Below are 461,373 nucleotides of genomic sequence, written 5' to 3' on the forward strand. Positions count from 1 at the left end.
TGCAGCCGCATATGTTCCTTTTGAAAATGATTTGTTTTGATTTGCCATTCATCAATCTCGAATAACCGCTGATTTATCATAATTTCCTCCTGAATGTAAGTTTCCATTATAACGGCGGGTTTTGGTCAAATATCTAAATGCAAAAGAGATCATCAAAGTGACGCCACAAGAATGGATCATCAATACAGTGATCAAGTCAAAATGAACCATGCCGACAGCAGCTGCCACAAAGGCTGGCAGTGCTGATGCGCAAATCGCTATAGATGCCGCTTCCTTAACTGACGCAATTGAGATCATGTTTGATAATTTTGTGATCCACATGCCTCCCGCAAGAACAGCCGTCAAAAAAAACTGGATCATAAAAATCACCGCATATGCCAGCATCATGATCATCGGCTTATACTGTGACAGCCACCATTTATTGATAAAACGCTCTACATCATGGGTGTTTGGATTCTTAAGCTTAGCGTCCATTTTCGCATAGCGAACAGAAAACCCCGCCCCATTTTGATCGGTGATGATCAGATGATCAGACTGAAATATAATTGCGTTATCATATCCAGCCACTTTCAAACGTCCATTTTCACCGCTCGTCTTAAACTCATGCTTCATATCAACCGCCAGCAAATTCTGTCCATCTTCAATCCGATCAGAGCTTTTCCCGCCTGTCAATTTTCCGTTTTTGATTTGAAAGCCTTGTAATTGATCAGCAAATCGATCATTGACCTTTTGAATAGCTGACGGCATGAAGGATTGAACGTTAAAGCGATCCATTTTCATAAACGAAACCGTCAACGGCGCCATCAAACACGCAGTTAAAAACATAAAGAGAAAAGAGAGCTGCAGCCAGCTGAATGTATTCCTATAACGGCAAACACCTGACGGAGATGCGGCCGCTTTCAGGCAGCGAATCATAAAGTTTTCATTTTGCAGATTCTTCATCGAACTACCCCTTTGTTCCGCCGGCTGTCAGCCCGGACACAAAGTTCTTTTGGAGAAAAAAGAACAAGATGCATATCGGCAGTGCGGCAAGTATCGCTCCGGCCGCAAACAGGGCGACTTTTTGCTGTTGCGGGTTTGAAATGAATGATTGCAGCCCCACAGCGATGGTCAGCCTTTCCGGTGCGCGAAGCAAAAACTTCGCCAGCAAATAGTCGCCAAACGGGGCCATAAAAGCCCAAAGCGCTTGTACCGCAAGCATCGGCTTAACAAGCGGCAAAACAATTGATGCGAAAATCCTCAGATGTCCCGCACCATCAATTCGCGCTGCTTCATCAATTTCTCTCGGCACAGTATCAAAATAACCTTTCATCAGCCACGTGTTCATCGGAATTCCGCCGCCGATATAAATTGCTGTCAAAAACCAGTATTGATCGAGGGCGCCTATCAGCATGGCCAGGACGTAAAAAGCAGTCAGCGCTGCCATCGCCGGCACCATTTGAATGATTAAAAAGAATACCAGGCTCTTTTTTCTGCCTGCAAACCGATACCGGCTGTACGTATACCCGGCGAGTGTCACAATCGTAACCTGTAATACCATGACCGATAGCGCAATGACAATTGTATTGCTGTACCAATGAAGATAAAGCGTCTCGTCAAATAACCGCTTAAAATGGTCCAAAGTCCAAGAACCCGAAAAATCAAGCTGAAAAGCCGCCACATTCCCCACACGGAAAGCGGATGTTGCCGTAATCAGCAGCGGATATAGAATGACGATACTTAACAGCGTCAAAAATAAATAAGTACAGATTCTATTAAGCATTCTGGCAGTTCTCGCGTTCACCTACATAACCTCCTCATTGCCAAAGGCATTCGATTTTTTAAAAGCAATCAGAGAAATTCCTATGACAATGAAAGAAATTAACAATGTAACAGCCGCCGCAACAGAATATTGCGGTGATGTGCCTGTTGTCAGTTTATAAATCCAAGAGATTAAAATATCGGTCGACCCGGCGCCTGCTCCCGCGCTGCCCGGTCCTCCCTCATTAAATAAGTAGATGATCGAGAAATTATTAAAATTAAATGTATACTGGGTAATCATCACAGGCGCTGTCGCAAATAAAATCATCGGGAATGTAATATGTTGAAAACGCTGAAAAAAAGTGGTCCCGTCAATCTTTGCCGCTTCATACAGTTCACCTGGAATCGCCTGAAGCACGCCCGTTACCATGACATAAATATAAGGAAAACCGAGCCAGGTCTGAATCATAATGAGAGCCGTTTTCGTCCAGAAAGGATCGGTCTTCCACGCGATCGACGGCAGCTCTACAAACGGCAGGTGATTTAATAATGGAATCACCTGTGCATTCATCGCCCCTACGCTGTCGTTAAACATGTTGGAAAAACTCATGATTGTAATAAAAGCCGGAACAGCCCACGGAAATAAGAAGATCATTCGATATATCCGCTTGCCTTTTATAAAATCCTGATTGACGAAAAGAGCCGTCACAATACCCAAAATGATTTGCAGCGTTGTCGCACAGATTGTCCAGATGATTGTCCAGCCCAGTACATTCACAAATGTTTCACGATAGGAGCCAAGGAGAAAAATATTCAAGAAATTCTTAAAACCGACCCAGTCAATCAGACTATTAGGCGGAATATGATAAAAATCATAGTTTGTTAATGCAACAAACAGAGTCACCAAAACCGGAAAAATAATCACAAACACCATCATGATATATGCCGGCAGTGTAAATAAATATGGAAACCCTTTATCTCCTGCATGACAGATCATGTCCCTGGCTGTTGTATTGACCTTCAAACCCGCCGCTTTCATAGCGGCGGTCTTACGCGAATCATAAATATTAAAGATATAGAACATGAGGAACATCAGCGTCACGATCAATTGCAGTGTGCCTTCAATCAGCATAAACAGTGAGTGGTCTTTACCGGGAACACTCCCCAATGTAATCAATCCGGTTAGCGCCTGAATACCGAAAACGCATAATTCAAGAACAAACAAACCTGTGATGACCAGAAACAAGATCCCCTTTGAAAACTGATGATTCGCAAATTGCCCAAGCCCTGGAATGATCGATAAAAGCCCTGCCTTTCGTTTTTGCTTTGCATGTGTGTGGTGTTGATTCATTTTTTTCGCCCTCTATTCTTCCGGACGCTACCCCGCCGTTTTATTTCACATACTTTTCTTTTATATTTTCCTTCATGACGTTTACAGCATCATCCGCTGATTGTTGTGCTGCTTTTTTTCCTGTAGCTGCATCAAAAATCAAACTTTCCGCTCCTGTCCATACCTCAGCCATTTCCGGAATATTCGGAGTTGGTGTCGCTGTTTCATATTGTGTAATCACAGCTGACGTCAGCTCATTTTTTTGCTCATCCGCTTTCTTCCTTGCAGCTGTGTTGGCCGGAACTTCGTTTGTATCGTCATAAAAAACGTAGGCATTGGCATCATTTGTAGCATACTCAAGCCACTTTTCAGCCAGTTCGGGTTCTTTTGTATATTTTGAAGCAACCCAGCCCTTGCCGCCGGCAAAAGGGGCGTATTCTTCTCCGTTTGGCAATGTCGGAATAGGAGCCGCTCCGTAGTTCAATTTAGCCTCTTTATAGTTGGCAGCTGACCAAGGTCCGCCGATGATAGCAGCCGCTTTGCCATCTAAAAACATCTGCTGAATAAAATCATCTGCGCTTGAATTGTCTTGCATGCCTTTTGGCCAATAGGTTTTAAACCATGTCTCCGCATATTTCACAGCTTCTACTGCCCCTTTATTGTTCAGGCCGATATCCCCGGAATCTGTGCCGTTTTTCCCAAACACGTATCCGCCGTAACCCGCCAATAAACCGTATGACATATAAAAGTCAGTCCATTTCGCTAAAAATCCGGTTGATTTTCCTTTTTCTGAAGCAAACGCAAAGCGGGAATCCTTTGCTAATTTTTCAAGGTCTTTAAATGTTTTTGGTGCTGTTTTTAAAAGATCCTTGTTGTAGTATAAAACAAGTGTTTCAATGACCAGCGGCATTCCATACACCTTACCGTCAACCGTCACCTGCTGCATTTCTTTATCGCCGAAACTTTTTGTATGAGATGGCTTAATGTCTAGCAAATGTCCCTGCTGGCCCAAACCGCCGATCCGGTCGTATGCTGCAAGCATCACATCAGGTGCATTCCCCGCCGGACCATCGAGAGGAAGCGCTTCCAATTGATCGAACATTTGCTTTTCAACAATTTTTATTGTGACATCATTCTCTTTTTCAAACTTTGCTTTGATGCTTTCAATGTATTCTTTATAGGTTTCTTCAACAGACACAGTCAGTACCTTTTTGCCGTCAGAGCTTGCCAGATCTTTTGAACTTGAGCAGGCGGCAAGACCGAATGTCAGGACTGATGCTGCCAATAAGGCGAAGGCCTTTTTAAAAACTACCATCTCTTTTCCCCCTTCTATTTCGAATCTATAACAATTGTATGGCTCTGCAGAAAGCGGTTACAACATCTTTCGATTTGTTACCGATAACAGAATTTAACCAGGGGCGGCAGCACCCAAAATAAAAAATTCTCCCGGCTGAATGGCAATCACATCGCTATGATGAAGCGGCTGCTCTGTCCATACATCGTAGATTTTCTTATTTCTTTCAATATTCAAATCTTGCAAACTGACATGTCGAGCCGCGTCCCCTTGATTAAAGAAATAAATCAGTTTTTTTTCATCAAGAGTCCGTGAAAAACGAATAAAATTGTTTTGGTCATCCAGCAGATTCCACTCAAGAGTTCCTTCAGTTAATACAGTGCTTTCCTGTTTGCGTAAAGCAATTAACCGTTTCATAAATGTGTGCATCTCTTGGTTTTGCTTCTCTTTGTCCCAAACCATACATTTCCGGCATAACGGATCATTTTCGCCGTCCAGCCCGATTTCCGTTCCGTAATAGATGCATGGTGAACCTGTCTGGGCAAACATAAAGGCCAGCAAAGCGCGTGCTTTTTTCTCGTCATTTCGGCATCTGGTCAAAAGGCGTTTTGTGTCATGGCTGTCCAGTAAATTAAACATCACCTCATTGACCTGCTTCATCCCATTCATCAAATGTGCATTTAACCGGTGGGCCATACGCGAGGCTGGAATCGCCCGGTCAGCAAAATATTCAATCATAGGCTCTGTAAAAGGATAGTTCATCACCGCATGAAATTCATCTCCTCTTAGCCAAGGTTCGGAAGAATGCCAGATTTCTCCCAAAATATAAATATCAGGCTTTTCTGCTGATACGGCTTGCTTGAATGTCTTCCAAAAAGCGTGATCCACTTCATTTGCCACGTCCAAACGCCAGCCGTCAATGTCAAATTCGCGAATCCAATACAAAGCAATATCAAGCAAATATCTCTGTACCTCGGGATTAGCCGTATGTAACTTCGGCATATCGGGAGTAAACGCAAATGTATCATAATTGCCTTCTGTGACAGGAAAAGAGTGAATATGGAACCAGTCTTTATAGCGGGATTGAGCTCCGTTTTTCACGACATCCTGCCACTGTGGAGAAGCACTGCCTATATGATTAAAAACAGCATCAAGCATAATTCTCATCCCCCGCTGATGAATCTGGCTGACCAATGTGCGAAAAAGCTCCGGATCTCCAAAATGCGGATCAATGGAATAGTAATCCAGCGTGTCGTATTTATGATTAGAAGGCGCGGAAAAAATCGGAGTTAAATAAATTCCGTTCACCCCTAAATCCTCTACATAATCAAGCTTGTCAACAATTCCTTGCAAATCTCCTCCAAAAAAATCATTGACGTCCGGATCCTTGCTCCCCCACGGCAATACATTTTCCGGCGATAAATCTTCTCTACCATTAGCAAAACGCTCCGGAAAAATTTGATACCAAACCGTTGATTTGGCCCACTCAGGCGCTTGGAATGTATCGGTCTCATGAACAAATGGAAGTTTAAAATAATAATGTATCGTCTCCAGCGTTTTTTCGTTATAAGGGCATACACCTGAGCTTCCGAAAAAGATGTCTTCATGATGGTCTGTTACAACAAACGCATATTGCAAACGCCTGAATGGCGGCACCACTTCAGCAAACCAATAATCATGCATGTCCGTTGCGGCGATTTTCCTCATCGGATGCTCGTTTGCCGCCCACCTGCCATCGTTGTACTCATAAGGATCGCCCCAAATCAATCGAATGTGATCGGCATCACCTTTTTTCGTCCGAATCTTGATATGCACTGTCCGCCCGTCATAAGAATAAGCATCAGAACTGAATGGCTGATGATGAATCGCTGCATATTCCATCATGTCTCCCCCTTTGATTTCCGTTTTAAACCGGTTCAATTTTGAAAGTATCATGATGAAATCGCAGGAACAATCCTTTTTGCCTTGTTATCGATAACAGAATAAGGCTCTTACAGAGTCGATTCACGCACGATTAACTCCGGCTCAAAAAATAGATGTCCTTGGGGAGCACCGCCTTCATTCATTTTTTTCAGCAGCATTCTCGCACAGGCCTCACCCATTTCAACTACTGGCTGTCTGACTGTAGTCAACCGGGGCGAGGAGATGCGATCAAGAAAAACACCGTCATTCCCGGTAACCGCAACGTCTTCCGGAATTCGTTTTCCAAGCGATTGCGCCGCACGAATGACGCCGAGCGCGATTCGATCGGATGCGCAGACAAACGCTGCCTGTTTGTCCATGGATTTCAGTACTTCTCTTGCAAGGCATTCACTTTTCTTAGAACTGTTATCGATCCGAAACATATTCGTTTTGTTAAAGCTTTCATTCATCGCACGAATATACCCCTGTTCTCTTGAGCGTTCGAAAGGCTCATCTAAATCAATGCCAAAAAAGACAACTTCCCGCTCGCCCAGTCCCATGACATGGCGTGTTGCCATAAAAGTGCCTTTTTCGTTATTCACATCGATAAAGTCAAAGCCCATTTCATTTTGCCCAAATACGACTAGCGGTTTTTCAAAAGCTTTGATCACACCTTCAAAATCGGACTTTCTCAAGCCAGTGGCAATAATACCGTCGCATTGCCCAATATTAAGAGAATTTCTTGTCACAAGCTGCAAAGCATAATGGCGGCGATCCAGCTCCCGGCTGATTCCGGTCAACAAGTTCATGTAATACGGCTCTGTCGTATCCATTTCCTCGAGAATCAACAGTTTGACAACCTGTGTTCTGTTTTGCACGAGCGCTCTTGCCGCATAATTAGGGATGTAATTCAGCTCTTTCATCGCGGAATGAACGAGCTTTTTTAATTCGTCTGTCACCGTCTCAGGATGATTGATCACTCGTGATACCGTCATTTTCGAAACATTTGCTTTTTTCGCCACATCTGACAATGTTGCCATTTTCATCCCCTCCTCACCTGTGCTTATTACGCCTATCCAAACTAGTGAAAAAGTCCTTTATTATAGTAAATTATACTATGTAACCATAAAGAAACTAAAAAAGAGATTTCCTACAGGAAACCTCACATTGTAATAATCAGCTTTGATTGCTCACTAAATTTCTGTCCACTTTTTCTCTAAAATCGGATATGAGTAGTTCTTCATTTGCTCAATTAACTCATCGGGCCGTGAAGAGCTATGGATCAGTTTAAGATGAGAGTCGTTAGAAAATCCTTCTTGAATGCTGTATTTGATCATTTTCATCATCGGTTCAAAATATCCGTTGACATTATACAGTCCGATCGGCTTTTGATGAATGCCGATCTGCGCCCAGCAAAGCACTTCAAATAATTCTTCATATGTACCGAAACCGCCAGGCATGGCGATATAGCCGTCAGCCAGTTCGCTCATTTTTGCCTTTCGTTCATGCATGCCGTTGACTTCAATCAGCTCTGTCAGATTTTGATGGACAACCTCTCCGCTGAACAGGCCGCTCGGCATCACTCCAATTGCAGTGCCGCCGTTTTCCATTAACGCATCGGCAATCGCGCCCATCAAACCTACTCGAGAGCCCCCGTATACCAGGCCGATTCCCTGCTCTGCCATATACACGCCAAGCTCCGTCGCTTTTCTTTTATACGCTTCATTTCCCCCCGGGTTTGAGCCCGCAAATACACAAATTGTTTTCATCTTGTCATCTCCGCATCTATATATCGTGTTAACATTCAAAAAAACACACTATATATTGTCCCACCTTCATGTGATAATATCAATATGAAATACATAAAGAATGCAGGAGTGATGATGTTGCAGCTGGCAGATGCTGAAAAATGGATGAAAGAGTTTTACGAAAAAAGGGGCTGGACGGAATACGGACCGTTTATTCGAGTCGGGTTTTTAATGGAGGAAGCCGGAGAGCTGGCACGGGCTGTCCGGGCGTATGAAATCGGCAGAGACCGGCCGGATGAGAAAGAATCGACACGAGCTGAGCAAAAACAAGAATTGATTGAAGAAATGGGAGACGTCATCGGGAATATCGCCATCCTTGCTGATATGTACGGCGTTTCATTAGGTGACGTGATGAAAGCCCACCAAGAAAAACTGACAAAACGATTTGAGCATGCATAAAAAAAACGGCCGCAGTCGGCCGTTTTTTTTCACCCTGTGATTTCATCATGATGATCAAAGAAATGCTGCTTCCCTATTTTGTGAAATAGGCCTGTTTTATGCAGCAGCTCCCTAGGCTGAGACTGCAGTCCTACAATCATCAGCTTTCCGTTGTGGCGTTTAATTCGGTTCATAACGTTCCCAAGCACTGCTTCTGCGGATGTATCCATGTAATGCACTTTATTCATGAGCAAAATGAGGGTCTTCGGCTTTTTCTGTACATGCTCTAACAGTGACGATTCAAGTGAATCAATCGATCCGAAAAACAGCGGTCCTTCTATGGAGTACATGCTGACCGAAGGATCTGTCCCCTGCTCCCTCTTAGCCGCTTTCGCAAGAGCTGGATGAGACTCCTGATTGTGAATACGGGTCGCTTCGCTCATTCTTCTGATGAAGAACACAAATGCGAGCAACAATCCGGTCGCCACACCGACGATTAAATCGAACAGAACCGTCAGGACAAAGGTAGCGGCTAAAATGAAGGAATCGGCGTTTTTCAGTCTCAGCATGTTTGCGACTTCCTTCCGCTCACTCATATTCCATGCGACAACCATCAAAATCGGCGCCATACTTGCAAGCGGAACGTGGGAAGCATAAGGCGCGAATACAAGCAGTACGAGAAGAACCACGACGCCGTGAACGACACCTGAGACAGGTGAAACCGCTCCATTTTTAATATTGGTTGCCGTCCGCGCAATCGCTCCGGTAGCCGGGATTCCGCCAAACAGCGGCGCGGCCATATTCGCAATCCCCTGGCCGACAAGCTCTTTGTTGCTGTCGTGCTTTGACCCTTTCATATTATCGGCAACCATCGCGGATAATATGGACTCGAGGCCGCCAAGAAGCGCGATGACAAGCGCTGCCGGAAACAGCATGACCATTTTATCTATTGTCAGCTCCGGAAACTGAAATTCCGGCAAATGGCGAGGAATTTCTCCATAGGTTGAGCCAATCGTTGCCATGCGGTCAGGGAAAAACACAACCGCAACAAGCGTGGAAATGAGAAGAGCCAATAAAGCTCCGGGTATCTTTGGCATCACTTTGGCGGATACAAGCAAAATGACAAGTCCGATGACCGCTGTCAAAATGGCATATCCGTTAAAGGTGCCGAGCTTCTGTGCAATTTCAAACATGTTGTGATGAAAGTTCTCATGTTTTTCTACGTTTTTCAAACCGAGAAAATTAGCGATTTGTTCAGTGAAGATTAACACGGCGATTCCAGCCGTAAATCCGACGATAACTGGCTTCGGCACGTACTTCATAATTTTGCCGAGCTTAAACAATCCGAACAGCACCAGCATGACGCCTGCCATAAACCCCGCTATCAGCAGATTTTCCAGCCCATACTGCATCACGATACCGAATAAAATCGGGACAAACGCGCCTGTCGGACCGCCTATTTGATATTTAGATCCCCCGAACAAAGAAATACAGATCCCCGCCACAACAACAGTATACAGCCCATATTCAGGCTCGACTCCCGAGGCAATGGCAAACGCCATACCTAAAGGAATTGCCACGACTCCTACTACGATACCTGCAATCAGGTCTTTCTGAAATTTCTGTAAATTGTATCCCTTGAATCTCCCAGAGAATCGCATATTTTGTTAAAACCTCCCTTATGAATTAGTCTTTATGAACTCAGTTTCATAACCGTTAATCACGACGTCAAGTTTGCCTGTCTCCGGGTGTATCACAAGCCCGTGAACCGGCAGCTTTTTTGGCAGAAGCGGATGATTCTTGATCAGATTGACACTGTGGGAAACGCTTTCTTCCACACTGTGAAAGCCGGTCAGCCAGGTTTTCAAATCTAATCCGGCGCTATCAAGTAAACTCAGGCAGCTTGCTTCTACCCCGCGTTCCTTTGCTTTTTCTAGAATTGAGGTAGCATTCAGGCCTGACATCCCGCATTCATGGTGGCCGATGATGCAAACCTCTTCCGCCTGCAATTCATAAACGGCGACCAATATGCTGCGCATGACACTTCCAAATGGGTGAGAAACGATGGCTCCCGCGTTTTTTACAATCTTAGCATCGCCGTTTTTAAGCCCCATTGCTTGCGGAAGAAGTTCTGTGAGTCTTGTATCCATACAGGTAACAATAACGAGCTTTTTTGAAGGGAATTTTGTCGTTTTGTAGGGTTCGTACTTCTTCTCTCTGACAAACTGCTGATTGTGTTCCAAAATTGATGTTAAAGAAACCATTCTAAATTCATCTCCCATCCATATGATTTTGCAAGCCTTCTTGCCTAGCTTACAGTAAGGAATTATAGCATAGGAACAGGCCGCGAAAAGGCTTTCATTAAAAGACGATCTAATTGGACTGTAAAATAAAAACATAAACATTTATATCTTTCAAAGATAATAAAATTTATATTTATTGAATCCTATAATCCAGGTTTTGCTGATATTTTGGTGATTTGTCTGACAAAAAATATAGGCGAATTCAGATAATTAAAAAACTTATTTAAGCAGAGGCTGCTATTTTTTCATTCATCGCAATCATTTTAAGTTCAAAAGAACCAGAAATTTAACAAACGCAGCAATATTTCTAACTTTTATCTCTTTCCGATATAATAAAATAGACAACAGCCATAAAGGGGGAGCCTTGTTGAAACCATTTGTATTTATCACCAAACCCATTCCTAAAGAGATTGAACACATGATCAGTGAGCATTGCCGTTATGAGATATGGCAGGAGGATTCACTTCCACAAGAGGTGCTATTCGAGAAAATGAAAGATGCTGAAGGGCTTTTAACGACTGGAACATCTGGGCCGTCCATCAACAGCGAGCTGCTTGAACATGCTCCTAAGCTGAAGGTCGTCAGCAATCAATCCGTCGGATACGATAATTTTGATATAGAAGCGATGAAAGAAAGAAGCGTCGTCGGCACTCATACGCCTTATACACTGGATGATACAGTGGCAGATCTGGCCTTTTCTTTAATTCTTTCATCGGCCAGACGTGTTGCTGAGCTTGACCGTTTCGTCCGGGCCGGTAAATGGGGTACGGTTGAAGAAGAAGACCTTTTCGGCATTGACGTCCATCATCAAACATTAGGCATTATCGGTATGGGCAGAATCGGCGAGCAAGCGGCCAGACGCGCCAAATTCGGTTTCGATATGGACGTGCTTTATCATAACCGCCACCGCAAACAAGAAACTGAAGAAAGCATCGGCGCCAAATACGCTGAACTTGACACACTCCTGGAGCAATCAGATTTTGTTTTGCTGATTACTCCGCTGACTGACGAAACGTATCACATGATCGGGGAACGCGAATTTAAACTGATGAAGGATTCCGCAATTTTCGTCAATATTTCCCGGGGAAAGACAGTTGATGAAAAAGCCCTCATCCGCGCTCTTCAAGAAGGCTGGATTCGTGGTGCCGGTTTAGACGTGTACGAAGAAGAACCTGTCGCAAAAGACAATCCGCTCTTGCAGCTTCCCAATGTCACACTACTGCCGCATATCGGCTCAGCAACAGCGAAAGTGCGCTTCAATATGTGTAAACAGGCTGCTGAAAACATGATCGCAGCTATCAAAGGGGAAACACCGAAAAATCTGACAAGAGAATTTCGGTAAATTAAAAAATCCGGTCTGATGAAGACCGGATTTCATATTACATATGCTGGAGTACAGCACGCTTATAAATATGACGTGTGACGATATAATAAACAGCCTGGAATACAAAATAAATAAAGATGACGATCACGGCCTCAAGAAATAAGTTAGCATGCAGCATGTTGCTTAACGCCACATACGCAAAACCGGCGTGAATCGTACCCGCGATAAACGGGATGAAGAACAAAAATCCAATTTGTCTTCCAAGGATAGAGTGAATCTCTTTGTCCGTAACTCCCATTCTCTTTAATGCTAACACTTGCACTCTCGTATCTTCTATTTCAGTAAACATCCGCAAATACAGCATGCTGCCTTGAACAATAAAAAACAGTACGCTGACAAACAGACCAATAAACAGCATGAGTGCGACTCCCTGCTTCACAACTTGAAAACTCGGAGCACGCGTTTGAAAATCAGATGTATGTTCTTTCGGCACCATGTTTTCAAGCTTCTCAGAGACCTCCACCGTCTCCTGCCAATGCTCAAGCTCATAGCCTACCACTCTTGTCTGATCCTTTAGCCGCACCTCCTGTGTCAGGCTGTCAAAGCTTTTTTCGCTGACAACCAATAAACGGCTGACTCCTCCGACTGACATCAATATCCCTTTGTTTTGCTGCTTTTTCATGACATAGGAAAGTGATTTTCCTGACTTCATATGAAACGCTGCTTTTTCCCCTTCCCCGAACGTATCTTTCACCATCATTTGAAACGGAACATTGATAAACGCTTCATTTTCTTGTACATGAATAACAGGAAAACCTTTTTCCTTTGCGACTTGATTATAAATTTTCTCTGAAATCAGCAAGGCCTCTGCTTCCGCTTTCCTGTTCCCATACGGCAAATCTGATTGAAATGTAACAGGAATCCCTGTGGCATTCACCTTATATTTAATCTCAGTATTTGCTTTTTTCAATGTATTCTCAGCGGTCTCAGGCTTCATAACCTGAAAGCGGGAAGCGTCTTTTTCCACCCAGGCAACAGATTGAGGAATGCTTTGCTCCTCCTGCCTTTCTAAATCAGCATAAAACATATAGATCACACCTGTAGCGGTTAAAATGACTGCTGTAATCACAGAGGTTAAAAACAGCATGCGTGCGTGATCTTTCAGCCTGAATATCATGTTGGAACGCACAATGATATTGGTTCCTTTGTAAAAGCTGTGTTTCTTTCTGTACAGCATGCGAAAAAACGCGACACTGCTTTGTGTAAAAAAGAAATACGTGCCGATTAACACTAAAATCAAAATCGGAAAGACACGAAACATCATGTCGATCGCATTGGCTGTGGCAGACAGATAATAACCGCCAGCCAGACAAAGCAAAGACAGCACAGTGAGCCATTTTGAATAGGCCGGTAGATTTTTAGGTTTTTGAGCTGATTTAATCAAATCTATGATTTCGAGCTTGCGAATCTGCCCCAGCGATAAAATAAGCAGGACTTGAAACAATATGAGAAAACCGACCGCCGTCAGCACAAATGCTTTCGGTACAATCGCAAACGAGATCGGCACCTTCACACTGAGCATCCATGTCATGACCATAAAAAACAGTTTCGAAAATAACAGCCCCGTGCCGATACCGGCCGCAATCGCCGCAAGAGAAATCAGCGACTGCTCATAATAAATCATCTTTCGGAGCTGCTGCTTTGATGTCCCGAACAGCGTAAACAAGCCAAACTCTTTCTTTCTCGCTTGTAAAAATGCTGAATTTGAATAGGAAATAAAGAATATACAAAACACGATAATGACGATAAGAGCTGCGCTCAAACACGTTTTCACAAGGCTTCCGCCATACACATTGTCTTCCGTCACATCCGGGTGAAAAATAAAAGAGGTGAAGACGAAAAAGACCGAGACGGCAAACACACAGCTTAAGAAGTAAGCGACATATCTTTGCAGATTCCCAATAATGTTCTTACGGGCGATGGTTCTCAAATTCATGAAAATCGCCTCCCAACACACTCAGGGTATCCAGGATACTTTGATAAAACACCTGCTGATTCGTTCCCCTGCGGATCTCTGAAAAAAATCTTCCGTCTTTAATAAAGACGATTCGTTTACAGAAGCTTGCCGCTGTGGCATCATGCGTAACCAATAGTATCGTTGCTTCCTTTTCTTCATTCAGCTGAGCCAGCGTGTTCATCACCTGTTTTGCAGATTTTGAATCAAGGTTGCCTGTCGGTTCATCCGCCAGTATCAGAGCCGGATTATGAATAATGGCTCTTGCACAGGCCGCACGCTGCTGCTGGCCTCCCGACACTTCGTACGTACGGTGGTCCAGAATATGTTTGATTTGCAATGTATCTGCCAGTTCATCTAAGCGGTTTTCCATTTCACTCAGCTTTACCTTGTCCAACGCGAGCGGAAGCAGGATGTTTTCCCGAATCGTCAGCGTATCAAGCAGATTAAAGTCCTGAAAGACGAAGCCCAGCTCTCTTCTGCGAAACAGAGCCAGGTCTTGATCCTTTAACGTTTTCGGCTGGATGCCGTTGATCATCATCTCGCCCTGGGTCGGCTTATCAATGGTGGCCAGCAAATTCAGGAGCGTCGTTTTTCCGCTTCCTGACGGCCCCATGATGCCGACAAATTCTCCTTTATTTACACTGAGATCAAAATCGCTAAGCGCCTGATATGACATCGTTCCTTTATTTGAATAATATGTTTTTGACAGCTTCGTTGTTTGCAGCACGTTCATGCCTCTGATCCTCCTTTTTTCTTTATTATAAAAAGGAAGTCAGCAGCCTCCCATCGAACTTTCTTTCAATCTCGCTTTCGAACCTTACAATGCTGTCACATTTGCCAGAGTGTCACTTGAAAAGACAATTGTCATCACGGAGCCCGCTCCCTCTTTTGATTGTGCGTCCAGTTTATGGCCCAGCTGGCTGCACACCTCTTTCGCCAAATAGAGGCCCATTCCTGTCGCCTGTGTCATGCTTCTCCCGTTTTCACCAGTAAAAAACGGATCAAAAATCCGGGGAAGATCCTGCGCCGGGATGCCGATACCGTCATCTGCAACTGATAAACGCGTCTCATGTCCTTGCGTTTCAATCCGGATGGTAATATGGTCACCAACGCCTTGCTTTGAATATTTCAGGGCATTGAAAAGGATTTGCTCCACAACAAAGGAAAGCCACTTTTGATCACTGGAAACTTGGACGGCGTTTGGCGGCACATGTAATTTCGGGAAAAGCCGCCGTTTAATAAACTGCCGTTTTTCCTGATTGATCAATGAGCGGACAAGCTCTGTCAAATCAAAGGTTTCAGGTTTTACATCAAAAGCGAATTCCTCCAGCCGGGCTGTTTGCAGCATCATATCCAGCCCGTGGCGAAACCGTTCATTTTCATCCTCCAGTTCCTCTAAAAATGTCTGAAAGGAAGAAGCGGTCCCGTTCTTTCCTTCTTGAATCATTAAGGAGATGACGGATACGGGTGTTTTCATATGGTGAATCCATTGATTCGTAAAAGTATAATGCTGTTTTTGTTTATTAATATATTGTGAGAGCTTTCCCGCGTATTGATCACCAAGCGCGTTAATCATTTTTGTCCAGAGGGCTTGTTCTCTAGTTCTTGGCTTGCGGGCTTCAAGTGACCGCCCTATGTCATTCGAAGCGGGTGCCTGATCGGCCAGTTTTTTCAAAAATGCCAGAAAGGAAACTTGCCGCATGTAGTCGGCAGTAAAACCAGCGGCCAAAAGGACACCAGGCAGGACCCATATGTATATCATATTTTCTGAAGCAGGCTCGGCACCGCTCTCTATAATGCTTAAATATGCGATAAACATGGCGGCACCTATGCTTAATAAGGAAAAAAGAATAATAGCTAATCGGTCGATGATATAAGTCTTTAACACTCCCGCTCATCCTTCCGATTGACTTCAAATACATAGCCCTGTCCCCTGATCGTTGCAATGGCATCTTTCAATCCGGCATTCTCCAGCTTTCTCCGCAGCCGATTGACATTGACCGTTAATGTATTATCATCAACAAAATCAACGTCGTCCCATAATGCCTCCAGCAATTCATCACGCGAGACAATTTTTTTGTGCTCTCTTATGAAAATCGAAAGCAGCTGAAATTCTTTTTGTGAAAACGAGATGCGGCTGTTCTTCCACTCCGCTTCATATTGATCTGGATATATCGTTAGACCGCCAAGCTCCACCAGTCTTGATTCCTGGGACAAAGAAGGAGAATACTCACCATAGGTCCTGCGCAGCACGCTTTTGATTTTGGCCATGACGACTTCTAAGTGAAACGGCTTTGTGATATAGTCATCGCCCCCGTTCTCAATCGCCATCACCTGATTCAGTTCATCAGTCCGCGCCGAGATAAAAATAATCGGAGCATTTGAAATCGTTCGGATTTGCCTGCACCAATAAAACCCGTCAAAAAAAGGAAGATTAATATCTAGCAGTACAAGATCCGGTTTCATTTCCGCAAATTCTTCCTTTATGTCATTCAGCTTTTCAGCTATTTTTATATGATATCCGTATTTCTGAAGATGGCCGCCCAGCAATGACGCAATCCGTTCATCATCTTCCACGAGTAAGATCCGATACACGTTTATCCCCCTTATATATCTAACACGGTGATTTTTCTAGAAGATTCCAAAATTATTATAGCATGTGGGGGATAGTAAATCGGGCTTTTTCTATTCATTATGGTAGAATGAAAAAAGGGAAAAATTTCTTAATAAGTAGGTGTTATTATGAAGATAATCATGCTACTTGTAACCATTACGTCAACTCTTTCAGCATGCCAGCCGAACTATACCGGGGAATACATAGAAATTGGAGATTCACTGACTGAATACGAAAAAGAGTGCTTTAAAGAGAATCACATTCCTTATCAATATGAAAAAGGGAAACTGTATATCCCGGAAGATGCATTTGATGTAGTAATCAATACTTGTTCATAAGAAAAAGCTTGCAGTATGTCTGCAAGCTTTTCACATTACAAAAAATAAGTGTTTAATTTCTCTTCAAACTCTGAAGGGGCGATGTCACTTTTTTGGCCTTCTCCGCCGTTTTCATGAATCGTAAAATGGCGGTCTGACATGACCATCCGCCCGTTCGGTGTCAACTTTGAGGCGAGCAGTGATTTGTTAAAAGGAGATTTTTCATGAGAATGAATCAGGTCCTTCATGTCATCTAAATCACCGGGATCCCTCTCTTCAAGGGTAAAGGCATAACCGATTTGCCAGCCTTCTCCTTTGTCCATCAACAGAAGATGGGTGCCCATTTCCGTCGCTTTTTCCTTGATTCGGAATGCTCCCACAGGAGATTGTACCGTTTCTCCGGAAAGCGGTATCGGCTCCAGCGCCAGGTTGATGCCAAAACCAATATCAACAATGTAATCTCCCTTTTCTGCCGACAGCCATACAGCAGCATGGGTTCCTTCTAATGCCCACTCTTCTTGTTTTCCTGCATAAACTGTTCCGCGAATGAGCTTCACATGAAAACCGGCATCACGTAAGACATAGTAAAGAAAGCCATTCAAGTCGTAGCATAGCCCCCCATGCTGTTCTTTGATCAGACGGCGCCAAAGCTCTTCTTTGGTTACCTTATAATTCTCTTTTGCAAGAACTGCCCGGTTTTCAAAAGGGTATCGGTACGCCATTGCTTTTAGAAAAAGGGGAAGATCCTCGAAGCTGACATGATCCTTCTCCCAGCCGATTTTCTTAAAACAGTCTTTCAGAAAATCACTCATTTTGTATCACCTAAACTTCCTCTTGAACATACGCCGAAAGCTTTTCCAGCGCCTCTTGTTCATCTTCTCCCTCGGCAATCAATATGACTTCTGTGCCTGTGCTTACCGCAAGGCTCATCAGCCCCATGATGCTTTTCGCATTTACTTTCTTCCCATCCTTCTCAAGAAACACATCTGACGTAAACCGGTTTGCTTCTTGTACAAACAAAGCAGCAGGACGCGCCTGCAGTCCTGTCTTTAATCGAACTTCCACTTTCTGCTGAACCATAAGATCTCCCCTTTTCTTTACGGTTATTTTAAAGTGACGGTTTGCCCTGTCCGCAGCTGTTCTGCGATTTCGTCAAGTTTTCTCAGCCTGTGATTGATTCCTGATTTGCTGATTTTCCCGCTCGCTACCATTTCCCCCAGCTCTTTCAGCGTCACTTCCTGGTAATCAATCCGCAGCTGCGCGATTTCCCGAAGTTTTTCAGGAAGCGCCTCCAAGCCGATTCTTTCATCGATGTATTTAATATTTTCCACCTGTCTGAGCGAAGCCCCGATGGTTTTGTTTAAGTTGGCTGTTTCACAATTGACAAGGCGATTAACCGAATTTCTCATGTCTCTGACGATTCTGACATCCTCAAAACGCAGCAATGAATTATGTGCGCCGATCACGTTCAGAAATTCAGTAATCTTTTCAGCCTCTTTTAAGTAAGTGATATAGCCTTTTTTCCGCTCGAGCGTTTTGCTGTTTAATTGGAACTCATTTAACAGTTCGCATAATGAATCGTTATGCTCTTTATAGAGAGAAAAAATTTCTAAATGGTACGAGGAGGTTTCCGGGTTATTGACTGAACCTCCCGCCAAAAATGCCCCTCTCATATAAGAACGCTTGCAGCATCTCTTTTTGACAAGCTCTTTTGAAATATTTCGTTCAAACACAAAATTCTCGCCGAGTATTTTTAAATCCTCTAAGATGAACTTTGCATTCTCTGAAAAACGCACAATGTAGACGTTATTCTTTTTCAGCCGCATTTTCTTTCTGACCAGCAGATCAACCGACACATCATATTGTCTTTTCAGCAATGTATAGATGCGGCGGGCAATCGCTGCATTTTCAGTTTGAACATCAAGTACGAGATGGCGGTTAGCAAATGATAAAGATCCATTCATTCGGATAAGTGCTGACAGCTCTGCCTTAATGCAGCAATCCTTCACTTCCAGGTTCGTTAATTCTTTTTTTGTTTCCGATGCAAATGACATATAGCCACCTCATTTCAAGGCTTCATTCTTTCAATAAATCGACAAGAAGAGAGGCCACTTTATGTGTATCGTGACGAATTACGCCATTTTTATGTGTTACGATTTGATCTCTGATAACTTCAAGCCCCATTGCTTTCAGCTCTTCGATATCAAAATCAACAGGACGCGCCGATTCTACTGCGTACTTACGTTTTATTTCGTCAGGAATGTCTTCACTGTTAACCAGTATGGTATCGATAAAACCGCAGCCCATATGCTGATTGAGCGCTTTCACATGATCAGCAGCGGTATAATGCAGCGTTTCTCCGGGCTGTGTCATCACGTTGCAGATATATACTTTTTTCGCCGGCGCCTTGATCACTTCTTCTCCAATTTTTGGAACGAGCAAATTGGGAAGAATACTGGTATATAGGCTTCCCGGTCCGATAATAATCAGATCCGCTTCCTTGATCACATCTATTGTTTCCGGCAGCGGATCAATGTTTTCAGGCGTCAGAAAAACGCGCTTAATACGCTGGCCGTACTCCGGAATAGTGGACTCGCCTGTGACCACGCGGCCGTCTTCCATTTCGGCATGCAGAACAACACTGGCATTGGCTGCCGGCAACACCTTTCCTCTTACATTCAGCACCTTGCTCATTTCTGTGACAGCGTGAAAAAAATCACCGGTTATATTCGTCATCGCTGCCAAAATTAAATTTCCGAGTGAATGGCCCGTTAAATCGTTCCCCTTATTAAAGCGGTGCTGAAAGAGATCCTCAACTAGCGGCTCTACATCGGATAAAGCGGCAAGCACATTTCTGATGTCTCCAGGTGGCGGGATTTTCAGTTCGTTCCGCAGCCGCCCCGAACTTCCTCCGTCATCAGCAACAGTGACAATCGCCGTAATATCAACGGGTTTATGCTTTAAGCCCCGAAGCAATACAGAAAGGCCCGTGCCGCCGCCAAAGATGGCAATTTTCGATTTTTGTTCCATCTTATTTCCGGCTTCTCTTTTCGATGTCCCGGTGAGTAACATGAGTATAGTAATCCTTTTTGAAATAGTCAGCTAAATACTCGGCAAGCGTCACAGAGCGGTGCTGGCCCCCTGTGCAGCCGATCGCAATGACGAGCTGGCTCTTTCCTTCTCTTTTGTAGGACGGCAGCATAAAGCTGAGTAAATCGATTAATTTTTCATTGAACTTTTGTGTTTCGTTCCACTTCATGACGTAAGACGATACCTCTTCATCTTTTCCGGTCAGCGGCCTCATGCTTTCGATATAATATGGGTTCGGCAAAAATCTGACATCAAACACGAGATCGGCATCAATGGGGATACCGTATTTGAAACCAAATGACATGACATTTACCGTAAATGTCTCGCCTTGGTTTGTCGCAAAATGCTTTACGATTTTCTCGCGCAGATCGCGCGGCTTCATGTCTGATGTGTCATAAATCATTTGAGAGCGGCCTTTTAATTCCTCAAGCAGCTCACGTTCCAGCGCGATGCCTTCGAGCGGAAGACCAGTCGCCGCCATCGGATGCGAACGTCTCGTTTCTTTATATCTCGTCACGAGAATCGAATCCTTCGCGTCTAGGAATAAAATTCGCGGTGTAATCCACGGATTTTCCGCCATTTCATCCAGCGCCTCAATCAGCCGGTCAAAAAATTCACGGCCGCGCAAATCCATAACAAGCGCGACCTTGCTCATTTTCGAATTTGATTCCTTCATCAGCTCTAAAAATTTCGGAAGCAATGAAGGCGGCAGATTATCGACGCAGAAATACCCGAGATCCTCAAAGCTTTGAATCGCAACGGTTTTCCCCGCGCCCGACATGCCGGTTATAATGACAAGCTGAATATCATGTGATTCACTAACACTCATCTTTCTCCCCCCTGACTTGTCTTTCTATTTGATATGCTGCGGATCTAAACGATAACTGAGCAGCTCAAACTCCGGTGTATACGTAAATGTGCCGTGCAGCAGCCCTTGTCCCTTCATCATAAAGTCCAGGATATGGCCGTCTCCCGGAGCCATAGGCAGGTTTTGAATCTCCTTCACATTGTGCCACTGCAAAATGCCTTCCTCTGATTCAGACACGTTCTCTCCCGTATAGGAATCAGCGACAAACGTAAACATCATCCACTCGGACACAATATGGTCACCGTCTTTAATGATAAAGGTAAAAACGCCTTTTAGCTGAGGATTTATAATATAGATACCTGTCTCTTCTCTAAATTCTCTGATGACGGAATCCCTGACTGATTCTCCGCTCTCCATCTTGCCTCCCGGCGCGACCCACCAGCCGCGTCTTGGCTTTTGGAGAAGAAGAACTTTGTCATCCGCCTTGAGAACACAATTTGTCACTCTTTGCAAGTACGTCACCTAACCTTCTCGTCCTGTCATCATCTCTTTATTATACCGTTTCAAGATGCCTCTCACAATGAAGAGACATTGACAATCTTTCCTTCTATTTTACAGCATATTCTTCCCAGCGTTCAGATGATTTTATTGTGAAAGGAAATTGTCTTTTATTTTTGGACAAAAAAAGGACACGGATAACTGGAGAATCCGTGCCAAAAGTGTATTCATTATAAAAAGGGGGTCAATTACTTTATTAATCATAACCGATAAGTTTTACACAACTGTTACAGCGGAATTAAAACCCAGTAACGTTATGTGAAACTCGTATGACAGCCCTTTTTTATTTTAAGGTTTTCAGCGTTTCCTGGAGCTCTTCGACATAATGCTGTACGCTTTGTGCCGCAATACTTCCGTCTCCTGTAGCCGTTACGATTTGGCGCAATGACTTTTCACGAATGTCTCCGGCTGCGAAAATCCCTTCAACCTTTGTTTCCATTCGGTCGTTGGTTTCGATGTAGCCTTCTTCATTCGTGATGCCAAGGTTGTCAAACGGTTTAGACAGAGGAAGCATACCGATATAAATGAATACGCCGTCTGTTGTGAATTCACTTTCTTCACCGGTCACCGTATCCACAAGCGTCACTTTGCCGACTTTGCCGTTTTCCTCATGAATTTCCTTCACGGTTTTATTCCATAAGAAATCTACTTTTTCATTATCAAACGCTCTCGCTTGGAGAATGCTTTGCGCACGGAGTTTGTCACGTCTGTGAACGATCGTTACTTTTGAAGCGAAACGTGTTAAGTACACGCCTTCTTCAACCGCTGAGTCCCCTCCGCCGACAACAACCAGCTCTTTGCCTTTAAAGAAAGCGCCGTCACATACTGCACAATACGAAACACCGCGGCCGCCCAATTCTTTTTCGCCTGGCACGCCGATTTTTTTATATTCTGCACCTGCGGCAATGATGACAGCACGTGCTTTATACTCTTTTGAACCGGCTTTTACAACTTTGTACTCTTTGCCGTCCACAATTTCTTTAATATCGCCATAAGCGTATTCAGCGCCGAATTTCTTTGCATGTTCAAACATTTTGTTGGAAAGCTCAGGCCCGAGAATGCTTTCGAAACCAGGATAGTTCTCCACATCTTCCGTGTTTGCCATTTGGCCGCCCGGAATTCCTCTTTCAATCATTAATGTCGATAAGTTTGCTCTAGATGTGTATACAGCGGCCGTCATCCCAGCAGGACCTGCGCCGATAATAATCACGTCATATATTTTTTCTTCTGACACACTCACTCACTCCTTAAAACGTCTTTTCGAGTTGGGCTCTTCCTTATAAGATAAGAATCCCCATCAAACGTATTCCTTACCCATATCCTATAAAATCTCATGGTGATACGCCATTTTTTTGCTCATTTTTTTCGAAACGCGATTAGATGTATTACAAAAGGGTATGTATTTAATAAAAGAAAGAGCCTTCTGTCCATAGAAGGCCCTTGTCTTATTTATTATTGAACAACACGTCTTACAACGCCTTTGAATGCTTTTTTCCAGTACACGTTGTTCATAGAGTCGACAGAGACACCATGAGATGTATTGTCGTTCAGGAACGTACCGTTTCCTAAGTAGATTCCAACGTGACCATTTGTTTTGTATGTGTCAAAGAAAACTAAGTCTCCTCGTTTCATGTCTGACGCGCTTACAGCTTGTCCTCTTCCAACTAAAGTATCAGTCGTTGTTCCGCCGACAGGTCCAAGGTTGACACCTGCAGAAGCGTAAGCCCAGCGAACGAATGATGAGCAGTCAAAAATACGGTTGTTGATATCAGACTGAGTGCGTCCGCCGCCAAACTTGTACGGAGATTGTCCGACAATGCTTGAACCAACGCTGATCGCACCTTCAATGCCGCCTGAGTTGCTGATGACAGTGCCGCCTGAATTGCTGTTTGAGCTGCTGTGCTTCTTAGAAGACGACCCGTTAGACGAACTGTTTGATGAACCGCTAGAAGAGTTGTCTGAAGAATCATCATCAGATGAGCTTGCTTTTGCTGTTTCAGTTGTAGCTGTTTGGCCATCTGTTTGTGTTTCATCAGATGCTTTTTGAGCTTCTTCCTGCTTTTTGATCAAAGCAGCCGCAGCTTCTTGTTGTTTTTTGATGCGTGCTTGTTCTGCTTCAGTATCTGCTTTTTGATTTGCAAGTTCAGACGCTTCTGATTTTAATTCAGAAATCGCCGCAGCCGTTTTCTTCTGGCTGTCTTTTGCTTCGTCGAAAAGCTTGTCTTTTTCATCTAGCTGTTTATCAAGGTCCTTTTGCATTGTTTCTAACTTAGCCAATGCAGCCTGTACTTCTTTCAGCTTATCATTCAGATCTGCTTCAGAGTCTTCAAGCTTCGCTTTATCCTGCTCTTGCTGCTTGATTAAATCTTTGTCTGCATCAACAATAGATGAAACCGCAGTAGCGCGTGAGATAAAATCACCAAAGCTTGTTGATCCTAAAAGTACATCTATGTATCCTTGAGATCCGCCGCTTTCCTGTAAAGAACGAACGCGTTTTTTCAGGATTTCGTTACGCTTTTCGATGCGTGCTTCTGTTTCTTTAATCTCTTTTTTCAGTTCTTTGATTTCTTTTTTCGTTTTATCGTTTTCTTCTTTTTTATCTTCGATTTTGTTACTTGTATCGAGCGCCTTAGCGTTAATGTCTTTCAGTTCTTTTTCAATCTTTGATTGGTTTTCCTGAAGCTCAGTTAATTCTTTTTCCTTCGCTTCAATGCTGGAAGCAACCTCAGATTGCTTGCTTTCAATTTTTTGTTTCTTTTCATCTAATGTTTCCGCCGATGCAGTTTTACTTGTAAATGGGATCAAAAAACTGCTTGTCCCGATGACGGAAGCCAAACCAAGTGTCAATAAACTCTTTCTCACTTTTTATATCCTCCCTTTTACTGTGAACCTGATCTCATTTGGAATTATTTTGAACATCAAGTTTCGTTCCTCATATTCTACGAGGAATGATGATTGTTTATGGTTAATTATTCTGTGCATCTCTTATTCTGGGTGTATAGCGTTTATTTCACATCATATGTAAAAAACACTAATTCCTTATGTACGAGAATCATTATACCATCAAGTTTCGACAAATTAGCGATAAATTTTATTACATTTGTGTTTCAAACAGATGTCAGGTTGCACATCATTTGTCATCTTTCTTAAATTGATAAAAAACCTGTCGATATTATTTTTAAAATATAATTTATAGAATAAAAAAAGAGTTGATTCCGCGAATCAACTCTCCATAAATATACTATTCTAAAATATCATCAATATATTTCATATATTTCGTCAAAGTGGCCGGAGAGATGCCAAATTGGGCTGCCGTTTCTTTTTTGGTGTCATGTTTGCCATGAGCTTCTTTCCAAATATAGTAGATAGCAGCAGCCCATCCGCTCACATTTTTCAGCGGCCCCGCTGCGCGGATTTGCTGTATCACATGGAATACCCAGCAGCTCATGACTTCTGTTTTCATCTCATTCTGTTCTGCTTCTTCCAGCAATTTAACCGTTTGATAAGCAAAAAGCGCATCCTCTGACACATCTGCTGCTGCGGAATCTCCGTGCAAGAGCAGCTTAACGAAATGGTTTTCAAACGGAGCGGTGATGCGCTTCGAGCGTATCACCGCTTCAAGATGCTCCGTTTCACCCTTGGTGCTGCTGATATAATAGGCAGCCAATCGTTGTTCTACTGACGAAGGAAGCACTTCCCGCCGCTCAACCCATGGAGCCGGACGGTCCGCTCCGGGATATTGCGATTCGACTTTTCTCCATACCGTTTCGGCAAATTCTGTATGGCCCGTAAAGTAAGCAGAGCACGAGAGCCAGTAGTAGAATGTGTCGTCTCCTTCAAAACCGCTTTTATATAGTGATCTGAGCCATTTGTACCCGATATCATAGCGGCCGACAAGCGACAGGGTGGCACCCAATTTATAGCGCTGTTCAAATAACATCGGATATACATTTGAAAGCTGATCACTCAGCTCTGCCACCTTATCATCTTCTCTTTCATAATAGTAGAAAACGAGAAGATTACATAAAGCGTGAAGATTTCCTTCATTATTATTCAGCACTTGATAAGCCGTTTGTTTCGCTTTCACAACATTGCCGGAATAAAAGTGGGCAAGGGCGAGATTATTATAAGCGGACCAAAGCTCAGGATATTCGTTTGTGATTTCCTCAAGGGCCGCAACAGCTTCAGCAAGCTGACCGCTTTCAAGCAATGACTTCGCCCGGTCTTGTTTGATTAGCAATTCATCCTGATCATATAGAGAATCCTCAGGCCCGCCGTCTCCTAAATCAAGCAGATCAAGCAGACTATCATTCTCTTCGGAAAATTCACCGTCCGGATCAGCGTCTGAATAAGCTGCAGCTTCTTTATAAGCTTCCTGAAAGAGTCCCAGATGGGCAAAGTTATTTGCTTTAAAATAATGACATTCCGGCATTTCCGTCTCCAGATTCGCCAAAATATAATCAAGCAGATCGTTTGATTCCTGGTATTGCCCCATCTCTGAATAAATGACCGCAAGCTGCGAAAGCATCTCTGAATCCTTCGGCTCCAAATGAACCGCGCGCTGGATCAGTTTGCTTGCCCGCTTCAAATTGCGTTCTTTATACGCCTTCAAACCTTTATGAAAAAAATAATGTCCATCTTGAAGCAGCTGGACAATTTGTGCGTGATTTTTATGTTCAGAAGTGTGTTTTCCCACAACTACCCTCCGTTTTATACAATATTACCGTCAGTAGTATACCATAAATCGTAAGCTCCTCAATAGTTCAAAAGGAAGGATTGGGAAAATCCCTCCTCTTTTTTTACTGGCTGAATCAACCAGAATTTACCCGGCTTTGTTTTCTAAATCCGCATTCATTTTCAGCTGCTGTTCAGCAAAATCTCTGTAAAGGTCATGGGAAGCCATTAATTCATGGTGCGTGCCCCGTCCCGTAATTTCCCCTTTTTCAACAAATAATAGCTGATCTGCATCTACAACAGTCGATAAGCGGTGAGCGATGACAATTGTTGTCCGGCCTTCCATCAGCACCTCAAGTGCCTGCTGCACTGATTTTTCAGATTGACTGTCGAGGCTGGAAGTCGCTTCATCAAGCATCAGAATGCTCGGGTCCCGGAGAAGCGCCCTGGCAATCGCAATTCTTTGTCTCTGTCCGCCCGACAGCATGATGCCGCGTTCACCCACTTCAGTATCAAGCTGATTCGGCAGCTCCTTAATAAAATTAAGAGCGTATGCCATCTCCGCTGCTTTTTCGATGTCGGCATCCGTTACCTCGCGTTCTAGCCCATAACAAATATTGTCTCTGATCGTTCCCGACATTAACGGACTTTCCTGTGACACATAGCCGATATGCTGACGCCACGATTCGAGCGAATACGTATCCACCGGCTCATCTCCCAGCCGAATGGTTCCTTCAGTCGGAGAATAGAAACGCTCAAGAAGCTTAAACAGCGTGGTTTTTCCGCCGCCGCTCGGTCCAACAATTGCTGTTACTTTTCCCGCTTCAATAACGGCGCTGATATCCTTCAAGATCAGCTGCTCAGCATTATAGCCAAAGGACACATGATCGAGCCGGATAGGCAGATGCGCGTTGTCAATTTGGTTTCCTGTGACGGTATCTTCCTCTTCCTCTGCCAAAATCTCAATCATTCGTTCTGTTGCACCGATTGATTTTTGCAGCTGTGTGAAGAACGTTGTAATCTGGCCCATCGGCATAATGATTTGAAACAAATATAAAATAAAAGCCACGAGTGCCCCGGCAGTCAATTCGCCTGATGACACCTGCATACCGCCGTACCCAATAACAGCCACGAGCGCGGCCATTAATACGAGAGAAATAAGCGGTCCGACAAGCGATTGCACCTTCGCCTCACGAACCCCAAGCTGGAATAATGAAGAAATCCCCAGTTTCCCGCGTCTGTATTCGACTTCCTCTGCATTTGAAGCCTTCACAAGCCTGATTTCCGGAAGGATTTGATTCAGCAACCCCGTAAAACGTGCGGTTTCATCTTGGGTTTCCCGAGAAATGGAAAACATCTTCTGCCCGATCGGCACTAGGATCAAAGCTGCTAATGGAACAACAACTAAAACAAGCAGCGTCAGCTTCCAGTTCATAATGAATAAGATAGTGAGTGATCCAATGACCGAAATGATGCCTGTTATAAATCCGCTGATATGGCTGGTAATCAGCTCTTTTACCACCATCGTATCATTCGTGACCCGGCTGACAGTTTCACCGGAAGCGTTAGTATCGAAATAAGATACAGGAAGCTTAATTAATTTCTTCCATAATAAATCCCTTAGCCCAGAGATGATTTTTTGCCCGCTATAGTTTAGTGCGTATGTAGCGTAGGCGCTTAAAGCGGCTTGGATAAGAAAAACGAGCGCAATCAGCCCGATTTGTGTGCCGGACAGCGCTGACATGGAAAAACCGTCGACAAGCTGTTTCGTTAATAGAGGAATCAGCAGGCTGACCAGTGTTGTGACAATACTGAGAATCAGCGCAAAGGCGAGCTTTCCATAGGATGGGTTTGTCTGTTTCACTAATGCAAAAAAAGCTTTGAATTTTCTTTTAGGTTGCTGTGTTGGCATAGTATTTTTCCTCCTGTTTCAATCCCTTTACGCGGTCAGCAAGGTTGAACGGAATATAATAGGATTATTTTTACTCTTTCTAAATCATATCAATGGAGAGAGACTTTTTCAGTATATTTTTCTTGTACACTGAAAATAAAAATCCCCTATTCATGACTCGAATAGGAGACGTTTCATATTATAGATCCTTTTCAGGCTTCTTTTTTCGGTACGTTAAGGTAACATCTTGCTGTCTCAGGTCCTCAATGATCATTTTGAACCGGTCAACCTTTGCAGTATGCTCTTCTTTTATCGTTTGAAGTGCAGTCTTCTGCTTTTCGCTTTTCGATTCAAGCTCTTCTTTTATTTTTTTGACAATCATTCCTTTTTGCCCTTTGATTTCTTCTTTTAATGCAGATTCGAATTTTTTAGTCAGGCTGAGAATGTCGTTGATGGGTTTATTGAGACTGCCTGCTTTCCCCTTCATTTCGTCATGGGTTAGAAACATATAGGTGGTTGATACAACTTCTGTTTCACTTTCTGAAAATAAGGAAGTCACTCTGTCTATTCCTCCTAAGGCTGAAAATCGAATAACTGTGAGATCATTTCTTCTTTTTCAAATAGCTTTTCGATGCTCTCGCGGATATTTTTGATAAAATTCTTTTTTTCCGTTGTCTGTTTTTTGAGTTCTGCAACAATTCCGTCATTAGCAGGGAGTGCACCTGTATGGAACGATTCATGAACTGATATTTTCTCTAATTTATCGAATGTGTGACTGAAACCGGCCGCAAGCCGGAATTGAAGATCGAAGGCATATTGCGAAGGGTTTTCTTCCATATGTTGAATCGCCGTGATGATTGCCTGTTTTTTGTCTATAAACGCTTCATCGATTTCCTGCCGGAATACCTTTTGGTAGGCAGAAATCGCATCTTCCATATCTTCAACGATCTTCATGCCGTTTTGATAGATTCTGACAGCGGACGAGATATTGACTTTAATCGTTTCTCCCGAGCCGCTCTTCCCTGTAAAGTAAATATCGGAGCCTTTATAGCTGAAGCCTTTTTCCTTTGATAATGCGTTCAACATTTGAACGATGCTGTGGCCGTCGACGATGAGTTTTAATGCGTCTTTTGTTTCTGCGTCGAGTGTTTCAAAAGAAGAAATCATTGATTTTACATACTCCACAATTTTACCAACATCATTTAGAGCTTGCGTGAATTGGCCATGCTTTAGATGATCAATGAAATCATCGTATTGTAATTCTATACCTTTCATACTCGCATTAAGATTAGATAACTCTTTTTTTATGACTTTTTTCTGTGTATCATCAATATAACTATTTTCAGCAAGCTGATCTACAATAGGCCCACTGTTCCCCAACAGGGTGTGAAGAAAACCTAAAAAGGCTGGTAGCTGCTCTTTAATTCGGCCATACATTTGCTTAACATCATCAAAATTTTCATAAATAACACTTGCTTTCGCTAAAACGCCGTCTGTATGCTTTACTTTTTCTATCAATTCTATGTCTATCCCGCTGGCTGCTTTTACAAAACCGTTTAAGCCGTCTTTTTCATAGTCACCCTTATATTTTTGAAGGTATTCCTGCATCGACCTTACGTCTTCATTAGGAATCCCATCCATAATGTTTCGGATGCCTTTCACACTTGTGTTCGTATCCGCCATCTTCACATCGCCGAATGTAATGAAATCCGCCTTGCCGCTGACTCCGTACAGCGGGTCATCTTTTGATATGCGTTGGGTGATGTTTGCTGTGACGCCTTTGTCTTCATAATATTTGGTGATAGCTTTTTTGAGGTCGTCTTTTGGGATTGAATTTAACTCTTTAAATGTATTTACTTTAAACTTTTTAAGCATTGTGTATCTTAAATGATCATCTGCCTTTAATAAATGATCTACACTTACTTGAGCTCCATTTACACCATAAACTTCATCGTATTCTCCATCAATTAATTGCACCATCACTTGATTATTATTGGCTAGTGAATGTCCCAAGGCAAATGTTCTTAAACTTTCGTCATTGCCGGCTTTCTTTTTTGCTTCAATAGTAAACTCTTTAGCGGCATTATATTGACTATCATCCATTCCAAGAAACAAACCAAAAAAATTATAAGTCCAATCTTTATTATCTGCACTGCCTTCAGATATAATATGAAGTTCATTTACATCATGCTTTTTATCTGTAACGTGAATAGCAGTACCATCATAACCTGAGTCTTTATTTTGGCTGACCAGATCTTTAGAAGTATAAATTTCTATTTTTTGTATGAATTCTTGGTGAGTTTCTTCTTTGTAAATTCTTCGGACATCCGCTTCAAAATCTTCCTTAGCTTTTTGTATTACCTTAGGATCTGAAGAAGCAAACTTTTGTTTATAACTGTATTCCAAATTGATAAGACGTAGTTTTATATTTTCGTCTTCAAAAATATTTTTATTTCCCATCTTCCTTCTCCTTCTTATTTAAAATGAAGGTAACGGAGTTTAGTATTTTTTTAACCTTTTTTTCATAGTCTTCTGGCTTTTGGTTGCAGGTCTGAGTATTGGCTGAACAACTAAACATGAAAGAATACTCCATTCCTAAATAACCTTGTTCTTTCGATTTTATATAACCAAGATAGATATAGGATGGTTTATCTTCTTTCTCAAAGTTCTCTTGTTTTGAAGCAAAATAAATATCCTTTTCTTTTGTTTCTATTTTTTCAAAGTTACCTTTGTATTCATTTTTACCGCTAACTATATCCAGCATAGTCTCCGGGTTATTTATAAATGATTCATTCTGATAAAACTTTACTGAGGCATTCATCACTATATTCTTTTCTTTATTAACACTGTCAAAAAATAGAGACTCGTTTGTCTTTGAAGTTTCAGAGTCGGAATACTCCGCATCCTCCGGAAACAACATCCTAAATCCCTTCAGCTTAGACTCCAGCAAATAGTACCCAGGCTCCTCTTCCTTCGTTGACACCATGTACTCTCTCGTTTTCTCGTCCTGAAACGCGGGAACTTGCGGCAGGTCTTTTGGGTCCATGTCTTTTGGTTTTACGGCTTCTGTTTTATTTTCATTGTTTTTGCTGTTTTTTTCGTTGTCGTTCATACTGCATCCTCCTGTCAGGGCAAGTAATAAGCTGAAGCAAATAAAGATAATCTTTTTCATTACGAACCTCCAAGGGTTTTGTGAGATGATTCTATTTTTCAAAAGTAATACTATTGACCCGGTTACGGGGTGATTATATTATCCTTTTCCATGTTACATCATGGCGGAATTTGGATAAATAGGAAATCAGACTTGGTTTTGACCTTCTTTTATCCATTCGGAGCGTGAAACACCTATCGCATTACAAAATACCCATTACATTTTCCTTATAACAAAAAAGAGCCTTTATCCATAGGCTCTTTCCATTTACTATTCAGAATGGCGTTTTCTCAGCACTTCAAGCACATCATCCAGCGGCAATGCTTGTTCTCTGAGCAGGACAAGGAGATGATACAGCAGGTCTGCCGCTTCCCATTTCAGTTCCTCGTGGTCACGGTTTTTGGCGGCGATGATGACTTCTGATGCTTCTTCGCCGACTTTTTTCAAAATCTTATCCACGCCTTCTTGGAAGAGGTAAGTGGTGTAAGCTCCTTCAGGCATTTCAGCTTGGCGTTCTGCAATGATGCGCTCCAGCTCACTTATGATGTCAAATCGGCCGGAGGTTTGTTCTTCTGTCTGTTCCTTTGTGAAACAGCTGTAGCTGCCGGTGTGGCATGCCGGACCGGACGGCTCTACAAGCACGACCAGTGCATCTTGGTCGCAGTCATATCGGATGCCTTTGACGGCTTGCGTATTCCCCGATGTTTCTCCCTTGTGCCATAGCTCCTGCCGCGAGCGGCTGTAAAACCATGTTTCTTTTGTTTCCATTGTTTTTTCGTATGATTCCCTGTTCATATATGCAAGTGTCAGCACTTCTTTGCTTGCCGCGTCCTGCACGATGGCGGGGATTAATCCGTCTTCGTTAAAACGCAGTTCATCTGCCTGTTTCATCTCACATTCACCCCGTACTCTTTCAAATATGATTTCACTTCTTTAATTGATGTTTCTTTATAGTGGAAAATGGAGGCAGCCAGCGCGGCGTCCGCTTCTCCTATTGTAAAAGCCTCGAGCATATGCTGAGCGTTTCCTGCTCCCCCTGAGGCGATGACAGGAACCGGAACAGCTTCTGACACGAGCTTTGTCAGCCTGTGGTCAAAGCCTTTTTTCTCCCCATCTGAGTCCATGCTGGTCAGCAGGATTTCTCCGGCTCCGCGTTTGACGGCTTCCTTCGCCCACGCTGTAACTTCCCAATCCGTTTTCTTTCTGCCGCCGTGCGTGTAGACCTTGTATGAGTCAGATGTTTCGTCGTACTTGGCGTCTATGGCGAGTACGATACATTGAGATCCGAAAAACGCCGCGCCTTCGGTAATCAGCTCGGGACGGAGAACAGCTGCCGTGTTTACAGAAACTTTGTCCGCGCCGGCACGCAGAATCGTTTTCATATCGCTAAGCTGATTGATGCCGCCTCCGACTGTAAACGGAATCGCAAGCTTTGCAGCAACCTGCTCTACGACGTCAACCATCGTTTTGCGGCCTTCGTGCGAAGCGGAAATATCAAGAAACACCAGTTCATCCGCGCCTTCCTGGTCGTATGCTTCCGCCAGCTCGACAGGATCACCGGCATCCTTCAGTTCAAGAAATTGAATCCCTTTGACAACGCGCCCTTCTTTCACATCAAGACAAGGGATAATCCGTTTTGTTATCATTTCCCCTTCATCCTTTCAATCGCCTCGCCAAGTGTAAACTGGTTGGTATACAGCGCTTTTCCGATAATGGCTCCAGAAACCCCATTCGCATGATAACGGGCAAGAGCTTCAAGATCCGCAATAGAGCTGACTCCGCCAGAGGCGATGACAGATTTTCCGGTTTCTTTCGCGAGTTCCACTGTGCTTTCGATATTGGGGCCTGACAGCATCCCGTCTGTGGCGATATCAGTAAAAATAAAAACTTCTGCGCCTTCGTTGGCGAGCTCTTTGCCGAGTTCAGCCGCCTTAAGACTTGAGGTCTCCAGCCACCCTTCTGTTGAAACAAATCCGTTTCTTGCGTCCAGCCCGATGGCTATCCTTTCACCATACTCTTTCAGCATTTTTTTCACAAACGGCGGATCAGAAACAGCGGAGCTTCCCAGGATCACGCGATCGACTCCTGCCGATAAGTAATCGTAGACGTCGCTTTCCGAACGAATGCCACCGCCGATTTCGACTTTCAGATTGAGCTTTTGTACAATTTCGATGACATGACGGTCATTTACTTTTTTTCCTTCCTTCGCGCCGTCAAGATCAACTAGATGAATCCATTCAGCCCCCTCACTTGCAAATAACGAGGCCATGTCGAACGGCGAATCGCCGTATACGGTTTCCTTGCTGTAATCGCCTTGAACGAGACGTACACATTTGCCGTTTCTCATATCAATGGCCGGATATAATGTAAAAGCACTCATTTTTTCACCTTCTGTTCTGCTGCCATTTTAGTGAATTGGATTAAGATAGACATTCCGACCGCACTGCTTTTTTCCGGGTGAAACTGAGCGCCGAAGATGTTCTCTTTTCCGACAACCGCAGGCACCTGCACACCGTACTCGGCACTTGCCAGTAGCGCGTCGTCATCCATTCCGTCAATATAATAGGAATGGACAAAATAAGCGTAGCCTTCTTCTACTCCGGCCAGCAGCGGAGATTCGTTATGAAAGGAGAGGCGGTTCCATCCCATATGCGGAACCTTCAGCTTGTTTCCCTGCTGATCTTCCGGCTTCAGCCTGACTGCTTTTCCCTTTAACAAACCGAGACCTGCAGCGGTTCCATGCTCTTCGCTCTCATGAAACAAAAGCTGCATGCCGAGGCAGATCCCAAGAAGCAATCTCCCCTCTGACACCATCTTATGAATGAATTGATCGAGATTGGCGTTGCGCAAATTGTCCATCGCGTCCCCAAACGACCCGACTCCCGGCAAAATGAAAGCATCGGCTATACTCAGCTCCTCCGGAATGCCTGAAACAAAGTACGGTACGCCGACACGCTCCAGCGCCTTTGAAACGCTGTATAAATTGCCCATTCCGTAATCTATCACACCGATCATTTACAGCATCCCTTTCGTTGACGGAATCCCTTTGACACGCGGGTCTATCATTGTCGCTTCATCAAGCGCGCGTCCTAAGGCTTTAAAAACAGCTTCTATCATATGGTGTGTATTTGTGCCGTAATGAACGATCACGTGCAAGTTCATCCGTGCTTCAAGCGCCAGCTTCCATAAAAATTCATGTACAAGCTCAGTATCGAAAGTTCCGACTTTCGCTGCAGGAAAGTCAGCACGCATTTCCAAGTGCGGCCGATTGCTTAAATCAACCACTACCTGAGCAAGCGCCTCATCCATCGGCACAAACGCCGAGCCGTAGCGTTTGATGCCTTTTTTATCGCCTAGTGCTTCAAGCAAAGCCTGCCCTAAGCAAATGCCGATATCTTCAGTTGTGTGGTGATCATCAATATCGACATCACCTTTTGCATGAATGGAAAGATCAAATTGCCCGTGTTTTGTGAACAGGTCCAGCATATGCGTCATAAACGGCACATCTGTTTTGATTTCTGCTTGTCCTTCACCGTCTATTGCGAATGACAGTTCTATATCCGTTTCATTTGTTGTTCTGGCGCGTTCCGCTTTTCTCATTTCGAATTCCTCCGTTCTCTCGCTTCGATTGACCTGGCATGCGCTTCTAATCCTTCCAGTCTGGCAAAAGCTGCAATGCTTTCCGCATGTTCTTCAAAGGCTGATTGGCTGTATGAAATAATGCTCGATTTCTTTTGAAAATCCGTGACGTTTAATGGGCTTGAAAATCTGGCCGTCCCATTCGTCGGAAGCACATGGTTCGGTCCGGCAAAATAATCTCCGACTGGTTCAGGGCTGTATCGGCCTAAGAAAATTGCACCCGCGTGCTTAATATTGCCAAGCAAAGCTTCGGGAGACTGTGTGATGATTTCTAAATGCTCCGGGGCGAGCGTACTGACTGTATTGACCGCTTCATCTATCGTCTCAGCCACATAAATACATCCATAATCTCTCACTGAAGCTTCCGCAATATCTCTGCGCGGCAAGGTTTTAAGCTGCTCGTTCACCTCGGCTGAAACGGCCTCAGCCAGCGGCATGGAATCTGTGACAAGCACACATGAGCTAAGCATGTCGTGTTCCGCTTGTGACAGCAGGTCGGCGGCTATTTCACGAGGGATAGCAGTTTCATCAGCCAGCACAACGATTTCACTCGGTCCGGCAATCATATCAATATCGACATCACCGAACACCTCTCGTTTGGCAAGCGCGACATAAATATTTCCCGGGCCTGTAATTTTATCGACCGGCTCAATGGTTTCTGTCCCATATGCCAGCGCCGCAATTGCTTGAGCCCCTCCCATTTTGTAAATATCTTTGATGCCCAGCTCAGCAGCGGCGGCTAAGACTCCCGGAGACAGCCGTCCGTCTTTTCCCGGTGGTGTGACAAGAACGATTCTTTCCACGCCCGCTGTAAGCGCCGGAATGACATTCATCAAAACAGATGACGGATATGCGGCAGTTCCGCCCGGCACATAAACGCCGGCAGAATCAAGTGCCGTCACTTTCTGTCCCAGCATTGTGCCATCCTTTCTGTGATAAAACCAGGAAGATTGAAGCTGTCTTTCGTGATATTCAGTAATGTTTTTGATCGCTTGCCTGATCACCTGCAGCAGCTGGGGGTCCAGCAGTTTGTATGCTTCTTCAATTTCTTCTGTTGTGACTAATGCGCTGTCGAGCTTGATGCCGTCAAACTTGGCCGTGTAGTCACGAACGGCCTGATCACCATTTGCTTTTACATGTTCAATAATGGATCGGACCGCGTTTCTTTGTTCTTCCGTTCCGGCATCAATTGACCGCTTGAGAGAAAGCCGATCCGCGCCGCTAATGGTTTTGATTTTCATTTTGCCGTTTCTCCTTCCACAACAAGAGATAAACGGGACGCCATTTCGTCGATGACATCGTCCTTCATGCGATAGCTTACAGGGTTGACGATAAAGCGGGAGGTAATATCACAAATATGCTCTGTTTCAACGAGTCCGTTTTCTTTAAGCGTCTGGCCCGTAGATACGATATCGACTATTCTGTCCGCAAGCCCGATAAGAGGAGCAAGCTCGATTGAGCCGTTCAGCTTAATAATCTCGACTTGCTCTCCCTGCTCTCTAAAATAACCGGAAGCTACATTCGGATACTTTGTCGCAATTCTCGGCGCGACGCCGCTCCAGTTGGTATCAGGGAGTCCGGCAACAGCGAGATGGCATTTGCTGATTTTCAAATCAAGCACCTCATATACATCGCGCTCCTCCTCCAGCATGACATCCTTCCCCGCAATTCCGACATCTGCCACGCCGTGCTCCACATATGTGGTCACATCCATCGGCTTTGCCAAAATAAAGCGGAGATTTTCCTCCGGCACATCGATGATCAGTTTTCTGGAATCCTCAAACTCTTCCGGCAGCTTGTATCCCGCCTGCCGCAGCAGCCCTGCTGCTTCTTCAAATATTCTCCCCTTCGGCATGGCCATTGTGAGTAACTTACCCATTTTGCTCTTCCTTTCTGGCACCGATAAAATAAGTGACATTTGCAAATGATTTTGTCATCTGATCAATATTTTCAATCCCCAGTAAATCCTGAAGAACAACTTTTTTTCCTTTCAAACGCTCTTCATTCGCAAAAGCGATGGCCTGCACCCTCTGCTCTTTGCTGAAAATGACAGCATCGATTTCACTGGGTTCGTCTTTCATATGAAGCGCTTCAATCATTCGGTCAATCCGGAGCCCAAAACCCGTCGCCGGCGCTGGTGAATTAAAATGTCCCAGAAGCTTGTTATAACGCCCGCCGCTGCCAATCACAAAGCCGACACTTTCCGCGTACACTTCAAATAAAATCCCAGTGTAGTAGCTCATATGGCTGACCATATTCAGATCAAGACGGACATTTTCCGTACATCCGTAGTCTTCAAGAATCTCCCACAGTGCCTTCAGTTCATCAACAACACTTTTTCCTTGCACTGAATCGACGATTTCTTCTGCACGCTCGCATACTTCTATACTGCCCCGCAATTCGAGAAGCTCCAGTAACCTGTTTTTATCAATGGAGGAAAGCGGAAGAGATTTGACGTGCTCTCTGTAGCCGACATAATTCTTTTCATATAAAAACCTCCGGAGCACGTCTGCGCGTTCAACATTCCCGACAACCTCAACAAACAGGGCATCTGCAATGCCTGCGTGGCCGATTGCAATTTTAAATGAAGTCAGGCCGGCATTTTTTAACGCACCGACTACTAAGGCAATAACCTCTGCATCCGCACTTGTCGTGCCATCACCAATCAATTCCACTCCAACCTGCTCAAACTCGGCAGGACGTCCGCCCTCGCGTTCCTGGGCTCTGAACACATTTGCCGCATAGCCGACTCTGATCGGTTGATCATGTTTCAGCAGCTTTGAAGCCGCCACCCTTGCGATCGGTCCTGTCATATCCGGGCGAAGCACCAGTGTCTTGCCATCCTGATCCAGAAGCTTAAACAGCTGCTGCTCTTCAATTGCTGACTGCACACCAACCGTATCGTAAAACTCCAGCGTAGGTGTTTCCATAAATTGATAGCCCCATTTATCTATCATATCGGTTAACGATTGCCTCACCTTATTTTTCGTTTCATATAAACCGGGCAGTGTATCTCTCATGCCGTGTGGTTTTTCAAACATAAACATCAACCCGAGCACCTCCGTCATTGTTTGAAGGAAAATTCCGAATCCTTTAGTTCGCTAATATGATAATATGTTAGCAGATGAAAGAATGGAAATCAATCCTTAACTTTTTCACAAATATGTATCATTCGAAAATCCTCCTCCTAAATATGAAAAAATCATGAATAAAGAATGAAAGGTCAGTCATATCTCAAATTCTTTATGTTTGGCATGCTATAATACAAATCAAATAGAGAACAAGGAGTTAAAAATGAAAACACTGCGAACGTTATGTGTACTGATCATACTTTCTGCTGTCATTTTCTTCGGCATCAAAATATATGCAAAAGATATAGATATTTCGTTTTTCAAAATTGATATCGGTGCAACGAAGAATGAATCTGAAACAGCTGCAAACAAAGAGAAGAAACTGAGAGGAAGCGCCGAGCCGCTGGACGTCACGCTTTTCAATCAGATGGATGCCCCAAGACTCTATAATGGCTGTGAGGTGACGAGCCTTGCTATGGTGCTGAACTATGCGGGATACAACGTGACAAAGAATACACTGGCAAACCAGATCGCAACAGTGCCTTTGACATACACCAGCGGATTAAAAGGTGATCCGAATGACGGATTTGTCGGTGATATGGCGAACGGCCCGGGGCTAGGTGTCTATCACGGCCCGATCTATCAGCTCGCTAAAACCTATGCGGGGGACAATGTTTCTGATCTGACAGGAAAAAGCATCTCTGCTGTTTATGAGCAGCTTGAGAAAGGCAACCCGGTTTGGGTTATCACGACAGCCAACTTTACACCTGTTGACAACATGCAGACATGGAAAACGCCAAACGGAACGATCGATATCACGTACAGCGAACACAGTGTCGCCGTCACGGGTTATGATGAAAATTACGTGTATGTGAATGACCCTTATGGCTATAAAAACAGAAAAACAGACCGGACCAGCTTTGAAAAAGCATGGGTGCAAATGGGCAGCCAAGCCGTAGTCGTTCAAAAGTAAAGCTGCCCGTTTTCACAGGCTTTCCTTATGCTCTCTCCTGAGCAAATACGACAATATTCATGCTTGATGTTTACATCAGGTAACAATGACGCATTTTCCATTTATCATCCAAATTTGTCTTTACTTTCAGGCGGGCTATTTTTATGATTAATACAGATTCAGCCTTGCCCCGATCTATGTGAGAGAAGCCGGTGCAAGATGCTGACGCTTCTCTTACAAAACTAAAAATAGCCGGGGAGGATTTTATCATTGAAAAAAATCGTGTCTATCCTATTTATGTTCAGTTTGGTTATGGGCTTCAGCCAGTTTCAGACATTAACTGCTTATGCAGCTGACAAAGTGGTTCATGAAACAATTATCGTGCCAAAAAATACAACATATGACGGGAAGGGACAGCGGTTTGTAGCAGGAAAAGAATTGGGTGACGGAAGCCAGTCTGAAAACCAAAAGCCTGTTTTTCGTGTGGAAGACGGAGCAACTCTGAAAAATGTAGTGCTCGGCGCTCCTGCTGCTGATGGCGTGCACACTTATGGAAACGTTAACATTCAGAATGTGACGTGGGAAGATGTTGGTGAGGACGCGTTAACTGTGAAGAAGGAAGGAAAAGTAACCATTGACGGCGGTTCTGCTCAAAAAGCTTCTGATAAAATCTTTCAAATCAATAAAGCCAGCACGTTTACAGTGAAAAACTTCACTGCGGATAACGGCGGAAAGTTTATAAGACAGCTGGGCGGGTCGACTTTCCATACCGATGTTATTATCGACAGATGCACCATCACAAACATGAAGGAAGCGATTTTCCGTACGGACAGTAAAACGAGCACTGTCACCATGACGAACACTAGATACTCCAACGTCGGCAAGAAATGGATCGGCGTCCAGCACGTAACGGAAAAAAACAATACCCAATTTTAATATAAATAAAAAGCCCGCGGTTATTTGATCAGCGGGCTTTTTATTCTATCCTGCATTTCTTCCTTCGTGTATATAATTTTCATCGGATTTCCGCCGACAAATGCCCCGGCTGGCACATCCTTATGGACAAGCGTTCCAGCGGATACGATCGCGCCATTCCCTATTTCCACGCCTGGCAGAATGGTCGTGTTGGCGCCGATCATCACTTCGTCTCCGATCAGGACTTTACCGATTCGATACTCCTGAATTAAATACTCATGAGCCAAAATGGTCGTATTGTATCCGATGATTGAATTCGTTCCGACTGAGATCTTTTCCGGAAACATAATATCGGGCATCACCATGAGGGCAAAGGATGTCTGCTTTCCGACCTTCATCCTCAAAAACGTACGGTACAGCCAGTTTTTCATTCCTATAAACGGTGTATATCTCGCAATTTGAATGACAATGAAATTCTTCACTACCTTCAAAAAAGGCACCGTTTGATAGACATGCCACAGTGAGTTAGCTCCTGATACCGGATGCCGGTCTGTTTTTCTCACAGATTACTTCACTCCAACGATTTGTAATAGATCACTCATTTTCTCTAGCATATAGTCTGGCTCATGCTTCGCCAGCGCTTCCGGCCCTTTAATCGTCCATGCGACACCGGCTGTTTTTGTACCGGCATTTTTACCCGCCAGAATATCGTGATAGTTGTCACCGACCATGATGGCTTCAGCAGGCTCGCTTCCCAGCTGTTTCAGCGCCAGCAGTACAGGCTCGGGATCAGGCTTTGCCATCGTGACATCATCAAGTGTAACAACAGTTTCGAAAAAACCGCCAATTCCCGTTAGCTTAAGGCCCATATTGACAGTATCCCTTAACTTTGTTGTCACAATTCCTAATGTAAAGCCCGCTTTTTTTAGTTCATCCAGCGTTTCATAAACCGTTTCATATTCGGTGACAAGTGTGTCATGCATCTGGTGATTGTATGTTCTGTACATGCTGATCATTTCTTCAGTTTTCTCAGCATCCATGGAAGAAAACGTTTCAAAAAGAGACGGGCCGATAAACGCAAGCACATCCTCACGTTTATAGCGGCTCGGATAATAATGCTCCAGCGTATGCAAAAATGACGCGATAATTAATTCATTTGTATTAATAAGGGTTCCGTCTAAATCAAACAGAATCGTCGTTACTGGATGATCAGTCATACTGCTTCCTTTCCAACCGCTGAGGGTTTCCATTTTTTCCACGTATACGATATCGCCATCGTCAGCAGCACGGCCGTGGTGACTCGAATCAGCAGAAGCGGCCAAACCGGAATGCCAAGTGGAATAAAGACAAGTGTATCTTCAACGACAGCATGGCAGGCGACGAGAAATATAAAGGCCAGTGTCATGTCGCGCCTGCCAACGCCGTCATCTTCGACTGCTTTGATCATGACACCCGCTCCGTAGGCAAGGCCGATTGTCAAGCCGGTTACCATTGTCATGGAGGTATTTTTATTCATGCCCAGCATCTGTGTAAACGGAGACAGCCACTTAGAAAACGTGTGCAGCCAGCCTAAGTCTCGCATAAATTGAATGATGATCATCAGCGGGATTACAATCGCCGCCAGCTGCAACACACCAAGACCGGCTTTCATTAAAGCCTCGGCCAGCATCGCCAGCCAGCCGTCAGGCGCATCACCCTTTGAAGCAATAAAACCGTACTGCGCCATTTCCTGCCCGCCGTGCCAGATGAGATTAATGACGATTGCAGAAACAGCTGCCAAACCAATGCGCACTGCCAATATGACGCCAATCCTGATTCCGACCTTTGCTGCGACCGTCGATTCGATAATTAAGTTATGACAGAATGAAAGCATGACTGCTAAGATAAAAACTTCCTTCACGGATAAATCCAGTGTCAATATCCCGGCAATCCCCGCGTACAGATTCAGCATATTCCCAAGCACAAGCGGAATCGCCGCTTCGCCTGAGAGACCGAACAGGCCCATCACCGGTGTGATTAGCCTTACCAGCCAATCCATGACAGGCGTATGCTGAAGCAAAGTGACTACCAGTGTCACCGGAAAAATGACTTTACCGAGTGTCCATGTTGTCTGAAGACCTGCCGCAAGACCGGCCAGAAAAATCTTCTTCATCCCTCATCCCCCTTTGCTACCGTCTACTCTGCGTACCGCTTCGCCGAGTACCCCTTGACGCGTCTGAAGATGATGGCCGCCACAGCCAACACAATTAATACAATTGAGATCACCTGAGCGATGCGAAGCGAACTCGTCAGCATTAAGCTGTCAGTCCGCATTCCTTCAATAAAGAGCCTTCCGATTGAATACCAAATGATATAGGTTAAAAACATCTCGCCTCTCCGCAAATTCGCTCTGCGCAAAAGAAGCAGTATAATAACGCCGACAAAGCTCCATAGTGATTCATATAAAAAAGTAGGATGATAATATTGTCCGTTGATGTACATTTGATTAATGATAAACTCAGGCAGGTGCAGGTTTTCTAAAAAGGCTCTGCTGACCGCCTCCCCGTGTGCCTCTTGATTGACAAAGTTTCCCCAGCGGCCGATCGCCTGACCAAGCAAAATGCTTGGCGCCGCGATATCCGCAAGCTTCCAGAAAGAAATGTTTTTCACTCTTGAAAAGACATAGCCTGTCAAAATGGCACCGATTAAGCCGCCGTGAATCGCGATGCCGCCCTTCCAGATTTTTATGATTTCTCCCGGATGTTCTGCATAATAATCCCATTCAAATGCAACGTAATAAATCCGCGCGCAAATAATTGCAATTGGGATCGCAAAAAGGACGAGATCGATAAAAATATCTTTCTGCAGCCCTCGTTTTTCACTTTCTCTCATGGCAATCCAAAGCCCCAGCAAAGCACCGAGACCAATAATGATTCCGTACCAATGGACGGCTAACGGCCCTAGCTGAAACGCTATCGGATTGAGTGGTTCTATCGCTTCATTCATTTATTGCCAACTCCTATTCGTCTTGTTCACCGTCTTCAATGACATCCGCCAGCTTGTTGGTAAATTGCTCAGCGGCGTTTAAGCCCATCCGCTTCAATCTGAAGTTCATAGCAGCCACTTCAATAATGACCGCGAGATTTCGTCCCGGACGGACAGGGATCGTGAGTTTTGTAATTTCTGTATCAATGATTTTCATTGTTTCTTCTTCGAGTCCGAGACGGTCGTATTGCTTGCCCTGCTCCCAGAGTTCAAGATTCATCACAATTGTAATTCGTTTGTTGCTTCTGACCGCACCGGCACCAAACAGCGTCATGACGTTAATAATGCCGAGCCCTCTAATTTCAAGCAGATGTTCAATGAGCTCAGGGGCGTTTCCGACAAGGGTATCCTGATCCTCCTGCCGAATTTCAACACAATCATCAGCAACAAGACGGTGGCCTCTTTTCACAAGCTCCAACGCGGTTTCACTTTTTCCGACGCCGCTTTTCCCTGTGATCAGCACCCCGACGCCATATATATCGACAAGCACACCGTGAATGGCTGTGGTTGGCGCAAGTCTGCTTTCTAGGAAGTTGGTCAATCGGCTTGACAGTCTGGTCGTTTTCAAAGGCGATCTGAGGACAGGCACGCCGTTTTTCTCGGAAGCGTCAATGAGCTCCTGCGGGATAGGCATATCTCTAGACAGAATAATAGCTGGTGTTACATCCGTGCATAGAGAGTCCATGCGCTGCTTTTTATCCTCTTCCGGCAGCTGTTCAAAGAAAGAAAGCTCTGTTTTCCCCAGAAGCTGTACGCGCTCCCTAGGGTAATATGTAAAATATCCGGCAATTTCAATGCCTGGTCTTGATAAATCACTCATCGTAATCGGGCGGTTAATTCCTTCTTCTCCGCTGATCAATTCCAAATGAAACTGTTCCATTACATCTTTTGTCCGAACCTTTGCCACGATATGTTCCTCCTGTTCCGGGATAACCCGAGCTTGCTCAACAATAATTTCATTTTATCACTTTCGGGCTTGAACCTAAAACAGATTTTATAAAAGACTGGTAAACGTGTCAGCTGGTCTAGATCACTAGTCTGAAAAGGGGTAAAATAAACGTATTCATATATTCCAGAAAGGCGGATCAATTATGGCAGAGAGTCTTCTTCTCAGCGGCATCAGTATCGTGACAGAAAATGAAGTGATTAAAAACGGCTATGTTGGGGTCAAGGATGGAAAGATAAGCGCTGTCTCAGCAGAACGGCCAATAGAGCAATACGCAAAGGAAATTCAAGGCCCAAGGGATGCCGTGTTGCTTCCGGGGATGATTGATATTCATATCCACGGCGGCTATGGCGCGGATACAATGGATGCGAGCTTTTCCGCGCTCGATACCATGTCCTCAAGGCTGCCCGAGGAAGGCACAACGAGTTTTTTAGCGACAACCATCACACAGGAACACGGCCAAATTTCTCAAGCACTGGTAAACGCGAGAGATTGGAAATCTGCGGAGGATTCCTCTTCATTAGGTGCGGAATTGATCGGAATTCATTTAGAGGGTCCCTTTGTTTCACCTAAAAGGGCCGGAGCGCAGCCAAAGGAATGGATTAGGCCCTCAGACCTTGCACTTTTCAAGAAATGGCAGCAGGAGGCAGGGGGGCTGATCAAAATCGTCACGCTTGCACCGGAGGAGGATCAACATTTTGAGCTGATCCGTTATTTAAAAGATGAGTCGATTATCGCGTCAATGGGACACACGGATGCAGACTCCGCATTACTTTTGGAAGCCTTTGAAGCAGGTGCCAGCCATATGACTCATTTATACAATGCGATGAGCCCGTTTCATCATCGTGAACCCGGAGTGATCGGCACAGCCCTCGCCCATGAGGGTTATGTCACAGAGCTTATTGCCGACGGTATCCACTCCCATCCGTTAGCGGCAAAGCTTGCTTTTTTAGCAAAAGGCAGCAGCAAGCTTATATTGATCACCGATTCAATGCGGGCGAAAGGACTGAAAGACGGAGTCTACGAGTTCGGCGGACAAAGTGTGACAGTAAAGGGGAAAACAGCTCTTCTTCCGGATGGGACGCTTGCCGGTTCGATTTTAAAAATGAATGAAGGCGCACAGCATATGCGCGCGTTTACGAATTGCTCTTGGACGGATATAGCTAATATAACTTCAGCAAACGCGGCCAAACAGCTTGGCATCTTTGACCGAAAAGGCAGTATAACAGAGGGAAAAGATGCGGATCTTGTAATTGTCAGCAGTGAATGTGAGGTACTTCTCACCATCTGCCGCGGAAACATTGCATTTATATCCAAGGAGGCTGATCATATATGAAAGTAATCGAATGTCAATCGTATGAGGCATTAAGCCAAAAAGCTGCCGGAATTGTGGCTGAAACAGTCAGGGAAAAGCCTGATGCCGTTCTCGGTTTAGCGACAGGCGGGACACCGGAAGGCACGTACCGCGAGCTGATCCGCCTGCACCAAACAGAGAATCTTTCTTTTCAAAACATCACCACGATTAACTTAGATGAATACGCCGGGCTTTCCGGTGATGACCCAAACAGCTATCACTGCTATATGAATGAGCGTTTCTTTCAGCATATCGACAGTCAACCGAACCGGCATTTTATCCCTGATGGAAACGCAAGTGACTTGGAAGCCGAGTGCAAACGCTACGAACAATTGATTGAATCACTTGGCGGAGCGGACATTCAGCTTCTCGGCATCGGCCGAAACGGACATATCGGCTTTAATGAACCGGGAACCTCATTCCAGTCCCGCACACATGTCGTGGCATTAAATGAACAAACCCGTCAGGCCAATGCCAGATATTTTACCTCCATTGGCAAGGTGCCAAAAAAAGCCGTTACAATGGGAATTCAAACGATTCTCTCAAGCAAGCGGATTCTTCTGCTTATCTCTGGCAGAAGCAAAGCCGAAGCAGCAAAAAGGCTGCTGGACGGACAAGTCAGCGAGGAATTCCCTGCGTCCGCTTTGCACCTACATCCTAACGTTTCGGTTTTGATTGATCAAGAAGCCGCGGGATTCAGGCATTGAAAGGATTTTCGCTATGAATATCGATAAACAATCTCCTATCCCCATTTATTATCAGATTATGGAGCAAGTAAAAGCCCAAATAAAGAGCGGAGAGCTGCAGCCGGATATGCCGCTTCCTTCCGAGCGGGAATATGCCGAACAATTCGGAATCAGCCGGATGACGGTGCGCCAAGCGCTTTCTAATTTGGTCAATGAAGGTTTTCTCTATCGTCAGAAAGGCCGGGGCACCTTTGTCAGCAAGCTAAAAATGGAACAAGCGCTCCAAGGGCTTACAAGCTTTACAGAAGATATGAAAAGCCGCGGCATGAGGCCGAGCAGCAGGCTCATCGATTATCAGCTTATCGATTCGACTGAGGAGCTGGCCGCCATACTAGGATGCGGGCACCCGTCCCGCATCCACAAAATCACACGGGTTCGGCTGGCGAATGATATTCCTATGGCGATTGAAGCCTCACACATCCCATTTGAGCTGGCAGGTGAATTAAAACCGTCTCATTTCAAGTCGTCAATTTACGAGCATATTGAAAGGTACAACAGCACGCCGATTTCCCGCGCCAAACAAGAGCTTGAACCGAGTGCCGCAACACAGGATGAAGCAAACTTGCTCGGCATTCAAGAGGGGGCGCCAGTCCTGTTGATTAAACGAACAACGTATTTGCAGAACGGTACTGCTTTTGAGCATGTAAAATCTGTATACAGGGGCGACCGTTATACTTTTGTCCATTACATGGATCGGCTGTCATAAAAAAGTCTCCAACCCCTTTTTAAGGATTGGAGACACGGCGAAAATCAAATTGGTCTGGCGCTGGACGATAGGTTTCTTTTTTCGTCTTGAACTTCCAGATCGGTGATTTCGTTTTTCCGTTAAAGCTGTCTTCCACAATGGTGTACCAATAATAAACAGAATTCGGCTCTAGATTCTCCCAAAGGAATTCGGCGGTTTCCCCGCTTTTCACTTTCTCGCGTTTTCCGAGCTGTTCGTTTGTATAGACATTACATTCAAAATCATCGGTTTCTACTCTTTTCATTCTTGGCTTCAGATCAAGTTCCAGCGTAAACTCATCCTTGTTACCGTAACTATCTGTATCATAAAAGTTTTTATCATCCATATACGGTGAATAAGTGGATACATGCACCACATTGTTTGCCTGATCAAACTGCATCAAACGCAAATATCCTTGGCCGCCCTCTGGCCCGCCCTGATAATCAGCAAGCATTTGATGGACGAGACGATCCGGTTTTCCGTCTCCGTCATCATCCAGCTCATCTGTTTTTCTCATCGCGCTGTGATAATGTCCGCTTAACACCATCACGACATTCGGGTTCGGCTTGACAACTTTTTTGAAAATTTTCTCGCCGATCGGGCTTCTGTTCCCGCTAACGAGTAAATATTCATGAAAAGCTAAAACAGCTATCCTGTCAGGGTGCTTCTTCAGCACTTGATTCATCCATGCGATGTCTTCGTCCGTGATGCCCCAACCCATGTACAGCATGATATAATCATTGCCGCTGCTTGATATGAGGTCATAATGCCCGCGGTTATTTTTGTATGATTCTCCATAGTGCAGTCTCTTATCGAAACGGCGGCTGCCAAAGTATTTGCCAAACGCCCTGTAGGAGCCGTCCTTATGACCGACATCGTGGTTTCCGGCCAGCACGCCGTAAGGAATTCCGCTGTTGTCCAGGACTCGCATTGATTGATCAGCGTTTCTCCACTGTCTGATATCCGCGGAATCATCTACAATATCCCCTGTGTGAAACACGTATTTCATATTCAGCTTCCTTTGGTTATTTTTGATCCATATAGTCTGCTTATCAAAAATATGCGGATAGCTTTTTGCATAATACTGCGTGTCTGACATCCAGACAAAGGAATACATATCCTTCGCAGGAGGAATTTCGTCCTGAACAATGATATTCATCTTAGATTTCCGTACATAATCGGAAGCGATGACAGACGCCTTTAGCGTGAACTGTTTGTCATCTTTGGCAACGAAGCTGTCAACCGGCTGCCACTGGCTTGTCCGGTAATTCCAAGCATACATTGTCACTTTTCTCCCCGGCAGAGAGCTTCCTCTCCAAACGGCTTCAGCTAAATCATTCTCATCAATGGACGGGTCAACCGTCACTTCAAAACGGTGATAAGGAAAAAGCTCCTTCTCTTCCGTTGATACTGTTTTACCGTCAGCTCCTGACACCCGATTCATTTCTTCATTGGTAAACGGCGTCTCGCTTTCCGGCACAAAGCTTTTTGGAGGTTCAGTCAGTGATGCATGCTTGAAAATTTTCACACTATTTCTGTTTTGCGCCGTATATTGAAAGCCTTTGTAAAAGGACACATCCATCGCGTCATTCGTCGGATCCTTCACCCGCACCGAAAGCTTGGCTTTGTGCGTATCGGCATCGCTATTTACAATTTCCGGCTGGTCCGGATGCTCCCGCTCTGTCTTAAACGTCCGCTCAATAACCGTTTTATTGCCAGCCAAATCTGTTGCTGAGACTTTCAGCGTGTGTTTGCCCGGAGACAGCTCAGAAGTTGACGTATGATATGGGAGCGTAATGCTATCACCATCTAAAAATGCCTCTGTTTCCTCTATTTTGCTCCATTTATCAAACATATCTGCCTGCAGCACCAGGTTTCCTTTATACGTCTGTCCGTCCGTCACATTCGGTTCGATGTGCGGTCCTGAATTATCAACCCGCACAACAAAGCTCAGGTTTTCATTCCCGTCGCTTACTGCAATATGATGGGCGCCTTCAGTCAGCTTCTCTGTATCCCACTTCAGCAGCTGCGATGTAAACAGTCCATCAGGCAGATGAAATTGAAACGGCCAGCTTTTATTCGAGCGCTGATTATCCCCAATAAAAAGCTCCTTCTCGGGAGAAATACGCTCGTCCCTGATCACCGTTCCATCCGATAATACCAATCGGGCATTTTTGACTAAAAAATCATCACGGTTTTCAGCCGTATCAAACGGAGATACCTTTGAACCCGATCGTATCGTGATACGCTGCAGCTGCTTCCCTTTTTGAAGCAGCGTCTCCGGCAGAGGGACAGAGTAGGTGCGGTATTTATTTGTCGTATCATCGAAGACTTTTAAAACCTTGCCGTCCATCGTTACAGCATTTTTAAAGTAAAGGTTCGTTTTTCGGGTGTCGAACGCAAAATATACTTCTTTTTCCATGGCGGGCTCTGTCTGTTGTTTTTTTCCGTCAATCCAGAGCTTAATGCTGTCAGTCCGCCCGTCCGTGGTCGCTTTGAGAAACTGTGTCCCTGACAGTGTATCTCTGTTTTCTATATTCATCCGCAAACCGTGCGACTTGCTTGTTTGCTTAATATCAATCATTTTGACTGGCGTCTTCGCTTCATTGATCCCGTCACCGGCTACAACGTAATACTCAAGCTGATCCTTCCCGATCAGTTCAGGCGAGTAGACAATATAATGGTACAAATGATCGTTGCGGTCTTTTTCAGCGAAAATGCGTTTGAACGGTTTGTTTTCATCTGTCCGATAATAAAAGGCGGCCGTTCTCACTAAACTGCGGTCACGTATGTCAGCCCGCAGTTCAATGCTTTCAGCCGGGCGGACAGGCTTGCGGTCTGTTAAATCCTCTATAACCGGCTTTTCTTTATCAAGCTTCACTTTACGTTTTTGCTCTGGCACCTGCGCCTGTAAAATTGAGCCTGGCGACGGATTTTTTTCTGCTATTGAAATGTTGAGCAGTTCCGCTGTTCCATCGAGAGGGTATTTATAAAGCACAGACGACAGGCGGCGCAGCGCATGTTTCCGGTAGTGCGCAACTGAAATATCCTTTCCTGTATTCGTCGATATCGCAACCGCACGCGGCCGGGTATTCGCCATGCCCTCTGTTCCATCCAGCACCAACAGATTTTCTCCTTCTCTCAAATGTGTCTGATAGTGCCGGTTAAAATCATCCGCTGTCAACTCAGGATGTCCGACAGGCTTGAGCCAAAATACACAGGTTTCTCCAGACGGAATGACGACCCGCTGATCAGGTCTCCAAATCAGGTCGGAGTCCGGCCCTTCCTTCGGATAGCGGTAGCGAATGTGATAATCTTTAAAATCAATTGTTCTGTCGGTTGTATTATATACCTCAATAAATTCATAACCGTCTGTACGTCCGGTATTTTTCGTATCAACCGCAAGCTCGGTGATCAGCAGCTCCGGGATATGGGCGAGGTCAGCCTGATATCCATCCAGCTTCAGTGTCTTCGTTTCTGACTCCACCCGCTGCTTTCCATTCGAGAACACAATGTAATACTCGAGCTCGCTATTCCAGATTGACCTCTTCGGTATTTGCGCCAAAAACTGGCGGACAGCTCCGGGGGTTGGGTCCATCGGCACCATTTTATAGCCCAGTTCATTGCTTTGTTTATAAAACAAAAAGGCAGAAAACGATTGATACTCACTGTCACGCACATGCGCCTGAATGATCAGGTTGCCCTTCATTTCAGCCTTCACTTCAATTTGAGGAGGGTTTTCAAGCAAGGGTATGTAATGAGGCGTTTGGAACGGTTCCTGCTTTATGACAGGCAAGGCCTTCGCTTCATGATGGCCGCCAGACTGAACAAACAGAAAAGATAATAATAAAGAAGCAATGACTGTGTATTTTCTCATCACGGCACCTCCCTTTTCACGTATTTTGCGTCTGAACAGGGAAGCTTATGAGTTAATTTTTGTGTAAAAAGAACAAAAAGACACCGGTCTCTTGAAAGTTCCACTATTATCCAGTAAACTAAAAGTAGTTAACCGGTTAACGATAAAATCAGTGAGGCAGATTGATGGATAACAGCATTCATAATGAATTATTTCAAACCATACAGGAGTTCGCATTAAAAAGAGACAAGCACGTCTATCAAAAGGTACAGCTTCCCTCCCATGACATGCCGTCAGAAGACCATAAACATCCCAGAAAAAACTGGACACTGACCCAGCTTCATATTGTGTCCTACATACATACTAGACATAATGTAAACAACAGCTTCTTATCATCACAGTTACACATTTCAAAAGCAGCTGTTTCGAAAGCGATTCAAGCTTTGCTGAAACACAATATCATCAATGTATCCAAAAAACCCGGCAACAAAAAAGAAATTTATTATACGTTAACCGAGAGCGGCCAAGAGCTCGCGGCGTTCCATGAGCAGCTTCATGAAAAAGCAAAGATGCAATACACGCAGCTCTTCAATGAATTTACTATTGACGATTTAAAAACGGTGACTGCTTTTTTCAAACTTTGGGTCAAACATATGTAAAAAGGCCCCGCCCGCATTCGGGAGAGACCTGTCACTCTTATTGGGTACTGTCGAACGTAACATGAAGCGAAACAGGGCCGCGGGTATACAGACCGGACTCAGCATAGTGAAAACCTTCCTCTAATCTGATATTCCGCATCTTATCCAAAACAATATTGGCCACTATTTCAATTTCGGTTTTGGCAAAAGCTGCTCCTACACAGTTATGAATGCCAGACCCGAAAGCGAGATGCCGCGCGGCGCCGCTAAATGCGCTCTTGAAGCCGAGATCTTCCCGGTGAATATTAAACATATCAGGATGTTCAAACGCTTCTGGATCACGGTTAGCTGCTCCGATCATACAAAAAACAATCGTATCCTTTTTGATCTCCATACCGCCGACAACAGTATCTTGGGAAAGCTGCCGCGGAATCAGCTGGACCGGCGGTTTATAACGAAGAGTCTCCGCAATAGCCCTTGGCACTAGAGAACGATCAGCCAATACATCATTCATTTGTTCAGGATTGTTGAGCAAATGATACACCATAAGGGCCAGCGTCTTATCAGCTGGTTCAGTGGCCGCCAACAGCACATTGAGAATCAGCGCCAGTATATCCCTGTCGGACATGGCCATGCCTTCATATTCAGATGTACATAGGATGGAAATTAAGTCTGATCCCGGGTTGACACGGCGTTCTTCGATAACCGGCATTAAATAGCGTGAGAGCTGTTCACTGCACCACAAGGAATAGGCCTGTGCTTCTGGGGTCTGTGATATGCTCGTAATAAAATCGGCAACACCGCTATGCCATTCGGCGATTTTTTCGTGGTCCTTTTTATCCAGACCAAGCATGTCCATTGTGACACATACAGCAAACGTCTTTCCAAAATCGTTCACCAGATCGATTTTTCCCTTTTCGAGATAAGGGGTTAACAAGTTTTCTGCATTTTGTTTAATTAATGGTGTAAGATGTTCCAATGCATCTCCGACAAAGCTCCTCACCACGATTCTTCGTTTAGCCGAGTGTTCTTTCCCGTGCATTTGGGCCAGTACAGGACCCCGCATGACCGGCTCAGCACGTTTCACAAGTGATTTTGTTGTAAAAATATCAGGATGCTGCAGGACATAACGAACATCGTGATAACGGCTTATGAAATAACTGTCTATTGATTCTTCATAATGAACAGGATCTTCCTCCCGCAGCTGAGAAAAATAAGGATATGGATCTTCCTGAAATTGATCAGACAGCACGCTAAACATTTTAATCGATTGATTCATGTTAACTCCCCCCATCATCCTTCAGATGTTATCGATGTTTCAGAAAACACCGGCATCAATTCCTGCACAACAAGATAGCCTTGATTCGAACGCATACGAATAGAGAATTCATGATTACTGATCTTTTCGCCCAGCTTCCAAGGACGATGATAAGCAAGGAGCGTCTCTTCTACTTCAAGAATATCCGGAGCTCCAATAAAAAACGGAAGCTCAGCAATGACATATTCCACAGCCATATTCAGCATATCCTCACTGATTTCTTCCATCATTAAACTGATGCCGCGCGCACGTCCGATAATCGCTTCCCGAGACATCTCCAAACATGCATGACGAAAATGAGGCTGTTCGAAAAACGCGTTTTCAACTTCATGTCTCATCAGCTGATACGCTGTGTTTTCCGTAAAATCAGAAAATGTATGAATCGCACTTGGGTCCCCGCCGTGAGCCAAAAGTGCCCGTTCTGCAAATCTTCTGTTCCTCGATACCTCTTTTCTGACTTTTCGCTCAGCCTTGCCTCTGGGGGTGCCTAGCGCTTCAAGCAAATTAGCCGCCTCATGTCCCGCAAGCAAAACAGAAACGTTATCAAACTCAGCAGCCGCCCATTCGATCAGTCTGTAAATGTAATCTTCTGAAAACCTGCTGTTAAACGGGCTGATCCCGACCAGAACATGCCGGCGCCGTTCAAATATTTCTCTGCAATTTTGTGTCAAAGACTCAGCAGTAAAGCCCAAAGACATTCTATCCGTAACCATCTCTGTCATCTCATTCACCTCTCGACTTATCTGGCTTTAAGTCATAACCCTTTACTATAAGATGAATTATTGACGCAACTAAACAAGATGAATGGCAGGCAGCACTTAAAGCTTTTCAAGGACCTTTTCAGCATCAAACTTCTTTTGATTTCATTTAATAGATGATTGTCATAATTAATGTTTACTAGTAAACAATAGTCATTTTATCCCTTATTCTACCATGTGTCAATATCAACGGCCCTAAAAAATTGAAAATAAATGTAAATGTCACAGCTTTCACACACTATTATCACTGGTCACTTTTCAGCTTCCTTAAGCACCAGCAATTGACAACAAAAACAAGAACAGATAAAATTAAATTGTTCACCAGTAAACGATTTTTATTGTTTCCTGGTTAACCATTAATTCATAGAAAGAAGGTAGCCTATGTCCGTTCTGACAAAACAGCTGATATACGACATATACGTTCGGCTCCTGCATCTTAATGAACAAAAAGCGAATACTTCACTTCAGCAGTTCTTTAAGGAGGCCGCAGAAGAAGATGTGATTGATGTTCCCAAAAACATGACTAGCATCCATGTCATTGACTGTATTGGCCAACATGAACCGATTAATAATACGGGAATTGTTAAAAAAATGAACTTATCAAAAGCGAACGTAACGAAAATCAGCACAAAACTGATTAAAGAAGGATTTATCAATAGCTATCAGCTGACTGATAACAAAAAAGAAGTCTATTTTAAATTAACCCGTAAAGGCAGACAGATTTTTGATTTGCATGAAAAACTGCACAAAAAAAAGGAGCTGGCATTTTACCAATTCCTTGATTCATTCTCACAAGATGAACAGAATGCTGTACTGAAATTTTTAGAACAGCTTACCTCTAGACTTGAAGCTGAGCAAACAGATGATACTTCTGAGAAACCTGTAAAGTAAAAAAGGCGGTGTGTTCTTTATGGCTCAAACGAAATCAAAAGCAATGCTGATCTTGTATATTGTTTGTTTCAGCGCATTTTTTGCTTCTTTAAGCCAAAATATTTATTCACCAATCATTCCGATTATTAAAGAATCATTCCATGTCTCTGTAACCCTCGTGAACCTGTCAGTTTCAGTTTTTATGATTGTGACAGCCATTATGCAAATTATTTTGGGCGCCATCATCGATTTTAAAGGCGCGCGTTATGTCTTGCTTACCGGAATACTGGCAACAGCGGCAGCCAGTATCGGATGTGCCGTCACCACTGATTTTACCTTGTTTCTTATTTTTAGAATCGTACAGGCAGCCGGTTCCGCAGCACTCCCTCTCATTGCAGCCACCACAATCGGCCAGCTATTTACAGGCAGTGATCGCGGAAATGCCATGGGTACGTATCAAATGCTTCTTTCGGCCGCACCGGCTATTGCTCCGGTCCTCGGGGGATTGGTCGGCGGTGCTTTTGGACACGAAGGGATCTTTTGGATGCTGACGGTGATCTCTGTTCTTTTATTAGCAACAAACAGCATTTTCTTCCCTAAGGATCATAGTGAATCAAAGCGAGATGCAAAATCAGGCAGTTTGCTTGCGCATTATAAATCCATTTTCACAAACAGAGCTGGAAATGTCATTCTGACCTTAAGCTTTTTTCTCTTTTTCATTTATTTCGCGGTTATTGTCTATCTCCCCATATTGCTGACGGAACATTATCATATGGATGTGCGGATAGCGGGACTGTTATATTTGCCTCTGGCGTTAAGCACAATCGCTGGTACTTTTCTGTTTAAAAACATACAGGCAAAAGTTCCTCTCAGCACACTCTTTGTCTACAGCAATGCAATGGCAGCGGGCAGCATCATTTTATTTGCTTTTACCCATTCCGTCTCGATCATTCTCATGGCTCTCACATTGGCGCTATTCGGTGTCTCAATGGGGGTTATTCCTCCCCTGTATTCCACGATGATCACCAATGAGTTTGAAGAAAACAGGGGAAGTGCAATCGGAATCTTTAACTTTATCAGATATACAGGCATGGCAGCCGGTCCGATGATATCAGCTTATCTGTTAACATGGATGCCGTCTGCCATGTCATTTGGCCTTTTGGGTATCGCATTTGCTATATTAAGTTTTTGCCTTCTGCCGTACATGCATCGGCCGAAACATGACATCAAACAAGAAAAACATCCTATGTAAAAAAGCTGCCATTTGGATGGCAGCTTTTATTTCTTACGAAGCGGTTCTAAAATGCCTTTTTGAATCAGCAAATGGAACACCGACAGCACAACAGATGCCAGGATGGCTGATCCGAAGCCGTCAATTTGAAAACTGTCACCCATAATAGACGCTGTCATCATCAAGGTGATGGCGTTAATCACAAACAAAAAGAGACCCAGCGTCACAACTGTGACAGGCAGTGTAAAGATAATCAAGAGCGGTTTAATCAGCACGTTTAAAATTGATAAAATGAGGCTGGCAATAATCGCTGCCCCGATGCTGCTGATATGGATGGAATCAATGTAACCGTCAATGACGATTAATAATAATGCATTTACTAAAATGCTGACTGCCCATTTGACCATGTTACTTCATATCCCTTTCTGATGGAACAATAAAAATCCAAATGATATATATGAGCAGAACAGGAATGACGCTTGTCATAACGGCCAAAATGACGGTTATCACTCTGAGGAGTGACGCATCCCAGTTGAAATACTCCGCCAGGCCGCCGATGACGCCTGCCATTTTCCTGTTATTTTCTGAACGATATAATCTATTCATTCGATCACCTCTGTGTATACTTTAATTTGATGGCGCCAGTTAATGATTCGGAGAAAACGGCGATGTTTTGATCATGTGCTTGATTAGAAGTGAACATCATTTCTTTTTGAATGGTATCATTTTTTTCTTTCAGCATGTCAACATCTATTAATTCGTGGGACAGCGAGCCAAGATTGCTTTTCAGCTCAGCCTTCACCGCAAGATTATCCGGAATCGCCAGCTCCACATTTCCAGTCGTCGTTTTTGTGTAAATCGAGCGGCAGTCTGATTCTGTGACAGTAATCGCAATATTTCCATTAAAGCTTTGAACATCAATGGATTCGCTTTTTCCGCGCAGGTCAATCAGCCCGTTAATGGTTTCCGCTTCTATTGTGCCACAATTGTGATTGGCTAGCTTAATTTGGCCGTTTGCCGTTTCTGCTGAAGCTTTTTCAGCCGTCAAATTCGAGAACGACAGCACGCCATTTGTCGTTTTCGCCGAGAACTCTTTTACATGTAAATGTTCCCCTCTGATCGGTCCGTTAAACAGCTTCACCCGAATCTTATCATACTCCTTCTGAGGAATATACAATGTGACATTGGTTTTCATTGTTTTCTTTTCCGTACGGATAAAAAACTTATTTCCTTTAATTTCACATTCAATATGCTGAAGAAAAGCGTCTCTCGCTGCTTCCTGGGTGTCAACGCGATATACCTTCGCCTGGCATTCCGCTCTGATATCCTCGTCTTCCCACGGAACAATATTTACGCTGCCGTTTGCGATCTGAAGCTCTACACTGGAAAAATCATTATCCTTAAATTGAAAAATATGCTGTACGTCAAACGAGTGACCGAAGTTCAAATCAAGATCAACTTCTTTGACCTTTTTCACAGCAGAATCAATCCAATCGAACAGCTTCGCCCCTAAAGACGGCTTGCTGCCCTCTTTTTTGGCCGCTGTAAATGGCTCATCCTCTTCATGAACGTTAACTGACAGAGCCGTGATTTTTTCTTCTTTTTCCTTATAGTCGCTGTCGAGCTTTTCAATCAGCGTTAATGCTTCCTGTGCCGTCAGCTTCCCTTCCTCCACAAGCTTGAGGATTCTTTCCTTTTCCTGCTTCATTCGATCTCCTCCCTATGATCTACTTATGCTGCACGCAGCACCTTAATGCCCTGAATGACGTTCCAAATGATAATACCGAGTACAACTAAGAAATAGACGATGACTCCGCCAATCATCACAAAGACAGGCAAAACGCTTTCCCCATCAATGGCAATGGCCCCGCCAAGAAAAGCGATAAATAAGATCAGCCAGCCGACAAAAGGAACAATGTGGGAAATAAGAGAACGCACCGCGTGACGTTTCGTCTCTTTCTCATCAACAACAAAGTAAGCGACAATCGGCACAATGACCGGCGCAATAAATACACTGAAATAACAAAGTGATGCAATTATGGCTTGATTACGGTTCAATTTATCCAACTCCTATCGTTAACATTCGTGACTATGAATCAGGACGTTTTACTTAGATAGATATACGTATAGAACCTCCAAAGGTTTCAAAATCATCCTTTAGACATGCTTCCATTTACGGAATTGGATTTTGAAAAGTTTTAGAAGTAGAATCTTTCAGCCGTACCCATTACAATATGTAAAAAGCTTACGGCAATTAAGGAGGCTGGACAAGCAATGGAGAAAGATCCCAGTGACTATACAGTAACACAAGAATCCGTTTTAAAACTGATTCATGAACAAAAAAGGATGAATCGTGAAATGTTAGCCGAGCTTGAACAGATTCACGGACCTTTTCCCATCTCTCATGATATTCAATATATTAAAGTTCTTCTGGACAGCAGCAGCACTCATATTGTTCAAGATTTAATGAATGTGAGCCGGAGGCTGCATAAGAAGACGTTTTAATAAATACTGCAAAGAACAGCGAAAACCCTCTGAAAAGAGGGTTTTAAGATGTTGCTGTTTCTTTCGCTTCCAAGAGTGATTTCATACGTTTTTTGTCTCGCTCCATAACAGGCTTCAAATAACGCCCTGTATACGATTCTTCCACTTCAGTGATTTCCTCCGGCGTTCCTGACGCGACAATGGTGCCGCCTCCGGCTCCGCCTTCAGGCCCCAGATCAACAATATAATCAGACGTCTTGATGATATCAAGATTATGCTCAATGACAAGCACTGTATCCCCATTATCAACCAAACGCTGAAGCACGACAAGAAGTCTGGCGATATCGTCGACATGCAAACCTGTTGTCGGTTCATCTAAAATGTACAGCGTGCGGCCGGTTGAGCGTTTATGCAGTTCAGATGCAAGTTTCACCCGCTGCGCTTCACCGCCTGACAAGGTAGTCGCCGGCTGGCCGAGCGTAATATAACCAAGACCAACATCGTAAAGGGTTTGGAGCTTGCGCTTAATTTTCGGGATATTTTCAAAGAAAGAAAGAGCATCTTCGACCGTCATATCAAGCACATCAGAAATGCTTTTTCCTTTGTAAGTCACTTCAAGTGTTTCCCGGTTGTAGCGTTTGCCGTGGCACACTTCACATGGCACGTATACGTCAGGAAGGAAGTGCATTTCAATTTTTATAATCCCGTCTCCGCGGCAGGCTTCGCATCGTCCGCCCTTTACATTAAAACTGAAACGGCCTTTCTTATAGCCGCGGACTTTCGCTTCATTTGTCTGTGCGAATACATCGCGAATATCATCAAAAACACCGGTATATGTCGCAGGATTTGACCGTGGCGTTCTCCCAATCGGCGCCTGATCGATATCAATGACTTTGTCTAAATGTTCGAGGCCTTTGATTTCTTTATGGCTGCCGGGCTTCGCTTTTGCTTTATGAAGCTTTTGCGCCAGTGCCTTGTGAAGAATTTCATTGACGAGGGTGCTTTTCCCTGATCCTGATACACCCGTAACCGCTGTAAACGTTCCTAGCGGAAACTTGGCATTTGCCTTTTTCAGATTGTTTTCTGAAGCGCCTTTAATCTCAATATAGCGGCCGTCCGGTTTTCTTCTCTCGGGAGGCAGCGGGATAAACTTTTTCCCTGATAAATAGCTGCCTGTTAACGAATTTTGATCTGCCATGACCTCTTCCGGAGTACCCGCAGAAATAACTTGTCCACCGTGGATGCCGGCACCCGGGCCGATATCAATTAAATAATCGGCTGCCATCATCGTATCCTCATCATGTTCTACGACGATCAGCGTGTTCCCCAGGTCCCTCATATTTTTCAGCGCGCTGATTAAACGGTCGTTATCACGCTGGTGCAGACCAATTGACGGTTCATCTAAAATATAAAGCACACCGGATAACCGCGAACCGATTTGAGTTGCCAGCCTGATGCGCTGCGCCTCTCCCCCGGACAATGTTCCCGCTGCCCGGCTCAGTGTCAGATAATCAAGGCCGACTTTATCCAGAAAGCTTAACCGCTCCACAATTTCCCGGAAAATCAGATCGGCAATCTTCATATCCTTCTCAGATAGCGTAAGGCCTTTGAAGAAATCAAGGGCATTTCCGACAGACAGCTCGGTAATTTTTCCAATGTGATGTCCGTCGACCAGTACGGCAAGCGCCTCTTTCTTTAACCGATAACCTTTACAAGTCGGACAAGCCTTTTGGGACATATATTGCTCCATCTGCTCACGGATGAAATCCGAGCCTGTCTCCTTGTAGCGTCTTTCAATGTTGCGCAATACGCCTTCAAATTGGATTTCACCTTCGCGTAATTGGCCGAAATCATTTTCGTAACGGAAATAAATCAGGTCATCTCCGCTTCCATAAAGCACTTTATCCAGCTGATGCTTCGGAAGGTCCTTTACCGGCACATCCATATCAATGCCGTAATGGGTGCAGACCGCTTCAAGAAGTTGAGGATAATATTGTGAGCTGATCGGCGTCCAAGGGGCAATTGCATTCTCCTTCAATGACAAATCTTGATTGGGGATGACAAGATCTGCATCAACTTCAAGCTTCATGCCAAGACCGTCACACGTTGGACACGCTCCGAACGGGCTGTTGAATGAAAAAAGCCGCGGCTCAAGTTCACCGATTGAAAATCCGCAATGCGGACAGGCATGATGCTCACTGAACATCAGCTCCTCCTCACCGATCACATCAATCATGACACGCCCTTCACCTAATCGAAGCGCTGTCTCCAATGAATCCGACAGACGGGCTGCTACGCCATCTTTTACTACAATACGGTCAATGACAACCTCGATTGAATGCTTCTTATTCTTTTCTAACTCGATCTCATCAGAAAGCTCGGCCATCTCGCCGTCAATTCTGACTCTGACATAGCCTTGTTTTCTGATCTGCTCAAGCACTTTTACATGAGCGCCTTTTCTGCCGGACACAATCGGCGCCAGCACCTGAAGCTTCGTCCGCTCCGGATATTCCAAAATCCTGTCCACCATCTGCTCAATGGTCTGTGACGTGATTTCGATCCCGTGCTCCGGGCAATGGGGCTTTCCTACTCTCGCATATAAAAGACGCAGATAATCATAAATTTCTGTTACCGTACCGACAGTAGATCTCGGGTTTCGACTCGTTGTTTTTTGATCAATGCTGATGGCAGGAGAAAGCCCTTCAATCGCATCCACATCAGGCTTATCCATTTGCCCTAGAAACTGGCGGGCATAGGCGGATAACGACTCAACATATCGTCTCTGCCCTTCTGCATATATGGTGTCAAAGGCAAGGGAGGATTTCCCTGACCCAGACAGTCCCGTGACGACGACAAGCTGATCTCTCGGGATAGTCACATCAATATTTTTCAGGTTGTGCGCCCTTGCTCCCTTCACCTCAATCCGGTCCATAGCCATTCTTTCATCATCCTTCCGCTTTTAACTCTAAAAGTAAATCGCGAAGCTCCGCGGCTCTTTCAAAATCAAGCGCCTTGGCGGCTTCCTTCATTTCATGCTCCATTTGTTCGACGACTTTCTGACGCTCTTTCTTCGTCATTTTCGACAGCTTCGGCGCAGCTTTTGTTTTATACTCCGCTTTGTCCTCAGCAGCCACTGTCGCACGAATCACGTCACGAATTTCTTTATTAATCGTTTGCGGCGTAATGCCGTGCTCTTCGTTAAACCGCTCCTGCTGCTCGCGCCGGCGTTTCGTTTCATTAATCGCAATTTCCATAGACTTCGTCATTTTATCGGCGTACATGATGACACGGCCTTCCGCGTTTCTCGCCGCACGTCCGATCGTCTGAATAAGCGAACGCTCCGAACGCAGGAAGCCTTCCTTATCCGCATCCAAAATCGCAACCAAGGATACTTCCGGAATATCAAGCCCCTCTCTCAGGAGGTTGATGCCAATGAGCACATCATGCTTGCCGAGACGCAAATCACGGATAATTTCGATCCGTTCAAGCGTCTTAATTTCTGAATGCAGATAATTAACCTTGATGCCGATTTCTTTTAAATAATCGGTTAGGTCCTCTGACATCTTCTTCGTCAAAGTCGTCACAAGCACCCGTTCATTCCGTTCAACTCTCGCGTGAATTTCACCGATTAAATCATCAATCTGGCCTTCAATCGGCCGCACGTCAATAAGCGGGTCAAGAAGCCCTGTCGGTCGGATGATCTGCTCTATCATTTCATCTGTATGTTCAATTTCATATGGCCCTGGTGTGGCTGACACATAGACGATATTGTGCATATGCTTTTCAAATTCTTCAAACCGGAGCGGGCGGTTATCGAGCGCTGACGGAAGACGGAATCCGTGATCCACCAGCACCTGCTTTCTCGCCTGGTCTCCGTTAAACATGCCGCGCACCTGAGGAATCGTCACGTGCGACTCATCCACCACAATCATAAAATCGTCAGGAAAATAATCGAGAAGCGTATACGGCGTTGAACCCGGCGGGCGAAGCGTCAAATGTCTTGAATAGTTCTCAATGCCGGAACAGAATCCCATCTCCCGCATCATTTCAAGATCATATCTCGTCCGCTGCTCTAAGCGCTGCGCTTCCAGAAGCTTGCCGTTTTCATGCATGACCTTCAGCTGCTCCTCAAGCTCCTTCTCGATATTTTGAATCGCTTTTTCCATTTTTTCGGCCCGTGTCACGAAGTGGGATGCCGGGAAAATCGCGATATGTTCACGGTCGCCTAAAATTTCTCCGGTCAGGGCGTCCACTTCCCTAATTCGTTCAATTTCATCTCCGAAAAACTCGACTCTTACACAGTGTTCATCACGGGATGCAGGGAAAATTTCCACTACATCTCCGCGTACACGAAATGTACCGCGCTGAAAATCAATGTCGTTGCGGGCATATTGAATGTCAACAAGCTTTCTAAGCAGCTCGTTGCGCTCAATTTCCATTTCAGGACGCAATGACACAACCATTTCACGGTATTCTTCAGGCGAACCGAGACCGTAAATACAAGACACACTCGCAATGATAATCACATCTCTGCGTTCAAACAGAGATGATGTAGCGGAGTGTCTAAGTTTATCAATTTCATCATTAATGCTTGCATCTTTCTCTATAAATGTATCCGTTTGAGGCACATACGCCTCCGGCTGATAATAATCATAGTAGCTGACAAAATACTCGACAGCGTTGTTCGGAAAAAATTCCTTAAACTCGCTGTAAAGCTGTCCAGCAAGGGTTTTGTTATGGGCAATGACGAGTGTCGGCTTATTGACCTCTTTAATCAAATTGGACACCGTAAATGTTTTGCCCGTTCCTGTTGCACCCAGCAGAGTCTGATGCTTCTTGCCCTCCTGAATGCCTTTGACAAGCTTTTCAATGGCTTTCGGCTGATCTCCCTGGGGCTGGTATTTTGAGACTAACTCAAAGCGATCTTTCACAAATAAGCCTCCGTTTCTTTAACGAAATCTTCCTATAGATATAGTAACACAATGGAAAGCAAAATCACCAAAAATACGAACTAAAGTTCGATGGTTATTTATTTCCAGCTAATTTCATGTATAAAAAACCTGCTTTTAAAACGTAAAAGCAGGAATTCATCTTCTTATTCATTATGTCCGGTTTATTCTTCTTTTTTCTCAGCAGCTTTTTTGGCCATATAAAGTCCGCCGGCCACAAGAGAGACAACATCTAATCCCACAATAAGATACGTTTCTGTATAGCCTTTCAAATAAGAGGCAAACAGCAATGCAGCTGTAAGAGCGATCGCCACATAATGGTTAAAGGTCACTCTCGTAAAAAGAACGACAAGCATAAAAGGGAAAAATAATGCAAAAACGGCTTTTGTAATCACAAAAACCCTCCTCAAGGATTCTTCATCTGATTTGATTATAGTAAAAAATGAAGAATCGGACAATCGTGCAATGGTTCCCTCTTTCTACACCATACCCTTTTTCAGCTCAATTCAATCATGGTTTCTGCCGCAAAACTCTTCTCTTAAACAAGAATGATGATTTTACGTATTCGGTTCAAAAATGAACAAATCATCTTCAGGCAAAAGGGACGGTATCAAATATAAAGAGAAATTGATTTTAGTGCTGCTGAATGAGAGCTGAATCCGTACTGATTGTCAAATCAACAGAAGGGCAGGTATTAAGTCTCATTCAATGAAGGAAGCTTGACCAACAGTGATCTGAAAGCTCAATGAAACGAATTTTGAGTATGAAAAAATAGGCATACAGACCCGTTTCGATATTAGGTTTTATGATCATCTAACCAACTTAAATATTCATTTTATTTAGGGCTTTTTGCGTTTGACAGCATTTTCCTTTAAACCTACAATTGATTGATAGTGTTCACTATCATTTTGAACATTGGCTCCCAAAAAGAAAAATAGAGAGAAAAAAATGAAAAGGAAAGAGGGGTTTTAAACATGTACTCTGTGTTATTTCGCCAAGCGGAAGAATCCAGTCAGCTGGCTGGAGCAAAAGGCATGAATCTCATTAAACTGACCAAACATGGACTTCCTGTTCCGGATGGGTTTATTATTCAAACGAACGCTCTCGCCCGATTTATGGAGGATAATCAGCTTCATGATTCAAGCGAAAATATCGAAAATGCCATTATTGCCGGAACATTTTCAGATGAAATAAAGAACGAGCTGACGAGCTCCTTTTACGAGCTGAGAGAATCATATCATTCCGTGGCCGTCCGCTCTTCATCAGCCTCAGAAGATTTAGAGGGCGCTTCATTCGCCGGCCAATACGAAACCTATTTAAATATAAAAACAGAAGAAGAATTTCTGAACAAGGTGAAAGAATGCTGGGCCTCCTTTTTCTCAGGCAGAGTCAGCCGCTATAAGAAAAAAATGAACAATCAAATCGCAGAGCCGTTAATGGGTGTTGTGGTGCAGGGCCTGATCAATTCAGACATATCGGGTGTGATTTTCAGCCAAAATCCCGTTACCCATGATGATAGAGAGTTATTAATCAGCGCCAGCTACGGCCTAGGGGAAGCTGTTGTATCAGGAAGCGTCACCCCTGACACGTATATCGTTCATAAAGGTTCATTTGAGATTCAGAAAGAAATGGGTTTAAAAGAGATCTACATGGAGTCCGCTGCAGAAGGCATTGCCGAAAAGGAAACGAGCGAAGACATGCGCAGCCGTTTTTGCCTCACAGATGAACAGGTGATTGAGCTGACTGAACTCACCAAAAAAACCGAAGCCCTTTACGGATATCCTGTCGATTTAGAATTCGGAATCGCCGATCATAAACTATACCTTCTGCAGGCGCGGCCAATTACCACCATTGAACAGGATAAAAAAGCGGCTGAGAAAGAACGGAACTTCATGATCACCGACAAGGATATGGATGATTTTTGGCTCAATATGGAGTCCAACATCGAAGGCCCGGTCAGTCCGTTATTTTCATCTTTTATTGTGCCCGCACTTGAATACGGCTTAAAGAAAAGTATGCGGCAGTTCCCAATCGGTGTCATCGTCGATGAAGTAAAAGTGTATCGCGGACATATTTATTCAAAAAATCAAGGCGGACAACAACTGCCTCCTGAGGACAGTGCCGAAGAGCTTTTTCCGGTATTGTCCGAGCGCATGTACGATATCATTCATAACACGTACCTTCCGTTTTACCGGACATTGGACCAACTCGCACAAACGGAACACACTCCGGAAAGTGCGCTGGATGCCTTTAAAAAACTGAAGTCCTTTTATCTCACGGCTTATGAGGAACACTTCAATATCGTTTTCCCGCAAATTCTTCTGACGAACAAACTGCAAGCTATGTATCAAAACATTCAGGGTGAAGCTGAAAACTCACATTTCTATGAGATGCTGACAGGAGTCATGAACAAATCTCTGGAAACAGACCGCCGCCTATGGCAATTCTCCGTTGAAGTTCGAGAAAATCCGAATTTGACAGCCCTTTTTGAGCATGCCCAGCCAGAACATTTGCAGGAGAGATTGGAACAAACTGATGAGGGAAGACAATTCCTGCAAAAAGTCAATGAATTTTTACAGGAATACGGGTGGAGATCTGTAAAAAGCCACGACCTGATCGAACAAACATGGGCAGAGAATCCATTTTACGCATTGACTCATATTCAAAACTACGTCCGCAATGGCTATCATTTTGACAACGAATTTAAGAAAAGCATTAAAAAACGTGAGAAGTTATACAATGAATTCTTCCAAAGCATTGAGGACCCCGCTTTGCAGAAAGAATTTGAACGTTATTATCAATGGACGCTGAATTCGTCCAATATTAAGGATGATCATCATTTTTACATTGACGCTATGCTGGATGCCAAGGCGAGAGTCTTTTTGCTGAAGGTAGGAGAATTGCTGGCAGAAAGCGGTGTGATTCAAGATCGAGAAGACCTTTGGTTCTTATATGATGACGAGGTGGAAAATGCGCTTCTTCATCCCGTATCCCTTCAAGAGAAGGCTGAAAAACGGAGACAAATGCTTCACGAGTATGAGCTGGCACAGGCGCCTGCTTATCTCGGTACACCGACAGAAGCGCAGCTGAAAGCGGCTGAAGAAATTGTCGGTGCAGTCATAGAAGATGAAAAAAACACAGAGAATGATATTTTCGGAGTTGCAGCATCAAGCGGTATTGCAACAGGGCCGGTGAAAGTGATTCGGGATGCCAGTGAGTTTTCTCAATTCACGCCTGGAGACATCCTGGTTTGCAAAATGACGACACCGCTATGGACCAGCCTGTTTCAAGATGCCAAAGCCATTATTACAGACACAGGAGGAATCTTGTCTCACGCAGCGATTATCGCACGGGAATACGGCATTCCCGCTGTTCTCGGCACACGTGCAGCGACAGAAAGGCTTCGAGATGGAGACATTGTCACTGTAGACGGAAACAGCGGCAAAATCACAGTTGTCAGCCGATCCTGATGCGCCCTCCCTCTTTATTATACAAGCGGGGCAGGTGTATACTTGTCCTGCCAGTATATTCGTGAGGTGAAACGTATTGAGACCGACAAATCGCAGAATCCTTGATGCTGCCATGCAGCTGCTCGTCAAAAAAGGATATCATGCAACGACGACAAAAGAAATTGCAGAAAAAGCAAACGTAAGTGAAGCGACGATTTTCAGGAATTTTAAAAACAAACAGGGGCTTGTCGAGGCTCTGCTTTCTCAGCATTCAGCAAATAGAAATCACATCTTTGAGCAAACAGAAGGTGATTTATACAAAGACCTGCTCCATATCGGAACCTGTCTGCTGGAGGAGCTTGAACAAAGAAAAGATTTAATTAAAATCAGCTTTCGTGAACCCGCCATGTTTCAGGATGTCATCAACCATGTGACTGAATATCCCCAATCTATGAAACAGCTTTTGGTTGATTATCTCACAAGCATGGGTGAGAAAGGGGCTATCCAGACAGGAGATGAAGCTGAACATGCCGATGTATTTATTTCGATGATTTTCGGTTACTTTGTACACCGTCTTCATTTAGGCAACAGAGTAATTAGAACGCCCCAGGAAAAAATGCTGGAGCATAGTACAGCTATATTCGTCAAAGGAATTACTGCCCGTTAGCTCCTTGGCAAAACAAAAGGAGGATCCCAATGAGCTCAAAAAAAGAATGGGCGCTGATCGTCTCACTTTTATTGGGGGCCATCCTGGTTCCCATTAACTCAACGATGATCGCAGTTGCGCTTTCATCTATATCACATACGTATAACGAATCCATCGCAAGCATCACTTGGGTGGTTACTGTTTATTTAATCGTCATGGCCGTCACACAGCCGATAGCTGGAAAACTCGGTGACATGTATGGCAACAAAACCATGTATTTATGGGGCGTCGGCCTATTTCTGATAGCCTCATTAGGCTGCGCTCTATCGCCGAGCCTGTTTTTATTAATTGTATTTCGGGCTTTGCAGGCTGTTGGCGGGGCACTGCTCACGCCAAACAGCATTGCCATTATCCGGCACGTTGTATCAGAGAAACGCCTTCCGAAAGTGTTTGGCTATTTCGGACTCGGCGCAGGGCTCGGCGCCGCTCTCGGGCCGTTTATCGGCTCTCTTTTGATTGACAGCTTCAGCTGGCATTCGATTTTTTGGGTCAACATCCCGTTTCTCGCTATTGCTTTATTTACAGCATTGACCATGTTTCCTCAATATAAAGAAAACAAATCAGAGGCGCCGCTGGATATCATCGGTTCTCTCTTGCTAGCAGGCAGCATCGTTTCAATTATCCTGCTGACGAAAAATGAGTCTTCATGGGGCTATGCATTATACAGCATATTGATACTGCTTTTTGTCCCGCTTTTTTTCAGACGGGAAAAACGCACACAGCACCCAATCATTGATTTTGCGCTGTTTAAAAGCTCAACCTTTACAAATGCCAATCTATCCGTCTTGTTAAGCAACCTAATGATGTATGCCGTCTTATTGATTATGCCCTTATTCATGACAAACCAGTTTGGGCTTAATACGTCTAACAGCGGCATGGCGCTTTCCGTCTTTTCGATATTTATGTCGGCGAGCAATTGGGCAGGCGCTCAGCTCCATCAGAAATGGGGTGCGAAAAAAATCATATTTCTCTCATTTGCGATGATGGCCGGAGCCAATTTGTTATTTTTGCTCTTGAGCAGCTCCCATTCCGTTTCCTTCCTGATGATCTCACTTATTCTCGGAGGGCTTGCATCCGGAGTCGGACTGACCAGCATGCAGGTATCATCCCTTGCCACAGTGGAGCCCGCGATGTCCGGAGTGGCTTCCGGCATTTTCTCGACCTTCCGTTACTTCGGAAGCATTATTTCGTCAGCCTTAATTGGCCTGATTTCTGGGTATCACACATTATTTATTATTCTTTTCGCGGTATCCGTCATTGGTGTTTTTGTCTCGTTAGGCATCAAATCTGACGAAACGGCACGCATGGAGCAAAATTCAGCGTAAAACAAAACAGCCCGGCGCCACACAAACATGTGGTGCCGGGCTGTTTTTTATGATCCAGGCAAAGCGGCTGCTTCACCTTCACGGTCATCCTTTACGAACAGAATGCCCAATTCATGATGTTCTCCCTCGTAAGACGCACGCTGATCAAAGCGAATCTCCCCGTTCAGTCCGATAATTTCAAGCTTCACATACGCACGGTTGCGCTGGAGCGCTTCATAAAAATCAGATACGTGCTTCACGGGCACACCGTTGACTTTCGTAATAATTTCCCCGATCTTTAATTCCAAGTCTTCAGCTGGTGTATTTGGTATAATACCAAGCACCATTAAGCCTTGATCACGCTTGGAGAAATAAAACGGGGCTGCATTGTCGTTTAACCTTTGCTTCACGGACAGAAAAATACGTCCTAATACAGCCGCACAGACTGCTGCACCCGCAAGCGGCGTCCACAGCAAACTCGCAGCACCGAGAGCGGAGACGATAAGCCCGAGAATACAGACTCGCTTCGCTGTGATTCTTATACTGGTTTCAGGAAGGGAACCCTGCACCCTTTGGCCGAATCCGACAAAGTAAGGTATCCATAGAAAATGGAATGACCCTCCGGGAACGGAAAACACAGGCCACCAGCTAAGGTGTGATTCTAATCCATTGCCAGGTACAAGAATAAACAGCGGCAAAAGCCATATACGGTTTGCAAGCTGCTGACCGATCGGCAAACCTCGGCTGCTGACGACCAATCCCGGTGATGTTTTCACATGGGCGGAACGATATGCAACCGCTCCTTCAGCGATAACCAGTAAGCCCAAAAACACCGCCAGAGCTGGCCACACGACTGCAAAGCCTTGCGGAAACCGATCCAAAAAAGGTTCAGTCTGATTCACTTGCAGTCCAAAACCTATCAGCATACTCACACTGACGATATATGCAGCAGACATCCAGTTTGCGCGAAGAGTGAGCGCTGCCGCTGCAGTCATAACGGCAATAATTGCAAGTATACCGAGAGGAATCGAAATTCCGAGTACCCCTAAAACAATAGACAAAAGGATACCAGGGATTAACCCTTTTGTATATGTAAATTTCAGTTCATCATAAATATCTGCTATTCTGGTATGAAAGGTTTTTCGTTCACGTTTGATCCTCACATATCCGAAAGCCAGACTTACAATGACAAAAAACCAGAATAGCGGGTGCAAAAAGAACAGGCCCGCACTTTTTAACAGTTCAAATCCCCATTGAACAGACACTATCTTTCACCGCCTCAAGCCAAACATGTTACTCATATTCTATCAAATATTACATGGCTTGGATATCCTCAGGAGGGTTTATCTCTCTTGCGTCATCCACAGCGTGACATTCGATAGTGAAAAATCCTTTAAATAATGGTTTACATCCACGTCCAATAACCCGCTGATCAGGTGCATCGACCTCTTTATATCTGTCAGATTAATTCCTAATCGTTTATGATTTTTCATTAAGTAATTAAAATAATGCTTGGCACATTCTTCATTAATGTCATTGACCGATTCAACATTTGTGTAATTCACTAGATACCTGCTAAACAGCATAAGAAGACTTAGTGCTTTTGTAGCTGAAAATGTTACGTCTTGTGTTCTGTCTTTTAATTGTTCCACTAATTCATAATATTTTTTTTCACGCACAATACTTGCCCTCTTCAATTGTGAACCCCCATTTTCTTTGTACAGATAAGCACGGGCCAGTATAAGCAGCAGTACTGGAGTGCTAACAAGCATTCTCGCTAACGTTCTTTAAATACCTGTAGTTCAGCTGCCATAAACCTGATTACTGTTCTTTTTAGAACCTTCTTATATTGTATGAAGTAAACAAAGACTAGGCAACTTGCAAAAGTTTCATTTTAAATGCATATTTTCTCGTTAGAAAGTCTCTCTCATATATTGATATCGGGTAATCCCAGTCCTTTATAAATGTTTATTTGTGAAAAATTTTTTAATATCTTGTCAAAAACTCAATTTTTATGTGACTTTTAGATTATTTATTCATTAAGCATAAAGAAACAGGAGATGGAACACCATCTCCTTTAATTAACAAATAATGATTTAAGCGCTGTTTGAAGCTGCAAATCATTTTCTTCATCTGATTTTTTCATTTCAATTAAATGATTTATTTTCTTCGCCGTGCGATTGTCAATCACACCTGTTTTAGCGAGCTTGTTTTGATCCTGAAAGGCCAAAACCGCTTTTTTCATTTCTTTGCTGAAATAGCCGTCTTCCCGACTTGGATCAAAACCGAGTCCTTTCAGTAAAACCTGTGCATGTTTCACATCTTCATTGTTCATATCTGCTTTAAGAGGCTCCTTGAGCTGCAATGGACCTGCGGAGAAATAATCAGGCTGCTTAATCGCAATGGTCGGCTTAACGCCCTTTTTATGAATCCAGTTCCCATTCGGCGTCAGCCACTTGTAAAGCGTCAACTTAATATTGCTGCCGTCTCCCATCGGTACAGCTTGTTGAACAGTTCCCTTTCCGAAAGACGTGTCACCTACAACATCATAATGCCCTGCTTCTTTTAATGCGCCTGCAAGAATTTCAGATGCAGAGGCGCTCCCCTTATCTGTGATGACATTGACAGGGTATGTTTTTTTATGGGTCAATGTTGAAAAATAACGTTTTCTATCTCCATTGCGTTCAGCAATCTGAATGTAAGGCTGATCCTTTGTAATGAAATGCTTAAGAATCTCTTCAACACTTTGAAGATATCCGCCCGGGTTTCCTCGAACATCCAGCACGAGGCCTTCAATTCCTTTTTTCTCGAGCTTGCCCAACGCTTTTGCAAAATCCTCCGCAGTATGCTCAGAAAAAGTAGAAATGGCGATATACCCGACAGAATGCCCCTGCACTTTTTTCTCTGAAGCAAACACTGTTTCAAGGGGAATTTCAGCTCTCTTAATGCGGAATGACAATTGCTTCTTCGTCCCGGGCCGCTGAATCTTTATTGACACGCTGGAACCTTTCTTTCCTCTTATTTTTAAGACAGCGTCATTTAAATCCTTGCCCGCCATCGATTCTCCATCAATACTGATGATTTCATCATTCGGCTTCAGCCCGGCTTTTTCCGCAGGAGATTGTTTAAATGGCGACACAATAATGATTTTGCCTTCTTCCACTCCAACCTCAGCCCCGATGCCTTCGAAAGAGGAATCAAGAGAATCAGAAAATTGCTTTGCTGTCTGCTTGTCCATATAGACGGAATAAGGATCGTTTAATGTAGATAGCATCCCTTGAATGGCTCCTTCAAGCAGCTTTTCTCTATCAACCTTTTCGACATATTCATTCGAAATCAAATCATATGCTTTTTCAATTTTATCCATAGCTGCAGCCCGATCAGAGTCAGCTTGAGCCGTTGCTGCAACAGCTGCGGCTTCGGGCTTTTCGGCTTCAAGCAGGTTCATTCCCGCATAAACGCCGGCGCCTCCGAACAGCATGCTCCCAGCCGCTATCACAGCGATTATTTTTTGATTCATCCTTTACTCCTCCTGTATGCCAGACTGTCTTTGCAAAACCTAGAGATAGTATATGTAAAGGATGGAGATTTCATGTAATCATAGAAGAAAAAGAAGGCAAAAGAAAAAGCCGTCCCGCAACCGGGATGGCTTTTTTGTGTTTATACTCGCAAAAACTTGCGGATGGAAGTCAGGCTTCCCCATACTCCAATCACTGCGCCGATTGCAATCAATACAAGCGAGACTTGGAATACAAACGGATTATATGGAAGAAGAGAGACAAATGAGCCTTGAACCTTCGGAACGACCCATCCGATAACATATTGATAAGTGCTCAATACAAGCGCGATCGGAATGACTGAACCGAATACACCCAGCAGCAATCCTTCAAGGAAAAACGGCCAGCGGATAAACCAGTTCGTCGCACCAACAAGCTTCATGATTTCAATTTCTTTTCTTCTTGCAAAAATCGTAATTTTGATGGTGTTGGAAATTAAGAACATCGCCGTAAACAATAGGCCGATAATTAACGCGATTCCGATGTTGCGGGAAACGCCGACTACTTTAAACAAACGGCTGACCTCTTCTTTTCCGTAAGTAACTTTATAAACATGATCCATTTTTTCAATCTTTTTCGCGACACTTGGCGTATCATGCGGATCGGTCGTTTTCACGACAAACGCGTCATTCAGCGGGTTTTCCTGATCCTGCATTGTCAGGGATTTTCCGCTGTCCCCAAAACTGTCAACTAACTGGTCAAGCTCTTTTTCTTTAGATGAAAAAGTGACACTTTGAATGCCGTTCAGGTCTTTTATCTCATCCTGCAGCTTGTCCTGTGCCTTCTTATCTGCAGTCAGATCAACCAATACCTTGATTTCGACTTCTTTTTCAGCATTCGTAGCCATGTTGTTTAAATTCAGCATAATTACTAAAAACACGCCGACTAAAATCAGCGTAACGGTTACTGCACTAATGGATGCGAACGTCATCCATGTGTTTCTCCCGAGAGATTTAAAACTCTCACGCAAATGGCGCCCGAGAATTTTAATCATAAGAACCATACTCCCCTCTTGACTCATCACGCACAATGATACCATCTTCGATTGCAATGACACGTTTCTTAATGGTGTTTACGATTTCTTTATTATGTGTCGCCATTACGACTGTTGTTCCGCGGTTATTAATCTCCTCCAGCGTCTTCATGACTTCCCAAGACGTATCAGGATCAAGGTTTCCCGTAGGTTCATCAGCAATGACAACATCAGGACTGTTCACAATTGATCTGGCTATAGAGACACGCTGCTGCTCCCCGCCTGAAAGCTGGTCAGGGAATTGTCTCGCTTTATGCTTCAGCTGCACCAAATCAAGCACTTCAAGCACCCGTTTTTTAATGACAGACGGCTGTTCTCCAATCACTTCAAGGGCAAAAGCCACATTCTCAAACACAGTCAGTTTTGGGAGAAGCTTAAAGTCCTGGAATACAACACCTATTTTACGCCGCACGAAAGGAATCTCTTTTTCTTTAACCGAAGCGAGATCTTTATGATTGAGTAAAATTTGCCCTTTTGTCGGCTTTTCTTCTCTGTATATCATTTTAATAAAAGTAGATTTACCCGCTCCGCTCGGTCCGACAACATAAACAAACTCTCCGGGATGAATAGTAACTGAAATCCCGTTTAGCGCCTTTACACCGTTAGGATAGGCTTTGTATACTTCTTTCATTTCTATCATGAAATCACCTAATCTTTTATATCATTTTATGTCGCACGGTCATACTCTTCGAAAGCATTCGACAGTTTATGACCCATTCATTTGTAAAAAGATGAAAAATCTGAAAGTTTAATTTCAACACACTTCATTATACGTCAAATTTAGACATAATACTATTACAGTTTCTTTTCATTCATCTTAATTCAGCATAAAAAAATCCTTGCCCAAGTCGCGGCAAAGATTTTCTGATATTACTTTTTCTCTGAGAGCCATTTTGCAATAGAAGCGGCTTCTTTATCATCTACAAGCCCCTTCGGCATATTGCCCCGTCCGTTTTTAATAATGCTTTCAATTTTTTCTTCGTCGTATTTGCCCCCAACCTCCTGGAGATTAGGTCCTGACACACCTTCTAAATCCTTGCCGTGGCAGCCTACACAGCTCTGCTGATATAATTCTTCCCCTTCAGAAGCAGTAGCTTCTGTTTTGCTGCTGTTGTCTGTCTTCTCTTCTTTTGCATCGTTAGAACCGCAGGCAGCCAGCAGGGCTGAAATTGCAAATACAAGCATTAGTATCGATAGTTTTGATTTCATGTTGAGAAGCACAACTCCTTTACGATCTCTTCCATATTATAACCTCGTTTAAGCGCGTTTGAAACCCTCGCCCAGCACCTCGCTTGCATCTGCTACAATCACAAAAGCAGTCTCATCAATCTGTTTGACGATTTGTTTCAATTTCGTGAATTCAGTTTGGCCAACCACGCACATTAAAATTGGTCGTTCGTCGTCTGTATATCCGCCGACTGCAGAAATTTTTGTAACGCCTCTGTCAATTTTTTTAAAAACAGCTTCCTTTACGGCCTGTTCCTGTTTTGTAATGATAAGCGCCATTTTAGAGCGGTTGAAGCCGACTTGGACGACATCAATGGTTTTACTTGATACATACACCCCAAGCATGGCATACAGTCCCTGCTCTATATTAAATACGATCATCGCCGTAACAACAATCAAACCGTCAATGATCGCGAGACACGTCCCTAATGAGAGACCCGTGTATTTATGAATGATTTGAGCGGCTAATGCCGTTCCTCCCGTCGATCCTTTGCCTAAGTACACAATGCCGATTCCAATCCCGATGCCGACGCCGCCAAAAATCGCCGCCAGAAGCTCATGATGTGTAGCCGGCTGAATATCTCTCGTCAAAAACACGACAAGCGGCAAAAAGACAGAACCCGCAAGTGTCTTGAGTCCAAATTTACCGCCAAGCAAAATGATACCGGCAATAAATAAGGGAATATTAATGATCCACTGCACATAGGCCGCTTCAAAACCATATGACTGTAAAATGGTACTGATCCCGCTGACACCGCCTGCGGCTATTTTGTTTGGAAGCAGAAATACATTAAAGGACACTGCTGTAATTGCTGCCCCTATCAGTATGTATACATAATCCCGTATAATCCGAAGACTTTTATTCCGTACATCCATCATTACAACCTTCCTCCGTTTCTTCCTATGCTCTCCGATAGCATTTTAATCCTTCCCCGATCAGATGTAAATAACACCCAAATACAGTGGTAATATGCTAAAGCAGCAGCGAAAGCAAGGATATGCAGGCAATAAAAAAACACACCTGCAGACACCAGGTGTGTTTCCCGCTTATGAAAGTTTAGAACGCAGGTATGCGTCAATAAATACGTCAATATCTCCGTCCATTACGGCTTGAACGTTACCCATTTCTGTATTGGTCCGATGGTCTTTCACCATGGAATACGGATGGAAAACGTAAGAGCGGATTTGGCTGCCCCAGCCGATTTCTTTTTGCTCACCGCGAATTTCATCCAGCTCTGCCTGCTGTTCTTCAATCCTGCGCTGATACAGCTTTGCCTTCAGCATTTTCATTGCTCTTTCACGGTTTTTAATTTGGGAACGTTCTGTTTGGCATGTCACAACCACGTTTGTCGGCAAGTGAGTAATCCGAACTGCTGAGTCTGTCGTGTTGACGTGCTGTCCGCCTGCTCCGCTTGCACGGTACGTATCAACTTTAATATCCTCCGTACGGATATCAATATCGATCTCATCGTTGAATTCAGGCATAACTTCACAAGATACGAATGAAGTGTGACGGCGGCCTGATGAGTCAAACGGAGAAATCCGCACGAGACGATGCACGCCTTTTTCCGCCTTGATGTATCCATAAGCGTTGTGCCCTTTAATCAGTAGTGTGACTGACTTAATACCGGCTTCATCACCAGGAAGGTAATCGAGCGTTTCCACTTTAAAGCCGCGGCGCTCAGCCCATCTGGTGTACATTCTGAGAAGCATAGAGCCCCAATCCTGTGACTCAGTACCGCCTGCACCCGGATGCAGCTCCAAAATTGCGTTGTTTTTATCATACGGCTCACTGAGAAGAAGCTGAAGCTCAAACTCATTGAACTCCTTCGTTAATGCCTTTAGCTCTTTTTCAAGCTCAAGCTGAAGATCGTGATCCGGCTCTTCTTTCAGAAGGTCATGAGTCATTTGCAGTTCTTCATGGGATTCATTCAATTTTTTATAGGAATTGACATAATCCTTTAAACCATTTGCTTCATTGATGACCGTTTGGGCTTTTTGCTGATCATTCCAAAATTCCGGATCAGCCATTTGCTCATCTAGCTCAGCAATGCGGGTCTCCTTTGATTCGAGGTCAAAGAGACCCCCTAAAGTCCGCTAAACGAGAAGCCATATTTTCGAGCTCAACTCTAATTTCTGATAATTCCATTCCATTCACCTCATTAAAAGATCCGCGGGCGCTCAAGGCGCCGCGGTCAGCAAGCTTGCCCGAAACGAACTATTCAGTCCGGCCGCAGCAATTTTTATATTTTTTTCCGCTTCCGCAGTGGCATGGCGCATTTCGGCCGATATCAACCACTTTACGAACCGGCGCTTTCTTTGCTTTTTTGTTTTCATCGCCTTCTTGCGGCTGATGAGCCGTGGTTTGGCCTTGTACAACCTCTTCACGCTCCAGATTATTTTCAATCTCAGCCTTCATCACAAATTTGGCAACCTCGTCTTCGATGGATTCAATCATATGCTCAAACATCGCAAAGCCTTCCATTTGATACTCACGCAGCGGATTTGTTTGCGCGTAAGCACGAAGGTGAATCCCTTGGCGTAGCTGATCCATTGCGTCAATATGATCCATCCATTTTGAATCGACGGCGCGAAGCACGATCACTTTCTCGAATTCTCGCATTTGTTCTTCGCCGAATTTCTCTTCTTTGTCATTATATTTGGTCTTGATGCGATCCATAATGAGCTCAAGCATTTCATCCGGCTCTTTGCCGAAGATGTCGCTCTTTTCAAGCGCGCCTTCGTCAAGGTAAGCCGTGTTAACAAGCTCAACAAGACCGTCAAGCTTCCATTCCTCAGGAAGCTCTTCTCTAGGCGTATAGGCCGCAATTGCCCGCTCGAGAGAAGACTTGATCATATTTTCTACGATTTCACGCAGGTTTTCAGAGTCGATGACTTCGAAACGCTGCTTATAGATAACCTCACGCTGCTGGCGGAGAACATCATCATATTGGAGAAGCTGTTTACGTGAATCGAAGTTATTTCCTTCCACGCGTTTTTGGGATGATTCAACCGCGCGGGATACCATTTTGCTTTGAATCGGAGTTGAGTCATCCATACCAAAGCGGTCAAGCATTGCCATTGTCCGCTCAGCACCAAATCTGCGCATCAATTCATCTTCCATAGAAAGATAAAATTGCGTGATCCCCGGGTCTCCCTGACGTCCTGAACGTCCTCGCAGCTGATTATCAATCCGGCGTGATTCATGGCGTTCCGTTCCGACAACAGCAAGTCCGCCAAGCTCTTTTACTCCTTCGCCAAGCTTAATGTCTGTTCCGCGGCCCGCCATGTTTGTCGCAATCGTCACAGCGCCTTTTTGGCCGGCCTCTTCAATGATTTGCGCTTCTCGTTCATGGTTTTTGGCGTTTAATACCTGATGCGGGATACCTTTGTTTTTGAGCAGCTTTGAAATTAATTCAGACGTTTCGACCGCAACTGTACCGACAAGAACAGGCTGTCCTGTCATATAACGCTGGGCAACATCTTCTGCGACTGCTTTAAACTTCCCTTCCATTGAACGGTAAATTAAATCAGGACGGTCATCACGAACAACCGGCTGGTTTGTCGGAATCGTCACAACCTGCATGTTGTAGATGTTACGGAATTCCTCTTCCTCTGTTTTAGCCGTACCCGTCATACCGGCAAGCTTTTCATACATCCGGAAGTAGTTTTGGAACGTAATCGTCGCCAAGGTCATGCTCTCATTTTGAATTTCAAGCCCTTCCTTCGCTTCGATCGCCTGGTGAAGCCCTTCGCTGTAGCGGCGGCCTTTCATTAAACGTCCCGTAAAGGAGTCAACGATGACAACCTGACCGTCTTCTACTACGTAATCAACGTCCTTCTGCATGGCAACGTGCGCTTTTAAGGACTGGTTGATATGGTGGTTGAGCGCCACATTTTTCACATCAAACAGGTTGTCGATGCCGAACGCTTTTTCAGCCTTTGTCATTCCTTCTTCAGTGAGCTGTACACCCTTTGTTTTCACATCATACGTATAGTCTTTCTCTGCTTTTAACGTGCGTACAAAAGCATTTGCCTGTACGTACAGTTTTGTCGATTTTGCAGCTTGTCCTGAAATGATAAGCGGTGTTCTCGCTTCATCAATCAAAATAGAATCGACTTCATCAATTACCGCAAAATGAAGCGGACGCTGCACCATTTGCTCTTTATAAAGAACCATGTTGTCACGCAAATAGTCGAAGCCGAGCTCGTTGTTTGTAGAATAAGTGATGTCAGCCGCATAAGCTTCCCGTTTTTCATCTTTTGACATTGAGTTCAAATTCAGTCCGACAGTTAAGCCGAGAAACTCGAAAATTTTCCCCATTTGCTCTGCGTCACGGCTCGCCAAGTATTCATTGACTGTCACGACGTGCACGCCTTTTCCAGATAAGGCATTTAAATAAACAGGCAGAGTAGACGTTAATGTTTTACCTTCCCCTGTTTTCATTTCCGCGATATTTCCGTCATGAAGAGCAACGCCCCCCATAAGCTGGACTTTAAACGGGAACATGCCGGTTACGCGGCGAGAAGCTTCCCGAACAACCGCGAATGCTTCAACAAGAAGATCATCAGTTGTCGCCCCTTTTTCAAGACGCTCTTTAAATTCAATTGTTTTATTTTTTAGCGCATCATCAGAGAGATTTTCATAGTCTCCCCGAATCGCATCAATATCGTTAGCTATTTTTTCGTATCTATTCAGCGTACGTTTTGTTGGATCAAACATTTTATTTAAAATTCCAAGCATTTATAACGCTCCTCTATCATCACATGCCTGTTTGACAAGCATGTATAAATAATTTACTAGTCCATGTATACCTCTCATTATCATATCATACCTTCTCTAATTTCCAAAGAATTTGCAAATAAGAAAAAACAAAAACCTTCCGTGAAAATCACGGAAGGCTGCTCTTCATTATTCAGTCGGTTCAATCAGGCCATATTTCCCGTCATTTCTGCGATACACGACGTTTGTAAGGTTTGTTTCCGCATTTGTGAAAACAAAGAAATTATGGCCGAGCATATTCATTTGTAGGATTGCTTCTTCATTATCCATCGGCTTTAAATTAAAGCGCTTCTGACGGACGATTTCTAAGCTTTCATCTTCTTCTGTTTCGTCCTGAACCGCTATATCTGTATCAGAGCCGTGGCCGTTTGCCAATGCAGATTTCGGAAGACCCTGCTCACGGAATTTGCGGTTTACTTTTGTTTTATGCTTACGGATTTGACGTTCCAGCTTGTTTGTAGCGAGATCAATTGCATTGTACATATCCTCGTTATGCACTTCAGACCGAAGCGCCAGATCTGTCATTGGAATCGTAACCTCAACCTTAGACTCCTTGTCATTGTAAAACTTCAAGTTGACGTTCACATCGGCATTTACACTTTGCTCAAAATAACGCTCCAGCTTGCCGATCTTCTTCTCGACATGATCCTTTAACGCGGATGTCACCTCAATATTTTCTCCTCTGATGTTATAGTTCATCAAAGAACGCCTCCCTTTTATTAAGGATATGTATCTATTTCTCCTTTACCCTTTACAATTCCTGCTGAAACGTAAACCTTTTGTGAAAATTCAGTGAACTCTGTCGAATTGTGCCGATTTATGCTGATGCTCCTATGGTGACGGGAGGTATATGTATATGCTGGTAATAAGAAAAAATGCCTTACACAAAGTCAATTGATCACAAAGGGCTCCATACATCGATGAATGGACAGCATCCATTTCCTATAATGATTCAGAAAATGTCCTTTTAAATACTCGCAAAATTCATGAGAGGGGAATGAGAAAGAAACCAATTGATCAAATTCTGCAAAAATCTCGTCAAAAGCCTTAACGCATACTTCTGCGCACCGCGTGTTCATCACGAAAAGAAGAGTTGAATGGGTGGAATCCAAATAAAAAAAGGCTTGGATCAGATCTTGGTAGATCCGATCCCCTTCTGTTTTTGATAAATTCTGTTCCGCCTCTATCAAATAGCACAGCCCTTCCTCAATTGTAAAAAGAAGATGATAATAAGCTGATAAAAGCGTATAATCTTCAATGCTCTTCAAGGCACTCACCTATTTACGCTTGTCATAATATCTGCCGTCAATTGTGATGTTGTTATAAGGATTTAAATACGTCGTATGCATCGCGCGTTTTCTTTTCACCTGCTGAAGTTCTGCTGCGATTGACTGCTTCAGTCTTTCCATTTCCTTCACAATAAGCTGATCCCATGTCAGCACAAGTTTCATTTGCTTCTTTTCTTCTTCCGAGAGCGGCAAAGAGATGTCCTCGATGAGTTTATTCCGTTTTGCCACAAAGTCCTCAATTTGCTTTAAAAGTTCATCGCTCTCTGGTGTGTTCTGTATATGTGACAGCATACTTTTCGTTTCAATTGATAATTGATCTATTTGTTTCATGCAATTCCGCCTGACCCATGCCGGTCCTTTCGTTCGATTTGAATGGCCTGCTTCCATGCATCTCGAAAATCTGTCACATACTCCTCAACTTCTTCCAGTATGCTCTTGTCACTTTTTATATTTGCCTCTACCAGTCTTCGGTAAATATAATCGTACATCGCACCCATTGAACCGGAAAGCTCTATGTTACGGTTAAGCGTGCCATTTAATTCCTGAATGATATTTTGCGCTTTAATCAGATTTTCATTTTTACGTTCTATATCATTATTCTCAATGGCCTGGCATGCAAGTTTTATAAATTTCAAACAGCCATTATACAGCATAAGCGTCAGTTCACCGGGCGTAGCGGTATTCACTGAACTTTGCTGATAAGCTGCATAAGGATTTTGGATCGCCATGTGTCATCCTCCAAATTACATTTATTGTACAAGAAGCTGTGATAAATAGGACGCTTGTTCATTCATTTTTTGAATTGCTGAATCCATTGCACTGAATTTTTTATAATAACGGTTTTCTACTGTGTTCAATCGGTCCTGCATATCGCTGATTTCAGTACTGATGGAACGCAAATTCTTCCCAATTGAATAGTCGCTTGCTCCCATTGTTGAATTGCCGGCTTTTGCTTCAATGCTTTTCACTGTGCTTTTCAGTGTGTCGCCGATACGTTTCATAATCCCTTTATCACTATAGGCACTGCTGTTCGTTCCGTTTGTAAATAAGGCGGCAACACTTTGTGGATCTTCTTGTATTTTTGCTTTCAGTTTGTCTTCATTAATCTCTAAATGGCCCCGCAATTGATAAGTACTTGAGGTTGTGATGCCAAATTCAGTTAATTGATAGGTTTTCCCATCCGCATTAACTTGAGTATAAAAATCAGTCCGCATTTGGTTCGTGCCGGTGCTGATGCTGGAATCATTTCTCAGCAAACCGCTTTTTGCCTTCTTCTCCCAGAGTTCTACCTCTTTATCAGACATTGCTTCTTTTTGTTCACTCGTCAGCGGAGTATAATCTCTGTACTTCTCTTCTTGCAGCTTTTCATTCAGGCTGTCTACCAATTCATTGTATTTATCTACAAACTCTTTAATTTGGTTATAAATCCCGTCCACATCAGTGGAAACAGATGTGGTAACAGGGCCTGTGGCTGCAGTTGTATTTTTGATCGAGTAGGTAACGCCATTAACTGTAAAGTTGTTTGTCAGCTTCTCCATTTCAAAGCCATTAATTGTGACCTTTGCATTTGTTCCTTCTTTGTAAGCAGTGAGCTTATTATCAGCGTCTACCGAAAAACCAAGCTGACCGGACATAAAGTCGGATGTAGCAGAGTCTGCTGCCTGTATGCTGCCTCCTGCACCTGTTGCTTTAGAAGAAAACGCAATCGTTTCTACATACTCTGTACCGTTCCATATTTTATCTTTAAATGCTGATACTCCTAGATCTGAACTGTTAAGTTTAGAAATCACATTATCAATCGTATCGGCGCTCGTCACACTGATGTTCACTGTTTTTGCCGTTGTCTCGCCAGGCGCCACAACGTTAAATGCCAAATTATAATCGCCTTGTGTGTATCCAGTATAATTATTTGCCTTATACGTCGCTGCGGTTGCCAAACTCGCTACTTCAACAGTAGAAGAAGAGTTTGGCGCACTTGCGCTTCCTGTAGCAGTTAACACAGACTCATTGGAGCTTGTCACAGTCTTGCTCTGATACGTGCTTGGATATGTCAACGTATTTTTAGACATGTAATCTTGTAATTCTTTTATTTTTGAGTTGACTTCACGATAGCTGTCACGCTGCCATTCAAGCGTCTGTTTTTTTTGAGTCAGCTTATCAAGCGGCGCTCTTTCTGTTTGCATCAGCTTTGATACGATATCATCTATATCCATTCCTGACGCAAGACCTGTTATTCTCGTGACCATTCAAACCACTCCTAATCTACTTTTTTTCATCTACAAATAACCCAAGAAATTCAGTCATAGCCGCATAAAAATCAAGCCACCGTTTCGGCGGAATTTCGCGGATGACTTCATTTGTAGAGTCCTCTATTACTTTTACATAGTATTCATTCAACTTCTCATGGAGTTCAAACTTCAGGTGAACTTGCGACGGTTCCAAAAGCTTGTTCATCTCCTCTACCATTTCAGCAAGATTGGTATATGAAACTTGATGAACAAGAACCTCACTCTCATGATCTTTCTGATTATGTATTTGAGTATCATAACGATCCCAAACGGGTTGTAACGTAGTGAGCCTTTCAATATTCAATTGATCATCCCCTATGTCCCAATCTATCGTTTATATCGACTAAGTCGAGATAAGATTACACATATTTATGGAAAAAAACTCATCTGTTTTAGAATTCTTGTTTGGAAATACATTTATAAGATAGTGGAGAATCCGATTATTATATCACGGGTTATAGACAGTAAGGGGAAAGATATGGAGTTAGGAATATAAAAAAAGACCCCGGCAAACGCCAAGGTCTTTATCAAAATTAACGTAACAATTGAAGTACGTTTTGCGGCTGTTGGTTCGCTTGAGCAAGCATCGCTTGAGAAGCTTGAGAAAGAATGTTGTTCTTTGTGAACTCGCTCATCTCTTTAGCCATGTCAACGTCACGGATACGAGACTCAGCAGCTGTCAGGTTTTCAGAAGAAGCACCAAGGTTGTTGATTGTGTGCTCTAGACGGTTTTGTACCGCACCAAGTTTACCACGCTCAGAAGATACAGTATTAATTGCAGCATCAACTTTATCTAAAAGTGCATCTGTGTTAGCTGCTGTAGCTGTTGTTACCTTGTAATCTGCTTTTGCAATGGCAAGACCTGTAGTACTCATATCACCAATGTTAACAGTTAATTGTTGAGTTTTGTTAGCACCAATTTGGAAAGTGAATCCATCCGTTTGCGTACCATCAAGAAGGTTTTTACCGTTAAAAGCTGTACGTTGAGAAATTCCATCTACCTCATCAAGAAGGTTATCAATTTCATCTTGAATTGCTACAAGGTCTGTCGTTGCATCTTGAGTACCAGTGTTACCCGCTTGAACAGTTAACTCACGAACACGTTGAAGGATAGAGTGAGTTTCAGTCAATGCACCCTCAGCTGTTTGGATAAGGGAGATTCCGTCTTGAGAGTTTTTAGAAGCCATTTCAAGACCTCTGATTTGTCCTCTCATTTTTTCAGAGATCGCAAGACCTGCTGCGTCATCTCCTGCACGGTTGATACGAAGACCAGAAGAAAGCTTCTCCATGTTCTTTTGGCTAGCACCGTTGTTTGAAGACAAACGGTTTAGTGTGTTAAGTGCTGCGATATTGTGGTTAATTCTCATTGTTTTGTTCCTCCCTGAATATGTTGTTAAGGCACGTCCTTGTGCCTTGTTTTTTTGTAACTGGCGGAGTGTTTGCGTCTCCTCCCGGCTACATCATTAATATCGGATTGTCTATGATTTTGTTAATACAAAAATAAAAAAAATCCTCACTTTTTTTGTGAGGATAATGCGGAGATCACATCGCTGGATAACGCTGCCGCACGGTTATTTTCTTCCTGAATGGTCAAGTAAATTTCTTTCCTGTGAATATCAATATGCTTTGGGGCTTCAATTCCAATTTTCACTTGGTCACCCTCAACCGCAATCACTTTTACTTCAATATCAGCACCTATTTGAATCGCTTCGTTTATTTTCCGCGATAAAACTAGCATGATTCTCCTCCAATCGGATGCTTTGTCGTATATGGGGAGTCGTGTAAAACGACTTGCTTAGCCAGCATGTTCTTGCGATTCACAATAATAGGAGCCAATAAATTAGCAGTAGTTTTTTCGAACGGGTCTGCCATAGTCAATAATGTCATGACTTCTACGTCTTCAATTTTATCGATATCCAAAAGTTCAGCAGTTGCTTCATCAAGGTCAAATTCATAATTCTTAAAAAAGATAAACGGACTTACAACGATGAACGCAAGATTCTCTGAAGTGACGGACTGCAGCGCCACGAATGGAGAGTCTTCTGAAAGCGGAAGAATAACGAACTGTTTTTCTTCAACAAAACCTGGAATCCCGTTTTCAAAAAGAATGATTTGTTCTTCTTTCACGTTCATTTGGCCATGGTACTTAGTATGAATGATCATTGTTCACGATCCTTTTCTTTTTACTTTTCTAGTGATTTTTTCGGGTATTCTACATCTATATTTAAATCAGGGTATTGGAGCATGTCAACCTTAACGTTTCCCGGCGTATATTCAACAATCGGCTTATGCGGTTCAGCCTGAATAACAGGCTTTCGCGGCGTAATCTGAACATTAAGCTGTGACGGAGTATATTGTATTTTCACCCTTGAAAGAGAAGGAGCATAATGTTCGCCTAATTGAATTTGGTGCATCTCAGAGTTCCTCTTTGCTTGTGAAGCGATTGGGTTCCCCTTATTTTCAATTCTCATAAGCTCGTCTCCTTCTTCTGCGGTACGGGCTATACCTTCCATTACATCTTGATGCCCTTGTTGGGCAGCTTCTTCGATTCTTTTGGATATATGCTTTCTGTCTAATTCTTCCCATGCTTGCGTCTGGTCAATCGTGAGTTTTCCCGGGGTCACCGATATTTCCATTTCCGCGCTTGGCTGTTCAATTTCCAAGTCGGCATGCGGCTGCTCCATTTTTAAGCTGGCAGGCGTCGTTGTTAAACCAATTTTCCCTTGAACACTATGCATAATCAATCTGGGAATTTGCATCACTCTACCTCCTAAACTATAAAAAAAGCGAACTCCTGAGAGCCGCTTACTTTAAAAAGTCGATCAATGTAGGCTGAACAATTTGCGCATTTACAGCCAGAGTAGCCCTGTGCACGCTTTGCTGCGCAATAAATTCAGTTATTATTTCTTCCAGTTCTACATCTTCATTGTCTGACAACACTTTTGTAGCTGTTTCTTCTTGAGCTGAAAGTCTTGTATTAATCAGTTCAAGACGATTATATCTCGCTCCAATATCAGATCGTTCTGCACTCATACCGTCAGAAAATTGATCAATATCATCTAAAACGCTGTCCACATCGTCCAAAGAGCCTGAATTAAGTGCTGTCTCAAATGAATTAAGCATTTCAAACACATTTTGTCCGCTTTTAGAAGTACCGCCAAAGGCTGCCTTCGGATCTGAGTTCACCTTTAATGACATATTATCCGATATATTGACAATAACGTCAGCGGTATCAGAAATCGTATAAGTTCCGTCGCCGTTGTCTTTAACTGGGGGTGTATCTGAATTAGTGCCATTGAAGATATATCTGCCGTTCACTTGTGTATTAGCAATATTTAAAAGCTGCTCTTTTAATTGTTTTACTTCTACACCAATTGCTTGCAATTCTGCTTCACCATTGGTGTCATTCTGAGCTTGAACAGCTAACTCTCTGACCTTTGACATAATGTCAATTCCTTCAGTAATGTTTGTTTCTGTGTTTTCAAGCCAAGTAAAGGCTTGAGAAGCATTACTTTGGTATTGCTGAACTTGAGATAATTGCGTATTGTACTTTAAACTTTTCATAGCTACTACTGGATCATCGGAAGCTTTTGAGATTTTTTTTCCGGAAGAAATCTGTGATTGAAGTTTATCCAGCTTTGAGTAGCTTGAACCGATATATCTCAATGAGTTTTGCTGAATCATCCCTTGTGTTACTCTCATTTGATCTACCTACCTTCCTCCGACACCCATGCCATTGATCACTTTGTCGAGTATTTCGTCTTGTAACGTTACCATTCTTGCAGCAGCATTGTATGCGTGTTGGAATTGAATCATATTGGTCATTTCTTCATCTAAAGAAACAGCGCTCATCTGCTGACGGTTTATGTCTGCATCATTCAGCTGTGTTTCTGTATTAGATGCCAGCCGATTCGCCTCTTGAGCTTTGATCCCCAACTCGCCAATGAGACCAGCATAATAATCTAGCACACTCGTTTCTTTTCCGTTAATAGTGATGTCCCCGGTTAACACATTTGCTAAATTCGTTGCGTTTGAATTATCGTTTGCTGCTCCAGTAAGTGAGAAAGCGATATTCGCGCCTTTTGAATCTATTATGCTGTCAGTGACTTTAATCTTACCTGCTGCGCCTTTTGCCGGCTCAGTTTCACCTCCGGTAAAATCAAAAAAGTCCCCGCCTTTTTCACCGCTCTCTGTCAGACCATTTCGGTGTACTTTATTGAAAGCTTTTGCAAATTCGAGCGCCATATGATCAAGATCAGAAAGCGTCTCCGGATATATGCCCTTTTCTTTGCCGTCTGCCGTGACATATCCATAAGACTGTATAAATCCTAACAGTGATCCATTGCTGCTGAACGACTCAGCTTGAACAGCAGTGTCTCCAATTGAAATACTTGTCACTAAGCCCGTTTCATTATCATAGTTAGCTTTCAGCTCTGAAACCTCATAATTTTTGCCGTCCAGAACAGTTCCCAGCGACTGTTTATTTTTATCCAGGATTTCGATCGATACAGTTCCTTCCGAAGAAGCAAGCGCATTCCCGCCTGATTTGTTGTAGCTCACTTTGACATCAACAATTGAAGATAATTTATCAATCAGCAAATCACGTTGATCGTATAAACCATTCGGAAGTAGACCGACTGGTTCTACCTGTGCAATTTGCTTATTGAGACTGTTTAATTGAGATAGTAGTGAATTAACATCTAGTACACTAGTATCTAGTTCTGCTTTTAAATTCGATTGAACTTTTGTAAGGGACTCAGAAACATGATTAAACGTATCAGCAACAGCCTGTCCTTTTTGAGAGACAACAGAACGCGCACTGTCCTCATTTGCATTATTGGATAGTTCTTGCAGAGAATTCCAAAATGAATTTAGCACACTGTTTAATCCGCTGCCACCAGTCTCATTCATAATCCCTTCCATTTGGGACAGGGCTTTAGCCTTCGTGTCATAATATCCAGAACTGCTGTTTTGGAGACGGTATTGGTAGTCAAGAAAAATATCTCTTATTCTCTCAACTGACTTCCCTTGAACACCCGTTCCCATTTGTCCCGCAGTTTTTTCTGCATTTTTTGATACAGCAGGGAAATAATCGGTTGCCTCTAATGACACCCGCTGTCTTGTGTAACCATCGGTATTTGCATTTGCCACGTTATTTGCAGTAGTGCTTAACGCTGCCTGCTGAGCGCTTAACGCCCTCCTTGCAGTTTCAAGCCCCATAAAGGTAGATGTCATATTCTGAATTCCTTTCCGCTAAGCTTTTGAATCGAACAGTTTCAGCCGGCTGCTCTTCGGAAGCTCAGCTTTAATCTGTTTGCTGTAATTAAAGTTATTATCCTTAGGAACCAGCATATCGTACGAAATAGAGATGAATTGCAGCGCATCTCTTGTCAGCTGCCTATTCAGCTTATTCACTTCTTTTAGACGCCCGAGAACTTTAGTAAGAGATTCGAACAAAAGTTCAAGCTCTTCCTTTTCACTGCCTGACGTTTTGGCGATACAAGCAGAAATAGTGTTATTTTCGCTGTATCCAAGAAAAGCGGAAGCCGCTTTAATCCGGTCATCTTCTGTCTGTTCGATTGCTTGAATGTATTTTTGTTCTTTTGTCAAAATGTTAGAAAGCTCTTTTGTTTTGCCGGCTTTGAGCGCTTCCGTCTTTTCCTCAGACAGCGTGAGCAGATGCTCATGCAGAACGCAAAGTCGCTTCAATTGTTCAATAATTGGCTTTGCTGACATGGGCTTTCTCCTTTTTTACTGCTTTTTATAAAAATTAATCATGTTTTTTGCTATATGATTTGCGTCTATTTTGTATGACCCGTTTTCAATTTGCGCTTTTAGCTGCGCGATTTTTTCCTGGCGTGAACCAGTGACTGCGTCGGATGCATTTTGCAGCTCTTTAGCCTGCGATGAAATTTCGATTTTATCTTTAGGCTGTGCAGCATTTTTTTGCACTGCTTGCTTTTCGTAATTTTTTTGGTATGGATTAACGGATTGTGTTCCAAATTGATTGATTTTCATAGGATTCCTCTCGCTTTCCGTTGCAGTCTTTAAACAATCTAACCCTTTTATCGACTGCGTTTTCAGTTAGTTTAGGGAATCAGCTGTTTTTGGTATTATAGGCATAGTATGTGTCTTTTTTACTATTTTCTCGCTCTGTTTTCAATGCGGATTCTTGGTTCAGATGATCTATTTGTCCCTTTATATCGGACTGGCAAGCCTTGCAGAACTTACCTTCCCTAATCGATGTCCCGCACCTTTCGCAAGGGTATGCCAAATTCGGCAGATGAGTGATTTGAATTCGTTTTTGCCTGATGAATTTTAAAATCAGCTCTTCCTCCACACCAGTTTCCTCAGTTATACGGCTAAGCGTTGATTGCCTGTTTTCCTGTTTCCTTAAAAATTTATATACAGTCTCAAATGATTTTTCTTCTTCCTTAATACACGCCTGACACACGGTTTGCAGCTTTGTTTTTAAAAATAGAGCATTGCATTTCGGACAATTCGCCAGTTCACCCATTATTTTTACTCCTTATTCATTAATATGCCTGCAGTAATTTCTAGACATTATATCGGCACAAAAATTGAATCATTTAGCTTCTCACTAAGGTAAAAGATGACACTGAACCAGCTTTGCCTTGCTCCAATAAACAGCGGGCAGCATAGTGTAAAGTGGCGCCTGTGGTATAAAGATCGTCGATTAAAACGATATCCATACCCTCAACCGAGCTGTTTTTTGTTACAAAAACATGCTCTGAAAGCAGGCGTTCCGTTTTCTTTTTCTTAGACTGCTTTTCATTGTTCAGGCGGATGAGAGGATTGAGGATGGGCCGGTTTAAGCATTCAGCAAGCATTTGTGACTGGTTAAAGCCGCGTTCTGCTTTCCGTTCTTCACTTAACGGAATGGGAACGAGCACAAGGCGTTTATCTGGATAGACAGCAGAGAATTCAGAGGAAAAGTCATTTTTAAAAGCGCTTATTATCTCTGCATCTCCCCTAAATTTCATACGGGCAAGCGTTTCTTTCATCATGTCTTTATATAAGTAAACAGAACGGTTCTGGCTGAGCCTTAAGCCGTCATCTATTCTTGATTTCCATGCCTCGCAATCCGCGCACACTTCATGAGCGGTTTGAGGCCTGCCGCAAAGCGGACAGATAGCCCCTTTGATGATCTGTAATTTGTTTCTGCAGGACTGACAGACCCTGTCGTCAGGTTTTAATAAGAATAGTGAGCACCATGAAACAGCTTGAGAAAATTGTGAATCACATAATAGACAGATCAGTTTTTTAGAGCCTCCTCCTGTCTCGTTTCGCATTGATCACTCGGATTCTCCGATACCACAGCAGCTGATTCAGCCAAAATCACAAGCATCGCCGTGTTTTTTTGTTTATCTACCAGCTCAGCTTTCGTATATGCAATCTTTTTTACATCAGTGACGTAAGCTGGTCTTACTTGGTTTAAAGAAAGTGCCAGTACATCATTTTTGCATACTTGGCAAGTGCAGGTCATATGAAGCTGATCCATATATCGGTCAAAAAGTTCTTGCATCATAATCTCTTTTGAATTGACAAGCATTTTTACAGCTCCTCATTAGTTATATGAGTATACTGTATCATGTTTTTAAATATTAACTAGTCTATCAACTTATTTTTCAAAGCCAATTCATTCATTATTTTGATATGTTTTCTTGCCTCTATCATACTCTTTGTTTTTCCGAAGTGAAAATAAATGACATCACCGTCTGCATGTTCTTTATGCCGGCCTGTCCTTCCCGCGATTTGCACAAGCGCGCTTTCCGTAAAGATGGGCGATTCTGCCCCTAAGATGCCTGTTTGGACCATAGGAACTGTGACACCTCTTTCTAATATTGTTGTTGTGATTAACAGATCAAACTGACCGTCTCGAAATTGCTGCACTTTTTCTTTTCTGAGCTTGTCTTCCGCATGTACAGACGCTGTTCGATAATTCATATTTTTAAAACAAGAAGCAGCCTTTTCCAGTATAGAAATGGAAGGAACAAATAAAAAAACGGGCCTTCCTTCTTTTACATGCTGCTCTATCCATCTTTTTACCGCATTTGGGATCTTATTTCGGATTAATTTCTTTTTCCAGTTTCCGCACCATTGAAAGCGCGGTTCAGGCAACGGCTTCCGATGGTATCTGGCCGGTATGCGAACGGACTTCAACTCACCTTTATACGTTTTTCTTTTTAATTCTTTAGGAGGTGTGGCACTTAGATAAACAAGAGTGCTGTTTTTCTTTCTCGCTTTTTGGACAGCGAATTGAAGGGTTTGATCAGCGGAATATGGAAAAGCATCCACTTCATCAACGATCATGACGTCGAATGCGTCTTTATAACGCAAAAGCTGATGGGTTGTGGAAATTATAAGCGGAGATAAACGCCCTTTGTCCTCACTTCCTCCGTATAAAGCTGAAATATCAGCACCTCGAAATGCAGCCTTCAGCCTCGGAGCAAGCTCTAATACAACATCGGTGCGCGGGGTCGCAATACAAACACGCTGTTTTAGATTTAATGCCAATTCTATACCCGGGAATAATAATTCAGTTTTACCTGCGCCGCAAACAGCCCAAATAAGGAGCTCTTCTTGCTTCGAAATTGCTTCAATTAAGACGGCAGCTGCCTTTTGCTGTCCGCTTGAAAGCTTTCCATCCCAAGTCAGTTTTATAGGCTTCCAGTTTGCCTCCGCCTCCTTACTCCAAGAATATAAAGAAACATCCTCACTCACCCTGCCCATCATGACACAAGAGCGGCAGTAAACTTTATCTTTTCCAAATGAATGATACGATGAAAAATACTGTTGATCATTTTGACCGCATCTATTGCATCTATATCCCCGTTTATTTTTTGATAATGACTCCTCGGCAGATATATAACCATGCTCGGTATGCCAATCAATGATCTCGTCAGAAAATGAGATTTCTGTTCTAAGCAGATGACGGCTCTGGAGCTGCTGCTGCAGTTCTTTAGAGAATAGACTGTTCGATTCTGATGTCTTAGTCTGCATAGTACGGCCTCCTTGCGAGACATTATGCCGGAATGAAAATATGCTGTCTAACAGCTAAAAAAAGAATTTAAAAAAATCTCCGCTACTAAAACGGAGATTTCATCTTTTATTTAAAACACCAGCAGATTCCTATTGCACCTTCACCAAGATGAGTGCCTATAACAGCACCAAAGTAGCTGTTGTAAAATTCCACATGCGGATATTTTGCAGAGAGCTCTTCAATAATCTTCGATGCTTCTTCTTCTCGATTAGCGTGAATAACGGCAGCTTGCATCGGCATACCCTTATTCGCGTCTTCATTTAAAAGCTCGTAAATCCGTGAAATTGCTTTTTTGCGTGTACGGATCTTCTCAAAAGGCACAATTACCTTATTGTCAAAATGCAGAATAGGCTTTACCTTTAAAAGACTCCCAATAAAGGCTTGAGCACTGCTTAATCGTCCGCCTCGCTGAAGATGAGTTAAATCATCCACCATAAAATATGCACGAACGGTTTTTTTCATTTCCTCCAGTTCTTTTATAATATCTTCCGGAGATGACGCTCCATTTCTGATCAAGTCGGCTGCTTTCAGAGCATAAAAACCTTGAGCCAGACAGCTGATCTCTGAGTCAAACGGGTATACTTCAATATTATCGACCATTGTATTCGCTGCAGCTGCACTGCTGAACGTTCCGCTAATTCCGCTAGAAAGATGAATACTGATCACCGCATCATATGACTTGCCGAGCTCTTCATACAAAGCAACCAGCTCGCCGATCGCAGGCTGAGAAGTGGACGGAAGCTCTGTATGTTTTTTCACTTCTTGATAAAAGCTTTCCCAGTCCATTTCTGTTTCTTCATGATACGTTTCATCTCCAAAAACAACCTGAAGAGGAATCATGTGTATATGATTTTGTTCACGCATTTCTTTTGGAATATATGCCGTGCTGTCTGTTACTACTGCAATATTCATAGCTTCGTTTACCTGCCTTATCACTTTATGACTCTATTGTAAGGGAAACAGAAGCCTAAAAAAAGACCTGCCTCAAAAAGGCAAGTCCAGTTTCATGCTATCTCATTTCTACCCAACCATTTTTAATGGCGACCACCACGGCCTGCGTCCGGTCGTTTACATTCATTTTTTGTAAGATATTGCTGACATGGTTTTTAACAGTTTTTTCACTGATAAACAATGATTCACCGATTCCGCGGTTGCTTTTTCCGTCTGCAAGCATTTGCAGCACTTCACATTCCCGCCTTGTTAAAATATGTAATGGTCTGCGAATCTCTGGATAGACCTCATGCTGAGGATGAGCAGAAACTCCGCTTGTTGCAAGACGGCGGAATTCGTTTACGAGGTTGTGAGTAACCTTCGGGTGAAGGTAAGAACCGCCCTCGGCAACTACTTTAACTGCTTCAATCAGTGTATCAGCATCCATCTCTTTCAGCAGATAACCTCTTGCACCTGTTTTCAGGGCATGTGTTACATAATTCTCGTCATCGTGAATCGATAGAATAATTACTTTAGATTCAGGATACAGCTCTACAAGCTGCTTTGTAGCTTCCACGCCATTTACGTTCGGCATATTGATATCCATGATCACGACATCAGGATGATAGTGCTCAACGATACGAGCCGCTTCATCTCCGTCGTCTCCTTCCGCTACCACTTCAAAGGTAGGTTCGAAATCCAATATCCGCTTCACACCTTCACGAAATAACTGATGGTCGTCGATAATAACAATGTTTACTTTAGTCACAAGCCACGCCTCCTTGTATTATTGTTCTATATACTCTGGTATTCGGTCAATATGCCTTTTGGCTCTATTTTACAAATCATAGTCAAAGAGATAACGGAACCTTAATCATGATAAATGTCCCAAGACCTATTTTTGAATCTATCGTTATGGTTCCTTCCAATAAATCTACTCTTTCTTTCATCCCAAGCAAGCCGAATGATTTGTTTTTCTTCTCTTTCGCTTCCTTCAGGTCAAATCCTTTGCCGTTATCTTTTATCATTAAAATCACAAAATCCTTTGTAATCTCAACTTTGACTGTAATTTCTTCAGATCCAGAATGCTTTAACGCATTGGACACAGCTTCCTGTGCGAGTCTGAAGAGCGCCACTTCAAACTGAGGCGCGAGTCGTTTTTCCTCTGTATCGCCGATGCACTGAAAGTGTATTTTCACCTTACCGTTATATTCTTCGGTTGTATATAGATATTTCCGCAAAGTTGGAATCAGGCCTAGGTCATCAAGGGCCATCGGTCTTAAATCATATATAATCCGTCTCACTTCGTAAAGGGCATTCCGCACATTTTGGCGGAGATTTTTGATTTCCTGGAATCCGTCCTCAGCGCCTCGGTCTCGGAATATCCGTTCAATTAATTCCGATCTCATCATAACATTTGCCAGCATTTGTGCAGGACCGTCATGAATTTCTCTCGAGACTCTTTTTCTCTCTTCTTCCTGCGCTTCAATAATTCTCAGGCCAAAATCCTGTTTTGCCTGCGCATCGGCAAGAAGCAGCCCAACCTCGCGAAGATCCTGATTCAGATAGTTCAGCACAACCGTAATCTGGCTCACTAGTGATTCTGAGCGTTCAATGATTTCCTGAAGGCCTAACAGTCTGCGTTCCAAATCATCCCGGCGTTCGCGCAATTGCTTTTCACGCTGCTGGATCATCGTCAGTTCTACTTGCAGCTTATGGGCTTTTTCATAAGCATTGCGGATTTCTTCTTCACTGAATCTATGAAAATTGCGGCTGACCTCGGATAAACGGTTTCGTGCATGGCGGGTTTGCACTTCAAGTTTATCACCAAGCTCGATGACTTCATAAACCTGCTGTTTAATTTGTTTCAGTTCTTCGACCAGCTGTTCATACTGCTGGCGCGACTGCTCCCCGATTTGAAAAACCTCATCCTTGCTCCCGTCAACGGTTTTCAGCATCTTCATCAAAATAGAATCCAGAACTTTGGAATCCATCTTTATTTTATTCATAATTTCCCTCCGTCACGGTGTTGTCATATATTTTTATTATAAATGTAATTGATCTGCAAATTGTGTCGAATTATAATGAAAGAATGCGTATATTCTAGAAAAAAACAATTTTATGTACCTTCTTACTCTTTATGATAACAAAATACGCACAAAAATTCTAAAGACTGTACGAATTTGTATAGGCAGTCTTTTATGCTTAGCGGGGGGTCAGCTAGCATGCTGCACAGCTATTTCACTGTGAAAGAAGCAGGAGAACACGAGATTGTTATAGAAAAATCGCGTTTTATCTGTCATTTAAGCCGTGTTTCTTCCGAACAAGAAGCACAGGAATTTATACAGAAAATAAAGAAACAGCACTGGAATGCAACTCATAATTGCTCAGCTTACGTTATTGGCGAAAACGATCATATCCAAAAAGCCAATGATGACGGAGAGCCGAGTGGCACAGCAGGAGTCCCTATGCTCGAGGTGTTAAAAAAACGCAGACTTAAGGATACTTGTGCAGTCGTCACGCGTTACTTCGGCGGCATAAAGCTGGGAGCAGGCGGTTTAATCCGCGCTTATGGGAAGTCAGTGTCTGAAGGATTAAACCATATAGGTGTCGTAGAACGGAAGCTTATGAGGGTTATGCATACTTCCGCAGATTATACTTGGCTTGGCAAGATTGAAAATGAATTAAGGGAATCGCCTTTTCTATTAAAAGAAATCCATTATGCAGAAAACGTAGAATTCGAAGCATATGTAGAAGAAAAAGAAACACAATCGTTTTCTGAGTGGATGACAGAGTTAACAAATGGAAAAAGTGATATTACAGAGGGAGAGTTGACGTACCTTGAAAAAGCCGTCAATCACATAAAGGAGACTGAATAATGACTGAACGCGTTAGAGTGCGTGTGCGCAAAAAGAAAAAGAGCAAACGCAGAAAAATTTTAAAAAGGATTATGTTGTTGTTCGTCCTTGCATTATTGGTAGTTGTAGGGCTCGGAGGATATAAACTATATAAAACCATTAACGCTGCGGATGATTCATACGATGCACTTTCCCGCGGAGATAAATCAAATCTACGCAATGAAGTTGTAGATATGAAGAAAAAACCATTTTCTATTTTATTTATGGGAATTGAAGATTACGCGACAAAAGGGCAAAAAGGGAGATCGGACTCTCTTATTGTAGTTACCCTTGACCCGAAAAATAAAACCATGAAAATGCTTAGCATTCCGCGCGATACACGAGTGCAATTAGCTAATGACACAACCGGCACCAAAACAAAGATCAATTCCGCTTACAGCAAAGGCGGAAAAGATGAGACTGTTGAAACTGTTGAACAATTCTTGCAAATACCAATCGATAAATATGTAACAGTCGATTTTGACGGATTTAAAGATGTTATTAATGAGGTTGGCGGTATTGATGTAGATGTACCTTTCGACTTTGATGAGAAAAGTGATGTGGACGAAAGCAAACGGATTTATTTCAAAAAAGGCGAGATGCATTTAAATGGTGAAGAAGCCTTGGCGTATGCCCGCATGAGAAAACAGGATAAACGCGGCGACTTCGGCCGTAACGACAGACAGAAACAAATTTTAAACGCGTTAATCGATCGGATGTCCAGCGCAAGCAATATTGCAAAAATTGATAAAATCGCAGAGACAGCCAGTGAAAACGTTGAAACCAATATTCGCATTACTGAAGGTCTAGCCCTACAGCAGATTTACAGCGGCTTTACCAGCAAGAAAATCGACACACTGTCAATTACTGGTTCCGACTTGTATTTAGGGCCTAATAAAACATATTATTTTGAACCGGATGCTGCGAATCTGGAAAACGTCAGAAAAACCCTTCAAGAGCATTTAGATTATGATCCTGATACGAGCAGTTCAAGCATTGGCAGCTCCAGTACCGATAGCTCAACATCAGACAGCTCTGACAGTTCTAGCACGGCAACAGACGGCAATACGAGCGGAAGCGGCTACACAAATGACAGCAGCACAAGCTCAAATGGGACAACAAATTCAACAACTGATTCATCATATTAAATTTAAAAAAGCCCGTCCTTTACGGATCGGGCTTTTTTGCGCAGAAAAAACTCCGGCTCATCGAACCGGAGTTTTTAATTTCTTTTCACAAGACGTTTATAGAATTTTGTAAATGGCTTAAAACGTTCATTCACGAGTCCCGTAACTTCTGCTATTATTTGCATAAATATAATTAAGATAAAGATAATAAACAAGGAAAGCCAAATTGTAGCGCTTTTCAACACAATTGCACTGATGCTGAAAATAAATCCAATCAGATAAATGACAATGACCGACATCCGATGTGAAAGGCCAAAGGCCATCAGCCTGTGGTGGATATGTGATTTATCAGGCGCCGAAATCGGCTGTTTGTTTAGTATCCGTCTTATGATTGCAAATGTTGTGTCAAAAATCGGCACGCCTAATATAATAATTGGAATGACAATACTGAACAATGTTACGCTTTTATACAGCCCTAACAATGAGAGAATAGAAATCACATACCCTAGAAACAATGATCCCGTATCCCCCATAAAGATTTTTGCCGGATGAAAATTGTAGAACAAAAATCCGAGCGTACTTGCGATAACCACCAATGAAAGTGACAGAATGAGTACTTTGCCGCCGGATAGCGCCATAACTGCGATCGTGGACAGGCCAATAACAGAAAGACCTGCTGCAAGGCCGTCTAATCCGTCAATCAGGTTCATCGCGTTTGTGATGCCGACAATCCATAATACAGTCAGCGGATATGCCATCCAGCCCAATTCAAACCGTTCAGCTAAAAAAGGTACTGAGAAAAAGTCCATTTTTAAACCCGTGCTTACAATCATAATAGCCACGGCTAATTGAATAATAAATTTAACTTTTGCGCTTAATTGATATTTATCGTCTAAGATTCCCAACACAATAATGATAAAGGCCCCAACTGTGATAGCCGTCATTCTTGTTTCTGTGTATATACCGGATACAAGCACGCCTGTAACCACCCCGATAAATATGGCCAGCCCGCCCATTCGGGGCATGATTTTATCATGTACTTTTCGATTGCCGGGCTGATCAACTGCACCTATTTTAATCGCAATCCTTTTTACGATTGGGGTTATGATTAAAACCGTTAGCAGCGAGACAATAAACGCAACAACAATGCGAATCATGCGTTCGTCAAGCATAAAGAAGTCTCCTTTGGAATTATATGAAGTCTTTATTTTAGAGAACCGTTCCTTCCATTATACCTTCTCCTTAGTTATTATAACAAGCTTCATCAAAAAGAAACACGTATAATCAAAAAACGCGCATCCCAATTAAAGGACTACGCATGTTTTTGAATCCCTGTATATTTCATGATTTGTTTAAATAAAACATTCCAATCTTGGGTGCGGGCAATGTTTCGCCGCATCTCTTTGTATGCCTCATCTCCGCTTTTTTCAAGCACTTTCTCGCACGCATCTATAAAATCATTATGGTCATTGCCTTCCATATATTCGTAAATATACGGCTTTTGCATTTTAGAAGTTGACGGAAGGTTAGAGCCGACGACCGGCTTTCCCGCTGCCAAAAATTCAAATAACTTAAGAGGGAAAACCGCCTGGTTATAGGATGACTTTTTATACGGCATAATCCCGATATCAATCAATTCCATAAAATGCGGAACTTCTTTCGGATCTGCCGGCCCCGTCCATATCACATTGGAAAGCTTCAGAAGCTCTTGAAACGCTGTATCACCATTGGTGGCGTCCGGGCCGACCCATAAAAAGGTCCAATCAGGTTTTCTCAGAGCCGCTTCTTCAATCAATTTAAAATCCAGCTTTGGTTTAATTCCGCCGATAAACCCCAGTACGGCCCCTTCTCTTCCCTGCAAGATGCTTCGGTCAGGTGCCGCTTTATGTTCTGAAAACAGGTCATATTCAACACCGTTTTCAACGGTATGAACCTTTTCTCGTCCCGCTGTCAGTTTTTTATCAACTTCATTGCGCAGAAATTCCGATGAACAAGTAATGGAATCAGCACGCTCAATAATTCGCAGCTCCGCGGTTTTGATGACTTTCCGCCTGAACTCGGACAGCATATTTGAACGTCCGCTGATCGGCGCCGCCCACAAGTCACTGCAATCATAAATCACCTGATCCCAGGGATATAGTGAAGACAGCAGCGGAAATCCGGGAAACGTGTACCATAAGCAGCAGCGTTCACCTCTGGCTGAAGCGGATTTCAGCTCTTCTAATAAAGGTGAGAGCTTATGCTTATAAAACACATCGGTATATCGTCCGAAGCGAAACATTTTCTTTTGCAGCAAGTCCTTTACGGCGTATTGACGGATGCCGGATTGTACTTGCTGAAATTCGATCCTTTGGGTGCGCGGAGCCGGACAGACCCAGATGACTTCCTTTGTTTCTTCCTGAGCAGCTAAAAATTCAGCCAATCGGTGCCGTCTGTACCTCAATTGATCTTTTCCCCATTCAGCAGTAGCCACGATGACGTGAATCATTGCTTTTGTTTCCACCTTCATCACCTTTTCTCTCTGTTTGCGGTTACAGCCTTTTTTTCACCGCGTTTTTTGCATATTGAACAAAACACCATGTCGCTTTCATTAAATGGAGCCGTTCAATCTCCCTGTAGACAAACCATGTTTTTTTGGCAGCCTTCCATTTGTTGCTTGAAATCGAATTATTGACAAGCCGGTATTCAGCTAAACACTCATTCATTCCGTAAGCTGTAAAACCCTTTTTTAAAAGAGCAAGCCATGTTGCCAAGTCTTGCCTCGTTCTAATATTCGGCATTTGAATCTGTCCCGTCTGTTCCCTGTCAATCATCACCGTTAGACAGCCGATAATGGTATTTTTAAGAGCGTCATCATATGTCAGGCTTTCGGGTGCATGAATGAATTTATCCATCGGCACCCCGTCCTGTGACATTAAGCTGTAGCCTGTGAAGGTAAACGCACAGGACCGGTCCATCATAAAATCAAGCTGCTTTTTCAGTTTGTCTTTTTTCCATTTGTCATCACTGTCCAAAAATGCCACGTAGCGTCCTTGGGCATGTTCCAGCGCTTTATTTCTTGCTATCGCGGCTCCGCTGTTTTCTTCCAGATATATCACATGAATTCTTTCATCTATCTTCTCATACTGCATTAAAATGTCGCGTGTGCCGTCCGTTGAGCAATCATCCACAATAATCATTTCCCAATGAGGGTGGCTCTGATCTAACACTGATTGAATCGTGTCTTCAATATAGTCACGCGCATTATAAGAAGGTGTAATGACAGATACGAGAGGTTTCCAGTTGGTCATGATCACATCTCCATCGTATGATTTTAAAAGGACTCTCTGAAAAATTCAGGAATGACAACGAACATAAAGGCAATCGTTATGCCGATCAGAACACCCAGAACCGCTTTCTTTTTCGGGGACATTCCTCCGCCTGATGCCTCACTTACGGTTTCAGAATCAACGGCACTTGCCGCTTTCAGATTAAGCTGTGTGTTTTTCAGCTCATATAAAAATCTTTCTTTATCCACTTTGGAATCCTCGCTCACCGTTTCACCTTCCAGCGCGTCAATACTGCGGCGAATGACGGCTTCTCTTTCTTCAAACAGCTTTTGGTCGTTTTTGAGAAAGGTGGAGGAAATAGCGTTCAAAACTGATTCGGTTCTTTCCTGATCCTGATCGGCATAGCTCAAAGACAGTAAAGACTTAGATTCCGATTTTACGGTAAGCTTCTCTTTGATCTCTGCAAGATCTTCATCTTTTTCGTCAGGAAGCGCCTCCTTCAAAAAAGCATCACTCCTCAGCAGGAGCGGAATCTCTTCTGTACTGTTATAAATCGGATGATCATAGCTCCCCACAGCTAAAGTAACCTCAGCTGTGTAACTCTTTTTATCCGCAATTTGAGACGGCAGTATATACCCCGCCACACCTAAAATAAGCGGCACTAATATAATCCAGATAATATTTTTCTTTATGCGCCGGGCTAATCTTATCACTATATCCTTCATATAAGTCTCCCTGCTTTTTTGTAGTCTATTTACCGGTATATGGGCTCAAGCTGCTGTCTGGATCGTCTTAAGACGTTTACAGCGGCGATGACGAGCGCCAGAAATACCCAATGGAAAAATAAATTTGAGACAGAGCTTGGGCTGATGCTGGATACCAGGAAACTGACCATAGCCGTGATGAGCCCTTCTGTGATCAGTTTTGACTGATTTTCCATTTTTCTTTCATAAAACTTGTAAAGCACCCACATGAGGTATAAATAAATGGCCAGATAGCCGAGCATGATAAGCAAGCCGAAGTTTGCCAGAATCTCTACAAGCCAATTGTGCACCTCTGTCACATTGTCAGTATCATATAAAGCATGATGCTCTAGATAATAAGACACATTTCCTGCGCCCACTCCGAATCCGTATGAGTCAAGGAAGAAGTGCCATGCGTTTTTTAATAGATTGGCCCTGGCCACGTTGGACGGAAGTGTTTCTTGGAATGAATGAGACGTTTGAGGAGCCAGAAACAGCTTCCAAAACACTGCGAATATCCGGCTGGCAAAAAGAACTGCAAAGACCGCAATTCCAGCTGCCGACAGCCAAAGGGCGATTTTTTTCAGAACAGGCGGCAAGACAATAAAAATGTAGACGGCTATTCCCGCAAAAACGCCCAGCAGACTGGCTCTAGAACCCGTCGCAAAAATTAAATACAATGCACCGAACGAGAGCAAAAGGCCAATTCCCTTTAAGTATCCATTCGTTATGTTTTTCACCATGGCAATGTAAAAAAAGAAACTGATAGACAAAAATGTCGCAAAATCATTTTGATTAAAAAAGACTGAGGTCGGATAATGCTGCTTATATTCCGGTCCGCTGTACAAAGTCGAACTCGGGAGATGATGATGCGTGATATGATTGTAAAAACCGATGATCATCAGAAATACCGTCATCACTAGCCAGATGGAATAAATAATCATCAGGCGTTCCATTTTTTGCACATACATCACAATGAGATAAATAAAAAATATCCCCATCGCCAGCAGTGCTAAATATTTCAGACCGTCTGTAACTGATTTGGCCCATAGCAAGGAAACAAGGCCATATAAAAACCAAAAGGCGAAAAAGAGCAAAATTCCTTTTACTTGCAGCCCATTCCACCTTTCAATATGTGTTCGGCTCCGCAGTACCCCGACAAGATGGAGGCAGCCTGCTGTAATGAGTAAGAGCCGATAAAGAAACAAACTAAAGAATCCAAGATGAATCGCGAAAAAAGCATTATTTAAAAAAGTGCAGGCAATCAAAATATAGATGACGGCCATAAAAAGCTGTTCTTGTGTTGTAAATGATGCTGCAAGCGTCAGTGCAAACAGGCCGATTGCCAATACAGCGAGAACGGCAGCCATCTGCATAAGACCTGTATCTGTGCGGATGGCTCCCAGCAATAGGACGATCCCCAATATGACAGCGGCCAGTAACGCAAGCGTATGAACCGCTGAACGTTTGATACTCACATGCTTAACCCCTTTCCTGATGTTTCAGGAGCCGGCGGCCGAGCCTAAGCAGCCGGCACTTCAAACAAGTAACCCTTTTTCTTTTTATAAATTGACGCTTCCCAAATCCTTAGCCAATTCTTCCATTGGCAAAGCCGGAAAGTAGCGGTCGGAAGGTTCTGTTCCCCGAACCGCAGGACGGCCGATGGAGTGATAAATGTATCCCGCAGCCTGCATTTCTTCGAGTGAAAATATATTTCTGCCATCGATGATGATTGGCTGTTTTAAAAGCATTTTCGCTTTTACAAGCTCCATTTCTTTTACTTCCGGCCAATCGGTCAAAATAAGGCACGCGTCGGTTCCCTCCATCGCAGCATACACATCTGTATAATACTCGGTCTGATCGCCAAGGACTGCTGATGCCTCCGGAATGGCAATCGGATCATATGCTTTCACCTGTGCGCCCAGCTGCTGCAGCATTGGAATGATATCGAGAGCTGGAGCGGACCTCACATCGTTTGTATTCGGTTTGAAGGCCAATCCGAGCACGGAAATGGTTCTCCCTTTTATGCTACCCATCACAGTTAAGAGCTTATCTACAATGTGAACACGCTGCTTTTCATTCGTTTCAATGACAGCTTCTATAAGCTTGAATGGATATCCGGCCGTTTTGGCAATTTGAAGCAGTGCGGTTGTATCCTTAGGAAAGCAGGAGCCGCCAAACCCAATACCAGCTTTCAAGAACTTTCTGCCGATCCGGCTGTCGAGCCCGACGCCGTCAGCAACTTTTGAAACGTCCGCGCCGACTCGCTCGCAAATGTTCGCGATATCGTTAATAAACGAAATCTTTGTTGCCAAAAATGCATTTGCAGCATATTTAATCATCTCTGCACTTTCTAAATTCGTTTTAATAACAGGAGCATGAAAAGGCTGATGCAGTTCCTCTATGATGGAAGCGGCTTTATGACTGGTTGACCCGATGACGGCACGCTCCATATTCATCGTGTCATGAATCGCTGAGCCCTCCCGAAGAAATTCAGGGTTGGATACAACATCAAAGGAGCATCTTCCCTTCGAAGCTTTTTGTACGATAGATTGAACCAGTTTTCCGGTACCGACTGGGACTGTGCTTTTATTGACAATGATTTTGTAGCCGTTGAGATGTTCACCGATCGTTTTCGCAGCCGCTTTTACGTATGTTAAATCAGCTTCGCCTGTTTTAGACATCGGTGTTCCGACTGCAATATAAATAATGTCTGAAGTCCGAATGGCAGACGGAATATCGTTAGTAAAAGACAGACGCTGTTCTAACACATTTTTTTCAACTAGATCTGCAAGCCCTGGTTCATAGATTGGGATTACTCCGTTTTTCAGACTTCTGATTTTTGATTCGTTGATATCACAGCAAATCACTTTATTTCCGATTTCCGCAAAGCAGGTCCCAGATACGAGTCCTACATATCCTGTTCCAATGACAGCAATTTTTTTCACAGCCCTCATCCCTCTCCTGTAAATTCATGTTCCTATTTATATTGGTCGCAGTTACTTACGATTAAACAGGTGTTTTCAAAACCATCTGATACTGATCGTGCAGCGCCCTGGCATTTTTTCCGGCGTCATATTGAGTGTGAATGATTTGATATAATTCATCCGCCACTTCCGGCTTCCATATTTGATCCTGTGCGTATAAAGAGATCGTGTTTGCTAAGGCTTGAGCTGATTTCGGTTCAATCAGCAAATGGCGGTGTTTGCCGAATAATGAAGCCACTCCTCCGACATCTGTACAGATGACAGGAACCCGCAGTGCCAGTGCCTCGATTACAACTGTCGGCATTCCTTCGCTATAAGAAGGGAGCACGAACATATCTGAGGCGAGCAAATAATCTCTCACCCTGTGATTCGGCACTTGGCCTGTCACAATATGCCCCTTTTGCCTCAGTAAAGATTTTGCGGGGCCGTCTCCGACATAAACGGCTCGAGGCGCTTCCTCCATCATCTCAATGGCTTCTGATAATTCAAAAATGCCTTTTTCCTTAACGAGCCTGCCCACATAGACAGCAAGGCGCTGGTCAAGCGGGAGTCCAAGGTTTTTTCTGATTTCTTCTTTTGTCTGCTCATTTTCCTGAAAACGGCTGAGCTGTATACCGATCGGTAAAACCGTACTGTCAAAGCCGGAAAGTTTTTTGGTTTCTTCCTGAAGCTTTTCGCTGACTGCAAGAACTGCGGATGCGGAACCAACCGCAGTTTTGAAGGCTTTAAACGCACCTTTGCTGTAGTGCGGATAGACATTCACATCACTGCCATGCAAAGTCAAAATATACGGTATCCCGATTGTCTTTGCCACGACTGCCGCAGCCCCGCCCGACGGCATAGCAAAGTGCGCATGGATCAGATCAGGGTTCAAGTCATGCTGTTTAATGGTTTTTAAAACAGCTGCCCCAATGCGCCGGTGTGGCTGGGCCCATTTCAGCTGGCCGGGAACAGCGGGATAGAAAGGCCGGTAAACCGGTATTCCTTTCCGTATCTCATATTCTGGTCTGGCATCCTTTTTTCGATATGCCTTTTTCAGCATACGGAGAGGCGCAGGGTGAAAAGGTCTTGGGCATATCACGGTGATATCCAGCCCGAGCTTCAGCAGCTCTTGCACCTGTGTTTCATGAAACACACCCTCGCCGGGTTTCAGACTGCTTGGATATACGCTTGTGATCCACAAAATCTTCATGACAAACGTCCTTTTCTTAGTAGTTTGCTTTTCATCTGAGGGTACGCTTTTCCTAAAAGAAAGAGATAGCAGAGCGCCCCAGCCGCCACTGGAATTGCCAGCCTCATCTCCGCCTGCATGCTGAAGCGTTCTGTTCCTAAACTCGCGCCGAACGCGATAACGGCCATACCCGCTGTGATCAGAAAAGGCTTCATAACGGCTTTAAAATAAGCTGAAAGATTGAGATTAATGACATATGCCAGCAGCCAGCGACCGATTAGAAAATTGAAAACACTGATGACGGCATATACCCAAGCGACAGTCAGAAGATTACCCGTCTGAACTGCTGCAAACAGCGACAAACCATACAGCAGCATAACGCCGGAGTCCCAATAAAAAGCCAAATCTGCTCTTCCTTTGGCAAGGAGCACAGAACCATTCGGATTCATCAGCACCCTGAGTATCCCGACGACGGCAAGAACATTCAGAACAGGGACAGCAGCAAGCCATTTTTCTCCGAAAACAGCTGCGATAAAGGCGTCTGACACGGATACGAGCCCGATTAACAGCGGGAACGATACAAGCGCAAGCATTTTTGTCATATTCAGAAAGCCTTCTCTGATCACGCTGTTTTCGTATTTGTTTTTGGCGAAAATAGGAAACGCGACCCGCGTCACAATCGGATTAATCTTCAAAACCGGAATGGTGACAATCTGATAGGCAAGATTATAAATGCCCAGCGCTTCAGCACCGATAAACCTGCCGATTAAGATCATATCGATGTTCGCTCCCAGCCTGTTCACAAGACGGGATGAAAGCTGAAAGGCTCCAAAGGAGAAGAACTCCTTCATTCCCCCTAGATCAAAAACAAAGGATGGGCGCCACTTTTTTTGATATACAGCCCAGAATAAAATCCCTTTGCTGGACTGCAGCAGCACCTGAGAGATCACGTATGCCAAAATCGCATCCATCATAAAAACCGCTATCGCTAAATATCCAAAGGACAATGCATTTGAAAGAATCTCTATTTTGCTTAACGTATTAAATTGCAGCTCCTTCTGCAGCATATACTGGTACTGCTGTCCAATCGGAGCAACCAAAAACATAATCCCCAAAATCCTGATGAGAAACACAAGCTCTTCTCTTTGATAAAATCCCGCAATGACGGGACTGCTCACATATAAAAGCACAAACAGCAAAATGCCGGTCATAATGTTCAGCCAATACAATGTTGACAGCTGGCGCTCCGTAGCGTCATCTCTTTGAATTAACGCAGCGCCAAACCCCATATCAAGCACGATCTGGGCAAATATTGTAACCGTTGTGATCATGCCGACGAGTCCAAATTCCGTTAAGGTCATCATATTTCCAAGCAAGGCAAACTGAACGATTTGAATGATTGTAATACAGATTGTTGAAACACTTGTCCACTTTGCGCCGCTCATGATTTGTTTTGTAATACTTGGCATCATATTCCCTACTTCTTTTTAAGCTCAGTTTGATGGCGAATGCAGATGTTTATCTTGCACCATCACCTGTCAAGACTACTTTACAAGTTTTTAACATAATCTTTAATTCCAACATGAAAGTCAGATTGCGAATGTAATATAAATCAAATATAAGCTTTTCCTTCGGCGTCATGTCGTAACCGCCGTTCACCTGCGCCCAGCCGCTCAATCCCGGTTTGACAGCCAGACGCTGTGTAAACCCCGGAATCTCATTCTGGAACTTTTCCGTAAACACTGGACGTTCCGGGCGAGGGCCAATCATACTCATATCGCCTTTCAGCACATTAAACAGCTGAGGGAGCTCGTCAATTCGCGTTCTTCTGATAAATGCTCCAATTCGTGTCACCCGCGGATCCTGCTTCTGCGCCCAAACCGCCCCAGACTTCTCGGCATCTATTTTCATGGAACGAAGCTTATAAAGCTTAAAAGGTTTCCCGCCTTTTCCTACACGCTCCTGCGTATAGATGGCAGGCCCCGGTGTCTCCAAACAAATCAATATTGAAAATACCGCAATTATTGGCAGCGCAACCACCAATCCAATCAGCGCAAACCAAATATCCATCACGCGCTTTACTGCCAAATAACGAGCCGTTTTTTCAGATAATGCAAATGATGCTTGCTGCACTGATAATTCGCGACTCACATTCATGCTTTTTTCTGCACCCACTGACACACACCTCACGATTTGTTTGGGATGTTATGATGACCTATGCCAGTCAGTTTAGCAGACGGATGTTAATTGGTTGTAAATGGATTGTTAAGAAGTGTGAATTTGTTATTTTTTCTGACATTTCTTTGTTAACTTTTTATTGTTTTTGACACTTTTTTTAAAAACTAAGCATTATGTATAAAAAAAGAGACAAACCGTTGTTCATCGATTTGTCTCTTCAATGGAAGCATTTTAATATTGAAAGTAAAATTTTGATTTAGAGGTTGTCAGCTTGTATTGAACCTCAACCGTTTTTCTAAAAAACAACATGAAGCTTTGTTCTGCGTTCTTTTTGTCTAGGATAATTACTTGATTATCCTCTTTAGCACTGATTTTATTATTTGATGTATTTATTGCAAATTCAACTAATCTTTCTTTTTTAACGTTAGACAATTGGTCAAGCAAACCTTGAACATTTATTGTTAATTTAGTGCTATCAGGCACTAAATCAACACGTTTTATCGGCAATGAGATTTCAGACTGACCGGTATTTACAATAATTTTTGATTGATTTGGCAGACAGATTTGTTTACCGCTAAAAATAAATGATAAATCTTTTGTTTCTGTTTCATAAGAAAGTTCAGCTTCTGTATAGGCATGTTTCTTTATATCAATCGAAAGATTATCATAATTCATTGTAAAATATGGTCTGGCGCTATAGACAAACAAAGCGTTATGCCCCAGATACATAGCTTTTGTTGAATACTTGTACGGAGCTCGATTATTCCCTACTCTTGCTCTAAGTTTGTAGCTGTCTACTGACGATTCAATGAAGAAATCCCAAACTCCTAAATCTTCTTCAGCAGATGCAATCTCATCAAACAGGCATTCAAATGTAAACGTTGAATTATCATTTGAAACTGGAGAAATGTACTTTTCCGCCTTAGTATTGCGATGAACCAATACTCCGGTAAGAGATTGGTTTTTATTCGTTTCATCATCCAACAATTTGTGTTTAATTGTTCCTTGAATGCTGAGCACACGATCACTAAATTCTATATTCTGCAGATAATGTTCAAGTTTGTTTTTATAATTTACTTTTAATAGCTCTTCAGAAACTTGATAACGCTCTAAGCTAGGATAACGTGCAATAAGATTACCTTCATGCACCGTGCAGAACTTCTTGATGTCTTGTTCCTCACGCTCATACTGGGTTAACCCTTGTAAATCATTATTCCGAATAAACAGAAGCCGTAATTTGATATGCGGTAATACAAATTGATCAGCTTCTTCAGGTACTGCATGAATAAATGATGAGAGATATTGAAACCATTCTGCTCTCTCTTCCTCTTTTTTCATTTTGATCGTGACATTTTTTGTCCGAGAGAAATCAAAATGCCTATTTAAAAATACTGCCATCAGCTTAATTTTTCTCTCTTCTTCCAAATCACTTGCTTTGATTGCAGAAATAATATCTTCCATTGCTCCATAAAAATTTTCTGGAGGAACATAAGCAACACTCATATGTTCGCCGTCTCTTTTGACCAGATAGTAATAATCATAGTCAGCTGAAACAGATATCTTCTTTGCTTTCAGATAAGCATTCATCGTAAAGACTTGATCCTCTGCTGCTTTTATGTGAGTAGGAAACGTTAAATGATTCTCTTTTAAAAGTGAAGCTTTAAACAGCTTTTGAGGCCCCAGGGTAAAAACGATTTTGGAATCAACCAAATCAACATCCGGATTTGTTTCCTTAAACATCGATTTTGGTACTCCTCTTCCGTTTATCCCTTTTAACTTTCCTAAAGTAATATCAGATTGATTCTCTTTTGAAAAATTATACCATCTCAATAATGCTTCACTGCCTAAATAATCATCGGAATCAACAAATAAAATGTACTCACCTTTGGCAATTTTTATTGCGTCGTTTCGTGGAGCACCTGGTCCGCCTGAATTTTCCGTTCTTTCAACCACAACAATGTTTTCATATTTCTGTTTATATTGATTCAATATGTCTAAAGACGAATCTGTAGATTTATCATCCACACAAATAATCTCATAATCCTCTTTAGGCATTGTTTGATTAACTAAGCTGTCAAGACATTCAGAAATAAGATCTTCAGAATTATATACAGGTATAGCAATGCTTATTTTCATCGATTACCTCACTACCCTACTGGGTCATAATAAATATTTTGATTCAGTTCATTATAGCAAAAACAAATATCAAAAAAAATATACCTAAGTTTAAATTATGTTAAACATTTACAAGGTAGTTGGATTTAAAATTCATTTTATCGTATAAAAAAGCTTGCCTGCAACTCCTGATAGGTTTGCCGACAAGCCGTGTCCAAGTAAATACTTATCTTTCTAGTAATAGCCGATAATTCCCTCATATATTGCTTGCGCTGCTTTTTCTTGGTATAAAGCACTCTTTAACTTACTTGCGTCATTTGCATTTGATATGAATGCCAGCTCCGCTAAACTGCTAGGCATCGTCGACTCTCTGATCACATGGAAGTTTCCGATTTTCACGCCTCGGTTTTGAGTATTCAGCGCTTTATAGAGTCGGTTTTGTATTTCTGTCGCAAGGCGTTTACTGTTGTCTGACTCATACTTTGTATAATAGTACGTTTCTGTGCCAGTAGCAGCCGGGCTCGCTGAATTGGAGTGAATACTTACAAACAGGTTTGCATTGTTGCTTTTGGCTTTTGCAACACGTTCAGAAAGCTCTAAAAATACATCCGTTGATCTGGCCATAATCGGTATAGCTCCGCCTTTAGAAAGTTTGCTGTTTACGAGCTTTGCAACGGCTAGGTTAACGTCTTTCTCCTTTAATCCGTTCCCGATCGCTCCGCTGTCGTATCCTCCGTGTCCAGCATCCACAAAAACCTTTTTACCTACAATTACATTTTTGAGCTGATTGACAACATTTGTTGTAACTGAAATGGTTCCCCCAAGTACAGTGAACATATTCTTGCTGTTTGAACCGATGGCTGCTCTTGTAGCAGTCGGCAGTGAACCGGCATCCGTAAATAACATCGGGCGATTTTGCTTCGCCGCCAGGACAGAACCTGCTAAAGCATCAGCATATGTATAACCATTGCTGACAAAAGCGGCTTTTGATGAAGAATAATACTTTTTCGCTATGTTTGCAGCGACCTCAAAACGGCTGTTTCCGCCGATTCTCGTTGGAGAAGGGAGCTGGCTGTAAACACTTTTTGAGACACTGATTTCTCCACCGACCACAATAGTCGATGACGTTCCTTTACTGCTCATCGCATTTTTTGTCGGTGTCGGAATTGAGCTTGCCGTTGTTAACAAAATCGGAATTCCGTTGCGTGCAGCATAAGAACCGATTGCCAGACTGTCAGCATATGCCGTTCCATTTGCGATTACTGCTTTAGAATTTGAAGACAATTTCTTAGAAATATTTTGGGCAACCTCATAGCGGCTTCTTCCGCCAATACGTTCCACTGTGGAAACACCCAGGTTTTTCATTTCACTTACAACATTGTTGGAAACACTGATCGTTCCGCCAATTACGATGACCCTGCTCGGTTTGAGCTGACTGATTCTGCTTTTAGTCGGCGCAGTCAGTTTAGATGATTCAGTTAACAGAATAGGAGCATTGTATTTATAAGCCAAAGGAGCTGCAGTTAATACATCGGCATAGGCTGTTCCGTTCGCCACAACAACTGTGCTCGCGCTGCTCCAGCCTTGTTTTGAAACATTCACAGCAACTTCATATCTGCTTGCTCCATCCAGTCTTGTGACAGAATTGGCCGCAAAAGCATTCGGTACAAACAACAAGACTCCCAATATCAGTATTGGTATGCTTTTAAGAAAGATCCGCAAAGATAGTCCCTCCAAAGATTAATAATGATTCATACATCAAATAACGAACGAAGGAGGCAGAAGCGCCTCCCTAAACTTCTATCAACCTTTTAATAGCTTGATAGAGTCGTTCCCGGATAGTAAAAATTTAAAATCGTTGTATATGATTGCCCGGCAGCAGCTCTGGCATTGGCCCCGTACTGACTCATGCCTATACCGTGTCCGTAGCCTTTACCGCTAATGATAAAGGCACTTGTATTGCTTGAGACAGACGCATATGTACTCTTCATATTTGAAGCGCCCAGCATTGTTCTAAGCTGTGTCGTCGGTACAGAAATTGTCGCTGTTTTTTCGCTCAAACTTCCATTGGAAAGGATGTAACCTTTTGATTTCTCTTTTGCGAAATATGAAAATGTTACATCTGCTGTTTCCGGACGCTGGCCGGCTGTTTTTGCCGTACTGAATTTCACACTGGAAATTTTCGTGATTTTGATAGACTCGGCACTGGTGTATTTATTTTTAATAAACCAGCTTTTCAAACCGCTTAAATAGGCAGAGTTTGTTTCATTTTTAGAGCTCCACCACGATCCCGGGCTTTTCAGATTCAGACTGCTTTTATCAAGCTGGGTCTTGTTTAATGACAGGGACCAGCTGATTTGCGGGTCGTACGTATCTTTTTTGGCGATTAAATAAGGAAGCTTGCTGCTCCAGACCTCGTCGCTCGCTTCTGTATACCCGCCGTTACTTGATGAATACGTAGCTGTAATCAAATTCCCATTATATTTCAAGACTTTTCCTTTTGTGGATTCCACCACTTCAGAAGTTTTCGAATTCCAGTCATAGCCGCCGTAAACCTGAAAAGCTGTAGTATCTTTCACTTCTTTTCCGGCCGAGCTGATAGAATAGGTTCTCGCTGCGACAGCTTGAGCCTTTAACGCCTCTTTCTGCCAGCTTGCCGGCATTTCGTGCGGAACAACACCCTTTAAATAATCCTCAAAAGGGATATCCACGTTGATGGGACGAATGTACTTGCCGGACTCAATCGTAAATTTCATGTTTCCGAGATACGGCGTTCCATTCAAGTTAATAGAATTCGTTGTTGCGTATTTTTTAGGCTTTGCTGTAAATGAAGTGCCCAATGTTTTAATGGCAGTGGTGTTTTTATAGAGTACTAGGTTTCCGCCGGACAATTTAACTGAATAACCTGTCCCCGCAAAGGTATCAGCCAGGTTATTTTTCAGCGAATCACTGATGGAGATGCTTCCTCCAAGCAGAGCAAATGACTGTGTCCCTTTTTCTGCCACTACATCAGCGACTGGTGACGGCAGGCTGCCGGACTCAACAAGCAATAAAGGACTTCCCTGCTTTGCTGCAAGCACAGACCCCGTCAATGCATCCGCAAAGGTTTGGCCGTTCGACATGAAAACCTTTGTTGCTTTCATATTTAATTCTTTTACGATATTGGCAGATACTTGATAACGTGAAACCCCGCCAATCCGTTTCACAGTCGCTTGTTTTTTTAATGTGGCTTCCACGCCAGTGCTGACACTCAACGGACCGCCGACAATTGTAACCTTGCTCGGAATTTTGTAATCGCTGCGGATGTTATTGTCTCCCGCAAGTAATATCGGATAACCGTTCATTGCAGCATATGGCGCAATTGACAGGGCGTCTGTAAAGACCATGCCGGTTGCAACTACAGCTTGACTGTAATTCCCCATGCGGTCGGCTATGTTTTTAGAAACCTCATAACGGGTAGCCCCGCCAATCCGATCAATAGAACCATATTTTTTCAATGTGTTTTCTACATTTTTAGAAACGCTTATTGTCCCGCCAATAATGAGGATATTATCAGGGTTTAATTTTGCGATTTCGCTTTCTGTTTTAGGTGTTAATGAATTCGCATCTGTTAACAGAATCGGAGCATCGTATTTTTTAGCCAGCGGAGTTGCTGAGAGTGCATCAGCAAAGGCATCTCGGTTCACTATGACTACAGTTGTAGGGTTTGTCCAGCCCGCGGAAGCAACATTATTGGCAACATCAAAACGGGTAGCTCCCCCATACCGCTCTGTATCTGCAATTCTTGAGCCAGAGATCTCATAACCACCTGTGATATCCACATCCAGACTTGACTTACTGCCTACATAATTACTCAGCTTTACCGAAATGGTTTTATCAGCTGCTTTTGCAGACTGCATAAATGCAGGACATGCAATAGCAGCTGCAGTGACTGACGATAGAAGCAAAAGCTTCATTTTCTTCAAAATATGTAACCCCCTAAGAAGTTAAATTACTTCGTCTCTAAATCTTTAAGCTCTAAGGCGCCATTTGTTCCTTTAGTATATTTGACAACAACTTTTTGTCCTTCTGACATGCTGTTCATTTTGTCCTGAAGGTCTGAACCAACCTGAATCGAAGTTTCTTTACCATCAATAGTGACTGCAATCGTATGGCTGTCTGCTAAACCGGCAAACGTACCTTCCTTTGTAACCGTCTCTTCAGCAGCCGCATCCTGGCTTTCTGAATTTGTCTCTGAACCTGTTTTGTTCTCAGCTGTGCCACATGCAGATAAAAGAAGCAGCATTGAGAACATTAAAATAGCGATTTTTTTCATTCCTATATCACCTCTCATCTTTTTATCGACAATTTTAAGCTTATTTTAAGATTTCTTTCAAAACAACGAAAATTTTTTGCGGATTTTCTTAAATTACCGAAACATTTGTTACAAACTGTCGTCTATTGTAAAGAATCAGACAAATTTTAGTTGTTTTCAAATATTAAGAAACTTATAATCGAACTAGATTACAAAAAAGTGAGGACTTTATATGAGAGCTGAAAAAAGAAAGAAAAAGAGAAAGGTTTTACTTGTCATTTTAACCATACTGGCAGTGTTCGTCCTCTGTACAGGCGGTTATGCATACTACTTATGGCATAAAGCCGCTTCAACCGTTGCAAGTATTCATGAAAGTATTGATAAATCCAAAAAGAGGGACACAGAGGTCAATATCAATAAAAAGGACCCGTTTTCCGTTTTAATCATGGGTGTGGATGAGCGCGACGGCGATAAAGGCCGTGCCGACACGCTCATTTATATGACTGTTAACCCCAAAACGAATACAACCGACATGGTCAGCATACCGCGTGACACATATACAAAAATTATCGGAAAAGGCACGATGGATAAAATCAACCATTCATACGCATATGGCGGTACACAAATGGCAGTTGACACGGTTGAAAACTTCCTCGATGTTCCGGTCGATTATTTTGTAAAAGTCAACATGGAAAGCTTTAGAGACGTTGTTGATACACTCGGCGGCATCACAGTTAACAGCACATTTGCGTTCAGCTATGACGGTTACTCATTCGGCAAAGGAGAAATCACACTGAACGGAAAAGAAGCATTGGCGTATACACGAATGAGAAAAGAAGATCCAAGAGGAGACTTCGGACGTCAGGACCGTCAGCGCCAAGTGATTGAAGGCATTATTAACAAAGGGGCAAATATCTCTTCCGTTACAAAGTTTGGAGATATGTTTAAGGTCGTTGAAAATAATGTGAAAACCAATTTGACGTTCGATAATATGTGGGATATCCAGTCTGATTACAAAGGCGCTCGAAAACATATCAAGCAGCACGAACTGAAAGGCGAAGGCACAAGAATCAATGACGTCTATTACTATAAAGCAGATGAGAGCCAGCTAGCTGACATCTCAAATGAACTGAAAGAAAGCTTAGAAAGCTAAAATAAAAGAAGCTTCGCACCCTATGTGCAAAGCTTCTTTTTTATTTACCCGTAAAAGAGTCCGGATGTTCATTCCGATATCCGTAATGAAACAGCAATTCCTCTACAATCCGGCGGGAGGCCTGTCCATCACCATACGGATTTGAAGCATAGGACATTTTCTGATACTCATCGGCGTCAGTTAAGAGCTCTTTTGCAAGCTGATAAATGTTCTCCTCATTTGTCCCCGCAAGTTTAAGCGTCCCTGCTTCCACTCCTTCAGGGCGCTCCGTCGTATCACGAAGCACAAGCACCGGTTTCCCGAGCGATGGTGCTTCCTCCTGCACTCCTCCGGAATCAGTCAAAATGAAATGGGATTTTGCCGCAAAGTTATGGAAATCAATTACTTCTAAAGGCTCAATCAGATGCACTCTGTCAGAGTCGCCAAAATGCTTCTGAGCCGCTTCCCGGACAACAGGGTTAAGGTGCACAGGGTAAACAACCTGTACATCATTATATTCCTCTACAATTCTGCGGATGGCCTTAAACATGTTTTCCATCGGCTCACCTAAGTTTTCACGGCGATGAGCGGTCAGCAAAATCATCTTATCCTCCCCCACCTGGTCAAGGACAGGGTGTGAATAACCTTCCCTAACTGTTGTGCGAAGCGCGTCAATCGCTGTATTGCCCGTTACAAAAATAGAATCGGCCTTTTTGTTTTCTTTTAACAAGTTGTCTCTTGCCTGTCCTGTCGGCGCAAAATGCAAATCAGCAATGGCACCGGTCATCTGGCGGTTGAGCTCTTCCGGAAACGGAGAATATTTATTGCCTGTACGAAGACCGGCCTCAACATGCCCGACAGCAATTTGATGATAAAACGCGGCGAGGCTTCCGGCAAATGTCGTCGTGGTATCACCGTGGACAAGCACAATATCAGGCTTGATGTCTTTAAACAGCTCATCCAATTTCACAAGCGCATTGGACGTAATTTCTGCCAGCGTCTGCCGCTCCTTCATAATGTTCAAATCGAAATCAGGCTTAATCCGAAACGCTTCAAGCACCTGATCCAGCATTTGTCTGTGCTGGGCAGTCACCGTTACATAGGACTCTATTTCAGGATATTTTTTTAATTCAAGCACAAGCGGCGCCATCTTTATCGCTTCCGGCCTGGTTCCGAAGACGGTCATGACTTTTAGTTTTTTCATAATTGTCACCTGGTTTCTTTGTTTAACGGGCTGTTAGATAGAATTTGGATTGGTCTGATTGTATAAATAGATCTACTTTCTTTCTTATTTTAAAACACCATAGTTTTTTTTCAATATTTTTACTGCAAAAATACACACTTACATCCTTTTTAGGAACCAATGTCGTTTTATATGAATTAATGGATAAAACGATATTGTTGTTTTGTAAATAAGCCGGCGCAAATTTTTGTTCAACGAGATTCCGGTCAACCTGAATCACTGTCCCATCAGCGGAACTGATTTGTTTTTTAATTGGAATTAAAAACTCTTGGTTATTGAATTCTAGCAATAATAAAGATTGCTTCGGAAAAAACAATTGGCTTCCAGGGAATATAAACGTTAAATGCTGATCCGAATCATTATTTCTGAATTCAACTTTCAGAACTTCTTGCTTTCTAATTTCCACCGACAAATTATCGTATGTTTTTGTAAAGTACGGTCTTGCGCTAAAAGCATATTCCCCGTTATTCCCTATATATTTAGCATGTTGCGAATAGGGATACTTTGCTCTGTTGCTGCCAATTCGGGCTCGTTTTTTATAACCGTCAATCTCTGATTCAATAAAGAAGTCCCAAACACCAATATCTTCTTCATTAACGGCCAAATCAGTAAACTTCGTGAGAAATTCAAATTCCCCCCCCTTGGCATACACCGGAGTAATAACTTTTTCAGTTTTTCTTTCACGGTGCACCCAAATACCAGATAACGTTAGCATAACTTGATGCTCTGGTTGTAAAGCCGAGTGGGTTACCGTTCCTTTTAATGAAAAAGTGTTGTTCTTCATTTGAAATTTGCTCACGTAATGACTGATTTTGTTTCTGTCATCAATAATCCGTTCATTCTCTGTTAACTGATAGGGGATAAGGCTGGGATAGTTTGCTATGATATGACCATTTTTTACAGATGTATATTGAGTCATATTTTCTTTATCAGCTTCAAATTGCTTCAAGCCCTTTAGGTCATTATGACGTACAAAATATAATTTTAACCGTGTATGAGAATGAACAAGCCTATCAATTTCCTGAGGAATATTTCGCTCAACAAAATGATGCAGCTCCGTCATCCACTCTTGTTGTTCCTGTTCATCCTCAATTGTTACGGTAAAGTCCGTTGTTCTAGAAAAGTCAAAATGACGATTTAAAAACTTCGCCATAAATTTCATTTTATCGGTACGAGGAAGACGGCTCTCCCGAATCATATCTATGATGACCTTCATTGCACCGTAGTAACTTTGTGGCGCAACATATGCAAATGTCATATGCTCGCCATCATGCTGTACAGCGTAGTAATAATCATAGTCAGCCAAGACAGAAATTTTGTCCGCTTCTAAATAAGCTTTCATGACAAATACCTGATCTTCTGTGGCCTGTATATTAGAAGGGAAATATATGTCATGATTCCTAAGCAGTGAAACTTTAAAAAGTTTTGTCGGGCCAATTGAGTAGACAAGCGGAGATTTCACAAGGTCCGCCTCAGGTTTTGTTTCTTTAAATATAGCTTGCGGAACCGATCTGCCATTTACTCCGACCATTTTTCCAAGGACAATATCTGAATCGTGCTGTTTAGCAAATTGATACATTCTCTCAAACGCTTCAATTCCTAAATAATCATCGGAATCTATAAAAAAAATGTATTCACCGCTGGCCACGCGTATGGCTTGGTTTCTTGGTTCTCCTGGTCCCCCCGAGTTTTCCTCTCGTTCAATAACCGTTATATTAGAATACCGTTCACTGTATTTTTTTAATAGTGGAACCGTGCCATCCTGAGAACAATCATCTACACAAATAATTTCGTACTCACTATTCGGCATGGTTTGTTGAACCAGACTATCCAGGCAGCGGGAGATAAAATGTTCTGAGTTGTATGTGGGTACTGCTGCAGTAATTTTCAACATTACACCTCTATCCTTATCCGCTTCTATTTCTTCTCAAAAGCTCATATAATGAACAAAAATGGCACAGAAATGTATTATTTCGTCATTTCAAATACTTCTTCCCATCTTTCAAACAATCTGTCTTCACTATATTCTGTATCCATTAAGTTTTTTGCATTTTGCCCATATTGAATGGCTTTCTCAGGGTTGTCGTACAAATAAATGATACTCTCAGCAAGCATTTCAATATCATCAGGTTCTACAAGCATTCCCGTTTCGTGTTCTTTTATGAGCTCTCTTGGGCTGTATTTCACATCAAAACTGATTACCGGGGTTGCGCACGAAAACGATTCACAGATTGCAAGGCTGAATCCCTCAAATTTTGATGTTAATAATGTGGCAAGCGCCTGCTGATAAAATGGAGCAGGATTTGCAATATAACCTTTTAAATGTACATTATCTAGCTGGAGATCATCAATCAATTGCTGGTAGTCCTCGTGGCCAGGACCGCTTCCATATATATTTAGAACAACCTCAGGACGCGATTTTTTTACGATTTCCATTGCTTTTATAACCTTATCGATCCCTTTTTCCTCATGATACCTTGCCACCATCACAAATTCATTTTTCTTTTTTTCATAGGTTTGTAATTTTCCAAGCCTTCTTGGAGCATGAGGAATCACAAAAATATTATTGTTTGATTCAAAATCCTTCATGATATCATCTTTTTGTTCATTCGTTAATACGATCAGCCCGTCGTAATCTTTAATATGCTCCATAGCGTATTGATGATTCTTTCGAACTTTGCTGCCCAATGTGTAAGGATAATCTAAATGATTTGAGTGAACACAGTAAAAGCGTTTTGCCAATCCTTTACGCATTTCATTTACTTTTGAAGCACTCCCTACTCCATCACAGATGATAATAGGGTCTGTTTCTTTTTCACACAGTTCTTCAAGCCAATGTGTATGAAATGAATGCTTGTTTTTGAAAAACGCAGCTTCTTTCTCGTTTCGTTCAAACAATACAACTCCCTGACTGGCTCCTGTTTGAAAGTGATACCACTCCGTTAAATAACAAAAGCCATCTGGTGCTGTATAACAAACTTGATTTATTTTTGCTGTTCTCGTATCGAAGAAGACAGTTTTATTGATATACTCACCATTAAAATGTTCCCGCTTCGTTATTTGCATATTTTCATTGAAATAGTCCACATATAAAAGATTATCCGACTCATCCCACTTTTTCTTTTTTATATATAAACCATTATTGAAGTATTCAGTTTCTAATTTTGCCTCGTTATGATAAACAGCATAAGCTTCCTCGAAGCGTTCAAAAATTTGTTTATAGCCATTGCGCTGCTCAACACCTATTTTGATATCGGTGTGCTGATTTTTATAGTAATCATAAATATTGATAATATTCACATTAGGGTGCAGCCTACCAGCCTTCTTCAGCTCTCGCTCAATCTGATCATAGTTCTCTTTATAATCCAGTGTAACCAAGTCAATTTTATGGCCATGCTCTGCAAAAGTATACGATCTTGACATCATAGAGCTTGTAATGCCGCCTTTTTCAATGTCTATTTCATAAATTAGTGAAAAGATCCTTCTCATCTTCAAGCCCCTTCTTCTTGTAAAACCTTTCGCTGCTATTGATTCTTTTTTACAAACAGACGATTGATTAGTTTTCTCCGAAATCCTTCAGCTGTGTGAATTAGCAAATGATTATTTTCTTCTTCTAAAGTGATTCGCCAGCCTGAGATGTTTTGTTCCGTTAACGGAATTTCCTTTTTGTCATTCACTCGTACATTCGCAGCAAAAAAGCTATTATCCCACTCAGAGCAGAGATACAATTCAATCGTAGAGAGGTCATCTAATGCTGAGTGAATACGAAGCGTCCCGCTTACAGTAAAAGTTAAATCTACCTCTCTGTTTACCAGAGCGCTAAACGTACATTCAGTGCCACTCTTCTCATTTTTTAATTTCCAGTACATTTTATTACGGCCAAGGGAATAGGCCGGAACTTCACCTTTAAATTCTGCTTTTGCTGACAAATACAAGTCAGATTTTGATCGCCATTCTGCTGTTAACAGCTCAACATTCATTTCTTTTAATTTATTGTTAAAAGGCACTTGATCAATAAGTTTGTCCACAAAACGTTTGCGGGCAAACGGTTCTTCAGAAACATAGTAAATGTTCGAACGGGGTCCCGTTCTTTCAACCGTATCATTATATCTCGTCAAGGAAGGGACTACGAAAGCATCAAGATAGTTTATTTCTCCTTCAGGGTTATCCAAAATATCATTCGTCTCTATAAAACCTAAGTACGCTGTCGAATATTTCGCTGAAAGAAGCTTCAGCATAGAATAAATTTTCATTTCTGAAGTTAACAGCAGATATTCCGTTTCATTTATCAAGCGGCTCAGAAAATACTGGAAAAGTTCATTTTCTGAATATAAAACACTCTCTATACTGTCTTTTTCGTCAAAAATAATAATTTTTTCAGTCGCCCCATCATGCTTATACCACTTCGTCATGTAACAGGTGCCGTCAGCCCTCAAAAAGAGATGCTGCTTTGGTTTGTTGGTCTCCAAGTCCATGTACATCAAGCTGTGTACATAGCCGTTTGCATCATATTCCTCTCGTTTAAACCTTTGCCTGTTATCATTAAAATAATCCGCGACAGCAAGTGCTCCCGCTGCTGTAAATCTTTGATATTTTATATAACGCCCGTCACGGTAATATCGAAATATTGGTTTGTCTTGTTCTTGAACATGCGTTAAACCTTCTTCTTCAACCTGATGCTCTATTTTATGTTTCTGAGGTTCAGGCCCTTTAAAGAAGCTGTACAAATTGATAACAGTAGCTTCTTTAAAAGAGGAGGGTGCATTAGGCTCATGATTTATAGTGACAATGTCCATTGGATAATTCCAATCAATTGAATTAATGTTGTTTTTTTTAGCAGAATGAAGCCCTGAACAAACGTATGCTAATTTAGGATGAGAAACCTTAATTGTCATAATTTATAATTACCTTTCGCTAAAATCGTACAGTTATATGTCAGAAGTACATTATATCATTTTTAATTAGCTGGCTCTAGAACGAAGAAACGGTTATTCTCAAGAACTTTTTGGAACATTTTAAGCCAATAACCTCTGTCTGTTAACTGAAATTAATTAATGATATTTTTTGTATTTTCTATATTTTCCAGAGATAAAACCCACTGAATTGACCCTTGTTTAAAATTGGTTTTTCTTATATGATTAAATGTGTTTAACAGATTGAAAACAGGGTATTGAGAAAAAAAGAAACTTCAAAATTTTAAATACTCAGCATTTCATAAAGCTGAACCTAAATCTGTTCTTAAGGAAGGTGCTTTGAAAGTGAAAAAAGTGCGTAAAGCCATAATCCCTGCAGCCGGGCTCGGAACGAGATTTTTACCGGCTACGAAAGCAATGCCGAAAGAAATGCTTCCTATCGTAGATAAACCAACCATTCAATACATAATTGAAGAAGCTGTTGAGTCCGGTATTGAGGACATTATTATTGTAACAGGCAAAAGCAAGCGTGCGATTGAGGATCATTTTGATTACTCTCCTGAGCTTGAAAGAAACCTTGAAGAAAAAGGAAAGATTGAACTCCTCGAAAAAGTGAAAAAATCTTCTAATCTGGCTGACATCCACTACATCCGCCAAAAAGAGCCTAAAGGACTTGGACATGCTGTATGGTGCGCTCGTAACTTTATCGGCGATGAACCTTTTGCGGTTCTGCTTGGAGACGATATCGTTCAGGCGGAAAAACCAGGATTGCGCCAGTTAATGGATGAATATGAAAGAACACTTTCTTCTATTATAGGTGTTCAGCAAGTGCCTGAAGAAGAAACTCACCGCTACGGTATTATCGATCCGCTGACAAGTGAAGGCCGCCGTTATCAGGTGAAAAACTTTGTTGAGAAGCCGTCTAAAGGCACAGCACCTTCTAACCTTGCTATCTTAGGCCGTTACGTATTTACACCTGAGATCTTTATGTACTTAGAAGAGCAGCAGGTTGGCGCAGGCGGAGAAATTCAGCTGACAGACGCCATTCAAAAGCTGAATGAAATTCAAAGAGTGTTTGCTTACGATTTTGAAGGCAAGCGCTATGATGTCGGCGAAAAGCTCGGCTTTATCACAACCACTCTTGAGTTTGCGATGCAGGATAAAGAACTCCGCGGACAGCTCATTCCATTCATGGAAAACTTATTAAACAAAGAAGAAATCTAAACATAAAAAAGGCTATTGGACATTCATCCAATAGCCTTTTATTATTTCAACATCAAGGTCAGCGTATGCTCTTCATTATCAACTGCAAAGGTCTGATCATCTGTATTCACAAGAAAACGATTCTTGCTGCCGTCGTCATACAATACATCACTGTCACTTAATGATAATGACGCTGGAGTAACGGGAGAAATGTTGTGAAAGATAAGCTGTGACGCTTTATTATCTTCCAATACATAGCTGATCTTTTCATAATCAAAATCCAAAGTCTTTCTGCCGTCAGCTGTTTCTCCTTCTGTAAAACCGTTCAGTTTTGATTGAATACTGTCACTGCTGTCTCCGAGGAACTTCAGGAAGTATTCATAGGAAGCTGCTGCGTTTTGCTGGACATGAGGTGTAAAAGCAGAAGCCGGCAATTCCGCCTTCCTCACATCAGTCACAACAGCGTTCTTCTTCACAAAATATGAATGTCCGTCAAACTTAACTTTTGCTGCTTGTTTGCCTTTTGCGCTTACCGTCACTGCAGTACCGAAAGGCAGTGTAACACTGGCCTTCTTTTTCAGATCTTGGTCTTTATAGACTGTCACTTCTTCATCAGCTATAAAGCCTTTTTTATTCATTACAGTTAGGCTTTCCTCCATCTTGCCCTTTGCATCGCTATGATGATTCTTGACTTCATTCTGCGGAATTGCACCAAACGAAGCAATTGTTCGAAGCGGGGCATCAAAGAACATCGTGCCCGCAATAAAAACTGTCAAGAAAGACAAAATCGCAATTTGTACTGCATTGGTCAGTGATTTTGGCTTTTTCTTCTTTTTGCGGAAACGGGCAAAAGCTTCAGGATCTTCTTTCTTGCGCTCTTCCGTCTGCTCTTTTTTATATGTTTCTTTTTCTTTTTTCGAGAGCTTATTAAACCAGTCAATAAACGCTTTGTACTCTTTCACAACTGTTTTTGTATCATCAAACATCCGAAGTTCGCCGTAATGCATCCAAGCAACGCGGTCACACATTTTCTCAATCTGGCCGATGGAATGGCTGACAAAGAAAATGGTTTTTCCTTGTTGTTTAAACTCATTAATTCTGTCTACACATTTCTGATAAAACGTTTGGTCTCCTACGGAGAGCGCTTCGTCAATAATTAAAATATCCGGATCTATATGCACGGAAATCGCGAAACCGAGACGCGATTTCATACCGCTGGAATAGTTTTTAACCGGCTGATTAATAAAATCGCCAATTTCTGCAAATTCAACGATACTGTCATACATGTCATCAATTTCTTTATTTGTTAGACCCATCATCAAACACTTGAGCCGGACGTTGTCCCGGCCCGTCAATTGATTATTTAAACCGGCTGCTATCGCAATCAGCGACGGCTGGCCGTTCATTTCTATTTCACCGCTGGTCGGCGGAATAATTTTAGCCAGCAGGTTAGACATGGTCGATTTCCCTGACCCGTTTATTCCTACAAAGCCGATTGTTTCTCCCTCATACACGTCAAAGGAGACATTCCGCACAGCAAAAAAACCATTATCCTTAGCCGGAAAAAACAATCCTTTAATCTTGTCCGATTGTTTTTTATACAAATGATACTGCTTTGAAACATTTCGAAACGAAACTTTTAGTTTCATCGTACAATCTCCTTACGTATTAAAGAAAGTCAACAAACTTGTCTCTGAATTTCATATGCAGGATAGAACCTACTGTTAATAAAAGAAAAGTGAACAGCCAGAAATACAGCGTGTATTTCATATCTTGGAAAAACCATTTCCCGTCTAAGAAGCTGTTCCGGAATCCTTCTATCAAATAATAAATCGGATTTAGTTTAAGCACAGGCAGAAGGTTCGGATGATTTTTTCCAAGCTGCTCTGATATATTCCAAAAAATCGGAAGCAAGAAGAACAATAATCTGGTAACGGCCTGCAGCAAAAATTGATAATCTCTGACAAGCACACTGATTGTAGAGTTAAACAAACTAAATGAAAACATAAATACAATCATGCAGATTAAATAGTAAATATATTGTATCCAATGCAAGCTTGGGTAAATACCACTTGCTAACAGAACTATGACATAAACACCCATCATCACAAAATAACTAAATAAATTTGAAGCAATCACGACAGATGGCAGCGAACTGATCGGAAAATTCATTTTCGCGACCATATTGATCCGCTTAAACACACTGTTTGATCCATCAAGAATCGTCGGACTAATAAAAAACCATGGAATCAAACCAGCCAGCATCCAAACAATAAAAGGCACTTCACCGATACCCGTTATGATCGGCTTACTGTTACGAATTCCCATACCAAATACAAACCAGTACGCCAGCATTTGAATGAGGGGATTTAAAAACTGCCATAATACACCAAGATAATTCATCTGATACTGAGACTTTGTCTCATACGAAGCCAAGCGCAAAATTAAAGGAAACGATGTCACTTGCTCTTTTACGATTCTTACTAATGCATTCATTGTTTATCTTCCTTAGACTTAAATGATTTTTGGGATCTTTCGGTTAAAGAAATTTGAAAGCACCGATGAATATTGTAACAGATATTCATTCATTTTTCATGTAATAGTAGACAGACCCACTTGTTAATTAAAACAAGATACAACCAATATAAAAAGAATAGTTCTAAAAAAGATAAAATAACAATAACCTTATTTTAGAACTATTCATGTAATTAATTTTTCATTTGGTCTTCTGATGTAATTTTTAATAACCTGTTTAAAAATTCTTTGTAGTAATCTGACTCATAATGAGAATAAGATAAACCATAAGGGTATCTTTCATCTCCTATAAACTTTGTATCAGTCAAATCTATTACTTTTGCTGAAGGGGCAATAGATAGGAAATAGTTATCTAATTTATCCCAAAAATAATTATTTCTTCTAATCATCGGAATATCATCGAATGTTTTTATGTTACCATCCAACCCATAGTATGTTTCTGTAAACCTTCCCTTATTTAATATAATCTTATCTTCAGGAATAATGGTTTTCAATTTATCGAGAAATTTACCAACATTCGCTTTCCAAAGCTCAAAATACTTATGGTTTTCATGATGATTTACAATATGTGTGTTACTCCAATTTGATAAAAACTTACTAGCTTCTATAAAATAGTTGCAAGTCACATAATTATTTTCTTGAGTCCTAATGACCGGCTTACTCGCATCGCAATAAAGGTCAATGATAATGTAATCAGGTTTTGCTTCTTTCAACTTTATAAAAAAGTCCTTTTTAAAATCTGTTTCCACCCATGACCGATCACTTTCTTTAACATCATTAAACTGATTAAAATCTACATCAACAGGATCAGACATCAAACTAATGACTGATGAATGGAATTGAGTATAACAACACTTATAAAACTTTTTGTAATCAGGGTTAAAAAATGCTGACGAATTGAATGCATTTCTGCTGAAACAAGTACCTAAAACAGCTATATTAAGCTTATCTGCATCTTTGTGTGAATCAAAAAGCATATACACAGATAATCTATTTCCACCATTTTTGAAAAACTTCACTTTATATCCATCAGCTATATTAAAATAATCAGTCTCAATATTTTCATTGCAGCTAATATAAACATAGTCACTACTATCAATTAAAATAAACACGTCCCATACACTCGCATGATCTTTTCTTAGCAAGTTTAACAAATTTCTTTTGTTTATTTCACAAATGAAATGATCACCGTTATTTATAAGACTGTATTCTTGTGATAAATAATATTCAAAACCATTTCCTTTTTTCTCTCTTTTTCTAAAGACTACTTTATATTGTGAATTTATATGAGTATTTATCTTAATATAAAGTTTCACAAGATTATCATTTTCTTCAAATGAGGTTAGTTGGGCAATATTCGTATCTTTTCGATATGTGTGAAGAGATAAAGTGTTGCTTCCTGTTTTATTTAATTTGACATAGTGAAATGGATGATTTCTTAATGCACTTAATTTATCAAGAGAACTCGGCAGTTCTTTATCAACTAAACAAGAAATTAAAATAGATTCAGAATTATTGTCTAATTTGATATAGAAATCCCAAATGTTCGAATCGTCAACAATGATATTAGCCGGAAGATTATATAAATCAAGGTCAACCTCTAAGTGGTCATCAACTTGAGAAAGCTTTCCAAGTTCTATTTGTTCTTCATGAAACTGATAAAGGGTTCCATGAGGTCTGCGTGAAAGAACAAATAATAAATCATTGGTTTCAAATAATTTATGCTTCTCTCCATTTAATTCAAATTTTAATTTGAATTCGTCAGTAGAATTCCCTTTTTCAATACTATATATGCTAAATTTTGCATTGTCAGGCTGTACTGTAATGACTAATTTATTATTCACTAAAGACAAGACTCCAAAATACAAAGAATCTGGTAGCTTTATTTTTAGTTTGTGTTGACCATCGAGACAGTAAATTAGTAATTGAGCATCTTGGTTTAATACTATCAATTCCCAATCATTAGAGAAGGAAAGTTTTTTTGATTTTATTATTTGAGCAAATTTTACTTCACATAAGAAATAACCTTCCTCATGCATATAAGAATAAGGCAGGTTTAGCTGAATAGGCTGTTCAAAGGCTATGTTATTAGTCTTTAATTTAAGAGCCAGCCCCTTAAATTCCTCTATTCTATTCGTATGCCCAAAAATTATCCATCCATCATTTTTAGGATTTACAGATATATTCATTATCTCGATTTTCACATTCAATCCTCCGCATACTAATTCTTATAGACTAAGTTTTTTTAACTGGTCCAAAAAATCAGTGTAATAATCCATTGTATAATGCACATAAAATTTACCCCATGGATGGTTTTCAAAGGAATTATAGATTTTATTCTTAAATAAATCTATTGCCTCTACGTCACTGAAGCTGTCTAATACATATGCGTCAAATTTACTCCAAACCTTATTATAATAATCAACATCAATTACCTTGATGTTTCCTCCATTAATAAGCAATTTTTTCTGCTCTTCTTTATCAAAAAAGTGATGAACGTTTCTTGCACTATTTAAGATTATTTTAACTTCTGGACAATTTAATCTTACGTAGTTATAGAAAAGATTGAATTTTTGTTTCCAAAGAGCATAATAATTTTCTAAATGATCATCTATATTAAAACTTTGTTTTTTATTTTGAATCGAAAGCTTGTAGTAATTTGTTTTAGGAAGTGTCCATCTGTTATTTGTAACGTACTGATTATCCGATATTTGCACATATCCAAAATGTACATCTGCAAAAAAGTCCAAAATCAATATGTCTGGCTGAGCTGATTTAATTTCCTTTAAAAAGCTATTCTCAAAATCAGTCTTTAAGGTGTTTTTTTCATGACTAGACATGTTCTCGTTATCAAAAACAATGTTGTTAGGTCTACTCATTGTTGAAATAATCGACGTTTGGTTCTGTGTCAATACACATTCGAAATAATGTTTATAATCCGGATTAAATTGAGAGTTAAAGTTATCACGTGTTACACAACTACCGTAAACAGCTACTTTTTTCATTTCTTTATTCCCTCTTTATTATTAGTTCCTAAGCTAACAATTTGTTGATAAACACGTTTACAGTTTTCTTTATCCGTGTATTTATAAAATTGATTAACCCTGTTTATATATTTGGTATCCATTAGACAATTATTCTCCATACAATTTATCAACTTATCAACTAATGTATCTTTATCAGTAACAACATCTCCAAAGCCCATAGAATTGTAATCAAAATAACCTTTTTCTAAATGATTTTTCTCGTATTGGAAGTAAAAAACAGGTTTTTTAAGGTAAGCAAAGTCAAATGCAACAGATGAGTAATCTGTAACTAAAACAGCACTATTATTAAAATGATTTCGATAACTTTCATTTATATCTGCTATTCTCACTGAACTATTTTTATTGAAATCCTTCAACTGCTGAACAATATTTGGATGTGGGAAGAATACTATCTCGTATCCTTTTTCACTAGCAGCTTTAATAAGTTTAGTATCATTTAATAGATTATTAAGCTCATTAAAATAAACTGAGTTTTTAAAGAGGGGTGAATAATCTCTTTTACCTGTTTGCGGATTTATTTTTCCCACTAAGTGATTTCTCCATGTTGGCATAATTAATATCTTTTTGTGATTATGATTAACAAGCTTATCGAACCTAGGAAATCCAGTTAAAATTACTTCTCTCTTTGTATAATTATAATGACCGTTAATTATTGACTCATACTCCGGTTGTGCGGCAGTTATAAATAGTCTTATATTTTTCTTATACTTATTAAGCCATCCGGAAATATCATCTTTTGTAATTCCATGCTGAAGAAAAATAAAGTTGAATTTAAATAAATCTTTATAATATTTCCTCATATTAACAAATGGATTTACTACATAATCATCTGCATGGGAAGATATTATTTCATCAGCAAGTAAATGCAAAAACTTATGTTTAGGTGAACCATATGCAACAACTGGTCCTATTTTTTTCAGCCTATTATAATCCGGACTATCTTTACTGATAATAAAATATTTTTTGATACCGTCTTTCTGCTGCATTGCATATTCAAATAATGCTTCTGCATTATCATCTGCTTTGTTGATCCTATCCATAAAAAGCCATACTCTTTTATTTTTCTTTATTTTATAGAGGTGTTCCATAATCTTTCTTACATTTGAAGCCTTCTCAGCACCTACTTTATTAAAAGTCTTAAAACGTCTTTGTGCCCGCTTTTCTTTTGCTTTCATAATTTGATTTTTATCTTTTAAGACAACTAAATTATTAAGTTCATGATCGAAATAAATTCCTATACCATTTTTGGTATAGAAGTCGACTATATGTTTATCCAGCGGGAATAACCGTCCAAAGTTGATTTTCACTTTTATTAGTTTGCCTTTTGATGAAATCATCATTTCAATATTTGAGTTGTTTTGAAGATGATCAACAGGGATATCTACTTTAAAGCCTAAGTACTCTTTAACTGGCTTATTTAGGCAATATAAATTGTGCACTGTTCTATCAATTTTTTCAGCATGATACATTTTGTCATTGACACATGCTTTCACTTCTAATTCAGCAGCATCGAATAATGAACCGAAATTACCTTCAAGGGTTAAAATACCCTTTTCAATGTTTAATAACTCCATCGTTAAAGCTTCATATCTCATAGAATTAATTAATTTCTCTTTAAAATATAAATTTACATTACGATTCAAAAAGATTTTTTTGAATACATTTTTTTGATTTCGATATTTCAATTTGATTAAAAAGTATTTTCTATGCAAGTTGAGAGATTTTTGTTCAAAAATTATATCGTCATCTATAAATGCGAGTATTCTTTCTAACAAGTCAAAAAACTCTTCAACTTCATTATCAGTTAAAACATCAGTTCTGTCTTCTATATTAATTCTCCACTGCAAGTCATAGGCAATCATATACTGAATATATTTTGGAACGTATCCTAATGTCGTAATACTATGGTTAATTAATTCTCGAGAGAAATTCTTCAAGTAATCCGTATACCATTTTTTGTCGTTTTTCCCTGTTTGAGTTGCGGATGATGCATCTTCTCTTCGCCGATAATTATATTGTCCTTCTTTTACAATTCCGTAAACTTGACGTTTCATAATAATTTTAGTCAGCCATTCACTATCTTCAGCATAGGCCATATCTTCATTAAAAAAATGATTTTTAACTACTTCTTTTTTTACGAATGAACTAGGTGCTGATAACTGAATCCCCGTATGTTCTTTCAATGTATGAACTAGCCTAGTCCTGTCAAATTTATAATTTAATAAATGTGGGCCGCTTGTTTTTCCAAACATCATCATTGGAATAGAGACTACATCAACTTTAGAATAGTTCTTTTCGAAAAAATCATATACTTTCAAAAGAGTTGAAGGAGATAATGTATCATCCGGGTCTAGAAAATTAATATACTTCCCTTTGGCACGTCTTAAACCTTCATTACGCGCACTACTCGCTCCGCCATTCTCCTTATCAATAAAAACTATATTGTCTGGATACTTTTCTTTATACTTTAAGCAAATTTCACCGGAAGCATCAACACTTCCGTCATTCACTAAAATCAACTGTACATGATGCTCAAAATCAAGCGCCTGATCAATTATGCTTGTTATTGCTTCTTCTAAAAATTCTTCAACATTGTAAATTGCCATTATAATAGAAAAGAAAAAATTCTTTTGTTCCAAGTTTCCATTCTCCTTTTAATTATTTGTTTTATTAAAAGTAATTAGCTTCTTAAATAATCTATTTAAAACATTAACTTTTTGAAGATTAATATAATTATTATCTTTTTCAACAATAAACCTAAAAAAAATAACTCCTAAAGGAAGTTTTAATTGATAAGAAGAATATGTTCTATCCCTAACAGTAGTACCCCAAATAACAATATTCTTTTGTTTTTGTTCATTTATCAACTTGGCTTTTATACATTTTCTCCCATATGAAACATAAACATTACTACTATCGTTAATTGCAGATTCTTCATTACTGAAACTAACAGTCAGTTTAACTGAAAATTTATCGACTTTCCATGAAGTTATATTGATTTTTTCGTTTTCAAGTTTTCCTATTTCAATAAGTCTGTTAACAGGATAACCCCAACGTTTAAATGAAATTAAATACTCTTTTAAATATGTTTTCATGTTTTGATTTACAATTAACTTTTCATCTATATATTTTAAAATGTGATATAACTCCTCAAAAAATTCACGCTGCTCTATCTCATTTAGTACTTCATAAACCAGATTATTGTTTTTTTGAAAAATAAATAACTTTACATGATTAAGAATTAAACATTGAATATACGGTATAACTTCGCCGTATTCTTCTAATGATCTCTTGATCATTTCACCATATCCATTTGTAAGTAAAAACGTATACCTATTTTTTTTAAACCACGAAGTGTCTACTAGAGAACCTTCATCTTGCCTTTTTCTATAAAAATATTTAGCATCAGGAATAAGGCCATAGTTTTGTTCTTTAATTAAAAAGGTATTAATAAATAAAACATCTTCCCAGAATTCCATTTGTTCGTTAAAAGCCATTCGCAAACATTCTATTGTTTTTTTTCGAAAAAATGTTCCACCAATGTGATAGTGAATAGCGGAGTAATTATCAGTTATGTTAACAATACTTTTTTCACTTTTAAATCTATAATTTAGTGAGTGCTCTCCGTCTTTATTGTCAAAGAAAAATAGCGGTAGCACCGCTAAATTAATATCGGTATGATTTTCAAAAAACTTTAATACCTCAGCCATAGCATTTAGTGAAACTTTGTCGTCAGAATCTATAAAGCCTATAAATTCACTATTTTCACAAGCTTTTAATCCATTATTTCTTGCTAAACTGACATTTGGTGTATCTTGATAAATAATCTTAATATTATTCGGAAATGCTGTTGCGTATTCTTCACATATGTTTTTTGAATTATCAATGCTATTATTTTCAATCAATACTATTTCTATGTTTTTTTCAAAATTAATAGTTTGATCAATGATACTGTCAATGGCTTCTCTGAGATATAATCCCGAATTATAAACAGGCATTACAATTGAAAACAACATCTTAAGTACTCCTTTAAAAGAATATGTTTTTTATCCGAGTATTTCTTCGACAACTTTTTTAGATGAATTACCTTTTTCCAAGTAACAAAATTGATCGTAAAACGAAGTAATGTTTTCATCCTGTTTATAGTGCTTTGTTTGGTGTATGGCTTCAATTACTTTTTCTGTTGTTTTAAGAAGAGGTCCTGGAGCACATTTTTCAAAATCATAATAAAAACCTCTTAATTTATCTCTATAAAATTCAATATCGGGAACATAAAAAAGGATCGGCCTCTTTAATCCAGCAAAATCAAAAAAAACTGAAGAATAATCCGTTATTAATATATCTGATATTAAATATAATTCTCTAATATCATTATGATCTGAAAAATCGTAAGCAAATTCCTTGTATTTAGTTAAGTTAATATTCTCAGATACAAGATAGTGCATCCTTAAAATAAGAATATATTCATTACTTAATTGATTTTTTAGACTTTCTAAATCTAAAACCATATTAAATTTATATTTACCTTGAGCATAAAATGAGTTATCTCTCCAAGTGGGGGCATACAAAATAATTTTCTTTTCACTATTAATACCTAATCTTTCTTTTATTTTCAGCATTTCTTTTTTTCTATTCTCTTTATGTAAAAAATCATTTCTCGGATAGCCAGATTCAATAAACGTTTTTTTAAACTGAAACGCACTTCTAAAAATATTCGTTGAGTAAGCATTAGGAGAAATCAAATAATCCCATTTGCTAGCTTCCCGCAGGAAATTTTGTTTGTATTTTTCAGTTGTAGTTCCCGGCATATGTACTTCATCCATATCATTAGCAAGCTTTTTTAACGGAGTGCCATGCCACGTTTGCACATACAATGTTTTTTTGGGTTTTGGGATCCATAATGGGAGGCGGCTATTTGTTATCCAATACTTTGCAGTGGCCATGTACCAAAGCCACTTAAAAGAAAACCTTTTAATATATGCTACATTCACACCTTCTAATGCCGACATGTAACGCTTATCAATACTCCATATTAACTTATAGTCATATCTATCTTTATTTTCCTGGAGATATTCGTAGATTGCTCTGGGATTGCAGCTAAACTGTTTGCCAGAATAGCTTTCAAATAAAATTAATTTTTTGTTCCTTGGCAGAAGAGCAAAAAGTTGAAACAGCACCGAATAAACCTTAATTAATAAACTTCTGCATTTATTTAAAATAAACGATCTCATCATAAACTCCTTAAAGAGCAAAAATTTATAATTCACGCACACAAGAAAAAAAGAAGCAACTGAACATTACTTCAAGCCTCTTTTAATTAGTACTTCTATAGACTAGCCATGTCTTTTTTGATTTGAGTAGTTGAAATGCCCTCTGTTCTTGGAAGGTATATGACCTCGCAATATTCCTTTAAGAAGTCAAACTTCCCTTTCCAGTCATCACCGATGACAAACGTGTCAATCCCGTACTTTTTGATATCTGAGATTTTTTGTTCCCAGTTTTTTTCTGGAATGACTTCATTTACAAAATCGATTGTTTCTAAAATGAATTTTCGATGTTCATAAGAGTGATGCGATTTTTTTTGTTTTTGCAAATTAAACTCATCTGTAGACAAGCCTACGATTAAGTAATCACCGAGGTCTCTTGCTCGTTCAAGCAGCTTCATATGTCCGTAGTGAAATAAATCAAATGTTCCGTACGTTATCACTTTCTTCATTAGATAACATCACCCTTCCAACCGTTTTCAACTGAGAGTGCCAGAAAAAAACAAAAAAACTTAACAAACTGTTTATAATTTCGACATAAATTTTACGTACCATTAATAATGAACAATAATAGCATAAGTTCCTATAAAAGTTAAGGCTCTTTAAAAATGTCAATTGCTAATAATTTTTGGGATAAATATATGTTGATGTATAAAATTTACAGGTCCAATGCTTTATCTCATTTCATTATACCAAGTTTTCGTTCATGGAAAAATTGATTCTTTTGTCATGATTTTTAGTGAAACGATTTGCTTTGTGTTACGTCATTTATTTTGTAAACCCTCCTCACATTAATTCATCGTCAAAACGTGAAGGAATTGTAATGTGAATGTTAAAAGTTCCTAAAGATTTTTGTGGTATGATAGGGTAAGATGTTTTCAGGTAAAGTGATGAATTATGGTCTTTACTTAAACTATACGAATGACACATGTTTTTTATAGACATATAGATGAAAAGGAGGGTTGACATAATGCAAACGAAACCCATTAATCAATTAGATTTTGTAGACGGTGAACTGAATTCATTTGTATCCCATTTGGAAACTTCATATTTGGATCAGGCCAAAGGAGCGTTTATTGTTACGGCAAATCCCGAAATTGGATTTGAAGCGATGCAGAATCCGCGGTATGAAACAGTTCTTTCGTCTGCTGATTTTATTTTGCCGGATGGCATTGGTGTTGTTATGGTCTCCAAGTTGATCGGAAAGCCACTTCAATCCAGAATAGCCGGCTATGATTTGTTTACGTCCTTGTTGGATAAGGCTCACCAAAAGAAAAAGCGTGTTTTCTTTTACGGTGCAGCCAAACATGTTATTGAGCAAACAATCGAACGAATCCGCCGTGATTATCCTGGAGTTGAAATTGCGGGCTACTCTGACGGCTATGTCAAGGATCAAAGTGAAGTGGCAGACAAGATTGCTGCTGCAAAGCCGGATATGGTGTTTGTCGCGTTAGGTTACCCTGTTCAGGAGTTCTTTATCCATAAATACCGGCATTTATTCCCTCAAGCTGTAGCAGTAGGGCTCGGGGGCAGCTTTGATGTGTTTAGCGGCAATGTAAAAAGAGCGCCGTCGTTTTTTATCCGTTTTCACCTTGAATGGATGTACAGGCTGATCACCAATCCATCGCGCTGGAGAAGAATGCTGAGCATTCCTAAATATGTTACAGCCGTGCTGAAGCATGAACGAGCTTCAGCCAAGCCGCAATATACAGGGCAGATTAAAGATCAATCACGCCATTTGTAAACGGTCTTTAAAGGAGCTATGTTTTTAATGAAATATAAGAATCATTCGCTGTATCTGCGGACAATCTCTGACAGCAGATTAGAGCTGATGACAGGATGAAACTTCAATCGATGTTTGCGTTTTTTTATTCTTTGGCCATAAAAGTCATTGGCGCTTCACTCTTTTGGATAAAACCGGGGAATCAAATGACACTGCTTGTCTCTTTTCCTGATAATGCCCGTGCCCTGTTAAAGGAATATCAGGAGGGACATTATTCATTTCACATTAATGTGCTGCTTACCCAGCACGCAAAATCACTGGCAGATGAATTCCCGGCACTCCCTGTCTCAGTTATTAATGAAAAACATCCGCTTCATCTATGTAAAGCGGTCTTTTCTATGCTGAGCAGTAAAGCCGTGGTTGTTGATAATTATTTTGTTTTAACAATTGTTTTGGCCAGCCGGCCGGATATTGAGTGCATACAAGTCTGGCATGCGAACGGAGCGTTTAAGCGCTTTGGATTAAAGGATATCAATACTCAGAATCGTTCCCGGTCTGACGTGAGACGATTTCGTAAGGTATATGCTTCATATGACCGGATTGTCGTCGGTTCTGAACACATGGCTGACATATTTAAGGAATTTTTCGATATCACAGAGGATAAATTTCTTAGATTTGGTGTGCCATTAACTGATGCTTACTATGAGGCCGGCAAAAACGGTCATGAACTTAAATGCAAACACCATCTGCCGGCAGAGAAAAAAATCATTCTGTATGCCCCGACTTTCAGGGATCATCAGTTTGAAAGCTTTTCGCTGCCGTTTTCAGAAAAACAGCTGGCATATGATTTAAAAGGAGAATTTTTGCTTGCGGTAAAATTGCATCCTGTTATGAAACAATCTGCAGATTTACCTGTCAATAATGAGTGGATAAAAGATGTATCAGATCTCCCTCTTGCAGACCTATTAAAAATGAGCGATCTGTTAATATCGGATTACTCTTCAGTTCCTTTTGAATTTGCTCTGTTGGACAAACCCATTCTGTTTTATGCGTATGATATGGATGCTTACGACAAAACACGCGGCTTGATTAGAAATTATGCAGAGGTGATACCTGGGGTGCCTTGCAGTAATTCAGAAATGCTCCTAGAACAGATAAAAGATATAAACAATCTTCAATCTAAAGTGGAGCGTTTTTCCCGTGAATGGAATTTGTACTCTAAAGGGAATGCCAGCAAGCAGCTTTTAAGCTATATAAACAAGAAATCATTCTGATCTTTATATATAATAGAGATCGTTATTGCAAATAATATGAAAACCCTTTATAAAACATTATGAGTTGTGGTAAGGAAGGAGTCATTTTATGATTTATGCTGAGATTCTAGCCGGTGGAAAAGGTTCCCGCATGGGAAATGTCAATATGCCAAAACAGTTTTTGCCGTTAAATAAACGCCCTATTATTATTCATACGGTTGAAAAGTTTTTATTAAATGACCGTTTCGATAAGATTTTGATCGTTTCACCTAAAGAGTGGATTAACCATACAAAAGACATTTTAAAAAAATTCATTGGAAACGATGAGCGCCTGGTCGTGGTGGAAGGCGGAAGCGACCGCAATGAATCAATTATGAGCGGCATCCGTTACATTGAAAAAGAATTTGGCATTCAAGAGGATGACGTGATTATTACGCATGATTCTGTGCGCCCGTTTTTGACTCATCGCATTATCGAGGAAAACATTGATGCTGTTCTTCAATATGGCGCTGTCGATACAGTCATATCTGCTATTGACACAATTATCGCTTCAGAAGACCAAGAGTTTATCTCTGATATCCCTGTACGCGATAATATGTATCAGGGACAAACACCGCAAAGCTTCCGCATCAGCAAATTGGTCGAGCTTTATAATCAGCTGTCAGATGATCAAAAAGCCGTACTGACTGACGCTTGTAAGATCTGTTCGTTAGCAGGTGAAAAAGTGAAGCTGGTTCGCGGTGAAGTCTTTAATATTAAAGTAACGACACCATATGACTTAAAAGTGGCAAATGCCATTTTACAGGAGCGAATTTCACAATGATTAATCAAACGTATCGTTTAGTTTCTGCCCGACAGTTTGAAGTGACGTATAAAGATAAAGTTGTCCATTCAGACAAGGTTGTTGTCCGGCCAACACATTTATCCATCTGCGCTGCCGACCAGCGATATTACACTGGTTCCCGCGGCAAAGAGGCTATGGATAAAAAACTGCCGATGGCCCTGATCCATGAAGGAATCGGAAAAGTGATGTTTGATCCGACCGGCACTTTTAAAGTCGGAACACGGGTTGTCATGGTTCCGAATACACCGGTTGAAGAGCATGAAGTGATTGCGGAAAATTATCTGCGATCCAGCAGATTCCGTTCCAGCGGCTATGACGGTTTCATGCAGGATTACATGTTTATGGCCCCGGATCGGCTCGTTGAACTTCCGGACAGCATTGACCCGCATGTAGCTGCTTTTACCGAGCTAATCACCATTGCAGTTCACGCGCTTTCCCGATTTGAACGAATGGCGCATAAGAAGCGTGACACATTCGGTGTCTGGGGGGACGGAAACCTCGGATTTATCATGACGCTTCTTTTGAAGAAGAAGTACCCGGACAGCAAGGTATTTATTTTCGGAAAAACGCCTTATAAACTTGAACACTTCTCTTTTGTTGACGCGGCTTATCAAATTAACGACATTCCTGAGGATGTAAGAATCGATCATGCCTTTGAATGTGTAGGCGGACGCGGCAGTGAAAGTGCGATTGAACAGATCATCACCCATGTCCATCCTGAGGCATGTGTAGCGCTCTTAGGCGTATCTGAATACCCAGTTGAAATCGAAACCAGAATGGTGCTTGAAAAAGGGATTACGCTGATCGGCAGCAGCCGCAGCGGACGCGAGGATTTTGCCCGTACTGTAGACTTTTTAGCTCAATACCCAGAAGTGGTAGATTATTTAGAAACATTAGTCGGCGGACGCTTCCCGGTACGGAGTATTGAGGAAATTACACACGCGTTTGAAGCAGATTTGACTTCATCTTGGGGAAAAACTGTTATTGAATGGGATATTTAAACAGTGAAAACATTCCTTACACGAATTATAAAAGGAGTATTCGGCACTGCTTATAAACTATTGAGCGCTTTATTACCAGTACAGCATAACAAAGTTGTCATAGCTTCCTATCGTGAGGATCATTTAAGTGATAATTTTAAAGCAGTCTATGAAAAGCTGAAGCAAGATCCGTCTCTTCGGATTACCCTGCTTTTTCGTAAGATGGATAAAGGGTTGATCGGACGAGCTTCGTATTTGCTTCATCTTTTCAGCTCTTTATATCATCTTGCCACATGCCGTGTGCTGTTATTGGATGATTATTATTTTCCTTTGTACGTTGTGCCCAAACGAAAGGAAACAGTCGCCATCCAGCTTTGGCATGCTTGCGGTGCGTTTAAAAAGTTTGGCTACAGCATTGTGAACAAGCCGTTTGGGCCTTCTTCCGATTACTTGAAGATCGTTCCTGTGCATTCTAACTATGACTATGCAATTGTCAGCGCACCTGCTGCTGTTCCGCATTTTGCTGAAGCTTTTCAAATGGAGCAAGAGCAGATTTTGCCGCTTGGTATACCTAGAACGGATTATTTTTATGATCTTGAACATATTCGCACTGTTCAAGATGAGTTTGATCGGGCTTATCCTGAACTAAAGCATAAGAAAAAGCTTTTGTATGCTCCTACCTTTCGAGGCAGCGGACATCATCAAGAGGGTTACGCTCCCCCGCTTGATCTGCTACAATTAAAATCAGCGCTAAACCATAAAGATTATGTCGTCATGCTCCATCTTCATCCGTATATGCGCCAGCACGCGCGTCCGGAAGAGGATGATTTTGTGCTGGATTTATCCGATTCGTACTCTTTGTATGATTTGATGGCAATCTCTGATGGACTGATAACCGATTATTCTTCAGTCATTTTCGAATACAGCCTGCTGAAGCGTCCGATGTATTTTTACTGCCCGGATTTAGAAGACTATTTAGAAGAACGTGATTTCTACTATCCATTTGAATCATTTGTGCCTGGGCCGATTTCTAGGGACGCTACATCGCTTGTTCGAGACATCGAGAATGTGCACGAAGCTGATACGAAGCGGATTGAAGCTTTTTCACAGAAGTTTATTACCCATCAAGACGGCAAATCTTCAGAGCGGGTAGCCGATTTTATTTCATCATTTTTAACATCTGGTGCCGATTAGGAGAAAGTGAGGTACAAAGTGAAGCTTGCCAGAAAGATTAAGAACAGACTTTTCAGATCAAGAAAAAACGTGAAAAAAGAAAATACAGCTCTGATTGTTCATCCAACAGATAACAGAGTTTTTTCTCTTTTTGATAAAACGAAGCGTGTCGAAGAAAATCAGCAAGTGCCTGTCAGAAAAATTTCTGAGTTTTCTTGGAATGGGTCAATCCTTAAGATTGCGGGTTATATGTATATTAAGGGTCTGCCTCTGCAAAAAGAGGATCAGGTCCGCAAACGTTTATTATTGGTGAACAACGGTGTTTTATTCACAGCTGTTTCGTTGCGCGATTGTCCTGTAGAACAGTTATCCATCAATACTGCAAATGTGCCTGAAGCCTATAAATGGGCAGGATTTTCACAGCAGATTAACTTTTCTAAATTGATGAATGACAAGCCTCTTCCCCAAGGCGAGTATAAGCTGTTTCTCGAAATCGAGGCAGTCGATGACCAAAATATCAAACACCAGGAAGTGCATACGGTCGGAAATGTCAGCAGTTTCCTCTCTAATGATGTGTATGCGACAAAGATGGAATTTCATTCAGCTAAAAAGCTGATGAAGTTCAATTTGATTGTCAACTATGATGAGAGCGAAAAGACGATTAATTTGTCTTGCAACAAGCTTCAGGAAATTGATCCAAGCCTGTTAGAGCTCGATACCGGGAAAGAAGCAAACCGCTTTTTACGCAAGCTGAATACGAGCTTGTTCCATTTTGCTTATGATGTGTTCCGCCTGCTTCCAATTAAGCCGAACAAGATCGTATTTGCTTCTGACAGCCGTCTTGATTTGACAGGCAACTTTGAATTTGTTTACGAGGAACTGCTGAAGCGGGAAGAAAACTTTGATTTTAAATTTTTCTTAAAGAGCAGCATACGTGACAGAAAAAGCCTGTCTGAACTCATGTCAATGGCTTATCATTTTGCGACTAGCAAAATCATTTTCATTGATGATTTTTATCCAATTATTTATCCGTTAAAAATTCGGAAAAAGGCCGAACTTGTCCAGCTGTGGCATGCTGTCGGCGCATTTAAAACGTTTGGTTACAGCCGAATCGGACTGCCGGGAGGACCGTCGCCGCATTCGAAAAACCACAGAAACTACACGAAGGTTATCGTCAGCTCTGAAAATATACGGAAGCACTATGCAGAGGGCTTTGGCGTGGACATTGAGAACGTGATTGCTACCGGCGTTCCGCGAACTGACTTCTTCTTTGATGAAGCGAAAAAAGCATTTGTGAAGGAACGTCTTTATACGGAATATCCGTTCCTTAAAGATAAGAAGGTTATCCTCTTTGCGCCTACTTTCCGCGGAAATGGGCAGCAATCGGCTCATTATCCTTTTGAGGTGCTTGATTTTGACCGTCTGTATCATGAGTTAAAGGATGAATATATCTTCTTATTTAAAATACATCCATTTGTGCGGAACGACGCCAATATCCCTTATCAGTATAGCGATTTCTTTTATGATTTCTCTTCCTTCAGAGAAATCAACGAGCTATTGCTTGTGACGGATGTATTGATTACGGATTATTCATCAGTATGCTTTGAATATGCTTTATTAAATAAACCGATGATCTTCTTCAGCTACGATGTTGATGATTATATTCGGAAACGTGATTTCTATTACGATTACTTTGACTTTATTCCGGGTCCGCTTGCAAAAACGTCTGATCAAATGATTTCTATTATTAAAGAAGAAAAGTATAACTTCGATCAAATTGATTCATTTGTACATTATTTCTTTGATGATCTGGATGGTAAAGCAAGTGAACGTGTCATTGATCAAATTGTTTTTCCTCAGGAAGAGGAACCCTTAGAGGATAAAGTTCTTAAAAGATAATGATAAAAACACCTTTTGCCGCGGCAAAAGGTGTTTTTTTATTTATAGATACTCCGGAACATCATAATACAGCGTGTATCCATCCAGCAATGAATACAGGCTGTACATGCGGTTTACTTGTTTGTATGCCCAGCCGATGTCTGTTGCGTATTGGTGCGCAGCTGTGGCTGACCATCTCATCTTGTATAGCGTATCTTGATTGTAGGCTGTGTTATGAATGTAGGATGTGCCTATGAATTTGGCGCCCCCGATAATGGCGGCTTCTGGAGTGAACCAGCCTTGCTCGTATGCGTATTTGGCGCCGTAGTAGTTCGGGTTGCTATCGTATGCGCCGATTCCGTACATGTTATAAACGGTTTTTCCGTTATAGGTTAAACCATTGGCCAAATCGGATGTTCCGTTGCCTGTTTCAAGGAGAGCGTGTGAGATTAAATATAGCTCGTTGATGCTGTACTTATTTGCGGCATCGATAAATGCCTTTGCTTTCCCTGTCAGGATGCCTTTGCCCGCAAGCACTTTCTGATTGACTTCGGCAACGCTGAGGCCGGCTGTCTGTGACAGCTTAAGAAATTGGAAGTAGTATTTGCTGTCCATGGAAAAGTTGTTTGGGTCAACGTATTGTCCTACTTCATCACTGCTAGCGTTTCTCCACCCCATATTGATTTTAGCCCAGCCGTTTGTCTGGCCGATGATTCTCACTTTATCACCTTTTTTTAATTGGCCGATGACGTTCGTCGGACTGACTGCCGGTGTTGACCGGATGTTAAGGACATCAGCTGTGACCGTTGAGGTTGCAGTATTGATATATGTGAGTGATACGTAAGCTGCACCGTCGGTTTGCGGGCTGACTTTCATTTGTTTTTGAACCATATCACGAAGCGATAGATTATAATTCGTTTTCATGATTTGCGGACCGTTTTTGATTTTTACAGTGGATGATGTCCATCCATATAATTGCTTAAGCTTCGCTGATGCCGCTAAGGCTGCACTATTGCCTGTGAATTGCTTGTTAAGGCTAATTTTATAAAGCGTGTTGCTTTTGGTTGTGTAGTTCGCGCTTAACTGTTGAGCTTTAAAATAGTTCAGTCCATTGTTCAATGCTGTTTTGCTGCTAAGCTGAGATGTCAGGATTTTGTATTGTGTATATGCTGTCGCGCCTGTTTTCGCGGCCGTGCCAGAGGCGTTATTTTTTTTGAGAAAAGCAAGTACACGATCGATGTCCTCTTTGTTGATGATCGCCTCAGTGGTGATTTGATATTTACTTCCTGTTGTTTGACCCGTTTTTTTGCTTGCGGCTGAAATCTGATTCGATTTAAAAAACGTTATGGCTTCATTGACTTTTGCCGCTTCCAGCAGAGATTCAGTTGTAATTTTAAATGTGTTAGCAATTTGTTTTTTTACTGTTTTTGCTGTAGCACTCAGCTTATTTTTCTTTAAAACGTTCAAACCTTTCGTAACTTTTGCTTGGTCAGTTGTTTCTTCAGAAATGAGCTGATATTGGTTTTCGGATGTTTTTCCAGTCGCTTTTCTCGTTGCCTTTACTTTTTTCTGTGTAAAGAAGGCCGCAGCTTTGTTGGCCTGCTGCTCACCTAAAATCTGTGCGGTTGTAATTTGATAGGCAGATGACGTTGTCGTTTTTTTCACGGCAGATGATGTGTAATGCCATTTTTTCTTTTTGAAGAATGCATTGACCTTTTGAAGCTGCTGCTTCGTCAAATTCTTCATGTTTACAGTATATGATGTGCTTTTGCCAACCTTTTGATAATATCCGGACACCCCAGTGTTTTTCTTGATTTGGCTGACGGCGTCCTTCACTGTATTCAGCCCTTTGAAATAAGCCGATTGGACATTGTATACGTCCGCTGTTGTTTTTTGATTGATTGACTTGTAGCTTCCCGTAATTCCGGTGCTTTGTTTCAGCTGCTGTAACAAAGTCTTTGCATTTGCTTCGCCTGATATAGGGGCTGTTGTAAACGTGTAATAGGCTTGGCCTTTCACTGTTTCTTTTAACGATGCCTTCAGTCCCGATTCTTTTTGGAATGCATTTTTAACTTGCGCAGCCTTGCTGTCTCCGATCATAGCGCCAGATTGAATGCTTGTTACAGAAACTTCATGTGTAACGGGCTGGTACGTGCTTTTTATCCCCGTTTTCTTTGTCAGGCCTTGGATAAGCTCCTTGACCTTCATCTCATCTGCTATTTCTGAGGTAACCACGTTCATGTAAAACTGGGCTGTGCCGGACATCTTCACAGCGCCGGTGACACCTGTTTCCTGCTTAAGCTTGGCCAGCAGAATATTTGCCTGTTTTTCACTTGATATTGCGCCTGACGTGATGGTCATATACGGCTGTTTGCTGCCGACTGGACTGGATGTGCCTGTAATGGCTGTCTGCTTTGTCAGTCCGCTCAGCAAAGTTTTAGCTTCTGCTTCGCTATGTATGCCTGTAGCGGTAATCTGGTAAGTTGCTGTTGTGCCTGAAGCCTGATAGGATGCATCCCAACCTGTGTCTTTTTCGAGTTTGGCGGCAGCCTGAGAGGCTTGGGTTTCTGTACTGAATGTTTTTGCCGGCTCCACCTTATAAATCGAGTAGTCCGTATACGCTGCAGCCTGTGCTGAGCCGGTTATGGTAAAAAAGGCAAGGGACGCGGCTGACAGAAGCATCGGTGCAATTAATCTCTTTTTCATTCCTTCTCCTCTTTCTTATTCAATGAGTATATAAAACTAGTTTATTTATCGGCACACGTATGCTCTATTTATAGGTCAATCCATTCCATTTTTGAAAAATAAAAAAAACTTAATCTCAAAGTGAGATTAAGTTTACATGTGTGACACAATCAGTGTGCATGTGCCTTTAATTGTGAAGTCGGACATATTGTAAGGCAAAATAAAATGATCGCCCTTTTGAAACGGGCATGTTTCTTTTCCATAGGTAAGCGAACCGCTTCCTTCTATTACACTGCATATCAAGAAGCTCTCATCCTGCGAAAGCTCAGCCTCTCCATCAATATCCCATTTATAGACGGAAAAGTATTCCCCTTGGACAAACGTTTTAATTGTTATTCCTTTTCTTGTTTCGGTTGATTCGTCTATATATCCGTCCACATGGGGAACGGTCGCCGCGTTAATGGCTTTTGCAAAATGAAGCTCCCTTGGCTTGCCGCTTGTTTCGAGACGGTCATAGTCGTAGACCCGATATGTGGCATCTGAATTTTGCTGGGTCTCTAACACAAGTGTCCCTTTACATAAAGCGTGTATCGTACCGCTCGGCACATAATAGAAATCACCTGGCTTAATCTTGATTCTTCGCAGCAGCCCTTCCCAGTCGCCGCTGTTAATCATTGTGACAAGCTCAGTTTTTGAGCGGGCCGTATGTCCGTAAATAATTTCTGCGTTTTCTTTGCAGTCAATAATATACCAGCACTCCGTCTTGCCGAGCTCCCCCTGTTCATTCTCTCCAGCATAATAATCATCGGGATGGACTTTGATCGACATATCTTCTTTTACGTCCAGCAGCTTCGTCAGTAACGGGAACCGGTCTCCCTCCACGCCTCCGAACAATTCCCGGTGCTCATCCCAAAGCTCGGTCAATGTCTTTCCTTTATACGGGCCATTCGCAATAGTGCTCGGTCCTTTTGGATGAGCGGAAATGGCCCAGCACTCCCCTGTTGTTTCTGATGGAATGTCATACCCGAAGGCATCACGTAAAGCGGTGCCGCCCCAGATCTTTTCTTTAAACACTGGCTTGAAAAAAATCGGTGATTGCGTCATGATCCGTACCCCTCCCCTTTAAATGGCTGATCATTATTTTCCCGATGCGTGCCCCTTACAAACGCCCGTATGTCTGTCTGCTTTTCAATGACAACATATGTACAAAGCATGATGTATCCATGACCCCTTTTGAGAAAACGCTTCCTTTTTATTATATCACTTTGAAAAGAAGGTTTGTTTCAGCCTTTTCCTTATGAAGAATAATTCTCCTTTTTTGATACAAATTAAGAAGAACCGTCAATATGTTTTATAAAGGGGAGACACTATGCAAATCGACTCTGATCTCCAGCGTAATGTAGAAACATTGAAAAAAAAATTGGGGCAAAACGACGATATTATGTTTTATACGTTTTCTTTCGGAGACAGCAGACAGAAGGCTTGCCTGCTGTATATTGACGGTTTGACAGAAAATAAGCTTCTGGCGCAATACGTCATTTCTCCCTTACAAAAAGAATCGTTAGCTCAAAAAGATGGCTTAATTGAGGATTTATCCGCTTTCTTCTTCGGCTATCATCACAGCGTTGTTTCTACAATAAAAGAAATACAGCAGCTCATTTTTTCCGGACATACCATTTTGCTGGCTGATGGTTACAGTGCGGGGCTGGCATTTGACACAAAAACATTAAAGTCGCGCAACCTTGAAGAGCCTTCCTCTGAAATCGTGGAGCGCGGGCCGAAAATAGGCTTTATTGAAAAACTGCGGACAAACACGGCGCTTTTGCGAGAGCGGACGAGTGACCCTAATCTCGTTATAAAAGAAATGACAATAGGCAAAAGGACGAAAAAAAAGATAGCTGTCGCTTATATTCAGGATATTGCCCCTGATTATGTCGTAAAAGAAGTGTTTAAACGGCTGAAATCCATCACGACAGATGATTTGCCGGAATCAGGCACACTTGAACAGCTCATTGAAGATGAACCCTTTTCAATCTTTCCTACGATTTTAAGCACAGAACGCCCTGATCGTGTAGAAAGCTCATTGTTAGAAGGACGGGTCTCTATATTAGTGGACGGTACACCATTTGCATTGATTGTACCGGCAACGGTGGATGAATTTATTCATTCACCGGATGATTACAGCCAGCGCTGGATTCCAATGTCTCTTATTCGTTTGCTTCGTTATTCAAACATCCTGATTACCATTTATTTGCCTGGCTTATATATTTCTCTCGTTTCCTTCCACACCGGCCTTTTGCCGACGAGAATGGCTATTTCGATTGCAGGCAGCAGGCTGAATGTACCCTTTCCGCCTTTTGTCGAAGCTTTTATTATGATATTTACGATAGAACTGATCAGGGAAGCCGGTTTAAGACTGCCAAAACCGATCGGACAGACGATTGGGCTTATTGGAGGCGTTGTCATTGGACAGGCAGCCGTACAGGCGCAAATCGTCAGCGCACTGATGGTCATAGTTGTATCAATTACCGCATTGGCATCCTTTACTGTGCCTTCATACGCCTATAACTTTCCGCTGCGGATTATTCGCATTGCGGGTATGATAAGTGCCGCGATGCTTGGCATGTATGGCGTCATCATGGTCTTTCTGTTTGTGATCGGCCACTTGATGCGGCTGAAAAGCTTTGGCCAAGATTACATTATTCCCATAATGGCACAGCCCGGACAAGATTTAAAGGACACTGTGATTCGCGTCCCTACCCTATTTTTAAAAAGAAGGCCGACCCGCAAAGACACAAAAGATAAAATCAGACAAAGGTGATGGCTATGATGCAATCAGAGGACAAGCTTACATTTATGCAGACGCTTATTATGGTAAGCAGTACAATGATCGGTGCCGGCGTCTTAACCCTTCCCCGCTCAGCAGCTGAAACCGAGAGTCCTAGCGGCTGGATTATGATCCTGCTGCAGGGCGTTATTTTTATTATTTTTGCTCTGCTTTTTTTGCCTTTTCTTCAACGAAACAGCGAAAAAACAATTTTTGAGCTCAACAGTATTGCTGCCGGAAAATTTATCGGTTTCTTTTTGAATGTATTTATTACCCTTTATTTTATCGGTATCGTATGCTTTCAAGCCCGGGTCTTGGGAGAGGTTGTCGCATTCTTTCTATTAAAAAACACGCCGATGGCGGTTGTCGTCATTATATTTCTGGCGGTTGCCATCTATCATGTGGCCGGAGGTGTTTACCCCATTGCGAAGGTATATGCGTATATCTTTCCTATCACTATTATTATTTTTCTGATGCTTCTGATGTTTAGCTTTCGTTTGTTTCAATTAGATTTTATCCGACCTGTTTTTGAAGGCGGTTATCAAAGCTTTTTCTCTTTATTTCCTAAAACCCTTTTATATTTTTCAGGATTTGAAGTCATTTTTTATCTCATCCCCTTTATGAAAGATCCGAAGAAGGTAAAAAAAGCTGTCGCTTTGGGCATTGCAACCTCGACTGTTTTCTACAGCATTACTTTGTTTATTGTCATTGGCTGTATGAGTGTGGCTGAGGCTAAAACAGTGACGTGGCCGACCATTTCACTCATCCATGCATTAGAAATCCCAGGGATTTTTATTGAACGATTTGACCTGTTTTTACAGTTGACTTGGACAGCGCAGCAATTCGCCTGTATGCTCGGTTCCTTTAAAGGCGCGCATATCGGATTAACAGATGTTTTTCATCTGAAGAATAAAAACAATCCATGGCTGCTTGCTGCATTGCTGGCTGTTACATTTTTCTTCACAATGTTTCCTGACGATCTGAATGCCGTGTTTTATTACGGTTCACTTCTCGGATATGCATTTTTAGGTGTTATTTTCATACCCTTTCTCATTTGGTTTTTGAGCTGGGTACAGAAGAAGCTGGGGAGGGGTCAGCTGCAATGAAGACAACGATGAAGCTTGCAGCAATGGTTCTGATGCTGCAGCTACTCTGCGGATGCTGGGATGTCAAAAATATTGAAAAACTGTCTTTCGCCAGGGGACTTGCTATCGATGAAACTGATGACCATCAGTATAAATTAACCTATCAAAACCTTCTTCCCCAAAGTGAAGACAGCCAATCATCAGGAAAACCGGAATTTGTCAATGTGACATCCCACGGGAAAACCATTCTCGAAGCGGTCAGTGATGTTTCCATCAAGGACCCTCCTATCTATAGTGACCATTTAAAAGTGATTCTTTTGGGAGAAAAGCTACTGAAAAATCAAAATATAGATCAAGTGTTCAACCATTTTATCCGGGACGACGAGCTGAGGCGAAGCAGCTATTTGATGGCAGCTAGAGGGAAAGCGGGAGAAATTTTCACGAAAGGAAGTCCAAAGCAGCAGCTGACGATGCCTTCCGAAAAGCTGATTGATCTGACAAATAACAGCGGATATAACGGGAAAATTATGATGCCGCTTCGGATCGGGAGAGCCTCTATCTATTGCCAAAATGGACACAGTTTTCTCATTCAAGCCGTAAAAAACCAAAAGGGAAAAGCAAAGTATGACGGGGCTGGCATTATTAAAAGCGGCAGCAATACACTCGTCGGATTTCTTTCAGCGGATGAAACACAAACACTGACATGGGTCATGGGGACAATCCAAGGCGGCGTCATGCCGGCGGAAGAAAAAGGACGTCCGATTACATTTGAGATTAAGAAGTCCAAATCAAAAATCAAACCTGCCATTCAGAATGGAAAGCCTGTCTTCCATATTTCTGTCAAAACAACAGGCATTCTGACAGAAGATCAAAATCCAAAGGAAAACTCTTTTAGCGAGAGCTATTTGCGCAAACTGGAAAACATTTTTGAGCAAAAGCTGAAGCACGATATCAAGCAGATTATGGATCAGCTGCAGCATACGTATAAAGCAGACCCTATCTTTTTATCTGACTACATTCGGATACAATACCCGGATTACTGGAATAAAGTAAAAGGGCATTGGGATGAAACGTTCACTGAGGCGGAGTTCACATACGATATTTCTTTCAAAATCATTAATTTTGGAACAGTTGGGAGGTAAGCAGCAAAAAGGGTGCGCCTATTGGCAGCACCCTTTTGAATATGATTTACGTTTCCACTGTCTGCTGTTTACCTGTCGATCCTCCCTGTCCGTTTTTGTCCCTTAAATCCTGCTCAATTTCTTCAAGGCTTTTTCCCTTCGTCTCTGTCACTTTAAACCGGACAAATAAGAACGCCATGATACCGATCGCGGCATAAATCAGGAATAAATAACTAATGCCGATCGCTTCCATTAATATTGGATAGGTGAGTGAAACAATCAGTGTCCCAACGTGCAGCATCAAAGTCGATACACCGGTACCGATTCCTCTGACATGGAGCGGGAACAATTCGGGAAGCATCACCCAGACAACCGGGCCCCAGCTGACGGCAAATACAACGATAAACACGCCTAAGCAAATGACTGTCGTCCATGATGCGGCCGGGGTGTTATCGAAAAAGAGATTCACCATAGCCAGGATGATCAAGCTGATCACCATGCCGGCATTCCCGAATAACAGCAGCGGTTTTCTGCCGACTTTATCAATGATTTTAATGGCGAGAAGAGTCATCAGAACATTCACTGTTCCGATTCCAACCGTTCCTAAAATAGAGGCGGAGTTTCCAAATCCAACGTTTGTAAAGGTCTTCGGCGCATAATAAATGATTGTGTTCGTACCGATAAATTGCTGCAGAAACGCCAGTCCCAATCCGGCAATCAGCGCCGGGCGCACCCACGGATCGAACAGCTCCTTCAGACCGCCTTCGTCCTCTTTTTCCGCTTCTTGAATATCATGAATTTCCTGATCAATATCCTTTGTGCCACGTAATTTTTCGAGAACCTTTTTCGCTTTATTCTCTTCGCCATTCGTAAACAGCCAGCGCGGGCTCTCCGGCATAAACAAAATACCAATCAGCAATAGCAATGATGGCACGGCAGCAAGTCCAAGCATCCAGCGCCACGCTTCCGCATCGGCAAATATGTAATTGACAATATAGGAAAGCAGGATGCCGACCGTAATCATCAGCTGGTTGAGGGACGATAACGCACCCCGTTTCTCTTTTGGCGCAAGTTCAGACAAATACAGCGGCACGATCGTTGTCGATGTTCCGACTGCCAGTCCCAGAAGGATTCTAAACAGCACCATCACTCCTGTATTTGGTGCAAGCGCAACACCCAAGCCGCCTATACAGAACAGCAGCGCGGCAGCCATAATCGCTTTTCTTCTGCCAAAGCGGTCCGTCAGCCTGCCAGCCGCTCCGGAACCGAGTATCGCTCCGATTAATAAGGAGCTGACAACAAGTCCCTCTGTAAAGGCGTTGAGGCCTAAATCCTTTTTCATAAATAGAATGGCTCCCGAAATGACGCCGGTATCATAGCCGTATAAAGCGCCACCAAGAGCGCCGAAAAAATAAAGCCATATATTTGACTGCTTCTTCATAGAATGACTCCCTTTCTCCTATCAGTGATCCAATGGTACTGTCCACGGAGTTTTTTAGAAATCTATTAGCCTATTTTTCTGACAAGTAAACCTATGCAGACGTACAAACATCACATATCCATTAATTTACTGGCGTTTTTTTCAACTTTACCGAAACATTTTTTTCCCCAGCGGCGTCCAATATAAGGTGATTCAGCACATTATCATTCATCTTAAAAAACAAAAACATATAAATATAGGAATTTTTATCGAATATTGTCTTATCAGGAGTTGCCGTATGGCAAAATGAATGGTACGCTTCAACTATTAATGAAACGTGAGGTATTGATATGGAAGAACGATCACAGCGCAAGAAGAAAAAGAGACGTCTGAGAAAATGGGTGAAATTATTAGCCGGTGTAATGGCTTTTCTTATTATTGCCGCAGGCTCTGTCGGCACATACGCCTATGTAAAACTGAACAATGCTTCTAAAGAGGCTCACGTCAGTCTTGCCCGCGGAGAACAATCGGTAAAACGGATTAAAGAATTTGATCCCGGAAAGGATTCCTTCTCTGTACTGCTCTTAGGAATTGATGCCAGGGAGGAAAACGGCGAAAGTGTCGATCAGGCAAGAAGTGACGCGAATGTGCTGGTTACCTTTAACCGCAAAGAAAAAACAGCCAAAATGCTGAGCATTCCGCGCGACGCCTATGTGAATATTCCAGGCCACGGCTATGATAAGTTTACGCATGCTCACGCCTATGGCGGCGTAGATCTAAGTGTGAAAACAGTAGAAGAAATGCTTGATATTCCCGTTGATTATGTAGTCGAAAGCAACTTCACAGCATTTGAAGACGTGGTAAATGAGCTGAATGGCGTCACCGTTAATGTGAAAAGCGATAAAGTCATCCAGCAAATCAAAAAGGATACAAAAGGAAAAGTAGTCCTTCAAAAAGGCACACACACGCTTGATGGGGAAGAAGCGCTGGCTTACGTAAGAACACGTAAAGCCGACAGTGATCTTTTACGCGGACAAAGACAAATGGAAGTGCTGAAAGCCATTATCGATAAATCAAAATCACTTAGCTCCATTCCGGCTTATGATGATATTGTGGATACAATGGGAGAAAATTTAAAAATGAATCTTTCTCTTAAAGATGCCATCGGCTTATTCCCGTTTATCACTTCATTGAAGTCGGTTGAGTCCATCCAGCTGACAGGCTATGACTATAAGCCTGGCGGTGTCTACTATTTCAGATTGAATCAGGAAAATCTGCAGGAAGTGAAAGAAGAGCTGCAAAACGATTTAGGTGTATAATGAACGGGATGGCGATGAGCCATCCCGTTTTACATATTTCATTGTTGAAAAATAGGATCGTAAGGTTTAGCCTTGACCTATACGATTTATGTTTCGTATGAAAGCTGAACATACTACACGAAGCAGTTTCATTTTTAAGGAGGTTTCCCCTACATATGAAATTAATAGCAATTGATTTAGACGGTACATTGCTGAATAAAGAAAGCATTATTTCTGAGGAAAACAGAGCGGCTATCAAGCGGGCGCTTGATGCAGGCATCCTCGTTACCATTTGCACAGGGAGAGCAACGTTTGATGTTAAAGCGCTGCTGGAAGACTTGGATATCCCTATCATCGCGGCAAATGGCGGAACGGTTCATGACAAAGGCTACCGCCTGATCAGCCGGACATTAATGGATCAAGAGGCCGGCAAAGCGATCGCTGATTACCTGCTCTCAAAAAATATTTACTTTGAAGTATATACTGACGACCATCTGCTTTCTCCTTTTGACGGCGAATCTAAGCTTCAAGCAGAGCTTGATATTTTAAAGAGCGCAAACCCAAATGAAAACACGGATGAATTGTGGCAAGGGGCCATGACTCAGTTCAAGCAGTTTGGCATCAAACCAATCCCGCATATCGAATCAATTTTTGACGGCAGCGAAAACATTTACAAGCTCCTTTGCTTCTCTTTTGATATGGAAAAACTGAGACATGCGAAGGAAGAACTGAAGCATCATAAAAAACTGGCGCAAACCTCTTCCGGAAAGCACATTATCGAAATTCTCCCAGCCTCTTCCGGCAAAGGGCGCGCGTTGACTGAGCTTGCCGGCAAATACGGAATTGAGACGCAAGATATCTATGCGATTGGTGACAGCCCGAATGATTTATCCATGTTTGAAGTGGCAGGACACCGAATTGCCATGGAAAATGCGATTGATGAACTGAAAGAAAAAAGCACTTACGTGACGAAAAGCAATGATGAAAATGGCGTGGCCTACTTTATAGATCAGCTTCTTTCCGGCCAATATGCATAAAAAAAAGACTCCAGAGAAACTGGAGCCTTTTTTTATTGCACCCGAATACCTCCCGCGTATTTATCTTTCCAATACGTGCTCGTATTCATATTCGTAATGGTTACACCATTTGTTAAAGTGACATGAACGACTTGCCCATTTCCGATATAGATGGCCGGGTTTAAGCTTGTTGATTGGAAAAAGACAATGTCGCCAGGTTTCAGATCAGCCTTATCAACCTTTGTTCCCGCTTTATATTGGCCAGTCGCGTATCGGGGCAGTGAAATGCCCGCCGCTTTCTGGTAAACATATTGAACAAAGCCAGAAGTATCAAAACCTGTTTCCGGAGAAACCCCGCCCTTTTTGTAAGGAACTTCCCCGATATAAAGCGTCGCCTTCGACACAATCGGATTTTCTTTCGGAATCGTCAGGTTGTTAAAGCGGCGAATGCCTGTCATCTTAGATTTCCAATAATCCTCTGATAAGTAGGAAATGGTTACTTTTTCTGACCTGCTCGCCTGAATAAATCTTCCTCCGCCAGCATAAATCCCGGCATGTGAGATTCCTTTTTTGTACGTGTTGCTGAAATAGACGACATCGCCGGGCTTTATGTTCTGTGGCGCCACCTTCTCGCCCACTGCCCACTGCTGCTCTGCTGATCTCGGCAGATATATGCCAAGCGCCTGTTTAAAGACATATTGCACAAGCCCTGAGCAATCAAAGCCCTCTGACGGTGTGCTTCCGCCAAAGACGTACGGAATGCCGAGGTATTTTTCGGCCTCCTGCACAACAGAGACATCAGCAGTTGCCGGATCGGCGGCAATTCGTTTCGCCCCAATGTAAGAGCCGCTCCAATAGCTGCTTTTTTCGTAATTTGTGACAATAACACCTTTTGATAGCGTGCTGTGAATCATTTGCCCGTCTCCAATGTAAAGAGCGGCGTGTGTCGGTGCAGTCCCGCTGCTTCCCGCTTTTTTGAAAAATAAAATATCACCTGGCTTTAGATCTGCCGGTTTTACTGCTGTCCCGACTTTTGACTGGTCGTTCACCGATCTCGGCAGATGAATATCAGCCTGACCGAAAACATATTGAATCAATCCAGACGAATCGAAGCCTTCTTTCGGTGTTTCACCGCCGTATTTATACTTATACCCAAGCCATTTCTTTGCTTCACTGATGACCAGATCAAATTTTGTATCAGCCTCCGCAATATCCGCTTTTGTCATAATAGGAACCAAAAAACAAATCATAACGGCCACAAGCAAAAACTTCTTCCAGTTTGCCAGTGTGTTCACTTTTACTATCTCCTCCTCTATTTGCAGTTTTAACATCGGTATTTTTCTAGATATGTTAAGAGACTTTTTCATATTTTCACAGAATGAATATGCTGGCTTTTGAAATGGCAAATAAAAAAAGAGAATGTCTCGAAAGACATTCTCTTTTTTTATTTGTTATTTAGCGGCGTTTGCCGTTTCTTCCTGCTGTTGAATTTTATGAATTTCCGTATCGATCTTCTGCTTTTCCTGATCAGTCAGCTGATCGTTGAATTTGAAAGCTGACATAAACATAAACACGACTGCAACTGCAACAAACGGCCAGATGGCTTTGACAAATTTCATCTTATATCACTCCATTATTTAGAATTTAGTTTGTCACTGTGATCGACATCAAAAGTCAGTTTTCCGTCTTCTACTTCCCATGCAAAATTAGAGTCTTTCGTCAGTTCGCGAATAATTGTTTTCTGTTTCAGACTGCCTTTTTTAACAGGGGCTGGTGTCGCTTCATGGATATCAATCGGCGTTACCTCAAAGTGTCCCGTTCCATTTTTCTTTAAATGATACTGCACCAGCGCACTGTCTCTAGTTCTTGTCCAGCCTTGGTCAAACACAAAGTTCCCCAGACTGTAGAAAATGACGGTGCCGTTATAGACTTCGATCGGTTCAAGGACGTGCGGGTGATGGCCGACGATGATATCAGCACCTGCATCAGACATAGCTCTAGCCAATTGGCGCTGGCGGTCATTCGGATCATTATCATACTCTTGACCCCAGTGTGACTGTACAACTACGACATCCGCATGTTTTTTCGCTTCTGAAATCATTGGGATAAAGATTTCCGGATCTGCGGGAAGTACGCCCGGTGTATTCTTCTTAGCCGCAAAACCTTTGCCGGATACATCCGTGAATCCAAGGGTTGCGATTGTTACCCCATTTACTTCTTGGTATGAGATATTCTTTTTCGCATCGCTCAAGCTGTATCCAGCCCCAACGATATCGAGGTTATGTTTTGAAAATTCTTCAAGTGTATCTTTCATACCCTGTGCGCCGTAATCCATGGCGTGGTTATTCGCGCTGTTAAGGACCGTGAAGTTCATATCCTTCAGGACTTTTACTGATTCCTTGTTTGTCTGCAGATGAATTTCTTTTTCTGCTTGCTTATAGTTCTTTTTATAGGTTACCGGGTTCTCAAAGTTTCCGGCTACGTAGTCTGATGCTTTAAAGATAGGCTCAACGTATTGAAAAATACTGCTTACCCCTTTTTGTTCCGTTACTCTTTCAACATAGCGCCCCATCATAATATCGCCTACAAATGAGGCTGAAAGAACGTCATCTGAATAGGTTTTAACCTTTGGCGTCTCTGCTTTGCCTGCCCACATAAAAGCAAACATGAGGACAAAAACGATCGGAATCGCGATAAATACGTGCTTATTGGTTTTCTTTTTCTGCTGTTTTGTCAGCTTCAATAGCTTTTCATGAAAGCTCAGTTCTTTTTTCATCGTTTGACACACCTTACATTAAATTAAGTAGTAAACAAACATGATAGCAAAGGTCGCTCCGCTCAATAGCAGCGTGCTTCCGAACGTAATCGTTAATCCTTGTTTTTGAATGGTATTGGCAATTAAACCCGGTACGATAATGCCGATTCCTCGAAATTCTGCGATTTCAAATGGCACAATCGGGTATAGAAAATCAAAGGCAATTTTCAGGACGATCCCTGTAATCAGCATGGCAGCGAATTTTCTGCGTCCATACAAAATCATAAACTTGGATAAACCGAATTTCACAATGACATAGGTGAGCAAGCTGACTAACAATACGAGTAAGATGAAGACCGGCTGATTAAACACAAGTCCTAAATATCCCGGTACAACAAGCCCTGCCGGCACAATCCCTGTTTTTTCCGCAAAAATTAAACTGAGTAGTACACCTAAAATTAGTGCAATGTATAAATCTGATCCGAACATGTCTGCATTTCCTCCTAGCTTACGAGCTGCTTAACCTTGTATTCGTGGATTTTTTCAATTAATGGCTCTGCGGCACCATGAATGTTGCCGACGCCATATATGACACGGTTGTGCATTCTTTTCTTTAACAATTCCATGATTTCTTCCGTTGATTTGTACTCTAGATCATGCAGTTTGTCTGCAGGAATTTTACCTTCTTCATATGCTTTTACAATTGGTTCTGTTGTTTCACCGATTAAGATCAGTTCACTTGCTTCAATATAAGGCAATACGTCATTTGCGAATTGCTGTGTCCGATCCACCCGGTCTGCGCGGCAGTTCATAATGATGATCGGATCATCGGTCGGGTAACCGATTTCTTTTACACGTTTCCATATATTCAAAGTAGAAGAAGCGTCGTTTGCGGCAAACCCATTAACAAAGTGCCCAGGCTCACTCGGACTGATCAGCGGAAGAATTCTCATTGCTCCCGGATCTGGCGGCGCATTCAGCATTCCTTTAAACGCTGTTTCTTCATCAATGCCGAGTGCTTGAGCCACACCCAGTGCGAGAGAAGCGTTATCAGGGAATACCATATATTCAAATTTACGAAGATATTCATCAGTAATTTTCGAGTTATCAGCAATGATGACTTTTGTGTTACGCTCTTTGGCTTTTTGTTTAAAGAACTCGGTATATTCACTATCTGTAATGACAAGATGGCCATTATAAGGAATAGTAGCCGTAAACGCTTCTGCAATTTCATCAAGCGTCGGCCCCATAACATCCATATGATCTTCCAGCACGTTTACGATGACGCCGATATTGGCTTGAAGAAGTTCTTCCTGAAAGATAATTTGATAATCCGGATTAACGGCCATACATTCACTGACGAGGGCGTTGGCTCCTCTATCTACCGTTTCTCTCATGACTTCTTTTTGTTCGCCGATATTGGGTCCTTGAGGTTTCCGTTTAATTGGCTTTTCCTCCGGTGTATCCCAATAGATCATTCTTGCGTCCGTTCCTGTCGTTTTTCCGACAGTTTTGTAACCGGCTTCTATTAATATTCCGGTTGTCAGCCTTGTCACAGTGGACTTTCCTCGGATGCCGTTAATATTCACTCGAACAGGGAGGGCATCAATGTTTTTCTGATGTCGCCGTTTTTCTAATATTCCGATGACCAGTATGACAGCACAGGCTATAATGAGTAACCACATTGCTTATCGACATCTCCTTCTATATTGTTGTAAATTCATTCATCAGTATATAGAATCACTATGAATTCTCAATCGGCATTATGTAACATAATCTCCCCTAATCTACTGAGCCAAACTTCTCTTTTGAAAGAGATTTTATACCCACAAGCCGTTTTCTTTTTTTGGAAATTGACAGGACTTACATCTTATCGATTTTTTTAACACCAAAAAGGAATGCGCTTTCATTTACCAAATGATTTCCTTCTAGACGTTTAGTCACACCTTGAATGTTCAGTTTAATATGCATTTCAAATCAATCTTTTTTCCAGCCCGGTATATCAAGCTTTTGCTGATACAATGCGTGTTTCCAGTTCTTATGAACACAAAATTATATTTGCCTGTTTCTTAAGGATAAGGTCATAATGTCATCCTTTCTGCACGGAATAGACAATATTAGGCCCATACCAAATTGACTACTGGCCCCGGCAATAAAAACGGCAAACAAACAGGTCCAGGTTCTCTAACATAATTAAACATTTTCTGGGCGGATAGTCTTTTCTGTTTTATCCTATTTACAGGTCTAAACGCATGACTTTGAAACAATTTTAATAAAACTTAATATTCGTTCATGAAAAGTTCATCCAGATTTGTGAAGACTTTGTCAAAAAAAACCGTGATTACCTTTACATTCTCGTATTTATACACAATTTACAGTTTGGTTTGCTATATCGCCATGGTTTATTTTTTTCTTATTGCCAATAACGAAATGTCATGATAATCTATCTATGTAAACGGTTACACAACGAGGAGGAGCTGTGTTGGCTACAATTAAAGATGTCGCGGGAGCAGCGGGCGTCTCGGTTGCAACGGTCTCCCGCGTCCTGAATGACAACGGCTATGTACATGAAGAAACGAGAACACGTGTGATGGCCGCCATGGAGAAGCTGAACTATTATCCGAATGAAGTCGCCAGGTCTCTTTATAAAAGAGAATCCAGGCTGATCGGGCTTTTGCTTCCGGATATTACGAACCCTTTCTTCCCCCAGCTTGCCCGCGGCGCGGAGGATGAATTGAACCGGGAAGGCTATCGGCTTATTTTTGGCAACAGTGACGAGGAATTAAATAAAGAACTTGAATACCTTCAAACCTTTAAACAAAATCATGTCGCAGGTATTATTGCTGCAACAAATTATCCTCATCTTGAACAATACAGCGGGATTGATCAGCCAGTCGTTTTCCTGGACAGAACACCTGAAGGCGCTCCTTCTGTATCCAGTGACGGACATACCGGGGGAAAATTAGCAGCAGAAGCAATCGTTCATGGAAAAAGCAAACACATTACGCTCCTGAAGGGTCCTGCTCACCTGCCGACTGCCCAAGACCGCTTTCACGGCGCTTTAGAGGTATTACAGCAGGCTGGTGTTGATTTTCAGATCATCGAGACAGCGTCCTTTTCTTTTAAGGATGCACAAGCAATGGCAAAGGAGCTGTTTGCCCTATATCCTGAGACAGACGGAATAATTGCCAGTAATGATATTCAAGCAGCGGCTGTTTTGCATGAAGCTTTGCGGCGCGGAAAAAAAGTGCCTGAGGATATTCAAATTATCGGCTACGATGACATTCCCCAAAGCGAGCTGCTGTTTCCACCGCTGTCAACAATTAAACAGCCGGCATATGACATGGGTAAAGAAGCGGCTAAACTGCTTTTGAGCATCATAAAAAAACAGCCGCTCGCAGAAACGGCGATTCAAATGCCCGTCATGTATATAAGAAGAAATACGACAAGAAAGGAAGATAAGGATGCGTAATATTTGTGTGATTGGAAGCTGTTCTATGGATTTAGTGGTCACCTCAGACAAACGCCCAAACGCGGGCGAAACTGTACTGGGTACTTCATTTCAAACTGTGCCGGGCGGTAAAGGGGCGAATCAGGCTGTTGCCGCTGCCAGACTTGGCGCAAATGTTTTTATGATTGGCAAGGTCGGTGACGATCATTATGGAACAGCCATCATGAATAATTTAAAAGCAAACGGTGTTCACACCGACTATATGGAACCGGTTACACATAAAGAAAGCGGCACCGCCCACATCGTGCTTGCCGAAGGTGATAACAGCATCGTCGTCGTTAAAGGCGCAAATGATGAGATCACCCCATCTTATGCGATAGACGCTCTCGAAAAGCTTGAAAATATCGATATGGTCCTGATTCAGCAGGAAATCCCGGAAGAAACAGTTGATGAGGTATGCAGATACTGCCATTCTCACGACATCCCGATCATGCTTAACCCGGCACCGGCCCGCCCGCTGAAGCAGGAAACCATTGACCATGCCACCTATCTTACGCCGAATGAACATGAGGCGGCGATCTTATTCCCGGAGCTGACGGTTTCTGAAGCATTGGCGCTTTATCCGGCGAAGCTCTTTATCACTGAAGGCAAACAAGGCGTGCGCTATTCAGCCGGCAGCAAAGAGCGGATCATCCCTTCCTTCCCTGTTGAGCCTGTCGATACGACCGGAGCAGGTGATACGTTTAACGCGGCTCTTGCAGTGGCTCTGGCGGAGGGTAAAGATATTGAAGCTGCATTACGGTTCGCAAACCGCGCCGCTTCCCTATCTGTATGTTCTTTCGGCGCTCAAGGCGGAATGCCATCCAGAAAAGAAGTAGAGGAGCTGCTGTCATGAAAAAACACGGTATTTTGAACAGTCATCTTGCCAAGCTATTGGCTGACCTTGGCCATACTGACAAAATTGTTATCGCTGATGCAGGGCTGCCCGTTCCTGACAGCGTTCTGAAAATTGATCTCTCACTGAAGCCGGGTTTCCCGGCTTTCCGGGATGTAGCCGCAGTGCTGGCAGATGAAATGGCCGTTGAAAAGGTGATTGTCGCATCCGAAATAAAGGTGTCCAATCCAGAGAATGCGAGTTTTATAAAAACCCTTTTTTCTGAAGATGCAGTCGACTGCCTTCCCCACGAGGAATTTAAGGAGCTGACCAAAGAAGCTAAAGCTGTCATACGAACAGGAGAATTCACACCATACGCCAACTGCATCCTGCAGGCGGGTGTGCTTTTCTAGAAAGGAGGATCGATATGCAAATCGAAATGAATGACATTCATAAAGCATTCGCGAAAAACCAGGTGCTTTCAGGTGTATCCTTCCAGCTCAAGCCTGGCGAAGTTCATGCATTGATGGGAGAAAACGGCGCCGGCAAGTCCACCCTGATGAACATCCTGACTGGTCTGCACAAACTGGACAAAGGTCGGATCACTATAAATGGCAACGAGACGTATTTCTCCAACCCAAAGGAAGCCGAGCAGCACGGAATCGCCTTCATCCATCAGGAACTGAATATTTGGCCGGACATGTCCGTTCTTGAGAATCTATTTATCGGAAAAGAAATGTCAACGAAATTTGGTATTTTACAAACAAGAAAAATGAAAGCGCTAGCAAAAGAGCAATTTGATAAACTATCCGTCTCTCTTTCTCTTGATCAAGAAGCAGGTGAATGCTCCGTCGGACAGCAGCAGATGATTGAAATTGCAAAAGCGCTCATGACAAATGCGGAGGTGATCATAATGGATGAACCTACCGCGGCTTTGACTGAACGGGAAATCAGCAAGCTGTTTGACGTCATTACGGCTTTAAAAAAGAACGGTGTTTCCATTGTATACATTTCACATCGAATGGAAGAAATTTTCACGATTTGCGACAGAATCACCATCATGCGTGACGGTAAAACGGTCGATACAACAAACATTTCAGAAACCAATTTTGACGAGGTCGTGAAAAAAATGGTCGGACGTGAGCTGACGGAACGATACCCTAAACGCGTCCCTTCACTCGGAGACAAAATATTCGAGGTGAAAAACGCCTCCTCAAAAGGGCGCTTTGAAGATATCAGCTTTTATGTCCGTTCCGGTGAAATTGTCGGCGTTTCCGGTTTAATGGGAGCCGGACGTACAGAAATGATGAGAGGGCTGTTCGGCATTGACCGGCTCGATTCGGGAGAAATTTGGATTGCAGGAAAAAAGACTGCTATTAAGAATCCGTATGATGCTGTAAAAAAAGGGCTCGGCTTCATTACGGAAAACCGCAAAGATGAGGGATTGCTGCTCGACACATCCATTCGTGAAAATATTGCGCTGCCCAATTTGGCCAGTTTTTCTCCAAAGGGCATCATTGATTACAAGCGGGAAGCAGAGTTTGTAGACCTTCTCATAAAACGCCTGACCATCAAAACGGCTTCACCGGAAACGCACGCGCGCCAATTGTCCGGCGGCAACCAGCAAAAGGTCGTGATTGCAAAATGGATCGGCATCGGCCCAAAAGTGCTCATATTGGATGAGCCGACAAGAGGCGTGGATGTAGGCGCGAAACGGGAAATTTATACGCTGATGAATGAGCTCACTGACCGCGGTGTCGGCATCATTATGGTGTCATCAGAGCTGCCGGAAATACTCGGGATGAGTGACAGAATCATTGTTGTCCATGAAGGCAGAATCAGCGGAGACATCGAAGCGCGTGAAGCGACACAAGAACGAATTATGACACTTGCCACGGGAGGTCGGTAACATGAAAACGGAACAACTGAAGCAATCAGAAAAAAAACAGATTCACTTTGATGGCGTCATGCAGAAGCTCGGCCCGTTTCTCGGTTTATTTATTCTCGTTATGATTGTATCGATTTTAAATCCGAGCTTCCTTGAGCCTCTAAATATTTTAAACCTGCTTCGGCAGGTGGCGATTAACGGCTTGATCGCATTCGGCATGACCTTCGTTATTTTAACTGGGGGCATTGATCTTTCTGTCGGGGCTATTCTCGCCCTGTCCAGCGCCTTAGTCGCGGGGATGATTGTATCTGGTGTCGACCCGATACTCGCCGTCATCATAGGCTGTCTGATTGGCGCTCTGCTCGGGATGATCAATGGATTGTTAATCACAAAAGGGAAAATGGCCCCTTTCATTGCGACACTTGCGACCATGACTGTGTTCCGCGGACTTACTCTTGTGTATACAGACGGAAACCCGATCACAGGGCTTGGCACTCATTATGCCTTTCAGCTGTTCGGCCGCGGTTATTTTTTAGGAATTCCTGTACCGGCGATTACAATGGTTCTCGCCTTTGTTATCCTTTGGGTGCTGCTACACAAAACGCCGTTCGGGCGCCGTACATACGCAATTGGCGGCAATGAAAAAGCGGCGCTCATTTCAGGCATTAAAGTCACACGTGTAAAAGTCATGATTTACGCTTTAGCCGGTCTATTATCCGCCCTTGCCGGCGCGATTTTGACTTCCCGTCTCCACTCAGCACAGCCGACAGCTGGAGAATCATATGAACTGGATGCCATTGCGGCGGTGGTCTTAGGCGGAACGAGTCTATCCGGGGGCCGCGGGCGCATTATCGGAACGTTAATTGGGGTGCTGATCATCGGCACACTCAATAATGGTCTCAACTTGCTTGGCGTCTCATCATTTTATCAGCTGGTTGTTAAAGGGATTGTCATTTTAATCGCGGTATTATTAGACCGCAAAAAGTCAGCATAGGAGGGTTTTACATGAAAAAGGCTGTATCCGTCATTTTGGCACTGTCACTGTTTGTATTGAGCGCCTGTTCGCTTGAGCCTCCCCAATGGGCGAAGCCTTCAAACTCAGATAATAAAAAGGAATTTACCATCGGCTTGTCGATCTCAACGCTTAACAATCCCTTTTTTGTCTCTTTAAAAAAGGGAATTGAAAAAGAAGCGGAAAAGCGCGGAATGAAGGTCATCATCGTCGATGCACAAAATGATTCCTCCAAGCAGACAAGTGATGTGGAGGACTTAATTCAGCAGGGCGTCGATGCGCTGTTAATTAATCCGACTGATTCATCGGCTATTTCAACGGCAGTAGAGTCTGCAAATTCAATCGGTGTGCCTGTCGTCTCAATTGACCGGTCCGCTGAACAAGGCAAAGTGGAAACCCTCGTGGCTTCAGACAATGTAAAAGGCGGAGAAATGGCCGCAGAGTTCATCGCAGACAAGCTTGGAAATGGAGCTAAGGTGGCGGAGCTTGAAGGCGTTCCGGGTGCATCCGCTACACGGGAACGCGGTTCAGGCTTTCACAAAATCGCGGATCAAAAGCTGGACGTTGTCACAAAACAATCAGCTGACTTTGACCGCACTAAAGGCCTGACGGTCATGGAAAACCTGCTCCAAGGACACCCGGATATCCAAGCGGTTTTCGCTCATAATGATGAAATGGCGCTTGGAGCTCTCGAAGCGATTAACAGCTCCGGTAAAGACATTTTAGTCGTCGGTTTTGACGGAAATAAGGATGCGATTTCTTCGATTAAAGACGGTAAGCTCTCTGCCACTGTCGCTCAGCAGCCTGAATTAATCGGTAAACTGGCAACGGAAGCAGCAGATCAGATTTTACATGGAAAGAAAGTAAAAAAAACAATATCAGCGCCGCTTAAGCTGGAAACGAAAAAATAATGCAAAGGATCAGATCTTATCTGATCCTTTTTTATGTTTAGCAACCGGACAAAACGTGAAAGGGATAATAGAAATGATTATTTCTCTTATGTGAGGAGAGGAACGCAATGTACAAATCCACGAAAATATTGTCTACACTTGCACTTGCAGCTGGAATAACTGCCGCTTCTGCTGGCGGTGCAAACACAATTCATGCACAACAGCCAGTAACAAACGTAAGCATTGATGATTTATACAGCTACCCGATTGATTCATACTTGGTTTCAGCAGAGGCTCTGAATGTCAGAACAAAGGCCTCCGCTACAAGCTCTAAAGCCGATACACTTCACCTGGGCGACAGCTTAAAGCTCATTTCGTTTTCAAACGCTGATTGGGCAAAGGTTCATTACAAAAACGGAAAGACAGGCTTTGTCTCCACTCATTACATTGTAAAGGCAGCAACAACGGTAAAAACCAAAACAAAAACGAAAGCATATACATCTGCTGAAGGAAAAAGCATCAAGACACTCCCGGCTAACACAAGCGTATCTTTTTTAGGCTGGAGTAAAACAAAAAAAGGCGGCTTTGACTTTGATTGGGTCTATGTAGATTACGGCGGTAAAACAGGTTATATCAAAACAAAGGATTTGCAAATGACAAAATAACCAAAAGGGATTCCGTTTACAGAACGGAATCCCTTTTTTCTTCGCTAATTATGGATTGAATTGTCGCATTCAAAATATTTCTCAGGAAATATTGTCGTCTGCTATGTCGAAACCTATACATGATCAACAGCATTTTTGTTTACGTTAAGGGATGGAGGTGGAAAAATGGATCAATTTGAAGCTGCATATGACTCGTATAAAACCAAACAAACAAATATCGATCAGCCAGTTGATACGTCCGGAAAAGAAGAAATTATCGCGGTCAGAAGAAATGAGGAAGACAATATTATCGCGGTGAAAACGAACGCAGGAAGAGAACTGGACTATCCCACTGCGCTATCAGAAGCAAAAGCTGGGAAGCTCGCTCACGTTGATGTATTTCATAAATACGGACGTGACATTTTACGAAGTGAGCCAGACGGCATTAAGGATAACAACCTATCTGAATTACCCGATTTTTAATAGAGAAAGCCCTGTCCCACACCGGACAGGGCTTTTTTCTTTTTAAGAAAAAGGCTGCTGGATATAATCTGCTAACCGTTTTGCACTGATTGCAATATCCTCAGCATTTGCGTATTTCACGCCATAAAACACATATGGCGGAAGATATGTCATGCCAATTAGATTGCTTGTCGCCTGAAACGGCTTCAGGAGCTCACTGATCGAATAATGGTTCCCTCCGCCTGCCTGATACTTTTCTGCTTCGCTTCCTGTAGAAACAGCCAGCATCAGCTCTTTGCCATGCAGAGCTTTCCCTTCTGACCCGAAGGCCCAGCCGTATGTCAGCACAAGATCCTGCCATTTTTTAAGAAGCGGCGGAGAGCTGTACCAATAAAGCGGAAATTGGAAAACAATCCGATCGTATTGCTCGCACAGCTGCTGCTCTTTGGCAACATCGATGGCTTCATCCGGATATTCCTTATAAAGCTCCCGAACAGTGATATTGTCATGTTTACTTAATTCCTCTACCCACGCCTTATTGACGACTGAGGTATCCATTTGCGGATGAACAGCCAAAACCAGTACTTTCAAGGAGACCCACACCTTTATCGTTTTAATGTTATTTTAACTAAAATCAGGTAAAGTGCAAATGAAAAGAAAGCCCTGCACATGTGCGGGCTTTCTTTTTTTATTCCGGGCTTCCTTCAGTGGTTTCGATATCTTTGGCGAAATCCGGGTTATCCAGATTCGCATTAAAGAAATCTGCTGTATTTGGAAGTCTGAGATTCATGTTCATTTTTTGAGAGATCGTCACCGTGCAATCCTCAAGCACATAATCAAAGACGTGTCCGCCTGTATTTCGTCCTTCGTCAATGAAGTGCAGGTGATAGCCAGAAACAGCGATTCCGTTCGCATAAGCAGGAGTCAAGAAACCAACGATTGTCCCTCTGATGTTGTCAAAGTTGAAAATCGGCTGTGTTTTGACCGCTTCAACCATTGGCACATAAGGTTTTTCTTGCAGTTCTACCGTTCTTGTCTGCACTTTTTTAAACAATCCATCAATACGGATGGCATAAAATAGGTTTTTACTTGGCAGAATGCTATTGATTTCTTTTTCAAATTCTTCACGTGTCATTTTCGCATCAATTTTGTGCGTCATGTCCGGTGTAAAGAACGTAAATGAGCAGAACGGAGAGCGGTCTCCGCTTTGCACCGGTGTCGCAGTGCCGTCGGAACGAAGACGATAAAATTCGCCGTCAAACCCAATCAGCTCTCCATCAAGCTTGTTAAAGGTTCCGATACCGAAGTCACCGTATTTCGGAATATCTGACAGTTCAAAATCGCCGTCATATACTCCGTCTAAAAGAGAAGTCATTGTTGATACTTGATAAATTTGGCTCACGGGCTGTTCTTTTTTGCCGCGGCTCAGCATTTGAATATTGCTTTCGTGTTTCATATTCCCTTCACTCCTTTAGTAATGTGCTGTTCTTCGAAAACAGTGTCTTGGTGCGCAGAGTGCTAGAGAGCTTTTGTTTTCATCAGTTCTCCAAATTCTTTTGGGAGCTTGTCACTCGCTAAATTAACGTTATCACTGTAGTCAACTGGGACATCAATGATAACAGGGCCTTCAGCATTCATGGCTTGACGCAGAACACCTTCCAGCTGGTCTGGTGATTCGACACGCAAACCGGTTGCCCCGAAGCTTTCCGCATATTTCACGATATCAATGTTTCCAAACTCGACTGCAGATGTACGATTGTATTTTTTCAATTGCTGGAATGCAACCATGTCATATGTGCTGTCGTTCCATACAATGTGTACAATTGGAGCTTTTAAGCGCACCGCTGTCTCTAACTCCATTGCTGAGAATAAGAAACCGCCGTCACCAGAGACAGAAACGACTTTTTCACCCGGTTTCACTAATGAAGCACCGATTGCCCACGGAAGCGCAACACCAAGTGTTTGCATACCGTTACTGATCATTAATGTTAATGGCTCATAGCTGCGGAAATAACGGGACATCCAAATCGCGTGTGAACCGATATCGCATGTCACTGTGACGTTATCCTCGACTGCATTCCGTAATGCTTTAACGATCTCAAGAGGATGCAGTCTGTCTGACTTCCAATCTGCAGGCACCTGCTCTCCCTCATGCATATATTCTTTTAATTCAGAAAGGATTTTTTGCTCACGTTCCGCAAAATCCACTTTTACAGCATCATGTTCGATATGATTCAAAGTAGAAGGAATATCCCCGATCAATTCAAGCTCTGGCTGGTACGCATGATCAATGTCAGCCAGAATCTCATCTAAATGGATAATCGTCCGGTCTCCATTGACATTCCAGAATTTCGGATCGTATTCAATTGGGTCATAGCCGATTGTCAGAACAACATCAGCCTGCTCAAGCAACAGATCGCCCGGCTGGTTGCGGAATAAACCGATACGGCCGAAATATTGATCCTCTAAATCTCTCGTAAGAGTGCCGGCAGCCTGAAATGTTTCTACGAATGGAAGCTGAACCTTTTTCAAAAGCTTGCGAACCGCTTTGATCGCTTTAGGTCTTCCGCCTTTCATTCCGACTAGAACCACAGGAAGTTTTGCTGTTTGGATTTTCGCGATAGCAGCACTGATTGCATCATCAGGTGCAGGGCCAAGTTTTGGCGCTTCCACTGCACGCACGTTTTTGGTGTTTGTGACTTCATTCACAACATCTTGCGGAAAGCTCACAAAAGCGGCCCCAGCCTGACCTGCTGACGCTGCTCTAAATGCATTTGTAACAGCTTCCGGTATGTTTTTTACGTCTTGAACCTCTACACTGTATTTTGTAATCGGCTGAAATAACGCCGCATTATCCAATGATTGATGAGTTCGTTTTAAACGATCGGCACGGATAACGTTCCCAGCAAGCGCAACGACAGGGTCACCTTCAGTGTTTGCAGTCAGCAGTCCCGTTGCCAGATTAGAAGCACCCGGTCCTGATGTGACTAAAACGACTCCCGGTTTTCCAGTTAAACGGCCTACAGCCTGCGCCATAAATGCTGCATTTTGTTCATGCCGTGCAACAATGATCTCTGGCCCTTTATCTTGTAAAGCGTCAAATACCGCATCAATTTTTGCACCTGGAATGCCAAATACATGTGTGACACCTTGCTCCGCTAAGCAATCAACAACAAGCTCCGCCCCTCTGTTTTTCACAAGGGATTTTTGTTCTTTTGTTGCTTTTGTCAACACCCTCACTCCTTATTATGCATTTTAAACATAAAAATTTAAATAAATCTTGTGATACGTTTCACTATACACTCTTTGGAAATTGACCTCCAATATCAATTCGACTTATGATTAATATGTATTACGAATTATTAACCTACGAAAGGAATGCATGATTGATGGAGCTTCGCCACCTTCAATACTTTATCGCAGTTGCCGAAGAGCTTCATTTCGGAAAAGCTGCACTTCGGCTGAACATGACACAGCCTCCCCTCAGCCAGCAGATTAAACAGCTGGAAAAAGAAGTCGGGGTGACGCTACTGAAGAGGACAAAACGATTTGTGGAGCTAACCGCAGCCGGAGAAATATTTTTAACTCACTGCCGTACGGCTTTGATGCAAATTGATCAAGCGATTGAACTGGCACAGCGTACGGCTCGCGGCGAGCATGGCCATCTCGTTATCGGTTTTGTCGGATCAGCTACATATGAATTTCTGCCGCCGATTGTCCGGGAATACCGTAAAAAATTCCCATCAGTAAAAATTGAATTACGGGAAATATCCTCATTTAGGCAGCAGGATGAGCTACTAAAGGGAAACATTGATATTGGTATACTTCATCCTCCGTTGCAGCATACAGCATTACATACTGAAATCGCCCAAAGCAGTCCTTGTGTTTTGGCTTTGCCTAAACAACACCCGTTAACATCTAAGGAAGCCATTACAATTGAAGATTTGAGAGATGAACCGATTATTACTGTAGCCAAGGAAGCATGGCCTACTTTATACATTGATTTCATCCAATTTTGTGAGCAGGCTGGCTTTAAACCAAACATTGTACAGGAAGCGACTGAATATCAAATGGTCATTGGGTTAGTCAGCGCTGGCATCGGGATTACATTTGTACCTTCCTCAGCTAAAAAGTTATTTAACTTGGATGTGACTTATCGAACAATAGATAAAATACAGCTGAATGCCGAATGGGTTATCGCCTATCGCAAAGACAATCAAAATCCGCTTTTAAAGCAATTTATTAATATTTCAAATTGTCAGCAGTTAAGAACTAAAGAGAGTGATGCAAGTACCTGAAATGATACTTGCGAACTCTTTTTTCTTTTGGGATTCTCATGGAATTTTAATTAATATAATATAATCGCTTAGTACAACTTCTTATCGGTATACGTATACATACAGTACAAATAGTTGGCAAGGATACTAGTAAGCGCATGACAATCGTTTGATGTTAAGAATGATAGATAGAGAGGTGACATATATTACACAGTTCACGAGTATATTAACATTGCTCGCTTTTTTCATAACAATGCTTTTTATTTTCTGGAGACCGAAAGGGTTAAATGAAGCTATCCCCGCAACAATAGGCGCTTTCATGGTGATATTATGCGGAAGTGTGTCATTGACAGACTTAGGAGAAATAGGATCAAAAGTCACAGGTGCATCGGTCACAATTCTTGCCACTATGATCATGGCCATTGCATTGGAAAGTTTCGGGTTCTTTTATTGGGTGGCCGCCAAGCTGCTCCAACAATCCAGGGGATCAGGCATCAAGCTTTTTTGGTTAACCAATTCACTTTGCTTTTTAATGACCATTTTCCTAAATAATGATGGGAGCGTTTTGATCACAACCCCCATCCTTTTGCTGGTTTTAAAATATTTAGGTTTGAAAAAACATCAAAAAACCCCTTATTTAATAAGCGGCGTTTTAATAGCTACAGCCTCCAGCGCACCGATTGGCGTAAGTAATATTGTAAATTTAATTTCTCTCAAAATGATTGGCATGGATCTATATCTGCACACTGCCATGATGTTTGTCCCTAGTATGATGGGACTCCTTTTTATGGCTTGTCTACTGTTTATTTTCTTTTATAAACGTCTTCCTAAAAGCCTGCCGGATATACCGAACCATTTTCAGTCTCTGCAACATAGAAGGTACCATCCCCTTCATTCGCCATCAGCTCCATTACCAAAACGAAATCAAACAAAAATAATGTTATTTGTACTCGCATTTGTTTTTCTCGTCAGAATCAGCTTATTTGCCGCGTCATATACCGGTATCTCCGTTCCTCTTGTCGCTGTCATCGGATCGATTATCCTTTTGGCCTGGAGATGGGTTTATTTCAAAACCTCTCCTAAAGACTTGTTATACAAATCACCTTGGCACATTTTTATTTTCGCTTTTACTATGTATGTCCTCATTTATGGGCTGCACAATATTGGATTTACTGAATTACTTGTCAATTATTTTGAACCAATGGTTTCTGGAAGCCTCTCCTACGCTACTTTCGTATCAGGTATCTCTACCTCTGTTTTTTCGAATCTATTCAACAACCATCCGGCTTTAATGATCAGTACTTTTACTTTAACGGAAATGAGCCTGAATCCTTCAACAGCAAAAATCATCTACTTGGCAAATATTATTGGGAGTGATATTGGTTCCTTATTATTACCTATAGGAACATTAGCAACACTTATTTGGATGCATATATTAAAACAGCATGATGAAAGTATTTCCTGGGGCGAATATTTAAAAACGACCATATTAATCATTCCGCTGACTGTTCTTTTTACGCTGACATGTTTATATTTTTGGATCAGTTGGTTATTTCTTTAGCAGAGTATGATGAAACAAAAAACTGCCTTCTGCTATTCGAGGGCAGTTTATTTTCAGTATAGGCTGCGCTAGGGGAGATGCATTGTCTTTAGGTGATTTAACTTCCAAATGATTGACTCTCCGCTTGCGTTAATAAGCTCAATGATATTATTAGACACATCTTTTAATAGACCGACTTTCTCTGGCACTTCCCCCATATCAAATATAACCAATTGGCCAACATATTTTTTGATCTGCTCCTCGAAATTACGCACAAGTGAAACACTGGAAGGAACGACGGGCAATTGAGAGTTATCAAGAGTGTACGGCGTTTGTTCTGTTGAATAAGGGGTAAACCATTTTAAGTGATGCATAGATATGAAAAGTGTTTTAAATACAGGTGAAAAAAATACAATATAATCATTTAAAACACTTGTAACATATCCATGTATTGACCGATCCCCCGTTACATAAATTTCAATAAATTTGCCTTTCACCTTGTTTAATGTGTTTCTATAAGAAAAACTATTATTTTCCGCCTGCATCATTGTATCTTCCAGATCTATTAAAATTGGTTTCTCAGTATTCGTATTTATTGCTTTGTTCATTTGATGAAGATGCAGCAAGGGAATATAAAGATAATTGCAGCCATCAAATATAACAAAAATATCCTGTCCAATATCTATAAGTGTGCCAACAAATCTTGTATCTCCTGAAATGACAACCTCAACATCTGTGTCAAGAAATTGATTCAAACCTTTCACCATTCTCCCCCTTTAATTGAATGAAAAAGGGCATCACTTTATCTGATGCACCTTCATTATCTATTAAAATTTGCGCTTCCAATGATAGTCTATTGTTTTAACAATCGTTTCATAGCTATAATCTTCCTTTTGGCTTCCGGTACGATGAAAATCAGAAGATCTTGATGACCGATATGATTTGGACGAACTTTTGGTGTCTGATGAACGATCATATGTTGATGATTGATAATCTGAAGATCTTGGTGACCGATATGATTTAGACGAACTTTTGGCGTCTGATGAACAATCATATGTTGACGATTGATAATCTGAAGATCTTGGTGACCGATATGATTTGGAAGAACTTTTGGAATCTGATGAACGATCATATGTTGACGATTGATAATCTGAAGATCTTGGTGACCGATATGATTTGGAAGAACTTTTGGAATCTGATGAACGATTATATGTTGACGATTGATAGTCTGAAGATCTTGGTGACCGATATGATTTGGACGAACTTTTGGAATCTGATGAATGATCATATGTTGACGATTGATAATCTGAAGATCTTGGTGACCGATATGATTTGGACGAACTTGATGAGCTATATGATGTTGAAGAGGTTAACGAACTGCTGTCCCCCTCTTCTTCGTGTTTTTGTTTTTGGTCTATATCATTTTTGCTTTCTTCTTTATCATCATGTTCTTTCTTTTGATCACCTTTTTTGTAAGAGCCTTTTGGGCCTAAGCTGATGCTCTTGATATGAAAAGGATATATCCGAAGCACTTCTTGATTTTTCACTAAAGTATAATGACCATCCGCATTATCTACGAGGATCCCTTCAATTGCTTCTGGTCCTCCTCGATTAATCGAAACCCATTTATGAGTTAAGCTCTTAAAAACTTCGTTTAAATGATCAGCTTCCAAGACACCTGGCGTATGTCCTTCTTTATTTACAGCGTCCTCATGTTTACTTATGCTTTTGATGTGATGAATATTAAAATAAACTACGCCATCCTCATTTGTGTCTAACACAGCGAAATCATCTCCTAGCCATACCAAACTTCCTTTTTTAGATTCCGGACCGCCTTGATTTAATTGCACTGATTGGTTCATTAACTGTCCGATTAAGCTGTGAAAATCATCAGCATCAGCCATTTCTGCCGTCTCAATTGTTGTTGTGCTATTATTGGTATCCTCTGTAATACTTTTGACATGATCCAATTGATAATAAATGGTTTTTTTTTCAGTTTGTAAGGCGATATAATCTGATTTTACAGCTACCAATTTTCCTTTTTTAGATTCCGGACCTCCTCGATATACAGTAACAATTTTATCTTGCATTGAATGCAAAAAATTATAGTAAGATATATCATGATTTGAATGATTTTTCATTCTCCTCTTGCTCATTCATTACCCTCCTAGTCATTTATACATAGATGATAAATATATTGCATATATACGTGTCACAGTTATTTCTTGAACTAATTGAATAGCCTAATTGTCTGATTTTCAGCGAATACCTATAATCATGCATTCACAAAATACTTAAATTGCTTTTAATGTATTGTGAACGATTGTTAATATACTCAAAAATCACTTCCGGCTCACGGTCAAAACGTTCAATATCACTCTTTTTATATGGGTCCATCAGGACAAACGGCCTGATTTGATCATAAAGCGCCAATATTTTTGGTTTCATATATTCAATGGTAAAGAGAGATTGGAGCGTTTTTTCTAACAGATGCTTGTAGGACCTGCGAAAATCGGGTTCATCCAAAATGCGAGCGGTTAATGTATTAAACCCTTGAATTCTTACATAATCTGCAGCCATCCGCTCTCCATGGATATCCCTGCCCCAAGTCGCATCATAGTCCCAAGGAATCACTTCAAATAATCCGGTTTCCCCGCTTCTGTACAAAGCGTAATTATGGACAAACCCATCATAGTTTGAGGTGAACACAATGCCGGCCAGCCAGCGCAAATACTTATCGATATTCACATGCTTTGTCACTTCTGATTTAAATTGAGCTTTAGGGACAGTATTAATTTTAAAAATCATATCCTGTAAGTAAAAATCATCTTCCTCGGTCCCTGTCTTCTTTTCATACCCATGCTCAAGCGACGTCTTCGTTTCTCTCTCCAAATCACTTACGAGAGAAAAATTAGCATCATCGTCAACCGCGTAAAAAATGGCTCCGTCCGCCAGCTTCCTTTTCGCTAAATAATATTCATCGACGGATTCAAGCTCTAGATACACTCCTTCATTCTTCCCATTTACCTTTAAAAACACAAATTCTGCCTTCGGAGACAGCGTCCCAAGCTCTGAGAAAAAATCGAGAGACAATTTGTTTCTCATCATGGAAGGATCTTTATATTCCGCATTCAAGTGAACCTCGCGGGCGCCGCGAAATGTTTTCGGCTGATAAAAGGAAATATGGTATGACTTCTTTTTGAAATCTCTAATATGAGATCCGCGATAAGCGATGTCGATATCAAATCTTTTCTGATTCACTTTCAGCACAGCCGGAACCGGTTCATCATCCCATATATCCTTTTTTAATTCCCGTAAGTCTTTTGGATGAATAAACAGCTGATACAGAGGCAAATTTGATTGATTCTTCATCCGTAGTCCCCCTTCAAAATTAGGCTTTTATTTTTGTGAGATCTCAGCGGAACACTTATACACTTTTTACAATCGTGCGTACTATGTGTGTAGTAAGGATCTTCATCCTTAAACCAATTACAAAAAGGAGGATTTCAATTGGGCCACTATTCCCATTCTGATATCAAAGAAGCGGTGAAATCCGCAAAAAAAGAAGGTTTAAAAACTTATTTATACCAAGAGCCTCGTGGAAAAAAACGCAGCCATAAGAAGTCTTACCGCTCACACAAGAAATCTCGCAGCCATAAAAAATCTTACTGTTCTCACAAGAAATCTCGCAGCCATAAAAAATCTTACTGTTCTCACAAGAAATCTCGCAGCCATAAAAAATCTTACTGTTCTCACAAGAAATCTCGCAGCCACAAAAAATCATACCGTTCTTACAAAAAGTCTCGCAGCTACAAGAAATCGTTCTGTTCTCGCAAAAAATCACGCAGCTACAAAAAGTCTTACTGCTCTCACAAGAAAAGATCACGCAGCTACAAAAAGTCTTACTGCTCTCACAAGAAAAGATCACGCAGCTACAAAAAATCGTTCTGTTCTCATAAGAAAAGATCACGCAGCTACAAAAAATCGTTCTGTTCTCATAAGAAGAGATCTCACAAAAAACACGGCAAAAAATTTCAGCACCGCAAAAAAGATGATTACGACAGCAAAAAAGAATTCTGGAAAGACGGCAATTGCTGGGTAGTCAAAAAGAAATATAAATAATACAAAACTGTCATAGGCTCCGGCATACGTACGGTAGCCTATTTTCTAATTCCCCTATATCAGTTATATGTCATGACATAGCATATGCAACCCGCATTATTTGGTTTCTTTGAATGAATTTCGTTATACTCATGGTATCCTTACAATAAAGGCGGTGTTGTTATGTACATATTTCAAGCAGAAGAGCTTAGTTCCAAGGACACGTATAAGCTGCTGTCAGGAGCCGTTATTCCGCGCCCGATCGCATTTGTTACAACACTTTCTTCAAGCGGGACAATCAATGCGGCGCCTTTCAGTTTCTATAACGTGGTCAGCTCAGACCCTCCGCTACTCAGTATTTCTGTTAACCGATCAGAAGGACGGCAAAAAGATACAGCCAGAAACGCGATAGAAAACGGTGAATTTGTCGTCCATGTCAGTGATGAAGCTATCATTGAAGACATCAATGAAACGGCGGCAAGTTTAGGGCCGGATGAAAGTGAAATGACACGCACCTCTCTCCATTCTGTAGAGAGCACAGCTGTCTCGGTGCCTGGCATTCAAGAAGCCCGCGTTCGTTTTGAATGCAAACTCGAACGGCATATCACATTCGACAATGATCATGGTGTAACCACGGCTGATCTGCTTATTGGCAGAGTTGTCTGTTTTCACCTCGATGAGAAGGTGTATGACGCAGATAAAGGGTATATTTTGACGGACGAATTAAAGCCTGCTTCCAGATTAGCCGGAAACCATTATGCAAAGCTCGGTGAAGAATTTACATTGATTCGTCCGGGTTCATAAAAGGACTATTTATATAGAAGAAACTAGTCAAAAAGACACCGTCATTAAAAGCCGGCACAGCATGTGCCTGGCTTTTTTTGTGTGAAGGAATGATATTTGCACAAATCGTTTGCACTGATTTGGTCTTATAAATTCAGATGTTGCCCATTACAATTAAAATAAGCCCGCACGAAGTGAAGGACGGCAGACTGATATCACCTGCACATAAGGAGCTGATGGGCATGCTTTTAGACCAAAGAAGATCAGCCATACTTCACCAGGTTCTCAACACAAAAAGCTATGTTACTTGCGGCGAATTAACGGAGCAATTAAACATTTCAAGGAGAACGCTGTATTATGACATTGAAAAAATTAACGGCTGGCTGAAAGAGACAGGACTGACACCGATCAAAATAAGGCGTTCAGCAGGATTTTATTTAGAAGAACAAACGAAAAAAATGCTGACATCAGAAATGAAAACGCTGACAAATTCAAGATATGAATTTTCTCCTTCAGAGCGACAGGCAAGAGTGATCCTACGTATCTTAACGAGAAACAGACGGTTGCTTCTGCAAAACTTCATTGACGAAAATCACGTTAGCCGCAACACCGCCATTCAGGATTTGAAGCATATTCGCGAAAAGCTGAAGACATTCGGTATCATTCTTTGCTTTACCAAAGAAAAGGGTTATTTTTTCTCAGGATTAGAGCAGCAAAAGCGAAAAATGCTGGCTGAATATGCAAATCAGCTCATGCAAAAGAGCAGCAGCACTGCGGCGGTTACAGATCTTTGCCCCGATCCAGCTGCTTGTGAGCAGCAAATCCAAATCATGCGCTCTATGCTGCTGACGTTCGAAAAACTTCTTCACATGAAATTTGCTGATCATGTTCTCGCGGGCTTAAGTGTGCACTTTACGTTATTTCTGATCAGAATACAGGCGGGAAAAGAAATCACTTTAGAACAAGAAGAGCAATACGCCATCAGGCAAACGAAGGAATATGAAGCGGCCGTTCGAGCGGTGGAAGCTGCGGAACTGCCGGAAAAAGCCTTTATTTCTGATCAAGAAATGTGCTACTTCACGATCCATTTGCTAGGGGCTAAAATCAGTCAGTTCCCCGCTTCAAGTCTCATTGCAGGTGTGTTGGGTGCGGTACATGATATTGCGGACAGAATGATTGTCGATTTCCAGCGTTACGCCTGCGTGCTTTTTCAGGACCCGGAAAATCTAAAAAAACATCTGGTGCTTCATTTGAAATCAGCTTATTACAGGATTAAATATGATATCACCCCTCATGAGAGTGAGATAGCTGCCTCCATCAAAACGAAATACAGTGATATTTTCTGCTTAACGAAAAAAGTCGTTCATCACCTTCAAAAAGAATTAAGAAAGCCTGTCAGCAGTGAAGAAACAGCATTTATCGCCATGCATTTCGGAGGCTGGATGAAACGCGAAGGGGTCGCGCCCTCACTCAGAAAAACAGCGGTTATTGTCTGTCCGGGCGGCATCGGCACATCAAAAATTTTGCAGAGCCAAATTGAAGATCTTCTGCCGAATGTCGATATTTTGGAAACCGTGTCAAGCCGTGTCTATGAAACAATGACGCTTGAAACGGATGTCCTGATCTCTACCGTTCCACTCCCAGACAGAGGGGTACCTGTGCTCATCGTCAATCCCATACTGAACAGCAAGGAAAAGATCAGCCTGCTGAAAAAAGTAGATGCACTCTCAAACAGCGCTGCCCATTTCCATCCAAGTGTTCATGACATCATGAGCATCATCGAAAAACACGCAGAAGGCATTCATAAAACAGAGCTGATGCGCGAACTGACCGAGTATTTAGGACAGCCGCACAAACATGAAAAGGAGGCGAACCGCAAACCAATGCTTGCTGAATTAATGACACCTAACCATATAACGATGGCCGACTCTGCCCCCGGTTGGGAAGATGCTGTCCGCATGGCGGCAAAGCCGCTATTGGATGACGGGTCTGTTACCCCGCAATACGTCGATGCCATGATTGCCACGATTCAGACACTGGGCTCATATATCGTCATTACGCCGAATGTCGCCATCCCGCACGCAAGGCCTGAAGACGGTGTGAATCAAATCGGTATGAGCTTTCTGAGACTGAAACAAGCCGTTTCCTTTTCAGAGAAGCCCGAGCATTCAGTCCAGCTAATTATCGTGCTCGCGGCAATCGACAATGACACCCATTTGAAAGCCCTCTCCCAGCTCACGAATATGCTGGGTGATCCGGAAAACATTCAATTGCTGATTAACGCTCAATCGGCGGAAGATGTGCTGCCAATGATTCAAAAATACTCACATTAGGAGTGATTCAAGTGAAAAAAATCTTAATTGTTTGCGGAAATGGACTCGGATCGAGCTTTATTGTTGAAATGAATGTAAAAAAAATCATTGATGAACTGAACATCAGCGCTGATGTGACACATACAGACCTCACCTCAAGCAAAACAGAGCAAGCGGATCTGTATTTAGGATCAGCCGATATTGTGTCAGGCCTTGACGATGGAACGCGTAACGTGGTCGGACTCAAAAACCTGCTGGACCAGAAAGAAATCAAAGAAGCCATCCTTTCCAACTTGTAACACAAAAAAACATAGACGACGGGGGTGCATCTGATGCTTGATTTTTTGATAAACGATTTCCTGGGAACTCCTGCTATCTTAATTGGACTTTTTGCCTTAGCCGGTTTGCTTCTGCAAAAGAAAAATGCTGCGGATACCGTATCGGGCACACTGAAAACGGCCATGGGATTTGTCATCCTCAGTGCCGGGGCGGCGATTGTCTCAGATTCACTTGCGGTATTCGGCAGCATGTTCGAAAAAGCATTTCACATTAAAGGCGTCGTACCCAATACAGATGCAATCTCAGCCATTGCTCAAAAAACGTTTGGTACAGAGACGGCACTCATTATGATCTTCGGAATGATTGTTAACATATTGCTGGCGCGTCTAACGCCATTTAAATATATTTTCTTAACCGGCCATCATATTCTCTACATGGCTTCATTGATTTCGGCCGTGCTGATTACCGGCGGCATCAGCGGTGTTCCTCTCATTGCTGCGGGCGCCATTATTCTTGGGGGGCTGATGGTGCTGTCACCCGCCATCCTTCAGCCGTATACAAAAAAAATTACAGGCAGCGATGATCTTGCTCTCGGCCATTTCGGTTCTGCCGGCTATTTTATTGCTGGATTCATCGGCAAACATGCGGGCAATCCATCTCATTCCACTGAGGATATCAAAGTTCCGAAATCATTAGGATTTCTGCGGGATACGTCAGTCTCCATTTCTTTAACGATGGCACTCCTTTTCTTTATTGTCGCTCCTTTCGCCGGAAAGGACTATATTGAAGCATCGTTGAGCGGCGGAAGCCATTTTCTCGTTTATTCCTTTATGCAGGCCATTACGTTCGCTGCTGGGGTATATGTCATCTTGGCGGGGGTTCGGATGGTAATCGCGGAAATTGTCCCTGCTTTTAGAGGCATCGCAGAAAAGCTAGTGAAAGGCGCCAAACCCGCTCTTGACTGTCCGACGGTTTTTCCTTTTGCGCCCAACGCTGTGATTATCGGGTTTTTATCCAGCTTCCTGGCGGGTATTGTATCCATTTTTCTTCTTCCGGTCTTCGGTCTCAGCGTTATTGTCCCGGGACTTGTACCGCATTTCTTTACAGGAGCGGCGGCGGGAGTTTACGGAAATGCGACCGGCGGCGTGCGGGGTGCTGTACTCGGTGCGTTTGCCAATGGGATTCTCATTTCTTTTCTGCCTGCGTTTCTTCTGCCGGTTCTTGGCTCGCTCGGATTTGAAGGCACAACTTACGGTGATTCGGACTTTGGCATTATCGGGATTCTTCTTGGCTGGATCATACAATTATGTACTTAAAGTGAGGGATGCTGCGTCATGAAACATTTATTTTCACCTTCTCTGATGTGTATGGATTTAACAAAATTCAACGAGCAGATCACTATTCTAAACAGCCGTGCCGATATGTATCATATTGACATTATGGACGGCCATTTCGTCAAAAACATTACCCTGTCCCCATTTTTCATCAGCCAGCTCAGAACAGTGACAGCTCTCCCGATTGATGCCCACCTGATGGTTGAGAAGCCGGAGAATTTTATCGATATGACAGCAGAGGCCGGCGCTGATTACATTAGCGTGCACGCCGAAACGATTAACCGGGCGGCGTTTCGGCTGATACACAAAATCAAAGATCATGGCGCAAAGGTCGGGATTGTATTGAACCCGGCCACTCCGCTAGAGTGGATCAGCCCTTATGTGCATTTGATTGATAAACTGACGATTATGACCGTTGATCCAGGTTTTGCCGGGCAGCCGTTTATCGCAGAAATGACGGAAAAAATCCGGGCGGCCAGAGAATGGAGAGAAACAAATCATTATACGTATGCCATTGAAGTTGACGGCTCCTGTAATGAAAAAACCTTCCGCACGCTTGCAGAGGCTGGGAATGACATTTTTATCATCGGCAATTCAGGCCTCTTTGACCTCGATGAAAACACAGAAATCGCATGGAATAAAATGAAAACCATTTTCCAGCAGCAGACACACCCTATAAAAATGCAACACCCGGAGTAATCCCCCCGGGTGTTTTTCTATGAAACATTTTCTCTCCCACAAACGTATAAAGAGATGAGTTTAGGAGGGATTGGTATGACAGGCACTCATTTTTTAATTTTAATACTGATCGCAGCTGCTTTCAGTACATCATTTTATATTTTCGCCAGTAAACGCGGCATTCCCAAACCCCGTTGGTGGTATAAACCGGTGAACAGTATTCAAGGTGTGCTGGAAATCGTTCTGCTTATTTTACTGGGATTTTCTCTTTTGCGTTATCCGCCAGAGTATATGCTCATTTTATATCTTTTCGTCATTAATGGTTTACGTGCTCTTATGGAATGGAAATATGAGCGTGAAGAAAAACAATATGTACACTCATTATTTGGTGCGGCACTGTCTCTGGTCATTTTTATTTATATGAGTATGTTCTTCTTCTTCGTATCTTAAATCCCAACAGCCGCCCCATCCCCCCTTGGGTCGGCTCCTCCTTGGAGAAAGCCCTCCTCATCCACTGCGATTGCTGCGGCGTGGCCCATCAGCGGGTCATAATCACTGACTGTCTCCACGAGATGGCCGCTTTCTTTTAGCATTTCGACCGTCTTCTCTGCAATTCTGTTCTCAACTCTGAGACCTTCATAATCCTCGCCCCACGTTCTGCCCCATACCCAGCGCGGCTCGCTAATTGCCTGCTGTGGATGCATTCCATAGTCCAGCATCCGGGTGATGATTGCCGTCTGAGTCTGCGGCTGGCCTTCGCCCCCTTGCGTGCCGTACAGAATCTTCGGTTCCCCATTCTTACAGACCATAGCCGGCATCAGCGTATGGAAGCTGCGCTTTCTCGGCTCAAGTGTATTGACATGGTTTTCATCCAATGAGAAAAATGAGCCGCGATTTTGCATGAGAATGCCTGTATCGCCAGCAGTAACAGCCGAGCCAAATTCAAAGTACAGGCTTTGAATGAACGACACCGCGTTGCCATCCGAATCCATCACCGCCGCATAGGCGGTATCACTGCCTACCGGTCTGCTTTCCACCGGTTCAGCTATATAACCAATTTCTTCCGCCAGCTGCTTGGCATAGCTTTTGTCCAAGAGGCTTTCCAGCGGAATATCAGCAAACGCCGAATCAGTCAGAACGGCATTCCGATCTAGAAAACTCTTTTTCAGTGCCTCCACGAGCACATGATAATAGGTAAATGAACCATGTTCAATTTGGCTGAAATCATAGTTTTCCAGAATGTTCAGCGTCATTAAACCCGTAAAACCTTGGGAATTCGGCGGCGCCTGGTACACAATGTACCCCCGGTAATCACAGGATACAGGCTCCATCCACTCACCCTTGTGTGCTGTAAAATCATCAAGTGTCATATAGCTGCCATTATGCTGTAAATACGAGACAATCCGCTGTGCGATATCACCTTCATAAAACGCGCTTCTTCCTTTTTCAGCAATCATTTTCAGGCTGTTCGCAAGCTCTTTTTGCACAAACCGTTCGCCGGGGACCGGTGCTTTGCCGTTTTTCGTGAAGATATCAGCGGTGTAAGGTGTTGACGCCAGCAATTCAAGATTCGTCGCTGTATGCCGGCACTGATCTGCAGATACAGGAAAACCATTTTCAGCATAATGGAGTGCAGGCTCCAATACATCAGAAAGCGACATCCGTCCGTATGTCTTCAGCACGGCATCCCAGCTATCGACCATTCCCGGTACGGTAATTGCGCTGTCGATCCCCCGCAGCGGAATCTCATTTTTCCCCTTATACACGTCTCTCGTCACATTTTTTCCTGAACGGCCGCTGCCATTGTACACTCTTACCGCCTTTGTTTTTTGATGAAAGGTCAGCCAAAAGGAATCTCCTCCAAGCCCCGTCATATGCGGATAGACAACCGCCAGACAAGCGCTCACGGCGACAGCGGCGTCAAATGCGTTTCCTCCCTTCTCCAGAATGCGGTTTCCCGCTTGTGATGCGAGGTAATGCGGACTGACGACCATTTGCTTAGTGCCGATAATAGATCTGTTCATCACAAGTCCCCTTTGCAAGAGATTTTCTTCATTATAGAGACCCTGTTTTTTCGCATCTACTGATCCGGAAGAAAAGCTGACGAACTTTATCCTTTTCGTAAACATAAAAATATTTTTATATTCATTGCGAAAATAAATATAAATTTTCTCTTACGAAATGAAACTTATATGATAAAATATTGACTAAAAGTCAAACGAAAGCAGGTGCAACAAATGGGCAATGAATATCAAATTCCTAACCTTGTTCTTGATGAGATAGACAAACAGATTCTTACCATTTTGCATGAGGAAGGGAGGATTTCTTATACGGATCTTGGCAAAAGAGTTGAATTATCACGTGTTGCGGTTCAATCACGCATTAATCAGCTGATTGAAGCAGGTGTTATTGAAAAATTCACAGCCGTGATCAATCCAGCTAAAATCGGCATTCATGTATCCGTGTTTTTTAATGTGGAGGTAGAGCCGCAATTCCTAGAAGAAGTCGCCCTAAAGCTTGAAGAAGAACCTGCGGTCACCAGCCTTTATCACATGACTGGTCCGAGCAAGCTTCACATGCACGGGATCTTCGCGGATGATCAGGAAATGGAAGAGTTTTTAACGAAACGGCTGTATCCGCTTCAGGGCGTCGTCAGCGTTGATTGCCAAATGCTGATCAAACGGTACAAAAGCCGTATGGGAATGAAGCTGTAAAGGAGAGAAACTGATGAAAAACCATCCTTATCGGGATATGACCGCCGCAATGGTGCGCACCGGAATCTTAGGCTTCGGGGGCGGGCCATCGGTGATTCCGCTGATCCGCCATGAAGCGGTGAATAAGTATAAATGGATAGATGATGATGAATTTGGAGAAATATTAGCCATCGCCAATGCACTCCCCGGACCGATCGCTACCAAGATGGCGGCGTATCTGGGATTCAAACTAAAAGGCACGCTAGGCGCGATTGTTGCCACTCTGGCCCACATTCTGCCTACATGCCTTGCAATGGTTGCCTTATTTGCGGCTGTAAACGTCTTAAGCCACTCGGCAGTTGTTGCCGGCATGATTGGCGCAGTAACGCCAGTTATCGCCATAATGCTCGGTATCATGGCATACGAGTTTGGGCAAAAAGCGCTCAAAGGATTTGGCTGGGTCACCGGAATCCTGTTTTTTATCATTGCTTTTATCGGACTGCAATTGTTACAGATCAACCCCGGTATCGTCATTATCATTTTCTTAGCATACGGGGCATTTCATTTTAAACTGAAAGACAAAATGACGAATAAACAATCAAAAGATAAAGGAATGTCCGCCTCATGATCATTATGTTTTTATTCACAGCATTTTTTATCGCAAACGTTCTGGGATATGGCGGCGGCCCAGCCTCTATCCCGCTGATGTTTGAAGAAGTCGTAAACAGATACGGCTGGCTGTCAAACGACCAATTCTCTAACATGCTCGCACTTGCGAATGCATTGCCGGGCCCGATTGCAACCAAAATCGCCGCTTATGTCGGCTACAGCGCAGGCGGCTGGCCCGGCTTTCTGATTGCGCTGATCGCAACTGTTGTACCGTCCGCATTCGCGCTGATCGTCCTGCTGCGCATCATTCAGCGCTTTCGCCAATCACCTGTGATCAAAGGCATGACGCTGTCTGTTCAGCCTGTTATCGCTGTCATGATGCTCATTCTCACTTGGCAAATCGGCGCAGACGGCATCAAAGCCATCGGCTGGATTCAATCCTTAGTGATTGCGGGCATTTCCCTCCTTTGCATGACAAAATTCAAACTGCATCCGGCTTTCCTGATTATCGCGGCATTTTTATATGGGGGGCTAGTAGTTCCTCATTTATAGAAAAAGCACCCTCAAAGGGTGCTTTTTATTTTGGGCCAGAAATGCCATTTGTCATATAAATTGTTTCTTTGCCTGCATCATTTTTGATCACGTTTTTGATTTGCAGCGCGTTTCCTGACATTCTGGCAAATTGCTTATCTTGAGGCGAGTTTGTTTTGACGTGTATCCTTTCCTCAGACCGCGGCATTTTCCAAGATAAAAAGAATCCTAGAATAAGCATCCCAACAATGACGGACAACAGCAGCTTCACACGGCATCACTTCTTCTCAATAGTCTGCCCGCAGCTTCTATCGCCTGCTGATCAAATATAATATCGCCGGGACGATTGCCCTCTCCCAGCACATAGCCTTCAAATGACATTCCCATAAAATCAAAAATGTGACCAAACTGTTCTATCAGCGGCAGCCCCTTTATCTTAGGATTGTCTCCTCCGACTGCTATCACATATGCCTGTTTTGCTGACATTTGCTCTTTAAAATCAGGAAATCGTGGATCTCTCATCGTCTGTGACCAGCGATCAATGAATAGCTTTAACGTTCCTGACATGCCGAACCAATAAATGGGGGTGGCAAAAATGAGAATGTCACAAGGCAAAATCCGTTCAACGATAGAATCATAGTCATCCACCACCGGCCGAAAGCCATTTGAATCATGACGAAAATCCTCTATTGGCTGAATGCGATATTCTCGTAAATGAATGGATTCCGCCGCTAATCCTTGAACAGCTTTCTCCGTAAGAATGTCTGTATTTCCCCCGGTCCGTGTCCCTCCGTTAATAACCGCTATTTTCATCAGTCATCGGCTCCTTTTGTTTACGAATGATTTTCTTTATCATATAATGAACAAATCAATCAATACAGATGATTATTCCGATTGAATCAATCGATAAAACCGATTTAGAAAGGACGACGGCCGATGGAACTGAAGCAGCTGATTACCTTTATCACGGCGGCAGAACACGTCAATTTCACCCTCACCGCCAAGATGCTCAATTATGCGCAATCAAGTGTTACATCTCAAATCAAATCACTTGAAGAAGAAATCGGAACCCCCTTATTTGAACGGCTCGGCAAACGGCTCGTACTGACCGAAGCCGGCAAAACATTCAAGTCCTACGCAGAGAAAATTATCTCCTTAACTGAGGAAGCGAAAATGGCGTCAAACCAAGTGATTGAAACAACGGGAACCTTAAGAATCGGAGCGACAGAAAGCCAGTGCACATATCGCCTTCCCCCTATCATAAAAGAATTTAAACAGGCTTTTCCTCAAGTAAAGCTCATATTCAAACCGTATATTTCCAACGAACAAGCGAAAGAACAGCTCTTACAGGGCCAGCTTGATATTACCTTCATTTTGGATGTGAACCGGACGGAAGACGCACTGCACGTTGAATCTCTGATTCAGGATGAGATCAAAATGGTAGCCGCCAATGACCATCCTTTTCCAGAAGACTCACCAGTAACATTGAAGGATCTTCAAAACGAAACCCTTCTCCTGACAGAGGACGGCTGCTCATACCGCACGCTCTTTGAGGAAGCCTTACATGACGCCGGTGTCTACCCTAACAAATTAGAATTTGTCAGCATAGAAGCCATCAAACAATGCGTGATGGCCGGACTTGGAATTGGACTATTGCCTCAAATGACAGTAAAAGACGATATTGCCGAAGGTCGGATGAAAGAATTCAACTGGCAAAGCGACTGCCCCGTTTTTACTCAACTAGCATGGCATAAGGACAAGTGGATGTCTGCACCATTAAAGGCTTTTATCGATTTGACGCGGAATACATTCAAATAAACCTCTCTGCAAGGACGACAAGGTTTTTGATAAAGCAGGAAAGCACACAGCATACAAAAAACACTTGATGGCTTAGAGCCCCAAGTGTTACCCGTGATTTTTCTGATAAATCGTTCGCAAGACATGTGTTTCAAGGTCAGCCAGGCGGACAGGGATCGGCAGTCTGCTTTCATGACTGATCATGCTCATCGTAATTTGATAGCTGCTTTCTAAATCAATGTTATTTCCGCAAGACAAGAAAATAGGCTTCACGTCCCGCCGCGTCCGCAGCGCCCGGCCATATACCTCGCCGTCAATGATAATATCTGTGTATGAACCGACTTTATTTTCAGGCATTACGAAATCACAGCCTTTGATTTTGAGATATGTTTTCGCAATCCCAATTGTCGGTTTATTGAGAAAAAAAGCCGCATGGGTGGCAACGCCCATATGGTTGTAATGCAGATACCCGTTGCCATCAAACAAAAACACATCCGGTTCTGTCTCCAGCTTTTTGGCCGCCTCGATGATCAGCGGCAGCTCACGAAAAGCAAGAAAACCAGACACATACGGCACGCTGATTTTCCCCATGCTGTGCACTTTTTCAATGACTTCTTTTGTATCAGCGTCAATGACGATGATACTGCACACTCCGTATGGTTCTCCGTCCTGTTCCCAATAGGCAAGGTCAACGCCTGCGCAGGTTTTGATGGAGTCTGGGGTGATGGAGGGTGATAGGTTGATTTTATGTATAAGGGATTGTTGTGTTTGAACAAAATCCGATTCATCTTTTAGATGAAAATCGTGAATTTGATGTACTTTCATTTCACTAGCTTTCCTCTCTTTACTTTCTAAAATGTTTCTTATGACTTTGAATCTATTTTCAAGGCGATATAACTTCCATTAGGATAATCTCCATACCATCCACATGGAAAAGATCCCACTTTATAAATTTCAAAAAGCTTTTCAAAAAAATTGTGTGTGTTCCCATTTACCGCTCTATTGATTGCACAATTATTCAGGTCTGCTACAACATCTCCAAAAAAAATATTAAATTCAGCCGAAACCCTTCTGACATTTACAGAAAAAACTTCTAGTAATACGTCTAAGTCTTGTGGTTTTTGATCATCGTTTAATTCGTAAATTTCGCCCCATACTTCACTCATTTCATTTTCTTTTATATCTTTCCACGTATATTCATCTTCACCAAATACTTCTTCATATGCATGGTATTTAGCTTTTTCTTTGTCATTAATTATTTTAGTGAAATCACAGATATCATTTGATGTTCTAGGTTTAAACATTTTTGAAAAATCAATAACTTCTTCTACTAAATGATAATTCCGAAGTTTCATTACTTATTATACGACCTTCCATGAAAGATTAACTGTAACTCATACTTCCTATTTCTACTATACTTCACTTGTTAAATGTGCTTTCATCATTCTAAAAAACCTATCTATGACAACAAGGTAAGGTTAAACTATAGCAATTCTAATGCTTCAGTAAACAAGGCATCTCCTCATGTTATCTTCTGTTGAAAGGCAAGTATTACTGCCTGCAGATTGGTATTCATTTTTCATTTCTCTCATAAAAATATGATCCAATTGTGCAATTAATTCTTTAAGCTCCGTACACATAATATCTTCTAATGGATTTTCCCAATCTTCGTTTTTTATAAGTTCAATGCCATAATTACCGGTTGGATCCCCTTCTGGGTACCACCCTACATCAAGCAACAAGTTTTTAGCCTTATGAGAAATTTGCAGGAGATCCTGATTAAAGTCAAATAACCAAGCATCATCACTTGCCTCTAATGTTTTAGGGTCAGTATCTTTTAATGTAATATAATCGACAGTCCAACCAGCCGGTATCTTTAGCCTTAAGAAATCGGGAACCTGTTGGGTTAGCGGCTGCAAATCTTCTAAAACCCCGCTTCCCACACTCCAGATTTGATATTCTAATTCTTCTAATACATGTTCTATTTTATCAAAAGATTCTACGTCATAAATCTTATCTATTTTTAAGCCAACCACTTTAATATGGTATTGATCATCTTGATATAGTACCTTAATAATGGCATTATGTTTTTCATTTTGCAGTATTAGTAGTTCATATTCTTCTACCGTTCTTTTTTCTGAGTTTAAATTGTTCAGTACTACATACCAGCCATCACAGATTTTTAATGGCTGCAATTGAGAAATATGATCTCTGCTCATCTCGCTTCTCCTTGCACTCCACATTGTTATCCTATCTATAAAAAAACTTGCCGATGACAACACGGCAAGTTTCTAACTATAGCAATTCTAATACATCAGTAAACAAGGCATCTCCTAATGTTAATCTTCTGTTGAAAGGCTGTATATGTGGCAATTCACTCCACTCATACACAGTATCGTAGTAATCATACAAATAACTGAGTTCGATAAACCCTTTCTCTTGCATTATCTTATTGATATAGTTCGTTCCCTGAATGAATTCTAAAGATTCAGCGGTCCCTACAATATCGTAAGCGCCATCAATTAAATCGTGTCTTAGGGAATAACTATAATCTAGTACATAAACAGGAACCAATTTAGATACTTTCATATTGATTTGCTGTTCTAAATGAAATCCATTTTCTCCAGAAAGATCTTGCAAGTGGATATTGATTTCTCCTGAAGGATTGTTTAAATCTCTAACTTCAATTTTTTTCAAACCTTTTATTTGATTAAATTCATCAGGTACTTTTATTTTCTCTGCACATTTGTTCTTGTACCATTCATCTAATTCCCTATTCACAAATAGCCGATGAAGCAAGTCACCGATTTCAGGATATTCAACAATAAATCTGATTCCATCTTCCATAAATAATAATCATTCCATCCCTTAATCCATTAATTATTTAACTATTTCCACCAAGTTGTTGTTACTTCTTTTAAATGATATTCAATATGTGCAATCACTTTTTTATAGTCGTCTGATGAAATTTCTTTAATAGGGGTTTCCCAATCATTATTTTTAACTATTGAAACCAGATAGTTACCTTCAGCAGAAATGTCAGGAACCCAGCCTAAATCAAGTGTTATTGAGGATTGTTCATGATAAAGCTGCAACAAACTGTCTGTGAACAAAAACCAGGAATCATCATTCGGTTCTAAAATTCTTGGATCTAATTCAACAAAATGATTATAATTTACTTTCCAACCTTGTGTTATTCTTAGGAGGTGTATATTAACTTTTGGAACATCTAATTTAACATGTTTTCTCATTAACAAAACCTCTTTAGTTTCGTTTTCAGTCATTCTCTCCTTTATATTTTTGAATCATTTAATTTTACCTTTTACAAAACTTAAACTTTATTTTTTTCATAAATCAACAGTTTTGAATTAGTTTTACTATTAATTCTGTAAAGGCTTGATCATTTGTAATGTTTCTTGCTCTCAAAGTAAAAACTAAAAAAGCAGGTACAGTATAACTACCTGCTTTTTAGTTAAATTTAATTACCAAAGTTAATTTCTTTTACAAGAATAGCTTCGTTTCCGTACTCTTCAATATCGGCCTTTAGCCAACTGCTTTCCTTTTCTCTATATTTATAAAATCTAATTGTCGCAAAACCTTCATCAATACTTATAATCACAACAAATTTATGTTCAGGAAATTTTTCTTTTAAATGATGTTCCCAACCATCCACTACCTGAAGCGCATAAAGTAAAATCTCTTCACCGGACAAATCACTGTAGTCTAAATAATCGTTTATGCGAAGCTCATTACACGATGCTTCATACCCCGTTTTATCCCCATACATTTTTAAAATTCTATTCCAATTTATAGTTGGATTATCAGGTAACTCATACTCTAGATCTAGAATAAAGCAATCGTCTACTTTAACTATATTAGGTGAAATAATATCCTTTAAATTAGATAGGTCAACTTTATTTGTATTGCTCAGATCTTCAAGTCGTTCTTTTAGTCTTTTCATATTTTTATTTGTATATTCCATATATAATCTACACTCCTATACTAAAATACAGGATCCTCACCTAAAAATTTCAATCCCTTATTTATAGCTTTCTGAACACTTTTGTCTTTAAGTACTTTTTGAATTTTGCTAGGTGCATCTTCACCTGTTTTTTGGTCATAAAACTTTTTTGTTTCAACATCAAAGTACCATTTTTTATTATTTGGCTCATGATAGTGAATTTGACCTTCTCTTTGCCCTGGATTTGGGTTTTCAATATCTATTCTTTCTGTCTTCCCATTTTGCCATGTTGTCTTACTTGCAATTTGAGTTCCATTTTGACCGAAAAGCTTCTTACTATTCCCGCTACCACTACTAGCCATCTTCATAATTCCAAGATCTTTCACAGCTGTCTTTTCCACATCGATACGGACTGTCGGGAATCCGAATGTAAAGCCATTCGTTGTTACTGGGCGTTCTGCGTACACGCGGACGTTTGTCGGGACTTTGAATTGTTTTACTTTTTCTAGTGTTTTGTTTGCCTTTTGGACTTTTGAATGGGTTGCAAGCGGTATGCCTTTGTCTATATGTTTCGCCAAAGCACCGGCTCCAACGAGGCTTAATGCCGCTTCCAGCGCGCCCGTCTTCCGCTTCTCCTCAGACACTTTGTTTCCAAACATATCTCTGCCTGTCACGGCTTCAGAGAATCCGTTTGACGCAACAAGGCCGTATGCGCCCATTTCTGACATTTTGAGAATGTCTAAGGATTTGCCGGTTTTGTAGGCATCCAAAGCGTGTTCAGCCGCGATAGCCGCTTTTCCGGTTTTGTAGATGGCTTTTCCGCCTTTGAAGGCGCGGCCTGCCCAGCCGACGACCGGTATGAATCCGGCTGCAGCCATTGCTCCTGCTGTCACACGTTCTGCGGCAGAGAGTTTTTCTCCGGTAACCGGGTCAACGCCTTCCGTCGCTCTTTTATAATCATAATAGCCGGAGACTTCACCAGTAAAGGTGCAAATCCCGTCCCATGTTTTTTCGTACCACGGTTTGTTCGCTTCTTCTTCCGCTTTTTCCTGAAGCCGTCTTGCTTCGGCTTGCTGGGCTTTTGCGTCAATATAGGTTGTTCCCTGTTTTTCAACATCAATCACGCTTTTGTAAACTTCATTGCTGTGGAAGGCTTTTTTATCATAGTACATAGGGGATGCGCTTTTTCCATTGCTGGTGGCCTGCATAAGAACAGAATATTTGGTGAGCACTGCGTTGTCCAAAGATTCTAAATTTTGATATTCAGTGGTCAGGGATTCATCAAGGTTATCGACTGCCGTGATCGTGTCACGCCTGATTTTTTGGGCATCGCCCATCTTATCCGCGTAATTATCAAGCGAGTACATATCGAGATCAATAACATCGCTGATGCCTGACAAAATAGAATCAATTTCTGCTTTATGAGCGGAGACAATTTCCGAGGCTTTTAAATCTCCGTTGGGCAGCTCATGATCCAAAAAAGAAGTTTCCACATATGAATCATTCAGTTCTTGATCTTTAATATCTCCTGAAATGCCGTTCAAAAACGCAATTTGAGCAGAGACAAGCGTCAGCCAGCTGTCGACGATTTCCGCCTGTCCCTGAAAGAAGTCCTTAATATTGTCCGCGCCTTTTCCTTTAAAACTGTCACCTAAATCAGCAACTTCCTGAAACGCCTTTTTTAGCGTGTTCAGCTGCTCTTCCAGCGTCTCATATTGCTTTTTTCTATTTTTCGCTTCATCGATTAAAGAATGTGATTCAAATACTTTACTCATCGCACTGCCCTTTCTCTTCTATTTTACTGCGATCGCCTCATCCTGCTCTTTCAGTGAATCAACATTATCCTTCGTATCCTCGATATTTTTCTGTACCGCTTTTTTATAATCTCCGAGCATGGTTTTGATGTTCTCCTCACGCTCATGATATCTCTTCGTATAATCGAGGCTGTTTTTTCCGTTGGATCCTGCGGCGCCGATTGATACGTCAGCAAGCGCATCTTTGACAGACTCTAATGTTTTGATGACTGTGTCGTACTTCAGCTTAATTTCTGACATAAAAAAAGATCACCACCATTTTAGTTTACTAATTTGTCTTCCTGCTTCTTCTACGAAATCTTCTCCTTTAGCAAGAAGGTCGCCTGCGGCATTCGCTGCACTTTTTGTCAAATTCAGCTCAAATTTCTCTGTCTCAAGCCAGAATATTTTGCTTTGAATCGAAGCCATATACTCGTTATATTTATCATTCACAATCTTAGAAGCTTCCGATTTCGCCTCTTCTCTTCCCTTGTCGAAATCATCAGCTTTTGTTCCCGTCCAATGCTTGCCTAATTCCGGTTTCACAATTTCTTTGATTTCAGTGATTGCCTCTTCTTGCAGTGTGTCTATGTCCTTTTTTGCTTTTTTCAGCTTTTCGATCTTGTCTTCCACGTCGGAAATTTTTCCGTTGAGCGAACTTTTGATATCCGCTAGCATACTTTCATAACCCATCTGTATCACCTCTTAATACTCAAAAAGTCGTATGGAGGGGCTGATGAAGATAGACTTTTCCATACTTTATTTCCATATATTATATTTTAAAATAGCAAGAAGGCGGCTTAAATAGGGTAAAATGCTTAATTTAAGCTTGTAACGCTCTGAATACGGAGGTCTAAAGTCTCTTTTTTGTTCGTTATCAGATCAATGCGAGCGCTTTTTATGTTGAGAAATTCTAAAGTCGTAGTTAGAAAGACACTTGAAAGAGGCAGATTTTGATGATTTGTTCTTTTCCTTATGTGGTAAAATCTTGTAAGATTAAAAGGTGAAACCGAGGGATGACAATGAGTTTTTTCAGTCCGATGATGTTATTTTTCGTGGTTTTTCCTTTTCTGTCCTTCTTTGTATTTGGAATGGCAGGCACTTTATTGTTTAGAAAACACGGCCTTTGGTCAATGCCTCTTACAGTGCTCTGCTTATTGGTCATATTTATGTTCAGCATTGACTCGGCAACGCCTGATTTTGTTGTGTGGCTTATTTCATTTCCGCTTCTGACCCTATTGGCGGCAGGGGTGACCCTTTGGATCAAAAGCTTGTATGAGCTGCAGTCCCAATTGTACAGAACGTTTGAAAAGTCTTTTCCCCTTAAATCATCAGGTGTGATGAAAAAATTTGCGATGCCGACGTCTCCCTACAACAAATCAATATCATCGTCTGAATCAATTTGTAAAAGCATGATGGGATGTTCTTTATACACGTATTCCAACCGAATGAATCAAAGAATTCAACTGTCCCTATGCTAGCGTATTGCTCAAACTGTAAATCTGTAGGCAGCACCCTCTAGTTTCAAACAATAGGTAAACCTTAGCGAATATATCCATCGTATACAATAAAAGATGGATACAAAAAAAGACCGGCATCCCGCCAGTCTTTCCTTTACATCTATGACATTGCACCTGCCGGAACAACCGCTTTCCGGCCTACAGAATAGTATTCCACTCCGGCGGCAGCAGCCTCTTCTAATGAATAGCAATTTCGGCCGTCGAAAATCAGCGGCTGCTCCATCAAATCTTGATAATCTGCTAATGGAAATTGTTTAATCTCATCCCAGTCCGTTAAAATCATGACGGCGTCTGATCCCTTAACGGCTTCCGCCATCGTTTTTTTGTATTCAACAGCCTGCGGCAATATATGCTTCGCATGGCTGACGGCAATGGGATCGAAGGCTTTGATATGGGCGTCTAGTGCGGCGAGGCGGTTAGCAATGACAATCGACGGCGCGTCTCTCATATCGTCCGTGTTCGGTTTAAATGACAGCCCTAAAAGGGTGATCGTTTTTCCCGTCACTCCGCCAAGCCTGTTCAGCGCTTTATCAACCAGCATCGCCTGCTGATTGTTGTTGACCTTGATGACCGATTTCAGCAGCTCAAAATCATGCTCGACATTGCCCGCAATTTGCACAAGGGCGTTTGTGTCCTTTGGGAAACAAGAACCGCCGTAGCCAATGCCCGCTTTTAAAAATTGGCTCCCGATCCGCTTATCCTGTCCCATGCCGTATGCGACAGATTCAATATCAGCGCCGACCTTTTCACATATATTCGAAATTTCATTTATAAAACTGATTTTAGTAGCCAGAAAGGCATTTGAGGCATATTTGATCATCTCGGCGCTTCTGATATCCGTTTGGTAAATCGGGATATCGAGCGGATGAAAGAGCTCTTCAAGCGTTCTGGCGGTGTCCTGATCGGCTGTTCCGATCACAATCCTGTCTCCATGAAACGTGTCATGGATGGCTGACCCTTCACGTAAAAATTCCGGATTGGATGCGATCGATATGCTGACAGGCTCCGCAAGATGTTTTGTAATCAGATCGTAAATCCAATCATTTGTTCCGACAGGCACTGTGCTTTTTGTTACGACGATCGTATCTCGCGTCACGTGCCGGGCAATACGCTTGGCCACATCTGTAATATGCTCCAGGTTCGCATGCCCGTCGTTCTTTTGGGGTGTGCCGACCGCTATAAAAATAATCTCTGCCTGGTCTAAGCCTTTCTCGTAGCTCGTTTCAAAGCTCAGCCGCCCATCAGCTATATTTTTTCTCATCAGCTCTTCAAGACCCGGTTCAAATATGGGGGAAATCCCTTTTCTCATTTCTTCAATCTTTTGAGCGTTAATATCAATGCAAGTTACATGATGGCCAATCTCAGAAAGAGAAACACCTGTCACAAGACCGACATAGCCTGTTCCGATGACTGTTATATTCATGGTTTCCCTCCAACAGTTAAATTGCTGCTTTACAGCTTCCGTATTATCGTATGAGAACATCCTGACATGAATGCGGATGATCTCCCGGAATCAACCTGTACAGATTTCTGAAATATGATTCAATCATACAATATACTATTATATCGTTCTCACAAAGAAAGTGGTGAATGAGAATTGCAGATCAAAAGAGCCCGAATCGTTTTTTTCTTTTGACCGGCTGCGGTGCCTGCCTGTAAATCGCTTGATTTTGCAGTAGAAGCTCAGCATTTTCTGTGAGCATATAAGAATATTCCGTACCGAATTCTTTCTCAAGAACACGGAGTGCCTCCTGATAGCGAAAATCTCTTGTTTTCAGATTATGACCATCTGAAGCTAAGAAATGTATCAGATTGGCTTCAGCCAGCCGCAGCGAAAATGCTTTCATCTGTTTCCCGAAAACTCCTGCGAGGCTTCCGGTTGTCAACTGAGATGCCGCTCCTTTTTCTATAAGATGATACAGCAAGGACGGATTTTCGCGGATTTCGCTATTGCGTTCGGGATGCGCGATAACCGGAATGTATCCTTTCAGCTGCAAATCATAAAAAAGCTGCTCGGCATATCGCGGTACATGATCAAACGGAAACTCAATCAAGATATATTTCGTGTCATTCAGTGACAGCAGCCGGCCCTCAGCCAATTCCCGTTTCAAGTCCCCGTAAATTCTGATTTCCTGTCCCGGCAGTACGGTGAGCGGGATCTCCTCTTTCATTAAACGTTTGTTTAACAGGTCTGCCGCTTCTCTGACAGCGGTTTGCTCGTTTTCATATGAACCATTCTTATGATGCGGGGTTGCAATGATGGTTCTGATTCCTTCACGAACAGCCGCCCTTGCCATTTCGATGCTGTCTGCCAGGCTCCTTGCCCCGTCATCCATTGACGGAAGGATGTGGCAGTGAATATCAATCATTTCTAAGCCTCCTTTTTTCGCAAAAAATAAATAACGGGCAGCATGCACGTTATTTATTTTTGTATGAAATTGTCTTCCCTTCCGTAGTAGCCGTAATCAGAGTGCTTCGAGCGCTTCTTGCCGTTCATAATGGCTCCGAGGAGCTTGCTGTTGCACGAATCGAGCGCCTCTTTTGCTTTTGCGGCTTTTTCTTTTTCCGTCTTCCCGCTTGAAACAACCAAAACGGAACCGTCTGCAACGTTCCCTAAAATTTGCGCGTCTGCTACAGGGAGAATAGGCGGCGTATCGAAAATCACCATATCATAGGCCGCACACGCTTCCTCCGAAAGCTCTTCCATCCACTTGGAGGAAAGCAGCTCGGCCGGATTCGGCGGGATCGGGCCACTCGTCAGCACATCAAGATTTTGTTCCTTAGACGTTTGCACAGCCTGCTTCAGTGAGTATTTTTTCAGTAAAACGGATGTTAAGCCTGTCATATTTTCTAGTTGAAAGGTGGTATGTACTGTAGGTTTCCGCAAATCTGCATCGATGAGCAAAACCTTTTTTCCCTGCTGTGCAAATACGACAGCAAGGTTAGCAGCTGTGGTAGACTTTCCTTCTCCAGGGCATGCCGAAGTAATCATTACTGATTTCATTTGGCGATCCACTGAAGAAAATTCTATATTTGTTCGAATCGTTCGATATTGTTCTGAATTCAAGGATTTCGGCTCTGTCAGCGCAATGACATTTTTGCGACTCCATGAGCCCTTGCTTTTTCTAAGCGCCAAAATGTCCACTCCCCGCTTTATCAGATTGAATGCCTTTTAAGCTCTTTTCTGTTTTCTGTTCATTGGCAATGGTGGAAACCGTTCCCAATACCGGTATGTCCAGCAATGTTTCGAGCTGCTCTTCCGATTTGATCGTATTATCCAAATGCTCAAGCAGAAAGGCCAGTCCGATGCTTCCTGCCAATCCTGCCGCAAACGCGATGGCGATGTTCAGCAGCGGTTTTGGCGATACAGGCGACGGATGGTCAGAAACCTCAGCTTTTGACAGAATGCTTACGTTGTCAACATTCATAATCGAAGTGATTTTGTCTTTAAAGACAGATGCGACAGTGTTGGCAATGTGAGCCGCTGTTTCCGCGCTCCCGTCTCTGACAGAAATATTGACCACTTGGGAATCCTGCTCACTGGAAACAGTAATTTTTTCATTCAGTTCTTGTGAAGTCATCGACAAGCCCATCTCTTTAATCACTTCGTCTAAAATAGCAGGGCTCTTAATGATGACGTTATACGTATTGATTAATTGAAGATTGGTTTGGACATCGTTAAATTGGACTTCTTTTTGGTCGTTTTTCGATTGATTGACCAAGATCTGAGTTGACTTTTCATAGATGGGTGTAAGTGCGAAGAAACTGATGAATCCGCCGGCAGCAGTCGCAGCTGCGGTTACAATCATAATCAAAAGTATGCGTTTTCTTAACGTTGATAATATGTCTTTTAAACTAATAGATTCTCCCATGATACCTCCAAATCAGCTTAAACATCCTTTTCCATACGATTATACAACGTTAAAACAGCATTTCTCCATCTTTTCACGTGACAATATTCGACAAAAATTTACAAAAACAGTTTTCAGCCTCTATTATGTAAGCGTTCTATTTATTGTCTTGCCAGAGCTGAATCTTTTTCTCCTTCCGGTCATAAATCAGAAAAAAACCCCGCCAAAAAACAGCGGGATTTTTATGTTGCATATCCATTTTTAATATGAGAAATCAAATTTTCAAGCATTTCCTTAGTGGTCATCTCGGATGACTGCTCACCAATATCATGTGCATGCATCAAAATTTTCAGAAATTCTTCTTGATTCAATTTCTTTTCACTCATCATTTTATTCCTTTCAGCTTCCATTAAGTTGAAAACACGATTATTATATGATGCCGGCTCTCGTTTTGCAATCTCTAATACATCATTCGACACATCCCATTTTTTATGTCCTATTTTAGGAAAAACTTTTTCATGCCGTTGTGTTGCGATATAATAGAGAAATTGGATCTTTTTATTACGTGACTCGGTTAGGAGCGATAATCATGCTTCAGAATATGATTTCTAAAGACGATGTGCTGGCATCGGCTGAACAATTAAAAGAGCTTCTTCCTTACAGCGAGGAAAATGTTCAGCTGATCAAAAAAGCCCTTATTTTATATCGGCAGGATTCAGTCTATCGTTTACAAGCAGTGAGTCCGACGGAAGTTACGGCTTACGTGCAGGATGTTGTGCCTGTGCGGGTCACATTGAACTTATTTGTCATAGCCAAAAGCGGCTGTTCATGTCCGTCTGGGAGAATCTGCCGCCATAAGCTGGCTGTTTTTTTATATGTATATGCAATGTTTGAACGAGTGGGAACTTTTACAGAGCACTGGCTGGAGAGGGAAAAGCTTGAAGAAAGCAAAGAGCTCGTCCGGCGACAATTCCAAGAGAAGGTGCTGCCTAATGAAGAGTCGCTTTCAAGCTGGCTTGCTTTTTTCGATTCAGAGTTTTCTCTTTGGCAGGCACGCACGCCTGAAGGCAGCCAAAACATGCAGGGCCTCTATTACGGCTATCTGTCTGCTCTGAAAAAGCATGCCCCAATCAAGCCGGAGCTGAAAAGTCTATATCAGATTCATTCAGCGATCGCGGTGTGGCTTCGCATGTTTACATTGATTGAAGAAGGAAAACTGGACCCCGAGCGCGATTTTTATTCCCTCAATCCTTATGTTGAACAGCTGATGGATACGATCTACAGCTCAATTGATAAATTAAAGACGTACGCACTGTCGTTTGCACTCGATCCTTTTCTGGAGAAAACGCCAGATGTCATTCGGAATCTCTTACTGAAGGAGGATATTTTTCAATATGAACGCATCCGCATTTTCGGTGAAATTTGGAGCGCGCTGTTGCCGCGGCCGAAATGGGTGGCGCGTGAGCAAGAGATCCTGCAAAAAGAAGCTGGGCGGCGGTTTTCTCCTGAGTTGCAATTCGGGCGTCTGCATATGGAATTTTTGCAGAAACATGATGATGCGATTTTTGCGGAAACCGACCAATTCCCTCCGGAAGCGCTGCCGTATACGTTCCAATGGCTGAGTGAAATCACCGCGAAAAAGGATTGGAGACGGCTCAAGGCATGGTACCTCCGTATTGAATCGATTGCGATTGGTTATACGAAGCTGGATAAGCCGTTCAAAGAAATTCGCGACGTAATTGGCGAGCTGTTCCTTCTGCTGAACGCGTATGTGAAGCAAACCAATGACCATGCACTGTTTGAACGCTATGCAGCAGGCTGTCTGCCGTATACTTTCACAGAATACAGCCATCATTTGTATGAGAAAAAGCGTTATGCCGAGTGGATCGAAATCCACAGTCTTGTTGGCTTTTCCATCTATGAAATAGATAAAACGATGCTCAAAGAAATTGCGGCGAGCGATCCCGAGGCCCTTATACCCGCTTACCACAGAGAAGTGGCCTTTTTCATCGACCAGAAAAACCGCAGCTCTTACAAGGAAGCGGCCCGGTATTTGAAAAAACTGCGGACGCTCTACAAAAAAGCGAAAAAACTGAAGGTATGGGAACGCTATATTCAGCAGCTGAGCTCACATTACAAGCGCCTGCGCGCCCTTCAAGAAGAACTGCAGAAAGGAAAGTTGATTGATGGCGAGTCTTAAAGAAATACTTATTCACGTCGAACAAATGGAAGACGGGTCATTCACGCTCTCAGCCTTTGATGAGAATGAGCAGCCCCTTCCCTACAGCCACATGAAAAAGCATTTGTTTCAATGGCACGAATCCTCATTTTACGGAACCTTCCTTGAGGATGTCAGCTTCATCGGGACAACCGCGGTTTTGCTTTCTCCATGGATGACTGTAGAGCTTCTCGGCAAGAACTCGTTCAACTCATTCAGCTCCGTGCAGCTCACAGAAGAAACGGAACCGCTGATTGAGGCAGCGTCCACCATTTACGAATTTATCGCGGACGGCGATTTCCTGCCTGACTACGAAGCATGGACAAACGGTGTTTTTCGCTGGAAGGATCGGGACAGCATACTGGATGGCTTTACTGCGGAATGGTTTTCAGCCGCGGTGCAGGATTATATTCAATATGACGACGAACTGCGTGAGAAATGGGAAAATATCAAAGAGAAATCACCTGCGGTCACAACATTTCGTGGACATTTTCTGGATGAAGAGGATTTTCTCGAAGGCATCGGCTGGGTTGACGATCAAACCCCGTTTACGGTCGGCCTCCGCTTGAACGAACCAGACTTTGACGGCGATGATTGGAAAATCGAAATGTTTTTACGCGATAAAAAGAGCGGCGCGGTTGTATTTTTTGATGGGCTGAAGAGCCTCAAAAAATCGTGGCAGGCCTACAGCGATAAAATCGCACGGGAGCAGGACCGCTTTCATAGAACGGTTCCGTGGCTGTCATTTGATTCCGGCACCACGCTGATTTCAGAGGAAGAAGCCTGGATTTTCCTGTCAGAGGCAAGTGAGACACTTGTCGATATGGGCGTTGAAATTCTTCTGCCATCCTGGTGGCAGATTGTCAGAGACAGCAGCATGATGCTTAAAGCAAAGGTGTCTTCCGCCCCGCGCGGCGAGTCCTTTGTCGGCATGAATGCGCTGCTTGATTTTAACTGGCGGTTTGCGACAAACGGCATTGAGCTGACAGAGGATGAATTTAACGAGCTTGTCGCGAGCAACAGGCGCCTTGTCAATATTCGCGGGCAATGGGTGAAAATAGATCCTCAGTTTATCAAACAGATGAAACGGCTGATGGAGAAAGCGGAATCAGAAGGGCTCCATATGTCTGATATTCTGGCACGCGAGCTGATGGATCAGCGGGAAGGCGGGCTTGAGGATTCAGACCTCATGGATACATCCGCTTTTGCCGGTATTCAATTCGACCTGTCAAAACAGCTCAGATCACTGATTCGAAAGCTGACAACTGCGGAAAATCTGCCGGAGCATGAGGTCAGCCCCTCCTTTCAAGGCACGCTCCGTCCGTATCAGAAATACGGCATGAATTGGCTGCTGTTTCTGCGGCAAAGCGGTTTTGGCGCCTGTCTGGCCGATGACATGGGACTTGGGAAAACCATTCAGATGATCGCCTATTTTCTTCATGTGAAGGAAAGCGGACGGCAAAACACGCCGAATCTGATCATCGCGCCGACATCCGTCCTCGGCAACTGGCAGCGGGAGCTTCAAACCTTTGCGCCCAATCTGTCGGTCGCTCTCCATTACGGCCCACGCCGTCCGAAGGGAGAAGACTTCACCGGCTATTATGATAACGCGGATGTTGTATTAACCTCCTACGGGCTGTCGCATGCCGATTCTGAAGAGCTTTCTACCGTGACATGGAGCACAATCTGCCTTGACGAAGCACAAAATATTAAAAACGCGCACACGAAGCAATCACGCGCAATCAGAAAGCTGAAGGGCATTCACCATATTGCGCTGAGCGGAACACCGATGGAAAACCGTTTGACTGAGCTATGGTCGATTTTCGACTTCATGAATAAAGGCTATCTCGGCAGTCTGACTGGTTTCCATAAACGCTATGTATTGCCGATCGAAAAGGACCGGGACGAAAAAAGAATCGGACAGCTTCAGCAATTAATCCGGCCGTTTTTGCTGCGGCGGACAAAACGGGATGAGGACGTCGCATTAAACCTTCCCGACAAGCTGGAGCAAAAAGAGTTTATTCCGCTGTCAGCCGAACAGGCGTCTCTCTATGAGCAGCTGGTGAAAGACACTTTTGAACATATGACGTCACTGACAGGCATGCAGCGAAAAGCACTGATCCTCAGCATGCTCGGACGGCTTAAACAAATATGCGATCATCCCGCGCTTTATTTGAAGGAAGACCAAACCGAGCTGCTGGCCGGAAGATCAGTCAAGCTTGAAAAATTGCTTGAGCTGATGACTGCGATCCGCGCCCAAAACGAAAGCTGTCTCATTTTTACGCAATATATTCAAATGGGGAACATGATGAAGCGATTGCTTGAAAAAACCTTCGGCGAACCTGTACAGTTTTTGAACGGGAGTCTTTCTAAGCAAGACCGCGATACACTCGTTGAGAAATTTCAAAAGAAAGAATACCCGACACTGATTCTATCGCTGAAAGCGGGCGGAACCGGACTCAATCTGACAGCCGCCAATCACGTCATTCATTATGACAGATGGTGGAATCCGGCTGTTGAAAACCAAGCCACTGACCGGGCATACCGCATCGGGCAGGAGCGATTTGTCCATGTTCATAAAATGATTACAACAGGAACAATTGAAGAAAAAATTGATATGATGCTTGAAACAAAGCAAACACTGAATGACCAAATTATCCAAAGCGAAAACTGGATTACCGAGCTGTCCACAGATGAGCTCGAAGAATTATTCACATTAAGCGCCTCAGCGCAGGCACAATAACCACAAAAAAGCTGGCTCCTAAAAAGAGCCAGCTTTTTTCCGTTCATAGCCGTCACGCCGAACTTCACAGAATCCGTTACGCCGGTTATGTTCAGGATGCACTTTTTTTCGAAAAATAAACCTTACAGCAAATGCCGAATCATATGGGCAACGCCGTGTTCATCATTGGTCAGGGTTACAGCGCCGGCTATCGCTTTGATGTCCTCCCGCGCATTGCCCATCGCTACACCTTTTCCGGCAGCTTCCAGCATGGATTTGTCATTTAAGCTGTCGCCCACGGCTGCTGTTTCATTCATTGGGATGTTAAGCCGCTTTGCCAGTCTTTCCAGCGCCTGCCCCTTGGATGCTTTTTTGGAGGATAACTCAAAGTTATGATCAGCAGAGCTGACAAGTGTCAGATCTTTATCATGCTGGTATCTCTGCCAGCCGGCCTCCAGCTTTTCTTTGAAGAAAGAAAAGCCAAGAATGTTGTAAAAATCAATCTGTTTATCCTCCTCAAAGAGCTCTTGAAACGTGTCGATATAGGCGAAGCCCGATTGACTGTATTGCACCTCGGCTGCCTGTATCAGAACAGAAAGATCAGCCTCTGGATTCGCACTTTTGACCCGGTCAAGCTCAACGTCAAGGAGCTGCCTGCCGTTTTGCTGCGTGTAAATGGCTGAGTCTGTAAAAACCTCGTAATAATAGTTTTCTGACTCGAGCCATGAGAGAATGTCATACGCCCGTTTTTTATCGATTGTTTCCGAATGAAAAAGCCTGCCGTCAGGGTCGTGAATGACGGCGCCGTTCGCACTGATGACCCACGTTTTGATCCCGAGCGGTTGAAAAATGGACACGACATCAAAATAAGCGCGTCCCGTTGATACAACAACCTCAATCCCGTCCTGCTGTGCCTGCCGCAGAGCATTTTCATTTTCTGTGCTTACTTGATGTTTGCTGTTCAGCAAGGTTCCGTCTAAGTCAATCGCAATCAATTTCACGTTGATCAGCCCTTTCTTTCATCTTGCTCTGTCACGAGAAGTTCGACGCCATTAAGATCTAGCAAGTCGCAAAACGCCTGATCAGGCAGCCGGTCTGTGATTAAGAGATCAATTTCACTCAGCTCAGCGTACTGATAAAAACCGGTGCTTCCCAGCTTTGAATAATCCGCAAGGGCGATCACCTGCTTCGCCTGCTGAATCATTTTTCGCTTCACTAGCCCATCTTCTTCATGCGCGATCGTAATGCCGTGTTCAGAAATGCCGACAACACCGATCAGCGCTTTATCGACGTGATAGCTTGAAAGCTTTTCAATCACAGAGGCGCCGTACAAAAAACGGTGCTCCTTTTCAAGCTTGCCTCCGAGAAGATAGATCTCGATACCACCTTTGTCTGAGAGCACTTCCGCTAGATTAATGGAGTTGGTGATAACCGTGCAGTCATCTGCATTTAAGTGCTTAGCGCACGCCTGAACGGTTGTAGACGCATCTAAAATAACCCGGTCGCCATTTTGGATCAGCGATGCTGCGAGTTTGCCAATCTTATTTTTTTCCTCGGACACTGTTTTCAGCCGGCCGGAATACCCTTGGATTTTCTGATGCACAGACGGCAGAATGGCGCCGCCTCTTGTGCGGATAATGGCATTCTGTTCCTCCAGCTTCACAAGATCCCGCCTTGCTGTATCTCTGGACACCTGAAGGAGCGTACAGATCTGCTCCGTTGTAATGCGGTTATGCTCTTTTAGATAATCCACAATCGCTACTAATCTTTCTTCTTGGTACACGCCCTCATTCCTTTTTATATGTCGTTATCTTTAAGTGATTATAAGTTTTTACATATTAACAATCAATATTTTTAAGTGAAATTAAGTAAAAATGCATCGTAAGAACCAATTTTTCCTAGAGTAAACAGAAAGAAAAAACCAGTCTGGTCGACTGGTCAATTCAGAGGGGGTGATGCGAAGATAAGTAATCGTGAATGGAATATAAAGCGGGAGGAGCAGGGGTATGTCAATCGGCAGCTTTTTCCCGAGGTTTAGGATCCATAAAACGAACAGTGTCAGCCATCACTTCAGTTACATACACTTTGACACCTTCCGCATTTTCATAGCTCCTTGTCTGAATCCTTCCGCTTAGGCCGACGAGAGAGCCTTTTTGGCAATATAACGCCGTGTTTTCAGCCGTTTTTCTCCAAAGCGTGCAATTGACGTAATCCGCTTCAATATCCCCCGAAGCATTTTTGAAGCTGCGGTTAACCGCGATCGTAATGTGTGTGACTGCCGCGCCTGCGGAAGTGTATCGAAGCTCAGGGTCTTTTGTTAACCGTCCGACAAGCATGACCTGATTGAACATTGCGATTCCTCCTCTCCTTGCGGTTACACGTATTGTAGACGATGCATCGAGAAAAGAAAAACGCCTAAAATTGAATATCAGCCTCTGTTTTTATCTTTCGTTTTCATTTTTCCCTCAGCTAAAAACAGCTTATGTTTTTTCCCTCTAAAGAAATATGTATTTTTTAAAAACCGGAAAAACAATTTAGATGTCAGCCAATGCTGCGTATTCATACAGACATAAGAAGAGCCGTCCCATGCAAACCATTGAAAGCTGAGCTTCTTTTCCGGCAGCGACAGCTGGATTTTGTACTGTTCCATCCCATCATAAGTTTCGTATAAAAAAATCATCCTCTCTTTCCTATAGAGATGAACCTCAAAAATATCTTTACGGCTTAACATATAAACTTCGCTCGTTGGAACCAAAGGCTGATCCGCCCGAGTGCCGTCAATATAAATTTCCTTTAAATGAAATCGATTCATACACACCTCTCCGTAATCCATAGTCAGTTACAGTATAATGAAAAAATAGAAATTATTAAATGTTGTACCTAACAAAATAAATTGCCCCCAGCATTACAGCGTTTTCACGGAAAAATGAATATGTGTTATAATTCATTTTAAGAATTCTTTGTAAGTAAATGGGGTGAGATAAAATGAAAACCTTTAAACTGGTTGATCTGAACGTGGAACGAGTGGACAAGGAAGAAAAATCAATTGAACAGTTTCCCCTTATTGACGGACTGATTATCAATAAAGAAGACGGCGAAAATCACTGGCTGATTGAAGCGCTTGTTCCGAAGGAGCACATGTCTTTTTTTGACCAGCTTCAAAAAAAGCAAGCTGAGGTCAAAGTATTTGTGACGATTACGAAAAAAAGCAACCGCCCCGCCCAGCTGACTGCAGCTGTGAAGAACATTGCTGAACTCGAAGAAAGCATTTCGGTTTTAATTTACGGACAAATGGTGACAAGAAAACAGCAAGGCACTGAAACCATTCTGGAATCTCTTGTGAAAGAGGGCTATACAGGAGCGAAGCTGATCGAGGCGTTTAAACAGAAGATATAAAAGAGAGTGGAAATCATCCCCTCTCTTATTTTACATGTGCTGAGGTGATAGGTATGAGTAAGCGTAAAATTCAAACGGTTTTATTATCACTTATCGGCGCGGCTGTCCTTCTAACAACGAGTTTGCAAACACCTAGAGAAGCTGATGCTGCCGAGAAGAGGCCCAATCTAAGGAAGATGAATGTCGATGAATTCTTCACTGATCACGACGGAACTTTTATTTTACGTGATCTAAAAAACGAAAAAACATTCATCTATGACAATCAACGCGCGAAACAAAGATTTGCGCCGCAATCCACTTTTAAAGTCCCAAACGCGCTCATTGGATTACAAACAGGCGCCGTTAAAGATGAATATGACATCAAATACTGGGACGGTGTGAAACGTGAGCTCGATATCTGGAATCAGGATCACACGCTCGGATCTGCCATGAGATACTCTGTTGTTTGGTATTATCAAGCGATGGCACGAGACATCGGAGAAGATCGAATGAAGGAATGGATTGATAAAATAGCTTATGGCAATCAAGATATCAGCGGCGGCATTGACCAATTTTGGCTAAGCAGCACGCTTAAGATTTCTCCTCTGGAACAGACTGACTTTATGGAAGCCTTATACAAAGAAAAACTGCCATTTGATAAAAGCGTAATGAAAACGGTGAAGCGGATGATGATTCAGGAGGATGAAGATCATTATACCCTTTATGGAAAAACCGGTTCAGGTTCAGGCATCGGCTGGTATGCAGGCTTTGTCAAAACTGAAAACGGAGTGTATAGTTTCGTGACGAACATTGATGGTACCGGCACAGAAGCGAAAAGCATGACAATGGACATATTAAACAAATATATTCTGTATTAGAATAAAGCCTGCCTTTTATCACAAGGCAGGCTTTTTCATTCTCCTATAATCAAATGAAAAATAAATGGTCTACACACATCTTCACATTCCGCTACTCGATCTGTCATTTGTATGACCGACAATCTCAATCAATTTCCCTTTCACTGCGAGACGTCCTTCGGTTTCCACAGCTTTGTCGCATGTGATTAATGTGATTTCCTTTTCTTTTGTATCCTGAATCACAGCTGCATCTATTTCAGAAATATTTTTTATTGATGTCACAGAGTACATATAATCGTTTTTGAAATCTGTGATGACAATTTTGGCGCCTTTTTTTATGTTAGCCAGAGGTCCGAATAAAAGGCTCTTCCGCTTCAGGTGATGGCCTGCCAATGGATAGTTTCCCTCGCCCATTTTCTGATCCGGGCGCATTGTAGCCGCTCCGATCAACAGGTTTTCATTGGTGGTTCCTTTTAATATGGGGAGCTCCAGATCCACACTTTCAATGGTGATCCGGCCGATTATGGCCTTCGGTTCCCGATCGAAGCCCGCATTTATAGCTTCCTTTAGCGTGGGCGGCTGAATGGAATTGAAATCAAATTCTGCTTCTTTTTCATTATTTTCTTGCAGCTGCTTCACAGTCAATTCCGACTCATACTGGTTTTTGCTAAGGTAGGCGATGAGACTTCCTTTTATGAAAGGAGAAAAGATAAGCAGCAGGCCGGAAAGAATAAACACCGCTATGATTATCTTTTTATACATACTGTACATCCCTTTCTTTTGCGTCATGCTATGGGGTATGATCTGTTTTAAAAAAGCACCTGATCAGATCTTCAATGATCAGGTGCCATCACATTTAAGCCTTTCTTTGTCTCTTTCTAGAGACATGAGCCATAGCTCCGCCTGCTAAGAGCAGCATAATGCCGATCATAACCGGCACCGTACTGTCTGTATCACCGGTTTTTGGAAGGGAATTGTCTGTTTTGGTATGGCCAGCTGGATCATCGGCTTTTGGATGTGAATTGTCTGTTTTTACATGACCATCTGTGCCATCGGTTTTTGGATGCTGTCCATCTCCCTTCACATGTTTATCCGGTGTATCATTGCTCGGCGTTGGCGTTTTTAATTTCTGATTAGAAGCAACAATCTCAACAAGTTTTGACTGTCCTTTTTCTATTGTGAATTCGATTGGTGTTTCATCCAGTTTATAGCCATCGGGCGCCTTTGTTTCGATAAGCTGGTAGCGTCCCGGCGCAAGGCCTTTGATAGTGAAATGTCCATTTTGATTTGTTTTCCACAATTTAGGTAGATCTTTGCCGTAGCCGTCAGTTTTTACAGGCTTGCCGCTCGCGTCCAATAACTTGAATTCAGCACCCTCCAAAACGGCTTTTTTATCGTCTTGATCCACTTTTGTCAGTTTCACGTCACCTGGTGTCAGTATGTTCTCCGCGGTGATTTCGACTGGCTTTGTTTCAGTATTGGTGATCTTGAACGATATTGGCGTTTTATTCAAACTGTAATTCGCAGGTGCTTTTGTTTCGATAAACTGATATTCTCCCGCTTTGAGACCGTGTACGGTAATCTGTCCTTTGTCATCCGTGATGAGACCGGATTTCAAAACTTTGCCTTTGGCATCAGTCAGATTGAACTCCGCTCCTTGAAGAACTTTCTCTTTATCATGTTGATCCACTTTTGTAAGAACGACACGGTTCTCGATGTTGACAGCTGTTACTTCAACTTGTTCTGGTTGGCCGTCATGTTCAGCCTTAATGGTGAACGGCACCGGGCTTTCGGATAGGAGATATCCGTCTGGCGCCTGTTTTTCAACAAATTGATAGCTTCCCGGAGCCAAACCGTCAACCTCAATGTTGCCGCCTTCTTTTGAGACAAGGTCATCTCTTACTGTGTTTCCATTGTTGTCAACGATTTTGAAAATGGCACCGGCTACTCCTTTTTCATCTTGGTCTACTTTCGTTAACTGAACGGAGCCTTTATAGTTAATGGCTATCCCGGCATCAGCTGACTTTGGCTTTCCTTCTGCTGATTCGGAGATGGTGAACTCTTTTCTCTCAGTGTTCAGCACATATCCTTCAGGCGCTTTCGTTTCGACAAAGGCGTAGCGTCCAGGTACGAGACCTGAAGCTGTGATCTTTCCATCTTTATCCGAGGTCAGCTCTTCTTGAACCGTATTTCCTTTGTCATCGACAATCTTGAAGACGGCCCCTTCAAGTTTCTGCCCTTCAGCATCTTCCTTCACCAGCTGAACGGAGCCTTTATCGTTAACGGCTATCCCGGCATCAGTTAATTCCGGCTTTCCTTCTGCTGATTCAGAGATGGTAAACTCCTGTTTCTCAGTGTTTAATACATAACCCTCAGGCGCTTTCGTTTCGACAAAAGCGTAGCGTCCAGGTACAAGGCCTGAAGCTGTGACCTTTCCATCCTTATCTGAGGTCAACTCTTCTTGAACCGTATTTCCTTCGTCATCGACAATCTTGAAAACAGCCCCTTCAAGTTTCTGCCCTTTGGCATTTTCCTTCACCAGCTGCACAGAACCTTTATAGTTAACGGCTGCTCCGGCATCAGCTGACTCCGGCTTTCCTTCTGCTGATTCGGAGATGGTAAACTCTTGTTTCTCGGTGTTTAATACGTATCCCTTAGGCGCTTTTGTTTCGACAAAGGCGTAGCGTCCCGGCGCAAGGCCTGAAGCCTCTACTTTTCCGTCTTTATCCGACGTCAGCTCTTCTTGAACCGTAATTCCTTCGTCATCGATAATCTTGAAGACCGCTCCTTCGAGTTTCTGGCCTGCGGCATCTTCCTTCGTTAAATAGGCCCTTCCTTGATAATTGACCATTTCTCCTAATTCTACGTCAGACACCTGATTCTTATCATTCTTTGCGATTGAGAAATGAATCGCTTTTGTATTCACGATAAACCCGGCAGGAGCTTTCGTTTCGGTGAGTCGGTAATAGCCCGCCGGCAAACCATTCATTTCGATTTTTCCGTTTTTGTCGCTTTTGATATCCGTTTCTATCAAAGTATAGGTGCCGTTGCCCGCTTTTTTCTCCAGCTTGAAAACAGCACCAGCTAAAGGATTTTTTTGTTCGTCTTTTTTGATAAGCGTCACCTTGTTCTGTTGATTTACGACTTTGTACAGCGCTCCTGTCTTGGATGAGTTGCTGTCTATCTTAACAGAGACTCCTTTTGCATAAGCATCGCTGATGGTATATCCGTCAGGCGCTTTTACTTCTTTTAATACGTAAGAGCCGTAGCGAATATTTCCGAATGTAAGCTTACCATCGGTACCTGTTGTGCCGTTGCGCAGGAGCTGCTTGGCGTCTTCAGACCATAACTGAAACTCTGCTCCTCCAAGAGCTTTATCGTCCTCTCCTGTCTTTAAAATCGTCAGGCTTCCTTTTTCTCCTGATCCGGAACCGTCGCCGCTTGAAATGGCAACAAAGATCGAGCTGCTGTTTTCCTGAGTCTGCTCTTTCACATTTGTTCCTGAAATGGACACCTTATTTTTAACGTGGCCGTTCGTACCGGCTATATTAATCAGAGACCGGTATTTGATCACATAGGCACGGTCAATTTGCTTATAGCTGCCTATGAATTGCAGGACAAACGATTGTTCACCTGTTGTATTGTCGGTTTTGATGTCTACCGTGTAGTCTTTGTCTTTTTGAAGCTCGACATCGCCTGCGGTCAGATTTCCGCTGCTGTCTTTGACCACTCCGTTTTCATCATATTTTGCTTGATATACTTTAAAAGACGCTGCATCTAGTATTTGATTATCATCTGGCGTGTCAGTAACTTTCACGTCATCCAGCGTTGATTGGCTAGAGTTGACGTTGATATTCCAATCGATGTGGTTTCCATTTTGTTTGCCGCCTTTGAAAACCAGGTTTCCTCCGTTCACAACCGAAACAGAACCCGTCAACGTGCGGTCTGCATACCCGTCATTATGGTATGTTGCCTTGTTTGTGTACTGATTCTGGTCAATGACCTTTCCTTTGAGCGATGTCTTAAACTCAATCAGGTATGGCACAGAATCGCTCGTTTTAAGGTGTACTGTCAGAGTGCGTTCATTTTTTTCTGAAGGCTCTTCGACCTCATACTTTGAAGGATCAAGGACATCTCCTTCCGTGATGGAGCCGTTTTTATTGATCGTATAGCTCTTTACCACAACGGAACCCGGCACAAATTGCTGAGGATCTATTATGGCATCTTTTATATAAGAATTTTTTGTCGGTTCGCCATTATAATTGATGCCGACTTTCCAAGTGATTTCCTTTGAAACTGCGTTATATGAACCGTTTTTGAAACCATTATTTGAAGTCTGATGATTCGGTGTAAAACCGCTTGATACCTTATTTGTGCGGTCATTGCCGTATTGATCAGTCCATGTTGAATGTGCTGTATTCTTGACGCTTTCGTTAGAATAATCAGCATTGAATGTTGTTGTGTAAGTGATCTTAAACTGACTGTCTGTTTTTTTGTAATCCCCGATCAATGCCAAAGTAAAGCCTTTATTGTCGGGTTTTTTTGTCAATGTGTAGTCTTTGTCTTTCTGCAACGTTTTGTTGTTCGTTGTGTCTTGAATCTTGAACGATACATCAATCAGAACCAATCCGCCGCTTTCGAATTGGTCATCCAACGTCCAATTGTTCATCTCATATTTGTTTTTATTAATTGTAATCGTCCAATCAACCGTCTTCTTCTCATAATCAACGTTTGAATACCCTTTAATGAGGTTCTGCTGAATGGCTATTCCAGAAGCTTCTTTAGAATCCCCTGTTCCGGTCACCACGCTATTGGTGTATGTTGTCGATTTATCAATGATCACTCCGCTGTTGACCTTTGTTTGATATGTGATTTTGTAAGCGCTGGTAACGGTTTTATTAAATTTGATTTCAAAACCGCTTCCATTATCGATCAGCGTGTAATCCTCGCCTTCCTTTAAAGGCGTGCCCGCTTGCTCGCTGCCATTCTGTCCAAAGGTAATAGGAATAACCTTCAAGGAATCTTTTACGAGGTGCAAATCGCCAGTTCCAAAAGAATCCTTAATGCTGGCCTTGGATTGGTCGATCTGTTTCTCACCATAGTTGTATGAAAGAGCCCAGCTGAATGTTTGAGATTCTCCATCATATCCGGTCGATGATTTCGCGATCATTTTTCCATATTTGGCCGCAACAGTGGCTTCTGCAGAAATTGGTTCCAGATTGTCTCCGCTGAATGCCGCCTTGTTCGTCAGCGATATATTTCCGCCTTCACTCGGCTTTGCACTATTGTCAATGTCGGTTTCGTACACAAGGCGGTAGGCTGAATCAATTGTCCCATCAAATGTGACATTTCCTTTTGAATCAACGCTGTAGCCGGAAGAAACTTCATTTCCTTTGCTGACAGAACCATCAATGTTCACATTGAGTTCATATACTTTAACTGAACGGTAGGTTAAACCCTCTGGAAGGCTTTCCGTGAGTTTGGCATTCTTGACTTGATCCAACTTTTTATTGACATCGACCGTCCATGTTACTTTACCGGGGTTGATGCCTTTATCCAGTGCACCTGATTTATCAATGGTTTTACTCACATTTGGTTTAAAATAAACTGTTGTTTCAGGAGTATCAGAATTCACAGGGAATGGAATCTTCTGTGTTGTCGAACCCGTTATTTTTTTCTCATTGAACTGCGTATTGATAACCAATGTGCCTTTGACATTAGAACTTTCTTTTACCTCGCCGTTAAATGTCATCACCACATGTCCGTTCGTATCAATAGAAAATGTCCCGTATGTGGTGTCTCCGGCGCTTAACGGCAGGTTCACAATGTCATTATGCATAATAAATTCTTTAGGTAAATCAAATTCATATTTATCGCCGGCATTGATTGTTTTTCCAAAATCGTCAGGAATGGCCCAATCAATTGAAATTTTCACCGGAGAATTCGTATCGGCACGATTGCCCTTGTCATATGGCTTTCCGTTTTCGTCCGTCAATGTCACGCCGGTTAAAAGATTTTGCGTGATTTGTTTTTCTTCAGTTTGCAAACTTCTGAAAGCTGATTGACTTGAGGATGACACTTTATTTGAATCTTTATCCTTTGAGGAATCACCGCTCTTAGAGTCGGCTGACGGTTGCTGTTCTTCCTCTTTTTGATCCTTGCTGACTGGAGGTGCAGATTTGTCATCTGTCTCTTTCTGATCACCATCAGTATCAGAAGGGTCATTTTTTGGCTCTTCCTCCTCGGCATCTGGTGATTCAGCTTTCTTAACAGGAATGATCACCTGCTGGGTTTTGCCTCCCCCTAGATGAAAAAGGGCTGCTACTGTATGTTCATCGTCTTTTGCATCTGCAGTAAACGCGGCTGACAGTGTAATGGTCCCCTTGGCATTCGGAGAATCGGCGAATCCAGTTGTTAATTTTACCGTCATGGTGCTGCTGCCCGCCGGCACTTGATAGCTGCCGATGACCTGATCAGCAGATTTGATTTCACCTTCTGCACCTTTATCAAATGTAAAGTTTTTAGGGATCTCCACATTGATATCCTGTTCACTATCTGTTTCTACATCTTTTTTCAATGACCATTCATATGTCAGTGTCACTTCATCCCCCGGCGTTAATGCCGGTTCGTTTCCTTTTGATCCGTCTACAATCTGGTTCTTGCCGTCCTTGACAGTCACCGAATCGAAGAATTGGCTGTCACTTGACGTTACATCCACAGCCTGTGCGGTAAGAGTATAGCTGGCGATCTGACTGAAGAAGAAAAAGATGGCAAGGCTTATGATCATAACGATCCGCCCGCTTTTTTTCAGCCCTAAGGGAAAACTCCTCGTTCTCAACTTTTCATTCCTCCCTTTCATATCTATTTTTCACTTGCCGATTGATACACGAGACCATAAAACCATGTTCCATCCCCCACAATTAAACTACTAATGCCGAATGAGTTTTAAAACTAAGATTTGCCATCCGAACCAAACTACATTGTATGAAATGGAACTATACAATTTCTGTACAACAAAAAATCATGTATGATTCAAGTGAAATGGATATAATTGGAGATTCGGAGTTTCAGACATATGGCGAGGGCCTTCCCTTTAGGTGACATGTACAAAAAAACCAGTGTGCATCGAAAGGCAATCGACACTCACTGGTTTGGATAAGTTTTCTGCTTCTTTAATTAATCTGATCTTTCATTTGTTTGTAGCGCTGATATTCCTTTATCGCCTCTTCTACCTTCCCGTTTTTGTTAAATATCTGCATTTTGTATTGCATAATTTTATGATCGAAAGGTTCAATTTTCTCAACCTGCAGACAAATGTCCATCGCTTGACTGTAGTTCATTTCATGCATGAAAAAATCAATCAATTCATATGCCTTGCCGATCCACAGTTGGGCAAGACGCGTTTTTTCCGGTTCTGCCCACAAGTAGCCGTACTCCATAAAGTAATGGTTTTCGTATGACATTAACATATCCATGTGCTGGTGTAAGGTAGATGTATTAAGCGGCGGAGCCTCTTTTAGTGACCTTTCCCATTCAACAACATCAATTTTTACTCCTGAAAAACGAAGAATATACCCTGTTTCGGTTTTCTCGATTGATTGGCCGAAAGGAACCTGGCCGATTAATTTCCGAATTTGGTAAATGGTTGAGTAAAGCTGGGTGCTTGCTTTTGAAACATCATAGTTGGGCCAAAAAAGGTCGATTAACAGGTCTTTACTGACGACACGTCCTTGATTTTGAAGTAAAAAAGCATAGATTTCACGCGCCTTGGACGTTCTCCATTTGACCGGTATGTTTGTCTTGACACTATTTAAGGTTTGATAAAACTGCAGGCTTCCAAAACATTGAATGAAATAATGCGCCTCGGTATTTTCTGCAGGTGCCCTGAGCTTGTTATTCGTTCTGATACGTTCAACTGTTGTCTCAAGCCGCTTATAAATGACAGGCTTCAGCAAATAATCAATGGCATTCAGCTCAAACGCTTTGATAGCAAACTCATTATAAGCCGTGATAAAAACGACTTGGACATTTTCATTCTGCGCTTGAATCGCTTCAGCAAGCTCAATGCCATTAATTCCGGGCATTTCAATATCAAGAAACACCGCATCTATAGCAAGAATCGCCGCATGCTCCAGAGCTTCAATCGGATCTTGAAATGCCGTAATAGATTGAAAGGCGTTTGTCCGTTCAAGCATATTCTTAAAATGAAGCAATGCCAGATGCTCATCATCAACAATTAACGCGTTCAAAAACACATCCCACCCTATATGTAAAATCGAGATATTAGTAAATATCTTCTATTATATCATGCCAAATAGCCCCTTTAATTGGATTCTTTTTCTTTCTATTGTAGCTTTTGAAAGTTTACATTTACAATATTTATAAAAAATAGGAATGTAGAATGAACCTATTAAAAAGGAGCATTGTTATGAAAGAAAAATTTATTTTCATTTCGGTTATTTTCGGTTATGCCGCTTTGTTTATGGTTTTTATAGCGATTGATCATCTTTCTGGATCAACACTTCCTGAAGCAAAGCATGGGGTCATGAACTTGGAGAACTGGGATTTTCAGAAGGATGGGAATGTGCAGCTGAACGGAAAGTGGACATTATATCCAAATCAGATTTTATCGCCAAAAGAGATTGCTTCAGCAAAAGGAAAAGATCCCCTCTTCGTTGATGTCCCCAGTAATGTGAAGCTGGCCAAGCAAGGTATCAACGTGGATTACGGAACGTACAAGCTGACGATCAAATCAAAGCTAGACAATCAGGTTTTCGGGATCAGCACGTCGTTTATTTACAGTGCAAATCGCAGCTATTTTAATGGACAAGTCATAGGCCAAAGCGGCAGCCCCTCAAATAAACCTGATTTCACAGCACAAAACAGACCGTATACGAGCTTTTTCCCGCTTCACAAGGGTGATAATGAACTTGTCGTACAGTTTTCGAACTTCGGAAAAACGCCGGGGTGGGGAATCGCAAAGCCGATTACCTTTGGAACTCAGGACCAAATAGTGCGTGAAAACAAAATTTCCTTTCTTAATGATACGGTCATGATTACAGCATTTTTCATTACCGGATTATATTTTCTGGGCTTTTACCTGCAAAGAAAAAAGGATAAACATTTGCTGTTTTTTTCTGTTATGTGCCTTCTGTTTTCATTCATTATTCTGATGATCGGAAAAGAGCGGATTATATTCCTCCTCTTTCCGTCCATTTCATTTTCATTGTTAAATTCAATGAGGGCAATCTCAACTGTGTTTGTCAGTATAGCGGTTTTTCTCTATCTCTATTTTGCTTACAGAGAGATTGTGTCAAAACGTTTTATGCTCATAGCCACTGTTTCTTGCGGGCTGGTCTTGATCATAGATTTTTTAACCGTTGGGTTTATCGGCCACTCCTCATACATACTACATTCCGTGCTAGCCGTTTCGACCCTGGTTTATATCACATATATTTTTACGATCGCAGCGATCCGCAAAATGGAAGGAAGCCTGTATCTGACAATCGCTTCTATATCAATGAGTGCTTTTGTCATTTTAACGACCATCTCCGCTTACACAGGAAAAACGGCTTTTTCTTTTAATTCGATCTATTCATTGCCGACAGTCATTGCGTTGCTGGCGATTGTTCTTCTCATGGCACAGCAATTTGCCGGTGCATTCCGCGAAAATGAAGTGCTGTCGTGGAAATTACTCAGGGTTGACCGGCTGAAGGATGAGTTTATAGCGAAGACATCGCATGAATTTAAAACTCCGCTGAACAGCATTATTAATATATGCCAAACGTTGTTGGCCGGCAAAGGAAAAAGAACGATAGAAGAAGAGAAAGAAAACATGCAGCTTGTTATCCGCATGGGCTACAGGCTGTCCAATCTGGTGAATGACATCCTGGATTTAGAAAAAATAAAGCAAGGCATGCTTCAGATTCACCCGGTGCCTGTTGATATTTATGCTTTAGTTTGTTCGGAAATGAATTTCTATAATCTCTTATCGAGACATAAAAACTTAAATATGATGAATCATATTCCAGACGACCTTCCTTTAGTGCTCGCAGATGAAAACCGCTTCCGCCAAATATTAACCAATTTAGTAGACAATGCAATCAAGTATACAGCGGAGGGCCAAATCACACTTTCTGCTTCAAAACTGAACGATAACATGATCAAGGTGACAGTTACGGATACCGGAAGCGGCATTTCCGAAGCCGATCGCCAAACCATCTTTGAGTCTTTTCAGCAAGCAGAAATGAATAAAGACGACGGAGCCGGTCTTGGCCTCAGTATTGTCAAACAGCTGGTCCAGCTCCAAAACGGGGACATTTGGGTTGAATCAGAAGAGGGAAAAGGGTCGGCATTCCATTTCACATTGCCCATTGTCCATCATGAATCTGTGCCTGAAACCAAAACAAGTCTTCCAGAATTACAATCCGGGCTAGAGATGTCAGGTATCTCTTTAAGCACGCCCTATTACTCTGAGAAAATTGACGCTCCAACCATTCTGATTGTCGATGATAACATTGACAGTTTAAAAATTTTAAGCGATATGCTTGAAGGCGTGCCCTACAATGTAATTGCTGCAAAAAACGGAACGGAAGCATTAGAAGTGGTTTCTTGCACGAAGCTTGATTTGGTGATTCTTGACTTGATGATGCCGGATATGACTGGTTTCGAAGTCTGTACGAGAATTCGTGAACGATTCAGTTTGGTTGATCTTCCGGTTCTGATCATTACAGCAGCCATCATCGGCCACGACAAATACAAGGCTTTTCATGCCGGAGCGAATGACATTTTGCAAAAACCTTATCATTACTCTGAATTTATGGCGCGTATCAAAAACCTGATTATGATGAAGCATACAGCAAACCAAGCGACAAATATGGAGATGGCATTTCTGCAGTCGCAAATCAAACCACACTTTCTCTACAATGTGTTAAACACCATTATTTCACTCAGTCATTTGGATATTGAAAAAGCGCGAGAGATAACAGCTGAATTTACTAACTATTTAAGAATGAGTTTTGATTTCCAAAATACATCAGCCATCAGTTCATTCAGAAACGAGCTTTCTATTATCAATTCCTATCTCTCCATAGAAAAGACGCGCTTCGGCGATCGGCTGGACATTCTTTTCGATATAGACAAAGACATTGACTTCATCCTTCCGCCTTTAATGATTCAGCCATTGGTGGAAAATGCAGTCCATCATGGCGTAAGCAAAAAAAGAGGCGGAGGATGGGTGAAGCTGACCGTAAAAAAACAAAGCAGGAACGAGTATTACGTCGAAGTTGAAGATAACGGTGTTGGCATTGCGCCGGAAAAACAAAAGAATATCCTGTCTCAAGACTTCGATCGCAGCGTCGGACTCAAAAATATCAACCAGCGGCTCAAGCATTTTTGCGGCAGTGAATTGAACATCCGCAGCATCCCGGATGCCGGCACAGCTGTATCGATGGTCATACACATTACTGAAACAACAGATTCTCCTAAATTCATAAGCACGTCTCCGGATGCAGAGGAACAATAAAGAATACGGTAATCCATGACCTATAAAAAAGACTGCCGCATTCCAGCGGCAGTCTTTTTTTATTCTGGAGATCTTGTCTGCTGCTTCAGCAAGTCCCTGATTTCTTTCAATAACTCTTCTTGCGCATCCGCCGCTTCCTCCTCGGCCTCTTCTTCCGCTTCTTTCTTGCGCCTCAATTGATTCAAAGTCCGAATCATAATAAAAATAGAGAACGATATGATCAAGAAATTTACAATGGTTTGAATGAAGCTGCCGTATTTGACGACCGCATCACCGAATGTAAATGACAGTCCCGAAAAATCAAGCCCGCCCAGAAGCAAGCCAACTAAAGGCATAATGATATCATTAACGAGCGATGTGACGATCTTACCGAACGCGCCCCCTATGACAACACCAATCGCAAGGTCAACAATGTTCCCGCGCATGGCAAAGGTCTTAAACTCTTTCCACATTACAATCACCTGCTTTTTTTGTTTTGAAAGAAAAAAAGACAAATGTGCCGCTGCCCATCTGTCTTTTTTTCACTTACTCGCCAAGGGCAAAAGTCAGTTCCACTTCGCAAACCACTTCGCCGTCAACTTTGGCAACGCCTTTTCCGCGCCCGATTGTGCCTCGCGCACGAATGATCTCAACCTCAAGGTGAAGCTGGTCACCAGGTTTCACTTGTTTTTTAAACCGGCAATTGTCAATGCCGGCAAAGAAAGCCAATCTGCCTCGGTTTTCTTCTTTAATCAGCATGGCAACAGCGCCGACTTGGGCAAGTGCCTCTACGATTAATACGCCGGGCATAACCGGATACTGAGGAAAATGGCCGTTAAAAAATTCTTCATTTGCGGTTACATTTTTATATCCTGCGGCCCGTTTGCCCTCTTCAACTTCCGTAATCCGGTCTACGAGCAAAAACGGATAACGGTGAGGAATAATTTCTTTAATTTGCTGAGTATCAAGCATTCTCTTGACATCTCCTTCATCTGCGTTAGTATGTATAGCAATCATTTATGATCCAATCTGTACATTTGAAAAGTATATTATGAATGAATCTCTTTTTCAACCTGCACCCAAAGTGTAACCAACTGTCAATGAGAGCCGTCAAAAGTTGTGATATGATAATTATAGATTTTACCATTAGCAAAGAGGTAGGAAAATGATTTCAAAGTTTATAGAAAAAAGAATGCAAAAAATGTTAGACGAGTGGTATACCGCTATTGGCAAACGCAAAATGGATGACGCAGCAGCACTTAAAGAGGAAATCGATCAGAACCTTCCGAAGCTTAAAAGGAACACAAAACTTTGGATGCGTTACCAATTGTTCCTCGCACGGCATCAGCTGCTTTATGAAAACCAGGACGGTCTGGATTCATTATTCCATGATTTATATGAACAGGAAGAAAAAATGGATGATGAATTGAAATATTATCTGCACTTTTTCTCAGGATTATATGAAATGGTAAAAACCGCTCCGAAGCATGCGGTGAATGGTTTTAAAAAAGCTGAGCAGCACCTGCACGCGATTCAAAACTCATTTGAAGCCGCTGACTTTTATTATCAAACCGCCGGCGCCTATTACTTGATGAAATCACCGCCGCTTTCCATCCAATATGTTGAAAAAGCTTTAAATATCTACTTACATCAATTCGGCTATGTAAAAAAGGTGATCAGCTGCAAACTGCTGCTCGCTGTAAACTATATTGATCAAGAACGCTATGATGAGGCTGAACAGCTTTTCAAAGAAATCATCAAGAAAACCCAGCAGTTAAATGACGATAATCTGCTGTGCCATGCTTATTATAATTTGGGCTTTTTAAAAGCAACCGAAAAGAAAGACCATGAAGCACTTCTATACTTTAAAAAGGTATTGAAGAATCAGGAATTTGAAACCAATTCTCCAGTATCCTATCTTCACTGTGTGTATGAATCCGTCAGAGCCCTTTTTAAAACAGAAAAGATCTCAGAAGGAAAAGCGGTTTTGCAAAAAGGAAAAGAATTATCTGAAAAAGTAAACATTCAAACAATTCAATTGAAATTAAAAACACTTGAAGCGCTCTATACGTCTGCTGAAGACCCTTATGATACCTTGCTTGAATATGTGCTTGAACTAGAAAAAATCGAAGCTTGGGTGGATTTAGAGGTGCTGTTGGAGGACATCACGGAATACTACAAAAAAAAGGACGATTTCGAAAAAGCCGCCTTTTTTATACTGCGCGGCTGATTGAAAACGCCCCTCTCTCTTTTATCTGACAGAATTAATCAAACCGAGCATCTGATCACCCATTGTGATCGTTCTGCTGTTCAGCTGATAAGAACGCTGAGACGTAATCAAATCTGTCATTTGTTTAGAAATATCCACATTTGACATTTCAAGTGCACCCTGCTGCATGCCGATGTTTTGTCTGTTTGCGCCATTCAGCTCTTCAAAGGCTGCCGCATTATCAATGGAGAAAAGATTATTCCCTTCGGATTTCAGCTCTTGAGGATTGTTCACTTGGATAACTCCGAGATTAAACCGCTGTACTGTATTCCCGTTAGACGCGGTTAAGGTCCCGTTATCATTGACCGTAATATTTTTCATTGAGCTGTCTATGTTTACTGCATTGCCGTTTTCATCAAGCACGGGATGACCGTTGCCTGTCACGAGCTGAAGCTGGTTGGCATTATCAGCTGAAGGCGATAAATAAAGCGCCCCGTCCCTCGTATACTGGCGATTGCCATTCACGTTAACCTGCAGGTATTGGTAAGGAGACGTAAAGGCGATATCCAGATCGCGCTCCGTCTTCTGAATGCTTCCTTGATCAGATACAAGCCGTGAATTCATCATCGCTCCGACGCCAAGGCGCAAGCCGGGCGGCGTTTTGCGGGATTGTGCCACTTCTTCGTTTTTTTCATCAACCTGATCGAATTGCTGTCTGACGAGCTCAGAGAAATTCGTATCCTTAGCCTTATAGCCGGTTGTGTTGCTGTTGGAAAGGTTGCTGCTGATTGTGTCAATCTGCTGCTGCAGCTGGTTTAAGGTGGTTGATGCCGTTAGCATTGACCTAAGCATAGTTGATGTCCCCCGTTTTTTCTTCCGTTATCTTATATTTTTCCGATTTCATTGGCTGCTTTGTCCATACTTTTGTCATAAGCTTGAATGACCTTCTGGTTTGCTTCAAACGATCTGTACGCTTCAGTCATTTCTGTATAGGCGCTCGTCACATCAACATTCGAAAGCTCAGAAACGCCTTGTTTTAATGAATAGGATACTTGGTTATTGCCAGCCGCGCTCGGCAGGTCATTTCCGTCAGCCGTGCTGTACAAATCATTGCCATCTTTTTTTAGATTTCTGACATCCTCTGCCATTCTGACATCAATCTGTCCGGCTGTTCGTCCGTTCGCAGTAACAGTACCGTTTTCAGACACGGTGAAATTTTCATTTTCGACCGTAATCGGCTGTCCTGTCGTTGATAAAATGGTATTTCCGTTAATCGTCAGCTGATTATTCTCATTTAAAGAAAACGTGCTGCTTTTTGAATATCGGACCCCATTCTCCGTTTGAACCGGATAAAAAAGGGCGGCATTTTCATTTGTTTCCGCATGAACCGGAACTTGATTTTCAACCAATGTGATGTCTGTAGGCTGATCCGTCGACTTGAGGCTTCCCTGTGTAAAAAGAGGCTTAAGCTCCTGCATATAGACACCGGTATTAACGGAACCGATTTCTGTTTTCGATGTGCCAGCCGGAGATTTTGATTCAATTCTGCTAAGAAGCATCTCAGGGAACGCGCGCAGCGATCCTTGGTCTGCTTTATATCCGGATGTATTTGCGTTTGCGATATTATTAGAAAGCATTTCCGTTCTGCGCTCTTGGGCAATCATTGCGGATGTTGCGGTATATAATCCTTTTAACAAGTTTTCCACCTCTAAAATGGCATTTTTTCCAGTTGTCACATAGGAACATTCGTTCTATAATATAAATCAGTATTTTATCCTATTATCGGCATTTCCCATCAATTCGTGAAGAGTTTTCATAAAAAAACCCCATTCTTTTTCAGAATGAGGTTTGAGTGATCAGCTTAGTTTGCGTTTAGGAAGCTTGTCCATATTATCAAGCATAACACCTGTTCCGACTGCCACACAATCCATTGGATTTTCAGCGACAAGCACCGGAACCTTCAGCTCTTCAGCGAGCAGCTGGTCGAGGCCGTTTAAGAGCGCGCCTCCGCCGGTAATGATAACGCCGCGGTCAATGATATCAGCGGACAGTTCAGGCGGTGTTCTTTCAAGCACTTGTTTCGCAGCCTGCACAATAACAGCTACAGATTCACGAAGGGCTTCTTCTACTTCTTTGCTGTTTACTGTAATTGTTCTTGGAAGACCGGAAACCATGTCCCGTCCGCGAATGGAAATTTCTTCGTGACGTGCGTCTGGGAAAACTGTTGCGACTTTAATCTTAATATCTTCCGCAGTACGTTCGCCGATCAGCAGCTTGTACTCGCGTTTGATGTAATTTAAGATTTCCATGTCAAACTTGTCCCCAGCCATTTTAATAGAAGAGGAGGTGACAATATCGCCCATTGAGATGACTGCGATATCCGTCGTCCCGCCTCCGATGTCTACAACCATGTTACCGCTCGGCTGGAATATTTCCATACCCGCGCCAATAGCGGCAACTTTCGGTTCTTCTTCAAGGTACACATGTTTACCGCCGCTTTTTTCAGCAGCTTCTTTGATGGCTTTTTGCTCAACTGATGTAATATTCGTCGGGCAGCAAATAAGCATGCGCGGTTTTGAGAACAGGCCTTTTACGTTCAGCTTGTTAATAAAATGTTTCAGCATTGCTTCTGTTACTTCAAAGTCAGCAATAACTCCGTCTTTCAGCGGGCGAATCGCAACAATATTCCCAGGTGTACGTCCAACCATTCGTCTTGCCTCTTCGCCAACCGCCAGCACTTTGCCGCTGTTTTTATCAAGTGCAACTACGGAAGGTTCATTCAGAACAATTCCTTTACCTTTAACATGGATCAGTACATTTGCAGTACCGAGGTCAATACCAATATCCCTTGCAAACATCTATTTATATCCTCCTTGAAAATCTGTTTCACAGTAAATATCCACATTGTGCCCTAATTATATATATTATCATAAAATATAGAAAAAAAGTTGGAAGCACATTAAGTTCTTTACAAATTTTTGCGGATGATCTACAAACGATTTCCGGAAGACAATGCAGGCTGATTTGCCCTGGGTGATTATGGCTGGCGAACGGGCTCTCCTTCGAGAATTTCATCCTTTTTATACTTTAGTTTTGTTGCTTCTCCTCCTCTTAAATGCCTGATGGATTTATGATAATCGAGTATTTCTTTCACTTCGTTTGCCAAGTCAGGATTGATTTCAGGCAGACGCTCTGTTAAATCCTTGTGTACTGTACTTTTGGAAACACCAAATTCCTTCGCAATGACACGAACGGTTTTCTTTGTCTCCACGATGTACTTTCCTATCTTGATTGTTCGCTCTTTGATGTAATCGTGCACACCACTCGACCTCCCTAAAATGGATGTGAGAAGTGTGAAATGAGATCCGTATTCTGTAAAGAGTCATTCATTATGCAGCTTCTTTGTTGTATGATTTTACAAGTAAGTTTGTGAAATATGCCCACGATCCCTCACCTCAAACACTCTCTTTGTTAGGTTTGTAACAGTGTATTAGCATTCTTTTGGGAATATGCTAAAAACTCAATAAGGACAAGGGGTGAAACGAATTTTTCGGCTTCCGCTAACTATTTCGCGTCACTAAACTTTTATCTTTACATCCGTTCATCGCTCCTGTAAAATGAAAAAGCAATTAGTTACTTAGGTAAGTTTTTTAGAAGGAGACCGAAATGACCTACGTCAACAGACACCTCATTCATCAAATCAACCAAAGCGCCCGCCTGATTGCCAAAAAAGCCAATGAACAGCTGGAGCCATTCGGCCTTTACTCATCTCAATGGTCAGTTTTATATTGTTTGCGTACGATCGGACCAATGACTCAAAAGGAGATTTGGTCCTATTTAAATGTGGAAGCCCCGACCGTAACCCGGACGATCAAACGCCTTGAAGAAAACGGCTGGGTACAGAGACGGCAAGGTGAAGACAAACGGGAAAAACTCGTTGTCCTCACAAAAGAAGCAGAGAAGAAATACGAAGAAATCAATGTGAAAATGCTTAAATTTGAGGAAGAACTGCTCGCAGATTTCCGCGATGAAGATAAAGAAGCGTTTTCTCATTTATTTCGTTTGTTCTTACAACAATGAAAATAAGGAAGTGACATACATTTGAAAAAGCCTGAACCAATTTGGACCAAAGATTTCATTATGGTCGTTCTCGTGAACTTGTTTGTTTTTGTGTTCTTTTATACATTTTTGACTGTTCTGCCTATCTATATGATGCAGGAGCTTGGCGGTACTGAATCTCAGGGAGGGCTGTTGATCAGTCTGTTCCTGTTATCCGCCATTTTCACTCGCCCTTTTTCAGGGGCTATTATAGAACGGTTTGGGAAAAAGAGGATGGCGATTGTATCGATGGCGATTTTTGCCCTTTCGTCTTTTCTTTACCTGCCGATTCATAACTTCTATTTGCTGCTTGGATTGCGGTTCTTCCAAGGAATCTGGTTCAGTATTTTAACCACTGTAACCGGCGCGATCGCAGCTGATATCATTCCAGTTAAACGCCGCGGCGAAGGGCTTGGATACTTTGCCATGTCTATGAACCTCGCAATGGCTATCGGTCCGTTTCTCGGATTGAGCCTGGTGAAAATTGTGCCTTTCTCTGTCTTCTTTACAATTTTTGCGGTGTTTATGATTGTCGGGCTGTTTGTTACATTACTCATTAAAGTGCCAAACAGCCTCAGCAGCGGAACGACTGTATTCCGTTTCTCTCTTTCGGATATGTTTGAAAAAGGCGCGCTTAAGATTGCGATTGTAGGACTGTTTATATCATTCTGTTATTCAACAGTTACAGCATTTTTGTCCGTTTTTGCTAAGTCTATTGATCTATTAAATGTCAGCGGCTACTTCTTTGTTTGCTTTGCTGTTACGATGATGGTTGCGCGACCGTTTACAGGCAAACTGTTCGATAAAGTCGGAGCGGGGATAGTGATTTACCCTTCAATCCTGATTTTCTCTGTCGGACTTTGCATGCTTGCCTTTACGCACAGCAGCTTGATGCTTCTATTATCCGGAGCTGTGATCGGACTTGGATACGGCTCAATCGTGCCATGCATGCAAACGCTGGCGATACAAAATTCACCGGCACACCGTTCAGGGTTTGCGACAGCAACGTTCTTTACGTTCTTTGACAGCGGAATTGCCGCAGGATCGTATGTGTTCGGATTATTCGTTGCTTCCGCAGGTTTCTCATCTATTTACTTATCAGCGGGTCTATTCGTTCTGATTTCTCTTCTTCTCTATGCATGGAGCCAGAAAAAACCTGCTGTAGCCGAACCTGAAGGAAAAGTGTCGATTGCAGAATAGCTTGTCAGACTGCCGGAATTTGCCGGCAGTCTTTTTTTGCATAAAAAACGGCATTCTGCTCCGTTTAACGGAATAGAATGCCGCTTGTTCATGATTCAATAATCGGACGCGCAGGTGAATCCGGATCTAATGTAAAATCAAAAGACTCTTCGTCGCGATACATCGGATCTGCATAGAGAGAGCCGACATCGTTTTTCGTTGCTTTTTGATAGGACGGAAATGAGTCGTATTCTGTCTTTTTCCACATCCATAAGCCGTCTTTATCTGCTTCCTTATGGTAAACGTTATGATTGACTGTATTTCCTTCATTGGTTTTAAATTCGTTGGCAATAAACAGCCTAGAGTCACTTGCCGTCATAATATTTTTTTCTATTATGTTGTTTTTTGTATCATGCTGCAGCAATAGCTGACCGCCATACAGCCCTTTTGTGTCGTTGCGGAACATCATGTTGTGAGCAATCACAGAACCGGCGGTGCCGCCACGCTCCTTGTCGTATCCGCCGATTGAAATCCCCGTATATGCATTCTGATACACCTTGTTGTCGGTAATCTTTATATCCTCAGCATATTTCCCTTTGTGCTCAGAGGTTGCTTCAATTCCGATATCGTTTCTGTATACCGTGTTTTTCCTGATGTCAATACTGCGTCCTCCGTCGACATAGATTCCGCCCGCTGAGTACTCATCTCCATAAGCCGGATTTCCGAAAGTTGAATGATGATAGACAGTATTGTTTTCTACGATGCCGTTCCTCACATAATCGTTTTGATCTGCCGTTCCTTCATATCCGATAAGATCGATGCCAATATTGTTATTATCACGGACCAAATTTCCCGCAATTGTAAAGCCGTCAATGTTTCCGTTTAGCACAACCGCTTCACTCGCTCCGAGTGTCAGCTTTTCAACGGTATTATCCGTAATTTTAATGTCTTTCATGCTTCCCGTTCCATACACTGCAATTCCGTGGGCATTGCCCTCATCTGCCGTTGTTTTTATATTCCGAACATGATTACCCTTAATCGTGATATGGCTGCTGGAGCCAGTCACATAAATTCCCATAGCGGTTGCTTCTTCAGATGAAACAGAGAGATTCTCAATCGTTAAACCGCTGATTGTGATGTAATGTTTATTGTCTATGCCGATTAACGGCGTTTCATATTTTGCGCTCGTGATAGATTTCCCGGTAATCACTGCTTTCTCGTTCTGATAGTTTCGAAACGTGACAGGCTTCCCGTCCGTGCCGCTATGCTTCACATCAAGCGGTTCATCATACGTGCCTTCACGGATTAATACGGTTGTTCCGGCAACAGCTTCCTTAGCGGCGTGCGCCAGTGTACGAAATGGCTTAGTTTTCGTCCCTTCATTTTGATCATTGCCGTTAGGAGAAACATATAAGCAGTTCACTGATTCTTGTTCATTTGCTGTCGTCTTATCATAGATTAAAGCGATGATCACAGCAGTTAAAACAACTGCAGCAGAAATAAAAAATGGTAGCTTCATATGGGATTCTCATTTCTATTTAGAATGGATTTTCTTCTATCATTATAGGTTATCCATTTATGGAAAACCATCTCAAATCCATTCCACTGCAGAAAACGCTTATTCCGCACGACGCACCTGTTCAGAATCATACTTTCCGACAGCAGATGATACCGGCGGGTGAATCCGCATCAGAGCAATATAGACAAGAAATGATGTCAGTACACCTACAAACCATGAGATGTCATATAAGCCCTTTAATGCGGGGACATACATCCCGATTAATGAGATGAGTGCGCCTAAAAGCGTGGCCGCGAATGCCCGGTAGTTATAGCCTTTAAAATACACATACCGTCCGGTTTCGGAATATAGGTCATCAACCGAGAGCTCCCGCTTGCGAATGATAAAGTAATCAGCCATCATGACGCCTGCCACCGGACCGAGCATGCCGCCGATTAAACCGAGAAACGCATAAACGCTGGTTGCGCTCTCCATGAGCTTCCACGGAACCGTAAATAAAGCGAGCAGGGCTGTGATAAAGCTGCCTCGTTTAAAATTAATATATTTCGGCAAAGCATTCGCAATATCATAAGCGGGAGACACGATGTTTGCTGCGACATTAACTGAAATGGTGGCAATACAGAGCGTAATCACAGATAATACGATGACATAAGGATTATCAAACCTGGCCAAAATATCAACCACGTCCCAAATCGGCTCGCCGAAAGCAACCTGTGAACCGGAGGTCACCGTAATACTGGCAAACGCAAATAACGCGAAGGTTCCCGGCAAGCCGTAAAACTGGCCTTTAATCTGCTCTTTTTGCGTTTCCGCAAATCGTGTAAAATCAGGTATGTTTAAAATTAACGTCGCCCAGATACCTATAATGCCGGTGACTCCGGCAGCAAACGGCCAAAACGTTTCTGAAAACGTGTGAAATTTCCCAGTCTGCGAATAGATCGGCCCGAGTCCTCCGGCTATATCGACCGCCCACCATACCATGCCGCCAAACACCACATACACTAAAGGACCTGCCCAAACCTCGAAACGCTTAATTGATTCCATACCGTGATGCAATACAAGTAAGTGCACAGCCCAAAAGAATACGAAAGAGAGGAAACCAGACAAGTGGATACCTAGAATATTCCACTCCCCGCCAATCTCTCCCCAGCCGGGCCACATATTTAACAGCAAAATGTTCAGCGCCGTGCTCCCGGCAAAGGTTTGAATACCAAGCCACATAATGGCTGTAAAAGCCCTCAGAAGCGCCGGAATGTTCGCGCCGTAAATTCCGTAAGAAGCCCGGATAATCACAGGAAATGGCAGCCCGTATTTTGTCCCTGCATGCCCGTTTAAAGCGAGTGCGCCAAACAAAATAAGCGAGGCCGTAATAATGATCGCCAGCACCTGCCACGGTGAAAGCCCAATCGCAATTAATCCGCCCACTGTCGCGTAGGTCGGTATATTATGTATGCATCCCATCCAAATGGAGGCGAAGTTCATTGCTTTCCACGTGCGTTTTTCCTGTCCTAAAGGCAGCAGATCCTCATTGCTCAGCCTGTTTGATTGCAGATGACCCTCTTTTAATTCCATAGCCGGCTCCCCTTTCAGCTTGTCTATCTTCCGTCATATGTATAGTTTTCTAACATCACATGTGACTTAATATAACTGAAAAGTCAGACAAATACATTGGCTATGATACACAAACCTTTTATTCATTTTTGAGCATCCTAAACAAGAAAAGAGACAGACTCGTATATCTGTCTCTTTTCTCATGAACTTGTTTTCATTAAGGCGGTGAATCTCAAAGCCATAAACAAACTCAATCCGCCTACAGCAATAAGGAGCATTCCCATGATATCAAAATGAGCCGCTGTAATCTCTTTACCGAACAGAAGGCCCAGAATCACCGATGACAAAATCGAACCAAGGTAACGGCACGTTTGGAACAGGCCTGAGGTAGTTCCCACCATGTCTGAAGGGCTCGTTTTCAGCATCGCTGCCTGAAGCGCTACGTTTCCAAGTCCGTAACCGATGCCGAGCAGCGACAGGATCAAGCCTTTCCCGATAACCGGAACGCTGATAAAAAAGACCGTTAATAGCACAGCGCCCGCGGTCATCAGAAGCGATCCCGCCAAAATCGGCTTAATGACTCCCGATCGATCAATCCACTTGCCTGTAATGGGCGATATAGCGATGCTCATACCCGACATGAACAGCATAAACAGACCGCTCGTTTGGACAGAAAGATGCATTTCATCTTGAAAATAACTCGGCAGCCCGAAAAATAAACAGTAGAAGAATACATTAAGTAAAATAAACTGAACGTATACCGCTGACAGACTTCGCTGCGTTTTAAACAGACGGACATCAATAAACGGCTTCTCCGTTTTCAGCTCACGCCAGACAAATGCGGCAAGCAGAATGACACCAATCACACCTTCTGACATATGCGGGGATGTGCTGAACGAAAGCAAAAAGGACAGGAGCAAAATGATCCCGCCGGCAAACAAAAGGATTCCCGGAACATCTAGCTGCCGGATAACCGCTCTGATCCCCACCCCTTTTTTCTGATCCTTTGGGAACATATACATCCCTAACAGGAAGCTGAGGATAATAAACGGCAGATTGACGATAAAAATCGCCGGCCAGCCGCCCCAGACAATCAAAAAACCGCCGACTGTCGGCCCCAGCGCCGTCATTGCAGATGCAAATATGGACAGAACCGCCATGGCTGAAGCCTGGCGCTCATGTATGTGGTTTCGTATCAGCCCGACTCCCGACGGATAAATCGCACTGCTCCCCACCGATTGAAACAGCCGCATGACCAATAATGTCATAAAGGTTGGCGCAAGCGGCGCCCCGATGGCGGAAACCGCCACAAGAATAAGCCCGAATAAAAACAACCTTTTCCGCCCAATCAAATCGCCAAGCTTTCCCGTCACAGGCTGGGCCACAGCACTCGCCAAATAGAAAGAGGAGATCAGCCAGGAAACCGTCGTAAATGACAGGTGAAACTCATGCTGGATGCTGTGGAGCGCCAGAGAAATCATAGACGAGTTCAGCGGATTCAGCATCGTTCCTGAAGCTACCGCTGTTAAAAAGACAGCACGGCTCTTTTTTGATATTTTCATTTCACTTGTGATAAAAATTCTTCTGTTGTCCGCGATTTGCCGATTCTCGGGAAAATAAAGCGCAGTGTCGCTTCATGCTCTTCCTCACTGAACGTGGACATCGCGTCAGTAATAAAAATCTGCTGATAGCCAAGCTGAAAGGCCTCGCGAGCCGTACTTTCCACTCCGATATTCGTGGCAATGCCGCATAGTACAATGGTATCAATGCCGCGGCGTCTCAGCTGCAAATCTAAGTCCGTGCCGAAAAACGCGCCCCACTGGCGTTTGGTCACTGTGTAATCTCCGTCCTGCACACCGATTTCCGGAAGAAATTCCGCCCAGTCCGCCGGCATTTCACCTGAACCTTCCTGCGCCTGTTCATCCGTTTCCGGCTTTAGCGCATCTGCTCCGTCATGGAAGGCTACATTCACAAAGCTGATAAAGCCGTTATGCTTTCGGAATTCGTCAACAAGTTTTTTCGCATTCGGGACAACCTGTCCGCTTTTGTCTATTGGCACAATTCCTTTTTGCAGATCAATGATAACCAATGCTGTGTTTTGAAAATCAATGGTAAGTGTGTTCATTTTGCGTTTCCTCCTGATGCTGGTTAGTGTTTCTCACATCCCATATTTTACTCTTCACTTCACATGAATTCTTGCATGACGCTTGTGAAGTTCTCAGGAGAAGCGCTTATCTCACGATTTTTCTTTTATATAAAAATAAAAGGTGGTGCATACAAACATACCGGCAAGCACTGCGATCATAAAAGTTGTCATAGCTTCGTCACCTGCCTGCCGTTAATTGGCTGCTGATTAAACATGCCCATAAATTTGCGGCGGTCAATCCAAAGCAGAATCAAACACATGATCATTAATATCGTACTGAGATCCTGCACGCCAATATCAAAACAATAGTTAATCATGACGATGTTCACAATAATCGGCATAAATACAACGGCACCTAACGCAGATGTTCTTGGAATCAACAGCAAAACTGCAGCAATGATTTCTCCAAAGCCTATAAATACTTCATAGACATGAGAATAACCAAAAAATGTCCACGCAATTGTAAATCCCTTTCCCTTTCCCACCGCAGCTGCAATTTCAGGTGTTACTCCCCCAAACTGCCCCATGACCACTTTCGCCAGGCCGTACACAACAAAATTAAAGGCCAAAAACAACCGGAATGTCGCCGGAATGGACTTTCTTAACGCTCTCAGCAGCCTGCTGCCTTTATTCATATCGCATCCCCCTTAATGTATTATATCAACTAGTACACTTAATACACTATATATAATTCTATTTATTGTCAATTCCCTTTTTTCTCATAAAAACAGAATTATTTTATAGACATAAAGTCTTGTATGGCAAATAGCGTTTTTTCTTTCTTCGCCCGCATCGATAACACTCACTAAAAAAACATGTTAGGAAATCTCACATGAAAATGTTTTATCATTCTTTTTTCTCTATAATGAAGAAATATAATAATTGCTTTTATTCTGAAAGATACGGAGGAATGAGACATGCAAATGGGCGATACAGTATTTATGTTCTTTTGCGCTTTACTCGTGTGGCTGATGACCCCGGGGTTAGCGTTATTTTATGGAGGCATGGTAAAAAGCAAAAATGTGCTGAGTACAGCAATGCACAGTTTCTCTTCCATTGCCATCGTATCCATTGTTTGGGTTTTATTCGGATATACACTTGCCTTTGCTCCAGGCAACTCACTGATTGGCGGACTGGAGTGGGCAGGTCTGAAGGGGGTCGGATTTGATCCGGGTGATTACAGCGACACGATTCCCCATTCATTATTTATGATGTTCCAAATGACGTTCGCGGTTCTGACAACTGCCATCATTTCCGGGGCTTTCGCAGAGCGGATGCGATTCGGCGCTTTTCTTTTATTCTCGGTTTTATGGGTTTCATTGGTTTACACGCCGGTTGCTCACTGGGTATGGGGCGGAGGCTGGATCGGCCAGCTTGGCGCGCTTGATTTCGCAGGCGGAAACGTTGTTCATATTTCTTCCGGGGTGGCCGGCCTTGTTCTGGCCATCGTGCTCGGCAAACGAAAAGACGGCACAGCGTCTTCTCCGCACAACCTTATTTACACCTTTTTAGGAGGCGCCCTGATTTGGTTCGGCTGGTTCGGTTTTAACGTCGGCAGCGCCCTGACATTAAACGATGTGGCCATGTACGCCTTTATTAATACAAACACGGCAGCTGCAGCGGGGATTGCCGGCTGGATATTGGTGGAATGGATCATCAACAAAAAACCGACGATGCTCGGCGCGGTATCAGGAGCGATCGCAGGACTTGTGGCCATTACGCCGGCGGCCGGGTTTGTCACACCGTTTTCTTCTATTATCATTGGCATCATTGGCGGAGCGGTTTGCTTCTGGGGTGTCTTCTCGCTGAAACAGAAATTCGGATATGATGACGCGCTTGATGCCTTTGGCCTGCACGGCATCGGCGGCACATGGGGCGGCATCGCGACAGGATTGTTCGCAACAACTTCAGTCAACTCCGCTGGTGCAGATGGTTTATTCTACGGGGATGCAAGTTTAATCTGGAAACAAATTGTAGCGATCGCCGCAACTTATGTTTTTGTATTTATTGTCACATTCGTTATTATTAAAATTGTAGGCCTCTTCCTGCCCCTACGCGCAACCGAAGAAGAAGAATCACTCGGGCTTGATTTAACAATGCACGGGGAAAAAGCATATCAAGATTCTATGTGAGGAGTGACGCTATGAGCGGTCAAATGTTCAAGGTAGAAATTGTAACGCGTCCGGCAAATTTTGAAAAGCTGAAGCAGGAACTCGGAAAAATCGGAGTCACCTCTCTGACCTTCTCCAATGTTCACGGCTGCGGGCTTCAAAAAGCACATACGGAGCTTTATCGAGGGGTAAAAATAGAAAGCAATGTATATGAACGGTTAAAAATCGAAATCGTGGTCAGCAAGGTTCCTGTTGATCAAGTAACTGAGACCGCTAAGCGGGTTCTGAAAACGGGATCACCGGGTGACGGTAAAATCTTTGTCTATGAAATCGGCAATACGATTAATATCCGCACCGGCGAAGAAGGACCTGAAGCGCTGTAATATCGTTAAGAGATTCGGACACGCCGGATCTCTTTTTTTTGCGAACAGAAAAAACCCCCAGAAACCGTGGTACCCATTCGAATCCTCTTCAAGCACCATGATTTCAGACAATCTCTATTTTTATTTGAAACTTTTTCTGAGTAAGATGAGTCTACTTAATATAAAAATGTAAAAGGTGATTATTTGAATTACGAAATATTTAAAGCTATCCATGGATTATCTCATCACAATTCTGTTCTCGATTCCATTATGGTTTTCATAACGGAATACGCGATCGTTGCCTATGCGCTTATCTTATTGGTGATGTGGCTGTTCGGGAACACACAAAGCAGAAAGAACGTGCTGTACGCAGGAATTACAGGAATTGCGGGTCTTGTGATTAATTTCTTGATTACACAAGTTTATGTTGAACCACGCCCTTTCGTCGCTCACACAGTGCATACGCTGATTCCGCACGATGCAGATGCTTCTTTTCCGAGTGACCACACAACGGGAGCGCTAGCTATTTCGATTGCAATGCTTTTCAGAAACCGTAAAATCGGCTGGCCGCTCGTCATCTTCGGGCTTTTGACCGGTTTTTCACGAATTTGGGTGGGACATCACTATCCTGTAGATGTGTTGGGCAGTCTTGTTGTCGCGATCATTATCGGGTTCCTGTTCTTTAGATTTTCAGATTTTCTTCGCCCGCTCGTTGATTTAATCGTTCGAATCTATGAAGCGATTATCAATAAAATAACGAAAAAACCAACCGATCAAAATTTCTAAGATAAAGCCGGCCTCTGAATGGAAGAGCGCCGGCTTTAATATTTTTCATACATCTCATGTCTTTTCCGTTTTGCGAGACCAAATAATCCAATAAACAGGGCAATCCCAACACTGTCAATGAGCACATCCCGGATGCAGCCGTTTCTGCTGAAGAAAAGCTGAATGATTTCTGTAAAAACGGCAAACATGAATGCTCCGGCCGAGGCCCATTTGATATTGTTCCATTGCTTCCACAGCAAATATGTCAGCACGAAGAAAGAAAACGCGTGCCCGATTTTTTGAATTACAGCTTCAGGCGTAGTCAGCTGAGCAAAATCCATGTCCAAAAATTGGTACAGATCAGGATGCGGATGAAAATGAAATGTCACTGTCTGCGACACCACCATATCGCTGAAGCTTTCTGTGCAGACAGAGAGTAAAATGAAGAAGGTCCAGCCCGCAAGTAATAGACGATTCATCTAAACAGCCTCCTTTCCAGCAGCACCTTGTGCATGTAAATACATAGACGGCACAGTGAAACAAAAAGTAACAAAAAAAAACGCCTATCACACCGATAGACGTTTTCTTCATTAAGACTGTTCAGTGTCTTCTGTTGTGCTGCTTTCTTTGGAACCTGATTTGTCAGTTGAATCATCCGTTTTGTCTCCGGATTTTTCTTCAGTTCCTTTTTCAGTTGAACCATCCTTTTTTTCAGATGATTGCTGAATGGATTCTTCTGTTTCCTCAGTTGCAGCTTTCTCTTCTGCAGCTGCCGCTTTTTCAATAGAAGAAACCGGCTTGTCCATAAAGTTCAGCGGGTTCATAGCAACTCCGTCTTTACGGATTTCAAAGTGTACGTGGTTACCGCTTTCTTCGCTGTAAAGGTTCTTGCCAGACTTCCCGATGACCTGATTTTGCTTCACCTTGTCGCCTTGCTCAACACCTACTTCAGAAAGTGATTGATACACAGTAGATAAACCATCAGCATGTTCAATTTCCACAACATATCCCAGCACTGGATCTTTTTCAGCTTTGACAACCGTACCGCTTAGAGAAGCAGAAACATCGAAATCTTTTCCGTCTTTCTCAGCTAAGTCAATTCCTTTGCTTAGGCTGTACGTGTTATTATAGGTAACGAGTGCTGCTTCTTTTTCTTCTTTTGCGGCATCAGTTTCATAGAACTTTTTCACAACAGAAACGTTTTCAGAATCAACAACCGGCATTGCGACATTTTCCATAGACTTTCCTACTTCAACTGCATCGTCGTTGTTGTCATACGCGGAGTTTCCGCCGTTATCAGCTAACTGATCCTTTACCTCATCATTTGATACAGATTGATACCAAAGGACAGCTGTTAAAATGACGGCCGCACTGACTAAGTAAATTGCAGGAAACACCCAGCGTTTACGAAAAAACTGCTGAAGTTTTTTGACTTGAGAAGTTTTCTTTTCTTCCTCTCTCATTGTTTCATCACCTCAGCAACATTCTGAACACTTTTCTGAAAATATATACACTGATATAAAAAACTTTTTTAGATATAGTTTGTGCAGGCTGATAAGAAAGTATGTCATTTTTTTTTGAGAGGAGAACCAGATACGTATGAACTTGACATTACGTCTTGCTGAAAAAAAGGATATAGAAGCGGTTGTTGCGATTTATAACTCAACGATTGCCTCACGAATGGTAACAGCCGATACTGAACCGGTAACAACGGAAGACCGGATGGCGTGGTTTTTGGGACATACAGACGAACGGCCGCTGTATGTTGCTGAGGATGAAAGCGGGGACGTGGCTGCCTGGATCAGCTTTGAAAGATTTTACGGCAGGCCTGCTTATAATAAAACAGCCGAGATCAGCATATACATTCATGAATCATGCCGCGGCAAAGGCGCCGGAAATCACTTGCTTCAGGAAGCGCTCCGCATCGCGCCGGAGCTTGGCATCCGCTCGCTTATGGCCTTCATTTTCGGACATAATAAGCCTAGCCTGAAGCTGTTTGAAAAGCACGGTTTCAAGGAATGGGGGTTATTCCCCGGCATTGCTGAAATGGACGGCAAGCGATATGACTTAAAAATATTAGGGAGAGAGCTATCATGATTAGTCTTGATAAAGATGAAAACCATATTGAAACTCACCACGAAGAAAACAGCGTGACCGAGCAGGAGAACAACAGCACAGAGGGCGAAAAACGTGAGCTGAGCGCTGCTGCTGTCAAATCGCTTTCAGACATTGCAAAGTGGGGCAAAATCACAGGAATTCTTTTAATCGTCATGGGTGCGCTGACTGCCCTGTCGGCTTTAATGACAATCATAGGCGCTATTCCAGGCGTCCTGCTCATTATTTCAGGCGTATTTCTGATGCGGTCGGCAAAAGCAGCAAGAGAGGCAAGCGGAAACCTGACCGGCAGTGCGGGTGTAAGCATGCTGGAGAACTACGGGAAATTTATCAAAATGCAATTATTCTACGCTGCATCAAGTATCGCCGCAGGCCTCATCGGAATCATTCTGCTCATTTTCTTCCTCGTATTTGTCGGCATCGCCGCTTTTGAGGATATGGATACGTATGAAGACCCGGATTCCTATTATTATGAAGATGGGCCCGTCTTTGAATAAAGGTGTAGATCTGACCTCCGAAGGATAGACACGAATAGCAAAGGTATGAGTTCGGTATTGAACCGGACTCATGCCTTTTTATTATGTTCTCCTCAAATTTTCTGCGTTATCGTCATTCATCCAGGCACGCTCTTCGGTGTGACATACTTTGTATAGCATCCCTATCTTATATGTTAGAAACAATCAGGACATCTCTCCATTTACATCGCAGGACACAGACAGTTATATGATTTCTCATTCAAAATATTTGTTTCTATTTAGACCATTAAGCAGCTATTCCCCCACCGCCCCGCAGATGTACTCTCTATGTTTTATGGTTTTTCAAAAATAATAGTTGAATCGATTAGGCTAGAGCAAACACAGAGTTTTGTAACAAGCATATACTTCAATAACCGACATTTTTTCATCCATTTAAGAAAAAGGAAGTGGATATACTTGTGTTTTTCAAAGATAAAAAAATACTCATAATTGGCGGAACAGGTACGATTGGAAAAAGTCTTCTAAAACAAATTCTTAAGGATCAGCCAAAGGTTGTTCGTATATTTAGCAGAGATGAATATAAACAATTTATGTTGGAAAATGAAATCGGTCCCAGAAAGGATATTAGATTTTTAATAGGAGATGTGCGAGATTATGACCGGGTGTTAAATGCTATGGACAGCATTGACTACGTCTTCCATACTGCTGCCATGAAGCATGTTCCTGCTTGCGAATACAATCCCTATGAAGCAGTCCTCACCAATATTATAGGAACCAATAATGTCATTAAAGCGGCAGTGGCCCAAAACGTAAAAAAAGTAGTTTTTACAAGTTCAGATAAAGCAATATCACCAACGAATGCATATGGAGCAACAAAACTCACAGCTGAAAGATTAATTTCTGCAGCAGAATACAGTAAGGGAAAAGCTTCGACGGTTTTTTCTTGTGTTCGGTTTGGTAATGTAATTGGTTCAAGGGGTTCCGTGGTTCCCTTGTTTATAGAACAAATCTTAACGCAAAAAAAGGTGACTGTTACGGATTTAAAGATGAATCGCTTTATGATGACACTGGATCAAGCGACATCTTTATTAATTGGTGCACTAAAGGAATCCCAGGGCGGCGAAATCTTCATATTAAAAATGCCTGTCATATCACTGCATGACTTAGTGTCAGTCGTCGTTGAAGAAACGTGCAAAAAACAGAATATGAATATTGATGAAATAGAAATACAAGAAATCGGGCTGCGGCCCGGAGAAAAAATGTATGAAGAACTGATGACTTATGACGAGTCGACAATGGCTTTGGAGCTGCCTGACATGTTTGTTATCCCTTCAACTTATGGGGAGAAAAATCATTATACCCAAGCGAAAAAAGCAACTGAAGGGACTTATAGTTCAAATGACCAAAAGCAAATTTCAAAAGAAGAGGTCCTTGCATTATTAAAATCGCAAACATTACTTTAATTCGGGAAGGAAGATGATCATGAAAGTTCTCGTCACTGGAGGAGCAGGTTTTATCGGCAGATGGGTTGTGAAAAAATTATTAGAAGACCGTCATCAAGTATGGGTATTGGATGATTTATCGAACGGGTGTTTAGAAAATATAGAAGACCTGAAAAACGACCCTGGTTTTATCGAATTTATCCATGGTGATATAAAGGATGTAAAAACATTAGAGGATCTTTTCTCGACAAAATTTGATATTTGCTACCATTTAGGTGCAAGCATCAACGTACAAGATAGCATCGACGATCCGAAAACCACATTTGAAAATGACACAATCGGTACTTTTAACATTTTAGAATTATGTAAGCAGCATAATGTAAAAGTTGTTTTTATGAGTACCTGCATGGTATATGACCGAGCTGCATTTGCTGAAGGTATTAAAGAAACAGATCCTATTAAACCGGCTTCACCTTATGCCGGGTCAAAAATCGCGGCTGAAAATATGGTGCTCTCCTATTATCACGCATACGGTCTCCCTGCGGTTGTTATACGTCCGTTTAATACGTATGGGCCTTACCAAAAAACAGGCGGTGAAGGCGGAGTAGTCGCTATTTTTATAAAAAACAAATTGGACGGTAAAAAGCTGCATATATATGGTGACGGCACACAAACCCGTGATCTTTTATATGTAGAGGATTGTGCTGATTTCGTCGTGCAGGCTGGTTATTCCCAAAAAGCAAACGGTGAAATTATAAACGCAGGCCTTGGAAGAGATATATCGATTAATGAATTAGCAGAATTAATTGCAGGCGATAAACAAAACATTCACCATGTAGAGCATATACATCCCCAAAGTGAAATTCCAAAATTGTTATGTAACTACGAAAAAGCAAAAAAAATTCTTAATTGGAGCCCGCAGGTCAGTTTGGAGGAAGGAATAAGAAAAACAGAAGAATGGATTAAGAGTACGAATCTCATTTAATAGGAGAATGAAAATGACCAGTGAGAATAAATTAGCAATGACAGGCGGTAAGCCTGTCAGAGATTCATATCTTCCATACGGCAGGCAATGGTTAGATGAAGATGATATACAATCAGTAGTTGACGTTTTACGGGGAGACTATTTGACGACGGGACCAGCAATCGACTTATTCGAAGAAAAAGTCGCAGACTATGTTGGCAGCCGCTATGCTGTTGCATTTTCCAGCGGAACAGCTGCTTTACATGCGGCTTGCTTTGCTGCGGGAATTTCACAGGGAGACGAAGTCATTACGACACCCATCACATTTGCGGCAAGTGCCAATTGCATTTTGTACATGGGTGCCAAACCAGTTTTCGCAGATATTAACCCGCACACATACAATATTGACCCTGATTCCATTGAAAAGCTGATCACTCCAAAAACAAAGGCTATTATACCGGTAGATTTTACAGGACAGCCGGTGAATCATGATCAGATTCAAAAAATTGCAAAAGCCCATAACTTGATCGTTATTGAAGATGCTGCCCATGCATTAGGCGCTTCGTATAAAGGGCAAACAATCGGTTCAATCAGTGATATGACGATGTTTAGTTTCCACCCTGTTAAACATATTACAACCGGCGAAGGCGGAATGATAACAACTAATAATAGAGAATATTATGAGAAGCTGCTCCAATTCCGCAGTCACGGAATTACCCGCGACCCTAAAAAGCTAAGCCAAAACCATGGATCGTGGTACTATGAAATGCACTTTCTTGGATTCAATTATCGGATGACAGATATCCAAGCTTCATTAGGCATCAGCCAATTGCAAAAATTAGATGATTTTATTGAAAAACGAAGACATCTTGCCAGGATCTACAACGAAAAATTAAAAACAATCTCCCACATTCATCTCCCAATTCAAGATGCAGCCTCAACTTCCAGCTGGCACCTTTACGTCATTGAGTTAAAGCTAGATTCGCTTAAAGGAAACCGCGATGATATTTTCAACGCTCTGCAAAAAGAAAATATAGGTGTTAACGTCCACTATATACCTGTTTATTTACACCCTTATTATCAACGTTTAGGTTATCAAGAGGGCTTATGCCCAAATGCCGAAAAGCTGTATAAAGGAATGATCACCTTGCCTCTGTTTCAATCGATGAACGAAAAAGATGCAGACGATGTTATAAAAGCACTAAAGAAAGTAGTGAATTATTATTCGTAGGAGGTGGTTAGGTGAAAGTAACGGCTATTATCCAAGCACGGATGGGCTCCAGCCGATTGCCGGGTAAAGTGTTGAAAAAAGTGTTGAATAGACCTTTGCTGGAATATCAAATTGAAAGAATCAAAAGAGCAGCACTTATTGATGATATTGTGATCGCCACGACTACAAATGCGATAGATCAACCCATTGTTGAGTTAAGTAAGAGATTGTCTCTTTCTTATTATTGCGGGTCAGAAACCGATGTTTTATCAAGGTACTACGAAGCAGCAAAAATAAGCAACGCGGAAAATGTCGTCCGACTAACCTCTGACTGCCCTATTATTGATTATCGTGTGATTGATAAGGTAATAAAATGTTACCTGGATTCAAAGGGCCAATATGATTATGTGTCTAACACCTTACAGCGAACGTATCCCCGCGGAATGGATATAGAGGTTTTTTCAGCTTCTTCGTTAGAGAAAGCTTATCACGAGTCCAGCCTTGACTACGAACGGGAACATGTTACACCCTTTATTTACCTGAATCCAGATCGATTCAGCTTAGCTAATATCACCTATACCGAAAATCAGAAACAGCATAGATGGACTGTAGATACGCAAGAGGATTTTTTATTAATCAAAAACATTATTGAAAAACTTTACCCAACTAAACCTGACTTCAGCCTAGAGGATACCCTAACATTATTGAACGAGTTTCCAGAATGGTCATTGCTCAATGCCCGGATAGAACAAAAAGAAATCATCAATGAAGCCGACAATAAATCCAAGTGATTGAGGTGCTGTGATGAACATCCTTTTCAGAACAGATGCTTCAATTGAAATAGGAACAGGTCATGTCATGAGATGCCTCACGCTTGCTCATGCGTTGCGCAAAAAGGGGGCAAATATTATCTTTATTTGCCGAGACTTACAAGGTCATCTAGCGGAGGTCATCCGAGAGAAACAGTTTGATCTCATTATGCTGCCAGAACCTAAAAAGAATGTTTTCATTCCTAAAAAAACTCCGCATTCTAATTGGCTTGGTGTCCCTTGGTATGTTGACGCAGCTGAAACCATTAGCGCGATAAAAGACATGAACAAGGACATCTCCCTCCTTATCATTGATCACTACGCAATTGATATCAATTGGGAGATGAATGTGAAAAAACATGTGAAAAGAATGATGGTGATTGATGACTTGGCTGATCGTCTACATGATTGTGATATATTATTGGATCAGAATCTTTATCATCATTATAAAGATCGTTATGTCAATCTAGTCCCCGAAAGCTGCAAACAATACTTAGGACCAGAATATGTCTTATTGCGAGACGAGTTTTATTCATTTCTACCCCATCACATCAACCGCGATGGAAGTGTAAAAAGGATTCTTGTCTTTTTTGGGGGCAGTGATCCCACTAATGAAACGAAAAAGGTGATGAAAGCCTTTCAGCAGCTTTCCCCCCATGATATTGAGCTTGATATCGTGATTGGAAATACCAATACTCATAAGAATGAAATTGAATCCATTTGTAACATCCATGACTATTGCAACTTTCACTGCCAAGTGAATCATATTGCAGAATTAATGTACAATGCTGACCTGGCAATAGGTGCGGGCGGAACGACTACTTGGGAGCGCTGCTATCTCGGCCTTCCAGCAATCGTCATCACCGTCGCTGAAAATCAAGAATCGATTGCTCAAACGCTTGATCAATTAGGCGCGATTAAATATCTGGGACCTAAAGAATCAGTCAATGAATCAGATATCGTCTCAGCCGTTCAAGACATGATGAATAACCCCTTGTCACTCCAACAAATGTCAAGAAAAGCCCGACTGCTGCTGGAAAAAAATAAGGATCATCGCCAAAACCTCTTATTAGAAATTTTAAAGTAAGGAAGGAATAAATCTGTGTTCAAATATTCCCTTAGACCATTAAAAGAAAAAGACTTAGACACAGTTCTCCGTTGGCGTAACGATGAGAGAATCAGAAAATCAATGTATCATGACCAAATAATTAATGAAAAACAGCATTATCAATGGTTCAAGAAAATAAATACATCCAAAACAGAACATTATTTTATATTTACAATTGATCATAAAGAAACTGGCTTTGTTAGCTTTAAAGATGTTGATGATAAACATAACCACTGCTATTGGGGTTTTTATATTGGAGAGCCCGATAGTCCAAAAGGCTCTGGCTCTATCATGGGGTTTTTAGCGTTAGAATGGGCGTTTCAAAAGTTGTGTGTTGAGAAAGTATACGGAGAAGTACTTTTGAATAACGAAAGGAGCTTATCATTTCACCAAACATTCGGTTTTTGTAAAGAAGGTCATTTTCGAAACCATATAGTAAGAAATCATAAATACCTTGATGTAATCAGATATGGTCTCTTAAAAGAAGAATGGATTGCTGAAAAGCCGAAATTGATCCAGAAATTGGATGAAAGAGGAATAGATATCAAGGACATTGATACAGGTTTTAGTGAACTTTAGACTTTGACCAATCATTTCATATAGATGACATCAAAGTCTATTGTTTTACGGCCGGTATTCCTGTGAATAGAAGGGAGTGCAAATATGAACGAAATCAATATAGATGGAAGAAGTATTGGCCCGCATCATCCCCCATTTATTATTGCTGAAATGTCCGGGAACCATAATCAATCGTTAGAACGTGCTTTTCACATTATAGAAGCAGCTGCCAAAGCAGGTGCACACGCATTAAAAATACAAACCTATACCGCTGATACGATGACGTTAAATATAGATACAAAAGATTTTAAAATTGAGGATAACGATAGTCTATGGTCTGGCAGTACGCTCTATACATTATATCAGCAGGCTTACACCCCATGGGAATGGCATAAACCCATTTTCGATAAATGCCGGGAGCTGGGAATGATTCCTTTGAGTACGCCATTTGATGAATCGGCTGTCGACTTTTTGGAAGACCTGGGAGTGCCTATATATAAAATAGCCTCATTTGAAAATACTGATATCCCTCTTATCAAAAAGGTGGCTGCTACAGGTAAACCCATTATCATTTCAACTGGAATGGCTACAGTAGCAGAAATTGATGAAACAATAACGGCTGCCAAGGAAGCAGGCTGTAAAGAATTAATCCTTCTAAAATGCACAAGCACCTACCCGGCATCACCAGTAAACACCAATATTTCTACGATTCCTCATATGAAGGAATTATTTAATTGCCAAGTTGGCTTATCAGATCACACAATGGGAACAGGAGTTGCTGTTGCCAGTGTCGCCTTAGGCGCAACTGTGATTGAGAAACACTTCACTTTATCAAGAGCTGATGGCGGTGTAGATTCTGCCTTTTCACTGGAACCACCTGAATTGAAAGAACTTGTCGTTGAAACGGAAAGGGCATGGCAAGCGTTAGGACAGATCACTTATGGACCAACTGACATGGAAAAAGCCTCGCTTAAATTTCGCCGCTCTATTTATGTAACAAACGATATAAAAGCCGGAGAGATTTTCACCAAAGAAAATATTAAGGTGATACGACCTGGTTATGGTTTGGAACCAAAGTACTTTGATGTAATGATCGGAAAAACAGCATCGAAACATCTTCCAGCAGGGACACCGCTGGGATGGGATTCTATATAGTTTTATCCCCTATTTTTCTATGTAAAGGAATCATAATAATGCTCATAGAAATCGTATACGGCACGGGCCACAGATCTAATTTAATGAAAAGAAAGAATTGCCATGTCTACGTTATCTTCAATAGATATATAAAACACAGAATGAGTATCCGGTTGTTTCACACGAATTCGATGAAATGAAAAAACGGCACCCTGATTGTTAGATAAATCTGCTAACAGTCAGGGTGCCGTTTACAGTATTAATACAGCATTTTCTTGCGTCTATCTTCTTCAGTCAAAAACTCTACAAAGCTCCGCATCGCAAACGGTTCCTCCGTGATCTGGCGCGTATACGTGTTTTTGCGCTCTTCTGAAAGAATTTCGCTCTTTTTGATTCTGTTCAGCATATAAATATGAACGGTCTTTTGGATTTGTTTATGCTGATAGCCCGCTTCTTTAAAAAATGCTAATCCAAGTGCAGCAAGAAGCGCAAAAAGACCGGCGCTGATCAAGGACTCTCTGTCTGCTGAAGCATGAAAAAGGAAAGCAGCCAAATTAAAGAGAGAGAATGCAGCAAGCGGAACAGCAAGAAAACGGTAGATGACAGTTTTCTTCATTAAAGGCTGTACAGCCTTTTGAATTTTTTGCATTTCTGTTTTAATGAACCCCGGCATTTGTTCTATTCTGTAAAAGTTCATTTATTCTCCCCCTTTATTTGATTTTGCAAGGCTTTACGAACGTTATCATATGAGTTTATTTTAACGCAGGTGCAAGCTGGTTTTAAAGAAATCTGCCCGTGTTTTTCACAAAGAATCTGGATCAACACACTTTATTCTTTTAAAAAGTCAGTGTTATAATTTGTAATGGGAATCAGATTGCTGTTATTCATGGAATACTAATGGCAATCTTCTTGATAAATATGAATTAGCGGGGTTACAAAGTGAGTATTTCTTCCATCCTTTTATCACTTTTTTTCATTTTGAATATTCTTTTGGCCATCATTGTCATATTCAAAGAACGGCGCGATGCCAGTGCATCATGGGCTTGGCTGCTTGTTCTTTTCTTTATACCCGTTTTAGGCTTTATTTTATACCTATTATTCGGTCATAATCTCAGACGCAAGCATTTGTTTCAATGGGAGGATCGCAAGAAAATCGGAATCGAAAAGCTGCTGCAGCATCAGCTTGAAGAATTAGAAAACAGGCAATTTCAGTTCAACAACCGGGCAACCTTTGATAATAAGGATTTAATATACATGCTCATCATGAATAATCATGCTGTCTTTACAGAGGATAATTCAGTTGATGTCATTACAGACGGACGCGATAAGTTTCAGCGGCTTTTACATGACATATCAAAGGCAAAGGATCATATCCATCTACAATATTATATTTACAAAGGTGATGAATTAGGAAAAAAATTGCGGGACGCCCTCATTCAAAAAGCGAAAGAAGGTGTGCAGGTCAGGGTTTTGTACGATGAGCTCGGGTCCAGAACGCTACGCAAAAAGTTTTTCAAAAAACTGCGTGAGGCCGGCGGGCATGTGGAGGTCTTTTTCCCTTCAAAACTCAGGCCGATTAACCTTCGGCTGAATTACCGCAACCACCGAAAGCTCGTCATCATAGACGGCATAACCGGTTATGTCGGTGGGTTTAATGTCGGGGATGAATACCTCGGCCTCAATCCGAAGTTCGGCTATTGGCGCGATACCCATATTCGATTGCAGGGAACGGCCGTACACGCCATTCAGACACGATTCATCCTTGACTGGAACCAAGCTTCACATCATCATACACTCACCTATATTCCGAACCACTTTCCCGATTGCAGCCCAAAGGGAAATGTCGGGATGCAGATTGTTACGAGCGGCCCCGATTCCGAATGGGAACAAATTAAAAACGGCTACATCAAAATGATTTCAAACGCCAAACGTAGCATTTTGATACAAACACCTTACTTTATTCCGGACGCAAGCCTGCTGGATGCATTAAGGATTGCGTGCCTGTCCGGCATTGATGTCAACATTATGATACCGAACAAGCCCGACCATGCCTTTGTATACTGGGCCACACTTTCGTATATCGGGGATCTCTTAAAAGCCGGAGCCACCGTCTATATATACGATAATGGCTTTATCCACGCGAAAACAATCGTTGTGGATGACGAAATTGCGTCAGTCGGTACAGCGAATATCGACGTCCGAAGCTTCAGGCTGAATTTTGAGGTTAATGCATTTATTTATGATATCAACATTGCCAAAAAACTGGTTTCTACATTTAAAGAAGATTTGCTCGTATCGAGAAAATACACCTACGAGGAATATCAGCAGCGATCATTATGGATCCGCATTAAAGAATCCGTATCACGGCTGCTGTCGCCGATTTTATAAGATGTGCCAATCCCCCGGCCTTATGGCCGGGGTTTTTCAGCATGGCATCATCACGCATCCCATAAAAACGCGCGTGACCTTTCCCATCTAGCGTGCAACTTCAAAATCAAATTCACTATTTTTATTTCTTTATACAAAACTTCTCACAAATAGTGTATAAAAGAAAAGTGAGTATTTTTTTGTAAAGGGGACCCGTGTCAATGAATCCGGAAACGGTCAACAAAACCCTCATCAGTATTTCAAAATGGGGAAAAGCAACAGGCATTTTATTTATTATTATGGGCGCTTTTACTGCGCTTTCAGGCGCTTTCTTTTTTCTTATCGGCGCAGTGCCGGGCGTACTGCAAATCATTTCTGGCATCTTTTTGATGCGGTCAGCAAAAGAAGCGGGCTTAATGGCTGAAAAGCATAGCAGGCAATCTGAGGATTTAATGCTGGAGAACTATGCGAAATTTGTAAAGATGCAAGGGATTTATTTAATTGTGAGCATCGCTGTATCGATCCTGGCGATCATCGCATTCTTCATCTTTCTAATGCTTGGAATCGCTGACGGCATATTCAACGATTATGATACGTACAGCAGCTATTAAGTAAAAAACCCGGAGCTTCCTCCGGGTTTTTTCTTGTTATTCCGCTTCGCTTACTACTGTGAAGCGTTCATTTTTGTGTGACGGATGTTCAAGCTCATCCAAAACAGCAATCGCATAATCGGCATAGCTGATATAACTGTCGCCTTTTGCGTTTACGATCACATTGTCTTTTCCTTTTTGGTAAGATCCCGTCCGCTTTCCTGCCGCATCAAAAAACGCCGCCGGGCTGAGGAATGTCCAGGAAATAGAGTCTGCCTTTTGCAGGTCTTTCAGGTTCTCTCCTTGATTTGATGCAGTCGGAAGATATTCTTTCGGGAATTCCGGTGTATCCATTAAACGTGTTGTTTTGGCTTCATCAACGAACAGGCTTCCCGCTCCGCCGACGACAAACAATCTTGTATGTTTTGCATCCTTTAGCAGGTTGATTAATGTTCTGCCTGCTTCAACATGAAGATGTTCCTGGCCAGGCGCAGCTCCAAAAGCGTTAACGAGTGCATCGAAAGGCTTAAGATCTTCCGCTGTCAGTTCAAAAACATCTTTCTCCAAAATCGCTGTGTCCTGCTCCTGCACTTTAGATGCATTTCGGACAATGGCTGTTACCTCATGGCCTCTTTCCTTCGCTTCTTTCAAAATCAGACTTCCCGCTTTTCCGCTTGCACCGATAATTCCTATTTTCATTTTTTGATTTCCTCCTTATTTGTAACAATTTTAGTTACATGTTGGCGGTGAGAAGTCATCTCTTTTGATCAAAAGAGATGATTCATTACATCTTTTAATGACTTGCTTGCCAGCTCATTTTCCATCGCTTTTTGCACACTTTCAAATGTCTCATCCAGTGCGCACTGAATTTTTTTGCCTACCGGACACTTCGGGTTCGGGTTTTCATGAACCGCAAATAGTTCCTCTTGGTTTTGAACAGCCCGATATACTTCTAAAAGAGAAATATCAGCCGGATCTTTTGTGAGGCTCGCGCCCGGCACCCCGGCGCGTGATGTGAGAATATCACCCTTTTTCAGCAGGCTGATCATTCTTCTTACAACAACCGGATTGGTGTTGACACTGTCAGCGATAATGTCCGAAGACGCTTTTTCATCCATCGAAATGAGCGATAAAATATGAATGGCAACAGCAAGACGGCTGTTAATCATGTTTTTTCACCACCGTTGTAACTATAATAGTTACATTTAATTCGTTTGTCAACATATAATATACACTAAATTTGCGCTTCTTGGACATCCGTTTAGTCAATAAAACGGCCGGATGCACTCCGGCCGTGTCTTGTCAGAATAAGAAATATCGTTGTCCCAGCGGAACATAATCGACAGGCTGGCAGGATAATTCTTCTCCGTCAGCAAAGACCTGATACGTTTTCGGATCGACTTCAATCTTCGGCAAAGCAGCGTTTAATTTCATATCCAGCTTGCTCAGCTTGCGGATGTTTTTCACAGGAGAAATTCTTTTTTCCAGCCCTAACCTTTCCGCCACGCCCCTTTCAATGCCCGCCTGGGACATAAACGTAATGGAGGTTGAGCGGTTGGCTTTACCATACGAAGCATACATTTGGCGCATGAACACAGGCTCCGGAGTCGGGATAGACGCGTTTGGATCCCCCATTTGCGCGCGTGCTATCATGCCGCCCTTTAAGACCAATTCCGGTTTCACGCCGAAAAATACAGGATCCCACAGGACAAGGTCAGCGAGCTTTCCTTTTTCTACAGAACCGACTTCATGGCTGAGGCCGTGAGTAATTGCCGGGTTAATCGTATATTTGGCAATGTAGCGTTTCGCACGTACGTTATCGTTTCCGTTTTCTCCAGTGAGAGCGCCACGCTGTTTTTTCATTTTGTCAGCCACCTGCCAAGTGCGGATAATGACTTCGCCAACCCGCCCCATCGCTTGGGAATCCGATGACGTCATGCTGATCGCACCAATATCATGGAGAATGTCCTCTGCCGCAATTGTCGCAGCCCTGATTCTGGAATGGCTGAACGCCACGTCCTCGGGCACCTTCGCGTCTAAATGGTGACAGACCATCATCATGTCAAGGTGCTCATCCATCGTATTGACGGTGTAAGGGATTGTCGGCGTTGTGGATGACGGCAGAATGTTCGCGTAAGAGGCGAGCTTCATAATATCCGGGGCATGGCCTCCGCCTGCTCCTTCAATGTGATAGGTATGAATCACCCGCTCCCCAATTGCATCAAGCGTGTTTTCCAGAAAGCCCGCTTCATTGATTGTATCCGTATGGATTACGACTTGAATATCGGCTTCCTCCACAACCTCCATACACGTTTTGATAGCGCTGGGCGTCGTGCCCCAGTCTTCATGAAGCTTCAGGCCGATGGCGCCGGCTTCCACCTGTTCGATCAGCGGCGCTTTATCGGATGCGTTCCCTTTTCCCAAGAAGCCGACATTGATCGGAAATTCCTCGGCCGCTTCCAGCATCCTTGCCATATACCATGCACCTGATGTACATGTCGTCGCTTTGCTTCCTGTAGCGGGTCCCGTTCCGCCTCCAAGAAGAGTCGTCACTCCTGAGGAAAGTGCAACTTCCATCTGCTGAGGACAAATAAAGTGGATGTGCGTATCCACTCCTCCAGCCGTTAAAATTTTGCCTTCCCCGGAAATCACCTCTGTACCCGCACCGATGACCATATGCGGATCGACTCCATCCATGATATCTGGGTTGCCGCTTTTTCCGACACCCACGATCCGGCCGTCCTTTACACCGACATCCGCTTTGACAATGCCTGTGTAATCCAATAACACGACGTTGGTGATCACCAAATCCAAAGCGCCGTCTTTTCCTGTGATGCTGCCGTTTTGGCCCATGCCGTCACGAATCGTTTTTCCGCCTCCAAAGATCATTTCTTCACCATATACAGTGAAGTCCTTTTCGACTTCGATCCATAAGTCCGTATCGCCCAATCTAATTTTATCGCCCGTTGTCGGACCAAACAGCTCCGCGTATTGCTCCCGTGACATTTTCATCGAATCACACCTTCCATCCAGCCGGCTTTCTTTAAGTTGGCTAACGTTTTTTCTTTGCCGCGTTCATCGATATACGTATCGGCCATTCCGTTCAGTCCTCTTACTGTTTTTCGCCCTCTGAATTCAACAAGCGTGACCGTTTTCTCCTCACCTGGCTCAAAACGGACCGATGTGCCTGACGGAATGTCGATACGCATGCCGATGGCTTGTTCGCGGTCAAACGATAGCGCCCCATTGGCTTCCGCAAAATGAAAATGGGAACCGACCTGAACGGAACGTGATCCGGTGTTTTTCACCGCTATCTCCCGTGTCTGGCGGCCTTCGTTAATCGTAATGGTTCCCTCAGCAATCTGAAATGCTCCCGGCTTCATGACTTCACCTCCGCAGAAATCGGATGGTGTACTGTGACAAGTTTCACTCCGTCAGGGAATGTAGCTTCCACCTGAATGCTGTCCAGCATCTCAGGCACGCCCTCCATGACATCTTTTTCAGTCAATACATGGCGGCCGGCTTCCATCAGCTCCGCCACTCCCTTACCATCGCGCGCGCCTTCCATGATAAAACAGGTGAGATAAGCGGCAGCCTCGGGATAATTGAGCAGAACGCCGCGCGCCTTTCGCTGCTTGGCTAATTCTCCCGCTGCAAAAATGAGCAATTTCTCTTGTTCAACAGGTGTCAGTTTCATCTTAGGTCCTCCTTATTATCGTCATTCTAAAGCGGATTGCGTTACATGAATCTCCGGAACGATGCAGGCGGGCCATCACCTCCCTTTTTCAGGATGCTGATCAAACAGTGAGATGCCTTTCAAAACGGCGAGCCGTTTCTTCGTCAGCCTTTCCGTGAGCGACGACCGTTCCCCTGTCCATGACGTAAAGATAGTCAGCACACGTTAAGGCGTTCTCTAAGCTGTGTTCCACCAAAACAACTGCAGTCTCTTCTTTTCTGGAAATTTCTATGATAACTTTTTGAATCAATTCCACGATTGAGGGCTGAATTCCTTCCATTGGTTCATCTAGTAAAATCATTTTCGGATTACCCATCAGCGCTCTGGCAATCGCAAGCTGCTGCTGCTGTCCTCCGCTCAAATCGCCGCCTTTACGGTCGAGCATGTCCTTCAAAACAGGAAACCAATGAAAAATCTCCTCCTTGATCTGTCCTCTTCGCTCCTTCTTAGGAAGCGGTTCTTCTCCGAGCAAAAGATTGTCGCGAACGGTTAAAGGGGGAAAGATGTCTCTCCCCTGCGGCACGTACGCTATTCCTGCTCTTGCCCGTTTTTCCGTCTTTTCGTTTTGAACAAACGTTTGATGAAAACGAATTTGTCCCTGTTTGGCCGGGATCAGGCCGATGATCGTCTTCAGCAAAGTGGATTTCCCAACTCCGTTTCGGCCTAATACAGCGACGATCTGCCCAGGGCGGACTTCCATGCTGAGGTTATGCAAAACCATGGATTGATCGTAACCGGAAGTCACATTACTAACCGCTATCATGACGCCCCGCTCCTTCCTAAATACACCGCTGCCACCTCTTCATTGCTTGTAATCTCATCCATCGATCCTTCACAAAGCACTTTTCCTTCATGCATCACCGTCACTTTTCTGGAAAACGAGCGGACAAAATCCATATCGTGCTCCACAATTAAAACGGAACACGTTTTGGCAATTTCCTCAAGGAGAGCCCCGGTTTTATCCCGCTCTTTTCCCGTCATTCCGGCGATCGGTTCATCCAGCAGCAAAAGCTTCGGCTCCATGGCGAGCTGCATGCCGATTTCGAGCCATTGTTTCTGTCCGTGTGACAGGCTGCCGGCTTTTATGTCCCGCTTTCCTTCTAAACCGATTAGCTTCAGGATGTCTGTCACCCTGTCACGCTGTTCTCTTGTCATACGCGCCACCAGCAGGGAGAGAATCGTTTTTTTCTGCTTCATGGCAAGCTCGATATTTTCAAACACGGTCAGCTGCGAAAAGACACTCGGAGCCTGAAACTTTCTGGCGACGCCCATTTTGGCGATCTGATATTCCGGAACCTTTGTCAGTTCTGCCGTTTCTTGAAAAACAACCTCACCCGACTGCGGCTTTGTTTTCCCGCAAATAATATCCAGCATGGTTGTTTTCCCGGCGCCATTCGGCCCAATCAAAAAGTGAATATCACGTTCCTGCACACTGATATCCGCCCCCCGCAGCGCCCAAAACCCATCAAACTGAACCTTCACGTCACGGCAGATAAGTATCGGTTTCATATGCAGCAGCTCCTTTCTTTTTCGAGAAAGAAAGCCGGGTTCCAAGCTTCTCAAACAGTCCGACAATCCCTTTTGGCAAATAAAGCACGACGATCATAAACAGCGCACCGAGGAAATACAGCCAAATGTCAGGATAATATTCGCTTAAATAGCTTTTCATGCCGTTTGTTAACAGCGCGCCCAGCACAGCTCCGAAAATAGAGTGCCTGCCGCCGATCGCCACCCACAGCACCATTTCCACTGAAGGGATGATGCCCATCATTTCCGGCGAGATCATCCCGTCCTGAAGCACAAACAGCATCCCGGCAATTCCCGCCATCGCAGCGGACACACAGTAAATAAACACTTTAAAAACAGTGGAATGATAACCAAAAAAACGCACCCTGTTTTCTCCTTCGCGAACCGCCTGCAAAAGCCGGCCAAAGCGGCTTCTCGTAAGAAACAAAGCGAATACAACAGTAAGGCCGAGAAAAAAGACTGTGGTAAAATACAGGATCTGCTTCAACGCAGGATCAGCCAAAGAGTATTGAAAAATCGTATAGAAGTTGGTAAGTCCATTGGTACCGCCGGTGATTTCTTGGCTGCCGATGAACAGTGTAACCACCACAACGACGACTGCCTGTGATATCAATGAAAAATAAACTCCCTTTATATTGTTGCGGAACGTAAAATAGCCGAGCAAAAACGCCAGTAGCACAGGCACAGCCACAGCCGCCGCAATTGCAGCAAAAGGATGCCTGAACAAAGCCCAGATCCACGGCAGTTCGCTGACTCCCGTCCACTCCATAAAATCAGGAATACCGGATGGTGAGGCTTCTATTTTTAAATACATCGCCATGCAGTAGGCGCCCAATCCGAAAAAGACGCCGTGCCCCAAGCTCAAAATGCCTGTATATCCCCAAATGAGGCAAATGCCGACCGCTACAATCGCAAAGCATAAAAACTTCGCCAACAGCCCCAATCGAAACTCCTGAAGAAAGAACGGAGCGGCGATAAAAAGGGCAAACATCACAAGATACGGACTGAATTGCGAAAACTGCTTCATCCGGCACCCCCTAATCAAGTAATCTCGTTCTGACGCTTGCGAGACCCGAAGGCCGCCATTGCAGAAAGAGAATAATAAATGCAAACACCACAACCTTGGCTATGGTGGCGCTTGCCGAATACTCCACAAATGTACTGAGTAATCCCACCAGCACAGCCCCAATAATCGTCCCTTTTAATTTTCCGATACCGCCTAAAATGACGATCATAAAAGCATCGACCAGATAGGACGAACCGAGAGTAGGCCCGATTGACCCCAGCAATGTGAGTGAGCTCCCCGCAATACCGGCCAGCCCGCTTCCGAGCGCGAAAGCCAATGTATCTGTTTTTCTCACAGATACACCAAGACATGATGCCATGCTCCGATTCAGCGTAACAGCCTGCATCCGCCGTCCCGCAGAGGTTCTAAACAAATAGAATCCGAGCAGCGCCAGTGTAAAAAGAACGAGCGCCAAAATAAACAGCCTTTTATACGGAAAGGTAACGGAAAACAGTGTTACTCCTCCCGTCAGCCATTCAGGAGACTTGACGGCCACATTTGGTGCGCCAAAAATCGATCTGGCCGCCTGCTGCAGGATCAAGCTTACCCCCCATGTTGCCAAAAGGCTGTCGAGCGGACGGTCATACAACCGCCTGACAATCACCTTTTCAATAACAATTCCAATAAACGCCGCAACCGCAAATGCCATGATAATAGCAATTAAAAAATAGTAAGAAAACAAAGAAGCCGGCAAATAGCTTAAAAACAGCTGCTGAACGACATATGTCGTATATGCCCCCACCATTATCAGCTCACCGTGCGCCATATTGATAATGTTCATCAAACCGAATGTAACGGCCAATCCAATCGCAATGAGAATCAAAATAGAACCGAGACTGATTCCGTTAAACAATTGCGTTACGATGACAGACATTTTCCGCCTCCTCTCCCGCAAACGGCTTTGATTTATTTAGATAACCCCTTTGCCCAGTCGTACGTTTTTAAATACGGATCAGGTTTTACCGGATCACCTGAGTTCCATACTTCTTTAAACTGTCCATCCCCCGTGATTTGCCCGATTCTCACTGTTTTGTAAAGATGCTGTGTATCCCCATCGATTTTCACTGTGCCGCCCGGGGCCTTGAATGCAATCCCGTCAGCTGCTTTCTTCACTTTATCGATATCAAAGGACTTGGCTTTTTCAACAGCCGCTGCCCAGAGATACACCGCATTATAACCGGCTTCAATCGGATCGCTCGTCACCCGGCTATCGCCGTTCATCTTTTTATAATGCTTCACGAATGTCTGATTTTCGTTTGTATTGGTTGTCTGGAAGTAATTCCACACCGCATAATGCCCTTTTAGCACATCAGGACCGATCCCCCGAATTTCTTCCTCTGCGACACTCGCCGACATGACAGGAATTTCATCAGCTGTCACACCCGCATCTATCAGCTGCTTAAAAAATGCCACATTGCTGTCGCCGTTTAATGTGTTAAAAATAACATCCGGCTGCTTTTCATTGATTTTGCTGACCAGCGTACTGTAATTCGTGTGGCCGAGCGGCGTATACTCTTCATCGACAATTTCTCCCCCAGCGGCTTTCACTTGCGCTTTAATGATTTTATTGGCTGTTCTCGGAAACACATAATCAGAGCCGATCAGAAAGAATGTCTTGCCTTTATTCTTCAGCAGCCAATCAACAGCCGGCACGATTTGCTGGTTTGTCGTTGCTCCGGTATAAAACATATTTGGTGATGACTCCATGCCTTCGTATTGCACCGGATAAAACAGCAGCCCGTTATTTTGCTCCACAACCGGGAGCATCGCTTTGCGGCTCGCTGATGTCCATCCTCCGAAAACAGCCGCCGCTTTGTCCTGCTGAAGCAGCTTTCTCATTTTTTCGGCATATGTAGGCCAGTCAGAAGCCCCGTCCTCCACGACAGGTTCAAGCTTTTTGCCGAGAACGCCGCCTTTTTGGTTGATTTCATGAATAGCCAGCAGCTCTGCATCATGAACGGATACCTCGCTGATTGCCATTGTCCCGCTTAATGAGTGAAGTATCCCAATCTTCACTGCATCCCCGCTTGTGTCAATATCAACTGTTTTTTTCGCCTCCCCGCTGGCTTCCGACACTTTTTTCGGCGCCGCACATCCCGTGATCAGAATCGTGATAAAAACCATCAGAAAGAAAGCCAGTATTCTAACCCCTTTGCTTTTCATTCACAACCTCCTTTGTCTGATTGAGTCAACTGATGTTATAAAAGTTAACAACTTATGTCATTTATTATATAGAACAGGCGCATTACTTTAAAGAATATTTAAAAAATTTAGATACTTTAACCAAATCGATTTCCTTTTTTGTCATATTTATTCACATAAAAAAAGGCAAGAAACATTGTTTCTTGCCTTGCCGCTCTGATTAATTTTTATCTGTGAATGTATCCTTTGCTTTACCGATATCTTTTTGGACCTCGCCTTTTGCCTTATCTTTTTTGCCTTCAGCCTTCATATCCGTTTTGTCGGTCATATCTCCAACTTTATCCTTCACTTCTCCCTTGGCTTTATTTAAGCCGCCTTTCATTTTATCTTTTACACTATCGTTACCCATGTGTAATTCTCTCCCTTCATTTATGTGTGTACTTGTTACCTTCCCGATCTGAGCAGCGGTAAACATTTGAATATTATTTATCGATTTCATAACGCTCTCCGTAACGGAGCACCTTGTAGAGCGCCAGCCCGTCAGATGATTTATTTTCTGAGTAACGGACCGGCAGCAGGGCAAAAAACACATAATACGTAGAAAAGTAGACAAACTGATAAAAAAACACATTTGGCTTCAATACACTGTGTATAATGAGCAAATTCACTGCGAAAATGGTGATTAAGTTAAACAGGCAGCCTCCGGCATAAACAAGTGCGTGTGTGAATCGGTTGTCGATCTTCAGTTCGCCGTACCGGCAAAACGAATCCATAAAATAAATGGTTCTGACCTGTATCGGCCCGATCCTGAAAAGTTTTTTGCCCATCCCGATATCCAATGAACCCTTCCCGCCAAAAATAAAAGCCATAAAGCTGTGCCCGGCAACATGTATAATAGATACAAGCGGCAGAACGATGAGGAAAGACCACAGAAACTTCACCATATCATCAAATCCAAACATTGAATTCCTCCTCACGCTTGTCATAAACAACGCATTTCCCGTTTCACAAAATCGCGGCTAACCATCCGTTTGTGTTTCAAAACAGTATGTAGCGATTTTTCCTGTTCTCCACGGAAATAAACGTCCCGATGCTCCCCTTTTTTTGTATATAAAAAAACCATCTGGCGTCAGATGGTTTTTACACTTGATATAAACAGTCTTCCTTCTGGATCAGCGCTCTCATGCTGACCGCTTTTTCATAGAAAAACACCGCATCTTGATAGTTTTCGTGAAGGCTGGAATATGCAGCTGCATCCAGAGCAAATTCCTCAATATACACATACAGGGACTTGGCCTCCATATAATCAAATACCTCTTGAATCATACCCATGTTAACGGATTCCACATATAGAGCCTGCAGAAATTTATATTTTTCCAGACTGAAGCTGTCGTTTCGTTTTCGGGCGATGGCAATCCCTTTTTCATAATAATGCATAGCCGCTTGTTCAGCTTGTTTTTTGAAGAGAACACGCGTTAAGCTGAACAGCGCTTTCGGGAGCTGCTCCAGCTGATGCTCCTCAAAGACGGGCAGCGCTTTTTCAAAGTAGGCAGCCGCCTGATCCAGCTCTCCTTTTTCATCATAACAGTTCCCCATGTTGTAGAGGGCTGATCCGATCAAGCGGGGCTGTCCTTCCAATAAAGCCAAACGATAAGCGTCATCGAGATGCTCAAGCGCTTTTTCATAATTTCTGTAGTCTATATAGTTTCCCGAAATGACAAAGTGGCATTGAATTCTTCTCACCCTGTAAAAATCATGAGCCTTGTAGGTCTCAAGCGCCTGTATCGCATGATTCATAGAAAAGTGGGTCTGCTTCATAATATAAAATACTTCCGCTACTTTAAAATGAAATTCCGCTCTTTCAATATCATCCTCTACAAACGCAAGCATTTTCTCAGCTTTTCGATAGAAAGATATGGCTGAGATGTAATTGTTCTGTTCAAATTCATACATCCCTCTGAACAAATGAAAATAATACTCAGATAATCCCGAGATGCTGTCCTTGCTGCTTTCCAGCCTCTCGATTAATTCACGATATTGGAGCTGAGATTCCTCGTGCAGGTCGGGCTTTACATAATCAAGCATAATTTGATGACGGTAGCTGATCAGCTGATAGTACAACAGAAGCAGCTGATCCTCTTCCATATGTTCTATATCATGATCAATCTCTTCCTTCAGCTGAACGGCATCAGCCACTTGAAATGCTAAAATGTGCTTATACCACTGATTGATTTTAACTCCTACTTGAGATGACGGGATCTCGTAAGCGGCCATGCCTCTCCAACCCTTTCTATGAACTAGTGGTTATATTTTATCATATTGTATGGCTTTGGAATTAAAATTCCTTCCAGTGATTCCTTCTTTTTGCCTATCCTTATATCTTTCGGTTTATGAACGGATTTTTTGCACTTTTTGCGCATTACAGTTTTTGACACAAAAAAAGCTTACCGGACTTAGCCGATAAGCTTTTATCATATTAACCGCCGATATAAGACATTTCCACTTTCTTTTTCCCCGCTGTTTTTGAAAGCGTCCGGTCAACTGAATATTGGTCTATCCGATTCTGCCATACTGTGCCGATCATCTCTGTCAGCTCGCCATCACTTAATCCCTGCCGAACCGGCGCTCTGAGGTCATATCCGCTTGAAGCGAATAGGCAAGTAAACAATTCACCGCGCGCAGACAGGCGGGCCCTGTTACACGAGCCGCAGAACGCATCAGATACAGAAGAAATCACACCGATTTCACCAGAGCCGTCCAAGTAGCGGAATCTTGAAGCAACTTCCCCTTTATAGTTAGGCTTAATCGGTTCAACCGGCATGTGTTCATTGATTACATCAATGATTTCCGCCTTTGTCATGACATCTTTCTTTTCCCATTGGTTGGTGTTGCCGACGTCCATAAATTCGATGAATCTCAGGATATGCCCATTTTCTTTAAAATAGCGCGCCATAGGCAGTATATCTTTTTCATTGACGCCCCTTTGGACAACCATGTTGATTTTAACGCCGAGCCCCGCTTGTTTCGCCGCTTCAATGCCTTCAAGCACCTTACTGACAGAAACCCCTCGCCCGTTGATCAATTTAAAGCGTTCGTCCTCTAATGAATCGAGACTGATGGTAACCCTTTTCAAGCCGGCTTCTTTGAGTTTCTCAGCATAAACAGGCAGCAGCGACCCGTTTGTCGTCATCGCAATATCACGGAGACCCGGAATGCGGGCCAGTTTTTTGATTAATTCAGGCATGTCTTTTCTCATAAGCGGTTCTCCGCCGGTCAAGCGGATTTTTTCCACCCCAAACCTGGTGACAAACAGCGTCGCAAGCCGTTCCAATTCCTCAAATGAAAGCAGCTCTTCTTTCTTTAAAAAAGGATAATCCGGGCCAAATAATTCGGCTGGCATACAGTACGTGCATCGGAAGTTGCAGCGGTCTGTAACAGAAATGCGAAGATCTCTGAGCGGTCTGTTCTTTTTATCTAACATCTGGCGAGATTCTGTATTCATTGCGCAGCCCCTCCTATCCCCAAATTCTTTCGGGATGTGTATATACATTAAAAGATCCGTTTCTCACAAAACCGATCGCTGTGATATTTAATTCTTCTGCCATTTGAATCGCAAGCTCTGTCGGAGCCGATTTTGAAATCACAATCGACACGCCGATTTTTGCCGCTTTTAACAGCACTTCTGATGAGATTCTCCCGCTGAAGACAATCAGTTTATCGCGGACGGACATCCCATTCAGCAGACAATGTCCGTATAATTTATCAAGCGCGTTGTGACGGCCGATATCTGTGCGCATCAAAAGCACTTTCTCCGTATCGCAAAGCGCCGCGTTATGCACGCCTCCCGTCTCCTGAAACGTCCCGCTTTCTTTTTGCATATCCTTCATAAGCGCCAAACAAGTTTCAGGCGAAATCTTGATTTGACTGACAGCCGTCTTGGCGGTTTTGACATCCTGCTGAAAATAAAAATGGCGACCCTTTCCGCAGCACGAGCCGATCACCCGTTTCGTATATTCCTGTTGATCCAATGTCCCAGGATGAACAAGATCGACATACACAAAACCGAGACTTTCATCTATTGTAAACCTTTTAATCTCTTTTTGAAATCGAATAACGCCCTCAGATGCGAGAAATCCGATGACGAGCTCTTTGATATGCTCCGGCGTGCAAACGAGCGTGACAAACTCACTGCCGTTCACCATCACCGTCAACGGATATTCCGTCACCATCCGGTCGGTTTGCCTGCTCATTTCCCCTTGTTCATAACGCCATATCTCCCTGACCGCAGTTACTTTATCATTCAATGTCTCTTCCCCTCCGCAATGTTCCTGCCTTTATATTTTTTCACACTCCTCAGATTTTGTCGAATCCTGTTATAAAAAAAAGAGCCCATTCTAAAGGACTCTACGTTTGGTTATGCTGATTCTTTTTCAGGATCATAAACAGCACAAGAGCTGCGATCAAAGTGAGCATACTGACAAAAAAGAAAGCTGCCAGTTTCAGAAAAACACCGAGCAATATGAAAACTACGGCCGCTATAAGAAATATCAATCCTAACAATCTCATGTTTTCAACCCCTTTTACCGGTATCATTCCCGCAGGCACTGTTTTTAAACCAATAGAAAAAGGCGCCTGGGGGAGCGCCTTTTCATTGGGTTAATCCGTAAATTTTTGTGCTTCTTTTTCCCAGGCCTGCTCGAATTCTTCCGCACTGTCTGCTGAAATATATTCTCCGCCGCCAGCAACAGCCGCCTGTTTCATTTCCGCGTTTCCTTTCACATCAAAGTTGAAGCCGATAATGTTTACAATCGTATCTACATTTGCTTCACGAAGCTTTTCAATTTCATCAGCAGGATTTCCGCCGCATGTTTCTTCGCCGTCAGTAATTAAATACACCACGTTTTTCCCGTCTGCATCAAACGCTTCAAATTCTTTTCTAGTATCAGAAAGCGCTTTGGCAATTGGCGTCCAGCCGGTCGGTTTGATGCCGCTTAATGAATGGTCAAAGAGCGTTCCTTCATATGGATGGAGGCCGTAAATCGTTTCTGTTGTGCTGCATGAAAGAGCCTTTCCGGAAAGTTTATTGTTTCCGGCATGTCCAAAGACACGAAGCATCAGATTTGTATCCTCAGGAAGCAGCTCGGCAAAAGACTTTACAGATTTTTTGGCAATGTCTATCTTTCGTTCTCCTCCTGTTTTTTGAACCATACTTCCGCTTCCATCAAACAGGACAGCTACATTCGTGTCGGCTTTTTTCTCAGCGGCAAAAGACGGGGACGCAATGGAGACAGTCAACAGTCCAATCATACTTGCAGTCAGTAATTTTTTCATGTTCAACTTCCTTTCTTTATCATATTTTCCAACGTCTTGTTGGATTCTTCTTAATGCTAGAATATGAAACCTCAAATTGATATAGGGCAAGCTGCCTTTTATCTCCCTTTTACTCTCTATTCAAAATCCTGGGAACCTCAATCGTTTTTAGCCATTTCCACCCAAAAAATATAGAAAGAATGTGACACCGTTCATTCTTTTTTCTCCGTGATCAGGAGAGAAAAGCTGAAATCTGCTACTATGCTACAGGCGGGCAGCTGCTTACTTTTGAACGTTTTGTTAAAAACAAAAAAGAGGCTGACCTTTCAGCCTCTTCTTTTTTCTTATTTAGATAACATCAGAGATTGCTGAGTGAAAATTTTCTCAACATCTTTTTGTGTATAAGCAGGGAAATATTCTCCGCCGCCAACTTTAGCAATTGCGTTCAGCTGGCCTTTATACCCTTCTTTATAGTCAAATCCAATTACATTTACTGTGATGTTGTCTTTATGAAGTTCTCTTGCTGTTTTGATCGGGTTGCCGCCGCATGTTTCCTCACCGTCTGTTAGCAGATAAACGACTTTTTCTCCTTTTGCATCAAGCTGATCGAAAGAAGATTTCGCCTCGTTCAGCGCTTTTGCGATCGGTGTCCAGCCAGTCGGCCCGATTGTGTTAAGAGAATTGAGGAAGCTCTGTTCGTTAAAGCTTTGGAAGCCGTATACGTTTCGAATCGCTTCGCATGATTGAACTTTTCCGGAATTTTTATTGTTTCCTTCTGAACCAAACACACTCATTTTCACTTGAGTGTCTGCAGGCAGTGAGCTTGCAAACTTTGAAATTTCTTTTTTGGCTGAATTAAATTTAGATACACCGTCTATTCTTTTCGCCATGCTTCCGCTGGCATCAAGCAAAACCGCCACGCTTGCCGGAGCTTCAGCCTTCGGTTCTGTTTTTTCAGCAGCAAAAGCAGGTGACGTCAGTCCAAATAGCAATCCTGTCATCATGATCAGTGAAAATCTTTTTTTCATGTTCTTGCCCCTTTTCAAGTTTGTTTCTGCGTGCAGATGTTCAACGCTGAACATATCTAATCGTAATCGACAAAAACAGAGAAATAAATAGGGCGGGCTTCCCCATTGCCTCTGTTTACTTTTGCATAGAAATCTTTGTTTTTATTAGTGATTTCCGCCTAACAGCAGGATGAAAAATCATGATTGTCAGCCTTTCGCCTTTCGTTATATGAGTCTGTCGAAGTCAGTCGATCAATGTGGATTTCTTTACCACAAGCTCAGTGCCAGCAAATATGAAAAAGGAACTGATTCCCTCATCCTCATATAGACTATAAAATACGCAGAAGGCCTTTAGGCGGTCTTTAGCCGCTTTTAAATGGAAATGGGCTTAGAAACAGAATATGCGCTTATAAACGGCAAAAAAGACGCTTTATGAAGCGTCCTTTTATTTCTTCGCCATATATTTATTCAAAAACGAATCAGCGGTTGAAATCTGTGTTCCTTGATAATAATACTTCACAATCTCATCAACTGTTTTGCCCTCTTTGGCCATAAAATTAGCTCCATACTGGCTCATTCCCACACCGTGGCCAAAGCCTTTCGTGGTAATGGTAATGGTGTCTCCATTTCGTTTCCATTCAAAATCAGCTGAATTAAGGCCAAGCTTTTCGCGTATGTCCCTTCCTTTCAGCTTCTTGCCGTTAATGACGGCTGTTGCCACCTGATGGCCCGGTGTTTCTCCGGTGATCTCTCCGACAGTATTTGACCCATTCAGCTGGACGCCAAGCTTTTGTTCAAATTGTGCCACTGTAAAGGTTCTGGTGGCCTTATACTTCGGAGATTTTTTATCCCAAGAGCTTTTGACGCTTTTTAAATAAGGAATGGCACTTGTCCAATATGCTTCCGCATTTTCTGTATAACCGTTGCTTGTGGAGAAAAAGGAGGCTTCAATCGGCTGGTTGTTGTACGTTAAGATTTTGCCTTGCGTACTGGCAACCGCATCTGTGATTCTTTTCAGCTTTGCTTCATAATCCGCGCCCCACTGTTTCTTCAGCTCAGGTTTGCTTTTGTACACCTGGAACATCTGAGTATCATCGACCAGCGAGCCTTTAGGGGCCTCTACTGCGGAATTTGAGACCATCAGCCTGACAATAAACGTTCTTGCGGCGAGAGCCTGAGCCTTCAGCGCTTCAGGTTCAAAGGTAGCCGGCATTTCGGAGGCGACGACTCCGATGACATACTCTTCAAGCGGAATATCTTCTACGGATTGATTGGCGGTTCGATAGACTGGGATAGAAACAGGCGAAGCTTTCAATGTTTCCGCTCCTTTAGATTCTTGTATCGTATTGACTGCTGTCTTTCCTGATTCTCCTCTGGCCCCCGCTTCCTTATTATGCTGAAACGGAATCACTAAGAGTGTGGGGACCAAGAGAATCAATGCACATAGTATGGATAGTGTGATTGCGAATTGTTTCATATTTAGCTGCCTCCTGCTCGGGATTCGACTCTAGTCTAGTCTATGGGCAGGGACAAGCTAATATGACTCTCCTTTTGGACAGAAACTTTATTTGTCATTTACGTATTCTTTTTTGCTATTTTGCGCATAATGATGATAATACACTAAAAATAAAAAACCAGTATGCCAGAATGACATACTGATTTTTAATCCTTTATGCGTTTAAGTCTGAGACTACTTCTTTGCTTTCTTGCTCAGAAGCAGACTCATCGTTTACACGTTCGATGTCTGCGCCAAGACCGGCAAGCTTCTGATGGAAATCAACATAACCGCGGTCTAAGTGTTTCAGTTCAGTAACACGTGTATGACCTTCAGCCACTAACCCCGCAAGAATCAACGCTGCGCCTGCACGCAAGTCAGTAGCTGCAACTTCAGCTCCTTGAAGCTGTACAGGGCCGTTAATAATCACAGAACGTCCTTCAATCTTGATATCACCATTCATACGGCGGAATTCTTCCGCGTGCATAAAACGGTTTTCAAAAACAGTTTCTGTAATCATGCTTGTGCCGCTTGCACGAAGCAGAAGCGCCATCATTTGTGACTGCATATCAGTCGGGAATCCCGGATGAGGCATTGTTTTAATGTCAATCGGTTTCAATTCTTTCGGACCGATTACACGAAGGCCTTCTCCTTCATCCTTAATCGTAACACCCATTTCTTCCATTTTTGCGATTAAAGAAGTGAGATGTTCAGGTACTGCTCCTTTAACTAAAACATTTCCTTCAGTGATTGCAGCGGCAACCATAAATGTGCCCGCTTCAATACGGTCAGGTATAATATGGTGTCTTACGCCGTGAAGCTTATCGACTCCTTCAATTTTGATGGTGCCGGTGCCCGCTCCGCGGATTTTTCCGCCCATGCCGTTGATATAGTTTGCTAAATCAACGATTTCAGGCTCTTTCGCCACGTTCTCAAGCGTTGTTGTTCCTTCAGCTAAAGCAGCTGCCATAATCAGGTTTTCTGTTGCTCCCACACTTGGGAAATCCAGATAGATCTTTGCGCCTTGCAGACGGCCTTTTACTTCAGCTTCAATGAAGCCATTACCGACTTTAATTTCTGCGCCCATTGCTTCAAAACCTTTTAAATGCTGGTCTATTGGTCTAGATCCAATTGCGCATCCGCCCGGAAGCGCTACTCTTGCATGACCTGTACGCGCTAGAAGCGGTCCCATGACAAGCACAGACGCACGCATTTTACGCACATATTCAAAAGGTGCTTCAGTTTGCAAAGCGTATGAAGCATCTACAGTGACTTCATTATTCTCAAAATGCACATCTGCTCCTAAATGACGCAACACTTCATTAATTGTATATACATCGGAGAGCGTAGGTACATCACAAATTACGCTTTTTTCTTCACTTGCTAATAAAGATGCAGCGATAACTGGTAAAACAGCATTTTTAGCGCCTTCAACTTTGACTGTGCCGTTTAACTTTTGACCGCCGCGGACGATGATTTTTTCCAAGGTATTCCCCTCCGCGTCCCTAAATTCTCTATATTAATATTCAGTCGTAACGATTGGTGTGCCAACCGTAACGATATGTTTTCCGCCCATTCCTGCACTTCTAAGTGCAATTTGCAAATTCATTTTATGTTTTGAGGTCATGATAGACTCTTTCCACTCATCTGTATACGCAGAAATAGAAACGAAACTTGGCTCGACTACATGTTCAACAGATCTTGCTTGAAATTCATTTAATAACTGATTTGCTTTTTTTTGCAAAACAATATTCATATTATCATCTAAGTGACCATTTAGACAAGTAAAAATAACTACTTTTTCTTGGAATATCCCGAGTGCCTGCCGTTCAAACTGTTCATATGTATCATTCCAGCTAATCGGTGTCTCAAGACTCATTTGCTCATATAATAAATACGAAGTTGGGTTGTGTTTTTTGAGGGTTGTGACAAGCTGCAGTTTAAAAGAAGTATGATTTTTTTTGTCAGTATACGTGCCAATGGCCTTTACTATTGAATCTTCCTGTGCAAGTGCCCAATTATATTGACGATACTCTGATTTTAAACGTTGCACTTTTTTATAAAATTCTTTTTCGTTCAGAGACATATTTTGTTTTGCATGCAATGTCCACTTATCAATTGACACATTCTGGCGTTCCATTCCCTGTGCAATTTGAGCTAATGGCGTTAACTCACTCGCATGAATCGTATGGAAAACAGCAATGACGAAGCTTAACACAACAGATACAATAATAGCATGGCTTACTTGTTTTTTCTTCATTATGATCTCTCCCCCTAATCTCCAGTTTTACCGGAGGCAAGGGGCGCCATACGTGGAAATCTTCGTCAAAACTCGCGTTATTCCAGGAAGCGTCTTAACCCGCTTCCCCAGCCATTCCCATGTTTTCGGCAATCAAAACCTATCAAAATAAATAGGGAAGCTGCTGTGAATAATTAAGGTAATCTAAAAAGAAGTTTCCGACAGTCGTTCCGATTGCAATGGTCAGCAAAATCATCAGGAGTCTTGCCTGCACGACTTTGCCTTTTCTGATTAACGGATCAATATTGACGGCTTGCAGCGCCCACCAAGTAACCGCGATAAAAATCAAGTGAACGATAATGCCAATTGCAGCCTGCTGTCCCAATACGCTCATCTATCCGCACTCCTTTCATCCATTCTCCGCTTTATACCCTTTCTTATTATATAAGAAGAAGAGATAAAGATGATACATTTTATACAGAACGGAATATTCATCCAAAACTAGGGCTAATCTCCGCTTAAACAGCGGCTCTTTTGCATGGTATACTTTTTTGGAAAGGAGCTGGCAATTATGAATCATTCTTTTTTTCAGCCTGAAAAGCAATATGGTGAGGACTTGCCTGTATTTGAGCAGGAATGGGAAGCAATTGCATTCTATTATGATTATAGACAGTCACAGATTGAAGAACTGAATGAATTGTGTCAGTTTTATAACATTTCTCTCACCCATACGAGAGAAAGCCTAGAAGAGCTTGAAAATCTTTATTTTCAAAGTATACAAGAGCTTTTGCTTGCTGATTGGAATCTTCCTATTGAAGAATTCGAGAAGATGATCAGTGTTTATCTTATAGATTGTGTGATTGCCCACCACGAAGATGCTGAATGGATCGTAAAGCCTTATCCGTATACAGACGGGGCTTATACAATGGGCTTTAGAAGAAACCGTAAATCATGGCATACCGTGAATTGCTGTGACCGGTTATACTTGCGTCAAAAAGAGAGTCAGCCGCTGCTGTCACTGTTTGATTCTCTTGTGCAGTCATAAAAAAAATCCTTCTCATTAAGAGAAGGATTTTTTATTATTTCCCTGCTACATCCAATCTGTTCAAAGCCCGCTGTAATGCAAGCTCAGCCCGACGAATGTCAGTATCATCTGATTGAGAATTCAAACGCTCCTGCGCCCGCTGACGTGCAGCTTCAGCGCGCTCTTTATCGATGCCTTCCGCTGTCTCAGCAGTTTGGGCAAGGATGGTCACCTGATCAGGACGGACTTCTATAAATCCGCCGCTGACGGCAACCAATTCAGTCTGTCCGTCTTTTTTCAGACGAACAGCACCAATTTTAAGAGGAGCCACGGTTGGAATATGACCTGGCAAAATACCGAGATCGCCGCTTTCGGCTCTCACACTCACCATTTCGATATTCGCATCGTATACTGGGCCGTCGGGAGTAACGATATTGACTTGAACGGTCTTCATGCTTTTACCCTCCTAGGACCAGTTTAAACTTCTACACCCATTTCTTTTGCTTTCTCAATAACTTCTTCGATACGGCCTACAAGACGGAACGCATCTTCAGGAAGATGGTCGTATTTGCCGGCTAAGATTTCTTTGAAACCTTGAACCGTTTCTTTTACAGGCACGTAAGAACCTTTTTGGCCAGTGAACTGTTCAGCCACGTGGAAGTTTTGAGAAAGGAAGAACTGAATGCGGCGTGCGCGTTGAACGATAAGTTTATCTTCGTCACTCAATTCATCCATACCGAGAATCGCAATGATATCCTGAAGCTCTTTGTAACGCTGAAGCGTTGATTGAACTTCACGGGCAACCGCATAATGCTCTTCTCCGACAATTTCTGGAGCAAGGGCGCGTGATGTAGAAGCCAACGGATCAACCGCAGGGTAGATACCCATTTCAGTTAACTTACGCTCAAGGTTTGTTGTCGCATCCAAGTGAGCGAACGTCGTTGCCGGCGCCGGGTCAGTGTAGTCATCGGCAGGCACGTAGATCGCCTGGATAGATGTAACGGATCCAACGTTTGTAGACGTGATACGCTCTTGAAGCTGACCCATTTCAGTTGCAAGCGTCGGCTGATAACCAACCGCGGAAGGCATACGGCCGAGAAGGGCAGAAACCTCTGAACCCGCTTGTGTGAAACGGAAGATGTTATCGATGAAGAACAGTACGTCCTGTCCTTGCTCATCACGGAAATGCTCAGCCATTGTAAGACCTGTCAGTGCAACACGCATACGTGCGCCCGGCGGCTCGTTCATTTGTCCGAATACCATGGCTGTTTTGTTGATTACGCCAGAGTCGCTCATCTCGTAGAAAAGGTCGTTCCCTTCACGAGTACGCTCTCCTACGCCGGCGAATACAGAGATACCGCCGTGCTCTTGCGCGATGTTGTTGATCAATTCCTGGATTAATACGGTTTTACCTACACCGGCACCGCCGAACAATCCGATCTTACCGCCCTTGATGTATGGAGCAAGCAAGTCAACAACTTTAATTCCTGTTTCAAGGATTTCAACTTCTGTTGAAAGCTGATCAAATGAAGGAGCCTGTCTGTGAATCGGATCCTTCTTCGCATCCGCAGGAACCGGCTCATTTAAATCAATATTTTCTCCGAGTACGTTAAATACACGGCCGAGTGTCACATTACCAACCGGAACTGAAATCGGCGCTCCCGTATCGACAGCTTCCATTCCGCGCTGCACACCATCCGTAGATGCCATTGCGATTGTACGGACTGTGTCATCGCCTAAATGAAGAGCGACCTCAAGCGTCAAATCAATACCTACTTCGTTTTCACTTCCAGCCGGCTGTGAAATTTTAATCGCATTATATATTTCAGGTAAGTGACCATCTTCAAAACGTACGTCGACAACTGGCCCTAATACCTGGCTAACGCGTCCTTTCTTCATCGCTATCCCTCCTGACAAAATCTTTCTATTCTAAAGCGGCTGCTCCGCCGACAATTTCCGTAATTTCTTGTGTAATCGCTGCTTGGCGAGCGCGGTTGTAAGAAAGCGAAAGTGAATCGATAAGATCCTTCGCATTGTCTGTCGCGTTTTTCATCGCCGTCATTCTCGCAGCATGTTCACTTGCTTTACTGTCAAGAAGCGCACCGAAGATTAAGCTTTCTGCGTATTGAGGAAGCAAAACCTCCAGAACCTCCTCTTCAGACGGTTCAAATTCATAAGAAGCCGTTCTTTTTCCGCCGCCGCCCAAATCAGATAGCGGCAGAAGTTTTTTCTCCGTCACTTCTTGAGAAATGGCGCTGACATAATGGTTATATACAAGATGCAATTCATCAAATGCACCGTCTATAAACATTTGAATCGTTTGACGGGCAAGGTCCTTAATTTCTGAAAACGACACTTCGTCTCCAAGTCCTGTTAACTCGGAAATGATCGGAATATCGCGTTTTTTAAAGAAATCACGGCCCACTCGTCCGATAACGATCACTGCATACTCATCCTTAGACTGATGACGTTCTTGAATGGCCTGATAAGCACTCCGTAAAACCGAACTGTTAAAAGCGCCAGCAAGACCGCGATCAGATGTAATGACGAGGTATGCCGTCTTTTTCACTTCTCTGCTGAGAAGCATCGGATGTTTCGCGCTACCGGATACTTTTCCGACATTTGATACAACCTCTTGGATCTTATCCATATATGGCACAAATGATTTTGCGTTGTTTTCAGCACGATTCAGCTTAGCTGCAGATACCATCTGCATGGCTTTTGTAATCTGGCTCGTTTTTTTCGTTGACGTGATCCTTGACTTAATATCGCGTAATGAGGCCAAAGATTTCACCACCTTTTCTCTTCATTTGCGTAAAAAGAGAGAAAAAGAGAACCTTTTTCTCTCATCAGCATTCGAGTTAGTTGCTTGGTGCAAATGTGCGTTTGAAGCCTTCGATTGCAGCTGCGAAGTCTTCATCAGCAGGAAGGTTCCCTGTTTTTGCAATTCCGTCAAGCAGTTCTTTATGGTTTTGGTCAAGGTACATGTAGTACTCTTCTTCAAAACGTCTGATGTCCGCTACAGGAATATCATCAAGATATCCTTTTGTCAGCGCATAAAGAATGGCTACCTGTTTTTCAACCGGAAGCGGCTTGTTCAGATCCTGCTTCAGCACTTCAACTGTACGCGCACCGCGGTTCAATTTCGCCTGAGTCGCTTGGTCGAGGTCAGATCCGAATTGAGCGAATGCTTCCAGCTCACGGTATGATGCAAGATCAAGACGCAATGTTCCTGATACTTTTTTCATCGCTTTGATTTGCGCGGAACCGCCGACACGTGATACAGACAATCCGGCGTTGATCGCTGGGCGTACGCCTGAGAAGAACAAATCAGATTGCAGGAAGATCTGTCCGTCAGTGATGGAAATAACGTTTGTCGGGATATACGCTGAGATATCTCCGGCTTGAGTTTCTACGAACGGCAGAGCTGTAATTGATCCTGCGCCTTTCGCGTCGCTAAGCTTTGCTGCACGCTCAAGCAGACGGGAATGAAGATAGAATACATCCCCCGGGAACGCTTCACGGCCTGGCGGACGGCGAAGAAGCAAGGACAGCTCACGATAAGCAGCCGCTTGTTTAGAAAGATCATCGTATACAACAAGAACGTGCTTGCCATTGTACATAAATTCTTCTGCCATTGTAACCCCTGCATACGGAGCAAGGTACAGAAGCGGAGCCGGCTGTGACGCAGACGCCGTTACAACAATTGTATAATCAAGCGCGCCGTGCTTACGCAATGTTTCAACTACGCCGCGGACTGTAGATTCTTTTTGACCAATCGCTACATATACGCAGATCATGTCTTGGCCTTTTTGGTTTAAGATCGAATCGATTGCAACAGATGTTTTACCTGTTTGACGGTCACCGATGATCAGCTCACGCTGGCCGCGGCCGATTGGAATCAGTGCATCAATTGCTTTAATACCAGTTTGAAGCGGTTCATGAACGGATTTACGGTCCATAACACCAGGTGCCTGGCTTTCAATCGGACGTGTTTTGCTTGTGAGGATCGGGCCAAGACCGTCTACCGGCTGACCTAACGGGTTCACAATACGGCCGATTAACTCTTCACCGACAGGAACCTCCATGATGCGGCCTGTTCTTTTTACTTCGTCCCCTTCACGGATCTCTGTGTAAGGTCCTAAGATAACGATACCTACGTTTGATTCTTCAAGGTTTTGAGCCATACCCAAAACGCCGTTTGAAAATTCAACAAGTTCACCGGCCATACAGTTGTCAAGACCGTGTACACGAGCAATACCGTCACCGACTTGGATGACTGTACCTACGTCATGAACTTCAATTTCAGATTGATAATTTTGTATTTGCTGTTTTATCAGCGTGCTAATCTCTTCAGCTTTGATGCTCACTTAGGTTTCACCCCTTCTATCGATTTTCCCCGGCAAGTTGACGTTCAATGCGATGAAGCTTTCCGCTTACGCTGCCGTCAAAAATCCGGTTTCCAATGCGGACTTTAATGCCGCCTATTAAATCCGTCTGCACTTCATTTCTGATTCTCAGTGAAGCGACTCCGGCTTTTTTTGCAAACACTTGTGATAATGAAGAAATTTCCGCATCCGTCAGTGGTTTAACTGAATATACAATTGCGTCTTCTGTTTGACGGGCCTCGTTTGCGAGTTTCACAAACTCATCTGTGAGATCAGGCACAATTGTTGCCCGATGACGGTCAATCAAAAGAAAAATCGTATGAAGCACGGACTGTGATAAAGATCCAAAAGCGTTTTGGATGAGCTCTTTTTTCTTTGCGCCCGGCACCTTCGGATGGTTTAACACATCATTTAGCGCTTTTTCATTTTGAAATACTTCTTTTACAACTTTTAGCTCTTCTTCTACCTGGTTGAGCTGAGAGGACTCATTGGCAATATCGAAAAGAGCTGATGCATATCGTTTAGAGACAGCTGATCCACTCATCGGCTTTCTCCTACCTCTTTAAGATAGTCCTGGATCAATTTCTCTTGAGCTTGTTCATCCAGTTCTTTTTCGATTACTTTCGACGCAATCATGACAGAAAGAGACGCTACTTGCTCACGGAGAGCAGAAACCGCCTGTTCTTTTTCCTTGACGATTTCAGTTCTGGCTGCTTCTTTCAGACGTTCAGATTCTGCACGCGCAGCCTGAATAATCTCTTCTTTTTGGTTCTCTCCCAGTTTCTTCGCGTTTTCGATAAGCGTTTGGGATTCCTGTCTTGCTTCTTTTAACAGAGCGCGCTGCTCATCAATCAGCTGCTGCGCTTCTTTATTTTTTTCTTCAGCAGACGTAATTTCTCCAGCGATATGATCTTCACGCTGTTTCATTATGTTTAATAGCGGTCCTAAAGCGTATTTCTTCAGAAGCGCTAATAAAATTAACATAGCTAACAGTTGGAACAGGATATCTCCGCCGTTAAACGACAGTCCTAGTTCAAGTGGTAATTGAGACATCTACTACGGCAACTCCCTTCTGCAGGTTTTTCTTTGCTGATCCAGCAGCCGCACTTGTCTCTTTTCAGCCGGCAAGGCGGGATGCTTATCAGACATAAAGCAATGGCGAAGGTTCTCTTGGAATGATCTTCGCCATTTTTAGTTCATATAAGGCTTTTATGCTTAGCCAAAGAACGCTAAGAATGCGATAACGACAGCGATAATAGGAAGGGCCTCAACTAATGCGATACCCATGAACATAAGAGTTCTAAGTTCTTTACCTGCCTCCGGCTGACGGGCAATCCCCTCTACCGTACGTGAAACAATCAAACCGTTACCAATACCTGCACCAAGTGCGCCTAAACCAATTGCAATCGCAGCTGCTATTAAATTCATGAAAAAGTTCCTCCTTTAAAATGTTATCCGTTTGGATATAATGTTTTAATGATCATTACTGATTTTATGAGACATGTACACCATCGTCAGCATCGTAAAGATAAACGCCTGGATGGCACCTATAAATAAACTGAATGCCTGCCATGCCAGCATCGGCAGAATGGCGCCGATTGTACCGACAAGTCCGAGAACCACGCTTTGCGAATAGAAGCTTGTCGCTAATCCCGCAAGCAGGCCGAGAAGAATCTCACCGGCGAAGATGTTACCATAAAGCCGCAAACCGAGAGTCAGCGTATTTGCAAACTCTTCTATGATTTTCATCGGGAGCATGAACGGAACAGGTCTCAAATACTCCTTGGAATATTCCTTGAGCCCTTTCATCTTTACACCATAATAATGGGTTAAAGCGACAACCATTACGGCAAGCGTTAATGTAATGGCAGGATCGGCTGTCGGAGATTTCCACCAGAGCTCATGTCCGATTGTGACAGAGAACGGCAGCCCCAGCATATTCGACACAAATATGTACATCAGCAATGTGACACCAAGTGCCAAGAAGTTAGCCCCTGTTTTCAAATCCATTGTACTGCCGATAATATTGCGGACAAAATCAACAATCCATTCCATAAAGTTCTGGGCTTTTCCCGGACGGATCGAAAGCGTTCTTGTGGTAAGGATGGCAATCAATAACACGATCACACTCGCCACAGTAATCATCAGAATGTTTGTCAGATTAAAAGTAAGACCTAGTAATTCAATAGTTCTGTATTCATGATTCAAAGGGTTTTCACCTCTCTTCCATTGATGAACGTTTAAGCTGGATAAAGGAATCTATCATAATGACAGGATAAATTGTCATTAATCCAATAACTGTGCTTGCCATATGAAAATGCTCGGGATATTTATAGGCAACAGCCGCAGCAAGTATCGCATTGCACCACCGCGCTGCGCTCCCAAGGGATCGTATGGACTTGCCTTTCGCAACGGCCCTGTCAAAAGCATTCATTCTTCTGACGAGCAGTAAAAAATTAAACAAACTGAAAACAGTTCCCAGAATAAGGCCTAAAAAAACGGTTTTATACGCTGTTAAACCATAACCCAGTACATACGCTGCCAAAATGAACAATAGATATTTTCGTTGTCTGCTAAATTGTAGCTTGGGATCGTCCATCAACTATCTGTCTCCTGATGAAAAAATAATGTATTTCTTGGATACGGCAAAATCAGCGGTTAACCCTAGTAGAAGACCTTTTTTGTCCGGCAAAACGGGCCTGTTCGAAAAAATCATTCATCCGCAAGCCTTGCAGGGATGCTGTTTCATTCGCTTGAATAAATCCTCATAAAACGGGTTTTCTGGGAGGATTTACATTGGGGATGAGGACTATAATGAAAGCTATGAAAACCTTCTCATAATACCCTCGTTTAGCATACAATAGCCCCTAACATGTGTCAATCTGTTTAAAGTTAAAAAACTTTTTATACTGTAAGCCTCCACAGAATGTTCACATTTTCACCTATAATTGTATAGAGATTCACCGAATAGCAAATAACTGGATAATAAAAAAGAAAACCCGTTGGCGGGTTTTCTTTTTTATTTTGTTCCGAACATACGGTCTCCTGCATCTCCGAGACCCGGAACAATATAACCTTTTTCATTTAATTTTTCATCAAGCGCCGCTATGTAAATATCCACGTCAGAATGATGCTTCTGCAATTCTTCCACACCTTCAGGCGCAGCTACGAGACACATGAAACGGATGTTTTTCGCACCGCGTTTTTTGAGGCTGTTAATCGCTTCAACTGCGGAACCGCCTGTGGCCAGCATCGGGTCAACCACGATGAATTCACGCTCTTCCACATCAGAAGGAAGCTTCACATAGTATTCCACGGGTTTTAAGGTTTCAGGATCACGGTACAGTCCGACATGTCCCACTTTTGCCGCAGGGATCAGTTTTAAGATGCCTTCAACCATTCCTAAACCTGCTCTGAGAATAGGAACAACCCCCAGTTTTTTCCCTGAGATGACTTTCGATTTTGCAGCCTGAACCGGTGTGTTGATATCCACTTCCTCTAGAGGGAGATCACGGGTAATTTCAAACGCCATAAGCGTGGCTACTTCGTCTACAAGCTCTCTAAAATCCTTCGTGCCTGTCTCTACATTCCGAATATATGTCAGCTTGTGCTGAATTAAAGGATGATCAAATACATAAACCTTTCCCATACTGTGTTTCAGCTCCTTTTTTATTGTCCCATCGACAATTTCACACTTCTATTGATTCTACAAAAAAAGACATTGAGTTTCAAGAACATCGTCAAAAAACCCGCCGGGCATAAGCCCGAGCGGGTTTTTCAATCTTAGTAATCTAACTCTTTATATAGAGGGAACTTGCCAGTCAGAGCAGCTACGCGCTGTCTTGCTTCTTCAAGTTTTCCTTCATCTTCGTGGTTTTTCAATGCAAGCGCAATGATGGCACCGACTTCATCCAATGCCTCTCCGTCAAAACCGCGGCTTGTCACAGCAGCTGTTCCGAGACGGATACCGCTTGTTACAAACGGTTTTTCAGGATCGTATGGAATCGCGTTTTTGTTTGATGTAATCCCGATTTCATCAAGCACATGCTCTGCAACCTTACCTGTCAGTCCGAGAGAACGAAGATCAACCAGGATGAGGTGGTTGTCGGTTCCGCCTGAAACGAGCTGAATGCCCTCTTTTGTTAATGATTCTGCAAGACGCTTCGCATTTGAAATCACGTTTTGTGCGTACGTTTTGAAATCATCACGCAATACTTCGCCGAATGAAACAGCTTTTGCGGCAATTACATGCATCAGCGGGCCGCCTTGAATGCCAGGGAAGATGGACTTATCAATTTTCTTGCCGAACTCTTCACGGCAAAGGATCATACCGCCGCGAGGTCCGCGAAGTGTTTTATGTGTCGTTGTTGTAACGAAATCAGCGTAAGGAACCGGGTTTGGATGGAGGCCTGCCGCAACAAGTCCCGCGATATGCGCCATATCCACCATAAAGTAAGCGCCGACTTCATCAGCAATTTCACGGAATTTCTTAAAGTCGATTGTACGAGGATACGCACTTGCTCCTGCCACAATTAACTTAGGCTTGTGAGCGAGGGCTTTTTCACGCACGTCATCGTAATCAATATATTGAGTTTCTTTATCTACGCCGTACTCAACAAAGTTATATTGAACACCGCTGAAGTTAACTGGACTTCCGTGTGTTAAATGACCGCCGTGGGAGAGGTTCATCCCAAGTACAGTATCGCCTTGTTCCAAAATCGTGAAATAGACAGCCATGTTTGCTTGTGCGCCTGAATGAGGCTGAACGTTTACATGCTCCGCTCCAAAGATTTCCTTCGCGCGGTCACGAGCGATATCTTCAACAACATCGACGTGCTCACATCCGCCATAATAGCGTTTCCCAGGATATCCTTCAGCGTATTTGTTTGTTAAAACAGAACCTTGTGCTTCCATAACCGCTTCACTTACAAAGTTTTCAGAAGCAATCAATTCGATTTTCGTCTGTTGGCGTTCACGCTCATTTTTAATGGCGTTAAACACCTGTTCGTCTTGCGCAGGTAAATGTTTCATCAGCGAGATCCTCTCCTATCCGTATCCTGTTCTTTGTTTTTACCACCACTATTGTACATGGTTTTTTAGGCCCATGTAAAAGATTATTTTCAAAAAAACAAAAATTTTATTGGCAAAAACGAATATTTATTACTTAAATTCAATTTAAAGTTCGGAATTTATTTTAACCGCGCAAATGAAAGAAAAGACTGGCCCATGCAGTCCTTTCTCATTCACACTCATAAACTGCCCGCATTCCGCCGATCAGCTTTGGCCGCGTGCGCGCCAATGTCACATGGGCTGCACCGAGACTGTTCTGAGAAATGCGTACAGGAACAGCTACCGGCTTTAAGTGCATGCCGATAAACGTGTCGCCTATATCTATTCCGGCATCTGCCTGAATGGTTTCTACCAGAACAGGAGACTTCATCTGCTTAAACGCATAAGAAGCCATCGCCCCGCCGGCTTTTGGCACAGGCACTGCGGAAACGGCCGGAAGCCTAAACAGCTCGGCCGTTTCTTCCTCCACTACAAGCGCTCTGTTTAAATGCTCGCAGCATTGAAACGCCAGATGGATTCCCGTTTGTTCCTTCAGCTCTGCAAGTCCGCTGTAGATGCTTGCCGCGATGTCTGTACTGCCTGATGTGCCGATATGGCTGCCGGCCACTTCGCTTGTGCTGCACCCAAGGACAAATATCTGATTTTCTCTCAATCCCGCTTTGTCCTGAAACTCCGACAGCATCGTCTTCCATGTTTGTGTGATCTCACTCATAGAACAGCACCCCTACAGGTTTTTCTCTTCATAGTCCGAGATTTTTCCGATGCGGGTCTGATGTCTTCCGCCAGTAAATTCAGTGGTCAGCCAGATTTTCGCAATTTCCCGTGCCAAACCGGGTCCAATCACGCGTTCGCCCATCGCGAGGATATTTGTATCATTATGTTCTCTCGTCGCCTTTGCACTGAATGTATCATGTGCCAGCGCACAGCGGATGCCTTTGACTTTATTGGCGGAAATACTCATTCCAATGCCTGTCCCGCAAATTAAAATCCCTCTGTCCACTTCACCGCTTACTACTTTCTCGGCCACCGGAAAAGCGTAGTCTGGATAATCGACAGATCCGCTGGCGCAGTCACAGCCCATATCAATATACTCAATTTGCAATTCGTCCATTAGTTCTTTGATTTCGTTTCGAATATGGACGCCGCCATGATCCGATGCTATGGCTACTTTCATCAGCTTTTCCTCCCAGCGTATGTAATGCGGCCCGCCCGCTTTGTTGACCGCGCAGCCTGTCCGCTCTTTGATTCACACCATATCGATGTGCTTTTCACTATATTCTACTCCTTCACGCAGGATTTGCAAATGACCTGTTTGCAGATTCTCTGACAAGTTATTTACCGTCATTTTTCAATTGTTCTGCAAGCTGCTGAAGAAGCGCTTCAAGCTCATCTCTCGTTTTTTTATAGATCTCAATGGTGCCGCCAAACGGGTCTATAATATCGCCCCGGCTGCCTGTCACGTATTCTTTTAGCGTAAACACTTTATCACGATAACGTTCAAATTGGCTGACAATGACCTGTTTGTGCTGGTGGGTCATTGCCAGAACCAAATCTGCCGATTCCATATGTTCTTCAGTTAATGGCGAAGAAACATGATTAAGGGCAATGCGTTTTTCAAAAAGCGCTTCGACCGCGTGAGGCGACGCTTTTCCGTTAGGTGAGGCAAATACGCCTGCCGAGCGGACGCTGACATCCAGCCCTTCCGTTTCAGCGATTGATTTAAAAAGCGCCTCAGCCATTGGACTGCGGCACGTATTTCCAGTACAGACAAAAATGATGTTCATGTCAGTCACCCCTTGTTTTTTCTATTATATATGAAGAAAAAAGAAACGGCGACATCGTTTCTTTTATTGGTATATTAAATTGGCAAAAGCAGCTTAAGGCCAAATACGATTAATATGGTTCCTCCGAGCGCTTCACTGTATGAGCCGAGCCAGGACTGCACTTGTTTTCCGATCAGCAGGCCCAGCCAAGTCAACATCATGCTGAAAAGCCCAAACAGGGTAATGGTGAGAAGCGGGTGCGAGCCGTATATTCCCAGACTCAGACCGACGGAGAAACTATCGAGGCTGACGCCGACTGCAAATAACAATAAGCCAGGCCCAGCCGGCGACATCAAACGTTCTTCTGACTGTTTAAAAGATGCGATCACCATTTGAACACCGAGAACAAACAGCAGTGAACCCCCGATATATACAGCTACCATACCGAGGAGCCCTGACAGCATAGTTCCCGCCGCCATCCCTCCGAGAGGCATGATGACGTGAAAGAGACCGATAATGAATCCAATATAGAATATCTGCTTTTTTCTGAGTTTGACCATACCCATTCCCAGGCCCACAGAAAAAGCATCCATTCCTAAAGCAAACGCCATGATGCTTAAGGTAATCAGTTCGCCTATAAACATTTCCGACATCACATACATAACCCCCTTGGACACGCCCGCTTTTTTAGCCTATGCATGTCCAAAAAGGGTTAGAACTTCTGACTGTATCAGCGAATCACTCTTCCTCCGGCTGCTTTCATCAGCCTGTTCATAATAGCAAGTCCGACGCCTGTGTGAGGAAACGATTCTGCAATAATAAAATCAACCTTCTCTTCATCAAAACTGCGCAGAGCATCATAAAGAGCTGCCGCGACTGTTTCAAGCTGATCTCTTCTGCCGCAGCTCTTAACATAGTCAGCTGAATAAAAATCCGCGTTTTCTTCTGTCGTCAGGACGCCGACCCGTTTTCCGCCCCGCTGATATTCTTGAATGAGCGTTTGAATGCGCTCAGGGCTGCCTTCAGAAATAACAAGCGGCGCTGACGGCGCGTAATGTGTATATTTCATTCCCGGAGAAATCGGCTTCTCATTTTGATCGGCAAGCCCTTTATCCACAAGAATCGGTCCGATTTCAGCTTCTATTTGTTCTTTTGTAATGCCGCCCGGACGAAGGAGCACAGGAATGTCGCCCGCACATGAAAGTACGGTTGATTCGACACCGATTCCAGTAGCTCCCCCATCCATTATTCCCGCTATGCGGCCCTCCAAGTCGTGAGCCACGTGTTCAGCCTTTGTCGGGCTTGGTTTGCCCGATAAATTAGCACTCGGCGCTGCAATCGGGAGACCCGCGGCACGGATGAGTGCCAGAGCCAGAGGATGATCAGGCATTCTGACGGCCACTGTATCCAGTCCTGCGGTTACACGGGGTGACAGCGCACCAGGTGTACAAGGTAAAATAAGTGTAAGCGCCCCTGGCCAAAAGCGCTTCATTAATATTTTCGCTTTTTCTGGCGCCGGACCGGTTAAGCCGTCAAGCTGGCTGATATCCGCAATGTGGACAATCAGGGGATTATCACTCGGCCGCCCTTTCGCTTCATATATTTTTTTGACAGCATCTGTGCTTTTCGCATTTGCGCCGAGACCATATACAGTTTCTGTCGGAAAGGCGACAACCTCATTTTCTCGGAGTAAAGCGGCTGCTTGTGTAATTTGTGGATCATTTGTGGATAACTCCCCAGTTACATCCACAAACCATCTTTTCGTTTTCATTTCTGACCAAACTCCTTATTCACAACAATAAAACGATCGTTTTACGCGTGTAATCCTTTTGAAAGTATAAAAGATGTCCTGTAATAAAACAAGCGTTATCCACAAATTGTGGACAACGCATATAAAGAAGTGGATAAGTTTGTGTATAAATCTCACTTATCCAGATGCTTTTTTCATTAAGACGGCCCCTTCCGCTTGCCTTGATTCACAGAAATGATCCGAGGCAAACAGCTCTTCCGGCACACTCTCCGCCCGTTCAAATCCCATCGCCCCCAGGAAATCAGCTGAAGAATGCTGATTGGCTACCAAATATATCGTTTTGATCTCATGCTTTTCACAAAGCACCTCCATGCTTTGAAAGAGCGACACAATATGACCTTGGTGAAGCTTGTCCGATATCACAAGTGAGCGAAGCAGGGCTTGATCGCAGCTGATTTTTTCGATACCTAGACAGCCGGCTATGTTCTTCTCGCTGTCCTCCAGCATCAGAAACTGCGTGAACCCTTCCCTTACGCCCTCATGATTCGTTTTGGCCTGTTTTAAAAATTCCTCAAGTATGTCTCCGTCCTTTTCCCTTGCCACCCGCAGTTGATAAAACATTCGTTCACCCCGTTTTCAGCGTTCTTTCTTCCAATCTATGAGGCAAATCTATTTTTAGACCTGGTGATTAAGAAAAAAGATCGGAAAACCATTCTACAACGAAGAATTTCACTTCTGTATCGTCTTCTTTCTCTTTCTCATCTTCTTTTTCAGCTTTTTCCGCTTTGGCTGTTAAGTCCTCAAGAGCTTTTTCCGTTTGTTTTTTTGAGGCTTCTTTATCTTCTTGTTCTTTTACGGCTTCTCCGTTTGAAAAATCAAGAAAGCAGAGCGGCGGGAATAATACACACCACCAATTCGCGCCTTCACCGTTACCAAGCGTGATCAGGATGGCTTCGTATTCTCCAGCAGGATATACCATGCTGCCGTAAAGCTTTGTCGGAAATGAGATTTTGTCAAAATCAACAGATATCGATTGGCTGGCGCCTTCTTTTTCCATGGTTTCTTTTGCAATTTCCTTGATCTCAGGCAGCTTTGAGCGGATCAAACGCCGCGCTTCTTCAATAGAAGTAATATCCTTAACCCATGTTGTGATTTCTTTATTGACGGCGTCTCTGATACGACGCTTTAATTCTTGGTCCTCGTCACGATCGCTGTTTGCCAATATTCTCAGGCGAATCGCCTCGTCCGGAATGACAACCGGCTCATTTTCAGATTGCTGTGCCGTCTCTTCTTTCGCCAATCCTACGAGTGCCCCAGATAATAAAAGAAACATATATATACAAATGATAACTGTTTTTTTCATCGGTCCCCACCGTTCCTCTCCTTGCTTTGTATCTAGCCCTATTATGGACAAGGAACGTATGGAGTAAACCTGCAGCGGCAAAAAAATCTAGCAAGCTTTGAATCTAATTTATGGTACGATAGTGTTTTAGGAGGTTTAAAATGAAATATCATTACACAGTGCTGCTGTCCGCGTTCACGATGTCAGTTCTTTATTCTATTATTTACATTCATTCCTTTATTATAGCTGCTCTCGTAACGATGGCCTTTTATTTCTTATTTCCTTACCTACTTTTCGCGCTGCCGCTTCAAATCATGATGAATAAAAAGCCGAAACGGTTCAGCCCTTTGTACTTGCTGTATTATCTTGCCGCGGCGTTTATCGCCAACGCGATCATCTTTGGCGTGCTGCAGCCTTCCGGGCACTCCCTTCTTCAAAATACAGCTTTTTACATCTTCGCTGTATTAACAGCTGTTGTCTACTGGATATGGGATTCTGTTTTGCTGCAAAAAAAGGAAGCCTCTTAAGGGCTTCCTTTTTCATTAGATCAAAACGGTCAATAGATAACATAGAATAGAAGGTATGGCAGCAACAAAGAAAGCAGCTGATATTTTCAAACGGGCTGTCCGGCCTTCTTTGGTTTCTGAATGATAATTTGCCCGCTGGTCGCTTCCGCTTACAGCCAAACCCGATGTCACAATGGCAAGCCCGATCAAAACAAGAGATGCAATGCCGAAAATGAATTCATAAGAAATCGCTTGCGCAAAAATCGAACCCACCATACTTTCAATGGCAATAAGTAAAATTCCTGCTGTCAGGGCCTTTTTCATCTTTTACATCCCCTTTGCTGGTGTTAAAACAGCTTGATGGTCCCGTTCTTATCTCAACTCACCAGCAAGCTGCTTATTTATTCTTATGAATTACCGCGCATATGGTTCTGTCTTTTCCGTTAATATCCTTCAGGACTTCAACTTCCGCATCCTTAAACGCATGCAGTATCAGCTCTTTTACAGCTGCGCCCTGCTTCCACCCGATTTCAAAGACGACAAGCGCGGTATTCTTCATCACCAGCGGAATAGCTTCCATAAACCGCTTATAAAATTTCAGCCCGTTTCCGCCGTCAGTGAGAGCATGCAAAGGTTCATGGAAACGGACAATCTCAGATAAATCGGCCATCTCTTCTTCAGAAATATACGGAGGGTTTGAGACGATAATATCCGCTTTTTTTCCTGCCTTAATAAAGGGTTCAAGCAGGTCGCCTTGAAGAAAATGCACCTCCGCTCCGAGCTTTTCAGCGTTGGCTGAAGCAACGTCCAGCGCCTCTTTGGAGATATCAATCGCTGAGACAGAAAAGTTTTTGTTTTCCAGTGCAAGCGTGACGGCTATTGCGCCGCTTCCGGTGCCGACATCTACCACATCGAGCTGTTCTCCTTCAGAAAAGACACTTCTATATTTCTCAAGAAGATGGTAGACAACCTCTTCCGTTTCCGGACGCGGGATCAGCACGTCATCATTTACTATAAATTCACGGCCGTAAAAAAACTCTCTTCCAATAATGTACTGAACCGGTACGCCTTCTTTGTGCATATCGACGTGGCGTTCAAAGCGATACAGTTCATCTTCGCCGATCGGTTCCTGTAAGCTGGCGAGCAGCTTGCTTCTATCCATTCCGGTATCATAAAGCAGAAGCAGCTCAGCTGCATTTTCTTCTCTTCCCGCTTCCGTTAAATAAGAAGAAGCCCATTTCAGGGCTTCAAATATCGTCTTCATCTTAACTATCCGCCTGCTGAAGCTTGCTTGCCTGATCTTCTACGATCAGTGCTTCAACCACTTCGTCCAGTTTTCCTTCAAGAATCTGATCAAGCTTTTGAATGGTCAGGCCGATTCTGTGATCCGTCACACGGTTTTGCGGGAAGTTGTATGTGCGGATACGCTCAGAGCGGTCACCTGATCCGACAGCCGATTTCCGTGTCTGATCATATTCAGCTTGAGCTTCCTGCTGAAATTTATCATAGATTCTGGCGCGGAGAACCTTCATCGCTTTTTCTTTGTTCTTGATTTGAGATTTTTCATCCTGACATGATACGACAACGCCTGTCGGCAAATGCGTCAGACGAACGGCAGACATTGTCGTGTTCACGCTTTGTCCGCCCGGTCCGCTAGAAGCAAACGTATCAACGCGGATATCCTTCTCATGAATGTCAACCTCTACCTCTTCGGCCTCAGGAAGACATGCTACTGTTGCAGTAGATGTATGGATACGGCCGCCTGATTCTGTTTCCGGAACACGCTGAACACGGTGAGCGCCGTTTTCATACTTGAGCTTAGAATATGCACCGCTGCCCGTAATCATAAAGATGATCTCTTTGTAGCCGCCCGTTCCGGTTACACTTGCTTCCATGACCTCGGTTTTCCAGCCTTGAAGCTCGGCATAGCGGGAATACATTCTGTACAGGTTGCCTGCAAATAAAGCGGCTTCCTCTCCGCCTGCCGCTCCGCGGATCTCCATGATAACGTTTTTATCATCATTAGGATCTTTCGGAATCAGGAGCACTTTCAGACGCTCTGACAGTGTTTCCGTTTCTTTCTGGAGTTCAGAAATCTCTTCCTTCACCATGTCGCGCATCTCAGCATCAAGCTTATCCTCAAGCATCGCTTTTGCATCAGCCAGCTGTTCTGACGCATCTCTGTATTGTCTATATACGTCAACTGTTTCTTGTATATCAGATTGCTCTTTCGAATATTCTCTAAGCTTTTTGGGATCGTTGACAACTTCTGGATCGCTTAAAAGCTCATTTAATTTTTCATATCGTTCTTCGATTGACTTTAAACGGTCTAACACGGTCTTCACCTCTGTTTTCCTGTGCGTAACATTCTCATTATAGTATAGGGACTATCGCCAGTCAAAAGCATTTCAATCCCAGTTAAAAAAGCCTCCTCTGCTATACTGAAAAAGAGGAGGGATCGTATTGTTTACATCTATACATCATATTGCAATCATATGCTCGGATTATGAAAAGTCGAAAGCTTTTTACGTACATAAGCTCGGTTTTCAGGTGATACAAGAAACATACCGAGAAGAGCGCGACTCCTATAAGCTAGATTTGTCGCTCAACGGCTCGTACGTCATTGAGCTGTTTTCGTTCCCTGATCCACCCGCACGTCAAACCCGGCCTGAAGGTGCAGGGCTCCGACATCTTGCCTTTACGGTCAGCAGCTTAGATCAGGCTGTTCAGGAGCTTCATGAAAAAGGAATCGAGACAGAGCCGGTCAGGACAGACCCGCTGACAGGCAAGCGGTTTACCTTCTTTTTTGATCCCGATCAGCTTCCGTTAGAGCTGTATGAGCAATAATGGTTTTTGAGGAAAAAAGGGGGATGCCCACTTTCTTTGCCGAATCTTTTCTTGTTTTGTCTAATGGGAAGGGAACCGCTCCCCATGGTCGAATACCTAGCTAAAAAGGAGGTATGGGATCATGAATACAAATATGGTAGCAAGTGAACTCGGCGTCTCCGCAAAAACAGTGCAGCGGTGGGTGAAGCAGCTGAACCTTCCGGCTGAACGGAACGAGCTCGGACACTATTCGTTTACGGCTGAAGATGTGCAAACCCTGAAATCTGTTCAAAAACAAATTTCTGAAGGCACGGCGCTTCAGGATATTAATGTGCCGCGGAGCAATAAAAAGCGCACAGGCTTCCTTGTCCAAAAAATAAACAGTGACACAGAGAAAAGACTCGAACAGCTCGAACAAAAGCTGGACACCTTATTACAGCAAAAGCAGGAAGAAAACGGGCTGCTGGCAAGAATTGAGGAATTGGAACGCCAGCTTAAACAAAAAGCCGATGAAGGCGTATCCTATCAGCTTCTGCAGCACAGAAGAGAAATCGATGACATTCTTGCCGACCTGCAATCAATGACCTCACAAATGAAAGAATTCACCGCTCAGCCGACCCCTGAGACTGCTGCTTCATCCGAAAAAATAAAAACAAGAAAAAAACCGCTGCTGTCACTATTTAAATTCCAAACGTAAAGTAAAAAAGCTCCCCGTAAAGGGAGCTTTTTTAATTACGCAGTAAGCGCAATAATAATTGGAAGTGAAATCAATGACAGAATTGCACTGATCACAAACGCAGTCGCAGTTTCTTCCTCTTGTTTCTCGAAACGAGTCGCAATCATGGCTGCAACGGCAGAACCAGGGAATGCAACAAGAAGGATTGCTTTTGTTGTTTGGTCAGCTGGAAGTCCGACTGCAAGAGCAATCAGGAACATTAACGCAGGCTGAACCGCAACTTTTAGTAACGCAATACCGATAGCCGGCAGACTGAGTTTAATCTTACGAATACCAACGGTAACACCGACAGCAAAGAGAGCAACACCAGATGTTGTACTACCAAGCTGATCAAGCATTTTAACACCCAGCTCAGGAAGAGTGACACCGCAAAGCACTAGAATCATACTGATTAAAGGAGCTGCTGCAAGTGGCTCGGAAAGACCATGCAGAATGGATTTCCCTGTCATCTTCCAAAAACTGTCGCCGCTCTCTCCGTTTTTCTTAGAAGACTCACCCACTGTAGCTATAATAATCGCAAGCGGATCAAGAATCGCGTTAACAACGATACCTGTTACAGCGATCGGAATCGCAACCTCTTGCGCACCGAACAAGCTTCCCAATACAGGAATACCCATAAATGCGAATGTCGGCTGTGCAGAGTTCAAAGAAAACACGGATGAGTTCGTTAAATCATACTTAAAGACAAATCTGCAAACCAATAAAATGATGATATAGAAACCAACAATCCCGATAAGTAAAGAAACCATTAATGGAACTTGTGATAAAAATTCACTTCTGGAAGTTGTCAAAATACCAGCGATAAAGTGAGCTGGAAGTGCGTATTTCGTTACTAACGTACTTACCCCTTTTGCTGACTTGGCATCATAACTTCCGAAATGTCCTGCAAACCAACCCAGCACGATAACAAAGAAGATCGGTGCCAGGAGGATTAAGATATCTAAGATGCTCAAAATATTCTCCTCCAAATCCTATGTCCGTATACTTTAGCTTTATACAAAGCTTTCCCTCGGACAGAAAAATTACACGCTTATTATTTTGCGATGACTTTTTTGTATTCAGGTGTCCACATTGCATCAAGAACAGCTTGTTTTACATCTTCAGGCTGACGATTTGCTACGCCGTCTTTAATCGCTGCTTCAGCTACAGCAATGGCAACTTGAATAGATACTTCTTGAAGCTTGTCGATGCTTGGAAGCAATCCAGCTCCAGGTGTTTCAAAATCAACCATTTCAGCAATCGCATCAGCTGTTGCAGCAAACATAGCAGGTGTAATAACACGCGCTTCAGCTACGATTGAACCAAGGCCAAGACCAGGGAATGCGAATGCGTTGTTAGATTGTCCGATTTCATAAGAAACGCCATTGTACTCTACATTGTCAAATGGGCTTCCTGTTGCTACAAGCACTTTTCCGTCAGTCCATTTGAACAGATCTTCAGGAACAGCTTCTGCAAGATGAGTCGGGTTAGACATCGGCATGATCACCGGACGGTCTACGTGAGATGCCATCTCTTTCACAATTTCCTCTGTGAACGCTCCTGAAACCCCTGAAGTTCCGATTAAGATCGTTGGTTTCGCTTGGCGAACCACTTCATCGAATGGAATTTGGCCTTTTTCATCGCGTTTCCAGTCTTTCACTTCTGCTGCACTGCGAAGGTAAGGTTTTTGGAAATCAAGGATGCCTTCCATATCGTCTGTTAACAGGCCTCTGTAATCAAGTGTGAAGAACGCTTTGTTTGCTTCTTCTTCAGATAATCCAGCAAGCACCATTGTGTCACGGATCTGGTCAGCAATACCGATACCAGCTGAACCTGCACCGAAGACAACTACACGCTGATCTTTAATAGAAGCGCCTGTTTTCTTCATAGCAGCAAGCACACCAGCTAGTGTAATTGCGCCTGTACCTTGAATATCATCGTTGAATGTCAGGATTTCGTTGTTGTATTTTTTCATGATATTGCGCGCGTTTTTGTTACCAAAGTCTTCCCAGTGAAGAAGCGCTTTAGGGAAGAATTTAAGCGCAGCTTTTACATACGCATCAACGAATTCTTCGTAACGTTCATCAGAGATACGTTCATGGTGGTTACCAATGTATAAAGGATCATTTAAAAGTTTTTCGTTGTTTGTACCGACATCAAGCACTACAGGAATAACACGGCTAGGGTCAATACCAGCTGCAGCAGTGTAAACAGCCAATTTACCGATAGCGATGTTAATACCGCCTACTCCCCAGTCACCGATACCAAGGATACTTTCAGAGTCAGTTGCAACGATAAGATCAATATCGCCTGCTGTCGCATGAAGGTTTTCAAAAGCCTTTTCAATACCGTCAATGTTGTCGATTGACAAGTAGATACCTTGAGGTCTTCTGTATTCATGGCTGTATTCTTGAATGGCTTCACCAACTGTTGGTGTATATACAACAGGAAGCATTTCACGCAGGTGATTTTGCAGCAATTTATAGAAAAGAACTTCATTGCGGTTAGCAAGATCATTTAAGTAAACATTTTGACGAAGGCGGTCTGGCTGAGCTTTAAATTGCTCGTATGCGCGTTCTGCTTGTTGATCAAGAGAAAGTACAGTTGGCGGAAGAAGTCCTTCTAAGCCAAGTTCTTGTCTTTCTTCTAACGTAAAAGCAACACCTTTGTTTAAAGTAGGAATAGACAAAACTTCTTTTCCTCTTAATGTTGTTTCTAAATGGCCTTCCTTAGTTTTTTTTATGTTATTCAAGCAAATCTCCTTCTTTCTTGAAATAGTTAACCAAGTTAAGTAATAACTCATCTAAAAATAACCGATCATGATCTTTATGCGACTTTGTGACAATTATTCGAACAATGTCTCAAAACTATTTACATTACGTTAGTTATTTTATGCCTGTCAAAATCAAAATTCAAGGGAAGAAAATTACTTAATTTTTTAATACACTTATTTAAATTTTTTAATTGGTTGTTGTCAGAATATATAAAAAAACACCAGCTTTTCGGCCGGTGCATTCTATCTTTTTACCCATGTTTTGCATTAGTTTTTAGATTTTCCCGGAACTTCGTGGTGGTGTCTGCATCTTGCTTCATAGGATTCAGACGCACCCACCAGAATGACCGGATCATCATAAGAAGCCGGCTTTCCGTCAATGAGCCGCTGTGTTCTGCTTGCCGGTGATCCGCAGACGGAACAGACGGCCTGCAGCTTCGTCACACTTTCAGCGATGGCCATAATATCCGGAACAACGCCGAACGGCTCTCCTCTGAAGTCCATATCAAGACCTGCTGCGATCACACGATATCCTTTATCGGCAAGTGCTGATAAAACATCAATGATCGCCCGATCGAAGAATTGAACCTCGTCAACTGCGATCACATCCGTGCTCTCACTGATATGATCCCAAATGTCCGCAGCCGAAGAAATGGCATAGCTCGTCATAGATGTTCCATTATGGGAGACAACAGCATCTTCGCTGTATCGATTATCAATCACAGGTTTAAAGACCCTGACCTCCTGCTTGGCGTAAGTTGCTCTCTTCACTCTTCTGATCAGCTCTTCAGATTTCCCCGAGAACATACTGCCGCAAATCAGCTCAAGCCACCCGCTTTGCTTCATTATGTACATTGGCTCTGCTCCCCTCTCTCTGCCAGCTGTGTTTTTGACATACAAAAAACAGGCAAGAACTGCTTCTTGCCTGTTGAAAAATCTATTATTACTTAAGACCGTATTTTTTATTAAAGCGATCAACACGACCATCAGCAGAAGCGAATTTTTGACGGCCAGTGTAGAATGGGTGGCATTCAGAGCAAATCTCAACGCGTACCTCTTCTTTTACTGAGCCTGTTTCAAATTCATTTCCGCAAGCGCATTTAACTGTTGCTTTTTTGAAATTAGGATGAATTCCTGCTTTCATTGTATCCATCTCCTTCCGCCCTGAATCCCGTGTGGAAACAGAGTTATTATTTCGGAGCATTGTCCGAAACGCATATGAGAAAATTATATCAGTGATTTACTTCTTTTGCAAATAGATTTTATCTTCTGGCTGATGATAGATTTGCCTGCTTCCATTCTTGATTGAGAATATCGAAAAATTCCTGGTTTGTTTTGGTTTTTTTCATTTTTCTCATGAATTTTTCCGCGAAATCAGGCGAATCTGACATCGTTTTGCGGATAGACCATAAACGGTCAAGATGCTCTTTAGGCACAAGCAGCTCTTCCTTACGCGTTCCAGAACGGCGAATATCGATTGCAGGGAAGATGCGGCGTTCTGCCAGAGAGCGGTCAAGATGAAGCTCCATGTTGCCCGTTCCCTTGAATTCTTCATAGATTACATCATCCATACGAGATCCTGTATCAACAAGAGCAGTGGCCAGGATCGTTAAGCTTCCGCCTTCTTCGATATTTCTCGCTGCCCCGAAGAAACGCTTCGGACGGTGGAACGCTGCCGGGTCAATCCCTCCGGACAGTGTTCTTCCGCTCGGCGGAATCACTAGGTTGTAGGCACGGGCAAGGCGTGTGATACTGTCCATCAGGATAATAACGTCTTTCTTGTGCTCAACGAGGCGCATAGCGCGTTCAAGCACAAGCTCGGCTACTTTGATATGGTTTTCCGGCACTTCATCAAACGTTGAGCTGACGACATCCCCAGCAACAGAACGCTCAATGTCCGTAACCTCTTCCGGTCTTTCGTCGATCAATAGGACAATCAGCTCTGCTTCAGGCTGGTTCGCTGTAATGCTGTTGGCGATTTCCTTCAGCAGCATCGTTTTCCCGGCTTTCGGCGGCGCTACAATCAAGCCGCGCTGGCCAAAGCCTACCGGCGCCATCATATCCATAATTCTTGTAGACAAGAAATTCGGTTTTGTTTCGAGCACCATATGGCGGTCTGGATAAAGTGGAGTAAGGGCTGGGAAGTGAACACGCTCTTTTGCAGATTCCGGATCATCTCCATTTACCGCTTCAACGTGCAAAAGTCCATAATAACGCTCATTTTCTTTTGGCGGGCGAACTTTGCCTGATACTTTGTCTCCATTCCGCAAATCGAAGCGGCGGATTTGTGAAGCTGAGATATAAATGTCTTCAGAGCTTGGAGAATAGTTGATCGGTCTCAGGAAGCCAAATCCCTCTGATTGGATGATCTCAAGAACACCTTCCATAAACAAAAGATCTTCCTGTTCTGCATTCGCTTTCAGAATAGCGAAAATCAGTTCTTTTTTTGTCAGTTTACTGTAGTAGGAGATTTTATAATGTCTTGCAAGTTCATATAGCTCTTTCAATTTCATATTTTCCAAAGAGGAAATAGATACGTCTTTCATAAAAACACCACGCTTTTCATAGTCAATATCTTACTTTACACATGTAATCTGCTGCTTTTGCACAACATCCGCCAAAGCACATTCTTTTTTTAACATAAAGGAACTTCTATCGGTAACACTTCCACCCATGATCGGCGCTTTTGTTAAAAGGATTGTCTTAATGAGTTTTGAAGGAAGCGAGGACAAAAACATGAGAAGATCAATACTTATATCGTCTGATGCGGTAGAAATTGAAACTTTCCTAGTGCTTAAAAGAAGGAATTACGCAGTTAAAAATCGCAGCACTCTTTATTTTTACCTTATTTCAAAAAATTATTCAACTGAAATAAGGTTTTGACACGCAATTGATAGGGTTGTCTCTTATTTGCAAAAGAAAAGCGGGTCAACACCCGCTTTTTCTCTTTGTTATGGACGGATTACGAGATTTGGTTTTTTCTTCAGGCTGTGTCTGCCGTCAACAAAACGGACGGTGCCTGATTTCGCACGGATGACCAAGCTTTCAGTCGTGCCGACAGACCCTTTGAATTGAACGCCTTTTAACAGCTCCCCGTCAGTTACGCCGGTAGCCGCAAAAATAGCGTCATCGCCTCTCACAAGGTCTTCCATACGAAGCACTTTGCTTAAATCAAGTCCCATTTTGTTGCAGCGTATGATTTCTTCCTCGCTTTGCGGAAGAAGTTTACCGATAATTTCTCCGCCTAGCGCTTTTAACGCGACAGCAGATAGGACGCCTTCAGGAGCTCCGCCTGATCCGAACAGGATGTCTACGCCTGTGTGGTCGAAAGCCGTATTGATGGCGCCGGCGACATCCCCATCATTGATCAGTTTGATTCTGGCGCCGGCCTCACGAAGCTCAGAAATGATTTTTTCGTGTCGATCGCGGTTTAAAATGGTAGCAACGACGTCCTCGACGTCTTTGTTTTTCGCTTTTGCTACCGCTCTAAGGTTATCAATGACTGGAGCTTCAATATCAATGCAGCCCACCGCTTCCGGACCGACTGCGATTTTCTGCATATACATATCTGGAGCATTTAAAAGCGTGCCGTGGTCAGCAACTGCAATAACAGTGAGCGCGTTCCAGCCGCCGCTTGCTAAGATGTTTGTGCCTTCGAGAGGATCAACAGCGACATCGACGCGCGGACCGTACCCGTTTCCGAGTTTTTCCCCGATATAAAGCATCGGCGCTTCGTCCATTTCTCCTTCTCCGATCACAACAGTTCCTTTCATCGGGACTGTATCAAAAACGTCTCTCATTGCGCTTGTTGCTGCTTCATCAGCCTCGTCTTTCTTTCCCCTGCCCATCCATCTTGCTGATGCTAATGCCGCAGCTTCAGTCACACGGACCAATTCCATTGATAAACTTCTTTCCATCTCAACACGATCTCCTCTCGCAAATAACCAATTAAGAATTTTGCATCTGTTCTATCTCTTCATCAGTCATTCTCTCGCGCCAGATTGTGGCTCCCAAACCCTCTAGTTTCTTCTCTAGGCTGCTGTATCCGCGATCAATATGCTCCAGACCTGTAATTTCTGTCACACCGTCGGCCATCAGCCCGGCAACCACTAAACAGGCTCCGGCCCGCAGATCGCTCGCCTTCACCTTAGCGCCTTGAAGCTCGACAGGACCCGTGATGATTGCAGATCTGCCCTCTACTTTCATATTAGCGCCCATTCGTCTCAGCTCATCAATATGTTTGAATCTCGCCGAATAGATGGTGTCAGTCACGACGCTTGTCCCTTTTGCTCTCGTCAAAAGCGCCGTCATCGGCTGCTGCAAATCAGTCGGAAACCCCGGGTATACTAGGGTTTTTACATCAACCGGCTTAAGATTTTTCTGCCCTCCGACAATGAGCAGCTGGTCGTCGCTTGTCTCAATGTGAAAGCCCATTTCTCTCAGCTTTGCTGTTAAGGACTCAAGGTGAGTCGGGATGACATTATCAATGATGACCTCTTTGCCCATCGCAGCTCCTGCAATCATAAAAGTTCCGGCTTCAATTCTGTCCGGAATGATCGTATGTTTGCAGCCGTGCAGTTCCTTCACGCCATCGATTCGGATGACGTTGGTTCCAGCACCTTTGATTTTTGCGCCCATGCTGGTGAGCAATGTCGCGACATCAATAATCTCCGGCTCTTTCGCAGCGTTTTCGATGATGGTTTTTCCTTCTGCCAAAACAGCCGCAAGCATAATGTTAATCGTTGCCCCGACGCTTACGACATCTAAATAAATACGTGCGCCTCTCAGCCTTTCAGCGCGCAAATAAATCGCGCCCTGTTCATTGGTCACTTCAGCTCCGAGCGCTTCGAAACCCTTGATGTGCTGATCAATCGGACGGGGGCCCAGGTGGCAGCCGCCAGGCAATCCGATGACGGCCTGTTTAAAGCGGCCGAGCATCGCCCCCATTAAATAATAAGACGCGCGCAGTTTTTTCACTTTTCCGTTAGGAAGCGGCATGCTGATCATTGATGTGGGGTCGACAATCATTTCCCCATTCTCAAAATGCACATTGCCGCCGATTTCCTGTAACAGGTCACGCAGCGTTTCAATATCTGAAATCTCAGGAAGCCCTTCTATTGTCACCTCGGAATTTGCCAAAATGGTTGCTGGTATTAATGCAACAGCACTGTTTTTAGCGCCGCTGATGTGTACTGTACCGTTTAACGAGTCACCGCCGGCAATATTCAACTTTTCCATGATAGTCTCCTTCCATAAGAAGATAGCTGCGGAGCTAAATAAAATGGCATTTTATTCTGTCTCTGCAAATAAAGCTCATGTCCAAAATCTAGCCAATTCGGAGAGAAAGAATACAACACATTGTAAAATATCAGGAAGAAAATAGCGAAGCTTTGCGGGGGGCATAGGTTTCAAAAAATCGACAGAGACCCGCCGGCTATAGAGACATCTTCGTCATCCGGCAAAAGCAGCACGCAACCCTCATTCCGATATCAGCTTCTGCAGCCCAATGATTCCTTCTCTGTAAGCGGCATGCATCTGAAGGTCCGCTGTACCAGGATGGTGAAAAACAAAGGCCGCGGCAAACAGGCATACACTCTGTTTGCCACCGCTTAAATTACTTGTTCCAGTCTGCCAGGAACTGTTCGATTCCTTTGTCTGTTAACGGGTGCTTTGTCAGCTGATAAATGACTTTAAGCGGCATTGTGCCGATATGAGCCCCTCTTAATGCAGCTTCAGTTACATGCTGAGGATGGCGGATTGACGCCGCAATGATTTGCGTATCAAGCCCGTGGATATCAAAAATCTGCTTAACTTCTGAAATCAGGTCAAGCCCGTTATGGCCGATATCATCTAAGCGGCCCAAGAATGGTGATACATAGGTAGCACCCGCTCTTGCAGCAAGAAGCGCTTGGTTTGCATTGAAGATCAATGTAACATTTGTTTTAATGTTTAAGTCAGTAAGTGCTTTTACGGCTTTTAAACCGTCAGCCGTCATCGGGATTTTCACTGTGATGTTCGGAGCGATTTTCGCCAGTTCTTTTCCTTCCTCGATCATTTCCTCAGCTTTCAGAGAAATAACCTCGGCACTTACAGAGCCCGGAACAACTTCTGTGATTTCACGAAGACGGTCATGGAACGATACGTTAGCTTCTTTTGCTACTAAACTAGGATTCGTTGTTACACCGGCAAGGATTCCTAATTCATACGCTTCTTTAATCTCATCGATATTGGCTGTATCAATAAAAAATAACATTTACAAAAGCCTCCCAGAGTAAGAATTTTCAGAACTGTGAATATGATTGCGCTTTCTAAAGATAGACGGAAAACCGCCTGTCAAGCTGTCAGGCGGCTATAAAAAGTTCCAATTGAATTAAGCTTGGTTTGAAGAACCAAATTCACGCATTTTACCGATAACAGTTTCTTTAATCGCTTCGCGAGCAGGTCCAAGGTATTTACGTGGATCGTACTCGTCAGGCTTAGCTGCCAATGTTTCGCGAACAGCTTTTGCAGAAGAAATTTGGTTTTCAGTATTTACGTTGATTTTAGCTGTACCAAGTGAGATTGATTTTTTGATGTCAGCAGTCGGAATTCCAGTACCGCCGTGAAGAACGAGCGGAAGACCAGTTGACTTTCCGATCTCTTCCATTTCTTTGAAACCAAGGTTTGGCTCACCTTTGTAAGGGCCGTGAACAGAACCTAATGCAGGTGCAAGGCAGTCGATGCCAGTGCGCTCAACAAGCTCTTGGCACTCTTTAGGATCAGCGTAGATTACGCCTTCAGCGATAACGTCGTCTTCTTGTCCGCCGACTGTTCCAAGCTCAGCTTCTACAGATACTCCGTGGAAATGAGCAAGCTCAACAACTTTAGAAGTTGTTGCTACGTTTTCTTCAAATGGATGGTGAGAAGCGTCGATCATTACAGATGTGAAACCTGCATGAATCGCTTTCGCACAAGATTCAAAGCTTGAACCGTGGTCTAAGTGGATCGCAACAGGAACTGTCACTTTGTACTCTTCCATTAGTGCTTTTACCATAGCTACGACTGTTTTGAAGCCGCCCATGTAGCGTCCCGCACCTTCGGAAACACCAAGGATCACTGGAGATTTTTCTTCTTCAGCTGCTTGTAAAATCGCTTGAGTAAACTCAAGGTTGTTTAAGTTAAATTGTCCTACAGCATAACCTTTTTCTTTAGCTGTATTCAACATTTCCGTCATTGAAACTAAAGGCATGTCGAATGTCCTCCTTATGTAGCCTGATTGTCTTCTAGCGAAAAAAGCTTTCCACCCTAGCATGACCCATAATTTGCTGTCATATGTAAATACACAGATCGCTTTTTCTCCATAACTAGAATACCAACTTTTCGACAAATCGGCAACACAATGACCTCATTCAATTGTTTCTTCTTTTTGTCAGTTAGACTTCAGGGGCAGATATTTTTTGACGGCGTCTCTGATTTCGTCGATGTCAAACGGCTTCGCAAAGTGCGTCAATGCGCCCAGTTCCTTTGATTCTTGGATCATATCGAGTTCTCCGTAAGCCGTCATGATGATCACGCGGATGTTTTCATCAATGACCTTCATCCGTTTTAAGATTTCGATTCCGTCCATACCCGGAATTTTCATATCCAGAAGGACAAGGTCCGGGCGTTCTTTTGTCACGATATCAAGCGCTTGAAGGCCGTTCGCAGCCTGAAATGTCTGATAGCCCTCTTTATTGAACACTTCGTTAAGCAAAATACGTATTCCGTATTGATCATCAACGATTAAAATTTTTTCATTCATCATTTTACACCCCAATATTATGATTTTCGTCAAAAGTAAGCAGTAGTTTATGTATTCTGTTTGATTTTCCTATTTCCTTTAATTATAATAGTCTACTTTACGACATTTTCTGAGCATTTTCTCTTTTGTTGTATACTGTTATTGTACGTTATAAAGGAGGATTCACTCATGTTGAAAATATTTACAACACAGTTAACAGGTATTTTTTCCCGCATTCAGGATAAGGAATCTGACTCGATTGAAGATGGGGCGCGATTGCTCGCTCAAGCGGTGATTAGCGGGCATTCCATCTATATATACGGGGCTAATGAGCTTCAGGGCATCTTACATGAGGCAACCGAAAGCAAAGAACCGCTTCCTTCCGTCAAAGCGTTTCCCGCTAACGCTGATGATGTGACAGAAAGCGACAGGGTGCTGATGTTTTGCTCAGGGACAGGTACAGATGAAGAACAAGCGCTCGCGAAAGAGCTTTATGAAAAAGGCGCGGGGGTCGTCTGCATATCACCGGCATCCAAAGACAGCGCCGGAATCGAACAATATTGCGATGTGCATATTGATTCAAAGCTGAAAATGCCGCTTGTTCCCGATGAAGACGGCACCCGCTATGGCTTCCCTTCATTAATGACAGCATTGTATGTCTACCATGCTCTATCATTTACATTAAAAGAAATTCTGCAAGAGTATGCATAATCACTTATTGTACATGCTGTATCTTGCCGGAAACAAATAAAAAAGACTTGTCCGCTTTTGACAAACGGCAAGTCTTTTTTTATTATTTCTGATTTGCAGCTTCAACAGACGCTCCGATAAAGCCTTTGAATAATGGCTGAGGTCTTGTCGGTCTAGACTTGAACTCTGGGTGGAACTGAGAAGCCACGAACCAAGGATGGTCTTTCAGCTCGATAATTTCAACAAGGCGTCCGTCCGGGCTAGTGCCTGAGAATACAAAGCCTTGGTCTTCCATTTGCTGTCTGAATTCGTTGTTGAATTCATAACGGTGGCGGTGACGCTCGTACACCACTTCATCCTGATACACTTCAAATGCTTTCGTGCCCTCTTCAAGCTTACAAGGGTAAAGGCCGAGGCGAAGTGTTCCTCCAAGATCTTCAACATCCTTCTGTTCAGGAAGAAGATCGATAATCGGGTATTGAGTTGACGGATCAATTTCAGCAGAGTGAGCGCCTTTTAAGCCTAATACATTTCGGGCATACTCAATAGATGCAACCTGCATACCTAAGCAAATGCCCAGGAACGGAATGTTGTTTTCGCGCGCATATTGTGTCGCAATGATTTTACCTTCAACACCGCGGTCTCCGAAGCCGCCCGGTACGATAATACCGTCTGTGCCGCTAGTAAGCTCTCCGATGTTGCTTTCTGTTACTTCCTCAGCGTTAATCCATTTTACTTTTACATCTGTGTCAAACGCGTAGCCCGCGTGACGAAGTGATTCAACGACAGAGATATAAGCGTCAGGAAGCTCAACATATTTTCCGACAAGTCCGATTGTGATTGTTTGAGACAGGTTGCTGACCTTGTTCACAAGCTCTTTCCACTCGGACATTTCCGCCTCTTTGCATGCCAATTGCATGTGCTCGCAAACAAGCTTATCAAGTCCTTGTTTTTGAAGCTCAAGCGGAATGGCATAGAGGTTGTCCGCATCTTCACATTCAATAACCGCTTTTGTATCGATGTCGCAGAATAAAGCGATTTTGTCCTTCATATCTTGAGAAATCGGCATTTCTGTACGAACAACGATAATGTTTGGCTGAATGCCCAGGCTTCTTAATTCTTTTACGCTGTGCTGTGTCGGTTTCGTTTTCAGTTCGCCGGCAGCTTTAATGTAAGGCACAAGTGTACAGTGGATGTACATCACGTTTTCACGGCCGATGTCACTCTTCATTTGGCGGATGGCTTCAAGGAATGGCAGGGATTCGATGTCTCCTACAGTACCGCCGATTTCTGTAATCACGACATCCGCGTTTGTTTCTTTACCCGCACGGTATACGCGGTCTTTCAGTTCGTTTGTGATGTGCGGAATAACCTGCACTGTTCCGCCGAGGTAATCTCCGCGACGTTCTTTTTTAAGAACTGTTGAATAGATTTTCCCTGTTGTTACGTTGCTGAATTTATTCAGGTTGATGTCGATAAAACGCTCATAGTGCCCCAGGTCTAAGTCTGTTTCAGCGCCGTCATCTGTTACGAATACTTCACCGTGCTGGTACGGGCTCATCGTTCCCGGATCAACGTTGATGTATGGGTCGAATTTTTGAATTGTGACGTTCAGTCCGCGGTTTTTCAGCAAACGCCCTAATGAAGCTGCTACAATACCCTTTCCAAGTGAGGATACGACTCCCCCAGTTACAAAAATATATTTCGTCATTTCGTTTGCTCCTCTCTTCGCTCTAAGCTACATTTCTTAAAATGTACCGTTTTATAAGAAATCATTTAGCCTTTTAAATGATTTATAAGAAAAATGAGGGGTGAAAATAAGAAAGCTCCCTTTCAATTTCTTGAAAGGGAGCATAACGTTCTATGTTCTCTCTTCGTTTTTGAAGAGCCCAAAATACATACTACCTAGTTCGACTATGAAAGTCAAGATCGATTTGGGGATGAAATTCTTTTACGATTTTTTATCCTCATCGCCTTCATCATAGTCATCTTCTTCATCATCTTCTTCATCGTCATCAATGAGATCCTCGTCAATTTCGAGCTCGTCATCGTCGTCTTCATCGATATCGTCAAACTCATCAGCATCGAGATCAAGTTCTTCCTCAACCTCAGCTAAATCGAGGTCGTCTTCGTCAACCACTTCAAATTCATCAAGATCAAGATCTTCTTCGACGGCTTTTTTGGCTTTTTTCTTTTTCGCCTTAACTGTCGGCTGTGTTTCTTCATCAAGCTGATCGTACGGATACCAGCTGCGAAGACCCCAATTCTGGTCAGAGAGCGCCAAGAAACGGCCGTCAATGTTTAAATCTGTATAAAATTGTGCGACGCGGTCTCCTAACTCTTCTTTTTTCACGCCGAGCAATGATGCAATTTCATTTAAAAGCTCCTGAAAAGGAACTGGTTTTTTATGATCTTCAAATAATTCGTGAGCGATTTCAACTAAAGCCATTTCCTTTAGCTGTTCCTGTGAATATTGTTTGATACCCAAGGTCGGACACTCCCTTTCTATTACTTATATGTATCTGTTTTATCAATAATGAAAGCGATATTGTATCGTTCTTATACAAACCATACCTCTCATTATAAACAAAATAAAACAGAATATGCTACCCTTAACAGCGTTAATTTAAATAAATTTACAAGAGTGATCCGACTGATAGATATTTTGCCTTATTCTGCGAGCATTCTGGCGATAACCAGCCTTTGAATTTCTTGGGTGCCTTCGTAGATTTGCGTAATCTTCGCGTCGCGCATATAGCGTTCTACCGGATAATCCTTCGTATAGCCATAGCCGCCGAAAATCTGTACAGCTTCGGTCGTGACCTTCATCGCCGTATCCCCTGCCAGCAGTTTGGACATGGCGGAGGCTTTTCCATACGGAAGGCCTGACGATTCCAGCCATGCCGCTTGGTAGGTCAATAGCCTTGAAGCTTCTATCATTGTCGCCATATCTGCAAGTTTAAAAGCTATGCCCTGCTGCTCGGCGATCGATTTGCCGAACTGTTTTCTTTCTTTTGCGTATTGAAGCGCCGCATCAAGCGCTCCCTGGGCGATGCCAACAGCCTGTGCCGCGATGCCGTTTCTTCCCCCGTCCAGCGTCTTCATCGCGATTTTGAAGCCTTCTCCTTCTTCACCGAGAAGATTTTCTGCGGGAACGACACAGTCTTCGAAGATGATTTCTGTTGTCGGAGAAGAACGGATGCCTAGTTTCTTTTCTTTCTTGCCTGTCAAAAATCCTTCAAAATCCTTTTCAACAATAAAAGCAGAAATGCCTTTTTTCTTTTTTTCAGCGTCAGTGACTGCAAATACAATATAAATATCAGCGGCGCCGCCGTTTGTAATAAACACTTTTGATCCGTTTAATACATAGTCATCACCGATTCGCTCAGCAGTTGTTTTCATCCCGCCGGCATCTGAACCGGAGCCTGCTTCAGTCAAAGCGAAAGCCCCGATTTTCTGTCCAAGCGCCAGCTGTGTTAAGTATTCTGACTTTTGTTCTTCTGTGCCAAATGCAAACAGCGGCCAGCCGCAAAGCGATATATGGGCGGAAAGCGTCACGCCGGTGGAGGCGCAGACTTTTGACAGTTCCTCCACCGCTATAACATAAGCCAGGTAGTCACTTCCGATTCCGCCGTAAGCTTCAGGCCACGGAATCCCTGTTAATCCTAAATCCGCCATTTCCCGAAACAGGTCACGATCGAAGCGTTCTTGTTCGTCACGTTCTGCCGCTGTCGGTGCAACCTCATGCTTCGCAAAATCTCGAACCAATTTCCGAATCATTTCGTGTTCTTCTGTTAATGAAAAATTCATCGCTTTTCCCCCATTGTCATATCAGCGCCCAAGACAGATTGAGCCAGAAGCTCCGCGACATCATACGTTTTGACACGATCTTCCGCTTCTTTTGCCTTTGTGCCGTCCCCAAGCATCGTGAGGCAGTACGGACAGCCGGAGCTGATTACCGACGGATTGACTGCCAGCGCTTGCTCTGTTCTGGCGACATTAATCCTGTTTCCTGACTCTTCCTCCATCCACATTAAGCCACCGCCAGCTCCGCAGCACATGCCGGTTTCCCGGTTTCTCTCCATTTCAATAAGCTGCACGCCCGGAATGGCTTTTAGAATCTCTCTCGGCGGATCATAGACTTCGTTGTACCGTCCCAAATAGCACGAGTCGTGGAAGGTGATCGTTTCATGAACTGGGTGCTGCGGTTTTAGTTTCCCGTTCTTCACCAGATCGGCCAGCACTTCCGTATGATGATACACTTCGCCTTCAAAGCCGAAATCAGGATATTCGTTTTTAAATAAATTGTATGCGTGCGGGTCAATCGTAACGATTTTTTTCACATTATTTTTTTCAAATTCCGAGATATTCTTTTCTGCCAGTTCTTGAAATAAAAATTCATTTCCGAGGCGGCGCGGGGTGTCCCCTGAATTTTTTTCTTTGTTGCCGAGGATCGCAAAGGTCACACCTGCTTGGTTCAGCAGTCTCGCAAAGGAGATGGCGATCTTTTGGCTTCTGTTGTCGTACGAACCCATGGAACCGACCCAGAAAAGGTATTCGAATTCTTTTTCCTCTTTTTTCAATTCTTTTACTGTCGGAATCTCGGCATCTGGAGCTGCGTCGCGCCAATTTTCACGTTCCTTGCGGTTGAGGCCCCACGGATTGCCCTGTCGCTCAATACTCGTCATTGCCCGCTGTGCGTCACTGTCCATTTTTCCTTCAGTCAGCACGAGATAGCGGCGGAGATCGATAATTTTATCAACATGCTCGTTCATGACGGGGCACTGATCCTCACAGTTTCGGCAAGTGGTGCAGGCCCAAATTTCTTCTTCGGTAATGACGTCGCCGATTAAGCTCGGATTGTAATCAAGCGTGGCGGCGGCTTCCCGCGATCCGCTCCCTGAGGCTGCCGCTGCCAGCTGGTTCCCTCTCGTATGGCTGAATGCTGCAGCCGGCACCCATGGCGAGCGCGAAGTGACGGCAGCACCTTTTTCTGTGAGGTGGTCCCTGAGGCGTAAAATTAAATCCATCGGCGACAGCATTTTTCCGGTGCCTGTCGCAGGGCACATATTGGTACAGCGGCCGCACTCGACACACGCATACAGATCAATCAGCTGGGACTGCCTGAAATCCTCAATTTTTCCTGCTCCGTAGCTTTCTTTTGTTTCGTCAGTGAAATCAATTTTTTCGAGCTTTCCGGACGCTTCAAGTCTGCTGAAAAAGACGTTGGCAGGACCGGCAATTAAATGAGCGTGCTTTGACTGCGGCACATACACTAAAAAGCTCAGTAAAAACAGGAGGTGCATCCACCATGCGATATAGAAAATCACCGCAGCACCCGTCTCCCCGATGCCGCCAAGCAGAAACGCGATTCCTGAGGCAATTGGCTCGCTCCAAGAAAGCCCGTGATCATGCCAGATCAGATTCATTGCGTTCCCTAGTAAAACCGTTAGCATTAAACCGCCGATAAAAATGAGAACAAGTCCAGCTTTAAAGCCTCGTTTCAGCCTGACGAGCTTTTCGATATACCGTCTGTAAAATGCCCAGCCAACCGCAACTAAGATCAGAAACGTAACGATTTCCTGAAAAAAAGTGAAGGCGGGATAGATTGGGCCAAGCGGCAGATTTTGATCCGGGACCAGCCCTTTGATGATAAAATCAATCGCTCCGAACTGAACCAATATAAAGCCGTAGAAAAACATGACGTGAATGATCCCGCTTTTCTTATCCTTGAGCAGTTTTTTCTGTCCGAATACATTCACCCATATGGCCTGAAGCCGTTCCTTGATCCGCTTATCGAATTGTTCCTTTTGGCCAAGCCTGATGTAAGCAACCCTTGTTTTGACCAAATAGACAAACAAATAAACAGCGTAAGCGGTTACAATCAGAAATAATAATGCATTGACAATAAGAAAGCCGCTCATTCCAATTCCCCCTTTTTACTGATGAAGACCGTGATCCCCTGCCCCAGAATCTGTATAAGGTTATCTTTATGATAAATAATGAATGAGTGTTCAGTCAATAATTAAATTCCCGCTGTTCGGGCACAATATCTACTACTACGGAAAGGAGTGCCGGGATGAAGGTATTTTTCGTGATTCTCATTATTGTCATCATACTATTGGCTTTAATCCTGCTGGATATCTTTATAGGCCGCGCCGCTTACAGAAAGAAAGCGTACGAGCCTGTTTTTTCAAAAAAGAAAAGTGATATCGAATTAATTCACTGCGGCGCTGACCTTGTTGAACGGATGATGCAAGATATACGCGATGCCGTCTCTTCTGTTCACGTGATGTTTTTCATTATGAAAAACGATGAGGTCAGCCACAATATGTTTACACTGCTGAAAACAAAAGCCCAGGCCGGTGTTTCGGTTTATTTGCTTCTGGATTGGTCGGGCAGCCAAAAAATTAAAAAACCGGCACTGGAGACGATGAAAAACGCCGGCGTTCACGTTCATTTTCTGAACCGGCCTCGTTTCCCTTATTTCTTTTTTCATATACAAAAACGAAATCACCGGAAAATTGCTGTGATAGACGGAAAAGTCGGCTATGTCGGCGGGTTTAACATTGGTGAGGAATACCTTGGCAAGAAGGCGAAGTTCGGCAATTGGGAGGATTATCATCTGCGTATGACGGGCGAAGGTGTCCGCGATCTGCAAACGCTTTTTACAGCCGACCTGAAACGAAATACCGGATCAGCCGAACTCGGTCCGGATGTTTGGCCCGAACTTCCGCAAGGGAATATCCCTCATAAGATTTATGCGACTGACGGCTATGCTCTTGAAAAAACGTATTTGGCAAATATCGCAAGGGCGAAAAAGCGTATTACGATTTGCACGCCTTATTATATTCCGACTAAACCGCTTCAGAAGGCTTTGGTCAAAGCAAGAAAAAACGGTGTGGACGTTACGTTGATTGTGCCCATGAAATCTGATCACCCTCTGGTCAGAGAAGCTGCTTTTACATATTATTCGGAGCTGCTTGATGCCGGCTGTCTCATCTACCGTTTTTACCAAGGGTTTTATCATGTGAAAGCCTTGATCATTGACGATCACTTCAGCATGATCGGCACAGCCAATTTTGATCAGCGAAGCCTGTTTTTAAATGAAGAGGTAAACGTTGAAATCGATGATGCTGCATTTACAAAAGAAGTCTATGCCACGATTGAAGAGGATATTAAAAAGTCGGACCTGCTAACAACAGAAAATTTCAAAAAGCGCACGTTCAGGCAGCGCCCGGCGGAATGGCTCGGTAAAGCATTATCTTATTTTTTATAAAGGAGAGTTCCTATGATTTTCAGATTCGGGTTCGTCTCAAATGCGATGAGCCTTTGGGATGCGTCTCCCGCCAAAACACTGACATTCGCCCGTTATTCAAAGCTGCCCGAGGATGAGAGAAAAGAAGCCCTTTTGGCTGCGACAAAAGCTAACTTGCGCAATACAATGAGAACCCTTCACTACATCATCGGCCACGATATTCCATTGTACCGTTTTTCCAGCTCAATTGTGCCGCTGGCCACTCATCCTGACGTAATGTGGGACTTTGTGACGCCATTTCGCAAGGAGTTCCGTGAGATTGGGGAGCTTGTGAAAAAATACAATTTGCGCACAAGCTTTCATCCTAACCAATTTACCCTGTTTACGAGCCCTAAGGAATCTATTACAAAAAATGCAGTAACCGATATGGCTTATCACTACCGCATGCTTGAAGCAATGGGGATTGCAGACCGCTCGATTATCAACATCCATATCGGCGGCGCTTACGGAAACAAAGAAAACGCTCTGAAACAATTTCATCAAAACATAAAACTGCTGCCGGAAGAGATCAAGCAGCGGATGACGCTGGAAAATGACGATAAAACGTATACCACGGAAGAGACGCTTCAGGTCTGTGAGCTAGAGAATGTTCCGTTTGTCTTTGATTTTCACCATTTTTACGCCAACTCGGATGATCATGCAGACCTGAATGAAGCACTTCCGCGGATGATCAACACATGGCAGCGGATCGGATTGCAGCCGAAGGTCCATCTTTCCTCCCCAAAGTCGGAACAAGCGGTGCGCAGCCATGCGGATTATGTAGATGCCAACTTTTTGCTGCCGCTTTTGGAGCGCTTCAGGCAATGGGGAACCAATATTGATTTTATGATCGAGGCGAAACAGAAGGACAAGGCGCTTCTCCGGCTGATGGATGAATTGAGCTCAATCCGCGGCGTGAAACGGATTGGCGGCGGTGCTCTGCAATGGAAAACATAAGTATAAAAAAACAGGTTTACAGTTTGTACACATTGGGAACATACGCTATATAAGACAAGAATCGATGGAGGAGAAAGAACATGAAAAACATCAAGTCTCTAAAGGTAGCCGCACAGGCATTCACTTTAAGAAATTTGATTCATCTTTATAAAATGTGCCATTCCGGAAGCCACGAGGTTTATATTTACTCAAAGAAAACGATGTGCAAAATCAAAAGCTTAATCGAGCTGGAGACATTCCGCATGGCTCATAATGAAAAGGAATATCTGATTGTGGTTGAAGGGACAAAAGCATCTCAGCTGGTTGAAAAGTTTCAGAATATGATTGAGCCCGCTGAGAGAGAAGCGCTCTAACTTACATAAAAAAGGATAGACAGTGATGTCTATCCTTTTCCTTATGCTCGTTTATGATGGAGCTGCGCCGCCTGTCCAAATCGTTTCATATCGGTAAACCCAGCTTTGTTTCAGTATTTTGTTCATGAAACAGCGGGATGCCGCTCCCTAATACAACGGGAATAACAGTGATGTTAAAATCGTCGATGGCGTCCTCTTTCAAAGGTGTTAAGCGGCCGTGAATGCCTGACGTCTTCGCTGATAAGCGTCACGTGTTCATCATGATAGTGTCGGACGTTCCCGTAAAACGCAGCATGTTTTATCCCCGTACGGAATATTGGGTGTAAGGATTTTAATATGTTCATACGTGCTCCGTCCTAATATGACAGTATCAACGGTAATAAAATTCACTGTACCCGTTATCACCCTTGCCTCCTATTGCTGCACCATCTCTCCAAACTGTGCTTGATGCAGTCTGCTGTAAATACCGCCGGCTTCGATCAGTTCCTGATGCCGCCCCTGTTCCTCGATACCGTTTTTTGTCACGACGACAATTCTGTCCGCGTGTTTGATCGTCGCCAGTCTGTGGGCGATCACCAGCGTCGTGCGCCCCGCCGACAATTCTTGAAGCGCCTTTTGGATCGCCGCTTCTGTTTCTGTATCAAGAGCAGAAGTTGCTTCATCGAGAATCAGGATAGATGGATTTTTCAAGAACATCCTCGCAATTGAAAGGCGCTGCTTTTGCCCGCCGGAAAGCTTTACGCCGCGCTCTCCGATGACGGTGTCCAATCCATCCGGCATGTTATTGACGAGTTCTTCTAAGTGAGCCTGCTTTACAGCTTGCCAGATTTCCTCTTCTGATGCGCCCAAACGGCCATATGCAATATTCTCTCTCAGTGTGCCCGAGAATAAGAAAACGTCCTGCTGCACAACGCCAATCTGCCCGCGCAAGGAAGACAGCGTCATGTCTTGAATGCTGACGCCATCAATGGTAATGTCACCCTCCGATGCTTCATAAAAGCGCGGAAGCAGACTGCAAAGCGTTGATTTCCCCGCTCCGGACGGTCCGACAAACGCTACCGTTTCCCCCGCCCGTATGGTCAGGTTAATGTCATGAAGGACATGTTGATTCTCATCATAGCCAAACGAAACATGCTGATAGCAAATATCGCCTTTCAGCCCGGAAACGTCTCTCGCCTCAGGAGAATCCTGAATATCCGGCTCTGTCTCCATCAGCTCCATGTAGCTTTTAAAGCCGGCAATTCCCCTCGGATACATTTCAATAATGGCGTTAATTTTGTCAATCGGCCGAAACAGGACATTAGTTAACAGCACAAACGCTACAAATTCTCCGTATGACAAGGAGCCGCGAATCACAAACCATGTTCCGCATAAGAGGACAAACAGCGTGACAAACCGTGTCAGCATATAGCTGATGGAACCGTTTTTCGCCATGATTTTATAGGATGACAGCTTAGTGATCCGGAACCGCTGATTGTTGACAGCAAAGCGCTCTTTTTCAAACGATTCATTGCCGAACGCCTGAACGAGCCGGATGCCGCCGATATTATTTTCTACCCGCGCGCTGAAGTCTCCGATATCCTTGTTCAGCGTCGTAAACGCTTTGGTCATTTTTTTGTTGAAGTAAAGCGCCAGCCAAATGACAATCGGCATGATAATAAACGTCAGCAATGCCAGCTGCCAGTTAATAAACAGCATAACCCCGAACGCCCCGAGAATCGTCATAATGGCGATGAACAAATCTTCTGGACCGTGATGGGCGACTTCGCCGATGTACATTAAATCGTTCGTCAGCTTCGACATTAACGTTCCCGTCTTGTTGTTGTCGTAAAATTTGAAGGACAGCTTTTGCAGATGGTCAAAAAGCGATTTTCTCATATCGGTTTCGATATTGATTCCGAGCATATGCCCCCAATACGTGACGACATATTGGAGAGCCGAACTGAGCGCGTAAACGACAAACAATCCGATTGAGGTCGCGATGATCAGGCCCCAGTCTCTCCCCGGAAGCAAGGTATCAATGAAATAGTTGACGATCAAAGGAAAACTCAGCTCCATTAAGCCTCCTGCAATCGCCGAGAAAAAGTCGAGAAAGAACAATGTTTTATATGGTTTATAATACGCAAAAAATTGCCGCAGCACTCTATCTTCCCCCAATGCATCAATAACTGATAAGATTTCTCAATTATACTATACACGGGCTGCATGAAAAGACAGTATTACTTTTTTCTTACAGAACGCTTGAAAAGAGTCGGGCAACTGACTCCTTTGTCCGATCAGCCATTCCTCTTTTATAAAAACCGACAGGACTAAGTTTCTCACTTTCCATCATATCCTCTTCGAAATGGTCTTCCAGGGTGCGGATTGCTTCGGCATCCGTGAAGAAAACATTCACCTCAAAATTGAGCTGAAAGCTGCGCATATCCATGTTTGCGGTTCCGACTGAGGCGATATCGCCGTCAATGATTATCACTTTTTGATGCATGAAGCCTTTTTGATATGAATATACCTCAATCCCCTCCAGAAGCAGCTCAGGGAAATACGATCTCGACGCGTATTGCGTTAAAAAGCTGTCATTCGTCTCCGGCACCATAATCCGCACCTGGACCCCTTTTGTCGCCGCGGCTTTCAAAGCCGTGCGGATGGATTCATTTGGGACAAAATAAGGTGTGGCAATCCACACAGATTTCTGCGCTGTAGAGATCATTTCATAGTAGAGGTCACTCATGCTCTCCTTCATGTCAGGCCCTGTCGCGACGATTTGATAAATGCCTCCTCCCTCCACGGGAACTGGCGTATTGTATTCTTTTTGATCAATTAACACTTCATTAGAGACATATTCCCAATCCAGCATAAAGATGGCGTGAAGCGTTTGCACAATTTCTCCTTCCAGCCGCAGATGAGTGTCTCTCCAAAAACCGATGCCCGGGTCTCTGCTGATATATTCCTTCCCGACATTCAATCCGCCGACAAAGCCGATTTTCCCATCTATGATCACGATTTTACGGTGATTTCGAAAATTTAATTTCTGATTGAAGAACCCGTTTTTCAGCGGAGAAAAAGGAATGATGTCCACACCTGCTTTTCTCATTTTCATAATATCTCTACTTGCCAATTTGATGCTGCCCGCAGCGTCATACAAAAAACGCACCTCGACACCCTGACGCGCCTTCTCCATCATAATCTCCATCATGCCGCGGCCAAGCATGTCCGATTTGAACATATAGTATTCGATATGCAGATAAGATTTTGCTTTCCGCATTGCTTTGAAAATATCAGGAAAGGTTTCTTCCCCGTTTTTCAAAACCTTTACCTTGCTTTTCGTGTTGATATTCATATGTGAAGCCCTGATGGAATAGGTAAAAAACCTTTCTTGATTGTCCTTCAATCCGGTCACTTCAGGCGTTTCCTCCATGTCAAACTGCTTTCGAAGCTTCTCCCTGTTGTACATTCGTTTTGTTTTAAACAGCTTTCCTTTTACATACAGCTGTCCGGAAAACAGATAAAACATGTAGCCCGCGATCGGAAAAAAGACAAGAATATGTATCCATAACAGCGTGTGCTGTGATGTTCGGTTTTCAAGGATTAACGAATAAATGCTGAACAAAATAATACCGGCATAGCAAAGCAATCCTCCGTAAAACTCAAGTCTGGAAACCGGAAAAACCCATATGATGTATGCCCCAATGAGCATGATATATAAAAAGAAAAACTCCAGTCTCCTTTTCAGCATTTGTCCCCTCTCCAATCCGATCCGATTACCTTCGTATTTCCTCTTATTTCTAACCTTTAAACCTTTCTATGAAAAAAGCCTCTCCGCACACGGGGCGGAAAGGCTTATGATGATGCTTCCTGTGATTGGCCGGGTGTGATGTTCTGGAGCAAAGCCGGATTGAGGGAGTAGCTGCTTTTGATTTTATTTTTGAAGAAGCTGACGATCAGGCCCGTGACCGCAATCGACACTAAAGAGAAGAGCCCTTTCAGCAATCCGACGGATAAAATGCCGACCAGCACTACGCCAAAATCGAAGAGGAAATTAACCGTACCCGGATTCCAGCCATAGCGCTTTTGCAGAAATAAAGCGAGAATATTAGCGCCGCCAAGGGATGCCTGATGATAAAACATGAGCGACAGGCCGAACCCAATCAATGCTCCGCCGCAAATCGCGCCGGCAAACGGTGAAAAAGAGACAGACGGCAGCCAGTGATCAATGCTTGTAAACAGAGTCAGCGCTGTGACTGCAAATGCAGTGGATAGGGTGAATTTGATGCCCATTCTGATGAGGGAAAATACATAAAACGGGATGTTGATCAGAAAGAAGATTATGGCAAACGAGGAGTGAGACAAGTATGTCAGGCTTAGTGACAGTCCGGCTGTCCCGCCGGTTAATACGTGAGAATGTCTGAGTGTCAGGACCCCGGCGCCTGTCATAAGACAAGCAGTGAAAATGAGTAACATCCGCTTCATTCTTCACTCTCCTTTTTCACATGTTATGTCCAAATACAAACATAACAGGATTCCTGTCTGCCCAGCCATTACCTTGGCAGAAAATATCTTATGTTTTTATTCTTTCACCAAACGATTTATCATAAAAAATCCCCCTCTTTGAGGGGGGATTTTTACAAGCGTTTCCGATACACGACATAGCTTCGTGTCAAATACTTGAGCGGCAGACTGAACACGTGAACCAATCTCGTAAACGGCCACAGGATAAAAACGATGTATCCTATCATGATATGAAGCTTAAACCATAGGGGGACACTCTCCATCAAGGAGGCGTCAGGCCTGAACAAAAAGATCTCCCTGAACCACGGCCCGATTGTTGTCCGATAATCAAATCCTCTCGAATCAATATTGAGAAACGTGGCGGCAACGCCTGTCAACATCATGAACAGCAGCAGGATGAGAATAAGGATATCCGATGGCGAACTGGTTTTGCGGATTCTTTTGTCAAACAGCCTTCTGTACGTCAGAATGAAAAGTCCGGTACATGCCGCAACCCCCGCCGGCAGGCCTGCGCCAATCGCCATTTTGTGATAAACATGCTCTGAAATGCCAATGGAGGTGTACAAGGCTTCCGGCATCAGAATTCCCATGAGATGCCCGCCGATAACGCTCAGCATGCCCCAGTGAAAAAGTATGCTGCCCGCCGCGAGTTTTTTCTTTTCTAACAGCTCGCTTGATTTCGCCGTCCAGCCAAATTGGTCATGCTGGTAGCGGTAAATATGGCCGCCGATAAAGATCGTCAAAACAATGTATGGCATTACGCCCCACAGGATCTGCCCGCTCATGCCTGAACAGCCCCTTCAACGCTTTCACACACGCCGATGTTTTCCAGCGCGGCCAGCAGCACGTGCAGCAGCTCCGCATATATGCTCTCATTTTTTTCGAGGCGGGATGCCAGTTCCCTCACATTGGAGCTATATTTCTCAAACACGCTTCTCGCTGCTTCCATCTCCGCAACCGCTGCAAATTCCAGCATAAGCGGCAGGTAATCAGGCAGCTCTTTGTCAGTCTGCAGGAAGCCTGATTGCTGGTATGTGTTTTTTAAATGCAGCAATTCAACGCCGCGTTCTCTTTGCTCACCTGAATGAAAGTAAGTGACGTACATATTCGTTTTTTTCCCGAAGTCAAACGTATAGACATAGTGGTCAATCAGCGCTTCTGGTGAAAAACAGGCTAACGCCTCTAAAAAGCGCAGCAGCTTCTCACGGATTTGCCGATTGCCAATTTCATGAATCAGAGCCTTCCAATCGGGAAGCTCAGCTTTCCACTCTTCATCCGGATACGAAAGAAGACAGGAAAGAGCAGAGAATGCGATTTGCCGATCTGTGGTGTTCATCTGTTTACACCTCATTTATCAAAAGTTAGAAACAAGAGCCCGGGCCTCCGGAAAATGATAAGCCGCAGCTCCCTTGTTCAGTGTATAAATCAGAAATGTTTTCACGGTGGCTGCTCGGAATCACAAAGCGGTCATCATATTTGGCGATCGCAAGCAGCCGATACATGTCTTCAATTTGCTGTGCTGTTAAGCCGACGCTGGAGATCAGTGCCGGGTCGATGGATTTATTCGTCTGGACCGATCTCATATACTGGCGCATGACAGACATTTTCTTTAATGTCGACCGAATATGATCTGTATCACCTGCCGTTAATAGCTGCGCCAAATACTCAATCGGAATTCTCATTTGGTCAATAGCCGGAAAAATGTCTTCCGCTGTTTGCCGGCTTCCCTCTCCTTCAAAGACATTCATGATCGGGCTCAAAGGTGGAATGTACCAAACCATCGGCAGCGTACGGTACTCAGGATGAAGCGGCAGCGCAATCTTCCATTCGATGATCATCTTATAAATGGGCGATTGCTGTGCAGCCTCTATCCATTCTGTCGGGATGCCCTGTTCTTTTGCTTGTTTAGCAACCTCGGGATCATTCGGATCAAGAAACACTTCTAATTGAGAATGATAGAGATCCTTTTCATTTTCAGCAGATGCCGCTTCCTCCACCTTATCCGCGTCATACAGCATGACGCCCAAATAACGGATTCTCCCCACGCATGTCTCAGAGCAGATGGTCGGCAGTCCCGCCTCCAAACGCGGAAAGCAGAGGGTGCATTTTTCGGCTTTGTTCGTTTGCCAGTTAAAATACACTTTTTTATAAGGGCAGGATGAAACACAGTATCTCCATGAACGGCATGCGTTTTGATCCACGAGTACAATACCGTCTTCCTCCCGTTTGTACATGGCACCGGACGGACAAGAGGACACGCACGCCGGGTTGATGCAATGCTCGCAGATACGCGGAAGATACATCATAAAAACTTCATCGAATTCCGTTTTAATAGACTCCTCCATCTTTTGAACGTTTGGATCTTCAAGCCCCGTAATGTGGCCGCCCGCCAGATCATCCTCCCAGTTCGGCCCCCATTCAATATTCATAAAATCTCCCGTCAGCGACGATTTTGGCCGCACTACAGGCTGGTGTTTTTTCTGCGGACTGTTAGTCAGCGTTTCATAATCATAGTTCCAAGGCTCGTAGTAATCATCAATGGTTGGCTGATTCGGATTATAGAAAAGATTTGCAAGGCGGTTGGTTTTCGGGCCTGATTTCAGCTCGAGCTTTCCTTTTTTTAAGGTCCAGCCGCCTTTATATTTGTCCTGATCCTCCCATTGCTTCGGGTAGCCGATACCCGGCTTTGTTTCTACATTATTGAAATACATATATTCGGCACCGGAACGGTTTGTCCATGTGTTTTTGCAGGTTACGCTGCACGTGTGGCAGCCGATGCATTTATCTAAGTTCATGACCATTCCGATTTGCGCTTTAATCTTCAAGCCAATCGACCTCCTTCAGCTTGCGGATGACCACATTCAGATCACGCTGATTCCCCGTAGGTCCGTAGTAGTTAAAGCCGTAGCTGAGCTGGGCGTAACCGCCGATCATCTGTGTCGGCTTGACGTGAATTCTTGTCGGACTGTTATGGGTGCCTCCGCGGTTATTGGTCAGTTTTGTGCCGGGCACGTTGATATGGCGGTCTTGGGCATGATGCATAAACGCCATTCCTTTTGGTATCCGGTGAGACAGCACCGCTCTCGCTACGACAACCCCATTTCGGTTAAAGCATTCAATCCAATCGTTGTCTTTGATATCCGCATCCCCCGCATCATCTTTATTCATCCATACCGTAGGCCCGCCACGAAATAGCGTAAGCATCGGCAAGGAATCAAAATACATGCTGTGGACAGACCATTTGTTATGCGGCGTCAAATAATTGAGGACAATTTCTTTGCCCTCTTGATCAGGCCGCTTGCTTAGAAACGGACGATGCTGGAGGATCGGTTTAAAGGTCGCCATCGTTTCCCCGAATTCCATCATCAGTTCATGATCGACATAATAGGACTGTCTGCCTGTCAGCGTACGCCAAGGAATCAATTTTTCCACATTTGTCGTAAACGGCGAATACCTGCGCCCGCCTTTTTCTGAGCCGGTAAATGCCGGAGATGTGATGACCGTTTTCGGCTGGGCTGTAATTTGTTCAAACGTAAAGCATTCTTCCTCCCGTTCTTCCGCCAGGTCTTTCAGCTCCAGGTTTGTGATGTTTTCAAGTGATTCCCATGCTTTCACGGCAACTTTCCCATTAGAAGTGGACGATAGGGTTAAAATCGCTTCTGCCGCCTGCTTTGCTTCACCTATATTCGGACACCCCTTTGCAACGCTGTCCGAGGTGATTTCTCCCAATCTCTTTTTGAGTGATTCATATTCATCGGCTATCGACCAGCTCATGCCTTTTGTTTCGCTCGGTTTTAAGGCGGCGTTTGGGCCGAGCGCAGTCATTTTATGATAAATTTGCTTGTAGTCCCTTTCAACGACTTGAATGTTCGGCATCGTTTTCCCCGGGACGGCTTCACATTCGCCTTTGCTCCAGTCATTGATTTTGCCGAACGGCTGGGCCAATTCCTGCATGGTGTCGTGAAGGAGCGGCGTCGCGACTACTTCTTTCACCGGGTCCATATCGACTTCTTCTGCCAGATCAGAAACGGCTTTAGACAGCGCCTTGAAAATATCCCAGTCTGACTTCGATTCCCACGGAGCTGAGATCGCCGGAGCAAAAGGATGAATGAACGGGTGCATATCGGTGCTGCTGAGATCGTGTTTTTCATACCATGTCGCCGCTGGAAGCACGATATCAGAATACAGCGCGGTACCGGCCATTCGGAAATCAAGATTGATTAACAAATCGAGCTTTCCTTCCGGAGCCTGCTCGCGCCATTTGATTTCTTCAGGACGGATGCTGTCGCTGTCGTCATTCATCAAGCCGTTCGTCGTTCCCAAGAGATGCTTGAGAAAATATTCATGTCCTTTTCCCGAACTGGAAATAAGATTCGCTCTCCACACGAACAGGTTTCTCGGAAAATTCGCTTCATTGTCAGGATCTTCAATGGCGAATTTCAGCTTTTTCTCTTGAAGCTGTGAGGCCACGTACGCACCAACGTCTTCAGGTGTTGTTGCCCCCGCTTTTTCAGCTTCTTTGTACAGGTCAATTCCGTTTTTATCAAATGTCGGATAAGACGGAAGCCATCCGAGTCTTGCCGCCAGCACATTGTAGTCAGCGTGATGCTTGTAGCGGGATGACCCAGCGATCGGTGATGCCAAGTCACTGACCGGCTGATCCTCGTAGCGCCACTGGTCAGTGGCAAAGTAGAAAAATGAGGTGCCGTTTTGCAGCTTGGGCACGCCCTCCCAGTCCTTTGCATTTGCAATTGTCTGCCAGCCTTCAGCAGGGCGGAGTTTTTCCTGACCCACATAATGAGCCCAGCCTCCGCCGTTAACACCTTGGGCGCCTACCAGTAATACGAGATTTAATACTGCCCGGTAGATCGTGTCAGAGTTGAACCAGTGGTTGATCCCCGCACCTACAATAATCATGGAACGGCCCTCTGTATCGATCGCATTTTGGGCAAACTCTCTGGCTATCTTAATGACGGCTTCTTTTTTGATCCCTGTCACCTGCTCCTGCCAGGCTGGCGTAAACGGTTCAGGATCGTCATACGAGCAGGCTGATTTCTCCCCGATCCCCCGATTCACGCTGTAGTTAGCCAAAATCAAGTCAAACACGGTTGTGACATACACATCTTCATTGTCCCTGGCCAGCTTTTTAATAGGCAGGTCTCGCTCAAGCACTCTGTTTCCCTCATGTGAGAAATAAGGGATTCGAACCGTGCCGATCTCGTCCTCTATGCCGTGCACTGAGAGCCGAGGTTCAATCGGTTCGCCTGTTTCTTCATCTATCATGTGCAGGTTCCATTTCTTTTGGCCGTCCCAGCGGGAGCCCATTGTTCCTTGCGGGATCGCGAATGCGCTTGTACGTTCATTCCACACCGCAGGCTTCCACTGATCATGCCCCGTCTGCCGCCCGATGTCCTTTGCATGAAGAAAACGCCCGGCCGTATACACGCCATCCTCTTTAGTTAGAGTGACAAAGAACGGGAGATCCGTGTATTGCTTTGCGTACTCTATGAAACGCTCTGTCTTCTGATTAACGTAAAACTCCTGCAGGATCACATGCCCCATCGCCATCGCAAGCGCGCCGTCTGTTCCCTGGCGAATGCTCAGCCAGTCATCCGCAAATGTTGAGGATTCCGCGAAATCCGGGCTGATTGAGATGACTTTTGCCCCTTTATAGCGGGCTTCTGCCAAAAAGTGCGCATCAGGCGTCCTTGTGAGAGGGACATTGGAGCCCCATGTGATGATATAGCCTGAGTTGTACCAATCACTGCTTTCCGGGACGTCTGTCTGATCGCCCCAGATTTGCGGGGATGCCGGCGGAAGATCCGCATACCAATCATAGAAACTGAGCATAGGGCCGCCAATCAAAGACATAAACCGCGAGCCTGATGCGTGGCTGATCATGGACATGGCCGGAATCGGGGAAAAGCCGACATTCCGGTCAGGCCCGTATTTCATGACTGTATAGAGCAGAGAGGCCGAAATCAGCTTCAGTACCTCCTGCCATTCAGCGCGCACAAAACCGCCTTTTCCCCGCGCCTGTTTATAGGACTTCGCTTTATCCGGATTTTCAACAATCGATTTCCATGCTTCCAAAGGGTTTTGATGAGCCTGCAATGCTTCCCGCCACAAATTGATCAGCACACCGCGTACGTATGGGTATTTCACACGGAGCGGGCTGTAGATATACCATGAAAAACTGGCCCCTCGCGGACAGCCTCTCGGTTCGAAATCAGGCATATCCGGGCCGGTTGACGGATAATTCAGGTTTTGCCCTTCCCACGTGACGATGCCGTTTTTCACGTATATATTCCAGCTGCAGGACCCTGTGCAGTTGACGCCGTGGGTGGAGCGGACAACCTTATCGTACTGCCATCTGTTTCTGTATACATTCTCCCAATCACGATCTTCATAGGTTGTTTGACTATGTTTATTTGATTGATGCTCAATAGGAGAGAAATAGTTTAATCTCCTAAACAACGGACTCATTTTCTTTTTTTTCATGAATATTTCACTCCTTCCGAGTCAGGTATTCTAAGTTCACTATATACAGAGGCAGGATATTTCCTTGTGAACTATGTCACACACTCCCCTTTTTTCACAGAAAGTTCACATGAAGAAGAAGGAATGGATAGACTGATCAAAAAACCCGACTCCTTTTAGGAATCGGGTTCAGCGTTTTCATCCTGAGATCTATGCAGATAACGCAAAAACAGCTCATAAGAGAAAAAGACATTTTGCTGGAGCATCACCAGAAAATTCATCTGCAGCTTCGGGCAATAGGACATGATTTTTTTTAATATGTAAAAAGGGATATTGAGCATAAGAATGTCTTCGGATGTGCGGACTGAAATGAATGGAGATAAGAACAGCCCGCCTTTTTGATCGACGGGAAACACATCGCCTTTTTCCCACAGCGCAACGGTTTGCGACCCTTCAGGGAGCCTACTGTCAATAAAACGTATACTGCCTTTTAATACAATATAAATGGATTGAGAATGGAGAAAAGATGGATCCTGATCACATGACCCGCGGATAAACGTCCCGTTATTCAGCAATGTTTCGACAATGGGTAGAGGCACTTCATTAAACATAGGAAGTTGTTTCAAAAAAAATAAATAGTCACACTGATTCATAGGGAAGCCTCCTGTGCTAAGGATAGCTTTAGTGTAGCCCGGCCGATCCATGACAGCAGTGATGTATTTCACAGATGAAATGATGAATGTCACATATTGTCGGTATTGTCGCTTTTATAATGAAGCAAGAAAGGAGTGTTTCGATGAAGGCGCTTATTCCGAAGCAGCACGGCGCTTGGGCCATGCTGCTCATTCCATTTTGCCTCGGTATGGTGAAGGGAGGAGCGGTTCTTTGGCATATTCCCCTATTTTTAGGCTGGCTGTTTCTTTATTTGGCTGTTTATCCTGTTACGCTGGCATTAAAAAAGAAACAAATCAACGCCTATCAAAAGTGGATATTTTATTACAGTGTTCCAGCCTGCAGCTTTTTGCTTGCCGCTGTCATCCATAAGCCGTCTTTTATCTGGCTTGCCTTTTCTTTGCTTCCGCTGTTTCTCATTCATGTGTATTATGCCCGGCGAAAAAATGAACGAGTGCTGCTGAATGATTTTGCGGGCGTCTTTTTCTTTTGTGCAGGAGGATTCGCCAGCTGCTGGCTAGGGACGGAAACCCTTAACGGCTGGGCATGGTTTATTTTTGCACAATCTGCTTTGTTTTTTATCGGAAGTTCATTTTATGTGAAGTCGGTGATCCGGGAGAAGAATAATAGAGGATTTGCCTACTGGTCGTGGGTCTATCACCTGCTCCTCCCCTTACTTTCCGCAGCTTTCGGCGCGGGCTGGGCCGTTCTCGCCTTTATCCCCAGCAGTTTGCGTGCTTGGTTTTTTCACGGAAAGAAGTGGCCTGTTCAAACGATCGGCATTCTTGAAATCGTCAATGCGTGCTTCTTTTTCGCCATCATGTGCATTTGGCTAACAAGATAAAAACAAGGACATATTGCTGTCCTTGTTTCCACTTAATCAATATTGCAAATCTCTAACGGGCAATGTTCGCACTCAATCTCACACCGTAAATAGTCCCGCTGATGCAGTACAATCTTTCCGGATTCCTCTATTGAAATAACCCCTTGTTTGCGGAGATCACCCAGCATGCGGTTGACGCTCTCTCTTGCCGCCGCGCAAAATTTCGCCAAATCCTGGTTTGTCAGGGCAATGTTAATGAGAATGCCGTCACTCCGGTTCACTCCATAGCTGTTTGACAAGCGGATGAGGGTGGAATAGAGTGCCCCTTTTTTGCCATGAAGAAGAAGGTCTCTGATTTTGGATTGAATTTTGCGCAAATGGGTGCTCATCCATTTCATAAATTCAAATGTCAAAGCACCATTGTGGATTAGTTCCTTTTCAAGTCTGCCTTTATTGATGACAAGCACTTCGCCATCCTCCAGCACTTTTGCACTGAGCATATATCTCGGTTCTTCTGTGAAAAGTGTTAATTCACCGACAATATCATTTTTTTGGCAGATTCTAAGTGTCAGGTCTTTGCCGTCAGACGTCAGTTTCCCGATTTCAATGAGTCCTGACTGAATCAGATAAAGCTCTTCTGCATCCATTCCTTCTCGAAACAGGTATGTGTGTTTTTCGATTTTTCTTTTTGTGCTGATGGATTCCAGCAATTGATGAAGATCACTGGAAATAAGATCCTTATCAGATGTTCGAACAGAGAGAAAGTTCATGAGTTCACCTCGAAGAAAAGTCACGTTGTGTATCTATTGTAACGTGAAATCATTTGCGCTTTTCAGAAAAAACTTACAATCTCGTGAATTCCCCAATCGCCGGCCGCCCGTCAGTTTACGCTGTGCCCGCTTCTCTCTGTATGTGTTTTCATTCTTTCCTGCCAATACATCCATATGACAATGACAAAGCTTGCTAACGCGACTTCCGAAAGCGCCATAAATCCGATGGCGTATTGTCCCGTCGCCTGAAATACACTCGCTAGGATCAGCGGAGGGAAAAAACCGCCTAATCCGCCCATGGCAGACACAACTCCGTTGGCAATTCCCGCTTGTTTAGAAAAATAGAAAGGAACCAGTTTAAAAACCGTCCCGTTTCCAATCCCTGAGCACACCGCAACCGTTAACGCCCCAAAGGCATAAATGCCGATCGTCGGCGAAAACGAAAGGATCACGCCCGATAATGTCAGGCCTGCAAAGACAAACATCAGGATGCGGAGCGGACTCACTTTATCAGCCAGCCACCCGCCCGCGGGCCTGAGCAGCGTGGATACAGCAATAAAACCTGCCGTCCGCAGCCCGGCATCCGCAGGACTCAGATCAAACTGTTCAACAAGAAAGTTTGGCAGATAGATTGTAAACGCGACAAAAGCGCCAAACGTAATAAAATAAAAGAGACTCAGAAACCACAGCACATGATTTCGGTAAACAGCTTTGATTTGAGTCTTTACGGACACCTTCACTTTCTTCTCATGCCGGTCACCGAAGAAAAAGTGCAGCAAAGCAAATAAAGCCAAAAGGACCATATACATTTGCACCGTACTTTTCCACCCCGCCGCTTGTGCAATCACGGGAGCTGCAAATGTAGTGATCGCGGTTCCGATATTCCCGGCGCCGTATATACCGTTTACAACGCCATGTTTTTCTTTAGGATAGTACTTCGGAAGAGATGTAACCCCAATGGAAAAAATGGCTCCCCCAATCCCTAAGAAAAAACCGCCCGCGATTAAATCAAACAGAGAATCTGCAATACTGATCCAAAATACAGGGAATAAAAGCAATATAAAGCTGATCATAAAAATGATCCGCGCGCCAAACCTGTTGGTCAAATATCCCAACGGAATGCGGAGAAGCGAACCTAATATAACAGGTATGGCCGTTACCAAGGAGATTTCGCCTTTGCTCAAATGAATATCTAATGTGATTTGGGAGATAAGTGACGAAATCAGCACCCAAACCATAAACCCTGCCACCAAGCTCAATGACTGCAGCGATAATTGAAAGTGTTGACGGTTAATCATTCGGCTTGCCCCTTTCACTGATTCAATAATCAGCCTTATCATACAAAAACTCGGTGAAGAAGTTTGTGAACTATATCACACGATTCTGTAACAAAAAAAGGACAAAGCCCTCTGGCTTTGTCCTTTCAGCTTGATTACATTTTTTCAGGAGCCGATACGCCGATTAATTGAAGCGCGTTGTTCAGCGTGATTTGCGTTGCTTTCATTAAAGCTAAGCGCGCACGGCTTTTCTCTTCGTTTTCAGGGTCGATGACTTTCTCCGCATTATAGAAGCTGTGCAGAGCTGAAGCCAAGTCATAAATATAATTCGTCACACGGTGCGGAATTCGTTTTTCCGCCGCTTCCGCCACTGCCTCTGGGAAGCCGCCGATTGTTTTCAGCAGATCATATTCTTTTTCTGATTGAATAGGGCTGAAATCTAGATCCGCCGCCGGTGTGAGTCCTTGTTCTTCCCCTTGGCGAAGCATGCTGCAAATGCGGGCATGTGCGTATTGCGCATAATACACAGGGTTTTCGTTAGATGTTGATACAGCAAGATCCAAGTCAAAATCCATATGCGTGTCAGCGCTGCGCATCGCGAAGAAATAACGCACGGCATCCAAGCCGACTTCGTCAATCAGGTCGCGCATCGTTACCGCTTTCCCCGTCCGTTTGCTCATTTTCATTTTCTCGCCGTTTTTGTAAAGGTGCACGAGCTGAATGATTTCTACTTCCAACGTTCCTTTTTCATAGCCAAGCGCTTCAATTGCCGCTTTCATACGCGGGATGTAGCCGTGATGGTCGGCGCCCCATACGTTGACCAGCTTATCAAAGCCGCGGTCAAGCTTATCCTTATGGTACGCGATATCAGGAAGCAGGTATGTGTATGTGCCGTCCTTTTTGATCAGTACGCGGTCTTTGTCATCACCGAACGTTGTGGAACGGAACCAAGTCGCACCGTCTTCCTCATAGACATGGCCTTTCTCACGCAACGCGTCCAGCGCCTTATCGATTTTTCCGTTTTGGTACAGTGATGTTTCAGAATACCACACATCAAACGGCACGCGGAAGTTTTCCAAGTCTACGCGAAGCTTTTCCAGCTCGTATTTCAAACCGTACTCACGGAAAAATGCGAGGCGTTCGCTTTCCTCTTCGTTGACGAAACGATCACCGTATTCCTCAGCGAGACGCTTTCCGATTGAAATGATATCCTCGCCGCGATAGCCGTCCTCCGGCATCGGTTTTTCCAATCCGAGCGCTTCAAAGTAACGGACTTCCACAGAAAGCGCCAGGTTATTAATCTGGTTTCCGGCATCGTTAATGTAATATTCGCGGCTCACATCATAACCCGCTTTTGCAAGCACATTGCACAAGGAATCGCCGACAGCCGCACCGCGCGCGTGGCCTAAGTGAAGGTCGCCCGTCGGATTTGCAGATACGAATTCCACTTGAACGCGTTCACCGTTTCCGATGTTTGTTTCTCCATACGCGTCTCCCGCTTCCAGTACAGATGGAATCAGCTTCGTTAAATATTGATTGTCCATATAGAAATTAATAAAACCAGGACCGGCGATATCAAGCTTTTCAATAGAAGCCTTTCCTTTATCAAAAGAAGTGACAATCTCCTCAGCGATTTGGCGCGGCGCTTTTTTTGCGATTCTCGCCAGCTGCATCGCCATATTTGTTGAATAATCGCCGTGTGTTTTATCCTTCGGTGTTTCTAAAACGACGTTAGGAATCTGGCTTTCTTCAGCCAGTCCCGCTTTCAGAACGGCTGCTTTAATTTCCTCTTTCAGCACGTCCTTCATTTGTTCCGCAATGTTCATGCGTGAGTTCCTCCCTCATACGTAATCGTCATATTATGTAAATGCTGCTGCTCGTCTCCGACATGCATATCATATGCGATACTGATACGGCCTTTTTCTTCGCCGAGATCAGATTGAATCGATTTTGTGCTCGTTTTCAGCTCAAGCTCACCAAATGACATTTTATATTTGGCGATTGTGGAAGCTCCAGTTACAAAACGCTGGTTCATTTTGACAGCGCCTGATCTCATGACAAGCACTTCGCCTTCGCTTACTTTCACAATCGTTTTCACTTTGCCTAAGTCGTGTTCTTCATAATAAGATAGATACACTTTATTCTGTTTCACATAGTAAAATCCGGTGGTGCGGAATTCGATCACTTCTTCGTTTCCGTCATCCTCGACTACAGATTTCACATGGATTGTTATCGGTGTCTCTTGCTTCATTCTGACACGTCCTTTTCATCTTTCCACTTTGACTTGAATAGTATAATCATTCGGTTTGTAAACTTCAACTGCTTCTATCTTACCATCATTGCTCATCAGATTTGAAGATAAACCTCAGAAAAAGCAATTCCTTTATAGAAGAGAAAATCATACCACTAATTACCTTGAGGAAATATTACATTTTTCCGAATTCTACCGTTTACAATTCACATTTTCTTCAAAATATATGTATTGAATTGGTAATTTGATAGTTTTAATATAAAAGTACATCAAAGATCTGCTAGAAAAACAAAAAAAGGGAGGATTCAATTATGAAAAAAGCTGTCATTGTAGAAAACAAAGGTTGTGCAACATGCTCAATCGGAGCCGCTTGTTTAGTGGACGGCCCTATCCCTGATTTTGAAATTGCCGGTGCAACAGGTCTATTCGGTCTCTGGGGATAAGGTTCTCCGGAAAAGGGCATAGTAAATTACTATGCCCTTTTTAACTAAAATACAAAATTTAACTAAAATCTACATCTTGGTTATACATACACAATGATTTTTACATTTGAATCATATGTATAGGGGATGGTATTTTGTTTATAGAGCAGATGTTTCCATTTATTAATGAAAGTGTAAGAGTCCACCAGTTGCCTGAGGGCGGTGTGCTGGAAATTGACTACTTGCGTGATAACGTCTCGATCTCTGATTTTGAATACTTAGATCTCAACAAAACGGCTTACGAGCTTTGTATGCTGATGGACGGTCAAAAAACGGCTGAACAGATTTTAGAAGAGCAATGCGCAAAATATGATGAGTCGCCGGAAGACCATAAGGACTGGTATTATGACATGCTCAGCATGCTTTTGAATAAGCAGGTCATTCAGCTTGAAAACCGGGCACGCTTTCACAAAATCGCCACCAGCGGAAGCAATGAATTTCCAATGCCGCTGCATGCCACATTTGAGCTGACACACCGCTGCAATTTAAAGTGCGCTCACTGCTATTTAGAAAGCTCGCCGGAAGCGCTCGGCACCGTATCCATTGATCAATTTAAGAAAACAGCTGATATGCTGTATGACAACGGCGTTTTAACGTGTGAAATCACAGGCGGCGAAATTTTCGTTCATCCGAACGCCAATGAGATTCTTGAATATGTGTTAAAGAAATTCAAAAAGGTCGCCGTCTTAACCAACGGAACGCTGATGCGAAAAGAAAGCCTGGAGATGTTAAAAGCCTATAAGCAAAAAATCATCGTTGGCATATCACTGGATAGCGTACAGTCCGACGTGCATGATTCATTTAGAGGGAGAAAAGGCTCTTTTGCCCAAACCTGTAAAACGATAAAATTGTTGAGTGATCATGGTATTTTTGTCAGAGTCGCCATGTCGGTTTTCGAAAAAAACATGTGGGAAATCCACGACATGGCCCAAAAGGTGCGCGATCTCGGTGCGAAAGCGTTCTCTTACAATTGGGTTGATGATTTCGGAAGAGGCAGAGATATTGTCCATCCGACGAAAGATGCCGAACAGCACCGCAAATTTATGGAGTATGAGCAAAATGTCATTGATGAATTTAAAGATTTGATCCCGATCATTCCGTATGAAAGAAAACGCGCGGCGAACTGCGGCGCCGGCTGGAAATCGATTGTGATCAGCCCATTCGGAGAAGTACGCCCGTGCGCGCTCTTCCCGAAGGAATTTTCATTGGGAAATATATTTCATGATTCATATGAAAGCATCTTTGACTCCCCTCTTGTCCATAAACTGTGGAAAGCGCAGGCGCCGCGGTTCAGCGAGCATTGCATGAAAGACAAATGCCCGTTCAGCGGCTATTGCGGAGGCTGTTACTTAAAAGGGCTGAACTCCAACAAATACCACAGAAAAAACATCTGCTCCTGGGCCAAAAATGAACAATTAGAAGATGTGGTCCAGCTTATTTAGGAGGGAAACAATTTGTCACCAGCACAAAGAAAAATTCTACTGTATATCCTTTCAATTATTTTTGTCATCGGCGCGGTCGTCTACTTCGTAAAAAGCGATTATGTGTTTACGCTGATTTCTATCGCCATCGCCATTATTTTCGGTATGCGCGCGCGGAAGGCTGACTCGCGATGAGCATTTTGGATATACACGATGTATCCGTATGGTACGAGCAAGACAACGTTATCTTAGAAAACGTAGATTTACATTTAGAAAAAGGCGCCGTTTACGGACTGCTCGGGGTAAACGGCGCCGGAAAAACAACGCTGATCAATACGCTGACTGGGGTTAACCGCAATTTCAGCGGACACTTTACGCTGTGCGGCATTGAAGCGAATGCCGGCATGCCGCAGAAAACATCAGATGAGCTGAAGATCCGCCGCTACTTCGCTGCCGATTATCCGCTTCTTTTTACAGAAATTACGGCGAAGGACTATGTTTCTTTCGTTCATTCTCTGTATCAGAAAGATTTCTCAGAGCAGCAGTTTAACAGTTTGGCAGAGGAATTTCACTTTTCCCAATACACAAACCGGAGAATTTCCGAGCTGTCCCTCGGCAACAGGCAAAAGGTTGTGTTGATGACTGGGCTATTGCTCGGGGCTCCCCTGTTTATTTTGGATGAGCCGCTTGTCGGCTTGGATGTGGAGTCAATAGAGGTCTTCTATCAGAAAATGAAAGAGTATTGCAAGGCAGGCGGAACGATTTTGTTTTCTTCCCATCTGCTCGATGTGGTGCAGAGATTTTGTGATTATGCGGCCATCCTTCATCACAAACAGATCCGGAAGGTCATTCCGATTGGAGAGGAGACTGATCTTCGGCGTGAATTTTTTGAGGTGATTGGCCATGAATAACCTGTTTCCGATTCTGTCATTGCTGTTCAAGCAGCTTTACGGCCGCCAAGGAAAAAAAGACGCCATTCGTATCACCGCAGGGCTTGCCGTTCTGGCCTTGTTTGAAATCGGGCTGATTCGCCAGGCAGGCATTGATGAATCAACTTTAGGAAAAACATACATCACACTCGCGCTTCTGTTTATGAATGCGTACATGGTATTTCTCTCTGTTGCATCCCAATGGAAGGAATCCTACATGAAGCTGAGCTGTCTGTTGCCGATCTCTTCCCGGAGCTTCTGGCTCGCTCAGAGTGTGGTTTTGTTTGTTGATACTTGCTTGAGAAGGACGCTCTTCTTTTTCATCTTACCGCTGTTCTTATTCGGAAACGGAACGCTGTCAGGAGCACAAACCCTGTATTGGCTCGGCAGATTTTCGTTTTTTACTGTCTATTCAATTATTTTCGGCGTTTTGTTAAGCAATCTCTTCGTTAAAAAAAGGAGAACGGCACTCCTGCTGCATGCGGCGGTATTCACCTGCGTGTGCTTCAGTGCGGCTTTGATGCCTGCCGTGACGATCCCGCTATGTACGATTCACATGCTCTGGGCTATTGCGATTGACTTCCCTTCATTTTTGCAGGCGCCTCAGCAGCAGAGCAAGATGCATTCTTTTATGCGGACATCAGAATTTTCGTTTTATAAAAGAGAATGGAACCGGTTTATTTCCTCTAAAGCGATGCTGTTAAATTATATTGTGATGGGGGCATTCAGCGGCTTCTTTTCGTTTCAGATGATGAACACCGGCATTGCCGATCAGCATGTCGTCTATATCGTGATTAGCGCTCTCCTGCTGATCTGCTCACCGATTGCTTTATTGTATTCTCTTGAAAAAAATGACCGGATGCTGCTGATTACGCTTCCGATTAAACGCAGAACGATGCTTTGGGCGAAATATCGCTTTTATGCCGGTTTATTGGCCGGCGGGTTTATTTTGATTGCCATGATAATGGGCTTGATCAGCGGCCGGCCGATTTCACTTTTGACTTTTTTGCAGTGTATGGAATTGCTGCTGGCGGGGGCTTATATTCGGTTAATTTCAGATGAAAAAAAGCCGTCCTTCAGCTGGCAGACGGAGCAGCAGCTCTGGAGCGGTTTCTCTAAATACCGTTCCTATGTATTTTGTATTCCTCTTTTTTTAGCAACTTTAACAGGCACTGTTATTTCCTTGGCAGTCATTCCGATTGCCGGGCTGATCATTGTCTATTTACTGCAAAAACAGGATGGTGGTTTCTTTGATACAAGCGGAAAAAGAGAACGGCTTGGAAGTTAACCTGCTGACGACTGATCAATTTTCAACCATCTCGATCGCCGCGAGCTTTCTGAAGCCGATCGAAAGCGCGGCGGAACCAGAGGAGGAAGCAATCTATTTTTACGGCGCGGCTGCACACCAGAAGCAAAATATCATCGACACCTTCGGCTATGCCGCCGGCCGCCGCTTCATGTATTCAGCAAATCTCTTTTTTGACCAGCAGCTGAAAACGTACGGGACCCGCATGATTCACCCGTTATATGGTGAGGGGTTTCAAACAGATACCGTTCTGAACACTTTTGTTGACATGTCCTCTTTTCCGGTTTCTCTTTCTGCCAGCGCAGCGGAAAAGGCAAAAGCCGAACTGCTGCTGAAAATGGAAAAGAAATTCGCTGACCCGTTCTCCTATTCAGCAGCCCGTCTGGCGGAGGAAGCCTTTGGAAACCCGATGTACGGCACTGCTATGTTTGGCCGAAAAGAAAAGCTAATGGCTGTGCATCCTAAACGTTTTCTGGATGCGTCGGAATTTATCGCTGATTTATTTTCTCAGCAGAAACAGCTGAACATATTAGGAAATATACAGTCATGTGATGTTCAGGGACATGCTTCTAAGGCGTCCGCCGTGTCTGCTGTAAGAAAACCTGTGAATCAGCATATTTTTGAAACAGAGACACGCAGCACAGCGGGACCGTCCGTTATGACACTTGGCTTTGACTGCGGAGACATGAAAGATGTCCGCGATTATTTAGCCATCCAGCTGATAGACGGATTGCTCGGCAAGTACGGCCATTCCGCTTTATTTCGGCATTTTCGCGAAAAAGATTTGGCTGTTTACCATGTGATCACCCGCTATGACATCATGAGCAATATGCTGCTTGTTTCCCTATGCACCGACCAGATTTATGAAAACGAGATTCCTCCAAGAATATTGGAAGCTGTATCAGGTTTTCACACGGATGAACCCGAATTAAACAAGGCAAAGCAATTTTTAATCAATGAAATCCTGCTGCAATTTGATTCTCCTGAAGGGCTCTTAGCCTATATGGGAATCCTGCGCCGTTTCTCTTGCAAAAAAGAAGACTTGCTGTACAGCATCTCAGCGGTCACTTGCCTTGATTTGCTGCAATTCATCAAGAAACTTACATATATCGGAGCTCATGTAGTAAGGGGATGAGAGATATGGAAAAGGAAGCCTTTTTTCAACAGCTGGATGAACGAACCGATATCAGATACGCAGACAACGGAATGAAAATATTTAGGTTACAATTCCCCCGCGCCCATTTAAGACTGTGCAATGTCAAAACCGGCTTTGGAAGCCGGGATGTCCGCTTACAGTCAGAAACCGGCGGCAGGCTGCTGCCATATGGCACAGCGCACTTTTTAGAACACCTCCTCTTTTGGCATAACGGCCGCAATCTGTATAGTGATTTTTTTGAACACGGAGCGCTGTTGAATGCATTCACTACTTACACTGATACAAATTTCATGTTTACCTCATTGCCGGATCGGCTTAGACAAACCATTCCAATCCTGCTTGACGCTTTATGGAACCACTCGTTTGATGAGCAGATCATTGCTCAGGAAAAAGCCGTGATTACAAGTGAAATAGAAACGGCGCTTCTTAACCACCAGCTTCATTACCATTATCAGCTAATCCAGATGCTGTCTCCTGCCTCACCAGCCGCAGTCTTCCCCGCGGGCAGAAAAAAAGACATTGAGGCTCTAACGGTCTGTGATCTGCAGGAAGCCTATGCGGCCGCCTACCAGCCCCATCAGATGACGCTATTTCTGATCGGCGGCACAGAAGATGCGGAAACTCTTTTGCCTTCTCAGCTCAGGCTGGAAAATCGCTCTGGCAGCCGCTCTGACAGAAAAATCATTCCTGCATGCCCTCCCCTCTCACAAAAAGTCGTAAAGGGTGATGAGGAGCAGCCGGAAGACACTTGGACCGGAATACAAATCGGGGCGCTCCCAGGAGAAAACGGACTTTTGACATTGAAGCTGTACTGGGACATTGCCTCTCGCATCCTGTTTCACATGGAATCGCCGTTTTTTCAAGAGATCCGGCAAACGTACCGCTTGAATATCCAAAGCCTATCAGCGGATGTTCACTTATCAGAGGATGGCGGCTTTTTGATCCTTCACAGTAAAGGGGCACATTCTTCTGCATACATTGATGTAGCATCTTACTATATCACGCAGCAGAAAAACCGTACCGAAGCCTGGCTTGAATACGGCAAGGATTCTTTCGTCAACGCGATCATCTATGACAGTGATTACGTCCGTAAATGCTTTGAATGGGCGGCAGAGTGTGAACAGTATGATTGCTCGTTTCTCGGCCTTTACCGCACCATTCAGCAGATGAATTCTCATGATTTTTTGGCTCTCATTGAAGCAATGGTTTCTTCTAACAAAGCAGTCATTCATGTGCCTCAGAAAGAAGTGATGACACAATGAAAAAAAGCACTGTCTTTACTGTGTTATTGCTGTTTGCGGCTATGGCGGCTTATTCCTTCGGCTGGTTTCACTCAGGCGCCGAAGCTGCGGGCCGATATGTACAGCTGGTCAAAAATGATGCCGCCCGCCTTGGGCTGTTGGCTTGTGCCGCTTCAGTACTGATGCTGCCCGCCTATCTGTATCTTCACTACGTCACGCAATCTGTCAAAAACATGACAGCAGCTTTTCAGAAACTCACACAGTCTCATCAAAGCTGCTGTGACTTTCAGCATCGCAAGCTGTGCAGCCGTTATGCCGGCGATGTAAAATTGCTGCGCGACAGCTATAGGGGCATCCGACAATCATATGTGATGGCTGCTGTATTATATCAGGTCATCGTTTTCGGCTGCATGTTCGAAATCGTTAAAGCCGTTCCCTTCAGCTTTCACACGCCCCCTGCCGTTACAATGGGGCTAGCAGTGTTACTAATTTTGTACTTATTGTTTTATATGAGAACGTACTTGCTGCAGCTATTCCAGCATGGCAGCCTGTTCAGAAAAGTGCTTGTGGGTGTGCTGACAGGAGCCGGGATATGGTGGATGTTCAGTTTTACTATAAGTGAACTGCTGTTTCTGATCATCTTAGCTGCCATCCAGCAGATCGGATCTTTTATTTATAAACAATTCTCTTATCGCAGATCCGCTTCTCTCGACCTGTGAAGTAAGCTACATCGCAATCGCAGACGGACCCGCGCCAACCGGAATGACCGTCACGGCTGTATAATCACTCGTGCGGTACACGGTCACTGCATTGTCGCCGGGCTGTGCCGCGTAAATGTATTGATTGTCGGGTGTGACTGTTAAATCAAAGGCATTAGGAAATGATACGTTTGCAATGATACTTTGTGTAGCGGTATCAACGACATGTAAATTGTCAATGAGAAACGGTTCACTATAAGTCTCTAAAAAGTAAGCTCTAGTGCTATCCGCAGAAAATACAATCGTCCTCAGGGTGTCAAATAGGCGGTCAAAGTCGCCTCCCCTGCTTAATGGTGACAAACTGATTTCTGTTACATTTTTCGGCCACAGTTCATTATTCATCACGTAAGCAAAATTACCAGCGTAAGGGGTTTGAATTAAGCTTGGATATTCAAATGTATTAATAATACTTGCTACCAACTGGCCTGTATTCACATCATATTGATCAACCGACCATCCACTCGTATTGGCGATATAGACAAACTGTCCATTTGGATCTAGGGCAAAATCTGAGGCACCAGGTACTGGGAAGACATTAATCACCGTTTGGAAAGCCATGTTAATTATATAAATAGAGCCAGCGGCCATCACATACGCGAACTCGTCTGTTGCATCAAATTCAATCTTTCTAGGCCCTCCTCCAACAGTAATGGTATTTATAATCGTTAGTGTGTTGTTATCAATTACTGAGACAAGGTTTGTATTCCCATGAAGGACGTACGTGTATGCTTTATCAAAAGTAACGCCTAAATTAGTCGGGACAGCAGAAAATGGAATCGTTTTTACAACAGTGTTTAATTCTGCATCAATAACTGAAACCGTGCTGTCTCCAGTATTGGCAGTAAACACGTAAGAACGTTTCTCCTGCTCCGGCACTAGAATGATTGTTCCCGTTACGGTCAGTGGATTTCCGTAAAAAGGTGGAACAATCACTATATTTTCTACTGTGACTTGGCTCAGATCCGGACAGTCCTCTGCCTGTCCGGAATAATAAACAATTTGATCAAGTTCCGCTGTATGAACCTCTGAGATTGCTGCCTCTCCCTGTCCATATTCATTTCGTACGGGTTCAACACTAACCAATAATTCAATCGTACCTTGAAGGCGAATGCCATAAACAACCCCTGCCTCGGTTATACAAGGTTCACTGATACATGCAAGATTATCAGTATTCCACGTCACATTCCCAACTGCCTCAGCCGGATCAACAGTAAAACCTAGCGGCACTTCAATAGGAACTTGAAATGGTGCTTCACGGCTATCTTCTTCATCACAAAAACAGAAACAATTTTCCTGTAAAGCAGAAAGGTCATTCTTTTTCATGATTTCACATCCCTTTTAGAAAGGCACAATATACAATTGGTTAAATCGCAATGTCACTCGGTGAAACGCCAAGCGATATGACAGTTTCCACAGAATAGTCATCCGTGTTGTAAACAATGATGCTTTGCTCTATAAAACGAGTTGCATACAGAAATTCGCCATTCGGGGTAAACGCAAAATCTCTTGCCGATTGCGGAAGATTTCCTATTACGCCTGCACCACTTGGACTGACGGAATATAGATTGTGAGTGAAACCATCAAACAAATACAATCCTGAACCGCTCTTAAACATTTGATACTCACCCTCATACTCCAGCTCTTGGGTGCTACTGATCGTAAACGTATCTAAATCAATAATCGTCAAATAATTTAAGAAGTGATCTTGTTCTAATACATAGGCATACCGCTCCGGCGGCTTTGTTTCTATAGAATTGACAATAAGCTCTCGTTCAATCGTTCCTGTAACGTCACCGGTAGATAAATCCACTTTTTGCACTAAACCAAAATCAAGAACATAGGCGAACAAACCATTAGGATCAATTGCAATATCATACCCTTCAACAGGAATAGACCTTTCTACAGTTGAAGTTTCTATTCTGATCACATAAATGGCATTACCGGCGAGAACATAAGCGAAATCGTGCTCAGGCCCAAATTTAATTGTTTCAGGCGGCTGATCTAGCAGTATGGATGCAGTAACAGTCAATGTGTCATAATCGATGACAGAAATCATATTATTGTTAAAATGCAAGACAAACACAGAGCTTTTATCCGGGGTCATCTCAATACCTGTCGGCTCGTACGGAAGAGCAATCGTTGTCACCACGGTATGAGTATTGGTATCAATCACAGAAACCGACTGATCATCTGGATTCGCTGTAAACGCATAAACAGGCTCCGGTCCCGGTACAAGCACAATCGTTCCCGTCACCGATAAAGGACTGCCGTAAAATGGCGGGACGACAACAAGGTTCTCGATCGTAATGTCACTGACATCCGGACAATCATCCGGTTCATCAGAATAATAGACAACTTGATCGATCTCTACATTGTGAATGACAGAAATAGCCCCCTCCCCTTGTCCATATTGATTTCGCACAGGTGAGACACTGACAAGAAGCGTGACGGTTCCCTGCAGGCGGACTGCAAATTGAACACCGACCTCATCAGGCTCAGGCCCCGTTTGAATTAAACAGCGTTCACTGACACAAGAAAGGCTGTCTGCATTCCACGTGACATTCGCTACCGCTTCAGCCGGATCAACAACAAACCCCTCGGGCACTTCTATCGGCGCTTGAAACATGGCTTCACGGCTGACTTCTTCCTCACAAAAACACAAACAATCTTGTGTAGCTTCTGCTTTTTCTTTAAAGGAAAGCTGGTTTTTCCTCATTTCATCACTTCCTTTTCAACATACACTGCTCACGCAGATACAACAGAATATGGAAGGTGAATGTGTTTGCTTGTACAAACAGCCGAGGGTAAAAGCTGTTTTTGAAGAAATTCCGGCTACCATGCGGTGTAACGAAAAAAAAATTGCGGTTTTTTTGCGCTTTTGATCTGAATGAAAATGATAAAATATGACATATATAGAATGGTGAAGGGAGGAATTTTCAAAGGTGACAAGTGTCATATCTTCTTCTTCCGTGGGAGAAAAGATTAATGAATGGTACATGTACATACGCCGATTCAGCATACCGGATGCGGAATACTTACGAAGAGAAATCAAACAAGAGCTGGCCCAAATAGAAGAAGACCAGGATCTTCATTTGTATTATTCACTGATGGAATTCCGGCACAATCTGATGCTTGAGTATCTTGAACCGTTAGAAAAAATGCGGATAGAGGAACAGCCGCGACTGTCCGATTTGCTGCTTGAAATTGATAAAAAACAGGCTCGTTTAACCGGAGTCCTTGATTATTACTTTAATTTTTTCAGGGGCATGTACGAACTGGACCAGCGGGAGTACTTGTCTGCTATTAAATTTTTCAAAAAAGCCGAAAGCAAGCTGATTTTTGTAAAGGATCGAATAGAAAAAGCTGAGTTTTTCTTTAAAATGTCTGAATCTTACTACTATATGAAACAAACGTATTTTTCCATGGACTATGCACGGCAGGCATATGAAATATACAAAGAGCACACGGCATATAATATTAGATTGCTTCAATGCCATTCTTTGTTTGCTACCAACTTCTTAGATCTCAAGCAATATGAGGACGCCATATCACATTTCAAAAAAGCTTATACAATGGCTGAATCCGAAAAACAGCCCCAATTAATGGGAAGAACGCTGTACAACATTGGGCTTTGCAAAAACAGCCAAGAACAGTATGAGTCAGCAATCACATATTTCAAAAGAGCCATATCCGTTTTTGAAGAAGCTAACATACTTCCTTCTCTGCCCCAAGCTTATTTTTTGATTACACAAATTCATTATAAATTAGGAAAAATGGATAAAGCTCATGAATATCATAGTAAAGGAATTGCTTATTCTAAAGAGGCCGGAGATATCATTTACTTATCAGAGTTTGAATTTTTGAAATCTTTATACTTATCTGGCCCGGATGAAGAGGCAATTCAAACATTCTTCGATTTTCTCGAAAGTAAAATGATGTATGCTGATCTTGAAGATTTTGCGCTTGATGTGGCAAAATATTATCATGGACGTGAAAATTTCCAAAAAGCTTCCGCGTATTTTCTGAAGGTGGAACAAGTAAGACAGCTTATTCAAGGAGGAGTGAAATTGTATGAAATTGAAGTCTAAAATATTACTCTCTTGTCTGGCCCTAAGCACAGTGTTTGTCGCAACAAGTATTGCAACTGCACCTGCACATCAAATGGAAGTTGCTCAGCGAGGAATGATTTAAGATAAACCGCCTTCATCGGCGGTTTTTTTGTCCCCTCTTTCCAGTTTCCCCATCCATGCTGTCTTGACCCTTGAAGAAGATGTTTGCAAAGCACGGGAACAAAAAACATCCAGACAAGAGTCTGGATGTTTCTCTTATTTCACAAACCCAAGCAGCATTTCACGGATGATTTTGCTGGCTGTGTTTGACGTTTGTTCTGAGTGGTCGTACACTGGTGCGACTTCCACTAAGTCAGCGCCCTTCACATTTACTTCTGAGCGCGCGATTTCATGGACCGATGCAAGCAGTTCTTTAGACGTGATGCCGCCGGCGTCAACAGTTCCTGTTCCCGGTGCGTGTGCAGGGTCTAATACATCAATGTCGATTGTGACATATACCGGACGGCCTGCCAGCTTCGGAAGTACCTCTTTCAGCGGTTCAAGCACTTCAAACTTAGAGATGTGCATGCCGTTTTCCTTTGCCCATTCGAACTCTTCTTTCATGCCGGAACGAATTCCGAATGAATACACATTTTGCGGTCCGATCAATTCTGCCGCTTTGCGGATCGGCGTGGAGTGAGAAAGCGGTTCTCCCTCATAATCAACGCGAAGATCTGTATGTGCGTCAAAATGGATAATCGCCAGGTCTGGGTATTTCTTGTACATCGCTTTAATGACAGGCCATGACACGAGGTGCTCCCCGCCCATGCCCATTGGGAATTTCCCTTTTTCTAAAATGCTGTCCACATATTCTTCAATCATATCAAGACTTTTTTGCGGGTTGCCGAATGGCAGCGGAATGTCGCCGGCGTCAAAGAAGTTCAGGTCCGCCAGATCACGGTCCAGATACGGGCTGTATTCTTCAAGGCCGATTGACACTTCGCGGATTCTTCCCGGGCCGAAGCGTGATCCCGGACGATAGCTCACTGTCCAATCCATCGGCATGCCATAAAGGATGGCGTCCGCCTCTTCCCACTCTGGACGGCTCGCGATAAATACTTTTCCTGAATAAGCTTCATCAAATCTCATCTATAAAACCCTCGCTTTCCTGTAAAAAAGCGCAAGATTCGCTCCTGCGCCATACATTCATTATTTAATCAGGTCACTCACAAATTTCGGCAGAACAAACGCCGCTTTATGAAGATCTTTTGTGTAATATTTCGTGTCAATGTCAAAGAAACGGCTGTCTTCCACTGCAAGCGGATCATATTTTTTCGAACCGATTGTAAATGTCCACAAACCGCTTGGGTATGTCGGAATGTTCGCCGTATACAGCTTCGTAATCGGGAAGATTTCCTTCACGTCACGCTGTACATTTGTGATTAATTCCGGTGTGAACCATGGGTTGTCCGTCTGAGCGACGAAAATGCCGTCTTCTTTCAGCGCCTTCGCGATTCCGGCATAGAACCCTTTTGTAAACAGGTTAACAGCAGGTCCGACTGGTTCAGTTGAATCTACCATAATGACGTCATATTGATTTTCAGATTTCGCAATGTGCATAAATCCGTCATCCACTTGCACGTCAACACGCGGATCGTCAAGTTTTCCTGCAATAGAAGGAAGAAACTTTTTAGAGTATTCGATGACCTTGCCGTCAATATCAACAAGTGTCGCTTTTTTCACGCTCGGATGCTTCAGAATCTCTCTGATGACGCCGCCGTCACCGCCGCCGACAACCAGCACATGCTCAGGATTCGGGTGCGTAAACAATGGCACATGCGCCACCATTTCGTGATAAACGAATTCGTCTTTTTCTGACGTCATGACCATACCGTCCAAAAACAGCATGTTGCCGAACTCTTCTGTTTCCACCATTTCTAAATGCTGAAACTCAGTTTGTTCTGTATGTAATGTTTGATTAACCTTCAATGTAATGCCAAAGTTTTTCGTCTGCTTCTCTGTGTACCAAAGTTCGCTCAATTGTCATCTCCCTTTCAAGGCTGTATTTCATTTATTGTAAGCGTCTTTTCAGCTTTTATTCCCGGTTGAAATCGCATTTTCACCTAAGGAAAAAGTATAGAGGATGGCGGGGAAAAAGTAAAGATGCGTCCTGTATGCGATGTTTAAAAACAATCTTTTTTTCTCATAATAGTAGAAACATAAAAAAAGGGGGAACCATTGTGGATGCAATGACAAATAAACGGCTGAGACTGACGCTCAAAACCGTTCGCGCCTTTATCTTTCTTGGGGCTTTCGCGTGCTTAGCGGCAGCTGCTGTGTTTATGACTGTCATTTTGATAGCTAAATACCAGGGCGCTCCCTCAGTTCAAGTGCCGCAATCCACGATTTTATTTGCAAGTGACGGCTCTAAACTCGGGGAGACGAACTATGGCGAAAAACGCTATTGGGTCCCCTTAAAGGACATGAATCCGACGATTGTAAAAGCGACGGTGGCAATTGAAGACCAGAACTTCTATGATCACCATGGCTTTGATTATAAACGCATGGCCGGTGCGGCGCTGGCCGACTTAAAAGCGCTGGCCAAGGTTCAGGGCGCCAGCACCATCACTCAGCAATACGCGAGAAACCTGTATCTTGAACACGACAAAACGTGGAAACGTAAATGGAATGAAGCGTTCTATACAATCCGCCTGGAACAAAACTATTCTAAGGACGAAATATTAGAAGGCTATTTAAATACGATTTACTACGGACACGGCGCCTATGGCATTGAAGCCGCATCCCGCCTCTATTTCGGCAAGCATGCCAAAAACCTGACAGATGCGGAGGCGGCGCTTTTGGCCGGTATTCCGAAAGGACCTTCCGGCTATTCGCCTTATGTCAATGAAACAAAGGCTAAGGATCGCCAAAAAACAATTGTGCGGATGATGGAAAAGCAGCGGATGATCAGCCGCAAAAAAGCGGACGAGCTGATCAAAGAGCCTCTTTCCTATCAGCCGTTGAATAAACACGCCATCAGCAGAAAAGCGCCTTATTTCTATGATAATGCGATGAGAGATTTGGAAAAAAAACTCGGCATGACGCGGGAGCAAATTGAAACGAGCGGGTTAAATGTGTATACAACCGTAAATAAACGGCTTCAGCGCATTGCCGAGGAAACCATTACCGAAACAGTTAACGCCGGTTCTGACATTCAAGTCGGATTTTCAGCCATTGATCCACGCACAGGATATGTTCTCGCTCAAGTCGGTGGCAGAGATTATCAAAAAAGCCCATTTGACCGGACGACACAGGCGAAACGCCAGCCCGCTTCGACAATCAAACCGTTACTGTATTATAAAGCGATCCAGAGCGGGTTTACGCCAGTGACACTGATGAAAAGCGAAGAAACCGAGTTTCAAATAGACGCAAAGGGAGAAACCTATTCTCCAAGCAACTATAACGGTTATTACGCAAACAAACCGATTACGCTTCTTCAGGCGCTGGCGCTGTCTGACAACATTTACGCTGTGAAGACCCATCTCTTTCTCGGGATGAACAAGCTCGTTCAGGCGGCAAAGGAATTTGGCATCACCGCGCAGCTCCAAGCGCTGCCATCTTTGGCCCTCGGCACGGAACCGGTGCGCCCGATTGAGATGGTCAATGCTTACGCTATGCTTGCAAATGGCGGGAAGCAAATTGAACCAACCTTTATCACGAGGGTAACCGATGCGGCCGGCCATGTACTGTACGAAAGCCCGAATCAGCATAAACAAGTGCTGGATGAAAAAGCTGCCTTTGTGACCGCTAACATGATGACAGGCATGTTTGATACCGATTTAAACGGCTATACATCCGTGACAGGACGGACAATCACGGACCACCTGACTAGAACCTATGCGGGAAAATCAGGCACAACAAGCGCGGACAGCTGGATGATCGGCTTCAATCCGAAGCTGGCTGCGGGAGTGTGGACGGGCTATGACAAAAACAGCACCATCGACTCAGTCGAAGAAAAAAACTATGCCAAAACCATTTGGGCGGAGTTTATGGAGGATGCGCTCAAAGGAGAACCCGAAACAGCCTTTAAACCGCCAAAAGGCGTGACCGGCGTCTACATCGATCCGGCAACAGGCTACTCCTCCGGCCCCGGCTGCGCAGCCAAGCATTACACGTATTTTGTGAAAGGCACAGAGCCAGCGAATGTGTGCTACGGTTCAGAGCCTGTCAAACAAACAAAAGACCAGCATCCAGTCAAGGAAAAGCCCGCCTCCCCGAAAAAGTGGTGGGACAAATGGCTGGGACGGAATCAATAAAAAATAACCCGGCTGCTTAAATGCCGGGTTATTTAATATGGTTCTTCGATTATCCATGGGAGCAGCGTCACGCAGTCAAGCTGGAGAACCGGTTTCGGGAATCCTTCGGGGATAAAGTGGTCATCTCTCGGCAATTCAAATGATATATACCAGTTACGGTCCGGATCCCATTCTTTTTTCCCTTCTATAATACGTCCGACAATAAAATAGCTGGCCACATAAAGATGACGGTCACCCTCCTGTCCAAATTCATTAATATCGGTACAAACAGACGGCTGAAGACCAAAATCCTCAAACATTTGCGCCTTCTCACGCGGCAGTGTTTTCATTACTTCCCGGTCATTTTCACAAAGAAGACATTCGCACATATCCTCAATATCTTTTGCATACTGCCTTCTCGTTTCCTCCACGTCCGCTTCAATGACCCAATCACCAATCCTCATGGTTTGAAACATGATATCTCTCTCCTATCTGCCAAAAAAAAATGAAAAACCCCGAGTCTTGGTTCGGCTCGGGATTTTCCATGTCCTATTTCTGTATCACCAGTTTACTCAATGTTCACAGAAAATAATTCAAATTTTCTAAAAGTTCACAGAAAGTTCACAAATTAATTTTCTTCTGGAAGCAGTCCTTTTTTCAATTCATCAGAAGAGCGTTCCCACAGGCCTAGGTCATGGTTTTTCAGAAATTCGCCAAGCACTCGCTTCGAGCTGTCATCCATTTGATCAATGATAATGTTCCGTTTCATCGATTTATCCATCAGATTCACATGCTCCGGCAGCGATTTGTAGCCTCTTCTGATGCTTCTGTCGACCGTCATTTCACAGGCTGTTACCCCTGCGTAATAAGGGCCCTCTTCTCTTCTGTCAATCGTCACCCATACAAGCCAGTATGGTTTGCCGTTTGGAACTTCTTCTTTATTAGGCAGAAATTTAATTCCTTTTTCAACGACGCTGCGGGCGTGCATCGCGCCGATGTCAACGAACGCTTCTTTTTCCTCTACATCGACGAATACAGGGGAAATGTTATCAAGGCTGAGTGCCCCTACGCCGAATCCGCCGTGTCCGTCTGTCGGATCACTTTTGATAATATTAAACCCGATTGATTTTTTCTTTTTTTCTTCCATGAGTTCTACCTCCTACAAAAGCGGTTGAAATATCGCTGAAAACAGCTGTAAAATCCGATCTCTTCCGGCATTTAGCAGTGGCCAAAGCACGTAGGATCCGAGCGGTGTCACAAACAGTACCAAAAAGACGATAAAGCCGTAGCTTTCCGCTTGCGTCATCTTGGCACGCGCCCCCGGCGGGACGAGATCTTCAATAATACGATAGCCATCGAGCGGCGGCAGCGGCAGCAGATTAAATAAAAACAGAACGAGGTTCAGCTGTATCCAGATTGAAAAGAACTGATCCAGTCCTGTACTGAATGCCGCAAGCAGTTCCATTCCGTAAGCATGCATCAACACTAACAAAGAGAAACCGATAAACGCAAGAATCAGGTTACTGATCGGCCCGGCAATGGATACGAGTACGCCGGCCAAACGAGGTTTCTTAAAGAAACGGCGATTGACGGGAACAGGGCGAGCCCATCCAAAGCCGGCCACCAGGATCAAAATGGTTCCGAACGGATCAAGGTGTTTGATAGGATTCAGCGTCAGTCTTCCTTCTCTTTTCGCCGTATTGTCACCAAATTTATATGCGACATAGGCGTGAGCGAGCTCATGCATTGTAAACGAAACAATTAAAGTAATGACCAGATATGGCATTAGAGACAACGGATAATATAAAAAACGGTCCAAGTGAAATGATCCCTCTTTCTAAAAATGCAAGAATTTACTTTATTCAGTATACTATAAGAAGCCTCTTTTCCTAAAGAGAGGAAAACGATATAAGGAGGATTCACACCTATGCCATACGTAACCGTCAAAATGCTTGAAGGCCGTACAGACGAACAGAAACGCAATCTAGTTGAGAAAGTAACAGAAGCCGTGAAAGAAACGACCGGTGCCTCTGAAGAAAAAATTGTTGTCTTTATAGAAGAAATGAGAAAAGACCATTACGCGGTCGCAGGCAAACGCCTCAGCGATATGGAATAATCTTTTATAAAGCCGGCGCTTCGCAAGCCGGCTTTTTCATCTCTATTTCGTCATTTTTTCAATAATGGCTAAAAACGATGCTTTCTCTTCGGCAGTTAAACGTTCAAACATGCCGTCAATCAGCTGCTGGCGGTTTTGGATCATTTGAAGAGCCGCTGCCTGCCCCGATTCAGAAAGCGTAATCCATACGGTGCGGCGGTCATTGTTATTTCTGGATCTCTCAATAAACCCTTCCTGCTCTAAGTGATTCAGAGCGGTTGTGGTGGCAGAGGGAGACAGTGTGACCTCCTTCAGAATATCCTTTATGGTGCAGCTCCCATGTCTGTATATGATCCGCAGAATAAATCCTCTTACATTATTCACGTGTTTTGGAACGGTGGCTTCATCTAATTGCTTCGTGCTTTTCAAATATTTTGTAAGTGCGTGATCCAGCAAATTTGCTTCCAGTTTGTCATGGTCCATGTAGATTTCCCCATTTCGAGATGCATTCATAACATACGAACGATATGATTTACTTATTATTTTACTGATACCAGACAGGGAAAGTCAAAAAAGCAAACAGCGAATTCGCAACTTTTCTCCTACATGCTTCGATTTTTCACCTGTTTGACAATATTCTCTTTAAATACCTGAAAAGGAACTTGTTCACTCTTCTGATGTCCGAACTGACGGACGTTTACCGCCTTTTCATTCACTTCCTGATCCCCAAGCACCAGCATGTACGGGATTTTCTGCATCTGTGATTCTCTGATTTTGTAGCCAAGCTTTTCATTGCGTTCATCAATATTGGCCCTTATCCCGAGCCGCTTTAGCTCACTCTGCACCTTTTCGCAGTAGTCCATATGAACGTGAGAAACCGGTATAATGTGGACCTGCGTCGGCGCAAGCCAGACTGGGAAAGCTCCGCCAAAATGCTCGATCAAAATGCCGAAGAAACGGTCAATTGAGCCGAATACCGCCCTGTGAATGACGACGGGACGAACCTTTTCATTGTGCTCATTTATATATGTTAAATCGAATTTTTCCGGCATTTGAAAATCAAGCTGGATTGTGGCGCATTGGTGGCTCCGTTTCAGAGCGTCTTTAATATGAAAATCGATTTTCGCTCCGTAAAACGCTCCATCCCCTGCGTTTCCTTCATAAGGAAGACCCTGGTCCTCCAGGACGTGTTTCAAGGCGTTTTCAGACATTTCCCACACGCTGTCTTCACCTGATGAATCCTCAGGGCGAGTGGAAAGTTCAACCGTATACTCGAAACCGAATGTGCGGTATACCTCGTCAATCAGCCGAATGGCTTCTTTGATTTCACTCTCGATTTGATCTTCCCGAACAAAGATATGTGCGTCATCCTGGCAGAACGTCCGGACGCGGAGCATTCCGTTTAGAGCACCGCTGTATTCATGGCGGTGCACCTGGCCGAACTCCGCCATACGAATCGGCAGATCCCGATAAGAGTACAGGCTGTTTTTAAAGATGAGCATATGGCCAGGGCAATTCATCGGCTTCATTGCAAATGCAGTATCATCTACTTCTGAAAAATACATATTGTCGCGATAGTGGTCCCAGTGCCCCGACTGCTCCCATAACCGCTGATTCATCATAAACGGCGTACGCACCTCGGCGTAGCCGGCATTTGTTTGCAGCTCACGCGAAAAGCGTTCCAGCTCATTGCGGACAATCTGCCCTTTTGGCAAATAAAACGGCATTCCCGGGGCTTCTTCCGAGAACATAAACAGCTCTAATTGTTTTCCCAGCTTGCGGTGATCCCGTTTCGCTGCTTCTTCCAGCATATGCAGATGCGCCTCAAGATCTTTTTTCTTTTGAAACGCAACACCGTACACCCGCTGAAGGACTTCATTTTGGCTGTCTCCTCGCCAATAAGCACCTGACACCCGTGTTAATTTGAACGCCTTGATCATTCCTGTTGAAGGAAGATGCGGCCCGCGGCACAGGTCAACAAATTCTCCCTGCTGATACAGCGTAATGTTCTCCCCGCGCGGAATGTCTTTCAAAATTTCCAGCTTAAACGGCTCGCCTTTTCCTGCAAAAAGCGCTTCAGCCTCCTCGTAAGAAACCTCTATTCGCTTGATATCCATATTTTCGTTTATAATATGCTTCATCTCTTTTTCGATGGCCTCTACATCTCCGGAAGTCAGACTCCGATCAAGCTTCATATCATAATAAAATCCGTCTTCAATGACAGGCCCTATTCCCAAGGACACTTCGCCGTACAGCCGTTTCACTGCCTGAGCCAGCACATGCGCTGATGTATGGCGAAGCACCTGTAAGCCTTCTGGAGAATCCAGTGTGATAATTGAAAGCTCAGCATCTTCCTCCAGCTTAAAGCTGACATCAACGAGCCGGCCATTAACCTGTCCCGCTGCTGCTTTCTTTTCCAGACTGGAGCTGATGGACGCAGCCGCCTCTTTGACTGTAGTGCCTTTCGGATATTCCTTTACCTGTCCGTCCGGAAGCTGAATACTTACATGTTTACTCATTTCAAACACTCCTTATTAATCATTGTATATAAAAAAACACACCCGTCCCTCTGTAAGGGACGAGTGTGTGATTAACCCGTGGTTCCACCCAAGTTCCCAACGAACATTCATGTTCATCGGCTCGGTGCTATAACGCAGCATAAACGGCATTGGATACTGATTGTTCCCCAATGCTGCTCCAAGGCGGTAAATGATATCCCTAAGCTGGGAAGCTCGCACCTTTCCTTCCCTCTCTGAAAACCGTAAATATCATTCATGTCCTTTTCATCGCATTTCTATATTTATATAAAAAAACACACCCGTCCCTCTGTAAGGGACGAGTGTGTGATTAAACCCGTGGTTCCACCCAAGTTCCCAACGAACGTTCATGTTCATCGGCTCGGTGCTGTAACGCAGCATAAACGGCATTGGATACTGACTGTTCCCCAACGCTGCTCCAAGGCGGTAAATGATATTCCTAAGCTGGGAAGCTCGCACCTTTTCTTCCCTCTCTGAAAACCGTAAATATCATTCATGTCCTTTTCATCGCATTTGTTGACTCATATAAAAAAACACATCCATCCCTCGCAAGGGACGAATGTGTTAATATTCGTGGTTCCACCCAAATTCCCAACAAACATACATGTTCGTCGGCTCGGTGCTGTAACGCAGCATGACGGTATCAGATACTTGATTTCCCCGATACGGCTCAAAGGCGGTAAGCTGCTTTCTCTGCGTTAGGAAGATTTCAGCTGGTCCTTCCCTCTCTGGAAACCGTAAAAAGCATCTCATGTCCTTATCAGTGCCTGTTTCAATAATTTCATATATCTTACTATAAATTCCTTGAAAAGACAATGGATGATTTTAAGATGATGCAGAAGCGGACGTTTCTTTATGAAAAGTCAGAAACCGCCACACAAGGAATGCGGCAAGACTGTATGCCGCGCCCATCATCAAAAACGTAAACCCAGCTCCGGCGTACCAAGTGGCGGACAGATGAATGACCATTCCGGAAACCGCTACGCCAACCAATGCCCCGATTTGCCGGTTGGCATTTAAAGCTGCTCCTGCGATATTTGCATGCTCCTGTCCCGCTGTCTTCATAATCACAGCCGTCATGGCAGGAACCGTAATGCCAACACCAAGATTCATGGCAGATGTCAGAACCGCAAGCTGCCAGTAAGGCAAATCCGGAGAAACCATGACAAATAACAGCAAAGCCATGATGCAGCTGACAGCCATTGAAATAAACATAAGAAGCCCCGCTTCAAAACGGTTCGCCAGCCGGGCAAACAGCAGATTTCCGACCACAAAGACAGCCATCATCGGCAATAGTTCGACTCCCGCTAAAAAGGAACTTGCGCCTCTCGCTTCCTGCAAAAATAGACTGAGCATAAACATGCCGCCGAAAAGAGCAAAATTCAGCAAAAAACCAACGAACTGCGCTGCCGAGAATCGGCCGTTTTTATATAATGACGCAGGCAGAATAGATGTTGCCGAAAAAATCTCTCTCAGAATAAAAAGCACAAACGCCAAAACGGCCGCTGCGAAAGCACCGAGAATGGAAGGCGAACTCCAGCCTATTGAAGCGCCCTGTATCAGCGCAAATGAAAGAAATCCGAGAGCCGCCATTCCAAGCAGATGCCCTGTGATATTCACCCGGCTGCCTTTTCCCGGGAAACTGCTGAGCGTTCGATAGGCACAAATAAGCGCCGCAACCCCTAACGGCACATTGATCAGAAAAATACTTTGCCAGCCTGCCGCATTCACCAGAACACCGCCGATAAAAGGCCCCAGTCCGGAGGCGGCGGAGACGAGAGCGGCCCACAAGCCAAACATTTTGGCCCGCACCCGTTCATCGGGGTAAGAGGCAGCCAAAAGGCTGAGTGAACTCGGCATAAACAAAGCCGCGCCAAGTCCCTGCAATAGACGGCCTGCGATCAGCATTTGGCCATTTGCTGCTACAGCGCATAGACAAGAGGCAAGAACAAAAACGGCCAAACCCAGCATATAAATCGTCTTTGAGCCGTAACGATCAGCCAGCGCGCCGCCGGCAAGCAGAAGCGAAGCAAATGTAAGCATGTACCCGTCTACAACCCACGTCACACCTGAAAGTGAAAGGGAAAGAGCGTTTTTCATATCAGCAATAGCAACATTCACCACAGTCACATCAAGCGTAGCCATGAGAAAACCGAGAGCGAGCACGATTAACACTGAGATGCCTGTTGATCCTGATTGATGTAAAAGCCCGCTGTTTTTCATTGCCATTGCCCTTTCAGCTGATGATGTACCCAATCATCGATTTTTTTGAGGTCATAAAGCTCCCCGATTCTGTTCATGACACCCTGCAAGGTTTCTTCCTTCATGAGCGAAGCCCATTTATGCTCAATCTCCCCCATTACCGTTTCCAGCACACAGGGATCTCCGCTCTCAAATACAGATGGCAAAAGACCTTTCCCTTGATACATGGAACCTCTTCCTTCAACAGCTTGATAGACATCATAGAGGGTAATCTCCGTCAAAGGCTTCGTTATCGTAAAGCCACCCTTCGTTCCTGGTATAGATTCTGCCAAACCAGCCTGCACCAAAGTTCTCATCAGCTTTTTCAGATAAGACGGAGACATGTGCAAGCGCTGGCTGATCGCCTCTGATGTTAAAGAGGCCTGCACGGGCAGCCGTGACAGTAACAGCAGTACAGAAACTCCCTGCTCCATTCCCGATTTCATTTTCATTATGCTCACTCCCACCTTATTATGGATAACTATTATCCACAATAGATCTCTTAGCAGGATTTGTCAATAAAAAAAGCAAAAGAAACGTTTCGTTTCTTTTGCTTGGTATGGTTAACACATCTGCTTCAGCTCTTCTATGTATTGAAGCGCTTCGTCATATTCTTCATTGGTATACTTTTGCTTGCTTTTGATTGTAAATACTTTTTCTTTCTTTTCCTCATCCTCAAGCCCGTCAAAGTATAGAATCGTGGAGACCAGCTCTAAAAACCGTGATGAACGGCTGTTTACACTGTCAATATAGCGCTTGATATCAGGCATATCAAGATCGGCGTGGTCTAAAAACGCGGAGCCCGTCTCTGTCAGCGAATAACGGTATTGAAAGTAGCCGCCCTTTTTTTCCTTTACCTCATGCAGGAATCCAAGGTTGCACAGCTCTTCAATTTGGAGCGTCAGTTCCTCCGAATACGGCCCGTAAAAATGAAAATCATATTTCTCATAGAAAGGAAACTGCATTTTCTTCGCAATATAAATCATTTTTTGCAGCTTCTTTCGCCCGATGATTTCTCCAGAATCCGAGAACACCTTCATCAGTTTTGCATGTTCTTTCAACAAATTCCCGACATCTCCTTTTTCCTTCTTTACCAATTTCTATGTCAGTCCCAGCAGCTGCCGGATTTTCATTTTCGCTTCCGGGTGTTCAGAGCCGTCATAAATCAAGTCCTTCGGATAGTACAGCTTGTGGTCCGTCCTCCGCTTTCCGGAGATGGATTCCACAATAGCCGACTGTCTGGACAGCTCTTTAATTTGGCCGTTTTGCGTCAAGAGATGGATCGGCAAACGCTCCTCTTCCTCTCCTGGACGGTAAAAGTCGTATGGCAGATCTGAAGAAGAATCCACGACCAAATAATAGCTCGGGTCGATTCCAGCCTCTTTGAATAATGAGGTCAGCTCAAAATAGGCCGACATCTCTTCATTCGGATTAAATTCAACGTATTGGAACAGCTGGCGGTTAATGAATCTGCGGCACAAATCGGATAAAATCGGGTCTTCTTCATCCTCCCAGGCCTGGAAGTAATACAAAATAATAGATTCATCCAGCTTCAAATAATCCTCCAGCGTCAGTTTCCCTTCAAAAATAGAATAAAAATGAACCGGAGCATGAGTGAACACATAACCTTCATCATGGAGCTGCTTCGCTCTGTGGAGAATCTTCGTTAAAATAACCTCCGCGCTTCTCGTCACTGGGTGGAAATAGACCTGCCAGTACATTTGGTAGCGGCTCATGATATAGTCTTCTACAGCGTGCATTCCGCTTTGTTTAATGACAATCTGATCCTCACGCGGGCGCATTACCCGGAGAATCCGCTCCATGTCAAAATGGCCGTAGCTGACCCCTGTATAGTAAGCGTCGCGCTGCAGATAATCCATGCGGTCCGCGTCAATCTGACTCGAGATCAGGCTGACCACTTGTTTGTTTTTATATGTTTTGGCAATGACTTCAGCAACATCCTGCGGGAAACGCGGGCTCACCTTTCTGAGCACCTGGTTAACCTCTGTGTCTCCCAAAATGATATCTCTTGTAAAATCTTCGTGGTCAAGATGAAAGACTTTCTCAAATGAATGCGAGAACGGCCCGTGCCCGAGATCATGAAGCAGCGCCGCGGACAAACAGAGTTCGCGCTCACTGTCATCCCATTCAGGACGGCCTTTAAAGACATCATCAACCATTCTCCTGACAATTTCGTAGACACCGAGAGAATGGTTGAACCGGCTGTGCTCAGCGCCATGGAACGTCAAATACGTCGTGCCGAGCTGCTTGATTCTGCGGAGACGCTGAAATTCGCGGGTTCCGATCAGATCCCATATCAGCTTGTCCCGTACATGAACATAGCGGTGCACCGGATCTTTAAACACTTTTTCTTCTGATAATTTTCCATTTGGATACGCCATCGTCATTCCCTCTTTTTTTTAGCCGTGTTTCTATTATATCGACTCTATTCTTTGAAAACATCATTGAATTTGTCCGGCGATTTGTTCCATCTTTCCGAAAAACACATCATGTGAAGCAAAAAAGCCTGACCAGAGGGCCGAGGCTATGAAAAAATATGTTTTACTTTTTTAATTTCTTTTTTACTTTGTCAATCAGCTCATCCTCTGTCGGAGCTGACAGCGGGCGATTGTTCACAAAAGCAAACGATTTTTTCCGTCCGGGCCCGCAATAAGATTGACACCCTATCTCAACCTTTGCATCCGGGTCTACTTCTTTTAACCGCGGCAGCAATGTTTTGATATTAGTGGCTTGGCAATCATCACACACTCGAAATTCATTAGCCATGACGTACGCTTCCCTTCATTTCTATGTTCATCTATGTTTTAAACCTAAAATCGCTTTATCAAAAAAATCACATCGCTCTTCATTGTACAAGGATTCGACTGTTCCTGCAAGCCGCTCCAGCCTCCGTATCTCCTATTCTTTCAGCCAACTTGTATAAATATTTTCCATTCTGGACATTCTAATATCATGAAAAGAAAAATGGGAGTTGAGATAAATGACAAAACAGCGACAGGACGCTTGGTCAGAAGAAAATGATTTGCTTTTAGCCGAAACTGTGCTTCGGCATGTAAGAGAAGGCAGCACTCAGCTGAATGCCTTTGAAGAGGTCGGCGATAAATTAAATCGGACATCCGCAGCCTGCGGATTCAGATGGAACGCGGTAGTGCGCCATCAATATGAAAAAGCGCTTCAGCTTGCAAAAAAGCAGCGAAAACAGCGCATGAGAGCTCTCGGAAACGGGCAGCCTGCGAAGAAAAGACTGTTATATCAGCCTCCTGCTGTTGATCCTGAAACAATTCAAGAAACTGCAGTGCAGGAGGAGCAGGTAAAGCCTGAAACCCCGACTGCCGAAAATGAGAAGCAGGTTTTGATGTCAGGCGAGCACATGCCTTTTGTGGATGAAAGCTTTAAGGAAGAGTTAGCTAGTCTATCACACTTATTGTCTCCTCAAACGTCTGCGCCTGATATGACGATGGGTGATGTCATCAGCTTCCTGCAGAATTACGAAGGCAATCATGAGCAATCCTCAGCTTTAAAAATGGAAAATGAGCGTTTAAAGAAAGAAAATCAAGAATTACAAAGCAAAATAGAACAGCTGGAAGCAGACGTTCAAAAACTTGAAAAAGATCAAAAAACGATCCAGGAAGATTATGAAACCTTGGTAAAAATCATGAATAGAGCAAGAAAACTAGTTTTATTTGAAGAAGACGAACATGCCTCTCCGTCCTTCAAAATGGACCGGAACGGAAATTTAGAAAAAATGGCGGAATAGCTTAAAAAAATCCCCTTTTCCTTTTGGAAAAGAGGATTTTCTGTTTTTGCGGCGGCTCCGTTAGTCTTGTAAAATGAGCACAAGCTTATGCTAATCTATTAAGACACATGAGCCGCATCAGCTGTCTTTTGCTTGCGAGGCGCTCCTGAAATGACCAGAAGCCCTAACATCATCAGCACGATGCCGAGCCATGAGGAAAGAGAAAGCATTTCACCTATGAAAAACACGCCCAGCAATGAGGCGGTCAGCGGCTCAGCCAAGGACAGTGTAACTGCTGCCGAAGCCGGCACTCCGGTGAGCCCTTTTGCAAACAAAAAGTAGGCCGCGCATGTCGCAATGAACCCGATGTAAAGGCTCGTTCCCCATCCTTTTGGGGTCAGCATCCAAGAGAGATCCGACTGCCACAGTAGCGGCGTCAGCAATATGGCGCTGAGCATGAAGACAACAGCTGAGGTCGCTCTCGGCGGCTGTGTTTTCATCATTGATTTACTGATCAAGGTATAACCCGCAAAAGAAGCACCCGCTCCAATCGCCATGAGAACCCCTGACACATCAACCCGAACATTGGAGCCGTCTGAAAACAGGAGCCAGCATCCCGCCAAAGCAAATACAGTTGCAATCCACCAGGAATTTCGCGGCCGTTTTTTTAAAACGGCCCACTCTAAGCTCCCGGCAATAATAGGCGCACTGCCGATGGCAATCACTGTCCCGACCGCAATCCCTGTTTCTTTTACGGCGGTGAAAAAAAGCGGCTGATAACAGGCCATACAAATCGCTGCTAAAATCACGGGGGGCCATGACCAATTTTCCACGTGAAGCTCACGGCTGATCCAGACCACAAGAAGCATGGCGCTTCCTCCTATCAATAATCTAACCGCTCCAAATGCCAGCGGAGTGGCGCTTTCTGGAGCCAGCGCCTGAACGGTGCCGGTTGTTCCCCAGAAAAAAGCCGCGACCAGCACAAACAAGCTGTAAACATTACCTTTCATTTGCCTCTCCCCTTTGTATGCAGATGCTGCTGTTATTTTATCGCTTTTTTTGCTGTAATTGTTTTCTGTTTATAAGAAAGATTTATCTATAGACAAGATGATAGCGAAAAAAAAGCATGCCAGCCTATCGGCTGACATGCAAGTGACGTTCATCCAAACACCTTTTCATTCCGTTCTGTCATCCGGACAAGGTTTTTCTCAAATTCCAATTCCTCGTCAATGGACAGTCCGGCTGAGTAGAGGTGAGTGCTTAACGCTTTTAATTCCGTAAGCAAAGCGAGCATTAAATCCTGTACGGAGATATCGGTATGCAGAAGCTCACTTAACGATGCCATGGTTTCCGGATGTATATCCGGGTAGATGCCTTTTTTGTCGTTCTGTTTATCCTTCAGGGCGGCTTGATAGAATCGTCTGATCAGATCCGCCCTCTCACTGCCGCTTTTATCTGCACAGAGATAAATTTGAACGGCTGCCCCGCCGCGAAGACGTCGTTGAGAAATGCCGGCGAACTTTTTGCCGTCAATGCTGAGATCATAGCTGCCTGGACAATAGGAGCCCTCAATTTCATAGGCTTCAATCTCTGCACCATACGGCTTGAGCATCCGTTTCATCAGTTCAACCATTGCTTCGTATCCTCTGTCTATATCGATGCCCTTCTTTTGGTCCTCGAATATGAGAGAAATATTTAAAACGCCTTCATCCAAAACAACAGCCAGACCGCCGGAATTGCGTACGATGACGCGGTATCCCTCATTTTCCAGCAGGGCAATGCCGTCCTGCAAAAACGGGAGGCGCGTATCCTGAATACCGAGGACAATCGTGTCGTGGTGCACCCAAGAGCGTGCTGTCGCCGGCGACACGCCCTTTCCTACAGACGCGCACAGCGTATCATCCATAGCGAAGGATTGCTTCGCATCAAATAAAGGGCCGAGACTGGATTGGTCAATGACTCTCCATGTCGGCTGCATCAGTAAATCAATCGGTTGGTTTGCCATCTATGTAAAACCCTTTCATGTTAGGCTTATGAACGAAACCTATTATATCATTTGAGCCGTGATGATTGAAAATTGCTTTTCAGCATCGTAATGAAAATTTCTTTATTTTTTGTATTCTCCATGAGAGGAGAATGAATATAAGACAGCTTGCGCTTTAATGTGAAATCTTTAATGTGGAGAATTGAAATGTCGCGGTGAATCAAATCCTTATGCAGCACGCTTCTTGATAAGACCGATAAACCCATGCCGCTGATTACCGCTTCTTTTACACCTTGATTGCTGCTGATGGTGAACATCGACTTTGGCCGCAGTCCGTTCGAGCTCAGCACATGATCGAGATATTCCCTTGTGCCGGAGCCTTTCTCCCTTGTCACCCACGCTTCATTTTGCAAATCGCTGATTGAAATATCTCTTTTTCCGGCAAGCGGATGCTGGTTCGGTGCTGCGATGCACATTTCATCCTCCATGAACGGTTCAATGTCCAGTTCGTTCTCGTCGGTATGCCCTTCAATCAGCCCGATATCAGCCTGAAGCATTCGGACACGTTCGCTTACTTCTTTTGTATTGCCAATCATGACGTCCAGATTCAGCTCAGGATACAGCTTTTGCAGCTGGGCGAGGAGCGGCGGAAGAATATACTCTCCGATTGTAAAGCTGGCGGCTATTTTCAATTCACCTTTTACATAATGATGATGCGCGTAAATTTCAGCCTTGGCCTGCTCGTAGAGAAATACCATTTGCTTTGCCCTTTGATACAGAATGTCCCCTGTCGGTGTTGTCGTAAAATGCTTCGGCGACCGATTCAGCAGAGCTGTTTGAAATTCTTTTTCAAGATTTTTGATATGCAGACTGACGCTGGGCTGGGAAATCATCAGCTTTTCTGCTGCTTTTGTGAAGTTTTTTTCTTCCACCACCGCGATAAAGGTTTTCAGCACGTCGTAATACAAAGGCCCCACCCCTGTCATGAATAAGATTTATGATGATGATCAGTTTTCTTTATTTTACTCATATCATCTGCCCTGGTAAAGAAGGCGCAAAAAAAGCAGCCCTCTGCGAGAGAGCTGCTATCGCTTTCCTTACAGTGCTTGTGCCGCTGTAATTAATGCGAGATTGTAAACATCTTCAGCGTTACAACCTCTTGAAAGATCGTTAACAGGCATATTTAAGCCTTGCAGGATTGGTCCTACAGCTTCAAAGTTGCCTAAACGCTGAGCAATTTTGTAGCCGATGTTTCCTGCTTCCAAGCTTGGGAATACGAATACGTTCGCGTCTCCTTTGATCTCGGAGTCCGGCGCTTTTTTCTCAGCTACAGATGGAACGAATGCAGCATCAAATTGGAATTCGCCGTCAAGCGTTAATTCAGGCGCTTTTTCTTTCGCGATTTTCACAGCATCCGCTACTTTTTCTGTTTCATCAGATTTTGCTGAGCCTTTTGTAGAGAAGCTGAGCATTGCTACGCGAGGATCAATGTCGAACATTTTTGCCGTATTGGCGCTTTCGATCGCGATTTCCGCAAGATCTTGGCTGTCAGGCGCAATGTTGATCGCGCAATCCGCGAATACGTACTGCTCATCGCCGCGTGCCATGATGAAGACGCCGGAAGTCTTTTTCACGCCTTCTTTTGTTTTGATGATTTGAAGAGCCGGACGGACAGTGTCGGCAGTTGAATGAGCCGCTCCGCTCACAAGACCGGCAGCCAGGCCTTTGTACACAAGCATTGTGCCGAAGTAGTTCTCGTCTAAGAGCGCTTTTCGAGCCTGTTCTTCTGTTGCTTTGCCTTTACGGCGTTCCACGAATGCCTGTACAAGATCTTCCATGCCTTCATATGTATGAGGATCATAAATATCAACGCCGTCAAGCGTCAAATTCAGTTCTTTTGCTTTTGCTTGGATCTCATTTTCATTGCCGATCACAATCGGATTCAGCACTTTATTGTCTGCAAGCTTGCTGACCGCAACTAAAATACGTTCGTCCAAGCCTTCAGGAAATACAATTTTAACGCCTTTTCCAGCTACTTTTTCTTGCACTGTTGAAAATAAATCTGCCACAATAAAACCTCCTCAAAAAGTTACAAAAACGCTTTCTTTTACTAGCATACTCTTCTTCCAGTGAAATTCAAACAGCCAACTTTTATTATAGCGCTTTCATCAAAAAATCTTATTTTTCTAACTAATTTAAGCAACTGATGCTTTCCTTATATGTTCTCTTATTTTTGAGGAGATATACGAATCGGATGTTCAAGGTTTCTCCACAGTAGAATCGGATAAACTATGATATAGTGAAGGCAATAACGAAAAGATAATAGGAGTGAAGATAAATGAGTGAACAGCAAATGACAAATGAAGCGGCAAAAACGCTGGACGGCTGGTATGCGCTTCATGATTTCCGCACAATGGACTGGACTTCCTGGAAGCTCCTGACCAGTGATGAGCGCCAGTCTATCATTCATGAATTTACAGGATTGCTTGAAAAATGGGGAGTCGCCCAAAAAGAAGGGAAAGGCTCGCAAACCCTTTACAGCATCGTCGGCCAAAAAGCTGATTTTATGCTGATGATTCTTCGCCCTACAATGGAAGAATTAAATGAAATTGAGCTCGAATTCAACAAATCAAGACTTGCTGAGTTCACCATTCCGGCTTACTCCTACGTGTCAGTTGTTGAACTGAGCAACTATTTGGCGAGCGGCGACGGCGACCCGTATGAAAATCCGCATGTACGTGCGCGCCTTTACCCTGAACTGCCGGAATCAAAATATGTATGCTTCTATCCAATGGATAAAAGAAGATCCGGCAATGACAACTGGTACATGCTTTCTATGGAAGAACGAAGAAACTTGATGAGAAGCCACGGCTTAATCGGACGCAGCTATGCTGGCAAAGTGAAACAGATCATCACAGGTTCAGTCGGCTTTGATGATTACGAATGGGGCGTTACGCTGTTCAGTGATGATGTTCTTCAATTCAAAAAGCTTGTATACGAAATGCGTTTTGACGAAGTCAGCGCGCGTTACGGCGAATTTGGCTCGTTTTTTGTGGGCAACCGCCTTTCGCTTGATACACTTCCTCAATTCCTATATGTATAATATCTCCTCCCGCCGCAAACGGCGGGAGTTTTTCAATTCCTCTTTATCAGAATTTAAATAAAATTTGCTATTCTCTCTGTTTTTTCTTACGATGGAGATAATAATCCAATTTTTTCAAAGGGGTGCAGTTATTTGTCAAAACGAACCGCATTTATTATGGGAGCCAGTCAAGGGATCGGAAAAGCAATCGCTCTGAAGCTAGCAGACCACCATTTTTCCATCGTCATTAATTCGCGAAACTTGGACAATATTGAATCAGTCAAAGAAGACATATTGGCCAAGCATCCTGAAGCGAGCATCATTGTCCTTGCGGGTGATATGTCTGACCAACAAACGAGAGCCGACGTTTTTCAAAACATCGAATCTCAATGCGGACGCCTTGATGTTCTGATTAATAATATTCCGGGCGGCGCGCCTGACACATTTGATAACTGCAATATAGAGGATATGACGGCCACGTTCACACAAAAGACCGTTGCCTACATTGACGCTATCAAGCGTGCTGCCTCACTGATGAAACAAAACGAGTTTGGCAGAATCATCAACATTGTCGGAAATCTGTGGAAAGAACCCGGCGCCAATATGTTTACAAACAGTATGATGAATGCCGCTTTAATTAACGCCAGTAAAAATATTTCCATTCAGCTTGCTCCTCACAACATTACTGTCAACTGCCTGAATCCTGGTTTTATCGCGACAGACCGTTATCATCAATTTGTAGAGAATGTGATGAAAAAGAACAGCATGTCCAAACAAGAAGCAGAAAAACAGATTGCTTCCGGGATTCCGATGAAACGGGTCGGATCAGCCGAAGAAACCGCAGCGCTCGCCGCGTTTCTCGCCTCTGAGGAGGCCTCCTATATCACAGGACAGCAAATTTCCGCTGACGGCGGCAGCATGAAAAGCATATAAAAAAATCCCGCTTTTTAGCGGGAGACTTCTTGTAATGAGGAAAACGGCAGGTTCAGCTTTTGAATCCGCATGACAAATTCACGCAGATCCTCCTGCTTCGATACCATTGATATTCTGACATGCCGTTTTCCGTTGCTGCCGAAAATCTCTCCCGGTGTTACGACAACATGGGCCTGCTCCAGCAGGTGGTCAGCGAATTGGTGAGAAGACTCAAACATTTTTGGAATTTCAGCCCATACATAAAATGTTCCTCTTGGTTTTTCTATCTTCCAGCCCAGTTCTTTTTCACATAGCTCCGTAAAAAAGTCAATCCGTTCCGCATAGATGCGTTTCAAGCGATCTGTTTGGTCCTGATCTCCTGATAACGCCGCACTGGCCGCCTGCTGCAGACCGCCAAACATGCCGACAAAGACGTGATCCTGAAATTCATTGACCGCTTGTATAATCTTTTCATTCCCCACGGCAAACGCCATTCTCCAGCCGGCCATGTTAAATGTTTTTGAAAATGAATAAAGCTCTGCGCCCACAGTTCTTGCATCCTCCGCCTGCAGGAAGCTGGCCGGTTTTTTATCAAACTCAAATGCGCCGTACGCAAAGTCATGAATCAGATGAATCTGGTGCTCTTTTGCAAATGCGGCCGCTTTTGCATAAAAAGCCGCATCCGCCACAGCTCCCGTCGGGTTATTCGGATAGTTCAAAAACATCAGTTTCGCTTTTTGTAACACAGCGGGATCTATTTTCTCAAACTCAGGCAGATAGCCGTTTTCTGCGTGCAGCGGCATTTCGTGCAGCTCTGCTCTTGCCATTGTAATACCCGAAAGATATTCAGGATAGCCTGGGTTCGGGACCAGAGCGATATCTCCCGGATTGAGCAGGCACTGTGTTAAAACATACAAGCCTGCTTTTCCTCCGCCGAAGAGCGCCACTTCTGTTTCAGGATTGATTGTCACTCCGTATTCTCTTTTATAGAAAGCGGCAATCGCTTCCTTTAGGAAGGGATAACCTCTGAATGGCCCGTACCCGTGAAAAGAAGGGTTCACAGCCGCCTCCTGCAATGCCTGCACGATATGCGGCGGAGTAGGAAGGTCAGGGTTCCCCTGTCCGAGATTAATGACTTGCGCCCCCGTTTTTTCCATTTCTTTTACCTTTTGAAAAACGAGAGAAAATTCTTGCCTTGGAAGTGTCTTGATGACGTCGGACGGTGTTATTTCCATCTGAAAGACTCCTTATAAGTGAATTTGCTCAGTTTTTTTATCCCGTTCCAAAAAAGATTTGTTCACCAGTTTCGTATGCAAAAACAAACCGCTTACCATGATGACAATCAGCCCCATGATGACAGGAGCCTCTAACACGTTGATAAGCATGGAACCAACCGAAATGCACAAGCCAATGGACGCTTCAGCCACCGAAAAAATACGCCCTTGAATCTGGTTCGCCGCGTTTTCCTGAACTTTAACCTTTGCAAGCACTTCTCCATATTCCATGGCGATGAAAAAGAGGATGGCGCTAATGACAGATACAGCGAAAATGGGCGTGAATAAAAACAGTGCCAGTGAGACGATTGATAAAATGGTAAAGTACATCAAGCCTTTATTGTTGTTAAAGCCCCATTTGCTGACAAGCGCCGCTCCGATGAAACCGCCGAAGCCGATGCAGAAGGTAAGGATAAAGTTGCCGATCTCCCCGTCACCCAAAAAGCGGCTGACAATCGGAAAATAGCTGTACACGATCCCCCAGAGCATCGCCATCGTAATCATTGTAAACATGGCGTTTAACACGAATGAATTGGTTTTGATTTCCTTCAGCCCTTCTTTAAAAGACTGAAAGGCCTCTTTTACATTTTCAGACTGAATCGGGACAAATTGCAGCTTAATTCGCCTGATAAAAAATGCCGAAACCAGGTATGTCACACCGTTAAAGGCAACAGCCATCTCTACAGACCCGGCTAACAGGAATAACCCTCCGGCGGCCGCGCCGACAATGATCGAAATGGTCGTGGCTTTAGCGAATAAGGTATTGATCGTTTTAATGTCTGATTCCAATGAAGACATGACCGCGAGACGCGCCGGATTAAAAAACACGCCGCTCCCGTAAGAGACAAACAGCAGAGCAAGAAAAATCAGCGGATACTCGCCTTTTGGGAGAAAGGTGAGCCCCAAAAAGATGACGCCCCTGATGACATCTGTCCACAGCATAATTTTAATTCTGTCCAATCGGTCAACGAGCACCCCCAAAAATGGCTGAAACACCATCGGAATGCTTCTGACCGCGATGACTCCCGACGTCACCCAATAATCGTGATAATATGTAGACAAAATGAGCAGGGCCGGGAGAACACAATAGTCTCCCATAAACGAAAGCGCCTGCCCGTAAAGCAAGTATTTAGAATTTGGCTTTAACTGTTTCATACCGGCAGCACATACTTCGCAGTCAGCTTCGCATGCTGCTGGATTTGTTTAATGGAATCGGCTACATCCTGTGAATTGCTGCCTTTCAGTTCAAATGAGGCAATGGAATTGAAGGCTTCAAACAGGCTCAAATCAACAGACGTACCTGGTGCCGCAGCCGAGAAAGAAACAAGTTCCGTATCTCCCTTCAGCAGCCCGTCCGGAATGTTGATGGATTCAATGATCATATCCTCCGCCGCTTCAGGAAGCTGCCCGTTTTGTTTGAAATGCTCCGGGTACAAATGACAGTCGGCAATATAGCAAGGCTCTTGTTCCAGCAATCCATCCGGAAGATCGGCGTCTTTTCCGAAACAGAGAACATCTAACAATAATTGCGCCATGTCGACGCCGAAGACCTTTTTAATATTCGGAATCATATTCCATCCGGCAAATCTGGCCGCAGACTCTATTAAACCGGCTTCTCTATTTTTCATTAACTTGATTTCTGTATGTGTCGCACAGTTTTCCAGGCCAAGCCCTTCATTTGCCTTTCTGGCCGCTTCAATAACGATCTTTTTCGCTTCATCATCCAAGATGGACGGCGTAATATGCGATGTTTCCGTAAATCCGATTTGCGGTGTTTTGTCATGAATCGCGACTGGAACATATTCTCCGTCTGCCATGATCCCTTCTATGCTGATATAGTCGGAGTATCCCTCGGTTTGATACCAGTCCGGGTATTCTCCCTGTAAAAACTCCTCCGCAATAAATGGGGCTTCAAACGTAACCGCCTTTGGCACATTAATGGATTTCAGATAGTCATTGACTCGGTTAAACTCAGCTTCTGCTGTTTTGGTGTCCGTAATCAGCGTCACGCCGATTGAACTCGCCAAATAAGTCGGTTTTAAGATGAGCGGTGTACCGATCTCTTTCAGCGCGGCGCGGAAATCTTCAAGGGTTGTGACCCGTTTGTTTTTGATTGTTTTGACCCCGGCTTTATTAAACGCTGCCCTCATTTTATTTTTATCTCTGGCATTTTCGGCAGCTTGTACACCAGCTCCTCTTAAGCCGAGTCGTTCACAGGCTTTCGCCATCGGAGCAATGAATAATTCATTGTTTGTTGTGATGGCTTCCGCTCCAAACATTTCGGCAACCTTGACGATTTGCTCGACTACCTCTTCTTCGGGTTTGTCATGGTCCTCATGCGCCCAGTAAATGGAATCGGGATGCTCAAAATCTGCGATGCTCTGAAAATAATCTTTATCCTTTATGACCGCGACCGAGTATTTTTCAATAAGCGCCGCATGGGAAGCTGTAATGGCAAATGGCCTTGGAATAAAGCTGACCAGGTTATATTTTTCAGCAGCGCTTTGATAAAACATGTGCGGCGGGCAGCCTCCTAGATCAGCGATAACCAAAACTGTTTTTCTCTCCATATGTAAAACACTCCTTCTCTCTCTATTGTGCGGTATATCCTCCGTCTGCGGTGATGGCGCTTCCGGTCATATAGCTTGATAAATCAGAGGCTAAAAACAGCATCACGTTTGCTATTTCTTCAGGTTTTCCGAGTTTTAGCATCGGATTCACCTTCGCCTTTTCTTTCTTGATTTCTTCAAGTGTGCCTTCATTATTTTCAATAAAGGATTTCTCATTTAACGGCGTATCGATAATTCCCGGACATACACAGTTAACGCGGATTTGATGTTTGGCGTAATCAACAGCCATTGACCTTGTCAGCTGCAACACGCCGCCTTTGCTAGCGTTATATGCCGGGATATCAGGCCATGCCACGACTCCGCCGACAGAGCACGTATTAATGATATTGCCCTTGCCGGCAGCCAGCATATGCTTGAGTGCGTGCTTGCTCATTAAAAACATGCCCGTCAGATTGACTTGGAGCACCTTATTCCAATCGCTCAGCTCCATCTCATGAATAGGCGCGACGATTTCGATTCCCGCATTATTAATTAAAATGTCTAATCCTCCGAATGTATCGATTGCCGATTGAACAGCGTGCTGGCAGGCCGCTTCGTCCGTGATGTCTGTTTGCACAAAGTGCAGCCGGTCATGATTTTCTTGCCGGACCATCGCTTCTCCCTGTGCTGCATCAATATCCGCCACAATCACATTTGCCTGCTGGTTCAAAAAAGCTTGAACCGCGGCATAGCCGATGCCTGATGCACCTCCTGTTATGAGGACGGTTTTATTGATGAGGTTCATTATGATTCATCCGCCTTTACCTTTTTCGTCTTTGATCTGTTATAGCGCGGCGGAAAGAAGATGTTAATGGATTGAGATTCTTTTTCAGAACGGTTGATGGCGCCATGGTCTTCACGAGGTTCGCAGAAATAGGCAGTGCCGAATGTCATATCCACTGTGCAGCCTTCAACGGTCATATCATATCCGCCGCCGATGCAGATGCCGATTTGTTCATTGCGATGTTTATGGAAAGGCATTTCGCCGCCGTTTCCAGGAATCTTGGCCAGCATAATTTCTACCCAATCCTCAACAAAGAACGTGACTTCCATTCCGGGCATTAAATCTCTTGTTTTAAAAATATTCAAAAAATAATCTTCAGGACTTGTATATGTTTCATCAGCTTTATACCGTTTAATATCAATGGCAATGACTTCTTGGTCTGTTTCATTTCTTGCTCCATGAGGCACATGCGGCGGCGCGATATATGCCGATTCCAAGGCTGTCATTTTTTTTGTGACATCTCCGACAGTCATGGATAGCTCGCCTGAAACGACCATGCCGATTTGGACTTCCTGATGCTGATGCGGTTCAACATTAGTATGCGGCGGAACGTAAGACATTAGCACTTCAGTATCGCCGCGGACGGTGGAATACTGTCTCACTCCGTTCTCCCACTCTATTAATTTTGGTGTCGGGAAATAAATCTCCTTCAAATCTTGTTCAGTTTTCATACTCAACGTCTCCTTTTCCGAATAATGACCAGCTCATAGGAATGCTTTTAAAGGTCTTAACAAATTTGAGCCCGTATTTTTGCCTTGCCAGTTCATTGGTTAAAGCAATGTCTGAAAGACCTTCTTTTACTTTTTTTGCTGCGGCGCTAGTTGAATTGACCAGCTCAAACTTAACGTCTTTGCGGGTAAAATATTTTATTAAATTGATAGGTGATGGATGTGAAACAATAACAGATGTGTCAAGCATGTCGTCGCTGAATGTGAAATCAGGACGGACTGCCAGGCCGTACATCGGTGTATCGCACCTGAAGATTTGCAAAAGCTGCAAATCCGGCCTCATGTAGAAATGCTTAATGCCGTCGTAAGCATGTGGAACGATGGTATATTCCAGCGGGCTTTGAAGAGTCCTTTCGATGCATGATTCAAATGTATCATGCAAAGATAATTTACTGTTTAGCCCCTGGAGAAGAGTAAAATTGGAGATGAAATGTTTTGCTGCGTACTCACTGCTTGTCCCTTCTGGGCCGAGCGTGTTGACTGTAATCAGTTTTGATATTGAATAAGCTTTGTTTTTTGTCTGAATGCTATTATCCAATATAATCATGAGCACCAACCAATCTTTTAAATTTTAAGTAAATTTTATCCAGCGGAGATAAGACTGTCAACATTATTTGGAAATATTGATAAATATCCCTATACAAACGAAAAAACCCTAAAAATAGGGTTTTATACATCGCTTATTTATAGGAATTTAGAAGCTTTGTTTATTGATATAATGAATGATCCGCTTTCTGATCATGAATGCCGTACTTTCTGTAGGCAAAAATACTGAGTCCCAATCCCAGTACTGTAATGCCTGCACATATGAACCCGACAGCTGTATAACCATATTCCACGTATACCGGTCCCATCAAAGCAGAACCCAACGTCACGGCAAGATTCGAGGCGAGGCTGTAAAACGCCATAATTTTCCCGCGATGACGCTCTGAGCAATCACTCAAAATGGTGCTGAGCAGTGTCACCGTCAAGCTCTGCATTAATCCCCAGATAAATAGACTGATGATGAGCAGAGGCATTGATGCAGGCGCATACGCGATACAAGCCAGCAGAACGCTGATGACCGCCAGCGCAATGACCAGAGAGCGCATTTTTCCAATACGGTCGGCAATCTTACCAGTAATGACGCTCATGGAAAATCCGATGCCATAAATCATGATAAATAAGCCGGCAGCCGTATTGCCTCCAGCAAAAACGTCCTGAAGGTAAGAGCCTAAAAACGAATACATACCGTAAAAGCCAATCATATTGCAAAAGGTGATTATGATATAAACGGGAACACGCGGCACTTTAAGCGCGTCTCGAAATGTCCCCGCCGGCTCCTCTTTTTCCTCCAGGCTGTTGTTTTTATTATCGTTATGGCGGCGCATTTCAAATAGGATGAGCAAAACAACAAGCGCACCCATCAAGGCGAAAATCCAGAACGTCCATCTCCAATGTAAGACGCCGCCTATAAATGATCCGATCGGCACACCGAAAATCAGTGCAAGCGACCAGCTTGATACGATCAGTCCCATCACTTTGCCTCGATATGTATACGGGACACGATCCCCGACAACTGCGTAAGCGGTTGGGACAAATGCACCTGCTGCCAATCCTGAAAGCGCCCGGCCTAAAAAGAAGAAAAAGATATTTTGCGCCAAAGCGCATATCACGGTTCCTATAATAAAGATCACAAGTCCCAACATTAAACTCAGTTCTCTCGAGTATTTATCCCCTAAAGGAACCAGCAGCGGGGCACCGATAAAAATCATAATCCCATATATACTGATAGATAGCGCAAGCACGCTGACATCTGAGTTGAAGGCATCTGCTAAATCAGGCAGCAGCGGTGAAATGACAAGCTCTTCAGATCCAGCCGCAAATACGCCCATTGTTAAAGCCAACGCAAGAAATAGCGGAAAATGATGTTTTGATTTGCTGTGATTGTTTTGTTTACTCTTCATTCTCCCTTAACACCTCTTCCGGAATCTTTTAAATATAAAGTTGAATTATAGTTTAGCATCCTTTATTTACAATTTACAATTCGAACGAAAATGAATTTCTTTTTATTATTTACATTCGAATATGAATAAGAGATTTATTGTTTCAATTTTAAAATAAAATCAAAACATATCCTGGGATATGCTATAGTAATAGGATCATTTGTTAAGGTGGGTCATGTGATGAATCAAGGTTATTCAACAGCCGCGCGTTTCAGGCTCGGCATGGTATTCATTCTCGGCACGCTGGCGTCATTCGGGCCGCTGTCTCTTGATATGTATTTGCCTGCTCTTCCCCAAGTCGCTGCCGACCTGCATACGACCGCGTCACTCGCACAGCTGAGCTTAACGTTCTGTCTGCTCGGGCTTGCGCTCGGACAGATTATCGTCGGACCGCTTAGTGATATGAATGGGCGCCGGAAACCGCTGATCATATCAATGGTGCTTTATACACTCTCTTCCTTATTATGCGCGTTTAGCCCTTCTGTCGCGTTTTTAATTATCATGAGGTTTATCCAGGGCTTTACCGGAGCGGCGGGGATTGTCATCGCCCGCGCCACTGCCCGCGATATGTACTCAGGCAAAGACCTGACCGCTTTTTTCTCATTGTTAATGCTCGTAAACGGAGCAGCGCCAATTTTAGCCCCGATTACGGGAGGATTCATCCTTCAATTTACTGACTGGTCAACCGTGTTTATCGTGCTGGCCGGGATCGGGTGTCTTATTTTTGTCGCGGTTCTTACCGCATTGCCTGAATCACTGCCTCCTGAAAAACGGACAAAGGGCGGACTCCGGGAGACGCTGACCACATTTCGGCACTTGCTTGCTGACCGGGTGTTTATGGGTTTTGCTTTCAGCCAGGCCTTTATCATGACCGGCATGTTTGCTTATATTTCCGGTTCGCCATTTGTCCTGCAAAACATATACGGTGTGTCGGCCCAGATGTTCAGCATGCTGTTTGCCATCAACGGGGCGGGCATTATTGCGGCTACACAGATGACAGGGCGACTGGCCAAAAATGTTGATGAGCGCAAGCTGTTCATCTCTGGTCTATTGATCTCCATCATTGGAAGCGCCGCACTTCTTTTGTCGCTCACTTTTGACCTCGGGCTGTTCGCTGTCTGCGCATCTTTATTTATTATCGTCTCCAGTGTCGGTATCGTCACAACGACAGGTTTTACGCTAGCGATGCAAAAGCAGGAAAAAGGGGCGGGCAGCGCCGCGGCGCTCCTTGGGCTTCTGCCCTTTATCGGAGGGGCCATTGCCGCTCCGCTCGTCGGTGTTGCCGGGGAAGAAAGCGCGTGGCCGATGGCGCTGAGTATATCTGGCTTTGATGTGCTCGCGATATTGTCCTATGTGTTTCTTGTCAGACGTAACGCATAAAAAGCTCTCCGGCCTCCCGGAGAGCTTTTTCTATTGCGCTTCTGTTTGCTCTTTTTTCAGCGGTTCTTTTTGTAAGCGTTTCTTGATGCTCAGATGATAGTACGCATAGCAGAAAATAATGAGTGGTACACCGCAGTACAAGCCGATTCTTTGATCTGGGATGAAAATAAGGCTTATCAATATGCATCCGTATAATACAAATCCAAGAATCGGCACCAACGGATAAAGAGGTGTTCTGAATTCCAGGTCGTTCACGTTCCCGCCTTCAGCGAGGAACCGCCTGCGAAAGAAAAATTGCGAGGCGCAAATGGACATCCACGCGACAACTGTCACCATGCCTGAGATAGATATACACCATAAATACACGGTTTCTGCAGCCATGACACTAGTCAGCAGCGAACAGCCGGAAATCCCAATCGTAATCATCAGGGCATTAATCGGCACCCCTTTTTTGGTCAGTCTGGTTAAAAGAGCCGGGCCCATTTTGTTTGTTGAAAGCGACCACATCATGCGCGAGGCTGCATATAAACCAGAATTGGCAACAGATAAAATCGCCGTTAATATGACAAAGTTCATCATATCAGCCGCAAACGGGATGCCGATTTGATCAAGCACCGCTACAAACGGACTTTCAATCACCCCCGCTGTTTCGTACGGAAGAATGGCGACCAAGACGAACATGGCCAGCACAAAGAAAAACAGCGTTCGCCAGATGACATTTCGAATGGACTTCGGCAGTGTCTTTTCCGGACTTTCACTCTCCCCTGCCGCAATTCCGACCAGCTCCGTCCCCTGAAATGAGAAATTGACCATAACCAGCGTAAACATAACAGCCAGCACACCATTTGGAAACAGTCCTTTATCGGTCATGAAATGAGATAGAAAAGGCGTTTCCTGGCCGCCTTTAAAATCAATCAAGCCAAACACAGCGCACCCGCCGATCACGATAAATAATATGATCGCTGTCACTTTGATGCTCGAAAACCAAAATTCCATTTCCGCAAAGCTTCTGACTGACAGCACATTAATTAAAAAGATGATGATACCGAAAACGAGGCACCATATCCAGATTGGCACGGAGGGCAGCCATCTTTGCATCAAAATGCCCGCTGACGTTAGCTCCAAGCCGACTGTATTCGCCCAGCTGAACCAATACAGCCAGCCGATCATAAAACCTGTCGACGGCCCCAAAAACTTTGCAGCATAAGCTTGAAACGATCCGGCGACCGGCATGGCAACAGCCAGCTCCCCTAAACAAAGCATGACTAGATACATTAAAAACCCGCCAATCATATAGGCAACAATCGCTCCGAGCGGCCCCGCCTGGCTGATCGTAAAGCCGGAACCTAAAAACAGCCCGGTGCCGATGACGCCGCCCAAGGCAATCATAAACAAATGCCGGCTTTTCATACTGCGCTGCAATTCATTTTTATGATCCTGCATCATCCTTCTCCCTTCGGCTCTTTTGTGCTGATATTCATCCGATAGCTTTGCAAAAGGTGAACAGTGGTCTGCTGTATCAGATCAGGCAATATATGAAATGTGTACGGCTTGTATACTCTTTCAGTCCATTTATGTCCATCTTTGCCGTATACCCCCATGTTAATGGAAGGAATGTTCAGTTTCCGTATGTCTTTGAACGGAATGGTTCCAATCATCTCCCACCCCGGGAAGTTTCTGATAAAGGAATCAATTTCGTCATCGGTTTCGTGCAGCGACAAAAAGCTGCCGTCTGCCAAGTAAGGGAAAAACTTTTTGAAAACAAAGGTTTCACCTGTCGTTTTGGCGGTTTTGTCCACCGCTTCTTTGATCACATGCTGCAATAGCTGGTCTCTTGTGCTTTCTTCTTTTAAATAGTTATGCGGTAAATAAGGAGGAGCATAAAACAGAATGACTTTTGCGCCCTGATCGGGATCAAGTTTTTGGAGTTCTTCAATTGCATTAAAACATCTCATGCGCAGTTCAAGATGCTCATTGGCTTTGAATGCTTGCTCTATACACTGCTCAGGATCGATACCGCGGCTTCTTAGCTTTTCCATGTACTGATCCAGACTGAAGACTTGAATATCCCAAGACAAATGTCTCTTTGGAAGATTTGTTCGCTTTAGATATTCTTCATAATAATCAGATAATTTTTGTTTTGTGATCCGGCACGCCTCCTCAGCGACTTGGGTAAGCTGGTCCATGACTTCCTTTGCTGTTTTTTCATATATAAAATAATTAAAATACAAATAGCTGCTGACGGCGGTTTGGACGTTATAGGATTCCTTGTTATCACGCTGGTACAAGCAGGATGGGGGCAGAACCAATTCGCCTTCAATCTTTTCTGCTAAATGAATATTGTTGTGGATGTGGCTTGTGATTTCAGAAGAAATGAGATTTGGATCGATGCCAGCAAGCGTATCTCCGACATGCACTTCCCGGCCTGATATATAAAAGCAAGGCAGCAGCTTTCCCGCGGCTCCGGTGTAAATATATCTTGTTGAATCACCATCGTATAGCGGCGTAATGAAATCGGTATTAATAGCAGCCAGATACTGAATCTGTTTCTCCTTTTTTAATCGGTTCAGCTCAGAAATACTGGCGAGAATACCGGCATGCTGACTTTCTTCATCCGGATTTGCCATAAATAATAGATTTCCCGGCAATGCTTCGCGGTTCTCTGAAAAGTGCAGGAGATTGGACAAATGCACCGCGATGCCGCTTTGCATGTCGACAGAGCCTCTGCCGAACATCCACTCACCCGACTTGGCGTCCCGCTGAACGTCTTCATCAAAAGCATAGCTGGAGAAATACTCAGCCAATTTTTCAGAATCAAAAGCGATATCCTTTAGCGGTCCAAAATCTTCAATTCCCACTGTATCCAAGTGGGCGTGATAAATGACGGTATTTCGGCTTTCCCCGCTGCCTTTCACAAACGCAAACATATTTTTCCGGTTGTACGGGTCGTTAGGTATAGCCTGCTCCCATACATGGCAAGGATGTTCCTGAAAATAAGGATAGCTCATGATGACTTCTTTGATAAAATCAGCTTTCGTCCCTTCCCCGATGGTGCCATTCACACTGCTGAGGCTGACCAGAGACTTTGTCAGTGCCTCGATCCGTTCAGCCGGCATCATGTGACTGATTTTTGTATAGAGCATACATCATCCCCCTCATCCCAAAATGTAAATAGTGCGATCTAAACACAATCGCACTATTTCCGTTTTCTCAATTAATACGCTTCGGATGTTGTTTTCGCCTGCATATGAAGAATTAAATAATCCGGACCTCCTGCTTTTGAGTCTGTTCCAGACATATTAAATCCGCCGAATGGCTGATAGCCGACAATAGCTCCGGTACAGCCTCTGTTAAAGTATAAGTTTCCGACATGAAAATCCTCGCGAGCCCGCTCAATGTGCGCACGGTTTTTTGTCAGCAGAGCGCCTGTCAGTCCGTATTCTGTGTTATTTGCAATCTCAAGCATGTGGTCAAAATCACGCGCTTTGCAGATGGCAGCAACAGGCCCGAAGATTTCTTCCTGCATGAGGCGTGCATGTTCATCAACATCTGCAAAGATCGTCGGCTGAATAAAGTAGCCTTTTGAATCATCACCTTCTCCGCCGGTCAAAAGCTTGCCTTCAGACTTGCCGATTTCAATATAGCGCATGACCTTATTATAGGATGCTTCATGAATGACAGGTCCCATATACGTATCAGGATCTTCCGGACTTCCGACTGTCAGCGTTTTGGTCAGCGCAACTGCTTTTTCTACGACTTCATCATAGACATCCTGATGAATCACTGCACGGGAGCCCGCTGAACATTTTTGCCCTGAGTACCCGAATGCGGAGTAAACGATAGAAGAGGCAGCAAGATCCAAATCAGCATCTTTGTCGACAAGCACTGTATCTTTCCCGCCCATTTCAGCAATCACGCGTTTCAGCCATTTTTGGCCCGGCTGCACTTTTGCGGCACGCTCATAAATTCGGCAGCCGACAGCACGGGAGCCTGTAAATGATACAAATCTTGTTTTAGGGTGTTCAACTAAGAAATCACCAATTTCGGCTCCATCTCCCGGAATGTAATTGAGAACGCCGTTTGGCAAACCCGCTTCCTCCATCACCTCGACAAATTTAGCAGCCACGACTGGCGCAGCATCTGCCGGCTTCAGCAGAATTGTATTCCCCGTGACAATCGCAGCCGCAGCCGTTCCTGCCATAATGGCGAGCGGGAAATTAAATGGCGAAATGACAATGCCGACGCCAAGCGCTTCATAATGATATTGATTATGCTCGCCTGCCCGGCTCTTTACCGGAGCCCCGTCCTTCAGCTTTACGATTTGGCGCGCGTAGTATTCCAAAAAATCTATTGCTTCCGCTGTGTCAGCATCTGCTTCCTTCCAAGGTTTTCCCGCTTCCTTTACGAGATAGCTTGAAAATTCATGCTTTCTTCCGCGTAAAATAGCCGCAGCTTTAAAAAGGATATTCGCGCGATGCTCCGGTCTTTGTTTTTTCCACGATTCAAATGCCTGTAACGCCGATTGCATCGCTTTTTCAGCAAGCTCTTGATTAGCCGTTGAGGCGTAGCCGATCACTTCTTCCTTATTGGCCGGATTAATCGAAACAATTTTGCGATCCGTTTCGATCTTTTCTCCATTAATGACAAGCGGATAATGCTTGCCGAGCTGAGTATTTACAAAGGCCAATGATTCTTGAAAGGCTGTTTTATGCTTCGCTTCCTTAAAATCAGTAAATGGTTCGTGCGCATATGAAACGGTCATATGTAGTCCCCCTCGTTATGTAATATGTCTTCTCATAAAGATAAAAGCAAGATTCGTACCAGTGCTTCGCCTTTTCACAAAAAAACTTGCAGAATCGCAGAGAAATTTGTCAGAAATCTAAACATATTGCCTTTCTGTGAATAGAAAGTGCAAAATCACTTTGCGATTTTCATCCATACGCAAACAAAAAAAGCAAAATGTTTTTGCGGAAGAAGGGAGGTATTATCCCCACCTAAACCCACCCGCGGAATTGAGACGCCTCTGCAGACTTTCTGATGCCCGTCATGTAAGCCGCCAAGCGCATATCGACTTTGTGTGTGGCCGCAGTCTGATAAATCGTTTCAAATGAATTGACCATCACGTTTCTCAGCTTTTCCGCAACCTCTTCTTCTGCCCAATAATACCCTTGGTTGTTTTGAACCCATTCAAAATAAGAAACCGTTACACCGCCTGCACTCGCCAGTATATCGGGCACCAGGAGTACCCCTTTTTCATTCAAAATCTTTGTCGCGTCGATTGTCGTCGGCCCGTTAGCCGCTTCGACCACAATTGAGGCCTTAATGTTATGGGCATTTTTGGCTGTGATTTGATTTGAAATAGCCGCAGGCACTAAAATATCGCATTCTTGTTCGAGCAGCTCTTCATTTGTAATGACATCTGTAAATAAATTGGTGACCATTCCGAAACTGTCCCGCTTATCGAGCAAATAAGGAATATCGAGGCCATCCGGGTTGTACAGACCGCCGTGGGCATCCGAAATACCGATAACCTTTGCGCCGGCATCATGCATAAATTTAGCCAGAAAACTGCCGGCGTTCCCAAAACCCTGTATGACGATGCGCGCGTTTTGCAGCTTGATTCCTTTTTTCTTAACGGCTTCTTCTATACAAATGGTTACGCCTTGTGCTGTTGCTGTTTCCCGGCCCTGTGATCCGCCTAAAACGAGCGGTTTTCCTGTGATAAAACCCGGAGAATCGAATTCCCGAAGCCGGCTGTATTCATCCATCATCCACGCCATAATTTGCGAATTGGTGTACACATCGGGAGCGGGAATATCCTTTGTGGGGCCGACTAACTGGCTGATGGCGCGGACATACCCCCGGCTCAGCCGTTCCAATTCTCCAAATGACATCGTCCGCGGATCACAAATAATGCCGCCCTTTCCGCCGCCGTATGGCAAATTCGTGATGCCGCATTTGAGCGTCATCCAAATCGATAATGCCTTTACTTCCTCTTCATTCACTTCGGGATGAAAACGCACGCCCCCTTTTGTCGGGCCGACCGCGTCATTGTGCTGTGAACGATAGCCCGTAAACACTTTCACGCTGCCGTTATCCATTTTCACCGGAATTCGTACAGTGAGCATTCTCATCGGCTCTTTCATTAATTCATACATTCCGCTCGGATAGCCCAGTTTCCGCAGGGCTTCCTTTATGATCGCTTGCGTAGACAGAAATAAATTGAGAGCTTCTTTTTCTTCATCCTTTGTAATTTGTTTTTCTGACATGTTTTTCACCTCATCATTATTTTATCTTCAGGAAAATGTAAGCGCTTTTAAAAACTGAAATAGATCAATTCCTTTCTTCACTGGGTTCACCCTTATCTACATGCAAGAATCGTACCAGTTTTTAAAACATGCAAAAAAGAGGCTGATACCACATCAGCCCCTGATCATTTCTATTCCTATTAACGAGGGTCAATCACCAGCTGCGTTTCAGCATTTAAACTGCCGATTCCCAAACCGTTTACTACATCGCCTTTAATCGTGTAAGTGCCTGCGCGCGGAAGCGTTTTGCGCACCATCACGAGATCAAATTCGGTTGCGCCTAACAAATCAAGCGTAAGCGGGAGTCTGACCGTTTTTCCATCGTTTAAAATCTGTGTTTCTTTCAGTGTTCTTCCATTTACAGAATCTCTTGTTGTCGCGTGGAATCCGTCAGGAAATTGAAACTCAACTGCTCCCAGAGAAAGCACTGCGTTTGGTTTATAAGTCACTTCAATATCTGAAGTTGTCCATTCTTTTGTACTGTTTATCGTTTTTGCCTCAATTGTTGCAGACTGCGCATGAGCTTGGCCTGAAGGAAGCAAGATTGATAGCAAGACAGCTGAACTGATGAAAAATGAAGATACGAATGAAGTTCTTTTTAACATGACAATTTCCCCCTCAAATCACTGTTGAATTTGGCCAGAGCGTCCTCTGCAGAAAAAGCATTTAACCCGTAATTCGCGAATTACCAATTCTTTTTCTTAAAAATTAATCTATCACCAATTTCCATGGAAGTAAATGCTTTTTTAGGAATATTAACACTTAAATGAAAATAATAAATTCATCCCATTTTCACAAGATTCTAATAGACTGTTTTCGACCTGTATCTAGTAAAATATGCGCCTATTATTTCTATCTTTTGTCCCGATAACAAAACAGGACAAAAAAAGTCGAAGATGCCTGATGATCTTCGATGGATAGCTGCTCTATGATCTATTTAAATTCGGTATTCCAGTTAAAACCGATTGTCTCATCATTCCATGGGATTCTTTTTTCATCGGGCTGATCAGGGTTATACGAGGTTGTTGTAAAATAGATAATTGTTAGCGGCGTTTCGCCCAGCACTCTGTATCCGTGAGCGACGCCTTTTGGAATCAACAACAGCATCGGGTTGTCTTCTCCCATATAATAGACATCGGTTTCTCCTTTTGTTTCTGAATCCTCCCGCAGGTCGTAAAGGACAACCTGAGCGTGGCCGGTCGGGAAGAACCAGAGATCGTCCTGCTTCTCGTGATAATGAAACGCTTTGATCACACCCGGATAGCTTTTGGACCAAGACGCCTGCCCAAAATGCTCAAGGAGGTTCTCATCATCGCGAACCAGTTCAGCAAAAAAACCTCTGTCATCACAATGCTTTGTCAGTTTCTTCACCTTGACTCCTTCAATCACAAGCACTGCTCCTTTCCTGCAAATATTCCCGTAAAGCATCCCGCCAATGACGCGGTCGTATGCCGGCTTCTTCAATAGCCCTGTGGCTCAGCACAGAGTAAGCCGGCCGGGGTGTCGAATTCCCATATTCTTCTGTCGTTACAGGTGTAATCGTTGTGTTCAGCCCGCTTTCTTCCATAATAGCCTTTGCAAACTCATACCAGCTGCATATGCCTGAATTGCTGACATGGTAGATGCCCGGCGGATGGCTGAACAGCTTGATGACCGCTTCCGCCAAATCCTTCGTATAGGTCGGCGAGCCGATTTGATCGTTCACAACCCGCAGCTCTTGTTTTGTTTCAGCGAGCTTCAGCATCGTATGAACAAAATTGCTGCCGCTTTGTCCGTACACCCACGATGTTCTGATGATCGTGCTGTCTGTTCTTGCTAACTGGATCAGCTCTTCTCCGAGTTTTTTACTTTTGCCGTAGATGGTGTTCGGGTCGAGGTGGTCGTCTTCCCTGTATGGCTGGGTCCCCTTCCCGTCAAACACATAATCCGTGCTGATATGAACATATTGCGCTCCGATGCGGGATGACTCCAGCGCTGTGTAGTAAGCGCCAATACCGTTGATCAAGTATGCTTTATCCAGCTCCGTCTCGCATTTATCAACGGACGTAAACGCGGCGGTATTGACCACGATATCCGGCTGATAATGCCCGAACGAATGCCGTACAGAACGCTGATCGGCGATGTTCATCATCTGCTTTGTTAACGCAATGACCTCATATCCGGCTTGCTTCAGCTGCCGGCACAGCTCCAAGCCAAGCTGTCCGCTCGCACCGGTCACCAATACCTTTGTCAATCGGATCACCTTCTCATCGGTCATTGTCTGTATACCAGCGAATCGTACGCGCAATACCTTCTTCAAACGGCACTTCCTGCCGCCAGCCAAGCTCATTTTTCAGCTTTGACGCATTGATCGCGTAGCGCCGGTCATGCCCTTTTCGGTCTTCCACGTGAGCAAACAATTCCTCACAGCCCAAATGTTTCATGATGATACTCGCCAGCTCTTTATTCGTGCGTTCATTTCCGCCGCCGATATTATACACCTCACCGTCGGTTCCTTTTTCTAAAATCAGCTTGATGGCGCGGCAATGGTCCTCTGCAAAAAGCCAGTCTCTGATCTGAAGCCCGTCACCGTAGAGCGGAACCGGCAAGCCTTGTTTTGCATGGCGGATAATCGTTGGGATCATTTTTTCACTATGCTGATATGGGCCGTAATTATTGCTGCAGCGTGTAATAATAGCCGGCAGTTTGTGTGTTTTCACATACGATAGCACAAGTAGGTCAGAGCTCGCTTTGCTCGCGGAATAAGGGTTGTTGGGAGAAAGCCGCGTTGTTTCCGTAAATGCGGGATCATTCGCTTCTAAATCCCCGTACACCTCGTCTGTTGAAATATGAATCAGCTTTTTGGCTTTTCCTTGTAAGACTGCCTCAGCCAGACGGTATGTGCCCATGACATTCGTTGTGATAAACGGCTCCGCTTGAGAGATGCTTCTGTCTACATGCGATTCCGCGGCGAAATGAATCACGGCGTCATAGGTCTCGTCAAACGCCCGGTCAATATCCTCTTGAATGCTGATATCCCCTTTTACAAACCGAAACCGGCTGTTTCCCTTTAGTTTTTCGATTTCCTGCGGGTGGCTGGCATACGTTAATTTATCTAGAACGGTAATGCGCGCATCCGTTTCCTTCAGCATGAGCTTTGTAAACGTGAGCCCTATGAATCCGGCCCCGCCTGTAATGAGATATGATTTTGCCATAACTATTCGTCCTGTCCTTTCTGTAAAGCCTGATGTACCAGCCGGGAGGCGAGATAAAGCGATTCGTGTGTTCCTGCATCGACCCACCAGCCCGATAACACATCATACGTCAGCTTGCTGTTTTCAATGTATAAATTATTTACATCAGTGATTTCCAGCTCGCCGCGCTTTGATGGTGATATTTGTTCAATATACGAAAACACTTCTGCATCATACATGTAAATGCCGGTTACACAAAGGTTGGTCGGCGGATTTGCAGGCTTTTCAATAATGGATCGAATTTGTTTGTTTTTCTCATCAATCTCAGCAATTCCAAAACGTTCTGGATCATCCACTTCTTTCAGAAGCACCTTCGCCCCTTTTCCCTGCTGTTGAAATCGCTCCGTATAAGGCTTTAATGAATCTTCAAAAATATTATCACCTAATAATAAAATGAAAGGCTTCTTTCCGGTAAAGCGTTTTGCATACGATAACCCATCTGAAATTCCAGATGCGGCGGGCTGCACTTGATAAGTGACGGAGACGCCTAGCTCCTCCCCGCTTCCAAGCAGCTTATAAAACTGAGGCATGTGCTCTTTTTGGCTGATAAGTAAAATCTCTTTAATTCCGGCTTCCTCAAGCTTCATTATCGACCAGTAAATCATCGGATAAGGGCCTACAGGAAGCAAATGCTTGTTGACGGCTTTGGTTAAGGGCATAAGGCGTGAGCCGTTTCCTCCGGCTAAAATGACACCTTTCACATTAACACTTCCTTACATGCATTTTTATATCTTATCATCAAGCAAATCATAATAGATGGGTGATACCCGGTTCATTCCTTTTCCATTTACGAGCGGCAGGCCGATTCACTCTGCAGCTGAGACATCAGGGCGCTCGCCTGCTTTTTGATAGAGGACTGAGACCAAGTGATAGTCTTCCGGCCGCCGTTTTGTTGGCTTAAAACATTTGAATAACAAATTTAATGATATCCGCACCCGCTTCCGCCACGGCATCAATCCGTGCAAAGGCCTGATCCCATTTTCCGTCATGATTAATTCCTGTCTCGAAACTATTAAAAACGGGAGCGTGCTTGCCGACAGTTTTGTTCGCGATCTGAAAATCCGCCATTATTTCGCCTTCTTGCCCGGCCAAATGTGGTAATTATAATACGATTGAACAGCGGTAAATCCCATTCTTTCATATAGGCGGATCGCTCTTACATTATGAAGCTGCGTCCCCGCTGTTACCGTTTTATGCTTCAATGTCTCCGGTTGTTCTATGAGATGCGCCAATAAATGAAACGCGACACGCTTGCCTTCATACCCCGGCTTCACAGCCATCAAATCAAGCACATACTCATCACCTTTTGATAAACCTTGCAGGTAGCCGATCATCTCTCCATTATATTTAGCAGCAATATTGATATCTGCTCTCCCCGACAGATTGTTTCGTGTCCACTCTTGAAAGATTTTGTTCGCCGCCTCACGGCTAAGATAAGGATCGTGAAAATACCTGCTTTTCGCAAATGCATTGCTGGCTAACTTGCAAATCTCTTCGGTGTCTCCAGGTTCAGGCTGCACCAGTTCAAAAAATGGCGGCGTTTTTTCATATGGAGACGGCGTGTTCACCAGTTTAAGCAAACTGCCGACAAAATAAGAGGACGGCTGCTGCTGAATGACATGTACTGCTCCAATATCCTCTGCCGGTACACGCACAAACACAAAATCTGTTTCATCCATTTGCCGAACAGAATACAAGGCCTGAAACAGCTGTTTTAGCTGCCCTGTGCTGTTGGCCGCGAAAAGCTTTACGTTCATGACTTTTTTCTGAAGCATTTTGCTTTCCCAAAGGGCGTCTTCATACAGCATCACGCCTTGAAGCTGACTGTTTTCAAACAGGCCGAGCGAAAATTGATACGATCCGTCAAGCGTCATCTGTTTGCTTTGGAGAAATTCCATGATTGCCTCTTGGGAAACATTCTCTTTTATCGTATACACCTAACCAGCCCCTTTTGCGGTGTCCCGCACGGCCTCAATCACGCCGTTGACATCTTCGTCAGACATTGATGGATACAGCGGGAGTGACAGGGTGCGTTTGTAATTATTCATGGCGCGCGGGTAGTCTGTTTCCTTAAACCCAAATTGCTTTTGATCATACGGAGGAATATGCACTGGGATAACATGAACACTGTGTGCCGATATTGTATTCATCCTTTAAAGCCGTAAACACTTCATTCCGAGTGACACCCTCCTGCTTTCCATTGGCTTGCAGGACATATACATGCCAGGCATGCCGGCCTTCATTTGAACAAACGGCGTGATCAGCTCTGACAAACGCGGCCATGTTATTCAGAATGATTCCGCCTGTAATCAACCCCTGTTTTCGCTTCCAGTGCCGAAAACAAGGCGAGTGTTGACTCAGTAACCGGGTAATTGGAAGCCGTAAATGACTGACGCGCCGCTTCTGCCCTTTGATACATGGCAGGATTTCGAAGAACCTCAATCAGGGTATGCGCTAATTCCTCCGGCTTTTCAAATATAAAATCGCCAAGAGACTCGTAATACGGGTACGTGCGGTTTCCGGTCGATTTTCCGATTAGTGCGGGTTTTTGAAACAGCATGGCCTCAAGACCCACCGTTGAGGTTTGCGTTACAGCGGCGTCTGCATACGCCAGGATATCGTACAGATCCATCTCTTTTTTGATGATTCTGCATGCTTTATGTTTTTTTGCCGCCGCATGATATATATCCAGCTTGTTTTTTCCGATTTCCCACGGGTGAGGTTTAATGATGATTTGCAGTTGTTTTTGCGTGGAAAGCTCATCTAACACACTTGAATAAAATTCTTCCGAGAAGGGCTGTGTGGCGATCAAAACGATTTTTTTAGACGGGTGAAAGGCCAGCTTTCGATAAAATACTGACATGTCCATAGGTGTCCTGTTGAAAATGTCGTCAAAGCGGGGATGTCCCGTTATGAGAATCTGTTCTGGTTTGCAGCCTCTTTGTTGATACCAACCAGCTTCATACGCGCCAAAAACAGCCTGATAGGTTGTAAAAACGGGCAAGAAGGCTTCATCTCCCATCAGCGCTCCATGCTGAAGGCAGAAACTCACGGCTCCTCTCCTTTCACATGTCAGAGCGAGCACCCTGCTGTAAATGTCTTCTGTCGTTCCAACAACAACGGCAGAAATGTTCTCTTTCGTGAATAAAGCATCTACTGTGTCAATGGCCTCCATGAACAAAGGAATATCCTTGAAAAGCCGCTCTCGAAATGCTTGATCACCGAATGCCGGGTGGTCATCATAAGCCGAAAGAATTGAAAAAGCTTTTTCAAGATACGGCTTCGGATCGCCTTTTTCACTTGAAGCAGCCACTTCAGGCTTGCTGATCACAGGCAAATCGCAATAATTTGGCTTACTCCATCTAGCCAAAACAGCAGTTTTCTCAGGATCAAATTGGTAGTAATTATCGTTTACAAAACGAAGGTGATCAAAATGCAAGATCACTTTTCCCTTCACGGGCGCGTCATTTGTTTTGGCAATGCTCTGTTTTTTCTCTTCAAAGAACGTCTGAATCTGACCTACATCGATATGCTGCTCCGCAGGCCCGAATAATTCCGGTTCTTCTTCCATCATCACTCTCAGCTCAGGGCTGATGTATTGGTAAAAATTACTGATAAGCCCGAGCGGAATCCCCTTGTAGCGAAGCCTGTCAAAAAGCTCCGCATACTTCCGGTACAGCACCCAATAATTGCTTAAATAGGCCGACAAACTCTCACCCCATTCCAAGCTTTCTTAATGATTCACGCAGTTCGCGGCAGTTGCGTTGCGGAGGAAGATTCCGTACGAACTCGTTTTTTTCTGACTCAAACAGCTGAAAATGAATGGATTGGTCTGTAATATAGTTCAGATCAAGCTCCTCGGCCAGCGGGTAAAACGGATAAAAATGATTGACTCTCCAAAAGAACCGGGCATCACCGATCCGATAAAACGCCGGGCTTTCATCCCAATAAGAGCCAAACGCCTCCTTCACCTTCTCAAGCACCGTATACCTGTGCATCACCGAGCAATGGTCAATTGCGCACGGGGCGTTCCACGTTACTTGACTGGCGGGCCTGACGGTTTCTTTTATAATGTCTTGATTCTCGTTTAAATGATAGGTTTTCGAACTTGAGTAGATCACAGCCTTTTCCGGATGATCATCGAGTTCACGCACCATCTTTAACAGCCGATCCGGCATATAGATGTTGTCATCCGTCGCATAGGTGATATACTCACCCTCCGCCATCTCAATCGCTTGATTGATCAGCGCCGCGTATCTCGTTTTTTCCGTTCTTTCCTTCACTCCAGATACATCGCTTTGGTAGAAATGCACACGGTTATCATTCAAAAAGGGACGTATTTCATTCAGCGTCTCTTCATTTGAATTGTCATCCATAATAAACAATTCAAAATCAGAAAAAGTTTGTGAGAGTATGCTTGAAATGGACTTTGCCACATAATCGCTTTTGTTATAGCTCGTCATTATCACTGAGACTTTCGGCAAATCCTACACCTCCTCCTTGAATTTTCACATCTGAAACTAACGTTATCTTATGTTGCTTAAGCGCAAGTTGCGCTAGGAAGACAGACTAATATGCGAAAAGATTGTGTACATCGATTGAAAAAACAGTGATCGGCCAGAGAAATCGGCACGCTCACTGTTCTTTTTTTCAGCATATTCCAAGCTTTGGCCTCATAAGGTGAAAGAGATAAAAATCGCACTAGCGACTAAGATCGTTTGTCATCGGGGGTGAGTCATCTCGGAGCGTTTATTTATACATCAGGAACATGTTCTGAATGGTTTTCATAAAAAGGAGGAACGATATGAAACCGAAAAAAAACCAATATCAGCAAATGCAGGGATATGATATGCAGGGGTATTCTCCTCAATTTGGCGCAAATCCGTATCCGCAGCCTCAAGGGCAAGGCCCGCAAATGCAAGGCCCAATGCAAGGTCCGCAAATGCAGACGATGGGACAAATGCAGCAAATGCCCATGCAGCAGGGGCAGCAAGGCTTCGGATTCCCTACTCAGCAGCAAGGCCAGGGCGGCGGATTTCAAATTCCATCGGGGCAGACACCATCGGGCGGCCAAAACATTCCCGGCATGCTGCCTGTCGAGGAATCATACATCGAGAATATACTGCGCCTGAACAGGGGAAAAACGGCTACCATCTATATGACATTTGAAAACAGCAAGGAGTGGGGATCAAAGATTTTCCGCGGCGTCATCGAGGCGGCGGGCCGGGATCACATTATTATCAGCGATCCGAAAACAGGAACCCGCTACCTTCTGCTGACGATCTATCTTGATTACGTCACCTTTGATGAAGAAATTGCATACACGTACCCATACTCGATGTCATCCTATTCACCAAGATAAAGAAAAAAAAAGCCAATCCTCATGATATGAGAGATTGGCTTTTTTCTTTATAGATATTTGACAGCTGCGACAACGATCATGATCCAAGAAATAATGAATGCCACACCGCCGAGCGGCGTGATTGCGCCAAGAATGGAAATTTGCGTCACGCTGAGGATGTATAAGCTTCCGGAAAACAGCACAATCCCCGCAAACATCAGCCAGCCGGCTGTTGTGACACTGCCGATGCCGGATAATTTATCAGCGAGAAACGCGACAACAAAAAGTCCCAGCGCGTGATACATATGATACTGCACGCCTGTGTGCCAAACCTGAAGATATTTATCAGGAATTTTCCCTTCTAATCCGTGTGCGCCAAATGCCCCGAGTCCCACGGCAAGCATGGCATTAATAGCGCCTAATATGATAAATACTTTCATCTATTCTCTCCCGCCTTTTCGTTAAACTCCTATCAATTATCATATCGCACCTGTATAAAAATTCAATGTTTGTTCTCCGATGACACGAGATTGTCGGATTTTCTCCTGCGCCATAGCTGAAACTGATCCATCGCTATTGCAGCAAGCGTCCCTAAGACAAGCCCATTGCTTAACAGAGAAATAAACACCGGATGCATATCCTTTAATGCACTTCCTGGCACAAACATAATGCCGACACCTGTAAGCAGTGAAATGCCGATCACAGCCCGCACTCTTTTCAGCTCTGATGTCTCATAGGAATCAAATTCAGCAAACGCCAAACCAACCATTGCAGAAAACACAACAAAGTTTACCGCAAACCCAACGGGTGACGGCAGGCTCGCAAACGCATTCATAAAAAACGGAATCACGCTGATGAAAACGACCAGCATACTGCCGAGAACAAACGGCTTTTTAGAAGACATCTTGGTTGTTTCAATAAAACCCGCCGCTCCCGAAATCGGAACCGGTGCAATGGCTCCAGACAAACCGCTCAGCAAATGACTGAATGAAGCCGCAAATCCGGCATGGCGCTCATGACGCTTCCCATCCGTCTGTTTCCCGAATTTTTTCACCGCAATGTCCACAACCTTCATACTTGCCAGCATGTTAACGATCAGCAGAATCGTAATAAAAACCGATGTGATGGCTAGGCCGCTGTTAAATAATGGGGCACCGAACGGCAACAGAGATGGCAGCTGAAACAGCCGATCTGGCCATTCGATCGGTTTTGCAACACCCGCAGCCGCAAACAGCACCCATCCGCCGAAAAGAGCCAATAAAATAGAATATTGCTTTAAAAAAACGATATTAGAATTTGACATGATAAAAGCCGCGGCGACGACAACCAGCGCCAGGCCAAATACAAGACCATCCACGCTGTCTTTTAAATAGCCGATGCCAAGAAGCCCTTTTATAATCGGCTGGCTCAGCTGCATGACGAGCAGCAGCAAATAGACCCCTGTCACAACCGGAGTAAACAAGGCAGCAAGCCGATCAATGACCTTAAAGACACTTAACAAAAAGAAACATACAGCGCTTACAAGAAGCGCCCCCTGCAAGCCGCGCAGTGTTTCGCCATATGTCGCAAACACCGTTCCGGTCAGGCCGCCGTAGATTGTGTACACTCCCCACCACAAGCCGGCAGGGCTTTCATTTATAGGCAGCCGGTGCCCTTTCAAACACTGAATAACTGCGGCAATTCCCAATACAAAAAAAGTGCTTTGAATCAGCCGTGCAGAATCTGAATGATCCAGATGAAACGATTGGGCAACCGCCACCGGAACAACAATCGCCGCGGCAATCATAAACGCTGCCCATTGCAGAGCGCCAAGAACCAATTTCACGTAAGCTCAACCTTTCTGATTAAAAATCAAATAAAGACTCTCCGTTTCCATCCTCTTCCTGCTTATCTTTTTCCTGCTTCCGATACTTGTTTAATCCGGCGCTGCCCATCATTTTTTCCATCAGCAGCTGGTCTGTTGAAGGCGGCGCCGACGGACTTGCCGTAACACTCGGCTGAATGCGCGGCGTGCTCCCCGTCTCCGGCTGATCCAGCACGACGTCGCACAAAGAACGGACGACGGCCACGTGGCGCTTCAGCTCCTCATCATGTTCGGCCGTCTTTGCTTTCTTCAATTCCTCTTCCATCTTCTGAATCAAAGCGGATATATGAATGTTCATAAAAAATCCTCCAAAAATAAAATGTAGTCTCCCTGCATTTTATCAAATTCCTGCCGCAAACGCAGATATGAGTTTGTTATTTTTTCTGACAGGAATCTCGCATTTGACAAACAGAAGCCAATTTTCACATAATGAATCACCATGACCTGCAGGAAGGAGAGAGATTATGAACAGCATCCCCTCGATTGTCAGCAGCCATCAAGCATTTTTCGCGGCAGGGCATACGAAATCAATTGACTCAAGACTGGACGTCTTAAAGAAGCTGAAACACACCATCAAAGCGTATGAAGCGGACATCACAGCCGCTCTCTATCAGGATCTTCACAAATCTGAACAAGAAGCGTACACAACGGAAATCGGCATTGTTCTTGAGGAAATCAGCTTTGTGATGAAACGGCTGAAAAAATGGGCCAAGCCGAAAAGAGTCAAAACGCCATTGACCCATATTGGTTCCAAAAGTGTTATTTTCCCCGAGCCGTATGGCACCGTCTTGGTGATTGCGCCATGGAATTATCCCCTGCAGCTGGCGCTTTCTCCGCTGATCGGAGCCATTGCGGCCGGGAACACGGTCGTTCTCAAACCCTCAGAATATACGCCAGCTGTTTCGGCTGTTCTTTCCGCTCTCATCCGTGACGTTTTTCCAGGTGATTACGTCGCTTTGGCGGAAGGCGGGCCGGACATCAGCACAGCTCTATTACAGCAGCCGTTTGACTACATATTTTTTACTGGAAGCGTGGCCGTAGGAAAAGTTGTCATGGAAGCGGCGGCCAAACAATTAATTCCCGTCACCTTAGAGCTCGGAGGAAAAAGTCCCTGCATCGTCCATAAAGATGCTGACATCAAGCTTGCCGCCAAACGCATCGTTTTCGGGAAATTTACGAATGCGGGCCAAACCTGCATCGCACCGGATTATTTGCTCGTTCACGAAGACATCAAAACAGAGCTTACGGAAGAAATGAAGCGTGTCATTGGTGAGTTTTACGGACTGCAGCCCGAACTGAATCCGTCTTATGGCAAAATCGTCAGTGAACGCCATTATCAGCGGCTGCTGAGCTTTCTGAAAGACGGCGTCGCGCTAATTGGCGGCCAAGCAGACCACCGGCACCACAAAATAGCGCCGACCATTCTCGGTCAAGTCACAGATGATTCCCCAGTGATGCAAGAGGAAATTTTCGGACCCATTCTTCCGCTGTTTACATATCGCGGCATCGATGAAGTCATTGAGAAAGTCAAGTCGCGTCCCAAGCCGCTTGCCCTGTATGTGTTTACAACAAACCAAACAATTGAACGAGAGATAATAGAAAACCTGTCGTTTGGCGGCGGCTGTGTCAACGATACGTTGATGCATGTCGCGACACCGTATTTGCCATTCGGCGGCGTGGGAGATAGCGGAATCGGCAGCTATCACGGATTTGACAGCTTTAACACATTTACGCACAAAAAAAGCGTCGTCAAGCAAACGAACCGCTTCGACTTCGCTTTCCGTTATCCATCATCCAAAAACGGCCTGCGTTTGATACGGAAAATACTCAAATAAAAAAGCGCAGGTCATCTGCGCTTTTTATAAATCCTTTATACACCAATCAATCGGAGTTTCCCCCATTTTCTCCAAGTAGGCATTTGCCCGCGAAAATGGCTTGCTGCCAAAAAATCCGTTTCTTGCTGAAAACGGGCTGGGATGCGTCGATTCAATAATAAAATGCTTGGACGTGTCGACTCGTTCTTTTTTCATTTGGGCATGCCGGCCCCAAAGTATAAAAATAATCGGCCGCTCTCTTTCATTCAGCACGTCAATTATCCGGTCAGTCAGCCGCTCCCAGCCTTTTCCTTTATGGGAATTCGCCTGCCCGCGCCGCACTGTGAGCACGGTATTCAGCAAAAGAACCCCCTGCTTCGCCCAGCTGACGAGCGACCCGTGATTCGGTATGCTGCAGCCGATATCATCCTGAAGCTCCAGAAAAATATTTTTCAATGAAGGCGGCTGCTTCACACCCGGCTTTACGGAGAAGCTTAAGCCTTGAGCCTGTCCAGGTCCATGATACGGATCTTGACCGAGAATAACCACCTTGACATCATCGTACGGCGTGTAGTGCAGCGCATTAAAGATATCGCGGCTGTCCGGATAGATCGTCTCCTCCATGTATTCCCGCTTCAGCATTTCTCTCAGCTCTAGATAATACGGTTTTTCAAACTCTTCCTTCAGCTGTTCCCACCAGCTGTCCTGCAAAAGCTGTTTCAAGATGCAAACCTCCTTACGAACGATGAAGTCTGGAATAGACAGGTTTGCCATCCCAAACAATCTCACTTTGTGCTTCCCGCCTCTTCATGTCAGGCTCTTCAAGCAGGATGGCAAAGTTTTTCGTCGGCAGTTCCCCTAGTCCGTGCTTCTCACTTAAACGATCCAAATATTGCTTCCGCTTGGCGCCAAGGTCTGCGGACTGATTGTCCCCCGCGTCACTGAAGGCATATATCACACTGGCACAAGGCACACGCTTGACCCGGTAATCCTTCGCTGCACGCAAGTAAAAATCCCAGTCCCAATAATTATGCACATCAGCATCGAAATACCCGATCTCATCGTGCAGGAAACGTCTGTACATGCTGCCCGACGGCACGTAGGTCGAGAACACTCTCATATCCTCATAATCAGCGGTATACGCAAATAACTTCCGCGAAATCGGATATCTTGTCCCTTCCCTCTCTTCAAACGACACAATTTCGGCATCAGAATGAACGAAATCTGCCGTTTCCATTTCCTTCGCCATTCTTTCCAGATGGCCCGGCGTGAAGAAATCATCATCATCACAAAGCATGATACAGTCGCCTGATACCTCTTTGACACCCGCATTTCTCGCTGCCACATGGCCTGAGTTCTTTTCTAAATCAATCACAGCAATCGGCAGCTCCGGATACAGTGCTTTGGCCTGCTCAACCGACTCCCCGGCATCATTGACAATAATGACTTCATACGGCTTCATAGTCTGCTGTGAAATCGACTCCAGCAGCTCACACAAAGCCGGAATCCGATTATAGGTCACAATTACGATAGAAATCTTCATGATGCTCTCCTTCTCATTTTCATAGTCATGTACTATTAAAACATATATTTGACGGGAGATCAGTGGGAATATCCTACCGAACTGTGAAATGGAAACTACAGAAACAGCAAAGTGACGCCTACCAGAAGCACCATAATCAGCATCAGCTCTCCACATACACGAACGACATCTTTCAGGCGGACGCCATTCGGCAGGACGAGATGCCATAGCTTAGATTGATAGACCGGCAGCAGCACCAATGCGTAAGAAAGGCACAAAAAAGTGAATGCCGGCGGAACAAAAGCACAGCCTGCATCGTCCCAATCTCTCACAATTTCAGAAACACTCGTTCCATCTGACAAGAACAAACCAATCAACAAGGCCAGCAAAACAAAGGACCCCAATTGAACATCAAACAGACGCATGCGTTGGTGGCAAGCAATCCAGAGTGCCCAAAACCAGCCAATAGAATAGAATAATAATAGAAAAACGATTGCACCAGCAGTAAAAACAACATCTGGCATCCTATCGAACAAAAAAACAAGCGGTACGGACACAGCCATAACCAAAAGGATGGAGGCACCCACAAACAAAAATACAGCCACATGAATAACAAAACCATATAAGCAAGAGCCGAGTCTCATGACAATCCCCCTTCATTACATAGAATTCCTATGTAGATACCTAAAAAATCAGGCAAGCTGGCGCCTGCCAAAATAACAGCCTATTCGCCCGCACGCCGGAAATAACAGCGTAGCACAAGCACACGCCCCTATAAACCAAGGTGTCAGCAAGGATTGAAACAGCGCAGCAGGAACTAGATCAAACAGAAAAACAAACATAAAAATAACGTTCGGCACCATAGAAATAAGAATCGTATGTAAAACAAGCCGTTCACCGCGTTGCCCGAACTCCCTGACGCCTTGGTACCCAATCAGGACCCAATAGAGAATATAAGCAGCTAAAATCAGCCACACAGAAACAGAAATGCCTTTCCACACTGCATGAACAAAGGGAGATTCTAACCATGCATGCAATACTGTAATGGTAATACCTGCTGCAAATAAAGCACTATTGCAGAATAGATGGAATAATAAAAACGTACGGGCGGATACAGGCTGTTCTTTCTGAAAGGAAGATACAATCTCATCCGGTGTGCCAAATTCCCGAACCAAACATTCCATGGCTTCCGCCTCACTCTTCCCCTCTTGAATGGAGTAAAACAAGTGGTGTTCAATATGGTTTTCGATCTCTTCGATCATCGCTTCACTATCAGAAACCCCTTTAAGCCCGTTTTTCACTTTATATATATAAGTCTCTTTATCCATTCTGTCCGCCCCGCTTCAGCATTCGGTCCATCATAGCTGAAAACACGCTCCATTCCTTTGTGCGCTCTGCCAGGATCTCTCTGCCGTCTTCTGTAATCCGATAATACTTACGATCCGGGCCTTTCTCCTGCTTCTCCCAATATGAAGAAATATATCCTTGCCGTTCAAGTTTATGAAGGGAAGGATACAATGTTCCCTCTTTCATCTGCAGTTCATTATCGCTGCGGCTTCCCATCTCTTTTACAAGCTCATAGCCATACATCGGCCTCTCATTCAGGAGCGTTAATACCAATATCACAGTGCTGCCCTTAATCAGCTCACGATTTAACATGACAAAACCCCTACCTAGTTTTCTTATGTAGCATTGTACGAAATCACCCTGAAACTGTCAATTGATTCCTATAAACCTTTCGTATTGTGATAAGCAGAAAATCTAACTATAATGAGATATAAAACATTGATGGAGGTTCAACACATGTCTATGCATAAAGCACTCACGATTGCCGGCTCCGATTCCAGCGGCGGCGCGGGAATTCAAGCTGATTTAAAAACATTTCAAGAAAAAAACGTATATGGGATGACAGCCTTAACGGTGATCGTTGCAATGGACCCGAACAACAGCTGGGATCATCAAGTCTTTCCGATCGATCCAGACACGATTCGCGCACAGCTCGCAACGATTGTAGACGGCATTGGTGTGGACGCCATGAAAACGGGAATGCTGCCAACCGTTGAGATTATCGAGCTTGCGGCGAAAACGATCAAAGAAAAACAACTGCAAAACGTCGTGATTGATCCGGTTATGGTATGCAAAGGGGCAAATGAGGTTCTTTATCCGGAGCACGCGCAAGCCCTGCGTGAACAATTGGCACCGCTCGCTACCGTGATTACGCCAAACCTGTTCGAAGCCAGCCAGCTCAGCGGCATGGGTGAATTAAAAACGATTGAAGACATGAAAGAAGCGGCGAAAAAAATCCACGCCCTCGGCGCTCAATATGTTGTGATTACAGGCGGAGGCAAGCTGAAGCACGAAAAAGCTGTAGACGTTCTATATGACGGAGAAACAGCGGAAGTCCTTGAAAGTGAAATGATTGATACGCCTTATACACATGGCGCCGGCTGTACGTTCTCCGCAGCGGTGACAGCAGAACTCGCGAAAGGCGCGGAAGTCAAAGAAGCAATTTACGCGGCAAAAGAATTTATTACTGCTGCGATTAAAGAGTCCTTCCCGCTGAATCAGTATGTCGGACCTACGAAGCATTCTGCTTTGCGCCTGAATAAGCAATCTTAAGCAAAATCGGCTGCCTTCCGGAGAGGCAGCCTTTTTTATATTCTCGGAGATTTTTCACAGAAAAAACTGCCGATCACATCGGCAGCCTGTTTATTTGGTCTTTAAATTGTTCGCAGATGACCTCAAAAATGTCTCTATCGATTGAACAAAAAGTGCATATTCCTTCATTTGTTCATATGCCCGTGAAAGGGTTTCTGCCGCTTCACTATGCGGTGTTGTTCCCCGTAGCATTTTTTTCAGCTGAAGCAGCACATCCTTATATTCTTCCCGCTTATCCTCAACTTGGTCCGCAGCCTTTTCTAAACATTCCGGTGTTATCTTCTGTTCATGTATATTCAAGAAAACAACTCCTTTTACAGAAAAAAATGTAGGTTATCGTTGAAGAATAGCACAGATGGCACAGATTTCACATAAGAAAAAAGAAGGATTTTCTACATAAGTGTCCAAATTCCGACTTTCATTTCAGATCTTCCGTTTGATCTCGCAGTCACTTGATCATTTCCCGGGAAAGGAAAATATCTTGCGCTGAATACCTCTTCCCCATGATTGATAAAGACTTCCACTGATGACGCGTCGATAAACATGTGCACTGTGTGCAGATTGCTGATGCGGCAATGTCTCGCTTCTGTTTTTGTACCGTCAAAGCTTGTGCGCTCTAGTGTGATAAGCCCCTCTTCCTTCCGGTAAGAGAATGTGGCAGTGGCGCGGATATTGATTTCAAAACCAGACTCCGTATCAATGTCTTCAATCAAAATTTCAGCTCTTTCAGGATTTTCAACTGGCAGCGTACCAGACGATCCATACATGTTGATTTGAACTTCCTGCCCATTTTTCCGCATCGCTTTCAGCTCAGGAAGCGGCTGCTGTATCAGCTTCTCCCCTGATAGCGTCAGCTGTCTCGGCAGCGTCATACAGTGAATCCAGTGATAATCTTTCGTCGGATGATACTTCTCATCCTGATCAGGTACAGCCATCCACGCAAACAGTATCCGGCGCCCCTGATCGTCTTCAAGTGTCTGCGGCGCGTAAAAATCAAAGCCTTGATCAAGCTCCGTAAACGCAGCATGCATCAGCCCCGTTTTTTCATAATCAAGCTGCCCTACAAAATATCCAGATTGATACACATTTTGATAACGATAGCCGTCAGCTTCAAGTCCTTGGGGCGAGACAATCAGCACGTCGGAGCCTTGAAGAGAAAACAGGTCAGGGCACTCCCACATATATCCGAAATCATTCAGTCCGTTGAGGCCGGCACCTGTTATCGGGCCGAGAAACGTCCACTCAGTCAAGTTATTGGAAGTAAACAAAACAGCTTGGCCCTTCATGTTCTCGGTTTGCGCACCGATCACCATATACCATTTTCCTTCATGCTCCCACACCTTCGGATCACGAAAATGAGCTGTATAGCCTTCAGGAAGACGGGCCACGACACCTTTTTTCTCAAAGGTCAGCCCATCGTCCGATACAGCAAGGCACTGATACGTTTCTCGATTCCCATCCTGGTCCCTGACATTTCCTGTGTAAAACAAATAGAGCCGGTCATCCTTGACAACAGCGCTGCCCGAGTAGCAGCCGTTTTTATCAAACCAATCACTCGGAGCCAACGCAATCTCTTCCCGCTTCCAGCTCACAAAATCGCATGTCGTATAATGCCCCCAAAACTTTGCCCCGTGCCCCGTCTGAAACGGCTGCCACTGAAAAAACAAATGATAGACTCCCTTCCAATACACCACGCCATTTGGATCATTCAGCAAACCAACCGGGGGCATGATGTGAAAGTGCTGGCGGTGCAGATCGCTGTCAGCAATATGTTCTTTTTTCACAACTTCTTCATAAGCCCGGCGACGCAGCTCCTGATCATGTGCTGTCATTATTTCCTCTCCTCATCTTCGTTAATTTTCATGACAAACGCCGCAATGAACGCTGATACTGCTGCAATAACCATTCCAATCATATAGTTTACTAGATTTCCAAATCCAAAAGGTGCTGCAATGGCGATCATCGGAATGCCTGTTAACCCGTAAGCGTTTGCAGCAACATGTGTAAAGACGACATACGCGCCGCCCAGCGCGCCTCCAATCATCGCGGCGATAAACGGCTTCCGGTAGCGAAGGTTTACCCCGAAAATGACGGGCTCAGTAATGCCAAGAAAAGCAGAAAATGCCGCCGGAAGAGCGATTTCCTTCGTTTTTGCCTTTTTCGCTAAAAAGAAGACGGCAAGGCCGGCCCCGCCTTGGGCGACATTTGCCATAGACCAAATCGGCAATAAATAGTTCCTGCCAAGATCTGAAATAAGCCCCGCCTCAATCGCATGGAAGCTGTGATGAACACCTGTGAGGACGATCAGTGAATAGGTGCCTCCAAAAAGAAGGCCTGCGACAAAACCGGCATGATCATACACATATGTTAAAGCAACAGTAATACCGGAGCCAAGCGCTCTTCCTAAAGGGCCGATGGCAATAAATGCGACAAACCCGGTGACAATGACAGTAACAAAAGGCGTAACCAGCAAATCGACCGCATGCGGAACCACTTTTCTTGTCCATTTCTCTACCTTGCTCATGACGTAAACTGCCAGCAGGACAGGGATGACGGTTCCCTGATAACCGAGGAGCGCGATATCAAACCCGAAAAGATGCATATAATCAGGTGACGCTTCCGCCAAACCCCATGGATTCAAAAGCGTCGGGTGTATCATGATTCCCCCGATGACCGCTCCTAAATACGGATTGCTTCCAAACTCTTTTGAAGCGCTGACCCCGATCAAAATCGGCAGGAAGATGAATGCCGCGCTTGAAAACATATCAAGGAGCTGCAGCAGCGCAGAGTCCTTACTCATCCAATGAAAGGCATTGATCATTCCCAATAACCCCATTAACAGGCCGCTGGCTACGATGGCTGGAATGATCGGAACAAAAATATTCGAAAGCGTTTTCGCAAATCTCGCCGCAGGATTCAGTTTCTCTTTAGCAGCATCCTGGTGATTCACATGTTCTTCACGCTCTACATCGGCTTCCTTAGAAAAAGCATCATACACTTTATTGACAAGGCCTGTTCCAAAAATAATCTGGTATTGGCCTGAACTGCTGAAAGCGCCTTTGACGCCTTCAAGCTCTTCTACTTGTGCTTGATCTATCTTTGATTCATCCTTAATCACTAAACGCAGTCTTGTCGCACAATGAGCCGCGCTGATAATGTTTTCTTTTCCCCCGAGAAGCTCAATGAGGCGTTTTGCAGTCTCTTTGTAATCCATCTTCTTCTCCCCCTTTTATAAACAAAAAAGACCTAAAATTCGCCAACGAATAAAGGACACAGCGATCCTTTTTCATTTACGCAAATTTTAGGTCTTGCCTGCTTTACCAGTCACAATCCCGCTTATTCAGATTAAGAATACGCTTTCATCATAAAACATGACAGCGTTTTCGTCAACTGTTTTTTAGTTAAAAAGTTTGATAGATCATGTAGACAAAAATTCGTAAAAATTATTTGTGAAATACTTCACAATATCATGCTATACTATGCTCATCTATCAAAGAAAGCAGGAAAAGACAATGGAAACGCAAGCATTGCAAAAGGTTGAACAGTATGCTTTAAAAAAACAAGACATATTCGTTTCAAGCAAAATCCGTTATTTGCTCAGATCCATTTTGGCCAGCATGTTTATCGGTTTTGGCATTACAGCCGCAAGCAAAACAGGCAGCTATTTCTCTATTGCCGACTCACCGTTTGCCTTTCCGGCTGCCGCTGTGACATTTGGAGCTGCTATTGTATTAATTGCCTACGGAGGCGGGGATTTATTCACCGGCAACACCTTTTATTTCACTTATACCGCACTCCGGAAAAGAATCCGCTGGCGCGATACCCTGTATCTGTGGGCTTTCAGCTATACCGGCAATTTGATCGGAGCCGTTTTATTTGCGATTCTTATCAGCGCAACCGGGCTTTTCGAGGGGGCATCCCATTCCTTTTTGATTCAATTGGCAGAGCATAAGATGGAGCCGCCGGCGTCAGAGCTCTTTTTCCGAGGAATGCTGTGCAATTGGCTTGTATGTCTCGCTTTTTTCATTCCGATGTCTCTCAAAGGAGAAGGAGCAAAGCTGTTTGCCATGATGCTTTTCGTTTTCTGCTTTTTTATTTCCGGTTTCGAACACAGCATTGCCAATATGTGCACATTTGCGATCTCACTTATGATTGATCACCCTGATACAGTCACACTCGCGGGAGCAGTCAGAAACTTAATTCCTGTTACGCTCGGCAATCTGGCCGCAGGAATTGTGATGATGGGCTGGATGTATCACACGCTGAATGCCGATAAATAAAAAAACTTCCAGAGATCACTCCCTGCAAGTCAAAGCGGTTATTCCGAGAGATCTTGAAGACGCTGGACATGCAGCGTGATATAGCCGGCCTCGGACTCCGGCAAATGTAATTGATATTCATTTTTCAGAAACTCCGCCAGCTCCAGCGCACATTGATAGGCAAATGAATACTTTTTTTGGATGAAATAAAGCATCTCTTCGTCCATGACATGAAACGCTTCATTTGATTCCAACCGGCTGACCGCGTATCGCAAATGCGTGACAAGGCGTTGATAGGAAATGCTGTTCTCATCCACCTTTCGATTAAAATAGTTTTCTATTTTCTCTATCATTTCTTTTATCATCGTCGTATGCTTCAGCGCTGAATACATACTCTCCGCATCCATCTTTGCCGTATGGATGTGAAGGGCAATATAACCCGCTTCATCTTCAGGCAGAGACACGCCCAATGTCTCTTTTACATGACCGATCGCCCACAGGCCGATCTCGTATTCTTTTTTATAGAGCGCCTTTATCTCATGCAGTAATTTATTTTGCACAAGCAGCCCATTTTGAATCCTTTCGATCGCAAAGGACAAATGGTCAGAAAGCGCGATATGAATATGGTCGCTCAGCGGCGCCGCGAGCTCCCCTTCCGCATAGCTGATGATATCCTCAGCTATATCAATATGCTCCTCCGGCAGCGTTTGCAGGATTTGTTTAAACTTTTCATTCTCGTCGTGCACGACAAATATCTTTTCTACTTTATTCATAGGGATAAGATCATTTTTCTTTTTTTGAAAAGCGATTCCCGGTCCCATCACAATTTTTTCCTGATCATCCTCTTTAATTAAAGCCGCATTGTTGTTTAATACTTTATAGATTTTCAAGAGGCTCTCTCTCCCGCCAATTAGCTTTTATGACTGGGATTTTACCTCCTTTTGACCGCTATGTAAAGATGCGGGCCGGCCCTCTCCTGCTTTGGCGATTCCTTGAAGGCTTGCAGACATCTTCTTTTATAGAGAGCGGCGGCTTTCGCTTTCTGTTTTTCTTCGTCATTCACAGCCATCCGCCATTCATAAAACGAAACTAGTCCCGCGGCTTGCACCGCCGCTTTTCTTTGATATGTACGCTGAGCCGAATAAATAGCGGCAGCCGCATGTTTTCGGTCCGGCGCCACCCAGTTCATCAAAAAGACCATCCACACCCGTAAAGATACAAGCAAACGTTTCATAGAAAACATCCCTCCGCTTCTTTTTGGCAGGCAGCCTTTTTAGCAGCCCGTTTTTTCAGCCGCAGCTCACAGGAAAAGACGGCCGATTTCTTTTCTCGCAAACTAGCAGCTCTAGCAAAACTCATGACTCTATGATAGACCGTGGAAAGAGAATTCTTTGTCACAATATGAGTGAAAAAACAAACTAGTTTTAAGAAGTTTTGTTGAAAGCTGAAAGAAATGAAATGAAAATTGGAGAACCGCTTTAAAAAGTTTATACACAAGTTATCCCAAAGATAAGAACAACTTAATCACAAGAGATATCCACATGTCCACAAACACCATCTATATTTTGTATAAGAACATATATTCCCAACTATATATATACACAGCTTTATTCACTTATACACAGGGTTCTGTGTATAACTCCTTCCTTATACACAACCAAAATCCAATAAATGGTCCAAATGACACAAGGATTTTTTTGAATTTTCAAGAAATATATACTAGATCTTCAACATTTTTTCTTAACTCAAAGGGGGAAACACATTGAAAAACGGGATTATTCGCTTTCTGCTTCTAGGTCTTGTTTTATTCTTTACGTTATCCACAGGCATGACAGGGGTACAGGCAGCACCGGTTGCTTCAAAAGGATCGGCAGACCTGGAAAAAGCCGAGGTATTCGGTGATATTGACATGACAACAAGCAAACAAACAACGGTGATTGTGGAATTAAAAGAAAAATCCTTGGCAGAGGCGAAGGAAGCGGGAGTAAACCAAACGAAAAGCAAGCTCAAAAACGCCCGCTCAAAAGCAAAAAACAAAGCCGTGAAAGCGGTGAAAAACGGAAAAGTAAAAAGGGAATATGAACAGGTTTTCTCCGGATTTTCTATGAAGCTCCCAGCTAATGAAATTCCAAAACTCCTAGCAGTAGATGACGTTAAAGCTGTGTACCCGAACGTCACTTACAAAACAGACAATATAAAGGAGAAAGATGTCACCATCTCTGAGGACGCTGTATCTCCGCAAATGGATGACAGCGCGCCATATATCGGAGCAAACGACGCTTGGGATTTAGGCTACACTGGGAAAGGCGTCAAAGTCGCTGTTATTGATACAGGAGTTGAGTACAATCACCCTGATCTGAAGAAAAACTTCGGACAATATAAAGGATACGATTTTGTAGACAATGATTACGATCCGAAAGAAACACCAACTGGCGATCCGAGAGGCGAAGCCACTGACCACGGAACACACGTGGCCGGAACTGTTGCTGCGAACGGTACGATTAAAGGCGTAGCACCTGATGCAACACTTCTCGCTTACCGCGTTCTCGGACCGGGAGGAAGCGGCACAACAGAAAACGTCATTGCAGGCGTGGAACGTGCTGTACAGGACGGAGCAGATGTGATGAACCTGTCACTCGGAAACTCATTAAACAACCCGGACTGGGCGACGAGCACAGCGCTTGATTGGGCCATGTCAGAGGGCGTTGTCGCTGTTACATCAAATGGAAACAGCGGACCGAACGGCTGGACCGTCGGATCGCCTGGCACATCCAGAGAAGCGATTTCTGTCGGTGCAACGCAGCTTCCGCTCAATGAATACGCTGTCTCATTCGGCTCTTACTCTTCAGCAAAAGTCATGGGCTATGACAAAGAAGATGACGTTAAGGGGCTTCACAATAAAGAGGTCGAGCTTGTCGACGCTGGTCTCGGCGAAGAAAAGGATTTTGAAGGAAAAGATCTGAAAGGCAAAGTGGCACTCGTCAAACGGGGCAGCATTGCTTTTGTGGATAAAGCGGACAACGCCAAAAAAGCAGGCGCCATCGGCATGGTTGTGTATAACAATTTATCTGGGGAAATTGAAGCCAATGTGCCTGGCATGTCTGTGCCAACGATTAAGCTTTCATTAGAAGACGGTGAAAAGCTCATCAGCGCCATGAAAGCTGGCGAGACAAAAGCAACATTCAAGTTGACGGTCTCAAAAGCGCTCGGTGAACAGGTTGCCGATTTCTCATCCCGCGGCCCTGTGATGGATACGTGGATGATTAAGCCGGATATTTCCGCCCCAGGCGTCAATATTGTCAGCACCATTCCAACACATGATCCTGACAGCCCATATGGCTACGGGTCAAAACAAGGAACGAGCATGGCATCACCTCATATCGCCGGAGCGGTTGCCGTCATCAAACAAGCTAAACCGAAATGGAGCGTTGAACAGATCAAAGCTGCCATCATGAATACCGCTGTCACATTAAAGGATGGCGACGGAGAAGTATATCCGCATAATGCCCAGGGTGCAGGCAGCGCAAGAATTATGAACGCGATCAAAGCCGACTCGTTCGTCTCACCGGGAAGCTACTCGTACGGCACATTTTTGAAGGAAAAAGGAAACGAAACGAAGAAAAAAACCTTTACAATTGAAAATCAATCTTCCATTAGGAAGTCATACACGCTGGAATACTCATTCAACGGAAGCGGTATTTCCACATCCGGCACAAGCCGTGTTGTGATTCCGGCTCATAAAACCGGAAAAGCCACTGCAACAGTAAAGGTCAATACTAAGAAAACAAAAGCAGGCACCTATGAAGGAACTGTCATCGTAAGAGAAGGCGGAAAAACCGTCGCCAAGGTACCTACATTGCTGATCGTTAAAGAGCCGGATTATCCGAGGGTAACGTCTGTATCAGTTAATGAGGGCTCTGAGCAAGGCACCTATGAAATCGAAACCTACCTTCCTGCGGGAGCGGAAGAGCTGGCTTTCCTTGTCTATGACAGCAACCTTGACTTTGCAGGCCAAGCAGGTATTTATAAACATCAAGATAAAGGCTACCAGTACTTTGACTGGGACGGCACGATCAATGGGGGTACAACACTTCCAGCCGGTGAATATTATATGCTCGCCTATGCAGCCAACAAAGGAAAATCAAGTCAAGTTCTGACCGAAGAGCCTTTTACTGTTGAATAAAAAGCAGCCCTGCCGAGAAACATCGGCGGGGCTTTTCCATACAGGCTTTAACGGTTTCATGCCTCGGCAAACGCCTCCTGTAAAAGGCGATAAGAATGAAGTTTATCCTCAAATCGATTCGTAATGGTTACCGCCATGATTTCCTCTGTATCATAAGCCTTACTCAAGGACATCAGCTGTTCCTTGACCTGTTTTTTCGTACCGACAATCATTCGGTTTCTGTTATCAGCAATTCGTCTTTGTTCATAAGGAGAGTACGTATTGTTCCGGACAGCTTCATAATCAGGAACGCCTTCTAAAGGAATGCCCTGCTCCCCCGCCAAGAGAGTAAAATCAAGCACTGCCGCAAGCTGTTCCGCTTTCTCCTCTGTATCCGCACATAGAACAAAAACAGCAACTGCCGCACGAGGCGTTTCTCCTAACACAGTTGGCTTAAATCGTCTCTTATATTGTCTGACCGTATCCTCTCCGCCCTCGCCATTAATAAAGTGGGCAAACATATAGCCGGCACCCGATTCAGCGGCAAGCAAGGCACTTTCTCCGGATGAACCGAGCAGCCACACATCCGGTGCGCTGGATATATGAGGCGCAGCCGTCAGATTCGGAAAACGGTGTTTGTCATCCGCCAAATCATGCAAATACATCGTCAGTTCCTTGATTTGCTGCGGATACTGATCAGCATTGCGCTTTCCGCCGTCATTGAGCGCCCAAGATGCAATCGGCATTCCTCCCGGCGCTCTGCCTAGGCCGAGATCAATTCTTCCCGGCGTCAAACCTTCCAGCACACGAAAATTCTCCGCTACTTTATAGGCACTGTAGTGCGGCAGCATAACACCGCCTGACCCCACCCTGATCCGGTTCGTTTTCGCCGCAATATGGCTGATCAGCACCTCTGGACTGGACCCTGCCAGGCGCTTTGAAAAGTGATGCTCTGAAACCCAAAATCTCTTATATCCAAGACCCTCAGCCGCCTGGGCAAGCTCAACGGTTTCCCTTAATGCCGTTTCTGCCGAGCTTCCCTCGGACACCGGAGATTGATCTAATATACTTAATGATAACATCCCTACCACCTCGTCCTCATCGTATCACTGATCCATTATTTTTTCTTCTAAGCCGCTCACACTGTTCATCAGTGTCTCCCGATCAATCGTCATTTATTTGTGTCAACTTGTCTCTATTTGTCGGAATATGTTACACGTGAAACATAAAAACCTCTCCGCCAGCGGAGAGGTTTCACATTTAGTTCTTATTAAAGCCTTTTTCTTTCACATATTCATTTAAGTACGTACGCGGTTTCTGCTTCATAAAGTTCAGAATTTGATCAGACCACGTTTCCACCCGCTGACCGTTTGTTCTTTCTCTATAATAATCAGAAATGGTTTTGTCATATGCCCTCATATGTTCACGAAAATCATCGTCATTCACATTATACGTATTTTCATGATAGACAGCCTGCTTCGGCAATCTCGGTTTTTTGCCGGATGGGTTGGCAGGATGTCCTACAGCCAGACCAAAAAGCGGGAGTACATGGTCAGGCGTTTGCAGCACCTCTGTCACCTTGTCCAGTTCATTCCGAATGCCTCCGATATAACATATGCCAAGCCCCATTGATTCTGCGGCGATGCTCATATTTTGAGCCGCAAGCGCAGCATCAATTAAACTGACCATAAACATTTCCGTATTTTCCAGCAGCTCAGAGATATGTTCGCCTTTTTCTTCAGCCAGTTTTTGATGACGGTACAAGTCCGCGCAAAACACAAAAAAGTGACCGTTATGTTCAACATAAGGCTGATTCCCTGCAAGCACAGACAGCTCACGTTTTTTCTCCGGATCGGAAACACCGATAATCGAATAAGCCTGCACATAGCTGGACGTAGGTGCAGCCTGCGCGCTTTTCACTAATGTATCAATTTCCTCAGCTGTCAAAAGCTGATCAGTAAATGATCGGATCGACCGATGGTTTAAAATGGTTTCAATTGTGTTGTTCATCACAAGAACCTCCTTATCTGTTTTTATCATATCCGAAAAAAAGCGAACTCAAAAGTGAAATGCTCTACAAAAAAAGAGACAGCCCTTAAAGGCTGTCTGCATTTTATGAATTAAACAAATAACTTCTGTATCTCGTCAGCTGAACACTCGCATTATACACAATACCGAAACCAATTAACGTGGCAAGCGTCGAGCTTCCCCCATAGCTGACAAACAGCAGCGGAATCCCGGTAACAGGCATAATACCGATATTCATCCCGATATTCTGGAATGTGTGGATCACAATTAACGCCGTATAACCTACGCAAAAGAAAGAAGCAAAACGGTTGAATGGATGGATCTTGTCAATCAAAACGACAAGTCTATAGATTAAGAAGAAGAACATGATAACCACAATGGCACAGCCTAAAAATCCGAAGCTTTCACCTAAAATAGCAAAAATAAAGTCAGTCTGTCCCTCTGGTACATAAACCTTCAAGTTATGAACACCATTTCCGATAATCCCGCCTGAGCCGATAGCCATGACGGCCTGATCAACCTGCCAGCCGCTATTTGCATCTTCCTGAGTTGTTCCATTTGAATCAGAAACCCAAGATGTAACCCTGTTAATTTGATACTCTTGAATACCCACTGACTTAGCAACATCAGGAAAATTAATCATAACTAACAAGGCAAGAGTAATAAGTAAGATACCTGAACCGCCAATGATCGCGATCAGCTTCCAGTTTACTCCTGACATAAAGACCATGACAATCACAATAAACATACATATTCCTGCTGTACCAGCATCCTGCAGAAGGATAAGTCCGATTGGCACTACTGCAACGCCTGCTATCTTCAACAAAAGATAGACATCATCTCTAAGTGAACGAACTTTTTTAGGATTCGCCTTAGATATAACCGAGGCCACCATCATCATGAGCCCTATCTTCATAAATTCAGAAGGCTGCAACGTAACAGGTCCAAATTGGAACCAGCTTTTTGCACCATTTTTTACAGGGGCGATAGACTCAGGGCTAATCCTTAATATCAATAACAATAAGATTCCAAATATAAACACATATAAACTAAGTTTTTCTAGTTGCTCTAAATCGAAATAAAGTAGTGCCGTTATTGCAACAATGCCCAATACATAATAAACGATTTGTTTCTTCCAAGCACCGTCTCCATACTGCCCAAACTGACCGGCAGCATAAATTGATACTACACTTATGATAAAAAACACACCAAATATAAAAATCAAATCCCCCTGATAAAAGGGGCTTTGCTGTTTCTTATATCGACTCATTCTATCCCGCCTTACATTTTCATCGGAAAATCACTAATGTTTATTATACATGAACCACGTTCAAGATGACACGTGAAGCTCGTTTCCTTTTTTGTTTTTTGCGCGCAGTTGTGGCGCTTTTTCAGCTACACGAAATATGACGTATCATAAACCGAAATGTTTCGATTGACACAAAACTTTTCAAATGAAAAAACCCCTATTTCTAAAGGGTCATGCATGCAGTCTCTTATTAAATATGTATTTATTGAAGGTTCCTTTCGTACAGCAAGTTGCTAGAAAACCAAGGCAGAAGTAAACAAACTGCTCCATTCTCTCGGTTTCCATACATTCTCCTAGCGGATAGGCGATAAAAAATAAGGCAATAGTGCCAGACCATTTCCACAATTACCTGTATCAATTTCTGGAAAACATGGTATAATAATTGTAACAAAACGTTCACAAAACAACCACAAAACAGACACAATTCATTTCCTCTACTTCATTTTTGTAAACGCTGTCACAAAATGAAAGGAGACGGGTATGATGGACATGTTTTTTGCTTATTTATTGGTTGCCAGCGCTACTCCCCTCTTTATTTGGCTCGATAACAAAAAAGTCGCACTCTCTGCTATTCCGCCAATTATTTTAATGTGGGTATTCTTCTTCTTTTACGCAACAGAAAGCCTTTCTCCACTCGGACACACTCTCATGATTATCCTGTTTGCCGTCAACGTCATTGTCGCTCATATTGCGGCCTTTATCATTTATGGCCTTCCTTATCTTCGCAGAAAGCGAAGCAGCAGTTAAAACAGCAAAAAAACCCTCTTCTGGACGAAGAGGGTTTTTTGCTTATTCGTTGTGGCCTGAGTGCTCTGAGTGTTCAGCGCCTCCAGGAGGATTTCCATCCATGTGGTCACCGTGATGATAGTGAGCCGCGAAAATCCAGATGGATCCAAGCACGATAACGATCGCGCCGAAGAATCCGAACAGCGTGTTTCCAACTTGGATACCGCCGTTTTCGCTCTCTGTCATGTGCATGAACATGAGGAGCTGGAGCGCCGCCTGAATGAAGGCGAAGCCGAAAATGATCCAAAGTTTTGCTGATGGACTCAATTCAGTATACACTGCAACCCATAGAGCCAGCAGGGTCAAAACAATAGAAAGTGCAAAACCTACAATGTGCTTCCATGGAAAGTGACTGTGTTCAGCAGATTTGTTTGCCATTTTACAGACCCCCCAATCCCATGAGATAGACACCTGTAAAGATGAAAATCCATACAACATCTAAGAAGTGCCAGTACAAGCTTGAGATAAAGATTTTAGATGAAGTTTGCGGAGTTAAGCCGCGTTTCTTCAACTGAATCAGAATGCCTGCAATCCAGAAAATACCGATTGTTACGTGAGTTCCGTGAGTTCCAAGTAAAACAAAGAATCCAGACCAGAACGCACTTGTACCGAGAGATGCTCCTTCATGTACATAGTGGACAAACTCGTTGATCTCACAACCGACGAAGCCGGCGCCGAGAAGAAGAGTGATAATTGTCCAAATGACGACGCCTTTTAAACTTCCGCGGCGCATTTCATGAACAGCGATCCCGCAGGTAAAGCTGCTGATAAGCAGCAAGAACGTCATAATCATTACCAGATTCACTTCAAACAGTTCGTCCGGTAAGACACCTCCTGCTGTTCTGTTTTGAAGAACGAAGAAGGTTGCAAATAGTGTTGAGAACAACACAATTTCTGCCCCTAAAAAGATCCAAAACCCGAGAATATTAAGTCTGCCGGTTTCAGATTGATATTCCATAGGCGCGTTAGAATTGCCGTGTTCTGCATGTTCCATAACTCACGCCTCCTTATTCGGAAATCTTTCTTTCCGTCTCTTTTATTTCATCAACACTTACGTAGTAGCCATTGTCGTATTCGAATGAACGCAGCACCATGCAGAGCAGGACTCCGATTAATCCGACTACGCCCATCCAGTACCATTCAAAGACAAGTCCAAAGCCGGCGATACCGAAGGCAACAGACATAAAGAACGGTCTGCCTGAGTTGCTTGGCATATGGATTTTCTTGAATTTGCTTTCAGGGTATAATTCAGTTTTTTCTTCTTTCATGTGCAGGAATGCATCTTGGGATTTGACTTCAGGAAGCACCGCAAAGTTGTAGTGCGGCGGAATCGCAGATGAAGTCGCCCAATCAAGCGTACGTCCCACACCCCATGAATCTCCGCTGATTTCACGAGTAGAGTAACGGAAGCTGTAGTAGATGTTATAGCAAAGGATTAAGAATCCTACACCCATCATGAAAGCTCCGACTGTTGAAATAAAGTTCAATGTTGTCCAGCCATCATTCGGTCCGTATGTGTAAATACGGCGAGGCATACCTTGAAGCCCCAAGAAATATTGCGGGAAGAAACAAATATTGAACCCGATCATAAAGATCCAGAAGAACCATTTTCCGATTTTTTCGTTCAGTTTGTGGCCGAACATTTTTGGATACCAGAAAATAAATCCTGCGAAACAAGCAAATACAGTACCCGCGATCAGCACGTAGTGGAAGTGAGATACCAGGAAGTACGTATTATGGTATTGATAATCCGCTGCTGCCATCGCAAGCATAACCCCTGTAACCCCGCCGATAACGAAGTTAGGAATGAACGCAAGCGCCCACAGCATAGGCGTTGTAAAGCTGATTCGGCCTTTATACATTGTAAAGAGCCAGTTAAAGATTTTAACCCCGGTCGGAATCGAGATTGCCATTGTCGTAATTGAGAAGAATGAGTTAACGGACGCACTGTTCCCCATTGTGAAGAAGTGGTGAGTCCAAACTAAGAAACTCAATACGGAGATGGCGATAATAGAACCAACCATCGCTTTGTAACCAAACAATTGTTTTCTTGCAAAGCTTGAGATAATTTCTGAGAAAATACCGAACGCCGGAAGAATAACGATATATACTTCAGGATGTCCCCAAATCCAGAACAGGTTGGCCCAAAGCATCGGCATACCGCCTGCTTCCAGTGTGAAAAAGTGAGCGCCGAACAAACGATCAAATGATAAGAGTGCTAAAGCTACTGTAAGCACAGGGAAAGCAAACACGATAATAACCATTGTGATCAGTGTTGTCCATGTGAACATTGGCATACGCATCAGTGTCATGCCTTTTGTTCTCATTTTTAAGATTGTGACCATAAAGTTGATCCCTGTCATCAGGGTACCGATCCCGGCAATCTGAAGTCCGAGGAGGTAGTAGTTCTCACCCGGTCCAGGGCTCATGTCGTTACTTGCAAGCGGCATGTAACTTGTCCAGCCTGCGTTCGGAGAACCTCCGATAACGAAAGAAATATTGAAAAGCATAGCCCCTACGAAGAACGTCCAGAAACTCAGGTTGTTCAAGTAAGGAAATGCAACGTCGCGAGCACCGATTTGAAGAGGTACAACAACGTTAATAAGACCGATTAAAAACGGCATCGCCATGAAGATGATCATGATCGTACCGTGAGTCGTAAAAATTTCATTATAGTGGTTTGAGTCTAAAAAACTGTTATTCGGAAGCGCTAGCTGGGCACGCATCATCAAACCGTCGACACCGCCGCGGAATAACATAATTACAGCAGATATAATATACATGATTCCGAGTTTTTTGTGGTCAACAGTTGTTATCCATTCAGACCAGAGCCATTTCCATTTCTTGAAGTAGGTCAGTACAACAATGATGGCGATGGTAGATAGTGCAATGGAAACTTGTGCGCCCAGAATTAATGGGTCACCTGTTACAAAAAATTCATCCCATTTAAATTTCATGCGGGCTTCCTCCTTTCCTGATCAATATCATTCTTCTGTATCATCAGACTTCTTAAATTCATTTTCCTTTACGTTTTCAAACGGATCTGTTTTAGAGTGCGGTGAAACGGCTTGGTAGCCAAGGCGTTTGCGGGCCTCCATCGCGTATTCTGCGTCTTGTCCGTGATCAACGTATTTTAAGTGAGTAGAAGAGAACGTTAATTCGTCCACATTTTCAGGAAGCATCAATTGATCATACTTCTCTTTTGTCAGCTTAGGAGCCTCATTTTGAGTCTTTTTCACCCAGCTGTTAAAGTCTTTTTCTGTTACAGCATTCACATCAAACTCTTGGTCGGCAAAATGTTCACCTGTGAAGTTCGCGTTGCGGCCTTCATAAGTTCCCACTTCATCAGCCTGTAAGTATTGATCCATCAGCATTCCAGCCATCGCGTATTTTTGTCCTCCAAGCTGAGGAATCCATAGCGAAGCCATTGAATCTGCAGATGAGATTTTAAACAAGATCGGGCGGTCTACAGGAATGTTTAAGTAGTTGACCGTTTCAATATCCTGTTCAGGGTAGCTGAATACCCATTTCCAGTCTACCGAAGTAGCGTAAACAACAAGAGGCTCTTTATCCTTTGTTGCTTCAGGAGCTTTTTCTAACGAATATATCGTCTGTACGGTTGGCACAGAAAGTGCGATGACGATTAAAATTGGGATCACTGTCCAGACTACTTCTAAGAATGTGTTACCGTGAATTTCTGGGTTATAAGATCCATTATCTTTGCCTTTACGGTCGCGGTATTTTACTAAAATAATGGTAAAAAGAACAAAGACGACCCCGACGATAAACAGCATAAATCCGATAGATAACAGGATCAAATCACTTTGCTGATCAGCCACAGGCCCTTTCGGATCTAGTACTGAAGCATTGCTGCATCCCCCAAGGACGAAAACCACAGTTAACAGCGCTAATACAAGTAACGGTTTTAATGCTCTGAACAAGAAGATCACCATCCTTCCTATTGATGTAATAAATCTGAAGTGCATACTTCCTCAAAATCTTTTCTCTACTTTGTTATGCTATCAAAAACTTCACTTATTAGCTTTATTTTTTTATAAACTTCATCCCATTTTCGCTTAAATGTCATAAAATCGACAAAATTTGCTCCAACTTTATTCACATCTATCGCTTAATATGAAAAGTTTCTAGTTATTTCCGCATATAAGTAAAGAAAGAAGATGAAGAATTAATTCTGACAAATAAAGGTTTACCACAATAAAAAACCTAGGTCAATCAAAAATTTCATTTTGTTAAACTTTCTACAAGGGAATTAATTTTTCCTTGGCTAGCATCTTTTCACACGATTACCATTTTAGCGCAATGCATATTGAAAGAAAAGGCTCAATAGAGCGGCGATATGCTCTGAACTGTTCCCTCTTTTTGATTAGCACATTCAATTGTTTATCCTATACAAAAAGGAGGAATGATATAAGCAAATAAATCTAAAATAGGATGTGTTGCATGATGAGTTTCATAATTTCACTTATCGTAGCTATTATTATCGGATGGGTTGGTAGCCTGTTTGTAAAAGGAGATATGCCCGGAGGAATTATCGGGTCGATGATCGCAGGTCTTATTGGTGCCTGGATCGGGCACGGGCTGCTTGGAACATGGGGACCGCATCTTGCCGGATTTGCCATTATCCCGGCGATTATCGGTTCAGCAATTGTTGTCTTTCTCGTAAGCCTCTTAGCAAGAAAAAGAGGATAGAAACAACAGAGCCCAAAGCGTGAGCGTTTTGGGCTCTTTTTTAATAGGAAAAAGCCTCTTCCCTTAACGGTTGAGGCTTTTTCCTTGTTTGACGCCTAAACAATGGATAAACCTGTTGAAGGCCTGTTTTCCTTCGGGTGTCTGTTTAAATACGCCGGCATGTTCAAGAATGCGTGCGAATACATGACCAAGCTCTTCTTTTATGACCTGTTCCGCATTCCCTTTTGTTATGGTTCTTCTTTCCATCAGACGAAGAGCCCAATCTTTATGTTTAGCGGTCAGCTCATTTTCTTCTAATGCTGTTTTCGGATCAGCAGAGCACATTGCCGCTTCCGTTGCTTTCATTTCTTCCTGTAAACGGCCCGGCAATATCGCTAAGCCCATGACCTCAATCAAACCGATATTTTCTTTTTTGATATGATGAACCTCTTGATGAGGATGAAAGATTCCTAATGGATGCTCCTCATCCGTCCGATTGTTTCTCAGCACGATGTCGAGTTCATACGAGCCTCCCCTGCGTCTTGCAATCGGCGTGACCGTATTGTGCGGCGTATCCCCTGTAAAGGCGGCTATGCCGGCTTTTTCATCAGAATATTGCTGCCATGTACGGAATATATGGTCCGCTGCGTCAGCGACTCTATCTGGATCGTCCCCCTGGAGCCTGAGCACAGACATTGGCCATTTCACTAAGCCCAGCGACACACCGGGATGACCCATCAATTCATATCTCTCCTCCATTTCGGCACGCGCCATCGGAAAATCGTGCGCCCCGCCTTGAAAATGGTCGTGGCTTAGGATGCTGCCCCCGACAATCGGCAGGTCTGCGTTTGATCCGATAAAATAATGCGGATATTGCCCGAGGAATGAGAGCAGTCTTTCAAACGTTTTTTTGCTGATCTCCATCGGTTCATGCTCACCCTTTAAAACGATGCAATGCTCCGGATAATACACATATGGCGAGAATTGCAAATACCATTGCTCGTCTCTGAGAATAACAGGAATGATTCTGTGATTCTGCCGGGCCGGATGGTTCACACTTCCCTCAAAGCCGACATTTTCCTTACAAAGCACACAAGGCGGATAATTTGTCTGCGTCTGTTCTTTGGCAGCCGCAATCGCTTTCGGATCCTTTTCGGGCTTTGACAGGTTGATTGTTATTTCCAGCTCGCCATATTCGGTCGGCACCGTCCAATGAACGTTTTTAGCGATTCTGTCCGACCTGATATAATAGACATCCTCTGCATATTGATAAAACTCTTTTGTCGCCTGTTTCGGTCCGTATAACGCCTTTGTCTCTTCAAACTTGCGGATGACCTCAGAGGGAGGCGGGACAAAACAGCCCATCAGCTTCGCACTGAGCAAATCTCGATAGGTGTCTGTATTTGCTTCTATGCGGCCGGTTTCTGCCGCCCACTCGTAAATAGGAGAAAGCAAGTCAGGAAGACGTTGGCTCTGCTTAATAGGTGTGCTTGAGACCGGCTGGGGATGTTTGATGTCCAGCACTTCATAAAGTCGGTTTCTCGTATATTCCTGATCCCAGATCGATATCAGTTTTCGTTCCAGCCCATACTCGATCAGCTGTTCCAGATGTTCAAAAATGCTCATGTGTCATTCCCCCTTTAGTTCTCTCGCTCCTTCGCCAATATCAGCGACATAAAAATCAGCTTTGAGGCCTGTTTTTTCTTGATACCTGTCTCCAACCTTTTGGATAAAGTCATCAACAAATTCATCCTTTACAATACTGATTGTGCAGCCGCCGAATCCCGCTCCCGTCATTCTTGAGCCAATCACTCCTTGTTGCTCCCACGCCGCAAATACGAGCTCATCAAGTTCCGGACATGTCACCTCATAATCATCCTTTAATGAAAGGTGGGATTCCTTCATTAACCGCCCGATTTCGCGAATGTTGTTTTCTTTAAACATGTCGGCTGTCTTGATGGCGCGGTGGTTTTCATATACGGCGTGCTTTGCGCGGCGTCTGTTCGTTTCATTTCGGATCAGGTCAGAGCATGCATCGAAATCAGAAGGCTTGATGTCGCCAAGTGATGTAATGTCGAGCTCCTTTTGCAGATCCAGCAATGCGTCGCTGCACTCTTGGCGTCTCGCATTATAGCTTGAGTCCGCCAATGTCCTTTTTTTGTTCGTGTTCGCAATAACCAGCGCAAGCCCGGAGACATCGAGTTTGCTATATTCATAGTCCAGCGTATCGCAGTTCAGAAGCATCGCATGATGTTCTTTCCCCATTCCGATTGCGAATTGATCCATAATTCCGCAATTGACCCCGATAAATGTGTTTTCCGCATGCTGTGCCATTTTGACAAGCTCCAGCGCATCGAGTTGAGGATGAAAATAGCTTTGGAGCACGACCGCCATCAGCAGCTCAATGGAAGCGGAAGACGAGAGCCCTGCCCCGTTTGGAATATTCCCTGAAAACACGATGTCAAAGCCATTCGGAATCGAATAGCCCCTTTGTTGAAATTCATATATGACGCCTTTCGGATAATTGGCCCAGTCGTCTTCTTTTTGATAACGGATGCCGTCAAGACTGCATCCCTTTATGCCGGCTTCCTGAAAGTTGTCCGAATACATCCTGACCAGCCCGTCATTTCTTTCTGCAACAGCAGCATATGTACCCATTGTCAGCGCGCACGGAAACACGTGCCCACCGTTATAATCCGTATGTTCTCCAATCAGATTCACTCTTCCCGGTGCGAAAAAAAAACGCAATCCCTCTTTTTCTCCGAATACACTTGCAAATATCCCCTTCAATTCTTCCCGCATGTGCATCACCTTTCATGGTTTTTATTTTTGTTTCCCGGTCTTTCTGTAACGAAAACGGAAGATCATATGCTGCCGCCCCTGTCATACCCCTTCTTCTTTTGTCTTTTTAAAGACGAGCCATTTGCTTGCGACATAGTTGACGACAACAATCACCGCATTATCGAGTATTTTGGCCAGCGTTTCATTGGTATGGAACTGTCCCACAAGGAGGATCATCATGCCAAGGTCTATTCCGAGGGACAGCACCCGGACGCTGAAAAAGGCAGTGAGCTCTTTCAGCAGGCTTTGCAGGTCATCTGTTTTCTGCTGAAACACATATATTTTATTTGTTATGTAAGCAAACAGCACAGACAAAATCCAAGCAGCTACTGTTGCAGCTTTATAATCCACATTCATGATCTCTACCAATATATAAAAGCTGGCGATATTCACGATTGTCGTGAAAACCCCCATAATGATATACATAATCAATTCTCTATACTTCACTGATGTTCCTCGCTTTCTGAAAAACTTTTCAAATTTCTTAGCTTTGCGTATTCGCGGTTAAAAGAAACAAAAACGGAAAGCGCGTCAAAAAAGCTGCGGAATGTGGCCGGATGGCCCAATACACGCGATTGTTTGATGATTCCGTCAAGCACCGCACATATTATTTTAGCCGTATATTCCGGATCAATACTGTCGTCAACCAGCTTTCTCTCCTTCAGCCAATTAATATATGACGTATTTTCTTCCACCCACAATTCGTACAGCCCCACATAAGCCTTGCATTTTTGGACAACTTTAAAGGTCGGCATATTCATTGCAAACGAGGTGATGTCCCACGATGGTTTATTTTTGTAGTAAGAATACAGCAGCTCTGCGGCATGTTTTGCAGCGTCATGAAGAGTCAGCGGTTTCGCAGATGTCCGCTCGATTTCATCCAGGTAGCCGATGATAATCTGTTTTTTCATTTGATGATTTTCGAAGATATGCTGCAGGAAGTCTTCCATGTTGTCAAAATGAACATAAAATGCGCCTTTACTGTACCCGGCAGCTCTGCTGATTTCTTCCACAGACACAGGGTCATATGCTCGGTCAATCAATAAATTCAGGCCAGCCTCTATAAACCTTTCAAATGTTTGCTCTCTTTTAATTTGAAATTTGTTTTTTTTCATATTTTTCTCCAGCCGTATGATTACCCTTATCTTACACCGGATCAATCTTTTGCGGTATTTATTTCTTTCCAAAGGTATGCTATTCGGTTGTGGAGGGGTCATATTTAATAGGCAATACGATTTATTTTCATTTACATACTATCCAGTCAGTATTTAATTGTTTATTATTATAAATAAGGCCCATTGGTTATATTAGTCATTTTTTTAGGGAATAGGTAGGTGATTCTTCCTTCAGTTTGTGAACACCGAGCAACTATGTGTGAAATTTGTTGTACTCGCCTCATCATCACACCGGCTTGCCTTTTATTGCCTGGATGTTGCAGGAAAACATTTTATACAATTGGAGGTTACTATGAAAACTCAAGTTAAAAAAGATTTGGACAAAGATTGGCATATGTTGATTCAAGAAGCTAGATCCATTGGATTGGGCATTCATGATGTGAGGCAGTTTTTAGAATCTGAAACAGCGATGAGAAAAACCAATCACAAAAAGGCCGTCCGCCAAGACTAATCCGGACAGGCGGATCTTTTACCTCTGGCTTTTCTATCATCTGATCTGAGTTTTCACCATTTCCTCTATTCGATAGCTTATATACTGTGGGATTTTGAGGACAAACGGTGTTTCAGCCTAAAATATGACAGACAGCTGGTGATGCGGTCACCTCTTGGCACATGCATTGTCATAAAGAGGTGATGCGAGCATAAAACCGGACTTTAGAAAAAAGGGCAGCTTTGCATAAGCTGCATTTGGTGAGGTTTTGAAAGCAAACAGCTGGAAAACCTTCGCCCGTTTTATAACCCCCGCGTCTAATCTTCACGTTTCCTGCTTTTTTCATCCCCTTTATGATCCCGAAGAATAAATCAGACTTTCTGTACATACCTATTGGTGTACCTTTATGCTTATTTTTCAGCAGGATAATAAGGAGGAAAGCCATGTACAGATCGCAAGCTGATTACCAAAAGATTGCTGGATCTCCGTCTTTTCAAGCCTTTTTGAAGCAGAAACAGGCCTTTGTTGTTCCAACTGCGATTTTCTTTTTTGTCTTTTATTTTTCACTCCCTGTTTTAACGTCTTATTTCACCTTTTTGAATACTCCGGCAGTCGGTGCTGTTTCATGGGCTTGGCTGTTTGCCATCGCTCAATTCGCTATGACCTGGACACTCAGTACGGTGTATTCCCGAAAGGCAGCTCGTTACGACCAATTTGTAAACGCTTTAAAAGAAGAGCTAAAGGGTGAACAGACATGAACCTGACAGCGTTTCTGTTATTTGTAGCGATTGTCGGACTAACGCTTGTGATTACGTATTTTGCCGCGAAACAGACGAAAACGACGAGTGAGTTTTATACGGCCGGCGGCGGGCTCACCGGTGTTCAGAATGGACTGGCAATTGCCGGCGACTACATGTCTGCCGCATCGTTCCTCGGCATTGCCGGAATGATTGCATTATATGGCTTCGATGGATTTTTTTACAGCATCGGTTTTCTTGTCGCTTATCTCGTTGTCCTCTATATCGTGGCGGAGCCGCTTCGGAATCTCGGAAAGTATACGATGGCGGACATGATTGCGGCGCGTTTTAAAGAAAAGAAGATCCGCGGTGTCGCCGCTCTCAATACCATCGCCATCTCTACCTTTTATATGATCGCTCAGCTCGTGGGAGCAGGGGCGCTGATTAAACTGCTGCTTGGGCTCGATTATACCGTGGCCGTTCTGATTGTCGGAGTGCTCATGACCATTTATGTCGTGTTCGGCGGAATGATCGCGACGAGCTGGGTTCAGATTATTAAAGCCGTTTTGCTGATGGCCGGCACCCTCGTCATCTCAATCATTGTTTTTTCTAAATTCGGTTTTAACCTCAATACAATGTTTGAGCACATGAAAACGGCTACTCCGCTTGGCGCTGATTTTTTAAATCCAGGCAACAAATACAAGGTCCCGCTTGAAACCCTGTCGTTGAATTTGGCACTTGTGCTGGGGACCGCCGGCCTTCCGCACATCTTAATTCGCTTTTATACAGTTAAGGATGCCCAAACTGCCCGGGCATCAGTCGTTTCAGCAACGTGGATCATCGGTGTGTTTTACATTATGACGGTATTTCTCGGATTTGGCGCGGCCGCGTTTGTCGGTTTTGACGCGATTACAGCGGCCGATCCAGCGGGAAACATGGCGGCGCCGCTTCTGGCAAAAGCACTCGGAGGGGATTTCCTGTTCGCGTTTGTATCAGCCATCGCCTTTGCCACGATTTTGGCAGTGGTGACAGGCTTGGTGCTTTCTGCCGCTTCAGCGTTTGCCCATGATATCTATAGCCAGATTATCAGAAAAGGAGAAGCAACTGAGAAAGAACAGATGAAAGCGGCTAGATGGGCATCTATTGCCGTGTCAGTGCTGTCTATCATTCTTGCGATTTTTGCACAATCCTTAAATGTCGCATTTCTTGTCGCATTGGCATTTGCCGTTGCCGCCAGCGCAAACCTTCCGCTGATTGTGTTTACTGTGTTTTGGAAAAGATTTAATGCCTCAGGCGCATTATGGGGCAGCCTGACTGGGCTGATCAGTGCTCTTGTCCTCGTGTCGATGAGCCCGAGTGTGTGGGACCCGGCCGGAGGCGCTATTTTTGTAGGCGAGCCGCTCATCCCGCTTTCTAATCCGGGCATCATTTCGATTCCGCTAGGTTTCCTCGGTGCGTGGCTTGGAACGCTTCTGTCTTCTGATAAAACTGCTCATGAAGATACATTTGCGGAAATACAGGTGAAGGCACATACCGGGATTCATATGGATCAGGATTAAAAAAGGCTCTCTAAACAGATTTTTGTTTAGAGAGCTTTCTTAGGTTACGTTTTCTGTTGTTCCTGAGAAATCGCGTTTTCAAATACTTCCTTGCCGGCTGCTCCTGGAATCACGGTGTCGCCGATGACAAAGGTTGGTACGGCTGTAATGTCAGCTTCTTCATAGGCGTGCTTCAGAGCTTGCCGCTGCACATCCTGATATGTTCTTGCTTCCAGTGCAGCTTTGAACAATGCTCCGTCTAAGCCGACTTCCTCGGCCAGCTTCGTCAAGATTTCAATCTCTCCAATGTTTTGGCCCTCTTGGAAAAATGCTGCAAATACACGGGTATTGTATGCATGTCCTTTGTTGTATTCTTTGGCAAAGTGAAAGCCTTCAAAAGCCAAGTCTGTATAAGGGTGAGGCGAGACGTTTGGAAATTTGATGTCGACTCCCAATTTCTCCGCCATCGGTCTGATCGAGGTTTGCCACATATATTTCTTGGAAGGATCGTTTACAGGATCAAGCTGCGGTGAAGGACTTGGACGCAATTCAAACGGCATCCACTCGACTTCAACATCCTTTCCTTTTATCGCCTCTTCAAAAGCGGCTTTTCCAATGAAACAAAATGGGCACACGTAATCTGAATAAACTTTTATCTGTACGGTCATGATTGTCTCCTTTCGTATAGGTTGATTTTAAACTGTAACAATAAAAGTTACAACTGTTTTTTAAAAAAGAAGCCTGCATGGCTTCTCTTTACGATTCAAGCAACCGCTGAGCAATATATTCTCCTTTTTTGCACCCGCCGGGGATTGCATATAAAGCAGAACCAATCGTTTGCGTATATTCATTTAACGCATCCTTTGCCGAAAGTGCCTTCAGCATGGGGATGAACTGATTGTCGGGATTTTTTTGAAAGCTGATAAACAGGAGACCTGCATCCATATAGCCGGTTTTCGAGTCAATGCCTTCTGTGTAAGAAAAGGCTCTTCGCAAAATCTGTTTCCCCGTAGATTTCGCAAGGCTGACGTGCGAATTTGACGGGATTTGATTCAGCTTGACAGGGTCTGTTTCTTTTTTTTGGCCAAAGGGTGCCCCCGAGCTTTTTCTGCGGCCGAAAGTATCCTCTTGATCCTTCAGGGAAGAGCGGTCCCAAATTTCAAGGAACATTTTGATTTTCCGAAAAGCCATATAAGTTCCCCCGGTCATCCAGTCAGGCTCGCCGGACTGAATCCACACGATCGAGTTCATCAAGGTGTCATCCTTGGTGCTTTGGTTTCCTGTTCCATCTTTAAACCCAAATAGATTGCGCGGCGTTTCTCCATTTTTGCCTCCGCTTAAAAAGCCTTTGTTTATCAGGCGGACTTCACAGGTGCCCACCGCTTGATTCAATAGGTTTCGCAGCGCGTGAAACGCCACCTGTTCATCATCTGCGCATACTTGGATGCAGATGTCTCCGCCTCCCTGCTTCGCATCGAGATTGTCATTCGGCATAGCCGGAAGGGCAGCAAGGTGTTTCGGTTTCTTGCTTTTCAGTCCGAAGCGATCCTTCCCATCTTTTTCGAAAAAGTCAGGCCCGAAGCCAAATGTAACCGTTAAGTTGGAAGGCGGTAAATCAGCCGATTCACCTGTATCCTGCGGCGGCAGGTATTGATTTTTCTGTTCGCTCGACATTTTTTTGCCTGACGTCAGCATGTGTGTCAGGCTGGTCCAGTTTCTGAATAACGTGATGATATCGCTTTTCTCCTTCGCCGTCACATCAAGCGCGGCAAAATACACGTACGACTGATGGGCAGTGGTGATTCCGGCCTGATGCTTTCCATAAAACGGAATAATCTGGTCATCCTCTTTTTCGTCCTTCTTCGATGACTTAGCCGCGGTCTGAACAAGCGGAGCAAGACCGCCGAGACCGCTGGCGCCAATCGCCACGGCCGCACCAGCCATCGCTCCCCATTTTAAAATGTCCCGTCTGTGAATTTGTTCTGGCTTTTTTTGTTCATCGCTCATGCTGTTACAAAACTCCTTTTATAGCACATTCGCAATCTTCGACATGGTTTCAGAAAGAGTCGTCAGCTTTGTGCTCAGCTCTCTGATTTGATCTTCACTTAATTTATCATAAGACGTATAGGCCTGATCATTTGTTTTGTATTTTGCCATTAAAACTTCAAATTCACTGAATTCGGTATCCAGCTTTTCCGTCAGGTCAGAGTGGTCTTTTACGAGCGCGCTTTTCACAGTTTGATACACGGCCTCAGAGCCTTCAACATTTGCCATAAGATCGACTAAATCGATTCGTGAGTAGCGCTCCTCTTCACCCGTAATTTTAGAAATACCTGCTTCGTTCAGAAGCTCCATCGCACCCGCCACAATTTGTTCTGGCGTTAATGTCAATGATTCAATCAAACCGTCAAGCTCTTTTACATCCTTGACAAGCTGGTCAGCCGTCGCCTTTTCCCCGGAAATATGTTTATCCTTCCAAATGGCTTTCTCAAGCTTGTGGAACCCTGTCCACTTGTCCCCTTCTTCTACATCGTTTTCACGGGCATCAATTTTCGGGTCAAGATCTCCGAGGCTTTCCGCAATCGGTTCAATTCTCTCGTAATAGACGCGCGCTTTCGCATATAACGTCTTTGATTTTTCAATATCGCCGGCCTTCACGGCAGCTGTAAATGCTTCAGTCGCCTTCACAAGCTGATCACTCTGTTCTTTGACGTATTCTTTATATTCATCTGCCGCTTTTGCCAGCTGATCGCTTGCCTTTTTGCTGCTCTTCTTCGCTTCTGTCAGGTCTTCTAAGGACGCTTTCAGTGACTCGGATTCTGTCTTAATTTTGTCTGTATCCGGTTTGGCTTTTTGCGCCTCTGTATAGATAGGCTGAAGGTGCTTTTCGATTTCTGTGTATTCGAACGGATAGTCGCTGCGAATATCATTTTCAAAAGAAAGCCAGTAGCTGTTTAATTCTTTCCCCTTCTTTTGAATCTCTTTTTGATCGGCTTTTTCTGCTGATTCATTCAGCTCGGAAATCATGTTCTCCATTTTATTGACGGAAGCCGTGATCTCTTTGCTTACTCCGCTTTTTTCAGAAGAAGCTTTTTCTTTAGTTGACGAAGTGTCATTGGCTCCGCATCCTGCACACAGTGCAAGGATGCATCCGGCTGTTACAGCAATCTTTGTGATATTCATTTTGTCAGTTCCTTTCCGTTTGTAAAATGTTTTGCCGCTTCTGAGACAAGCGCAATCAGTAAAAATAGTAAAATTAGCAATTGCGGAATCGTACTGTACACGGACGGGTAGATTCCGAGAACGGATACAGACGGAAGCCAGCTTTCTGCGTCAGACGGAAGAATCCCCGCGAGCTGCAGGCTGTGAACGCCTGTTCCAAGAAATTTCACGCACATATACAGGACAACCGCCATTGACAGCAGAAAAAACGGTTTCAATGGAATACGCATTCCGAGCTTTATCATAAGAATACCGACAATGACGAGAACGACAAGGCCCGCAGCTGTCCCGCCGATCAGCTCAGGGAGAGAGAGCTTTCCAACAAGGCCGATGAAAAAGATGACTGTTTCGAGCCCCTCCCTCACGACTGCCAGAAATGCAATGAGCGCAAAGGAAAGCAGGCTTCGTTTTTTCAGCGCCTGTGATTTCTGGATATTGATTTTTTCTCTCCACTTGTCCATCGAGGCGTTCCTATGCAGCCACACCCCGACATACAAAAGCATGACAGCGGACAGCACGCCGGTGATTCCGCCTAGCAAGAAATTGTTTTCTCCGAATACCTTCGAGGAGAACAGGAGGGTGACGCCGATTCCGGCTGCTAAGGAAACAAACATGCCGGCTGACGCGCCGCCCCAGATCCAAGCAGAAGAACGGGTGACACGGGCTTTTTTTGTCATGGTCAAAAGCGCCCCGATGACAAGCAGCGCCTCCATTCCTTCTCGAATTGGGATCAATGCCGCGTCCCACCAGCTGTAGCTGCTCGAAGCAATCGGCTCAAGCAATTGAATCATTTCGTCAATTTGCTTTAATACCTGATCGGGATGGCTGTCGATTTCAGCCTTTATGAGTGCCAGATTTTCCTCCGATGTGGTATAGGCTTCTTTGGATTGGGATACGACGTCTCCTTCTACGGCCAGCCAAGATGTGATTAAGTTGTCGATAGCGGCTGACGCCTCATCCAGCTGATCTTTTTCTATCAATTGTTTTGTTTCTTTTAAGCTTTGAATATAGGCTGTTAAGGACGTCCTTGATTGACCCGAGGATGCCTTTTTCAGCACAACAGCCTGCTGGTAGGTTTCTAAGTGAGAAGAAAGCTCTTCAAGCTGTGTTTCGAGTTTGTTCGCGTCTTGATTAATGAAAGAAAGAGAAATCATAGCGATATTCGAGTCCATTTTGCTGTGGGAAGAAATATTTTCCTTCTTAATAGATGGTTCTTCCTTTTTCCACGCCGATTTGAAGGTCTCAAATGTTTGCTGTGCGGAATCTATATCTCCATCTTGTACTGATTTAATCATTTGCTTGTTTAATTCAAGCAGGGAAGCAATTGGATCATTTTCCGCATGCGCCGCTGAACCGAAAAATATCAACAAGCTGAGTAATATAAGTGCCAGCCCCCGAGCCATCATGTTCCTCCTATAATTGAAAATGATTATCATTATATATCATAATCATAGCCAGTTCCCGCCCTTTGTCAATGAAAATTTGAAGGTCTGAAAACCTTGGCAGAACAGCAAAAAGGCTGCCCTTTACAGGACAGCCTCTTGAAAGCAAAATCGGGTTATCGGCCGGTCTTATATGTGTGAATAACATCGTAAAATTTGCGTGCGGCTTCTTCCGGATCTTCCGTCAGACTGATAGCGCTGATCATACTGACACCGTCAGCGCCCGCTTCAATTACAGGACCGGCATTTTCTATTGTGATACCGCCGATGCCGACAATCGGGATGCTGATGCCTTGACGTCTCACCGCTTCAATGAGAGACACACCCTGCACAGCTCTTGTATCCTTTTTCGTTTCCGTCGGGTAGATCGGCCCGAGACCGACATAATCTGCCCCATCTTCCTCGGCTTGCTTTACCTCAGACATCGTATGGGCGGACACGCCAAGGATCATATCGCCAATGGCGTCGCGTACCTCTTTTGCTTTCGCATCCTCTTGGCCGATGTGTACACCGTCTGCCTTCAGCTTCAGTGCCAGCTCCACATCATCATTGACAATGAAAGGGACTCCGGCTTCACGGCATGCCGCCTGAACCTTTGCGGCGAAGTCAATCCGTTCCTCCCCTGTCAGTGCGCCTTCGCCCTTTTCGCGAAACTGGTACAGAGTGGCACCGCCTTTTAATGCGTTTTGTACAACTGCCAGAGGATCGGCTTTTGTATTGTTTGAACCCATAATAAAGTAAACAGATAATAGCTCTTTCATCATTTCCCGAGAAATACGTGTCATGAGACTGTCACCCTTTCTATTGTCGCTAACTCTGATACATCTTGTTCAGAGACAGAAGACAGCTTGTTCAGCAATTCAATCTGAAAGCTCCCCGGACCTTTGTCAGCTGTCTGCTGCGCGGCAAGCTGAGCCGCAACACCATATGAGGAAATCGCAGCGATGGCAGCGAATAACGGATTTTTTTCCACTGCACAAAACGCACCGACTACTGAAGTCAGAAGACATCCGGCGCCTGTCACCTTCGTCAGCAGCTTGTGGCCGTTATGAAGAGTGTATACGTTAGATGCGTCGGCAATTACGTCGACTTCCCCAGTAATCGCAATGACCGTGTTCAGTTTTTGCGCCGCCTGTTGAGCCAGACGGACAGTGTCGCCTCCGCCTTCACCGGCATCGACTCCTTTAATCATCCAATCCTCAACACCCACGGTATGTGCAATTTCAGCGGCATTTCCTCTGATTGCAGAGAGGCGCACCTCACGTATAATCTCACGTGCCGATTCAGTGCGGAACGGTGTGGCACCAGCCCCCACGGGATCAAGAATGACGGGTACGCCATGTTCATTCGCTGATTTACCCGCAATGATCATAGCTTCGATGGTTTCCTTGCTTAGCGTTCCAATATTTAAAACGAGCGCGCCCGCGATTTTCGCCATGTCGGCGACCTCTTCTTTCGCATAAGCCATTACGGGTGATGCACCGAGGGCGAGCAGACCGTTCGCTGTAAAATTCGTCACCACATTGTTTGTTATGCTGTGCACCAGAGGGCTATGCTTCCGGACGGCTGTTAGTCGTTTTGCTGCTGATTGTGCATCCATGTTAGCATCATCCTTTACTCTCTCTTTTTTTCGGATCCCATAAATACGATTTCGTATGTTCAAGCCAGGCTCTTGCCGCAAAGGACAAATAGCGGTCCTTTCTCCATATAATCGCAAGATGCCAAGGGATGACCGGATCGACAAGCGGAATGACTTTGACCTTTTCCGGGTCAAGGCCGAGACATATGCGTTCCGGCAAAAGTCCGATCCCCAGGTTGGCTGACACCATCTCACTGATAAAATCCCATTGTGAGGTTTCGTAAATGATATGAGGTCTGAATCCGGCCTTGATACATTCCATCATAATTCGATTGTGGAGAACAAAATCCTCCCTGAAGAAAATAAAAGGCTCTTCCTTCAAATCCTGTAATCGGCTCTCTTTCTCACCCGCCAGCCGGTGGGAAGGGTGTACGACAAGCATTAATGTTTCTTTTACGATCGTAAATGAATGAAAAATGTCTTCGTTTGCGGGAAGAACAACAACGCCAATGTCAAGAGAACCGTCTCCAACGCCTTCTTGGACTTTGATAGAGCCATCCTCAACGAGCTGAAAGGTCACATTCGGATAATTTTCCCGAAAATCGCCGAGCACTCGCGGGAAAAATCCTGATCCGATCATCGGCGGCAGCCCGATTCGCACATGCCCTTTCTTGACCTCCATAATATCATTTAACTCGGATGTCAGGTTTTGAAATGATTTAATAATTTCCTGCGCCTGCACATACATGCTATGGCCGGCGTCCGTCAGCTCCACCTGCCTGCCATTTCGGTAAAAAAGCTCGATCCCAAGCTCCGCTTCTAAATTTTTGATCATTTTCGATATCGTCGGCTGAGAAACATAAAGTGATTGAGACGCCTTCGTAAAACTTTTCAGACGGGCGACCTCCAGAAAATATGTTAAATGGCGAATGTCCATTTGTTTCACCCTTTCTATAGACAAAAGGAATACTTATTATGCTTAATATATATTTTACCTATAGCGTAACCTCATGTACAATATGAATATAAGGGAGGCATCAAAATGAAAAAACTGTTGCTTACCGTTATTCAAATCGCTCTGTTATTTATATTCGCTCGGCTGATCAATTGGGTGACAGCCCTTCTTCATATAAATATTCCCGGCAGTATAATTGGGATTGTGATTCTTTTCACATTATTACACTTTAACATCATCAAGCTTGAATGGATAGAGCTTGGCGCGGCGTGGCTTCTTGGGGAGCTGCTTTTATTTTTTATCCCGTCTGCCGTCGGAGTGATTGAATACGGAGACATTATGTCAAAATTCGGTGTCAGCATTTTGCTTGTTGTCATCATCAGCACGTTTGTCGTGATGGTGTCCACAGGAACGCTTACACAACTTATTGCAAAAAGAAAGGAGAAAAAACATACGTGTTCATCGGAATTGTAAGTTTGTTATTAACGGTTTTGGTGTATTTAGGAGCAAAAAAAGTATATTCGCGTTTTCCGCGAGTCTATACGTCGCCGCTATTGGTGACGCCCGCTGTGTTAGTCGGTCTGCTGCTGCTGGTGAATGTCCCGTACGAGACATATAATCTCGGCGGTGAAGTGCTGACCGATATGCTTCAGCCGGCTACCGTGGCATTTGCGATCCCGCTTTATAAATATTTCCCTGTTTTAAAGAAATACGCAGTGGAAATTATTTTGAACGTCGCCTTCGGCTCATGCATCGCGATTATTTCTACAGCTCTTATTGCGAAATGGCTTCACCTCGGAACTGGCTTGATTGACAGCCTCGTTCCAAGATCAGTGACAACGCCGATCGCCATGAACGTATCTGAAATGATCGGCGGAATGCCTGCGGTCACAGCCATATTTGTCATTTTGACCGCTTTGTTCGGCACTGTCATCGGCCCGATAGTCATCCGCTATTTCCGCATTGATAACGAAATTGCGCGGGGCGTGCTTCTCGGCACAAGCGCACATGGAGCGGGCACATCTAAAGCATTTGAGCTCAGCTCTGTGTCCGGCACGATTTCAAGTGTGTCGATGATCTTAGCTGCGATTATGACGCTTTGCGCGGCGCCGTTTTTACTTTCATTTATGTAAGAAAAAACTGTCCTGGCAAGGGCAGTTTTTTTTATGTCTCCTTCCATTGAAAAGCTGAAAAATTACAATATAATGTAATTTGTGGATACCAAAGGAGGCACCCCCATGCACAACTTGCAGGTGAAACGGCACTACACAGCGTTAAAAGGATTTTATTTGTTTGCTTTCCTGGGCACAGGCAGTATCATTCCGCTGCTCAGCATGTATTTAACAAAGGAACAGCATGTAAGCGGCTCACAAGTCGGCTTGATTATGTCACTCGGCCCGATTGTGATGATCTTTTTCCAGCCGTTTTGGGGTATGCTGAGCGATTATACGCAAAAAACAAAAAGCCTGCTTGCGGTTTGCACATCAGTAACGGGTGTAATCGGGCTCGGCTATATCTTATTTGAAAGCTTTCCGCTGTTTATTCTGGTTGCGGCCTGTTTTGCAGCCTTTCAGAGCACTATCATTCCATTGTCAGACAGCATTTCTTTACGCTACACACAACTAACAAACGGAAACTACGGCGGAATCCGCCTGTTTGGTTCTCTCGGCTTCGGCATTGCGGTGTTTGTCATGGGACAGGTGACGAATCAGCTGTACCCCATTCACGTCATTTTTATCTTTGGCTGTGCCTTTCTGTGCATGGCAGCCATATTGGCCTCACAAATGCCGGGACAGCAGAAAACCAAAACAAAGATCAATATCCGCAAAGGGTTCCGGGAGCTGATCAGCAACAAACCTTTCCTCATCTTTATGATCATCACCTTTACGTCATTTGCACCAAATTTAGCGAACAATACATACTTCAGTCTGTTTCTCGACAAAAGCGGCGCGTCTCTTTCCGCCATTGGCCTTTTATTTTTTATCGGAGTGATCTCAGAGATTCCGTTTATGAGGTTTGCTCAGAAATTCATAGATAAAATGGGATTGCTCACTGTCATTATGCTGTCAGGCGGCGTTTCATTATTCAGGTGGATGCTTTACTTCACAGAGCCTTCGTTATGGATTATTTATGCGACGGTATGTCTCCAGGGCGTTTCCATTGGTTTATTTATTCCGGCGGCGCTGCAATACGTCAAAAAAATTACCCCAAGCCACGTGGAGGCGACAGCGCTAACCATGTACGCCGCCATCGGCAACGGATTCGGCAACTGGTTCTGTACGTTTGTTGGCGGATACATTTTTGACTACGTTTCCATTTTCGCAGTCTATCTGCTCTTCGCCATTCTTAGCATAGCAGGCGCAGGGCTGACATTATATTTAATAAAAGCAGAAAAAAATAAACATTCGCTTCATCAGACGGCTGTTACTTTTAAACCATAACGACTATAATGAATAAAAAGGAAGGAAGTGTGCTATGAACGGGCAAGAACGGAGCAGCATTTCTAAAGGATTGCAGGTCGATATTGTATTGAAAGCGGATCAAAAAACAGGAAAACTGACGCGAGGCACAGTGAAGGATATTTTAACGAAATCTAGCTATCATCCGCACGGCATTAAAGTCCGTCTTGAGGATGGCCGAATCGGACGCGTCCAGCAGATCATTTCTACATAAAAAGCTGCCCCTGAACCGGGCAGCTTTTCTCTTTTTATTTTTTCTGCAGAAAGACAACTTTTAAGTAATTGCCTTCTGGATATGCCGATATCGTTTTGAAGTCCTCCGGCAATGTAAATTCCTCTATAATCGTATAGCTTTCATTTGTTTCTTTGAACGCGGCATCGATAAAGCCTTTGAATTTCTTCATTCCGAAGGCGCTGCTGTTTGTAGAGGCGACAATGATGCCCTTGTCGGCTGTAATGGCGATCGTTTCCTTCAGCAGATTTTTATAATCCTTGGCCGCGCTGAAGGTGCGTTTTTTTGTGCGGGCAAAGGATGGCGGGTCGAGAACAATCAGATCAAAGCGCAGATCCTTTTTCGCCGCATATGAGAAGTATTTAAAAACATCCATCACTTTAATATCGTGCGCCTCGTAATCCAGCTTGTTCACGCTGAATTGCTCGATCGTTTTGGCCAGGCTTCGATTTGCCACGTCCACGCTTGTTGTTTTCTCCGCTCCGCCAAGCGCTGCCGCCACTGAGAACGCACCTGTATAAGAAAAAGTGTTTAAGACGTGTTTTCCACTGGCATAGCGGTCTCTGATCGCTTTGCGCACATGTCTTTGATCTAAAAAGATGCCTGTCATAGCGCCTTCGTTTAAATCAACCGCGTATTGTATCCCGTTTTCTTGAATGATGATCGGGAACTCGCCTCTTTCCCCCTTCACGAAGTCATCATCCTCGACATATTGTCCAGCCGTATCGAAGCGTTTCTTTTCGTAAATCGCTTTATATTCAATATCCAGTTCATCCAGAGCGGCAATCAGCGTTTCTTTAAAGGTGTAAATGCCTTTGCTGTACCATTGGAGCAGCAGGTACCCGTCATAATAATCAACAGTGACGCCGCCGATGCCGTCGCCCTCCCCGTTAAAGAGTCGGAAAGCCGTTGTATCAGGCGCCGCGAAAAGACTTGCACGCGCTTGTACCGCTTTTGTTAATTTGCTGAGGAAGAATGTTTGGTCGATATGTTCATTTTTATTGCGTGTGAGCGTCCAGCCGACCCCTTTGTTTTGCAGGCCGTAATAGCCCCTTGCGAGAAACTCGCCGCTTTCAGACATGACATCAATGAGGTCGCCTTCTTTGACGTGCCCCGCACTGCCGGTGAGGGCTTCCTTTTCGATGAGCGGATAGCCTTTTTTGATTTTTGCAGCGTGTGCTTTCTTTAGGGTGAGTAGCTTCATATATGTTCGTCCTCTTTCTGTTTGCTTTTTCTTATCGTACCACAAAACGCCAAGATGTCTGCATTGACAGAAAGGAAAGGTTTTTCTACGATAGACAAAAAGAGTTTCTAGGAGGAACAGCATGGCAAAACGAATTGACCATACAGGCATTATGGTAAGAGATATTAACGCGTCTATTTCATTTTATGAAGAGGTTCTCGGCATGAAATTGAAAGACCGCATCACTCATACGAACGGTATTATCGAGCTTGCTTTTCTTGGCTTTGAAGATGGCCCGGAAACAGAAATCGAATTGATTCAAGGCTACAGCAGCGAGCTTCCCGCCGAAGGTAAAGTGCATCACATTGCCCTGCTGACTGATGACATCGCGGCCGAATATACAAAAGCGGAAAGAATGAATGCGAAATTTATCGACGAAGAGATCACAACACTTCCAAACGGGTATCGTTATTTTTATATCGAAGGCCCTGACGGCGAGTGGATTGAGTTCTTTCAGCGGTAAAAATCAAAGAACGTACATTTTTCATGTACGTTCTTTGTTTATCTATACCAACTGATATACGTTGACTCATCGCAAAACATGGCTTCCCAGCCCATACCTTGAACCATGTCATGAATCTTTTCATCTTTCGCAAGAAAAACATTTATGAATGAGTCGTATACACTCATAAACACAAAATCCATTTTCTCATCAGTTAATATGAGCTCTGCGGCGGCTTCATCAAGAACCATCCGCAAGTTAGCCTCAGTTGTGTCCAGAAAGCCGCTGTTTTCCACAGTTGGTTCTGAGTAATAAAACCGATTGGACCCGTTGCAACGAAGCACTTTTACCAAACCGGGAATATGAAAATTTGAAATATGGTCCTCACTAGGATAAAAGAGATCTCCTTTTAAGTTCGCATGTAAACGTTCAGCTAAATCCTCTCTCGCGTACTCATCCCTTAAAGCAAATATCGATGTCTTCAAAGCCAGCCCCAGCTCTGCATGTGTTTGGAATCCGCATGAAGACATGATATCTTTCCATGTAACTGCTTTTCCTTTTTCCCTTACTTCTTGATCATTTGGATAAATATGCTCATATTCATTTTTTCTCTTAGCTTTTTCCCACCCTTCAGGCATTTGAATAAAAGGAGAACATAAAATAGCAGCTGATGTATATTCAACTGGTAGTTGTTTTAAGATTGGTGATTCGTCATCTAACCATATGTATTCTAGCATGCGTACCTCCTTTACATATTCTAACATTCACCTATAGTTGAAAGAAGATCATCAGCCCTTTAACAGCTGATGATCTATAACATTACATCAAGACATATTTTTATCCCCGGATTCAACCGCACTCTCTTCCTTCCATTTTTGATGATCCCAAATTCTAAAAAACGGATAGTAGAGAGCACATGTAATGAGCAGGTTCACCAGCTGCATGACGGCGCCCGATACTTTTCCGCCTGTCGCCAGGTACCCTGAAATGATCGGCGGCATGGTCCATGGCACGGCAATCCCGGCGGGCCTTGCCACCAGTCCGGTGCTCATGCCAATATAAGTGGCGGTAATGGTGAGGAGCGGGGCTATAATGAACGGAACGATAAGGAGCGGGTTCATCACAATCGGCATGCCGAAAATGATCGGCTCGTTGATGTTAAAGAGCGCGGGCCCAATGCCTAAGCGGCCGAGCTGCTTCATCTGTTTGCTCCGGGACCGCACAAGCATAGTGAGTACAAGTGCCAGCGTTGCCCCGCTTCCGCCGACATTAATCCAAATTTGAAAAAACTGAGTCGTAAAAATGCTCGGCAGCGCCTCGCCCGCTTGAAACGCGAGACGGTTTGCATCCATGGCGCCATACCAAATCGGCGCCATAATACCGCCGATGATCGAAGCGCCGTGAATGCCGCACGACCAAAGCAGCATTTGTACGAATTCGGCGATCAGACTCCCGCCGAGGCTGCCGCCAAGGATGGAAAGCGGTGTGCCGAGCAGGTCTCCGACAACATTGTGCAGGCTTTCAAAAGGCGTCATTTCAACCAAAAGACGCGCCAGCCATATAAGAAATACGATGATAAAGCCGGGAATCAGCGCGACAAATGATTTGCTTACTGCCGGCGGCACGCCGTCAGGCATGTTAAACACAATATTTTTTTGAATGATGTACCGATAGACTTCAGTCGAAAACAAGGCGATGATCATGGCGACAAACAGTCCCTTGCTGCCGAGCAATGTAATGGGAATTCCGCCTCCGACCATGATTGATTCTGTTGAGCCATCCGGCGTAAAAGGCACCTCAAACGGCGTTGCCAATAAGAAGGCTGCAATTGAAATCGCTCCGGCCGACAGCGCATCAACACCGTAGCTTTCCGCCAGCCGATAGGCGATCCCGAAAGCCGCAATCATTGCCATAATATCGAATGAAGCATTGACAGGATAGCCGAGCTTATCCGCCCACTGTTCCCCAAACACACTCGCCATAAAATCAGCATAACCAGGAATCGGCAGGCTGGTTAAAATCAAAAAGACAGAACCGATAATAATCAGCGGCATGGTCAAAACAATTCCGTCACGCAATGCGCTGAGATGCCGCTGTCCGGCAATTTTCCCAGCGACAGGCATGATTTTTTCTTCCATCACCCGAGTGAATGCGCTCATCTGAAAAGCCCCCTTTTCTCATTGCTTTGTGAACAACCTTTGCAATGTTTTCTTTATCTTATTTTGAAAACGCTTACAAATTCATGTGGAAAATTTCCTCTTCCTGCGGAAAAAATCTGAATTCTTCTAAGCCATCCTATCAATGAAAAAATTTTTTCCTTCTTACTATCAAAATCACATTATCCTCCGATATATATATCAAACATCATAGAAAAAGGAGAAGAACTATGAAAAACACGTTTTGCAAACTTGTTGTATCAGCCACTCTGTTTTTCAGTTTTCTCGCCCTAGGGCCACTTGCACATGCAGAGAACAGCAACCAGAATGAAATCATTGTGGTCTATAAAAACAAAGACGGCAAGGAAACTGTACTAGACAGTGATGCTGAGGTTGAGCAGCAGTATAAGCATCTTCCGGCGGTAGCGGTCAAAGCAGATCAAAAGACAGTAAAAGAGTTCAAACAGGACCCTGATATTTTGTATGTCGAAAACAATGTCACGTTCACCGCAGCGGACAATACAGACCTCAAAATACTGTCAGAGGACGCCGACACCTCTGACAACTTCGAACAATGGAACCTTGAACCGATTCAGGTCAAACAAGCTTGGAAGGAAGGGCTGACAGGGAAAAACGTCAAAATCGCTGTCATCGACAGCGGGATCTCCCCCCACGACGACCTGTCGATTTCCGGCGGGTACTCAACTGTCAGTTACACCTCTTCTTACAAAGACGATAACGGCCACGGAACACATGTCGCCGGAATTATCGGCGCTAAGCATAACGGCTACGGAATTGACGGCGTCGCACCGGAAGCACAAATATATGCGGTTAAAGCGCTTGATCAGAACGGCTCGGGAGATCTTCAAGGCCTTCTCAAAGGGATCGACTGGTCGATAGCGAATGGGATGGATATCGTCAATATGAGCCTTGGCACGTCTTCAGACAGCCAGATTCTTCATGACGCCATGGACAAAGCATATGAAAAAGGCGTACTGCTCGTTGCCGCAAGCGGAAATGACGGAAACGGAAAGCCAGTAAATTACCCTGCGGCATACAGCAGTGTCGTTGCAGTGTCAGCAACAGATCAACACAATCAGCTCGCATCCTTTTCGACAACAGGAAATGAAGTTGAATTTTCAGCACCGGGAACAGACATCACGAGCACGTATTTACATCAATATTACGCGACGGGAAGCGGCACATCCCAAGCGACACCGCACGCCGCTGCCATGTTTGCTTTATTAAAACAGCGTGATCCTGGTAACACGAACGTGCAGCTTCGCGCCCTCATGCAGAAAAACATCGTTGATCTCGGAATGACGGGGCGCGATCAGCAATTCGGCTATGGCCTGATCCAGTATAAAGCCCAGCAGGCAGATAAAGCGTACGCGGCTGCTGAGCAAGCGGTCAAAAAAGCTGAACAGACAAAGGCACAAGCCGATATTGACAAAGCGAGAAAGCTCGTCAGCCAGCTGCCAGATTCCAACGCAGAAAAAGCTTTGCAAAAAAGACTAGATAACGTTCAGGCATACAGAAATGTAAAAGACGCGAAGGACAAAGTGGCAAAGGCAGAAAAGTATAAAACCAAGCAAACCGTTGATACAGCACAAGCCGCAATCAACAAACTGCCGAACGGTACGGATAAAAAGAACCTGCAAAAACGCTTAGATCAGGTCAAGCGCTATATCGCATCAAAGCAAGCAAAGGACAAAGTCGCCAAAGCGGAAAAAAGCAAAAAGAAAACAGATGTCAGCAGCGCTCAATCGGCAGTCAGCAAGCTTCCGGCAGGCTCAGAAAAAACGTCCCTGCAGAAGCGTCTCAACAAAGTGAAAAGCAGCAATGTAAAAAAGGCGCAGCAATCAGTCGCCGCAGCGGAAAAGAAATCAACTGACGCAAACGCGGCAAAAGCCCAAAAGGCCGTCAATGAACTTCAGTCCGGAAAAGACAAAACGTCATTGCAAAAACGGTTAGATAAAGTGAAGAAAAAAGTGGCGGCAGCTGAAGCCAAAAAAGTCGAAACAGCCAAAGCCAAAGTGAAAAAAGCGGAAAAAGACAAGACAAAAAAATCAAAAACAGCCGCTCAGTCCGCAGTAAATCAATTAAAAGCATCCCATGAAAAAACAAAGCTGCAAAAACGGCTGAACGCCGTTAAGCCGAAGAAATAATTGAAAAACCTTTAAGGCGTAATGCTCGTCTTAAAGGTTTTTCATCTGTTAAGTGGTGTACGCAACCTTTTTCCCATTTGTTTCACAGGCTTTTCATACTATTGCTATCCTGCTGTGAACAGCATAAAATGAACGTTATTACAGATATCAACTGCATAATGCGGGATTGTGACTGGCAAGCAGGCAAGACCCAACGATGCAAAGGGAGTATTAGTGCCTAGAAAAAGAAAGGTATTTTAACTCTTCTTTTCGTGTTGGGCTCGTAACGGCGCCATGGACATTTCTGCTTTATATGTTTCGTAATGCCCCGTCACCCGACGAGGGCATTTTTTGATGGCTCAGAATGATTTATAGTTTTTCTCACTTTTTTCATTTTGATTGTCAACTTTTCATTTGATACGATGAACAAGCCGACTTTTCTTCAGCAGAGGGGGTTTTTATTGTTTGCAAAAAGAGATTGCGAAAGAATTATTGCTCCTCGCAGGAGGAAAAAACAACATTAACAGCATCAGCCACTGTACAACTCGTCTTCGTTTCGAAGTAAAGGATGAAACGAAAATCGACATACGTGCTATTGAAAATCTGCAAGGTGTGCAGGGCACCTTTTTCAGATATGGCCTGTTCCAAATTATTTTTGGGGCAGGTGTCGTCAACAAAATTTATAAAGAAGTCGTTTGTGTGTGGGAGGCATCGCCTTCTGAAGAGGCTGTTCAAGAGAAACATGCCAGCCGCAAACTGAACCCCGTCACAACATTTGCTAAAACGCTGTCCGATATTTTCATGCCGATTATCCCGGCGATAACAGCAAACGGGTTGCTCATGGGGCTGATCGGCATGATTCAGGTCTTTCACTGGTTCTCTGCCGACAGCCCGTGGATCAAAATGCTGGATCTCGTATCTAGCACCGCGTTTATTCTGCTGCCGATTTTGGTCGGCTTTAGTGCCGCCAGACAATTTGGCAGCAACCCATTTTTAGGGGCATTGATAGGAGGGCTTCTGACTCATCCTGATTTGCTTGATCCATCCATGCTTGGCAGCAAAACCCCCGCTTCCTTGGACATATGGGGGCTGCATATTCCATTGATGGGCTATCAGGGCGCCATTATACCGATTCTTCTCTCCGTTTATATCATGAGCAAAATTGAGAAGCTTTTAAAAACGATTGTGCCCAAGTCACTTGATGTCGTGATCATTCCCTTTATCACTGTGATGGTGACAGGGTGTCTCGCGCTGATTGTGATGAACCCCGCCGCAGTTATTATCGGCCAGGTCATATCGCAATCGATTGAATACATTTATCACCACGCAGGCATTGCTGCCGGAGCACTTTTCGGGGGCATCTATTCCACTATCGTTCTATCAGGCTTGCATCATAGCTTTTATGCGATTGAAGCGACTTTGCTTGCCGATCCTCATGTGGGTGTAAACTTTTTGGTGCCGATATGGTCAATGGCGAATGTGGCGCAAGGCGGAGCGGGACTGGCGGTTTTCTTCAAAACGAAGCAGTCCAGCCTGAAAAAAATCGCGCTCCCCGCTGCCCTTACCGCGTTTTTAGGCATTGTGGAGCCGATTGTGTTCGGGGTAAATGTGAAGCTGATCCGCCCCTTTATCGGAGCCGCTATTGGCGGTGCTCTCGGCGGAGCGTATGTAGTTGGGGCACACGTCGTCTCGAATTCCTACGGACTGACCGGCATCCCGATGATTTCAATCGTGCTGCCATTTGGCGTTGCGAATTTTGTTCATTATATGATCGGTTTTTTGATCGCGGCCGTCTCTGCTTTTATAGCTACATTGTTTCTCGGGTTTAAAGAAGAGACAGAATAACTGGATTTATTCGATTTCATTCATAAAACGGGGGATGAAAGGAAAAAAGCTATGAAAATTAAAAGAATCTTAAATCATAATGCAATCGTCGTAAAGGATCAAAATGAAGAGAAGATTCTCTTGGGTGCAGGAATTGCGTTCGATAAAAGAAAAAATGATATTGTCGATCCGTCTAAAATAGAAAAAACATTCGTCAGAAAAGATACACCTGACTATAAACAATTCGAAGAGATTTTAGAAACGTTGCCGGAAGACCATATTCAAATCTCCGAGCAAATTATTTCCCATGCTGAACAAGAACTGAACATCAAAATCAATGAACGGATTCACGTCGCGTTTTCAGACCATCTCTCATTTGCGATTGAACGCCTGAGCAACGGAATGGTCATCAAAAATCCGCTGCTGAATGAGATCAAAGTTCTTTATCCGAAGGAATTCCAAATCGGCATGTGGGCTAGAGCGCTGATTAAAGAGAAGCTGGGCATTGAGATTCCTGAGGATGAAATCGGCAATATCGCCATGCATATTCACACAGCCAGAAACAACGCCGGCGACATGACACAGACACTTGATATAACAACGATGATCCGTGACATTATCAACATTATTGAAACCCAGCTGTCGATCAACATTGTGGAGGATACCATTTCTTATGAAAGGCTCGTAACCCATTTGCGCTTTGCCATTCAGCATATCAAAGCAGGCGAAACCATTTACGAGCTGGATTCAGAAATGATTGCCATCATTAAAGAAAGATTCAAGGATGCTTTCCTATGCGCCAAAAGCATCGGCACTTTTGTAAAAAAGGAATATGGCTTTGAGTTTCCTGAAAAAGAATTATGCTACATCGCCATGCATATTGAGCGGTTTTATCATCGGTCAGTGGCGCGCTGACAAACAAAAAAACGCTTTTGATGATCTCAAAAGCGTTTTTTTCATATATAGATTATTGGTTGATGGCCGGGCTCCCGATCGTATTCCACTTCGTATAGGACATGTAATGGAAATACTCATCGCGGTACGGATGCTTTGTATTGGAGTTCCAAGGCTTTTCTCCGCCGCAGAAGTGGACGATTGCCGGGTCTTCTCTCGTTTCATTATATTGCTTCCGTCCTAACAGTGTCGGTGGTGTTTTCAGTTTTAACATGATGTATGTTTGAGCGTTCCAGCGCGGATGAAGCTCATACCACTTATCATATAAGATCGCGTTCAGCGCATCTTGGTCATGTAACACAAGAAAATCTTCAGAACCGTTTTCATTGATAAAGTTGAGAACTTTTTCTGTGATGTTTTGCTTTCTCCAAGGTTCCATATCAATAATCATAATACCTGAGTTAAAATACTTTCCTGTGTCCGTGATATTCATTTCTTTCAAGCGTTCATGCTGCCCCGCATCTTCCACAGCAGCAACGGTGTATGGAGAGATGTCCAAGTCCCATAGTTTCGAAATATCCTCAAGGACAAGTGCATCACAGTCGACATATATCATACGTTTGATGCTCTCATCCTTAATTAAGTCAGGAATCGAAATGCGGTAATATGCCGCTTTTGTAATATGGCTGCTTTCCACCGCATGTTCATACTGGTTGGCATCCACTTCTAAGAACTCAATCGGCACGCCGAACTTCAATGTCGTTTCTTCCAGCCTTTTTTTGTTATCAGGCTCAATTCCCCCATCAATCACATATAACTTCACTTTTCTATTCTGGTCCATGTTTGTCAATAAAGAAACGAACATCCCACCTAAATGACGAGCATAATTATCATCTGCGCATGATACGATATGCATAAATTCATCTTTCTTCAATGATATTCATCTCCCTTTGTGTTGTACAAGTTACATTCCCTTTTTCAGAAAATTAAACACCATTCTCCAATATTTTTTCTAATAGAATGTGCTAGACAACAAAAAGGCTATTATTTTTTGAACATGCGATAAAGCCAATAAAGGATGAAAAAGCTCGCGATTGCAATCGCTTCAGCTGAGGCGATATACCATGGCCAAGGCCCGAGAACATCCAAAAGTGAAGAGCCGCCCGGCTTTTTCGTTAAATACATATAATTCGCATTCAGCCAGCGGTCAACCAGATAAATGATCCCTCCGTACAGATTGACAATCAAAACAGTCACCCATAAAGAGCGCTGTCTGAGTCTGTACGCGCCAATTACCGCCATAAGCAGACAGGATAGAAATACGGCCCCGTGCGAAATAAAAAAGAGAATATATCGTACATGCGGAAATGAAAACATACCAAGATCTGGGGTCAGAAGCGCCTGAAGCGAGCTTCCTATACCGACAAAATACAAAAACACAAACAGCTTTCTGCTCTTTGTCACCAGCATAATCGCTGATAAATACACAGACAGGTCACTCAACTGAAGAGGCAGAGAAGTCCGCACCGACCACCTGCCCGTGGCGATCATCCATATTTGGTAACCAATTTGTGAAGCAAGCAAAAGAAACACAAATAAATAGCGCAGAAATTGACTGAATGCAGGCTGCTTCACTGACCGGCGGAACAGAAACAATAGGATGGCAAGCACGCCGATCAAGCCTAATGTCACTGCATGCTCTGTCGAAAACAGATGAAACGGATCGTGTCTATACACGCCTTGAACATATTTTTGCACAACTGCACCCCTCGTTAACGGATTTTTCTTTATTGTGGTGTTCTTTTGGCTTTTTTTATTCAACTGAAAAATATAGGCTTGAAGTTCATCATCGTCTCTGCTACAATTCATTTCATAGCTAATGATTCTGATAATTTAAGGCAGGCCTGATAAATGGAACGTTTCAATACACAGCAGCAGCTTCGCAAAGAAGAGCATGACACACTCAGCAAGCTTAGACAAATGCCCGTTGAGTCACTCAACTTGGAAGCCATTTCGATCGCGACGAATCTGTATCGGTCTGCGCAAAGGCTCCGTGTCAAAATGGAGACTGAGGTTCTTTCTTCTTACAAATTATCTTGGACCGCTTTCTCCATTCTTTACGATCTATGGGTATGGGGCAAACTCGAAACGAGAAAAATCGCTGAGCTGTCAGGCATTTCAACAGCTACAGCAAGCAACGTGATCAAAACGCTCGAAAAAAAGGGCTTTTGCTCCAAAAGCATCGATACCAGAGATCGTCGACTTGTTTTTGTCACAATTACTGAAACCGGCAAACAAGCGATCGAAGAACTCTACCCCGAGTTTCACAAAGGGGAAACGGAATTGATTACGGGCATGACAAAAGAGGAGCAGAAAAACCTGACAGGACTGCTTAGAAAAGTAGCGGACAATCTTCATACATCATAAGCTTTGACGGGAATCCAGTAGCGGTTTGTCTCCCTGTTTCAGAGAGCCGGCGGAAGGTGCGAGCCGGCACACAGGCACACGCGAATTACCTCCCCGAGCTTTCTTTGTGAACGTTAGTAGCAAAGGACGGAAAACCGTTATTCGAATGAGCGGAAGACAATGTCTTCAACCAGGGTGGTACCGCGTGCATTGAGCCACGTCCCTTATCGGGATGCGGCTCTTTTTGTGTTTCTAAAAAAGGAGGAAGAACGATGAAAACATTTGATCAGCTCACAGCAGCACAGCAAAAAGAAGTCGAAAGACAGCTTGATTTATATATGACAGGCGCCCAAGAAGTCATACCGCCGGAGGAATTAAAGGCTAAGCTTGTCAAATCGATTGCGACAGGCACACCACTAAAAATCAAACTCGGATTAGACCCTTCTGCACCGGATGTTCATCTGGGACATACGGTCGTTTTAAACAAGCTTCGCCAATTTCAAGAAAACGGCCACATTGTGCAGCTCTTGATTGGCGATTTCACAGGAAAAATCGGTGATCCGACAGGCAAGTCCGCGGCCAGAAAACAGCTGACCGATGAAGAAGTCAAGCACAACGCCAAAACATACTTCCAGCAATTCGGGAAAGTGCTTGATCCAGAAAAAGTCGAGCTGCACTACAACTCGAAATGGCTGAAAACATTGCATCTGGAGGATGTCATTGACTTGGCAGGCAAAATAACAGTAGCACGCCTAATGGAACGCGATGACTTTGAAGAACGCATCGCCATGCAAAAACCGATCTCCCTGCATGAATTCTTTTACCCGTTGATGCAGGGATACGATTCCGTCATTCTGGAAAGCGATATTGAATTAGGCGGAACAGACCAGCATTTCAATGTGCTGATGGGACGGCATTTCCAAGAACGATACAACAAAGAAAAACAAGTCGTCATCCTGATGCCGCTTTTGGAAGGCTTGGACGGTGTTGAGAAAATGTCGAAATCAAAAAACAACTACATCGGCATTGACGACCATCCAAACGACATGTACGGGAAAACGATGTCACTGCCCGACAGCCTGATGAAAAAATATATCCATTTGGCAACGGACCTTGAGCTTGAAGAAAAAAAACAGCTCGTGAAGGACTTAGAAACCGGCTCCGTTCATCCAAGGAATGCCAAAATGCTTTTAGCCAAAACGATTGTCCGAATGTACCACGGATTGGAAGCTGCTGAAGCAGCCGAACAATCTTTCAAAACAGTCTTTCAGGAAAACAGCCTGCCTGAGGATATTCCGGCTGTGAACTGGAAAGGCGAGAAAACAATAGCGATGATTGATCTGCTCGTCACTCTAGATCTTCTCTCTTCGAAAAGCGAGGCGCGCCGCATGATTCAAAACGGAGGTGTCCGGATTAACGGAGAGAAAATAACAGACATTCACGCCGATGCAGAGATAAAAGAGAATATGATCATCCAGGTCGGCAAACGCAAGTTTTTAAAACTCCAATAATTTAATGTCCTGACGCTTATGAAATCGGCTTTCATAAGCGTTTTTTTGCAGGTATAAAGCACTGTCTTTTCAAAAATGCGCTTCAGGTTGCAGGAAAACCCTTTAGCATCCCGAAATATTCCCCATCCACACATTAGGGGAGGTTCATGTTTATGAAAAAGCTTTTAACTGTAATGACGATGGCCGTTTTAACGGCCGGCACGGTTCTCTTGCCGGCACAGAGTGTCACCCCTGCTGCGCACGCTGTCCAAGTATCAGAAAGCCAGCGGGAGCTTCCATTCAAAGCAAAGCGTGCGTACTCAACCATTTCTCAGCTTAGTGAAACAATCGGCCCCAGAATAGCCGGAACTGCCGCTGAAAAAAAGAGTGCCTTATGGATCGCCTCAACCTTGAGAAAATTAAAGCTTGATGTGAAGGTTCAACGATTCGGCATTCCTGACCGGCTTGAGGGAACGCTGTCTTCAGAAGGACGCGACATTCTTCTCCGGGCGGCATCCGGCTCAGCCCCGACTGAGGAAAAAGGGCTGACGGCTCCGCTTTACAATGCCGGCTTAGGCTATCCAAAGGACTTCACCGCTGACGCCAAGGGCAAAATCGCCTTGATTTCAAGAGGAGACCTGACATTTTACGAGAAAGCCAAGAACGCCGAAGACGCCGGAGCGAAGGCTGTCATCATTTATAACAACAAAGAAAGCCTTGTGCCTGTCACCCCAAATCTATCAGGAAATACAGTCAGCATCCCTGTCGTCGGAATTAAGAAAGAAGACGGTGAAACCCTTATCCAGCAAAAAGAAGCAACCTTACAAATAAACGCGCTCTCAAATCAAACCTCCCAGAACATCATCGGTGTCAAAAAACCAAAGGACATCAAAAATCCTGATATTGTGTACGTCACAGCACATTATGACAGTGTTCCTTTCTCACCCGGCGCAAATGACAACGGATCAGGAACCTCTGTCATGCTGGAAATGGCACGCGTCTTGAAAAGCATTCCTTCTGACAAGGAAATCCGCTTTATCGCTTTTGGCGCTGAAGAGCTCGGCCTGCTCGGCTCCTCTCATTATGTAGATCATCTATCAGAAAAAGAGTTGAAACGAAGCGAAGTGAACTTCAACTTAGACATGGTGGGTACAAGCTGGGAGAATGCGTCTGAGCTGTATGTCAACACATTGGATGGACAATCTAACTATGTTTGGGAATCCAGCCACACGGCCGCTGAAAAAATTGGATTCGACAGCCTGTCTCTGACACAAGGAGGCTCATCCGATCACGTGCCGTTCCATGAAGCCGGTATAGATTCCGCTAACTTTATTTGGGGAGATCCGGAAACCGAAGAGGTTGAGCCTTGGTATCATACCCCTGAAGACTCGATCAAGCATATCAGCAAAGAACGCCTTCAGCAGGCCGGCGACCTTGTGACAGCCTCTGTCTATGAAGCTGTGAAAAAAGAGAGAAAACCGAAAGCCAATAAGAAACAAATAAAGACAAAAGCCTCTGACATTTATGAAGATATGAAATAAAAAAAGACGGCACATCGCTGCCGTCTTTTTTTAATCCACTTCTTTCTTAATCCCCAGCATTTTCTCATCTAAATAATGGGCGATCTCCGCCGCTTCCTTCAGTTCATCGGTTAAATGTTTAGGAACGTCGTTGTTCAATTTATAGTAGATTTTATGCTCCAAGCTCGCCCAGAAATCCATGGCGATGGTGCGGATTTGAATTTCTGCTTTGACGTATTCCACTCTGTTCGTTAAGTTCACAGGCATTTCAATAATCAAATGCAGGCTTCGGTAGCCGTTCGGTTTCGGATTCTGAATATAATCCTTTACCTTCACGATCCGCAAATCCTCATGCTGCTTCAGGACGTTCACGACATTATAAATATCAGAAATAAAGGAACAAATGATACGCACACCGGCAATATCGTTGATATGTTCCTTCATTTCCTGTGTCGTAATCTCGCAGCCCTTTCTCATGAGTTTATTTACGATGCTTTCAAAGCTTTTCACACGCGATTTTGTATGCTCAATCGGATTGTGGCCATGAATTAAATTGTATTCCTGACTGATAATCGAAAACTTTGTATCAAGTGCATCAAGTGCGAATTTATAAACCAACAGTTCGTTTTTCCAGTCTTCCATGACAGTTTTTAAATCGTCCATATGTGTTACAGATAAATCCATTTTCGTCATCTCCTTTAACGGATCTTTATCCGCTGTCCATGTACTAGACGTGCCTGCCTGCTGCTAGGTTCTATGAATTTTTTTACAAAATCCTGTCGAATGTAACAAAAAAAGACCGCATGAAAAAGCGGTCTTCTTTCTTACCGGAAATAACTGATCAATAATCCAATTGACAGCAGGAATCCGAAAAATGTATTGGTTTGCGCTGTAGATTTCATCGCCACAATCATATTCATTGGCAATTCTTTTTTGACGAAGCCTTTCACCGCCTGAACTGGTTTAGGTACGCTCAAAAAGACGACAAACAGCCATGGGCTTGCAGCTCCTGTAATGACCAAGCCGACAACCCAAATATACGCGACAGCAAAAGATGCAGCCAGCAGAGTGACAGCTCCTTTATGCCCCATCAGGATTGCCAATGTTTTGCGTCCGCCTTTTTTATCCTCTTCGATATCGCGAATGTTGTTCGACAGGTTAATCGCGCCGACAAGAATCGCAATCGGAATCGAAATCAAAATGCTTTGCATATTGATCTTATCTGTCTGAATAAAAAATGAAATCAGCACAAATACCGAACCCATGCAAATGCCCGAGAATAACTCACCGAACGGTGTATATGCAATTGGCAGAGGCCCGCCTGTATACAGGTAACCGATCGCCATTCCCACGAGGCCGATGACAGCCAGCCACCAGCTGCTGCTCATGCAAATATACACACCGAGCAAAATGGCAATGCCGTATGAAGCGAGAGCTAATTGCAGAATCGTTTTGGGCTTCATACCATGTCTGACAATTGCGCCGCCGATTCCGACAGATTCAGCTGTATCTAACCCGCGTTTAAAATCGTAGTATTCATTGAATAAGTTCGTCGCGATCTGGATCCATAAGCACGAAAACAGCATAGCCAGAAACAGCAGCAAATCAACCTTCACATAAAACATCGCCAAAACTGTTCCTAGAAGCACAGGAACAAACGACGCCGTTAATGTATGCGGACGCGTTAATTGCCAAAGAATCTGCCCCATACTTTCTTTTTCCGGCGCTGTCTGACCCTCACCCTTATTTGTTTGGTTCATCTTCCTCTTCCTTTCTATTAAAAGGCTTACTTTATTTCAGCCGGCCACTTGATGAAACTTGCGTTTTGCTTCCTTATCTATCATAATGACTTCTCCACCATTTCACAAGATACCTTGAGCGGGCGTTTTCCTTCTTATTATACCCTTTCTGCCCTGATTTCATTAGGGTTCTGCCTGTGCCTTTACAAACAGGAGCGGAAAAATTTTTTTAAATACATTTTCGCTTTTTAAAAGTTAAAAAGTTCTCTTCATTACATTTGATCTTTCCTTTATAATGAATCAGTCAGAGAAGCTTCATTCATACTCTCTCTCTGAGATAAAAATTCACTTCTGAAGGCAGAAGCCGATATATAAATTTGAGGGAGATTAGGGAAAATATGAAACTTTTTGCGCATCCGCTCGTCATATACTCATGTAATTATCGAAAAAACGGGAAGGGAATTTAGATATGCTGCAATTGATGAAACAGCTGTATGAAAAACCCGCTATCAAGTGGACATGTCATACAGGCTTTTATTTGTTGATACTGCTTGTTTTGTTTTTTATGTATGGTTTTCACACCGCGAATACCGGTTCTTATATTTATAACGATTTCTAATTGGAGAGAGAATAACAATGAAACTTTTAGATGCTATTCAAAAACATGCGGAAACTTATCCGCAAACCGAAGCCTTCCGCTCTCAAGGCCAGTCGCTCACATATCAGGAACTTTGGGCACTGTCTGACCGTGCGGCGGCCGCAATCAAAAAACGCGTTTCCGGAGAAAAGGGTTCTCCTGTTCTGGTGTACGGACATATGGAGCCGCACATGATTGTCTCCTTTTTAGGAAGCGTCAAGGCGGGACACCCTTATATCCCGGTTGACTTGTCCATTCCGTCCGAGCGGATTGCGAAAATTATTGAAAGCTCGGGCGCCGAATTGCTGATTCATGTATCTGGTCTTCCTGTTGATATTGACAGCGGGCTGATTCAGACAGTTTCAGCGGAAGAACTGCTGGAAAACGAAGGCACTGTCAGCCGTGATCAATGGGTGACGGGACACGAAACGTATTATATTATTTACACTTCCGGAAGCACGGGCAATCCGAAAGGCGTGCAGATTTCAGCCGCGAACCTTCAAAGCTTCACAGACTGGATTTGCGCGGACTTCCCGATCAACGGAGGAAAAACGTTTTTAAACCAAGCGCCGTTTTCATTTGATTTATCCGTCATGGATCTTTATCCGTGCCTTCAGTCAGGCGGTACTTTACACTGTGTGACAAAGGACGCCGTGAATAAGCCGAAGATCTTATTCGAAGAGCTCAAAAAGTCCGGGCTGAATATATGGACATCAACGCCATCCTTTGTGCAAATGTGCCTGATGGACCCTGGATTTTCACAAGATCTGCTTCCTGAGGCGGACACATTTATGTTTTGCGGAGAGGTTCTCCCGGTTTCTGTAGCCGAATCGCTGCTTGAGCGTTTCCCGAAAGCAAGAATCTTTAATACGTACGGTCCGACTGAGGCGACAGTCGCTGTTACGTCCGTTGAAATTACAAATGACATCATCAGCCGGCACGAATCTCTGCCAGTCGGCTTTGCCAAACCAGATATGAACATTTTGATTATGGATGAACAGGGAAATCAGCTCCCGGATGGAGAAAAAGGCGAAATCGTCATTGCAGGTCCGAGTGTAAGCCGCGGCTACCTCGGTGAGCCTGAGCTGACCGATAAAGCGTTCTTCTCTTATGAAGGCCAATGGGCATACCGAACTGGCGATGCTGGTTATACACAAGATGGTCAGATTTTCTGCCAAGGCCGCTTGGATTTCCAGATTAAACTTCACGGGTACCGGATGGAGCTGGAGGAAATTGAGTTTCATGTGAGACAGTCTCAGTACGTGAGCTCAGCTGTTGTGATTCCGTATCAGCCAAACGGAACAGTTGAATATCTGATAGCTGCAATTGTGCCTGAGGAGCATGAATTCCAGAAGGAGTTCCAGCTGACAAGTGCGATTAAAAAAGAGCTTGCCGCTTCCCTGCCGGCTTATATGATTCCGAGAAAGTTCATTTATCAGGATCACATTCAAATGACGGCTAACGGCAAAATTGACAGGAAACGCATCCGCGAAGAGGTTCTTGTATGACGCCTTACAGCTCGTTTCTATTCTTTATATTGCTTGGCATTCTTCTTCTGCCGACCATTATTCTCGGCCTAAACGGGAAAAGATTCCAGGCATACAACATGTTTATATCCATTCTTATTTTGGCTCTGATTTTCTCGCATGACTTACACGGCGTCATCGCCCTGTGTCTGTTTACCATATGGCAGGTGCTCCTGATCAGCGGCTACCTGGCGTACCGGCAGAAAGCGAACAGTGGCTTTGTCTTTTGCTCGGCTGTTATCGCGTCTATTCTGCCTTTATTCTTGTCAAAAATATGGCCGTTTCTTTCTCATCCGCAGCCGCATCATCCGGCGCATAACCTGATTAGCTTTTTAGGGATTTCGTATTTAACCTTTAAAGGCGTTCAGCTGATTATGGAAGCAAGAGACGGGCTGCTGAAGGAACAGCTGCCGCTTCACCGCCTGCTGTATTTCATCCTGTTTTTCCCGACGATTTCTTCCGGTCCGATTGACAGGTACCGCAGATTCGTCAAGGATGAGCAGAAGGCCTGGACAAAAGAGGAATATGCCGATCTGCTGTATACGGGGATTCACAAGATTTTCATTGGATTCCTTTACAAGTTTATTATCGGCTATGCGATCAACACATATTTCATCATGAACCTTCCCGCGATCACGCACAATAAGATCCTCGGGAATCTGCTGTACATGTACGGCTACAGCATGTATTTATTCTTTGATTTTGCCGGCTACACGATGTTTGCCGTCGGGGTCAGCTATATTATGGGGATTAAATCGCCGGAAAACTTTAATAAACCGTTTATCAGCAAAAATATTAAAGATTTCTGGAACCGCTGGCACATGTCTCTGTCATTTTGGTTCAGAGACTATGTATTTATGAGATTTGTATTTTGGATGACAAAGAAAAAGTGGATCAAAAACCGTATGGCTGTCTCAAATATCGGGTATTTCCTGCTGTTTATGCTGATGGGGGTTTGGCACGGCCTTGCGCCGCAATATATCATCTACGGCCTCTATCACGCCGTCCTGATGACGTGTTACAACTTTTTCGAGAAGTGGAATAAGAAATATAAATGGCTGCCGTCCAACCGCTGGACAACGATTCTAGCCATTGTGATCACGTTCCATTTTGTTTGCTTTGGATTTTATATTTTCTCAGGAAAACCATTTCATCACCATCATTAAAGGAGATTAGAAAACTATGGATTTTAAACAAGAGGTATTAGACGTTTTAGCAGAGGTTTGCCAGGATGACATCGTAAAGGAAAACCCTGATATTGAAATTTTTGAAGAAGGTTTGCTTGATTCTTTTGGAACAGTAGAATTGCTGCTTGCGATTGAAAACCGTTTTGATATTCTGGTGCCTATCACTGAATTCGACCGGGATGTATGGAATACGCCTAATAACATTGTAAACCAGCTGTCTGAGTTGAAATAATGAAAAAGCGTTTTTTCGGTCCAATTATTTTGGCGTTTATTCTATTCGCAGGCGCCATCGCAGTTCCATCTTCATGGCTGACTCGTTTTATTACCGATAAACGGGTTGAAGAGTCAGCAACAACCTTAAACCCGAGTATGTTTCAGGGGCTTTATTTACAAAATCAGATGCTCAATGATCCGAAGTATCTTCCGATTTACGGATCTTCTGAGCTTTCCCGGCTGGACGAGTTCCACCCATCTAATTATTTTCAAGTAAACAATGAGGGATTTACGCCTTACCTTGTCGGCAAAGGCGGGTCCCAGTCATTGATACATTCTTTAAACTTCGCTGCCCATATGGATCAGCTGAAGGGCAAAAAAATTGTTTTCATCGTTTCTCCGCAGTGGTTTATTAAGCGCGGGTCTGATGAACAGCATTTTGCGCCGAACTATTCCGCGCTTCAAGGGCTGGATCTGGCATTTAACGAGCAGATCGATCCTGACGTGAAAAAGAAAATGATGAAGCGTATGCTGCGCTTCAAAGCTGTTCAAAACGATGCTGTACTTTCCGAGCTTTATAAGGCGATGGTGAACGGCCAGACATGGAAAGTGAACGCGCTGAAGCCGGCGGCAAAAGTATATTACAAGATGCTCGAAAAGAAAGACCTTTATTATTCAACGACGGAAACCACAGGACCAAAGCGTTATATCTCACAATCCGTGAAGGATAAGTCATGGTCGGAATTAAATAAACTGGCCGATGAATCAGGCAAACGCCACTCCGGGTCTAACGATTTTCACATCGACAATCCTGTTTATAAGAAGCTGAAGCCGAAAGTGCCTAAGCTGAAAGGGAAGAACAAAGGCAGATCGTATGCGAAGTCACCGGAATACGGTGATTTTGAGCTGATGCTTCATATCCTGAAAGACGCGGGCGCAGAGCCTATGTTTGTCACCATCCCTGTTAACGGAAAATGGTATGACTACACAGGCTTCCCGAAAAAAGGTCGCACTGACTATTATGAAAAGGTCAATAAACAGATTAAAGCGAAGGGCTTCCAAGTCGCTGATTTTTCAGGTCATGAATATGACCCTTATTTTATGAAAGATACCATCCACATCGGCTGGAAAGGCTGGGTGTATGTGGATAAGGCAATTGATGAATTCTATAAAACCGGAAAGGTTACTTCATCGTGAGCATCTATTAGGACGCGGCTGCATATTTCCTGCTAAGATTTGAAATAGTAAAGGAATCACAGCCAGCTTGATAAGAGGTGTTACATCAATGAAGATGACAGGCAATACGGTTTTGATCACAGGCGGTTCAGCAGGCATCGGGCTTGAACTGGCCAAACGGCTGCTTGAGCTCGGGAATGAAGTGATCATTTGCGGACGCAGCGAAACGCGTCTTGCAGAAGCAAAAAAAGAGCTCCCAGCCCTCCATACAAAACAATGCGATGTCTCAGACCGCACACAGCGTCAGGCATTGTTTGAATGGGTCCAGAAGGAATTTCCAACACTGAACGTTCTCGTTAACAATGCGGGCATTCAAAAGGAAATCGACTTTAAAAAAGGGACTGAGGAGCTTTTTGTGGACGGGGATGAAATTGAGCTGAATTTCCAAGCGCCCGTCCATTTATCAGCTCTTTTTACGCCCCACTTGATGAATCAGCAGGAAGCGGCAATTGTTCAGGTAACATCCGGGCTCGCGTTTAACCCGTTAGCTGTTTATCCGGTGTACTGTGCAACAAAAGCGGCGCTCCACTCCTTCTCACTCACGCTCAGACACCAGCTTCGCGATACAAGCGTTGAAGTGATTGAGATGGCGCCCCCTATGGTTGACACGGGATTAAATCAAAAATCACGCGATAAGCAAGGTCTGACGTATCGCGGCATTACATCTGAAGAATATGTTCAATATTTCTTAGACGGCTTAAAAGAAGGCAAACAAGAGATTACAAATGAACGTGTCGAAGGTCTGCGGAATGCAGCCCGTGCCGATTACGACAGAGTATTTGAACAAATGAATGCGCAGGAGAATTAAATTCTCCTGCTTTTTCTTATAAATTTTTTACAAATTTGAGCAAACCTATTGCGATTATTTGGTGAAGGTATACAATAGAATATAAAATATTTTCAAATAAGTTTGATAATATAAACAATTTAACAACAGGGAGATTGACCATGACTAAACAAACGATTCGAGTTGAATTAACATCAGCAAAAAAACCAAAACCAGATCCAAATCAGCTTTCTTTCGGAAGAGTGTTTACAGACCACATGTTTGTAATGGACTATGCATCTGATAAAGGCTGGTACGATCCGAGAATCATTCCTTATCAACCCGTTTCAATGGACCCGGCCGCAATGGTTTATCATTATGGCCAAACGGTGTTTGAAGGCTTGAAGGCTTATGTCACAGAGGATGACCATGTTTTGCTTTTCAGACCGGAAAAAAACATGGAGCGCCTGAATAAATCAAATGACCGCATCTGTATTCCGCAAATTGATGAAGAACAGGTTCTTGAAGGTTTAAAACAGCTGATCGCTATTGATAAAGACTGGATTCCGAATGCGGAGGGCACGTCCCTTTACATCCGTCCATTCATTATCGCAACCGAACCTTTCCTTGGTGTCGCGGCATCTCATACGTATAAGCTTCTTATCATCCTTTCTCCGGTCGGCTCATATTACAAAGAAGGCATTAAGCCTGTCAAAATTGCCGTGGAAAGTGAATTTGTCCGTGCGGTAAAAGGCGGAACGGGAGATGCGAAAACCGCAGGAAACTACGCGTCAAGCTTAAAAGCGCAACAGGTAGCAGAAGAGAAAGGATTTTCTCAGGTTCTCTGGCTGGACGGCATTGAGAAAAAATACATCGAAGAAGTCGGCAGCATGAACATTTTCTTTAAAATCAACGGTGAAATTGTGACACCGATGCTGAACGGCAGCATTCTGGAAGGCATCACGCGCAATTCCGTCATTACCTTGCTTAAGCATTGGGGGCTTCCGGTATCAGAACGAAGAATCGCCATTGATGAAGTCATCCAAGCCCATAAAGACGGTGTTCTTGAAGAAGCCTTCGGAACGGGTACAGCAGCTGTTATTTCTCCAGTCGGCGAGCTGATCTGGAATGACGAAACACTGATGATCAATAACGGAGAAACAGGAGAAATCTCCAAAAAGCTGTATGACACGATTACAGGCATTCAGAAGGGTACAGTTCCTGATGAATTTGGATGGACGACTGAAGTCGCAGCGCTCACTGAAAGCAAATAAACAAAAAACGGCCCGAAACGGGCCGTTTTTTTATGCTTCAATTTTGTTAAAGAACTGCGGCAGATGTGTTTTGTGCGCCTCCAGCATTTCATCTAAGATCTGTTTGGCCACTGTGTCGGATGGTACGAGAGGGTTAATCGTCATGGCGAGCAGCGCTGTTTCGTAGTCGCCTGTGACAGCCGCTTCTGCCGCAACACGCTCAAATGATTTGATTTGCTGGACAAGGCCGCGGACAGATACTGGCAGGTCGCCTACGGCGATTGGCTTAGGTCCGTTTTTCGTCATCACGCAGTTCACTTCAACAGCGGAATCATCTGGAATGCTTGCAATCGCACCGTTATTGATCGTGTTCACCGGCTGAATGTCGTGTTTATCATTGTAAATGGAGCTGATGAGATTACACGCTGCGTCACTGTAGTATGCCCCTCCGCGTTTCTCAAGCTGCGGCGGTTTGATCGCCAAATTTGGATCTTTATAGAGCTCGAACAGCTCTTGCTCTACCTTTTGCACTACTTCAGCACGGGTGCCTTCCGTTTGTGATGCTTCAAGCTCATGCTCCAACATTTCTTTTGTTTTGAAATAGTAGCGGTGGTAGCCGCAAGGGATCATGTTGAGTGCCTTTAAGAATTCTGGCTCCCACTCAGCGCCGGAGATGTTTTTCATTGTCATCGCGTTTTTCGGATCACCCATCGCTTCAATGACTTGATCCTTCACGCTGACGCCATCTAAAAAGACGTCCATTCCGAACACCATATGATTCAATCCGGCAAATTGAACCTCTACCCGGTCAACCTCTACATCGAGCGCTTTCGCTACGCCCATTTTCATGCCGATTGGAACATTGCAGAGACCAACAACTTTCTTCAGGTTGGAGTAGCGAAGCAAGGCCTCCGTCACCATACCTGCAGGGTTTGTAAAATTAACGAGCCATGCATTCGGACAAAGCTCCTCGATGTCCTTGGCAATCTCTAAAATGACCGGGATGGTGCGCAACCCTTTAAAGAGTCCTCCCGGGCCGTTTGTTTCCTGGCCGATGACGCCGTATTTTAATGGAATGCGCTCATCCTTGGCTCTCGCTTGCAGCAATCCGACCCGAAATTGAGTCGTCACAAAGTCTGCATCTTTCAGCGCTTCCCTTCTGTCCAAAGTGAGGTGAATGTCAATCGGGACACCAGCTTTTTCAACCATCCGCTTGGCGAGTGTGCCGACAATGTTTAGCTTTTCCTCGCCTTCAGGAATATCAACGAGCCATAATTCACGTACGGGCAGCTCTTCGTACCGTTTGATTAAACCTTCCACGAGCTCCGGTGTGTAGCTTGAACCTCCGCCAATCGTTACAATTTTCAATCCTTTTGTCATATGCTTGCTCCCCCTTGCACGGTGATTTTTTCATATAGCTCAATGAATTCAGCCGCCAAATCCTTGACTGTCATGGCATTCATTAAATGATCCTGTGCGTGGACCATCAGCAGTGTCATTTCTGTTTTTTCTCCGCCCGCTTCACTTTGGATCAGTTCTGTCTGATAATGATGGGCTTTTGATAATTCATCAGCAGCTTCTTGAAGCTTACTCCGCGCCTCTTCGCTATCGCCGTTTTTCGCGGCGGCGATCGCTTCCATTGCGGAGCTCCTTCCGTTTCCCCCGTGAAGAATGATTTGAAAAATAATTTGCTCCATTTTCTCATTCACGCGATTCACTCCTTTCTTTACAAAGCTGCCTCTTTGTCGTCTGAAACAGCAGGCGTTTGAACGAGCTCTAATTCGTTTTCTTCTTTCAGCTTCTGTTTATCCCACATTCTGAAGAACGGGTAGTAGACAACAAAGGAAACGGTGATATTAATGGCTTGCATGACCGCGCCCGATATTTTGCCTCCTGTCGCCAAATAGCCTGAAAAGATCGGCGGCATGGTCCAAGGGACTGCGATACCCGCCGGTTTGGCGACAAGTCCGGTGCTCATTCCGATGTATGTGAGTGTCAGTGTGATGAGCGGCGTGACGATAAACGGAATTAAGAGCATCGGGTTCATGACGATCGGCATTCCAAAAATGATCGGTTCGTTAATATTGAAGACCGCCGGGCCGATCGCAAGCTTTCCGAGCTGCTTCATTTGTTTGCTTCGGGCGCGAAGGAACATCGTGACAACCAGTGCAAGAGTGGCACCGCTTCCGCCGATATTGATCCAGATATCGAAAAATTGCTGGGTGAAAATCTTAGGCAGTTCCTCACCGGCTTGGAAGGCGATCCGGTTGGCATCCATGGCGCCGTACCAAATCGGTGCCATGACGCCGCCGACAATGTTGGCGCCATGAAGACCGCAGGCCCATAAAAGCATTTTGACAGCTTCTGCGATAAGGCTTCCCCCGAGGCTTCCGCCAAGGATGGAGAGCGGCGTCCCCAGTAAAACGCTTACAACATTATGAAGGCTTTCAAAAGGCGTCGCTTCCACAATCAGTCGGGCTCCCCAAATCAGGAAGATGACGGCAAAGCCGGGGATTAAAGCGACAAATGACTTGCTGACCGCTGGCGGAACGCCATCCGGCATTTTAAAAACCATATTGCGTTGAATAATGAGACGGTAAATCTCTGTTGACACCATTGCGATAATCATGGCGACAAACAGGCCTTTACTTCCCATCAGCGATAGCGGAATACCGCCGCTGACCATCATCTCTTTTGTCGAGCCATCCGGTGTAAACGGCACTTGATACGGTGTCGCTAAGAGGAAAGCCGCAAGAGAAATGGCACCTGCCGACAAGGCATCAACCCCGTATTTCTCTGCCAGCCTGTAGGCGATGCCGAATGCGGCGACAAGCCCCATAATTTCAAAGGTGGCGTCAACCGGGTAAGCGAGCTTCTCTGACCAAGCGCTTCCAAACGTTTTTGCCATAAAATCGGCATATCCGGGAATCGGGAGGTTGCCGATGATGAGGAAAAAGGAGCCGATGATAATAAGCGGCATTGTTAAAATGATACCGTCACGGAGCGCCTGCAAATGACGCTGTCCCGCAATTCTTCCTGCTATAGGCATGACCTTCTCTTCTAACAACTGATTGACTTTATTCACATAGCCCGCCCCTCTCTATGACGCGTTTCCAAGCTGTTCAGCCGATTTCAGCACTTCCGCTCCGTTGCACGTCCCATAATGGACTGTGTTAATGACGTCTACCGGAACACCCTTTGATTCACCTAGTTTTTTCAGCTGAGGAAGCAAGTAACGGACTTGCGGGCCGAGGAGCAATACATCCGCTTTATCGATATGATTTTGTACAGAATCACCTGATACTGCCCAAATGGTATAGTCTTTTCCTTGTTCCTGCGCGCTTTTTTCCATCTTGCTAACGAGTAAGCTTGTTGACATGCCTGCTGCACAAACGAGTAATATATTCATGTAAGAGACCCCCTAAGAGTTTGATAGAATTTGTATGTCCTGCTGTTGATAACATCATATTATGAAATCGCTTTCATAAACACTCAAGGTTTTTCCGCAGGAAACGGAAAAAAGGTATATCCAGGCTGTCAGTTTATCGTTTTTTGTCAAACACATCGGAGAGCTCTTGGTATGTGCGGCTTTTTAAAAGCTGGCTTACCGCGGCCGGGTCATCCAAAATGCTGCCGAGCAGTTTATACATGCTTTGCAAATCCGCCTTGTTTTCCTTTTCGACACAAAGCAGGCAGACAAATTGAACCCGTTTATTCTCCCAGTCTATCGGTTTTTTGAGCGTGCAGACGGCCCAAAATGTCGTTTGCGTCTGCGGGACGAGCGGGTGCGGAATGGCCACGAGGTTGCCAAAGCACGTTGGCGACATCTCTTCTCTTTCAAATATAGAATCTATGATTTCCTTATTCGCATAGCCGCCTTCCACTGCTTTCTGACCTAAAAATTGAATCACTTCTTCTTTTGAACGCAGATCCTTCTGGAAAAAAACGAGATCTTCTTTGAGATAGCTGATCGCTTTTTCTTTCTCATCATTGAGGATGGATTCTATTTTTGTAAAATCGGTTCCGCCTAAGATGGTGTTTACCTTCAGTACAGGCACAGGGAGTTCTTTTTTGATCGGAATGGTGCTGACGACAAAATCAATCGATTCGTAAGACATCTGGTCAAGACTGTAATATTCAGCCGTGCCGAGAATATCAATCCGTTTGCCGAAATGGGAGCGAAGTTTTTCCCTCAGAAGCTGGGCGCTTCCCGCACCTGATGCACAAACGATGATGCAGCGCTTCGGCGGGCTTTCTGTTTTCTTCCGTTCAATTGCGGCGCCGAAGTGCAGAGCTAAATAACCGACTTCATTTTCATGGATATCAATGCCCGTTTTCTCTTTTATGACGATTCCGGCGATGATTCCGGCCTCAAAGGCGAGAGGATAATTTTCTTTGATTGCTGCCAGCATCGGATTTCTTAGATTCATACCATACCGGTTGCGGGTGACCGCGGGTTTTACATGCAGTGCCAAGCCGATTTTCAGCTCTTGATCATGCAGGATGCCGAGCTTTAATTCTCGATCGACCGCTTCAATCATGGCGGCAGTCAGCCGATCTGTTTCTTCATCAATTGAACATTCGCCGTCCCCGCACTGCGGCTGTGTCATTCGTTTCGTGCCGAGAAGATGCATGGCGATATAAGCTGTTTCTTTTTCCGGAAACGTGACGTCAAGGGCTGATTCCAGTTCTTTCACAATGGCTTCTGCAGTCTGGTATTCTTTTTGATGCAGAATGTGTTCCATATCTTCCGGGAAAAGAGACACATAGTGTTCCGTTCTGATCCGCTTACAGGCGATGGCGATATGAATGATGAGGTTATTCAATCCAAGGTTAGACAGAGGAATCCGGTCGTTTTTGACCTTTTTCATAATAATAGAATGGATGATATCGATTTGTTCCTTCGGCAATATATCAGCCTTTTCATTCAGTAAATCGATCTCTGTTTCTCTTTCATCGACAATGTACTCCGCCATACAATACCTCATCTGCACCTCATCTCCGCGCAGCTTGAAGCCGTAATTCGGGCGTGTTTCCATGACAATGCGGTAAGGGAGCAGCCGTTTCTTCACTTCCTTTAAATCGGTTTGAAGTGTAGATTTTGAGATAAATAGTTCGTCAGCCAGCTCATCCAGCTTGAGATAATGATCCGCCAGCAGCAGCCGTTTCATGAGATATGTAATCCTCTCCTCGGGAATTACCGGCAGTCCCTTTTTCTGATGAAACTCGTCTTGCAGCAGCATTCTAAAGGTCTGGTCGTCATGAATGCGCAGCTTGTATCCCGAGCCTCTTACCGATTGAACCAAAGCGCCATGGGCGCTTATCACATCTTGGAGTTCCTTTATATCATTGCGGACCGTCCGCGTCGTCACATGTAAATGTGCGGCAAATACCGAGCTTGTCACCGGAGCTTCTGCCGCCATCAATAAGCGCAGAATTTCACGAAGTCGCCCATGCAGCATGAGAAAAACCTCCTATCATGATAGATGCAGGAATTACATAAGTAGGCAGAAAGGATGTGGTGAAGGGAAAGCGAAATGTATATAAATTCTATAATGGGGAGAAATGCAAGTCAATGAACATCGGGAGGACAAGAGGGAAAACAGACCCATAAAAAAACAGCCGGAATCAGCCGGCTGTTCGGGATGCGGACATGTTCTTTTGTTTAGACGCCTTGCGGTCCTTCATGATTTTTCGAACAATCGGGTAAATGACCGGCGCCCATTTGATAACGGTTTTGACCATTTTTTTCAAGACTCCGATTCTCCCTTCTTTTTTTCTCAACTATTCCCCAGATCCCCCTTTGCTTAAACATGCTAACGCGATACGTACCTGTTTCCCGTCACCCAGAAACGCCACGGATAATCGCGCGCCTCTCCGCTGTTGTCAATGCCGATCCGCGGGCCGGTTGATATTTCTTCCGGTGTGTACCCACTTTCAATGTAAAGCGGCTGTTCCGTGATCCAGCGTCCGTAGTCATTCATCGTGACGCCAAGGGCTTTCGTTAACTTTCCGGGACCATTTGTCCATTCCCTCGGACGCCGGCCCGGCCTTCTTTCCTCCATTAACAGCTGGCCTTCTTGAGGCTCAATCGCCCTGATTAATACCGCTTGCGGAACATCCTCTTCGGCGGCAACGACGTTCAGCAATGTATGGGTGTGCATCACATACGTATACACACGGCCAGCTTCAGCAAACATAATCTCAGTCCGTTTCGTCCGGCGGTTGTTAAAGCTGTGGGCTGCTCTGTCCCCGGCTCCCATATAGGCCTCTGTTTCCACGATATAACCTGAAGCTGTCCCTTCATCCGTTTCTTTTACCAAAAGACAGCCGAGAAGAGAGGGAGCCAGTTCTAGGGCCGTTTTTTGATAAAACGTGATGGGCAGCGGATTTCTTTTTCTGGTCACGGATGTCGTACTCTCCTTTTTTTGTTTTGGTAATTGTACCATTCCCGAAGCAGCTAAAAAAAAACTTCAGTTTTAAAATTCTTCCATCAAGGGAATATTGTTACTGTTCAAAAAGGAGGATCCATCAATGAAAGATGATCATCAAAAAGAGTATCACGGCACAAATGTCGAAGGCAGTGAGGATGCGCTTTCTCATAAGACATCCGGGAAAAACGAGTCAGAGGATACCTTAACGAACAGACAGGGGCATCCCGTCACTGACAACCAGAATGTGAGAACGGTCGGGAACAGGGGACCAACAACGCTGGAGAATTACGATTTTCTTGAAAAGATCAGCCACTTTGACCGGGAACGCATCCCTGAACGTGTTGTGCATGCCAGGGGCGCGGGCGCACACGGTTATTTTGAAGCCTACGGAAGTTTTGGAGACGAGCCGATTTCAAAGTACACGCGAGCGAAGCTCTTCCAGGAAAAAGGCAAGAAAACGCCGGCATTTGTCCGTTTTTCTACGGTCAATCACGGAAAACATTCACCTGAAACCTTACGGGACCCCCGCGGTTTTGCCGTTAAGCTTTATACCGAAGACGGAAACTGGGATTTGGTCGGGAACAACCTGAAAATCTTTTTTATTCGAGATCCGCTGAAGTTCCCGGACCTTGTACACGCGTTTCAGCCTGACCCGGTGACCAATATCCAAGATGGTGAACGTATTTTCGACTTCATTTCTCAATCTCCTGAAGCGACACATATGATCACATTCTTGTTTTCGCCTTGGGGCATTCCTGCCAACTACCGGCAAATGCAGGGTTCAGGCGTTCACGCCTACAAATGGGTGAATGAGGAAGGCAAGGCCGTTCTTGTAAAATACCATTTTGAACCGAAACAGGGCATCCGCAACCTGACACAGAAGGAAGCGGAAGAGATTCAGGGGAAAAACTTCAACCACGCGACACAGGATTTGTATGAAGCGATTGAAAACGGCGATTATCCGGAGTGGGAGGTTTATGCCCAAATCATGAGTGATGACGAGCATCCGGAGCTCGACTTTGATCCGCTTGATCCGACTAAGCTGTGGTATAAGGATGATTTCCCGTGGAAGCCGATCGGCAAATTAGTGTTAAACAAAAACCCTGAGAATTACCATTCTGAAGTAGAACAGGCTTCATTCGGTACAGGGGTCCTTGTCGACGGACTTGATTTTTCTGATGACAAATTGCTTCAAGGCCGGACGTTTGCCTATTCCGATACGCAGCGGTACAGAGTTGGCGCAAACTACCTGCAGCTGCCAATCAACTCACCGAAAAAACACGTCGCGACCAACCAGCAGGGGGGTCAAATGCAATACCGCGTGGATATCGGCGAAGGTCAAAATCCGCACGTCAACTATGAACCGTCTATTATGGGCGGACTAAAGGAAGCAAACCAGCAGGCAAAAGACCATACCCCGCATGTCGAAGGCGACCTGAAGCGGGAAGCGATTGACAGAACGAACAATTTCGGACAAGCCGGTGAAACGTACCGGAGATTTACTGAGTTTGAGCGTACTGAACTCATCACAAATCTGGTCAATACGCTTTCAACCTGCAGAAAAGAAATTCAGGAGCAAATGATTGAGAATTTCACAAAAGCCGATCCGGACTACGGAAAACGCGTGGCGGAAGGGCTGAAAAAGGCTTCAGAAAATAACAGCAACGGACCGGTTGGCACGACAGAAACGGCTCAAGCCGTCGAGCAGGCCGAACAGGAAAGCCATCCGTCTGATCCGTATTAACACCAAGAACAGGACTTTTTTGAAGTCCTGTTTTTTCAATTCTCTATTGAAACGTTTCCACAAATTGTGTTGTACTGGAAGGAAAGAGGTGGTGAGAGCATGGAAATTCAGCAGCCGCTGATTCCTCAGCAAAAAACAATCGGCACTTTAGATCACGCCGTTTTCTTATGCATGGTATTTTGTTTTTGGTTTTCGGGCTATATTTACGTTCCTGTTTTCAGCCTGTATTTGGAGGACCTGCACTTTTCATACGGAGCAATCGGCATGATTCTCGGAAGCTACGGGGTGACCCAAATCCTGCTGCGGTTCCCGCTTGGGGTTCTGTCAGAAATTCTTTTTTCCCTGCGTAAGCCATTGTTAATTGCCGGCTTTGGATGTTCCATTCTCAGCAGCGTGCTTTTTCTTGCGTTTGATTCTTTTTTCTTCGTCCTGACCGCCCGGCTTCTCGCGGGGTTAACAGCATCCATGTGGGTGATGGCAACGATTCTATACGCTCATTATTTCAAAGATGGCAGTGCGTCAAAAGCAATGGGCATTATGCAGTTTTTTACCGTCATGCCTCAGTTTGTCAGCATTGTGTTCTGCGGGCTTGCAGCAGCGCATTTAGGCAGGCAGGTTCCGTTTTGGATGGCACTGGCTGCCTCGTGCGTCGGCCTTGTGATATGCTGCTTTATTAAAGATCCGTCCGTTTCTCCTGGGCAACGTAAGGCTCTCCGTATAACGCAATACATCAAAGAAACATTGCGGCTGCCGAAGCTGAAGCTTTTCACGATTCTATCTATGACAGCTCATGCCGTGCTATTTATGACGGTGTTTGGTTTTACGCCGCTTTATACAAATCAGCTCGGAATGGGGGACATCGAACTGCTTTGGGTGATGAGCGCCTTTTTTCTCCCTCATGCAGCGGCTACCCTGAGCTTTTTGTTTTTGCGTTTTACCGGAAGAATCGCCTATGGCACCATGCTGATTTGTTTTGCTGTCATTGGAGTCTGTTTGATGTTCGTCCCTTTTTCAGCTTCATTGTCCACGGTTTGCATGACCCATGCTTTCATCGGTCTGGCGCTTGGCTTTGTGTTTCCCCTATTGTTAAGCCGGGTCGTCGATATCAGCTCAGCTCGTTTAAAAATGTCAGCCATGGGTTTTTATCAATCGTTTTATGCGCTGGGCATCTTTATCGGCCCCCTTCTCGCCGGAAAAATCGCACAGGTTTTCGGTTTGGCAGAGGTATTTTATGGAGCGGGATTGATGGCATTTTCCGCTTTGTTGATGATGCTGGCCACAAAGCGAAAAATGATCGGTTAATAGCTTTCATACTGCCGGAAGCGCCACACAGAAAAAATGGCCAGAAGCATGATGCACAGAATGGAGAATGTGAGCGACCATCCGAAAAAGTCCGCCCGCTCTCCATGAAGCAGAATATGCTCCGCCTGCTTGCAAAGCTCAGCCGGCAGCCATTTCGCACCATCAGGAAAAAGCGAGACAGCAAAGGAAACGGCAGCAGTCAGCCCAATTCCGGCTGCCGCGGCTGCTCCGAGAGACCGAAACATCACGCTTCCGGCTAGCCCTGCAGTAACAATAAACATCATCCAAAGAGAGTAGAGGCCGAGGCTTGCTGCAAAGCGGCTGAATGATGCGTGTTCAAACAAGATCCGGACGTAATAATAAGAAAGTCCGTACCCAGCTGCAAACGACGCGATTCCGATCATGCTTTGGGTGATCCATTTGTTCAATATATACTGGGCTGCCGTCACAGGCCGTGACATGATCAGTGCCGTTACACCTTGATTTCTTTCATTCGCCACACTGCCCATGACACTGAAGATGATCAGCGCCATGCCAAGCGTGTTGAATTGGGAAAGCGTGCTCACCATCACCTCAGATCCGGAAGGCATGGTAAAACTGATTTTCATACCGTCTGGAAGGCTCCCCCCATGGGCAATGATTTCCGGCATGTAATAAATGGTCAGCGGCTGCGTCAGCCCCACGATCATCATCGCGATGGGCAGCCAGATCAGCTTGCCGCTTCTCCAGCCTTCCAGCCATTCCTTTTGTAATAGCGTCATCATGACATTCATGCGTGCACCACCTTAAGATAGACGTCTTCGAGAGACTCGGTTTTCTGTTCAAAACAGGTGATTGTCAATCCCATTTGGATACAATCGCTCAGCAATGTCCTGCCAGAGCCTGTATCGCTTAGCTCAAAAACAGCTTGAGACGGATTCTTATAGACAACATGGGATATATAAGGCCTCTCTTCAAGCCACCCCTTCAGTTTCTCTTTTACAGTAAGAGTGAAAACATTCGTTTGATGCTCTTCTTTAAGCTGCTGTAAAGCGCCTTTCCATGAAATCTCACCATTTTGCATGATCACGACTTGATCACACACCTGCTCCGCATCGTGCAAAACGTGAGTAGAAAACAAAACAGCCATATGTTTTTTCAGCTCCCGCATCATATCCAGCACCTCAATACGCCCAGAAGGATCCAGTGCAGATACCGGTTCATCCAAAATCAAAAGCTTCGGTTTATGAAGCAGAGCCTGAGCCAGGCCGAGCCTTTGTTTCATGCCGCCAGAATAACCGCCGATTCTTTTGTTTGACGCGTCCTGCAAACCGACAAACTCCAGCATTTCGCCTATTTTCTCAAGGCTTTTTTTCTTTGAAAGGCCAGACAGTCTCCCGGCAAAGGTTAAAAATTCATTAGCCGTCATCCAGGAATAAAAAGCCGGGTACTGCGGAAGATAGCCAATCATACTGCGATCTGCCTTTTGCTCCCCGTACAGCTTGATCGTCCCGGAGGTAGGTGACAGCAGTCCGGACAGCATTTGAAGCGTTGTGGTTTTACCAGCCCCATTCGGTCCTAATAGAGCGACACACTCGTTCTCCTTGACTTGAAAACTGACATCCCGTACAGCTTGATGATGCCGATATGATTTGCATAATGACTCAATAGATAGCATGCTCGCTCACCTTTGCTTTCTGCCGACGGTAAAAAATAAAATCGGCCCAATAATATTGATGCATATAATCACTGCTGCCCACATCCATTTCGGCCCGTTTGTCCGCTCTTCTTTCACACAGCTGATCAGGGCAAACACTGCCAGCACGGCCTGTAATACAATCAGCGGTACAATCATTTCCCAAGAAATATTCATTAGTTGATCCTCCTATTTTTTCGGTCCGGCCTTATCACAAAAAAGTAATAGCAAATCAGAGGCATCGGCGCTTGAATCAGTCCGACAATTCCCCACACCCATGCCAGACGATCCCGTTTTTTCGCATCAATGAATAAAAAGATGCCCTGTGCCAATACAATCAGATAAGCAAACACAAAAATCGTCAATTCTGTTTGGGACATCAGTGTTTCACCTCACGTTCGCCAAGGTATCGTTTTTTCTCAGCTGCAATCAAAATCGGCAGGACAGCCAGCGCACAGACCTGAAGCACGACAAAAGCAGCGGGAACTTGAGTAAATGCCAGAGTCGCCGCGCTTACCACCATCAGTGCAGAGAACACAAATAAGATAACTTCTTTCAGCACGCTTTTTCTTCGTTCGGCTTTCATTTGTGACAGCTGATCAAGCAATTCTTTTTGACTCGGTATATTCGGGTTGGCGCATTGGTCAATTTTCTGCAATTCCGATTTTAAATGAACAGATCCCTTTTCTTTATTCATCAGTCCACTCCTTTCTGATTTGTTGGAGCCCTTTATGGACTCTGGACTTTACCGTGCCTTCTTTGATATGCAGCATCACCCCGATATCCGCATAGGTATAGCCGTAATAGTGCCTTAATAAAACGGGCGTGCGCAGCTTCGGGTCAAGCTGAGAAAAGAGATCAAGCGTCTCGCTCCACTCGGAGCCTTTCATTGACACGTCCCATTTGATCTTGCGTATCGTTTCCTCTGTAACAGCCTGATTTCGTTTCCATTCTCTCTTTCTCTTTTTCTGGTGATCAAGGTAGAGTCTTGACGCAATAGAGATCAGCCAAGTGGAGAATTTGGATCGGCCTTGAAAACTCCCTAGATGGACGTACCCTTTCAGAAAGGTTTCCTGAACCAGATCCTCGCTGATGTCAGGGTGAAGGGAAAGCTTTAACAAGTATTTGTATAGAAAAGAATAATAATGCTGAAAAAGAGCTGTAAACGCCTCGTCGCTTCCCTCTTTCGCCTGCTGAATCAATTGCTTTTCTTCATTTGTATCCAATGCACGCGATCCCCCCTTTTTTTGTTATCTTGCCTTATGAGACGACACCGGATTCCAAAGCGTTCAATTTTTTTTATAATTCTTTTGATCTATTGACTTCACTGGCTTCTCATTGGTTTTTGTGAGCATCAAAATTTGTAAAGCGAAGTACAGTCTGTTAAGCTATGTTTTTATGTCTATATCAAAATTTCATTATATATGGAGGACGATGCATTGAAAGTAGAAAGGCGAACGATTGAATATATTCCAAATGAAGAAAGACATGGTAAAGCGAAAGATTTATTTCCCGTATGGTTCGGGGCCAATATGCATATCACCACGTTAGTAACCGGTACCCTTCCCGTTGCAATGGGACTTAATCTGTTTTGGAGTGTTGCCGCTATTATTTGCGGAACCTTAATTGGTGCCATATTTATGGCTTCTCATTCCGCGCAAGGACCTCAGCTCGGCATCCCGCAAATGATTCAAAGCCGTGCCCAATTCGGCGTAATCGGAGCGATTCTTCCCCTCTTCTTAGTCATGTTTATCTACCTTGGTTTCTTCGCAAGCAGTACGATTCTGGCGGCCGGGACCTTAAGCAGCTTTGTTCCCATCCCGGGATCATGGAGCATTATAGGCTTAAGCGCCGCATGTTTTTTACTCACCATTTTCGGTCATGATTTGATTCATAAAATGCAAAAAATCCTTTCTTGGACCTCTTTTGCCGTATTTTTTGCTGCAACGATACTCATTTTCCAATTACCGATTCCGGCAGGCAGCTGGGTGCCCGGAACGGTCGACTTGCCCGTTTTCTTGGTGGCAGTCAGCGCAGTAGCGACTTGGCAGCTTGCCTATGCGCCTTATGTCGCCGATTATTCTAGATATCTGCCCATTAAAACACCGGCGTCCAAAACGTTTTGGTACAGCTACGCAGGAACATCTGTCAGCTCCATCTGGATGATGCTGCTCGGCGCGCTGCTGACCACAGCACTTCCTGATTTTACGACAAACTCAGGGACCCAGATTGTGCAATTGTTCGGCCCCTTCTCGTTCATTATGCTGATCATTGTTTTATTTGGCCAGATGGCGATTAATGTCTTTAACTTGTATGGAGCCTTTATGTCCACGACGACTACGCTTGAGCCGTTTCTGAAATTAAAAGTCACACCGAAAATCAGAATCATCATGATTCTTGGCGTCACAATCGTCGGAACAGTCCTAAGCCTTCTCGGGCAAAGCAATTTTATGGAGCTGTTTTTGAATTTTATCTTTTTTATCAGTTATTTCTTAATTCCATGGACGGCGATCAATTTAGTGGATTACTACTTCGTCCGCCATGGGAACTATGAGGTCAAAGCGATGTTTGATGTCAACGGGCCATATGGTAGAGTCAATTGGATCACAACGATTGCTTTCATTCTATCCATCTTGTTAGAAATTCCGTTTATCAATACATCCTTTTACATCGGGCCATTGGCAAAAATGTTTGGCGGCGGGGATATCGCATGGATTATCGGCTTAGCCGTGCCTTCTGTTCTATATTATGTACTCATGAAACCGCGCCTGAAAAAACGAGCGGCTTATCAAGAAAAGCTGTCTTCCCTATGAAGACAGCTTTTTTCATTCAAATCGTTTCCATACACGAGGCAACATGTCAGAGAGCTCGTGGGCGAGCAGCGTATGAGCAGAGTGTTCGTCAGTCCAAAGCTCGGCGCATTCACCGTGCAAGTATACAGCATTTAATACGGCATGTTTCGGGTCTTTGTGGCAGCAAAGCATGCCCAATATCATTCCCGTCAGCGTGTCGCCGGTTCCTCCTTTGGCGAGTGCCCCGTTTCCGGTCGGATTGCTCCAGCAGTCGCCATCGGGAAACGCGATGATGGTTTGATTTCCTTTTAACACGATCACCGTTTGCAGCTGAACCGCCCACTCCTTGGCATATTCCGCTCTTTTGTTTTGTAAGTCTTTCACCGGGACCCCTGTCATTCGGGAAAACTCACCTGGATGCGGCGTGAGGATGACGGGCGCCTCCCGTTTCGGATACGTGCGCTTTGTCAGCGCTCCGGCATCCAAAATAACAGGGCAGTCCATCTCAAGCACATGATCAACGGCCTGCTGCACTCTCTCTGTTTGCGGAAGCCCCGAACCGATCGCAATCGCCCGGTACGTCTCTTCAAGCCGAGAGCCCGCCGCTTTTTCCCAGCCGTCACGCCAATACGTGGCCTCCGGCAGAACCGGAACAATCAGCGGGATCACGCTTTCAGACGTGCCGATGACAAGCTTGCCGAGACCGCTCCGCATGGCACCAAGCCCGGCTAAAAGCGCAGCGCCCGGCATGTCATCGCTTCCCGCCAGCAGCAAAGCCGTACCGTACGTGCCTTTATGGCTCGCTGCATCTCTTTCAGGGAGCGCAGCCCTCACATGCTCTTCCGTCCAAATCGGAACATTCATATCCATACCTCCTCTTATTATCTCTTCTTATTTTTCCTGTACTTCATCCTTTTCAAACAAAAAAAGACAGCCCCAAAGGCTGTCTTCTATTTTACAGGAACGTCGAGGTGATAAAGACGGCGATATCGTTCGTTCGTCGCCAGCAGTTCCTCGTGCGTTCCTTCCATTTCTGTTTTTCCGTTTTCCAGAAAGACGATTTTATCGGCTGCTTCCACTCCCGCCAAGTGATGTGTAATCCAAAGAATCGTTTTACCTTTCAGCACCTCAAACACGGTTTCCATCAGTTCGCGTTCCGTGATAGGGTCTAAGCCTACTGTAGGCTCATCAAGTATAATGATCGGCGTATCCTGCAGCAAAATCCGGGCGAGCGCGATCCGCTGCCGCTCTCCTCCTGAAAAACGGATTCCGGTTTCCTGAACTGAAGTATGATACCCGTCAGGCAGCGACTCAATGTAATCATGCAGTTTCACCTGCTTTGCGGCGCGGCGCACATCCTCGTCACTCGCCTTTCCGTTTCCAAGCCTGATGTTATTCAAAATGCTTGTATCAAACAAGTGAGGCTTTTGATTTAACACAGCCACCGCATCAGCAATCTGGTCCTTTAAAAACGCCGTTTCCACTCCGTTTAACGTTACCGAGCCTGAGTCAGGTTTCAAGGCGCCCTCAATTAATGCGAGTGACGTTGATTTTCCTGATCCGCTCCGGCCGAGCAGTGCCATTTTTTCTCCTTGGCGCAGCATAAAGGAAAAATGGTTCAATACTTGGCTGGTGTTGTCATAAGAAAACGTCACATCTCGAAACGCCAAGGTGACATCTTTGAGATCAAGCCTATCAGCCGCAGACTCTGTTTGTGAAGACTCAGGCTGAGGAGCCACCTTGTTCATTCTTTTGATAGAATCCTGATAACCCGGCACTTCGCCCAAGGCATCAGAAAGCGGCAGAAAAGCTTCTGTCAGCGGAAACACAACAAGCACAAAGGCTGCAATCATTGTTCTGGCGAGTTCGCCATTTGCATGCTGCCCCGCCGTCCAAAACAGCATCAGCAAAATGAGACCGGCGACAAGGCATTGCGCGGCGAAATCCCGCCATCTAGTAAAACGATGTTTTTTTCGTTCCAGCTCAAACCACGTATTTTCTTCTTTTTCATAGGAATCAATAAAAGCATGCCGGCGTCCGCTGAACATCCAGTCGCTGACACCCATCACGGCATCTGTGAGACGGCTGTACAGCACATTCCGCCCGCTTTTCAGCTTGGCATTCTTCGCCCGCGTCACAAGCAAAGACACGACCGGAAACAGCACAACCAGAACAAACAGATACACCGCCAGCAAAATGGCAAACGGCCAGGAGAAGAAACCAAGCGCAATCACTGAAACAGCATACAAAAGCAAGGCTGAGATGGCAGGGAAAATGGTTTTTAAGAAGGCATCCTGCAAATGCTCAATATCCTCAGATAAAATGCCGAGCATATCTCCCGTGCGAAAACGGGATCGCAGCATCAAAGCGCCCGGCTCAAGCATGTTGTAAAGGCGGACGCGCATGTCGGACACGATTTTCAAAATGATGTGATGGCCGATCAGGCGCTCCACATAGCGTGACACAGACCGGGCAATCCCAAAGGTTCGAACGGCGACAATCGGGACATAAATGAGCAGGATGTTCTCCGGTCTTGTCGCCGCTTTTGAAATTAAAAACCCTGACGTAAACATGAGAAAAGCAGCGGAAAAAATCGTCACCGCGCCCAAAAAGACAACAAGAACAAACAGACGGGCATTTTGCTTGATATACGGCAGAATCCATTCTTCTTTCTTCATGCTCTTTCCCCCAGTTGTGCCTTCACGAGTTTGGTGTACACACCGTTTTTCGCCAGCAATTCATCGTGAGTCCCGATTTCTGCAACCTTGCCTCCGTCCAGCACGATCATTTCATCCATATCAAGCATCCAATGGAGGCGGTGTGTCGCGAGAAAGACAAGCTTATCATCAAATAAATCCAGCATCGTTTCTTTTATTTCATATTCTGTTTCGATATCCAGATGGGCGGTCGGCTCATCCAGCAGCAGAATCGGCCGGTTTCCCAAAAAGGCGCGGGCCAGCGCGACACGCTGAGCCTGACCGCCGCTGAGCGTCCGGCCGCCTTCTCCGATCCGTCCCTCCAACCCTTCATGAAGGGTGTTTACAAACTCCGTCAATCCCGCTGAGGCAGCAGCGCGGGCTGTATCTTCAGCAGAAGCGCTTGGGTGATAAAAGCGGATATTGTTCGCCAGCGTATCATCAAAAATATAAGGATGCTGCGGAATATAGACAAGGTTTTTCTGCCAGTTCCCGTCCTGCAGGTGCGAACGGCTTGAACCGTTCACATTAATAACACCGCTATCCGGCTCCAAAAAACCGCCGAGGATATCAATTAATGTTGATTTTCCGGCACCGCTTGCACCGATAATGCCGATTTTTTTCTTGCCTTTGAATGACAGATCAATATCAGACACCGACCGGCCAACTGACACGCCTGACAGCTTCAGCTCATCTTGATCGGACCACATCCCAAGCTGAAGCGGCTCCTCTTCTTTAAAGCCAGGCTGCGACAAAATTTCTTGAATGGTTTTGCCCGCCTCCTGCCCGTTTAGCGTTGCGTGATAATCGTTCCCCACTTCCCGCACCGGCAGAAAATACTCAGGTGCCAGGATAAGCGCCGTTAATGCAGGGCCAAGCAAAATATCGCCGTCAATCAAACGCAGTCCCAAAAACACAGCAACTGTCGCCACAGACAGCATCGTGAAAAAGTCGAGAGCAAATGAAGATAAAAACGCCACCCGCAGTGTACTCATTGTCGCTTTGCGATACCGCTCACTGACGTGGAAAATGTTTTTGCTATGCGATTTGCTCAATCCTAAAAAACGCAATGTCTCCAATCCGCGAAGAGAATCAACGAAATGGTTGGACAATGTCTGATATGATTTCCACTGGCGATCCGCTTTTCGCTGTGCGACAAGGCCAAGAAGAATCATAAATATAATCAGAATCGGCAGGGCCGCGACTAAAATAATCGCCGACGTCCGATCCTGAAAAAACACGTAGATGACAACAGCAGCAGGCACAATCGCCATGCTGACCATTTTCGGCAAAAACAGTTCAAGATAGCGGCGGAACTGGCTGATGCCTTCCATCGCCAGCGTCACCATTTGTCCCGTCCCCTCTTTCTTTGCAAAGCGGGGGCCTAAACGGAACAGCTGATCGAGAAAGCTTTTTCTCAAATCAGCTCCCGTCTGGGCGGCATAATGATAGACGAGTTTCTGACGCGCCACTGTCACCCCGTGCCGCGCGACAAAAGCGATGAGGAAAAAGCCGATCACCGGAAACAGGGAGGCAATGCTCTTCCCGTTGAACAGTCCGGTTACAGCTTCACTCAGCCACTCTGCCTGCATGATAATAGCGGCTGTCTGAATCAGCGTTAAGCAAGTAATCACGGTGAGAATCCGCTTCATTCCTTTATATCGAAACAGGTCTTTTCCCATTAATAAGTCATAGGCTCCTTATGACTGACGCGCTTCCGGAAGACATAATAGCTCCAGATCTGACTGCCGATGACAAACGGCAATAGCGTTAATGCTGCAATTGACATGACTTTAAGCGAATAATCACCGGAAGAAGCGTTAGCTACTGTTAAATCGAACGCGCTTTGAATCGAGCTGACCATCACCCGAGGGAATAGCGAAATGAAAATCATTCCTATGGTCAGAGCAAGACCCGCGCCTGTCATCGCAAATGTCCAGCCGTCTTTACTCTTACGGATGAATAAAGCTGCAAGCATAAAGCAGATGACAATCAAAACAACAAGCGGTATTGTAATCTCGCCGCGGCGTGTAAACATGTCTGTCTCATAAGCAGAAAGAGCCGCAAAAGCAAGCACTGCCACAAAAACAATACCCATTATCTTTTGCGCCATTTGTCGGGCGCGCTGCTGCAAATCACCAATCGTACGCAGCGTGATGAACATTAATCCATGCAGGAAGCAGAGAAGTGTTACGGTCACGCCGCCAAGTACAGAATATACATTTATATAATCAGAGAAATGCGCGTGAATGTTCATATCGGCATCAATCGGCATACCGCGGAATAATGTCGTAAATAACACACCAAGCACAAACGGAGGAATCAGACTGCCGAAGAAAACCACCCAGTCCCAAACCTTTACCCATTTTAAATGATCAACCTTGCCGCGGAATTCAAACGCGACCCCGCGGCCCATTAACGCAAGCAGCACAATGACAAACGGAATGTAATAACCGCTCAGCATCGTTGCATACCAGTTTGGAAACGCCGCGAAGATAGCACCCGCACCAGTCAAAAGCCATACTTCATTCGCGTCCCAGAACGGCCCGATCGTGTTGATCAGCACTCTGCGCTCTAATTCATTATGGCCAAGAAAACGGGTCGCCATGCCGACCCCGAAATCAAAGCCTTCCAAAAAGAAGAAACCGATAAACAATACAGCAACGAGTATAAACCAAAGATCATGAAGAGATGCCATGGTATACCTCCTGACTAAAAGGATCTGTTGAAACAGGAACATCATGATGATCATCATGCTCCGCGCCTTTTTTAATTTCACGGATGAACAAGAAGACGAGCAATGCGCCTAAAATCATATACATCACACCGAATGCGATGATTGAGAATAACAGGGAGCCCGCCGTTACGTTAGGCGACACGGATTGAGCCGTTGTCATCAAACCCATGACCGTCCAAGGCTGACGCCCGATTTCTGTCATAATCCAGCCCGCGGAGTTGGCAATAAACGGGAAGGAAATCAATGCGATCATGATGCGCAAATACCATTTGCTGTTTTCCAGCTTTTTGCGGCGGTTCAGCCAAAGGCCGCCTAACGCAGCAAGAATCATGACAACACCTGCTCCAACCATAATACGGAAGCTCCAGAACGTCGTTTTGACAGGCGGAATATAGTCGCCTTTTCCATACACTTTTTCGTACTCTGCCTGAAGTGTTTTCATTCCCTTGACACTGCCGCTGAATTTTTGGTAAGCCAGGTAGCTCAATGCGTATGGAACTTTGATTTCATTTGAGCTCTTTTCATTTTTCGTATCAATTGTGGCAAAGGCCGTCCAAGCAGCAGGGTCGCCGCTGTCTTCCCAAAGCCCTTCACTGGCAGCCATTTTCATTGGCTGTGATTCCATCAAGTGTTCAGCCTGCATGTGGCCACTCAGGCCAACGCCAAGGCCTGCACAAAGACCCACAATCATTGCGAGTTTGAAAGATTGTTTAAAGAATGGCACTTCTTTTTTCTTTAATAGTTTAAAAGCACTGACACCCGCGATAAAGAAGGCCCCGGTGGCAAGCGCACCGAAAATGACGTGCGGGAATTCAACCCATAGCTGCGGATTTGTCAACAGCGCGCCAAAGTCATTCATTTCCGCGCGTCCGTTTTTGATCGTAAAGCCGACCGGCTCCTGCATAAAGGAGTTCGCTGTTAAAATCCAGAAGGACGACATAATCGTTCCGAATGACACGAGCCAAATGCAGAGCGCGTGAATTTTTTTAGGCAGGCGGTCCCAGCCGAAAATCCACAATCCGATAAAAATCGATTCCATGAAAAACGCCAATAATGCTTCAATCGCAAGCGGCGCGCCAAATACATCTCCGACAAAACGGGAATAATCAGACCAGTTCAGTCCAAACTGGAATTCTTGCAAAATCCCCGTAACAACACCGACTGCGAAATTTATTAAGAACAAGTGTCCCCAAAACTTCGCCATTTTGAGGTACATCTCATTTTTCTTCACAAGATAAAGAGTCTCCATCAATGCAACCATAAACACAAGCCCGATTGACATTGGCACAAACAAGAAATGAAACAACGTTGTTGATGCAAATTGAATGCGGGCTAATACTAATTCACTCATGCTTTATCCTCCATTTCCGATTGAAAATGTTATATTGTTCACTACTTCACAAGCAGAACCAAAACTTTGATCAACATTTCACAAAATAGACGAAAAAAATAATGCTCAATACTTCACAAATACGTCAAAAAGTCGTCCAATATGATTCAAGATTGCCAGACTGACGAATGGCACGATCCCTGAATGGTTCATATTAAGTACTTTACAACGATCTGTTTCAAAAATAAAGCCCAAAATACCTAAAAAGTCCTGCGCTATGTGACGGATTATTGTCTATTTTGTTGCTGATTTATGGCGGTCGCTAGGATAAATGACCCTTTATTATCGTACATCAACACTTCGCTCCTTGCGAATAAAATGCTTGACCGGCATCAGCACTGGGTTCTCGGCACTCCGGCACATCCGGAATTTAGTCAGAACGTCTCTTTTCATCTGAATCATAAAAAAGAAAAGTTTGAATAGTAAATTTTTAATATATTAATAATTTCAATTTTTTAGTATACTTAACATAGTGAACAATTTCACTGGCAACAAGATTAGGGGGAGGTTTTTTAATGGGAGAGCTTCAAACTCAATTGCAAATGCAAACGGATACAATTCACGAAGGGGTTCGAAAAGAGAATTGGTTTGCGAAGGCTATGAATATAAAAGTAGGCATTATACCGCTTCCTGTTTATGCCCTGCTGTTTATATTAATTACTATTTTTGTATTG

Annotated in this window: 452 protein-coding genes, 5 pseudogenes and 3 other annotated features (2 of these 460 running past the window's edge); of the genes and pseudogenes, 131 read left to right on the top strand and 326 right to left on the bottom strand. The window is 43.8% G+C overall.

Translation table 11 applies throughout. The annotated features are described in order from the left end of the window. The 8 genes from NSU16_RS17070 to NSU16_RS17105 all read right to left on the bottom strand — a co-directional run. Positions 1-80: the start of a glycoside hydrolase family 65 protein gene (locus NSU16_RS17070; protein ID WP_339191606.1), read on the bottom strand. 2,194 nt of this gene lie to the left of the window's left edge; only the first 80 of its 2,274 coding nucleotides appear in the window; it begins with the start codon at positions 78-80; its stop codon lies beyond the left edge, outside the window. Further along, entirely contained in the window at positions 52-942 is an 891-nt protein-coding gene (locus NSU16_RS17075) for a DUF1189 family protein (protein WP_229149368.1), read from the bottom strand. Before NSU16_RS17075 ends, NSU16_RS17070 begins: the two co-directional genes overlap by 29 nt. A 4-nt stretch (positions 943-946) precedes the next feature. Beyond that, complete coding sequence (gene mdxG, locus NSU16_RS17080) at positions 947-1,783, bottom strand: maltodextrin ABC transporter permease MdxG (protein ID WP_326191780.1); 837 nt, start codon at positions 1,781-1,783, stop codon at positions 947-949. Then, a complete protein-coding gene (locus NSU16_RS17085) occupies positions 1,784-3,091 on the bottom strand; it encodes a sugar ABC transporter permease (protein WP_339191607.1) in 1,308 nt (435 codons plus the stop codon). Between the two features lie 40 nt (positions 3,092-3,131). Then, complete coding sequence (locus NSU16_RS17090; protein WP_339191609.1) at positions 3,132-4,385, bottom strand: extracellular solute-binding protein; 1,254 nt, start codon at positions 4,383-4,385, stop codon at positions 3,132-3,134. Between the two features lie 93 nt (positions 4,386-4,478). Continuing rightward, on the bottom strand, positions 4,479-6,248 hold the full coding sequence (locus NSU16_RS17095) for a glycoside hydrolase family 13 protein (RefSeq protein WP_339192713.1): 1,770 nt from the start codon (positions 6,246-6,248) through the stop codon (positions 4,479-4,481). Positions 6,249-6,355: 107 nt separating this feature from the next. Beyond that, positions 6,356-7,306, bottom strand: coding sequence for a LacI family DNA-binding transcriptional regulator (locus NSU16_RS17100; RefSeq protein ID WP_010331985.1), 951 nt, complete (start codon positions 7,304-7,306; stop codon positions 6,356-6,358). A gap of 153 nt (positions 7,307-7,459) precedes the next feature. Next, positions 7,460-8,035, bottom strand: a complete 576-nt coding sequence (locus NSU16_RS17105; protein ID WP_010331986.1) for a TIGR00730 family Rossman fold protein — start codon at positions 8,033-8,035, stop codon at positions 7,460-7,462. 117 nt (positions 8,036-8,152) lie between these two features. Here NSU16_RS17105 and NSU16_RS17110 point away from each other — a divergent pair, with 117 nt between their 5' ends. Further along, positions 8,153-8,473: a MazG-like family protein gene (locus NSU16_RS17110; protein WP_010331987.1), complete on the top strand. Its 321-nt coding sequence runs from the start codon at positions 8,153-8,155 to the stop codon at positions 8,471-8,473. A 29-nt stretch (positions 8,474-8,502) separates the two neighbouring features. Here the strand turns inward: NSU16_RS17110 and NSU16_RS17115 are convergent, their stop codons facing one another. Together NSU16_RS17115 and NSU16_RS17120 are read right to left on the bottom strand one after the other, a co-directional pair. Further along, positions 8,503-10,113: a SulP family inorganic anion transporter gene (locus NSU16_RS17115; protein WP_168748821.1), complete on the bottom strand. Its 1,611-nt coding sequence runs from the start codon at positions 10,111-10,113 to the stop codon at positions 8,503-8,505. An 18-nt stretch (positions 10,114-10,131) separates the two neighbouring features. Beyond that, on the bottom strand, positions 10,132-10,734 hold the full coding sequence (locus NSU16_RS17120; RefSeq protein WP_173400507.1) for a carbonic anhydrase: 603 nt from the start codon (positions 10,732-10,734) through the stop codon (positions 10,132-10,134). A 385-nt stretch (positions 10,735-11,119) separates the two neighbouring features. On the opposite strand from NSU16_RS17120, the gene NSU16_RS17125 reads away from it, so the two are divergent. Then, positions 11,120-12,097, top strand: a complete 978-nt coding sequence (locus tag NSU16_RS17125; RefSeq protein ID WP_339191611.1) for a D-glycerate dehydrogenase — start codon at positions 11,120-11,122, stop codon at positions 12,095-12,097. Positions 12,098-12,134: 37 nt separating this feature from the next. Here NSU16_RS17125 and NSU16_RS17130 read toward each other — a convergent pair whose 3' ends face one another. From NSU16_RS17130 to NSU16_RS17145, 4 genes are all read right to left on the bottom strand, one after another. Further along, positions 12,135-14,075, bottom strand: coding sequence for an ABC transporter permease (locus tag NSU16_RS17130; protein WP_168748823.1), 1,941 nt, complete (start codon positions 14,073-14,075; stop codon positions 12,135-12,137). Beyond that, complete coding sequence (gene psdA, locus NSU16_RS17135) at positions 14,050-14,829, bottom strand: lantibiotic ABC transporter ATP-binding protein PsdA (protein ID WP_010331992.1); 780 nt, start codon at positions 14,827-14,829, stop codon at positions 14,050-14,052. Before psdA ends, NSU16_RS17130 begins: the two co-directional genes overlap by 26 nt. A gap of 84 nt (positions 14,830-14,913) precedes the next feature. Then, positions 14,914-15,984, bottom strand: coding sequence for a HAMP domain-containing histidine kinase (locus NSU16_RS17140; RefSeq protein ID WP_339191613.1), 1,071 nt, complete (start codon positions 15,982-15,984; stop codon positions 14,914-14,916). Continuing rightward, positions 15,978-16,691, bottom strand: a complete 714-nt coding sequence (locus tag NSU16_RS17145; RefSeq protein ID WP_326218424.1) for a response regulator transcription factor — start codon at positions 16,689-16,691, stop codon at positions 15,978-15,980. Before NSU16_RS17145 ends, NSU16_RS17140 begins: the two co-directional genes overlap by 7 nt. 147 nt (positions 16,692-16,838) lie before the next feature. Between NSU16_RS17145 and NSU16_RS17150 the strand changes: the two genes are divergently transcribed. Next, the gene (locus NSU16_RS17150) at positions 16,839-17,048 is read left to right on the top strand and encodes a hypothetical protein (RefSeq protein ID WP_010331995.1); all 210 of its coding nucleotides are present in this window, start codon (positions 16,839-16,841) and stop codon (positions 17,046-17,048) included. A gap of 35 nt (positions 17,049-17,083) precedes the next feature. Here the strand turns inward: NSU16_RS17150 and NSU16_RS17155 are convergent, their stop codons facing one another. The 21 genes from NSU16_RS17155 to NSU16_RS17255 all read right to left on the bottom strand — a co-directional run bounded on the left by NSU16_RS17155 (position 17,084) and on the right by NSU16_RS17255 (position 37,885). Then, positions 17,084-17,839 (bottom strand): arylamine N-acetyltransferase, encoded by a 756-nt coding sequence (locus NSU16_RS17155; protein WP_326218425.1) that lies wholly within the window; start codon positions 17,837-17,839, stop codon positions 17,084-17,086. A gap of 10 nt (positions 17,840-17,849) precedes the next feature. After that, positions 17,850-18,107, bottom strand: a complete 258-nt coding sequence (locus tag NSU16_RS17160) for an HPr family phosphocarrier protein (protein WP_010331997.1) — start codon at positions 18,105-18,107, stop codon at positions 17,850-17,852. Between the two features lie 23 nt (positions 18,108-18,130). Then, a complete protein-coding gene (gene whiA / locus NSU16_RS17165) occupies positions 18,131-19,081 on the bottom strand; it encodes a DNA-binding protein WhiA (protein WP_010331998.1) in 951 nt (316 codons plus the stop codon). 22 nt (positions 19,082-19,103) lie between these two features. After that, complete coding sequence (mgfK, locus tag NSU16_RS17170; protein WP_010331999.1) at positions 19,104-20,057, bottom strand: gluconeogenesis morphogenetic factor; 954 nt, start codon at positions 20,055-20,057, stop codon at positions 19,104-19,106. Position 20,058: 1 nt separating this feature from the next. Further along, complete coding sequence (gene rapZ, locus NSU16_RS17175) at positions 20,059-20,946, bottom strand: RNase adapter RapZ (protein ID WP_010332000.1); 888 nt, start codon at positions 20,944-20,946, stop codon at positions 20,059-20,061. Between the two features lie 24 nt (positions 20,947-20,970). After that, the gene (locus NSU16_RS17180) at positions 20,971-21,447 is read right to left on the bottom strand and encodes an 8-oxo-dGTP diphosphatase (RefSeq protein ID WP_168748829.1); all 477 of its coding nucleotides are present in this window, start codon (positions 21,445-21,447) and stop codon (positions 20,971-20,973) included. A gap of 319 nt (positions 21,448-21,766) precedes the next feature. Beyond that, positions 21,767-22,717: a thioredoxin-disulfide reductase gene (trxB, locus tag NSU16_RS17185; protein ID WP_168748830.1), complete on the bottom strand. Its 951-nt coding sequence runs from the start codon at positions 22,715-22,717 to the stop codon at positions 21,767-21,769. A gap of 218 nt (positions 22,718-22,935) precedes the next feature. Next, the gene (gene cwlO, locus NSU16_RS17190; RefSeq protein ID WP_010332003.1) at positions 22,936-24,345 is read right to left on the bottom strand and encodes a peptidoglycan DL-endopeptidase CwlO; all 1,410 of its coding nucleotides are present in this window, start codon (positions 24,343-24,345) and stop codon (positions 22,936-22,938) included. 379 nt (positions 24,346-24,724) lie between these two features. After that, positions 24,725-26,179, bottom strand: coding sequence for a tetratricopeptide repeat protein (locus NSU16_RS17195; RefSeq protein WP_339191617.1), 1,455 nt, complete (start codon positions 26,177-26,179; stop codon positions 24,725-24,727). A 126-nt stretch (positions 26,180-26,305) separates the two neighbouring features. After that, positions 26,306-28,069 carry an ABC transporter ATP-binding protein gene (locus NSU16_RS17200; protein WP_268447085.1) on the bottom strand — a complete coding sequence of 588 codons (1,764 nt, stop codon included), beginning with the start codon at positions 28,067-28,069 and terminating at the stop codon, positions 26,306-26,308. A 178-nt stretch (positions 28,070-28,247) separates the two neighbouring features. After that, positions 28,248-28,607: a hypothetical protein gene (locus NSU16_RS17205; RefSeq protein WP_010332006.1), complete on the bottom strand. Its 360-nt coding sequence runs from the start codon at positions 28,605-28,607 to the stop codon at positions 28,248-28,250. Positions 28,608-28,621: 14 nt separating this feature from the next. Further along, positions 28,622-30,508, bottom strand: a complete 1,887-nt coding sequence (locus NSU16_RS17210; RefSeq protein ID WP_339191618.1) for a DUF6792 domain-containing protein — start codon at positions 30,506-30,508, stop codon at positions 28,622-28,624. Then, positions 30,498-31,220, bottom strand: a complete 723-nt coding sequence (locus NSU16_RS17215; protein ID WP_339192714.1) for a lipoprotein YvcA — start codon at positions 31,218-31,220, stop codon at positions 30,498-30,500. The genes NSU16_RS17210 and NSU16_RS17215 overlap by 11 nt, the downstream gene beginning before the upstream one ends. Before the next feature lie 249 nt (positions 31,221-31,469). Beyond that, positions 31,470-32,090 carry a bifunctional phosphoribosyl-AMP cyclohydrolase/phosphoribosyl-ATP diphosphatase HisIE gene (gene hisIE, locus NSU16_RS17220; RefSeq protein WP_339191619.1) on the bottom strand — a complete coding sequence of 207 codons (621 nt, stop codon included), beginning with the start codon at positions 32,088-32,090 and terminating at the stop codon, positions 31,470-31,472. Then, positions 32,087-32,845 carry an imidazole glycerol phosphate synthase subunit HisF gene (hisF, locus tag NSU16_RS17225; protein ID WP_339191620.1) on the bottom strand — a complete coding sequence of 253 codons (759 nt, stop codon included), beginning with the start codon at positions 32,843-32,845 and terminating at the stop codon, positions 32,087-32,089. The genes hisIE and hisF overlap by 4 nt, the downstream gene beginning before the upstream one ends. After that, positions 32,842-33,579: a 1-(5-phosphoribosyl)-5-[(5-phosphoribosylamino)methylideneamino]imidazole-4-carboxamide isomerase gene (hisA, locus tag NSU16_RS17230; RefSeq protein ID WP_339191622.1), complete on the bottom strand. Its 738-nt coding sequence runs from the start codon at positions 33,577-33,579 to the stop codon at positions 32,842-32,844. The genes hisF and hisA overlap by 4 nt, the downstream gene beginning before the upstream one ends. After that, a complete protein-coding gene (gene hisH, locus NSU16_RS17235) occupies positions 33,576-34,214 on the bottom strand; it encodes an imidazole glycerol phosphate synthase subunit HisH (RefSeq protein WP_010332012.1) in 639 nt (212 codons plus the stop codon). The genes hisA and hisH overlap by 4 nt, the downstream gene beginning before the upstream one ends. Continuing rightward, on the bottom strand, positions 34,215-34,799 hold the full coding sequence (hisB, locus tag NSU16_RS17240) for an imidazoleglycerol-phosphate dehydratase HisB (protein WP_168748839.1): 585 nt from the start codon (positions 34,797-34,799) through the stop codon (positions 34,215-34,217). Beyond that, a complete protein-coding gene (hisD, locus tag NSU16_RS17245; RefSeq protein ID WP_339191623.1) occupies positions 34,796-36,079 on the bottom strand; it encodes a histidinol dehydrogenase in 1,284 nt (427 codons plus the stop codon). The genes hisB and hisD overlap by 4 nt, the downstream gene beginning before the upstream one ends. Further along, the gene (gene hisG / locus NSU16_RS17250) at positions 36,076-36,717 is read right to left on the bottom strand and encodes an ATP phosphoribosyltransferase (RefSeq protein WP_229149409.1); all 642 of its coding nucleotides are present in this window, start codon (positions 36,715-36,717) and stop codon (positions 36,076-36,078) included. The genes hisD and hisG overlap by 4 nt, the downstream gene beginning before the upstream one ends. Then, positions 36,710-37,885, bottom strand: coding sequence for an ATP phosphoribosyltransferase regulatory subunit (locus NSU16_RS17255; RefSeq protein WP_339192715.1), 1,176 nt, complete (start codon positions 37,883-37,885; stop codon positions 36,710-36,712). The genes hisG and NSU16_RS17255 overlap by 8 nt, the downstream gene beginning before the upstream one ends. Positions 37,886-38,132: 247 nt before the next feature. Here NSU16_RS17255 and NSU16_RS17260 point away from each other — a divergent pair, with 247 nt between their 5' ends. Then, positions 38,133-38,882, top strand: coding sequence for a C39 family peptidase (locus NSU16_RS17260; RefSeq protein ID WP_339191624.1), 750 nt, complete (start codon positions 38,133-38,135; stop codon positions 38,880-38,882). Between the two features lie 249 nt (positions 38,883-39,131). Continuing rightward, a complete protein-coding gene (locus tag NSU16_RS17265; RefSeq protein WP_286057904.1) occupies positions 39,132-39,797 on the top strand; it encodes a pectate lyase in 666 nt (221 codons plus the stop codon). Between the two features lie 20 nt (positions 39,798-39,817). Here the strand turns inward: NSU16_RS17265 and hprF are convergent, their stop codons facing one another. From hprF to hprK, 5 genes are read right to left on the bottom strand one after another with little or no spacing between them, the layout of a single operon-like run. Beyond that, the gene (gene hprF, locus NSU16_RS17270) at positions 39,818-40,339 is read right to left on the bottom strand and encodes a heptaprenylglyceryl phosphate O-acetyltransferase (RefSeq protein ID WP_268504557.1); all 522 of its coding nucleotides are present in this window, start codon (positions 40,337-40,339) and stop codon (positions 39,818-39,820) included. A gap of 3 nt (positions 40,340-40,342) precedes the next feature. Next, on the bottom strand, positions 40,343-40,993 hold the full coding sequence (gene ppaX / locus NSU16_RS17275) for a pyrophosphatase PpaX (protein WP_339191625.1): 651 nt from the start codon (positions 40,991-40,993) through the stop codon (positions 40,343-40,345). Beyond that, positions 40,990-41,928 carry a nucleoside recognition domain-containing protein gene (locus NSU16_RS17280; protein WP_339191626.1) on the bottom strand — a complete coding sequence of 313 codons (939 nt, stop codon included), beginning with the start codon at positions 41,926-41,928 and terminating at the stop codon, positions 40,990-40,992. Before NSU16_RS17280 ends, ppaX begins: the two co-directional genes overlap by 4 nt. Positions 41,929-41,951: 23 nt before the next feature. Next, positions 41,952-42,761 (bottom strand): prolipoprotein diacylglyceryl transferase, encoded by an 810-nt coding sequence (gene lgt, locus NSU16_RS17285; protein WP_229149424.1) that lies wholly within the window; start codon positions 42,759-42,761, stop codon positions 41,952-41,954. A gap of 13 nt (positions 42,762-42,774) precedes the next feature. Continuing rightward, positions 42,775-43,707: an HPr(Ser) kinase/phosphatase gene (gene hprK, locus NSU16_RS17290; protein WP_010332023.1), complete on the bottom strand. Its 933-nt coding sequence runs from the start codon at positions 43,705-43,707 to the stop codon at positions 42,775-42,777. Positions 43,708-43,891: 184 nt separating this feature from the next. Between hprK and nagA the strand changes: the two genes are divergently transcribed. Genes nagA through NSU16_RS17305 form a run of 3 tightly spaced genes read left to right on the top strand, consistent with a single transcriptional unit; the run spans position 43,892 to position 46,552 of the window. Beyond that, positions 43,892-45,082, top strand: coding sequence for an N-acetylglucosamine-6-phosphate deacetylase (nagA, locus tag NSU16_RS17295; RefSeq protein WP_339191627.1), 1,191 nt, complete (start codon positions 43,892-43,894; stop codon positions 45,080-45,082). Next, positions 45,079-45,807 (top strand): glucosamine-6-phosphate deaminase, encoded by a 729-nt coding sequence (gene nagB / locus NSU16_RS17300; protein WP_339191628.1) that lies wholly within the window; start codon positions 45,079-45,081, stop codon positions 45,805-45,807. The genes nagA and nagB overlap by 4 nt, the downstream gene beginning before the upstream one ends. 13 nt (positions 45,808-45,820) lie before the next feature. Then, on the top strand, positions 45,821-46,552 hold the full coding sequence (locus NSU16_RS17305) for a GntR family transcriptional regulator (protein ID WP_339191629.1): 732 nt from the start codon (positions 45,821-45,823) through the stop codon (positions 46,550-46,552). A gap of 19 nt (positions 46,553-46,571) precedes the next feature. On the opposite strand, the gene NSU16_RS17310 is transcribed toward NSU16_RS17305, so the two are convergent. Beyond that, on the bottom strand, positions 46,572-50,447 hold the full coding sequence (locus tag NSU16_RS17310) for a metallophosphoesterase (protein ID WP_339191630.1): 3,876 nt from the start codon (positions 50,445-50,447) through the stop codon (positions 46,572-46,574). Positions 50,448-50,611: 164 nt separating this feature from the next. Between NSU16_RS17310 and NSU16_RS17315 the strand changes: the two genes are divergently transcribed. Then, positions 50,612-51,085 carry a MarR family transcriptional regulator gene (locus NSU16_RS17315; protein ID WP_010332028.1) on the top strand — a complete coding sequence of 158 codons (474 nt, stop codon included), beginning with the start codon at positions 50,612-50,614 and terminating at the stop codon, positions 51,083-51,085. 37 nt (positions 51,086-51,122) lie between these two features. On the opposite strand, the gene NSU16_RS17320 is transcribed toward NSU16_RS17315, so the two are convergent. Next, positions 51,123-52,343, bottom strand: a complete 1,221-nt coding sequence (locus tag NSU16_RS17320; protein ID WP_010332029.1) for a cytochrome P450, cyclodipeptide synthase-associated — start codon at positions 52,341-52,343, stop codon at positions 51,123-51,125. A 14-nt stretch (positions 52,344-52,357) separates the two neighbouring features. Continuing rightward, positions 52,358-53,104: a cyclo(L-leucyl-L-leucyl) synthase gene (gene pchC, locus NSU16_RS17325; RefSeq protein WP_010332030.1), complete on the bottom strand. Its 747-nt coding sequence runs from the start codon at positions 53,102-53,104 to the stop codon at positions 52,358-52,360. Positions 53,105-53,521: 417 nt separating this feature from the next. Between pchC and NSU16_RS17330 the strand changes: the two genes are divergently transcribed. Both NSU16_RS17330 and NSU16_RS17335 read left to right on the top strand, forming a co-directional pair. Continuing rightward, the gene (locus NSU16_RS17330) at positions 53,522-54,031 is read left to right on the top strand and encodes a MarR family transcriptional regulator (protein ID WP_168748851.1); all 510 of its coding nucleotides are present in this window, start codon (positions 53,522-53,524) and stop codon (positions 54,029-54,031) included. A gap of 19 nt (positions 54,032-54,050) precedes the next feature. Then, positions 54,051-55,262, top strand: coding sequence for an MFS transporter (locus NSU16_RS17335; protein WP_339191631.1), 1,212 nt, complete (start codon positions 54,051-54,053; stop codon positions 55,260-55,262). A 26-nt stretch (positions 55,263-55,288) separates the two neighbouring features. On the opposite strand, the gene NSU16_RS17340 is transcribed toward NSU16_RS17335, so the two are convergent. Genes NSU16_RS17340 through NSU16_RS17355 form a run of 4 tightly spaced genes read right to left on the bottom strand, consistent with a single transcriptional unit; the run spans position 55,289 to position 57,299 of the window. Next, positions 55,289-55,648: a phage holin family protein gene (locus tag NSU16_RS17340; protein WP_010332033.1), complete on the bottom strand. Its 360-nt coding sequence runs from the start codon at positions 55,646-55,648 to the stop codon at positions 55,289-55,291. A 1-nt stretch (position 55,649) separates the two neighbouring features. Next, on the bottom strand, positions 55,650-55,847 hold the full coding sequence (locus NSU16_RS17345) for a PspC domain-containing protein (protein WP_010332034.1): 198 nt from the start codon (positions 55,845-55,847) through the stop codon (positions 55,650-55,652). A 4-nt stretch (positions 55,848-55,851) separates the two neighbouring features. Then, the gene (locus tag NSU16_RS17350) at positions 55,852-56,949 is read right to left on the bottom strand and encodes a DUF4097 domain-containing protein (RefSeq protein ID WP_339191632.1); all 1,098 of its coding nucleotides are present in this window, start codon (positions 56,947-56,949) and stop codon (positions 55,852-55,854) included. 23 nt (positions 56,950-56,972) lie between these two features. Beyond that, positions 56,973-57,299: a hypothetical protein gene (locus tag NSU16_RS17355; RefSeq protein ID WP_095712926.1), complete on the bottom strand. Its 327-nt coding sequence runs from the start codon at positions 57,297-57,299 to the stop codon at positions 56,973-56,975. Between the two features lie 216 nt (positions 57,300-57,515). Between NSU16_RS17355 and NSU16_RS17360 the strand changes: the two genes are divergently transcribed. Further along, complete coding sequence (locus NSU16_RS17360) at positions 57,516-57,746, top strand: hypothetical protein (RefSeq protein WP_010332037.1); 231 nt, start codon at positions 57,516-57,518, stop codon at positions 57,744-57,746. Positions 57,747-57,789: 43 nt separating this feature from the next. Here the strand turns inward: NSU16_RS17360 and uvrA are convergent, their stop codons facing one another. The 3 genes from uvrA to NSU16_RS17375 form a co-directional block, all read right to left on the bottom strand. Then, a complete protein-coding gene (gene uvrA, locus NSU16_RS17365; RefSeq protein WP_229149449.1) occupies positions 57,790-60,663 on the bottom strand; it encodes an excinuclease ABC subunit UvrA in 2,874 nt (957 codons plus the stop codon). A gap of 7 nt (positions 60,664-60,670) precedes the next feature. Then, a complete protein-coding gene (uvrB, locus tag NSU16_RS17370; protein WP_010332039.1) occupies positions 60,671-62,656 on the bottom strand; it encodes an excinuclease ABC subunit UvrB in 1,986 nt (661 codons plus the stop codon). Between the two features lie 182 nt (positions 62,657-62,838). Further along, positions 62,839-63,069, bottom strand: coding sequence for a DUF2198 family protein (locus NSU16_RS17375; protein WP_010332040.1), 231 nt, complete (start codon positions 63,067-63,069; stop codon positions 62,839-62,841). A 579-nt stretch (positions 63,070-63,648) separates the two neighbouring features. Between NSU16_RS17375 and NSU16_RS17380 the strand changes: the two genes are divergently transcribed. From NSU16_RS17380 to NSU16_RS17390, 3 genes are all read left to right on the top strand, one after another. After that, on the top strand, positions 63,649-66,144 hold the full coding sequence (locus NSU16_RS17380) for a PEP/pyruvate-binding domain-containing protein (protein WP_339178420.1): 2,496 nt from the start codon (positions 63,649-63,651) through the stop codon (positions 66,142-66,144). A gap of 76 nt (positions 66,145-66,220) precedes the next feature. Beyond that, positions 66,221-66,790 (top strand): TetR/AcrR family transcriptional regulator, encoded by a 570-nt coding sequence (locus NSU16_RS17385; protein ID WP_268449792.1) that lies wholly within the window; start codon positions 66,221-66,223, stop codon positions 66,788-66,790. Positions 66,791-66,819: 29 nt separating this feature from the next. Beyond that, positions 66,820-68,154: an MFS transporter gene (locus tag NSU16_RS17390; RefSeq protein ID WP_268447069.1), complete on the top strand. Its 1,335-nt coding sequence runs from the start codon at positions 66,820-66,822 to the stop codon at positions 68,152-68,154. A 47-nt stretch (positions 68,155-68,201) separates the two neighbouring features. Here NSU16_RS17390 and NSU16_RS17395 read toward each other — a convergent pair whose 3' ends face one another. The 30 genes from NSU16_RS17395 to degS all read right to left on the bottom strand — a co-directional run bounded on the left by NSU16_RS17395 (position 68,202) and on the right by degS (position 94,313). Then, positions 68,202-69,398: a S1C family serine protease gene (locus NSU16_RS17395; RefSeq protein ID WP_339191633.1), complete on the bottom strand. Its 1,197-nt coding sequence runs from the start codon at positions 69,396-69,398 to the stop codon at positions 68,202-68,204. A 78-nt stretch (positions 69,399-69,476) separates the two neighbouring features. Beyond that, positions 69,477-69,830: a swarming motility protein SwrAA gene (gene swrA / locus NSU16_RS17400; protein WP_015251121.1), complete on the bottom strand. Its 354-nt coding sequence runs from the start codon at positions 69,828-69,830 to the stop codon at positions 69,477-69,479. Between the two features lie 380 nt (positions 69,831-70,210). Continuing rightward, a complete protein-coding gene (locus NSU16_RS17405; RefSeq protein WP_010332045.1) occupies positions 70,211-71,653 on the bottom strand; it encodes a S41 family peptidase in 1,443 nt (480 codons plus the stop codon). 140 nt (positions 71,654-71,793) lie between these two features. Then, positions 71,794-72,684, bottom strand: coding sequence for a permease-like cell division protein FtsX (ftsX, locus tag NSU16_RS17410; RefSeq protein ID WP_010332046.1), 891 nt, complete (start codon positions 72,682-72,684; stop codon positions 71,794-71,796). Next, positions 72,677-73,363: a cell division ATP-binding protein FtsE gene (ftsE, locus tag NSU16_RS17415; RefSeq protein WP_010332047.1), complete on the bottom strand. Its 687-nt coding sequence runs from the start codon at positions 73,361-73,363 to the stop codon at positions 72,677-72,679. The genes ftsX and ftsE overlap by 8 nt, the downstream gene beginning before the upstream one ends. Before the next feature lie 230 nt (positions 73,364-73,593). Continuing rightward, positions 73,594-73,932: a cytochrome c551 gene (gene cccB / locus NSU16_RS17420; protein ID WP_010332048.1), complete on the bottom strand. Its 339-nt coding sequence runs from the start codon at positions 73,930-73,932 to the stop codon at positions 73,594-73,596. 48 nt (positions 73,933-73,980) lie between these two features. Beyond that, positions 73,981-74,826, bottom strand: coding sequence for a YitT family protein (locus tag NSU16_RS17425; protein ID WP_010332049.1), 846 nt, complete (start codon positions 74,824-74,826; stop codon positions 73,981-73,983). Positions 74,827-74,997: 171 nt separating this feature from the next. Beyond that, positions 74,998-76,099 (bottom strand): peptide chain release factor 2 gene (gene prfB / locus NSU16_RS17430; protein WP_128568455.1). Its coding sequence is split into 2 segments (ribosomal slippage): positions 74,998-76,026 and positions 76,028-76,099, totalling 1,101 coding nucleotides; the frame shifts between segments, so codons are not numbered across the junction. A gap of 69 nt (positions 76,100-76,168) precedes the next feature. Continuing rightward, positions 76,169-78,694 (bottom strand): preprotein translocase subunit SecA, encoded by a 2,526-nt coding sequence (gene secA / locus NSU16_RS17435; RefSeq protein WP_010332051.1) that lies wholly within the window; start codon positions 78,692-78,694, stop codon positions 76,169-76,171. Between the two features lie 168 nt (positions 78,695-78,862). Further along, on the bottom strand, positions 78,863-79,432 hold the full coding sequence (gene raiA / locus NSU16_RS17440) for a ribosome-associated translation inhibitor RaiA (RefSeq protein ID WP_339191634.1): 570 nt from the start codon (positions 79,430-79,432) through the stop codon (positions 78,863-78,865). A 191-nt stretch (positions 79,433-79,623) separates the two neighbouring features. Then, on the bottom strand, positions 79,624-80,001 hold the full coding sequence (locus NSU16_RS17445; protein ID WP_010332053.1) for a hypothetical protein: 378 nt from the start codon (positions 79,999-80,001) through the stop codon (positions 79,624-79,626). Positions 80,002-80,010: 9 nt separating this feature from the next. Next, positions 80,011-80,352: a flagellar protein FliT gene (locus tag NSU16_RS17450; protein WP_010332054.1), complete on the bottom strand. Its 342-nt coding sequence runs from the start codon at positions 80,350-80,352 to the stop codon at positions 80,011-80,013. Next, positions 80,349-80,750 carry a flagellar export chaperone FliS gene (gene fliS, locus NSU16_RS17455; protein WP_268472058.1) on the bottom strand — a complete coding sequence of 134 codons (402 nt, stop codon included), beginning with the start codon at positions 80,748-80,750 and terminating at the stop codon, positions 80,349-80,351. The genes NSU16_RS17450 and fliS overlap by 4 nt, the downstream gene beginning before the upstream one ends. Positions 80,751-80,771: 21 nt before the next feature. Continuing rightward, positions 80,772-82,268, bottom strand: a complete 1,497-nt coding sequence (locus NSU16_RS17460; RefSeq protein ID WP_339191635.1) for a flagellar hook-associated protein 2 — start codon at positions 82,266-82,268, stop codon at positions 80,772-80,774. Positions 82,269-82,284: 16 nt separating this feature from the next. After that, a complete protein-coding gene (gene flaG, locus NSU16_RS17465) occupies positions 82,285-82,614 on the bottom strand; it encodes a flagellar protein FlaG (RefSeq protein ID WP_268504546.1) in 330 nt (109 codons plus the stop codon). A gap of 229 nt (positions 82,615-82,843) precedes the next feature. Next, positions 82,844-83,677 carry a flagellin Hag gene (hag, locus tag NSU16_RS17470; protein ID WP_268504544.1) on the bottom strand — a complete coding sequence of 278 codons (834 nt, stop codon included), beginning with the start codon at positions 83,675-83,677 and terminating at the stop codon, positions 82,844-82,846. A 146-nt stretch (positions 83,678-83,823) separates the two neighbouring features. Continuing rightward, entirely contained in the window at positions 83,824-84,048 is a 225-nt protein-coding gene (gene csrA, locus NSU16_RS17475; protein ID WP_010332059.1) for a carbon storage regulator CsrA, read from the bottom strand. Beyond that, positions 84,042-84,473 (bottom strand): flagellar assembly protein FliW, encoded by a 432-nt coding sequence (gene fliW / locus NSU16_RS17480; protein WP_326218443.1) that lies wholly within the window; start codon positions 84,471-84,473, stop codon positions 84,042-84,044. Before fliW ends, csrA begins: the two co-directional genes overlap by 7 nt. 20 nt (positions 84,474-84,493) lie before the next feature. Further along, positions 84,494-85,069 (bottom strand): DUF6470 family protein, encoded by a 576-nt coding sequence (locus NSU16_RS17485; RefSeq protein ID WP_339191636.1) that lies wholly within the window; start codon positions 85,067-85,069, stop codon positions 84,494-84,496. Positions 85,070-85,115: 46 nt separating this feature from the next. Then, complete coding sequence (flgL, locus tag NSU16_RS17490) at positions 85,116-86,012, bottom strand: flagellar hook-associated protein FlgL (protein ID WP_326218445.1); 897 nt, start codon at positions 86,010-86,012, stop codon at positions 85,116-85,118. 9 nt (positions 86,013-86,021) lie between these two features. Next, positions 86,022-87,545 carry a flagellar hook-associated protein FlgK gene (flgK, locus tag NSU16_RS17495; protein ID WP_339191637.1) on the bottom strand — a complete coding sequence of 508 codons (1,524 nt, stop codon included), beginning with the start codon at positions 87,543-87,545 and terminating at the stop codon, positions 86,022-86,024. A gap of 18 nt (positions 87,546-87,563) precedes the next feature. Then, complete coding sequence (gene flgN, locus NSU16_RS17500; RefSeq protein WP_010332064.1) at positions 87,564-88,046, bottom strand: flagellar protein FlgN; 483 nt, start codon at positions 88,044-88,046, stop codon at positions 87,564-87,566. A 15-nt stretch (positions 88,047-88,061) separates the two neighbouring features. Beyond that, positions 88,062-88,328 carry a flagellar biosynthesis anti-sigma factor FlgM gene (flgM, locus tag NSU16_RS17505; protein ID WP_010332065.1) on the bottom strand — a complete coding sequence of 89 codons (267 nt, stop codon included), beginning with the start codon at positions 88,326-88,328 and terminating at the stop codon, positions 88,062-88,064. A gap of 79 nt (positions 88,329-88,407) precedes the next feature. Next, entirely contained in the window at positions 88,408-88,827 is a 420-nt protein-coding gene (locus NSU16_RS17510) for a TIGR03826 family flagellar region protein (protein ID WP_198098075.1), read from the bottom strand. A 73-nt stretch (positions 88,828-88,900) separates the two neighbouring features. Beyond that, entirely contained in the window at positions 88,901-89,623 is a 723-nt protein-coding gene (locus NSU16_RS17515) for a double zinc ribbon domain-containing protein (protein ID WP_339191638.1), read from the bottom strand. Continuing rightward, a complete protein-coding gene (locus NSU16_RS17520) occupies positions 89,587-89,883 on the bottom strand; it encodes a late competence development ComFB family protein (RefSeq protein ID WP_326331979.1) in 297 nt (98 codons plus the stop codon). The genes NSU16_RS17515 and NSU16_RS17520 overlap by 37 nt, the downstream gene beginning before the upstream one ends. Positions 89,884-89,939: 56 nt before the next feature. Next, positions 89,940-91,334 carry an ATP-dependent helicase ComFA gene (gene comFA / locus NSU16_RS17525; protein ID WP_339191639.1) on the bottom strand — a complete coding sequence of 465 codons (1,395 nt, stop codon included), beginning with the start codon at positions 91,332-91,334 and terminating at the stop codon, positions 89,940-89,942. 106 nt (positions 91,335-91,440) lie between these two features. Continuing rightward, positions 91,441-92,286, bottom strand: coding sequence for a DegV family protein (locus tag NSU16_RS17530; RefSeq protein WP_339191640.1), 846 nt, complete (start codon positions 92,284-92,286; stop codon positions 91,441-91,443). A gap of 97 nt (positions 92,287-92,383) precedes the next feature. Next, a complete protein-coding gene (gene degU / locus NSU16_RS17535) occupies positions 92,384-93,073 on the bottom strand; it encodes a two-component system response regulator DegU (protein ID WP_003219701.1) in 690 nt (229 codons plus the stop codon). Positions 93,074-93,155: 82 nt separating this feature from the next. Then, positions 93,156-94,313, bottom strand: coding sequence for a two-component sensor histidine kinase DegS (gene degS, locus NSU16_RS17540; protein ID WP_010332072.1), 1,158 nt, complete (start codon positions 94,311-94,313; stop codon positions 93,156-93,158). Between the two features lie 216 nt (positions 94,314-94,529). Between degS and NSU16_RS17545 the strand changes: the two genes are divergently transcribed. Beyond that, positions 94,530-95,183 (top strand): YigZ family protein, encoded by a 654-nt coding sequence (locus NSU16_RS17545; protein ID WP_010332073.1) that lies wholly within the window; start codon positions 94,530-94,532, stop codon positions 95,181-95,183. Then, entirely contained in the window at positions 95,183-96,349 is a 1,167-nt protein-coding gene (locus NSU16_RS17550; RefSeq protein ID WP_010332074.1) for an LCP family protein, read from the top strand. The genes NSU16_RS17545 and NSU16_RS17550 overlap by 1 nt, the downstream gene beginning before the upstream one ends. Positions 96,350-96,423: 74 nt before the next feature. On the opposite strand, the gene NSU16_RS17555 is transcribed toward NSU16_RS17550, so the two are convergent. The 13 genes from NSU16_RS17555 to NSU16_RS17615 form a co-directional block, all read right to left on the bottom strand. After that, positions 96,424-97,500 carry an MraY family glycosyltransferase gene (locus NSU16_RS17555; protein WP_010332075.1) on the bottom strand — a complete coding sequence of 359 codons (1,077 nt, stop codon included), beginning with the start codon at positions 97,498-97,500 and terminating at the stop codon, positions 96,424-96,426. A gap of 140 nt (positions 97,501-97,640) precedes the next feature. After that, entirely contained in the window at positions 97,641-98,831 is a 1,191-nt protein-coding gene (locus NSU16_RS17560) for a glycosyltransferase family 1 protein (RefSeq protein ID WP_339192716.1), read from the bottom strand. 28 nt (positions 98,832-98,859) lie between these two features. Then, a complete protein-coding gene (locus NSU16_RS17565) occupies positions 98,860-99,618 on the bottom strand; it encodes a glycosyltransferase family 2 protein (RefSeq protein ID WP_326227564.1) in 759 nt (252 codons plus the stop codon). A 23-nt stretch (positions 99,619-99,641) separates the two neighbouring features. Then, the gene (locus NSU16_RS17570) at positions 99,642-100,322 is read right to left on the bottom strand and encodes a Wzz/FepE/Etk N-terminal domain-containing protein (protein WP_168748870.1); all 681 of its coding nucleotides are present in this window, start codon (positions 100,320-100,322) and stop codon (positions 99,642-99,644) included. Positions 100,323-100,351: 29 nt separating this feature from the next. Beyond that, positions 100,352-101,818: an O-antigen ligase family protein gene (locus tag NSU16_RS17575; RefSeq protein WP_268447041.1), complete on the bottom strand. Its 1,467-nt coding sequence runs from the start codon at positions 101,816-101,818 to the stop codon at positions 100,352-100,354. Between the two features lie 84 nt (positions 101,819-101,902). Further along, positions 101,903-103,288, bottom strand: coding sequence for a UDP-glucose 6-dehydrogenase TuaD (gene tuaD / locus NSU16_RS17580; protein ID WP_168748872.1), 1,386 nt, complete (start codon positions 103,286-103,288; stop codon positions 101,903-101,905). A gap of 61 nt (positions 103,289-103,349) precedes the next feature. Beyond that, complete coding sequence (locus tag NSU16_RS17585) at positions 103,350-104,519, bottom strand: glycosyltransferase family 4 protein (RefSeq protein ID WP_326218453.1); 1,170 nt, start codon at positions 104,517-104,519, stop codon at positions 103,350-103,352. Beyond that, on the bottom strand, positions 104,516-105,967 hold the full coding sequence (locus NSU16_RS17590; RefSeq protein ID WP_339192717.1) for an MOP flippase family protein: 1,452 nt from the start codon (positions 105,965-105,967) through the stop codon (positions 104,516-104,518). Before NSU16_RS17590 ends, NSU16_RS17585 begins: the two co-directional genes overlap by 4 nt. Before the next feature lie 49 nt (positions 105,968-106,016). After that, positions 106,017-106,673, bottom strand: coding sequence for a sugar transferase (locus NSU16_RS17595; protein WP_268447036.1), 657 nt, complete (start codon positions 106,671-106,673; stop codon positions 106,017-106,019). A gap of 234 nt (positions 106,674-106,907) precedes the next feature. After that, a complete protein-coding gene (locus NSU16_RS17600) occupies positions 106,908-108,812 on the bottom strand; it encodes a glycosyltransferase family 2 protein (protein WP_268472042.1) in 1,905 nt (634 codons plus the stop codon). Between the two features lie 213 nt (positions 108,813-109,025). Next, positions 109,026-110,513, bottom strand: coding sequence for a cell wall-binding repeat-containing protein (locus NSU16_RS17605; RefSeq protein WP_326218457.1), 1,488 nt, complete (start codon positions 110,511-110,513; stop codon positions 109,026-109,028). 89 nt (positions 110,514-110,602) lie between these two features. Beyond that, entirely contained in the window at positions 110,603-112,756 is a 2,154-nt protein-coding gene (locus NSU16_RS17610; protein WP_168748877.1) for a SpoIID/LytB domain-containing protein, read from the bottom strand. A 26-nt stretch (positions 112,757-112,782) separates the two neighbouring features. Next, entirely contained in the window at positions 112,783-113,106 is a 324-nt protein-coding gene (locus tag NSU16_RS17615) for a hypothetical protein (protein WP_168748878.1), read from the bottom strand. A gap of 211 nt (positions 113,107-113,317) precedes the next feature. On the opposite strand from NSU16_RS17615, the gene NSU16_RS17620 reads away from it, so the two are divergent. Then, entirely contained in the window at positions 113,318-114,238 is a 921-nt protein-coding gene (locus tag NSU16_RS17620; protein ID WP_168748879.1) for a LytR family transcriptional regulator, read from the top strand. A 40-nt stretch (positions 114,239-114,278) separates the two neighbouring features. Here the strand turns inward: NSU16_RS17620 and wecB are convergent, their stop codons facing one another. The 4 genes from wecB to NSU16_RS17640 form a co-directional block, all read right to left on the bottom strand. After that, the gene (gene wecB, locus NSU16_RS17625) at positions 114,279-115,421 is read right to left on the bottom strand and encodes a UDP-N-acetylglucosamine 2-epimerase (non-hydrolyzing) (RefSeq protein ID WP_103671250.1); all 1,143 of its coding nucleotides are present in this window, start codon (positions 115,419-115,421) and stop codon (positions 114,279-114,281) included. Between the two features lie 22 nt (positions 115,422-115,443). Beyond that, positions 115,444-117,354, bottom strand: coding sequence for a glycosyltransferase (locus NSU16_RS17630; protein ID WP_339191641.1), 1,911 nt, complete (start codon positions 117,352-117,354; stop codon positions 115,444-115,446). Positions 117,355-117,428: 74 nt separating this feature from the next. Beyond that, the gene (locus NSU16_RS17635) at positions 117,429-118,949 is read right to left on the bottom strand and encodes a glycosyltransferase (protein WP_339191642.1); all 1,521 of its coding nucleotides are present in this window, start codon (positions 118,947-118,949) and stop codon (positions 117,429-117,431) included. 35 nt (positions 118,950-118,984) lie between these two features. Beyond that, positions 118,985-120,358 (bottom strand): alpha-glucosyltransferase N-terminal domain-containing protein, encoded by a 1,374-nt coding sequence (locus NSU16_RS17640; RefSeq protein ID WP_339192718.1) that lies wholly within the window; start codon positions 120,356-120,358, stop codon positions 118,985-118,987. A gap of 360 nt (positions 120,359-120,718) precedes the next feature. Between NSU16_RS17640 and galU the strand changes: the two genes are divergently transcribed. Beyond that, complete coding sequence (galU, locus tag NSU16_RS17645; RefSeq protein ID WP_010332089.1) at positions 120,719-121,597, top strand: UTP--glucose-1-phosphate uridylyltransferase GalU; 879 nt, start codon at positions 120,719-120,721, stop codon at positions 121,595-121,597. A gap of 41 nt (positions 121,598-121,638) precedes the next feature. Here galU and tagH read toward each other — a convergent pair whose 3' ends face one another. From tagH to tagD, 8 genes are all read right to left on the bottom strand, one after another. Next, on the bottom strand, positions 121,639-123,225 hold the full coding sequence (gene tagH, locus NSU16_RS17650; RefSeq protein WP_339191643.1) for a teichoic acids export ABC transporter ATP-binding subunit TagH: 1,587 nt from the start codon (positions 123,223-123,225) through the stop codon (positions 121,639-121,641). Between the two features lie 19 nt (positions 123,226-123,244). Then, on the bottom strand, positions 123,245-124,072 hold the full coding sequence (gene tagG, locus NSU16_RS17655; RefSeq protein WP_059353643.1) for a teichoic acids export ABC transporter permease subunit TagG: 828 nt from the start codon (positions 124,070-124,072) through the stop codon (positions 123,245-123,247). Between the two features lie 212 nt (positions 124,073-124,284). After that, positions 124,285-126,315 (bottom strand): DUF6270 domain-containing protein, encoded by a 2,031-nt coding sequence (locus NSU16_RS17660; RefSeq protein WP_339191644.1) that lies wholly within the window; start codon positions 126,313-126,315, stop codon positions 124,285-124,287. A 24-nt stretch (positions 126,316-126,339) separates the two neighbouring features. Further along, entirely contained in the window at positions 126,340-127,116 is a 777-nt protein-coding gene (locus NSU16_RS17665) for a DUF6270 domain-containing protein (RefSeq protein WP_339191645.1), read from the bottom strand. Beyond that, positions 127,113-129,797: a CDP-glycerol glycerophosphotransferase family protein gene (locus NSU16_RS17670; protein WP_339191646.1), complete on the bottom strand. Its 2,685-nt coding sequence runs from the start codon at positions 129,795-129,797 to the stop codon at positions 127,113-127,115. Before NSU16_RS17670 ends, NSU16_RS17665 begins: the two co-directional genes overlap by 4 nt. A 15-nt stretch (positions 129,798-129,812) precedes the next feature. Beyond that, on the bottom strand, positions 129,813-131,174 hold the full coding sequence (locus tag NSU16_RS17675) for a glycosyltransferase family 2 protein (protein ID WP_339191647.1): 1,362 nt from the start codon (positions 131,172-131,174) through the stop codon (positions 129,813-129,815). Positions 131,175-131,204: 30 nt separating this feature from the next. Beyond that, a complete protein-coding gene (locus tag NSU16_RS17680) occupies positions 131,205-132,389 on the bottom strand; it encodes a CDP-glycerol glycerophosphotransferase family protein (RefSeq protein WP_339192719.1) in 1,185 nt (394 codons plus the stop codon). A gap of 95 nt (positions 132,390-132,484) precedes the next feature. Continuing rightward, entirely contained in the window at positions 132,485-132,874 is a 390-nt protein-coding gene (tagD, locus tag NSU16_RS17685; protein ID WP_168748887.1) for a glycerol-3-phosphate cytidylyltransferase, read from the bottom strand. Between the two features lie 518 nt (positions 132,875-133,392). Between tagD and NSU16_RS17690 the strand changes: the two genes are divergently transcribed. The 6 genes from NSU16_RS17690 to NSU16_RS17715 all read left to right on the top strand — a co-directional run bounded on the left by NSU16_RS17690 (position 133,393) and on the right by NSU16_RS17715 (position 140,294). Further along, a complete protein-coding gene (locus tag NSU16_RS17690) occupies positions 133,393-134,166 on the top strand; it encodes a WecB/TagA/CpsF family glycosyltransferase (protein WP_168748888.1) in 774 nt (257 codons plus the stop codon). Positions 134,167-134,261: 95 nt separating this feature from the next. After that, positions 134,262-135,419 (top strand): CDP-glycerol glycerophosphotransferase family protein, encoded by a 1,158-nt coding sequence (locus NSU16_RS17695; protein WP_339191648.1) that lies wholly within the window; start codon positions 134,262-134,264, stop codon positions 135,417-135,419. Between the two features lie 88 nt (positions 135,420-135,507). Further along, entirely contained in the window at positions 135,508-136,221 is a 714-nt protein-coding gene (locus tag NSU16_RS17700) for a 2-C-methyl-D-erythritol 4-phosphate cytidylyltransferase (RefSeq protein WP_326329941.1), read from the top strand. Then, a complete protein-coding gene (locus tag NSU16_RS17705) occupies positions 136,218-137,243 on the top strand; it encodes a ribitol-5-phosphate dehydrogenase (protein ID WP_268447002.1) in 1,026 nt (341 codons plus the stop codon). The genes NSU16_RS17700 and NSU16_RS17705 overlap by 4 nt, the downstream gene beginning before the upstream one ends. 3 nt (positions 137,244-137,246) lie before the next feature. Then, a complete protein-coding gene (locus NSU16_RS17710; protein WP_339191649.1) occupies positions 137,247-138,416 on the top strand; it encodes a CDP-glycerol glycerophosphotransferase family protein in 1,170 nt (389 codons plus the stop codon). A gap of 18 nt (positions 138,417-138,434) precedes the next feature. After that, on the top strand, positions 138,435-140,294 hold the full coding sequence (locus NSU16_RS17715; protein ID WP_168748893.1) for a CDP-glycerol glycerophosphotransferase family protein: 1,860 nt from the start codon (positions 138,435-138,437) through the stop codon (positions 140,292-140,294). Between the two features lie 42 nt (positions 140,295-140,336). Here the strand turns inward: NSU16_RS17715 and NSU16_RS17720 are convergent, their stop codons facing one another. After that, positions 140,337-142,979, bottom strand: a complete 2,643-nt coding sequence (locus NSU16_RS17720; protein ID WP_339191650.1) for an N-acetylglucosaminidase — start codon at positions 142,977-142,979, stop codon at positions 140,337-140,339. Between the two features lie 132 nt (positions 142,980-143,111). After that, complete coding sequence (gene manA / locus NSU16_RS17725) at positions 143,112-144,062, bottom strand: mannose-6-phosphate isomerase, class I (protein ID WP_326331967.1); 951 nt, start codon at positions 144,060-144,062, stop codon at positions 143,112-143,114. A gap of 265 nt (positions 144,063-144,327) precedes the next feature. Here manA and NSU16_RS17730 point away from each other — a divergent pair, with 265 nt between their 5' ends. The 3 genes from NSU16_RS17730 to NSU16_RS17740 are packed head-to-tail and all read left to right on the top strand — an operon-like array spanning position 144,328 to position 148,012. Next, positions 144,328-145,779: a spore germination protein gene (locus NSU16_RS17730; protein ID WP_168748896.1), complete on the top strand. Its 1,452-nt coding sequence runs from the start codon at positions 144,328-144,330 to the stop codon at positions 145,777-145,779. 5 nt (positions 145,780-145,784) lie between these two features. Continuing rightward, the gene (locus NSU16_RS17735) at positions 145,785-146,891 is read left to right on the top strand and encodes a spore germination protein (protein WP_339191651.1); all 1,107 of its coding nucleotides are present in this window, start codon (positions 145,785-145,787) and stop codon (positions 146,889-146,891) included. After that, positions 146,888-148,012 carry a Ger(x)C family spore germination protein gene (locus NSU16_RS17740; RefSeq protein ID WP_339191652.1) on the top strand — a complete coding sequence of 375 codons (1,125 nt, stop codon included), beginning with the start codon at positions 146,888-146,890 and terminating at the stop codon, positions 148,010-148,012. The genes NSU16_RS17735 and NSU16_RS17740 overlap by 4 nt, the downstream gene beginning before the upstream one ends. A 46-nt stretch (positions 148,013-148,058) precedes the next feature. Here the strand turns inward: NSU16_RS17740 and NSU16_RS17745 are convergent, their stop codons facing one another. Continuing rightward, positions 148,059-149,432, bottom strand: a complete 1,374-nt coding sequence (locus NSU16_RS17745) for a sugar porter family MFS transporter (protein ID WP_339191653.1) — start codon at positions 149,430-149,432, stop codon at positions 148,059-148,061. A 329-nt stretch (positions 149,433-149,761) separates the two neighbouring features. On the opposite strand from NSU16_RS17745, the gene NSU16_RS17750 reads away from it, so the two are divergent. Further along, on the top strand, positions 149,762-150,730 hold the full coding sequence (locus NSU16_RS17750; RefSeq protein WP_268448212.1) for an LCP family protein: 969 nt from the start codon (positions 149,762-149,764) through the stop codon (positions 150,728-150,730). 155 nt (positions 150,731-150,885) lie between these two features. Then, on the top strand, positions 150,886-151,746 hold the full coding sequence (locus NSU16_RS17755) for a Cof-type HAD-IIB family hydrolase (RefSeq protein WP_010332112.1): 861 nt from the start codon (positions 150,886-150,888) through the stop codon (positions 151,744-151,746). A gap of 32 nt (positions 151,747-151,778) precedes the next feature. On the opposite strand, the gene NSU16_RS17760 is transcribed toward NSU16_RS17755, so the two are convergent. The 5 genes from NSU16_RS17760 to pgsB all read right to left on the bottom strand — a co-directional run bounded on the left by NSU16_RS17760 (position 151,779) and on the right by pgsB (position 156,165). Then, on the bottom strand, positions 151,779-153,020 hold the full coding sequence (locus NSU16_RS17760) for a C40 family peptidase (RefSeq protein WP_326196644.1): 1,242 nt from the start codon (positions 153,018-153,020) through the stop codon (positions 151,779-151,781). A 156-nt stretch (positions 153,021-153,176) separates the two neighbouring features. Next, on the bottom strand, positions 153,177-153,344 hold the full coding sequence (edmS, locus tag NSU16_RS17765) for an extrachromosomal elements maintenance protein EdmS (protein WP_010332114.1): 168 nt from the start codon (positions 153,342-153,344) through the stop codon (positions 153,177-153,179). A gap of 14 nt (positions 153,345-153,358) precedes the next feature. Beyond that, entirely contained in the window at positions 153,359-154,501 is a 1,143-nt protein-coding gene (gene pgsA / locus NSU16_RS17770) for a capsular polyglutamate synthetase PgsA (protein WP_168748903.1), read from the bottom strand. 18 nt (positions 154,502-154,519) lie between these two features. Next, a complete protein-coding gene (gene pgsC, locus NSU16_RS17775) occupies positions 154,520-154,969 on the bottom strand; it encodes a poly-gamma-glutamate biosynthesis protein PgsC (protein ID WP_010332116.1) in 450 nt (149 codons plus the stop codon). A gap of 14 nt (positions 154,970-154,983) precedes the next feature. Then, positions 154,984-156,165, bottom strand: coding sequence for a poly-gamma-glutamate synthase PgsB (gene pgsB / locus NSU16_RS17780; protein WP_010332117.1), 1,182 nt, complete (start codon positions 156,163-156,165; stop codon positions 154,984-154,986). A 797-nt stretch (positions 156,166-156,962) separates the two neighbouring features. Here pgsB and NSU16_RS17785 point away from each other — a divergent pair. From NSU16_RS17785 to NSU16_RS17820, 8 genes are all read left to right on the top strand, one after another. Further along, the gene (locus NSU16_RS17785; protein ID WP_339191654.1) at positions 156,963-157,952 is read left to right on the top strand and encodes a LacI family DNA-binding transcriptional regulator; all 990 of its coding nucleotides are present in this window, start codon (positions 156,963-156,965) and stop codon (positions 157,950-157,952) included. Next, entirely contained in the window at positions 157,945-158,826 is an 882-nt protein-coding gene (gene rbsK / locus NSU16_RS17790; RefSeq protein WP_268471634.1) for a ribokinase, read from the top strand. The genes NSU16_RS17785 and rbsK overlap by 8 nt, the downstream gene beginning before the upstream one ends. After that, positions 158,823-159,218 (top strand): D-ribose pyranase, encoded by a 396-nt coding sequence (gene rbsD, locus NSU16_RS17795; protein WP_326334235.1) that lies wholly within the window; start codon positions 158,823-158,825, stop codon positions 159,216-159,218. Before rbsK ends, rbsD begins: the two co-directional genes overlap by 4 nt. Positions 159,219-159,232: 14 nt before the next feature. Beyond that, positions 159,233-160,714 carry a sugar ABC transporter ATP-binding protein gene (locus tag NSU16_RS17800; RefSeq protein ID WP_268448203.1) on the top strand — a complete coding sequence of 494 codons (1,482 nt, stop codon included), beginning with the start codon at positions 159,233-159,235 and terminating at the stop codon, positions 160,712-160,714. 1 nt (position 160,715) lies between these two features. Next, the gene (gene rbsC / locus NSU16_RS17805; RefSeq protein ID WP_168748908.1) at positions 160,716-161,687 is read left to right on the top strand and encodes a ribose ABC transporter permease RbsC; all 972 of its coding nucleotides are present in this window, start codon (positions 160,716-160,718) and stop codon (positions 161,685-161,687) included. 11 nt (positions 161,688-161,698) lie between these two features. Next, a complete protein-coding gene (rbsB, locus tag NSU16_RS17810; protein WP_010332123.1) occupies positions 161,699-162,616 on the top strand; it encodes a ribose ABC transporter substrate-binding protein RbsB in 918 nt (305 codons plus the stop codon). 107 nt (positions 162,617-162,723) lie between these two features. Continuing rightward, positions 162,724-163,260, top strand: a complete 537-nt coding sequence (locus NSU16_RS17815) for an SH3 domain-containing protein (RefSeq protein WP_010332124.1) — start codon at positions 162,724-162,726, stop codon at positions 163,258-163,260. Positions 163,261-163,425: 165 nt separating this feature from the next. Next, a complete protein-coding gene (locus tag NSU16_RS17820; protein WP_326227541.1) occupies positions 163,426-163,722 on the top strand; it encodes a DUF3892 domain-containing protein in 297 nt (98 codons plus the stop codon). 42 nt (positions 163,723-163,764) lie between these two features. On the opposite strand, the gene NSU16_RS17825 is transcribed toward NSU16_RS17820, so the two are convergent. The 3 genes from NSU16_RS17825 to alsS all read right to left on the bottom strand — a co-directional run bounded on the left by NSU16_RS17825 (position 163,765) and on the right by alsS (position 166,932). Next, entirely contained in the window at positions 163,765-164,292 is a 528-nt protein-coding gene (locus NSU16_RS17825; protein WP_168748912.1) for an NAD(P)H-dependent oxidoreductase, read from the bottom strand. Positions 164,293-164,389: 97 nt separating this feature from the next. Beyond that, positions 164,390-165,157, bottom strand: a complete 768-nt coding sequence (gene budA / locus NSU16_RS17830; protein ID WP_010332127.1) for an acetolactate decarboxylase — start codon at positions 165,155-165,157, stop codon at positions 164,390-164,392. A gap of 62 nt (positions 165,158-165,219) precedes the next feature. Next, on the bottom strand, positions 165,220-166,932 hold the full coding sequence (gene alsS / locus NSU16_RS17835) for an acetolactate synthase AlsS (protein ID WP_339191655.1): 1,713 nt from the start codon (positions 166,930-166,932) through the stop codon (positions 165,220-165,222). A 158-nt stretch (positions 166,933-167,090) separates the two neighbouring features. On the opposite strand from alsS, the gene alsR reads away from it, so the two are divergent. Further along, positions 167,091-167,999 (top strand): acetoin biosynthesis transcriptional regulator AlsR, encoded by a 909-nt coding sequence (gene alsR / locus NSU16_RS17840; protein WP_010332129.1) that lies wholly within the window; start codon positions 167,091-167,093, stop codon positions 167,997-167,999. Between the two features lie 211 nt (positions 168,000-168,210). Further along, complete coding sequence (locus NSU16_RS17845) at positions 168,211-169,539, top strand: arsenic transporter (protein WP_010332130.1); 1,329 nt, start codon at positions 168,211-168,213, stop codon at positions 169,537-169,539. A 68-nt stretch (positions 169,540-169,607) separates the two neighbouring features. Here NSU16_RS17845 and NSU16_RS17850 read toward each other — a convergent pair whose 3' ends face one another. The 3 genes from NSU16_RS17850 to cotH all read right to left on the bottom strand — a co-directional run bounded on the left by NSU16_RS17850 (position 169,608) and on the right by cotH (position 172,890). Further along, complete coding sequence (locus NSU16_RS17850; protein WP_339192720.1) at positions 169,608-170,282, bottom strand: DUF2642 domain-containing protein; 675 nt, start codon at positions 170,280-170,282, stop codon at positions 169,608-169,610. Positions 170,283-170,345: 63 nt separating this feature from the next. Further along, the gene (locus NSU16_RS17855) at positions 170,346-171,674 is read right to left on the bottom strand and encodes a spore coat protein CotH (protein WP_339191656.1); all 1,329 of its coding nucleotides are present in this window, start codon (positions 171,672-171,674) and stop codon (positions 170,346-170,348) included. A 127-nt stretch (positions 171,675-171,801) separates the two neighbouring features. Then, entirely contained in the window at positions 171,802-172,890 is a 1,089-nt protein-coding gene (cotH, locus tag NSU16_RS17860) for a spore coat protein CotH (protein WP_268448195.1), read from the bottom strand. A 138-nt stretch (positions 172,891-173,028) separates the two neighbouring features. Here cotH and NSU16_RS17865 point away from each other — a divergent pair, with 138 nt between their 5' ends. The 7 genes from NSU16_RS17865 (at position 173,029) to NSU16_RS17895 (ending at position 179,455) form a co-directional block, all read left to right on the top strand. Further along, positions 173,029-173,640 carry a spore gernimation protein GerQ gene (locus NSU16_RS17865; protein ID WP_339191657.1) on the top strand — a complete coding sequence of 204 codons (612 nt, stop codon included), beginning with the start codon at positions 173,029-173,031 and terminating at the stop codon, positions 173,638-173,640. Positions 173,641-173,802: 162 nt separating this feature from the next. After that, positions 173,803-174,423: a flavin reductase family protein gene (locus NSU16_RS17870; protein ID WP_010332135.1), complete on the top strand. Its 621-nt coding sequence runs from the start codon at positions 173,803-173,805 to the stop codon at positions 174,421-174,423. A 137-nt stretch (positions 174,424-174,560) separates the two neighbouring features. After that, the gene (locus NSU16_RS17875) at positions 174,561-176,735 is read left to right on the top strand and encodes a BglG family transcription antiterminator (protein ID WP_339191658.1); all 2,175 of its coding nucleotides are present in this window, start codon (positions 174,561-174,563) and stop codon (positions 176,733-176,735) included. A gap of 11 nt (positions 176,736-176,746) precedes the next feature. Further along, entirely contained in the window at positions 176,747-177,013 is a 267-nt protein-coding gene (locus NSU16_RS17880; RefSeq protein ID WP_268448191.1) for a PTS sugar transporter subunit IIB, read from the top strand. 33 nt (positions 177,014-177,046) lie between these two features. Beyond that, positions 177,047-178,309: a PTS ascorbate transporter subunit IIC gene (locus NSU16_RS17885; RefSeq protein WP_339191659.1), complete on the top strand. Its 1,263-nt coding sequence runs from the start codon at positions 177,047-177,049 to the stop codon at positions 178,307-178,309. Between the two features lie 18 nt (positions 178,310-178,327). Next, complete coding sequence (gene alsE / locus NSU16_RS17890; protein WP_339191660.1) at positions 178,328-179,026, top strand: D-allulose 6-phosphate 3-epimerase; 699 nt, start codon at positions 178,328-178,330, stop codon at positions 179,024-179,026. A gap of 75 nt (positions 179,027-179,101) precedes the next feature. Then, positions 179,102-179,455 carry a DUF4181 domain-containing protein gene (locus tag NSU16_RS17895; protein WP_339191661.1) on the top strand — a complete coding sequence of 118 codons (354 nt, stop codon included), beginning with the start codon at positions 179,102-179,104 and terminating at the stop codon, positions 179,453-179,455. Here the strand turns inward: NSU16_RS17895 and ggt are convergent. Beyond that, positions 179,452-181,029 (bottom strand): gamma-glutamyltransferase, encoded by a 1,578-nt coding sequence (ggt, locus tag NSU16_RS17900; protein ID WP_339191662.1) that lies wholly within the window; start codon positions 181,027-181,029, stop codon positions 179,452-179,454. The genes NSU16_RS17895 and ggt overlap by 4 nt on opposite strands. Before the next feature lie 213 nt (positions 181,030-181,242). Here ggt and chrS point away from each other — a divergent pair, with 213 nt between their 5' ends. From chrS to NSU16_RS17915, 3 genes are read left to right on the top strand one after another with little or no spacing between them, the layout of a single operon-like run. Continuing rightward, the gene (chrS, locus tag NSU16_RS17905; RefSeq protein ID WP_010332142.1) at positions 181,243-181,719 is read left to right on the top strand and encodes a chromate efflux transcriptional regulator ChrS; all 477 of its coding nucleotides are present in this window, start codon (positions 181,243-181,245) and stop codon (positions 181,717-181,719) included. A gap of 13 nt (positions 181,720-181,732) precedes the next feature. After that, positions 181,733-182,326, top strand: a complete 594-nt coding sequence (chrB, locus tag NSU16_RS17910) for a chromate efflux transporter subunit ChrB (protein ID WP_339191663.1) — start codon at positions 181,733-181,735, stop codon at positions 182,324-182,326. After that, positions 182,323-182,859 carry a chromate transporter gene (locus tag NSU16_RS17915; protein ID WP_069486818.1) on the top strand — a complete coding sequence of 179 codons (537 nt, stop codon included), beginning with the start codon at positions 182,323-182,325 and terminating at the stop codon, positions 182,857-182,859. Before chrB ends, NSU16_RS17915 begins: the two co-directional genes overlap by 4 nt. A gap of 25 nt (positions 182,860-182,884) precedes the next feature. Here the strand turns inward: NSU16_RS17915 and NSU16_RS17920 are convergent, their stop codons facing one another. Beyond that, on the bottom strand, positions 182,885-183,109 hold the full coding sequence (locus NSU16_RS17920; protein ID WP_339191664.1) for a hypothetical protein: 225 nt from the start codon (positions 183,107-183,109) through the stop codon (positions 182,885-182,887). Continuing rightward, the gene (locus NSU16_RS17925) at positions 183,106-183,651 is read right to left on the bottom strand and encodes a flavodoxin family protein (RefSeq protein ID WP_339191665.1); all 546 of its coding nucleotides are present in this window, start codon (positions 183,649-183,651) and stop codon (positions 183,106-183,108) included. The genes NSU16_RS17920 and NSU16_RS17925 overlap by 4 nt, the downstream gene beginning before the upstream one ends. Before the next feature lie 123 nt (positions 183,652-183,774). Here NSU16_RS17925 and NSU16_RS17930 point away from each other — a divergent pair, with 123 nt between their 5' ends. Beyond that, on the top strand, positions 183,775-184,656 hold the full coding sequence (locus NSU16_RS17930) for a LysR family transcriptional regulator (protein WP_339191666.1): 882 nt from the start codon (positions 183,775-183,777) through the stop codon (positions 184,654-184,656). A gap of 87 nt (positions 184,657-184,743) precedes the next feature. Here the strand turns inward: NSU16_RS17930 and NSU16_RS17935 are convergent, their stop codons facing one another. The 16 genes and pseudogenes from NSU16_RS17935 to NSU16_RS18010 all read right to left on the bottom strand — a co-directional run bounded on the left by NSU16_RS17935 (position 184,744) and on the right by NSU16_RS18010 (position 196,146). Beyond that, entirely contained in the window at positions 184,744-185,460 is a 717-nt protein-coding gene (locus NSU16_RS17935) for an endonuclease V (RefSeq protein ID WP_326331946.1), read from the bottom strand. 38 nt (positions 185,461-185,498) lie between these two features. Beyond that, on the bottom strand, positions 185,499-185,990 hold the full coding sequence (locus tag NSU16_RS17940) for a hypothetical protein (protein ID WP_339191667.1): 492 nt from the start codon (positions 185,988-185,990) through the stop codon (positions 185,499-185,501). A gap of 147 nt (positions 185,991-186,137) precedes the next feature. Then, positions 186,138-186,854 carry a hypothetical protein gene (locus NSU16_RS17945; protein ID WP_339191668.1) on the bottom strand — a complete coding sequence of 239 codons (717 nt, stop codon included), beginning with the start codon at positions 186,852-186,854 and terminating at the stop codon, positions 186,138-186,140. A gap of 76 nt (positions 186,855-186,930) precedes the next feature. Further along, positions 186,931-187,482: a hypothetical protein gene (locus tag NSU16_RS17950; protein WP_339191669.1), complete on the bottom strand. Its 552-nt coding sequence runs from the start codon at positions 187,480-187,482 to the stop codon at positions 186,931-186,933. A 41-nt stretch (positions 187,483-187,523) separates the two neighbouring features. Further along, on the bottom strand, positions 187,524-187,919 hold the full coding sequence (locus NSU16_RS17955; RefSeq protein ID WP_339191670.1) for a hypothetical protein: 396 nt from the start codon (positions 187,917-187,919) through the stop codon (positions 187,524-187,526). A 194-nt stretch (positions 187,920-188,113) separates the two neighbouring features. After that, the gene (locus NSU16_RS17960) at positions 188,114-188,617 is read right to left on the bottom strand and encodes a hypothetical protein (protein WP_019715954.1); all 504 of its coding nucleotides are present in this window, start codon (positions 188,615-188,617) and stop codon (positions 188,114-188,116) included. 20 nt (positions 188,618-188,637) lie between these two features. Next, positions 188,638-190,371, bottom strand: coding sequence for a T7SS effector LXG polymorphic toxin (locus tag NSU16_RS17965; RefSeq protein ID WP_339191671.1), 1,734 nt, complete (start codon positions 190,369-190,371; stop codon positions 188,638-188,640). Between the two features lie 18 nt (positions 190,372-190,389). Continuing rightward, complete coding sequence (locus NSU16_RS17970; protein WP_339191672.1) at positions 190,390-190,650, bottom strand: YwqI/YxiC family protein; 261 nt, start codon at positions 190,648-190,650, stop codon at positions 190,390-190,392. Between the two features lie 9 nt (positions 190,651-190,659). Further along, positions 190,660-191,082 (bottom strand): DUF5082 family protein, encoded by a 423-nt coding sequence (locus NSU16_RS17975; RefSeq protein WP_010332155.1) that lies wholly within the window; start codon positions 191,080-191,082, stop codon positions 190,660-190,662. A gap of 280 nt (positions 191,083-191,362) precedes the next feature. Then, the gene (locus NSU16_RS17980) at positions 191,363-191,569 is read right to left on the bottom strand and encodes a hypothetical protein (RefSeq protein WP_339192732.1); all 207 of its coding nucleotides are present in this window, start codon (positions 191,567-191,569) and stop codon (positions 191,363-191,365) included. A 99-nt stretch (positions 191,570-191,668) separates the two neighbouring features. After that, positions 191,669-191,904, bottom strand: a pseudogene (locus NSU16_RS17985) (DUF1963 domain-containing protein); the annotation flags it as partial. A 105-nt stretch (positions 191,905-192,009) separates the two neighbouring features. After that, a complete protein-coding gene (locus NSU16_RS17990; RefSeq protein ID WP_339191673.1) occupies positions 192,010-193,332 on the bottom strand; it encodes a UDP-glucose/GDP-mannose dehydrogenase family protein in 1,323 nt (440 codons plus the stop codon). 181 nt (positions 193,333-193,513) lie between these two features. Further along, on the bottom strand, positions 193,514-194,278 hold the full coding sequence (locus tag NSU16_RS17995; protein WP_339191674.1) for a tyrosine-protein phosphatase: 765 nt from the start codon (positions 194,276-194,278) through the stop codon (positions 193,514-193,516). 53 nt (positions 194,279-194,331) lie between these two features. Next, on the bottom strand, positions 194,332-195,045 hold the full coding sequence (locus NSU16_RS18000; protein WP_229149792.1) for a CpsD/CapB family tyrosine-protein kinase: 714 nt from the start codon (positions 195,043-195,045) through the stop codon (positions 194,332-194,334). Next, positions 195,035-195,781, bottom strand: a complete 747-nt coding sequence (locus tag NSU16_RS18005) for a YveK family protein (protein ID WP_010332160.1) — start codon at positions 195,779-195,781, stop codon at positions 195,035-195,037. Before NSU16_RS18005 ends, NSU16_RS18000 begins: the two co-directional genes overlap by 11 nt. A 221-nt stretch (positions 195,782-196,002) precedes the next feature. Continuing rightward, entirely contained in the window at positions 196,003-196,146 is a 144-nt protein-coding gene (locus NSU16_RS18010; protein WP_010332161.1) for a hypothetical protein, read from the bottom strand. Between the two features lie 203 nt (positions 196,147-196,349). On the opposite strand from NSU16_RS18010, the gene NSU16_RS18015 reads away from it, so the two are divergent. Together NSU16_RS18015 and NSU16_RS18020 are read left to right on the top strand one after the other, a co-directional pair. After that, positions 196,350-197,960 (top strand): SWIM zinc finger family protein, encoded by a 1,611-nt coding sequence (locus NSU16_RS18015; RefSeq protein WP_268448163.1) that lies wholly within the window; start codon positions 196,350-196,352, stop codon positions 197,958-197,960. After that, on the top strand, positions 197,947-200,721 hold the full coding sequence (locus tag NSU16_RS18020; protein ID WP_268448162.1) for a DEAD/DEAH box helicase: 2,775 nt from the start codon (positions 197,947-197,949) through the stop codon (positions 200,719-200,721). The genes NSU16_RS18015 and NSU16_RS18020 overlap by 14 nt, the downstream gene beginning before the upstream one ends. A gap of 122 nt (positions 200,722-200,843) precedes the next feature. Here the strand turns inward: NSU16_RS18020 and NSU16_RS18025 are convergent, their stop codons facing one another. From NSU16_RS18025 to NSU16_RS18040, 4 genes are all read right to left on the bottom strand, one after another. After that, on the bottom strand, positions 200,844-201,701 hold the full coding sequence (locus NSU16_RS18025; protein ID WP_326218506.1) for a Cof-type HAD-IIB family hydrolase: 858 nt from the start codon (positions 201,699-201,701) through the stop codon (positions 200,844-200,846). 5 nt (positions 201,702-201,706) lie between these two features. Continuing rightward, entirely contained in the window at positions 201,707-202,483 is a 777-nt protein-coding gene (locus tag NSU16_RS18030) for a DeoR/GlpR family DNA-binding transcription regulator (RefSeq protein WP_168748938.1), read from the bottom strand. Positions 202,484-202,709: 226 nt separating this feature from the next. Continuing rightward, entirely contained in the window at positions 202,710-203,051 is a 342-nt protein-coding gene (gene ssbB, locus NSU16_RS18035; protein ID WP_010332166.1) for a single-stranded DNA-binding protein SsbB, read from the bottom strand. A 77-nt stretch (positions 203,052-203,128) separates the two neighbouring features. Beyond that, on the bottom strand, positions 203,129-203,512 hold the full coding sequence (locus NSU16_RS18040; RefSeq protein ID WP_010332167.1) for a hypothetical protein: 384 nt from the start codon (positions 203,510-203,512) through the stop codon (positions 203,129-203,131). Positions 203,513-203,685: 173 nt separating this feature from the next. Here NSU16_RS18040 and NSU16_RS18045 point away from each other — a divergent pair, with 173 nt between their 5' ends. Together NSU16_RS18045 and blaOXA are read left to right on the top strand one after the other, a co-directional pair. Then, positions 203,686-204,096: a YwpF-like family protein gene (locus NSU16_RS18045; protein ID WP_010332168.1), complete on the top strand. Its 411-nt coding sequence runs from the start codon at positions 203,686-203,688 to the stop codon at positions 204,094-204,096. Between the two features lie 53 nt (positions 204,097-204,149). After that, a complete protein-coding gene (blaOXA, locus tag NSU16_RS18050; RefSeq protein ID WP_339191675.1) occupies positions 204,150-204,953 on the top strand; it encodes a class D beta-lactamase in 804 nt (267 codons plus the stop codon). An 81-nt stretch (positions 204,954-205,034) separates the two neighbouring features. On the opposite strand, the gene NSU16_RS18055 is transcribed toward blaOXA, so the two are convergent. From NSU16_RS18055 to NSU16_RS18065, 3 genes are all read right to left on the bottom strand, one after another. Then, positions 205,035-205,694 carry a class A sortase gene (locus NSU16_RS18055; RefSeq protein WP_268504464.1) on the bottom strand — a complete coding sequence of 220 codons (660 nt, stop codon included), beginning with the start codon at positions 205,692-205,694 and terminating at the stop codon, positions 205,035-205,037. Between the two features lie 94 nt (positions 205,695-205,788). Beyond that, on the bottom strand, positions 205,789-211,770 hold the full coding sequence (locus tag NSU16_RS18060) for a SpaA isopeptide-forming pilin-related protein (RefSeq protein WP_339191676.1): 5,982 nt from the start codon (positions 211,768-211,770) through the stop codon (positions 205,789-205,791). 334 nt (positions 211,771-212,104) lie between these two features. Beyond that, entirely contained in the window at positions 212,105-213,181 is a 1,077-nt protein-coding gene (locus NSU16_RS18065) for a response regulator (RefSeq protein WP_268504460.1), read from the bottom strand. Positions 213,182-213,984: 803 nt separating this feature from the next. On the opposite strand from NSU16_RS18065, the pseudogene NSU16_RS18070 reads away from it, so the two are divergent. Further along, positions 213,985-215,295, top strand: a pseudogene (locus tag NSU16_RS18070) (sensor histidine kinase); the annotation flags it as partial. 180 nt (positions 215,296-215,475) lie between these two features. Beyond that, complete coding sequence (locus NSU16_RS18075) at positions 215,476-216,456, top strand: histidine kinase (RefSeq protein ID WP_339192721.1); 981 nt, start codon at positions 215,476-215,478, stop codon at positions 216,454-216,456. 59 nt (positions 216,457-216,515) lie between these two features. Here NSU16_RS18075 and mscL read toward each other — a convergent pair whose 3' ends face one another. Together mscL and fabZ are read right to left on the bottom strand one after the other, a co-directional pair. Then, positions 216,516-216,908, bottom strand: a complete 393-nt coding sequence (gene mscL, locus NSU16_RS18080; protein WP_010332174.1) for a large conductance mechanosensitive channel protein MscL — start codon at positions 216,906-216,908, stop codon at positions 216,516-216,518. A gap of 73 nt (positions 216,909-216,981) precedes the next feature. After that, positions 216,982-217,407: a 3-hydroxyacyl-ACP dehydratase FabZ gene (fabZ, locus tag NSU16_RS18085; RefSeq protein WP_010332175.1), complete on the bottom strand. Its 426-nt coding sequence runs from the start codon at positions 217,405-217,407 to the stop codon at positions 216,982-216,984. A 193-nt stretch (positions 217,408-217,600) separates the two neighbouring features. On the opposite strand from fabZ, the gene NSU16_RS18090 reads away from it, so the two are divergent. Further along, entirely contained in the window at positions 217,601-218,665 is a 1,065-nt protein-coding gene (locus tag NSU16_RS18090; protein WP_010332176.1) for a tetratricopeptide repeat protein, read from the top strand. A 21-nt stretch (positions 218,666-218,686) separates the two neighbouring features. Here NSU16_RS18090 and flhP read toward each other — a convergent pair whose 3' ends face one another. The 5 genes from flhP to NSU16_RS18115 form a co-directional block, all read right to left on the bottom strand. After that, the gene (flhP, locus tag NSU16_RS18095) at positions 218,687-219,496 is read right to left on the bottom strand and encodes a flagellar hook-basal body complex protein FlhP (protein ID WP_339191677.1); all 810 of its coding nucleotides are present in this window, start codon (positions 219,494-219,496) and stop codon (positions 218,687-218,689) included. 32 nt (positions 219,497-219,528) lie between these two features. Then, a complete protein-coding gene (locus NSU16_RS18100; protein WP_268504458.1) occupies positions 219,529-220,341 on the bottom strand; it encodes a flagellar hook-basal body protein in 813 nt (270 codons plus the stop codon). A gap of 159 nt (positions 220,342-220,500) precedes the next feature. Next, positions 220,501-221,502, bottom strand: coding sequence for a cell shape-determining protein Mbl (gene mbl, locus NSU16_RS18105; RefSeq protein WP_010332179.1), 1,002 nt, complete (start codon positions 221,500-221,502; stop codon positions 220,501-220,503). A 179-nt stretch (positions 221,503-221,681) separates the two neighbouring features. Next, positions 221,682-221,963, bottom strand: a complete 282-nt coding sequence (gene spoIIID / locus NSU16_RS18110) for a sporulation transcriptional regulator SpoIIID (RefSeq protein ID WP_010332180.1) — start codon at positions 221,961-221,963, stop codon at positions 221,682-221,684. A 14-nt stretch (positions 221,964-221,977) separates the two neighbouring features. Further along, positions 221,978-222,088 carry a protein usd gene (locus NSU16_RS18115; protein ID WP_081720816.1) on the bottom strand — a complete coding sequence of 37 codons (111 nt, stop codon included), beginning with the start codon at positions 222,086-222,088 and terminating at the stop codon, positions 221,978-221,980. A gap of 222 nt (positions 222,089-222,310) precedes the next feature. Between NSU16_RS18115 and NSU16_RS18120 the strand changes: the two genes are divergently transcribed. Both NSU16_RS18120 and NSU16_RS18125 read left to right on the top strand, forming a co-directional pair. Next, entirely contained in the window at positions 222,311-222,724 is a 414-nt protein-coding gene (locus NSU16_RS18120) for a MarR family transcriptional regulator (RefSeq protein WP_095712831.1), read from the top strand. Between the two features lie 21 nt (positions 222,725-222,745). Next, positions 222,746-223,942: an MFS transporter gene (locus NSU16_RS18125; RefSeq protein ID WP_268448146.1), complete on the top strand. Its 1,197-nt coding sequence runs from the start codon at positions 222,746-222,748 to the stop codon at positions 223,940-223,942. A gap of 88 nt (positions 223,943-224,030) precedes the next feature. Here NSU16_RS18125 and NSU16_RS18130 read toward each other — a convergent pair whose 3' ends face one another. From NSU16_RS18130 to NSU16_RS18150, 5 genes are all read right to left on the bottom strand, one after another. Continuing rightward, positions 224,031-225,440, bottom strand: coding sequence for a right-handed parallel beta-helix repeat-containing protein (locus tag NSU16_RS18130; protein WP_286059471.1), 1,410 nt, complete (start codon positions 225,438-225,440; stop codon positions 224,031-224,033). A gap of 99 nt (positions 225,441-225,539) precedes the next feature. Then, entirely contained in the window at positions 225,540-227,012 is a 1,473-nt protein-coding gene (gene pucI, locus NSU16_RS18135) for an allantoin permease (RefSeq protein ID WP_339191678.1), read from the bottom strand. Positions 227,013-227,191: 179 nt separating this feature from the next. Next, complete coding sequence (locus NSU16_RS18140; protein WP_339191679.1) at positions 227,192-228,553, bottom strand: MFS transporter; 1,362 nt, start codon at positions 228,551-228,553, stop codon at positions 227,192-227,194. Further along, the gene (locus tag NSU16_RS18145) at positions 228,550-229,116 is read right to left on the bottom strand and encodes a hydrolase (protein WP_339191680.1); all 567 of its coding nucleotides are present in this window, start codon (positions 229,114-229,116) and stop codon (positions 228,550-228,552) included. The genes NSU16_RS18140 and NSU16_RS18145 overlap by 4 nt, the downstream gene beginning before the upstream one ends. Positions 229,117-229,304: 188 nt before the next feature. Beyond that, on the bottom strand, positions 229,305-229,772 hold the full coding sequence (locus NSU16_RS18150) for a hypothetical protein (protein ID WP_044159677.1): 468 nt from the start codon (positions 229,770-229,772) through the stop codon (positions 229,305-229,307). A gap of 282 nt (positions 229,773-230,054) precedes the next feature. Between NSU16_RS18150 and amtB the strand changes: the two genes are divergently transcribed. From amtB to bcrC, 3 genes are all read left to right on the top strand, one after another. Next, positions 230,055-231,269 (top strand): ammonium transporter AmtB, encoded by a 1,215-nt coding sequence (amtB, locus tag NSU16_RS18155; protein WP_010332188.1) that lies wholly within the window; start codon positions 230,055-230,057, stop codon positions 231,267-231,269. 11 nt (positions 231,270-231,280) lie between these two features. Continuing rightward, the gene (locus NSU16_RS18160; RefSeq protein WP_010332189.1) at positions 231,281-231,631 is read left to right on the top strand and encodes a P-II family nitrogen regulator; all 351 of its coding nucleotides are present in this window, start codon (positions 231,281-231,283) and stop codon (positions 231,629-231,631) included. 183 nt (positions 231,632-231,814) lie between these two features. Further along, a complete protein-coding gene (gene bcrC, locus NSU16_RS18165; protein WP_229149818.1) occupies positions 231,815-232,396 on the top strand; it encodes an undecaprenyl-diphosphate phosphatase BcrC in 582 nt (193 codons plus the stop codon). A gap of 35 nt (positions 232,397-232,431) precedes the next feature. On the opposite strand, the gene NSU16_RS18170 is transcribed toward bcrC, so the two are convergent. Further along, entirely contained in the window at positions 232,432-232,854 is a 423-nt protein-coding gene (locus tag NSU16_RS18170) for a VanZ family protein (RefSeq protein WP_010332191.1), read from the bottom strand. A 111-nt stretch (positions 232,855-232,965) separates the two neighbouring features. Then, positions 232,966-233,838 (bottom strand): stage II sporulation protein spoIIQ, encoded by an 873-nt coding sequence (gene spoIIQ, locus NSU16_RS18175; protein ID WP_326191540.1) that lies wholly within the window; start codon positions 233,836-233,838, stop codon positions 232,966-232,968. 142 nt (positions 233,839-233,980) lie between these two features. On the opposite strand from spoIIQ, the gene NSU16_RS18180 reads away from it, so the two are divergent. The 9 genes from NSU16_RS18180 (at position 233,981) to pseI (ending at position 242,212) form a co-directional block, all read left to right on the top strand. Then, positions 233,981-234,472: a GNAT family N-acetyltransferase gene (locus NSU16_RS18180; RefSeq protein WP_229149865.1), complete on the top strand. Its 492-nt coding sequence runs from the start codon at positions 233,981-233,983 to the stop codon at positions 234,470-234,472. Further along, positions 234,469-234,987, top strand: a complete 519-nt coding sequence (locus tag NSU16_RS18185) for a DUF5362 family protein (RefSeq protein ID WP_326334218.1) — start codon at positions 234,469-234,471, stop codon at positions 234,985-234,987. The genes NSU16_RS18180 and NSU16_RS18185 overlap by 4 nt, the downstream gene beginning before the upstream one ends. 437 nt (positions 234,988-235,424) lie before the next feature. Then, positions 235,425-236,429, top strand: coding sequence for an SDR family NAD(P)-dependent oxidoreductase (locus NSU16_RS18190; RefSeq protein WP_010332195.1), 1,005 nt, complete (start codon positions 235,425-235,427; stop codon positions 236,427-236,429). A 19-nt stretch (positions 236,430-236,448) separates the two neighbouring features. Next, a complete protein-coding gene (locus NSU16_RS18195) occupies positions 236,449-237,393 on the top strand; it encodes a GDP-mannose 4,6-dehydratase (RefSeq protein WP_339191681.1) in 945 nt (314 codons plus the stop codon). Between the two features lie 13 nt (positions 237,394-237,406). Then, the gene (gene pseC / locus NSU16_RS18200; RefSeq protein WP_268471618.1) at positions 237,407-238,603 is read left to right on the top strand and encodes a UDP-4-amino-4,6-dideoxy-N-acetyl-beta-L-altrosamine transaminase; all 1,197 of its coding nucleotides are present in this window, start codon (positions 237,407-237,409) and stop codon (positions 238,601-238,603) included. Between the two features lie 11 nt (positions 238,604-238,614). Beyond that, positions 238,615-239,373, top strand: a complete 759-nt coding sequence (locus NSU16_RS18205) for a glycosyltransferase family protein (RefSeq protein WP_339191682.1) — start codon at positions 238,615-238,617, stop codon at positions 239,371-239,373. Between the two features lie 13 nt (positions 239,374-239,386). Then, a complete protein-coding gene (gene pseG / locus NSU16_RS18210) occupies positions 239,387-240,478 on the top strand; it encodes a UDP-2,4-diacetamido-2,4,6-trideoxy-beta-L-altropyranose hydrolase (protein ID WP_339191683.1) in 1,092 nt (363 codons plus the stop codon). A gap of 15 nt (positions 240,479-240,493) precedes the next feature. After that, positions 240,494-241,078, top strand: coding sequence for a UDP-4-amino-4,6-dideoxy-N-acetyl-beta-L-altrosamine N-acetyltransferase (pseH, locus tag NSU16_RS18215; RefSeq protein ID WP_339191684.1), 585 nt, complete (start codon positions 240,494-240,496; stop codon positions 241,076-241,078). Positions 241,079-241,162: 84 nt separating this feature from the next. Then, positions 241,163-242,212, top strand: coding sequence for a pseudaminic acid synthase (gene pseI / locus NSU16_RS18220; protein WP_326191534.1), 1,050 nt, complete (start codon positions 241,163-241,165; stop codon positions 242,210-242,212). Positions 242,213-242,450: 238 nt separating this feature from the next. Here pseI and NSU16_RS18225 read toward each other — a convergent pair whose 3' ends face one another. Next, positions 242,451-242,888 carry a DUF5392 family protein gene (locus tag NSU16_RS18225; protein ID WP_168748955.1) on the bottom strand — a complete coding sequence of 146 codons (438 nt, stop codon included), beginning with the start codon at positions 242,886-242,888 and terminating at the stop codon, positions 242,451-242,453. A gap of 242 nt (positions 242,889-243,130) precedes the next feature. Between NSU16_RS18225 and cls (NSU16_RS18230) the strand changes: the two genes are divergently transcribed. Together cls (NSU16_RS18230) and NSU16_RS18235 are read left to right on the top strand one after the other, a co-directional pair. Then, positions 243,131-244,579, top strand: coding sequence for a cardiolipin synthase (cls, locus tag NSU16_RS18230; protein ID WP_010332203.1), 1,449 nt, complete (start codon positions 243,131-243,133; stop codon positions 244,577-244,579). 200 nt (positions 244,580-244,779) lie between these two features. After that, positions 244,780-245,169, top strand: a complete 390-nt coding sequence (locus NSU16_RS18235; RefSeq protein WP_339191685.1) for a DUF5362 family protein — start codon at positions 244,780-244,782, stop codon at positions 245,167-245,169. Between the two features lie 36 nt (positions 245,170-245,205). Here the strand turns inward: NSU16_RS18235 and NSU16_RS18240 are convergent, their stop codons facing one another. The 22 genes from NSU16_RS18240 to NSU16_RS18345 all read right to left on the bottom strand — a co-directional run bounded on the left by NSU16_RS18240 (position 245,206) and on the right by NSU16_RS18345 (position 264,064). After that, entirely contained in the window at positions 245,206-245,847 is a 642-nt protein-coding gene (locus tag NSU16_RS18240) for an NAD(P)-dependent oxidoreductase (RefSeq protein ID WP_229149836.1), read from the bottom strand. Between the two features lie 68 nt (positions 245,848-245,915). Then, positions 245,916-246,317, bottom strand: coding sequence for an Rrf2 family transcriptional regulator (locus tag NSU16_RS18245; RefSeq protein WP_010332206.1), 402 nt, complete (start codon positions 246,315-246,317; stop codon positions 245,916-245,918). Positions 246,318-246,450: 133 nt separating this feature from the next. After that, positions 246,451-248,160: an urease subunit alpha gene (ureC, locus tag NSU16_RS18250; protein WP_339191686.1), complete on the bottom strand. Its 1,710-nt coding sequence runs from the start codon at positions 248,158-248,160 to the stop codon at positions 246,451-246,453. Beyond that, on the bottom strand, positions 248,157-248,531 hold the full coding sequence (gene ureB, locus NSU16_RS18255; RefSeq protein WP_010332208.1) for an urease subunit beta: 375 nt from the start codon (positions 248,529-248,531) through the stop codon (positions 248,157-248,159). The genes ureC and ureB overlap by 4 nt, the downstream gene beginning before the upstream one ends. After that, a complete protein-coding gene (gene ureA, locus NSU16_RS18260) occupies positions 248,528-248,845 on the bottom strand; it encodes an urease subunit gamma (RefSeq protein ID WP_010332209.1) in 318 nt (105 codons plus the stop codon). Before ureA ends, ureB begins: the two co-directional genes overlap by 4 nt. A gap of 100 nt (positions 248,846-248,945) precedes the next feature. Beyond that, complete coding sequence (gene urtE / locus NSU16_RS18265) at positions 248,946-249,647, bottom strand: urea ABC transporter ATP-binding subunit UrtE (RefSeq protein ID WP_339191687.1); 702 nt, start codon at positions 249,645-249,647, stop codon at positions 248,946-248,948. Then, positions 249,644-250,393 carry an urea ABC transporter ATP-binding protein UrtD gene (urtD, locus tag NSU16_RS18270; RefSeq protein ID WP_326218525.1) on the bottom strand — a complete coding sequence of 250 codons (750 nt, stop codon included), beginning with the start codon at positions 250,391-250,393 and terminating at the stop codon, positions 249,644-249,646. Before urtD ends, urtE begins: the two co-directional genes overlap by 4 nt. Further along, positions 250,368-251,438, bottom strand: coding sequence for an urea ABC transporter permease subunit UrtC (gene urtC, locus NSU16_RS18275; RefSeq protein ID WP_339191688.1), 1,071 nt, complete (start codon positions 251,436-251,438; stop codon positions 250,368-250,370). The genes urtD and urtC overlap by 26 nt, the downstream gene beginning before the upstream one ends. 10 nt (positions 251,439-251,448) lie before the next feature. Further along, positions 251,449-252,351, bottom strand: coding sequence for an urea ABC transporter permease subunit UrtB (gene urtB, locus NSU16_RS18280; protein ID WP_339191689.1), 903 nt, complete (start codon positions 252,349-252,351; stop codon positions 251,449-251,451). A gap of 32 nt (positions 252,352-252,383) precedes the next feature. Beyond that, on the bottom strand, positions 252,384-253,640 hold the full coding sequence (gene urtA / locus NSU16_RS18285; RefSeq protein WP_339191690.1) for an urea ABC transporter substrate-binding protein: 1,257 nt from the start codon (positions 253,638-253,640) through the stop codon (positions 252,384-252,386). 199 nt (positions 253,641-253,839) lie between these two features. Further along, positions 253,840-254,028, bottom strand: a complete 189-nt coding sequence (locus tag NSU16_RS18290) for a CsbD family protein (protein WP_026014623.1) — start codon at positions 254,026-254,028, stop codon at positions 253,840-253,842. A 73-nt stretch (positions 254,029-254,101) separates the two neighbouring features. After that, positions 254,102-254,581: a hypothetical protein gene (locus tag NSU16_RS18295; protein ID WP_168748964.1), complete on the bottom strand. Its 480-nt coding sequence runs from the start codon at positions 254,579-254,581 to the stop codon at positions 254,102-254,104. A 178-nt stretch (positions 254,582-254,759) separates the two neighbouring features. Beyond that, positions 254,760-255,893 carry a tetratricopeptide repeat protein gene (locus NSU16_RS18300; protein ID WP_229149848.1) on the bottom strand — a complete coding sequence of 378 codons (1,134 nt, stop codon included), beginning with the start codon at positions 255,891-255,893 and terminating at the stop codon, positions 254,760-254,762. Between the two features lie 202 nt (positions 255,894-256,095). Continuing rightward, positions 256,096-257,121, bottom strand: coding sequence for a GTP 3',8-cyclase MoaA (gene moaA / locus NSU16_RS18305; RefSeq protein ID WP_339191691.1), 1,026 nt, complete (start codon positions 257,119-257,121; stop codon positions 256,096-256,098). Between the two features lie 13 nt (positions 257,122-257,134). After that, entirely contained in the window at positions 257,135-257,923 is a 789-nt protein-coding gene (fdhD, locus tag NSU16_RS18310) for a formate dehydrogenase accessory sulfurtransferase FdhD (protein WP_229149851.1), read from the bottom strand. A 100-nt stretch (positions 257,924-258,023) separates the two neighbouring features. Beyond that, positions 258,024-258,185, bottom strand: coding sequence for a hypothetical protein (locus tag NSU16_RS18315; protein ID WP_010332220.1), 162 nt, complete (start codon positions 258,183-258,185; stop codon positions 258,024-258,026). Between the two features lie 90 nt (positions 258,186-258,275). After that, positions 258,276-258,950, bottom strand: coding sequence for a VWA domain-containing protein (locus tag NSU16_RS18320; protein WP_010332221.1), 675 nt, complete (start codon positions 258,948-258,950; stop codon positions 258,276-258,278). Positions 258,951-259,273: 323 nt separating this feature from the next. Then, a complete protein-coding gene (locus tag NSU16_RS18325; protein ID WP_010332222.1) occupies positions 259,274-259,957 on the bottom strand; it encodes a VWA domain-containing protein in 684 nt (227 codons plus the stop codon). A 424-nt stretch (positions 259,958-260,381) separates the two neighbouring features. Continuing rightward, positions 260,382-261,413 carry a stage II sporulation protein D gene (spoIID, locus tag NSU16_RS18330; protein WP_010332223.1) on the bottom strand — a complete coding sequence of 344 codons (1,032 nt, stop codon included), beginning with the start codon at positions 261,411-261,413 and terminating at the stop codon, positions 260,382-260,384. 193 nt (positions 261,414-261,606) lie between these two features. Further along, positions 261,607-262,917, bottom strand: a complete 1,311-nt coding sequence (gene murA / locus NSU16_RS18335) for a UDP-N-acetylglucosamine 1-carboxyvinyltransferase (RefSeq protein ID WP_010332224.1) — start codon at positions 262,915-262,917, stop codon at positions 261,607-261,609. Positions 262,918-262,950: 33 nt separating this feature from the next. Continuing rightward, positions 262,951-263,691 (bottom strand): YwmB family TATA-box binding protein, encoded by a 741-nt coding sequence (locus NSU16_RS18340; RefSeq protein WP_168748969.1) that lies wholly within the window; start codon positions 263,689-263,691, stop codon positions 262,951-262,953. Between the two features lie 142 nt (positions 263,692-263,833). Next, positions 263,834-264,064: a DUF1146 family protein gene (locus NSU16_RS18345; RefSeq protein WP_010332226.1), complete on the bottom strand. Its 231-nt coding sequence runs from the start codon at positions 264,062-264,064 to the stop codon at positions 263,834-263,836. Positions 264,065-264,241: 177 nt separating this feature from the next. On the opposite strand from NSU16_RS18345, the gene NSU16_RS18350 reads away from it, so the two are divergent. Then, positions 264,242-264,715: a hypothetical protein gene (locus NSU16_RS18350; protein ID WP_010332227.1), complete on the top strand. Its 474-nt coding sequence runs from the start codon at positions 264,242-264,244 to the stop codon at positions 264,713-264,715. Positions 264,716-264,749: 34 nt separating this feature from the next. Here the strand turns inward: NSU16_RS18350 and NSU16_RS18355 are convergent, their stop codons facing one another. The 18 genes from NSU16_RS18355 to spoIIR form a co-directional block, all read right to left on the bottom strand. Further along, a complete protein-coding gene (locus NSU16_RS18355) occupies positions 264,750-265,148 on the bottom strand; it encodes a F0F1 ATP synthase subunit epsilon (RefSeq protein WP_010332228.1) in 399 nt (132 codons plus the stop codon). 23 nt (positions 265,149-265,171) lie between these two features. After that, positions 265,172-266,593 (bottom strand): F0F1 ATP synthase subunit beta, encoded by a 1,422-nt coding sequence (atpD, locus tag NSU16_RS18360; RefSeq protein ID WP_010332229.1) that lies wholly within the window; start codon positions 266,591-266,593, stop codon positions 265,172-265,174. Between the two features lie 25 nt (positions 266,594-266,618). Continuing rightward, complete coding sequence (gene atpG, locus NSU16_RS18365) at positions 266,619-267,479, bottom strand: ATP synthase F1 subunit gamma (protein ID WP_010332230.1); 861 nt, start codon at positions 267,477-267,479, stop codon at positions 266,619-266,621. Positions 267,480-267,555: 76 nt separating this feature from the next. Beyond that, entirely contained in the window at positions 267,556-269,064 is a 1,509-nt protein-coding gene (gene atpA / locus NSU16_RS18370) for a F0F1 ATP synthase subunit alpha (protein ID WP_010332231.1), read from the bottom strand. A gap of 16 nt (positions 269,065-269,080) precedes the next feature. Beyond that, on the bottom strand, positions 269,081-269,626 hold the full coding sequence (locus NSU16_RS18375) for a F0F1 ATP synthase subunit delta (protein WP_010332232.1): 546 nt from the start codon (positions 269,624-269,626) through the stop codon (positions 269,081-269,083). Beyond that, a complete protein-coding gene (gene atpF, locus NSU16_RS18380; protein WP_105990810.1) occupies positions 269,623-270,135 on the bottom strand; it encodes a F0F1 ATP synthase subunit B in 513 nt (170 codons plus the stop codon). The genes NSU16_RS18375 and atpF overlap by 4 nt, the downstream gene beginning before the upstream one ends. Positions 270,136-270,297: 162 nt before the next feature. Then, positions 270,298-270,510 (bottom strand): F0F1 ATP synthase subunit C, encoded by a 213-nt coding sequence (gene atpE, locus NSU16_RS18385; RefSeq protein WP_003151167.1) that lies wholly within the window; start codon positions 270,508-270,510, stop codon positions 270,298-270,300. Positions 270,511-270,555: 45 nt separating this feature from the next. Next, positions 270,556-271,290: a F0F1 ATP synthase subunit A gene (atpB, locus tag NSU16_RS18390; RefSeq protein ID WP_010332234.1), complete on the bottom strand. Its 735-nt coding sequence runs from the start codon at positions 271,288-271,290 to the stop codon at positions 270,556-270,558. Between the two features lie 7 nt (positions 271,291-271,297). Continuing rightward, a complete protein-coding gene (gene atpI, locus NSU16_RS18395) occupies positions 271,298-271,681 on the bottom strand; it encodes an ATP synthase subunit I (protein ID WP_010332235.1) in 384 nt (127 codons plus the stop codon). 420 nt (positions 271,682-272,101) lie between these two features. Then, positions 272,102-272,731, bottom strand: a complete 630-nt coding sequence (gene upp, locus NSU16_RS18400; RefSeq protein ID WP_010332236.1) for a uracil phosphoribosyltransferase — start codon at positions 272,729-272,731, stop codon at positions 272,102-272,104. Between the two features lie 134 nt (positions 272,732-272,865). Continuing rightward, entirely contained in the window at positions 272,866-274,113 is a 1,248-nt protein-coding gene (gene glyA, locus NSU16_RS18405; RefSeq protein WP_010332237.1) for a serine hydroxymethyltransferase, read from the bottom strand. 208 nt (positions 274,114-274,321) lie between these two features. Next, positions 274,322-274,864, bottom strand: coding sequence for a TIGR01440 family protein (locus NSU16_RS18410; RefSeq protein ID WP_168748973.1), 543 nt, complete (start codon positions 274,862-274,864; stop codon positions 274,322-274,324). A gap of 12 nt (positions 274,865-274,876) precedes the next feature. Then, positions 274,877-275,326, bottom strand: coding sequence for a ribose 5-phosphate isomerase B (gene rpiB / locus NSU16_RS18415; RefSeq protein WP_339191692.1), 450 nt, complete (start codon positions 275,324-275,326; stop codon positions 274,877-274,879). Between the two features lie 157 nt (positions 275,327-275,483). Continuing rightward, a complete protein-coding gene (locus NSU16_RS18420; protein ID WP_010332239.1) occupies positions 275,484-275,936 on the bottom strand; it encodes a low molecular weight protein arginine phosphatase in 453 nt (150 codons plus the stop codon). 74 nt (positions 275,937-276,010) lie between these two features. Continuing rightward, positions 276,011-276,568, bottom strand: coding sequence for a manganese efflux pump MntP family protein (locus tag NSU16_RS18425; RefSeq protein ID WP_010332240.1), 558 nt, complete (start codon positions 276,566-276,568; stop codon positions 276,011-276,013). A 77-nt stretch (positions 276,569-276,645) separates the two neighbouring features. Continuing rightward, a complete protein-coding gene (locus NSU16_RS18430; protein ID WP_339191693.1) occupies positions 276,646-277,686 on the bottom strand; it encodes an L-threonylcarbamoyladenylate synthase in 1,041 nt (346 codons plus the stop codon). A 156-nt stretch (positions 277,687-277,842) separates the two neighbouring features. Beyond that, the gene (locus NSU16_RS18435; RefSeq protein ID WP_339191694.1) at positions 277,843-278,286 is read right to left on the bottom strand and encodes a hypothetical protein; all 444 of its coding nucleotides are present in this window, start codon (positions 278,284-278,286) and stop codon (positions 277,843-277,845) included. A 67-nt stretch (positions 278,287-278,353) separates the two neighbouring features. After that, on the bottom strand, positions 278,354-279,028 hold the full coding sequence (gene spoIIR, locus NSU16_RS18440; protein ID WP_010332243.1) for a stage II sporulation protein R: 675 nt from the start codon (positions 279,026-279,028) through the stop codon (positions 278,354-278,356). A gap of 140 nt (positions 279,029-279,168) precedes the next feature. Here spoIIR and NSU16_RS18445 point away from each other — a divergent pair, with 140 nt between their 5' ends. Continuing rightward, positions 279,169-279,534, top strand: coding sequence for a UPF0715 family protein (locus NSU16_RS18445; RefSeq protein WP_326329990.1), 366 nt, complete (start codon positions 279,169-279,171; stop codon positions 279,532-279,534). Positions 279,535-279,549: 15 nt separating this feature from the next. Here NSU16_RS18445 and NSU16_RS18450 read toward each other — a convergent pair whose 3' ends face one another. The 3 genes from NSU16_RS18450 to prfA form a co-directional block, all read right to left on the bottom strand. Then, positions 279,550-279,837, bottom strand: a complete 288-nt coding sequence (locus tag NSU16_RS18450; protein ID WP_024123177.1) for a DUF5316 family protein — start codon at positions 279,835-279,837, stop codon at positions 279,550-279,552. 73 nt (positions 279,838-279,910) lie between these two features. Beyond that, a complete protein-coding gene (prmC, locus tag NSU16_RS18455; protein WP_268471610.1) occupies positions 279,911-280,777 on the bottom strand; it encodes a peptide chain release factor N(5)-glutamine methyltransferase in 867 nt (288 codons plus the stop codon). A gap of 1 nt (position 280,778) precedes the next feature. Next, the gene (gene prfA, locus NSU16_RS18460) at positions 280,779-281,849 is read right to left on the bottom strand and encodes a peptide chain release factor 1 (RefSeq protein WP_010332247.1); all 1,071 of its coding nucleotides are present in this window, start codon (positions 281,847-281,849) and stop codon (positions 280,779-280,781) included. 121 nt (positions 281,850-281,970) lie between these two features. Between prfA and NSU16_RS18465 the strand changes: the two genes are divergently transcribed. Continuing rightward, positions 281,971-282,360: a VOC family protein gene (locus tag NSU16_RS18465; protein WP_339192722.1), complete on the top strand. Its 390-nt coding sequence runs from the start codon at positions 281,971-281,973 to the stop codon at positions 282,358-282,360. Between the two features lie 121 nt (positions 282,361-282,481). After that, positions 282,482-283,036 carry a chromosome-anchoring protein RacA gene (gene racA, locus NSU16_RS18470; protein ID WP_339191695.1) on the top strand — a complete coding sequence of 185 codons (555 nt, stop codon included), beginning with the start codon at positions 282,482-282,484 and terminating at the stop codon, positions 283,034-283,036. Positions 283,037-283,071: 35 nt separating this feature from the next. Here racA and NSU16_RS18475 read toward each other — a convergent pair whose 3' ends face one another. The 11 genes from NSU16_RS18475 to spo0F all read right to left on the bottom strand — a co-directional run bounded on the left by NSU16_RS18475 (position 283,072) and on the right by spo0F (position 293,610). After that, positions 283,072-284,028: an AEC family transporter gene (locus tag NSU16_RS18475; protein WP_010332250.1), complete on the bottom strand. Its 957-nt coding sequence runs from the start codon at positions 284,026-284,028 to the stop codon at positions 283,072-283,074. Between the two features lie 80 nt (positions 284,029-284,108). Further along, positions 284,109-285,806, bottom strand: coding sequence for an oxaloacetate-decarboxylating malate dehydrogenase (malS, locus tag NSU16_RS18480; protein ID WP_326218532.1), 1,698 nt, complete (start codon positions 285,804-285,806; stop codon positions 284,109-284,111). Positions 285,807-286,094: 288 nt separating this feature from the next. Then, positions 286,095-286,682, bottom strand: coding sequence for a thymidine kinase (locus tag NSU16_RS18485; RefSeq protein ID WP_168748980.1), 588 nt, complete (start codon positions 286,680-286,682; stop codon positions 286,095-286,097). Between the two features lie 88 nt (positions 286,683-286,770). Further along, positions 286,771-286,971, bottom strand: coding sequence for a 50S ribosomal protein L31 (gene rpmE, locus NSU16_RS18490; RefSeq protein WP_003151132.1), 201 nt, complete (start codon positions 286,969-286,971; stop codon positions 286,771-286,773). A 118-nt stretch (positions 286,972-287,089) separates the two neighbouring features. Further along, positions 287,090-288,373: a transcription termination factor Rho gene (gene rho, locus NSU16_RS18495; protein ID WP_010332253.1), complete on the bottom strand. Its 1,284-nt coding sequence runs from the start codon at positions 288,371-288,373 to the stop codon at positions 287,090-287,092. A 30-nt stretch (positions 288,374-288,403) separates the two neighbouring features. Then, positions 288,404-288,565: a hypothetical protein gene (locus NSU16_RS18500; protein WP_032731180.1), complete on the bottom strand. Its 162-nt coding sequence runs from the start codon at positions 288,563-288,565 to the stop codon at positions 288,404-288,406. Positions 288,566-288,778: 213 nt separating this feature from the next. Next, on the bottom strand, positions 288,779-289,744 hold the full coding sequence (gene glpX, locus NSU16_RS18505; protein WP_010332254.1) for a class II fructose-bisphosphatase: 966 nt from the start codon (positions 289,742-289,744) through the stop codon (positions 288,779-288,781). A 31-nt stretch (positions 289,745-289,775) separates the two neighbouring features. Then, the gene (locus NSU16_RS18510) at positions 289,776-291,065 is read right to left on the bottom strand and encodes a UDP-N-acetylglucosamine 1-carboxyvinyltransferase (RefSeq protein WP_010332255.1); all 1,290 of its coding nucleotides are present in this window, start codon (positions 291,063-291,065) and stop codon (positions 289,776-289,778) included. Between the two features lie 376 nt (positions 291,066-291,441). Further along, positions 291,442-292,080 carry a fructose-6-phosphate aldolase gene (gene fsa / locus NSU16_RS18515; RefSeq protein ID WP_010332256.1) on the bottom strand — a complete coding sequence of 213 codons (639 nt, stop codon included), beginning with the start codon at positions 292,078-292,080 and terminating at the stop codon, positions 291,442-291,444. Between the two features lie 117 nt (positions 292,081-292,197). Next, positions 292,198-293,055 (bottom strand): class II fructose-bisphosphate aldolase, encoded by an 858-nt coding sequence (locus NSU16_RS18520; RefSeq protein ID WP_003235826.1) that lies wholly within the window; start codon positions 293,053-293,055, stop codon positions 292,198-292,200. Positions 293,056-293,235: 180 nt separating this feature from the next. Continuing rightward, positions 293,236-293,610 (bottom strand): sporulation initiation phosphotransferase Spo0F, encoded by a 375-nt coding sequence (gene spo0F / locus NSU16_RS18525; RefSeq protein WP_003227621.1) that lies wholly within the window; start codon positions 293,608-293,610, stop codon positions 293,236-293,238. A 165-nt stretch (positions 293,611-293,775) separates the two neighbouring features. Between spo0F and NSU16_RS18530 the strand changes: the two genes are divergently transcribed. Continuing rightward, positions 293,776-294,297 carry a DUF2529 domain-containing protein gene (locus NSU16_RS18530; RefSeq protein WP_339191696.1) on the top strand — a complete coding sequence of 174 codons (522 nt, stop codon included), beginning with the start codon at positions 293,776-293,778 and terminating at the stop codon, positions 294,295-294,297. 82 nt (positions 294,298-294,379) lie between these two features. Here the strand turns inward: NSU16_RS18530 and pyrG are convergent, their stop codons facing one another. The 4 genes from pyrG to NSU16_RS18550 all read right to left on the bottom strand — a co-directional run bounded on the left by pyrG (position 294,380) and on the right by NSU16_RS18550 (position 300,200). Further along, positions 294,380-295,987 carry a CTP synthase (glutamine hydrolyzing) gene (gene pyrG, locus NSU16_RS18535; RefSeq protein ID WP_010332258.1) on the bottom strand — a complete coding sequence of 536 codons (1,608 nt, stop codon included), beginning with the start codon at positions 295,985-295,987 and terminating at the stop codon, positions 294,380-294,382. A gap of 240 nt (positions 295,988-296,227) precedes the next feature. Continuing rightward, complete coding sequence (rpoE, locus tag NSU16_RS18540; protein WP_326204000.1) at positions 296,228-296,764, bottom strand: DNA-directed RNA polymerase subunit delta; 537 nt, start codon at positions 296,762-296,764, stop codon at positions 296,228-296,230. 182 nt (positions 296,765-296,946) lie between these two features. Further along, a complete protein-coding gene (gene acdA, locus NSU16_RS18545) occupies positions 296,947-298,086 on the bottom strand; it encodes an acyl-CoA dehydrogenase AcdA (protein WP_286059391.1) in 1,140 nt (379 codons plus the stop codon). Next, complete coding sequence (locus tag NSU16_RS18550; protein ID WP_286059389.1) at positions 298,083-300,200, bottom strand: heterodisulfide reductase-related iron-sulfur binding cluster; 2,118 nt, start codon at positions 300,198-300,200, stop codon at positions 298,083-298,085. Before NSU16_RS18550 ends, acdA begins: the two co-directional genes overlap by 4 nt. Positions 300,201-300,355: 155 nt before the next feature. Here NSU16_RS18550 and cls (NSU16_RS18555) point away from each other — a divergent pair, with 155 nt between their 5' ends. The 3 genes from cls (NSU16_RS18555) (at position 300,356) to NSU16_RS18565 (ending at position 302,883) form a co-directional block, all read left to right on the top strand. After that, entirely contained in the window at positions 300,356-301,555 is a 1,200-nt protein-coding gene (gene cls / locus NSU16_RS18555; protein WP_286059387.1) for a cardiolipin synthase, read from the top strand. 12 nt (positions 301,556-301,567) lie between these two features. After that, positions 301,568-302,530 (top strand): UV DNA damage repair endonuclease UvsE, encoded by a 963-nt coding sequence (uvsE, locus tag NSU16_RS18560; protein WP_286059385.1) that lies wholly within the window; start codon positions 301,568-301,570, stop codon positions 302,528-302,530. 80 nt (positions 302,531-302,610) lie between these two features. Further along, on the top strand, positions 302,611-302,883 hold the full coding sequence (locus NSU16_RS18565; RefSeq protein WP_010332264.1) for a hypothetical protein: 273 nt from the start codon (positions 302,611-302,613) through the stop codon (positions 302,881-302,883). Between the two features lie 414 nt (positions 302,884-303,297). On the opposite strand, the gene NSU16_RS18570 is transcribed toward NSU16_RS18565, so the two are convergent. The 8 genes from NSU16_RS18570 to NSU16_RS18605 all read right to left on the bottom strand — a co-directional run bounded on the left by NSU16_RS18570 (position 303,298) and on the right by NSU16_RS18605 (position 314,522). Then, the gene (locus NSU16_RS18570; protein WP_326334202.1) at positions 303,298-305,025 is read right to left on the bottom strand and encodes an ABC transporter ATP-binding protein; all 1,728 of its coding nucleotides are present in this window, start codon (positions 305,023-305,025) and stop codon (positions 303,298-303,300) included. 88 nt (positions 305,026-305,113) lie between these two features. Continuing rightward, entirely contained in the window at positions 305,114-306,616 is a 1,503-nt protein-coding gene (gene cls, locus NSU16_RS18575) for a cardiolipin synthase (protein ID WP_339191697.1), read from the bottom strand. Positions 306,617-306,720: 104 nt separating this feature from the next. Beyond that, complete coding sequence (locus tag NSU16_RS18580) at positions 306,721-307,350, bottom strand: YitT family protein (protein ID WP_339191698.1); 630 nt, start codon at positions 307,348-307,350, stop codon at positions 306,721-306,723. A gap of 152 nt (positions 307,351-307,502) precedes the next feature. After that, positions 307,503-308,174 carry a respiratory nitrate reductase subunit gamma gene (gene narI, locus NSU16_RS18585; RefSeq protein ID WP_339191699.1) on the bottom strand — a complete coding sequence of 224 codons (672 nt, stop codon included), beginning with the start codon at positions 308,172-308,174 and terminating at the stop codon, positions 307,503-307,505. Beyond that, positions 308,171-308,725 carry a nitrate reductase molybdenum cofactor assembly chaperone gene (narJ, locus tag NSU16_RS18590; protein WP_339191700.1) on the bottom strand — a complete coding sequence of 185 codons (555 nt, stop codon included), beginning with the start codon at positions 308,723-308,725 and terminating at the stop codon, positions 308,171-308,173. Before narJ ends, narI begins: the two co-directional genes overlap by 4 nt. Before the next feature lie 25 nt (positions 308,726-308,750). Continuing rightward, positions 308,751-310,214, bottom strand: a complete 1,464-nt coding sequence (narH, locus tag NSU16_RS18595) for a nitrate reductase subunit beta (RefSeq protein ID WP_339191701.1) — start codon at positions 310,212-310,214, stop codon at positions 308,751-308,753. Next, on the bottom strand, positions 310,204-313,890 hold the full coding sequence (locus NSU16_RS18600) for a nitrate reductase subunit alpha (RefSeq protein ID WP_339191702.1): 3,687 nt from the start codon (positions 313,888-313,890) through the stop codon (positions 310,204-310,206). The genes narH and NSU16_RS18600 overlap by 11 nt, the downstream gene beginning before the upstream one ends. Before the next feature lie 155 nt (positions 313,891-314,045). Beyond that, complete coding sequence (locus tag NSU16_RS18605) at positions 314,046-314,522, bottom strand: Crp/Fnr family transcriptional regulator (RefSeq protein ID WP_268446854.1); 477 nt, start codon at positions 314,520-314,522, stop codon at positions 314,046-314,048. A gap of 143 nt (positions 314,523-314,665) precedes the next feature. Here NSU16_RS18605 and NSU16_RS18610 point away from each other — a divergent pair, with 143 nt between their 5' ends. Continuing rightward, on the top strand, positions 314,666-315,385 hold the full coding sequence (locus NSU16_RS18610) for a YwiC-like family protein (protein WP_339192723.1): 720 nt from the start codon (positions 314,666-314,668) through the stop codon (positions 315,383-315,385). 32 nt (positions 315,386-315,417) lie between these two features. Here NSU16_RS18610 and NSU16_RS18615 read toward each other — a convergent pair whose 3' ends face one another. From NSU16_RS18615 to NSU16_RS18630, 4 genes are all read right to left on the bottom strand, one after another. Then, a complete protein-coding gene (locus tag NSU16_RS18615; RefSeq protein ID WP_010332274.1) occupies positions 315,418-316,134 on the bottom strand; it encodes a Crp/Fnr family transcriptional regulator in 717 nt (238 codons plus the stop codon). Between the two features lie 110 nt (positions 316,135-316,244). Continuing rightward, positions 316,245-317,432, bottom strand: a complete 1,188-nt coding sequence (locus tag NSU16_RS18620) for a nitrate/nitrite transporter (RefSeq protein ID WP_339191703.1) — start codon at positions 317,430-317,432, stop codon at positions 316,245-316,247. 134 nt (positions 317,433-317,566) lie between these two features. After that, positions 317,567-319,237 carry an arginine--tRNA ligase gene (argS, locus tag NSU16_RS18625; protein WP_168748999.1) on the bottom strand — a complete coding sequence of 557 codons (1,671 nt, stop codon included), beginning with the start codon at positions 319,235-319,237 and terminating at the stop codon, positions 317,567-317,569. After that, positions 319,234-319,662: a DUF1934 domain-containing protein gene (locus NSU16_RS18630; RefSeq protein WP_010332277.1), complete on the bottom strand. Its 429-nt coding sequence runs from the start codon at positions 319,660-319,662 to the stop codon at positions 319,234-319,236. Before NSU16_RS18630 ends, argS begins: the two co-directional genes overlap by 4 nt. Before the next feature lie 311 nt (positions 319,663-319,973). Here NSU16_RS18630 and sboA point away from each other — a divergent pair, with 311 nt between their 5' ends. The 8 genes from sboA (at position 319,974) to NSU16_RS18670 (ending at position 326,916) form a co-directional block, all read left to right on the top strand. Beyond that, positions 319,974-320,105: a subtilosin A gene (gene sboA, locus NSU16_RS18635; protein WP_003222002.1), complete on the top strand. Its 132-nt coding sequence runs from the start codon at positions 319,974-319,976 to the stop codon at positions 320,103-320,105. 134 nt (positions 320,106-320,239) lie between these two features. After that, a complete protein-coding gene (gene albA / locus NSU16_RS18640) occupies positions 320,240-321,586 on the top strand; it encodes a subtilosin maturase AlbA (RefSeq protein WP_268446847.1) in 1,347 nt (448 codons plus the stop codon). 12 nt (positions 321,587-321,598) lie between these two features. Further along, a complete protein-coding gene (gene albB, locus NSU16_RS18645) occupies positions 321,599-321,760 on the top strand; it encodes an antilisterial bacteriocin subtilosin biosynthesis protein AlbB (RefSeq protein WP_010332279.1) in 162 nt (53 codons plus the stop codon). Further along, a complete protein-coding gene (locus tag NSU16_RS18650; protein WP_010332280.1) occupies positions 321,757-322,476 on the top strand; it encodes an ABC transporter ATP-binding protein in 720 nt (239 codons plus the stop codon). Before albB ends, NSU16_RS18650 begins: the two co-directional genes overlap by 4 nt. Next, positions 322,469-323,782 carry a bacteriocin biosynthesis protein AlbD gene (locus NSU16_RS18655; RefSeq protein ID WP_339191704.1) on the top strand — a complete coding sequence of 438 codons (1,314 nt, stop codon included), beginning with the start codon at positions 322,469-322,471 and terminating at the stop codon, positions 323,780-323,782. Before NSU16_RS18650 ends, NSU16_RS18655 begins: the two co-directional genes overlap by 8 nt. After that, positions 323,772-324,935: an insulinase family protein gene (locus tag NSU16_RS18660; protein ID WP_339192724.1), complete on the top strand. Its 1,164-nt coding sequence runs from the start codon at positions 323,772-323,774 to the stop codon at positions 324,933-324,935. The genes NSU16_RS18655 and NSU16_RS18660 overlap by 11 nt, the downstream gene beginning before the upstream one ends. A gap of 5 nt (positions 324,936-324,940) precedes the next feature. Continuing rightward, positions 324,941-326,218, top strand: coding sequence for a pitrilysin family protein (locus NSU16_RS18665; protein ID WP_339191705.1), 1,278 nt, complete (start codon positions 324,941-324,943; stop codon positions 326,216-326,218). Then, positions 326,215-326,916 (top strand): bacteriocin biosynthesis protein AlbG, encoded by a 702-nt coding sequence (locus NSU16_RS18670; RefSeq protein WP_339191706.1) that lies wholly within the window; start codon positions 326,215-326,217, stop codon positions 326,914-326,916. Before NSU16_RS18665 ends, NSU16_RS18670 begins: the two co-directional genes overlap by 4 nt. Before the next feature lie 6 nt (positions 326,917-326,922). Here the strand turns inward: NSU16_RS18670 and NSU16_RS18675 are convergent, their stop codons facing one another. Next, positions 326,923-328,278 (bottom strand): YncE family protein, encoded by a 1,356-nt coding sequence (locus NSU16_RS18675; protein ID WP_339178732.1) that lies wholly within the window; start codon positions 328,276-328,278, stop codon positions 326,923-326,925. Positions 328,279-328,318: 40 nt separating this feature from the next. Continuing rightward, positions 328,319-329,671 carry a YncE family protein gene (locus tag NSU16_RS18680; protein ID WP_339191707.1) on the bottom strand — a complete coding sequence of 451 codons (1,353 nt, stop codon included), beginning with the start codon at positions 329,669-329,671 and terminating at the stop codon, positions 328,319-328,321. A 226-nt stretch (positions 329,672-329,897) separates the two neighbouring features. On the opposite strand from NSU16_RS18680, the gene NSU16_RS18685 reads away from it, so the two are divergent. Next, the gene (locus NSU16_RS18685) at positions 329,898-331,043 is read left to right on the top strand and encodes a tetratricopeptide repeat protein (RefSeq protein ID WP_010332288.1); all 1,146 of its coding nucleotides are present in this window, start codon (positions 329,898-329,900) and stop codon (positions 331,041-331,043) included. Then, positions 331,027-331,146, top strand: coding sequence for a PhrC/PhrF family phosphatase-inhibitory pheromone (locus NSU16_RS18690; RefSeq protein ID WP_010332289.1), 120 nt, complete (start codon positions 331,027-331,029; stop codon positions 331,144-331,146). Before NSU16_RS18685 ends, NSU16_RS18690 begins: the two co-directional genes overlap by 17 nt. A 134-nt stretch (positions 331,147-331,280) precedes the next feature. Here the strand turns inward: NSU16_RS18690 and speB are convergent, their stop codons facing one another. Both speB and speE read right to left on the bottom strand, forming a co-directional pair. Next, positions 331,281-332,153: an agmatinase gene (speB, locus tag NSU16_RS18695; protein ID WP_339191708.1), complete on the bottom strand. Its 873-nt coding sequence runs from the start codon at positions 332,151-332,153 to the stop codon at positions 331,281-331,283. 60 nt (positions 332,154-332,213) lie between these two features. Beyond that, positions 332,214-333,044, bottom strand: coding sequence for a spermidine synthase (speE, locus tag NSU16_RS18700; protein WP_168749008.1), 831 nt, complete (start codon positions 333,042-333,044; stop codon positions 332,214-332,216). 200 nt (positions 333,045-333,244) lie between these two features. On the opposite strand from speE, the gene NSU16_RS18705 reads away from it, so the two are divergent. Then, complete coding sequence (locus NSU16_RS18705) at positions 333,245-335,320, top strand: transglycosylase domain-containing protein (protein ID WP_339191709.1); 2,076 nt, start codon at positions 333,245-333,247, stop codon at positions 335,318-335,320. 32 nt (positions 335,321-335,352) lie between these two features. Here NSU16_RS18705 and NSU16_RS18710 read toward each other — a convergent pair whose 3' ends face one another. From NSU16_RS18710 to NSU16_RS18720, 3 genes are all read right to left on the bottom strand, one after another. Then, the gene (locus NSU16_RS18710) at positions 335,353-335,775 is read right to left on the bottom strand and encodes a hypothetical protein (RefSeq protein WP_326203975.1); all 423 of its coding nucleotides are present in this window, start codon (positions 335,773-335,775) and stop codon (positions 335,353-335,355) included. 152 nt (positions 335,776-335,927) lie between these two features. Then, positions 335,928-336,446 (bottom strand): YwhD family protein, encoded by a 519-nt coding sequence (locus NSU16_RS18715; RefSeq protein WP_286059343.1) that lies wholly within the window; start codon positions 336,444-336,446, stop codon positions 335,928-335,930. A 12-nt stretch (positions 336,447-336,458) separates the two neighbouring features. Then, complete coding sequence (locus tag NSU16_RS18720) at positions 336,459-337,118, bottom strand: site-2 protease family protein (RefSeq protein WP_010332296.1); 660 nt, start codon at positions 337,116-337,118, stop codon at positions 336,459-336,461. Positions 337,119-337,226: 108 nt separating this feature from the next. Between NSU16_RS18720 and NSU16_RS18725 the strand changes: the two genes are divergently transcribed. Then, positions 337,227-337,415, top strand: coding sequence for a 2-hydroxymuconate tautomerase (locus tag NSU16_RS18725; protein WP_003222038.1), 189 nt, complete (start codon positions 337,227-337,229; stop codon positions 337,413-337,415). Positions 337,416-337,457: 42 nt separating this feature from the next. On the opposite strand, the gene NSU16_RS18730 is transcribed toward NSU16_RS18725, so the two are convergent. The 8 genes and pseudogenes from NSU16_RS18730 to NSU16_RS18765 all read right to left on the bottom strand — a co-directional run bounded on the left by NSU16_RS18730 (position 337,458) and on the right by NSU16_RS18765 (position 344,959). After that, entirely contained in the window at positions 337,458-337,877 is a 420-nt protein-coding gene (locus NSU16_RS18730; RefSeq protein WP_010332297.1) for a MarR family transcriptional regulator, read from the bottom strand. Between the two features lie 119 nt (positions 337,878-337,996). Beyond that, positions 337,997-339,913 (bottom strand): threonine--tRNA ligase, encoded by a 1,917-nt coding sequence (gene thrS, locus NSU16_RS18735; RefSeq protein WP_339191710.1) that lies wholly within the window; start codon positions 339,911-339,913, stop codon positions 337,997-337,999. A gap of 52 nt (positions 339,914-339,965) precedes the next feature. Then, positions 339,966-340,190, bottom strand: a binding site (T-box leader). A 32-nt stretch (positions 340,191-340,222) separates the two neighbouring features. Then, positions 340,223-340,448 (bottom strand) — a binding site (T-box leader). A gap of 47 nt (positions 340,449-340,495) precedes the next feature. Continuing rightward, positions 340,496-340,679: pseudogene (locus NSU16_RS18740) on the bottom strand (hypothetical protein). A 77-nt stretch (positions 340,680-340,756) separates the two neighbouring features. Next, positions 340,757-342,154 (bottom strand): MFS transporter, encoded by a 1,398-nt coding sequence (locus NSU16_RS18745; RefSeq protein ID WP_339192725.1) that lies wholly within the window; start codon positions 342,152-342,154, stop codon positions 340,757-340,759. Further along, the gene (locus NSU16_RS18750; RefSeq protein ID WP_168749013.1) at positions 342,151-342,624 is read right to left on the bottom strand and encodes an Rrf2 family transcriptional regulator; all 474 of its coding nucleotides are present in this window, start codon (positions 342,622-342,624) and stop codon (positions 342,151-342,153) included. Before NSU16_RS18750 ends, NSU16_RS18745 begins: the two co-directional genes overlap by 4 nt. A gap of 111 nt (positions 342,625-342,735) precedes the next feature. Further along, the gene (locus NSU16_RS18755; RefSeq protein WP_010332300.1) at positions 342,736-343,236 is read right to left on the bottom strand and encodes a YwgA family protein; all 501 of its coding nucleotides are present in this window, start codon (positions 343,234-343,236) and stop codon (positions 342,736-342,738) included. 36 nt (positions 343,237-343,272) lie between these two features. Next, on the bottom strand, positions 343,273-344,574 hold the full coding sequence (locus NSU16_RS18760) for an HD domain-containing protein (RefSeq protein ID WP_168749015.1): 1,302 nt from the start codon (positions 344,572-344,574) through the stop codon (positions 343,273-343,275). 160 nt (positions 344,575-344,734) lie between these two features. After that, a complete protein-coding gene (locus NSU16_RS18765) occupies positions 344,735-344,959 on the bottom strand; it encodes a DUF1450 domain-containing protein (RefSeq protein ID WP_010332302.1) in 225 nt (74 codons plus the stop codon). Positions 344,960-345,173: 214 nt separating this feature from the next. Between NSU16_RS18765 and zapB the strand changes: the two genes are divergently transcribed. Next, a complete protein-coding gene (zapB, locus tag NSU16_RS18770; protein ID WP_339191711.1) occupies positions 345,174-345,950 on the top strand; it encodes a cell division protein ZapB in 777 nt (258 codons plus the stop codon). Positions 345,951-346,048: 98 nt separating this feature from the next. Here the strand turns inward: zapB and NSU16_RS18775 are convergent, their stop codons facing one another. From NSU16_RS18775 to pta, 4 genes are all read right to left on the bottom strand, one after another. Continuing rightward, positions 346,049-346,939 (bottom strand): carboxylate/amino acid/amine transporter, encoded by an 891-nt coding sequence (locus NSU16_RS18775; RefSeq protein ID WP_339191712.1) that lies wholly within the window; start codon positions 346,937-346,939, stop codon positions 346,049-346,051. A gap of 149 nt (positions 346,940-347,088) precedes the next feature. Beyond that, positions 347,089-347,934 (bottom strand): biotin/lipoate A/B protein ligase family protein, encoded by an 846-nt coding sequence (locus NSU16_RS18780; protein WP_010332305.1) that lies wholly within the window; start codon positions 347,932-347,934, stop codon positions 347,089-347,091. Positions 347,935-347,981: 47 nt separating this feature from the next. Continuing rightward, on the bottom strand, positions 347,982-348,881 hold the full coding sequence (gene cysL, locus NSU16_RS18785) for a cysJI operon transcriptional regulator CysL (RefSeq protein WP_339191713.1): 900 nt from the start codon (positions 348,879-348,881) through the stop codon (positions 347,982-347,984). A 129-nt stretch (positions 348,882-349,010) separates the two neighbouring features. Continuing rightward, positions 349,011-349,982 (bottom strand): phosphate acetyltransferase, encoded by a 972-nt coding sequence (gene pta / locus NSU16_RS18790; protein ID WP_010332307.1) that lies wholly within the window; start codon positions 349,980-349,982, stop codon positions 349,011-349,013. A gap of 269 nt (positions 349,983-350,251) precedes the next feature. Between pta and hemQ the strand changes: the two genes are divergently transcribed. Together hemQ and bacG are read left to right on the top strand one after the other, a co-directional pair. Beyond that, on the top strand, positions 350,252-351,016 hold the full coding sequence (hemQ, locus tag NSU16_RS18795) for a hydrogen peroxide-dependent heme synthase (protein WP_333513488.1): 765 nt from the start codon (positions 350,252-350,254) through the stop codon (positions 351,014-351,016). A 132-nt stretch (positions 351,017-351,148) separates the two neighbouring features. Then, positions 351,149-351,928, top strand: a complete 780-nt coding sequence (gene bacG / locus NSU16_RS18800; RefSeq protein ID WP_339191714.1) for an NADPH-dependent reductase BacG — start codon at positions 351,149-351,151, stop codon at positions 351,926-351,928. Between the two features lie 14 nt (positions 351,929-351,942). On the opposite strand, the gene NSU16_RS18805 is transcribed toward bacG, so the two are convergent. The 7 genes from NSU16_RS18805 to NSU16_RS18835 form a co-directional block, all read right to left on the bottom strand. Next, positions 351,943-353,142 carry a pyridoxal phosphate-dependent aminotransferase gene (locus NSU16_RS18805; RefSeq protein ID WP_339191715.1) on the bottom strand — a complete coding sequence of 400 codons (1,200 nt, stop codon included), beginning with the start codon at positions 353,140-353,142 and terminating at the stop codon, positions 351,943-351,945. A gap of 12 nt (positions 353,143-353,154) precedes the next feature. After that, on the bottom strand, positions 353,155-354,336 hold the full coding sequence (locus NSU16_RS18810; protein WP_229148601.1) for an MFS transporter: 1,182 nt from the start codon (positions 354,334-354,336) through the stop codon (positions 353,155-353,157). Further along, complete coding sequence (locus NSU16_RS18815) at positions 354,333-355,751, bottom strand: ATP-grasp domain-containing protein (RefSeq protein WP_339191716.1); 1,419 nt, start codon at positions 355,749-355,751, stop codon at positions 354,333-354,335. Before NSU16_RS18815 ends, NSU16_RS18810 begins: the two co-directional genes overlap by 4 nt. Before the next feature lie 22 nt (positions 355,752-355,773). Continuing rightward, on the bottom strand, positions 355,774-356,535 hold the full coding sequence (gene bacC, locus NSU16_RS18820; protein WP_339191717.1) for a dihydroanticapsin 7-dehydrogenase: 762 nt from the start codon (positions 356,533-356,535) through the stop codon (positions 355,774-355,776). After that, a complete protein-coding gene (locus NSU16_RS18825; RefSeq protein ID WP_268448066.1) occupies positions 356,535-357,245 on the bottom strand; it encodes a cupin domain-containing protein in 711 nt (236 codons plus the stop codon). Before NSU16_RS18825 ends, bacC begins: the two co-directional genes overlap by 1 nt. Beyond that, positions 357,235-357,849, bottom strand: coding sequence for a bacilysin biosynthesis protein BacA (locus tag NSU16_RS18830; protein WP_010332314.1), 615 nt, complete (start codon positions 357,847-357,849; stop codon positions 357,235-357,237). The genes NSU16_RS18825 and NSU16_RS18830 overlap by 11 nt, the downstream gene beginning before the upstream one ends. 160 nt (positions 357,850-358,009) lie before the next feature. Next, positions 358,010-359,248, bottom strand: a complete 1,239-nt coding sequence (locus NSU16_RS18835) for an MFS transporter (RefSeq protein WP_286059333.1) — start codon at positions 359,246-359,248, stop codon at positions 358,010-358,012. A gap of 219 nt (positions 359,249-359,467) precedes the next feature. Between NSU16_RS18835 and NSU16_RS18840 the strand changes: the two genes are divergently transcribed. Next, positions 359,468-360,667, top strand: a complete 1,200-nt coding sequence (locus tag NSU16_RS18840; protein ID WP_339191718.1) for a multidrug effflux MFS transporter — start codon at positions 359,468-359,470, stop codon at positions 360,665-360,667. A gap of 30 nt (positions 360,668-360,697) precedes the next feature. Here the strand turns inward: NSU16_RS18840 and NSU16_RS18845 are convergent, their stop codons facing one another. The 14 genes and pseudogenes from NSU16_RS18845 to spsA all read right to left on the bottom strand — a co-directional run bounded on the left by NSU16_RS18845 (position 360,698) and on the right by spsA (position 374,692). After that, a complete protein-coding gene (locus tag NSU16_RS18845) occupies positions 360,698-362,110 on the bottom strand; it encodes an amino acid permease (RefSeq protein ID WP_339192726.1) in 1,413 nt (470 codons plus the stop codon). After that, positions 362,110-363,810 (bottom strand): M20/M25/M40 family metallo-hydrolase, encoded by a 1,701-nt coding sequence (locus NSU16_RS18850; RefSeq protein WP_339191719.1) that lies wholly within the window; start codon positions 363,808-363,810, stop codon positions 362,110-362,112. Before NSU16_RS18850 ends, NSU16_RS18845 begins: the two co-directional genes overlap by 1 nt. 71 nt (positions 363,811-363,881) lie before the next feature. Beyond that, the gene (pruA, locus tag NSU16_RS18855; RefSeq protein WP_268471594.1) at positions 363,882-365,429 is read right to left on the bottom strand and encodes an L-glutamate gamma-semialdehyde dehydrogenase; all 1,548 of its coding nucleotides are present in this window, start codon (positions 365,427-365,429) and stop codon (positions 363,882-363,884) included. A 232-nt stretch (positions 365,430-365,661) separates the two neighbouring features. Continuing rightward, entirely contained in the window at positions 365,662-366,936 is a 1,275-nt protein-coding gene (gene rocG / locus NSU16_RS18860; protein ID WP_010332320.1) for a glutamate dehydrogenase, read from the bottom strand. A gap of 179 nt (positions 366,937-367,115) precedes the next feature. Next, entirely contained in the window at positions 367,116-367,580 is a 465-nt protein-coding gene (gene bslB, locus NSU16_RS18865; RefSeq protein ID WP_010332321.1) for a biofilm surface layer hydrophobin BslB, read from the bottom strand. 328 nt (positions 367,581-367,908) lie between these two features. Continuing rightward, complete coding sequence (locus NSU16_RS18870) at positions 367,909-368,364, bottom strand: dTDP-4-dehydrorhamnose 3,5-epimerase family protein (protein ID WP_010332322.1); 456 nt, start codon at positions 368,362-368,364, stop codon at positions 367,909-367,911. Then, complete coding sequence (gene rfbD / locus NSU16_RS18875; RefSeq protein ID WP_168749032.1) at positions 368,357-369,208, bottom strand: dTDP-4-dehydrorhamnose reductase; 852 nt, start codon at positions 369,206-369,208, stop codon at positions 368,357-368,359. The genes NSU16_RS18870 and rfbD overlap by 8 nt, the downstream gene beginning before the upstream one ends. A gap of 13 nt (positions 369,209-369,221) precedes the next feature. Further along, positions 369,222-370,169 (bottom strand): dTDP-glucose 4,6-dehydratase, encoded by a 948-nt coding sequence (rfbB, locus tag NSU16_RS18880; protein ID WP_339191720.1) that lies wholly within the window; start codon positions 370,167-370,169, stop codon positions 369,222-369,224. A 2-nt stretch (positions 370,170-370,171) separates the two neighbouring features. Next, complete coding sequence (locus NSU16_RS18885) at positions 370,172-370,909, bottom strand: sugar phosphate nucleotidyltransferase (RefSeq protein WP_010332325.1); 738 nt, start codon at positions 370,907-370,909, stop codon at positions 370,172-370,174. A 199-nt stretch (positions 370,910-371,108) separates the two neighbouring features. Continuing rightward, a pseudogene (locus NSU16_RS18890) lies at positions 371,109-371,276 on the bottom strand (spore coat protein); the annotation flags it as partial. Next, the gene (locus tag NSU16_RS18895) at positions 371,276-372,145 is read right to left on the bottom strand and encodes a GNAT family N-acetyltransferase (protein ID WP_339191721.1); all 870 of its coding nucleotides are present in this window, start codon (positions 372,143-372,145) and stop codon (positions 371,276-371,278) included. The pseudogene NSU16_RS18890 and the gene NSU16_RS18895, both read right to left, overlap by 1 nt. Beyond that, positions 372,146-372,490, bottom strand: a pseudogene (locus tag NSU16_RS18900) (DegT/DnrJ/EryC1/StrS family aminotransferase); the annotation flags it as partial. A 2-nt stretch (positions 372,491-372,492) separates the two neighbouring features. Further along, positions 372,493-373,917, bottom strand: coding sequence for a CDP-glycerol glycerophosphotransferase family protein (locus NSU16_RS18905; RefSeq protein WP_326218576.1), 1,425 nt, complete (start codon positions 373,915-373,917; stop codon positions 372,493-372,495). Between the two features lie 4 nt (positions 373,918-373,921). Continuing rightward, positions 373,922-374,692 carry a spore coat dTDP-glycosyltransferase SpsA gene (spsA, locus tag NSU16_RS18910; protein ID WP_339191722.1) on the bottom strand — a complete coding sequence of 257 codons (771 nt, stop codon included), beginning with the start codon at positions 374,690-374,692 and terminating at the stop codon, positions 373,922-373,924. Between the two features lie 320 nt (positions 374,693-375,012). Between spsA and gerQ the strand changes: the two genes are divergently transcribed. Beyond that, on the top strand, positions 375,013-375,570 hold the full coding sequence (gene gerQ, locus NSU16_RS18915; RefSeq protein WP_010332331.1) for a spore coat protein GerQ: 558 nt from the start codon (positions 375,013-375,015) through the stop codon (positions 375,568-375,570). 47 nt (positions 375,571-375,617) lie between these two features. Here gerQ and NSU16_RS18920 read toward each other — a convergent pair whose 3' ends face one another. The 3 genes from NSU16_RS18920 to NSU16_RS18930 all read right to left on the bottom strand — a co-directional run bounded on the left by NSU16_RS18920 (position 375,618) and on the right by NSU16_RS18930 (position 377,711). Next, positions 375,618-375,989, bottom strand: coding sequence for a DUF423 domain-containing protein (locus tag NSU16_RS18920; protein ID WP_010332332.1), 372 nt, complete (start codon positions 375,987-375,989; stop codon positions 375,618-375,620). Positions 375,990-376,051: 62 nt separating this feature from the next. Beyond that, on the bottom strand, positions 376,052-377,374 hold the full coding sequence (locus NSU16_RS18925; RefSeq protein WP_168749039.1) for a purine/pyrimidine permease: 1,323 nt from the start codon (positions 377,372-377,374) through the stop codon (positions 376,052-376,054). A 19-nt stretch (positions 377,375-377,393) separates the two neighbouring features. Then, positions 377,394-377,711 carry a YwdI family protein gene (locus NSU16_RS18930; protein WP_010332334.1) on the bottom strand — a complete coding sequence of 106 codons (318 nt, stop codon included), beginning with the start codon at positions 377,709-377,711 and terminating at the stop codon, positions 377,394-377,396. 166 nt (positions 377,712-377,877) lie between these two features. Here NSU16_RS18930 and NSU16_RS18935 point away from each other — a divergent pair, with 166 nt between their 5' ends. Further along, positions 377,878-379,248, top strand: a complete 1,371-nt coding sequence (locus NSU16_RS18935; protein ID WP_339191723.1) for an aldehyde dehydrogenase — start codon at positions 377,878-377,880, stop codon at positions 379,246-379,248. Positions 379,249-379,272: 24 nt separating this feature from the next. On the opposite strand, the gene NSU16_RS18940 is transcribed toward NSU16_RS18935, so the two are convergent. From NSU16_RS18940 to NSU16_RS18960, 5 genes are all read right to left on the bottom strand, one after another. Further along, positions 379,273-379,950 carry a uracil-DNA glycosylase gene (locus NSU16_RS18940; protein WP_268444621.1) on the bottom strand — a complete coding sequence of 226 codons (678 nt, stop codon included), beginning with the start codon at positions 379,948-379,950 and terminating at the stop codon, positions 379,273-379,275. Positions 379,951-379,963: 13 nt separating this feature from the next. After that, positions 379,964-380,770, bottom strand: a complete 807-nt coding sequence (locus NSU16_RS18945; protein ID WP_339191724.1) for a glycosyltransferase family 2 protein — start codon at positions 380,768-380,770, stop codon at positions 379,964-379,966. 95 nt (positions 380,771-380,865) lie between these two features. After that, positions 380,866-381,393: a hypothetical protein gene (locus tag NSU16_RS18950; protein ID WP_339191725.1), complete on the bottom strand. Its 528-nt coding sequence runs from the start codon at positions 381,391-381,393 to the stop codon at positions 380,866-380,868. 48 nt (positions 381,394-381,441) lie between these two features. Then, the gene (locus NSU16_RS18955) at positions 381,442-382,077 is read right to left on the bottom strand and encodes a permease prefix domain 1-containing protein (RefSeq protein WP_339191726.1); all 636 of its coding nucleotides are present in this window, start codon (positions 382,075-382,077) and stop codon (positions 381,442-381,444) included. Beyond that, the gene (locus tag NSU16_RS18960) at positions 382,070-382,408 is read right to left on the bottom strand and encodes a PadR family transcriptional regulator (protein WP_010332341.1); all 339 of its coding nucleotides are present in this window, start codon (positions 382,406-382,408) and stop codon (positions 382,070-382,072) included. The genes NSU16_RS18955 and NSU16_RS18960 overlap by 8 nt, the downstream gene beginning before the upstream one ends. 144 nt (positions 382,409-382,552) lie before the next feature. Here NSU16_RS18960 and NSU16_RS18965 point away from each other — a divergent pair, with 144 nt between their 5' ends. Further along, entirely contained in the window at positions 382,553-383,368 is an 816-nt protein-coding gene (locus NSU16_RS18965; protein WP_024123277.1) for a bifunctional hydroxymethylpyrimidine kinase/phosphomethylpyrimidine kinase, read from the top strand. 90 nt (positions 383,369-383,458) lie between these two features. On the opposite strand, the gene NSU16_RS18970 is transcribed toward NSU16_RS18965, so the two are convergent. From NSU16_RS18970 to scrA, 3 genes are all read right to left on the bottom strand, one after another. Then, on the bottom strand, positions 383,459-383,707 hold the full coding sequence (locus NSU16_RS18970; RefSeq protein WP_010332343.1) for a hypothetical protein: 249 nt from the start codon (positions 383,705-383,707) through the stop codon (positions 383,459-383,461). Positions 383,708-383,799: 92 nt separating this feature from the next. After that, positions 383,800-385,239, bottom strand: a complete 1,440-nt coding sequence (sacA, locus tag NSU16_RS18975) for a sucrose-6-phosphate hydrolase (protein ID WP_339191727.1) — start codon at positions 385,237-385,239, stop codon at positions 383,800-383,802. Beyond that, complete coding sequence (scrA, locus tag NSU16_RS18980; RefSeq protein ID WP_268444638.1) at positions 385,239-386,621, bottom strand: PTS system sucrose transporter subunit IIBC; 1,383 nt, start codon at positions 386,619-386,621, stop codon at positions 385,239-385,241. Before scrA ends, sacA begins: the two co-directional genes overlap by 1 nt. A gap of 298 nt (positions 386,622-386,919) precedes the next feature. Here scrA and NSU16_RS18985 point away from each other — a divergent pair, with 298 nt between their 5' ends. Further along, positions 386,920-387,687: a formate/nitrite transporter family protein gene (locus NSU16_RS18985; RefSeq protein ID WP_339191728.1), complete on the top strand. Its 768-nt coding sequence runs from the start codon at positions 386,920-386,922 to the stop codon at positions 387,685-387,687. 38 nt (positions 387,688-387,725) lie between these two features. Here NSU16_RS18985 and sacT read toward each other — a convergent pair whose 3' ends face one another. Then, on the bottom strand, positions 387,726-388,556 hold the full coding sequence (gene sacT / locus NSU16_RS18990) for a sac operon transcriptional antiterminator SacT (RefSeq protein ID WP_010332347.1): 831 nt from the start codon (positions 388,554-388,556) through the stop codon (positions 387,726-387,728). A 41-nt stretch (positions 388,557-388,597) separates the two neighbouring features. Continuing rightward, positions 388,598-388,900, bottom strand: coding sequence for a hypothetical protein (locus NSU16_RS18995; RefSeq protein WP_339191729.1), 303 nt, complete (start codon positions 388,898-388,900; stop codon positions 388,598-388,600). A gap of 528 nt (positions 388,901-389,428) precedes the next feature. Here NSU16_RS18995 and vpr point away from each other — a divergent pair. Further along, a complete protein-coding gene (gene vpr, locus NSU16_RS19000; RefSeq protein ID WP_268471723.1) occupies positions 389,429-391,849 on the top strand; it encodes a serine protease Vpr in 2,421 nt (806 codons plus the stop codon). A 56-nt stretch (positions 391,850-391,905) separates the two neighbouring features. Here vpr and NSU16_RS19005 read toward each other — a convergent pair whose 3' ends face one another. The 3 genes from NSU16_RS19005 to NSU16_RS19015 form a co-directional block, all read right to left on the bottom strand. Further along, complete coding sequence (locus tag NSU16_RS19005) at positions 391,906-392,910, bottom strand: LLM class flavin-dependent oxidoreductase (protein ID WP_010332349.1); 1,005 nt, start codon at positions 392,908-392,910, stop codon at positions 391,906-391,908. Positions 392,911-393,088: 178 nt separating this feature from the next. Next, a complete protein-coding gene (nfsA, locus tag NSU16_RS19010) occupies positions 393,089-393,838 on the bottom strand; it encodes an oxygen-insensitive NADPH nitroreductase (protein ID WP_326191448.1) in 750 nt (249 codons plus the stop codon). Between the two features lie 103 nt (positions 393,839-393,941). Further along, positions 393,942-395,126 (bottom strand): FtsW/RodA/SpoVE family cell cycle protein, encoded by a 1,185-nt coding sequence (locus NSU16_RS19015; RefSeq protein WP_339191730.1) that lies wholly within the window; start codon positions 395,124-395,126, stop codon positions 393,942-393,944. Positions 395,127-395,645: 519 nt separating this feature from the next. Here NSU16_RS19015 and ywcE point away from each other — a divergent pair. Further along, positions 395,646-395,912: a spore morphogenesis/germination protein YwcE gene (gene ywcE, locus NSU16_RS19020; protein WP_081638379.1), complete on the top strand. Its 267-nt coding sequence runs from the start codon at positions 395,646-395,648 to the stop codon at positions 395,910-395,912. A gap of 42 nt (positions 395,913-395,954) precedes the next feature. Here the strand turns inward: ywcE and qoxD are convergent, their stop codons facing one another. From qoxD to qoxA, 4 genes are read right to left on the bottom strand one after another with little or no spacing between them, the layout of a single operon-like run. Then, positions 395,955-396,329 carry a cytochrome aa3 quinol oxidase subunit IV gene (qoxD, locus tag NSU16_RS19025; protein ID WP_024123290.1) on the bottom strand — a complete coding sequence of 125 codons (375 nt, stop codon included), beginning with the start codon at positions 396,327-396,329 and terminating at the stop codon, positions 395,955-395,957. 1 nt (position 396,330) lies between these two features. Beyond that, positions 396,331-396,945: a cytochrome aa3 quinol oxidase subunit III gene (qoxC, locus tag NSU16_RS19030; RefSeq protein ID WP_010332353.1), complete on the bottom strand. Its 615-nt coding sequence runs from the start codon at positions 396,943-396,945 to the stop codon at positions 396,331-396,333. A gap of 13 nt (positions 396,946-396,958) precedes the next feature. After that, positions 396,959-398,908 carry a cytochrome aa3 quinol oxidase subunit I gene (gene qoxB / locus NSU16_RS19035; protein ID WP_010332354.1) on the bottom strand — a complete coding sequence of 650 codons (1,950 nt, stop codon included), beginning with the start codon at positions 398,906-398,908 and terminating at the stop codon, positions 396,959-396,961. Positions 398,909-398,935: 27 nt separating this feature from the next. Further along, entirely contained in the window at positions 398,936-399,901 is a 966-nt protein-coding gene (gene qoxA, locus NSU16_RS19040) for a cytochrome aa3 quinol oxidase subunit II (protein ID WP_081720819.1), read from the bottom strand. Positions 399,902-400,415: 514 nt separating this feature from the next. Between qoxA and NSU16_RS19045 the strand changes: the two genes are divergently transcribed. Continuing rightward, positions 400,416-400,661: a GlsB/YeaQ/YmgE family stress response membrane protein gene (locus NSU16_RS19045; RefSeq protein WP_010332356.1), complete on the top strand. Its 246-nt coding sequence runs from the start codon at positions 400,416-400,418 to the stop codon at positions 400,659-400,661. Between the two features lie 63 nt (positions 400,662-400,724). Here the strand turns inward: NSU16_RS19045 and galT are convergent, their stop codons facing one another. The 4 genes from galT to NSU16_RS19065 form a co-directional block, all read right to left on the bottom strand. Next, positions 400,725-402,266 (bottom strand): UDP-glucose--hexose-1-phosphate uridylyltransferase, encoded by a 1,542-nt coding sequence (galT, locus tag NSU16_RS19050; RefSeq protein ID WP_339178819.1) that lies wholly within the window; start codon positions 402,264-402,266, stop codon positions 400,725-400,727. 3 nt (positions 402,267-402,269) lie between these two features. Continuing rightward, on the bottom strand, positions 402,270-403,442 hold the full coding sequence (locus NSU16_RS19055; protein WP_339191731.1) for a galactokinase: 1,173 nt from the start codon (positions 403,440-403,442) through the stop codon (positions 402,270-402,272). Positions 403,443-403,523: 81 nt separating this feature from the next. Beyond that, the gene (locus NSU16_RS19060; RefSeq protein ID WP_010332359.1) at positions 403,524-403,907 is read right to left on the bottom strand and encodes a GtrA family protein; all 384 of its coding nucleotides are present in this window, start codon (positions 403,905-403,907) and stop codon (positions 403,524-403,526) included. A 17-nt stretch (positions 403,908-403,924) separates the two neighbouring features. Continuing rightward, positions 403,925-404,596: a helix-turn-helix domain-containing protein gene (locus tag NSU16_RS19065; RefSeq protein ID WP_229148540.1), complete on the bottom strand. Its 672-nt coding sequence runs from the start codon at positions 404,594-404,596 to the stop codon at positions 403,925-403,927. A 352-nt stretch (positions 404,597-404,948) separates the two neighbouring features. Here NSU16_RS19065 and NSU16_RS19070 point away from each other — a divergent pair, with 352 nt between their 5' ends. The 3 genes from NSU16_RS19070 to NSU16_RS19080 all read left to right on the top strand — a co-directional run bounded on the left by NSU16_RS19070 (position 404,949) and on the right by NSU16_RS19080 (position 407,382). Then, on the top strand, positions 404,949-405,107 hold the full coding sequence (locus NSU16_RS19070; RefSeq protein WP_010332361.1) for an anti-repressor SinI family protein: 159 nt from the start codon (positions 404,949-404,951) through the stop codon (positions 405,105-405,107). Between the two features lie 422 nt (positions 405,108-405,529). After that, positions 405,530-405,844 (top strand): DUF485 domain-containing protein, encoded by a 315-nt coding sequence (locus NSU16_RS19075; protein ID WP_339178826.1) that lies wholly within the window; start codon positions 405,530-405,532, stop codon positions 405,842-405,844. Beyond that, entirely contained in the window at positions 405,841-407,382 is a 1,542-nt protein-coding gene (locus NSU16_RS19080; RefSeq protein ID WP_168749055.1) for a cation acetate symporter, read from the top strand. The genes NSU16_RS19075 and NSU16_RS19080 overlap by 4 nt, the downstream gene beginning before the upstream one ends. Before the next feature lie 44 nt (positions 407,383-407,426). Here NSU16_RS19080 and NSU16_RS19085 read toward each other — a convergent pair whose 3' ends face one another. From NSU16_RS19085 to NSU16_RS19115, 7 genes are all read right to left on the bottom strand, one after another. Then, positions 407,427-408,029, bottom strand: a complete 603-nt coding sequence (locus NSU16_RS19085; RefSeq protein WP_168749056.1) for a DsbA family protein — start codon at positions 408,027-408,029, stop codon at positions 407,427-407,429. Between the two features lie 88 nt (positions 408,030-408,117). Then, positions 408,118-409,368 carry an iron uptake transporter deferrochelatase/peroxidase subunit gene (efeB, locus tag NSU16_RS19090; protein ID WP_168749057.1) on the bottom strand — a complete coding sequence of 417 codons (1,251 nt, stop codon included), beginning with the start codon at positions 409,366-409,368 and terminating at the stop codon, positions 408,118-408,120. Positions 409,369-409,386: 18 nt separating this feature from the next. Next, positions 409,387-410,544 (bottom strand): iron uptake system protein EfeO, encoded by a 1,158-nt coding sequence (gene efeO / locus NSU16_RS19095; protein WP_168749058.1) that lies wholly within the window; start codon positions 410,542-410,544, stop codon positions 409,387-409,389. Further along, complete coding sequence (locus NSU16_RS19100; protein WP_168749059.1) at positions 410,541-411,986, bottom strand: FTR1 family protein; 1,446 nt, start codon at positions 411,984-411,986, stop codon at positions 410,541-410,543. Before NSU16_RS19100 ends, efeO begins: the two co-directional genes overlap by 4 nt. 155 nt (positions 411,987-412,141) lie before the next feature. Then, the gene (gene thiE, locus NSU16_RS19105; protein ID WP_168749060.1) at positions 412,142-412,810 is read right to left on the bottom strand and encodes a thiamine phosphate synthase; all 669 of its coding nucleotides are present in this window, start codon (positions 412,808-412,810) and stop codon (positions 412,142-412,144) included. After that, positions 412,807-413,625 carry a hydroxyethylthiazole kinase gene (gene thiM, locus NSU16_RS19110; RefSeq protein ID WP_339191732.1) on the bottom strand — a complete coding sequence of 273 codons (819 nt, stop codon included), beginning with the start codon at positions 413,623-413,625 and terminating at the stop codon, positions 412,807-412,809. Before thiM ends, thiE begins: the two co-directional genes overlap by 4 nt. Positions 413,626-413,632: 7 nt before the next feature. Next, the gene (locus tag NSU16_RS19115) at positions 413,633-414,541 is read right to left on the bottom strand and encodes a LysR family transcriptional regulator (protein WP_268444687.1); all 909 of its coding nucleotides are present in this window, start codon (positions 414,539-414,541) and stop codon (positions 413,633-413,635) included. A gap of 105 nt (positions 414,542-414,646) precedes the next feature. Here NSU16_RS19115 and NSU16_RS19120 point away from each other — a divergent pair, with 105 nt between their 5' ends. From NSU16_RS19120 to NSU16_RS19135, 4 genes are all read left to right on the top strand, one after another. Next, positions 414,647-415,033, top strand: coding sequence for a CidA/LrgA family holin-like protein (locus NSU16_RS19120; protein WP_003227375.1), 387 nt, complete (start codon positions 414,647-414,649; stop codon positions 415,031-415,033). Next, the gene (locus NSU16_RS19125) at positions 415,015-415,692 is read left to right on the top strand and encodes a CidB/LrgB family autolysis modulator (RefSeq protein WP_010332371.1); all 678 of its coding nucleotides are present in this window, start codon (positions 415,015-415,017) and stop codon (positions 415,690-415,692) included. Before NSU16_RS19120 ends, NSU16_RS19125 begins: the two co-directional genes overlap by 19 nt. Positions 415,693-415,797: 105 nt before the next feature. After that, the gene (locus NSU16_RS19130) at positions 415,798-417,000 is read left to right on the top strand and encodes a major facilitator superfamily domain-containing protein 6 (RefSeq protein ID WP_339191733.1); all 1,203 of its coding nucleotides are present in this window, start codon (positions 415,798-415,800) and stop codon (positions 416,998-417,000) included. A 34-nt stretch (positions 417,001-417,034) separates the two neighbouring features. Next, positions 417,035-417,232, top strand: a complete 198-nt coding sequence (locus tag NSU16_RS19135; RefSeq protein WP_010332373.1) for a YwbE family protein — start codon at positions 417,035-417,037, stop codon at positions 417,230-417,232. A 34-nt stretch (positions 417,233-417,266) separates the two neighbouring features. On the opposite strand, the gene NSU16_RS19140 is transcribed toward NSU16_RS19135, so the two are convergent. After that, positions 417,267-418,454 carry a class I SAM-dependent rRNA methyltransferase gene (locus tag NSU16_RS19140; RefSeq protein ID WP_339191734.1) on the bottom strand — a complete coding sequence of 396 codons (1,188 nt, stop codon included), beginning with the start codon at positions 418,452-418,454 and terminating at the stop codon, positions 417,267-417,269. Positions 418,455-418,575: 121 nt separating this feature from the next. Between NSU16_RS19140 and glxA the strand changes: the two genes are divergently transcribed. Further along, on the top strand, positions 418,576-418,956 hold the full coding sequence (gene glxA / locus NSU16_RS19145; protein WP_010332375.1) for a glyoxalase GlxA: 381 nt from the start codon (positions 418,576-418,578) through the stop codon (positions 418,954-418,956). Positions 418,957-418,994: 38 nt separating this feature from the next. On the opposite strand, the gene NSU16_RS19150 is transcribed toward glxA, so the two are convergent. Beyond that, positions 418,995-419,672, bottom strand: a complete 678-nt coding sequence (locus NSU16_RS19150) for a DUF2711 family protein (RefSeq protein WP_339191735.1) — start codon at positions 419,670-419,672, stop codon at positions 418,995-418,997. Positions 419,673-419,759: 87 nt separating this feature from the next. After that, the gene (celB, locus tag NSU16_RS19155; RefSeq protein WP_339178840.1) at positions 419,760-421,094 is read right to left on the bottom strand and encodes a PTS cellobiose transporter subunit IIC; all 1,335 of its coding nucleotides are present in this window, start codon (positions 421,092-421,094) and stop codon (positions 419,760-419,762) included. 227 nt (positions 421,095-421,321) lie between these two features. On the opposite strand from celB, the gene NSU16_RS19160 reads away from it, so the two are divergent. The 3 genes from NSU16_RS19160 to NSU16_RS19170 all read left to right on the top strand — a co-directional run bounded on the left by NSU16_RS19160 (position 421,322) and on the right by NSU16_RS19170 (position 425,977). Further along, positions 421,322-423,259: a S8 family serine peptidase gene (locus NSU16_RS19160; protein WP_339191736.1), complete on the top strand. Its 1,938-nt coding sequence runs from the start codon at positions 421,322-421,324 to the stop codon at positions 423,257-423,259. A 444-nt stretch (positions 423,260-423,703) separates the two neighbouring features. Then, positions 423,704-425,083, top strand: coding sequence for a sucrose-specific PTS transporter subunit IIBC (locus NSU16_RS19165; protein WP_339191737.1), 1,380 nt, complete (start codon positions 423,704-423,706; stop codon positions 425,081-425,083). Between the two features lie 51 nt (positions 425,084-425,134). Then, on the top strand, positions 425,135-425,977 hold the full coding sequence (locus tag NSU16_RS19170) for a PRD domain-containing protein (RefSeq protein WP_010332379.1): 843 nt from the start codon (positions 425,135-425,137) through the stop codon (positions 425,975-425,977). A gap of 52 nt (positions 425,978-426,029) precedes the next feature. Here the strand turns inward: NSU16_RS19170 and NSU16_RS19175 are convergent, their stop codons facing one another. Both NSU16_RS19175 and NSU16_RS19180 read right to left on the bottom strand, forming a co-directional pair. Continuing rightward, the gene (locus NSU16_RS19175) at positions 426,030-426,890 is read right to left on the bottom strand and encodes a glycosyltransferase family 8 protein (RefSeq protein WP_010332380.1); all 861 of its coding nucleotides are present in this window, start codon (positions 426,888-426,890) and stop codon (positions 426,030-426,032) included. 110 nt (positions 426,891-427,000) lie between these two features. Further along, positions 427,001-427,714: a TIGR02206 family membrane protein gene (locus NSU16_RS19180; RefSeq protein WP_339191738.1), complete on the bottom strand. Its 714-nt coding sequence runs from the start codon at positions 427,712-427,714 to the stop codon at positions 427,001-427,003. Positions 427,715-427,867: 153 nt separating this feature from the next. Here NSU16_RS19180 and NSU16_RS19185 point away from each other — a divergent pair, with 153 nt between their 5' ends. The 3 genes from NSU16_RS19185 to NSU16_RS19195 all read left to right on the top strand — a co-directional run bounded on the left by NSU16_RS19185 (position 427,868) and on the right by NSU16_RS19195 (position 431,393). Further along, positions 427,868-428,383, top strand: coding sequence for a MarR family transcriptional regulator (locus NSU16_RS19185; RefSeq protein WP_339191739.1), 516 nt, complete (start codon positions 427,868-427,870; stop codon positions 428,381-428,383). After that, positions 428,378-428,590: a binding site (T-box leader), on the top strand. Its footprint overlaps the gene before it by 6 nt. Before the next feature lie 44 nt (positions 428,591-428,634). Next, a complete protein-coding gene (gene tyrS, locus NSU16_RS19190) occupies positions 428,635-429,873 on the top strand; it encodes a tyrosine--tRNA ligase (RefSeq protein ID WP_339191740.1) in 1,239 nt (412 codons plus the stop codon). A gap of 152 nt (positions 429,874-430,025) precedes the next feature. Then, positions 430,026-431,393 carry a M28 family metallopeptidase gene (locus NSU16_RS19195; RefSeq protein WP_339191741.1) on the top strand — a complete coding sequence of 456 codons (1,368 nt, stop codon included), beginning with the start codon at positions 430,026-430,028 and terminating at the stop codon, positions 431,391-431,393. Between the two features lie 30 nt (positions 431,394-431,423). Here NSU16_RS19195 and ywaC read toward each other — a convergent pair whose 3' ends face one another. Both ywaC and NSU16_RS19205 read right to left on the bottom strand, forming a co-directional pair. After that, entirely contained in the window at positions 431,424-432,056 is a 633-nt protein-coding gene (gene ywaC, locus NSU16_RS19200; protein ID WP_010332385.1) for a GTP pyrophosphokinase YwaC, read from the bottom strand. Between the two features lie 140 nt (positions 432,057-432,196). Continuing rightward, positions 432,197-433,132 carry a 1,4-dihydroxy-2-naphthoate polyprenyltransferase gene (locus tag NSU16_RS19205; RefSeq protein ID WP_010332386.1) on the bottom strand — a complete coding sequence of 312 codons (936 nt, stop codon included), beginning with the start codon at positions 433,130-433,132 and terminating at the stop codon, positions 432,197-432,199. Between the two features lie 448 nt (positions 433,133-433,580). Here NSU16_RS19205 and NSU16_RS19210 point away from each other — a divergent pair, with 448 nt between their 5' ends. The 7 genes from NSU16_RS19210 (at position 433,581) to NSU16_RS19240 (ending at position 439,950) form a co-directional block, all read left to right on the top strand. Then, on the top strand, positions 433,581-433,730 hold the full coding sequence (locus NSU16_RS19210; protein WP_326203925.1) for a teichoic acid D-Ala incorporation-associated protein DltX: 150 nt from the start codon (positions 433,581-433,583) through the stop codon (positions 433,728-433,730). 17 nt (positions 433,731-433,747) lie between these two features. Next, the gene (gene dltA / locus NSU16_RS19215; protein WP_339191742.1) at positions 433,748-435,256 is read left to right on the top strand and encodes a D-alanine--poly(phosphoribitol) ligase subunit DltA; all 1,509 of its coding nucleotides are present in this window, start codon (positions 433,748-433,750) and stop codon (positions 435,254-435,256) included. After that, positions 435,253-436,440: a D-alanyl-lipoteichoic acid biosynthesis protein DltB gene (dltB, locus tag NSU16_RS19220; RefSeq protein ID WP_229148499.1), complete on the top strand. Its 1,188-nt coding sequence runs from the start codon at positions 435,253-435,255 to the stop codon at positions 436,438-436,440. Before dltA ends, dltB begins: the two co-directional genes overlap by 4 nt. A gap of 16 nt (positions 436,441-436,456) precedes the next feature. After that, entirely contained in the window at positions 436,457-436,693 is a 237-nt protein-coding gene (dltC, locus tag NSU16_RS19225; protein WP_003227325.1) for a D-alanine--poly(phosphoribitol) ligase subunit DltC, read from the top strand. After that, on the top strand, positions 436,693-437,871 hold the full coding sequence (dltD, locus tag NSU16_RS19230) for a D-alanyl-lipoteichoic acid biosynthesis protein DltD (RefSeq protein WP_010332390.1): 1,179 nt from the start codon (positions 436,693-436,695) through the stop codon (positions 437,869-437,871). The genes dltC and dltD overlap by 1 nt, the downstream gene beginning before the upstream one ends. Positions 437,872-437,959: 88 nt before the next feature. After that, complete coding sequence (locus NSU16_RS19235; protein ID WP_339191743.1) at positions 437,960-438,718, top strand: SDR family oxidoreductase; 759 nt, start codon at positions 437,960-437,962, stop codon at positions 438,716-438,718. A gap of 140 nt (positions 438,719-438,858) precedes the next feature. Beyond that, a complete protein-coding gene (locus tag NSU16_RS19240; RefSeq protein ID WP_010332392.1) occupies positions 438,859-439,950 on the top strand; it encodes a branched-chain amino acid aminotransferase in 1,092 nt (363 codons plus the stop codon). A gap of 30 nt (positions 439,951-439,980) precedes the next feature. Here NSU16_RS19240 and licH read toward each other — a convergent pair whose 3' ends face one another. The 7 genes from licH to NSU16_RS19275 all read right to left on the bottom strand — a co-directional run bounded on the left by licH (position 439,981) and on the right by NSU16_RS19275 (position 446,336). After that, positions 439,981-441,309: a 6-phospho-beta-glucosidase LicH gene (gene licH / locus NSU16_RS19245; RefSeq protein WP_326226122.1), complete on the bottom strand. Its 1,329-nt coding sequence runs from the start codon at positions 441,307-441,309 to the stop codon at positions 439,981-439,983. Continuing rightward, positions 441,306-441,638, bottom strand: a complete 333-nt coding sequence (licA, locus tag NSU16_RS19250; protein WP_024123334.1) for a PTS lichenan transporter subunit IIA — start codon at positions 441,636-441,638, stop codon at positions 441,306-441,308. The genes licH and licA overlap by 4 nt, the downstream gene beginning before the upstream one ends. 17 nt (positions 441,639-441,655) lie before the next feature. Then, a complete protein-coding gene (licC, locus tag NSU16_RS19255) occupies positions 441,656-443,014 on the bottom strand; it encodes a PTS lichenan transporter subunit IIC (protein ID WP_326196511.1) in 1,359 nt (452 codons plus the stop codon). A 15-nt stretch (positions 443,015-443,029) separates the two neighbouring features. Beyond that, positions 443,030-443,338, bottom strand: a complete 309-nt coding sequence (gene licB, locus NSU16_RS19260) for a PTS lichenan transporter subunit IIB (RefSeq protein ID WP_010332396.1) — start codon at positions 443,336-443,338, stop codon at positions 443,030-443,032. A 133-nt stretch (positions 443,339-443,471) separates the two neighbouring features. Beyond that, positions 443,472-445,391 carry a transcriptional regulator LicR gene (gene licR, locus NSU16_RS19265; RefSeq protein WP_339191744.1) on the bottom strand — a complete coding sequence of 640 codons (1,920 nt, stop codon included), beginning with the start codon at positions 445,389-445,391 and terminating at the stop codon, positions 443,472-443,474. Positions 445,392-445,557: 166 nt separating this feature from the next. After that, on the bottom strand, positions 445,558-445,713 hold the full coding sequence (locus tag NSU16_RS19270; protein ID WP_010332398.1) for a hypothetical protein: 156 nt from the start codon (positions 445,711-445,713) through the stop codon (positions 445,558-445,560). Positions 445,714-445,745: 32 nt separating this feature from the next. Beyond that, entirely contained in the window at positions 445,746-446,336 is a 591-nt protein-coding gene (locus NSU16_RS19275; protein ID WP_010332399.1) for a DNA-3-methyladenine glycosylase, read from the bottom strand. Positions 446,337-446,463: 127 nt separating this feature from the next. On the opposite strand from NSU16_RS19275, the gene katX reads away from it, so the two are divergent. Both katX and NSU16_RS19285 read left to right on the top strand, forming a co-directional pair. Beyond that, on the top strand, positions 446,464-448,107 hold the full coding sequence (katX, locus tag NSU16_RS19280) for a catalase KatX (RefSeq protein WP_010332400.1): 1,644 nt from the start codon (positions 446,464-446,466) through the stop codon (positions 448,105-448,107). Between the two features lie 99 nt (positions 448,108-448,206). Next, complete coding sequence (locus NSU16_RS19285) at positions 448,207-449,409, top strand: MFS transporter (RefSeq protein ID WP_339191746.1); 1,203 nt, start codon at positions 448,207-448,209, stop codon at positions 449,407-449,409. Here NSU16_RS19285 and NSU16_RS19290 read toward each other — a convergent pair. Genes NSU16_RS19290 through sigY form a run of 6 tightly spaced genes read right to left on the bottom strand, consistent with a single transcriptional unit; the run spans position 449,406 to position 452,310 of the window. Beyond that, positions 449,406-450,182 (bottom strand): ABC transporter permease subunit, encoded by a 777-nt coding sequence (locus NSU16_RS19290; protein WP_326226125.1) that lies wholly within the window; start codon positions 450,180-450,182, stop codon positions 449,406-449,408. The two genes, NSU16_RS19285 and NSU16_RS19290, sit on opposite strands and share 4 nt — an antisense overlap. Continuing rightward, positions 450,179-451,066 (bottom strand): ABC transporter ATP-binding protein, encoded by an 888-nt coding sequence (locus NSU16_RS19295; protein WP_339191748.1) that lies wholly within the window; start codon positions 451,064-451,066, stop codon positions 450,179-450,181. Before NSU16_RS19295 ends, NSU16_RS19290 begins: the two co-directional genes overlap by 4 nt. Positions 451,067-451,072: 6 nt before the next feature. Further along, a complete protein-coding gene (yxlE, locus tag NSU16_RS19300; protein ID WP_024123344.1) occupies positions 451,073-451,261 on the bottom strand; it encodes a sigma Y negative regulator YxlE in 189 nt (62 codons plus the stop codon). Next, a complete protein-coding gene (yxlD, locus tag NSU16_RS19305) occupies positions 451,261-451,464 on the bottom strand; it encodes a sigma Y negative regulator YxlD (protein WP_268471794.1) in 204 nt (67 codons plus the stop codon). The genes yxlE and yxlD overlap by 1 nt, the downstream gene beginning before the upstream one ends. Then, positions 451,464-451,781 (bottom strand): YxlC family protein, encoded by a 318-nt coding sequence (locus tag NSU16_RS19310; protein WP_339191749.1) that lies wholly within the window; start codon positions 451,779-451,781, stop codon positions 451,464-451,466. The genes yxlD and NSU16_RS19310 overlap by 1 nt, the downstream gene beginning before the upstream one ends. Then, on the bottom strand, positions 451,774-452,310 hold the full coding sequence (sigY, locus tag NSU16_RS19315) for an RNA polymerase sigma factor SigY (RefSeq protein ID WP_229148472.1): 537 nt from the start codon (positions 452,308-452,310) through the stop codon (positions 451,774-451,776). The genes NSU16_RS19310 and sigY overlap by 8 nt, the downstream gene beginning before the upstream one ends. 213 nt (positions 452,311-452,523) lie before the next feature. On the opposite strand from sigY, the gene NSU16_RS19320 reads away from it, so the two are divergent. After that, positions 452,524-453,897 carry a cytosine permease gene (locus NSU16_RS19320; RefSeq protein WP_127696338.1) on the top strand — a complete coding sequence of 458 codons (1,374 nt, stop codon included), beginning with the start codon at positions 452,524-452,526 and terminating at the stop codon, positions 453,895-453,897. A gap of 12 nt (positions 453,898-453,909) precedes the next feature. Here the strand turns inward: NSU16_RS19320 and NSU16_RS19325 are convergent, their stop codons facing one another. The 5 genes from NSU16_RS19325 to cydA form a co-directional block, all read right to left on the bottom strand. Beyond that, the gene (locus NSU16_RS19325) at positions 453,910-454,740 is read right to left on the bottom strand and encodes an NAD(P)H-hydrate dehydratase (RefSeq protein ID WP_339178885.1); all 831 of its coding nucleotides are present in this window, start codon (positions 454,738-454,740) and stop codon (positions 453,910-453,912) included. A gap of 86 nt (positions 454,741-454,826) precedes the next feature. Continuing rightward, complete coding sequence (gene cydC / locus NSU16_RS19330; protein ID WP_326191419.1) at positions 454,827-456,554, bottom strand: thiol reductant ABC exporter subunit CydC; 1,728 nt, start codon at positions 456,552-456,554, stop codon at positions 454,827-454,829. Further along, complete coding sequence (gene cydD / locus NSU16_RS19335; RefSeq protein ID WP_339191750.1) at positions 456,551-458,254, bottom strand: thiol reductant ABC exporter subunit CydD; 1,704 nt, start codon at positions 458,252-458,254, stop codon at positions 456,551-456,553. Before cydD ends, cydC begins: the two co-directional genes overlap by 4 nt. After that, positions 458,254-459,270 carry a cytochrome d ubiquinol oxidase subunit II gene (cydB, locus tag NSU16_RS19340; RefSeq protein ID WP_010332412.1) on the bottom strand — a complete coding sequence of 339 codons (1,017 nt, stop codon included), beginning with the start codon at positions 459,268-459,270 and terminating at the stop codon, positions 458,254-458,256. The genes cydD and cydB overlap by 1 nt, the downstream gene beginning before the upstream one ends. After that, entirely contained in the window at positions 459,254-460,660 is a 1,407-nt protein-coding gene (gene cydA, locus NSU16_RS19345) for a cytochrome ubiquinol oxidase subunit I (RefSeq protein ID WP_339191751.1), read from the bottom strand. The genes cydB and cydA overlap by 17 nt, the downstream gene beginning before the upstream one ends. 554 nt (positions 460,661-461,214) lie before the next feature. Between cydA and cimH the strand changes: the two genes are divergently transcribed. Continuing rightward, a protein-coding gene (gene cimH / locus NSU16_RS19350; RefSeq protein ID WP_010332414.1) for a citrate/malate transporter CimH crosses the window boundary here: on the top strand, positions 461,215-461,373 show its start. It continues 1,191 nt past the right edge of the window; the window shows 159 of its 1,350 coding nt (coding positions 1-159); its start codon is at positions 461,215-461,217; the stop codon falls past the right edge of the window.

This window comes from Bacillus sp. FSL K6-1003, from assembly GCF_037964945.1.
In the GTDB taxonomy this organism is placed as follows: Bacteria; Bacillota; Bacilli; order Bacillales; family Bacillaceae; genus Bacillus; species Bacillus mojavensis.

Excerpts from the sequence above, each read along its gene's own strand:
- NSU16_RS19085 (WP_168749056.1), bottom strand. The coding sequence starts at position 408,029 with ATGACCGTACAGATAAAAGTTTATTCAGATTACGTGTGCCCATTTTGT.
- NSU16_RS18745 (WP_339192725.1), bottom strand. The coding sequence starts at position 342,154 with ATGAAAAACAGCGGGCTTTTACATCAATCAGGATCAACAGGCATCTCA.
- NSU16_RS18825 (WP_268448066.1), bottom strand. The coding sequence starts at position 357,245 with ATGAAAACTGAACAAGATTTGAAGGAGATTTATTTCCCGACACCAAAA.
- cls (WP_339191697.1), bottom strand. The coding sequence starts at position 306,616 with ATGCTGAAAAGGAGACTGGAGTTTTTCTTTTTATATATCATGCTCATT.
- hisIE (WP_339191619.1), bottom strand. The coding sequence starts at position 32,090 with ATGAAACAGGCAGATGAACTGCGTTTTAACGAAGACGGATTAATCCCC.
- NSU16_RS19065 (WP_229148540.1), bottom strand. The coding sequence starts at position 404,596 with ATGAAAAAAAACAAATTTCAAATTAAAAGAGAGCAAACATTTGAAAGG.
- upp (WP_010332236.1), bottom strand. The coding sequence starts at position 272,731 with ATGGGAAAGGTTTATGTATTTGATCATCCTTTAATTCAGCACAAGCTG.
- NSU16_RS18295 (WP_168748964.1), bottom strand. The coding sequence starts at position 254,581 with ATGTTTGGATTTGATGATATGGTGAAGTTTCTGTGGTCTTTCCTCATC.
- NSU16_RS19135 (WP_010332373.1), top strand. The coding sequence starts at position 417,035 with ATGAACGGGCAAGAACGGAGCAGCATTTCTAAAGGATTGCAGGTCGAT.
- flgN (WP_010332064.1), bottom strand. The coding sequence starts at position 88,046 with ATGTCAGCAAAGCCAATTATTGAACAATTGAAGCGACTTTGCGTTCTG.
- NSU16_RS17530 (WP_339191640.1), bottom strand. The coding sequence starts at position 92,286 with ATGAATATTGCAGTAGTAACAGACAGCACGGCATATATTCCAAAAGAA.
- NSU16_RS17215 (WP_339192714.1), bottom strand. The coding sequence starts at position 31,220 with ATGAAAAAGATTATCTTTATTTGCTTCAGCTTATTACTTGCCCTGACA.
- NSU16_RS17875 (WP_339191658.1), top strand. The coding sequence starts at position 174,561 with ATGTTGCCCATTACAATTAAAATAAGCCCGCACGAAGTGAAGGACGGC.
- atpE (WP_003151167.1), bottom strand. The coding sequence starts at position 270,510 with ATGAATTTAATAGCAGCTGCGATTGCAATTGGTTTAGGCGCACTTGGT.
- hisH (WP_010332012.1), bottom strand. The coding sequence starts at position 34,214 with ATGATCGGTGTGATAGATTACGGAATGGGCAATTTATACAGCGTTTCA.
- amtB (WP_010332188.1), top strand. The coding sequence starts at position 230,055 with ATGCAAATGGGCGATACAGTATTTATGTTCTTTTGCGCTTTACTCGTG.
- rbsC (WP_168748908.1), top strand. The coding sequence starts at position 160,716 with ATGAAAACGGAACAACTGAAGCAATCAGAAAAAAAACAGATTCACTTT.
- NSU16_RS18840 (WP_339191718.1), top strand. The coding sequence starts at position 359,468 with ATGAATCAAGGTTATTCAACAGCCGCGCGTTTCAGGCTCGGCATGGTA.
- NSU16_RS18565 (WP_010332264.1), top strand. The coding sequence starts at position 302,611 with ATGAAAAACATCAAGTCTCTAAAGGTAGCCGCACAGGCATTCACTTTA.
- NSU16_RS18430 (WP_339191693.1), bottom strand. The coding sequence starts at position 277,686 with ATGAAAACGAAAAGATGGTTTGTGGATGTAACTGGGGAGTTATCCACA.
- flgM (WP_010332065.1), bottom strand. The coding sequence starts at position 88,328 with ATGAAAATCAATCAATTTGGAACACAATCCGTTAATCCATACCAAAAA.
- NSU16_RS18040 (WP_010332167.1), bottom strand. The coding sequence starts at position 203,512 with ATGAATCGATTTCATTTAAAGGAAATTTATATTGACGGCACTCGGGCG.
- NSU16_RS17895 (WP_339191661.1), top strand. The coding sequence starts at position 179,102 with ATGACAGGCACTCATTTTTTAATTTTAATACTGATCGCAGCTGCTTTC.
- NSU16_RS17330 (WP_168748851.1), top strand. The coding sequence starts at position 53,522 with ATGTCCGTTCTGACAAAACAGCTGATATACGACATATACGTTCGGCTC.
- NSU16_RS18780 (WP_010332305.1), bottom strand. The coding sequence starts at position 347,934 with ATGGCAAACCAACCGATTGATTTACTGATGCAGCCGACATGGAGAGTC.
- NSU16_RS18410 (WP_168748973.1), bottom strand. The coding sequence starts at position 274,864 with ATGAGTGAGATCACACAAACATGGAAGACGATGCTGTCGGAGTTTCAG.
- NSU16_RS18445 (WP_326329990.1), top strand. The coding sequence starts at position 279,169 with ATGAAATATCATTACACAGTGCTGCTGTCCGCGTTCACGATGTCAGTT.
- NSU16_RS18765 (WP_010332302.1), bottom strand. The coding sequence starts at position 344,959 with ATGGCTAATGAATTTCGAGTGTGTGATGATTGCCAAGCCACTAATATC.
- NSU16_RS18145 (WP_339191680.1), bottom strand. The coding sequence starts at position 229,116 with ATGAACACACTTACCATTGATTTTCAAAACACAGCATTGGTTATCATT.
- NSU16_RS18965 (WP_024123277.1), top strand. The coding sequence starts at position 382,553 with ATGTCTATGCATAAAGCACTCACGATTGCCGGCTCCGATTCCAGCGGC.
- NSU16_RS18345 (WP_010332226.1), bottom strand. The coding sequence starts at position 264,064 with ATGAGCGTATTGGGACAGCAGGCTGCAATTGGCATTATCGTTCACTTG.
- NSU16_RS18355 (WP_010332228.1), bottom strand. The coding sequence starts at position 265,148 with ATGAAGACCGTTCAAGTCAATATCGTTACTCCCGACGGCCCAGTATAC.
- pseG (WP_339191683.1), top strand. The coding sequence starts at position 239,387 with ATGAACATCCTTTTCAGAACAGATGCTTCAATTGAAATAGGAACAGGT.
- urtE (WP_339191687.1), bottom strand. The coding sequence starts at position 249,647 with ATGATAGCGGTTAGTAATGTGACTTCCGGTTACGATCAATCCATGGTT.
- NSU16_RS18485 (WP_168748980.1), bottom strand. The coding sequence starts at position 286,682 with ATGTACATAATGAAGCAAAGCGGGTGGCTTGAGCTGATTTGCGGCAGT.
- NSU16_RS19100 (WP_168749059.1), bottom strand. The coding sequence starts at position 411,986 with ATGGCTCGGGGGCTGGCACTTATATTACTCAGCTTGTTGATATTTTTC.
- NSU16_RS19140 (WP_339191734.1), bottom strand. The coding sequence starts at position 418,454 with ATGAAGCTACTCACCCTAAAGAAAGCACACGCTGCAAAAATCAAAAAA.
- NSU16_RS17280 (WP_339191626.1), bottom strand. The coding sequence starts at position 41,928 with ATGAAGAAGATTTTTCTGGCCGGTCTTGCGGCAGGTCTTCAGACAACA.
- qoxC (WP_010332353.1), bottom strand. The coding sequence starts at position 396,945 with ATGGAACATGCAGAACACGGCAATTCTAACGCGCCTATGGAATATCAA.
- atpD (WP_010332229.1), bottom strand. The coding sequence starts at position 266,593 with ATGAAGAAAGGACGCGTTAGCCAGGTATTAGGGCCAGTTGTCGACGTA.
- NSU16_RS17305 (WP_339191629.1), top strand. The coding sequence starts at position 45,821 with ATGAATATCGATAAACAATCTCCTATCCCCATTTATTATCAGATTATG.
- dltA (WP_339191742.1), top strand. The coding sequence starts at position 433,748 with ATGAAACTTTTAGATGCTATTCAAAAACATGCGGAAACTTATCCGCAA.
- spo0F (WP_003227621.1), bottom strand. The coding sequence starts at position 293,610 with ATGATGAATGAAAAAATTTTAATCGTTGATGATCAATACGGAATACGT.
- NSU16_RS18130 (WP_286059471.1), bottom strand. The coding sequence starts at position 225,440 with ATGAAGCTACCATTTTTTATTTCTGCTGCAGTTGTTTTAACTGCTGTG.
- NSU16_RS17925 (WP_339191665.1), bottom strand. The coding sequence starts at position 183,651 with ATGAAAATAGCGGTTATTAACGGAGGGACACGGACCGGGGGAAATACA.
- NSU16_RS18150 (WP_044159677.1), bottom strand. The coding sequence starts at position 229,772 with ATGAATAAAGGCAGCAGGCTGCTGAGAGCGTTAAGAAAGTCCATTCCG.
- NSU16_RS19235 (WP_339191743.1), top strand. The coding sequence starts at position 437,960 with ATGAAGATGACAGGCAATACGGTTTTGATCACAGGCGGTTCAGCAGGC.
- NSU16_RS17405 (WP_010332045.1), bottom strand. The coding sequence starts at position 71,653 with ATGAATCAAAAAATAATCGCTGTGATAGCGGCTGGGAGCATGCTGTTC.
- NSU16_RS17570 (WP_168748870.1), bottom strand. The coding sequence starts at position 100,322 with ATGAAGGATATAGTGATAAGATTAGCCCGGCGCATAAAGAAAAATATT.
- NSU16_RS19070 (WP_010332361.1), top strand. The coding sequence starts at position 404,949 with ATGAAAACTCAAGTTAAAAAAGATTTGGACAAAGATTGGCATATGTTG.
- zapB (WP_339191711.1), top strand. The coding sequence starts at position 345,174 with ATGACAAAACAGCGACAGGACGCTTGGTCAGAAGAAAATGATTTGCTT.
- flhP (WP_339191677.1), bottom strand. The coding sequence starts at position 219,496 with ATGCTTAGGTCAATGCTAACGGCATCAACCACCTTAAACCAGCTGCAG.
- NSU16_RS17115 (WP_168748821.1), bottom strand. The coding sequence starts at position 10,113 with ATGCGATTCTCTGGGAGATTCAAGGGATACAATTTACAGAAATTTCAG.
- NSU16_RS17750 (WP_268448212.1), top strand. The coding sequence starts at position 149,762 with ATGGAAGAACGATCACAGCGCAAGAAGAAAAAGAGACGTCTGAGAAAA.
- NSU16_RS18520 (WP_003235826.1), bottom strand. The coding sequence starts at position 293,055 with ATGCCTTTAGTTTCAATGACGGAAATGTTGAATACAGCTAAAGAAAAA.
- nagB (WP_339191628.1), top strand. The coding sequence starts at position 45,079 with ATGAAAGTAATCGAATGTCAATCGTATGAGGCATTAAGCCAAAAAGCT.
- NSU16_RS17945 (WP_339191668.1), bottom strand. The coding sequence starts at position 186,854 with ATGAGCAGAGATCATATTTCTCAATTGCAGCCATTAAAAATCTGTGAT.
- NSU16_RS17885 (WP_339191659.1), top strand. The coding sequence starts at position 177,047 with ATGCTTGATTTTTTGATAAACGATTTCCTGGGAACTCCTGCTATCTTA.
- NSU16_RS17555 (WP_010332075.1), bottom strand. The coding sequence starts at position 97,500 with ATGCTTGACGAACGCATGATTCGCATTGTTGTTGCGTTTATTGTCTCG.
- NSU16_RS17675 (WP_339191647.1), bottom strand. The coding sequence starts at position 131,174 with ATGTTGTTTTCAATTGTAATGCCTGTTTATAATTCGGGATTATATCTC.
- glxA (WP_010332375.1), top strand. The coding sequence starts at position 418,576 with ATGGCAAAACGAATTGACCATACAGGCATTATGGTAAGAGATATTAAC.
- efeB (WP_168749057.1), bottom strand. The coding sequence starts at position 409,368 with ATGAGCGATGAACAAAAAAAGCCAGAACAAATTCACAGACGGGACATT.
- NSU16_RS18075 (WP_339192721.1), top strand. The coding sequence starts at position 215,476 with ATGCTTGAAGGCGTGCCCTACAATGTAATTGCTGCAAAAAACGGAACG.
- NSU16_RS18615 (WP_010332274.1), bottom strand. The coding sequence starts at position 316,134 with ATGAACTTTCTCTCTGTTCGAACATCTGATAAGGATCTTATTTCCAGT.
- fsa (WP_010332256.1), bottom strand. The coding sequence starts at position 292,080 with ATGTTATTTTTTATTGATACAGCCAATATCGATGAGATTAAAGAAGCG.
- NSU16_RS17585 (WP_326218453.1), bottom strand. The coding sequence starts at position 104,519 with ATGAAGATTTTGTGGATCACAAGCGTATATCCAAGCAGTCTGAAACCC.
- secA (WP_010332051.1), bottom strand. The coding sequence starts at position 78,694 with ATGCTTGGAATTTTAAATAAAATGTTTGATCCAACAAAACGTACGCTG.
- NSU16_RS17090 (WP_339191609.1), bottom strand. The coding sequence starts at position 4,385 with ATGGTAGTTTTTAAAAAGGCCTTCGCCTTATTGGCAGCATCAGTCCTG.
- tagD (WP_168748887.1), bottom strand. The coding sequence starts at position 132,874 with ATGAAGAAAGTGATAACGTACGGAACATTTGATTTATTTCACTACGGA.
- NSU16_RS19325 (WP_339178885.1), bottom strand. The coding sequence starts at position 454,740 with ATGAATGTTCCGATTTGGACGGAAGAGCATGTGAGGGCTGCGCTCCCT.
- NSU16_RS18950 (WP_339191725.1), bottom strand. The coding sequence starts at position 381,393 with ATGAGACTCGGCTCTTGCTTATATGGTTTTGTTATTCATGTGGCTGTA.
- NSU16_RS18845 (WP_339192726.1), bottom strand. The coding sequence starts at position 362,110 with ATGCAGGATCATAAAAATGAATTGCAGCGCAGTATGAAAAGCCGGCAT.
- NSU16_RS17340 (WP_010332033.1), bottom strand. The coding sequence starts at position 55,648 with ATGGTCAAATGGGCAGTCAGCATTTTAGTAAATGCATTATTATTAATC.
- NSU16_RS17935 (WP_326331946.1), bottom strand. The coding sequence starts at position 185,460 with ATGAAAGTACATCAAATTCACGATTTTCATCTAAAAGATGAATCGGAT.
- NSU16_RS18835 (WP_286059333.1), bottom strand. The coding sequence starts at position 359,248 with ATGAAGAGTAAACAAAACAATCACAGCAAATCAAAACATCATTTTCCG.
- glpX (WP_010332254.1), bottom strand. The coding sequence starts at position 289,744 with ATGGAAAGAAGTTTATCAATGGAATTGGTCCGTGTGACTGAAGCTGCG.
- NSU16_RS17335 (WP_339191631.1), top strand. The coding sequence starts at position 54,051 with ATGGCTCAAACGAAATCAAAAGCAATGCTGATCTTGTATATTGTTTGT.
- NSU16_RS18015 (WP_268448163.1), top strand. The coding sequence starts at position 196,350 with ATGCTTCAGAATATGATTTCTAAAGACGATGTGCTGGCATCGGCTGAA.
- NSU16_RS17565 (WP_326227564.1), bottom strand. The coding sequence starts at position 99,618 with ATGACCAACTGGAAACCTCTCGTATCTGTCATTACACCTTCTTATAAT.
- NSU16_RS17460 (WP_339191635.1), bottom strand. The coding sequence starts at position 82,268 with ATGGTCACGAGAATAACAGGTCTTGCGTCAGGAATGGATATAGATGAT.
- ggt (WP_339191662.1), bottom strand. The coding sequence starts at position 181,029 with ATGAACAGATCTATTATCGGCACTAAGCAAATGGTCGTCAGTCCGCAT.
- cccB (WP_010332048.1), bottom strand. The coding sequence starts at position 73,932 with ATGAAATCAAAACTATCGATACTAATGCTTGTATTTGCAATTTCAGCC.
- NSU16_RS19160 (WP_339191736.1), top strand. The coding sequence starts at position 421,322 with ATGAAAAACACGTTTTGCAAACTTGTTGTATCAGCCACTCTGTTTTTC.
- nfsA (WP_326191448.1), bottom strand. The coding sequence starts at position 393,838 with ATGAACAACACAATTGAAACCATTTTAAACCATCGGTCGATCCGATCA.
- NSU16_RS18715 (WP_286059343.1), bottom strand. The coding sequence starts at position 336,446 with ATGGAAGAAAAAAAGAAAAAATCAATCGGGTTTAATATTATCAAAAGT.
- atpF (WP_105990810.1), bottom strand. The coding sequence starts at position 270,135 with ATGTCTCAATTACCACTTGAACTAGGACTGTCGTTTAACGGCGGAGAT.
- NSU16_RS18435 (WP_339191694.1), bottom strand. The coding sequence starts at position 278,286 with ATGTTTTATCAACTGCGGGTGGCAAGGGAAAAGGACGGAGACATACTT.
- dltB (WP_229148499.1), top strand. The coding sequence starts at position 435,253 with ATGACGCCTTACAGCTCGTTTCTATTCTTTATATTGCTTGGCATTCTT.
- licH (WP_326226122.1), bottom strand. The coding sequence starts at position 441,309 with ATGACAAAAGGATTGAAAATTGTAACGATTGGCGGAGGTTCAAGCTAC.
- yxlE (WP_024123344.1), bottom strand. The coding sequence starts at position 451,261 with ATGAATATTTCTTGGGAAATGATTGTACCGCTGATTGTATTACAGGCC.
- rocG (WP_010332320.1), bottom strand. The coding sequence starts at position 366,936 with ATGTCAGAAAAACAAATTACAAAGGATGAAGAAAAAGAAGCTCTCAAT.
- NSU16_RS17940 (WP_339191667.1), bottom strand. The coding sequence starts at position 185,990 with ATGAAACTTCGGAATTATCATTTAGTAGAAGAAGTTATTGATTTTTCA.
- NSU16_RS18710 (WP_326203975.1), bottom strand. The coding sequence starts at position 335,775 with ATGTTTCAAACCATGAGGATTGGTGATTGGGTCATTGAAGCGGACGTG.
- NSU16_RS18090 (WP_010332176.1), top strand. The coding sequence starts at position 217,601 with ATGATTTCAAAGTTTATAGAAAAAAGAATGCAAAAAATGTTAGACGAG.
- NSU16_RS17130 (WP_168748823.1), bottom strand. The coding sequence starts at position 14,075 with ATGAATTTGAGAACCATCGCCCGTAAGAACATTATTGGGAATCTGCAA.
- NSU16_RS18600 (WP_339191702.1), bottom strand. The coding sequence starts at position 313,890 with ATGAAAAAAAAGAAAATGAGTCCGTTGTTTAGGAGATTAAACTATTTC.
- NSU16_RS18300 (WP_229149848.1), bottom strand. The coding sequence starts at position 255,893 with ATGGCCGCTTACGAGATCCCGTCATCTCAAGTAGGAGTTAAAATCAAT.
- hisB (WP_168748839.1), bottom strand. The coding sequence starts at position 34,799 with ATGAGAAAAGCGGAACGCGCCAGAACAACAAATGAAACGGATATAGAA.
- cotH (WP_268448195.1), bottom strand. The coding sequence starts at position 172,890 with ATGAAGAATCAATCAAATTTGCCTCTGTATCAGCTGTTTATTCATCCA.
- NSU16_RS18655 (WP_339191704.1), top strand. The coding sequence starts at position 322,469 with ATGAATAACCTGTTTCCGATTCTGTCATTGCTGTTCAAGCAGCTTTAC.
- mbl (WP_010332179.1), bottom strand. The coding sequence starts at position 221,502 with ATGTTTGCAAGGGATATTGGTATTGACCTCGGTACTGCAAATGTACTG.
- NSU16_RS17630 (WP_339191641.1), bottom strand. The coding sequence starts at position 117,354 with ATGTTGAAAATTACTGCAGCAGTACCCACATACAACTCAGAACATTTT.
- NSU16_RS17695 (WP_339191648.1), top strand. The coding sequence starts at position 134,262 with ATGAAACTTCAATCGATGTTTGCGTTTTTTTATTCTTTGGCCATAAAA.
- NSU16_RS17075 (WP_229149368.1), bottom strand. The coding sequence starts at position 942 with ATGAAGAATCTGCAAAATGAAAACTTTATGATTCGCTGCCTGAAAGCG.
- sacA (WP_339191727.1), bottom strand. The coding sequence starts at position 385,239 with ATGACAGCACATGATCAGGAGCTGCGTCGCCGGGCTTATGAAGAAGTT.
- NSU16_RS17955 (WP_339191670.1), bottom strand. The coding sequence starts at position 187,919 with ATGACTGAAAACGAAACTAAAGAGGTTTTGTTAATGAGAAAACATGTT.
- NSU16_RS18805 (WP_339191715.1), bottom strand. The coding sequence starts at position 353,142 with ATGGAAATAACACCGTCCGACGTCATCAAGACACTTCCAAGGCAAGAA.
- glyA (WP_010332237.1), bottom strand. The coding sequence starts at position 274,113 with ATGAAACATTTACCTGCGCAAGACGAACAGGTGTTTAACGCCATTAAA.
- NSU16_RS18420 (WP_010332239.1), bottom strand. The coding sequence starts at position 275,936 with ATGAACATCATTTTTGTCTGTACTGGAAATACGTGCCGCAGTCCAATG.
- NSU16_RS17320 (WP_010332029.1), bottom strand. The coding sequence starts at position 52,343 with ATGAATCAATCGATTAAAATGTTTAGCGTGCTGTCTGATCAATTTCAG.
- alsE (WP_339191660.1), top strand. The coding sequence starts at position 178,328 with ATGAAACATTTATTTTCACCTTCTCTGATGTGTATGGATTTAACAAAA.
- NSU16_RS19060 (WP_010332359.1), bottom strand. The coding sequence starts at position 403,907 with ATGTATATCATTATGGGGGTTTTCACGACAATCGTGAATATCGCCAGC.
- tagG (WP_059353643.1), bottom strand. The coding sequence starts at position 124,072 with ATGAATGCATTAGTAAGAATCGTAAAAGAGCAAGTGACATCGTTTCCT.
- NSU16_RS18375 (WP_010332232.1), bottom strand. The coding sequence starts at position 269,626 with ATGAGTGGATCAGCTGTCTCTAAACGATATGCATCAGCTCTTTTCGAT.
- NSU16_RS17680 (WP_339192719.1), bottom strand. The coding sequence starts at position 132,389 with ATGAGATCGTTTATTTTAAATAAATGCAGAAGTTTATTAATTAAGGTT.
- alsR (WP_010332129.1), top strand. The coding sequence starts at position 167,091 with ATGGAGCTTCGCCACCTTCAATACTTTATCGCAGTTGCCGAAGAGCTT.
- celB (WP_339178840.1), bottom strand. The coding sequence starts at position 421,094 with ATGAGCGCATTCACTCGGGTGATGGAAGAAAAAATCATGCCTGTCGCT.
- NSU16_RS17930 (WP_339191666.1), top strand. The coding sequence starts at position 183,775 with ATGGAACTGAAGCAGCTGATTACCTTTATCACGGCGGCAGAACACGTC.
- NSU16_RS17720 (WP_339191650.1), bottom strand. The coding sequence starts at position 142,979 with ATGAAAAAGAGATTAATTGCACCGATGCTTCTGTCAGCCGCGTCCCTT.
- NSU16_RS17345 (WP_010332034.1), bottom strand. The coding sequence starts at position 55,847 with ATGAATAGATTATATCGTTCAGAAAATAACAGGAAAATGGCAGGCGTC.
- NSU16_RS18340 (WP_168748969.1), bottom strand. The coding sequence starts at position 263,691 with ATGAAGAAAAAACAAGTAAGCCATGCTATTATTGTATCTGTTGTGTTA.
- csrA (WP_010332059.1), bottom strand. The coding sequence starts at position 84,048 with ATGCTAGTTTTATCGCGGAAAATAAACGAAGCGATTCAAATAGGTGCT.
- pseI (WP_326191534.1), top strand. The coding sequence starts at position 241,163 with ATGAACGAAATCAATATAGATGGAAGAAGTATTGGCCCGCATCATCCC.
- bslB (WP_010332321.1), bottom strand. The coding sequence starts at position 367,580 with ATGTTAAAAAGAACTTCATTCGTATCTTCATTTTTCATCAGTTCAGCT.
- thiE (WP_168749060.1), bottom strand. The coding sequence starts at position 412,810 with ATGACACGTATTTCTCGGGAAATGATGAAAGAGCTATTATCTGTTTAC.
- atpI (WP_010332235.1), bottom strand. The coding sequence starts at position 271,681 with ATGGACGATCCCAAGCTACAATTTAGCAGACAACGAAAATATCTATTG.
- NSU16_RS17970 (WP_339191672.1), bottom strand. The coding sequence starts at position 190,650 with ATGTCAGAAATTAAGCTGAAGTACGACACAGTCATCAAAACATTAGAG.
- NSU16_RS18605 (WP_268446854.1), bottom strand. The coding sequence starts at position 314,522 with ATGAATCAGTGTGACTATTTATTTTTTTTGAAACAACTTCCTATGTTT.
- NSU16_RS18810 (WP_229148601.1), bottom strand. The coding sequence starts at position 354,336 with ATGAAACAGTTAAAGCCAAATTCTAAATACTTGCTTTACGGGCAGGCG.
- NSU16_RS17510 (WP_198098075.1), bottom strand. The coding sequence starts at position 88,827 with ATGGGTGAACTGGCGAATTGTCCGAAATGCAATGCTCTATTTTTAAAA.
- NSU16_RS17380 (WP_339178420.1), top strand. The coding sequence starts at position 63,649 with ATGTACTCTGTGTTATTTCGCCAAGCGGAAGAATCCAGTCAGCTGGCT.
- NSU16_RS18675 (WP_339178732.1), bottom strand. The coding sequence starts at position 328,278 with ATGAAAAAGAATGACCTTTCTGCTTTACAGGAAAATTGTTTCTGTTTT.
- NSU16_RS18815 (WP_339191716.1), bottom strand. The coding sequence starts at position 355,751 with ATGGAGAGAAAAACAGTTTTGGTTATCGCTGATCTAGGAGGCTGCCCG.
- NSU16_RS18730 (WP_010332297.1), bottom strand. The coding sequence starts at position 337,877 with ATGGACCATGACAAACTGGAAGCAAATTTGCTGGATCACGCACTTACA.
- cydC (WP_326191419.1), bottom strand. The coding sequence starts at position 456,554 with ATGAAGAAAGAAGAATGGATTCTGCCGTATATCAAGCAAAATGCCCGT.
- blaOXA (WP_339191675.1), top strand. The coding sequence starts at position 204,150 with ATGAGTAAGCGTAAAATTCAAACGGTTTTATTATCACTTATCGGCGCG.
- NSU16_RS17635 (WP_339191642.1), bottom strand. The coding sequence starts at position 118,949 with ATGAGAAGGATCTTTTCACTAATTTATGAAATAGACATTGAAAAAGGC.
- ppaX (WP_339191625.1), bottom strand. The coding sequence starts at position 40,993 with ATGACTGATCATCCAGTAACGACGATTCTGTTTGATTTAGACGGAACC.
- NSU16_RS18325 (WP_010332222.1), bottom strand. The coding sequence starts at position 259,957 with ATGAAAAAAAGATTTTCACTGATCATGATGACAGGATTGCTATTTGGA.
- NSU16_RS17350 (WP_339191632.1), bottom strand. The coding sequence starts at position 56,949 with ATGAAGCAGGAAAAGGAAAGAATCCTCAAGCTTGTGGAGGAAGGGAAG.
- NSU16_RS18775 (WP_339191712.1), bottom strand. The coding sequence starts at position 346,939 with ATGAAAGGTAATGTTTACAGCTTGTTTGTGCTGGTCGCGGCTTTTTTC.
- NSU16_RS18830 (WP_010332314.1), bottom strand. The coding sequence starts at position 357,849 with ATGATTATATTGGATAATAGCATTCAGACAAAAAACAAAGCTTATTCA.
- rho (WP_010332253.1), bottom strand. The coding sequence starts at position 288,373 with ATGAAAGACGTATCTATTTCCTCTTTGGAAAATATGAAATTGAAAGAG.
- NSU16_RS18020 (WP_268448162.1), top strand. The coding sequence starts at position 197,947 with ATGGCGAGTCTTAAAGAAATACTTATTCACGTCGAACAAATGGAAGAC.
- NSU16_RS17545 (WP_010332073.1), top strand. The coding sequence starts at position 94,530 with ATGCTGCACAGCTATTTCACTGTGAAAGAAGCAGGAGAACACGAGATT.
- hisF (WP_339191620.1), bottom strand. The coding sequence starts at position 32,845 with ATGATAACAAAACGGATTATCCCTTGTCTTGATGTGAAAGAAGGGCGC.
- fliS (WP_268472058.1), bottom strand. The coding sequence starts at position 80,750 with ATGGCGATCCAAAATCCTTATGCAGCTTATCAGCAAAGTTCAGTGAAT.
- NSU16_RS18760 (WP_168749015.1), bottom strand. The coding sequence starts at position 344,574 with ATGGCGTATCCAAATGGAAAATTATCAGAAGAAAAAGTGTTTAAAGAT.
- NSU16_RS17620 (WP_168748879.1), top strand. The coding sequence starts at position 113,318 with ATGAGAGCTGAAAAAAGAAAGAAAAAGAGAAAGGTTTTACTTGTCATT.
- NSU16_RS17485 (WP_339191636.1), bottom strand. The coding sequence starts at position 85,069 with ATGCAAATTCCCAGATTGATTATGCATAGTGTTCAAGGGAAAATTGGT.
- tyrS (WP_339191740.1), top strand. The coding sequence starts at position 428,635 with ATGAAAACATTTGATCAGCTCACAGCAGCACAGCAAAAAGAAGTCGAA.
- NSU16_RS18510 (WP_010332255.1), bottom strand. The coding sequence starts at position 291,065 with ATGGAAAAGTTGAATATTGCCGGCGGTGACTCGTTAAACGGTACAGTA.
- galT (WP_339178819.1), bottom strand. The coding sequence starts at position 402,266 with ATGAGCATTTTTGAACATCTGGAACAGCTGATCGAGTATGGGCTGGAA.
- racA (WP_339191695.1), top strand. The coding sequence starts at position 282,482 with ATGAATACAAATATGGTAGCAAGTGAACTCGGCGTCTCCGCAAAAACA.
- ureA (WP_010332209.1), bottom strand. The coding sequence starts at position 248,845 with ATGAAACTGACACCTGTTGAACAAGAGAAATTGCTCATTTTTGCAGCG.
- hisD (WP_339191623.1), bottom strand. The coding sequence starts at position 36,079 with ATGAAAATCAAAACCATTAGCGGCGCGGATCGGCTTTCTCTCAAGCGG.
- NSU16_RS17520 (WP_326331979.1), bottom strand. The coding sequence starts at position 89,883 with ATGCTTGTCAATTCAAAAGAGATTATGATGCAAGAACTTTTTGACCGA.
- qoxB (WP_010332354.1), bottom strand. The coding sequence starts at position 398,908 with ATGAAATTTAAATGGGATGAATTTTTTGTAACAGGTGACCCATTAATT.
- NSU16_RS17990 (WP_339191673.1), bottom strand. The coding sequence starts at position 193,332 with ATGAATATAACAGTCATCGGAACAGGCTATGTCGGTCTTGTGACAGGT.
- NSU16_RS18320 (WP_010332221.1), bottom strand. The coding sequence starts at position 258,950 with ATGAAAAAATTACTGACTGCAAGTATGATTGGACTGTTGACTGTCTCC.
- NSU16_RS17515 (WP_339191638.1), bottom strand. The coding sequence starts at position 89,623 with ATGCGAAACGAGACAGGAGGAGGCTCTAAAAAACTGATCTGTCTATTA.
- scrA (WP_268444638.1), bottom strand. The coding sequence starts at position 386,621 with ATGGATTACAAAGAGACTGCAAAACGCCTCATTGAGCTTCTCGGGGGA.
- comFA (WP_339191639.1), bottom strand. The coding sequence starts at position 91,334 with ATGCAGACTAAGACATCAGAATCGAACAGTCTATTCTCTAAAGAACTG.
- NSU16_RS19015 (WP_339191730.1), bottom strand. The coding sequence starts at position 395,126 with ATGAGTCGATATAAGAAACAGCAAAGCCCCTTTTATCAGGGGGATTTG.
- nagA (WP_339191627.1), top strand. The coding sequence starts at position 43,892 with ATGGCAGAGAGTCTTCTTCTCAGCGGCATCAGTATCGTGACAGAAAAT.
- NSU16_RS17815 (WP_010332124.1), top strand. The coding sequence starts at position 162,724 with ATGTACAAATCCACGAAAATATTGTCTACACTTGCACTTGCAGCTGGA.
- NSU16_RS19150 (WP_339191735.1), bottom strand. The coding sequence starts at position 419,672 with ATGCTAGAATACATATGGTTAGATGACGAATCACCAATCTTAAAACAA.
- NSU16_RS17315 (WP_010332028.1), top strand. The coding sequence starts at position 50,612 with ATGGATAACAGCATTCATAATGAATTATTTCAAACCATACAGGAGTTC.
- NSU16_RS19290 (WP_326226125.1), bottom strand. The coding sequence starts at position 450,182 with ATGAATGTCATGATGACGCTATTACAAAAGGAATGGCTGGAAGGCTGG.
- NSU16_RS19005 (WP_010332349.1), bottom strand. The coding sequence starts at position 392,910 with ATGTTATCATTAAGTATATTAGATCAATCTCCGGTGTCCGAGGGAAGC.
- NSU16_RS19045 (WP_010332356.1), top strand. The coding sequence starts at position 400,416 with ATGAGTTTCATAATTTCACTTATCGTAGCTATTATTATCGGATGGGTT.
- NSU16_RS19115 (WP_268444687.1), bottom strand. The coding sequence starts at position 414,541 with ATGGACATTCGCCATTTAACATATTTTCTGGAGGTCGCCCGTCTGAAA.
- NSU16_RS17105 (WP_010331986.1), bottom strand. The coding sequence starts at position 8,035 with ATGAAAACAATTTGTGTATTTGCGGGCTCAAACCCGGGGGGAAATGAA.
- NSU16_RS19210 (WP_326203925.1), top strand. The coding sequence starts at position 433,581 with ATGCTGCAATTGATGAAACAGCTGTATGAAAAACCCGCTATCAAGTGG.
- pyrG (WP_010332258.1), bottom strand. The coding sequence starts at position 295,987 with ATGACGAAATATATTTTTGTAACTGGGGGAGTCGTATCCTCACTTGGA.
- NSU16_RS18850 (WP_339191719.1), bottom strand. The coding sequence starts at position 363,810 with ATGCTCTATACAAAAATCAGTCACATGATGCCGGCTGAACGGATCGAG.
- moaA (WP_339191691.1), bottom strand. The coding sequence starts at position 257,121 with ATGAATACAGAATCTCGCCAGATGTTAGATAAAAAGAACAGACCGCTC.
- NSU16_RS18120 (WP_095712831.1), top strand. The coding sequence starts at position 222,311 with ATGACCTACGTCAACAGACACCTCATTCATCAAATCAACCAAAGCGCC.
- NSU16_RS17425 (WP_010332049.1), bottom strand. The coding sequence starts at position 74,826 with ATGGATGTACGGAATAAAAGTCTTCGGATTATACGGGATTATGTATAC.
- NSU16_RS17980 (WP_339192732.1), bottom strand. The coding sequence starts at position 191,569 with ATGCTGAACATAAATATGACCAATAAGCAGAGCACTGTAAGAGGCATT.
- NSU16_RS19295 (WP_339191748.1), bottom strand. The coding sequence starts at position 451,066 with ATGCTATCTATTGAGTCATTATGCAAATCATATCGGCATCATCAAGCT.
- pgsB (WP_010332117.1), bottom strand. The coding sequence starts at position 156,165 with ATGTGGTTACTCATTATAGCCTGTGCTGTCATACTGGTCATCGGAATA.
- spoIIQ (WP_326191540.1), bottom strand. The coding sequence starts at position 233,838 with ATGAGAGAGGAAGAAAAGAAAACTTCTCAAGTCAAAAAACTTCAGCAG.
- uvrA (WP_229149449.1), bottom strand. The coding sequence starts at position 60,663 with ATGGCTATGGACCGGATTGAGGTGAAGGGAGCAAGGGCGCACAACCTG.
- ssbB (WP_010332166.1), bottom strand. The coding sequence starts at position 203,051 with ATGTTCAATCAGGTCATGCTTGTCGGACGGTTAACAAAAGACCCTGAG.
- pruA (WP_268471594.1), bottom strand. The coding sequence starts at position 365,429 with ATGACCGTTTCATATGCGCACGAACCATTTACTGATTTTAAGGAAGCG.
- NSU16_RS17735 (WP_339191651.1), top strand. The coding sequence starts at position 145,785 with ATGATGCAATCAGAGGACAAGCTTACATTTATGCAGACGCTTATTATG.
- rbsB (WP_010332123.1), top strand. The coding sequence starts at position 161,699 with ATGAAAAAGGCTGTATCCGTCATTTTGGCACTGTCACTGTTTGTATTG.
- NSU16_RS18240 (WP_229149836.1), bottom strand. The coding sequence starts at position 245,847 with ATGAAAATAGGAATTATCGGTGCAAGCGGAAAAGCGGGAAGTCTGATT.
- acdA (WP_286059391.1), bottom strand. The coding sequence starts at position 298,086 with ATGAATTTTTCATTAACAGAAGAACACGAAATGATTCGGAAATTGGTT.
- pucI (WP_339191678.1), bottom strand. The coding sequence starts at position 227,012 with ATGGAATTAAAAGAGGGTCATCTGCAATCAAACAGGCTGAGCAATGAG.
- thiM (WP_339191732.1), bottom strand. The coding sequence starts at position 413,625 with ATGGATGCACAATCAGCAGCAAAACGACTAACAGCCGTCCGGAAGCAT.
- fabZ (WP_010332175.1), bottom strand. The coding sequence starts at position 217,407 with ATGCTTGATACTCAGCAAATTAAAGAAATTATTCCTCACCGTTATCCG.
- raiA (WP_339191634.1), bottom strand. The coding sequence starts at position 79,432 with ATGAACTATAACATCAGAGGAGAAAATATTGAGGTGACATCCGCGTTA.
- NSU16_RS17665 (WP_339191645.1), bottom strand. The coding sequence starts at position 127,116 with ATGAAAAAAGTAGCTGTTTACGGTAGTTGTGTAACACGTGATAACTTT.
- NSU16_RS17255 (WP_339192715.1), bottom strand. The coding sequence starts at position 37,885 with ATGTTTATGTTTGAAAAACCACACGGCATGAGAGATACACTGCCCGGT.
- NSU16_RS18315 (WP_010332220.1), bottom strand. The coding sequence starts at position 258,185 with ATGAGATTGTTAGGATTGATATTTCTTATAGCGGCCGTAGTTTTCATA.
- rapZ (WP_010332000.1), bottom strand. The coding sequence starts at position 20,946 with ATGAGTGTTAGTGAATCACATGATATTCAGCTTGTCATTATAACCGGC.
- NSU16_RS17360 (WP_010332037.1), top strand. The coding sequence starts at position 57,516 with ATGGAGAAAGATCCCAGTGACTATACAGTAACACAAGAATCCGTTTTA.
- NSU16_RS17820 (WP_326227541.1), top strand. The coding sequence starts at position 163,426 with ATGGATCAATTTGAAGCTGCATATGACTCGTATAAAACCAAACAAACA.
- urtC (WP_339191688.1), bottom strand. The coding sequence starts at position 251,438 with ATGAAGCAGTTTTCGCAATTCAGTCCGTATCTTGTGATGTTTGCCCTT.
- mgfK (WP_010331999.1), bottom strand. The coding sequence starts at position 20,057 with ATGGAACAAAAATCGAAAATTGCCATCTTTGGCGGCGGCACGGGCCTT.
- NSU16_RS18005 (WP_010332160.1), bottom strand. The coding sequence starts at position 195,781 with ATGGGAGAATCTATTAGTTTAAAAGACATATTATCAACGTTAAGAAAA.
- NSU16_RS17965 (WP_339191671.1), bottom strand. The coding sequence starts at position 190,371 with ATGAGTAAAGTATTTGAATCACATTCTTTAATCGATGAAGCGAAAAAT.
- NSU16_RS18580 (WP_339191698.1), bottom strand. The coding sequence starts at position 307,350 with ATGAAGCGGATGTTACTCATTTTCACTGCTTGTCTTATGACAGGCGCC.
- NSU16_RS18170 (WP_010332191.1), bottom strand. The coding sequence starts at position 232,854 with ATGAATCGTCTATTACTTGCGGGCTGGACCTTCTTCATTTTACTCTCT.
- prmC (WP_268471610.1), bottom strand. The coding sequence starts at position 280,777 with ATGAAGACGATATTTGAAGCCCTGAAATGGGCTTCTTCTTATTTAACG.
- urtD (WP_326218525.1), bottom strand. The coding sequence starts at position 250,393 with ATGAAACCGATACTTATCTGCCGTGACGTGAAGGTTCAGTTTGATGGG.
- budA (WP_010332127.1), bottom strand. The coding sequence starts at position 165,157 with ATGAAACACGAAAGCAATATTCAAATGCTGAGCCGCGGCAAAAAAGAA.
- NSU16_RS17550 (WP_010332074.1), top strand. The coding sequence starts at position 95,183 with ATGACTGAACGCGTTAGAGTGCGTGTGCGCAAAAAGAAAAAGAGCAAA.
- NSU16_RS17100 (WP_010331985.1), bottom strand. The coding sequence starts at position 7,306 with ATGGCAACATTGTCAGATGTGGCGAAAAAAGCAAATGTTTCGAAAATG.
- wecB (WP_103671250.1), bottom strand. The coding sequence starts at position 115,421 with ATGAAAAAACTAAAAGTCATGACCGTCTTCGGAACCAGGCCGGAAGCG.
- speB (WP_339191708.1), bottom strand. The coding sequence starts at position 332,153 with ATGAGATTTGATGAAGCTTATTCAGGAAAAGTATTTATCGCGAGCCGT.
- NSU16_RS19205 (WP_010332386.1), bottom strand. The coding sequence starts at position 433,132 with ATGAACCAAACAAATAAGGGTGAGGGTCAGACAGCGCCGGAAAAAGAA.
- NSU16_RS17155 (WP_326218425.1), bottom strand. The coding sequence starts at position 17,839 with ATGAGTGATTTTCTGAAAGACTGTTTTAAGAAAATCGGCTGGGAGAAG.
- NSU16_RS18160 (WP_010332189.1), top strand. The coding sequence starts at position 231,281 with ATGAGCGGTCAAATGTTCAAGGTAGAAATTGTAACGCGTCCGGCAAAT.
- argS (WP_168748999.1), bottom strand. The coding sequence starts at position 319,237 with ATGAACATTGCGGAACAAATGAAGGACGTGCTGAAAGAGGAAATTAAA.
- NSU16_RS18750 (WP_168749013.1), bottom strand. The coding sequence starts at position 342,624 with ATGAAAATGAAATCGGGAATGGAGCAGGGAGTTTCTGTACTGCTGTTA.
- tagH (WP_339191643.1), bottom strand. The coding sequence starts at position 123,225 with ATGAAACTAAAAGTTTCGTTTCGAAATGTTTCAAAGCAGTATCATTTG.
- cydA (WP_339191751.1), bottom strand. The coding sequence starts at position 460,660 with ATGAGTGAATTAGTATTAGCCCGCATTCAATTTGCATCAACAACGTTG.
- efeO (WP_168749058.1), bottom strand. The coding sequence starts at position 410,544 with ATGAATATCACAAAGATTGCTGTAACAGCCGGATGCATCCTTGCACTG.
- NSU16_RS17590 (WP_339192717.1), bottom strand. The coding sequence starts at position 105,967 with ATGCCAAGTATTACAAAACAAATCATGAGCGGCGCAAAGTGGACAAGT.
- NSU16_RS18955 (WP_339191726.1), bottom strand. The coding sequence starts at position 382,077 with ATGGATAAAGAGACTTATATATATAAAGTGAAAAACGGGCTTAAAGGG.
- NSU16_RS19055 (WP_339191731.1), bottom strand. The coding sequence starts at position 403,442 with ATGCGGGAAGAATTGAAGGGGATATTTGCAAGTGTATTCGGAGAAAAA.
- NSU16_RS18725 (WP_003222038.1), top strand. The coding sequence starts at position 337,227 with ATGCCATACGTAACCGTCAAAATGCTTGAAGGCCGTACAGACGAACAG.
- NSU16_RS18450 (WP_024123177.1), bottom strand. The coding sequence starts at position 279,837 with ATGAAAAAGGCCCTGACAGCAGGAATTTTACTTATTGCCATTGAAAGT.
- whiA (WP_010331998.1), bottom strand. The coding sequence starts at position 19,081 with ATGTCATTTGCATCGGAAACAAAAAAAGAATTAACGAACCTGGAAGTG.
- bacC (WP_339191717.1), bottom strand. The coding sequence starts at position 356,535 with ATGAACCTCATCAATAAAACCGTCCTCATAACAGGAGGTGCATCAGGC.
- degS (WP_010332072.1), bottom strand. The coding sequence starts at position 94,313 with ATGAATAAAATAAAGATGGATTCCAAAGTTCTGGATTCTATTTTGATG.
- NSU16_RS17975 (WP_010332155.1), bottom strand. The coding sequence starts at position 191,082 with ATGGGTTATGAAAGTATGCTAGCGGATATCAAAAGTTCGCTCAACGGA.
- NSU16_RS19170 (WP_010332379.1), top strand. The coding sequence starts at position 425,135 with ATGAAAATTAAAAGAATCTTAAATCATAATGCAATCGTCGTAAAGGAT.
- NSU16_RS17615 (WP_168748878.1), bottom strand. The coding sequence starts at position 113,106 with ATGAAAAAAATCGCTATTTTAATGTTCTCAATGCTGCTTCTTTTATCT.
- licB (WP_010332396.1), bottom strand. The coding sequence starts at position 443,338 with ATGAATATATTACTCGTTTGTGCAGCAGGCATGTCAACAAGCTTACTC.
- NSU16_RS17150 (WP_010331995.1), top strand. The coding sequence starts at position 16,839 with ATGAAGATAATCATGCTACTTGTAACCATTACGTCAACTCTTTCAGCA.
- hemQ (WP_333513488.1), top strand. The coding sequence starts at position 350,252 with ATGAGTGAACAGCAAATGACAAATGAAGCGGCAAAAACGCTGGACGGC.
- NSU16_RS18620 (WP_339191703.1), bottom strand. The coding sequence starts at position 317,432 with ATGATTAACCGTCAACACTTTCAATTATCGCTGCAGTCATTGAGCTTG.
- flgL (WP_326218445.1), bottom strand. The coding sequence starts at position 86,012 with ATGAGAGTAACACAAGGGATGATTCAGCAAAACTCATTGAGATATATC.
- NSU16_RS17210 (WP_339191618.1), bottom strand. The coding sequence starts at position 30,508 with ATGGGAAATAAAAATATTTTTGAAGACGAAAATATAAAACTACGTCTT.
- NSU16_RS17450 (WP_010332054.1), bottom strand. The coding sequence starts at position 80,352 with ATGAAACAAATAGATCAATTATCAATTGAAACGAAAAGTATGCTGTCA.
- NSU16_RS18960 (WP_010332341.1), bottom strand. The coding sequence starts at position 382,408 with ATGTTAAATCGTGAGCTGATTAAGGGCAGCACTGTGATATTGGTATTA.
- NSU16_RS17160 (WP_010331997.1), bottom strand. The coding sequence starts at position 18,107 with ATGGTTCAGCAGAAAGTGGAAGTTCGATTAAAGACAGGACTGCAGGCG.
- narJ (WP_339191700.1), bottom strand. The coding sequence starts at position 308,725 with ATGAACACCACAGATCGGCAAATCGCATTCTCTGCTCTTTCCTGTCTT.
- sboA (WP_003222002.1), top strand. The coding sequence starts at position 319,974 with ATGAAAAAAGCTGTCATTGTAGAAAACAAAGGTTGTGCAACATGCTCA.
- NSU16_RS17800 (WP_268448203.1), top strand. The coding sequence starts at position 159,233 with ATGCAAATCGAAATGAATGACATTCATAAAGCATTCGCGAAAAACCAG.
- NSU16_RS17095 (WP_339192713.1), bottom strand. The coding sequence starts at position 6,248 with ATGATGGAATATGCAGCGATTCATCATCAGCCATTCAGTTCTGATGCT.
- hisA (WP_339191622.1), bottom strand. The coding sequence starts at position 33,579 with ATGAGTGCTTTTACATTATATCCGGCCATTGATATGAGAAACGGCAAA.
- qoxD (WP_024123290.1), bottom strand. The coding sequence starts at position 396,329 with ATGGCAAACAAATCTGCTGAACACAGTCACTTTCCATGGAAGCACATT.
- NSU16_RS18045 (WP_010332168.1), top strand. The coding sequence starts at position 203,686 with ATGAAAACCTTTAAACTGGTTGATCTGAACGTGGAACGAGTGGACAAG.
- NSU16_RS18245 (WP_010332206.1), bottom strand. The coding sequence starts at position 246,317 with ATGATTAACAGCCGTCTTGCTGTTGCCATTCATATTTTATCGCTCATT.
- NSU16_RS17915 (WP_069486818.1), top strand. The coding sequence starts at position 182,323 with ATGATCATTATGTTTTTATTCACAGCATTTTTTATCGCAAACGTTCTG.
- NSU16_RS18690 (WP_010332289.1), top strand. The coding sequence starts at position 331,027 with ATGAAATTGAAGTCTAAAATATTACTCTCTTGTCTGGCCCTAAGCACA.
- NSU16_RS18225 (WP_168748955.1), bottom strand. The coding sequence starts at position 242,888 with ATGAACTTTTACAGAATAGAACAAATGCCGGGGTTCATTAAAACAGAA.
- narI (WP_339191699.1), bottom strand. The coding sequence starts at position 308,174 with ATGAGCGGGCAGATCCTGTGGGGCGTAATGCCATACATTGTTTTGACG.
- NSU16_RS17740 (WP_339191652.1), top strand. The coding sequence starts at position 146,888 with ATGAAGACAACGATGAAGCTTGCAGCAATGGTTCTGATGCTGCAGCTA.
- dltD (WP_010332390.1), top strand. The coding sequence starts at position 436,693 with ATGAAAAAGCGTTTTTTCGGTCCAATTATTTTGGCGTTTATTCTATTC.
- ureB (WP_010332208.1), bottom strand. The coding sequence starts at position 248,531 with ATGAAGCCGGGAGCATTTCAGATTGCTGAGGGAACCATTACGATTAAC.
- psdA (WP_010331992.1), bottom strand. The coding sequence starts at position 14,829 with ATGAACGTGCTGCAAACAACGAAGCTGTCAAAAACATATTATTCAAAT.
- NSU16_RS19195 (WP_339191741.1), top strand. The coding sequence starts at position 430,026 with ATGAAAAAGCTTTTAACTGTAATGACGATGGCCGTTTTAACGGCCGGC.
- ywaC (WP_010332385.1), bottom strand. The coding sequence starts at position 432,056 with ATGGATTTATCTGTAACACATATGGACGATTTAAAAACTGTCATGGAA.
- katX (WP_010332400.1), top strand. The coding sequence starts at position 446,464 with ATGAAAGATGATCATCAAAAAGAGTATCACGGCACAAATGTCGAAGGC.
- NSU16_RS18055 (WP_268504464.1), bottom strand. The coding sequence starts at position 205,694 with ATGTATAAAAAGATAATCATAGCGGTGTTTATTCTTTCCGGCCTGCTG.
- NSU16_RS18935 (WP_339191723.1), top strand. The coding sequence starts at position 377,878 with ATGAACAGCATCCCCTCGATTGTCAGCAGCCATCAAGCATTTTTCGCG.
- rbsK (WP_268471634.1), top strand. The coding sequence starts at position 157,945 with ATGCGTAATATTTGTGTGATTGGAAGCTGTTCTATGGATTTAGTGGTC.
- urtA (WP_339191690.1), bottom strand. The coding sequence starts at position 253,640 with ATGAAAAGCAAAGGGGTTAGAATACTGGCTTTCTTTCTGATGGTTTTT.
- lgt (WP_229149424.1), bottom strand. The coding sequence starts at position 42,761 with ATGAATGAAGCGATAGAACCACTCAATCCGATAGCGTTTCAGCTAGGG.
- NSU16_RS17995 (WP_339191674.1), bottom strand. The coding sequence starts at position 194,278 with ATGATTGATATTCACTGCCACATCCTTCCGTCAATGGATGACGGGGCA.
- uvsE (WP_286059385.1), top strand. The coding sequence starts at position 301,568 with ATGATTTTCAGATTCGGGTTCGTCTCAAATGCGATGAGCCTTTGGGAT.
- NSU16_RS17755 (WP_010332112.1), top strand. The coding sequence starts at position 150,886 with ATGAAATTAATAGCAATTGATTTAGACGGTACATTGCTGAATAAAGAA.
- NSU16_RS17310 (WP_339191630.1), bottom strand. The coding sequence starts at position 50,447 with ATGAGAAAATACACAGTCATTGCTTCTTTATTATTATCTTTTCTGTTT.
- NSU16_RS18500 (WP_032731180.1), bottom strand. The coding sequence starts at position 288,565 with ATGTTTTTGTCCTCGCTTCCTTCAAAACTCATTAAGACAATCCTTTTA.
- NSU16_RS19310 (WP_339191749.1), bottom strand. The coding sequence starts at position 451,781 with ATGAATAAAGAAAAGGGATCTGTTCATTTAAAATCGGAATTGCAGAAA.
- spoIIR (WP_010332243.1), bottom strand. The coding sequence starts at position 279,028 with ATGAAAAAAACAGTTATCATTTGTATATATATGTTTCTTTTATTATCT.
- mscL (WP_010332174.1), bottom strand. The coding sequence starts at position 216,908 with ATGTGGAAAGAGTTTAAGACCTTTGCCATGCGCGGGAACATTGTTGAC.
- yxlD (WP_268471794.1), bottom strand. The coding sequence starts at position 451,464 with ATGTCCCAAACAGAATTGACGATTTTTGTGTTTGCTTATCTGATTGTA.
- NSU16_RS18680 (WP_339191707.1), bottom strand. The coding sequence starts at position 329,671 with ATGAGGAAAAACCAGCTTTCCTTTAAAGAAAAAGCAGAAGCTACACAA.
- NSU16_RS18290 (WP_026014623.1), bottom strand. The coding sequence starts at position 254,028 with ATGGGTAACGATAGTGTAAAAGATAAAATGAAAGGCGGCTTAAATAAA.
- NSU16_RS18530 (WP_339191696.1), top strand. The coding sequence starts at position 293,776 with ATGTTGAAAATATTTACAACACAGTTAACAGGTATTTTTTCCCGCATT.
- NSU16_RS18550 (WP_286059389.1), bottom strand. The coding sequence starts at position 300,200 with ATGAGCGGCTTTCTTATTGTCAATGCATTATTATTTCTGATTGTAACC.
- ftsX (WP_010332046.1), bottom strand. The coding sequence starts at position 72,684 with ATGATTAAAATTCTCGGGCGCCATTTGCGTGAGAGTTTTAAATCTCTC.
- NSU16_RS18945 (WP_339191724.1), bottom strand. The coding sequence starts at position 380,770 with ATGAAGATTTCTATCGTAATTGTGACCTATAATCGGATTCCGGCTTTG.
- NSU16_RS18985 (WP_339191728.1), top strand. The coding sequence starts at position 386,920 with ATGGAAACGCAAGCATTGCAAAAGGTTGAACAGTATGCTTTAAAAAAA.
- spoIID (WP_010332223.1), bottom strand. The coding sequence starts at position 261,413 with ATGAAACAATTCGCAATCACACTATCCATACTATGTGCATTGATTCTC.
- NSU16_RS18650 (WP_010332280.1), top strand. The coding sequence starts at position 321,757 with ATGAGCATTTTGGATATACACGATGTATCCGTATGGTACGAGCAAGAC.
- NSU16_RS17200 (WP_268447085.1), bottom strand. The coding sequence starts at position 28,069 with ATGCCAACACAGCAACCTAAAAGAAAATTCAAAGCTTTTTTTGCATTA.
- dltC (WP_003227325.1), top strand. The coding sequence starts at position 436,457 with ATGGATTTTAAACAAGAGGTATTAGACGTTTTAGCAGAGGTTTGCCAG.
- rpiB (WP_339191692.1), bottom strand. The coding sequence starts at position 275,326 with ATGAAAGTAGCCATAGCATCGGATCATGGCGGCGTCCATATTCGAAAC.
- NSU16_RS18920 (WP_010332332.1), bottom strand. The coding sequence starts at position 375,989 with ATGAAAGTATTTATCATATTAGGCGCTATTAATGCCATGCTTGCCGTG.
- hag (WP_268504544.1), bottom strand. The coding sequence starts at position 83,677 with ATGAGAATTAACCACAATATCGCAGCACTTAACACACTAAACCGTTTG.
- NSU16_RS18665 (WP_339191705.1), top strand. The coding sequence starts at position 324,941 with ATGGAAAAGGAAGCCTTTTTTCAACAGCTGGATGAACGAACCGATATC.
- cls (WP_286059387.1), top strand. The coding sequence starts at position 300,356 with ATGAAGGTATTTTTCGTGATTCTCATTATTGTCATCATACTATTGGCT.
- chrS (WP_010332142.1), top strand. The coding sequence starts at position 181,243 with ATGGGCAATGAATATCAAATTCCTAACCTTGTTCTTGATGAGATAGAC.
- edmS (WP_010332114.1), bottom strand. The coding sequence starts at position 153,344 with ATGAAATTTGTCAAAGCCATCTGGCCGTTTGTTGCAGTTGCAGTCGTG.
- NSU16_RS17690 (WP_168748888.1), top strand. The coding sequence starts at position 133,393 with ATGCAAACGAAACCCATTAATCAATTAGATTTTGTAGACGGTGAACTG.
- NSU16_RS17700 (WP_326329941.1), top strand. The coding sequence starts at position 135,508 with ATGATTTATGCTGAGATTCTAGCCGGTGGAAAAGGTTCCCGCATGGGA.
- pseC (WP_268471618.1), top strand. The coding sequence starts at position 237,407 with ATGACCAGTGAGAATAAATTAGCAATGACAGGCGGTAAGCCTGTCAGA.
- ureC (WP_339191686.1), bottom strand. The coding sequence starts at position 248,160 with ATGAAAATGTCACGGGAGCAATACGCGGAGCTGTTTGGTCCGACAACG.
- NSU16_RS18350 (WP_010332227.1), top strand. The coding sequence starts at position 264,242 with ATGAATCATTCTTTTTTTCAGCCTGAAAAGCAATATGGTGAGGACTTG.
- NSU16_RS18670 (WP_339191706.1), top strand. The coding sequence starts at position 326,215 with ATGAAAAAAAGCACTGTCTTTACTGTGTTATTGCTGTTTGCGGCTATG.
- NSU16_RS19130 (WP_339191733.1), top strand. The coding sequence starts at position 415,798 with ATGCACAACTTGCAGGTGAAACGGCACTACACAGCGTTAAAAGGATTT.
- flgK (WP_339191637.1), bottom strand. The coding sequence starts at position 87,545 with ATGACATCTACCTTTATGGGGCTTGAAACTGCAAGGAGGGCGTTAAGC.
- NSU16_RS19080 (WP_168749055.1), top strand. The coding sequence starts at position 405,841 with ATGAACCTGACAGCGTTTCTGTTATTTGTAGCGATTGTCGGACTAACG.
- hisG (WP_229149409.1), bottom strand. The coding sequence starts at position 36,717 with ATGGGTAAGTTACTCACAATGGCCATGCCGAAGGGGAGAATATTTGAA.
- NSU16_RS17855 (WP_339191656.1), bottom strand. The coding sequence starts at position 171,674 with ATGAGCAAGAGGAGAATGAAAAATCATTCAAATCATGATATATCTTAC.
- pchC (WP_010332030.1), bottom strand. The coding sequence starts at position 53,104 with ATGACAGAGATGGTTACGGATAGAATGTCTTTGGGCTTTACTGCTGAG.
- NSU16_RS18185 (WP_326334218.1), top strand. The coding sequence starts at position 234,469 with ATGATTAGTCTTGATAAAGATGAAAACCATATTGAAACTCACCACGAA.
- cydD (WP_339191750.1), bottom strand. The coding sequence starts at position 458,254 with ATGGGAAAAGACCTGTTTCGATATAAAGGAATGAAGCGGATTCTCACC.
- gerQ (WP_010332331.1), top strand. The coding sequence starts at position 375,013 with ATGAAACCGAAAAAAAACCAATATCAGCAAATGCAGGGATATGATATG.
- NSU16_RS17960 (WP_019715954.1), bottom strand. The coding sequence starts at position 188,617 with ATGGAATATACAAATAAAAATATGAAAAGACTAAAAGAACGACTTGAA.
- rpmE (WP_003151132.1), bottom strand. The coding sequence starts at position 286,971 with ATGAAAGCAGGAATTCATCCTAATTTCAAAAAAGCAACAGTTAAATGC.
- urtB (WP_339191689.1), bottom strand. The coding sequence starts at position 252,351 with ATGTCTGTCATCGTAACGCAATTGTTTAACGGAATCAGTCTCGGTTCT.
- pgsA (WP_168748903.1), bottom strand. The coding sequence starts at position 154,501 with ATGAAAAAAGAACTGAGCTTTCATGAAAAGCTATTGAAGCTGACAAAA.
- chrB (WP_339191663.1), top strand. The coding sequence starts at position 181,733 with ATGAAAAACCATCCTTATCGGGATATGACCGCCGCAATGGTGCGCACC.
- pgsC (WP_010332116.1), bottom strand. The coding sequence starts at position 154,969 with ATGTTCGGATCAGATTTATACATTGCACTAATTTTAGGTGTACTACTC.
- NSU16_RS19240 (WP_010332392.1), top strand. The coding sequence starts at position 438,859 with ATGACTAAACAAACGATTCGAGTTGAATTAACATCAGCAAAAAAACCA.
- NSU16_RS19285 (WP_339191746.1), top strand. The coding sequence starts at position 448,207 with ATGGAAATTCAGCAGCCGCTGATTCCTCAGCAAAAAACAATCGGCACT.
- NSU16_RS19185 (WP_339191739.1), top strand. The coding sequence starts at position 427,868 with ATGGAACGTTTCAATACACAGCAGCAGCTTCGCAAAGAAGAGCATGAC.
- fliW (WP_326218443.1), bottom strand. The coding sequence starts at position 84,473 with ATGATCATTCATACTAAGTACCATGGCCAAATGAACGTGAAAGAAGAA.
- NSU16_RS18995 (WP_339191729.1), bottom strand. The coding sequence starts at position 388,900 with ATGAAACGTTTGCTTGTATCTTTACGGGTGTGGATGGTCTTTTTGATG.
- NSU16_RS17085 (WP_339191607.1), bottom strand. The coding sequence starts at position 3,091 with ATGAATCAACACCACACACATGCAAAGCAAAAACGAAAGGCAGGGCTT.
- NSU16_RS17705 (WP_268447002.1), top strand. The coding sequence starts at position 136,218 with ATGATTAATCAAACGTATCGTTTAGTTTCTGCCCGACAGTTTGAAGTG.
- licR (WP_339191744.1), bottom strand. The coding sequence starts at position 445,391 with ATGCTGCATGGGCGACTTCGTGAAATTCTGCGCTTATTGATGGCGGCA.
- NSU16_RS18425 (WP_010332240.1), bottom strand. The coding sequence starts at position 276,568 with ATGTCGGAAATGTTTATAGGCGAACTGATTACCTTAAGCATCATGGCG.
- NSU16_RS17260 (WP_339191624.1), top strand. The coding sequence starts at position 38,133 with ATGAAAACACTGCGAACGTTATGTGTACTGATCATACTTTCTGCTGTC.
- ftsE (WP_010332047.1), bottom strand. The coding sequence starts at position 73,363 with ATGATAGAAATGAAAGAAGTATACAAAGCCTATCCTAACGGTGTAAAG.
- NSU16_RS17730 (WP_168748896.1), top strand. The coding sequence starts at position 144,328 with ATGCAAATCGACTCTGATCTCCAGCGTAATGTAGAAACATTGAAAAAA.
- NSU16_RS18195 (WP_339191681.1), top strand. The coding sequence starts at position 236,449 with ATGAAAGTTCTCGTCACTGGAGGAGCAGGTTTTATCGGCAGATGGGTT.
- thrS (WP_339191710.1), bottom strand. The coding sequence starts at position 339,913 with ATGAGTAAACATGTAAGTATTCAGCTTCCGGACGGACAGGTAAAGGAA.
- NSU16_RS17390 (WP_268447069.1), top strand. The coding sequence starts at position 66,820 with ATGAGCTCAAAAAAAGAATGGGCGCTGATCGTCTCACTTTTATTGGGG.
- NSU16_RS17950 (WP_339191669.1), bottom strand. The coding sequence starts at position 187,482 with ATGGAAGATGGAATCAGATTTATTGTTGAATATCCTGAAATCGGTGAC.
- NSU16_RS18140 (WP_339191679.1), bottom strand. The coding sequence starts at position 228,553 with ATGAAAATATCAAAAAAGAGCCGTGCTGTCTTTTTAACAGCGGTAGCT.
- NSU16_RS17745 (WP_339191653.1), bottom strand. The coding sequence starts at position 149,432 with ATGAAGAAGCAGTCAAATATATGGCTTTATTTTTTCGGCGCTCTTGGT.
- ywcE (WP_081638379.1), top strand. The coding sequence starts at position 395,646 with ATGATGGACATGTTTTTTGCTTATTTATTGGTTGCCAGCGCTACTCCC.
- NSU16_RS18610 (WP_339192723.1), top strand. The coding sequence starts at position 314,666 with ATGAAGGCGCTTATTCCGAAGCAGCACGGCGCTTGGGCCATGCTGCTC.
- rfbB (WP_339191720.1), bottom strand. The coding sequence starts at position 370,169 with ATGGCAAAATCATATCTCATTACAGGCGGGGCCGGATTCATAGGGCTC.
- NSU16_RS17600 (WP_268472042.1), bottom strand. The coding sequence starts at position 108,812 with ATGAAAATAAGCATTGCTATACCTGTATATAATTCTGAAGATCTTATT.
- NSU16_RS19075 (WP_339178826.1), top strand. The coding sequence starts at position 405,530 with ATGTACAGATCGCAAGCTGATTACCAAAAGATTGCTGGATCTCCGTCT.
- cydB (WP_010332412.1), bottom strand. The coding sequence starts at position 459,270 with ATGGCATCTCTTCATGATCTTTGGTTTATACTCGTTGCTGTATTGTTT.
- NSU16_RS18630 (WP_010332277.1), bottom strand. The coding sequence starts at position 319,662 with ATGAAGCAAGAGACACCGATAACAATCCATGTGAAATCTGTAGTCGAG.
- NSU16_RS17870 (WP_010332135.1), top strand. The coding sequence starts at position 173,803 with ATGTACATATTTCAAGCAGAAGAGCTTAGTTCCAAGGACACGTATAAG.
- manA (WP_326331967.1), bottom strand. The coding sequence starts at position 144,062 with ATGACGCAATCACCGATTTTTTTCAAGCCAGTGTTTAAAGAAAAGATC.
- NSU16_RS17120 (WP_173400507.1), bottom strand. The coding sequence starts at position 10,734 with ATGGGAGATGAATTTAGAATGGTTTCTTTAACATCAATTTTGGAACAC.
- NSU16_RS18930 (WP_010332334.1), bottom strand. The coding sequence starts at position 377,711 with ATGAACATTCATATATCCGCTTTGATTCAGAAGATGGAAGAGGAATTG.
- NSU16_RS19120 (WP_003227375.1), top strand. The coding sequence starts at position 414,647 with ATGAAAAAACTGTTGCTTACCGTTATTCAAATCGCTCTGTTATTTATA.
- rbsD (WP_326334235.1), top strand. The coding sequence starts at position 158,823 with ATGAAAAAACACGGTATTTTGAACAGTCATCTTGCCAAGCTATTGGCT.
- NSU16_RS18010 (WP_010332161.1), bottom strand. The coding sequence starts at position 196,146 with ATGAGTGAAAAGAAATTGAATCAAGAAGAATTTCTGAAAATTTTGATG.
- NSU16_RS18235 (WP_339191685.1), top strand. The coding sequence starts at position 244,780 with ATGAATCCGGAAACGGTCAACAAAACCCTCATCAGTATTTCAAAATGG.